Below are 369,137 nucleotides of genomic sequence, written 5' to 3'. Positions count from 1 at the left end.
CGGCTGGCTATCCGGCCACTCAGTGCCGACGGAAAGTTCGGAATTTTCTTTGCCGCACATCAGATCGCAGCGATTGATCTGCGCGACCCCAAAACTGTCAACTATGTCCCCGAACAGGTGTAAGCTATGTCTCCGGGCTGAACAGCAGCGAAGCGATCCAGGGGCTGCAGCAAAGATTCCAAGTTATACTCTCCCGCCCCGCTTGATATGTTGGGTGTGCTGATGAAACGGCCTTACGTGTACATCGTGGCAAGCGGCCGCAACGGAACGCTCTACGTTGGCGTCACGAGCGACCTACCCAAGCGGGCTTACGAGCATCGCGAGGGCCTGGTCCCCGGCTTCACCAAGACCTACGCCTGCAAGCTCCTGGTCTGGTACGAGCCGCACGAAACGATGATCGCCGCCATCGAACGCGAGAAGCAGATCAAGTCCGGCAGCCGCAAGAAGAAGCTATTGCTGGTCGAAGCGCTCAACCCGCAATGGCTCGATCTTTACGAGACGCTGATCTGAGTCGAATCTCAACGTAAACCGATCAAGTGGCCCTGGATTGCTTCGCTGCGCTCGCAATGACGGTTGTGGCGGACACCGCGCCTTCCACGAACGCTGTCAACGCGAGCGCAGCGACGCGATCCACGGGCCTCGGACGGGACTCTAGATGGCTTCGCTACGCGCCGCGAACACAACGACGCAGAGCAGGCAATTGAACATATCGCCTCACAGCCCCAAATACGCCTTCCGCACATCCTTGTTGCCGCTGATCTCCGCTGCCGTGCCCTGCATCAGCACGCGGCCGGTCTGGAGGATGTAGGCGCGGTCGGCGATCTCCAGGCATTCGGCCATGCGTTGCTCGACGATCAGCACGGTCATGCCGGCGTCGCGGATGCGCTTGACGGCCTGGAAGATCTCATCGACCAGCTTCGGCATGATGCCCTGCGACGGCTCGTCGAGCATCAGAAGCCGCGGCCGGGTCATCAGGGCGCGGCCGATCGCCAGCATCTGCTGCTCGCCGCCGGACAAGGTCTCGGCGCGCTGCTCGAGCCGCTCGGACAGCCGCGGAAACAGTGTGAATACGAAGTCGAGCGGCTCCTCGCGGTTGGCCTCGCCGCGATAGAGATAGCTGCCGAGCCGCAGATTGTCGCGCACCGAGAGCCGCGGGAACAGCCGGCGGTTCTCCGGCACATAGGCGATGCCCCTGGCCGTGATCAGGTGCTGCGCCATGCCGTCGATGCGGCTGCCGTCGAAGGTGATGCTGCCCGCACGCGGCCGCTCGGCCCCGGCGATCGACTTCAACAAGGTCGACTTGCCCGCGCCATTGGCGCCGGCGACGCAGACGATCTCGCCCTTCTCGACATTGATCGAGATATTCGAGATCGCAACCAGGCCCTGATAGGCGGTGGTGACGTCACGCACCGACAGCATGGCGGTCTCCGAGATAGGCGGAAATGACTTTGGGATCGCGGACGACGTCCGTGGGCTTGCCTTCGATCAGCACCTTGCCGAGATCGAGCACGATGGCGCGATCGACCAGCGGCATCACGATCTCCATGACATGCTCGACCATCAGCACCGTGATGCCGGTGTCGCGCACGCGGCGCACGAGCTCGACGCCCTTCTGTGACTCGACCGGCGTCAGGCCGGTCAAGACCTCGTCGAGCAGCAGCAGCTTCGGCTCAGTGGCGAGCGCACGCGCCACTTCCAGCCGCCGCTTCTCCGAAGGCACGAGATCGCTGGCGAGCACATCGGCGCGGGCGCCGAGGCCACAGAACTCCAAGACCTCATGCGCCTTCCGCCGCGCCTCGCGCATGTTGGTGGTGCGGACGAGCGCGCCGACGATGACGTTCTCGATCACCGTCATGCTTTCGAAGCTTTTCACCACCTGGAAGGTGCGGCCGATGCCGCGCTGGCAGCGCTCGGCGGCCGGCAGCGCGGTGACGTCCTCGCCGTCGAAGATGATGGCGCCTTCGGTCGGCTTGAACGCACCGGCGATCAGATTGAACAAGGTCGACTTTCCGGCGCCGTTCGGCCCGATCAGGCCAACGATCTCGCCGCGCCCGACCGAGATCGAGACGTCGGAGTTCGCGGTCAGGCCCGAGAAGCGCTGGGTGATGTTGCGGGTTTCCAGCAGCGCGGTCATGATGCCACCGCCTCTCTCGCCGGCTGAACGGCCGGCTTCGGCTTGCGGGAGAACAGGCTGACCAGACCCTGCGGCCGCGCCAGCGAGATCGCAACGATCAGGCCGCCATACACGATCAGGTCGACGCCGCGGCCGGAGCCGCCGATGAAGGAGCGGGTCAACTCGGTCAGCGGGATCAGGATGACCGCGCCCAGCATCGGTCCCCACAGCGTGCCGATGCCGCCGAGCACGGCCGGGAGCGCCATCAAGAGCGAGAACTGGAATCCCATCACGCTTTCAGGATCGATGTAGGACACGAACTGCGCATAGAAGCTGCCGCCGATCGCGACCAGGAAGGCCGAGACGGCCGCCGCGCCCATCTTGGAGTTGAACACGTCGACGCCGAGGCTCTCGGCGGCGACCGGGTTGTCCTTCACCGCGCGCCACCAATAGCCCCACTTCGAATCCTCCAGCCACCAGGTCACGAACCAGGCGACGCAGGCGAGCACGAGTGCAAAGTAGAAGTACGGCAGCTTGGAGCGGGTGAACTGGAAGGTCAGCCACGAGTCACGCCGCACCGGAATGTCGATGCCGAGTGCCGCCCCCGCCCAATCCCAGTTCTGGAACAAGAGCAGCGTGATCTCGGCGATGACGATGGTCGCGATGACGAAGTAATGGCCGCCGAGCCGGAAGCAGGGATAGCCGAGCGCCATGGCGATCAGCGCCGAGATCAGACCGCCGGCGAGCATGCCGAACCACGGCAGCACGCCGAACTTGGTGAACAGAATTGCGGTGGTGTAGGCCCCGAGCCCGAAATACAGCGCGTGCCCGAGCGAGATCTGGCCGCAATAGCCGGACAGGATGTTCCAGCTCTGCGACAGCGCCGCGTACATCAGGGTGAGCACCATGATGTTCTGGACGTAGACGTCCTTGACGAAGAACGGCACGACGGCGGCGATGGCCGCAAGGAAGGCGGCGAGGACGAGGTCGCGCCGACGGCGTTGGATGAATGCCTTGTCCATCAGATCGATCCGAACAGGCCGCGCGGGCGGATGAAGACGACGAGGAGATAGACCCCGTAGATTCCGACAGTCTTCAGCGACGGCGGCAGGATCAGCGTGGTGATGGCCTCGACGAGGCCCACCACGATGCCGCCGGCAAAGGCGCCGAATACGCTGCCGAAGCCGCCGAGCGCCACCGTCACATAGGCGATGGTCGCGAACGACGCGCCGACGTCGGGAAAGACATAGAAGAAGATCGCCATGACCGCACCGGCAAGGCCGACCAGCGCCGCACCAAGGCCCCAGCCGAGTGCGAACACCTTGTTCTTGTCGATGCCGACCAGCGCCACCGCGCCGGCATCCTCACGCGTCGCCTCCAGCGCGCGGCCGAAATCGGTGCGGTGGATGAAGAAGTACAGGCCGGCGAAGGCGGCGATCGCAATGAGGGCACCGACCAGCTGCGGCTGCGGCAGATAGATGCCGGCGATCGAGATCGTCTTGCCGCCCAGCCAGGAGTGCGGAATGCTGCGATAGTCAGGGGTGAAGAAGTACTGCGCGACACCGCGCATCAGCACCGCAAGGCCGAAGGTGGAGAAGATCTGCACCATGCCGGTATTGGCCTTCGCCCTGACCGCAAATCTGACAATCAGAAGATAGACCACCGCGCCGAACACGAAGAGAGCAGCGGCGACGATCGGCGCCGACAGCAGCGGATCGAGCGCGAAATAGGCGAACAGGAAGAAGGTCGCGTACATCGCGATCATCAGGAACTCGCCGTGGGCGAAGTTCACGACGTCCATCAGGCCGAAGATGAGCGCCAGGCCGACGGCGATCAGCCCGTAGAGCAGGCCCATCAAGAGGCCGCTGGCGAGACTTTGGATGATTGTTTCTGCTGTCACTTCACTTGCTCCCCGTCATTGCGAGCGAAGCGAAGCAATCCAGACCTTCTTTGCGGCCCCTGGATTGCTTCGTCGCTGCGCTCCCCGCAATGACGGAGCACGACAGATGCTCCGCCATGGTCTCCCCGCCCCTCGGGCCGAAGACGCTTACTTCATCGGCCAGGTGGCTTGGGCCACCGCGGCCTGGGTCGGGAAGATGGTGACGAACTTGCCGCCGACATATTGCAGCAGCACCGGATCGGCGTCGTTGTTCTGGCCGTTCTCGTCGAACTTCACCCGCTTCCACGGCATGATGGTCTGCTCGCCCGGCATGTCGGTCGCGGCCAGCGCGTCGCGGATCTTCTCGCCGTCGGTGGACTTGGCGCGGTTGATGGCGTCGGCCATCACGATCAGGCCCATGAACTGGCGCGACGAGTAGTCGTTGAAGTCCTTGCCCGACTTGGCCTTGAACATGTCGTTGATCTTGCCGACCATCGGCCGCTTGGCGGCGAGGTCGAGCGAGAACGAGCCGCGCGAGATCACGCCTTCGAGCTTGTCGCCGACCGCGTCATACAGCGCCTTCTCGGAGAAGCCGGCGTCCTGCGCCACGATCGCATTCGGCTTGTAGCCGAGCTCGGCCATGGTCTTGACCAGCAGGATGCCGTCCGTGGTGTAGCTCGACGGCATCAGCACGTCGGCATTGGCGGCCTTGAGCTGCTGCACCTCGGCCGACAGCGACGGCGAGTTGGCGCGGTACTTGATGTCGGCGACGATCTTGTAGCCGCGCTCGTTGGCGAGCTTGAGCTGGGCATTGCTCGAATCGGTGCCGAAGATGGTGTCCTCGTGGAACAGGGCTAGCGTGTCGATCTTGGTGCCCTTCTTCTTCATCGCGTCGAAGAAGTCGAACATCGCCTGCGAGAACATCTCGTCATGCGGGGCGGCGCGGAAATAATACTTCAGGCCGCGGCGATGCAGGCTCGGCGAGGAATTGTCGGCCGACAGATACGGAATCTGGTAACGCTCGCAGATCTGGCTCGCCGTCACCGCGACGGCGCTCTGATAGGAGCCGATGACGGCTGCGACCTTCTCCTGGGTGATCAGGCGCTCGGCCTCCGCGCGGCCCTTCTGCGGGTCGGCCTGGTGGTCGGCAAACACCAGCTTGATCTTGGCGCCGCCGAGGCCCGGCAGACCCTCGGTACGGGCCAGCGGCAGGTCGTAGTCGAACTTGCCGTTGATGATCTCGGCCGCCGTCTCGAACGCCCGCTGCGCGTCGACGCCGATCTGGGCGCTGGCGCCGGAGAACGGATAGATGACGCCGATCTTCACTTCCGACGTCTGGGCGCGGGCGGCGATCGGACCGAGCGCAGCGGCGGCGGTGGCTCCAAGCAGGACGTTTCGGCGCGTGATGGTCATGGCAAGATCCTCTGATGAAAGCGCATCGATGAAGCGGTTGAGGTCGGCGGTAAAGGCTCAATGAGCAGCATGGCTGCCTGATTAGAGGACGGCGAGATCCTTGTTCCTGAGATCGGTGATCAGCATCAGCCCCGGTGCGTGGGTGATGGCGAAGGGCAGCCTGGCCGCGGCGATAACCGCCTGCGGCGTCACCCCGCAGGCCCAGAAGACGGGAATCTCGCCGGCGCCGACCGGCACCGGGTCACCGTAGTCCGGCTTGCTGATATCGGCGATGCCGATCTGGTCGGGATGGCCGAGATGCACCGGCGCGCCGTGCACGGCGGGAAAGCGCGTCGTGATCTGCACCGCGCGGATCGCCTGCGCCGGCTTGAACGGACGCATCGACACCACCATCGGCCCCGCGAACGGCCCCGACGGCGTGCAGGCGATGTTGGTGCGATACATCGGCACGCGGCAGCCCTGCTCGATGTGGCGGATCGGCAGGCCGTCGGCCATCAGCGCCTCCTCGAAGGAAAACGAGCAGCCGAGCACGAAGGCGACGAGGTCGTCGCGCCAATGCGCCATGAGATCGGTCGGCTCCTCGACCATCTCGCCATCGCGCCAGACGCGATAGCGCGGCACGTCGGTGCGGATGTCGAGATCGGCGCCGAGCGCCGGAATGAAAGGATTGCCCGGATCGGACATGCCGATGATCGGGCACGGCTTCGGGTTGAGCTGGCAGAAGCGGTGGAAGGCGCCGGCGTACTGCTCGGGGATAACAGCCAGATTGCCCTGGACGAAGCCGTTGGCGACGCCCGCCGTGCTCCAGCCCCTGCCCGCGCGATAATCCAGGCGGGCCCGATGGCTCGGGAGAAGATCCGTCTCGCCGGCTGATTGCTGCACTGCCGCAGAAACAGTCATTTGTGCCACTTGCCTAATATCTCGACAAACTCACTGAACATCAGCCATGCTATAAAGTCTAATCTTCGTTTTTAATCAGGATCGATAAGACAAATTGATCCGAGCGGGGCGCGATGCTGGATTTCCGTTCCATCGAGACCTTCCTCTGGGTCGTGAAGCTTGGCAGCTTCCGCGGCGCGGCGCAGCGCCTCAATACGACCCAGCCCGCCATCTCCCAGCGCATCGCCCAGCTCGAGCGCGAGCTCGGCGTCAAGCTACTCAACCGTGATCATCGCGTGGCGTCCCCGACCGCGAGCGGCCGGCAGATGCTGGTCTATGCCGAGAAGCTGATCGGCCTGCGCGCGGAGATGCTGGCCGAGGTCGGCGACCGCTCGGCGATGCGCGGCGTGCTCCGGCTCGGCGTCGCCGAGACCATCGTGCACGACTGGCTGCCGCGGCTGATCAAGAGCGTCAACGAGAGCTATCCGAATCTGTCGCTGGAGATCGAGGTCGACGTCACGCCCCATCTGCACGCGCGCCTGCTGGCGCAGGAGATCGAGCTCGCCTTCGCGCTGGGCGCGCCCTCCGAGTCCGGCATCCGCAGCCGCGTGCTGTGCGACTATCCGATCAGCTTCCTCGCCAGCCCTGCCCTCGGCTTCGGCACGGGCGTGGTCACCGCCGAGCAGATGGCGCGGTTTCCGATCATCACCTTTCCGCGCAACACCCAGCCCTATGACAATGTGCGTTCGCTGTTCAACCGCCCGCATCTGCCGCCGATGCGGCTGCACGCCAGCGCCTCGCTGGCGACCGTGATCCACATGGCGGTCGAGGGGCTCGGCGTCGCCGTCATTCCGGCCGCGATCGTCGCCAACGAGATCGAGAGCGGCCGCCTGCAGGAGTTGAAGACGGACCTGAGGATTCCACCGCTGACCTTCACCGCGAGCTGGCTGTCGTCGCCCGAGATGATCGCGATCGAGCGCGTCGCCGAGCTCGCAGTCCGGACGGCGCAGACGGCCAGCCATCCCTCTGCATCGGTTGACGGGCTCGTCGCGGCGCGCGATGGACAGGATGCCGGAGTACAGGGAATTCAAGCATGAGCCGCGCCGTCACCAATCTGCAGATCGATTCCGCCCGCCTCTGGGACAGCATCCACGAGACCGCCAGGTTCGGCGCCACGCCGAAGGGCGGCGTGCGGCGGCTGACCCTGAGCCAGGAGGACAAGCAGGTCCGCGACTGGTTCCGGAAAGCCTGCGAGGATGCCGGGCTCGAAGTGCGCGTCGACACGCTCGGCTCGATGTTTGCACTTCGCAAGGGGCGCGACATGGCGAAGCCGCCGGTCGGGCTCGGCTCGCATCTCGACACCCAGCCCACGGGCGGCAAGTTCGACGGCATTCTGGGCACGCTCGGCGCGCTGGAGGTGATCCGCACCCTCAACGACGCCGGCATCGAGACCGACGCGCCGCTGTGCATCGTCAACTGGACCAATGAGGAAGGCTCGCGCTTCGCGCCGGCCATGATGGCCTCGGCCGCCTATGTCGGCGACTTCACGGTTGAGGACATTTTGTCGCGGACAGATGCCGCAGGCATGACCGTGGGCGCGGCGCTGGACGAGATCGGCTATCGCGGCGCGACGGCCGTCGGCACGCAGAAATTCTCCGGTTTCGTCGAGCTGCACATCGAGCAGGGTCCGATCCTGGAGGCCGAGAACAAGACCATCGGCGTGGTCGACCACGGCCAGGGCGTGTTCTGGTACGACGGCAAGGTCACGGGCTTCGAGAGCCATGCCGGCTCGACGCCGATGCCGCTGCGCCGCGACGCGCTGCTGGCGCTGTCGGAGTTTACGCTGACCCTGGAGCAGATCGCGCTCAAGCTCGGGCCGAACGCGGTCGCGACCATCGGCGAGGCCGTCATCGCCAATCCCTCGCGCAACGTGATCCCCGGCGAGATCGCCTTCACCATCGATTGCCGCAGCGCCAATGCCGATACGCTGGACGCACTCGATGCCAGCCTGCGCGCGGCCGCGGGTGAAATTGCGAAGAAGCGCCGCGTCGAGATCGCGATCGACCAGGTCTGGCGCAAGCCGCCGACGCATTTCGATCCGAAGCTGGTCGATGCCGTCGAGCGCGCCGCCGGCACGCTCGGCTATTCGCACCGGCGCATCACGTCGGGAGCGGGCCACGACGCCTGCAATCTGAACACGATCATGCCGGCCGCCATGGTGTTCGTGCCCTGCAAGGACGGCATCAGCCACAACGAGCTCGAGGACGCGACGCAATCCGACTGCGCCGCCGGCGCGAATGTCCTGCTGCACACCGTCCTGTCGCTGGCGGGCGTGCCGTCGTGATCTACTGCTTCAATCTACTCCAATATCAATGATCAATCACAAGCCTGAATAGCGCGGGCACGCTGGGCTCCCCTCCCCCTTGCGGGGGGGGGGTCGGGGGTGGGGGTCCACAACGGCGGTGTCGCCCGGGGCTACCCCCTCCCCAACCCTCCCCCCCGCAAGGGGGAGGGAGTTCGCCTCTGTTGCCGCACTAGCCAGGCAGGACAACTAGGAGGTATCCGTGCGCGGAGTATTCATCGACGCCAACGACTCGCTGGCCGAGATCTTCGAGCGGCAGCGCAAATCGGGCGATCCCGAGATGCGCGTGCATCTCAACCCCGACATCAAGCCGGAGGACTGGCCGGCGATCCTCGACGGCGCCGAGATCGGCGTGGTCGATCACACCGCCCTGCCCACCGAGGTCGCGAAGCAGTGCAAGGGCCTCAAGCACGTCGTCTTTCTCGGCACCGGCGCGCGCAGCTACATGAACCCCGAGGAGCTTAGCCAGCTCGGCATCACCGTGCATTTGATCAAGGGCTATGGCGACACGGCGGTTGCCGAAGCCGCCATTGCGCTGATGTGGGCCTCGGCGCGCGGCATCGCGCAGATGGACCGCGAGATGCGCGCCGGCAACTGGCTGCGCGACGACGGCATGCAGCTGACCGGCAAGACGCTCGGCCTGATCGGCTTCGGCGGCATCGCCGCCGAGGTCGCGCGCATCGCGTCGGGCAGCGGCATGAAGGTGATCGCCTGGAACCGCTCGCCGAAGAGCCATCCGGGCGTCGACTTCGTCAACCTCGACACGCTGCTGCAGCAGAGCCATGTCGTCTCGCTGCACCTCCTGCTCAACGACGAGACCCGCGGCTTCCTGTCGCGCGAGCGCATCGCGCAGATGCGCAAGGGCGTGATCTTCGTCAACACCGCCCGCGCCGCCATCGTCGACGAGGCCGCGATGATCGATGCCTTGCGCAGCGGCCACATCCGCCACGCCGGCCTCGACGTCTTCACCACCGAGCCGCTGCCCGCCGGTCACGTGCTGACCACGATCCCGAACGTGACGCTGTCCGCGCACTCGGCCTTCCGCACCCCGGAGGCGAGCGAAAACCTGATCCACGCCGCGTGGGAGCACTGCCGGCGGGTGGCGGCAGAGTAAGCGCTCTCTCCTCCGTCATTGCGAGCGCAGCGAAGCGATCCAGAGTCCCGCGGCGCCCCTGATTGCTTCGTCGCTACGCTCCTCGCAATGACGTTGTTGGTCGAGCTGTCGCCTAAACTACCGCTGTCGTCCCGGCCAACGCAGGCAACCTATACCGCGTGATTGATCGAGAGCGGACGGTGGCAATCGCGTAGGGCGGATTAGCGGAGCGTAATCCGCCGTCGTCCAGCAACGATGAGTAAGGCAGGTTACGCTCCGCTAATCCGCCTTACGAACCGTGGCTATGCAACCCGGCGTCCGCCGGAGCGACGACAAACAGCGTTCCTAATCCACCATCTCCGCGACCGCCTTGCCGCACGCCTCGGTATCGGCATTGCCGCCGAGATCGCGCGTGCGCAAGGTGCGCTCGGCGAGCGTGCGCTCGATCGCGCCGACGATCGACTGCGCCGCGGTCTTTTCGCCGAGATGCTCCAGCATCATCGCGCCCGACCAGATCATGCCGATCGGGTTGGCGATCCCCTGCCCCGCGATATCGGGCGCGGAGCCGTGCACCGGCTCGAAAACCGACGGGAAATGGCGCTCCGGGTTGATGTTGCCCGACGGCGCGATGCCGATGGTGCCGGTGCAGGCCGGGCCGAGATCGGACAGGATGTCGCCGAACAGGTTGGAGCCGACGACGACGTCGAACCAGTCCGGGTGCAGCACGAAGTTCGCGGTGAGGATGTCGATGTGGTACTTGTCCCACTTCACGCCCGGATAGTTCTTCGCCATCGCCTCGACGCGCTCGTCCCAATACGGCATCGTGATCGAGATGCCGTTGGACTTGGTCGCCGAGGTCAGATGCTTCTTCGGCCTGGACCGAGCCAGCTCGAAGGCGAACTTCAGGATGCGGTCGACGCCGGTGCGGGTCATCACCGTCTGCTGCGTCACGAACTCGCGGTCGGTGTCCGGAAACATGCGGCCGCCGACCGAGGAATACTCGCCCTCGGTGTTCTCGCGCACCACCCAGAAATCGATATCGCCGGGCTTGCGGCCCGCCAGCGGCGACGGCACGCCGGGCATCAGCCGTACGGGCCTGAGATTCACGTACTGATCGAACTCGCGGCGGAACTTGATCAGCGAGCCCCACAGCGAGACGTGGTCCGCGATCTTGGCCGGCCAGCCGACGGCGCCGAAATAGATCGCGTCATGACCGCCGATCTGCGCCTTCCAATCGTCCGGCATCATCTGGCCGTGCTTCTCGTAGTAGTCGTAGCTCGAGAAGTCGAAATGGTCGAACTGCACGGCGACGCCATGCTTCTTGGCGGCGGCCTCGATCACGCGGATGCCCTCGGGCATGACCTCCTTGCCGATGCCGTCGCCGGGAATGACTGCGATGCGATAGGGCTTCTTGCTCATCGAGCGGATCCTCAGATGGTGCTGCCGGACTGTCCCGGCTGAAATCGTCGACGCCTGAATGGACCAAACGACCGGGAAGCGCAACGCTGCGGTGCAAGATTGACCGCATGGCTGACGCGCCCGACAATCCGGTCTCCCTCCCCTCAGCGAGAGCCTCCATGGACCTTCATCTGCGCGGCAAGCGCGTTCTCATCACCGGCGCGTCCAAGGGAATCGGCGCCGCGGCGGCCGAAGCCTTTGCCGAGGAAGGCTGCCACGTCCGGCTCGCTGCGCGCAGCGGCGATCGCCTTTCCGCCCTGGTCGAGCAGCTCCGATCGAAGCACCAGATCGATGCAGCCGCGCATGTGGTGGACCTGCGGAAATCCGAAGACGTCGCGCGGCTGGCGCAGGAGGCGTCCGACATCGACATTCTCGTCAACAATGCCGGCGATATTCCGGGCGGCGCGATCGACAAGATCGACGAGGCGGCCTGGCGGCATGCCTGGGACCTCAAGGTGTTCGGCTTCATCAACCTGACCCGGCTGGTCTATGCCCAGATGAAGGCGCGCGGCGGCGGCGTGATCATCAACGACATCGGCGCGGCCGGCGAGAAGTTCGACGCCAACTACATCTGCGGCAGCGCCGGCAATGCAGCGTTGATGGCCTTCACCCGCGCGCTCGGCTCCAAGAGCCTCGCCGACAACATCCGCGTCGTCGGCATCAATCCCGGGCCGGTCGGCACCGATCGTCACGTCACCCTGTTGAAGGCGCGGGCCCGCGACCTGTTCGGCGACGACAGCCGCTACACGGAGTTCCAGAAGAGCCTGCCGCTCGGCCGCCCCGCGCATGTCAGCGAGATCGCCGACCTGATGGCGTTCCTGGCCTCGGACCGTGCCGGCTACACCTCCGGCGTGATCTATACCGTCGATGGCGGCATCAGCGCAGGGTGGGGTTGATCGCCGCGACCTTTCCACCTCAGCCGAAACGTGATCTACAGCGAGGCGCCGGGACGCTTGCCATCAGGAGAACTAAGCTTTGGCCGACCAGGGATTGATCCGCGAGAGCGCCTGCGCCGTCGTCGACAAGTTGAAGTCCGGCGAGGTCACGCCGCTGGATTGCCTCGACGCGCTGGAAGCGCGCATCGCAGCCGTCGACGGCAAGGTCAATGCGCTGCCGACGCTGTGCTTCGATCGCGCGCGCGATCACGCCAAGGCGCTGATGCAGAAGCCGGCTGCCGAGCGCGGCGTGCTGGCCGGGCTGCCCGTGCCGATCAAGGATCTCACCGACGTCGCCGGCGTGCTCACCACCCAGGGCTCGCCGATCTTCAAGGACCGGATTCCGGAACGCTCCGATCTCATGGTCGAGCATCTCGAAGCCAATGGCGGCGTGATCTACGCCAAGTCGAACACGCCGGAGTTCGGCGCCGGCGCCAACACCTTCAACGAGGTGTTCGGCGCGACGCGCAATCCCTGGGACACGTCCCGCTCGGCGGCCGGCTCCTCCGGCGGCGCCGCGGTGGCGCTCGCCACCGGCATGGCCTGGTTGGCGCACGGCTCCGACATGGGCGGCTCGCTGCGCAATCCCGCCAGCTTCTGCGGCATCGTCGGCCTGCGCCCGAGCTTCGGCCGCGTCGCGCATACGCCGGCGGTGGCCATCGACCGCAATCTCGCCATCCAGGGCCCGATGGCCCGCAACGTCACAGACCTCGCGCTGCTCTTGGACGCGATGAGCGGCGAGCACGCCGCGGATCCGATCTCGCTGCCCTCGCCTGCGACGTCGTTCCTGGCCGCCGCGCGCTCCGGCAGGAAGCCAGTCCGCGTCGCCTACTCGCCCGATCTCGGCATCACGCCCGTCGATCCCGAAGTCGCTGCCGTCACCCGCAAGGCGGCGCAGCGCTTCGCCGAGCTCGGCGTGATCGTCGAGGAGGCGCATCCCGATTTCAGCGAGGCGCATGAATGCTTCCACGTGCTGCGCGCGCTCGACTTCGCGATGAGCAAGGCGGAGCTGCTGCGCACCAAGCGCGACCTGCTCAAGCCCGAGGTGATCTGGAACATCGAGGAAGGGCTGAAGCTCACGGTCGCGCAGATCGCGCGCGCCGAGGCGCAGCGCGTCGCGATCACCGCGCGCGCGGTGAAGTTCTTCGAGACGTATGATCTGCTGCTGGCGCCGGCGACCATCGTGCCCCCCTTCCCGGTCGAGAACCGCTACGTCGCCGAATGCGCCGGGCAGAAGTTCGACAACTACGTGCAGTGGCTCGGCATCGTCTATGCGATCACGCTGGCCTGCTGCCCAGCCCTGTCGCTGCCCTGCGGCTTCACGGAAACGGGCCTGCCGATCGGCCTGCAAATGATCGCGGCGCCGCGCGCCGACGCCAAGCTGCTCGCCGGCGCCAAGGTGCTGGAAGATGTTCTTGGCGTGGCCAGCTCGACCCCGATCGATCCGCGCGCGCCGAAGGGCTAGTTTGGTCGGCGGCCTCATGGTTCGAGAGGCGCCTTGCGGCGCTCCTCACCATGAGGATCGGGACTTGCTTTCGTGGCGCGATGGCCGACGAACGGGGCTTTTCTTCAAGGCCGCCATCCGCCGAGTTCCATGCTCTGAACATGGGACCCATGTCCGTTATCGGCTGTTGGCAATCCGGGCGGCTGCCGTAGAAGGGCCGCAAATCATGCTTGCCGGAGACCGGATATGACAGACGAGGCGCTGCTGCCTGCCGCGGACACTACCACATTCACCGACGTCGAGCGGCGCATCAAGGCGATCCTGATCGGCTCGGCCGGCAACCTGGTCGAGTGGTACGATTTCTATGCCTATACGGCGTTCGCGCTGTACTTCGCGCCGGCCTTCTTTCCGTCGAAGGACCCGGTGGTCGAGCAGCTCAACGCCGCTGTCGTGTTCGCCGCGACGTTCCTGATGCGCCCGCTCGGCGGCTGGCTGTTCGGCTATCTCGCCGATCACCATGGCCGGCGGCTGTCGCTGACCGTCTCGGTGCTCTGCATGTGCTTCGGCTCGCTGATCATCGCGGTGACACCGACCTATGCCACCATCGGCATCGCCGCGCCGATCATCCTGGCGCTCGCCCGCGTGATCGAAGGCCTCAGCCTCGGCGGCGAATATGGCGCCAGCGCCACCTATCTCTCCGAGGTCGCCGACGCCAAGCATCGCGGCTTCTATTCGAGCTTCCAATATGTCACCCTGATCGGCGGGCAGCTCACCGCGATCATCGTGCTTTTGCTGTTGCAGAAGGTGTTCCTGACCCCGGAAGAATTGCGAGCCTGGGGCTGGCGCATTCCGTTCGCGATCGGTGCCGGCCTCGCAATCTTCGTCGCGGTGATGCGGCGGAACCTGCACGAGACCGAAGCCTTCGTGGAGGCCAAGAAGACCGTAGGCCCTTCCGGCTCGATCACCGCCCTGTTCAAATATCCGCGGGAGCTGCTGCTGGTGGTCGGCCTGACCGCGGGCGGCACCGCCGCGTTCTACACCTTCACCACCTACATGCAGACCTTCGTGAAGCTCTCGGTCGGCCTCACCGAGGACCAGACCACGATGGTGATCTTCGGCTCGCTGCTGTTCGCCTGCGTGCTGCAGCCGCTGTATGGCGCGATCTCCGACCGCATCGGTCGCAAGCCGCTGCTGATCTTCTTCGGCGTCGCCGGCACCTTGTCGACGATCCCGATCCTGACGGTACTGAAGGGCACCAAGGAGCCGTTCACAGCCTTCCTGCTGATCTGCGGCGCCTGGATCTTCACGGCGGGCTACACCTCGATCAATGCGGTGGTGAAGGCCGAGCTGTTTCCGACCAATGTCCGCGCGCTCGGTGTCGGCCTGCCCTATGCGATCACCGTATCGCTGTTCGGCGGCACCGCGCCGGCGATCGCCCTCTACTTCAAGAGCATAGGGCACGAGACGTGGTTCTATTATTATCTCACCGGCGTGATCTTCCTGTCGCTGCTGATCTATGCGAGCATGCGCGATACCAAGCATGCGTCCGCGATGCACCGGCACGAATGAGCCCGCGCAAAAGAGCCCGCACGAATTGACGAGGTGTCGAGATGGCCGACGAGTCCAGCCTGCCGCCCGAGAGCAAGCTGACCCGCAGCAAGGAACGCTGGGCGCGCGAGGGCAAATTCCTGACCGGCCGCATCATCAGGCCGGAGGACCAGCGCCTGCCGCCGGGGCAGCATCTGACCCGCGACTGGCCGGTGCTCGACCTCGGCCTGACACCGTCGGTCACATCAGAGCGCTGGCGACTCGATGTCTATGGCGCCGTCGAGAACCCGCTGTTCTGGGACATGCGCGCCTTCCTCGCCCAGGAGCAGCGCCAGTTCGTCTCCGACATCCACTGCGTCACGACCTGGTCGCGCTACGACAATCAATGGGAAGGGCTCGCCACACGTGACCTGCTCGCCGCCTGCCGGCCGCGTGACAGCGCTGAATTCGTCGTGCTGCATTCCTATGACGGCTACACGACGAACCTGACGCTCGAAGACTTCGCGACCGAGGATGCGTTGCTCGCGCATAGCTGGTCCGGCGCGCCGTTGACTGGAGAGCATGGCGGCCCCGTGCGCGTCGTCGTGCCGCATCTGTATTTCTGGAAGAGCGCGAAATGGCTGAAGGCGATCGAGTTTCTCGAGGCCGACAGACCCGGCTATTGGGAGGTGCGCGGCTATCACAACCGCGGCGATCCCTGGGCCGAGCAGCGCTATTCGGACTGACGGGCTCGCGTATCGACACGCCCGCGGAGCCGTAGGGCGGGCAAAGACGCGGAACGCGTCGTGCCCACCATCGCCCCGCCGATGAGAAAAGATTGGTGGGCACGCTTCGCTTTGCCCACCCTACGGACTGCATGCTATCGGTTCCGACCCGAAGCGCGGTCACCGCGATATCCGAACGTGCCAGAGATGCAGCATGGAGTTCACCTCAGAAACCGGCAAGATCCCCAAAGGCTATGGGTACCTTCTCAAGCCGAGCGTCATCCTCGCCGCACTGACCGCAAGAGATCTCGGCGGCATTCGCATCCACCTCGTTCGCAGCCACGGCAGGCGTCTGTTCGATGCACGATATCGGCCGCCGGACGGCGACATTCCTTACGAGCGTCTCAACATCAAAGTCGGCACCGCACACGAGCGGGACTTGCCCCCACTCCGCCGGCAAGCGAAGGACGAAGCCCTTCCCGCGCTGGTCCGATGGATTTCCGATCTTGTCGCGCAAGACCTGCCGACGGCGATCCGGCACGGCGAGCAGGAGATCGAGCTCCTGCCTCCACGGGAGTGATCATTGCTGCATCGCGTGGGCGATTGATGCTCGACAAGTCGCCCACCCAGACATATTACCTCTTGCCAATTTCTGAAAATCGTGATTTACTCCTCGCCATCCCGCCTCGTTGCAGAGGGGCGTATCGCGATCGTCACGGACGTGGAGCGCGGGATGCGGTGGGCGCGACGGGTCGCAGCATGGTCTTCCGTGCGGACGAACGATCCGGTGCGCACGGTGAAATCGTGTGGTCTCGGCGCCGCGGTGCTGGCGTCAAGTCGTGGTGCGGATGACGCGCATCGCGATGACGGGGGCAAGAAAGCCGTTCCCCGGAGAGAGCACGTATAAGCCGTTCCAACCATTGCGCAGGGAAGGCCGGGATGTCCTCAGCCGTACCTGTGGTTCTGCCGCCTGCATTTTTTCCGCAGGCGGGCCATGGGGGCGGCAGGCTCCCGACCTTCCCTGCGCCCTCTTGTTTCAAGAGGGTGGAAGATCCGCGGAGCTCGGGCCGTGCAGGCCGCGAGGGTATGCCACCATGTCTGCGCGTATGGCCAGATCTGTTGTATGACAACGGGGAACGATGCCGTGTCATCGCCTCGCACGGCGGTGAAGACGCAACGGATGGAGACCACATCATGCCGACCGAACGTTTCCAGTTTGAAGGCGCAGGCGGCGACAAGCTCTCCGCGGCGCTCGATCTGCCTGATGGCGCGCCGCGGGCCTATGCGCTGTTCGCGCATTGCTTCTCCTGCGGCAAGGACACGCATGCGGCGCGGCGCATTGCCATGGCGCTGACGGCCCATGGCATCGCCGTGCTGCGGTTCGACTTCACCGGCCTGGGCTCCAGCGAAGGCGACTTCGCCAACACGACGTTCTCCTCCAACGTCGCCGACCTCGTCCGCGCCGCCAATCATCTGCGCGAGACCCGACAGCCGCCGGCGATCCTGATCGGCCACAGCCTCGGCGGAGCCGCCGTGCTGGCCGCCGCCGGCGACATTCCCGATGCGAAAGCCGTGGTGACGATCGCGGCGCCCTCCGACCCGGGCCACGTCACCGCGCTATTCAAGGACAGCCTCGAGGCGATCCGCCGCGACGGCTCGGCCGAGGTCTCGCTCGCGGGCCGTCCGTTCCGCATCAGCAGCTCGTTCCTCGACGACGTCGTCGAGCAGCGCCTGCTCGACAGGGTCAAGCATCTGCACAAGGCGCTGCTGGTGATGCACTCGCCTGTCGACGACACCGTCGGCATCGACAACGCGACGAAGATCTTCGTCGCCGCCAGGCATCCGAAGAGCTTCATCTCGCTCGATCACGCTGATCATCTCATCAGCAGGAAGGAGGACGCAGCCTACATCGCCGAGGTGATCGCGAGCTGGGCCGGCCGTTACGTCGCGCCGGCGGCCGCCGAGCCGGCGCCCGCGGATGGTCCGCGCGACGTGGTCGTGCGCGAGACCCGGTCGAGCAAGCTGCAGCAGGCCATCGCGCTCGGCCCGCATCATCTCACCGCCGACGAGCCGCTCTCGGTCGGCGGCCAGGACACCGGCCCGGGCCCCTACGACCTCCTGCTCGCGGCGCTCGGCGCCTGCACCTCGATGACGATGCGGCTCTATGCCGACCGCAAATTCCTGCCGCTCGACCGCATCACGGTCACCTTGCGCCACAGCAAGATCCATGCGGAGGACTGCGCGGAGTGCGAGACCAAGGTCGGGCTGATCGATCAGCTCGACCGCGAGATCCACCTGGACGGCGCGCTCGATCAGGAGCAGCGCAGGAAGCTGATGGAGATCGCCGACAAATGCCCGGTGCACCGGACGCTGACGTCGGAGATCCGTATCGTCACGCGCGCGACGGAGTGAGCTCATTCGGCTGAGTCACAACCACCGTCATTCCGGGGCAAGGCCGCGAGGCCTTGAACCCGGAATCCCGAGATTGTCCTGCGTCCATTTCCGGCAATGTCGAGATTCCGGGCTCAATCGCCGACGCACAGCCGCTTCGCGACTTCGCACCGACGATTGCCCCGGAACGACGGTGGTCGTGACACAATGAGACTAACGCGCGGCCTGCGGCTCGCTCTTCAGCGGCCTGACGCGCAACGCTCCGCGCAGGCCGGCCGCCGTGCCGATGAAGATTCCCGCGACGGCGACGAAGGACGGCAGCGCCAGGGTCGACAGCCCTGTCAGGCCCTGCCCGACCGAGCAGCCCAGCGCCATCACGCCGCCGATGCCCATCAGCGCGGCGCCGCCAACCGAGCGCAGCATGTGATGCGGAGAGTGGAAGCCTTCGAGCTTGAAGCGCCGCGTCGCCACCGCGGTGACGAGGCTGCCGGCGAGCACCCCGGCCACGGTGGCGATGCCGAAATTGGCGGTCGAGCCGGTCGACAGCATGATGTATTGCAGGGCATCGGCGATCGGCGCGACGAAGGTCAGGGACGCGACCGGCACGGGGTTGAAATCGTCCGCGCCGAGAGTGCCGGTCGCGAACCAGCCGGCCGCGATCAGCAGGCCGACGACGAGGCCGGCGAGCATCTGGCCGGGCGCGCGCCGGAATGGCGCATGCGCAAGGGCGAAGACGATCAGCGCGCCGCCGAGCCCGAGGGCCGGCAGCAGCCGCGCCGCTGCACCATGCAGGCCACCGACCGACAGCACAGCCGGCAGCGACGTCGCGGTCGCCGTGGTCTGCGAGCCCTGCATCAGCGCGATGCGCAGCGGCGCGATCAGGCCCTTCAACGTCATCTCCGCCGCGATCGCGAGCACGGTCACGACGACGAAGGAGCGCAGATTGCCGCGGCCGAGCAGCACCAGCGCGCGCGAACCGCAACCGTTGGCGAGCACCATGCCGTAGCCGAACAGAACACCGCCCAAGAGCATCAGTGGCACCGAGAACGTCGGCTGCAGATAGATCGACTTGCCGAGATCGACGGCGCCGTTGGCCGCGAGCAGCTGTGTGGCGATGATGGCGATGCCCATCGCCAGGGCGTAAGTTCGCACCAGCCGGCGGTCGCCGTCGGCCCACCAGCCGCGCAGGCTGCTCATCATGCAGAAGCCGCTGAGCAGCCCCACCACGCCATAGACCAGGCCGATCACGAGACCGGCCATCATGGCCAGATTGGCGGCTTCGGGCACGTTCGGGAATCCTTCCGGTTGCAGACAACACGCGCGTTGCGCAGGCAGCGCTTTCGCTTGACGCGCGCAGAATATTTGCCACGATGTCGCACCTAACTAGATGAGAATGCTTGTTCCAACAAGCATCGACGGGAGAGAACGCCGTGATTTCAGAAGCGCATCCTCAGGGGTGGCCGACGCATTGCGCATGCATGGAGGCCGCACGGTGAGCGGCGTGGCGACACTTTCCGCCGACGCTCTCGCCCGCGCCTGCGCCGACGCGATGTGGCAGGATGACCGCGCCAGCCAGGGGCTCGGCATGCACATCGTCGAGATCGGCCCCGGACGCGCCGCGCTGCAGATGACGGTGCAGCCGCACATGGTCAACGGCCACGGCATCGCCCATGGCGGCTTCATCTTCACGCTGGCCGATTCCGCCTTCGCCTTTGCCTGCAACTCGCACAACGACCGCACCGTGGCCGCACAGGGCAGCATCAGCTTCATCCGCCCCGGCAAGCTCGGCGACGTTCTGCTTGCTCGCGCGCACGAGGTATCCCGCAGCGGGCGCTCAGGCATCTATGATGTCCGCGTTACGGCAGGCGACACGGTGATCGCCGAATTCCGCGGCCATTCCCGCAGCATCGGCGGCACGCTGGTCCCGGCCGCCGCGAGCTGATCCGCTTCCCTATCGCCCCGCGCCCCTGCCGGAGGACCTGACCATGACATCGACCAAGCTTCAATCGACCGGCAGCTACGTTCCCGAGATGGACGCAGCCGAGCGAGCCTCGCGCGACGAGATCATGGCGCTGCAGACGAGCCGGCTCGCCTGGTCGCTGAAGCACGCCTACGACAACGTCGCCCATTACCGCCGCGCCTTCGACAAGGCGGGGGTGCATCCCTCCGACTTCCGCGAGCTCGCCGACCTCGCCAAGTTTCCGTTCACGGTGAAGACCGACCTGCGCGACAATTACCCGTTCAACATGTTCGCCGTGCCGCGCGAGCAACTGGTAAGGGTACACGCCTCCTCGGGCACGACCGGCAAGCCGATCGTGGTCGGCTATACCAGGAACGACATCGCGACCTGGTCGGCCGTGATGGCCCGCTCGATCCGCGCCGCCGGCGGCAGGAGCGGCATGATCATCCACAACGCCTACGGCTATGGCCTGTTCACCGGCGGCCTCGGCGTCCATTACGGCGCCGAGCAGCTCGGCTGCACGGTGGTGCCCATCTCCGGCGGCATGACCGAGCGGCAGGTGCAGCTGATCAATGATTTCCGCCCTGACATCATCACCGTGACGCCAAGCTACATGCTGGCAATCCTCGACGAGTTCAAGCGTCAGGGCCTCGATCCGCGGCAGAGCTCGCTCAGGATCGGCATCTTCGGCGCCGAGCCGTGGACCAATGCGATGCGCGCCGAGATCGAGGATGCGTTCGCGATGGACGCCACCGACATCTACGGCCTGTCCGAGGTGATCGGCCCTGGTGTGGCGCAGGAATGCCTGGAGACCAAGGACGGGCTGCACATCTGGGAGGATCATTTCTATCCGGAGATCGTCGATCCCGACACCGGCAAGGTGCTGCCCGACGGCGAGATGGGCGAACTGGTGTTCACCTCGTTGACCAAGGAGGCCTTTCCCGTCATCCGCTATCGCACCCGCGATCTGACGCGGCTGCTGCCGGGCACCGCGCGGCCGGGAATGCGACGGATGGAGAAGGTCACGGGCCGCTCCGACGACATGATCATCCTGCGCGGCGTCAACCTGTTCCCGTCACAGATCGAGGAGATCCTGCTGTCGACCGAGTGGTGCGGCGGCCATTTCATGCTGGAGCTGACGCGCGAGGGCCGCATGGACGAGCTGACCATCTACGCGGAGTCGCGCCCCGAGCATTGGGACGAGAGCGGCCTCGGCGCGCACGCCGAGCGCATCTCCATCCACATCAAGAACACCATTGGCCTCACGGCAAAGGTGAAAGTCGTCCCGCCCGACACGCTGGAGCGCTCGGCCGGCAAGGCGAAACGGATCAAGGACAAGCGGCCGGTGGGGTAATTGTTGGTGTCGCGAGTGTGAGGTTCGGCAAATGGTCGCGGCTCGTCCTTGCGAGCGAAGCGAAGCAATCCAGGGCAGCGCGAAGATTCTGGATTGCTTGGTCGCTTCGCTCCTCGCAATGACGGCGAGCGTAGTTCCTCACATATGATCGTAGTCCACCACCACCCGCTCCGTCACCGGCCTGGCCTGGCACGTCAGCACGAACCCCGCTTTCAGCTCCCAAGGCTCGAGCGAGTAGTTCAGCTCCATCTCGGCCTTGCCCTCGACCAGCTTGGCGCGGCAGGTGGAGCACATGCCGCCCTTGCAGGCGAAGGGCAAGTCGACACCGGCACGCAGCGCGGCGTCGAGGATGGCTTCGCCGTCGGCGACCGGAACCTCGCGGCGCTTGCCGTCGATGATCAGGGCGGCGATGGCCTTCGGCGGCGCCGAGTCCGGAACGACAATCTTGGTCCGCGGCTTGCCGCCGGCGCCGGAGACGAAGCGCTCGACATGGACGCGGTCGTCGGAGATCCCGAGCGCGCGGCAGGCGGCCTCGATATCCTCGCTCATCCCGATGGGACCGCAGATGAAGACGTGATCGACGGTCTCGGCCGGCACCAGCGAGCGCAGCAGCACGCGCACCTTCTCGCCATCGAGCCGGCCGTGCAGGATCGGCAGATCCTGCTCCTCGCCGGAGATGACGTGGAACAGCGAGAAGCGGTCGAGGAAGCGATCCTTAAGCTCCTCGAGCTCTTCGCGGAACAGCATGCCTGCGGTGGTGCGGTTACCGTAGAACAGGAAGAAGCGGCTGTGCGGCTCCCGCGCCAGCACGGCCTTCACGATCGAGAGGATCGGCGTGATTCCGGAGCCGGCCGCGAAGCCGACATGGATGCGGGCCGCCTCAGGCTGCAGCGCGACACCGAAGCGGCCGGTCGGCGTCATCACGTCGATCTCGTCGCCGCGCTTCAGTTCGTCAGTGACGAAGCTGGAGAACGCGCCGCCATCGACGCGCTTCACCGCGATGCGGATCTCGTCATCATCGGGGCCGGAGCAGATCGAATAGGAGCGCCGCACCTCCTCGCCGCCGAGCGTGGTCTTCAACGTGAGATATTGCCCCGGCGCGAACTGATAGTCCGCCGCCAGCTCGTTCGGAATCGCAAAGGTCAGCGACACGGCATCGGGCGCCTCGCGGCGCAGGTCACGGATAGCGAGACGGTGGAAGCGTGGCGTGGTCGACATCGGGTTCATCCTCCCGTCATTGCGAGGAGCGAAGCGACGAAGCAATCCAGGACCGCGCGCGGGACTCTGGATCGCTTCCGCCTACGCCCTTCGGGCTTCGGCGGACAAAGTCGCTGCGCTCGCGATGACGGCTGCTGCATCAGTGGCACTTGAAATAATCGAACGGCTCGCGGCACGATCTGCAGCGCCACAGCGCCTTGCACGAGGTCGAGCCGAACTCGGCGAGTTGCTCGGTATCGACGGATCCGCATTGCGGACACGCGACCTCGGCCACGCCGAACAGAGCGCGGCGCCCGCTCGACGGCTGCGGCGGCGCGATGCCGTACTCCCGCAGCTTGCGCCGCCCCGCCTCGCTCATCCAGTCCGTGGTCCAGGCCGGCGACAGCACTGTGCGAACGTGGGTCTCACGGAAGCCGGCGCGCTCGAGCGCCAGCTCGATCTCCAGCGCGATCATGTTCATCGCCGGACAGCCCGAATAGGTCGGCGTGATCGCGACCTCGACGCGGTCGCCGACGACCTCGACCTCGCGCAGGACGCCGAGATCGTCGATCGTCAGCACCGGAATTTCCGGATCGACCACCGATGCCGCGGCGTCCCAGGCGCGCTGGCGCAGCTCGGCCGGGCTGAAATCCGCAACTACCATGTCGCACCGGGAAAGCTGCGCTGCATGTATTGCAGCTCGCAGAGGAGATGGCCGAGATGCTCGCTGTGCCGGCCGTCGCGGCCGCCCTGCTGCATCCACTCGTTCTCCGGCAGCATCAGGGTCGCCTCGCGCGCGACATGCGACACGCTCGACAGCCATTCCGGCAGCAGCATCGTCGGATCGATCGCGATACCCGCGTCGATCAGACCGCGCTCACTCTCGTCGACGCTGAACATCTCGCCGGTATAGGGCCAGAGGTCATCGATCGCGGCTTGCGCGCGGGCGTGGCTTTCGTCGGTGCCGTCACCGAGCCGGATCACCCATTCGCTGGCGTGGCGCAAATGATAGGCGCATTCCTTCTCCGACTTGGCCGCGATCGCCGCCAGGGTCGCATCGGTCGAGCCCATCATGCCGCGCCAATACAGATCGGCGAACGCCGCGTAGAACAGCTGCCGCACCATCGTGTGCGCGAAGTCGCCATTTGGACGCTCGACCAGCAGCAGGTTGCGATACTGCCTGACATCCCGGAGATAAGCGAGCTTGTCCTCGTCATTGTCGCGACCCTCGACCTTGGCGGCGTAGCCGTAGAGCTCGCGCGCCTGACCGATCAGATCGAGCGCCATGTTGGACAGCGCCATGTCCTCTTCGAGAACAGGCGCATGGCCGCACCATTCGGAGAGGCGATGGCCGAGGATCAGCGCATCATCGGCGCGGCGCAAGGTGTAGAGCACCAGCGGCGTTTCGCAGACGGTGATCGAGGGAGCGGTCATGGTTGTGATCCGATCAGGCCCGCCACGAACTCAGCCATTGCGAGCGCAGCAATCCAGGGATTCATCCGAGCCGGCAGTCTGGATTGCTTCGCTGCGCTCGCAATGACGACGGCTGACGGCCGTCCGCACTCACATATGCCCGACTTCCTCGGGCACATCGTAGAACGTCGGATGCCGATAGATCTTCGACTCCGCCGGCTCGAACATCATGCCCTTGTCGGCAGGATCGGACGCGGTGATCGCGCTCGACGGCACCACCCAGATCGACAGGCCCTCGCCGCGGCGGGTGTAGAGATCGCGCGCCGCCTGCAGTGCCATGGTCGCATCCGGCGCGTGCAGCGAGCCGCAATGCTTGTGCGCAAGCCCGTTGCGGCTGCGGATGAAGACTTCCCACAACGGCGTGTTCGGCGTCGCCATTTCGATCTCCCTGTCCTATTCGGCAGCCTGCGCCATCCGGCGCCGCGCGCGCTTCTCGGCGTAGGCGGTCGCGGCCTCGCGCACCCAGGCGCCCTCGGCATGCGCCTTGCGGCGCGCGGCCATGCGATCGCGGTTGCACGGGCCGTTGCCGGCCAGCACCTGCTTGAACTCGTTCCAGTCGATCGGGCCGTGCACCCAATGGCCCTGCTCGTCCTGCGTCATCTCGGGATCGGGAATGGTGAGCCCGAGATACTGCGCCTGCGGCACGGTGGCATCGATGAACTTCTGGCGCAGCTCGTCGTTCGAGAAGCGCTTGATCTTCCACTTGGTCGAGGTGTCGCTGTGCTGGCTGGCCTGGTCGGGCGGGCCGAACATCATCAGCACCGGCCACCACCAGCGGTTCAGCGCGTCCTGCGCCATCGCCTTCTGCTCGGGCGTGCCGCGGCAGAGCGTGAGCATGATCTCGTAGCCCTGCCGCTGATGGAACGATTCCTCCTTGCAGACGCGGATCATCGCACGCGCATAGGGACCATAGGAACAGCGGCACAACGGAATCTGGTTCATGATCGCGGCGCCGTCGACCAGCCAGCCGATCACACCGATGTCTGCCCAGGTCAGGGTCGGGTAGTTGAAGATCGAGGAGTACTTGGCCTTGCCGGCGAGCATCGCATCGACCAGCTCCTCGCGCGAGGCGCCGAGCGTCTCGGCGGCGGCGTAGAGATACAGCCCGTGGCCGCACTCGTCCTGGACCTTGGCGAGCAACGCTGCCTTGCGGCGCAGGCTCGGCGCGCGCGTGATCCAGTTGCCCTCGGGCAGCATGCCGACGATTTCGGAATGGGCGTGTTGCGAGATCTGCCGGACCAGCGTCTTGCGATAGGCCGCCGGCATCCAATCGTTCGGCTCGATGCGCTCTTCGGCATCGATGCGCGCCTGAAAGCGCGAGGCGCGTCCAGCGTCCTCGGCGAAGCTGCCCTCCTCGGGCGAATTGAGCGCCTGCGTGTACATTGCGGCGGCGTCCTCCCAGGACTTGGTTGACGCCAATATATAACGAGATTTCATCCGTGCAATCGAATTCTGTAATATATCAACGGACCGCATTCTCAACGGCGAAACGCCGCAGCAGCGCCGCTCCGGCCGCCGGCAGAGGCCCCTCCTCATTTGTTGCATGCGCGTCGAGCCAGCGCTCGGAACCCGGCAGCAGCAACCGATAAATCTCGCCGCACAGCGCCCGGGCCTGCCGTCCAGGCCAATTCCCCGGCAGCAGCTCGGCCGGCAGCAGCGGATCGCGCAGCACGATGCGCCGATAGTGGTGGATCAGCAGGATCCGGGCGGTGAAGGCCTGCCCGTCGGACAACACCTCGCCGCGCGCGATGCTGTCCTTGAGCGGCGCAAAGGAGGCGCTGAACTTGCGGTACGCCTCCGCCGTCCGCTCCAGCGCCCAGCTCTCGGCGACCAGCCGTCGCGCCATGTCGGAGCCGGCGGACGCTTGCAGGCGGATGGCCCCCTCCACTGCGTCAGGGACGGCGATGCTCGAGGGGGCCACGAACACACCGGGCAGCGGGCTGCCGAAGCCCGCATCGCGCAGCGCAGTCCTCGCCTGCTCGCGATCCTCGGCGCTGCCGATGAGCAGCAGTTCGAAGCTGCCGTTCCATTCCGCCGGCGGCGAATCGTAGATGTGGCGGGTGGCGCCGGCGAAGGTCTGTTCGCCGCGCCGGGTCAGGCGATAGAAGCTGTTGCGTCCTATTCTGCTGCGCTCGAACCAGCCTTCCGCCGTCAGCCGCGACATCGCCGTGCGCACCACGCTGCCGTCGATGGCGAGCCCTTCGAAGAAGGCGAGCAAGCTGCCGAGCCAGACGCTGCCGCCCCGCGGCACGATGGCGTCGCCGAACACGGTGATGATCAGCGAGCCCGTGCGCGACGGCTCGCTCTTCAGTTGATTGACGATGCGGGACAGAGGCTGCGCCATGTCTCCGCTTTATCCGGTTTCGCCTGGTCACAAAAGAAAAGGCCCGCACGATGCGGGCCTTGCAGGTCGATCGGCTGATGCGCGAGGCGATCAGGCGGTCTTGTTGTAGGCCTTGGCCATGTTCTCCTGCGCGAGCTTGGCACCTTCGGTGACGAGCTTGCCGACATACTCGCTGGTCGACTTGGCGCGGGCGACGAGCGCCTCACCGCGGGCACGGGCCAGCTCACCCTGGATCTGAACGGCTTCGCTGATCGACTTGGCGGACGCCAGCCGGTCGATGCCGTCGAAGAAGGCCTCGGTGTCCTGATACAGCGCCTGCTGAATGTTCCGGCTGATCTTGCCGGCCTCGGTCACGCCGTCGAACACGGCGGTCTCGATCGCCGACGTCACCTTCTCGGAGCCAGCGAGGGCCTCCGCAGCGCGCTCCTTGGCGGTCGACGCGGTCTTCTTGACGAACTCCCGCGCGGACTCCGGCACTTCCATCGTCTGCAGGTTCTTGAACGCGTCGGTCACCGGCGCAAAGGCGTCTTTGACGGTGTCGAACACGGTGTTGGTCTCGGTGGTCATGGCTGTCTCCATCCTCAATGCTTCTGAGCTATGGCTCGCTCCGTCCCTTATGAAACCGGAGTGACTCAGCTATATCATTCTGAATGGTGCAACGCAACATAAATGTTGCAACGCACCATCCCGGGATGGGAGGAAAGAACTGGCAACCGCTGAGCGACCCGCCGCACGTCGGAACGTTCGGGTGAACCTCAGTGCTCGGCAGGGGCGCCGCCGTGCTTTTTGTTGCGGTTCTTCCCCGACCGGGCCGGCTCGGCCGGCTTTGGAGCCGCCTCATCAGCCTTGGGCGCGGCGTCGACGGGCTGAGACGGCTTCATCAACGTGTCGAGCATGGCCCGGATCTCGCGCAACTCTGCCTCGATCGCGACTGTCGGTGACGGATCGGGTGCTTTGGCAGCGTTCAGCGTCCGGTCGAGCAATGCTTTGATCTCGCTCAACTGGGGCGTGACGTCGACGGCGGATTTTGCCGCCGGTTGCGGAGCCTTGGTCGCGGCAAGAAGCTCGTTGAGCAAGTCCTTGATCCCCTTCAAGTCCGGCGTGACGTCGCGCGGCGGCGCCACGACTGGCGCCGGCGCCTTGGACGCGGAGAGAAGCGAATCCAGCACGCTCCTGATCTCGTTCAATTGCGGAGCGAGATCGGCGGGCGTCGTCGCGGGCACCTGCGCGGAAGCCAGCAGCTCCTTCAACAACACCCGTGTCTCCGCCAGCTCGCCCTCGATGGAGGCGAGCCGCTCATTCAAGGCGGTGAGCTGACCACGGCTCGGCACGTTCATGCCGGCGAAATAGTTTTCCATCAGATCAACCATGGGCTTCTGTCCGTTTCCTGAACCAGTTGCGGGACCGTCGGAGGATGGACGGGGCGTCACACCCATCGGGCGCAGCCGCGTGAAGGCGCTGAAGCTCTTCTGCATCTCTCCGACCATCTGCTGCCAGAATGCGATCGGGTCGCCAGCTTTGTTCGCCATCGGCACGCTCCTTCAGACCAATACAAGACTCAAACACAACTTATCATAGCACGCCTTCGCTGCGGTGCGGGAGAACTTGTAGCTTGCTTCTCTCGACCAACAGAACCATGCCATAGAGGGTTCCAAGGCCTTGAACGAGGGATCAAGTGACTGCAACTGCTCATCAGCCGCCGCAGACTGTGCGCGCCAACGGTATCGACATCTGCTACGAGATCTTCGGCGACCCGGCGGCCCCTCCCCTCGTGCTGATCATGGGCCTCGGCGGCCAGATGATCATCTGGTACGACGAGTTCTGCGAACAGCTCGCAAGCCGCGGCTTCCGCGTGATCCGCTTCGACAACCGCGACATCGGCCAATCGAGCAAGCTGCATGGCGGCCGCCGGCTGACCCCGTTCGAGCTGATCAAGCTGCGCTTCTTCAACATTCCCGTCTCCGCGCCCTACAAGCTGCTCGACATGGCCAAGGACACGGTCGGCCTGATGGACGCGCTCGACATCAAGTCGGCGCATCTGGTCGGCGCGTCGATGGGCGGCATGATCGCGCAGGAGATCGCGATCTCCTTTCCGCATCGCGTGCGCTCGCTGACGTCGATCATGTCGACGACCGGCAATCCGCGCATCCCGCCGCCGACGCGCGAGGTCGCGATGCTGCTGATGGCGCCGCCGCCGAAGACCAAGGACGACTACATCAAGCGCTTCCAGAAGACCTGGAAGGCGCTGCGCGTCGGCTCATTTCCCGAGGACGAGGTAAATGACGTGGCACTCGCCGAACGCTGCTTCGCGCGCGGCATCAATCCCGCCGGCGTCGGACGTCAGTTGCGCGCGATCCTGGCCTCCGGCAGCCGCAAGCCGCGGCTGCATCTGGTGACGGCGCCGACACTCGTGATCCACGGCAAGGTCGACCCGCTGGTCCATCCCACCGCCGGCAAGGACACGGCGGAGTCGATTCCGAATGCCAAGCTCCTGATGATCGACGGCATGGGTCACGCTACTCCGCGGCCGATGTGGCCGCAGATCATCGACGCAATCGCCGAGCACGCGCACGGCGCTAATGCGCAGGCGGCTTAGGAGAGCCGACGCGCTGCGTCGGCAGGCTTGACGACATCTGTTGTTGTTTGGCTCGGCCGCAGCCTCTCACTCGGACGTGCAATCTGCCTCGGCCGTTCTTCAACCGAACCGTCGCCGGCGCCATTCGATCAGCTTCGCGCTGACCTCCGCGGGCTGCTCCTGCTGCGTCCAATGGCCGCTGTCGCGGACGAGATGTTTCTCCAGGTCCGGCACCAGCTTCTCCATGCCGTCGGCGGCCGAGGGCGGCAGCACGGCGTCGTTCTCCGCCATGATCATCAGCGACGGCACGCGCACCGTTTGATCGAGCCCTTCGGCGCGCTGCCAGTTGCGCGTCATGTTGCGATACCAATTGATGCCGCCGGTGAAGCCGGTGCGCGTGAAGGTGTCGACGAACACCTGCTTCTCCGCCTCCGACAGGATCGGCTGCCGCGTGTCCTTGGCGGCGTCATAGGCTGCGATCATCTGCGGGAACGCCAGGTTGAGCGATGGCGAGGCTGCGATCCCGCCGTCCGGCGGCTCCGTCGGCGGCGTATCGCTGCGCGGCAGCGGCTTGCGCATGAAGGCATCGAAGGTCTCCCCGACACGGCTGCCGAAGATGCGGTCCGGCTCGCGTGCGGGATCCTGGAACTGCACGATGTACATCATGTCGCCGAACCGCTTGCGCATGATGGCGATGGGATCGGCGGGCGCGCGCGGCAGATGCGGCGTGTTGATGCCGACCACGCCCGCGACTCGGTCGGGGTATCGCAGCGGCATCTGCCAGACGACGAAGCCGCCCCAATCGTGACCGACGAAGATCGCCTTGTCGATCTTCAGATGATCGAGCAGGCCGACGAGGTCGGCGGTGAGATGCTCGAGGTCATAGGCCTCGACCGGCTCCGGCCGGTCGGTCGCGCCATAGCCGCGCTGATCGGGTGCGATGACGCGGATGCCGGCCTCGGCCAGCGCCTTGATCTGATGCCGCCAGGAGAAGGCCAGCTCCGGCCAGCCGTGGCAGAGGATCATCGGCGGCCGGTCGCTGACGGGGCCCGCCTCGTAATAGCCCATGCGGATGCCGTTGGTCGTCGCGAACTGCAGCGCCGGCATCCAAGACGGATCGGTCATGCGTCCTCCCCTGAAGTGTTCAGCCGGTCTTTTTCGACCGGTCTTCGGCTCCGGCATGGAGCCTGCCCCATGCCGTGACGTCACGCCACGTCCCTTCGGAGTTCCGCGCAAGCGTAATCCGTGCGGCCGTCGGCCGCGTCAGGCCGACTTCTTGTCGTTCGAGCGGCTGCCGCCGAGGCCTGTCATGGTCAGCATCAGGTCCTGAAACCGTTCGGCCAAGCGGGGATCGAACGTGAACCAGCTCTGCATGATGGCTTCGGGCGTGAGCTTGTCGATGTTGCTCGTCATCTGGTTCTGCAGCCGGTCCATGACCGCAGCCTGCATCGGACCGACATCGGGAAGTCCGAAAAACTGCCGCGCTTCGAGCGGTGTGCAATCGATCTCGATATTGACTTTCATGTCCGCTCCGCTGTTCGAACCATCCCGACGCGAGCCCCGGGCCGGGCTCCCTTCACCAGGAAGACCATCCCGGACTCGCGGCAGGGGGTGTCCAGTATCACCGCGCCGGCCCCCCTCTAGCAAGCGGCGCGTTGCTGCAGGTGCGCAATTCCCGGGACATGGTCAATCCGGCGAGCCCTCAGCCCCATCCCGGAAGCCGCCGCTCGCGTGCGCCGCACAGCGGCGGCGGGGGGATAACCATATCGTTTAGGCTTAAACAAACTGCACTTGTGTGCCGCCGCTGAACTCTGGCAACATATTCGGATCGATCTGCCGCGGGTCGCACGACGCACCGCCAGGCCAGAGCCAACGGGATCAGTTCATTCCGGCGCGGCATCAGACTTGCAAGCATATCGCCCGGCGTCTTGTTGCTTCTTGAAGTTCGTGCAAGAGGCGCTGCAGACAACACGAACTTCGAAGCAAAACAGGCCGGACACAATCGCGCCTGCCGAAAAACCAAGCGTCAAACGCGGAGAATTTGGACATATGTCGGGACGCAAATCCCTGCTCATCGCGGCAGCGGTCGCATTCGGCCTCGCCGTCATGCCAGCTTCGGCCCAGACCCTGCGCTATGCCAACCAGGGCACCCTGAAATCGCTCGATCCCTACACCTTCAAGGAATCGACCACGATTGCGCACCATGCTCACGTCTACGAGGGGCTGACCGCGCGCGACAAGGATCTGAAGATCATCCCCGCGCTGGCCGAGAGCTGGGAAACGCCCGAGCCGACCCGCTGGCGCTTCCATCTGCGCAAGGGCGTCAAGTTCCACAATGGCGAACCCTTCACGGCCGACGACGTGATCTTCTCCGCCGATCGCGTCCGCGCCACCGGTTCCAACTTCCTCTCCAACGTTCCGCCGGACGCAAAATTCATCAAGGTCGACGACTACACCGTCGACGTGAAGCTCGATGCCCCCAATCCCATCCTGATCTCGCAATGGGATACGTGGTACATCATGAGCAAGAAGTGGTGCGAGGACAACAACTCGGTCGCGCCGACGCCGGTGTCGGCAACCACGCCGAGCTACGCCGCGCTGCATGAGAACGGCACCGGCCCCTTCATCATCGAGAGCCATCAGCCCAGTGTGAAGACCGTGTTCAAGGTCAACCCGAACTGGTGGGGCAAGCCCGAGCACAATCTGAAGGAGATCGTGTTCACCACCATCGCCTCCGACGCCACGCGCGTCGCCGCGCTGCTGTCCGGCGAGGTCGACGTCATCGAGCCGGTCCCGGTGCAGGATATCGGCCGCGTCGATTCCAGCCCGAACGCCCAGGTCCTGAAGGGACCGGAGCTGCGCACGATCTTCCTTGGCATGGACGAGACGCGCGACGAGCTCTTGTACTCCAACGTCAAGGGCAAGAACCCGTTCAAGGATATCCGCGTCCGCGAGGCCTTCTACAAGGCGATCGACGTCGAGCTGATCAAGACCCGCGTCATGCGCGGCCTGTCGACCCCGTCGGCGCTGATGATCGCTCCGCAGCTCTATGCGCTGTCGAAGGACTTCACCCGGCCGAAATATGATCCGGACGCCGCCAAGAAGCTGCTGACCGAGGCCGGCTATCCCGACGGCTTCGAGGTCGGCATGGATTGCCCGAACGACCGCTACGTCAACGACGCCGCGATCTGCCAGGCCGTGGTCGGCATGCTCGCCCGCATCGGGGTCAAGGTGAACCTGAACGCCCAGCCCAAGGCGCAGTACTTCGCCAAGGTGCTGAAGCCCGGCGGCTACAACACCTCGTTCTTCCTGCTCGGTTGGACGCCCTCCTCGATGGACGCGCACAACGTGATGCACGACATCATGGGCTGCCGTGACGATGCCAAGGACCCGACCCGGGGCGAGGCCAATCTCGGCAATTACTGCAACAAGGAGTTCGACGCCCTGACCGACAAGGTCCTGGTCGAGACCGATACCGCCAAGCGCAATCAACTGATCAAGCAGGCCTTCGAGATCGGCATCAAGGATTACGGCTACATCCCGCTGCATCAGCAGGCGGTGGCCTGGGGCGTCTCGAAGAAGGTGAAGATTCCGCTGCGCGCCGACAACGCCGTGCTGCTGTTCCTCGCCACCAAGACCGAGTAGTCCAGACGCAACGACAAGTCCCGGAAAGCAGAACTGCTTTTCGGGACTTTTCATTTCCTGCGGCAGGTGCTACGCGCCGCCGCATCTCGAAGGACCTGAAAGGATCAGATGCTCGCCTTCGCGCTTCGCCGAGCAATTCAGGCCATCGGCGTCATGATCGCCGTCGGAATCATCGCGTTCGCCATGTTCCGCTTCGCCGGAGACCCGGTGAGCCAGATCGTGCCGATCGACGCGTCGGCCGCGGAACGGGCCAGCATCCGCCAGTCGCTCGGGCTCGACGATCCCTTCATCGTGCAGTTCGGTCGCTATCTGTTCGACGCGGCGCAGTTCAAGTTCGGCGTCTCCTATCAGTTCCGGCAGCCGGTCTCCGATCTGCTCAAGGAGCGCATGCCCGCCACCCTGGAGCTCGCGGTCTGCGCGACGATCCTGGCGCTGTTCTGCGGCATCCTGATGGGCGTGTTCTCGGCGCTGCACCGCGACTCCCTGCTCGCCAAGCTGTTCCAGATGCTGTCGCTGATCGGCATCTCCCTGCCGACCTTCCTGATCGGCATCCTCCTGATCTACCTGTTCTCGGTCACGCTGGGCTGGCTGCCGTCGTTCGGCCGCGGCGACACCGTCAGGTTCGGCTGGTGGACATCGGGCCTGTTCACCGTCTCCGGCTGGAAGGCGCTCATCATGCCCTCGATCACGCTCGGCCTGTTCCAGATGACCTTGATCATGCGACTGGTTCGCGCCGAGATGCTCGAGGTGCTGCGCACCGACTACATCCGCTTCGCCCGCGCCCGTGGGCTGACCACGCGCGCGATTCATTTCGGCCATGCGCTGCGCAACACGCTGGTGCCGGTGATCACCGTGGTCGGCCTGCAGTTCGGCTCGGTGATCGCGTTCTCGATCATCACCGAGCAGGTGTTCCAATGGCCGGGCATGGGCCTGTTGTTCGTGCAGGCGGTGCAGAATGTCGACATCCCGATCATGGCGGCCTACCTGATGATGGTGTCGCTGATCTTCGTCACCATCAATCTCGTGGTTGATATCCTCTACACCGTGGTCGATCCGCGCCTGCGCGCGACCATCAGCCGTCCGGCCTGATCATGAGCGACGCCGCCCTTCCCCACCCCACGCCCGTCGAGACGCCGCGCGCCGCCGACGGATGGCTGAAGCGTGCGCTTGCGAGCGACCTGTTCTACTCGTTCCGCCGCTCCAAGCTGACGGTCGCCGCGGCCGTGATCACGCTGCTGTTCTTCCTGCTGGCGATCTTCGCGCCGCTGCTGTCGCCGCAAAACCCGTTCGACCCGGCCCAATTGCAGCTGTTGAACTCGCGGATTTCGCCGCTGTGGACCGCCGACGGACAGAGCCCGTTCTTGCTCGGCACCGACGAGCAGGGCCGCGACGTGCTCTCGGCCATCCTCTATGGCCTGCGCATCTCGCTCCTGGTCGGCATTCTCGGCGTTGCCTTTTCCGGCGCGCTCGGCATCGGCCTCGGCCTGATCGCCGGCTATTTCGGCGGCCGGGTCGACACAGTGATCATGCGCATCGCCGACGTCCAGCTCACCTTTCCGCCGATCCTGATTGCGCTGCTGGTCAACGGCATCGCCAAGTCGGTGTCCGGCAACCGGCTGGACTGGCTCAGCATGCTGGTCGTGCTCGTGCTGGCGATCGGCCTCTCCTTCTGGGTGCAATATGCACGCACGGTGCGCAGCTCGGTCCTCGTCGAGAAGAACAAGGATTACGTCGCCGCAGCACAGCTGATCGGCCTGCCCGCGCCGGTCATCATGCTGCGCCACGTGCTGCCCAACACCACCGGTCCCGTGCTGGTGATCGCCACCATCAACCTTGCGCTGGCGATCATCACCGAGGCGACCTTGTCGTTCCTCGGCTCCGGCATGCCCGAAACGATGCCGTCGCTCGGGACCCTGATCCGGATCGGCAACAACTATCTGTTCGCCGGCGAATGGTGGATCGTTGCCTTCCCCGGCATCGCTTTGGCCGGACTGATCCTCGCCATCAACCTGCTCGGCGACTGGCTGCGCGACGCCCTGAACCCGAAACTGCGATGACCCGCGTGAATGCGTCCTTCCGAGGCTTGAGCTCATGACCGCCCCCGTTCTGTCCGTGCGCAACCTGCAGGTCGAGTTCGCGACCCGGCGCGGCACCCTGCGCGCGATCGACGGCGTCTCCTACGACATCGCCAAGGGCGAGGTGCTCGGCGTCGTCGGCGAATCCGGTGCCGGCAAGTCCGTCACCGGCCTCGCCGTGATCGGCCTGATCGATCCTCCGGGCCGCATCTCCGGCGGCGAGATCCAGCTCTCCGGCCTGCGGATCGACAACCTGCCGCCGGAGGAGATGCGCAAGGTGCGCGGCAAGCGCATCGGCATGATCTTCCAGGATCCGCTGACCTCGCTCAATCCGCTGTATCGCGTCGGCGACCAGATCATCGAGACCATCAGGACCCACACCAACCTCACCGAGCAGCAGGCGCGCAAGCGAGCCATCGACCTGCTCGCCGAGGTCGGCATATCGGCGCCCGAGAAGCGCATCGACGGCTATCCGCACGAATTCTCCGGCGGCATGCGCCAGCGCGTCGTGATCGCGTTGGCGCTGTGCGCCGAGCCGGAACTGATCATCGCAGACGAGCCGACCACCGCGCTGGACGTCTCCGTGCAGGCGCAGATCATCTCGCTGATCAAGCGGCTCGGCCGCGACCACGGCACCGCCGTGATGCTGGTGACCCACGACATGGGCGTGATCGCCGAGACCTGCGACCGCGTCGCCGTGATGTATGCCGGCCGCGTCGCCGAGATCGGCCCGGTGCAGGAGGTGATCAACAACCCGCTGCACCCCTACGCCAAGGGGCTGATGGGCGCGATCCCGACGCTCGCGGGCGAGGAGAAGCGGCTGGTGCAGATCCCAGGCTCGATGCCACGACTGTCCGCGATCCCGCCCGGCTGCTCGTTCAATCCGCGCTGCAGCTTCGCCTTCGACCGCTGCCGCGTCGACCGGCCGGAGCCGCTACGCCAGGGCACGCAGGCCGTCGCCTGTCATCTGTACGATCGCGCGACGGAGACCGCGGCATGACCGATTTCGTCGAGGTCAAGAACCTGCGCCGGGTCTTCGACGTCTCGAAACCCTGGCTCAACCGCGTGATCGAGCGTCAGCCGCAGGAGTTCCTGAAGGCGGTCGACGGCGTCAGCTTCGGCATCAGGAAGGGCGAGACCTTCGCGCTGGTCGGCGAATCCGGTTCTGGCAAGACCACGGTCGCGCGCATGGTGGTCGGGCTGCTGGCGCCGACGTCGGGCGAGGTCATCATCGACGGCGTGTCGATGAGCGAAGCGCGCCAGGCCCAGGTGCGGCGCAAGCTGCGCCGCCGCATCCAGATGGTGTTCCAGGATCCTTACGCGAGCCTCAATCCGCGCTTCCGCGTCGATAGCATCATCGCCGAGCCGATCCGCGCCTTTGACATCATCGAGGGTGAGCGCCAGATCAAGGACCGCGTCGGCGAGTTGCTGACGCTGGTCGGCCTGCATCCCGACGACGGCCAGAAATTCCCGCACGAATTCTCTGGCGGGCAGCGTCAGCGCATCGCCATCGCGCGCGCGCTCGCCTCCGAGGCCGAGTTCATCGTCTGCGACGAGCCGACCTCGGCGCTCGACGTCTCCGTGCAGGCGCAGATCCTCAATCTGATGCGCGATTTGCAGGACAAGTTCGGCCTGACCTATCTGTTCATCAGCCACAATCTCGCAGTCGTCCGCCACATGGCGAGCCGCATCGGCGTGATGTATCTCGGCCGCATCGTCGAGATCGCCGATGGCCGCACGCTGTTCAGCGACCCGCGCATGCCCTACACCAAGATGCTGCTCGGCGCAGTGCCGGACCTGTCGATGTCCGGCCGCCAGCGCATTCCGGTCAAAGGCGAGATCCCGAACCCGATCAATCCGCCCTCGGGCTGCACCTTCAACCCACGCTGTCCCCTTGCATTCGATCTCTGTCGGCAGCAGTCGCCCGAACTCATCGGCGGCGTGGCCTGCCATGCGGTGAACCAGCCGGCGAGCGCGGCCGTTCCTGCATGAGGCAACGAGTCGTGGTGCGGACGGACCGATCATCAGAATGAAAGTCACATGAGCTTCATCAACCCCGATCCCTTCACGACCCGCCCCGAGATCGACGGTACCTTCGGCGTCGTCACCTCCACGCACTGGCTCGCCACCGCGGTGGGCATGGCGATGCTGGAGCGCGGCGGCAACGCCTTCGACGCCGGCGTCGCGGCGGCCTTCACCCTGCAGGTGGTGGAGCCGCATTTGAACGGTCCTGGCGGCGACGTGCCGATCATCCTGCACGACGTCAGGCGCGGGCGCACCGAGGTGATCTGCGGCCAGGGCCCGGCGCCATCAGGCGCCACCATCGCGCACTACAAGAACGAAGGCCTCGACATGGTGCCCGGCACCGGCCTGCTCGCGGCCTGCGTGCCCGGCACGTTCGAGTCCTGGATGCTGCTGCTGCGCGACTACGGCACGATGCGGCTGCGCGACGTGCTGGAGCCGGCGATTTCCTACGCGCGCGACGGCTATCCGCTTGTCGAGCGTATCTCGGCGACGATCCAGACCGTGGAGCAGCTGTTCAAGACGCATTGGCCGACCTCGGCCGCGCTCTATCTGCCCAATGGCGAGGTGCCGAGGCCGGGCACGCTGTTCACCAATCCACAGCTCGCGGAAACCTACGCACGCATCCTCAGTGAAGGCGAAAGCGCGGGTGCTGATCGCGACGCGCAGATCGAGCGCGCGCGCAAGGCCTGGTCGCAGGGCTTCGTCGCCGAGGCCATCGACCGTTTCTGCCGGACGCAGGAAGTGATGGACGTCTCGGGTTCGCGCCACAAGGGCGTGCTGACAGCCGACGACATGGCGCGCTGGCAGCCGACCATCGAGGCACCGCTGACCTATCAGTACGGCCGCTACACCGTGTGCAAGGCCGGCGTCTGGAGCCAAGGCCCGGTGCTGCTCCAGCAGCTCGCGCTGCTCAAGGGCTTTGTGCTCGACGGCCTCGATCCGACCGGCCCCGATTTCATTCATTGGCAGATCGAAGCCGCGAAGCTCGCCTTCGCCGATCGCGAGGCCTTCTACGGCGATCCTGCTTTCGCCGACATCCCGATCGAGACGCTGCTGTCGGATGCCTACAACGACGAGCGCCGCAAGCTGATCACCGAAAAGGCCTCGCTCGAGCTGCGTCCCGGCACGCTCGACGGCTACGGCGCCAAGGTGAAGCTGCGCGAGGCCCAAGGCCGCCGCGAGGCCGTCGGCGCAATGGGCTCGGGCGAGCCGACCGTCGGCCGCTTCGGCGAGGTGCGCGGCGACACCGTGCATTTCGACATCATCGATTCCCGAGGCAACATGATCTCGGCGACGCCCTCCGGCGGCTGGCTGCAATCATCGCCGGTCATCCCCGAGCTCGGCTTCTGCCTGGGGACGCGCGCGCAGATGTTCTGGCTCGAGGAGGATCATCCGGCCGCGCTGGTGCCGGGCAAGCGGCCGCGCACGACGCTATCGCCGACCATGGCGCTGCGCGACGGCGAGCCTTATGTGGCCTGGGGTTCGCCCGGCGGCGACCAGCAGGACCAGTGGAACACGCAGTTCTTCCTGCGCCACGTCCATGCCGGCATGAACCTGCAAGAGTCGATCGACGCGCCGGCGTGGCACTCCGAGCATTTCCCGATCTCGTTCTGGCCGCGCACCGCGCGCCCCGGCGTGCTCGTGGTCGAGGGCCGCGTGCCCAAGGCGACCGTCGAGGAGCTGCGCCGCCGCGGCCATGTGGTCGAAGTCGGCCCCGACTGGTCGGAGGGCCGCCTTACCGCGGCCTCCCGCGTGGGCCGCCGCCGCCGCGCCGCGGCCAATCCACGGGGCATGCAGGGTTACGCCGCCGGACGATAAGAGAGCAACGCGACGATGACCTGGTCGATCATTGCCAAGGACGATCTCACCGGCCGGATCGGCATCGCCGTCGCCACCCGCTTCTTCGCCGTCGGCGCGCGCGTGCCCTTCATCGTCGCCGGCCACGGCGGCATCGCCACACAGGCGCTGGTCAATCCCTATTACGGCATCGACGGCGTCACGCTGCTGCGCGACGGCCGGCATCCGCGCGAGATCGTGCAACTGCTGACATCTGCCGATCCCGGCCGCGAGAGCCGCCAGCTCCACATCCTCGATCACAACGGCCAGATTGCCGCCCACACCGGCCGCGACTGCATCGACTGGTGCGGCCATCTCGAAGGCCGTGGCTTTTCGATTGCCGGCAACATGCTGGCCGGCCCGCAGGTGCTGAACGAAACCGCGAACGCGTTTATCGCCAGCCACGCCCTGCCCTTCGCGGAGCGTCTGATCGCAGCCATGAAGGCCGGCGAGGCCGCCGGCGGTGACAAGCGCGGCAAACAGTCGGCCGCTCTTCTGGTCCACGGCAAGGAGGAATGGTCCGAGCTCGATCTGCGTGTCGATGATCACCCCGATCCGCTGGCAGAGCTCGAACGACTGGAGGGCGTTAGCCGCAAGCATTGGGCCGTGTTCCGGCAGTTCATGCCGACGCGCGACAATCCGGCAGGGATTACGGATCGCGCCACGATTGATGCCGGCATCGCCGCCGCGCTCGCGAACCAGACATGACCGAGCCGGAAGGACGGCGCGTGATCGGGGTTGGTATTGATAGGGCAACAACGCAGGCTGCATTCGCGTGAGGGACATCGGATGATGAGGAACTGGTGCTTGGCCGCGGTCGCGGCCGTTGTCGTGGCTTCTTGGGGGCCGGTCGCGCAGGCGCAGACGACCTTGCGCATCGGCCTTGCCGAGGACCCCGACGTTCTCGATCCGACCATGGCCCGCACCTATGTCGGCCGCATCGTCTTCGCCGCGACCTGCGACAAGCTGTTCGACATCGACGACAAGCTCAACATCGTGCCGCAGCTCGCGCTGTCGCAGCAGACCTCGGCCGACGGCAAGGAGGTCACCATCAAGCTCCGGCCCGGCGTCAAGTTTCATGACGGCGAGCCGTTCGACGCTGAGGCCGCCAAGTTCTCGCTCGACCGCCATCTCACCCTCCCCGGCTCGTTCCGCAAGCCGGAGCTGGCCTCGCTCGATCATGTCGACGTCGTCGATCCCTTGACGATCAAGCTGGTGTTGAAAGCGCCGTTCTCGCCGCTGATCGCCCAGCTCACCGACCGCGCCGGCATGATGGTGTCGCCGAAGGCGGCCAAGGAGGCCGGCGACAAGTTCGGCCTGCATCCGGTCTGCGCCGGTCCCTACAAGTTCGTCGAGCGCGTCCAGCAGGACCGCATCGTGTTCGAGAAGTTCGCCGACTACTGGAACAAGGACAACGTCTTCATCGACAGGATCGTCTACCAGCCGATCGTCGACGCCACGGTGCGGCTGGCGAACCTGAAGTCCGGAGCCCTCGACCTGATCGAGCGCGTGCTCGCCACCGACATCAAGGACGTGCGCGCCGATTCCAAGCTTGCGCTGTCGACCGCGATCGAGCTCGGCTATCAGGGCATCACGCTCAACATCGGCAAGGACAAGGCCAAGGGCCCACTCAGCCAGTCCGCGAAGGTGCGCCAGGCGCTCGATCTCGCGATCGACCGCGAGGCGCTCAACCAGGTGGTCTTCAACGGCGAATTCATGCCGGGCAACCAGTGGGTCAATCCCTCGCATCCCTATTATCAGAAGGCCTTCCCGGTGCGTGCCCGCGATGTCGAGAAGGCAAAGGCGCTGCTGAAAGAGGCCGGCGTGACGACGCCTGTCGCGGTCGACTTCATGGTACCGAAGGGCGCCGAGACCGAGGCGGCCGCCCAGGTCGTACAGTCGATGGCCGCCGAGGCCGGCTTCGACATGAAGATCCGAGTGACGGAGTTTGCGACCTCGTTGAAGCAGGCCGAGGCCGGCGACTATCAGGCGTTCATGTTGTCATGGAGCGGCCGGATCGATCCCGACGGCAACAGCTACGTGTTCCTGCACAGCAACGCGCCGCAGAACTACAGCGTCTGGGCCAACGCCGAGGCCGACAAGGCGCTCAGCGACGCACGGCTGGTGACCGACATGGCCCAGCGCAAGGCGCTTTACGAGAAGCTGACCAAGCTCGAGATCGAGGACGAGCCGATTCTCTACCTCTACCACCGACGCATCCTGATCGCGCACACCAAGAAGCTCGAGGGCTACAAGCAGATGCCGGACGGCCTGGTGCGCGTGATCGGCCTGAAGCTGAAGTGAGCAGTCACTTGGCCCCCCTTCGTTGGGACGCGACCGCGACGCCTCGCGCGCGCTGCGCTCCCTCGCCCCTTGTGGGGGAGGGAACGCTGGGAGCACGACCGGTTTCCGATGACGCGCCGGGTGACTGCCGCGAGGGACGCAGATCATGCTGACGTTCCTCGCCCGCCGCATCGCCCAGATCATCCCGACGCTGATCTTTGTCTCCATCCTCATCTTCTCGCTGCAACAGCTCCTGCCCGGCGATCCCGCGCTGGTGATGGCCGGCGAGGAGCGCGATCCGGCGGTGATCGAGCAGATCCGCAAACAGTATCGGCTCGACCAGCCGCTTCCGGTTCAGTACGGCTACTGGATCAAGGGCGTGCTCTCGGGCGATTTCGGCGAGTCGCTGCGCATCAAGATGCCGGTGCGCGACCTCATCCTGCAGAAGCTGCCCGTAACCCTGCAGCTCGCCTCGATGGCGATCGTGATCGCGTTCCTGATCGGCATTCCCGCCGGCATCGTTTCCGCCGTGAAGCGCGGGACGGCCTGGGACTATGCCGCCAACCTGTTTGCGCTGTGGGGCATCTCGACGCCGAACTTCTGGCTCGGCATCATGCTGATCTTCCTGTTCTCGATCCAGCTCGGCTGGCTCCCCGCCTCCGGTTACGTCTCGCCCGCCGAGGACTGGCGGGCCAGCCTCGCCGCCACCATCATGCCGGCCTTCGTGCTCGGCAACGCCATCGCCGCGATCCTGATGCGCCACACCCGCAGCGCGATGCTGCAGGTGCTGGGCAGCGACTACATCCGCACCGCGCGCGCCAAGGGCATCTCCGAACGCCAGGTCATCCTGCGCCACGCGCTGCGCAATGCCCTGACGCCGGTGATCACGCTGGGCGCGCTCGAGCTCGGGACGCTGTTGTCCGGCGCCGTGCTGACCGAGCAGATCTTCTCGATCCCCGGCTTCGGCAAGCTGATCGTCGATGCCGTGTTCAATCGCGACTACGCCGTCGTGCAGGGCGTCGTGCTGGTCACCGCCACCGTCTACATCATGCTGAACCTGATCGCCGATCTCGCCTATGTCCTCGTCAATCCGCGGCTGAGGAGCTGAGATGGCCGAGACGACGCTGTCAGCTCCGCACGGGGCACGCGCCCTCGCTCCGCTCGAGCGGCCGATGCAGCGCACCTTGCGCCGACTGGTGAAGCGCAAAGGCGCCATGGTCGGGTTCTGCCTGATCACGGCCTTCATCCTGCTCGCCGTGCTCGCGCCGGTGGTGGCGCCCTACGATCCCATCAAGACGAGCTGGGCGCTGGTGCGCAAGGCGCCGTCGGCGGCGCATTGGCTCGGCACCGATGATCTCGGCCGCGACGTGCTGGCCCGCGTGATCTACGGCGCGCGGGCCTCGCTGCTGGCCGGAGCGATCTCGGTCGCCATCGCGCTGGCGATCGGCGTCCCGATCGGCATGATCGCAGGCTACCGCGGCGGCTTCCTCGATGCCCTGATCAGCCGCATCACCGACGCGATGCTGGCCTGCCCATTCCTGATCCTGGCGATCGCGCTGGCGGCGTTCCTGGGGCCGAGCCTCGGCAATGCCATGATCGCGATCGGCATCTCGGCGACGCCGATCTTCGTCCGGCTGACCCGCGGCGAGGTGATGAGCGTCAAGGTCGAGGAATATGTCGAGGCCGCCCGCAGCGTCGGCGATACCGACCTGCAGATCGCGGTCAGGCACATCCTGCCGAACATCATGCCGGCGCTGCTGGTGCAGGCGACGCTGTCGGTCGCCGCCGCCATCATCGCCGAGGCCGCGCTGTCATTCCTAGGCCTGGGCCAGCAGCCGCCGGCCCCGTCCTGGGGCAGCATGCTCAACGCCGCCCAGCGCTTCCTCACCAATGCACCGTGGATGGCGATCTGGCCGGGGCTTGCGATCTTCCTGGTCGTGCTGTCGCTCAACCTGCTGGGCGACGGCCTGCGCGACGCGCTCGATCCGCAGCAGGACGAGTGAGCGAGGCCTCTCCATGCTAGCTCGAATGGCTGAGGATCTCCTGCGATTGTTGACGATCGTCGACATGGGGGCTGGCGTCGTGATCTGGGCGCTGGCGTTTCGCGAGCGGGTCTTGATGGCGAGCCATGCACCGGAATGGCGCGGCTGGTTCACGCTCCGCCGTGTCACTGCCGACGAATATTCCCGCGCCTATCGCACGCACTTCCATCGGTCATTGCACTACGCCTTCGCGTTTTTCATCATCATCGGCATCGCCGCTCTGCTGATCCTGCTCGACCATCTGTTCTTTAAGAGGCCGCTGTGCTGAGCGCCGCGGCGGGCGCCGCCGGCCGTGACGACAGTAAGGGGAGAAAGAGACGGCCCGACAAAAACGGCGACTGCCAGGAGCAGCCGCCGTTGATCTTCAGCCCCCCAAAGAAACTGCCCGCTCACGTCGCCTTCAGCGCGTGGTCGGTCTCGGCGTCGAACTGGGCGATCTGCCGGGCGCGCAGCGACTTGGCGGCGGCCTGGTGGTTGGTGGCGATGACGGTGTAGACGGCCGGCAGCACGAACAGTGTGAACAAGGTGCCGATCGACATGCCGGCGACGACGACGAGGCCGATCGAGAAGCGGCTGGCGGCGCCGGCGCCGGTCGCGGTCAAGAGCGGGATCAGGCCGGTGACCATCGCCGCCGTGGTCATCAGGATCGGCCGCAGGCGGATGCGCGCGGACGTCTCGATGGCGGTGCGGCGGTCCATCCCCTCGTTGAGCTGCAGCTCGTTGGCGAACTCCACCATCAGGATGCCGTGCTTGGTGATCAGGCCGACCAGCGTCAGCAGGCCGACCTGGGTGTAGATGTTCATGGTCGCCAGCCCGAAGAACAGCGGGATCAGCGCGCCGACGATCGCCATGGGCACGCTGATCATGATCACCAGCGGATCGCGCAGGCTCTCGAACTGCGCCGCCAGCACCAGGAAGATGATGACCAGCGCGAAGCCGAAGGTGATGGCGAGCTGATTGCCCTCCTGGACGTATTGACGGGCGTCGGCGAGATAGTCGTGGCTGAAGCCGGACGGCAGGTTCTTGGCCTGCTTCTCCAGGAAGTCGACCGCCTGCCCGACGGTGACGCCCGGCATCGGCACGGCGGAGAAGGTCGCCGAGTTGAGCTGGTTGAAATGCGTCAGCGAGTTCGGGTCGGTCGCGGTCTCGATGTTGACGACGGTCGACAGCGGCACCTGCTGGCCGGCCGAGGTCGCGACATAGTAGCCGGACAGCGATTCCGGCGAGATCCGCTTGTCACGCGGCACCTGCGGAATCACCTGATAGGAGCGGCCCTCGAGGTTGAAGCGGTTGATGTAGTTGCCGCCGAGCAGTACGGCCAGCGTGTTGCCGATCGACTGCATGGTGATGCCGAGATCGCTCGCCTTGCTGCGATTGATCCAGACCTTGACCACCGGCTGATTGAACTCGAGGTCGCTGTCGGAGACGATGAACATGCCGCTCTTGCGGGCGGCGTCCTTCAGCTTGGCCATCTGCTCATAGACCGCCTGGAAGCCGCTGGTCGAGCTGATCACCATCTGCACCGGCAGGCCGCCGGGGCCGCCCGGCAGCGCCGGCAGGTTGAAGGCGAAGGCGTTGATGCCCTCGATCTTGGACAGCTCCGCCTGCACCAGCGGCTTCAGCTTGATCGAGGAGCGCGTGCGCTCGTCCCAGGGCTTGAGCAGCATGCCGGCAAAGCCGCCCTGCGGGCCGAGGATGCCGTTCAGAACGAAGCGAAGATCGGTCTCGGGGAACTTCTGGAACGCCTTGTCGACCTTGTCTGTGTAGAAGTTGATGTAGTCGATGTTGGCGTATTTCGGTGCCTTGGTGATCGAGAACACGATGCCCTGATCCTCCTCCGGCGCCAGCTCCTTCGAGGTGTGCATGTAGAGGAAGCCGACGAGGCCGAGGATCGTCAGCGCGAACAGCGCCGTCACCGGCCGGTAGTCGAGCGAGCGGTCGAGCTGGCGGCCGTACCAGCGCGTCATCGCGCCGAACACGCGGTTGACGAGCCGCGCGAAGCGGCCCTCCTCGGCGCTGCGCAGCAGCACCGAGCACATCATCGGCGACAGGGTCAGCGCGATGACGCCGGAGACGATGACCGAGCCGGCGAGCGTGAACGCGAATTCGCGGAACAGCGAGCCGGTGAGACCGCCGAGGAAGCCGATCGGGGCATACACCGCCGCTAGCGTGATCGTCATCGAGACGACGGGGCCGACGATCTCGCGGGCGCCCTGCAATGCGGCCTGCACGGGTGCTTTGCCCTCCTCCAGATGGCGATGGATGTTCTCCACCACCACGATGGCGTCGTCGACGACGAGGCCGATCGCCAGCACCATCGCCAGCAGGGTCAGCAGGTTGATGCTGAAGCCGAACGCCAGCATCATCGTGCAGACGCCGATCAGCGACAGCGGGATCGTCACCACCGGAATGATGACCGAGCGCAGCGACGCCAGGAACAGGAAGATCACGACGATGACGATCAGCACCGCTTCGCCGAGCGTATGCTCGACCTCGTCGATCGAGGACTGGATGAATTTGGTGGAATCATAGGCCACCTTCATCTTCATCGATGGCGGCAGGTTGCGCTCGAGGTCGGGGAACAGCGCGCGCACGCCCTTGACGATGTTGAGCGGGTTGCCCTGCGGCGTCGCGTCGACGCCGATGAAGATGGCGCGCTCGCCGTTGAAGGCGACGCTGGCGTCGGTGCTCTGCGCGGCGAGCTCGACGGTGGCGATGTCCTCCATGCGGACGAAGCCGCCGTCCTTGGCCTTGACGATCATCCGCTTGAACTGGTTGACGTCGGTGAGGCCGGTGTTGGTCGTGACGTTGGAGACGATGAAATAGCCCTTCGCCTGTCCGGCCGCGGACTGGAAGTTGTTGGCCGCGATCGCTGCCGCGACGTCGGTCGGCGACACGTTGCGGCCGGCCATCTTCTCGGGGTTCAGCCAGATCCGCATCGCAAAGGTCTGGCCGCCGAGAATGTTCGCCGCGGCGACGCCGTCGACCGTCGACAGCACCGGCTGCACCACGCGCGTCAGATAGTCTGATATCGCCGAGCCCGACAGCTCCTCGCTGGAGAAGCCGAGATACATCACCGAGGTCGTCTGTCCCGTCGTCTTGGTGACGATGGGATCGTTGGATTCCTTCGGAATGAGGTAGCGGACCGAGTTCACCTTGGCGAGCACCTCGGTGAGCGCCTGGTTCGGATCGAAATTGAGCTTGATGAACACCTGGATCGTGCTGGTGCCCTGCACCGAGGACGAGGTGATGTAGTCGACGCCCTCGGCGGATGCGACCGCCTGCTCCAAGGGCGTGGTGATGAAGCCCTGCATCAGATCGGCGGAGGCGCCGGGATAGACGGTCGTCACGTTGACGACGGTGTTGGACAGCTTCGGATATTGCCGGATCGGCAGCACGAAGGCGGCGCGCAGGCCGAGCAGCAGAATGAGCAGGCTGACCACGACCGACAGCACCGGGCGCTTGATGAAGATATCGGTGAAACGCATCGCGGCAATCCCGTCAGCAGAAGTCAGATGAGGTCCGGGCGGGCCGCCTCAGGGCGGCCCAGCATTGGATCAGAGGTCGCTCAGTAGCGCGGCGGCTTCGCCGGGACCGGCGGCAGCGGATCGGTGGAGATCGCGACCGCGGCGCCGGACTGGATCTTGAGCTGGCCGACGGCGACGACGCGATCGCCTTCCTTGAGGCCCTTGAGGATCACCGCGCGGCCGTTGATGCGGTCGCCGGTCTGCACATAGATGCGGTCGGCCGTCAGCGCGGTCTTGCCGTCGTCGGTCTTCTTCTCGTTGATCACGAACACCGAGTCGCCATAGAGCGTGTAGTCGACCGCGGTCTCCGGCACCGTCAGCACCGGCGGCTTCTCCGGCAGCACCACGGTGGCGGTGGCGAACATGCCCGGCTTCAGGATGCGCTCCGGATTGGCGATCGTCGCCTGCACGCGGATGTTGCGCGTGTCGGTCGCGATCTGCGGCTCAATCGTGGTGATCTTGCCTTCGAAGGTCCGGCCCGGATAGGCATCGACGCCGATGCGAACGGTCTGGCCGACCTTGAGCTGGCCGCTGTCCTTCTCCGTCACGGTGAAGTTCACCCACAGCTCCGACAGATCGGTCAGCGACACGATCTGCGTGCCGGCGCTGAGATACTGGCCAACCTCGACCTTGCGGACGCCGAGATCGCCGTCGAACGGCGCGCGCACCAGCTTCTGCGCGATCAGCGCCTCGGTCTTGGCGATGCCGGCCTGGGCCTGGTCGTACGCGGCCTGGGCCTGGTCGACGGTCGCCTGCGGCCCGAACTGGCGCGACGCCAGCTGCTTGGCGCGATCAAGCGACAATTGCGCCACAGTCACCTGGGCCTTGTAGTTGGCGAGATCGCCCTGATCCGGCGCGTCATAGAGCTGCACCAGCGGCGCGCCCTGCTTCACCGTGGAGCCCGGCGTGAACATGATGTCGGTGATGCGGCCGCTGACGTCCGAGGTCACGTTGACCTGATGCACGGCGGCGAGATCGCCGACTGCGGTCAACAGGTTCGGCACCGTCTCCGAACTCGCCGTCGCGACGCTGACGTTGAGCGGCGGCGGCTTCATGTTGGCGAAGAACTGCGCGATCATCTTGTCGCGGAACATGTTGAACCATACGAGACCGCCGACCAGCGCCACGAGCAGGCCGCCAACCACGATGAACCACAGCACCGGGCGGGTGCGCTTGCGCGGCTTGCCGTGGACCGGCTTTCCTGAGAGCTTGGGTTCCGTCGCAATGTTCATGTCATGCACTTTCTGCCGTCGCCGGCCGGGCCGGAGGTTGCGACAATTCGTGATCGAGGTAGCACGCAATGGCGGCGTCGGTCAGTCCGATGCCGCGCAGGATGAATTCGCTGAGCTGGCGCTCCAGGCTCGCCGCAGTTCCATACGGCACACAGGGAATGGATGGAAGCCGCGTCAATGCCGCCATCAAGACCGTGTGATGCGCGAACCAGAACAGATCGCGCGGCGCGGCCGCCAATCGCACGGCGTCACCGGAGGCAACGGCGCTGTCCAGAGAGTTAACGAACTTGGCGCCGATCAGATCATCGATCTTCGTATACAGCAGCCTTGCGAACTCGCCATCGTCGAGATGGCTCGACGCCATCAGCCGCAGCCGCTGCTCTTCTTCCTCATTGGGGCCGTCGGCAATGCCGAGGAAATGCCGGACCATCCCGGCCATCAGCATGACCAGCGTCGCGGTCGAAGGTTCCTGGCTGAGCAGCACCTCGAAATCCGGATCGGTCTCGCACTCCTCGGTGAGGATCTCCGCATAGAGCGCCGCCTTGGAGGGGAAATGTTTGAACAGCAGCGCTTCCGAGATCGCCGCCGCGGCGGCCACGCTCTTGGTCGTGGTGCCGGCATAGCCATGACGCGCGAAGCAGCGCTTGGCTGCACCGAGGATCAGCTGCCTCCGGAGATCGCTTGTCATGCGCAAGGTGGACATCGGCCGTGAGTAAATACTCACTTGATCTATGTCAAGAAAGATGCCGCGGCGCAGCAGGGTCGGCGGCCAAGTCCCTGAAATCGCAGGCGGGATTTCACCGGCGCCAAAGGCAATTCTATACCTCTCAAAGCGGCGGATCTGGGGCACCCGCTCCATCGGTGGACGCAGGGCCGCGCGGGAACCACCGCGGCGGGCACATTTTCTTCCGCCGCTCGCCGTGCGACGCTCACCGGGACAAAAACAAGAATCGGCCGGGAGGACTAGACATGACCGACGACGCAGCGCTCGCCAGCCAGTTCGATCTCGAGAGCCTGACGCCGGAGTTCTACGCCGATCCCTACCCGACCTATCGCGCGCTGCGCCGGCACGCCCCGGTCAAGCGCATGCGCAACGGCTCCTATTTCCTCACCCGCTACGACGATCTGGTCACCGCCTACAAGGCAACCAGGACGTTCTCGTCGGACAAGAAGCGCGAGTTCGCGCCCAAATACGGCAACTCGCTGCTGTACGAGCATCACACGACGAGCCTCGTCTTCAACGATCCTCCGGCGCACACCCGGGTGCGCCGCCTGATCATGGGCGCGCTGTCGCCGCGCGCGATCGCCGAGATGGAGCCGGCGCTGATCGCGCTGGTCGACGGACTGCTGGACCGGATCGCCGCCAAGGACCGCTTCGAGCTGATCGAGGATTTCGCCGCGGCAATTCCGATCGAGGTGATCGGCAACCTGCTCGGCGTGCCGCACGAGGAGCGCGGTCCCTTGCGCGACTGGTCGCTCGCCATCCTCGGCGCGCTCGAGCCGGTGCTGTCGGCCGAGCAATTCGCCTGTGGCAACCAGGCGGTCGGCGACATGCTGACCTATCTCAAAGACCTGGTCGCGCGGCGGCGCGCGGCTCCCGGCAATCCCGAGCGCGACGTGCTGACCCGGCTGATCCAGGGCGAGGCCGACGGCGAGCGGCTGAGCGAGACGGAGCTCTTGCACAACTGCATCTTCCTCCTCAATGCAGGCCACGAGACCACCACCAATCTGATCGGCAACGGCCTGGTCCTGCTGGGCCAGCATCGGGCCGAGCGCGAGAGGCTGATCGAGGCCCCCAACCTGATCCGCACCGCGGTCGAAGAGATCCTGCGCTACGAGAGCTCCAACCAGCTCGGCAACCGGATGACGACGGAATCCGTCGAGCTTGGCGGCATCGCGTTGGCGCCCGGAACATCGGTCACGCTGTGCATCGGCGCCGCCAACCGCGATCCCGCCCAGTTCGACGATCCCGAGCGCTTCGACATCACCCGCCTCGCCAACCGCCACCTCGCCTTCGGCACCGGCGCCCATCAATGCGCCGGGATGGCGCTGGCAAGGCTGGAGGGCGCGGTGGCAATTGGGCGGTTCTTGGCGCGGTTTCCGAACTATCAGCTCGAGGGCGAGCCAGTGCGCGGCGGCCGGGTGCGGTTTCGCGGGTTTGCGAGCGTGCCGTGTGTGGTCGGCTGAGGCGAGGATCACGTTGCGCGGCGTGACCGAAGCAATTCAGTCCGCAATCCGCCCTACGCGCGGCTGTCGGAAGGTCCGACCGGCGACACAAAGAGGGCGATCCCCGCCCGCTTCCGCCGACACTCACCCGTCGAAAGAATCTTCTTTCTTTTTTTCAGAATTCGTGTATACGTTCTCCCGTCCCGCCTCACAAGAGGGGCGCTTCGCGGTCGTCACGAACGTCGGGTGCGGGATGCGGTGGGCGTGTCGGTGCTGCGCGCGAGTGAACCTCGCGCGGACGAACGGCAGCGATGCGCACGGTCAAGTCGCGTGGTCCTGACACCCCGACGCTGGTGTCACGCCCGTGCCGGCGCTCACGCGCCGCGCGGGCAACGGTGGCCAGAAAGCCCGGAGCACCGGGGAGAACGCGAAGCAGCCGTCAAACCATCGCGCGGGGAATGCCGGGTGTTCTCGGCTGAACCTGTGGTTCCTGCCGCCTGCATTTTTTCCGCAGGCGGGCCATGGGTGCGGCCAGCGCCCGGCATTCCCCGTGCCCTCTTCTCGAAGAGGGCAGGACGAACGGTAAAGCTCGGACGCGAAATCGCGCCGCGAGATGGTGACCGCATGTTTCACCGCCGTCCGCTCAAGTCTCACCGCGCCAACACAACTCTCACCATCGTCATTGCGAGCGAAGCGAAGCAATCCAGGGCCGCGCACGCGACTCTGGATTGCTTCGTCGCTTCGCTCCTCGCAATGACGGGGAGAGACCGGGACTTAAAATACAGCGTGGTCGCCGCGCTCGGCCGTGGCCGCGCCGCGGATCAGCTTGGCGTAGTAGTCGAACAGCGTCTCGGAGCCCGTCGAGGGTGTCGCGTCGGCGTCGTAGCGGCCGGTGGCGGGATCGAGCACCAGCATGGATTCGGTCGCGTAGTAGCGGCCGATGCGGGCGAGCTCCGCCTTGTCGGCCAGCGACGGCACGATCCGCTTGGCAATATCGAGCCCGCCGATCATGACATCGAGCAGCACCACCGGGACGTGCCGGAAGTGCGGCTTGCGTCCGAGCAGCGCGAACAGATGCTCGCCCTGTTCGATCGGCGTGATGGCGGGGCCTGGGCCGCCGATCGGCAGCACCCGGTTCCAGCGGCGCTCGTCGTCGAGACATCCGGCCAGATAGTCGCCGAGGTCCCCGTCGCTGATCGGCTTGCACGACGTCAACCGGCCGTCGCCGAACACCAAATAGGGCCGGCCCTGCCTCACCCGCGCGACCTGTCCCGACAGCGACTTGAAGAACGCGGTCGGGCGGACGATCGAGTAGGTCAGCCCCTGCTCCATCAGATGCGCTTCGAACGCCAGCTTGGCCCTCTGAAACGCCAGCAGCGGCTTCTGCACGCAGATGGCGGACAGCAGGACGAAGTGACTCACACCGGCACTCCACGCGGCATCCAGCACGTTCACATGCGCTTGGTCGTCGATCGCCTGGGCATCCCTGGGCACGCCGGTCCGCGAGGCCATGCAGGACACCACGGCGTCGAACCGCTCACCGCCAAAGCCGTCACGTGCGAGGCAGGCGGGATCGGTGACATCCCCCGTCCTGACGGTGGCGCCCGCGATCTTTACGGCGTCTTGGCGCGGACGCACGAAGCAGACCACCTCGTGCCCGCGCGCGACGAGCGCGCGTACCGTGGCACGGCCGATCGTTCCCGTCGCGCCAAGCATGAAGACGCGGCGTGGACGGGACACAGTGGCGGGAGCCGGTTCGGAAGGAGAGATCATCGGCGTGGCAAAGACTCCGAATGCCGTTCCGACCTATATCACGGGCGGCTGGCCCATGACGCCGTCGGCTCCGCTTCGACCTCACTCCGCCGCGCGCGGGGTCTTCTCGAGGATCAGCGTGTGGATGCCGCAGGTGCCGCTGTAGAGGCTCATCACCCGTGTGCCCGGCTTGCGGCCGGCGCGCGGCTCGGAGACCTGCAGGCCGGCGGCGAGCAGCCGCGCGCGCGTCGCCTCGATGTCGGCGACGCGCCAGCTCAGGCCCCACAGCTTGTCATGGGCCTTGTCGTTGCCGGCGACCGGCCGCTTCACCACTTCGACGATCAGGTCGCCGCAGCGGAAGAACATCAACTGGCCCCATTCCTGATGGCTGCGGTCGAGCGCCATGTCGAGGCCGAGCCGCGCGCCGTAGAGCGCGGCGGCGCGTTCGGGATCCTCGGTCGAGATCACGATATGGTCGAGGCCGAGCACGGCCGTATCGGCGGTCTTGGCGGACGGCGGGCGCGGCTCGGCGAGCTCGAGGAAGAACATGCGCACGCCACGCGTGAGATCGGTCATGGCGCGGGTGCGCTTCCAATGCAGCGTCTGGCCCGAGATGCGGTCGGTGTTGTCGACCTCGGCAATCGGATCCGGCTTCAGCGCGACCCGCTCGAGCCGCCGATGCATCTTGCCGATATCGCCGGTGGCAAAGCAGATACTGGCGAGCCCCTCGCCCCAGATCTTGATGACGTTGCGGATGCGGTCGGCGGCCACGCCCTGGCCCGCCGGCGCCATCAGCTCCAGGCTCATATTGTCGAGCGTGAACAGGACGCGATCGGCGCCCTCGCCCGAATTCTGCCAGGACGGCTTGCGCGCCAGCAGCGTCTCGAACGCGGCGCTGCCGGCCTGGATGTCCTGCAGCAGGACGACGACGTGGTCGAGGCCGGTGATCACGGAAACAGCCCTCGCGAGTTCTTGGCGGCGCGCACCTTCTCCACGCCGATCGCCATCGCCGCGGTCCGGTGGGAGATGCCGTCGGTCTTGCCGCGCGTCAGCATGCGCTCGAAGGCACGGTCAAGGATCTGGTACTCCCTGCGCATCACCTCCTCTTCCTCCCAGAACAGCTGCTGCAGGTCCTGCACCCATTCGAAATAGCTGACGATGACGCCACCGGAATTGCAGAGAATGTCGGGAATGAGGAAGATCTCGTTGCGGCGCTGGTCGAGCACCAGATCGGCGTCCGGCGTGGTCGGGCCGTTGGCGGCTTCCGCAATGACGCGGCATTTCAGGTTCGCCGCCACCTTGGCGTCGATCACCCGCTCGACCGCGGCCGGCACGAGGATGTCGCAGGCCAGGGTCAGGATCTCCCGCGGATCGAAGGCGAGCTCGGTGGAGAAGCCGGCGATGCTGCCGTGCCTGGCGGCGTGCGCCATCAAGGCCGGGACGTCGAGGCCGCGCGGATCATGGAGGGCGCCGGTGTGATCGCTGACCGCAATCACCTTCATGCCCATCTGGTGGAAGCCGAGCGCGGCATAGGAGCCGACGTTGCCAAAGCCCTGCACGACCGCGGTGGACTTGGTCGGGTCGATGCCCAGCTCATCCATCACCCGCCGCGACACATGGGCGACGCCGCGGCCGGTCGCCTCGCGGCGCCCCAACGTGCCGCCGGAGAAGACCGGCTTGCCGGTCACGATCTCCATCACCGTCTGCCCCTGGTACATGGAATACGTGTCCATGAACCACGCCATCACCTGCTCGTTGGTGCCCATGTCGGGCGCCATCACGTCGGTATGCGGGCCGACGAACGGGATCATCTCCTGCATGTAACGGCGCGACAGCGATTCGAGCTCGCGCTTCGACAGCTTGGAGAGATCGACATTGATGCCGCCCTTGGCGCCGCCATAGGGCAACCCGACCAGCGCGCATTTCCAGCTCATCCAGATCGCGAGCGCGGCGACCTCGCCAATGTCGACCGTCGGAGCGAACCGCGTGCCGCCCTTGGTCGGCCCCATCGTCAGCAGATGCTGGACCCGGTAGCCTTCATAGACCGCGATCGTGCCGTCATCCTTGTGGATCGGACACGAGACGGTGATCGCCCGCTTCGGCAAGAGCAGCCGGTCCCGCTCGTCGGCTGGGATGCCAAGATGGTCGGCGATCACGTTGAACTGATTGGTGGCCATCTCGAAGACCGGACCCGCATAGACAGTCATATTCCACTCCCGAATCTGCGCTTCTGCAGGCCGGCAACCATAGCGCGACCCGAGCGCCGGCGGCAGGGGGCCACCGGTAGCAGACGGCCGATCTCAACCACCAAGGTGACGATTTGACGAAGAATTTCAGCGTTGATCCGCCTTGACCGCTTGCTAATCTGCGGCGCCGGGGCCGCGATCACCCCTTAGTGAGACAGAAATGGCAATGCAGGCCCTCTTCATCGGACAGACCTACATCGACGTGACGTTCATCACCGACCACATGCCGACGGGGGACGAGAAGCACGTGGCGTCCGACTATGCCGTCTCGTTCGGCGGCAATGCGGTGACTGCGGCATTTTGCTGCGCCAAGCTCGGCATCGTGCCCGACCTGATCGCCACCGTCGCCAATGACTGGCTCGGGCGGATGTTCCAGGACATGACCGCGAAATACGGCATCTCCGTCCATCCCCGGAAGGTCAATGCCTCCTCGCTGTCCTTCATCATGCCGAAGGACGGCAAGCGCGCCATCGTGCGCTGCCGCGACGATGCGCATATCCACCCGTTCCCGCTGCTCAATCTCGGCAATTGCAAGGCGCTGCATGTCGACGGCCACCAGCCCGACGCGGCGTTGCATTATGCCAAGCTGTGCCGCGAGGCCGGCATCCTGACCTCGCTGGACGGCGGCGGCCTGCGCACCAACACCCATGAGCTCCTGGAATATATCGACGTCGCGATCGTGGCCGAGCGGCTGTGCGAGCAGATGGACCTCACGCCGGAGAAGATGCTCGACTACCTGAAGAGCCGCGGCTGCCGCATCGGCGGCGTCACCCAGGGCGAAAAGGGCCTGCTCTGGTATGACGAGGTCGGCGCCGTGCATACGCTGCCCGCCTATCCGATCCCGCGCGAGCGCGTGATCGACACCAACGGCGCCGGCGACGTCTTCCACGGCGCCTATGTGTATTCGTATCTCGCCAATCCGGCGAAGGGCTGGAAGGAGCATTTCGAGTTCGCCCGCGCGGCCTCGACGTTCAAGATCCAGAAGCTCGGCAACGAGGCCGGACTGCCGACCCTCGCCGATATCGAGCTGGTCCGGCAGGAATTCGAAGCCCGCGTCTAGCGGTTGTGGGGGGCAGGCGGATGGGGCGGGTCGTCGTCGCCGGCAGCATCAACATGGATGTGGTGGCGGCGGCCGAGCGCCATCCGCGCATCGGCGAGACCGTCGCCGGCCGGTCGGTGATGTACTTTCCCGGCGGCAAGGGAGCGAACCAGGCGGTCGCCGCGGCCAAGCTCGGCGCGCCGACGGCGCTGATCGGCCGGCTCGGCCGCGACGCCTTCGGCGAGCAGCTGCGGGCATTTCTCACGGCTCAGGGCATCGATCTCACCGCCGTGAAGGACAGCGCCAGCGCGTCGACCGGCACCGCGATCATCACGCTGGCCAAGGCCGACAACACGATCGTGGTGATATCAGGCGCCAACGCCGAGGTCAGCGCCGACGATGTGGCGCAGGTGTCTCTCGCCTCGGGAGACGTGGCCGTCAGCCAGTTCGAGATCCCGCAAGCGACGATTGCCGCGTTCTTCCAGCGTGCCAAAGCGGCCGGCGCCACCACGATCCTCAACCCCGCCCCCGCGAGCGCCTTCGACAGCACGCTGTTTGCGCTGGTTGATGTCCTCGTGCTCAACGAAACCGAGCTCGGTTTCCTGGCCGGCATCGAGCTCGGCGACGCGCCGACGCCGCAGCAGGTGAATGAGGCGGTTCGCGCGCTCAAGCCTCGCGACGACCAGACGGTCTGCGTCACGCTCGGCGCGCGTGGCGCGGTCGCGGTTTCTGGTGCCGAGGCCCGGCTGGTCGAAGGCCGCGCGGTGAAGGCTGTCGACACCACCGGCGCCGGCGACTGCTTCGTCGGTGCGCTCGCCGCGCGGCTGTCGCAGGGCGCGGCGATTGCGGATGCGATCGGCTATGCCAACGTCGCCGCGTCGATCTCGGTGCAGCGCATGGGCGCCGGCCCGTCGATGCCGACCGAGGAGGAGGTTCGCGCGTGGCTCTAGGCCAGAGCGCTCTTCAGGTCGAAGCTGGGATCAGCGGCCTTGGCTGCATCCAAGGTGCCGCCCGCAGCCAGCAACTTGCGGCCGAACATATGGTCGCCGGCGCGGTTGACCGACTCGATGCCGACCAGTCGGCCCTCCTTGTAACAGAACGCGGAGAACGCCTTTTGCGCCGGGTCACCGCGCAGAACGACCTGGTCATAGCCGGTGGTGAGCCCCGCGATCTGGAGCTTGTCATTGCCCTGGTCGCTCCAGAACCACGGCTGTCCGTCATAGGGCTTGACGTCGCCCGTCAGCCGCGCCGCGACGCAGCGGGCGTGATCGGTGGCGTTCTGCACCGACTCCAGCCGCAGCGTCCCGCCGAAGCGCTGGCTGACGAACAGGGCGCAGTCGCCGATGGCCGAGATGTGCGGATCGCTGGTGAGCAGATATTCGTCGACGACGATGCCGGAGGCGACCTGCAATCCAGCCTCGGCGGCGAGCTCGACATTCGGCAGCACGCCGACGCCGACCACGACGAGGTCAGCGGGGATGTGCCGACCATCGCTGAGGCTGACGCCGGTGACCTTGTTGCCGTCGGCCTCGATGCTGGTGGCCTGCACGCCGAGATGGATGCGCACGCCGGCTTCCGCATGCTGCTTCTGGAAGTAGTCCGAGATCTCGGCGGTCACTGCCCGCGCCATCACCCGGGCGCCGAGTTCGAGCACGTCGACCGCGAGGCCCTTGATCCGCGCAGTCGCCGCGAATTCAAGACCGATGAAGCCGGCGCCAATGACGACGGCCCGCTTGGCATCGGCGAGCAAGCCTCGCAGCGCTTCGCTGTCGTCGAGAATGCGCAGATAGCGCACCGCCGGGAGATTGGCGTTGGGAATGTCGAGCAGCCGGTTGCGCGCACCGGTCGCGAACACGAGGTGCCCATAGTCGAGCGTCCTACCGGAGGCGAGCAGCACCCGGCGCTGATCGCGCTGAACAGCGACGGCACGATCGTAGACGAGATCGATGGTCTGGTCGGCGTAGAACTTCTGCGGTCGGAACATCAGGGTCTCGGGACCGCCGGTGCCCTTCAGATACGCCTTCGACAGCGGCGGGCGCTGATACGGCAGATGCGACTCGTCGTTGATCAGATGAATCGGATCGGCAAAGCCTGCCTGACGCAGCGAGGTCGCGAGCTGGAATCCCGCATGCCCCGCACCCACGATCACCACCGGTCCCTTCGTCACTGCACCCTGCCCCATTCTGTCATTGTCCACGCCGACGGAACCGGGTTTTGGCAGACTTGTCCGGCATTGTCACCGGTCCCGCCATACGGTTTAAATGCGGCAACAAAAGCCACGCCCCGGGAGGTATGAATGTCGGACGCCGTAGCGGAACCTGCCCGCCTGAGCATCGAAGGTCCGATCGCGACCATCACGCTCGACCGCCCGGCAGCGTTCAACGCCATCAACCTTGCGATTGCGAAGCGCTTGGAGCTGCTTGCGGCCCAGGTCGAGGCCGACGACACCATCCGCGTGCTGATCCTGAAAGGCGAAGGCCGCGCCTTCAGCGCCGGCGGCGACCTGCAGACGATCGGCGCTGCCGCCGAGGCCGACGCCATCACGCCTGTCGTCAGCGAACTGCTGCATCACTACCATGCCTTCATCGCGAGCCTGCGGCGCATGCCCAAGATCGTGCTGGCGAGCGTGCACGGCTCCGCCGCCGGCGCGGGGATGTCGCTCGCCTTCGCCGCCGACCTCTGCATTGCCGCCGAGGACGCGCGCTTCACGCCGGCCTATGCCAAGCTCGGCGTGTCGCCCGACGGCGGCGGTACAGTTGGCGTGGTCGCCACTGTGGGCATCAGGCGGGCGCTGCAGATCTTCCTGGCGGAGGACAGCTTCACGGCCGCGCAGGCCCATGAATGGGGCTTGGTCGCGAAAGTCGTCCCCGCCCCCGAGCTCGCGGCAGCCACCGACGCGCTGGCTGCGCGGCTGGCGCAGAATGTGCCGGCGGGGATCGCGGCGACCAAGGCGCTGATCCATCGCGCGCCAACCAGCTCGGTCGAAGACCAGCTCGCCGCCGAGCGCGATGCCATCATCAACTGCATGCACACGGATGAATTCCGCGCCGCCGTGAAGCGGTTCACCAGCAAGGGAAAGTAGGACTGCGCTCACCCCTTCCCTTTCCGGCGCATGAAATCGAAATCGCAGCCGTCGTCGGCCTGCAGGATCGTTTCATGGAAGAGATGCGCATAGCCGCGCTCCGCCCATTCGGGCGTTGCGGCTTGCTTCAGCGCAGCGCGACGCCGGTCCAACTCGGCGTCGTCGACCAGCAGGTCGATGCTGCGCTTGGGAACATCGAGCCGGATCATGTCGCCGCTCCGCACCAGCGCCAGCGGGCCTCCAACCGCGGACTCCGGGGTGATATGCAGCACGATGGTGCCGAAGGCGGTGCCGCTCATGCGCGCATCGGAGATGCGCACCATGTCCTTCGTGCCGCCGCGCGCGAGCTTCTTCGGGATCGGCAGGTACCCCGCCTCCGGCATGCCGGGTGCGCCTTTCGGCCCGGCGTTGCGCAGCACCAGGACGTCGTCGGCCGAGACGTCGAGATCGGGAGCATCGACCCGCAAGGTCATGTCCTCGATCGACTCGAACACGACGGCGCGCCCGGTGTGCTGCAGCAGCTTGGGGCTTGCCGCCGAATGCTTGATGACCGCGCCGCGCGGCGCCAGATTGCCGCGCAGCACGGCAAGGCCGCCTTCCGGCTTGATCGCGTCGCCGCGCGCGCGGATCACGTCCTGCCCCGGCACGTCCTCGGCAGCGGCCACGATGTCGCGCAACGATTGGCCGGTGATCGAGCGGCAATCGAGATCAATGAGATCGCCGAGCTGCTTCATCAGCTTCGGCACGCCACCGGCGTGATGGAAATGCTCCATGTAGTGATCGCCGGACGGCTTGAGATCGACCAGCACCGGCACCTCGCGACCGATGCTGTCGAATGCATCGAGTTCGATTTTATGCGGCGTCCGGCCGGCGATGGCGGTGAGATGCACGAGCCCGTTGGTCGAGCCGCCGATCGCCTGCAGCACCACCTGCGCATTCCGGAACGCCGCAGGGGTCAGCAGTTCGCTCGGCTTCGGTCCCTTCACCTTGGCCATCTCGGCCGCGACCCGGCCGCTGGCCTCGGCCGAGCGGAAGCGCTCGGCATGCGGCGCCGGGATGGTCGCGCTCATCGGCAAGGACAGTCCGAGCGCCTCGGTGATGCAGGCCATTGTCGAGGCCGTGCCCATCACCATGCAGGTGCCGACCGAAGGAGCGAGCCGGCCGTTGACTGCGTCGATCTCGCTGCCGTCCATCTCACCGGCGCGATACTTCGCCCAGAGACGTCGGCAGTCGGTGCAGGCGCCGAGCACCTCGCCCTTGTGATGCCCGACCACCATCGGCCCGACCGGAATGACCACCGTCGGCAGATCGGCCGACACCGCAGCCATGATCTGCGCGGGCAGGGTCTTGTCGCAGCCGCCGATAACCACCACCGCATCCATCGGCTGCGCGCGGATCATCTCCTCGGTTTCCATCGCCATCAGATTGCGCAGATACATCGAGGTCGGATGCGCAAAACTCTCGGCGATCGAGATGGTCGGAAACACGAACGGCATCGCGCCCGACAGCATGACGCCGCGCTTCACCGCCTCCAGGATCTGCGGCACGTTGCCGTGGCACGGATTGTAGTCGCTGTAGGTGTTGGTGATGCCGACGATCGGGCGATCGAGCGCGTCGTCCGAATAGCCGGCCGCCTTGATGAAGGCCTTGCGCAGGAACAGCGAGAAGCCGGCATCGCCGTAAGCGGTCAGTCCCTTGCGCAATCCATCGGTCATGGTCTTCTCTTCTTTCATTCTCAACGTCATTCCGGGGCGCGCGAAGCGCGAACCCGGAATCCAGACATTGTCTTGCGCTCTCACATCGAGATTCCGGGTTCGCGTCCTGCGGACGCGCCCCGGAATGACGAGGTCGGATCAACCCCAGTCGATGATCCGGCTGGTGTCGCCGTCGAACTCAGTGGTGCAGAACGCGCCGCCCTGGAAATAGTCGCCGATCGGATCGGCGGGCAGCTTGGCCTGCTCGGCCAAGGCGTGCTCGCGGAAATCCTCCGCGCGGCCGGTCGGGCGATAGCCGAGGTCATAGGCACGCTGGTTGTCCCACCAGGCGCGCTCGTTCAGCGATGCGCCATAGAGCACTTCAAAATGGATGTCGGGATGCTCGAGGCCGATGCGGCAAAGTTGCACCAGATCTTCCGGCTTGAGCCAGATCGACAGCCGGCGCTTGTCGAGCGGCTTGTCGCCGAAATTGCCGATGCGCAGGCACGTCACCTTCAGCCCATGCTTGTCGGCATAGAGCGAGCCGAGCGCCTCGCCGAACACCTTGCTGACGCCGTAGCGGCCGTCGGGACGCGGCTGCACGTCATTGTCGATCTTGCGGTGGCGGGGATAGAAGCCGACCGCGTGGTTCGACGAGGCGAACACCACGCGCTTGACGCCCTTGCGGCGGGCCGCCTCGAACAGGTTGTAGCCGCCGATGATGTTGGCCTGCAGGATGTCGTTCCACGGTCCCTCGACCGAATAGCCGCCGAAATGGATGATGCCGTCGACGCCTTCGCACAGCGCCTCGACCTGAGCGAGGTCGGCAAGATTGGCCGCCTTGAAGGTCTCCTGGCTGGAAAGATCGGCAGGCGGTTTCAGGTCGCTGAGCAGAAGGTCCGGATAGATCGGCGGCAGCAGCTTCCGCAAGGAAGTGCCGATTCCACCGCTCGCACCGGTCATCAAGATACGTGGCATTTCATCCCTCGTGTTGGGTCCGCAGGTTTGCGGTTGTGGCGGGCCAATGATAGCAGAGATCGCAACCGCGCAATAACAGGACCGGCCAAATGTCCGACGGAAACGCTCACGCGCAGGGCTGGCGCCCTGCCACCTTCTATCCCGATCCGGCGATCCAGGCGCTGGATCCGCGCTTCGAGAAATACTGGCTCAAGCTCTCGGCCGTGGAGCGGCTGGCGACGGGCCTGCGCTGGGCGGAGGGGCCAGTGTGGTTCGGCGACGGGCGCTATCTGTTGTGCAGCGATATCCCCAACCAGCGCATCCTCAAATGGGAGGAGGAAAGCGGCGCGGTCTCGGTGTTTCGCAAGCCCTCCAATTTCGCCAATGGCAACACCCGGGATCGCCAGGGCCGTCTCGTCACCTGCGAGCACGGTGGCCGCCGCGTCACGCGGACCGAGTATGACGGCTCCATCACCGTGCTGATCGACTCCTTCGACGGCAAGCGGCTGAACTCGCCAAACGACGTCGTCGTCAAATCGGACGACTCGATCTGGTTCACAGATCCGACCTTCGGCCTGCTCGGCAATTACGAGGGCTACAAGGCCGAGTCCGAGATCGACGCCAACGTGTACCGGATCGACGCGGCCACGGGCCGGGCGACCATCGTCGCCGAGGGCGTGCTGGGACCGAACGGGCTGTGCTTCTCGCCCGATGAATCCATCCTCTACATCGTCGAATCCCGCGGCGTACCGAACCGCAAGATCCTCGCCTATGACGTCTCCGCCGATGGCAGCAAGCTCGCCAACAAGCGCGTCCACATCGATGCCGGTCCGGGCACGCCGGACGGCATGCGCTGCGACGTCGACGGCAATCTCTGGTGCGGCTGGGGGATGGGCTCGCCCGAACTCGATGGCGTCATGGTGTTCGCGCCCGACGGCGCCCCGATCGGCCGCATCGCCTTGCCCGAGCGCTGCGCCAATCTCTGCTTCGGCGGCCTGAAGCGCAACCGGCTGTTCATGGCCGCCAGCCAGTCGATCTACGCGCTCTACGTCAACACGCAGGGCGCGCTGGGGGGATAATTGGCCGTCATTGCGAGGAGCGAAACGACGAAGCAATCCAGACTTCCTTCCCGGCCCCTGGATTGCTTCGCTGCGCTCGCAATGACGGAGACCAATCAAGCCGCCTTGTAGCCCGCGATGGCCTTGACCTCGAGATACTCCTCGAGACCGAACCGGCCCCATTCGCGGCCGTTGCCGGACTGCTTGTAGCCACCGAACGGCGCGGTGCGGTCGTTCGGGACACCCTGCAGGTTGACGTTGCCGGCGCGGATCTTGCGGCCGACCTCGCGGGCCTTCTCGATCGTCGGGGCCGTGACATAGCCGGCAAGACCATAGGGCGTGTCGTTGGCGATACGCACCGCCTCGTTCTCGTCCTTGGCGCCGATGATCACGAGCACTGGTCCAAAGATCTCCTCGCGCGAGATCGTCATCTCAGGCTTGACGTCGGCGAAGATGGTCGGCCGCACATAGAAGCCCTTGTTGACGCCCTCCGGCAGGCCCGGGCCGCCGGCGACGAGGGTCGCGCCCTCCTCGATACCCTTATTGATGAGGGCCTGGATCTTGTCCCACTGGCCGCGATTGACGACCGGGCCGATCGTGGTGCCCTCGCCGCGCGGGTCACCCGCCTTGGTCTTGTCGGCGACGCCCTTCGCGATGGCAGCGACTTCCTTCATGCGCGCGGCCGGCACGATCATGCGCGACGGCGCGTTGCAGGACTGGCCGGAGTTGTTGAACATATGCATGACGCCGCCGGTCACTGCCTTCACCAGGTCGGAGCCCTCCAGGATCACGTTCGGCGACTTGCCGCCGAGTTCCTGGCTGACGCGCTTCACGGTCGGCGCCGCGCGCTTGGCGACGTCGATGCCGGCGCGGGTCGATCCGGTGAACGAGATCATGTCGATGTCCGGATGCTCGCTCATCGCAGCGCCGACCTCCGGCCCGAGGCCGTTGATCAGGTTGAACACGCCCTTCGGCACGCCGGCTTCATGCAGGATCTCGGCGAAGATCAGCGCCGAGGTCGGAGTGAATTCCGACGGCTTCAGGATCATGGTGCAGCCCGCGGCCAGCGCCGGCGCGACCTTGCAGGCGATCTGGTTCAGCGGCCAGTTCCAGGGCGTGATCATGCCGACCACGCCGACCGGCTCGCGCACCACCACGGACGCAGGCAGCGTCTCCTCGAACTCATACTTCTTCAGCACGTCGAGCGTTGACATCAGATGGCCGAGGCCGGCGCCGGCCTGCAGCTTCTCCGCCATCGGCAGCGGCGCGCCCATCTCGTCGGAGACGGCGGCGCCGATCTCCTTCATGCGGCCCTTGTAGATCGTGATGATCTTCTCGAGCAGCGCGACGCGCTCCTCGCGCGAGGTCTGTGAGAAGGTCTCGAAGGCGCGCTTGGCGGCGGCGACGGCCTTGTCGACATCGGCCTTGGAGCCCAGCGCAACCTCGTACATCGCCTCCTCGGTCGCCGGATTGATGACCTGGGTGGACTTCTTGACGACCGGATCGACCCAGGCGCCGTCGATGTAGAATTGCAGGCGATTGACCATCGGAAAACCTCTTCACGTGGAAGCATCTGGAGGGGGCGGCAGCACGCGGCCGGCATCCTGGCACGCGCGATCCGCGGGATGAACCCGCCACATGCGGGGACCGGGGTTGCGTCCCGCGGATATAGGAGCAAGGCCGCGACCGGCGCAAGCCGACCGGCCTGCGTTTCGTCGCCGCTCCATTTTGCATCGCAGCAACCGCGTGTCCCCTTCGCCCCCTCCAGATCGCCATCATTCCGGATGGCAGAATTCCCGCCGTCGAAGATTCATTTCCAAGATGTGAACTGCTTCACATCGCCGTTCGATCGCTCTGGCTAATCTCCTCTTCATAGACATCCCGGCATCTCGAAAGGACGCCGGATAAGATTTCAGAACCGATATTTTCGCCAGTTCTTATTGCGCAGCCTTTCAGTACGTAGACATTTGATCCAAGTTGCGACGCCGTCTCCTTCATCCAGGTGAGGGAGACGGCGTCCCCGTTCTTGGCCCGCCCTCACACTGCCATCTTGCGATGCCGGACCGGCGCGCCAGTGAGGCTCTCGGCCGCATCGATGATCGCGTTGGCGTCCATCCCATTGTGGCGATAGAGGTCGTCGATCGTCCCGGTCTGGCCGAATTTCTCAACCCCCAGCGCCTCGACGCGATGGCCGCGCACCGAGCCGAGCCAGCCGAGCGTCGCCGGATGGCCGTCGATCACGGTGACGATGCCGCAATCGCGCGGCAGCGGCGCCAGCAGTTGTTCGATGTGGCTGAGATGTTGCACACCGCGCCGATGCCGCCGCAGGCTGCGCGCCGCCGTCCATCCGGCATGCAGCCGGTCCGCCGAGGTGATCGCGAGCAGGCCGACGTCGCGGCGGGACTCGCCGATCAGGCCGGTGGCCTCGATCGCCTCCGGCGCGACCGCGCCGGTATAGGCGACGATCACCTCGGCATTCGGTCCCGGCTTGCGCAGCCAATAGGCGCCGGCGGCGATGTCGGATTCCAGCTCCGGCGTCATGATCCGCTGCGGCTGATCGATGGTGCGCGTCGACAGCCGCAGATAGAGCGAGCCGCCCTCGCCTGCCTCGCGCTGCATGTGGGCAAAGCCCCATTTCATGATCGCGGCGAGCTCGTCGACGAAGGCCGGCTCGAACGACGACAGCCCGTCCTGCGCCATGCCGATCAACGGTGTCGCGATCGACTGATGCGCGCCGCCCTCCGGCGCCAAGGTCACGCCCGACGGCGTGGCCGCCACCATGAAACGCGCATCCTGATAGCAGGCGTAGTTCAGCGCATCGAGGCCGCGCTCGATGAAGGGATCGTACAAGGTGACCACCGGCAGCAGCCGCGCGCCGTTGATGGCGTGCGACAGGCCAAGCGCCGAGGCCATGATGAACAGGTTCATCTCGGCGATCCCCAGCTCGATATGCTGGCCCTTCGGCGAGGCCGCCCAATTGAAGGTCGACGGGATCTTCTCGCTGCGGAACAAATCCGCCTTCTCCGCGCGGGCGAACAGGCCACGGCGGTTGACCCAGGCGCCAAGATTGGTCGAGACGGTGACGTCGGGCGACGAGGTCACGATGCGCGAGGCCAGCGCGGTGTCGCTGCGGGCGAGATCGTTGAGGATCAGGCCAAAGCCCTGCTGCGTCGACATCTGCGCCGCCGCGGTGAAGGTCAGCCGCTCCGGCACGTCGAACACCGCATCATCGAGCCGGCGGCCATCGCGATTGAACGGCACCGACGCGAGGAACGACTCCAGCGTCGAAGCATCCTGCGTCAGTCCCTCGAACTTGTCCCACTCATGGCCCGGGCGAATGTTCTGCTGCGCGCGCCACTTCTCCATCTGGGCGACGGTCATCAGGCCGGCGTGATTGTCCTTGTGGCCCTGGAACGGCAGGCCGACGCCCTTGATGGTATAGGCGATGAAGCACACCGGGCGGTCGTGGTCGATGGACTCGAAGGCATCAAGCATGCTGGCCATGTCGTGGCCGCCGAGATTGCTCATCAGCGCCAGCAACTCGTCGTCGGTGCGCTTGTCGAGCAGCCGGGTCACGTCGCCCTGATCGCCGATCTCGTCCTGGATGTGCTTGCGGAAGGCAGCCCCACCCTGGAAGCACAGCGCCGCATAAAGCGCGTTCGGGCAGTTATCGATCCAGCGCCGCAGCGCCTCGCCGCCGGGTTCGGCAAACGCCTCTCGCATCAGCCGGCCGTATTTCACGATCACCACGTCCCAACCGAAATTGCGGAACATGGTTTCGAACTTCTCCCACAGGCCCTCGCGCACGACGGCGTCCAGGCTCTGGCGGTTGTAGTCAACGATCCACCAGGTGTTGCGCAGGCCGTGCTTCCAGCCCTCGGCCAGGGCCTCGAAGATATTGCCCTCGTCCATCTCGGCGTCGCCGACCAGCGCGATCATGCGGCCCTCGCGGCGGCCCTTCATCCAGCCATGCGCGTGTACGTAGTCCTGCACCAGCGAGGAGAACAAAGTCTGCGCGACGCCGAGGCCGACCGAGCCGGTCGAGAAGTCGACATCGTCGACATCCTTGGTGCGCGACGGATAGGATTGCGCGCCCTTGAAGCCGCGGAAATTCTCCAGCTTCTCGCGCGTCTGCCGGCCGAACAGATATTGGATGGCATGGAAGACGGGGCTCGCATGCGGCTTCACCGCGACGCGGTCCTCCGGGCGCAGCACCGAGAAGTACAGCGCCGACATGATGGTCGCGAGCGAGGCGGAGGAGGCCTGGTGGCCGCCGACCTTCAGGCCGTCGGTGTTCGGCCGGATGTGGTTGGCGTGATGGATGGTCCAGGACGACAGCCACAGCGCCTTGCGGGTCAGCGCGTTCAGGATGTCGAGACGGTCTGACGATGCGGATGGCGTGGCCATGGCGCGCTGCTCCCCGGGGCCTTGTTGGATTCGCCGATTTTAATCCTGTCGCACCGGCCATAATTCTCAATTTTTCGCGTGCAGTTGCCGATTGTTGAGATATTTTCCCATTCAGAATCCACTTTGAGCGATTTTATCCCAATGCCCGAGCTCGACGCCATCGACCGCAAGATCCTCGGCCATCTCCAGGCCGACGGCCGCATCACCATGCAGGAGCTCGCCGACAAGGTCGGGCTGTCGGTCTCGCCCTGCCACCGCCGCGTCAAGCTCTTGGAGGAGCGCGGCGTCATCACCCGCTATCTCGCGACCGTCGACCAGAAGGCGCTCGGGCTGCACGTGTCCGTCTTCATCTCCATCAAGCTCGCGCGGCAGAAGGAGGAGGACCTCAAGCGCTTCGAAAAGGCGATCTCGGCCTGGCCCGAGGTGCTGGAATGCTATCTGATGACGGGAAATCGCGACTATTTGCTGCGCGTGGTGGCGGCTGATTTGTCGTCGTATGAGGCGTTCCTGAAGAGCAAGCTGACCCGCCTCGACGGCATCGCCTCGATCGAATCGAGCTTTGCGCTGAGCCAGGTGAAGTACTCCATCGCGCTGCCGGTGTGAGGCAGGCCATCGCCACGACCTCAGCTGTCGTCCCTGCGAACGCAGGGACCAATACTCCGCGGCAGACGTTGCGAAGAACGACTGGTCCAACATCGTGCGCAACAACATCTCCCTGGGGTTATGGGTCCCGGATCTGCGCGTGCTGCGCACGCTTGTCCGGGACGACGGCGGAGAGCCAAGCGAGACTTTCGGCCATCTCTGGCGCTCGGCCATGAGAGACCTCGCATGAGCCCCTCTCCCTGCGCCGTCATTCCGGGGCGCCCGCAGGGCGAGCCCGGAATCCATAACCACGATCGTGCGTATGGATTCCGGGCCCGCGCCGCTGCGCGACGCGTCCCGGAATAACGACCTTTGTTGTGTCATCGGATTTGCCACAATCGTGAGTCCAGGACCGACCGGGATGGTCACATGCGTTCTCACTCCCGCGGCGCGTTGCGTCCGGGTGATGCCGATATCATCGCCCTTATGACGTGAAGGGCGCAGGGAAGGCCGGGCGCTGGCCGCGCCCGTGGCCCGCCTGCGGAAAAAATGCAGGCGGCAGGTACCACAGGTCTGGCCGAAGACGCCCGGCCCTCCCTGCGCGATGGTTTTGACGGCTGCTTCGCGTTCTCCCCGGTGCGCCGGCTTTTGGCCACCGTGCGCGACGACGCGCTGTCCGCGCGCCGCCGCGGGGACACCAGCATCGGGGTGCCAGGACCGCGCGACTTGACCGTGCGTGCATCATTGTTCGTCGGCGCGAATGATCACGCTGCAACGACACACGCCCATCGCATTCCGCTGCCGACGTCCATGACGACCGCGATACGTCCCCTCCGACGCAACGGAACGGGCTGGACTGTAATGCTGATTATACGAAATCGGCAAGCGATCTATTTTTTGCCTGACGGCTGGACAGGATTTTAGCGCGCGATCTGATTTGCCCGTCGGGTCGTTATGGCAGCGTCGAAATCATCTGCGCACTGCCCTGATCACGCCCGAACTACGTCACAGCCGAGGCCGTCATTGATCCAGATCAAACGATCTGGAAAAACTGCTCCAGCCCCCGATCAAATCCTTGATGTTCCTCGATTTGATCCAGATCAAACGGCCGCAGGCCGACCGCAGCATGGCCCAGGGACGTCCATATTGGCCGTCAAAAAGCGCCACATCTCGCCGTCAGATTCTGCGTCACAGCATGCGCTGCGACACGAAGTCACAGGGATTGCGGGACTAACAACTCCGCGCCTGTGAACGTGACGTCGGCGCGATCGTGAAGACCAACTCGCGTCCTGGAAAGCAATGCAGAACAACAGCGCTCAACGTTCGCCCCGACACGACTACGCTTCGCAACATCGAGATGCCCGGCCGCTCGCGCACGTGGCGGTGAAGGTGGCTCCCGCCAGGTATCAGCCGGCCGCACAGGCCGGCAGCCGCAGCACCGGACGGGCCGAGCGGCGATTCTGGCTGACGATGCAGACGGTCATGCTGGTCGTCGGCGTGCTGCTGGTGAACCTGCTGCTGTTCTTCCCTCCCCTCGGCATCGCCCTGATGTGGAATCTCCTGATTCCGATCGCGCCCGCGCTGGTGACGATCTCGCCCGGCCTGTGGCGCAACATCTGTCCAATGGCGACATTCCATCTGCTGCCGAACAAGATGGGCATCTCGCAGAACATCCGGATGCCGGAATGGGGCGCGGCGACGCTCGCGGTGATCAGCGTGACGCTTCTTTTCATCGTCGTGCCGATGCGACGAATCGGACTCAATGTCGACGGTCCGCTGACGGCGGTCATGCTGCTGTCGGCCGCGGTCATGGCGTTCGCGATGGGCTCTGTGTTCGAAATGCGCTCGGGCTGGTGCACCTCGCTGTGTCCGATCCACCCCGTCGAGCGGCTCTACGGCACCAACCCCGCCCTGACCTTCAAGAATGCCCGCTGCAACATCTGCGAGGCCTGCAGCAATCCGTGTCCCGACTCCACGCCCGAGCTGACGCCGACGGCGGGCGTGCCCACCAAAGTCCAGCAGTTCCTCGGCAACTTCCTGATCGGCAGCTTCCCCGGCTTCGTCTGGGGCTGGTATCAAGTGCCGGACTATCCGCCGCAGCAGGTCGACCAGGCCGCGATCATCACCGCCTATGTGTGGCCGCTGGGCGCCGCGCTCGTCAGCTACGTCGTCTTCAGGGTCGGCGAGCACATCCTGCGCTACAGGCCCGCCGCCCGCACCCGGATGCATCGCATCTTCGCGGCGGCCGCGATCAGCACCTACTACTGGTATCGCCTGCCCGGCCCGGCATCCTTGCTGCCGGACTGGTTTCCGCTGGTCTCGCATCTCATCACGACGCCGTTCTTCTTCTGGTTCCTGGTGCTGCGTTCGCCGAAGGTGAGCTGGCTGAAGCGGCCGGTGATGGCGTCGAACTACTGGTCGAGCCGGTTCGAGAGCACCGCCAACAAGAATCTCATCCGCGTGTCGCCCGGCAAGGCGTGAATCCCCGCGGTCTCATCCCACCATCGTCACAGCGTATCCGATCGAGGAGTGAACCATGTCGAACTTCAGGACCGTCACCGTCAAGGGCCGCCAGTTCCGCGTCCGCGCGGGTGACGTGCTGCTCGATGGCGCGCTCGCCAACGGCGTCGAGATTCCGTTCGACTGTCGCGCCGGCACCTGCGGCACCTGCATGGTTCACGTCTCCAAGGGCCAGACGGTGTGCGGCGAGACGCATACGCAGGGCATGATCTATGCCTGCCAGGCGCGCGTCGTCTCCGATCTCGACGTCGAGCTGGAGGACGTGCCGGAAATCGACACCAGCAAGGCGCGGCTGGTCGGCCTGCGCGAGGTCGCGCCCGACATCATGGAGCTGATGATCGCTCCGGAGAAGAGCATCAGCTATCTGCCCGGGCAGTACTTCAAGTTCACCTTCAACGGCTATCCGGCACGCGCCTACAGCCCAACGGCGTCGTTCGACGGCCGCATCGGCGGCCGCGTCATCCATCTCAACATCAAGCGCGTGCGCGGCGGCCGCGTCACGACGGCGCTCGGCAGCGGCATCCGTCCCGGCCATCGGCTGCGCATCCAGGGGCCGTATGGGCATGCGTTCCTGCGCCCGGGCGGCACCGGCCGTCTCGTCCTCGCCGGCAGCGGCACCGGCTTCGCGCCGATCTGGGCGATCGCCGCGATGGCGCTGCGCGAGTCCCGCAACCGGCCGATGGTGATCATCGCCGGCGCCAAGAAGCTGCCGCAGCTCTACATGACGCCGATCCTGGCGCAATTGGCGCGGCTGCCGAACGTCACGATCATCCCGACGGTCGAGGAAGGTCCGGTCAATCATCCCTCGATCCGCACCGGACGGATCGAGCCGCACATGCCGACGCTGACGGCCTCCGATGTCGTCTATGCCTGCGGCTCGCCGCGCATGGTGACCGCGCTCGCCGGGATGGTCGAGAAGGCCGGCGCGACGTTCTATGCCGACCCGTTCGATTCCGCGCCACCAGAAGCGCCATCCGGCCTGATCGGCCGCATCAAGACGCTCGTGGCGCGACGTCCGCCCGAGCCTGAGCCGGGCCGTGACGGCGGCAGGGGGCATGACGCGTCGCTCGATCCGTTCGAGCGGGCGCTGTCGCTGGTGCCGAAGGATCCGATCGACGACGATCTGGGCCTGCGCCGGTCGGAGCCACGGCGCAGCACGGCCGCCGAACGCGACCACGCACTCTCGCTGGTGCGCGAGCGCGCGCTGGGCGACGCCTCATCGCTGCAGGAGCGCCCGCGCCGCGCCGCCAGCCAGATGGCCTCGGGGCATGTGTGAGATGACGCAGGAGCCCCCCAGTCTCTCCGTCACTCCGGGGCGCTCGCGAAGCGAGCGAGCCCGGAGTCCATAACCACCAGCCTGCGTGATGGAGCGCGATCGTAACTCAGGCCGTCTGCCTCACGAGCGCTGCGGCGTATGGATTCCGGGCTCGCGCTGTCGCGCGCCCCGGAATGACATCGTGGGTGTGGAGGCTGCGTGCCTCAGATCAGCTTCCGCCGCGCCAGGCTGCGCATCAGCGCACCCACGCCGAACGTCCACGGCTCGCATTCGTCGCTGTTGCGCATGCGGTTGACGAGACGACCGAGTTGAGGCGCCGAGATCGTGACGATGTCGTCGCGCTTGTGGGTGAACCCCTGGCCCGGTGCGTCGCGATCCTTGACGGGCGCGAACATCGTGCCGAGGAACAGCGCGAAGCCGTCGGGATATTGATGCACGGCACCGATGGTCTGGGCGACGAGGTCGGTCGGATCGCGGCTGATCTTGCTGATGGAGGAATGGCCGTCGAGCACGAAGCCGTCGCTGCCGGTCACGTTCAGCGCCACGTCCATCTTGCGGACGTCATCCAGCGTGAAGGTCTTGTCGAACAGGCGCAGCAAGGGGCCGATGGCGCAGGAGGCGTTGTTGTCCTTGGCTTTCGACAGCAGCAGCGCCGAGCGGCCCTCGAAGTCGCGCAGGTTGACGTCATTGCCGAGCATCGCGCCGACGATCCGGCCGCGGCTCGACACCGCCAGCACGACCTCCGGCTCCGGATTGTTCCAGGTCGATTTCGGATGCAGCCCGGCATCCATGCCGGTGCCGACAGATGACAGCGTCGGCGCCTTGGTGAAGACCTCGGCATCGGGGCCGATGCCGACCTCGAGATATTGGCTCCAGGCGTTCTGCTCGATCAGCACCTGCTTGAGGTGCATCGCCTGGTCGGAGCCGGGCTTCAGCTTGGAGAAATCGTCGCCGACCAGGCGCACCACCTCTTTCCGGATCGCCTCGGCCGAGGCCGGATTGCCGCGCGCCCGCTCCTCGATGACGCGCTCCAGCATCGAGATCGCGAAGGTGACGCCGGCCGCCTTCAGGACCTGCAGGTCGACCGGTGCCAGCAGCCATGGCTTGGCCGGATCGCGGCGATCCGGCGGGGTGTTGGCGAGGATGGCGGCGAGGTCGCCGATGCGCTGCCCGCCCATGCCGCGTAGCGCCGTCGCCGGATCATCCTGCTCGCACAGCGCGCTGACGGTGGGGAAAGCCGAGGTAACGTCATAAACACCGTCATCGCGCACCGCGACCACGGCCGGTCCGTCCACGTCGGGGCGCCAGACCCGGCCAACCAGCGTGCCGCTGGTGCCGTCGTCGGGCAGGACGGTCTCGGGCGTCAGGTTGATCATGGCGTCGTGCTCCCTGTTGTTCTTGTTGCTCAGCGCACCCCTAGCATCGGTGCACGCCGGCTCCAAGCCACACGACGTCGCGCGATCACCAACTGTAGCGCACCACGCCCTTGCCGGCGTAGGAGCGGCTGATGGACGAGAATTCGCCTTCGAAGGTGGCGGCCGCCGACCAGCCGTTGCGCCAGGCGATTTCGGCCGAGGCCGTGGTGAGCGCGAGGTCGCGCGACTGCGCGGCGCCGTTGACGACGAAGCTCGTGCCCGGCAGCGCCTGGAAGCCCGCGGTCATGGTGCGATCGGGGTTGAAATTGTGCGCCCAGGCGGCGCGGCCGCGCAGCGACAGCATGCCGTCGGCGAGCGCAAACGACCGGTCGACGCGCGCGCCGAGCTCGGTGCGCGCATCCGTCACGGTCTTGCCGGCATAGCTCAGCGCGAAGGTGCCCGCGCCGGAGAGCACCTGCTCGGCATAGGACGGCAGCACGTAAGCCGTCGCCTGGCCGCCGAGATAGGGCGTGATCCCGCCCCACGGCGTGGCATAGCGGCGGCCGCCCTCGAGGCGGGCCGAATAGGCCGACGCATCGAAGCGGGCGCGGAGCTGGTCGACGCCGGCGACGGTCACGGCGCGGTCGGTGGTCACGTCGTGCCAGCCATAGGCGAGCGCCGCGGAGAGATAGTCCGGACCACTGCGATAGCGGGCGAAGGCGCCGGCCTGGAACAGGTCGGAGCGGCCGCTGCCGCCGCCATTGACGCCGAAGCTGGTGCCGCCGCCCGACAGCGCGAAGCCGGCCAGCCAGTTCGGCGACACGATGTAATCGGCGCCCGCGGCGAAGCCGACCTCGCGGATGGTGGCGTTGTTCGAGCCGAGCGCGGCATTGCCGTCGGCGAACGAACCGCCACCGAACGGCGCCGCCCAGGTGCTCCAGCGCTCATCGAAGCGCTGGGCCAGTGTGGCCTTCACCGGCATGCGCGCGAAGGCATCGCGCGGCGCGGCGCCCTGTCCTGCGTCGGCGAACGCTGCAGCCGGACCAGATGCGTTCGCGCTGCGCCCGGCGACAAAGGGATCGGTCATCAGGCCAAGGAAGATATTCATCGAGTCGAACATCGCCTGCTGCGAGGCGGTGGCGATCTCGCCGGACGCCTGTGTCAGACCGGCTGGGGTCAACGCGCCGAAAGCGAGCGGGATGCCGCCGGTGCGGTTGAAATAGCCGGTCGTGGTGTCCGTGACGTTCTGCTGGTTGGTGTTGGTCCCGGCCGTGCCGAGCGTCAGGTTCAGATAGACGTTGTCGGCGTCGTAGCTCAGGCTCGAAGAGAAGTTGGCCGGCAGGTTGGTGTTGATCAGCGTGTTGAAGGTGCCGCTGATGCCGCCGGCGGCGTTGACGATCGTGTACTGCTTGTTGACATAGCTGCCAGGGGCGAACGCCGCCTGCACGGTCGCGCCGCCGAGCGTCGCGGTGCCCGTCACGTTGACCCGGTCGGCATTGGCCGGCGACACCTCGACCATGTAGCTCGCGGCCGCCGTGAAGGTGAGGCTGCCCTGCACCGTGAGCAGCCCGATCGAATTGCCCGGCGCGAGCGCGCCGCCATTGACCAGCGTGCTGCCGACGATGCCGTTGCCGCCGAACGTGCCGCCGGCATTCACGGTGACGCTGCTGCCGGCGATGGCGCCGTTGACGGCGAGGATGCCGCCATCGACCGTGGTCGTGCCGGTGTAGGTGTTGATGCCGGACAATATCAGCTTGCCGCTGCCGACCTTGGTCAGCGAGCCTGGGCCGATGGTGCCGCACCCGCAAGGATCGGTGTCGCCGATCACGCCGGAGACCTCGGTGGAGAGATTGTTGCCGCCGACCACCAGCGTGTTGAAGGCGCCGATGTAGTAGTTGCCGGAACCCGCCAGCGAGCCGGCGGTGATGCGGCCGTCGCCATTGACACCCACGCTACCGGAGAAATCGACCACGCCGGTGCCATTGGTGACGAACTGGGCGGTGCCGCCGGTCGTATTGTCGAGGAAGCGGGTGCGGCCGCCATCATTGGTGATGATCGTGGCGGAGCCGGCGCTGGCATGATCGAAGAACAGCGTCGATCCGCCGTCATTGGTGGTGACGGTCGCGTTCGCCGCGGTGGAATGGGCGTTGAACTGGACCTGGCCGTTCATGTTGTTGATGATGGTGGCATTGCCGGCCGACGGGGTGTCGCTGCCGAAGCCGATCCCGAACATCACGTACGAATTGCCGCCATTGGTGATGACCGCATTGGCGGCCGTGGCGGCATTGACGAACGCCAGCATGCTGAACGTATCGTTGGTGATCGTCGCGTTGCCGGCGCTGGTGTTGGCGTTGAACAGCGTACGACCCTGATGGTTGGTGATCACGGCGTTCCCCGCCGTGGCGGTATCGGTGCCGCCGGCGACGCCGAACGCGGTCGTGGCGATCGACTGGTTCACGATCGTCATCGCACCGGCGGAGTTCGCGCCGAGGAAGTTGGTGGTGCCGCCGTCATTGGTGAGCGAGGTGATGCCGGAGGTGTCGGCCCTGACGATGTTGAAGATGCCGAAATTCGACACGTCACCGATGATGCGGGCGGTGTGGGTGGCGTCGCCGAGTTGCAGCGTCGCGACGCTGCCGATGAAGGTGCCGCCGGAATAGGAGTTGGTGCCGAGCAGAATCGTGGTGCTGTTGCCGAGCAGCTCGGCGCGCACGCCGGCAACGGTCTCGCCGAGATTGTTGCCGATCGTGATCGTCTGGCCGGAATTGGCGTTGTTGATGAAGCCCCAGCCGGAGCCGGCGACGCCGAAATTCACGTCGGCGCCGCCAATCGAATAGGACTGGGCGTTGCTGAGGAAGATCCAGGAATCCGGATTGATCGGCGCGGTGACCGTGATGGTCGATGCGCCGGTGGCGCCGAACAGCGCCTCCTGGCCGCTCGATGCCGGCGGCGCGCCGGCCGGCGGGCTCTCCCAGTTGGTCGAGAGATTGTAGTCGGAGGTCGCGGTGGACGAGCCGGTGCCGCCCCAGGTGTAGTCGGTCTGGGCCTGCGCCGACGTCGTCAGCCCGAGCCCACAGAGCCCGAGCATGAGTCCCAGCGCGCCCCACACGGCCCGCGCCGTCCGACACACCGCCGTTTCGACCCGCCTCCGCACGCAATCCCCCGATCTTGCTCTGCACCCCGTGATGCAATTTAAGACCTAGCAGGCGCACGGCGCCCGCCGAGATCGACGGCGTTACTGTTTCTTATTTGAAATCAGCACGTTACGCGTTTGATCGCAGGTGTAGCGGACACGCAACGCATCCACCCAAAAAGTCGCTCCCCCGTAATGGCCCGGGGCGTGCGACCGATGGCTCAAGGATTCGGCGAGCTCTCGCCGGCGACCTGGAGCAGTTGCGAGCGGCGGACGCGCTCGCGATGGGCGGTGTAGAGGCCGCTGGAGACGATAAAGGCGGCGCCGACGATGGTCCAGACGTCCGGTACCTCGCCGAACACCAGGAAGCCGAGGATGCTGACCCACAGGAGCTGGGTGTAGGAGAACGGCGCCAGCACCGAGGCGTCGGCATAGCGGAATGCCAGCACCACGATCCACTGCCCCATGGTCGAGGCGACGCCGACCAGCACGCCGAAGCCGATGTCCTGCCAGGACGGCGTGGTCCATACGAACGGCACGATTGCCGTGAGCACGCAGACGCCGGCAATCGAGGAATAGGTCATGATGGTGATGGCGTGCTCGCGGCCGCTCATCATCCGCGTCATGATCAGCGTGCAGGCCCAGGCGAACGCCGAGACGATCGGGAACAGCGCGGCAAGATGGAACGCGCCGGTGCCGGGGCGGAGGATGATCAGCACGCCGCACAGCCCGACCGCGGTTGCGACCCAGCGGCGCAGGCCGACCTTCTCGCTGAGGAAGATGATTGACAGCGCGGTGACGAACAGCGGCGCGACGAAGCCGGTCGCGGAGGCCTCGGCGATCGGCAGATAGCGTAAACCGGTGATGAACATCAGCGACGAGCCGAGCAGCGCAACGCCGCGCAGCAGCTGGAACTTGAGCTGCTCGGTGCGCATCGCGAACAGCGGCGAGCCCGGGATCATCGCCGGCACCATGATCGCTGCGAATACCACGAAGCGGATCCAGGTGATCTCGATCGAGGGCAGCGTCTTCGACAGATACTTCGCGGTGACGTCCGAGGTGCCGAGGAACACGGTCGACAGTAGGATCAGCGCGATGCCGCGGAACGGCCGGTCGGCGCGCGCGGGCGCGCGCTTGCGCGTGGCCTGCGGCTTCTCCTGCACGGATGTCGGCACGTCGTCGAGGCGCGCGGCGGCGGCCGCACTCGGTGGCGGGGTCACGGTCGAACTCGGAAGTTTGGAAACAGGACGATTCGGTGAGTGCCGACAAGACGCCAATCGCGACGCCGCGACAACCCATCGAAGCGGGCAGCACTTATGCGTTGCTACGCGCCGGGGTAGCAAACATCCGTAATTTTCCGTGATGCTGCATTACAGCATGGGCAGGCCACGCGGCTTCGGCCCGCGCGGAAAGGCGCGATCGATCGCGGCGATCTCGGCCGCGGTGAGCTCGATGTCGCCGGCCGCCGCATTCTGCTCGGCATGCTCGGGCCGCGACGCCTTGGGGATCGCGAACAGCGACGACGCCCGCGTCAGGAAGGCCAGCGCGACCTGGCGCGGCGTTGCACCATGCTGCTCCGCGATCCGCTGCAGCACCTCGCCGCCGGCGCCGCGGCGTTCCGGAAAGTCGTCATGGCCGAACGGCGAGTAGGCGACCACGGCAACACCATGCTGGCCGCACCACGGGATGACGGCATGCTCGATGGCGCGCTCCTGCAGATGATAGAGCACCTGGTTGCAGGCGATCTTGCCCTCGCCTGCGACCTCCAGCAGTTCGTCGAGATCGTCGACGTCGAAATTGCTGACGCCCCAGGACGCGATCTTGCCGGCCGCCTTGAGCTCCTCGAACGCCGCCACCGTCTCCGCGAGTGGATAGGAGCCCGGCCAGTGCAGGAGATAGCAGTCGAGCCGGTCGGTCTTCAGCCGCTGCAGCGAGCGCTCGCAGGCGGTGACGGTGCCCTTGCGCGAGGCGTTGCTCGGCAGCACCTTCGACACCAGGAACACCTCGTCGCGTCGGCCGGCGATGGCCTCGGCGATGACGAGCTCGGCATCGCCATACATCTCGGCGGTGTCGATGTGGCTCATGCCGAGATCCAGGCCGCGCCGCAGCGTGGCGATGGCGCGGCGGCGATCGGCGTGGTCGAGATACCAAGTGCCCTGCCCGATGACGGAGACGCCGCCGCCGCCGGTTCCGAATGTCTTGTGCTTCATGCGCGGGAGCATAGTGGATGAGGCGCACGGCGTCGATTGGGTGCCCTCCCTGCTCAAGGCATCTGACACGCTTCCACACCCACGTCATTCCGGGGCGACGCGTCAGCGTCGAACCCGGAATCCCGAGCTTGTCTTGCGCTGTTTCATTTCCACCATGTCGAGATTCCGGGTTCGAGGCCGTTGGCCTCGCCCCGGAACGACAGTGTTCTCGGCTAGCTCGCCGCCGCGATGGGCGGGGCGTCCGTGGCCGTCTGCGCGATCAGCCGCTTCATCTCCGGAATGCACGAGCCGCAATTGGTGCCGGCCTTGAGCTGCGCGCCGATGGCGGCGGGCGTGCGCGCACCTGCCGTGATCGCATCGCAGATGGTGTCGCGGCCGACGCCGAAGCAGGCGCAGACGATCGGGCCGCCGCCGACGCCGTCGGGCGCGCGGCCGGACAGCAGCGTGCGACGCTGGTCGTCGTCGAGGCGGTCGGCGGCGAACATCGTCTTCACGACGTTCCAGTCGCCAGCATCATGGCCGGGGCCGACGAACAAACAGGTTTCGATGCGATCGTCGGCGAACGACGCGGCGCGATAGACGCCGCCGCCGACATCCATGTAGTCCGTGACATCGTCGGTGGCGCGCGCCTTGAACCAGGCCGGCCAGCGCGACAGATCGCCGTTGTCGGCGAACAGATAGCCGAAGCCGCCCTGCACCGTCGCGCGCGCCCACCACAGGTTGGACGGCAGCGTGAGCTCGTTGCGCGACAGGATGAAGCCGCGGAATACGTACTCATAAGAACTGATCGCAGCCGGGGTCGCCTTGGCCTCGGGCTGGCCGGAGAACGGATCGGTGTAGGAGGCGACCAGCGCGCCGACGCGGCCATGCGATGAGTTGGTGGCGCTCCAATGGATCGGCGCGAACAGCATGCCGCGCTGCTGGCGCTCGCTGACGACGACCTTGAGGATGCACTGGCCGTGCTCGGTCGTGACCTTGGCGAAACCGTCATGCATCAGGCCATAGCGCAGCGCGTCATCCGGGTGCACCTCGACGAACGGCTCCGGCAGATGCGCTGATAGCCGCGGGCTCAAGCCGGTGCGCGTCATCGTGTGCCACTGGTCGCGGATGCGACCGGTGTTCAGGCGCAGCGGGCGGGCGGCGGTGGTCTCGCCGCGCAGCGCCGGCACCTCCGGCGCGACGAAGCGCGCTTTGCGATCGTTGGTGAAGAAGGCGCCTTCGGCGAAAAAGCGCGGCTCGGGCGGCCTGCCCGCGCGCGCCGGCCATTGCACCGGCGCCATCGCGTCGTATTCGTCGTCGGTGAGCGTCGCCAGCGCGCCGATGTCGAAGTCGCGCGTGCCGTCGTTCTCGAACGCCGACAACGCCGCGTGCTCGCGGAACACGTCCGCCGCAGAGTTGTAATTGAAGGCGCCCGCGTGGCCGAGCCGTTTGCCGACCTCGCTCAGGATCCACCAGTCCGGCATGGCCTCGCCGGCCGGCGCAAGGAAGGCGCGCTGGCGCGAGATGCGGCGCTCGGAGTTGGTGACCGTGCCCGATTTCTCGCCCCAGGCCTGCGCCGGCAGCAGCACGTGGACGCCAGCATCGACGGTGTCGTTGGAGCGGACGTTCTCGGACACGACGAGCAGCTCGAGCTTCTTGAGCGCGGCGCGGACCAGATCGGCGTCCGGCAGCGACACCGCGGGGTTGGTGCCGATCACCCACAGCGCCTTGATCTCGCCGCGCGCGATCGCCTCGAACATCTGCACCGCCTTGAGACCCTCATGGGTGGCGATGTCCTTGGCCTTCCAGAAGCGGCGGACGCGGTCGATGTCCGGCGGCGTGAAGCCCATGTGGGCCGCGAGCTGGTTGGCGAGCCCGCCGACCTCGCGGCCGCCCATCGCATTGGGTTGGCCGGTCAGCGAGAACGGCCCCATGCCCAGCTTGCCGATGCGCGCGGTCGCAAGATGGCAGTTGAGGATCGCGTTGACCTTGTCGGTGCCCTGCGCCGACTGGTTGACGCCCTGCGAATAGAGGGTGACGACCTTGGGAGTATCGCGGAACAGCTTGAAGAAGGCGGCGACGTCGACCTCGGACAGGCCGGTGGCGAGCGCGGTCGCCGCGGCGCTGCCGGCGAGGCTCCGGGCGCGGGCCAGGGTCTCGTCGAAGCCGCCGGTGTGAGCGTTGATGTAGTCGTGATCGAGCGCACCGCTGTCGGCGAGATGCACCAGCAGGCCGGAGAACAGCGCCGCATCCGCGCCGGGCTTCAATCCCAGGAACAGATCGGCTTCGCTCGACGTGTCGGTGCGACGTGGATCGATGACCACGAACCTGGCGCCGCGCGCCTGCTTGTTGGCCAGCATGCGCTGGTACAGCACCGGGTGGCACCAGGCGGCGTTGCTGCCGACGAAGACCAGCAGATCGGCCTGATCGAGATCCTCATAGGTGCCGGGCACGGTGTCGGCGCCGAAGGCACGGCGGTGGCCGGCGACCGACGAGGCCATGCACAGCCGCGAATTGGTGTCGACATTGGCCGAGCCGAGAAAGCCCTTCATCAGCTTGTTGGCGACGTAGTAGTCCTCGGTCAGCATCTGGCCGGAGAGATAGAACGCCACTGCATCCTCGCCGTCGCGGGCGACGATGTGCTTCAGCCGGGTCGCGACGTGATCGAGCGCATCGCTCCAGGCCACCCGCTGCATTCCGCCCTTGCAGCGGATCATCGGGTACAGCAGCCGGCTCTCCAGCCCGAGCGTCTCGCCGAGCGCCGAGCCCTTGGAGCAGAGCCGGCCGAGATTGGCCGGATGCGAAGGATCCCCGGAGATCGCCGCGCCGCCGCGACCGTCGGGCGTGGCGAGCACGCCGCAACCGACGCCACAATAAGGACAGGCGGTGCGCACCATCGGCAGCTTCGGATCGAGCGTCGTCATCGTCGTGCGTGGCCCCTTCTCACGCTGCCTGCGGCCGCGCCCCCGCGCGGCCGAACATCATCGCTGTCCGGATCGCTGCGACCGGTTCGCGGCTCCGGATCAGGTCGCGATACCACAACGCGTCCTGAGTCTCACCGATCAGCACGGCGCCGGTGAGGCGTCCCTCGGCGATGACGAGCTTCTTGTAGATGCCCCGCCTGGCGTCGTTGAGCACGATCGCCTCGCTGCCCTCGGCGCCCATGAAGTCGCCGGCCGAGAACACCGACACACCCGACACCTTCAGATTGGTCGAGACGACACTGCCGCCATAGGCCGCCTGGCGGCCGGCGAGATGCCGCGCCAGCACCCGCGCCTGCTCATAAGCAGGTTCGACCAGCCCATAACAAGTGCCACGGTGCTCGGCGCATTCGCCGAGCGCGAAAATGCCGGGCGCCGAGGTCTGCATCGCGTCGTCGACGACGATGCCGCGATTGACCGCGAGCCCCGCCTCCTTCGCCAGTGTCACATTCGGCCGGATGCCGGCCGCGAAGACCACGGCGTCGGTGGCAAGGCGCCGCCCATCGGCCAGCTCGACTCCTTCGACGCGACCATCGCCATGGATGGCCGCGGTGCTGGCATTGAGCAGAACCTCGATGCCCTTGCGCGCCACCAGCGACTTGAGCAACGCGGCGGCCGGCGCATCGAGCTGCCGCTCCATCAGCCGGTCCATCAGATGCAACAGCGTCACCCTGGCGCCGGCACGCGCCAGGCCATAGGCCGCTTCCAGCCCGAGCAGCCCGCCGCCGACGACCACCACGCACCCCTTCTTCGCCGCCAGCGCCAGAAGCACGTCCGTGTCCCGGCTGTCGCGGAATGTGTGCACACCCGGCAGATCGGCGCCCGGCACCGGCAGCCGCAGCGGCAGCGAGCCGGTGGCGAGGACCAGGCGCGAGAACGCCACGTTCTCGTCGTTCTCGATCCGCAGTTCGCGACGGCCGACATCGATGGCGGTGACGCGCGCACCGTATTTCAACGTTACCCCGCGCTCGCGCCACCAGGCCGCCGGCTTGAGCTCGATCTCGTGGGACGCGGCCTCGCCGGCCAGCACCGACGACAGCAGCACGCGGTTGTAGGCGAGCCGCGGCTCCTCGCCGATGACGGCGATCGCGTAGCGGCCGAGCGCAGTCTGCGACAATTCCTCGACCAGCTTTGCGGCAGCCATGCCGTTGCCGACGATGACGAGCGGTTCACTCAAAGCGCCTACTCCGCCGCCTGCGCCTTGCCATGGGCTTCCGCGATCATGTAGCCGGACAGCGTGCCGTAGGCCGCGGTCCAGGCATCGGCGACATCGGGCGTCCAGCCGTCGCCAAGTCCCTTCTCGAGGGTCCACAGCAGCGCGGCGCCGACCACCGGATAGTGCTCCGGCTTGGCGCCGTAATCGACGTGGCGCTTGGCGAGCGCGCTTGCCGCCGGCAGGATCGCGGGCAGATTCGTCAATCCATTGACGACGACCGCCAAGGTCGCCATCAGCTTCTTGCGCTGCTCGGTGAGATCGTCGGGAAACATCGCGCGCACCTGCGGCGCGACCTCGAACAGCCGATCGTAGAAGATGGTCGCGGCCTGATCGGAGATCGGCGCGACCCTGGCAAAGCTATTCTGAACCAATGCGATCTGAGACGGCGTCATGGGAAATCCTTATGATGGAAACGAGAACCCGTTAGTTGCCCGACGCGGAGAGCGGTTCGATGCGCTCTCCGCTTTCCAATCGTCACGCCGCCTCGACGTAGCGATGCCGCTCATACAGGAACTCCAGCACGCGCTGGCGACACTTGACGTAGGTGGCGTTGGTCGCCAGCTCGAGCCGCTTGCGCGGCCGCGGCAGGGCGACCTCGAGCACCTCGCCGATATGCGCGCTCGGGCCGTTGGTCATCATCACGATGCGGTCGGACAGCAGCACCGCCTCGTCGACATCGTGCGTGATCATCAGGATGGTATTGCCGAGCTTCTGGTGCAGCGCCATCACCGAGTCCTGCAGATGCGCCCGCGTCAGCGCGTCGAGCGCGCCGAACGGCTCGTCGAGCAGCAGCACTTTCGGCTCCATGGCGAGCGCACGGGCAATGCCGACGCGCTGCTTCATGCCGCCGGAGACCTCGTTGGGCCGCTTGTCCTTGGCATGGGCCATCTGCACCAGGTTCAGATTGTGCATGGTCCAGGCGTCGCGCTCGGCGCGGGTCTTGGTCTTGGCGAACACCTTGTCGACGCCGAGCCGCACGTTCTCGTAGACCGTCAGCCAGGGCAGCAGGCTGTGGTTCTGGAACACCACGGCGCGGTCGGGTCCCGGCGAATTGACTTCGCGCTCCTCCAGCAGCACGCCGCCGGTCGTGGCCGTGGTGAGCCCCGCAACGATGTTGAGCATCGTCGACTTGCCGCAGCCGGAATGGCCGATGATCGAGACGTATTCGCCCTTGTTGATCGAGAGGTTGATGTCCTTCAGCACTTCGGTGGTGGCGGTGCCGCGGGTGAAGGTCTTGTCGACGTGGTCGAGCTTCAGATAGGCCATGATCTCTACCTCTCAATTCGTCGCGGTGCCGCGGGTGACGATCTTGCCGACGACCGCAATCAGGCGGTCGAGCACGAAGCCGATGATGCCGACATAGAACAGCGCCAGGATGATCTCGCTGATATGCGAGGAATTCCACGCGTCCCAGATGAAGAAACCGATGCCGACGCCGCCGATCAGCATCTCGGCCGCGACGATCGCGAGCCACGACAGGCCGATGCCGATGCGCAGGCCGGTGAAGATGTAGGGCGCGGCCGCCGGAATCATGATCTTGGCGAAGAACTCCAGCGGATTGAGCTGCACCACCGCGGCGACGTTGCGATAGTCCTGCGGAATGTTGCGGATGCCGACCGCGGTGTTGATGATGATCGGCCATACCGAGGTGATGAAGATGACGAAGATCGCCGACGGCTGGCCGTCGCGGAACGCCGCCAGCGACAGCGGCAGCCAGGCGAGCGGCGGGATCGTGCGCAGCACCTGGAAGATCGGATCGAGGCCGCGCATGGCCCACACCGACTGGCCGATCAGCGTGCCGACACCGACGCCGACGACGGCAGCAATCGCGTAGCCGAAGGCGACGCGGCGCAGGCTGGCCTCGAGATGCCAGAACAGTCCCTTGTCGATGCCGCCATGATCGAAGAACGGATCGAAGATCAGCTCGCGGGTATCGCTGAACACCCGGGAGGGCGGCGGCAGCGCCGAGCCGGCCCGGCGGCAGACCAGCTCCCAAATCAGCAGGAACAGCGCCAGCACGATCAACGGCGGCACCACGCGCACCGCGGCCTCGCGGGCCATCTTTCCATAGCGTTCGGCTTTCGGCGCCTGCTTGGGCGTCATGGTCACGATGGACGCCGAGGTGGACGCCGCCGCGGTCGGCACGACCTGGGGAGCGCTATCGTTGGTCAACGCTGGCATGGACATCGGAAATCTTTCTCCGTGCAATGAGAGAGGCCGCGCGCCTTGCGCGCGCAGCGGGAGGTCCTGATCAGGCGTCGACGCGCTTGATCGACAGCGACTTCAGGTAGGCGGCGGGATCTTCCGGATCGAACACCTTGCCGTCGAAGAAGGTCTCCTTGCCGCGCGACTTGGAGGTCGGAATCTCGGCGGCTGCGACGTTCATCTCCTTGGCGGCCTCGCGCCAGATGTCCTCGCGGTTGACCTTGGCGATCAGCGACTTGGCGTCGAAGCCAGCCTCATACTTGCCCCACCGGATGTCCTCGGTGATGAACCAGAGATCGTGGCTCTGGAATGGATAGGACGCGAAGTCGCGCCAATACTTCATGATGTGCGGCGAGTTGTCGACGACCTTGCCGGTACCGTAGTCGAACTTGCCGGCCGTGCGTCCGGCGACGTCCTCGACCGGGCAATTCATCCACTGCCGCTTGGCCATGATGGTCGCAAGCTCCTGCTTGTTCTCCATCTTGTCGGCCCACTGCTGCGCTTCCATCACCGCCATCGTCAACGCTTTCGCGGCCTTCGGATATTTGTCGACAAAGGCGGCGCGCATCGCGAAGGATTTTTCGGGATGCTTGTTCCAGATCTCGCCCGTCGTGACGGCGGTGTAGCCGATACCCTGGTTGACGAGCTGCGCATTCCACGGCTCGCCGACGCAGAAGCAGTCCATGGTGCCGACCTTCATGTTGGCCACCATCTGCGGCGGCGGCACCACGATGGTCTCGATGTCCTTGTCGGGATCGATGCCGCCGGCGGCGAGCCAGTAGCGGATCCAGAGATCGTGGGTGCCGCCCGGGAAGGTCATCGCGGCCTTCACGGACTTGCCGGAGGCCTTCTTCTTCTCCAGCGCGGCTTTGAACGGCGCGGTATCGAGGCCGAGCTTGAGGTCCGCATATTCCTTGCCGACCGAGATGCACTGCGCATCGAGATTGAGCCGCGCCAGAATGTACATCGGCGTCGGCTGGTTGTTCTGCGTCACCTTGCCCGAGGAGATCAGGTACGGCATCGGGGTCAGGATGTGCGCGCCGTCGATGCCGTTGCCTTCAGAGCCGAGCACGAGATTGTCGCGCGTGGTGCCCCACGAGGCCTGCTTCTGTACGTCGACGTCGGGCATGCCGTATTTGGCGAAGATGCCCTTGTCCTTGGCCACGAACAGCGGACCGGCATCGCTGAGCGCGATGAAGCCGAGCTTGGCGCTGGCGACTTCCGGCCCCGCCCCCTGGGCGAACGCTCCGCCCGGCAAGTTCAGCTTCGCGGCTGCTAGCAGCGCAGCCGTGCCGGCGCCCGCCTTGAGAAGCTGACGACGGCTGAAGCCGTTGCGGCGAGCAGGATTGGCAGTCTTCGTCATGAGTGCTGTCGTCCTTTGTCTGAAGAGCGCTCGATGGGTGAAAAGGCCGTCCGTTGCGGGTCGCTGCGCCACGCACGAAGGCGCGTGTTCCGAGGTGGCCTCGGAAGGGGCAGCGTCACGATTCGGATGAGGATTGCGCGGACGGCATCGATGGCGTCGCGAATGCTCTTTCAAGCTTCGTGCCAACGCATCAATTTTGAATTTACAAGTAAATTCAATCGTTTAACTGCACACAGCAAATCCATCAGAGGCAGAAGGCCGCATCCAAAATTTGCGATTCGCCCACTTTGTGTGCGCCGCACACAAAGTGGGCATGGCGCGATTGTTCCATGAGCACCAGGGCAGCAAATCAGCCCTTTCAAGCAGCCGCGGCCCGGACGTCCAAACGTAATCGATTGAAATCGATGATCTTTTGATTGGCGTCAAAATTGGCACAGGCATTGCTTCGACGCCTACAAGTCAACGATGACTGCGGTTCGCCGGACTGTCGAGGCCGATGGCGCCTGATCTCCGGGACGGACGCGCGCTCGCGACCGGGGTCACCTCGGCGCGGTCGTCGTGACGCCCTTCCCCGCATTCGACATCCGATCCGCCTGCCCGTGGCGATGTCCCGCGAGAGCCAGAACCTCTCGCAAGGCAGCGCGCAATCTATTCCCGAGAGCAAACAAAGGACGTTTGAATGTCGTACCTCGCGCCTTCAGAATTCGTGACCAAGATGGTGGACGCAGGCGAGTCCAAGATCTTCATGTCGACCCGGGACACCGTCATCCGCGCCTACATGGCTGGCGCGATCCTGGCGCTCGCGGCCTGGTTTGCCGTCACCATCAATGTGAACACAGGCCAGCCGATCATCGGCGCGCTGTTGTTTCCGGTCGGCTTCTGCATGCTCTATTTGCTGGGCTTCGATCTGCTGACCGGCGTGTTCGTGCTGTCGCCGCTGGCGCTCATCGACAAGCGTCCGGGCGTGACCCTCGCGGGCGTGCTGCGCAACTGGGGCCTCGTCTTCATCGGCAATTTCGCCGGAGCACTGACCGTTGCCTTCATGATGGCATTCGTGACCACGTTCGGCTTCACGCAGGAGCCGGACAAGGTCGGCGCTGTCATCGGCAATATCGGTGAAGGCAGGACGCTCGGCTACGCGGCGCATGGCACGGCCGGCATGGCGACGCTGTTCATCCGCGGCATGCTGTGCAACTGGATGGTCTCCACCGGCGTGGTCGGCGCGATGATCTCGACGACGGTCCCGGGCAAGGTGCTGGCGATGTGGATGCCGATCCTGGTGTTCTTCTACATGGTGTTCGAGCATTCGGTGGTGAACATGTTCCTGTTTCCGTCGGGGCTGATGCTCCATGCGAAGTTCTCGATCATGGACTACCTGATCTGGAACGAGATCCCGACCGTGCTCGGCAATCTCGTCGGCGGTCTCTCGTTCACCGGCCTGACGCTCTATGCCACTCACATCAGGACGCAGCCGAAGCGTGATGCCAAGATCGCAGCCCGCGTCGCGGCCTGATTTCCGTCTCCCTTGGAGAGCCCGGCTTCAGTTAAGGTCGGACTCTCCTCAAATCGCTCGATAGCCCAAATGCCATTGCGGATCACCATCGGAGCGCATTCCGACAAAGGGCAGAAGCCGGGCAACCAGGACTTCCACGGCGCACTGATTCCCGATGAGCCGGCGCTCAGCCTGAAGGGCATCGCGATCGCCATCGCGGACGGGATCAGCAGCAGCGAGGTCAGCCACATTGCGAGCGAGTCGGCGGTCAAGAGCTTCCTGACCGACTATTATTGTACGCCGGATGCCTGGTCGGTGAAGACCTCGGCGCGACGCGTGATCGCCGCGGCCAACTCCTGGCTCTACGCCCAGACCAGAGCCAGCCAATACGCCTATGACCGCGACAAGGGTTACGTCTGCACGCTCAGCGCGGTGGTGATCAAGGCGGCCACGGCGCATCTCTTCCATATCGGCGATTGTCGCATCTATCGCCCCGCAGGCCATTCGCTCGAACAGCTCACCGACGATCATCGCGTCATCATCTCGTCGCAGCAGAGCTATCTGGGGCGTGCGCTCGGGGTCAATCCCGAGGTCGAAATCGACTATCAGGCCATTCGGATCGAGCGCGGCGACATCTTCGTGCTCGCGACCGACGGCGTTCACGAACACGTGGGCAAGCGTTTTGTCGCCAACGTGTTGAAAGAGAATTCCCACGACCTCGACCAGGCGGCCCGTATCATCGTCGCTGAGGCGCTGGCGCAGGGCAGCGCGGACAATCTCACGATCCAGATCGTGCGGATCGACGAACTCGGTGCCGGCGATGCCGCCGAGATTCCGGTCCAGGCCGAGCAGCTGCCGCCGGCGCCGGTGCTGGACGCGCGGATGATCTTCGAGGGCTACCGGATCGTGCGCGAGATCCACGCCAGCAGCCGCAGCCACATCTATCTGGCCGTCGACGTCGAGACGGAGCTCGCCGTCGCCCTCAAGGTGCCTTCGATCGACCTGCGCGGCGACCCGGCCTATCTCAAACGGTTCCTGATGGAAGACTGGATTGCGCGGCGGATCGACAACCCGCACGTGCTGAAGGCCTTCCCATCGACGCGTCGCCGCGATCATCTCTACGTCGTCACCGAATTCGTCGAAGGCCAGACCCTGGCGCAATGGATGATCGACCATCCCAAAGCCGATCTCGATGCCGTCAGAGACATCATCGAGCAGATCGCCAGGGGGCTGCAGGCGCTGCATCGCAAGGAAGTGCTGCACCAGGATCTGCGGCCTGCAAACATCATGATCGACCGGACCGGGACGGTGAAGATCATCGATTTCGGATCGGTGCGCGTCAGCGGCGTGGTCGAGGCCGATCCGGCTGCCGACCACGACAGCATCCTCGGCACCCAGCAGTATACGGCGCCGGAATATTTTCTCGGCGAGGGCGGCTCCGAATGGTCCGACCAGTTCTCGCTCGGCGTGATCGCCTACCAGATGCTGACGGGCCGGCTGCCCTACGGCGCGCAGATGGCACGTGCACGAACCCGGGCGCAGTTTCGCAAGGTGCTTTATCACCCGGCCTCCGGCGATGACCAAACCGTCCCGCTCTGGATCGATGGCGCACTCCGGCGCGCCGTCCATCCCGTCGCCGCCAAACGTTACGAGAGCCTCTCGGAATTCGTCTTCGACCTTCGGCACCCCAATCCCGCCTATATCGGCGGCGGCCGGACGCCCCTGATCGAGCGCAATCCGCTGCTGTTCTGGAAGGCGACGACTGCGCTGCTCGCGATCGCAGTGATCATCCTGCTCGCGGCTCGCCACGGCGGCTGGTAGGCGGACCTGCCGGCTGCGGATCAGGCGGGTTCAGGCGCGATCGCGCCAAGCGGCCTCGGCGCCACGCCCGCTCCCGGCTTCATGCGGAAATCGTAGGTCATCAAGTGCCATGGCCCGATGGCCAGCTTGCCGTCCGGCATCACAGCGTCGCTGCGCCGCTCGACCTGGGCGATGAGCTCGTCCTTGACGCCAAAGACGACGTCGCTGTCGAGATATTCGTCGCCGCCGACGAAGACATGGGTGATGAGCGGCTCGTAGCCCTTGGCGTCCACCAGGAAATGCACATGGGCCGGGCGCATCGGATGACGCTTGGTCTCGAGGATCATCCGTCCCACCGGACCGTCGGTCGGGATCGGATAGCTGCAGGGCAGGATGGTGCGGAAGAAAAAGCGGCCATCCGCATCGGTGATGAAGCGCGCCCGCGACGACGGACCATCGCTTTCATAGGACGGCCGCTGCGAATCGTAGAAGCCCTCGTCGTCGGCATGCCAGACATCGACCGCGGCGCCTGCCAGCGGGGCACCCGCCAGATCGGTCACCCGTCCCTGGACGAACATCTTCTCGCCCTTGAGATCCGCCGAGATGTCGGTGCCGTGGGGCGTCACCTTGTGCTCGCCGACGTAGAACGGGCCGAGTACGGTCGTCTCCGTCGCCCCTGCCCGGTCGCGATGATTGATGGCGTCGACCAGCATCGACACGCCGAGCACGTCGGACAGCAGGATGAACTCCTGCCGGCTTGCGGTGCAGGTCTGTCCGGTGCGGGTGAGAAAGTCGATGGCGGCGGCCCATTCGTCGAAAGTGAGCTCCGTCCGGCGCACATAATCGTGCAGCGACTTCACCAATTCCTGCAGCAGGAATTTCGCGCGCGGATCGGGTGTCCGTTCGAGGCTCGCGACGACGGCCTCCGTGAGCTCGCCTTCATTGAATTGTGTCATTGCCAATTCCTCCCGGCGCAAAGGGTACACGACGCATGCCTGGCCTGCCATTGGACGCGGCGCGATTTTCGGCTATCACCCGGAACAAACGGGATGCGCGGCCGATCCTCGCGCAGGCCGCCAGAAACCGATCATAGCGGAGACGCCCGATGCTCGCCCCGACACCCGCCTCGCCCGAAACCGTCGGCATGTCGAAAGCCGCGCTCGATCGCATCGATGCCCATCTGCGGCAGCGCTATGTCGAGGCCGGCCGCTTTCCCGGGACGCAGTTGATGGTCTATCGCCGCGGCAAGATCGTGCATGCGAGCTCGCTCGGCTATGCCGACGTCGAGCGCAAGGTCCCGGTCAGGGACGACACGATCTACCGCATCTATTCGATGACCAAGCCGATCACCTCGGTCGCCTTCATGATGCTGGTCGAGGAAGGCAAGGTCGCGCTCGACGAGCCGGTCGCGAAATACATTCCGGAGTGGAAGAATCTCGGCGTGTTCGTCGCCGGCACCGCGCCGGCCTTTGTCAGCCGGCCGCCGTCGCGGCCGATGCTGATCGTCGACCTGCTGCGCCACACCTCCGGCCTGACCTACGGCTTCCAGCAGCGATCGAACGTCGATGCCGCCTATCGCGACGCCAAGATCGGCGCAGTCGAAAAGGCGGGAACGCTGCAGTCGATGATCGATGATCTCTCGCGTATTCCGCTCGAATTCTCGCCGGGCGAGGCCTGGAACTACTCGGTCTCGACCGACGTGGTCGGCTATCTCGTCGGCAAGATCGCCGACCAGCCGTTCGAGCAAGTCCTGAAGCAGCGCATCTTCGATCCGCTCGGCATGAGCGACACCGATTTCCACGTGCCCGCGGCGAAGGCGCACCGGCTGGCGGCGTGCTACTCGGCCGATGCCGGCGGCGCCTTGTCGTTCCACGCCGCCGATCGCAAGGGCGGCCTGACCTTGCAGGACGACCCGGCGACCAGCTCGTTCCTGAGCCCGCCCGACTTCATCTCCGGCGGCGGCGGCCTGTGCTCGACCACGGCCGACTATCTGACGTTCTGCCGCGCATTGCTCAATGGCGGCGAGCTCGGCGGCGTCAGGCTGCTCGGACCGAAGACGCTGAAGCTGATGACCTCGAACCATCTGCCGGGCGGCGTCGACCTGCCGGCGCTGTCGCGCTCGATGTTCGCGGAAGCAGCCTATAACGGGATCGGCTTCGGTCTCGGCTTCTCGGTGACGATGGATCCGGCCAAGACGTTGATTCCCGGCAGCGCCGGCGAATATGCCTGGGGCGGTGCGGCCTCCACGGCGTTCTGGATCGACCCGGCCGAGGAGCTGATCACGATCTTCATGACCCAGGTCTTGCCGTCGAGCGCCTACCCGATCCGCCGCGAGCTGCGCACGATGGTGTACGCGGCGATCACCGAAAGCAACGTCTAGGAGCGGCGTCGTGGCGGTAAAGCCGCTCAGGGAACCGGCGATCCCCGCGCGTTGCGCTTGGCGTGCACGCGGTGCTCTCTTATGCTGACAGTCATGTGAACGGCTGCAACCGCCGAGCCCTTGCGGAGGCAGCCGCTCCAGCCTGATATGCGCTCGCCGCACAAATTCGCCTCCGCCCGACGCGTCTCCCGCCTGCGTCAGTCCCAACGGCGATCAGCAGCGCCAGCTCAAACGGGGCATCCGTGCCAAAACTCTCCCTGCCGATCCGGCTTGCTCTTCTGGTCGCAGGGACCACACTGCCGCTCATCCTGTTCGCAGGCGGAATCGTCTTGCACAGCTACATGCAGGATCGCAGCGACGCCCGTCAGCGCGTGCTGGAGACGGTGCGCAGCATCCGGCTGACGCTCGATGCCGAAATGCAGCGCATGACTGGCGGCGTTCAGGTCCTGGCGCTGACCGATGCCCTGACCACCGGCGATTTCGAACGCTTCCGGCCGATCGCGACGGGCTTCCTCGAGCAGTACGGCAAGAACGGCACGATCGTGGTCGCCGACCGCAACGGACGCCAGCTGTTCTCGTCGGCGACGACGGATACGGCTCACCTGCCGACGCGCAACAACCGCGAGATCACCCGCCGCGTGTTCGAGACCCGGCAGCCGCAATATTCCGACCTGTTCTACGGCGTCGTGAAGAAGAGCCTGATCGTCACCGTCGAGGTGCCCGTCTTTCGCGACGGCGAGGTCGTCTATGACATCTCGTTCAGCCCGCCGATCGAGATGTTCCAGACCATCCTGGAAAAGCAGCGGCCGAATCCGGACTGGACCTTGTCGCTGCTCGACCGCCAGGCGACCGTCTTCGCACGCGTGCCAAATCCGGCGGAGACGATAGGCAAGCAGGCCTCGCCCTCGGTGTTTGATCGCATGCGCAGCGAGCAGGAGGCGACGCTGTCGAGCGTATCGCTCGAGGGCGTGCCGCTGCTGTCGAGCTTCACCCATTCCACCCTCACCGGATGGACCATCGGCGCCGGCATCGCCGAGGATTCGCTGGTTGCGCCGTTGTGGCGCAACCTCGCCGTCACCAGCCTGCTCGGCGGCATCATGCTGGCGATCGGTCTGGCCTTCGCGGTGCGGATGGCGACGACGATCGCGCGCGCCGAGATGCTGCACGACCTGCTGATCGAGGAGCTCAATCACCGGGTCAAGAACACGCTGGCGATCCTGCAGGCGATCGCGGTGCAGACCTTCCGCAGCGCCAGCCGCCTTGAGCGTGAGAAGTTCGAGGGCCGGCTCGGCGCGCTCGCCGAGGCGCATAATCTGCTCAGCAAGGAGAAATGGCAGGGTTCTGAGCTGCAGGACGTGATCGAGCGCGTGCTCAAGCCCTACCGCCTCAACACGCCCGACCGCATCAGGATCTCCGGCCCGAAGGTGGCGCTGTCGCCGCGGCTCGCCGTCGTGCTGTCGATGATCGTGCATGAGATCGCAACCAACGCCGCCAAATATGGTGCGTTCTCCAACGACACCGGCACGGTCGATCTGTCCTGGGAGCTGGCGAACGCGGCCGACGCGGCGAAGAAGCTGCCGGCACGGCTGCGGCTGGTGTGGCAGGAAACCGGCGGCCCGGTGGTCTCGGCGCCGATCCAGCGCGGCTTCGGCTCCCGCCTGATCGAGCGCAGCGCGCGCGATCAGCTCGGCGGCGAGGCCACGGTCGACTTCCTGCCGCCGGGCGTGGTCTACACCATCACCTGCAAGCTCGACGATTGAGCCGCGTCAGCCGAACCTCTGCAGCGCCGGGAACGTCTCGAGCAGCCAGATGCTGAAGGTCGAGACCGCGCCAGTGAGAAAGCCGATGCCGGTGGCGATCATCAGCACGCCCATCGCGCGCTCGATGTTCACGAGATGGCCACGCATGCGGATGAACAGCGCCGAGAACTGTTCGATCATGAACGCCGCGACCAGGAACGGAATGCCGAGGCCGGCGGAATAGACGGCAAGAAGCCCGGCCCCCTTGGCGACCGTCGTCTCCGCAGCTGCGATCGAGAGGATCGCCGCCAGGATCGGCCCGATGCACGGCGTCCAGCCGAAGGCGAAGGCGAGCCCCATGACATAGGCGCCCCACAGGCCGACCGGCTTGGGGATCGGCAGCCGCCCTTCGCGCATCAGGAACGAGATCCGCGTCAGGCCGAGGAAGTGCAGGCCCATCACGATGATGACGACGCCGGCGAGGATGGACAACTGCTCCGACCAGGCCCGGATCAGGCCGCCGATCAGCGAGGCGCTCGCCCCCAGCATCACGAACACGGTGGAGAAGCCCAGCACGAACAGTGCGGCCGAGATCATCACGGCGCGACGCGACGCGGCCGGAGGCTCGTCGCTCTCGATGTGCTCGATCGTGGCGCCGGTGAGATAGATCAAATACGGAGGAACCAGCGGTAGCACGCAGGGCGAAAGAAAACTGACCAAGCCAGCAATGAACGCGGCCGGAATCGATACGTTCTGGATCATGCGAGTCCCGCGATACGCCCCTCCAGGCGCAAGCCGGGGCACGACGCTTCTTGCCGCCGATGCGGGGAATACGCAACAGACGTGCCGAAGTTACGGCGGTCAACGATGATCACGGCCTGCGGGCTTTCGCCAGGATAGAGCCCGACGCCCCCGGATCGGGGCCTCATTGGCGAAGTCCCCCGCCCCGATAGGGAGTGTCGCCTCGCTTCAACCGGCTCGTCTGCGAGCCGGCGCGCGCCTCACCGTGGGATCACGACATATCACAAATGCGCCAAATGCACCCTTGTGCACACACCGAACTGTGCTATTTCACCACTCGAAGCAACGGTGGCCGGCGCTGACCTAGCTGCAGCTTCGCATCGCGCAGCTTGTCGGGATTGTCGGCTTGAACCATCTCATCGCAAAGCGATTTCAGATCGTCCTCGCTCAGACGGTTCAGCTTCATGCGCAGGTCGAGGATGGCAACCGAGACCAAATGCGCCGATTCGCGATTGCCCGTCGCCGCGAGCATGGCGCGGCACTGCTCGAGGGACGCAAGCACTGCAAGCATTTGTTCGTCTGAATTGGCCACAGGCGTCGTTTCCGTTCTAGTAGCGTGCGACGAGATGGAGCCGAGCAACTCCCGACTCGCGGATGGCTTCCAAATACGTCATGTCGTTGCTCCCCTGCGCTTTGCCGATGCGGCTCAGCCGAGCCATGCACCTACCCCCTGGGACGGCACGACGGCGTCCTGGCATGACGCAGGGTGAAGAGACATCACCGCTCCCCGGCATTCGATGAATTAGCGCCACGATCCGTTCATCACGATAGCATGACAACGGCCCATCTTCGAATACCATTTCATTGCGGTCGAGGCAAAAACCGTCGATCTTAGGTTCGACTCGCGTTAAGCGTGTCCCTGTCCTACATGATGTGTCAGACCGCGCATCTGCTGGCAGTAAGACCATGCTGCAGAGAACTGAAGGTGGCAGACTCATCGACCCTCGATCGCTCAACCAAATCATGGCACGAACGTGCCCTGCCCGTAATTTATCGGAATCACTCTAGCAGGCGGAGAGAGCTTGTATGCGCGTTGCGGCGGAACGGGGCGTTCCTCAGAAGGAACGCCGGGAACTAGCCGAGACCCCTGCGACGCTGGCACCAGGGGAGCACGGCGGCTCGTCTGCTGGGGCAGGATCGAGCATTGAACTGAGCCGAGAGAGTGGCGGCGCCAAGGGCGCAACGGCGAGCAAGCCGGCAAGAACTGCGACGGGCCGGGCCGCCCCGGCCAAGTCGACCGTGAGCAAATCGGCGCAGGCAAGCCTCACCGACTGGGATGCAGCGCGGATATTCCTCGAGGTTGTCAGGGCCGGCAGCTTTCGCTCCGCGGCCGAGCGGCTGACGCTCTCGATCAATGCCGTACGGCGACGCATCGATGATTTCGAGCGGCAGATCGGTGCGACGCTGTTCACGCGCGATGTCCACGGCGCTCGGCTGACCGACGAAGGCGCGCTGGTGGTCTCCGCCGTCGAGCACATGGAGGCCGCGTCATTCGAGTTGCTGCGCGCGGGCGATGGTCTCGCCGGCGCTGCGTCGGGCGAGGTCCGGGTCGCGGTGACCGAGGGGCTCGGCACGTTCTGGCTGGCGCCCCGGCTGGTCGAATTTCAGCAGAGCTTTCCCAACGTCATGGTCGATCTCTATTGCGCGATGCGCTCGGCCGACGTGTCGCGTCACGAGGCCGACGTCGCCATCCACCTCTCCCGGCCGGCGGCGCTCGACGTCAAGCTGGTCCGGCTTGGCCGCATGCACCTGATGTGCTTTGCGAGCGAGAAATATTTGGAGATATTTGGCATCCCAAAGACGATTGACGATCTCGTCAAACACCGCTTGGTTCTGCAGGTGGCGGACGAAGCCGCCGCCAATGCCGCCTTCGCCACCATCTTCCCCGGTTTCGAACAGCGGGACCTGATCGCGATGACCACCAATGTCTCGAGCGCCAATTACTGGGCCGTGGCGCACGGCGCCGGCATCGGGGTCTTCCCAACCTATGCGAGTGCCCTGGGCGGGAAGATCATACCACTGGAGGTTGACCTCAAGTGGTCCTACGACATCTGGCTGTCTTATCATGCCACCACCGGACGCATCCCTAGGGTGCGTCACATGATCGACTGGCTGGTCGAGGCTTTTAACCCTGGCAAATACCCGTGGTTTAAAGACGAATTCATTCATCCACAGCAACTTAAAACAGTATATATGGGTGAACCCCTGACCCATCTATTCGGGGGCTTTCCGATGGAAGGACGGTAAAATCAGTATGAACAAATCAGCGGCAAAGAAAATGAAGCAGCGCAGTGCGGGCAAGCCCGACATCGAGCTCGGCAAGCGGATTCGCCTGCGGCGTGTAGAGCAGAAGATCTCGCAGGCCGAGCTCGGCGAGAAGCTCGGCGTGAGCTTCCAGCAGGTCCAGAAGTACGAGAAGGGCGTCAACCGGGTCGGCGCTGCGCGTCTGCAGCAGATCGCCACCGCGCTCGACGTGCCTGTGACGTTCTTCTACGACGGCGACAGCAAGGCGCGCGAGGTCGAGAGCCTCCTGTTCCTGGACTCAGCCTTCAGCCTGCGGTTGCTGCGCGCCTACAGCAAGATCAAGGACCAGACCGTGCAACGTCAGCTGGTATCCTTGATGGAATCGATCGCAGCGAACGAAGAATAGGCAAGGCTGTCTGATCCGTCAGACAGGTCTGCCCGTGATGGATATGGGCCATCTTCGCTCGAGGGCGCAACTTGGGGGCGCCAGGCGCTCTGCCAGCTCGGGCGAGTTCACTGCCTCGGCTCAAGGCCGAGCGATCGGCGCGGCCGACACACCGGCCCTTCTCGTCCGCACAGCGATCGCTGCGCGGTCTGAGGCTTCGTCGCTTTTATAATCTCGTGCTCTCTGCCGTCATAGGAAGTGGCGGCATGCCGGCGTTTCGGTTCCGTCCGGCCGACGCTGATCATGAACGCTGCGCGTCCTCTCCTGGGCCACCCGTGCACAGGTCGAGAGCTCGGCCCGAACGTCCCTTTGCCTGCCCATCATGTCCTGAACTTGCATTGACGCCGTCACCGGCGCGGTGAACGATGCCGGCCGCCTGCCCTCCTGCGGACGGACCCACATGCCGACTATCTCCGAGCTCCCCACCACCTTCGCCGGGGACAAGATCCTCATGACCAGAGCGGGCGATGGCGTCGGCATCATCACCTTCAACAACCCGGACAAGCGCAATGCGATGTCGCTGGAGATGTGGGAGGGGCTTGGCCAGGCACTGGTCGCGCTGCGCGACGATGACGCGATCCGGGTCGTGGTGCTGACCGGCGCCGGCGGCAAGGCCTTCGTGTCCGGCGCCGACATCAGCCAGTTCGAGCAGAGCCGCCACAATGCCGCGGCCTCGGAGGCCTATGCCGAGCGAAGCGCCGCCCAGCGGGCGCTGCTCGCCGGCTACCCGAAGCCGACGATCGCCTGCATCAGCGGCTTCTGCCTCGGCGGCGGCCTGCAGATCGCGATGCTGACCGACATGCGCTTCGCCGCCGCGGACAGCCAGTTCGGCATCCCCGCCGCCAGGCTCGGCATCGCCTATGGCTATGACGGCCTGCGCAACCTGGTGTCACTGGTCGGCCCGTCGCAGGCGCGGCTGCTGCTCTATACGGGCCTGCGGATCGATGCCGCGGAGGCGCTGCGGATCGGCCTCGTCGACCGGATGATGAGCAACGACGAACTGCTGCCGGCCACGCTGGAGATCGCCCGCACCATTGCCGTCAATGCGCCGCTGGCGGTCAAGGCCGCCAAGATCACCATCGCCGAGGTGCTGAAGGACGAAAGCCGCCGCGACATGGAAGCCATCAAGCGGATCGGCGACATCTGCATGGATTCGGAGGATTTCCGCGAGGGCCGCCGCGCCTTCATGGAGAAGCGCAAGCCAGCCTTCAAGGGACTTTAGAGCGCCTCCAGCACCGCCCTGGTCACGTCGATCGTGCCGGCATTGCCACCGAACTCGAATGGCTTGAGGCCGGATGCGTAGACCTGGTCGACGGCCTGCTCGATCCGCTGGGCCGCCTCGGCTGCCCCCTCGATGCCATGGGTGTCCGCCAGCCAGTCCAGCATCATCGCGGCCGACAGGATCATCGCGGTCGGGTTGGCCTTGCCCTGCCCCATGATGTCGGGCGCGGTGCCGTGGCAGGGCTGGAACACGGCGTGGCGATCGCCGATGTCGGCCGACGGCGCCATGCCCATGCCGCCGACGAGACCGGCGGCGAGATCGGACAGGATATCGCCGAACATGTTCTCGGTGACCAGAACGTCGAAATCCCACGGGCGCTTCACCAGCATGAGCGCGCAAGCATCGATGTAGAGGCGGTCCGTCTTCACGTCCGGATGAAGTTGAGCGACCTCGTCGAAGATCTTACGGAAGTAGGCGAAGGCCTTGAAGACGTTGGCCTTGTCGACGCAGGCTAAAGTCCCCGAGCGGCCGCGCGCGCGGCGCCGGGCGGCGAGCTTGAAGGAGAAGTTGAACAGCCGCTCGGATGTCTTGCGGGTGATGACGAGGGTCTCGCGCGCCTCCTCATGCGTCACGACACCTTTGCCCATCGAAGCGAACAGGCCTTCGGTGGACTCGCGGATCACGACGAAGTCGATGCCGCGCTCGGCGGCGCCGACGATCGGACTCGGCACGCCCGGGATCAGCCGCGCCGGCCGCACGCCGGCATAAAGGTCGAAATGGAAGCGCAGCTCGATCTGCGGCGCGATCTCGGTGTTGTCGGGATAGCGCACCGACGGCAGCCCGCAGGCGCCAAGCAGGATCGCGTCCGCCTCTTCGCACAGCCGGATCGTGGAGTCGGCGATCGAGACGCCGGTCGCGAGATAGTTGTTCGCGCCGGCCTGGGCCTCGGTGAACCGGAACGACAGGCCGGCCTTGGCCTCGACCTTGCGCAGCACTTCGAGTGCCGGCGCCATGACTTCAGGACCGATGCCGTCGCCGGGGAGGACTGCGATGTGGAGTGCGTTGGTGGAGGGCATGCTTTTTTCTTCGTCACACGAGGGATTTAGCGCCGTCATTGCGAGCGAAGCGACTTGTCCGCCTTAGCCCGAAGGGCGACGGCGGAAGCAATCCAGGGCCCAGGTTGAGACTCTGGATTGCTTCGTCGCTTCGCTCCTCGCAATGACGATGGAGAGGGTGTGTCCTACGGCGTCAGCACGGCGCGGCCGACCAGCTGACCCTTCTGCAGCTCACGCAGGGCATCGTTGGCCTTGGCGAGCGGCATCGGCGTCACCGGGATCGGCGCGATGTGCTTGGCGCGGACGAGGTCGAGCAGCTCCTTTGTCTCGCGGAGATTGCCGACATAGCTGCCCTGGATCGTCACCGCCTTGATCGGAATGAGCGGCAGCGCCCACGGCGCGCCGCCGCCGAACAGGCCGACGATGACCAGCTTGCCGCCCTTGGTGAGGCAGTCGAAGCCCAGCTGCGCGGTGGCGGCATTGCCGACCAGGTCGATGACGGCCCGGATCGGCTCGCCTGCGGCCTTGTTCAGTTGCTCCAGCGCATCCGGCGCCTTGCCGTCGACCGCCGCCAGCGCGCCGGCCGCCAGCGCCGCCTCGCGCTTGCGCGCGTCGATATCGACCACGATCGCACCCTTGCCGCCCATTGCCTTCAACAGCGACAGCGCCATCAGCCCGAGGCCGCCGGCGCCGAAGATCACGATCGGCGTGTCGAAATCCTTCTCGACCTTCTTGAGCGCGCTGTAGGTCGTGACACCGGAGCAGGCGTAAGGCGCGGTCGTCACCGGATCGAGCCCCTTGAGATCGATCAGGTGGCGCGGATGCGGCACCGTCATGTGGTCGGCATAGCCGCCGTCGCAATAGACGCCGAGCGAGGCCGGCTTCAGGCACATGTTCTCGTCGCCGGCGAGACAAGTCGCGCACTTGCCGCAGCCGATCCAGGGATAGACCAGCACGACGTCGCCGACCTTCAGCCCGCCCTTCTCCGCCTCGGTGACCTCCGGCCCGAACGCCACGATCTCACCGGCGCTCTCATGGCCCATGGTCCGCGGCAGCGACACGCCGCGATCCTTGAGGGACAGCGGTTTGCGGCCGTGCCCGAGATCATAGCCGCCTTCCCAGATGTGCAGATCGCTGTGGCAGACGCCGGCCGCCTTCACCTTGATCAGCACCTGTTTGCCGAATGGTTGCGGTGTCGGCTCGTCGACCTCGGTCAGCGGCGCATTGAAATCGGTGACCTTGAAGCTCTTCATGGTTTCACTCCCGTAGTCCGGTGCGGGCGCGACCGGTGGCGCATCGACGGGACGAGCGGCGAGGCTGCGCGCGGCAACGTCGCCTTGGACCTCCTCCCCGGCATGAGCGCGTCCGGCTGGTCCGGACTGTTCTTGCGATATCGCGACATTGGCTGGAAACGCGAGGAGCGGCAAGGCTGCGCGCAGCGCCTGCGGTCATGGCAGCCCTGCAGCGTTTTGCCTCAGCGAGCTCAAGGTTTTGCAGCGTCGCCTACGCCAGCCCCCCGCAGGATTTCCACGGTGTGCTCTCCGAGGCTTGCGGCCCGCGGGCCGGCCGCAACCTTCGCTTCCGACATCCGAAACGGCAGGTTGACGACCTTGAAGCTGCCGGCTGCATCCTCCACATCGGCCAGCGCGCCGCGATGCGCGATCTGCGGATCAGCCAGCGCATCGGCCACGCTGCGGTAGGCCGAACTTGGCACGCCGCCCGCATTCAATGCCTCCAGGCATTGGGCGACGGTGAGCCGGCGCGACCAGGCTTCCACGCCATCCATCAGCGCCCCCCAGTTTGCCCGCCGGTCGGAATATTTTGCGAATCTGGGATCATCGACCCAGTCCGGATGGCCGATCGCGGTCATCAGGTTCTGGAACGTCTTCTCGCTGGCGATGGCGATCATCACATAGCCGTCGCGACACTCCGCCGGGCCGAAGGTCGGCCGCGACGGCTGCGCGACGGGAAATTGCGACCATTGGATCTCGTTCAGTGTCAGGCTCAGCATCGATTCCAGCATCGAGCAGTCGATGTGCTGGCCGCGCCCGTTGCGTTCGCGCTGATACAGAGCGGAGGCGATGGCGCCGAACGCGTAGGTCCCGGTGACGACGTCGGCATGGTAGATGCCGCAATAATCGGGTCGGCTGCGCCCCGGCTGGTAGGCGAGATGCGCCATGTCGTAGCCCGAAGCCGCATGGATCACCGGGGCGTAGGCCGGGAGTTCCGCCGATGGGCCAGTCTGGCCGTAGCCCGAGATCGAGCAGTAGATCAGCCGCGGATTCAGCGCGCTCAAGGCCGCATAGTCCAGCCCGAGCCGCTGCATCACTCCAGGGCGGAAGTTCTCAACCAGGATATCGGCCGATGCGACCAGCCGACGCACCGCGGCGACACCGTCGCGCGACTTGAGGTCGAGCACGACGCTCTTCTTGCCGACGTTGAGCTGACCGAAAGCGGTAGAGCAGCCATGACGCATCGGAGGCCGGGTGCGCATGGTTTCACCTTCGACTGACTCGATCTTGATCACCTCCGCTCCCATATCGGCAAGCATGCGGGCACAGTGCGGGCCGGCGATGGTGGTCGAGAAGTCGAGGACGCGCAGTCCCTCGAAACATCCTGTCAAACGGCTCTCATCGTTTCCCACTAGACTCACCCTGGCAGCTCCCTGGTTTGAACTCTTCTCGCTCGGCACCGAGGCCGAAGGTCCGCTTTGCCGTCGCGGATTCACAAAGCGTAAGCCATCGATCGTTGTGCAGGTCGTTTCTAGATCGAACCATTCGATGTCGAAAGCGTTTGGCGTCCCGCCGCGGTGCGGCAGCGCCTTTCTTCATGACTGAATTTGGACCTTTTCTTGCATAGGACGAACATGGGGCTTGATCGAGGACATCTCTTGCGGGTTCTGTTCGTTACGACCGAAATGGACGATTTCGTCCGGGTGGGCGGACTGGCTGCCGTTTCGGCGGCACTTCCCCGGGCGCTGCGCTCACACACCGATGTCAGGATCATGCTGCCCGGCTACCGGGACGTGATCGAGCAACTCACTCACATCGAGATCGTCGGCCACTGCGCGCCCCTGGCAGAGATGCCGGGCTGCGCCCTGGGGCGGTCGTCGACCCGCGACGGCCTGCCGGTCTACGTCCTGCTCTGCGACGAGCTCTACGACCGGCCGGGCAACCCCTATGGCGACGAAAGCGGGCAGGACTGGGCGGACAACGACATCCGCTTCGGCCGTCTCGCCGCCGCCGCCGCCGAGTTGGCGGCGGGCACGCTGGACAAGAACTGGGCAGCCGATCTGGTCCACGCCAATGATTGGCAGGCCGCATTGGTGCCGGCCTATCTGGCGTGGCGCGGGGTCGACGTACCGTCGATCCTGACCATCCACAACCTCGCCTATCAGGGCCTGTTCCCGCGCGAGTCGCTGCGCCGGATCGGCGCCCCCGAATCCTCGTTCCACATCGACGGTCTGGAGTTCTACGACAAACTGTCCTTTCTCAAGGGCGGTCTGATCTATGCGTCGCATCTCACCACGGTCAGCTCGACCTATGCCCAGGAGATCACGACGCCCGAGCTCGGCTGCGGGCTGGAGGGCCTGCTCCGGCAGCGCTCCAATGCCGATGAGCTGACCGGCATTCTCAACGGCATCGACGAGAGCTGGGATCCCCGCTACTGCCAGCAGCTGGCGCAGCCCTTCGCCGCGGGCGACTGGAAGGGCAAGAAGGCCAACGCCGACTACGTCCGCAAGCAGTTCGGCCTCGCCGTGTCGCGCGGTCCGATGTTCGGCATCGTCGCGCGCCTCGTCCATCAGAAAGGCATCGACCTGGTGCTGGAAGCCGCCGATGAGATCGTCGGCGCCGGCGGCCAGATCGTGGTCACCGGCACCGGCGAGCCCGCCATCGAGCGCGCGCTGATGGAGGCCCACCGCCGCCGGCCGGACGCGATCGGGGTCGCCATCGGCTTCAACGATGCACAGGCGCGGCGCATCTTCGCCGGCAGCGACTTCACCCTGATGCCGTCGCGCTTCGAGCCATGCGGCCTGAGCCAGATGTATGCCCAGCGCTTCGGCTCGCTGCCGATCGGCCACCAGACCGGCGGCCTCGCCGAGACCATCACAGATGGCGAGACCGGATTCCTGTTCGAGAAGCCGTCGGCGGAATCCTTCCTCGGCGGGGTTAAGCGCGCGTTTTCGGCGTTCACCAGCACCGAACGGCTGAACGAGATGCGGCTGTCGGCGATGGCACGCTCATTCAGCTGGAACCTGTCGGCCGCCTGCTACAACGCACTGTACCGGAAGATGCTGGCGTCGTAGCCCGCTTGAAAGGCTGGCTTCTTACGCTGCGCGGACCGCTTCCAGGAAGCTGCCGACCTCCCGCTTGAGGCGGTTGGAATCTCCAGCCAGCGACTTGGCCGACGACAGCACCTCGGCGGAGGCCGAGCCGGTCTGCGAGGCGCCGCGCTGCACGTCCGTGATGTTGGACGAGACCTGCTGGGTGCCGTGGGCGGCCTGCTGCACGTTGCGCGAGATTTCCTGCGTTGCCGCGCCCTGCTCTTCGACCGCCGCCGCAATGGCTGCTCCGATCTCGGCAAGCCGCTCGATCGTCGAGCTGATCGCCTGGATCGAATTCACCGATTCCTGCGTCGCGGCCTGCACGCCCGAGATCTGCTGTGAGATCTCCTCGGTCGCCTTCGCCGTCTGTTCCGCGAGCGCCTTCACCTCGGTCGCAACCACCGCGAAACCGCGGCCGGCGTCGCCGGCGCGCGCCGCCTCGATGGTGGCGTTGAGTGCGAGGAGATTGGTCTGTCCGGCAATGCTGTTGATGAGCTCGACGACGTCGCCGATGCGGGCTGCGGCCTGCGACAACTCGGCGACGCGCCCATTGGTCTGGCGCACCTGCTGCACGGCGTCGCCGGCCATGCGGGCCGACGCCTGGACCTGACGGCTGATCTCGGTCACCGACGAGGAGAGCTCCTCGGTGGCGGAGGCGACCGACTGAACGTTGGCGGACGCTTCCTCCGACGCAGCCGCCACCACCGTGCTGAGCTCCTGCGAGCGGCTAGCGGTGTTTGTCAGCATGTCCGCCGACGTCTCGAGGCCCGAGGCCGCCGACGACACGGTGTTGACGATGTCGGCAATCGTCGACTCGAAGTTGCGCGTCAGCGCATCCAGCCGCTGGGCCCGATCGATCTGCGCCTGCGCGTCGCGCTGCGCGGCCTCGTCCGAGGCCTTCTTGGCGATCAGCGCGTCCTTGAAGATCTTCAGGGCGCGCGCCATCGCGCCGATCTCGTCCTTGCGGGACTCGTTCGGAATATCGGCGCTCAGCTCGCCATTGGCGAGGCGCAGGGTCACGCCGGTCAGTCCGACCAGCGGGCCGATGACGCCGCGGACGACGCCGATGACCACGGCGACCGACACGATCGCCACCAGCAGCAGAACGCCGAGCGCGATGAACAGCCGCAGCCGCGCCGCGCCGATCGCCTGATCGATGGCCTGATGCGCGGACTTCAGCGCCGCATCGCGCAGCACGATGACGTTGTTCAGCATCGGCGTGGTCCAGCGGCCCCATTCCTCAGCCGTGACCGGCGACGGCTGTCCGTCGCGCCCCGCCGTGACGATCTGACGGTAGCGCTGTTCGCCAGCACCCATCAGGGTCGTGCGCACGTGCTCCAGCGCGGCGGACACCTCCGGCGTATTGCGAACGCTGCGCGCCGCGAGCTCGATCTGCTGCCACAGCAGGGTCACCTGTCCGCTCTGCTCGGTCACCTCGGCAAGACGCGCCGGGGTCCAGCTGACGTTCTGGATGAAGAAGCGCAGCACGGCGGAGCGCGCGCCGTTGATCGTGCGCATCGATTGCGACAGCTGCGCAAGCTGGGCCGAAGGCAACAGGTTCTCGACCTCGCCGCCGGCCCCCGACAGCTCGATCGCGGTCTCGTCGATGGCGGCATTCAGGGACTCGGCCGCCCGACCGAGGCCATCCGTGGTCGTCGCCTGGATGTTCGCCGGACGTTGCGCGGCCGGAAGCGGTACAGCGTTGCGCGCCGCCGAACGGACGCCACGCAGTGTCGTCGCTGCGGCATCGATGTTGGTGGTCGGCAGGCCCGCAACTTGCGCGGCGGCCTTGGCCCGTGCCAGCGACTCGTCCGTCGTGGCGATGGCCTTGTCGAGCTTGGCGACATCATCCGCCGACGCGGACCCGGCCGCCGCGAGCAGATTCCACTGGCCGCGCTCGAGCGGGATCTGCGCATTGACCTTCAGTGCCAGCTCGAAGGCGTCCAGAACCTGCTCCGCCCGCTCGCGCTTGCGCAAGTCGCCCCACCCGCTCCATGCGAGCGCAAAGGCGAAGGCCATCGCGAAGAAGCCGGTCAGCAGATTGCCGGCAAGAATTTTCCATTTGAGACTGACCGCACCGGTCTCCGGCTTGATCGTCTCATTCTGCAGCACCGAGCGCTCGGACATCGGCCGTTCCCAATCAAATATCGCTGCCCGGCCGGTCACGCTCGCGTCGGCCGATACGCGCTGGCGCAGCGGCCTCCGGCGACGTCCCCGCGCGGTCGGCAAACACGAATCGCGGCGATGCTGCCGCGCCATAATGATTAAGAACGAATGGCGACTAATCCCTTAAACTGAGCTGATCCGAGCGGTATCTGAATGCCGCGATACCGCGCCAATCGGATCGACTCGGCTCATCGGGCCCTCTACTCCGCAGCCGCTGCAAGCGTGACCGAGGGATCGTGCAACACCACGCCGGAGAGCGGATCGTGCTCGCCCGACCAGGGCCTGCGCTGCAGGACCGATCGCGTGTGCTGATAGCCCGCAGTCCAGCGCGCGATGATGCCTCGCTCGGTGAAATCGATATCCTTGGTATGGCTCTCGCGAGCGAGTTGCGGGGCCAGCAGCCGGACGACATGCATCCGCGTCTGGCAACCGTGACTGACAAGATCGCGGATCGCCGGATCATTGCGGGCCGACTCCGGCAAATGAACCGCAAGCTGATTGATGATATGCCGCAGCCGATGCGTCTGCTGCTGGCGCGCGATATGGCTCGAGATCCGGCTCGAATATTGCGCGTCCTTGTGGCGGTTGAACACCTCCGCCATGGTCGTCGGCTCGGCTCCCTCGGGATTCCACAGATGCACGGCGAAGATCAGCGAGTCCTTTCGCGGATTGTCGTCGAACACGACCTCGGTCGGCGTGTTCGACAGGATGCCGCCGTCCCAATACAGTTCGCCATCGATGCGAACTGCCGGAAACGCGGGAGGCAGCGCGCCCGATGCCAGGATGTGGCGGACATCCAGCACCTCGTCGCGACTGTCGAAATAGCTCATCCGGCTCGTCCTGACATGCGCCGCCCCGACCGTGAGGCGTAGACCGCCATTGTTGAGACGATCGAAGTCGACGAGCTCCTGCAGCGTTTCGCGCAGCGGAGCGGTCGAGTAATAGCCGGCCTGCTCGGCACCGAGCGGATAGGACTCCCCGGCATGCGCCAGGGCGTTGGGACGGAAGAAGCCCGGAATCCCATGCGTCACGGTCGTCCAATAGGACAGCCGCTCGTTGAAATCCGGAAAGGCCGTGCGCACTGTCCAGGCTGGCCGCCGGTGCATCCGCTTCCAGAACTCCCGCAGCCGCGTCATGCGCTCCTGCACCGGGCTGCCGGCGATGAGAGCGGCATTGATGGCGCCAATCGATGTCCCGATCACCCAGTCCGGCTCCAGACCAGCCTCGTGCAGCGCCTGATAGACGCCGGCCTGGTATGAACCGAGCGCACCACCGCCCTGCAGGACGAGAACCACCTGCCCAGGCAGCCTGCTGCGATCGATCATCGCGCACATCGTGTCGTCGACGTCGGCCATGTCTCCCTCCTCATGTCTCCCTCCTGATGCATTGTCCTGTTCGCAGTTTTCCCGTCGCTGTTACATCGCCCAACCGTCAATGTGCGGTCCAACCACCATCGACCGGCAGGGCAACACCGGTGATCGATGCGGCGGCATCGCTGGCGAGAAAGACGGCGAGCGCACCGATCTCCTCCACCGTTGCAAAGCGCTTGTTCGGCTGTTGCGCCAGCAGGACATCGCGGATGACCTGATCGCGGGAGATGCCGTGCGCCCTGGCCTGTCCGTCGATCTGCGCCTCGACCAGCGGCGTGTAGACGTAGCCTGGACAGATCGCATTGCAGGTGATGCCGATCTCGGCCGCCTCCAGCGCCGCGACCTTGGTCAAGCCGATGATGCCATGCTTGGCAGCGACATAGGCCGATTTGAACGGCGACGCGACGAGGCCATGCGCCGAGGCGATGTTGATGATGCGACCGAAGCTATTCCGCCGCATCGACGGCAGTGCCAACCGCATCGTGTGGAACGCCGACGAGAGATTGACCGCAACGATGGCGTCCCACTTTTCGACGGGAAACTGCTCGAGCGGCGCGACGTGTTGAATGCCGGCGTTGTTGACCAGGATGTCGATACGGCCAAATTCCTGCAGGGTACCGGCCATCATGCTCGCGATCGCTTCCGGCTGCGTCATGTCGGCCGCAGCATAGCCGGTGCGAACACCGAACTCCGCAGCGATCTGCGACCTGATGCGGCCGATCTCCTCGGGAGCTCCGAAGCCGTTCAGCATGACGTGCGCCCCGGCACCGGCAAGTGCCTGCGCAATCCCCAGACCGATGCCGCTGGACGAGCCGGTGATCACCGCCACCCTGCCGGACAACGGAGGTAATGTGGATCGGGCTTTCAGTGAATCTACAGCCATGGCGTCGCCTTCGTCCGAGCAGTTGAGCCCCGTGCCTGCACAAATTGCCGGGCCGCCATGACCAATGGAAATGCCGTTTGGCTCGCCACACGATAGGTGCTCGCTATCGCAATCGCTGGTGCCAAGCCCCGCTTGGTAGGATATTGCACCCGGGACGTCAGCCCGATCGAACGGAGCACCTCGATGGAAATGCATCAGGTTCGGTATTTTCTTGCCGTTGCCCGGCTGCTGCACTTCACGCGCGCGGCCGAGGAATGCAACGTGACGCAGCCGTCGCTGACGCGTGCGATCAAGCAGCTCGAAGCCGAGCTCGGTGGCGACTTGTTCCGGCGTGAGCGGCCGGCCGCGCAACTCACCGAGCTCGGCCAGCGCATGCATCCACTGCTGAAGCAATGCTACGAGGCTGCCGTTGGCGCGCGAACCCTCGCCTCGTCCTTCAAGAGCGGAGAGCTCGGCACGCTCCGGATCGCGCTCGCCGACTCGGTCGACCTTGCGCTGCTGATCCCGCTGCTCGATCAGCTGCAGCGCCAGTTCAACCAGCTCGAGCTCAGGTTTCTACGCGGCAGCAGCCGCATGATCGCAGAGCATCTGAAGAGCGGCGAAGCGGAGCTCGGCATCGCCTCGGAGATCGACGAGACCTGGGATCGGCTGGATGTCTGGCCTCTCTTCACGGAGGACTTCGCGCTCGCCGTGAGCAGCCGGCACCGGCTGGCCGGGCAGGATCCGATCGCGATCGATGATCTGGGCGGTGACGCGTTGCTGTGCCGCAACTATTGCGAACATGCGGACAGGTTGCGCACGCTGCTCCGCGAACGCGGCGTCGACCTCGGACGAACTCATGATGTCCACTCCGAACGCGACCTGATCGCGCTGATGGAAGCCGGAGTCGGCATCGGTGTGGTGCCGCAAACGACCACGCTGCCGGAGACCCTGCATCGGGCCACCGTCGACGGACTCGACGTGCGGCGCACCGTTCATCTCTACGGCGTTGCTGGCCGTGAACGCACGGCGGTTGCCTCGACCGTGATGCGCATGCTGCGCGGCAGGAACTGGCAGGAATGGCTCGCTCAGCTGTCCTGAGCCGCGGCCTGGCGAAGCGCTTCGACCAGATCGTCGATTTCCATCCGCTTGCGGAAATCGGGATCGACGAAACGCGCCTTTACGAGACCGTCACGCCCGACCACGAAGGCAGCCGGAATGGGCAACACCCAGCCGTCATTGCCGTGGAAGCTCGCCAGGTCCTGGTGCGCCAGTAGTTGCTGGATCTCACGACCAAGCCAGATCGCGAGGTTGAGCGACAAGGCATAGCCGTTGTCGAGGTCCGTCAACACAGGGAAGGTGGCGCCGGCGTCCGATTTGAACTGCTGCGTGAACGCCTGCAGCTCCGGCATGATCGCGACGATCGCGCCGCCCGCGGCGTCGATGCGCTCCTGCGCCTTGATCACCGCGCGAACGTTGAGCCGGCAATAGGGGCACCAATGGCCGCGGAAGAACATCACGGCGACCGGCCCCCGGACGAGGCAGGATTGCAGGCTCACTAGCCGGCCAGCCTCATCGGGCAGGACGAATGGCGGCATCGTCTCACCGGGCCGCGGCGCAGTCTCGCCGCCGCCGTTGTCTCCGAGCCGCGCCACCAGGCGGTCGACGGCGGATGCGTAGGCCGGAAAGATCTCGCGACCCGCAGCGGCATAGGCCTCGAGCTGCTGACGCAGGGTGCCCTGCATCTCCCTGCATTGCAGGAAGGCCTGTCTGAGCCGCTCGGCATCCGCGGGTGAAAGCACTGTCATGAGCAGCTCCGGCAGGTTCAGGACCCCAACCATGATAGTTTCCCGGGCAAGCCGACCACAAGGGCGGCCTGCCCGACCGTCGCGCTCAGGGCCGATAGAAATTGCCGGTGGGATCGAGCATGCCGGACGCCGAATAGAGCTGCCCGTCGCTCATGAAGAAGACGGTGTTGTTCGGCACCTTCCTGGCGTGGCGCATCATGGCCCGATGATTGGCGTCGCCGGCGGCCATCGTCATCATGCTGGTCTTGCCGGCGCTGTAGACATAGGCCATGCCGGGCGCGAGATCGAGACCGCCTTGCGCGATGGCTGCGGTGGCAGAGACCGCGACCACGGCCGCGGCGATCAAGGTCTTGGACAGGCGGGTCATGGATATCTCCTCCTCATGAATGCTGTCGCCCGTCATCGGGCGTCCGCATTACAAGCGCGACCTGCTCTGCTTGAGAAATGCCGTTGTCCAATCGCGAGGATAGCGTCCGCCTATCGATAGCGGCGGTCTATCGGCTCCAGAGAAAGGATGCATTTCCATCATGTCCCCTGCTCCCCGATGGTGCGCCTCGCGATGCCCGCTCGGCGCGGGCCGCTGTTCCATCAGAGGAGACAATGACATGTTGATGCAGATCGCACCTACACGCGCGCGCCGCCTGAGCGCTGCTTTCGTCCTGGCCGTTGCTACGACGGTGATCGCGGCGTCCGGCGCCCGCGCCGGCGAGTGTCCGGCCGACAAGATCAAGGCCGGCGTACGTGAGAAAGCCGACGTCAAGGCGGTCGGCGTTACCGACGTCACGCTTGGCGCGATCGATCTCGCCAAGCAGCCCGCCAATATCAAGGACCGCGAGTTGCGCTTCCGCAAGCTGACCATCGCGCCCGGCGGCATCGTGCCGTGGCACAGCCATGACGATCGCCCGGCGCTGATCTTCGTTCAGCAGGGCGAGATCATCGAATATGCCAGCAACTGCGCCGAGCCGATCCTGCACAAGGCCGGCGATCTGAGAGCCGAGGTGTTCGGCACGTCGCATTGGTGGAAGAACGACGGCAAGGAGACGGTCATCCTCTATGTCGGCGACGTTCGCAAGGATCCGCACGATCACAACATGTAGATCGCGGGCCTCCGCCAGCCGCCTTCGGATCGCCCCCTTCAGGCAGGCGATCCGGATGCGGCCGCGTTGCCTGTGGAGCCGAGGAGATTGCCATGACGGATCTGTCCGCACGGTTGCCGATTGGAGCCGCCGATGTGAATGCACGAAGGGCGGCGCGGCGCGCGGTCCTGGTCGGCCTGCTCGCCTTTTTCAGCCTCGTCGATCTGTTCGCGGCGCAGGCGATGCTGCCGGTCCTCGCGCGCTACTATCAGGTCAGCGCGGCCGAGATGGGGCTTGCCGTCAACGCCTGCACGCTGGGAATGGCGATCGCGAGCCTGGTCATCGGCCTGCTCAGCCCGCTGATCGATCGCCGGATCGGCATCGTCGCCAGCCTTGCCCTGCTCGCCGGCTTCACCGCCTTGCTCGGCAGCGCGCCCGACCTGACGGTGTTCGCAGGCTTGCGCATCCTGCAGGGCCTGTGCATGGCCTCGGCGTTCGCCCTCACCCTTGCCTATCTCGGCGAGCAGTGCACCGCCAGCGAGGCCGGCGGCGCCTTCGCGGCCTATATCACCGGCAACGTCGCCAGCAATCTGGTCGGGCGCCTGCTCTCGGCCGGTCTCACCGGTGCCCTGGGCCTCAAGCCGACCTTCTACGTCTTCGCCGCGCTCAATGTCTGCGGCGCCCTTCTCGCCGCATTCGCGGTCGGAGGCGCGGCCATGCGTGCGCAGGGAACGATGCGGCTGCGCGGCGGGGCCATCGCCGATCACCTGCGCGACCGCCGGCTGCGCGCGGCCTTCGGCGTCGGCTTCTGCGTCCTGTTCGCCTTCATCGGCGCCTTCACCTTCGTGAACTTCGTGCTGGTGCGACCGCCGCTGTCGCTCGGCATGATGGAGGTCGGACTGGTGTATTTCGTCTTCCTGCCCTCGATCGTCACCACGCTGCTCGCCGGCCGGACGGTCGCAAGGATTGGCACACAGGGCGCGATCTGGGGCGCACTCGCAACCGCAGGCCTCGGCCTCGTCCTGATGCTGTCGTCACAGCTCGGGGCGGTGCTCGCCGGCATGGTGCTGGTCGGAGCGGGCACGTTCTTCGCCCAGGCCGTGACCACAGGTTTCGTCGGAAAGACCGCCGCCCACGATCAGGGCGTTGCAAGCGGTCTTTACCTCGCCAGCTATTTCGCCGGCGGCATCATCGGAACGGCCGTGCTCGGCCAGTTGTTCGACCGGTTCGGCTGGACGGCTTGCGTGGCAGGCATCGCCGCCGCGCTCGCGGTCGCGGGATACCTGGCGCGTCGGATGACGCTGCCAGGCGTTCAGGACCGGCTCGGCGCGGCCTCGGGCTGAGCCGGCGGGGCCTGCTCATCGTCGTCGGCGATGGCGCGCCAGGCCGCCCCTTCGAGATCCTCATACTGGCCGCTCTTCAGCGACCAGAGAAAGCCGACCAGGCCGGCAAGGCCGAGCGCCAGAGCGAGCGGGACGAGAATGATCATCACTTCCATGACGCGGCCTCCCCGGCCACCTTGCGGGCACGCAGCGCATTCAGCATGACGATGATCGACGAGCCGGACATCGCGGCTGCCGCGATCAGCGGGGTGACGACGCCGCTGATCGCCAGCGGCACCGCCAGGGCGTTATAGCCGACTGCGAGCCACAGATTCTGCCGCATCAGATGCAGCGCCTTGCGCGCGTAGTCGATCGCGGCCAGCACCGGCGCCAGGGGACGACCGAGGAAGACGAGATCCGCGGTGGCTTGGCTCAGATGCGCGGCCGAGATCGGCGACATCGAGACGTGCGCGGCGGCGAGCGACGGCGCGTCGTTCATGCCGTCGCCGACCATCATGACCTTGACGCCCGCGCGCTTCAGCTCCTCGATGCGCGCGATCTTGTCGGCCGGCGTGACGCCGGCGCGCCACTCGCCGATGCCGAGCGCCTTGGCGGCCGCGGCCACCGCCGCCTCGCGATCGCCCGAGAGGATCTCGACCTTGATGCCGCGCCGCTGCAGGCCGGCGACGATCTTGGCGGCGTCGGGGCGCAAGCCCTGCCGCACCGAGAACAGGTACTTGCTGTCGCCGCGGCTGAAGGCCACCACCGAGGCCTCGGGATCGACGCTGCCGGTCTGCGCAACCAGCGCCTCGGCGCCGCAGAAGGTTGGACGTCCCAGCCTGATCTCGACGCCGTCGACGACGGCGCGGACACCCTGGCCCGGCTCCTCGACCGCGCCCATCAGCGGCGACCGCGCATTGGCGGCCTGGGCCACCGCCGCGGCCACCGGATGATGGCTCGACAGCGCTAGCTGGCCGGCCAGCGCGAACACATCTGCAGGGATGTCGGCGGCGTTGACGACCTCGAGCTCCGGCAGCGTCAAGGTGCCGGTCTTGTCGAAGATGACGTGATCGGCCTCGGCGAGGCGCTCGATCGCATCGCCCGCATTGAGCAGCACGCCGGACTTGAACATCGCGCCCGACGCCACGGTCTGCACGGTGGGAATCGCGAGCCCGAGGGCGCAGGGACAAGTGATGATCAGCACGGCAATGCCGGTGACGATGGCGTCATGCCAGCTCGCGCCCATCAGCACCCAGCCGAGCACGGTGAGCGCCGCTGTTGCGTGCACGACCGGCGCATAGAGCCGCGAGGCGCGGTCGGCGAGGCGCATGTAGCGCGAGCGAGCCTGCAGCGCGTTGTCGAGCAGGCGCGTGATCTCGGCGAGCAAGGTGCCCTCGGCCGCGGCCGACACCCGGACGCGCAGCGTGCCGGAAATGTTGAGCGAACCCGCATAGACCGCCGTGCCCTGCTCGGCCGGCACGTACAGCGTCTCGCCGGTGATCAGGCTCTGGTCGATCTCGGAGCGGCCCTCAACCACGACGCCGTCGACGGCGCAGCGCTCGCCGGGCCGCAGCAGCACGAGATCGCCGGCGCGAACGGCGGCGACCGGTACCTCCGAAATCTCGTCGGGGCCGATGAACTTGGTCGCGGTCTCCGCCTTCAGCGCGGCGAGATTGCCGGCGACCGCGCGAGTCCGCCGCCGCATGTTCTGGTCGAGATAGCGGCCGACCAGCAGGAAGGTCAGCAGCATGATCGCGGCGTCGAAATAGGCGTGCTCGGCGTGGTGGAAGGTCTCGACGACCGACATGCCCAGCGCCAGGATCACGCCGATGCAGATCGGCACGTCCATGTTGACGTTGCCGCTCTTGAGCGCGCGCCATGCCGAACGGAAGAACGGCTGGCCGGCATAGGCCGCGGCCGGCAATGCGATGACGGCCGACAGCCAGTGGAAGAAGTCGCGCTGCTCCGGCAGCATGTCGCTGACATTGCCGGACCACACCGGGATCGACAGCATCATCACGTTCATGGTCGCGAACGCGGCGACGCCGAGACAGCGCAGCAGGAAGCGCGATTCCTCGGCCTCGGTGGCCTCGGCGCTTGCCTTCTCGAACGGATAGGCCTTGTAGCCGAGTTCGGCGAGGCGGTCGATGAACTTGGCCGGATCGAGCGTGCCCTGCTTCCATTCCAGCGCGACGCGGCGGTCGGTCAGGTTGACCCGCGCGAGCGTCACGTCGGGCAGTGCCGAGAGGCCGCGCTCGATCTTGGCCATGCAGCCGGCGCAGCTGACACCCTCGACCGCGAGGTCGATGTGCTTCAGGCCGGCGCCGAGATCCTTGACGTAGTGGGAGAAGTCACGCGTCACATGCATGATCGGAAGTCCCTTCAGTTCAGCAGCACGCGGTTCTTCGACATGAACAGGCGGCGGCCGCTGGAATCACCTTCGAGCACGAGGTCCCACTGGCCCGGCGCGATCGCCTCCGCCGTGCCGCGATAGATGCCGATGCCGACCTCGGCGAGGGCGACGTCCTGATCCGCGCGCTTGTCGGCCGGACGCTCGAGCCGGCCCTGGAAGGTCAGGCCCGAGACGGGATTGCCGCTTGCGTCGCGCGCGTTGACCTGCAGGATGGCGGCGCCGCCGGCGCTACGCTCGATATGCGCCTCGACCTGCCAGCGCCGCGCCTCCTGGGCGCGCGCCGCCGCGATCTCCTTCTCGTAGCCGAGGCTGGCGCTGTAGGCGCTGTCGACCTCGGTGCCCGGCAGGGTCGAGATCGCCATCTTCATCATGTAGACGTTGACGCCGATCACGGTCCCGAAGAAGGCGAGGAGCATCGCGAGCACCATGCCTCCGGTCAGCTGGAAAGAAGGATTGGAACGGCTGGCCATTGACAGGCTCCTTAGCTCTACGGGCTGACGAAATTGTCGGTGGCGGAGGCGACGACGCCGAGACCGATATCCGTCACATGGAACTTCACTGGGATGGACTTCGCGGGATTGTTCTCCTCGGGAGCGGTCACCAGGAGGCGCAGCTCCTCGGTCTGGTCGCGCCCGATCACGATCATAGGCCGGTCCGGCGTCACCGAATCCGCACCGACGACGTGGACGGTCGAATTGGCAGGCCCCTCGATGTCGATGGCGATGACGCGATCGAAGCCGTGCTTGTTGAGGACGCGCACCGTATAGGCATTGCGGATCGAGCCGTCGGACAGCTTGATCGCGATCGGATTGCGATCGTGCAGCACGTTGACCTCGAGCAGCGACCGAGTCGCGAGCTTGTAGACCATGGCGCCGCCGACCACGGCGATGATCGCGGCATAGACGATGGTCCGCGGGCGCACGAGCTTGTAGATCGGCGGCTTGCCTTCCTGTCGACGATGGATGTTGATGTCGTTGTCATAGCCGATCAGCCGCGTCGGGCGGCCGATCTTGGTCATGACGGTATCGCAGGCGTCGATGCAGAGGCCGCACTGGATGCAATCCATCTGGGCGCCGTCGCGGATGTCGATGCCGGTCGGGCATACCGCCACGCATTGCTTGCAATCGATGCAGTCGCCGGCCGGCTGGCCGAGCGCGCGCAATTCGGCGGCCTTCTTGACCGACATGCGGCTCTCGCCGCGGTCATAGCGGTAGGTGACGTTGAGCGCCCATTCGTCGGTCAGCGCCGCCTGGATGCGCGGCCACGGGCACATATAAACGCAGACCTGCTCGCGCATGAAGCCGGCGAGCGTGTAGGTCGTCGCGGTCAGGATCGCGATCCAGACATAGGCGAGCATCGGCCCCTGGAAGGTGATGAGATCCTTCACGAGCGTCGGCGCATCGCTGAAATACAGCACCCAGGCGCCGCCGGTCCACCACGCGATCATCAGCCAGATCGAATGCTTGAGCACGAGCTCCGAAATCCGCTCCAGCTTCATCGGGTCGCCGGAGGCATCCTTCTTCATGCGCTCCCGCCGGTCACCCTCGATCAGGCGCTCGACGGCATAGAACAGGTCGGTCCACACTGTCTGAGGGCACAGATAGCCGCACCAGATACGGCCGCCGATCGCGTTCATCAGGAACAGGCCGATGGCGGCGATGATCAGGAGGCCGGTGAAGTAGTACACCTCCTGCGGCCACAGCTCGATGAAGAAGAAATAGAAGCGGTGGTTCGGGAAGTCGATCAGCACCGCCTGGTCGGGCGCGCCGAGGCCGCGATTCCAGCGCACGAACGGCAGGAAATAATAGACGCCGAGGCAGAAGCCCATCAGGCCCCATTTGATCCGGCGGAAAGTGCCCGAGACGCTCTGGGGATAGACCTTCTTGTGCGCAGCATAGAGCGGACCGTAATCGTCCACGGGCTGCAGGTCCTGAGGCTTCAGGTCGTCCGGTCTTACCGTCTGGTTCATGGCTGGCGGATCATGGCTGGGGGGTCTTCTCGCAGTTGCGGCCGAAGGTATGTCCACCTCCGGCCGCTCAGTTGATCCAGCTCAATCGAAGGGAAAGTTCCGTTGGATTTCCGTTACTTTCCGCCACCCAGCGAGTGGACATAGACCGCCATCGCCTTGATCGTGGTCGGGTCGAGACGGCCCTCCCAGGCCGGCATGACGCCGGCGCGACCATTGGTGATGGTCTCGATCAGGGTCGCCTCGTCGGAGCCGTACAGCCAGATCTTGTCGGTGAGGTTCGGCGCGCCGAGCTCCGGATTGCCCTTGGCGTTGTCGCCATGGCAGGCCGCGCAGTTCTCGGCGAAGACCTTGGCGCCGGCCTTGGCGTCATAACCCGGCCGGGTCGGCAGGCCCGCCAGCTCCCGAACGTAGTTGGCGACCGTGACGATCTCCGCCGGCTTCAGGACACCGTCCTTGCCGAAGGCGAGCATCTGGCCCTCACGCGTCTTCGGGTGACCCGAGCGCACGCCGTACAGCAGGGTCTGCTGGATCTGCTCCAGCGAGCCGCCCCACAGCCAGTCGTCGTCGTTCAGGTTCGGGAAGCCCTTGGCGCCGGCCGCGCCGGTCCCGTGGCAGGCGGCGCAATTGTCGCCGAACACCGTCTTGCCCTTGGCGCGCGCCAGGGCCAGCATCGCCGGATCCTTCTCGATGTCGGCGAGCGAGGCGGTCGCGAGCGCGGCCATCTTGGCGCCGCGGATCTTCTCGAGATTGGCAAGCTCGACCGCCACGTCCGCACGGGACGAGTAGCCGAACAGGCCCTGGGTGTTGCTGGAGATGGTCGGCCAGGCCGGATACACGATCCAGTAGCCGATCGCCCAGACGATGGTGATGTAGAAGGTGATCACCCACCACCGCGGCAGCGGGGTGTTGAGCTCCTTGATGCCGTCCCAGGCGTGGCCGGTGGTGGGGGTGCCGGAGACACTGTCGACTTCGGTATGGTCAGCCATGATGAATTAATCCTCCCGCAACGGCATGCTCGCCGCCTCGTCGAAAGCGGCCTTGTTGCGAGGCCAGAGGGCATAGGTCACGATCGCGATGAAGATCGCGACGAAGATCGGGGTCCACAGCGTCGTCACGAGTGACGACGCGATGTTTTCGACTGCAATGATGGGCTTCATGATGTTCGCCTCTGATCTCAGCGCAGATTGGCTTTTTCGTTGTAGATCTTGAAGTCGACCAAGGTGCCGAGCATTTGCAGGTACGCTACCAGCGCATCCATCTCGGTCGGCGCACCCGCCTTGCCGTCGAAGTTGCGCACCACCGCCTTCGGATAGCGTTTGGTGAGCGCCTCGGCACCGGCACCGTCCGGATCGACCTGCGCCTTGAGGTCGGCGGCGGCGTTGGCGATCTGGTCGTCGGTGTAGGGCACACCCACCGCCCGCAGCGTCTTCAGGTGATCGGCGACGTTGTCGGCGTTCAGCTCGGTCTCCTTCAGGAAGGGATAGCCGGGCATGATCGACTGCGGGACGATGGCGCGCGGGTTGGTCAGGTGGGTGACATGCCAGTCGTCGGAGTACTTGTTGCCGACGCGGGCGAGGTCAGGACCCGTACGCTTGGAGCCCCACTGGAACGGATGGTCGTACATGCTCTCCGCGGCGAGCGAGAAGTGGCCGTAGCGTTCCACTTCGTCGCGCAGCGGACGAACCATCTGCGAATGGCAGAGATAGCAGCCCTCGCGGACGTAGATGTTGCGGCCGGCCAGCTCGAGCGGCGTATAGGGACGCACGCCGTCGACCGCCTCGATCGTGCTCTTCAGGTAGAAGAGCGGAGTGATCTCGACGAGGCCGCCGATCGCGATCACCAGCAGGATGCCGATGACCAGGATGATCGAGTTCTTCTCGAAGACTTGGTGTCGTTGCCAGAAAGACATGGTTGATACCTCACTCCGCCGGCTGAAGGGCGACGGGCGACTGAACTTCTTCCTCACCGACACGGACCGTCATCCAGAGATTGTAGGCCATGATGAGTGAGCCGATCAGGAACAGCGCGCCACCAGCGGCACGGATGATGTAGAAGGGGTGCATCGCCTCGACGGTCTCGATGAACGAGTATTCGAGGAAGCCGAGCGCCGTGTAGGACCGCCACATCAGACCCTGCAGGATGCCCGAGACCCACATCGCGGAGATGTAGAGCACGATGCCCAGCGTGGCCGTCCAGAAGTGCCAGTTCACGAGCTTGAGGCTATAGAGACCCTTGCGGTTCCAGATCCACGGCACCAGGCAGTACAGCGCGCCGAAGGAGACGAAGCCGACCCAGCCGAGCGCACCGGAGTGCACGTGACCGATGGTCCAGTCGGTGTAGTGGCTGAGCGAGTTGACCACCTTGATCGACATCATCGGACCTTCGAAGGTCGACATGCCGTAGAAGGCGACCGAGACGACCAGCATGCGCAGCACGGGGTCCGTCCGCAGCTTGTCCCACGCTCCCGACAGGGTCATCAGGCCGTTGATCATGCCGCCCCAGGAGGGCATCCACAGCATGATCGAGAAGGTCATGCCCAGGGTCTGCGTCCAGTCCGGCAGCGCCGTATAGTGCAGATGGTGCGGGCCGGCCCAGATGTAGAGGAAGATCAGCGCCCAGAAGTGGATGATCGACAGCCGATACGAGTAGATCGGACGCTCAGCCCGCTTCGGGATGAAGTAGTACATGATGGCCAGGAAGCCGGCGGTCAGGAAGAAGCCGACCGCGTTGTGGCCGTACCACCACTGGAACATCGCATCCTGCACGCCACCCCAGGCGATGTAGGACTTGGAGCCGAACAGCGACACCGGAAGCGCCGGATTGTTGCCGAGGTGCAGAACCGCGATCGTGACGATGAAGGCAAGATAGAACCAGTTCGCCACGAAGATGTGCGGCTCCTTGCGCTTGATGATCGTCGTCAGGAAGACCAGCAGGTAGACCACCCAGACGATCGTCAGCCAAAGATCCGAGTACCATTCGGGCTCGGCATACTCCTTGCCCTCGGTGACACCGAGCAGATAGCCCGTGCCCGCGATCAGGATGAAGAAGTTGTAGCCGATCACCACGAACCAGGGCGCGAGATCACCGGCGAGACGCACGCGGCAGGTTCGCTGCACGACGTAGAACGAAGTCGCCAGCAGCACGTTGCCGCCGAAGGCGAAGATCACCGCCGAGGTATGCAGCGGCCGCAGGCGGCCGAAGCTGGTCCATGGCAGGTCGAAGTTCAGCGCGGGCCAAGCCAGTTGCGAGGCGATGATGAGTCCGACCGTGAAGCCGGCGATGCCCCAGAACATCGACATGAACGAGGCGAACTTGATCGGACCGAGATTGTAGTTCGGCCGACCATTGATCTCCTGCGGAGGCAGCTCGCGGCGCTCGAAGTAGCGGTTGAGGATGAAGAAGACGGACGCCGCGCTGGCGGCAGCCGCGAGCGAGGCGTGGAACGCGAAGGCCGTATCCAGTGCCTTCGCCGCAGCGAAGACGCACAGGAAGGCGGTGACGGCAAAAGTGAGCGACAAGCCACTTTCGCCGATGGTCATGGATTTTGTGGATGAGGACGCGCTCATGCGGAATCTCGCTGAAAGAACACGAGCCCAGCAACCACAATCGTTCACACGTGGAATTGATCGAAATCAACTTTGCGACCAGTTCGCCGGTAAACAGGCGGAGTGTTGCACGACGACGCGGCCCGACGCGGCTTCGCTCGCAGACACGGCGACGGCCGGCATGCAGCGATGCATGCCGGCCGTCATTAGACGTTCGTAGCAGGCTTCGGACTCAGCGCGCCGCGCTCAATCCTTGGCGGCAGCCGCCAGCGCTCGCACGATGTCCTCGCGGGCGACGATCCCGACCACGCGGTTGTCGGCATCGGTCACGGGAAGGCTGCGGATGCGATGCTCGACCATCAGCTGCAGCACGCGCGTCAGCTTCGTATCCGGCCTGACGTAGATGAACTCGGACGTCATCACGTCGGCGACCGTCCGGTTCATCAGGTCGCTGTAGCGCGGCAGCATCTGATTCGGCGTGAAGGCAAAGCATTTCAGCACGTCGAACTTGGTGACGATGCCGATCACCTCGTCGTTCTCGACGACGGGGTAGGTGTTGAAATCGTCGCGGTCGAACATCTCGCCGAGCTCGCGGATCGTCGTCTCCCGGGTCACGGTCGTGACGTTCCGCGTCATGTAGTTGCCGGCGGTTTCCTCGAGAAATCTGTACAAGGCGGCAATCCTGTTCTCGAATGGAGCGGGTCGAATTTCAGTGCGACAGCAGAACGCAACGCTCGCTGCGCGTCATCAGATGCTCGGTGACCCCGCCGAGCACGAGCTCGCGGAATCGGGAATGGCCATAGGCGCCCGCCACGACGAGACCGGCCGAAACATCGGTGGCGACGGCGTCGAGCGTAGCCGCAACGTTGCGCCCCTGCCCCGGTTCCGCGACGCGCGCCGATGCGACGATCTTGTGACGGCCGAGCCATGCGACGACGTCCGCAAGACGCGCCGCGCAGGCGTCATATTCCGAGGCGGTCTCCGGGATCTCGGCGACCACGACGCCGCTCGCCTTGGCGAGCAGCGGCAGGGCATCGGTCAAAGCGCGGCGCGCCTCCGGTGTCTCCTTCCAGGCCACCAGTACGGTCCCGAGATCGAGGCTGCTGACGTTGTCCGGCACCATGAGCAGCGGGCGTCCGGCCTGCATGACGAGATCCTTGGGATTGGCCACCGCGAACGCATCGGACACCCCGGGCGGCACGCCGCCGGTGACGAGAATGTCGGCGGCACGGGCCTGCGCCAGCACGTAGCGCGCGGGGAAATCCACGGCGCTGCGCCAGCTCAACGACGCAGCCCGGTCACCCACTGCGGTGCGGAACTGCTGCTCGAGCTCGGCCAGTCGATTCCGCAGCGCGGCCTCACCCTGCTCGATCAGATCCTGCGCCTGCTCGCCGGTCGTGAAATACAGCGGCGGCGCGAATTCCGCGGCCGCCACGCCGATGACACCTGCGTCAAAGCGCGCCGCCAAGTCGGCCGCGACCTGAAGGCGGGCCTCATTCGGCTGACTGAGCGCAAGGCTCACCATGACAGTCGCGAACGTCATCCCGCCTCTCCAAACATTGCTTCCATGCAGCTCTTAGAGGTGAAATCACCTGCCGTGATGAGATAGATCAAGGTGCGGCGGTGAAGCACGGGCGGCAGGACACCGTTGGAACCCGGCCCAGGATCGGAGAAAGCCTTGAATTGTCGAACCAAAGTTTAAGTCGGACCGGGTTGCAGGGGCGCAATCTGGTATAGGATACCGCGGTGGTCGGCCTCCCGGCTGCGGCGATAACGGCGAATCGGACAACGGCGAATCGATCAAAGGCCTCGAATTGCGCGACTTCACCCACCCCTTCCCGGATGCATCCGCCAGGCTCGACGACGCTCCCGAGGACGCTCGGAGGCTGGGCTTCGGCGCGTGGGATCTCGATCTGGCCTCGGGCGAGTTCTACTGGTCGGTGACGACGCGGAAGCTGTTCGGCGTGGCGGCCGATCAGCCGGTGACCTACGGGTCCTTCCTGGCGCTGCTCGCGCCCGAGGATCGCGCGCCGGTCGAGGCGGCGATCGAGGATTCGCGCCATCGGAGCACCGGGTTCGACATGTCGTTCAAGGTGTCCGGCGGCGGCCACTGGATTCGCGTGCTTGCCGGCGTGGTCCCCGACGAGGCCGGCGCGCCGCATCATCTGCGCGGCATCGCCCTCGACATCGACCAGGAGAAGCGGCTGGAGGAGACGCTGCGGCTGCGCGAGCAGCATTTCCGCTCGATCCTGGACACCGTGCCGGACGCGATGATCGTGATCGACGGCAGCGGCACGATCCAGTTCTTCAGCTCCGCGGCGGAGCGGATGTTCGGCCTCACCGAGGCAGAAGCGGTCGGCCTTGACGTCAGCGAATTGATGCCCGAGCCGGACCGCTCGCGCCATGCCGGCTACCTCACCCGCTACCATGCCAGTCGCGAGCGCCGCATCATCGGCATCGGCCGCATCGTGACCGGCCGCCGCCGCGACGGCACGACATTCCCGATGCATCTGTCGATCGGCGAGATGCAGTCCGGCGGCAAGCCCTATTTCACCGGCTTCGCCCATGATCTCACCGAGCATCAGCAGACCCAGGCACGGCTGCGGGAACTGCAGTCGGAACTGGTCCACGTGTCGCGCCTCAGCGCCATGGGCGAGATGGCCTCGGCGCTGGCGCATGAGCTGAACCAGCCGCTCGCCGCGATCAGCAATTACATGAAAGGCTCGCGCCGGCTGCTGGCCGGCAGCAGTGATCCGAACACGCCCAAGATCGAGAGCGCGATGGACCGCGCCGCCGAGCAGGCAATTCGCGCCGGCCAGATCATCCGCCGTCTGCGCGATTTCGTCTCGCGCGGCGAATCGGAGAAGCGGGTCGAGAGCCTGTCGAAGCTGATCGAGGAAGCCGGCGCCCTCGGCCTTTCCGGCGCCCGCGAGCAGAACGTCCAGTTGCGCTTTCAACTCAATCCGGAGGCCGATCTCGTGCTCGCCGACCGGGTCCAGATCCAGCAGGTCCTGGTCAATCTGTTCCGCAATGGACTCGAGGCGATGGCTCATTCCGAACGCCGCGAGCTCAGTGCGACAAATTGCAGACTCAGCGACGACTTGATCGAGGTCTCGGTATCCGACACCGGAACGGGATTCCACGACGACGTCATGCCCAATCTCTTCAAGACCTTCTTCACCACCAAGGACACCGGAATGGGAGTCGGCCTCTCGATCAGCCGGTCCATCATCGAGGCCCATGGCGGGCGCATGTGGGCCGAGAACAACGAAGCGGGCGGCGCGACGTTCCGCTTCACCCTGCCGGCAGCCCCAACCAAGGTTGAGCACGATGGCTGAACGGGCCAAGGTCTATGTGATCGACGACGACGAGGCGATGCGGGATTCGCTCAACTTCCTGCTCGATTCATCAGGCTTTGACGTCACGCTGTTCGAGAACGCGGAGGTCTTTCTCGGCCGACTGCCGATGCTCCCTTTCGGCTGCGTCGTCTCGGACGTGCGGATGCCCGGCATCGACGGCATCGAGCTGCTCAAGCGCATGAAGGCCGCCGGCAGCAGCTTTCCGATCCTGGTGATGACCGGCCATGGCGACGTGCCGCTCGCGGTCGAGGCGATGAAGCTCGGCGCGGTCGATTTTCTGGAGAAGCCGTTCGAGGACGAGCGACTGGTCGCCATGATCGAAACGGCAATCCAGCAGGCCGAGCCGGCCGCGAAGAACGAATCGGTCACGCAGGACATCCTGGCCCGCGTCGCCAGCCTGAGCCCCCGGGAGCGCCAGGTAATGGATGGACTGATGGCCGGTCTCTCCAACAAGCTGATCGCGCGCGAATACGACATCAGTCCGCGCACCATCGAGGTCTACAGGGCCAACGTGATGACCAAGATGGGAGCGAACAGCCTCTCCGAGCTGGTGCGTCTGGCGATGCGCGCAGGCGCGCTGAAGGATTGAGCTAGATCAAGCTACCTTGACAGAATCGAGTGTTATCTTGCGCCTCGGTTCAACATCACATTCTCGCGGCACGTGCGATGTCGGCTCACACAAAACCTACGGTCTACGTAGCCGACGACGATGCTGACGTCCTCGGCTCGCTGCGCTTCCTGCTGGAGGCCGATGGCTTCGACGTGCGCACGTTTCGCAGCGGCACCGCGCTGCTCAAGGCCTCGGACCACGCGCCCGTCGACTGCTTCGTGGTCGACTACAAGATGCCGGAGATCAACGGCGTCGAGCTCGCCGAACGGTTGCGCAAGCAGGGGGCGACCGCGCCGGTGGTGCTGATCACGGGGCACTACGATGACCGGCTTGCGGCGCGCGCGGCGGCCGTCGGGATCCAGGATTTCCTGCTCAAGCCGCTGCTCGACGACAATCTGGTGAAGCGGATCCGCAAGGCGATCGCCAACGACCATTCGGGTACCGCCCAGCGCGTCTCCTGAGCGGGCCGGCTACGTATATCTACGTAAGGAACCCCCCTTAAGATAACGGCCGAAATGTCCTTAACGGGAGCCGCCGTGTACCACATCGCCATCCGCCGCAAGGAGATGGTCATGCTCAATCAGTCGATTACCAATTCGGTCGTCAGCACCAACGCCCCCCACGCCGTCCCCTCTCCTGTCGTCTCTCCTGCCGCCAATCCCTTTGCCGAGATCACCGGCCATGCCGGGCTCATCGCCAGCGAGTTCTCCTACAAGAAGGACGAGGAGATCTATGGCGAGGACGAGCCGGCCGAGTACGTCTACCAGGTGATCTCCGGCGCGGTTCGCAGCTACAAGCTGCTCTCCGACGGCCGCCGCCAGATCGGCGCCTTCCATCTTCCCGGTGACGTTTTCGGCCTCGAATTCGGCTCCATGCATCGCCTCGCCGCCGAGGCCATCATCGATACCACCGTGCGCCTGGTGAAGCGCCGCAGCCTCGAACAGGCAGCAGGCGTCGACGTCGCGGTCGCCCGCAAGCTCTGGACCATGACGGCCGGCGATCTCCGCCATGCCGAGGACCACATGCTGCTGCTGGGACGCAAGACTGCGATGGAGCGCGTCGCGACCTTCCTGCTCGAGATGGACCGCCGCCTCGCCGTCGCCGGCATGATGGCGCTGCCGATGTGCCGCCGCGATATCGGCGACTATCTCGGCCTGACCCTGGAGACCGTGTCGCGCGCGCTGTCGCAGTTGCACAGCCAGGGCGTTCTCGGCTTCTCCGGTGCCCGCCAGATCGTGCTGCGCAACCGTCAGCGCCTGCGCAGCATGGACGCCTGAGCGGCCCTGCCCGTTCACGCCCTGCGCTCGCGCTGCCCGGTCTCCGGCATCAGCAGCGCGATCAAGAGAAGACCCGTCAGCGCCACGCCTGACAGACCCATGAAGGCGGTGGCGCTGCCGTAACGGTCGCTGGCGAAGCCGGCGACGACGGTGGACAGCGATCCGCCGATCCCGGACGCCGTCCCGACGATTCCCTGCGCCAGATTGAAATGCCCGCTGCCGAAGGCGACGTCGGCCACCGTCAGCGGAATCATGACGGCGAACACGGCCGCCGTGACGCCGTCGAAGATCTGCACCGCCACTAGCACGTAGGGATCGTGCACGACCGCGAACAGCGCGCCGCGCATCGCGAGCGCGGCAAACCCCAGCATCAGCAGCGGCCTGCGGCCCCATTGCTGCGCGACCGCGCCGACCGAGGGCGAGGTCAGCGCCACGATCGCCTGCGGCACCACGATGCAGAACGCGATCAGCATCGGCGCCCATTCGCTCGATTTCGTCGTCACCACGCCGGCCATCAGCGGCAGCATCGCCGCATTGGCGAGCTGCAGCAGGAACACGCCGAGCGCGAACACGAGCAGCGCGCGCTGGCGCAGCAGGCCGAGCAGATTCGACAGCCGCGCGACCTCCTTGTCCTCGTGATGGGCCCGGCCGTGCGCCCGCGCGACGTCGATCTCGCGCTCGCGGATGCGCGACAACGCGATCAGCGTCGGAAAGGCGAGAATGAAGGTGACCAGGAACACGGCGCGGCTGGACAGCAGATAGCCGCAGGTGCCCATCACGGCCGCAGCCACGCCATTGCCGAGCGACGCGAACCGCGCATTGCGGCCGAGCCGCTCCGCCATGCCGCGCGGCCCGACCAGGCCGAGGCTGATCGCCGCGATCGCAGGGCCCAGCACGCAGCTCGCCGCCGCATGCAACGTCGCGGCACCCGCGACCACGGGAAAGATCGGCCAAGCGGCATAGGCCAGCGCGCAGCAGCCGATGGTCGCGATGGCAAGACCGGCGACGCGGCGCTCGGATCTGGCCGCATCGATGATCGCGCCGCCCGGCATCTGCCCGATCAGCCCGACGATGCCGCCGATCGACAGCACCAGGCCGATCTGGGCCTGCGTCCATTTCTGCGTCGTCAGATAGACCGCGATGAAGGGACCGAAGCCGGTCTGCACGTCGGCCAGGAAGAAGATGAACCAGTCCAGCCCGCGCAGGCTCTGCCGCGACGGCGCCGGTCTCGCAGTCGACTGGCCATGATCCTGCCCGGCATCCGGACGCGCGCCCGCCTCTGCCGCGCGGTCAGGCTCGGGCTCCCGGTCAGGCGATCTCGACGGCCGTGCAATCGGCATGGCTCTCACATCTCAACTCATGAGGCTGACGGGACAGAACATCCCCACCGTGTTCCGCTGCACGCGCAGGCCGGACCGGCAATCGCACACATCAACTCAATGATCGAAATCCCAGGGTGACAGCTTGCCGGACGCGCCGAGCACGACGACGGCCTTGTCCTCCTTGTATTCGGGCGCGGCCTTCACCTGCTCCTTGGTGAGGTCGAGCGTGACCTGGTCGCTCTTCTCGGCGATGTGCTTGAAGTCGAGCGCGGTCCAGTCGACCACGATCTTGCGGCTGCCGACACCGAGGAAGCCGCCGAAATCGATCACCGCGGCTCGCACCGTGCCGGTGGAATCGACGATGACGTCGACGATGTGGCCCATGTCCTCGCCGGTCGAGCTGCGCACGTCGCGACCGAGCACGCCATGCGCATCGCGCGCGCCGAGGATGGTGACCGAGGGCGGCGGTGCCGGCTCCTTCGCGGGCGCCGCGGCATCCTTGGCAGGCGGTGCCGGCGACGGCTGCTGCGCATGCCCGTCGCCGACATACGGACCGATGAGCAACGGCAGCGTGACGAGACAGCCGCAAGCAGCTCGGTGGAGAGCGGGTTTCAACGCCATCATTGCGCCAGCACCAGCGAGACCTGGATCTGACCGCGCCGCCGCAGCACCTCCATGGAGATGTCCTCGCCATGGCGGCGAATGCGCAGGTCGATCGTCGAGCTGCCGAGCCTGAGATCGCGCAGCACCACCCAGTCCAGGAAGGCGGGCAGCCGCGGATTGCGCAGACGGATATCGCCGCGCGCGGCGTCGAACTCGAGCCCGAGCGCCGCCTCGAGCAAGGTGAACGGCGTCGCGCTAGCCCAGGCCTGCGGCGCGCAGGCCACCGGATAGAGCGTCGGGCCGCGATGCTTTTCGCGCCGGAAGCCGCAGAACAGCTCCGGCAGCCGGCGCAGATCCATGTAGGACGCGGCTTCGAACAGGCCGCCGAACACCTGCTCGACCGCATGCTTGAGGCCATAGCGCGACAGGCCCAGCGCAATCAGCGCATTGTCGTGCGGCCAGATCGATCCGTCGTGATAGGACATCGGATTGTAGCGCGCTTCGCCGCAGGCGACGGTGCGGATGCCCCAGCCCGAGAAGAAATGCGGCCGCAGCAGTTCGGCGGCAAGCTTGCGGGCGCGATCCTCGCGTACCATGCCGCTGAACAGCAGCTGCCCGGCGTTGGACGTCCGGACGCGGCAGGGCTGCTTGTGGCCGTCGAGCGCGAGCGCATAGGTGTTCAGATCCTCGCACCAGAAGGCGTCCTCGAACCGTTCCGCGAGATCAGCGGCCTCGGCCTGGAGCCGGTCCGCCATCTCGGCCTTTCCGAGCCGACGGGCGCAACGCGCCGCCAGCTGCTTGCCGGCAAACACATAGCCCTGCACCTCCGCAAGCGCGATGTAACCTTCCGCGAGACGTCCATCGGCATGGAACACCGCGTCGTAGGAGTCCTTCCAGCCCTGGTTGGCGAGACCCTGCTCGGAGGCGCGCTGATATTCCACGAAGCCATCGCGATCGGGATCGCCGGGGCCGTCGATCCAGCGCAACGCCAGCTCGATCGCCGGCCATAGCTCCCTCAGGGTGTCGATGTCGCCGGTGCGCTCGATATAAAGCCCGGCGAGCAGCACGAACAGCGGCGTGGAATCGACGCTGCCATAATAGCAGCCGAACGGCACCTCACGCAGCGCCGCCATCTCGCCGCCGCGCATCTCGTGCAGGATCTTGCCGGGCTCGGCATCGGACAGCGGATCGGTCGTGCGCGCCTGATGCACGGCGAGCCGGCGCAGGACGCCGCGGGCAATGCGCGGATCGACCCACAGCATCTGCATCGCGGTGATCAGCCCGTCGCGACCGAATGTGGTCGAATACCAGGGAATGCCGGCATAGGGATAACGCCCCTCCGGCGTATCCGTCATCAGGATGTTCAGATCGGCCGCTGCCTGGCACAGCACCTCGTTGAGGATGTCGTTGGAGGTCTCGATGCTGGCGGCGCCAACGGTGCATCGGCGCATCTCTCGGCGATGGGCGAGCAGGCTGCGGAAGAAGGGCCGGGGCCGCTCGCCGGCCTTGGCGTTGCACATCACGGCCACGAACAGCGAGGCCGATTCCTGCGGGGCAAGGTCGAAATGATAGGTTGCGACATTGACGGTGAGATGCGTCGGACGCGGATCGAAGCTCACGTCGGTGGTGCGCAGGACATTGTCCAGGCCGCGGTAGTGCAGGACCACCTCGGACGGGTCCACCAGCCGGCTCGAGCCGATGCCGCGCCGCGGCCGCACGGTGCCTCGCACCTCGAAAAGGTCGGCAAAATCATTGTCGAATGTCAGCTTGAGATCGAAGCTGGCATGGCGATCGCCATGGTTCTGCAGCCCGATGCGCTGATAGGCCGTGCCATGCCAGAGAAAGATCGTGCGCACGATGTGCAGCATATCCTTCGGCAGCACCAGGCGGCCCTGGCTGTAGATGTCGGGATTGGTGAGATCGACGGTCAGCGCGGAGTTGTCGTCGCGCAGGCTCGAGCCGAGCAGCAGGGGCTGAACGTCGTCCAGCGTCAATTCGAGCCGCGCGAGATAGCGCGTATCGGCGTTGAAGAGACCGTCCGGTCCGCCGGCCGAGGCGCCGATGTCGCCATGGCCGTCGAGGACGATGAACGTATCGTCGTGCTTGAGCGAGCGCCGCGGCCGGGACGCCGGCCCCGTCATGGGAATATAGAACGGCTGCTCGGCAGGCTCGTCCGTCTGGGTGATCAACGACAGTGTGCTTGCGACTTCGGCGGACATGTTGGCCTCATGCGATGTTGAAGTGCCCAGACAACCGAGAGTGCACGTTCTCGACGCGACCCGACGCTACGATCAGGCGGCGAACTTGGCGAGCCGGTTCATCTCCTGGGTGACGAGCTCACGATACGGGCCCTCGTCCTGCATCAGCCGGTCAGGCGCGCCGTCCTCGATGATCCTGCCCGATTTCAGCACCACCACGCGGTCAAAATTCCGCAAGGTCGCAAGGCGATGCGCGATCGCAATGACGGTGCGGCCGCGCATCAGACGACTCAACGCCTCACGGATGGCCTCCTCGGACTCGCTGTCGAGCGCGGCGGTGGCCTCGTCGAGCAGAAGGATCGGCGCATCCTTGAGGAAGGCGCGCGCGATCGCGATGCGCTGGCGCTGCCCGCCCGATAGCTTGACGCCGCGATCCCCAACCATCGTCTGCAATCCTTCCGGCAGCGTCTCGACGAAGTCGCAGCGCGCCGCGATCGCCGCCCGCAACACCTCGTCGTCGGTCGCACTCGGACGTCCGTAGCGAATGTTCTCCAGAATGGAGCGATGAAACAGCGAGATGTCCTGCGGAACCACCGAGATCGCCTCGCGTAGGCTCTGCTGGGTGACCTTGGCGATGTCCTGGCCGTCGATCCTGATGTGCCCGGCTTGCGGATCATAGAACCGTTGCAGCAGCGTGAACAGGCTCGACTTGCCGCCGCCAGACTGTCCAACCAGGCCCACGCGCTGGCCCGGCTGCAGGCGCAGCGTGAAATTCTCGAACAGCTTGTGACCACCAGGATAGTGGAAGGTGATGTTGTCGAAGGCGATGGCCGCACCGCTCTTGACCAGCGGCTCGGCCTGCGGGTCATCGCGCAGCTCGTGCGGCTGCAACAGGGTCGCGATCGCCTCGCTCATGCGCGCCACGTGCTGGGTGACATCGACCAGCGCCACCGCCAGATCCCGCGTCGCGTTGAGAATGCAGAGGCCGAGCGTGCAGACCAGCACGACGTCGCCGGTCGTCGCCCCGCCCCGCTGCCACAGCGAGATCGCCCACGCCATGAGCGCGATCGTCAGCACGATCGTCACCGTCGCGTGCAGAATGCGCAGCTTCTCGAGATAGCGGAGACTGCGCCCGCGTGCCTCCAGCTCCCTGTCGACCGTCGCGTCGAACCGGTCGTGCTCGTGGCGCAGGCCGCAGAACGCGCGCACCAGCGGCATGTTCGAGATCACGTCGACCATCTCGCCGTCGACCATGGCCGCCTTGTCCGCGAAATCGTCATGCAGCGGCTTGCCGGCGGCCGCCAGACGGAACACCGCCGCCACCATCATCGCCGCGATCAGCAGCAGCCCGATGGCCATCGGGCCGCTCACGGTTCCGATCAGGCAGATCGCCGCGACGGTGGCGAGGCATGGCGGCAAGACGTTCCAGACGAACATGTTCTCCACGGTGAACACGGCGTTCGACGTCGCCGTGATGCGGCTCGACAGCATGCCCGGCAAACGGTCGCCGAAATAGCTCGGCGAATGCCCGGTGAGATGACGGAAGATGTCGCGCCGGAGATCTCCGGTGACACGGACGAAGGTGAAGCTCGCGATCCAGCTGGCGACGCGCCAAAGAATGTTGTCGGTCGCGATCAGCGCCATCAGCAGCCCGAACGCGGCCCAGACGTTGCCGCCGCCCGCAGGCCCTGCCGAGAGGCTGTCGACGAGGGATTTCACGCCATATTGCGTGCCTACCGAACAGGCAACTGCACCGACGACGGCCATCAGAATCACGAGGTGGGCGGCGGGGCGTTTGCGCAGATAGCGCATCACGAAGGGAAAGGGTCGGTGCGCGTAGCCTGAAAGCTGATCCATGGTGTTCCCGTTGATGAGCGAGGTCGTGGCGACACCTGATGCGGCCAGATGAACGACGAACGGTTTCCCGGGTTCCGTGCGCCTTCGCGGCGCATCCCTGCCCTCCGACGATGACGCGGCAGCAGCGTTGGAAAGCGGGGATGGCATCAATGAGACGGCACGGAACACGTTGTGTCGAAGAAAGAGTGATCGCGTGAGGGGAACTTCGCACATGCGACAACGTTCCCGCTGTGGCAGTGCCGGTGCCATTGGGGATTCATCCATGATCGGTCACGAACAGGAGACGATGAGATGCGCATTGCGCAAATAGCTCCATTGACGGAGGCCGTGCCTCCGAAGCTCTACGGCGGCACTGAGCGGGTCGTCCATTGGTTGACCGAAGAGCTCGTTGCCCTCGGACACGACGTCACCCTGTTCGCCAGCGGAGATTCCCAGACCTCGGCGAAGCTCTCTCCGACATGGCCGAAAGCTCTGCGCCTCGACGGCTCGGTGAGGGATCCGAACGCGCTGCACATGGTGATGCTCGAAAACGTGCGGCAGCAATGCGACGACGAACAGTTCGATATTCTGCACTTCCACCTCGACTACTACCCGTTCTCCCTGTTCCACCGGCAACCCACACCGTTCCTGACCACCTTGCACGGCAGACTCGATCTTCCGGAGCACCAGCCGGTGTTCTCGGTCTTCAAGGATGTTCCCGTCGTTTCGATCTCGGACTCGCAGCGCCGGCCGGTTCCGAATGCGAACTGGGTGCGCACCGTGCTGCATGGACTGCCCGCAACGCTCCTGGTGCCCAGGCCGGTGACGCCGAGCTATCTCGCCGTGCTCGGACGCATCGCCCCGGAAAAGGGTGTCGACCGTGCCATCAAGATCGCGATGCGCTGCGGGATTCCGCTGAAGATCGCGGCCAAGATCGATCGCGCCGACCAAGACTATTATGAGCAGACGATCCGTCCCTTGATTCACGGCAATCCGCTCGTCGAGTTCATCGGCGAGATCAGCGATCACGAGAAGCCAGAGTTCCTGTCCGGCGCGCTCGGCCTGCTGTTGCCGATCGATTGGCCGGAGCCGTTCGGCCTGGTGATGATCGAATCGATGGCCTGCGGCACGCCGGTGATCGCCTACAACCGCGGCTCGGTTCCCGAAGTGATCGACGACGGTGTGACCGGCTTCATCGTCGAGGACGAGCTCAGCGCGGTAGCGGCCGTCAGTCGCCTGCCCGAGCTGAGCCGCGCCCGCGTGCGCGCGCAGTTCGAGCGACGCTTCACCGCGCGCCGGATGGCGCTCGACTATCTCGCGGCCTATCGCCGCCTGATCGACATCGCTGCGCCGCGCATCCGGCTGGTCAGCAGCGCCGAGTAGCATGAGGAGGCCGGGCAAGTTCGGCGAGCCCGGCCTCCGCCTCATCTCAGGTGACGGCAGCCCGCTTCGGCTCGACGATCTCGAACATGCGCGGGAACTCGTCCATCAGCGACATCAGCTCGGCCAGCCGCATCGGATTGCCCGCGAAGCTGATCTTCCCGGCCGCGACCGCTTCCGGAAAGCTCGTGGCCTTGGCAATGACCGCATCGAGCGTCGAACGCGCCAGCGTGAACCCCGCATCGGCGGTCGACGCCTGCACGCCGACCGCATAGGTCAGCGCACAATTCTGCAAGGTGAGCACGAAGCGCTCGCCGGTGTCGGTGAACGTCCAGTTCAGCACGATATGCTTGCCTTCCGCCTTGGGCCCGTTCAGCCTGACCCCGAGCACGTCCCATAGCTGCTCGGTGCGCAGCGCCGCCAGCGTCTCGCGCGGCAGGCCGGGCCGGGCCGGAACCTCCGGCATACCCTGGCGCAGCTCTTGCGCGCCGAACAGATAGGCATTGCGCCAGGTCGCGCTCTCGGCGGCATAGCCGAGCTGCTCCAGCGTGTCGGCCAGCAGCGCGCGCGCCTCGGCATTGTCTGGCTCGGCGAAGACGAGATGACCCACGACCTGCGCGACGAAGCGGTATTCGCCGTTGGCAAAGTCCGCGCGCGCCCGCGCCAGCAGCGCCTCTGTCCCGCCCATATAGGCGACGTATTTCCGGCCGGCCTCGACCGGCGGCAGCGGATCGAGATTGACGGGATTGGCATCATACCAGCCGAGATATTTCTGGTAGATCGCCTTCACGTTGTGGCGGATGTGGCCGTAATAGCCGCGCGCATGCCATGCCCCTTCGAGGCTCCGGGGCAGCCTGATCTGCTCGGCGATCTCACTTGCGGTCAGGCCATGATTCATCAGCCGCACGGTCTGGTCGTGGGCAAATTTGTAGAGATCGCGCTGTTCGCGGATCATGCCGTCGACACGGCTCGCGCCCCATATCGGCCAATGATGCTGGCCGCACATCACCTCCGCCTTGCCGCCCCACAGTTGCAGCGCCTCGCTGAGATATTTCGACCACGCCAGCGCGTCGCGCACGTCGGCGCCGCGAAACGGCAGCAGGTTGTGGAAGTTGTGCGTGCAGTTCTCGGCGAGGTTCAACAGGCGATAGCGCGGCACGAAGAAATGCATCTCCGCCGGCGCCTCGCTGTTCGGCGCCATCTGGAATTCGAAGGTGAGACCGTCGATGACCCGGGTGTCCCCGGTCGCCATGATCAGGTCGGTCGGCCGCAGCAGCGCAACGGCTCCCGCCGCCATGGTCTTGCCGAGCCCACAATCGACATGGCCCTTCGGCCCCTTCGCGAGCAGCGGCCCGAACTGATATTGCGCCCGGCGCAGCATCGCAGGGCCGGCGATGATGTTCTCGGAGACCGCATGCTCGATGAACAGGTTCGGCGCGATCAGCGGCACGCGGCCGCTGGCCATCGCGTCGTCGTCGACCACGCCGCGCGCGCCGCCCCAATGATCGGTGTGGGTATGCGTGAACATCACCGCCGTGACCGGCCTGACGCCGCGGTGCTGGTAGTACAGCTCCAATGCGGCCTGCGCGCCCTCGATCGAGGTCAGCGTGTCGACCACGATCACGCCGGTGTCCCCCTCGATCAGCGTCATGTTGGCGATGTCGAGCCCACGCACCTGGTAGACGCCGGGCACGACCTCGAACAGGCCGTGATGCATGTTGAGCTTCGCCTGCCGCCACAGGCTGGGATTGACGGTCGGCGGCGCCTGCTCCGCGTCAAGGAAGTGGTAAGGCGCGAGGCTCCAGACGGTGCGCCCCTGCGCCGTCGTCACCTTGGCCTGATCGATCGTGCCGAGAAAGCCGCGGGCGGCATCATCGAAATCGGCGGTGTCGCCGAACGGCAGCGCCTCCAGCACGGCCTGCTGCGCTGCGCTCACGGCCGCGCTGGCCTCCTTCGGATCCTTGGTGCCATCTCCGCTGACCGGCGCGCTCATGACTGTTTCCTCCGCAACGACGTTGGCACGATGCTAGTGCGCGGGATCGCGGAGCGCAAATCGCGGGCCGCAGAACAGCCCCTCAGAGCACGTGATCGACGGCCTCGTCGATGGCGGCATAGACCGTCTCGACATCCCCGGCGGTGACGCAGTAAGGCGGCATGACGTAGATGGTGTGGCCAAGCGGACGCAGCAGGACGTCGCTGTCGCGGAAGAAGGCCTGCAGCTTCGGGCCGACCTCGGCGAGGTAGCCCGGCTCGTCGGCATGGAGATCGAGCGCGGTGATGGTACCGCAGCGCCGCAGGTCGGAAAATCGCTCGTCGTAACGCAGGCGGTCGAGGCAGCGCTCCTGCGCGGCCGCGACGGCGGCGACCCGGGCCCGCGTCTGCGGCTGCCGCCACAGCTCGAGATTGGCGCTCGCTGCCGCGCAGGCGATGGGATTGGCGGTGTAGGAACTGGAGTGAAAGAACGTGCAGGCGCGGTCGGTCGAATAGTGCGCCTCGTAGATAGCGGGACTGCACAGCGTGACCGCAAGCGGCATCGCGCCTCCAGTCAGTCCTTTGGCGTAGCAGGCGATATCGGGGGCGATGTCCGCCTGCTCGCAGGCGAACAACGTGCCGGTGCGGCCCCAGCCGGTCATCACCTCGTCGGCGATGAACAGCACGCCGAACGCCTTGCAGATCCGGTGCATCTCGCGCAGCACCTCGGCCGGATACATCAGCATGCCGCCAGCGCCGAGCACCAGGGGCTCGACGATGAAGGCGGCCGGCCGGTCCTTCTCGCAAATTGTAGCGAGCGCATCCAGAGTCGCCTGTTCCCGGCCCTGCACTGGAAACGGGACGACGGCGACGTCGAACAGCAGCGGCTCATAGGCCGCATTGAACACGCCGCGCGCGCCGACCGACATCGCGCCGATGGTGTCGCCGTGATAGGAATGCTGCATCACCGCGATGCGCGAGCGCGGCTCGCCGATGTTCTTGAAGTAGCCGAGCGCCATCTTCAGCGCGACCTCCACGCTGGTGGCGCCGCTGTCAGAGAAGAACACGTGCGTGAGGCTCGGCGGCACCAGCGCGAGCAGCCCGGCGGCCACCTGCTCGGCCGGCTCGTGGCTATGTCCGGCGAAGATGACCTGATCCAGCCGCTCGGCCTGGTCCTGGATCGCGCGCACGATATGCGGATGGCAATGGCCGTGCGTGACCACCCACCACGACGCGATCGCGTCGATGATCCGCCTGCCGTCGGCGGTGAAGAGATAGGCGCCCTCGCCGCGCGCGACCGCCGTCATCTCGGGCTGGAGCGCATGCTGCGTGAAGGGATGCCAGATCGGCGAGGTTGCCTTGCGCATCATGGTTCGAAATCCGTGCGCTGGAATTGGGTGGCGAACACGTGCTGCAGCGATCGCGCCGTCAGCGGCGTGACCCAGGGCAACCGGCCAAGGCGCCTCACCTCGCCGAGCCGGCAGATCGTATCTTCGTTGTCGTCGTGGCCGTCGCCGATGAAGGCGATGCCGAACACGTCGATGCCGCGACTGCGCAGCGCCGCCAGCGACAGCAGCGAGTGATTGATCGTGCCGAGACTGGTGCGCGCGCAGAGCACGACCGGGAGCTGCCATCGCGCGAAGACATCGAGATAGAGCGTTCCGGAATCGAGCGGCACCATGACGCCGCCGGCTCCCTCGATCACGACAGGGCGGCCGACGACCTGCGGAGGACGGAGGCGGAGCGGATCGATGCTGATGCCTGCGAGGCGCGCCGCGCGATCCGGCGAGGCCGGCTCGGCCAGCCGATAGGCTTCGGGCAGCACGCGGTCGTCGGCGAGCTCGGCGAGCCGCTGGACGCAGCAGGAGTCCGTCTCCTCGGCAAGGCCGGCCTGGACCGGCTTCCAATAGCAGGCCCCGAGCAGCGCCGTGAGGCCGGCGGCGAACACCGTCTTGCCGATCCCGGTGTCGGTCCCGGTGACCACGATGCGCAGCGTCATGGCCGCGGCCTTCCGATCTCATCGGCGAGCGCGTCGAGCAGCGCCGCGATGGCCGGCTCGTCGATGTTCAAGGTCAGCGACAGCCTGAGCCGCGCCGTGCCCGGCGGCACCGTCGGCGGGCGGATGCCGCGGACGTCGAAGCCCCGCGCCTGCAGCGCGGCAGCCAGGTTCATCGCGCGCGCATTGTCGCCGACGACGCAGGGAATGATCTGCGACGGCGACCAGCTTTCACCGAAGCGCGCGGCGATCGCGCCATGGGCGAAGGCAACGAGCTGCTCCAGCCTCCGCTGCCGCTCCGGCTCTTCCCGCAGGATCGCAAGCGCCTCCATCACCGCCACCGCCATCAGCGGCGACGGCGCCGTGCTGAAGACGAAGGGTCGGCAGCGATTGATCAGCGTGTCGCGCAGCACGCGGCTTGCGGTGACCAGCGCACCGGCTGCGCCCAATGCCTTGCCGCAGGTGTGAACGGTCACGACGCTCTCGCGTCCCTCGTAGGCTGCGGCCAGACCGCGGCCCTGCGCGCCGTGGACCCCGGTCGCATGGGCCTCGTCGATCAGCAGAAAGGCATCGTGGCGCTCGGCGATCGCGATCAAATCCGCCAGCGGCGCGAGATCGCCATCCATGCTGTAGAGGCTTTCGACGACGATCCAGGGCCGGCCCACCCCGCCGCCCCTGCGCCAGATCAGGATCGCGTCCTCGGCCGACTGGGCGTTGTTGTGGATGAACTGGCACGTCTCGGCACGGCCGGCGCGCGCGCCTTCATGGGTGCTGGCATGAACCAGCGCATCGAGCACCAGCAGGTCGTCGCGCTGCGGCAGCGTGGTGAGCACGGCGAAGTTCGCCATGTAGCCGGAGCCGAAGAACAGCGCGCTCTCGGCACCGAAGAAGCGCGCCGCGTCCGCCTCGAGCCGTTCGTGCTCCTCGCAATTGCCACGCAGCAGGCGCGAGCCGCCGGCGCCGACCGGCGTGCCGGCCTCCATGGCCGCGGCGACCGCGCGCTTCATCCGCGGAGCCTGTGCGAGACCGAGATAGTCGTTGGAGGAGAAATCGAGACCGGCCCGTGGACTGAGGCGCCGCAACCGGTCATCGGCCGCGAGTCTCTGCAGACCGTCGGAATAGATCGCCAATCTGTCGGGCGGCATGGGCATGGCTCCGCTCTCTTTCGGTCAGCCGCGGACGTGGACCGGCACGACAAGGCAGTTCCGTGGGCGCCGTCGCGCCGAGATCGCGCTGAGGGTTGAATCAGGCCGGGGACGAAGCCTCCGCGCCCTCGCCGGCGGCGATCGGCGCGCCCGGGCGCGCCGACAGCGACGATGTCATGCCGAGCCGCGCGAGCAGATCGGCGTCGCGGTCGCGTTGCGGATTGGCCGTGGTCAGCAGCACGTCGCCGATGAAGATGGAATTGGCGCCAGCGAGCAGGCACAGGGTCTGCAGCTCGTCGCTCATATATTGCCGGCCCGCGGACAGCCGCACCACGCTGGCCGGCATCATGATCCTGGACACCGCGATCAATCGCACGAGCGCAATCGGATCGGGCCGCGCGGCCGTAGCGTTGACCGGCACGCCCTTGACCTCGTTCCACATGTTGATCGGCACGCTGTCGGGATGCTCAGCGAGATTGGCCAGCAGCACCAGCATGCCGAGCCGATCATCGACCTCCTCGCCCATGCCGATGATGCCGCCGCAGCACACCTTGATGCCGGCCTGCCGCACATGCGCGAGCGTGTCGATGCGGTCCTGCAGCGTGCGCGTGGTGATGATGCGGTCGTAGAATTCGGGCGAGGTGTCGACATTGTGGTTGTAGAAGTCGAGCCCGGCCTCCCTCAGCCGCTGTGCCTGCGGCGGGGTCAGCATGCCCAGCGTGACGCAGGTCTCCATGCCCAGATCCTTCACTGCGCTGACCATGTCGCAGACCTGATCGAGGTCGCGGTCCTTCGGACTGCGCCAGGCGGCGGCCATGCAGAAGCGCTCGGCCCCGGCGGCCTTCGCGCGCCGCGCGGTGGCGACCACCTCGTCGCGGTCCATCAGCTTGGTCGCCTTGAGCCCGGTGTCGTAATGCGCGCTCTGCGAGCAGTAGCCGCAATCCTCCGGGCAGCCGCCGGTCTTGATGCTGAGCAGGCTCGCCGTCTCGACGCGGGTGGGATCGAACTGCCGGCGATGCGCCGACTGCGCCAGGAACATCAGGTCCGGAAATGACAGGCGATAGAGCGCCTCGGCCTCGTCTCTGGTCCAGTCATGACGGATGGCATTGCCAACCGCCATTCGATCAGGGCCCGCGCCGCTTTGATCCGCCATGCTCGCTCCACGCCAAATTATAGATTATCATAGACATTATCTATGATTTCTCTGTATTCGAGCACCGTATCGGACGAGAGCTTCCGCTGCATCGGTTTTTTCGATAGATAATCTATGACTATGCCGGACGAGAATCTCACCACCGCTCAGCGGATCGCCGAAGCGATCACCGATCGCATCGTCAGCGGTGCGCTGCCGCCCGACGCGCCGTTGCGGCAGGACCACGTCGCGCGCGAGTTCAACTCCAGCCACGTGCCGGTGCGCGAGGCATTTCGGCAGCTCGAGGCGCTCTATCTGGTGGTCGCGGCGCCGCGACGCGGCGTGCGGGTGGCGCCGCTGGATGCGAAGTCGACCAGGGAGATCGTCGAGATGCGCACAGCGCTCGAGGTGATCGCGCTGCGCAATGCCGCGCCGCGATATACGCCGGCGCATCTCGCCGCGATCGAGCTGGCGCTGATCGAGGCCGATAATGCCGAGACCATCCAGGAGTTCGAGACCGCAAACCGCGCCTTTCATCGCGCGCTGGTCGCGCCCTGCGCGATGCCGCGGCTGCTGGCGAGCCTCGACGGACTACGCCTCGCGAATTCGCGCCTCGTGCTGGCGATGGCCCGCAATGCCGGCTGGCGTCCGCGCACCAACCAGGATCACCGGCTGATCCTGCAGGCCCTGCGCGCCCGCCAGATCGGCCACGCCTGCGAGCTCCTGACGCGGCACAACCAGACGATCGAGCGGCTGGCAAGGCCGGGCGTGTAGCCGGCTTCAACCCGTTCCTTGCGACCGGGCGCATACCGCCATGCGCCCGCGACGGCTGGGGCGCTCGCCTGCTCCCGTGTACATGCTGATCCGGACGCGCCCCGCGAACCGAAGGTCTCCAAAGGTCTCCATGTCCAACCGCCACCACGCTTCGAGGCTCGCCGGCGACGGCACCGCCGACGGCCTACCGCCGGGCCAGCGTCCCTGGGCGATCGCGGCGATCTTCACCGCGCTGTCGATGGCCTCGCTCGACGTCGCCATCGCCAACATCGCGCTGCCGTCGATCTCGGCCGATCTCCACGTCTCCCCGGCCGAGGTGGTCTGGGTGGTCAACATCTACCAGATCGCGCTGGTGGCGACCTTGCTGCCGCTCGGCGCGCTCGGCGAGATCGTCGGCCATCAGCGCATCTATCTCGGCGGCCTCCTGCTGTTCACGCTGGCCTCGGTCGGCTGCGCGCTGGCGTGGTCGCTGCCGACCCTGGTCGTTGCCCGCGCGTTGCAGGGCCTCGGCGCCAGCGGCATCATGAGCGTCAACACCGCGCTGGTGCGCTACGTCTATCCTGGAAAAATGCTCGGCCGCGGCCTCGGCCACAATGCGCTCGTGGTCGGCATCTCCTTCACCTTCGGCCCGACCATTGCGTCCGCCATTCTCTCGCTCGGCTCCTGGCCTTGGCTGTTTGCGATCAACCTCCCCTTCGGCCTGATCGCCATCGCGATCGGCATGAAGATGCTGCCGCGCACGCCGCGCGCCGAGCATGGCTTCGACTTTCTCGGCGCCGGGCTCGCTGCGCTCTGCCTCGGCCTGTTCATCACCGGCATCGGCAGCGCCGCGCATGGCGCGACGCCGGCCATGGTGGTGGCAGAGCTTGTCGGCGCGCTCGTGCTCGGCGTCATCCTGACCCGCCGCCAGGCCGATCACCCGGCGCCGATGCTGCCGATCGATCTGTTCCGCCGCGGGGTTTTCGCGCTGTCGGCGGCGACCGCGGTTTGCTCCTTCTCGGTGCAGGGCCTCGGCTTCGTGTCGCTGCCGTTCTATTTCGAGGACATTCTCCAGCGTTCGCAGGTCGAGACCGGGTTCTTCATGACACCCTGGCCGCTCGCGGTCACGATCATGGCCCCGATCGCCGGGCGGCTGTCGGACCGTTTTCCCGCCGGCCTGCTCGGCGGCATCGGCCTGGTGATGCTCGGATCCGGCATGGCGCTGCTCGCCATGCTGCCCGAGAACCCGAGCATCGCCAACATCGTCTGGCGCATGCTGATCTGCGGCATCGGGTTCGGCTTCTTCCAGGCGCCGAACATGAAGGCCATCATGTCAAGCGCCCCGCCCCATCGCAGCGGCGGCGCCAGCGGCATCGTCGCCACGGCCCGGTTGACCGGTCAGACCACCGGCGCGGCGCTGGCCGCCTTGTGCTTCAGCCTTGCGGGGCACGACGGAGCCACCCTTGCCTTGGCCCTCGGCGCAGGTTTCGCCGCGCTGGGCAGCGTGATGAGCTTTCTGCGGCTTGCCGTAGCTCCGCCGCGCGGCCCATGAGCCGAAGCAACTACAACCCCGGCTCATCACAAATCTTCCCGCGCGGCAAACGCATATTCTTGATTTGAAGGATGCAAACGTTCGCGCCACATTGCCGCCCTCTGTTCAACTGGCGAGTTGAACGAAAGGGATCTGCGATGGCAAACCTCACGATCAACGGACAATCCTATACTCTGGACGTCGAGCCCGACACGCCGCTGCTGTGGGCGATCCGCGAGAATGCCGGACTGACCGGCACCAAATATGGCTGCGGCATTGCACAATGCGGCGCCTGCACCGTGCATCTCGACGGCGCGGCCGTGCGCTCCTGTGGCGTCACCGTCTCCGAGGCCCAGGGCAAGCAGATCACCACCATCGAGGGGCTCGCGAGCGACAACGGGCTGCACAAGGTGCAGCAGGCCTGGGTGGAGAACGACGTTCCGCAATGCGGCTACTGCCAGAGCGGCATGATCATGGCCGTCGCGGCACTGCTCAAGGACAATCCGAAGCCGAGCGATCAGGACATCAACGACGCCATCACCAACATCTGCCGCTGTGGAACCTTCGCGCAGGTGCGCGAGGCGATCCACGCCGCGGCCAACGCCTGAGGAGGACGGCATGAACCAGCATGTGACGCCGCGCCTCGACCGCCGGTCCTTCGTCATCGGCACCGCCGCACTCGGCGGCGGCCTCGCCCTCGGCCTCGATATCCCCTTCGGCGGCCCGCAGGTGGTGCGCGCAGCCGATGGCTCACCCGAGGTCAATGCATGGGTCGTCGTCCGGCCCGACGACACCGTGGTGATCCGCATCGCCCGCTCGGAAATGGGCCAGGGCTCGCTGACCGGGCTCGCCCAGCTCGTCGCGGAGGAGCTTGCCTGCGACTGGAGCAAGGTCACGACCGAATATCCGACGCCCGGCCAGAACGTCGCCCGCAAGCGCGTGTGGGGCGATTTCTCCACCGGCGGCAGCCGCGGCATCCGCTCGTCGCAGGACTACGTCCGCAAGGGCGGTGCCGCCGCGCGCATGATGCTGATCCAGGCGGCCGCCGACGAATGGAAGGTTCCGGCGGCCGAATGCACCGCCGCCAACAGCGTCATCACCCACAAGGCGTCGGGCCGCACGACGACCTACGGCAAGGTGGCGGAAGCCGCCGCGAAGCTGACGCCGCCTGCCGACGTCAAGCTGAAGGATCCGAAGGACTGGACCCTGATCGGCAAGGGCGTGAGACGGCTCGACACCGCCGACAAGGTCACCGGCGCGATGATCTACGGCGCCGACATGAAGCTGCCGAACATGCTCAACGCCGCGATCAAGGACTGTCCGGTCACCGGCGGCAAGCTGAAGAGCTATGACGAGGCCAAGATCGCCGGCATGAAGGGCGTCAAGAAGGTGGTCGCGATCGATGGCACCGCCGTGGCCGTGGTCGCCGACACCTGGTGGCACGCGAAGACGGCGCTCGATGCGCTGCCGATCGTGTGGGACGAAGGCGAGAACGCCAAGGTCTCCTCGGCCTCGATCGCCAAATGGCTCGCGGAAGGATTGGAGTCCGGCCCCGCCTTTGTCGGCAACGAGAACGGCGACGCCAAGGCGGCGCTGGCGAGCGCCGTCAGGAAGGTCGAGGCCGTCTACAACTATCCCTATCAGAACCACGCCACGATGGAGCCGATGAACGCCACGGCGCTCTACACGCCCGAGCGATGCGAGGTGTGGTGCGGCACGCAGAACGGCGAGGCGGCGTTCGCCGCGGTTCTGGAAGCCTCAGGGCTGCCCGCCGACAAATGCGAGGTGCACAAGCTGATCCTCGGCGGCGGCTTCGGCCGGCGCGGCCAGACCGACTATGTCCGCCAGGCGGTGAAGATCGCCAAGGAGATGCCGGGCACGCCGATCAAGCTGTTGTGGTCGCGCGAGGAGGACATGACCCATGGCCGCTATCACCCGATCACGCAGTGCAAGCTGACCGGCGGCTTCGACGCCGACAACAATCTGACGGCACTGCACATGCGCATCTCCGGCCAGTCGATCCTGTTCAGCCTGCGGCCCGACGCGCTGGTCAACGGCAAGGACCCCGCGACCTTCCAGGGGCTCGCACCATCGGGCGAAGCCACGATCGGCTACTCCGTGCCGAATTTGCTGATCGAACACGCGATGCGCAACCCGCACATCAATCCGGGCTTCTGGCGCGGCGTCAACGTGAACCAGAACGCGATCTATCTCGAATGCTTCATGGACGAGCTCGCCGATGCGGCCGGCCAGGATCCGCTGGACTTCCGCCGCAAGCTGATGGCCGATCATCCCAAGCATCTCGCGGTGCTCAACGCTGTCGCGGAGAAGATCGGCTGGGGCACGCCGGCGCCGGACGGCGTGTCCCGTGGCCTCGCTCAACTGCACGGCTATGGCAGCTACGTCGCGGGTGCTGCCGAGATCTCGGTGATCGACGGCAGAAAGATCAAGATCCACCGCATCGTCGCCTCGACCGATCCCGGCTACGTCGTCAACCCGGCGCAGGTGGAGCGGCAGATCGCCGGCTCGTTCGTCTACGGCCTCTCGGCGCTGTTCTACGGCGGCTGCACCGTGAAGGACGGACGGATCGTCGAGACCAACTTCGACAGCTACAACTCGATGCGCATCGCCGAGATGCCGAAGGTGGAAGCGATCATGATCCCGAGCGGCGGCTTCTGGGGCGGCGTCGGCGAGCCGACCATCGGCGTCGCCGCACCCGCCGTGCTGAATGCGTATTTTGCCGCCACCGGGAAGCGCATCCGCTCGTTGCCACTGCGCGACCAGAACATCACCTTCGCATGACCCGCGTGGCGGCGGCCGTTGGGACCAATGGCCGCCGCCGTGCTATTGCAATGATGATGACGATGTCCCGGCAGCGCACGCGCAGAGAGGTCGGCGGCCTGATCGCGGCGTCAGTTGCCATGATCGCCGCCCCTGCCGTGCTGCGCGCACAAGCGATGGCGCGCGTCGTCGTGATCGGCGGCGGCTTCGGCGGCGCCAGTTGCGCCCGCGCGCTGCGCCAAGCCGATGGCAAGCTCGACGTCACCCTGGTCGAGGCCAACACGACCTTCACGGCGTGTCCGCTCAGCAACGAGGTCATCGCTAGCCTGCGCGATATCAGTGCCCAGCAGTTCGGCTATGACAAGATCGCAGCCGAAGGCGTGAGCATTGTGCTGCGGGCGGCCACGGCGGTCGATGCGCCCGCCCACAAGGTCACGTTCGCCGACGGCAGCGCGCTGGCCTATGACCGCCTCGTGCTGGCGCCCGGCATCGACCTCGATTTCACGGCCCTGCAAGGCTACGACGAGGCCGCCTCCGCGGTCATGCCGCACGCCTACAAGGCCGGCGAGCAGACGCTGCTGCTGCGGACGCAGATCGAGGCGATGCCGGATGGCGGCACCGTCGCGATCGCCGTCCCGGCCAATCCGTCGCGCTGTCCGCCCGCGCCTTACGAACGCGCCAGCCTGATCGCGCATTATCTCAAGGCGCACAAGCCGAAGTCGAAGGTGCTGATCCTCGATGCCAAGGACAGCTTCTCGCAGCAGAAGCTGTTCGAGCAGGCGTGGCAGCAGCTCTACCCCGGCATGATCGAGCGCATTCCGCTGTCGCAGGGCGGCCGCGTCACCGGCGTCGAGATCGCCACGCGTACCGTCGTCACCGAGTTCGGCAATTACAATCCCGATGTGACCAACATCATCCCGCCGCAGAAGGCCGGCCGCATTGCCGCCCTCGCCGGCGCGGCCGACCGCACCGGCTGGTGCCCGATCGATGCCGCGACCTTCGCCTCGAAGCTCGTCCCCGACGTCCATGTCATCGGCGACGCCTGTCTCGGCGGCGGCATCCCGAAATCGGCCGGCGCCGCCCAGGCGCAGGGCAAGGCGTGCGCGGCCGTGATCGTGCGCGATCTGACGGGACGGCGGTCGGAGCCGCCGACGCTGACCGGCATCTGTTACAGCATCGTCGCGCCGGACGACGCGTTCTCGCTCGCCGGCATCTACCAGCCCAAGGGAGACATCTTCGCCGAGATCGAGGGCGGACGGGCCAGCCCGGTCGACGCATCGCGCGAGACGCGCGCGCGTGAGGCCGCCGCGGCGACGGCCTGGTTCAAGGCGCTGACCCACGATGCCTTCGGCTAGCCTTGTCATCGCCGCGCTCGTGGCCGCCCTGCCCGCCGCTGTCGCGGCGCAGACACTCGCGCCCGCTACGATCACCGGCGACGGCATCGCCTCGTCCCTCACCGGACGGCCCGGCGACGCCACCCGCGGCCGCGCACTCGTCGTCGCGCGCAGCTCGACCTGCATCCTCTGTCACTCCGGCCCGTTTCCGGAAGCGCACTTCCAGGGCGATCTCGCACCCAGCCTTGCCGGGGCCGGCAGCCGTTCGACGATCCCGCAGCTCCGCTTGCGGCTGGTCGATGCCTCCAGGCTCAATCCGGAAACGATCATGCCGTCCTATTATCGCATTGACGGGCTGACGCGCGTCGGTTCCGCCTGGCGCGGCAAGCCGATCCTGTCGGCAGAGCAGATCGAAGACATCGTCGCCTATCTCGCGACCTTGCGCGAGTGAGCCCATATGACCGGCATGTTCGAACCGTCCCACATGTCCCGCCGCCACCTGCTGCAACTGGCGGGAACGCTGACCGCCGCGGGCGCACTGCCGCTGATCACGGTCCGGCCTGCGCAGGCGACCCCGGCGATGCTGGCGTCCGCGATCCGCAACCTCGTCGGCGAGGCAAAGGTGAACGCCGGCAAGATCCGACTCGACATCCCGCCGCTGGTCGAGAACGGCAACACCGTGCCGATGACCGTCAGCGTCGATCACCCGATGACGCCTGACGATTTCGTCAAGAGCATCCACGTCTTCAACGAGAAGAACCCGCAGCCCAACGTCGCCAGCTTTCACCTGACAGCCAGCGCCGGCCGCGCCCAGGTCACGACGCGCATCCGGCTCGCCGACACCCAGAAGGTCGTGGCGATCGCAAAGCTCTCCGACGGCTCGTTCTGGTCGGCGAGCGTCGACGTCATCGTGACCTTGGCCGCCTGCACCGAGGAGATGCCGTGATGCCTGCCGCCCTCGTCAACGTTCCCGCCAAGGCCAAGCGCGGCGCCGTCATCGAGATCAAGACACTGATGAGCCACGTCATGGAGCCGGGCTATCGCCATACGGCCGCAGGCGAAGCCATCCCGCGCGACATCATCACCAGCTTCACCTGCCGCTTCAACGGCACCGAGATCTTTCGCGCCGACCTCTATCCGGCCATCGCCGCCAATCCGTTCCTGTCGTTCTTCACCACGGCTACCGAGAGCGGCCGCTTCGAGTTCGAATGGATCGGCGACAACGGGTTCGTCGCCACCACCGCCGCCGCGATCACGATCGAATGATGCGGTCTGCGTTTCTCACTGTCGTCACGGCAATCGTCGTGACCTTGCCCGTGCTTGCCGGCGAGATCGCAGAGTCCGAGCGCCGCTCCGGCTATGACTTCATGTCGTCGGACACCAGGGCGATGCAGGACGACGACACCGCCAATCCGGCGATGCTGTCGGTGCTCGACGGTGAGGCGCTGTGGACGACGAAGGCAGGCACGGCCAACAAGGCGTGCGGCGATTGTCATGGCCCGGTCGATGTCAGCATGAAGGGCGTCGCCGCGCGCTATCCCGCCTTCAATGCCACCAGCGGTGCGCCGGTCGATCTCGGCCAGCGCGTCAATCTCTGCCGCAAACAGCATCAGGAGGCAGCGCCGTTCGCAGCAGAGAGCCGCGAGCTGCTGGCACTGACGGCGCTGATCGCGAAGCAATCGCGCGGGATGCCGATCACCGCTGGCGACGATCCGCGGCTCAAGCCCTTCATCGCGCGCGGTCGCGAGCTGTTTTTTCAGCGGCAGGGCCAGCTCAATCTCGCCTGCACCAATTGTCACGATGACAATTGGAGCAAGCATCTCGCCGGCTCCGCGATCACGCAGGGACAGCCGACGGGCTATCCGATCTACCGGCTGGAATGGCAAGGCATGGGCTCGCTGCAGCGCCGCCTGCGCGGCTGCATGACCGGGGTGCGCGCCCAGGCCTACGATTTCGACGCCCCCGACATGATCGCGCTGGAGCTGTATCTGATGTCCCGGGCGCAAGGGATGCCGGTGGAGGCGCCGGCGGTGCGGCCGTGAGCGGGCAAGGTCTCGCGAGCTATCAGGCAAGTCGTTCGAGCTTGCAGAACGCCGCTTACGAACGAGCCGTGCCATGGGTTACGCGTCGTGGCCGGCCATGACGGCATGGAGACCCCCGGCGACCCAATATGCTCAAGATCCTGCCTTCCGTCCCTTTCTCACCCCTGCCGCCGTCGGATCGATCGCGGCGAGAGGTCCGTCCGAGGCCTGCTTCATCAGGGGATCGGCGGCGATGAAGTCGATGAAGGTACGGACCTTGGCGGAGAGATATTTTCGGCTGGGATAGACCGCCATCAGCGGCGCTTTGATCGTCAGCATCTCCGGCAGCACCGTCTCGAGCCGGCCGCTGGCGAGGTCGTCGGCCATCAGCCAGCGCGGCAGCACCGCCATGCCCATGCCGGCGACAGCGGCGTGATGCAGGAGCGTCTCGTTGCCGCTGATCAGCACCTCGTTGAAGTTGACCGTCACCTCGCCCTCTCCGGTCGGCAGGATCATGGCCCGCAGCGGGTACAACGCGTATTTCAGCATTGCATGGCCATTGAGATCGGCCACCGCCTTCGGCCGCCCGGCGGCGGCGAGATAGCTCGGCGCGGCGACGAGCTGCATCAGCACCGGCGACAGCGGCCGCGCGATCAGCCCATCGCCGGGCGTGGCCGAGACGCGCAGCGCCAGATCAACCCCCTCGTCGACGAGATTGACCAGGCGTCCGCTGAGATCGAGATCGATCACCACGTCCGGATAGCGCGCGCGGTACGCTGCGAGCGTGCCGGCAAACAGCGGATTGGCGAACCATACCGGCGCGCTGACCTTTAGGGTGCCGCGCGGGATCACGGTCGCCTTGCTGACGACGGCCTCGACCTCGTCGAGAGACTCCAGCATCGGCCGCACCTGGTCGAAATAGACTTGGCCGGCCTCGGTCAGGCCGACACGCCGGCTGGTGCGGTTGAGCAGCCGGGTCGAGAGCCGCTGCTCCAGCTGCATGACATGCTTGGAGGCCATCGCCGGCGAAAGCCCCAGGCGATCGGCGGCGGCCGCGAAGCTCTTGAGCTCCGCGACCTGGCAGAACACCCGAATACTGACCAACGTATCCACTTATCATCAACCAATAGAAAATGATGACTTAACGAAAAGCATAATGATCAAACCAGAAGAAATTATCAATGTCGGGCACGTTTTCATTTGGAGCTCCGACCATGTCCAGCACCGCATCGACCACCGATCTCAGCCCACTCCAGCCCCCGCTGGCGCTGCGCATCGGCCTGTGGGTCGCCCAGACCCTGCTCTTCGCCCTGTTCTGCTTCGCCGGCGTCACCAAGGTCTTCACCCCGATCAAGGAACTCGCCCAGATGATGCCGTGGACCGGCGAATATTCGGTGGCCTTCGTCCGCACCATCGGCCTGATCGATCTGGCTGGCGGGCTCGGCATCCTGTTGCCGTCGCTGACCCGCATCATGCCGCGCCTGACCGTGCTGGCCGCAATCGGCTGTGCCACGCTGCAGGTGTTCGCGTTCGCCTTCCACATCTCCCGCGGCGAAGCGGCGGTCACGCCCCTGAACATCCTGCTGCTGGCGCTGTCGCTGTTCGTGCTGTGGGGCCGCAACGGCAAGGCGCCGATCGCGCCGCGCGGCTGATCCGAGCATCGCCGGCGCTGGCCATCCAGCGCCGGCGCATCGCGTGCTTTGAAGGAAGCCATGATGAGCGAACCGATCCCTGACGTGTCGCGCCGCGGCTTTCTCGCTGGCGCGACAGCCCTCGGCGCCCCAGCCCCCGCCGTCCCGGCCGTCGCCCAGCATCGCGCCGGCATTGTCGTGCTGATCGACCGCAACGACCCCCATGTGATGGGTCACGCCATCAGCTATTCCGGCAATCTGACGCGGCATTTCGGCAGTCTCGGACAGACCCCCGCGATCGAGGTCGTCGCCAACGGCACCGGCATCGACGTATTTCGCGCCGACAAATCACCGCTCAAGGAGCCGCTCGCGGCGCTGCGGCAGATGTATCCGCATATCGGCTTCAGCATGTGCGCCTCGTCGAAGTCGATCGCGGAGAGCAAGGAGAACCTCACGATCCAGCTGATCGACGGCGCCAGGCTGGTGCCGTTCGGCATCGGCCGCGTCGTCGAGCTGCAGCGCAAAGGCTGGGCCTACGTCCATGGCTGAGGTTTTGAGCGCGCCCGCACGGCGCGATCTGCTGCTGGCGGCGGCCAGCCTGCTGCTGCTGACAAGCAGGCCTGCTTGCGCCGGCGCACAGGACCCGAGCCCGCCGGTGTTCCGCAGCGGCCGCACCCAGTTCATCGTCGAGCGGCCGCGCCGGGCGCTGCCGCCGTTGAAGCTGCAGGACATGGGCGGCAAGGACGTGACGCTCGCGCCCAAGCCCGGCCATGTCACGCTGGTCAATCTCTGGGCGAGCTGGTGCGCGGCGTGCAAGGTCGACCTGCCGACTTTGGCCGGGCTGGAGCGGATGCGGATTCCGGCGCTCGACGTCTGGACCATCTGCACCGACCGGCGCGACATCAAAAGCATCCGCCGCTATGCCGAGGCGATCGCGATGCCCCGCGCCTCCTACGCCGATCCGCATGCGCAAGCGACCAATCCGGCCAATGCCGATGCCTCGATCTTCGCGACGCCGGCGATGCCGATCACCTATCTGATCGGCACGACGGGATTGATCGAAGGCTATGTCACCGGGGCGGCCGAATGGCTGTCCGAGCCGGGCCAGGCGCTGCTGCGCTATTATCTCGATCAGCCGGGCGCGTGAAAATCATCACCGGCGGCCATGCCGCCGGTTGTCGTTCTCGTTGAAAAGATACCTATTCTGCCGGCGCCGCATGCATGTCGGCATGCGCCAGGTAGCTCTCGGACATGCCGAGCCGCCCCAGTGCAAACAATCCGCCTGCGACCACGAAATAGGCCAGCGCCACCGCCGGCGTGACGCCGAAGCCGCCACCGATGCCGACGGCCTCGCCATGCATGAAGCCGAAATAGGTCATGACGGCACCGGCAAGCGCGAAGGCCGCCGCCTTGGTGAAGTCGCGCTCGATCACGAACACGCCGATCGCGCCGAGCACGAGGCCGGCGAGGATCGAGCCCCCGCCCATCACTTCGAGCCCGTGATACAGCACGCCTTGCTGCGGCAGCGCCGCGATCGCAGCGGTCTTGACCGCATCGACCTTGTCGGCTGCGAGGCCGCCGACGCTCTGCGCCGCGGCCACCGTCGAGGCCAGCATGGTGTCGATCTGCAGCTTGGCCCAGGCGGCGAGATGCGGCGTGAAGGCGAGCACGATCGCCGGCGCGTGCTTGACCGGCGTGGTCTGGAACGCCTGCGCGCCGATCAGCATGCCGATGTACAGCAGGATCGGCGAGATCGCGACCACCGGCACCAGCGCCAGCAGCACCGAGATGATGCCGAGCCAGGACAGCACGATCACCATTAGCCCGGTCGCCGCGGAGTAGCCGATGCGGCCGCCCATCGCCTTCCAGCCGGGATGGCCGATATAGACGGCGTTGATGAAGGGGTTGCCCATCATGCAGCCGATCAGGCTGACGACGCCGTCGGCTGTCAGCACCCGCGTGGTCGGATATTCGTCGCCCGCGGCTTCCGCGCTCTCGACATTGTCCATCGCCTCGACGAGGTCGTAGATGCCGAACGGGATCGCGGTTACCAGGATCACGCCGAGATATTCGAAGCCGGAGAACACCGTGCCGAACGCCGGCAGCGGCACCGAGAAGCCGAAGCTCGCAAAGGCGTCCCCGACGCCCTTGACGCTGAGCCCGCCGAGACCGAGGCCCAACAGGTTCGAGCCCCAGGCGATGATCATGCCGACCGCGATCGCCACGAGGCCGGCCGGCAGCCCCTTCGGATATTTCACCCCGCCGAACCAGCTCACCAGAATGATCGCGAAGCACACCAGGCCGATCTGCGGCGTCATGTACATCTCGAGCGCCGGCCGCATCGAGATGAAGGTGACCGAGACGCCGGCCAGCGTGCCGAGCAGCGCCGCGCGCGGCGTGATCTTGCGGATATAGGGCGCGACGAAGCCGCCGATCATCAGGATGAAGCTCTGGAAGAACACCCAGACGAGGCCGGCCGACCAGCCCTTCAGCGGATCGCCGGTCTTGAGCGTGATCGGCAGCATGATCACGAAGGTCACGATGAACATGTGCGGGACACTGACGCCCGAGGGCAGCGCGCAGACGTCGCTGCGTCCGGTCTTCTGCGCCAGGCGATAGGCAAGGAAGGCGTAGTACAGGGTCGACAGGCACATCATGAGGCCGAGCGCCGGCAGGATGCGGCCGAACACCAGGCTGTCCGGCATCTTCAGCACGAAGCGCAACAGTCCGGTGAGGACGAGCATGTTGACGAGGATGTTGGTGCCGAAACCGAAGAACGCGTTCCAGTCTCCGGGTGTCCAGAGCACCGGCTTGAAATCCGCTCTTACCGAGCTTGCCGTCCCGCTTCCGCTCATCGCCTTGCTCCCCTGTTGCTTGCAGCGACTACATGACCGAACTCATTCGTCTCGACTCGTCTCTCGGTTCATCTCTCAGTTCATGGCCTTCAGAACCGCGGCGGAGTCAGCGACCCAGCCGAAGATGCCGCCCTGGGCCTTGATCATCTTCAGGCCCATCTCGTGGAATTCCGGGAAGTAGGACGCGCAGCCGTCGGAGATGACGACGCAGCGATAGCCCCGGTCATTGGCCTCGCGCACGGTGGTGTTGACGCAGACCTCGGTGGTGACGCCGCACACCAGCAGGTTTTCGACGCCGTGATGCTTCAGCACGTCACCGAGTTCGGTGGCGTAGAAGGCGCCCTTCCCCGGCTTGTCGATCACGACCTCGCCGTCGACAGGATAGAGCGCGGGAATGATGTCGTGGCCGGCCTCGCCGCGGATGAGGATGCGCCCCATCGGACCGGGATCGCCGATGCGAAGCGACGGCGCGCCGCGCTCGACCTTGGCCGGCGGCGCGTCGGAGAGATCAGGCGCGTGCCCCTCGCGCGTATGGATCACCAGCATGCCGCTCTTGCGCGCCGCCGCCAGCACGTTGGCGATCGGCGCGACGGCGCGTGCAAGCTGCGAGACGTCGTTGCCCAGCGTCTCGCCGAACCCGCCCGGCTCCATGAAGTCGCGCTGCATGTCGATGATGACCAGCGCGGTCTTGAAGAGATCGAGCGTGATCGGCTCCGGCTCGGCCGTGATCGTAGCGGTTGCCGATGCAGATGAGTTCGCCATACCAGCCGCTTGCCTCTCCACGAGAATGCCTCGCAACAGACGAAGCAAGCGCTATGCCATTGTGTACAATCCAGCGGAGCGCGACGGCCCTGGCGAAGGACGAACTAATTCAAGGGGTTGAGAAGCGCGCGGGCAATGCCCGGTCGCTGAGCAGGTTTGTTTGCAGCGATCGCAGCTCATTTCATGAGCGGCCATTGCATGCAACGATCACCCTGCTGCATCCCCGTGCGCCAAGGGAAGCCAGTGAATTGAGGAGAGTCTCAACTGCGCGAGCTTGCCCACCGATCGCGCCAAACCGCACGGTGTCGTCCCGGGCTTGACCCCATGGGCGTTCGCCGGGACGACGGCGGTGGTTGTGGCGTGAGCTCAGCGTCCCACGACGATCACGACGCCTGCCGCGCCGCCGGCTTGCGCTCGACCGGGTGGATGTCGATGCCGCGCAGCCGTCCCAGCCGCAGCACGTCCATCGCGACGGTACGGCCGATGCGGTCGCGGTCGAGCACGCGGATCAGGTCGTCGACGCCGTTGATGTCGACACCGTCGAGCTTGATCACGACGTCGCCAGGAAACAGGCCGGCGCGGGCCGCGGGCCCGTCCGGCTCGATCTGCATCAACAGCGCGCCCATCTTGTTCTCGACGCCGGCCAGCAACGCATGTCGCCGCGGCACCGGCGCGGTCTGCCCGGACACGCCGATATAGGCGCGGCGGACGTAGCCGTGGCGGATGATCTCCGACAGCACGAACTGCGCGGTGTTGCTGGCGACGGCAAAGCAGATGCCCTGCGCGCCCTGGATGATGGCGGTGTTGATGCCGATCACCTCGGCGGCCGACGACACCAGCGCCCCGCCGGAATTGCCCGGGTTGAGCGCCGCATCGGTCTGGATGACGTCCTCGATCATGCGGCCCGAGACCGAGCGGATCGAGCGGCCGAGCGCCGAGACCACGCCAGCCGTCACCGTGGATTCGAAGCCGAGCGGATTGCCGATCGCGACCACGAGCTGGCCGCGGCGCAGGCTCTTGGAGTTGCCGAGCGCGGCGTAGCGCAGGTCGCGCGCGTGATTGGCGCGCAGCAAGGCGAGATCGGTGTCGGGATCGACGCCGAGCACCTGAGCGTCGGCGACGACGCCCTCGACGTCGCGCAGCCGGATGCTCTTGGAGGAGCCGACGACATGGCTGTTGGTCAGCACGAGACCGTCGGGCGAGATCACGATGCCCGAGCCGAGCCCGCCGCGCTCGGCGCGGGAGCCGGCGGTCGACCCAGCCCTGGGGCCGGTTTCGACGCGCACGACCGCAGGGCCGACCCGCTCGGTGACGTCGATGACGGCATTGGAATAGGCGTCCAGCAGCGCGCGGTCGTCGGCCGGCGCAGCATCAGACGCGCGCGCCGGCGACAGCGCATCGCCGGCGAGATCGGAGGTAAAGTCCAACATGGCAAGATTTCCTTCGCCCGGTCAGATGGGTAGCAGGCGCCCCCCGCGCAAGGTGGCGATCCGGCGGCGCCGTTCCGCGCCGTCCTTGGCGAGACTCACGCGCGCTGTGATAGGACTACGGCCGGGTATTTGATGAATCTGATTGCGGGAGGAAGCATGCGGCTGCGAGACCGGCTGTTGTCGTTGTGTGGGGCCATGGTGCTGGGAGCCGACATGACCGGCGCATCGCTGGCGGCGAGCGCCACGGTGCGCAGCGGCGACACGATCCAGCTCGGCGACACGGTGTTCCGGCTCGACGGCATCGATGCGCCGGAGGTCGACCAGCTCTGCATCGACGATCACGCCGATTCCTGGAGCTGCGGCGTCGAGGCCCGCGAGCAGCTTGGCAAGCTGATCGGCAGCCGCTCGGTGCGCTGCGACGATCTCGGCCCCGACAAGCCGCTCAAGACGCGCAGGATCGGCCTCTGCACCATCGACGGCGACAAGGTCAGCCTGAACCAACAGGTCGCGCGCGCGGGCTACGCCATGAGCGCGGATCCGGCGATCAAGTATCGCGCCAAGGACGATGTCGCCGCGGCCAAGGAGGCGGTGCGCGGGCTGTGGAAGGGATGTTTCGTCGCCCCAGCCGAGTTCCGCGCCGACAAAAAGGACGGCGCCCTGCTCGGCGCGGCCTGCCGCGCCGACCGCGACCGCGAGATCCGTGCGGTGCTCTTCCCGGACGCGCCGAGCGCGCCGCCGGGCTGCAGCATCAAGGGGAAGTTCGCGGTGCGCGCCCGCGTCACCGGCAACATCGGCATCTACCATCTGCAGGGCTGCCCGAGCTATCCGGCGACCACCGAGCCCGACCGCTGGTTCTGCTCGGAGGACGATGCACGCGCCGCCGGCTTCCGCCGTGCATTCAACTGCCGCGCGCCGAAGAAGTGAGATCGGACGGTCGACGAGCCGGCACGACGAAGCAATCGAGAGCTGTCGCGCGGCCCCTGGATTGCCGCAACGATGCTCAGTGCTGCATCTGCAGCAGCTGATCCATCGGCATCATGTTGTGGTTGAGGTTCGCCATGATCCACAGCGAGCCGCCGACGACGAGAAACACGATCAGCAGCCCGAAGGCCAGCGCCAGCACGTTGTTGGTGTTGTCGGGCCCGGTGGTGATGTGCAGGAAGAACACCAGGTGCACCCCCATCTGGGCGATCGCCAGGACGATGATCGCGACCGGGATCGACGGCTGCCAGACGAGGTCGGTGCCGGCGATGAAGAACGATGTCGCCGTCAGCAGGATCGCGAGACCGAGGCCCGCGACATAGAACAGGACGCGGGAACGCAGGCTGCCATGCTGCTGCTCGCCGGGCGCGAGATCGAATTCCGCGGGGGCTTGATCGGTCATGTCGCACTCCCGAGCAGATAGACCACGGAGAACACCGCGACCCAGATGATGTCGAGCGCGTGCCAGAACAGCGCGAAGCACAGGATGCGACGCTCGATGTCGGCGCGGAAGCCCTTGGCGACCACCTGCGCCATCATGGTCAGCAGCCACAGGATGCCAGCCGCGACGTGCAGGCCATGGCAGCCGACAAGAGTGAAGAACGCCGACAGGAAGGCGCTGCGGCTCGGCCCGTCGCCGCGGCCGACGAGGTCGACGAACTCTCGGACCTCGAGCAGCAGGAAGCCGGCGCCGAGCAGGCCGGTGACGGCCATCGCGACCTGGAACCAGAGCTGGTTGTGGCGCTCGGCGGCAATGCTCGCCATGCCGCAGGTGAAGCTCGACAGCAACAGCAAAGCGGTCTCGACCGCGACGTTGCGGACGTCGAACAGTTCGGCGCCGCCCGGACCGCCGGCGGTCGCACCCGACAGCACAGCGAAGCTCGCGAAGAAGCACGAGAACATCACGATGTCGGAGAGCAGGAATATCCAGAAGCCGAATCCGGTCACGATCCGTTTCGGCGCCGGCCCAGGATGCTCGGCGGCACGCAGTTGATGCGGATCGGCATAGGCAGGCGCCTGAGCGACGGTGGTCACCGACATCGGCCCACTCCCTTTGCGACGACTTCAGTGGGCATGCGCCGTTCCGCCTTCCGGCCGCGACTGGTTCTCGCTGAGCTGCGGTCCCGGCGCCGGAGGGATCTTCTGGCTGGCGATGTTGCCGAACAACTCGGGATCCGCGAGCCGGTAGGTCTTCGGGCGGGTCTCGACGGACTGCGCCGCGAGCTCCTTGTAGCCCGCCTCGTCGAGCACCTGGCCGCTCCTGGCAGCATTCGTCACCCAGTTGGCGAAGTCGGGCTGCGAGACGACGTTGGTGTCGAACATCATGTCGGGAAAACCGTCGCCGCTGAAATGCGAGGCCAAGCCCTTGTAGGTCCCGACATGATCTCCGCGCAGGTTCAGCCGCGTGACCATGCCGTTCATGGTGTAGATCATGCCGCCGAGCTGCGGGATGAAGAAGGCCGTCATGACGCTGCCGGATGTCAGCTCGAAGCGCAGTGGCGCGCCGATCGGGACGGTCAGGCTGTTGACGGTGGCGATGCGCTGGTCGGGATAGATGAACAGCCACTTCCAGTCGAGCGACACCGCCTGGATGCGGATCGGAAGCCCAGTGCCGTCGACGGGCTTGCCCGGGTCGAGCTGGTGCGAGCCGATCCAGGCGACGCCGCCGAGCAGGATGACGGTGAGCGCGGGGATCGACCACACCACGAGCTCGACCGCGCCCGAATAGGCGAACTCCGGCCGGTAGCGCGCCCTGGTGTTGGAGCTGCGGAACCAGAACGCGAAAGCGAGCACCGCGATCGATGTCGGCACGATGATCGCCAGCATGATGATGACGGAATCGATCAGGATCGTCTGCTCGGCGGCGGCGATCGGCCCTTGCGGATCGAAGATGTTCATACGCTCATCCGGCATTCATCCGCGCTCCCAACCCACACCGGGTCGAGAGGTTCCTGCGCCGCAAAGATCCGCTCAGCGGCTCACGCGCCAGATCGTGCTGTTGCCGTCTTCGGAGATGAGCAGGCTGCCGTCGCGCGCCACGGTGACGCCGACCGGCCGGCCCCAGACTTCGCGATCGTTGACGACGAATCCGGTGACGAAATCCTCGTATTCGCCGGTGGGCACGCCGTCCTTGAGCCTGACCCGGATCACCTTGTAGCCGGTGCGCTTGGACCGGTTCCACGAGCCGTGCTCGGCAGCGAAGGCATCGCCGCGATACTCCGGCGGAAACAGATTGCCGTCGTAGAATGTCAGACCGAGCGAGGCCGAATGCGGCTGCAGCAGCACGTCGGGCACGGTGATCCTGCCCTTCAGGTCGGGGCGCTCGCCGGCATGGCGCGGGTCGGGGTTGTCGCCGATGTAGTACCAGGGCCAGCCATAGAAGCCGCCCTCCTTCACCCGCGTGACATAATCCGGCACCAGATCGTCGCCGAGCCCGTCGCGTTCGTTGGTCGAGCACCACGGCGTTCCGGTCGCGGGCTGGATGGCGAGGCCGACGCAGTTGCGGATGCCGGTGGCGAACAGGCTGCGGTTCTTGCCGTCGGGATCGAACGCCAGCACGCCGGCACGGTCGGCCTCCCCGCCCCAGGCCGCGCCGAGCGGGTGCGCCTTGATCCAGGCACTGACTCCGCCGGCTGGCTCTCCCAGCGCTTCGCCGACATTGCCGGTGGAGCCGACCGACACCAGCATGCGCTTGTCGTCCCTGGTGAAGACGATATCGCGCGTCGAATGGCCGTAGCCGGCCGGCAGATCGGGCACGACGACCTGCAGCGGCCCCTGCGCCTTCATGTCGCCGGCACGATAGGGAAAGCGCATGACGCGCTCGGTGCTCGCGACATAGATCCATTGCGGATCGCTGCTCGGGTAGAAGGCGATGCCGAAGGGATGGCCGAGACGGTCGGCGAAGATCTCGCTCGACGCGACCTTGCTGCCGTCCTCGCTCGGACGCAGCACGCGGACGCGCCCTGCCCGGGTCTCGGCAACGAAGATGTCGCCATTCGGCGCGGTGCGGAGGATGCGCGGCCCGCTCAGCCCCTCGGCAAACAGCGCGATCTTGAAACCGTCGATGACCTTCGGCACGGCGGAGGCCGGTCGGTGCATCACGCGGGAGACGTTGGCTGCGGACGCCGTCGCCCCCGGTTTGGGCAGGTCTTCGGGACGGATCAGCCTGATTGTGCCAGGTGCATCACCCTGCCAACTGCCGAACGCGTCCTTGCCTTTCAGCACAACAGGTTCGGCTGCGGCGGCGGTCGCCGCCAGCGCGCTCAAGGTCGCCACGACAGCCGTGCTGATCAGTCTCGTCATGCGGTCCTCGCGCGTCTCGAACGGCCGGCAGTCTACCCCGGTCGAGGACCGGCGATCACGTGTCGCGGCGACGGGACGCGATCACGACAGCGCCCCGAGCACGCCGCGCGTCGCCTGGTCGATCTCCTCGACATAGCGGCGGCGCGCGAAGGACTCGGTCAGGAAGCCGATCACCTTGCGGCTGTTCTCCGATTCCAGCACCGCCAGCTCTTCGGCGCCGGAATCGTCGAAGATCTTCATCGCCGTCTTGACGTTCATTTCGGGCAACAGCGCGACGTCGAAATATTTGGCGAGCTCGACCACCTGGATCTCGTCGGCGATGGAGTCCAATTCGCCCGAGAACAGATCGGGCAAGGAGACCAGCCCGCAATAATCGTCGCTGTTGTTCACCACCACCACGGCCTGGCGCGTGCCCAGCGCGAACTCGCGCCGGCAGGCCGCGATGCTGGTCGTGGTCGGCACCTTGGCGACGTCGGAGCGCATCAGCCGCTCGACCGTGAGGTTGCGCAGCCAGCCGACGTCATTGGCGCTGCGGATGGTCTCGCCGCGCAGATGCAGGCGCCAGGTCGAGAACGAGTGGCCGAACAGGACGCGGACGCACACCGACGTCACGATGCAAGCGCCCAGCACGACGGCCGTGACGTCGACGCTGCGGGTCATCTCCAGCACCAGGAACGACATCGTCAGCGGCCCGCCGACGATGGCGACACCGAGCGTCGCCATGCCCGTGAGCATCGCCACCAGCGGGTCGATCGCGAGCCCGAGGCCGGCCAGCGCGAGCAGTCCCGCAAACAGCTTGCCGAGCAGGCTGCCGACGAACAGCGAGGCGAAGAACAGACCGCCGCGGAAGCCCGAGGCCAGCGAGATCAGGCAGGCGGCGAGCTTGAGCACGATGATGGTGGCGATCATGCCGACCGCCATCTCGCGATGCAGGTCGAGCAGCATTGCGCCGTGGCCTGCCGCCAGCACCTGCGGCGTCACGATCGCCATGGCGCCGACACAGACCCCGCCGATCACCGGGCGCAGCCACACCGGAATGCGGACGAACAGCCGCTCGACCGCCGGCGAGGCACGCATCACCACGATGCCGATGCCGGCGACGAGGAGCGCCAGCACGAACAGCGCGATGTATTGCTCGAAGCCGACCGCGCCGACCTTGGCGACCTCCAGCGAATACGGCGCGCCGGCGAGATATTGCGAGGTCAGCGCACCCGCCAGCGAGGCCGCCAGGATCGGCGCCGCGCTGCCGACGGAGTAGACGCCGACGATCAGCTCATAGGCATAGAACGCCCCCGTGATCGGCGCGCCGAAAGCGGCCGCAATGGCGGCGGCCGCACCGCAGCCGAGGATGAGGCGCATATCGTTGCGGCGGAGCGTGAGATACTGCCCAAGCAGCGAGGCGACGCCGGCACCGATCTGGGTGTAGCCGGCCTCGAGCCCGACCGACGCGCCGGAGCCGTTGGAGACCAGGGTCTGGCCGCTCACCACGATGCTGTCGCGCATCGACAGCCGTCCGCCGCGCAGCGCATTGGCCTCGACAGGGTCGACCGCGGCCGCAATCTTCCAGCGCCGCCGCAGCCATTCCATGATGCCGAGCGCAAGGCCGCCGCAGGCGGGCGCGATCAGGGCGACGGCCGGGTTGACCGAGGTATGAGCGCTGAGCCGGACATCGATCGGAATGCCGTAGACGACCACATGCGCGACCTGCGCGATCAGGCTCATCACCGTCACGATCGCACCCGTCGCAACGCCGATCACCAGCGCCAGCGGTATCAGGTAGAACTCGTTGCTGCGCAGCAGGGCCCGCAGCCGCGTGACCACCCGGTTCGAAGCCTTGCGATCGATGATATGCGACAGCGTCGACAGCACGGAGAGCCATTTCTTCTACGATGAGGCCTCGCCGTGGCAATAACCTGTCGCAACTAGCGGAACAAGCGCGAATTCCTGTCCGATCGAAACGTGGTTGACTGGTCCGGAAAGTGGAACCGCCGCGGCTCGCGCGATCCTGCGCCTCAACTGCGCGGCACCGCCGAGGTCACAAGCGGCCCAGGTGCAAAACAACGGCGCCCGCCACGGGAGACTCCGCAACGGGCGCGCGCAACTCAAATCGAGGAGATGTCCCGTTCAGATCCGCTCGATGATGATCGCGGGTGCCATGCCACCGGCCGCGCACATCGTGACCAGGCCGCGCTTGAGATCGCGCCGCTCGAGCTCGTCGAGCAGCGTCCCGATCAGGATGGAACCGGTGGCGCCGATCGGATGTCCCAGCGCGATCGAGCCGCCGTTCACATTGACCTTGGCGCGGTCGAGCTCGAGGTCGCGGATATACTTCTCGGCGACGACGGCGAACGCCTCGTTGATCTCGAACAGGTCGATGTCATCAAGCTTGAGCCCGGCCTTGGCCAGCACCTTGCGCGTCGCCGGCACCGGGGCGTTCAGCATCAGGGTCGGGTCGTCGCCCATATTGGCCATCGCCACGACGCGTGCACGCGGCTTCAGGCCATGGGCCTTGGCATAGGACGGCGACGCCAGCAGGATCGCCGCCGCACCGTCGACCACGCCCGAGGAGTTGCCGGCGTGATGCACGAATTCGATCTCGAGGCCGGGATAGCGCTGCAGGATCAGGTTGCGATACGTCGTACCCTTCTCGTCCAGCGCGTAGTCGGCGATCGCCGGAAACGCCGGCTTCAGCGCGGCCAGCGCCTCGGCCGTGGTCTGCGGCCGGGGGTATTCCTCGTGGTCGAGCGCGACGCTGCCGTCCTCGCGATGCACAGGCACCAGACTCTTCTTGAAATGGCCGGCAGCGATCGCAGCCGCCGCGCGCTTCTGGCTCTCCAGCCCGAGCGCGTCGACGTTGGCGCGGGTGATGCCTTCCATGGTGGCGATGGCATCGGCGCAGACGCCCTGATGCGACTGCGGATGCAGCGCGCGCAGATGCAGATTGCCGGCATCCATCATCAGCGGCCCCTCGCCGCGCCGGCCTTCCATCGACATCATCTCGCAGCCGCCGGCGACGACGAGGTCCTCCTGCCCAGCCATGATCGAGGCCGCGGCGATGTTGACGCTGGTGATGCCGGAGCCGCAGAAGCGATCGAGCGTGACGCCGGAGGCACGGATGTCGTAGCCGGCATCGAGCGCCGACATGCGGCCGAGGTCTCCGCTCTGCGGCCCGCGCTGCGACGAGCAGCCCCAGATGATGTCATCGACATCGCCGGTATTGATGCCGGTGCGGTCGGCCAGCGCACGCAGCACGGTGGCGCCGAGATGCTGCGGGTGCAGCCCGGCGAGCGCGCCCTTGCCGGCCTTGCCAATACCGCGCGGCGTTCTGCAGGCATCGATGATGAGCGCGTCGACCATGGTGTTTCCTTTGCCCGATGTTGTTGTGCGCTGACCGCGCGCGGCGTCTCGGCGGCCGCACGCCTCTCTTTGCTGTCGCATAGCACTGCGCATGCGGTCTTCACAACGGCGCTTGAAGCTGCCGGCGCATGACCAGAACGCACGCCATGGCTTTGACACAACTCACCTTTCCGTCGCACGAACAATTGCGCGGATCGGCGCGCTCGGGCTGCCTTCTCGCAGACTGGTTGAAGAGCAGCCCATCTCGCCCAGGCGCGCTGCAACGCAGCTCGAACGGAGGGTCTCGGCAACGTTGGCAGTTGGACTGCAGAGCATTGTCCAACCAAGCGAACTGACCGTTCACCCAATGCTTCTTGTCATGCTGCAGAGGCTGCAAGATCCTCGATCAGGAACGACTGGGATCACAGCGATCCGCCGGCTCGGGAGCCGGAACCCCCATGATCACGACGCCACGTTGAGAGGTCGCCCGACCTCTCCTTCGTGGCGTGACGATAGCAAACACGAACGATGCCGGAGCCTGGCGGGCAGCGCCTGCCTGTGACCGCGGCCATCCCGAGGAGGACGCTCTGATGTTGAGACGAGACCTGCTGGCCACCATGGCCGGACTGGGAGCGGCGAGCGTGCTCGGAGGCCCTGCCCTCTCCGCCGACGAGGCCAAGATCCCCAGCATCGCCGGCCCGGATCCGGCACCGAAGACCCCGAGCTTCAGGGCGCCACCGGGCAGCGTCGATACCCACACCCACATCTTCGGGCCGGCCGCGACCTATCCATTCTCGCCCACTCGCCCCTACACGCCGCCCGACGCATCGCTGGAGATGTTCCAGGCGCTGCACGCCAAGATCGGCGTCGAGCGCGCCGTCATCGTCAACGCCACCGTCCACGGCACCGACAATCGGGTCGTGACCGATGCGATCGCGCAGAGCAACGGCAACTACAAGGGCGTCGCCAACATCAACGCGGCGATGTCCGATGCCGACCTCGCGGCGCTCGGCAAGGCCGGCATCTGCGCCTGCCGGTTCGCCTTCCTCCGCCGCCTCGGCGGCGTCGGCGACATGAACGTCTTCCGCACCCTGGTGGACCGCGTCGCGGCGATCGGCTGGCACGTTGACGTTTATCTCGAGGCCGGGACGATCCAGGAATTCGTGCCGATCCTGAAGGCGCTGCCGGTCACCTATGTGATCGACCACATGGGCACGATCAGCGCCGCCAAGGGGATCGACGATGCCGGGTTCAAGGCGCTGCTCGACCTGCAGGCGAGCGACGACAAGTGCTGGATCAAGATCACCGGTCCCGAGCGCGCTTCGGCCTCCGGCCCCCCGTTCCACGACGCGGTCCCGTTCGCCCGCAAGCTGATCGACAACGCGCCGGATCGCGTCATCTGGGGCACCGACTGGCCGCATCCGAACGTCAAGATCATGCCCAATGACGGCGATCTGGTCGATCTGATCCCACTCTACGCCCCGGATCCGGCCATGCAGCGAAAGCTGCTTGTCAGCAATCCCGAACGGCTGTTCAAGTTCGAGCCCAAGAGCTGAGTCACCGCCAGCTGCGAATTCGCCCCTTCAGCAACAGGACCGATCATGACCACCACGACCCTCACCGCCGACAGCAAGGCAGGCGCCCGCCGCGGCTGGTGGAAGGAGCTTTGGGTCCAGGTCATGATCGCGATGGCAGCGGGCATCCTGCTCGGTGCCATCAAGCCGGATCTGGGCGCCCAGATGCAGCCGCTCGGCGACGCCTTCATCAAGGCGATCCGGATGCTGATCGCGCCGATCATCTTCTGCACGGTGGTCAACGGCATTGCCCACATGGCCGACATGGCCAAGGTCGGCCGCGTCGCGATCAAGGCGCTGATCTATTTCGAGGCCGTCACGACGCTGGCGCTGATCATCGGCTTGACCGCGGTGAACCTGTTTCAGCCCGGCGTCGGCATGAACGTCGACCCGGCGACGATCAACTCCGCGACGATCGAGCCCTATGTCAAGCAGACCGCTGCGGTCGGCTTCGTGCCGTTCCTGCTCAACATCATCCCGCAGACCTTCGTTGGCGCCTTTGCCGAGGGCAATATCCTGCAGGTGCTGTTCATCTCGGTCATGTGCGGCTTTGCGCTGATCTGGCTCGGCGACCGCGCCAAGCCGGTGACGGACGTGATCGATGTCGCCGGCCGGATGATCTTCGGTGTCGTTCGGATCGTGATGTGGGCAGCGCCGCTGGGCGCATTCGGGGCCATCGCCTTCACCGTCGGCAAGTTCGGTCTGGGCTCGCTGGCCAAGCTCGGCCTGCTGCTCGGCAGCTTCTATCTCACCTGCCTGATCTTCATCGCCGCCGTGCTCGGCCCGATTGCCGCCTTCACCGGCTTCAGCCTGTGGAAGCTGATCCGCTACATCAGGGACGAGGTGCTGGTCTGCATCGCCACCACGTCATCGGAGACCGTGCTGCCGCGCATGCTGGCCAAGCTCGAAGCCGCTGGCTGCGAACGCAGCATCGTCGGTCTCGTCATCCCCACCGGCTATTCGTTCAATCTCGACGGCACCTGCCTCTACCTCGCGACCGCCGCGGTGTTTCTGGCGCAGGCGACCAACACGCATCTCGACATCAGCCACCAGATCGGGCTGCTGCTGATCCTGCTGGTGACGTCGAAGGGCGCGGCCGGCATCGCGGGCGCCGCCTTCGTCGTGCTGGCCGCCACGCTCGCCGCGACCGGTACGATTCCGGTCGCCAGCGTCGCGCTGGTGCTCGGCATCCATCGCCTGATGTCGCAGGGGCTGACGCCGACCAACCTGATAGGCAATGCAGTCGCCACCATCGTCATCGCGAAGTGGGAGAACGGCTTGGACGCGACATGCCTGCGCGAGGTGCTCGATGGCCGCAAGACGGCATCTGATACAAATTGACATCATCCCAGCAGTCCTGAAACGACCTCTGCCGCATTGATGCCGATCAAACGGCGCATGACCTAAAATTAATAGTTATCTCCTTCGTCTCGCTGCTGCGCTCAGCTAATGAAGCGCGGCGGACGACAGGTTGATATCCCGGCGTCGTCCAGCGAGAACGATCAGAAACGTTCACGGAGCAGACGCCTGCGGACAACGGTCCCGCATGATACCGCGTGCGAGACGATCAATCGGAGACGATCATGAACAAGCAGCTTCTGCTCAAACTTCACCGTTGGATCAGCCTCGTCTTTGCGCTGCCATTGCTTGTCATCATCGTGACCGGGCTGATCCTCTCCTTCGAGCCGATGGCGCAGGTCGCCGCCGTCAAGCCGCAAAGCGTCGATCCGGCGCGCGTGGTCGCGCTGATCAAGCAATACGATCCCGACGGCAAGGCACGCGGTCTGTCGATCGACGCCTCCACGCAGCATCTGACCTTGCAGGGGGCGCCGGGCGCCGAGGTCGACATGACAACCGGTGCCGCCGTCGAAAAGCCGGCGATGCCCAGCGTCTTCTCGTGGGCGCGCAGGACCCACGAGCATCTGATCGGAATCCCCGGCCTCACCCTGATCTCGACCATCGCCATGATCAGCATCATGATCATCGGCATTCTGATGGGACTGCCGCGGCTGCGCAACACGCTGTCCGGCTGGCACAAGGGCACGGCCTGGTTCACGCTGCCGCTGATTTTGCTCAGCCCGCTCACTGGACTCTGCCTCGAGCTCGGCCTGACCTTCGCAGGCGGCACTCCTCCTGCCGCAGCCAAGCGCGTCTCGCTGCCTGACGCCGTCAGCATCGTCGCCAAGGACCACGACCTGTCGTCGGTGAACTCGATCGGCAATCGCGGCGGACGGATGATGGCGCGCATCATCGAGGGCGATGAGCTCAGGGCCTATGCCGTCACGTCCGACGGGCTCTCCGCGTTGCCGCGCAACTGGCCGCGCCTGCTGCATGAAGGCAACTGGTCTCTGATCGGCAGCGCGGCCAACGTTCTGATCTCGGTCGCGCTGTTCGCGCTGCTGGTCACTGGCCTGCTGATCTGGACGCAACGCCGGCTGCGGCGCCCGAGCCGCGTGCGCGACGTGCCGGCGAAGCCGGTGGTCGCATCCTCGATGCCATCCTGACCAGCGCTACGTTGCAGACGCCGGCTCGCACCGCGGGCCGGCTTCCAGCGCGATCTGCACGCGCTGCTTCGCTCGGGCCTGCCCTGGACAATGTGGGCGCGACGGCGCTTCTTCGATCATTGTGAGAAACGACGTAGCTGCCCGCCACCGCGGGAAGGGCAGCGGCGCGTTCTCGGCGTTCGTCTCGGAGCTGTCATGCCCGCGTCCCGATGCAGACGAGCGCCGGCGCCGCGCAGCGGTGCGCGAGACGTGAAGCTGTGAGCAAGCTCGCTTTGTCATCAACGTGACTTGACTAGGCCGGAACCGCCACGCATCGTCGGCGACAGAAAACGAAACGGTTTAGTTTTATGTCCGATGATGTCAAAATGTTTCATGCCTGTTTGGGGCTGGTCCCGAGATGCAGCGCGCTGCCCTTGCGGCTCGGCCTCCTCGGCTGCAGCATGCTGCTCGCGTCCTGCGCCGTCGGTCCGGACTTCATGTCTCCCGACGCGCCGGCCGCAACCGGTTATGTGGCCGAACGTCGGCTCGCCGCGACCGCCGGCGCCTCGACACCGGGCGGCAATGTGCAGAGCTTCGCGCCCGGAGGCGATCTGCCCGGCACTTGGTGGGCGCTGTTTCATTCCCGGCAGATCAACGCCTTCGTCGAGGAGGCGATTCGCAACCACCCGGACATCGAAGCCGCACAATTGGCGCTGCGTGCTGCGCGCGAGAACGCGCTATCGCAGCAGGGCGCGCTGTTTCCGCAGCTGAGCGCGAGCGGCTCGGCCGAGCGTACGCAGGCCTCCAGCACGCAGCAGGGACAATGGCCTGGTCAGACCTCGCTGTACACGCTCTATGGCACGTCGGTGAGCGTCAGCTACGCGCTCGACCTATGGGGCGGCACGCGTCGCCAGGTGGAGGCGCTGCAGGCGCAGGCCGACTACCAGGCCTTCAAGATGGAAGCGACGTATCTGTCGCTGACCGCCAATGTCGTCACCGCCGCGATCAGCGACGCCTCGTTGCGCGATCAGATTGCCGCGACGGAGGAGATCATCAAGGCGGAGACCGACCAGCTTGGCCGGATCCAACACCAGTTTGACGTCGGCGCCATCTCCAAATCCGACGTGCTGGCGCAGGAAGCAACGCTGGCGCAGGCCAAGGCGACCTTGGCGCCGCTGCAGAAGCAACTCGCACAGCAGCGCAATCAACTGATGGCCTATCTCGGCCGGCTGCCGAGCCAGGATCGCGGCGAGCATGTGACCCTCGCGGAGCTGCGGCTGCCGCGCAAACTGCCGATGTCACTGCCCTCCTCGCTCGTCCGGCAGCGTCCCGACATCCGGCAGGCCGAGGCCACGCTGCACCAGGCCACAGCGACGGTCGGCGTCGGCGTCGCCAATCTGCTGCCGCAGGTGACGCTGTCGGGCAGCTACGGCGCAAGCGGACCGGGCCGGCTGTTCTCGCCGACGACCATCGTGTGGGATGCGGCCTCGAGCGTCAGCCAGAAGCTGCTCGACGGCGGCACGCTGTATCACACCAAGGAGGCGGACGTCGCCACCTTCGAGCAGGATCTGTCGCTCTACAAGAGCACCGTCATCACGGCGTTCCAGAATGTCGCGGATTCGCTGCGCGCCATCCAGTACGACGCCGAGGCGCTGAAGGCCCAGGCCGCCGCCGAGAAGGCCACCGCCGACAGTCTCGCCATGGCGGTCGAGCAGTTCAGGAGCGGCGCGGTGCCCTACGCCAACGTCATCAACGCGCAGCAATCCTATCTCAACGCACGCGTCTCCCGCATCAAGTCGCAGGCCACGCGCTTCAGCGACACCACGGCGCTGTTCCAGGCGCTCGGCGGCGGCTGGTGGAATCGCCAGGACGAGACCCCGGCGGCGCTGCCCCGCGCCAATCCCGGCTACTTCGCCGGTCCCAATCGTACGACCCAGGAAGCAATGTAATGAAGAAACGCATGACGATCATGCTGGCCGCCATGGCGGTGCTGTTCGGCGGCCTCTACGGCTTTCAGACATTCAAGGGCATCATGATCGCCAAGGCGATCGGCGCCATGGCCAACCCGCCGCAGACGATCTCGACGGTCGTTGCGGCGACCGCACCATGGCGCTCCAACCTCACCGCGGTCGGCTCGCTGCGCGCCGTCAACGGCGCCGATCTGGCGCTGCAGGCCGCAGGCATCGTGCAGGGCATCCAGTTCAATTCGGGCGACACCGTCGAAGCCGGCCAACAATTGCTGCAGCTGGTCGCGACCGATGACGTCGCCAAGCTGCAGTCGCTGCAGGCGACTGCCGAGAACTATGCCATCGTCGTCAAGCGTGACGAGGAGCAGATCAAGTTCAACGCGGTCAGCCAGGCCACGCTCGACAGCGATCGCGCCAACCTGAAGAACGCGCAGGCCCTGGTGACGCAGCAGAAGGCGATCGTCGAGCAGAAGACCCTGAAGGCGCCGTTCGCCGGCCGGCTCGGCATCCGCGCCGTCGATCTCGGGCAGTATCTCGGCGCCGGCACCACCATTGTCACCCTGCAGAGCCTCGATCCGATCTTCGTCGATTTCTATCTGCCGCAGCAGTCGCTCGCCGACATTCGGATCGGCCAGGACGTCGGAATCGCCGTCGACGCCTATCCCGGCGAACGCTTCACCGGTCAGATCTCCGCGATCAACGCCAAGGTCGATTCGACGAGCCGCAACGTCCAGATTCGCGCCACCCTGCACAACGATGCGACGCGGTTGCTGCCGGGCATGTTCGCCAAGGTCGAGATCGCGACCGGCAAGCCCGAACAGCTCGTCACGCTGCCGCTGACAGCGATCGTCAGCAATCCCTATGGCGATCTCGTCTACGTGGTCGACGATCTCAAGGACAGCGAGGGCAAGGCGCGGCAGACGTTCGTGAAGAGCAAGCCGGCCAAGGGCGACCGGATCGCGATCACCGACGGCATCAAGCCGGGCGAGACGGTGGTGATCGCGGGACAGATCAAGCTGCGCAACGGCAGCCCGGTGAGAATCGACAATTCGCACGTGCCGGTCGCGGAAGCCGCGCCGGATGTCGTCGACCAATAATCCGGCCAGCCCGCACCATCAGAGTCATCACTATGCGTTTCACAGACATCTTCATCCGCCGGCCGGTGCTGGCGCTCGTGGTCAGCGCCCTTATTCTCGTGCTCGGCCTGCGTTCGATGACGACGCTCGCCATCCTGCAATATCCGCGCACGCAGAACGCCATCGTCACGGTGAGCACGGCCTATGCCGGCGCCGATAGCGACATCATCGCCGGCTTCATCACCACGCCGCTGGAGAATGCGATCGCCCAGGCCAACGGCATCGACTACATGACGTCGACCAGCGTCACCGGCAGCAGCACCATCACCGTGAACCTGCGGCTCAACTACGATTCCGGCAAGGCGATGACCGAGATCAACGCCAAGGTGAACTCGGTGCTGAACCAGCTGCCGACAGGCACGCAGCAGCCGACCCTGACCTTGAAGGTCGGGCAGACCATCGACTCGATGTATATCGGCTTCGCCAGCGACGTGCTGGCGCCGAACCAGATCACCGACTACCTCACCCGCGTGGTACAGCCGAAGCTGCAGGCGGTCTCCGGGGTGCAGACCGCCGAACTGCTCGGCGCCAAGAAATTCGCGCTGCGCGCCTGGCTCGACCCCGACAAGCTTGCGGCCTATGGCCTGACGGCAACCGACGTGTCGACGGCACTGTCGGGCAACGACTACATCTCCGGGCTCGGTACCACCAAGGGCCGCCTCGTGCAGGTCGATCTCGCCGCCGCGACCAACCTGCATTCGCTGGAGCAATACCGCAATCTCGTCGTCAAGCAGGTCAATGGCGCCATCATCCGCCTGCGCGATGTCGCCAATGTCACGCTCGGCAATGACGACTACGACAGCGCGACGCGCTTCAACGGCAAGACCGCGGTCTACATCGGCATCCAGGTGGCGCCAACGGCGAACCTGCTCGACGTCATCAACGGCGTGAAGGCCGTTTATCCGGAGCTGCAGCGACAGCTGCCGAACGGCATCACCAGCGAGATCCTGTACGACTCCACCGATTTCGTGAACTCGTCCATCGACGAGGTGATCCATACGCTGGTGGAGGCGATCGGGATCGTAATTGTCGTCGTCTTCATGTTCCTGGGATCGTGGCGCTCGGTGCTGATCCCGGTGATCGCCATTCCGCTGTCGCTGATCGGCACCTTCGGCCTGATGCTGCTGATGGGCTTCTCCATCAACCTGCTGACCTTGCTGGCGCTGGTGCTCGCGATCGGCCTGGTCGTCGACGACGCCATCATCGTCGTCGAGAGCGTGCACCGCCTGATCGACGAGGGTGTGCCGCCGGTCGAGGCTGCCATCCAGTCGGCGCGCGCGCTGGCGAGCCCGATCATCGCGATGACCGTGGTGCTGATCGCGGTCTACGTGCCCGTCGGCTTCCAGGGCGGCCTCACCGGCGCCCTGTTCACCGAATTCGCCTTCACGCTCGCCGGCGCCGTCACCGTCTCGGCGGTGATCGCGCTGACGCTTTCGCCGATGAACTGCGCCTGGCTGCTGCGCCGGACCGAGCGCGACGCCACCACGGTCGAGGCGCGGCTGGTGCGTGCGATCGACCACGTGCTCGAACGGCTCGCACAGGGCTATCGCCGCGGGCTCGAAAGCGTGTTCGCGACCAAGCCGGTGGTCGTGGTGTTCGCGCTGCTGCTGCTGGCGATGATCCCCTGGCTCTATGTCAGCTCCACCAGCGAGCTCGCGCCGGACGAGGACCAGGGCATCGTGCTGTCGCTGACGAATTCGGCGCCCTCGGCCACGCTCGAGCAGCGCCAGTTCTACGGCCAGCAGCTGTACGGCCTGATTGCCCAGCGGCCGGAGACGCGCACCGTGTTCCAGATCGACACCTCGACGCAGGTGATCGGCGGCTGGGTGCTCAAGCCCTGGGATCAGCGCAAGGCGACGACCAAGACCCTGCAGCCGGAATTCCAGCAGCTCCTGAACGGCATCGCCGGCGCCCGCTCGGTGGCGTTCCAGCCCTCGCCGCTGCCGGGCAGCAACGGCCTGCCGGTCCAGTTCGTGATCGGCACCACCGGCGCGTTCGGCGAGCTCAACGACGTGTCGCGCGATTTCATGGCCAAGGCGCTGGCGAGCGGCCGATTCATCTTCCTCGACAGCGATCTGAAGATCGACAAGCCGCAGACCACAGTGGTGTTCGATCGCGACAAGGCCGCCGATCTCGGCCTCAAGATGAGCGATCTCGGCGGCGCGCTCGCGACCATGCTGGGCGGCAATTATCTCGACTATTTCAGCCTGGAGGGCCGCTCCTACAAGGTGATCCCCCAGGTCCGGCAGAACGACCGCCTCACCGACAATCAGTTGCTCGACTATTCGATCCGCGCCGGCGGCAATGCCATGGTGCCGCTGTCGACCGTGGCCCGGCTCGAGCACAAGACAATCCCTGAGTCGCTCAATCACTTCCAGCAGATCAACGCGGCGACCATCTCCGGCGTGGCGATGCCGGGTATCGCGATGGGCGACGCGCTCGCCACCTTGAAGGAGATCGCGAAGTCGCTGCCATCGGGTTACTCGATCGACTATGGCGGCGCGTCGCGACAGCTCGAGCAGGAATCCGGCGGCTTCGTCACCACCTTCGTGTTCGCGCTGATCATCATCTTCCTGGCGCTCGCCGCCTTGTTCAACAGCTTCGTCGATCCGATCATCATCCTCGTGTCGGTGCCGATGTCGCTGGCGGGCGCGCTGATCTTCATCAGCCTCGGCATCGGCGGCGCCAGCATCAACATCTACACCCAGGTCGGCTTGGTCACCCTGATGGGCCTCGTCAGCAAGCACGGCATCCTGATGGTCGAGGTCGCGAACGAGCTGCGCGAACAGGGCAAGGACCGCACCGAGGCGATCATCGAAGCGGCGACCGTCCGGCTGCGGCCGATCCTGATGACCACGGCGGCGATGGTGCTCGGCGTGATCCCGCTGATCACCGCGAGCGGCGCCGGCGCGGTGTCCCGCTTCAACATGGGGCTCGTGATCGCGACCGGACTCGCGATCGGCACCCTGTTCACGCTGTTCGTGGTCCCCGTCGCCTATGCGCTGATTGCGCATCGCGGCACGGCGCACGAGGTCGCGGGTCGCGTGACCGAGGCAATCCCATAAATCGCGTGAAATCAACGCGTTATTTGCAGATTCGGAAACGTGCATCGGTCACGGTTGACAAACGAAACATATAAACGATATATCGTTCGTCCGAAACGGAGATCATATCGTATGAGACATCATCATTGGACATTTGGCCCCTCCCGCAGAGACGACGACAACCAGGAGCGCGGCTGGGGACATCGCGGACGTCATGGACGGCGTGGCTTCGACGAAGCCTGCGAGGAGATGCGCATGGGCGGGCGCGGCGGCGGGTTCGGCCCGCGGGCGGCCGGCCTGTTCGAGCGTGGCCGCCGCGGCGGTCGCGAGGAGTTCGGGCGTGGCGGCGGCGGCCGCTTCTTCGGTCCCGGCGATCTGCGCAGCCTGCTGCTGTGGCTGATCGGTGAGAAGCCGCGCCATGGCTATGAGCTGATCAAGGCGGTCGAACAGTTGGTCGGCGGGGCGTACTCGCCGAGCCCGGGCTCGGTCTATCCGATCCTCAATCTGCTCGAGGACATGGGCCAGATCGAAGCGGCATCGGCCGAGGGCGGCAAGAAGCTGTTCGCGATCACCGACGCCGGCCGTCAGGCGCTGAAAGAGGATGAAGCCGCCATCGATGGCCTGCTGAGCCGGCTGCGCATCATGGCCCGCACCATGGGCGGCATGCGCCCGCCGGAGCCGGTGCTGCAGAGCGTGCAGACGCTAAAGATGGCGCTCAAGATGCACCGGCAGGGCTGGAGCGACGCGGAAGCGAAGCGTGTCAGCGACATCCTCACCCGCGCCATCGCCGATATCCAGGGCGACGAGGGCACCGCGAGCTGACATCAACATCAGCCAGGAGCGGAGCCGTGGCAACCGGAATTGATATCCGTGCTCGCGCCGCCCAGACGCTGCGCTCCCTCTCAACCGTTCTTCACGGCGAGAGGGTCGGGTAAGGGCAGCCGCACGGAAGTCGGTCCGAAGCGGGCCACTGACAGCCGCATCCCTCGATAGCATCCGCGGTACGGGTCCGGCGTTCGCCGGGACCCATACCGCGTGATCGTCGTTGGCAGACGACTCTCAGTCGTCGCCTTCCGATAAAGACTCTCGCAGGGGCCCTACACCGGCTCCAGCACCATCAGCCCGGTCGCCGTATTCGAGATCGGGATGTGATAGTTGGCGTGCTCCTTGCGGACCTTCTCCGGCAGGGTGCCGCGCGCGACCATCCAGTTCAGCAATTCGACGCCCTGGGTGCCCGACAGCTCGACCAGCTCGGTGGTCGAATACTTCGTCGCCCAGGCGGGATCGTCGACCATGCTGGCCATGAACTTCTCGTCGAAATCCTTGTTGATGAAGCCGGCACGCTCGCCGTCGAGCTGATGCGACAGGCCGCCGGTCCCCATCACGACGACGCGCTCGTCCTTCGGCCAGGATTGAACCGCCCGCGCCAGCGCCTGGCCGAGCTTGTAGCAGCGCGCGGCCGACGGCAGCGGCGCCTGCACCGTGTTGACGACCACGGGCACCACCCGCACCGGCCATTTCTGATCTGGCCAGCACAGCGCCATCGGCAGTGTGAAGGCGTGATCGACCACCATCTCCTGGCAGGTGGTGAGGTCGAAATCCTCCTTCACCAGATGCTCGATCAAATGCCAGGACAATTCGCTGTCACCCTTGAACGGCGCGGTCTGCGGAATGCCCCAGCCCTCGTCGGCATTGCTGTAGCTGTCGGCCGCGCCGACCGCGAAGGTCGGCATCTTGTCGAGGAAGAAGTTGAGGCCATGGTCGTTATAGACGAGCACGACCACATCCGGTTTGACCTTGGCGAGCCACTCGCGGACATGCGGGAAGCCGTCGAAGAACGGTTTCCAATACGGATCCTGCTGCAGGCCCTTGGCGATCGCGCCGCCAATGGCCGGAACGTGCGAGGTGGTGATGCAACCGACGATCTTTGCCATGACGATTACCCCCTCGCCGCCAGAAGCTTGGCCTTGAACTGCTCTTTCGTCAGCCCGGTCTGCTGCGCGCCGATGTCCTGCATGTCGAGCCCGAAGATGCCGGCGAACTTGGCGAGGTAGTAGGCGTTGCCGCCGGCCTCGATCAGCTCCAGCACGTTGCGGCTCCTGATCGCCGCGCGCTGCTGTGCATTGAGGCCGTATTTGGCGCAATAGCCGTCCTCGTCGGCGACGAACGCCTTGCGGTTGGCGGCATCGTTGAACGAGTAGCACATCTTGTTGAGGGCGTAGCCTTTGCGGGCCTGCTCGCCGTCGAAGATGGTGGTGCCGGGCACGGGCTGCCGGGCTGACGTGGTGGACATCTGAGCCTCCCCTGGGCGTGTTTCGGACGGCCGCGCTTGATCTGGATCAAACGCGGCGCCGTTCGTGCCCGCCAGTATCGCCGACAGACACCGTCAATAAAGGCCGCGCGACCGATCCGATCCATGAGCCAATTCGATCATTTGGACCTCGACGGCCACCTGCTGCAGCTCCTGCTCGCCGTCATCGAGGAAGGCTCGGTCACCCGCGCGGCACAGCGGCTCGGAGTCACGCAGTCGGCCGTCAGCCATCTGCTCGACAAGCTGCGCACGATCACCGGAGATCCGCTGTTCGTGAAGTCCGGCCGCGGCATCGTGCCGACCGCGCATGCGCAGCTCCTGGCGCTGCGCGCCCGCGCGCTGCTCGACGATCTCCGGAGCTTCTCGCACACCGCTGCGTTCGAGCCGGCGAAAATCTCCGCGCAGGTGACGATCGCGGCCAATGATCTGCAGCGCGACCTGCTGCTGCCGTCGCTGCTGCGCTATGCCCGCGCGCAGGCGCCGGGCCTCAGCCTGCGCGTGATCCCTTCCGGCGCACCGACGCCGGAAATGCTGCGCGAGGAGCACTGTCAGCTCATCATCACGCCGCGACCGCCCGAGGGCAGCGACATCCTGCAGAAGCGGCTGTTCGAGGACAGCTATCGCGTGTTCTACGATGCGAGCCAGCGCGAGCCGCCGCAGAGCCTGGAGGACTATCTCGCCAGCGACCATGTCACGGTACTGTACGAGCCGCGGCGCCGGCTCGACATCGACGAGGTCCTGGCCGAGCGCGGCCTCGTCAGGCGGTTCGCGGCGCAGGTGCCGGGCTTCGGCGGCATCGGCCCGTTCCTGCGCGGCAGCCGCATGATCGCGACCCTGCCGAGCCTGCTGCGCGCCTACATGCTGCGCGGCCTGGCGGTGGCGCCGGTGCCCGTCCCCTGCCCGGCGATGCCGATGTACATGGTCTGGCACTTGCGCCACCACGAAGATCCGATGCACCGCTGGCTGCGCCAGCAGCTCGAGATCGTGGTCGCGCCGAGCTTGGCCGCGGCCGCCGAGCACATGCCGGTGATGGCCTGACTCATCCCGAGGGGTGAGCGGCCCTCACGCCGGCGCGTGGCACACCGCCTCGATGTTGTTGCCGTCGGCGTCGCGCACGAACGCGCCGTAATAGTTCTCGTGATAATGCGGCCGCAGTCCAGGCGCGCCGTTGTCCATTCCGCCTGCGGCGATCGCCGCTTGATAGAACGCATCGACCGTGGCGCGATCCTTGGCGTGGAACGCGACATGCGTCGAGGTCGCGGCCGTCCCGCCGGTGCCGATCCAGAAATCCGGACGGCCGTCGCCGAAGCCGGCGTGATCACCGTGGCCGCCGGTCTGCGCGTCGGTGATCTCCATCATCAGGACATAGCCGAGCGGCGCCAGGGCGGCCGCATAGAACGCCTTGGCGCGGGCGAAGTCGGAGACAGGGAAGCCGACGTGGTCGAGCATGGTGATCCTCTCCATGGTGACCGGCGAATGCTAGCGCCGTGGGCGCACGGGCGCAACGTGTTGAACACGGCCCGATCACATCGCGAGGATGCGCCGCGCTGTTTGTTGCCCACTCGCCAGCGCCGCCTCGACCGTTCCCATGTCGCGTCCGCGATACAGCGCTTCGCCGGAGATCAGCACCCGTCCGCCGTCGCAGCGCGAAAGCGTATCCTGCGCCTCGTGGGATGTCAGCGTCGCATAGGAATAGGCCCCGCGCGCGAACGGATCCTTCGCCCAATCCGTGACATGCGACGCGACGAGCTGCTGCTTCAGCAAGCCCGCCGGCTGTGCGAAGATGTCCGCGAGCGCCGAAAGCCCGTTTTCGATCAGCGCGGCCTCGTCGCACGCGGCGAAGGCGCCGGCCGGCGGCCCGGCGAGCCAGCCGGTCAACACCGCGTCATCGTTCGGATGCTGCGTCCACCACACCGGCACGTCGGCATCGGACAGCACGAACAGCATGTCGGAAAGGTCCTCGGTCCGGGCCTCTCGCCACCAGCGACGCTCGAAGCGAAGCAGCAGCTTGATAACGTTGCCGAAGCCGATGGTTTCGGCTGCGGCCAATTGCGGGCGCATGGCCGGCGGCAGCGCGATGGTTCGCAGCAGCGGCAGCGGCACGGTCAGGATGACGAGATCACCGCGCTGCGCACGGCCGTCAGCCAAGCGCACGACGACACCATCATCGGAGCTCTCCACCGCGCGGACCACCGCCTCGAGCAGCATCTTCACGCCATGCGCCCGGCACTCCGCCAGGAGATGATCGAGCAGCGCCGCGTAGCCGCCGACGATGCGCGCCTGAGCGCCGCGCTCACCGCCCATCCATTCGTCGCGCAGCGCGAACACGCTGGCACGACCGGGATCGGCCGCGTCATAGCCCTGCACCATCCCCAAGACCGACTTGCGCAGGGCGGCAAACTCCGCGCCGGCGAAATGCCGATCGAGCAGCGCCGTCACGGTCATATCCTCGTCGAGCTGCCGCGCCACGCGGTGCAACTGGCGCATCTGCCGATCAGCGGGATCCTCGCGCGAGAACGCGCCATCCGTCACGTACCAGCGCGCGCCATCGACCGGCGTCGAGGTGAGCCCCGCCTCGGCCATCAGCGCGTGGGTGACGGGCGCCTCGCCATGGATGAATTCCGCACCGGCATCCGCGCGATATCCGAACCTGCTCGCGGGCAGCGGATGGATGCGCCCGCCGCAGCGATCGCGCGCCTCCAGCAGCGTCACCTGCTGGCCTGCGCGGGCCAGTTCGCGCGCCGCCATCAGGCCCGCGGCACCGGCCCCGACGATGATGATGTGCATTCGCCGCTCAGCCATGACTTGCCTGGGCCGGCAAGGCCGAGCCGTTGGTGATCTTGTAGCGCAGCCACAGCGCGCCGCCCTCCAGCGCCGTGCTGCTTTCGAGCGTCATTGCCGTGATCGGGCCACGCTCGCCGGACTCGGCTTCCGTCGAATCGAACACGCTGGGCGCCCCCTTGGCGCCATCCACCGCCGGACACAGAACGAGGTTGAACTCGTCGACCAGGCCCGCGCGAAGGAACGCGCCGTTGGCACCGCCACCGCCTTCGAGCAGCAGGCGTTTCACGCCGAGCTCCTGCGCGAGGATCTCGAGCACGCGCGAAAGATCGAGCTTCGCCTGGCCGGCGAAGATGTACGACACGCCCTCGCCGCGCAGTCCCGAAAGATGCGCATCCGACACGGCCTCGGTCAGCACGACGACGATCGGATCGCCGCCGATGTCGGAGCGACCCCAGCAGATCTTGCCATGGGGATCGAGCACGATGCCGTAGGCCTTGGCATCGCGGCGCGCGATCCAATGGGTGCGCGGGAATCGCTCCGTCGTCTCGGCCGGATAGGCCGAGCCCTTGGCGAATTCCTGGCCGGTGACGCGGCCGATCAGCCAGGCGTCGCCGCCGAGCTTGTCATGCACCTGCTCGAACAGATCGCCCGATCCCTTCGGACGCCAGCGGCTCGGCAGGGTCCGGCCGTCGACGCTCGACGCCATCAGGCAGATGACTTCCGGTTTCATGCATCCTCCTTGTCGCCGCTGAACGGGGGTCACCGAATATCGCTCCGGCGGCGTTGTCAACGAAGCGGCGTGCGTTTCGTTCGATTGCGCCGGTGCCGCTCGCCTGCGCCGTCGCTGTTACCGCACCAATTCCTGCGCTAGTTTCGGCTGCAAACGGAGCCGATCATGGACGCTGCGCCGCGCAGACGAGACGCCATCGGTTTGCGCGGGGCAGCCCTGCTGGCCGCAGCGCTTGCCGGCCTCGCGCTCTGCGTCGCCGGGATCTGGCGCCTCGAAGCCGAGCGCGCGGGCATCACGATCACCCCGCTGCAGGCAGGCACCACCCCCATCACCGTCTATCGGCGCGACGACGCGGCTGCGGCGCCCGTGGTCGTCATTGCCCACGGCTTTGCGGGCTCACGCCAGTTCATGGAGGCCTATGCGCTGACATTGGCGCGCGCGGGCTATGTCGCGGTCTCGTTCGACTTCGAGGGGCATGGCCGCAATCCGACGCCGATGTCGGGCGACGTCACGCGCGTCGACGGCACGACGAAGAAGCTGATGCGCGAGATCGGCCGCGTCACCGACGCCGCGCTGTCCCTGCCGGGGAACGACGGCCGGGTCGCCCTGCTCGGACACTCGATGGCTTCCGACATCATCGTCCGCCAGGCGCTGGCCGATCCGCGTATCAGGGCGACGGTGGCGATCTCGATGTTTTCCGAGGCCGTCACGGCGAGCGCGCCGCGCAATCTGCTGATCATCACAGGCGAATGGGAGGCGGCCCTGCGCCGGGATGCGCTGCGCAACCTCCGGCTCGCCGATCCCGCCGCGCGCGAGGGCGACACCGTGGGCGATCCCGCCGCAAACGGCGGACGCCACGCCGTGGTCGCGCCCGGAGTCGAACACGTCAGCGTGCTGTATTCGACGACCGCACTGCGCGAGGCGCGCGACTGGCTCGATCGGGCGTTCGGCCGCGCCAGCAGCGGCCCGGTCGCTTCGACTGGCGGTGCGATCGCGCTGCTGCTCGCCGGCATCGTGCTGCTGGCGTGGCCCTTGGCCGAGCTGCTGCCGAAGGGTGATGCGCCGCCGCCGACAATTCCGCTGCGCAGTCTTGCGATCGCCACGCTGGTGCCGGCGGTGACGACACCGATCGTCCTGAGGTTCGTCGAGACTCGCTTCCTGCCCGTTCTGATCGCCGACTACCTCGCCGTACATCTCTTCGTGTACGGCACGCTGTCGCTCATACTGCTACGCGCGCAGGGCGTTCACTTCGGCCGCGTGGCCTGGCTCGCGGCGCTGGCGCTGGCCGCCTACGGCATCTGCGGCTTCGGTGGCGCGCTCGACCGCTACGTCGCCTCGTTCATGCCGATCGCGGCGCGCCTGCCGATCATCGCAGCGATCGCAATGGGCGCGGTGCCCTACATGCTGGCGGATTGCATCGCCAACAGGGGCGGCCACGCCGCGCTGTGGCGCACCGTGTGGATCCGCACCGCCTTCCTGGCCTCGTTGGGCGGGGCAGTCGCGCTCGACCTCAAGCGACTGTTCTTCCTGCTCATCATCATCCCCGTGATCGTGCTGTTCTTCATCGTGTTCGGACTGATCGGCGGCTGTGTCGGTCGCAGGACCTGCTCGCCGATGGCCGAAGGCCTCGGTCTCGGCCTGATCCTGGCGTGGTCGCTCGGGGTGTCGTTTCCGATGTTCCTGCCGGGCTAGCGTCCGTTTCCGACATGTGCGAACGAACGTGCTGTCCGACGATCCGAAACGCGGACATGAAGCACGCGCTCGTGCCGTGCCGTCGCCCTCGCAGACCCGACATGCCTCACCTACGATCCGATGGAGTCAGCATGGCAAAACACCGCATCTACACGACGAGCTTCGCGAGCGTGTACCGATTGTACGTCGCGAAGGCCGAGAAGAAGGGACGCACCAAGGCAGAGGTCGATCAGGTGATCTGCTGGCTGACGGGCTATGGCCAAAGCGAGCTTGAGATCCGGTTGGAGCGTCAGACGGACTTCGAGACCTTCTTCGCACAGGCGCCAGCGATGAATCCGGCGCGGACCCTGATCAAGGGCATGATCTGCGGCGTCCGCGTGGAGGATGTCGAGGAACCGACGATGCGGGAGATCCGCTACCTGGACAAGCTGGTCGATGAGCTGGCGCGGGGAAAGGCAATGGACAAGATCCTGCGCAAGGCCTGATCGTGTCTCGCGACCCGGTCTCCCTCAATCCTGCTCCTGCCCTGGCGCCGGTCGTAGCATGAAATGGCCGAAGGCGGTGGCGATCGGCTTCGTCGCATCGTCCTGCCAGGCGCGGGCCTCGAAGGCGACGACGCGGCGCCCCTGCTTGACGATCGACGCCGATGCGACGGTGTCGAGCGCGCGCCCCGACCTCAGATAGTTGATGGTGAGGCCGACCGGCTTCGGCGGCGCCGTGGCGCCGAGCTCGCGCATCACGGTGACGATCGCTGCGGTCTCGAGAAACGCACCGGTCATGCCGCCATGGATCGCAGGCAGCACGGGATTGCCGATGATCCGGCGCGAGAAGGGCATCACCAGCGTGTCGTTCTCGGCGAAGCGGATGCCGAGGCAGCGCGCGAACGGACTGGTGGGAAACGGCCCCGCCGGATCGTCCGGGGCGTCGAGCGGCGGTGGCGCGCCGTCGAAGGCCGCCCGGTCGGTCAGCATGTTGGTGCGGTTGGCGCCAATCATGAAGCAGGCGGTCGCGGTGGCGACCGGTGCGGTCTCCTCCTCCTGATAGGCGGTGGCGCGCACGAACGCGATCGAGCGCGTGACGCGGAAGCAGACCGCATGGGCCTTGATGTCGAGACCGGGGGTCGCCGGCTTCTGATAGTCGATGCGCAGATCGAGCGTGGCGATCGCCCGGCTGCCGTCGAGCGCAAGCTGCACCGCCATGCCGCAGCTCTCGTCGAGCATCGCGGTGACGACGCCGCCATGGATCACCCCGGTTTCGCTGTCACCGACGAACACGGGACGATAAGGCAGGGTCGACCAGGCTTCGCCGGGCGCGAAGCGATCCATCCTGAGCCCGCTGATATGGCCATAGACCGAGCGGCGCTGCCCGATGGCCTCGGCGAGCACGTCGAATGCCGGCGGTGCGGCGGTGGGCGGAATGTCGGACATGCGCGATTTAGATCACGATCCCGAGGACGCACGAAGCCTTTTCCGACGGATCCGATTTGCATGCCAGCGATCCGGGCCGGATCATCGCCGTCCCTGCATCGGCACTCCTGAGCGCCGCCGGTCATGCTCACAACTCGAGGCTGCGAGAGCTCATTCCGCAAAACTACGTGGATGAAATGTTCCGCGGGAGCGGCGCGCTTAGAACATTGGCAACCTTAATATGATCATAATTGTCTCCATCAAATCCCGGAGACCCGTCGATGCGCAGATCCACCAAGACGCCGGACGCCCCGCCGAGCAGCGGCACGGCCTCTCTACGAATTGTCCTGAGCCTGGCGCTCGTCGCCAGCGCCGGTGCGATGTGGTGGAGCAGCGGCGGCGCCAACAGCTTCTCCTTCGGCACCGGAGCGCCTTCGCTCGAGAGCCGCGTCGCCACGCTGACCTCGGAGCTGGCGCAGCTCAAGGCCGAGACCGCCCAGCTGCGCGACCGCCAAAGCGACACCTCCGGCGAGCTTCTGCAATTGCGCGCCAGCCTCACCACCGCCGAAACGGGCCTAGCCGTCTTGCGCACCGCCGCCGACGAGACCGAGGCGCGCCGCCGCGATACGGCCGACAAGATCGAATCCGATCTCGCGCTGCTGAAGCGCCAGACGATCCGCCTCCGCGGCGCCCAGGAAGATGCGGCGACCGAGCTGAGCGGGCTGCGCACTGCGGCCGCGAACAGCGACATGACCATCGAGCAGCTCCGGACCTCCACCGGCGAGATGCGTCAGCAGTTGACGCGCATCGAGACCGCTCGCGAGGCGACCAGCTCGATCTCCCGCAGGCCTCACCGTGTCAGGCGCGTGGCGCGCGCGACCGAGGCGCAGCACGAGCCGCAGCCCTTCTTGATGCAGTGGCCCGGCGTCATCCCCGCAGGTCGCAACTGATTTGAAGCGCCATCCGGCCTGACCCGCGAACCGCGGTCAGGCATCAGGCCGGCTGGTCACCACCAGCCCGGCTGCACCGGCCGGTAGTAGGTCGGAGGCGGACCGCGACGGCGCGGCGCCGCGACGGGCTGGCCATCCCAGCTGCGCTGGAAGAAGCTGCCGAAGCCATCGTCATATTCGTCCCCGCTGGCGACGACGTCGACATTGGTCGTCGGCCGGCGCGTGATGAAGCCGCCCTGCGGCTGGTTGCTCAGCACCGCGACGAACTCGGTCCGGTAATTGGTCTCGCTCGACAGCGGCTCGTCCGAGACGATGATCGAGGAGCGCGGCACGGCCGTCGGCGCGATCCGGTCGAGCACGTCCTTCGGAATGGTGATGCGGTCGAGCGCGTCCTTGGCGGTGTCGCCGTCGTCGATGGTCACCGCCGTCCAGCGCAGCTCCGCGCCGTTCTGCGCCACCGCGGTGAACACATGCGTTCCGATCGGCCGGTCGGGATCGCGGATGGTCACCGGCGCCTCGATCGAGGTGTCGAACACCTCGCCGCCGCCATCGGGGGCCGGCTTGTGCGTGTTGCGCCTGACATAGAGCATCTGCGTCGAACGGCTGATATAGACCGAGACCGGCTCGGTCGCGAGCCTGGCGTCCGTCGCAGCCTTGCTCGCATCGGACTTCCTGGCCGCCGCCGCCTTGGCAGCATCCTTGGTCGAGGTCGCCGCAGCGAGCTTCGCAGTCGCGTCCGACTTGGCGGCCTCGAGCTGCGCTGCCGCGTCGGTCGCCTTGGCGGCGGCCTTCTGCTCCGCATCCTCGGCCAGCGTCCTGGCCTGATCGGTCTTGGCGGCGGCCAACTTCCTGTCGGCGAATTTGAGCTCGGCCTCGGCGCGCGCCTTGGCCTGCTCCAGCTTGCGCAAGGACGCCTTCAGAGCCTTGGCCTCGCGCTCGGCCGCGGCAGCCGCCGCCTTGGCCTCGTCGGCGCTCCTGGCGGCGTCCTCGGCCTCGCGGCCGAGCGTCGCGGCCCGCGAGGGCACCGCGGCGAGCGCCTGCGCATTCGGCACGAACAAGGCGGGATGGGAGAACTCGACGGGCGCCGGGTCACCCGGCGCGATGATCACCCGCATGCCGATCCAGGTCCGGTCGAACAGCTTCTCGGCAAAGCCATAGGGCATGCGGACGCAGCCATGCGAGGCGGCATAGCCGGGCAGCGGCCCGCCATGCAGCGCCACCCCGTTCCAGGTGATGCGCTGCATGTTCGGCATCCAGGCATCGTCGTAAAGAGTCGAGTGGTGGTCCTTGTCCTTCTCGATGATGGCGAACACGCCGGCCGGCGTCTCGCGGCCCGAGACGCCGGTCGACACCGGTGCGCGCCAGATCCAGCCATCGGCGTCGTAGAACGTCACCTTCTGGGTCTTGATCGACACGATCGCCATGATCGGATCGCCATGCGCACGCGGCGCCGTCGCCTCGATCACCGGCGCCGGACGTGCCTGTCGCGCGCGGGCCTCGGAACCTTGCAGAGCCAGCACGGTGGCGGCCGCGACAGTCATCAGGACCGCTCCCCGACGCCGCATCGCTGCAAGGTTCTGAGCCGCCGTGGATCGTGTCACCATGCCCTATCCCAATTCGTTATTGCTGTTCCGCCGGCGCGATCGGCGCAGGACGATCTATACGCTCGATCATGTCTTGGGGTGAAGTGAGGCGAAGGCGCGTCCTCATGTCATCGGGCCCCCCTCGCCGCAATTGGGGCAGGATCGGGCAACGAATCGGACTCAAGGCGCGCCCTTCCGTCGCAAGCTCCCCCGAAGGCCCGCATTCCACCACCCTACCAGTTGCTCATCGCTTAACGCCGAACAGGGCGATCTGGTCCGTGGCTGGACTGGAGAACGGCGGGGCGCAGGCGCCGCGCGAGATCAATCTTAGAGCTGCTTCTCGAAGAACAGGTCCGGATAGGGATCGTCGTTGAAGCGGTCGATCTCCGTCCAGCCGGCGCGGCGATAGAGCTGGACGGCCTCGGCGAGCGCGCTGTTGGTGTCGAGGCGAAGAATGCTGATCGAGAGCGTGCGGGCAGCCTCTTCGGCCGCGTCCATCAGGCGGCGGCCGAGGCCGAGGCCGCGCGCGGCGGGCGCGACCCAGAGCCGCTTGATCTCGGCGACATCGCCGCCGCTGCCCTTCAGCCCGACACAGCCGAGCGGCAGGCCGTCGGACAACGCCACGAAGAAAGCCCCGCGCGGCGCCATCATGTCCAAGGCATCGGGATCGCGCGACAGCGACACATCGAAGCCGCGTTCGAAGCGCCGCGACAGCTCGGCGTAGTACTCGCCGAGGCAGTAGCGCGACTGCTCGCCGCGCGGATCAACCTCGTCGATGGCGATGCGGCTGCGTCCCAGCGCGGCCGCGACCAGGTCCATCGCCGCCAAGAGCGCTTCGGGCTGCCCGTGACGCGCCAGCATCGATTCGGCCTGAGCGTTGGAGAGCGTCTCATAGGCCTCGAATTCGCGCCGCCCGGCGGCTGTGAGCCTGGCGATGCGGCGGCGCGCGTCGTCGGGATGCGGCCTGGTCATCACCAGCCCCTCCTCCTCCAGGCTGCGCAGCAGCCGGCTCATCAGCCCGGAATCGAGTGCGAGATAGTCGCGCAGCTCGGCCACGTCGCTGCGGCCATGGCCGATTGCATTGAGCACGCGGGCCGCCCCGAGCGGCCGACCGCGCCCGAGGAACGAGGTGTCGAGCGCGCCGACCTCCGAGGTGACGGCGCGGTTGAAGCGGCGGACGCGGGAGATGGGGTCGAGCATAATATCTGACTTAAGTCAGATATTTCCGTCTGTCAATTGTGCCCGTAGTCGAGTGCAGGCGGCCGCTCCAGCCTCTGTCGTCATTGCCTGCGCAAGCAGGGCATCCAGTACGCCGCAGCGTTTCGATTGATCACAACCGTCATGTCCGGTCCGCGGGTACCAAAAGCATCCCCAAGCAAAAAAGGGCGGCCCAGCCGCCGGCCGAAGCCGGTTGCCGGACCGCCAGGTTTTCCCCGGGAGGAACTCAGTTCAAAAGCTTGGCGACGTTGTCCTTGGTGACGAGGTCGAGGCCGGTGTAGATCACCTCCGGCACCTTCTCGCCCTTCTTGATCGCGAGCAGCGTGTCCATCGCCTTCTCGCCCATCTCGAACGGACGCTGGCCGGTCAGCGCGTTGGAATAGCCGTCGCGCAGCAGCTCGAGCTGCATCTTCAGCGTATCGGCAACGACCAGCGTCAGCTTGCCAGCGTCGATGTCCTTGCGGTTCTTGTTGACGAAGGCCTTGTAGCCCTCGGGCGCGAACATCGGCCAGCCGCCGATCGGCACGATGGCGCCGAGATCCGGCGTCGCGGTGCGCAGATCGGCCATCTGCTGCACGGCGAGCGCGGGATCGTCGTTGCAGAAGGTCGGCGAGCCCGCCACTTCCGTCCACTTCGAGCCCTTCAGCGCCTCGCGCACGCCGTCGACGCGCTCGGCAAGGTTCTTGGCGCCGGGACCGCCGGAGACGACGGCGTACTTGCCGCCCTCAGGCCGGAGCTCGCGGAGCTGCTTGCCGAGCGCGAGGCCGAAGTCCTTGTTGTTGGTACCGATATAGGCAATGCGCTTCGAGCCCGGCGCATCGGCGTCGAAGGTGATGACGGGAATGCCGGCCGCCGTCGCCGCCTCGATCGATTTCGTCATCGATGGAACGTCGGCGACCGAGATGGCGAGGCCGTCGACCTTCTGGGTGATGAAGTCCTGGATGATCTGCGCCTGCGTGGCCGGCTCGTGCTCGACCGGGCCCTTGTAGATGCACTCGACATTGCCGAGCTCCTTGGCGCGCTTCAGACAGCCGTCGCGCGCGACGTCGAAGAACGGATTGTTCATCGCCTTCGGCACGATGGCGAAGCGGTATTTGGTCTCGGCCTGCGCCGGGGCCATCAAAATCGCGAGCGATGCGACCGCATAGAGCAGCTTCTTCATGGGTTTCCCTCCTCCATGTCTATCCCTGATCATTGTCTGTTCCGGGTGAGGATAGACGCGATTGTCACCCCGGCCAGTATTCGTCACAGCAGGCGCGCGCGGATACGATCCACAAGCACGGCGGCGATGATGATCACGCCGACCAGGGTCTGCTGCCAGTAGGAGTTGACCTGCGCCAGCACCAGCCCGTTACGGATCACCTCAAGCAGGACGCAGCCGACGATGGCGCCGAGCGGACCACCGAGACCACCGGCGAGGTTGGCGCCGCCGATCACGGCCGCGGCGATCACGTTGAGCTCGTAGGACGTCGCCATGTTCGCGGGCGCCGATCCGAGCCAGCCCGAGATGATGATGCCCTGCAGGCCGGCGGCAAGCGCGCCGATCACATAGACCTCGATCTTCACCCGGGGCACGGAGACGCCGGTGAGCTCCGCGGCCTTCTCGTTGCCGCCGATCGCGAACACGTGGCGGCCGAACGCGGTGTGGTGCAGCACCAGCGCCATCACCAGCGCCAGCACGATGAGATAGATGAAGGGCGCCGGCACGCCGTACACATCGCCCTGCGTCAGCGCATAGAAATAATCGGCGTCGGGGCCGCCGGGGAAGCTGCCCTTGCCGTTCGAGATCACGTAGCTGAGACCGCGCACGATCGACAGCATGCCGAGCGTGGTCACGAACGGCGACAGCCCGAGCAAGGCGATGCAGACGCCGTTGATCAGGCCGACGACCAGCGAAACCGCCAGGCCTGCCAGCACCGAGACGATCAGGATCAGGCCGGGCACGTTCGCGACCACGGTCTTGCCGTCCGCGGCGAGATGCACGAACAGCGACGACAGCGGCATCCCCGGCGTCGATAGCGTCGTCATCACCATCGAGGTGATCATCGCCGCGAAACACATCATCGAGCCGACCGACAGGTCGATGCCGCCGGTGATGATGACGAAGGTGATGCCGAGCGTCGCGATGGCGATGAAGGAGAAGTTCTTGGCGACGTTCTGCAGATTGCCTTCGGTCAGAAAATAGGGACTGGCGAAGCTCATCACGATGATGAGGGCGATGAGCGCCAGCGTAACGTAGGCCGTCTGCGAGGCGAATACGCCGCGGTGCCACCATCTGATGACGCCGACATTGGTGAAGGTGACGTCGGTGCCGGCGGAGCTGGTCTCGGATGGAACGGACATCACGCCGCCTCCTTGGCGCCAGTGATCAGCGCGGTCACTTCCTCGGGGCTGGTCTCGCCGACCGGCTTGTCGGCCTTCTTCTCGCCGCGGCGCATCACCACGACGCGATCGCACACCGCGAAGATGTCAGGCATGCGGTGCGAGATCAGGATGACGGCGATACCCTGTTCCTTCAGGCGATGGATCAGGCTCAGCACCTGCTCGACCTGGCGCACCGAGATCGCCGCGGTCGGCTCGTCCATCATCACCAGTCTGGCGTTGGACAGCCGCGTCCGCGCGATCGCCACCGCCTGGCGCTGGCCGCCCGACATGTCCTTGACGAGATCGTGCGGCCGCGTCTCGGAGCGCAGCTCGCGAAACAGCTCCAGCGCGCGCGCCTCCATGCCCTTGTGGTCGAGCAGCACCAGCGGGCCGAAATTGCGCTTCAGCTCGCGGCCGAGAAACACGTTGGCCGCTGCCGTGAGGTTGTTGGCGAGCGCGAGGTCCTGGTACACGACCTCGATGCCGACGCTGCGCGAATCCATCGGGCGATGGAAATGCACCTCGCGGCCGCCGAAATGGATCGTGCCCTGGCTCGGCGGAAAATTGCCGGCGATGATCCGCACCAGCGTGGACTTGCCGGCGCCGTTATCGCCCATCAGGCCGACGACCTCGCCGGAGCCGATCGAAAGATCCACGCCCTGCAGCGCGCGGATCGCGCCGAACTGCTTGCCGATGCCCTTCAGCTCAAGGACCGGCTGCGCGGCGGTGCTCATCACGGCGCGCTCAGCGTCATTCGTCATCGTGCGCAGGCTGCTGTCGTCAGACATAGCGGTTCACCACGCTTTCGAGATATTCCTGCCGGCCGGACCGCGGCTGCGGATCGAGGCCGGTGTTGACGGCGCGGTCGGCGAGCTCGGCGAGCGAGCGGCGGCCGGCGAGGATCGCCTGCCCCTCGTCGCCGTCCCAGCCGGCGTAGCGCCGCGCCAGCGGCGCGGTCAGCGCACTGTCGGTCAGCATCTCGTCGGCGGCGATCAGCGCCCGCGCGCAGGCATCCATCGAGCCGACATGGGCGTGCAGCAGGTCATCCGGATCGATCGACTGCCGGCGGATCTTGGCGTCGAAATTCAGCCCGCCCGTGGTGAAGCCGCCGCCCTTGAGCATGTCGTGGAACACCAGCGCCAGCTCCGGCACGTTCATCGCGAACTGGTCGGTGTCCCAGCCGAGCAGATCGTCGCCGCGGTTGATGTCGAGGGAGCCGAACACGCCGAGCGCCTGCGCCAGCGCGATCTCGTGCTGGAACGAATGACCGGCGAGGATGGCGTGGTTCTGCTCGATGTTGAGCTTGACGTCGTTCAAAAGGTCATAGCGCTGCAGGAAGCCGTAGCAGGTGGCGACGTCGAAATCATACTGGTGCTTGGTCGGCTCCTTCGGCTTCGGCTCGATCAGCAGCGGGCCCTTGAAGCCGATCTTGTGCTTGTGCTCGACGACCAGCGCGACGAAGCGGCCGAGCTGGTCGAGCTCGCGCTTCATGTCGGTGTTGAGCAGGGTCTCGTAGCCCTCGCGGCCGCCCCACAGCACGTAGTTGGCGCCGCCGAGACGATGCGTCACCTCGAGTGCGGCACGCACCTGTCCCGCCGCGTAGGTGAACACGTCCGGATCCGGATTGGTCGCGGCGCCCGCCATGTAGCGGCGATGCGAGAACAGATTGGCGGTGCCCCACAGCAGCCGCACCTTGGCAGACGCCATCTTCTGCTCGAACAGATCGCCGATCGCATTGAGATTGGCAACCGACTCCTTCAGCGTCGCGCCTTCCGGCGCCGCATCGACGTCGTGGAAGGTGAAGAACGGCACGTCGAGCAGCCGGAACAACTCGAACGCCACGTCGGCCTTGGCCCGCGCCATCGCCATCGCGTCGTCGCCATGCTGCCACGGCCGCAGGAAGGTCTCGCCGCCGAACGGATCGCTGCCCGGCCAGCAGAACGAATGCCAGTAGCAGACCGCGAAGCGCAGATGATCCTCCATCCGCTTGCCCCGGATGACGCGATCCTTGTCGTACCAACGGAACGACAGCGGGCTGCGTGACTCGGGCCCGCCATAGCTGACGGTCGCGCCGGTCTGGAAGAAGGGGGCCTGGACGTTCACGACGTTACTCCTTGAGAGCAGGATAGAGCTTGCGCCATTGCGCGTAGGCGGCGTCATATGCCGCACGCTGCGGGGCGCGGGGTTCGAAACTCTGCAGCCGCTGCGGCTTGCGGCAGACATCGGCCGGTGCTGCGCCGGTCGCGGCAAGACGGCCGAGCCGCGCGGCGCCGATGGCGGCGCCGACCTCGCCCTCCTCGACCCGGTGCACGGTGACGCCAAGCACGTCGGCCATGATCTGCGCCCACAACAAAGAGCGCGAGCCGCCGCCGACGAGATCGAGCTCTGTGATCGGCTGCGCGCTGCGCGCGAGCGCGGCGAACATGTCGCGTGAGGCAAACGCCACGCCCTCCAGCACCGCCTGCACGAGATCACCGCGGCCGGCTGCGCTGCGCAGGCCGACCAAGGCGCCGGCGGCATGGGCATCGTTGTGCGGCGTGCGCTCGCCGTCGAGATAAGGCAGGAACTGCACCGGGCTCGGTCGTTCGACGCTGATACCGAGCGGCGCCAGCAGCGCGGCTTCCGGCGCCTCGAGAAGGCGCGCCAGCCACGCCAGCGAGGCCGCGGCCGACAGCATCACGCCCATCTGATGCCAGAGACCGCCGAGCGCATGGCAGAACGCATGCACGGCCGCTTCCGGCGCTGGCGCGAAGCGGTCGGTCACCCGGAACAGCACGCCTGATGTGCCGAGCGACAGGAAGGCATCGCCGGGCGTGATGGCGCCGAGCCCGATTGCGCTCGCCGCGTTGTCGCCCGCGCCGCCCGCGATCACGACGTCAGCCCCCATGCCCCAGCGCCGCGTCAGCTCGGGCGACAACACGGCGCTGCGCTCGTTGCCCTCGACGAGGCGCGGCATGTGATCGAGACCGAGCCCGGTCGCCGCCAGCAGTTTCTCCGACCAGCGCCGCGCGCCGACATCGAGCCACAGGGTGCCCGCCGCATCCGACATGTCCTCGACCATCTCGCCGGACAGCCGATAGCGCACATAGGCCTTCGGCAGCAGCACCTTCGCGACCTCGGCAAATATCTTCGGCTCGTGCTTCGCCACCCAGACGAGCTTCGGCGCGGTGAAGCCGGGCATCGCGAGGTTGCCGGCGATGGCGTGCAGTTCGGGACAGCGGCGTTCGAGCTCGGCGCATTCGGCCTGCGAGCGGCCGTCATTCCAAAGGATCGCTGGCCGCAGCGGCCGACCGGTGCGGTTCAGCAAGGTCGCGCCGTGCATCTGGCCGGACAGGCCGATGCCGCTGACGGCAGCGGTCTCGCGCGGACGCTCCCGCGCGAGATCATCGACCGCGCCGATGACGGCCTCGACCCAGTGATCCGGATTCTGCTCGGACCACAGCGGCTGCGGATGCGACAGCGCCAGCGGCCGCGCGGCGCTCGCGATCAGCGCGCCCGTCTCGTCCTCCAGCACGGCCTTCACGCCGGATGTGCCGACATCCAGTCCGAGAAACACGTCTCCACTCCTCCCACCGACCGCAAGGCGCTTCGGCGATCTGCCGTCGCCTCGAAACCAGCACCTCGGTCTCTTCTCATTCCGTGCTCAGGCCGACCGCGTCATCGCGGCCATCCGCTCACGGCAGATTGTCCCGCATCACGATGTCGATGCGGATCGTCTCCTGTTCGCTCAGGATCGGCTCGCCGCGCGCCAGCGCCAGGAGCACGCGCACCGCGGAGCGCGCCTCGTGTCCCGGGTTCTGCGAAATCGCCGCGTCCATCACGCCGTTCAACAGCAGCTTGCGCGTCAGTGCCGTCACGTCGTGGCCGACGAACACGATGTCGTCGGCGCGCCCCGACTCGGTCAGCGCCTTGGCGACGCCGGCCGTGCCAGCGCCGACATTGTAGAGCCCGACGATGTCGCGATGCTCGGTCAGCAGCTTGCGCATGAGGTGCTCTGAGCGATCGTCCACGTCATGCCCCTCAGCGACCGGCAAAACCTCAAGTTGCCGAAACTCCGCCGCCAGGACCTGGCCGAAGCCGAAGATGCGCTCGGCATGATCGCGCAGGCTTTGCGAGCCGGCCATGATCGCGACCCGCCCCGCCCTGCCACCGGCGAAGCGTCCGACCAGCGCGCCCGCGGTGCGGCCGGCGGCGATGTTGTCGATGCCGACATAATGATGCCGTCGCGACGACGGCACGTCCGACACCAGCGTCACCACCTTGGCGCCGGACTCGACGAGATCGTTGATCGCCGCGCGCACGCTCGGATGATCGAGCGCCACCACCGCGACGCCGTCGACCTGACCGACGAGCTGCTCGAGCTTCGCGGCCAGCACGGCCGCATCGAACACGTCCGTCGTGACCACATCGACCGTGAGCCGGCGCGCGGCCATCCAGCTCGTCAGATCGCCGAGATGCGCCTGAATCTGCTGCATGAAGGGATTGGCGCCGGACGGCATCACGAAGGCAAAGCGCCGCGCGCGGGCACGGGCGAGTTCGGAGGCCGCCGCATGCGGCTGGAACGCGCTGCGCTCCATCGCGTCCTTGACGCGTCGCACCGTATCCGGGCGCACGCCCGGCCGGTTGTGCAGCACGCGATCCACAGTGGCGAGGCTCACGCCCGCCTGCCGCGCAATATCCCGCAATGTCAGCGGCGCGTTCATGCTCCTCCCCTTTGGGTTGAGGACCATAGCGCGGTTTTTGAGGTACGCAACTCATTTTTGAGGGCGGGCGGGGAAGCCGACAGACTGAGGCAGCCGGCGCCAATCCCGACAGCGCGTCCCGGATCGTTTGCCCCCTCCATCTCGAGCTGAGCGAAGTTGCACCAGCCGAAGCAGCCGCAGGCGGATGGGCACAAAGCCAATCGCCAGCCTGCCTCAAACCGCTCCCTGGGTATGGGTCCCGGCGTTCGCCGGGACGACAGCGAGGCTACTGATGCGTGGTGCCATCAGGCAGCGCAGGCGAACTGCGTCGCGTTGACCTCGCTCAGAACGGCAGCCCGACATAGTTCTCCGCCAGCGACCGCTGCGCGGCCTCGGACGAGAACAGATAGGCGAGCTCGGTGTCCTGCAGTCTGTCGTCGTAGGACAGCCGGTCGGGGAAACGATGCAAGAGCGTCGTCATCCACCAGGAGAAGCGCTGCGCCTTCCAGATCCGCGCCAGCGCCCGCTGCGAGTAGCCGTCGATGCCGCGATCGTCGCCTTTCTTGTAGTGGTCGAGCAGCGCGTGATAGAGATAATAGATGTCGGACGCAGCCGAGTTCAGCCCGCGCGCGCCGGTCGGCGGCACGATATGGGCGGCGTCGCCGGCCAGGAACAGCCTGCCGTAGCGCATCGGCTCCGCGACGAAGCTGCGCAGCGGCGCGATGCTCTTCTCGATCGACGGTCCGGTGATCAGACGGCCAGCGATCTCCGCCGGCAGCCGGCGCTTCAGCTCCTCCCAGAACGCGTCGTCGCTCCAGTCCTCGACCTTGTCGGTGAGCGGCACCTGGACATAGTACCGGCTCAGCACCTGCGAGCGCAGCGAGCACAGCGCAAAGCCGCGCTCGTGCTTGGCATAGATCAGCTCCGGCGACACCGGCTTGGTGCGCGACAGCACGCCGAGCCAGCCGAACGGGTACACCCGCTCGTATTCCGTCAGCTTGTCGTGCGGGATCGACTTGCGGCTGACGCCATGAAAGCCGTCGGCGCCGATGATGTAGTCGCAGTCGATGCGGACGACCTCCTCGTCCTGACGGTAGGTGACGTAGGGCTTGTCGGAGGCAATGTCGTGCGGCGTCACGTCGGTCGCGTTGTGCACGACCTTGCCGCCGAGCTTGTCGCGGGCCTCGTAGAGATCGCGCGTCAGCTCGGTCTGGCCGTAGACCATCACCGAGTTGCCGCCGGAATATTTGTGCAGGTCGACACGGTCGAGCTTGCCGTCATGGGCGATGTAGAAACCGTGATGGATCTCGCCCTCGCGGTCCATGCGCTCGCCGCACTGCGCCTCGCGCATCAGCTCGGCAAAGCCGTGCTCGAGCACGCCGGCACGGATGCGCGACAGCACGTAGTCGCGGCTGGATTTCTCCAGGATGATCGTATCGATGCCCTGCAGATGCAGGAGCTGCGACAGCATCAGGCCCGACGGGCCTCCGCCGATGATGCAGACTTGGACTTTCATGGGCGTGTTCTCCCGGATTCGCAGACGCAGGCTTGTTTGGGTATGCTTTTCAGTCGCGGATTTTAGCAAGGAATGCGCAGGGATCACTTGGATGGACGCGGCATTCTCTTGCACTTTTCCGACACCATGCCGCGATGCACAACGAACGCCGCAATGGTATGGGGCGGCGCCGATCAGCCTGCCGGCGGCGCGTCGTCTCCGACGCCCATCGCACGGCGATAGTCGCGCGGGCTCGCCCCGGTGTGCCGCTTGAAGAAGCGGCAGAAATAGGCCGGGTCCTTGAAACCGAGCTCGAACGCCAGCTTCGACACCGGCGCCGCAATATAGGTGAGCCGCCGGCACGCCTCGCGCGCGAGACGCGCATGCACGATGTCGAGCGCCGACTGGCCGGTCTCGGCCCGCGTCAACCGATTGAGCCGCTCCGGCGTCATGCCGAGTTCGTCGGCGTAGCGCGCCACCGACCAGTGATCGCGGTGATGCGCCTCGACCAGCACGATGAAGCGGGTGAACAGCGCCGCATGCCCGCTGCCGCGCCGCGCGCCTTGCGACTGCCGCGCGCTCTGCTGCGCCAGCCGCCACACGATCGAGCGTCCGAGCCAATGCGGCACCGGCGAGGCCGCGGAATCTGCCGCGGCGAACTCGTCGGCGAGGTCGACGAACAGCGCGGCGATGCGCCGCGTCGCGACCGCCTGCGCGTCGAGATGCAGGATTTGCGGCGCTGCAAACAAGTCGCGCAACGCCTCGCCGGTCGCCGGGACGTCGCCCTCCACCACCGCCCGCGGATTGAACGTCAGCACATAGCCGTCGGTGTCGCGCGAGAAGCGGAAGGCATGGACGACGCCGGGGGGAATGATCACGGCGACCGGGCCGGTACAGCGCTCGCGGCTTTCGTCCAAGGCGATCTCGGCCGGACCGGCAGCGACCCAGAGGATCTGGTGGAGGCCATGATGGGTGTGCGCCTCGATCTCCCAGCGATACAGCTTGCTGCGCACCTGGATCGGCTCGACATGCAGCATGTCCGGCTGCGCGGCCGACGCTTCGCCGTACAGCGCGAACGCGGGGATCGACGGCTTGGTGCGAAAGCGGGGCATGAGCGAGAGCTAACCCTGAATGTCGGAAAAGTACAAGTCTTGGCCGGCTTTCGTGTCTCACGCCGCGGCCAAGGCTCGGCTAGATCAGTGAAAAGAACAACAACGACCACACTCAATGGAGAGGAGGCCCAACATGTTCGCGTTCGACCCGTATTCGCCTGCGGTCGATGCCGACCCGTTCCCGTTCTACAAGACGCTGCGCGACGAGCACCCCTGCTTCTGGAGTCCGCAGGCCCAGGTGTGGATCCTGTCGCGCTATGCCGATGTGGCGGCGGCTGGAACGAACTGGCAGACCTATTCGTCGGCCAAGGGCAACCTGATGACCGAGCTGCCGAACCGTGCCGGCGCGACGCTCGGCACCACCGACCCGCCACGCCACGACCGGCTGCGCGGCCTCGTCCAGCACGCCTTCATGAAGCGCAATCTGGAGAGCCTGTCAGGCCCGATCCGCGACATCGCGCGCGACTGCGCCGAGGCGCTGCGCGGCCAGGACCGGTTCGACTTCATCGAGGCATTCTCGTCGAAATTCACCGTGCGCGTGTTGTTCGCCGCGCTCGGCCTGCCGCTCGGCGACGAGCAGACGGTGCGCGACAAGGCGGTGCTGATGGTGCAGAGCGATCCGGTGAGCCGCGCCAAGGGACCGCAGCACATCGCAGCCTACAACTGGATGCAGGACTATGCGGCCGGCATCATCGCGGAGCGCCGCGCGCGGCCGCAGAACGACCTGATCTCGCACTTCAGCATGGCCGAGATCGACGGCGACAAGCTCGACGAGCGCGAGGTGCTGCTGACGACGACCACGCTGATCATGGCCGGCATCGAGTCGCTCGGCGGTTTCATGACGATGCTGGCGTATAATCTCGCCGATCACGCGGAGGCGCGCCGGGCGGTCGTCGCCAATCCCGACCTGATGGCGGACGCCGTGGAAGAGTCACTGCGCTACAACACCTCGGCGCAGCGCTTCCGCCGCTGCCTGCAGAAGGACGTCACCCTGCACGGCCAGACCATGCGCGAGGGCGATTTCGTCTGCCTCGCCTACGGCTCCGCCAACCGCGACGAGCGGCAGTTTCCCAATCCGGATGTTTATGACATCAGGCGCAAGCCACGCGGCCATCTCGGCTTCGGCGGCGGCGTGCACGCCTGTCTGGGATCGGCGATCGCGCGCATGGCGATCAAGATCGCGTTCGACGAGCTGCACAAGGTCGTGCCGGACTATCGCCGCACCCAGGAGCAACTGCCCTGGATGCCGTCTTCGACCTTCCGCAGCCCGATGTATCTCGAGCTGACGGTGCATTAGTCATCGCGAGGACTAATGGCAGGCTCGAGCTCGCGCCTCGCTGACGGTACGCCCCCTCGCCCCGCTTACGCCGGACGAGGGGCACCAACGGGTCTACAAGAGCTCAAACCAGCGCGCCGAGATCCGCTGCGCTGAAGCCCTTCAGGCCCGCCTTGTCGCCGGCCTTGATCTTGGCAACCCATTCGGCATCGCTGATCAGCGCGCGGCCGACCGCAATGAGGTCGAACTCCTCCTTGGCCATGCGCTCCAGCAGCGCATCGAGATCGGCCGTCGTCGACGGCTTGCCGGCGAAGGCCGAGAAGAATTCATCGGACAAGCCGACCGAGCCGACGCTGATGGTCGCAGCGCCCGTGATCTTCTTGGCCCAGCCGGCGAAGTTCAGGCCCTTCTCGCCGTCGACGTCCGGGAATTCCGGCTCCCAGAAGCGGCGCTGCGAGCAGTGCAGGATGTCGACGCCGGCCGCGACCAGCGGCTGCAGCCAGTCGGCCATCAGCGCCGGCGTCTCGGCGAGGCGCGCCGCATAGTCCTGCTGCTTCCACTGGCTGACGCGCAGGATGATCGGGAAATCGGGACCCACCGCCTTGCGGATCGCGGCGACGATCTCGCCGGCAAAGCGGGAGCGCTCCTTGATGGTGGCGCCGCCATAGCGGTCCTCGCGCTGGTTGGTGCCGGACCAGAAGAACTCGTCGACCAGATAGCCGTGCGCACCATGGATCTCGACGGCGTCGAAGCCCGTGCGCTTGGCGTCGGCCGCGGCTTGCGCGAATGCGGCAACGGTGTCGGCGATGTCGTTCTCGGTCATCGCGTTGCCGCGCGGCTTGCCGGGCGCAACCAGCCCGGATGGGCTCTCGACCGGCGCATCGGGCTCCCAGCGGCTCATGCCCTTGGTCGAGCCGGTGTGCCAGATCTGTGGCGCGATGCGGCCGCCGGCGGTGTGCACGGCGCTCGCCACGTTCTGCCAGCCCGCCAGCGCGGCATCGCCGTGGAAGAAGGGAATATTGGGCTCGTTGCGCGAGGCCGGGCGGTTGACGACCGTGCCCTCGGTGAGGATCAGCCCCACGCCACCTTCGGCGCGGCGGCGGTAATAGGCAGCGTTGGCCTCGCCGGGAACGCCGTTCGGCGCGGCGTTGCGGGTCATCGGCGCCATGACGATGCGGTTCTTCAGCTCCAGCGACTTCAGGCGAAACGGACGAAACAGCACGCTGGTATCGAGGTCGGACATTCAGGGGGCTCCATTGCGTTCGGAACCGCTCCAGTATACTTCGTAAACCTGAAGTCAATCAGGCACCCGAAGTCGCTCAGGTATATCGGAGGAAACTGCTGTCGTGACCGCCGCATCAACATCACAGAGCGCCCCGCTCCGCTGCAAGCCGCAGCACTTCTCGTCGGAATGCCCGAGCCGGGTGCTGATCGACCAGATCGCCGACAAATGGTCGATGATGGTGCTGGCCGTGCTGGACTCCGGTCCACTGCGCTTCAACGCGATCAAGAAGCAGCTCGAGGGCGTCACCCAGAAGGCGCTGACGCAATGCCTGCGCCGGCTCGAGCGCAACGGCCTCGTCGCCCGCGAGGTGATCGCGGACTCGCCGGTCGCGGTTCAGTACGAGATCACGCCGCTCGGCCGTACCCTGCAGCCCCCGTTCCGCGCGCTCTATGCCTGGACCATCGCCAAGATGCCGGAGGTCGAGCAGGCGCGGCAGGCCTTCGACGAGCGCCGGAGTCGCTAATCCCAGGCGGCCAAAGGCCGCTACTGGAAGGCCACCTCCGCGAAGCTGCGCAGCTTGCGCGAATGCAGCCGCTCCGACTCCTGATGCTTCAAGAGCTCCAGCGCCTTCAGCCCGATCTGGAGATGCTGGCCGACACGCTGGCGATAGAAGTCGCTCGCCATGCCGGCGAGCTTGATCTCGCCATGCAACGGCTTGTCGGAGACGCAGAGCAAGGTGCCGTAGGGCACGCGGAAACGATAGCCGTTGGCGGCGATTGTGGCCGACTCCATGTCGAGCGCGATGGCGCGCGACTGCGAGAGGCGATGGATCACGGCCGGGCCGGAGATCTCCCAATTGCGGTTGTCGACGCTGGCCACGGTGCCCGTGCGCATCACCCGCTTCAGCTCGAACCCGGAATAGCCGGTGACCGTCTCCACGGCCTCCTCGAGCGCGACCTGCACCTCGGCGAGCGCCGGGATCGGCACCCAGGGTGGCAGCTCCTGGTCGAGCACATGGTCCTCGCGGACATAGCCGTGTGCCAGCACGTAATCGCCGAGCCGCTGCGTGTTGCGCAGCCCCGCGCAGTGGCCGACCATCAGCCAGGCATGCGGCCGCAGCACCGCGATGTGGTCGGTGACGTTACGCGCGTTCGACGGACCGGTACCGATGTTGATCAGCGTGATGCCCTGGTGCCCCGGCTCGACGAGATGAAGCGCCGGCATCTGCGGCGTGCGCGCCGGCGCGGAGCCGGTGGTGCCGCCGCCGAGACGGGCATTGCGGGTGATGACGTTGCCCGGCTCGACGAAGGCCTCGGCTGCGCCCTGCCCGGCCGCCAGTTGCTGGCGGCCCCAATCCGCGAAGGCGTCGACATAGAACTGGTAGTTCGTGAAGATCACGAAGTTCTGGAAATGGTCGGGATCGGTCCCGGTGTAGTGATAGAGCCGGCGCAGCGAGTAGTCGACGCGCGCGGCGCGAAACAGCGACAGCGGCTCGGGCATGCCGGGCTTCAGTCCGAGCGTGCCGTCGGCGATCGCATCGTCCATGGTCGCAAGATCCGGAGCGTCGAACACGTCGCGCAGCGAGCGCGTCACCAGCGGGCTCTCGTGGTGCGGAAGCGCCGTCTCGATGTTGATGTCGCGGCGATAGGCGAAATGCACCGGGATCGGCTCGGCCGACTCGCCGATCTCGACCGGCACGCCATGATTCTCGATCAACAGGCGGATCTGCTCGGTCAGGTACGAGCGGAACAGGTCCGGCCGCGTGACGCTGGTCTCGTGCACGCCGGGCCCCGCGACGAAGCCATAGGCGAGACGCGAGTCGAGCCGGGCGTGACTTGCGGTGGTCAGCCGCACGAAGGGATAGGTCGCGCGGATCCGTGTCGCCGGCACGACGCCGTTGGCATAGGCCTCGAAATGGCCGCGCAGGAAAGCGGTATTGCGCTCGTAGATCTCTTCGAGCCGGGCCACCGCGGCGGCCGCGTCGGTGAAGGTTTCTGTTGCCACGGGTGGCGGAGATTGGACAGTCAATGGCGATCCTTTGTATCCGGCGGACGGTCGTCGAGGCAGACTTGCGCAATCATAGAAATCACCCCTGGCTTTGCCCAGGGGGGCGGGTCACGCGACGACGCCCATGAACTGGACGTTGAGCCATGATGCGCTGCATTGCGACAAGGATTTGTGGCCGAATGTTTCAATTGCCTGTGCGCGTCATTGCTCATAAGACGGTTTCACATTGGCCGGAACAGGTCGATATCTGAAAAGGGAGGTCATCGCGCAGCATGTCGCAAGCGAATGGATTCGGATTGGCTGGCGTCATCGGCATGCCCGTCGCTCACTCCCGCTCGCCCACGATCCACAATTTCTGGCTCAATGCGCACGGCCTGCGCGGCGCCTACGTCCCGCTCGCGGTTCAGCCGGAGCGGCTGAAGGATGCGCTGGCTGGGCTGGTGGCGCTCGGATTCCGCGGCTGCAACGTGACCATGCCGCACAAGCAGACGGCGATGCCGCTGCTGCACCGGGTCAACGACACCGCACGACGCATCGGCGCCGTGAACACGATCGTGGTCGAAGCGGATGGCACGCTGAGCGGCTTCAACAATGACGGCAACGGCTTTGTCCAGAGCCTGCGCGATGCCAGGCCGAACTGGCGCGCCGACGAAGGCCCTGTTCTCTTGCTTGGGGCCGGCGGTGCAGCGCGCGCGGTCGTTGTGGCGCTGCTGGAGAATGGTGCCCGCGACATCCGCATCTGCAACCGCACCACCGAGAAGGCGCAGGCCATCGCAGCCGAATTCGGGACGGCCATCATCAGCACGGTGGCGTGGGATGATCGTTCGGCGGCAGTCGCCGATGTCGCGCTGCTCATCAACAGCACCGATCGCGGCATGATCGGAAAGCCCGCACTGGAGATCGATCTGGGACGACTGTCCGCGAAGACGCTCGTCGCGGACCTGATCTACACACCGCTCGAAACGCCCTTCCTGGTGGACGCGCGCGGGCGCGGCTGCACGACGGTGAACGGGCTCGGCCTGCTGCTCAACCAGGCCCGCCTCGCCTTCGAGGCCTGGTTCGGGGTTCTGCCCGACGTCACGCCCGAACTGATCAAGGCGATTCAGGCGACGTTCTGAACGTCGGTCAGAGAGGGCTCGACCATGGCACTTCCGGTAGGCCCCAGGATCGATTGCCACATCCACACCATCGATCCCGCGCGCTTCTCCTACGCGCCGGATACGCCCTATCGTCCGACCGGCCAGGAAATCGCGCCCGCCGCGCATCTCATTCGCGTGCTCGACGTCTTCGACGTCCGGCACGCGCTGATCGTCGCGACCAATTCCGGCTATGGCTCCGACAGCCGCATCCTGCTCGACACACTCAGGCTCGGAAATGGCAGGTTCAAGGGCGTCGCGGTCGTCGAGAAGGACGTCGACATCGGGGAACTGGAGCGGTTGAAGGCCGCAGGCGTCATCGGCGTCGCCTTCAACGTGCCGTTTCATGGCACCAACTATTACCGTGACGCCGCGCCGCTGCTGGACAAGCTGACCGACCTCGATCTGTTTCTGCAGGTCCAGGTCGAGCAGGATCAGTTGCTCGACCTGCTGCCCCTCATCGAGCGGTCGACGGTCCGCCTCGTGTTCGATCACTGCGGCCGGCCTGCCGTGGAGCATGGGCTGCAACGCCCATCCTTCCAGGCCTTGCTCGCGCTCGGCCGCGACCGCGACGCGCATGTGAAGCTGTCCGGCTACTACAAATTCGCGCGCCAGCCCTATCCGTACGCCGACACGTGGCCATTCATCGCCGCGCTGGTCGAGGCCTTCACGCTCGATCGCTGCGTGTGGGGCTCCGATTGGCCGTTCCTGCGCGCGCCCGAACGCCTCGACTACGGGCCGCTGCTGGCCGGCATTACCGAGATCTTTCCGGACCCGGACGATCAGCACCGGCTGCTATGGCGAACGCCGTCGCGACTACTGGGTTTTGCAGAGGCACCCGCAAGTTCATCATCATAAGCAAAAAACAATCGGGAGGACGTCATGAGGCATCTGGGAAGATTGAGCGGCTTGGCGGCCGCCATGTCATTGTGGACGGGTTTGGCCTGGGCAGAGAACACCGTCTACATTCCCGATGTCGTCGAGCTGTCCGGCCCCGGAGCCGTGTCGGGCACGAACTGGCGCGATGGCGTCGCCCTGGCGGTCGACGAGATCAACAATGCCGGAGGCATTCTCGGCCGCAAGATTGCGACCGAGCACCTCGACACCCAGAGCAATCCCGGCGTCTCCCGGGCCCAGGTGCAGAAGGTGCTCGATCGCGAGCCCTATGTGGTGCTGGGGCCGATCTATTCGGGCTCGGTCAAGGTCAACATGGCGCTGACGCAGCAGGCCGAGGTGCCGCAGATCGTCGGTGCCGAGGCCGCCGATATCACGACGCAAGGCAATCCCTGGATCTTCCGCACCGCCTTCGGCCAGCAGTTCAGCATGCCGAAGATCGCCAACTATCTGCATGACCAGCTGAACGTGAAGTCCGTCGCGGTGGTCTGGGTGAACAACGATTTCGGCAAAGGCGGCCGCGACAGCTTCGTCAAGGAGATGAAGGCCCGCGGCATCGACGTCGTGTCCGACCTGTCGACCGAGCAGGGCCAGGTCGATTTCGGCTCCGACGTCATCAAGCTGAAGAACGTCAAGGCCGACGCGATCTTCGTCTACACCAACGAGGAAGAAAGCGCGCGTTTCCTGATCGAGGCCAAACGTCAGGGATTGTCGGTGCCGCTGTTCGGAGAGACGACGCTGCTCAGCCAGAAGGTCGTGGAGCTCGCAGGCCCCGCCGCCAACGGCGTGCGCGGCCATGTCGGCCTGAGCGCGGATGCGCCGGTCCCAGCCATCCAGGCCTTTGCGAAGAAGTTCAACGAGCGCTACCGCTATTGGCCCGACCATAACGGCATCAAGGGCTATACCGCGGTCTATCTCGTCAAATACGTGACCGAGATGATCGGCAAGTTCGACGGCCACGCTTTCGGCGCCACCATGAAGGGATTGACGCTGACGCCGGACAAGGCGCCGGGCATGCTGATGGAGGCAAGCTGGGACCAGAACGGCGACATCGACCGTGAGAGCTTCCTGGCCGAGATCGTCGACGGCAAGCAGAAGATCGTCGCGACGCTGCCGAAGCTGAAGCCGTCCAAGGCGCCGTAGATCTGCGCCATCGTAGAAACCTCCTCACGCGCAACGCGCGCGAGGAGGGAAGAAGTATCAGCCCTTGGCGAGCTGCACGTCGAGATCGTGCAGCACCTGGTAGCAGGGCAGCACCTGGGCAACGGAGGCGTTGGGCTCGCGGCCCTCGCGGATCGCGGCGAAGAACTCGCGGTCCTGCAGCTCGATGCCGTTCATGGAGACGTCGACCTTGGAGACGTCGATCTTCTCTTCCTTGCCGTTCACCAGATCGTCGTAGCGGGCGATATAGGTGCCGGTGTCGCCGATGTAGCGGAAGAAGGTGCCGAGCGGGCCGTCATTGTTGAACGACAGCGACAGCGTGCAGATCGCGCCATTGGCGGCCTTGAGCTGGATCGACATGTCCATGGCGATGCCCAGGGTCGGGTGGATCGGACCCTGGATCGCATTGGCCTTCACGATCGGCGAGCCCGCCTGATAGGCGAACAGGTCGACGGTGTGGGCGGCGTGGTGCCACAGCAGATGGTCGGTCCAGCTGCGCGGCTGGCCCAGCGCGTTCATGTTGGTGCGGCGGAAGAAGTAGGTCTGCACGTCCATCTGCTGGATGTGGAATTCGCCGGCCTTGATCTTCTTGTGCACGAACTGGTGGCTGGGATTGAAGCGGCGGGTGTGGCCGCACATAGCGACCAGCTTGGTCTCCTTCTGCAGCTCCACCACCTGCTGCGCGTCCTTCAGCGAGTCGGCGAGCGGAATCTCGACCTGGACATGCTTGCCGGCCTTGAGGCAGTCGATCGCCTGCGCCGCATGCATCTGGGTCGGCGTGCAGAGGATGACGGCATCGACCTCCGGCAGCTTGAGGCTGTTGGCGAGCTCGGTCGAGACGTGCTTGATGCCGTATTTGTCGGCGACTTCCTTGGTCTGGTCGAAGCGGCGGCCGACCAGCGACACCACCTCGACCCCGTCGATGTTCTTGATGCCGTCGAGATGCTTGATGCCGAAGGCGCCGGCGCCGGCGAGCGCGACCTTGATGGTCTTGGCCATATCAGTTGTTCTCCAGGATCAGATGGCCGACGGCCGTGTTGCTCGCCGGCACATGATAGAAGCGGTGACGCACGGTCGGCGCGTTGCCCTTCTTGGTCTCGTTGACGTCGCTCATGGCGCCGCGCGCGATCAGCCACATCACGAGCTCGATGCCCTCGCTGCCGGCCTCGCGGACGTACTCGATATGCGGCACCTTGGACAGGCCTTCCGGATCGTTGATCAGCTTGTCCAGGAACATGTTGTCCCATTCGCGATTGATCAGGCCGGCGCGCGGCCCCTGCAGCTGGTGGCTCATGCCGCCGGTGCCCCAGATCTGCACGTTGAGCGGCTCGTCATAGCTCTCGATCGCCTTGCGGATCGCCTTGCCGAGCATGAAGCAGCGGCGGCCGGACGGCACCGGATATTGCACGACGTTGACGGCGAACGGGATCACCGGGCACGGCCAGGCATCGACCTGGCCGAAGATCAGGCTGAGCGGCACGGTGAGGCCGTGATCGACGTCCATCTTGTTGACGATGGTGAGGTCGAAATCGTCCTGGATCACCGACTGCGCGATGTGCGCGGCGAGCTTCGGATGCCCGATCACCTTGGGGACCGGGCGCGGGCCCCAGCCCTCGTCGGCCGGCTGATATTCAGCCGCGGTGCCGATCGCGAACGTGGGAATCATGTCCAGGCTGAAGGCGGTCGCATGGTCGTTGAAGACCAGGAATACGACGTCCGGCTTCTGCTCCTTCTCCCACTGCTTGGCGAAGTCGTAGCCGGCGAAGACCGGCTTCCAATAATCCTCGCCGGTCTTGCCGAGGTCGAGGGCTGCGCCGATCGCCGGGACGTGCGAGGTGAAGACGCTTGCGGAGATATGGGCCATTTACTTCTTCTCCCCGGTGTAGCGGTTGCCCTCGACCGAGCGGCCGCCCTTGATCATCATCTCGCGGTACTGGTCCTCGGTCATGCCGGTCATGCTGCCCGCCATCTGCTGAAAGCTCTTGCCGTCGGTCGCGCCGATCTTGGCGAGGAAGTAGATGTTGCCGCCGAGCGCAATGCAGCGGTTGAGGTCGCGGTCGAGCACGGCCTGCTTCTGCTCCTCGCTCATCGGCCATTCGTCGAGATAGGCGCGCTCATTGGCCTTGAAGCGGGCGCGGTTCTCCGCCTTCATCAGGGACATGCAGAACTGGTTGAGGTGATAGCCCATCCGCGACATGTCCGCGTCGAAGATGGTCGTGCCGGGAACGTCGGTATAGGGTTTGTCGAGCGACATCGCTTCCCTCCTTCAGGATTCTTCGGGCCAGTACAGCCGCATCGGATTGTCGACCAGGAGCTTGTGCTGCAGCTCCGCGGTGACGGCGATATGCGGAATGAAGTCGACCAGCAGGCCGTCGTCCGGCATGTGGTCCTTCAGGTTCGGATGCGGCCAGTCGGTGCCCCACAGCACGCGATCCGGGAAGGTCTCGACGATGCGTCGGGCGAACGGCACCACGTCGCGATAGGCGCTCTGCTCGCCGTTCAGCGCCGGCGGTCCTTTGACCGAGAGACGCTCCGGGCAGCTCACCTTGGACCAGACGTTGCCGTGCTCGCGCATGAACTTCACGAACAGCTCGAACTCCGGACCATCGACCGGCTTGGTCACATCAGGACGGCCCATGTGGTCGACGACGACCGTGGTCGGCAGCGAGGTGAAGAAGTCCCATAGCTCCGGCAGGTCGACGGCTTCGAAATAGATCACGACATGCCAGCCGAGCTTGCTGATGCGGTTGGCGATCTCGATCAGCTCGTCCTTGGGCGTGAAGTCAACCAGGCGCTTGACGAAATTGAAGCGGACGCCGCGCACGCCGGCGTCGTGCATCGCCTTCAGTTCCTCGTCGGTGACGCTGCGCTTGACGGTGGCGACGCCGCGAGCCCTGCCGTTGGAATGCACCAGCGCATTGACCATGGCGCGGTTGTCGGCGCCGTGGCAGGTTGCCTGCACCACGACGTTGCGCGCGAAGCCGAGATGGTCGCGCAGCGCATAGAGCTGCTGCTTGGAGGCGTCGCAGGGGGTGTACTTGCGCTCGGGCGCATAGGGGAATTCGGCGCCGGGGCCGAACACGTGACAATGCGCGTCGACACTGCCGGCCGGCACCTTGAAGCGCGGCTTCGACGGGCCGTCATACCAGTCGAGCCATCCCGGGGTCTTCTGGAACTCCATGAGGTTCCCTACTCCTTGGACTTGATCTTGTTGAGAATGCGATCGGCCTCGGTGCGCCAGTCCGGGCTGCGCGCGAATTCCTTGGTGCCGCGGGTGCCGAACAGGCCGCCATCGGCGAGATCGGCGACCCAGGCCTGGCGCTCGGCGGTGCCTTCCGCCGACCACGGCGTCAGCCCGATGTCGCGCACGGTCTCGGCAACCTCCCTCACCTCCTCGGCGCGGCGGCGGCCATGCTCGATCACGCGCTGAAAGAAATAGGCGCCCTGCTTCTCCCAGTCGATGCCGGGGAACGTCTCCTGCAGCGAAGCCAGCACCGCGTCCTCGACGCCATAGGCGCGCGCGGTGGTGAAGCTCTCGATCACCATCGCCTCGAGGCCCTTGATCATGATGCTGCGGCACATCTTGGTCGCCGAGGCGACGCCGAGCTTGTCGCTGGCGGGCTTGGCGGCGAAGCCAAGATCGTTGAGCAGCGGCGCCAACTCGCGCGCGCCGGCGCCGCCGAGCAGCAGCGGCACCTTGATGCGATACGGCGGCACCGAGGTCATGACCGCGCCCTCGACATAGCGGCCGCCGGCGCCGTCGATCAGCGCGGCGGCGCGCTGCTTGGCGCCGGGCGAGGCCGAGTTGAAGTCGAGGAACCACGCGCCAGGCTTGATGGCTGCAGCGCAGGCCTCGGCGACGGCCACGTCCTGGCTGGCGGTCACCGCGGAGACGATGAAGTCGGCCTCCGCCGCCAGCTCCGCATGCGATGCGGCCAGCGTCACGCCGATGCTGTCGGCGTGGTCACGCATCGCGTCGCCGCGCGAGTCGGCCAGCTTGACGTCATAGGCCGAGACGCGCACGCCGTCCTTGCGCAGATCCTCGGCGAGGATCTTGCCGACCTCGCCGTAGCCGATCAGCCCGACATGCCATCGGTTCGAAGGATTTGGGTTGGACGCCGCGGTCATGCTCAATCGATGTATTTGAGCCCGGCCTTCGCCAGCGGCTCGCGCATCTTGTACATGTCGAGGCCGAGCACGCCGGACGCGAGCTTCTCGCGCTTGTCGGCCTCGTTGGCCTCGCGCGCAGCAGCGGCGTCGGCTGCCTGGTGGGCGACCGCGGCCGGCACCACGACGATGCCGTCGACATCGGCGACGATCACGTCACCCGGATTGACGGCAGCTCCGGCGCAGACGATCGGGATGTTGACCGAGCCGAGCGTGGCCTTGACGGTGCCGCGAGCCGAGATGGCGCGCGAGAACACCGGGAACTGCATCTCAGTCAGATCAGCAACGTCGCGCACGCCGCCGTCGATCACGAGGCCCTGGGCGCCGCGGGCGCGGAAGCTGGTCGCCAGCAAATCGCCGAAGAAGCCGTCGGTGTTCTCCACCGTGCAGGCGGCGACGACGACGTCGCCGGGCTGGATCTGCTCGGCCGCAACATGCAGCATCCAGTTGTCGCCGGGCTGCAGCAGCACGGTGACGGCCGTGCCGCACATTTTCGCCGTCGGATAGATCGGGCGCATGTAGCACTGCATCAGGCCGACGCGGCCCATCGCCTCGTGGATGGTGGCGACGCCGAACTTGGACAGCTTCTCCACCGCCGCCTTGTCGGCGCGGGTGATCTTCGTCTTGACGATGCCGAGATTGTTCATGGGGGTGCTCATATCGCCTGCCCTTTAGATTACTTGCCCTTGGCCTTCAACGCGGCGTCGAGCCGCGGGAACACGCGCCGTGCATTGCCTTCATAGATCTGGTGGCGCTGCTCGGGGGTCAGCTTGGCGGCCTCGATATAGCGCTTGGTGTCGTCGTAGTAGAAGCCGGTCTCCGGGTCGATGCCACGGACGGCGCCGATCATTTCCGACGCGAACAGGATGTTGTCGATCGGGATCACGCCGGTGAGCAGGTCGATGCCCGGCTGGTGATAGACACAGGTATCGAAGAAGATGTTGTTGAGCAGGTGATCCTTCAACAGCGGCTTCTTCAGCTCCTGGGCGAGGCCGCGGAACCGGCCCCAGTGATACGGCACCGCGCCGCCGCCATGCGGGATTAGGAACTTCAACGTCGGGAAGTCCTTGAACAGGTCCGACGTCAGGCACTGCATGAACGCCGTGGTGTCGGCGTTGAGGTAGTGCGCGCCCGTGGTGTGGAAGCAGGCGTTGCAGCTGGTGGAGACGTGGATCATCGCGGGGATGTCGAGCTCGACCATCTTCTCGTAGATCGGATACCAGTGCCGGTCCGACAGCGGCGGCGAGGTCCAGTGGCCGCCCGAGGGATCCGGGTTGAGGTTGATGCCGACGAAGCCGTACTCCTTGATGCACTTCTCCAGTTCGGGAATGCAGGTCTTGGGGTCGACGCCCGGCGACTGCGGCAGCATCGCGACGCCGATGAAATTGTCCGGGAACAGCTTGCTGACGCGGTAGCACAGCTCGTTGCAGATCGCGGCCCAGGTCGAGGACACCTGGAAGTCGCCGATGTGGTGCGCCATGAAGCTCGCGCGCGGCGAGAACACGGTGAGGTCGCTGCCGCGCTCCTTCATCTTCTTGAGCTGGTTGCTCTCGATGCTCTCGCGCAGTTCGTCGTCGCTGATCGAAAGCTCCGACGCCTTGGGCATGACGGAGGGATCCCTGATGCCCGCGATCTGCCGGTTGCGCCACTCTTCCAGCGCCTTCGGGGCCGTCGTGTAATGGCCGTGCACGTCGATGATCACGTCAGTCTCTCCCTCAAAGCTTCTGTGTCTTGCGGTGGCGCGCGCCGCTCAATGCGCCACCACGGCGGAGCCGACATCCTCGCCGCTGCCGCGGCCTCCCGGTCCCACGACCTGCTTTACCACAAGGGCGAGCGCCGCGATCAAGCCGGGAACCGCGATCACGGTGAAAATCTCGCTGAAGGTCAGGTGGCGCGCGGTCAGCTCGGCGACCAGGAATGAGCCGGCGATGCCACCGAAGCGGCCGATGCCCATCATCCAGGCCACGCCGGTGGCCCGGCCCTGGGTCGGATAGAAGGAGGCGGCCAGCGCCGGCAGCGACGACTGCGCCGTGTTCATGACGACGCCGGCGGCGAACACGATCACCACCAGGAAGCCCATGTTCCCGACCGCCTGCCCGATCAGGAAGATCGTCACCGCGGTCAGGGCGTAGCCGACCGCGACGATGCGGTTGGCGTTGAAGCGGTCCATCAGCAGGCCAAAGAACACCGCGCCGACGCCGCCGAGCGGGAACAGCGCCGAGATCAGGGTCGCGGTCTGCGGGTTGAGCCCGACATCCTTGAACAGGATCGGCATCCAGTTGATCAGCGAGTAGAAGATCACGAGCCCCATGAAATAGGTGACCCACAGCATCACCGAGCCGACGCGCAGCACCGGCGACAGCACCATGCCGATGCCGGTGGCGTTGACGCGCCGGGTGGTCTCGGCGTGCTCCGGCTCCAGCATCACGAACTGGGCGACATCGGAGGCTGCAGCCGATATCCGGCGCATCACCTTGCGGACGCGCTCGACGCTCGCGCCGCGCGACAGCAGGTAGTGCACCGACTCCGGCAGGATCGCGATCAGCAGCACGGTCAACACCAGCGGCGTGACGCCGCCGAGCACCAGCACGCTGCGCCAGCCCCATTGCGGGATCATCCACGCCGCGAGGAAGCCGCCGCAGGCCGCCCCAAGCGGAAAGCCGCAGAACATCAGGTTGGTCATGGTCGCGCGCAGCCGGCCCGGACAGTACTCGCTGAGCAGGGTCACGGCATTCGGCATGGCGGCACCGAGGCCGATGCCGGTGACGCAGCGGAGCACGGTGAGCTCGGTCAGGTTGGTCGCGAACGCCGAGGCCAGACAGGCGATGCCGAAGATCAGCACGGAGCCGACCAGCACCAGCTTGCGGCCGAGACGATCGGCGATCGGCCCCGCGAACAGCGCCCCGCCGGCAAGACCGAACAGCGCCGCGCTCAGCACCGGTCCAAGCGCCGATTTCTCGATGCCCCACTCCTTCAGGAGCGACGGCGCGATGAAGCCGATCGCCGCGGTGTCGAAGCCGTCGAGCAGCACGATGACGAAGCCGAGCGCGAAGATCAGCCACTGGAAGCCGGAGAACTTGTGGTCGTCGAGAAAGGCCTGGACGTCGACGCGGGCGGTCGTTGGCATCGCTTCTGCTTCCTTGGGTGCTGTTCTGGCGCGTTGGCCGAGGTCCGCAGGGCGCGCGATCCCTGACGGGATCGGCCCTGCTGCTTCGGCGGCTTGACCGGGTATGTGACCGAGCGCGCCGGCCCGCGCCAGCGCCCGGGGGCTTCTATCAGCTATTCTGAAACGGCATAAGATATCAGATGAGCCATGCTGATTTTAGAATGGGTCTGAACAACTCCGCTGTTGGCTTTCGCACGGCTCAGACACCGCGGGCTCCACCCTCCCCTGGAGGGGGAGGGTCGGCTCACGGGGAGCGAAGCGAGCCGTGAGGCGGGGTGGGGTGATCTCTCCAGATGCACCGGTGCCCATGGCTTCACCCCACCCCGCTCGCCCGCTTCGCGTGCGAGCGACCCTCCCCCTCCAGGGGAGGGTGGGCACCGGTAGAGCGGATACAGAGTGCTTCAGTTACCGCGGCAGCTTCCGGATCAGCGCGGTCGCCAGCTTGATGGTCTGCTGCGCCAGCGGCGTCGGGCGCTTGTGCGCCGAGGTGACGAAGCACAGCACGCTGGTCGGGGCGGGCTCGGTCAGTGGGCGGATGGCGAGCTCGCTGGCGCGGCCCGAGGCGGCGACGCCACTCGGGGTCAGCACGGCGTGGCCGTAGCCGGCGCAGACGAGATCGATGATCGAGGGCACGCTCGACACCTCCCAGGCGATGTCGAGCTTGATCCCGGCGAGCGCCGCCTGCGTCTCCAGCAGGCGCCGCATCGCGTGCACCCGCTCCGGCATGATCAGGCTGTAGCGCGACAGCTCGGCCATCGGCAGCGGCGCGGTGACGCGGCGCTTGCCCTTGGGCGCATGGCTCACCAGCGCCAGCGGCTCCTGCAGCACCGGCGTGATCTCGATGCCGGCCTGGGCCTCGGGATTGTAGACCATGCCGACGTCGATGCGTCCGGTGGTGACCCACTCCACCACATGCGTCGACAGCCCCTCGACGACGGCCAGTCGCGCCGCCGGATACTCCTTGCGGAAGCGATCGATCAGCGGCAGCGTCAATTGCCGCGCGATGCTCGGTGGCAGGCCGATGGTGACGCGGCCGACCGGCGCATCGCGGCTGGCGCCGAGATCTTCGCGCGCATGCGCCACCAGCTGCAGCACGCCGACGCTGTGGTCGAGCAGCCGCTTGCCGGCCTCAGTCAGCGCCACGCCCCGCCCGTTGCGCGCGAACAGCTGCTGCTTCAACTCCGATTCCAGCGCCCGCACCTGCCGCGACAGCGCCGGCTGCGCCACGTCGAGCACGGACGCGGCCTTGCTGAACGAGCCGAGCTCGGCGACCTGCACGAAATATTCGAGCTGCTTGAGATTCATGGGTGAACGCCTCGACCATCAAGCGTCAGTCTGCCGCGCTGCCCGCCCCACCCCCGACTGTCGTCCCTGCGAACGCAGGGACCCATAACCACCGGCCCTGATTGTTGAGCACGAAAGGCAACTCGGAGTCTTTTCCGACAATCGGCCGTCCGCGGTATGGGTCCCTGCGTTCGCAGGGACGACAGCGGAGGACGCGGCGGCAGCACACCCGATTGTTGACAGCTTCTCCCCATCAGCCGCCTCATCTCAATTCAGCACGTTCACCGCAAAATTCAGCGCCGACGCGAACGCGACCCAACAGGCATAGGGCACGAACAGCAGCGCCGCGATCCGGTCCTCGCGCCATTGCATCACGATGAAGGTCACGATCAGCACGAACATGCTGGCGATGATCGCGAACGCGACCCACATCAGATGCGCGGTGAAGAACACCGGCGACCAGGCGAAGTTCAGCACCAGCTGTCCCCACCACACCTGCATCACCGCACCGCTTTCGACCCGCTCATAGGTGCGCCAGCCAGCGACCGCGATCATGACGTAGAGCACGGTCCAGGCGATCGGAAACAGCCAGCCCGGCGGGGTGAACCAAGGCTTGTTGAGCGAGCCGTACCAGGCGCCGGGCATGTTGGAGGCGCCGATGATCCAGCCGCCTCCGACCACGAGAACCAGCAGGACGAGGAGATGCAGGATGGATCGGTTCATATTCCGCTCGGCGTGATTTGCAGGAGGAGGTTCTCGGTCCGGTCCGCTGGCGACCGGCAGCCATGCGGCCGAGGCACCCACGCGCGCACTGGACAGGGCTGCCCGGGACGCGTAGCCAGGACATAACACAATGCGAGGAAAAGTCAGGGTTTTCGCCTGACCACCAACGTCCAGGGACCGGAACGCCGATCACATCTGCGCCGGGTCCTGATACCAGGAAACGGAGTTTCGTCAGTGGCTGATTCCCCGGCCCCCTCTTCAGCCATCGCCTCGATCGCGGCCGTCGAAGCCGGCCTCGCCGCCCAGGGCTATATCGCCAGCCGCCAGATCGCCACCGCCGTGTACCTGTCGCAGGCGATCGACAAGCCGATCCTGGTCGAGGGCCCAGCCGGCGTCGGCAAGACCGAACTTGCCAAGGCGATCGCCGCCTGGCGCGGCCTCAAGATGATCCGGCTGCAATGTTATGAGGGGCTTGACGAGGCCAAGGCGCTGTACGAGTGGAAATACGCCAAGCAGCTGCTCTACACCCAGATCCTGAAGGACAAGCTCGGCGAGGTGCTCGGCGGCGCTCAGACCTTGCATGCGGCGCTCGGCCAGCTGCACGATTTCGGCGACGTGTTCTTTTCCAAGGAGTTCGTCGAGCCGCGGCCGCTGCTGCAGGCGCTGCTCGAGCCCAACGGCTGCGTGCTGCTGATCGACGAGATCGACAAGTCCGACGCCGAGTTCGAGTCGCTGCTGCTGGAGATCCTTTCGGACTTCCAGGTCACGATCCCCGAGCTCGGCAGCATCGCCGCCGCCAAGCCGCCGACCGTGATCCTGACCTCCAACTCCGAGCGCAACCTCGGCGACGCCCTGAAGCGGCGCTGCCTGCATCTGCACATCGGCTTCCCCGAGCAGCGGCTGGAAGAGCGCATCGTCGAGAGCCGCGTGCCCGGCATCTCGCAGAATCTGCGCCGGCAGCTCGTGGCCTTCATCCACGACGTCAGAACGCTCGACCTGAAGAAGCAGCCGTCGGTCAGCGAGACCATCGACTGGGCGCGCGTGCTGGTGCTGCTGCAGGCGGCCGAGCTCGGCCATGACGTGGTGAAGGATACGCTCAACGTGCTCTTGAAATACGAGTCCGACATCGAGGTGGCGCTGCCGCAGGTGACGACCTTCGTCGCCAAGGCGCAGCGCCAGAACATCTTCGGGTGAGGCTCTCATGCAGGAGAACCTGCATCGGTTCTTTCGGGCGGCGCGCGGCGCCGGCGTGCACGTGTCGCCGGCCGAGAGCATCGACGCGATGCGCGCTGTGGCGAGCGTCGGTCTCGCCGATCGCACGGTGCTGCGCGACAGCCTGCTGCTGACGCTCGCCAAGAGCGAGGACGAGAAGAAGGCCCTCGGCGCCTGCTTCGACCTGTTCTTCGCCCATGTCGATCCGGCGCAGGCCGAGGCGAATGACGAGACGCAGCAGGACGCGGCGTCGAATGAGGCCCAGTCGGCCCCGCCATCCGGAGAGCCGATCGGCGGTGAGGCGGACGCGGAGCTCGGCGCTCTTGCCCAGATGCTGCTGGCGCAGAACACGGCTGACATCTCGGCCGCGATCGCCAACGCGTCCAGCGCCGTCGGGCTGTCGGAGATCCGCTACTTCACCCAGCGCGGCCTGTTCTCCAGCCGCATGCTGGAGACGATGGGGATCCAGCGGCTGCGCGACGATCTCGATAGGCTCACCGAGACCAATCCGGCGTTGGCGGAGCGGCTGCAGGCCGGGCTCGACGGCCTGCGCGACACCGTGCGCGATGCGGTCGCGCAGTCGCTCGCGCTGTACGGCCGCGAGGAGACCGAGAACCTTCGCCACGAGATCCTGCGCAACGCGCAGCTGTCGCGGATCGAGCCGCGCCAGGTCGCGGAGATGCGGGCGCTGATCCGGCAGATCGCGCGCCGCCTGCGCGAGCGCTATGCGAAGCCGCGCAAGCGCCAGCGCCGCGGCCATCTCGACGTCCGCCGCACGCTCCGCCGCAACGCGGCCTGGGGCAGCGTGCCCTTCCTCACCGCGTGGAAGCGCCGGCACCGCGACCGCCCGAAGATCGTCGCGCTGTGCGACGTCTCGGGCTCCGTCGCCCGCGTCTCGGATTTCTTCCTGCTGCTGATCCACAGCCTGCACGACGTCGTCAGCGATGTTCGCTCGTTCGCGTTCTCCGGCCACCTGATCGAGGTCAGCGAGATCCTTGAGCAGAAGCCGGCCGAGGAGGCCATGGCCGAGATCATGCACAAGGTCGGCTTCGGCTCGTCCGACTACGGCTCCTCGCTGGTGGATTTCGAGAAGCAGTTCATGTCGTCGGTGACGCCACAGACCACCGTGATCATTCTGGGTGATGCCCGCAGCAACAAGCTCGACCCACGCGCCGACATCCTCAAAGCCATCTCCGAACGCGCCAAGCGCGTGGTCTGGCTCAATCCAGAGGGCCGCATGACCTGGGGCTGGGGCGATTCAGAGATGCCGCGCTACCAGACCTTCTGCAACGTCGTCCGCCCCTGCGCGACAGCTCAGCAATTGGAACGCGCTGTGAGCGACATCGTCTCGGCGTATCAGTAGCACTCCGCTCTCCCCACGCGTCATTGCGAGCGCAGCGAGGTGTCCGCCGAAGCCCTCTCGGGCGAAGGCGGAAGCAATCCAGGGCCGAGTGCGCGACTCTGGATTGCTTCGTCGCTGCGCTCCTCGCAATGACGCCATAAGTTCGTAGGGTGGACAAAGCCGTCGTGCGGAGTAAGCCGCACGATCGCGTGCCCACCGGCGGACCGTCCGCGAACAACGGCGGGCACGGCGCGATCAGACAGTGCCAAAAAACAATCGCGATCACGGCGCGCCTTTGCCCACCCTACGCACCGGGAGCGGAGCTACCGTCCCCCCGCGGCCCGCTTCAGCAACGCCGCGCGCTGCTGATCTGTAAAAGTCACACCCGACTTCTTCTCGACCACCCGCACGGCCCATGACCGCATCGGATCGTCATCCACCCGCGCCGGCTCGCGCAGGATGGCGACGCCGATCTCCAGCATCTTGGCGTCGGCCTGATGCTCGATGCCGCCGCCCCCGGCCGTCGCCAATGCCAGCGCGCCGGCCGCGGCGCCGATGCCGGCGGCCAGCGCCGTCGTCACGAAGAGTTTCCAGTCCAAGTCCGCCCCCTGCTCTCACCCGCCACTGCGCCGTCACGCTCGAACAGGTTGATGTCTGCGACATGGCGATCCCAAGTCGTTCATTCGGCGGCAGGATCATCAGACGACCACAATTGTTCCACTAACGAAGCGACATGCCTGCGAACCGTGATGTCCTGTGTGACTGCCCGTCGCGTTACCATGTCGCAGCGCGCTGGCCTTGTGCCGTCGGGCAAATCACCACGATGCTTGCGCCCAACCTGCCCAGGCGAAGAGGGGCGTACGCGTCGTCACGATACGTGGGGCAGGCCGCGGTGGACGCCGTTGCATCATGCGCTTGTTGCGCGGACGAGTGATGTCGTGGCGTACGGTGAAGTCGTGATGTCCTGATACCCCGACGCTGGTATCACGTTCGCGACGATGCTCAGTGCATCGCGCGGATCATGGTGGCCAACAAGCCCGGCGCACCAGGGAGACCACGTATAAGCCGTCAAACATCGCGCAGGGAAGGCCGGCATGTTCGGCCCACCTGTGGTTCCTGCCCCGTGCATTTTCTGTCGCAGGGGGCCGCGGGTGTGGTGGACACCCGGCCTTCCCTGCGCCCTCGATTTTCGCCGGGGGTGATCGACCAGCAAAGCTCGGGCCGACCAGCCGCGAGAACGCGATGTCACGTTCCAAGTTCGACCGATCAAAGACCAGCCCCTGCCGGCAGCACGCGCCCTCAGCGCGGCACCACCGCAGTCGCCTCGATCTCCACCCGCGCGGCCTTCTCGACCAGCCTGACGACCTGCACCAGGGCCATCGCGGGATAATGACTGCCAAAGATCTCGCGATAGATCTTCCCAAGCTCCCTCAAATTGCCGAGATACTCATCCATGTCGACGACGTACCAGGTCAGCCGCACCAGGTGCTCCGGACGCGCATTGCCTTCAGCCAGGATCGCGGCGATGTTTTCCAGCGCCTGCCGGACCTGCGTCACAAAGCCATCGGCGAGCGTCTCGCTCGCGTCCCAACCGATCACGCCGCCGGTGACGACGATGCGCCCCTCGGCACTGATGCCGTTGGCGTAGCCCTTTGGCATCGGCCAGCCGCTCGGCTGCAGAACGCGCATGCCCTCGGCCTCATCCTGCTTCACCACGGCCAGCGTGGGCGCCTTGGTCGTGCTCACGAACGTCTCTCCTTGTCTCTCCTACGAGGCCGCGCCGGGCGACGGCGTAGCGGCAGCCTGCGCGATCTGCCGCAGGGCGAACCGCTTCAGCTTGCCGGTCTCGGTCTTGGGCAGTTGCGTCACGAACTCGATCGCGCGCGGATATTTGTACGGCGCGATCTCGCGTTTGACATGCTCCTGCAGCTCGGCCACCAGCGCCGGCGTGCCTTCCACCCCCGGCGCCAGCACGACATACGCCTTCACGACCATTCCGCGCGCGTCGTCGGGAGCACCGACGACGCCGCATTCGGCGACCGCCGCATGCGTCAACAGCGCCGCCTCGACGTCGGTGCCGGCGATGTTGTAGCCGGACGAGACGATCATGTCGTCAGAGCGCGACTGATACCAGAAGTAGCCGTCCTCATCCATCACATAGGTGTCGCCGGTGACATTCCAGCCGTTCTGGACGTATTTGCGCTGACGCTCGTCGGCGAGATAGCGGCAGCCGGTGGGACCCCGCACCGCGAGCCGCCCCATCGTGCCCGGCGGCACGTCGTGGCCCTCGTCGTCGACGATCTTGGCCTCGTAGCCCGGCACCGGCTTGCCGGTGGCGCCGGGACGGATCTCGTCCTCGACGGCACTGATGAAGATATGCAGCATCTCGGTCGAGCCGATGCCGTCCATCAGCTTCAGCCCGGTCGCCTTCAGCCAGGCGTCGAAGGTCGGCTTCGGCAGGGTCTCACCGGCGGAGACGCATTTGCGCAGCGAGGAGATGTCGCGCCCCTCGAGCTTGCTCAGCATCGCCCGATAGGCGGTCGGCGCCGTGAAGCAGATGGTGGCCTTGTAGCGCTCGATGGCCGCGAGCAGATCGTCCGGCGAGGTCTTTTCCAGCACGACGTAGGATGCCCCGATGTGCATCGGAAACAGCACGCCGCCGAAACCGAAGGTGAAGGCGAGCGGTGCGGTGCCGATGAAGCGGTCGCTCTGGCTGGCGCGCAGCACGTTGCGGGCGTAGCCGTCGCACACCGCGAGCATGTCGCGGTGGAAATGCATGGTGCCCTTGGGATCGCCGGTCGTACCGGAGGTGAATGCGATCAGGCAGAGATCGTCGGAGGCGGTATCGACCGCGGTGAACTCCGGGCTGGCATCGGCGATCAGCGCCTCCAGCGCGTTGGGCTGGCCGTTGCCCCAATAGACCACCTGCTTCAGCGCCGGCGCGATCGGGCGGGTCTTTTCCATCTCGTCGGCCAGCTTGCCGTCGCACAAGGCCAGCGCGATCTGCGCCTTCTGGATCGGATAGGACAGCTCCTTGGCGCGCAGCAGCGGCATGGTGGCGACCACGATGCCGCCGGCCTTGATGACGGCCAGATAGGTGGCAACCATCATCGGATTGTTCGCGGAGCGGAGCAGCACGCGGCCGCCGGGCACGAGACCGAGCTTGCCGACCAGGACGTTGGCGATCCTGTTCACCAGTGCCTGCAGCTCGCGATACGTGTAGCTGATGTCAGCGCTGATGATGCATGGCGCATCGCCCCGCCCCTCCTTGACCCAGCGATCGACGAAATGCGTCACGCAGTTCAGCCGCGGCGGATACTGGAATTCGGGCCGGCTGAAGACGAAGTCTGGCCACAGCTCACGCGGCGGCAGATTGTCCTGGGCGAAGGTGTCGACGTGGGCGCTATGCGCATGCGCGCTGGTGCTCTCCGGCTGCTGAACCTTGGCGGCAGTGGCCATCACACGCTCCTGTCTGAAGGGAAGGACGCCCGGCACGTTTCAGTCCTAAACATTTTAGACTTAAAACATCTAGGCGCAAGAGCCGAAGATTGTGCACTGCCCGCAAATTGTTTGAGCGCCTGCCGCGCGTGGCAGCGTGGCCTGCGACGTCCTGTCAGGCCCGCTTCAATCCTGCCGGCGCTGCACGGCCTTCTGCGCCGATCCCTTGGTCTTGGCGAGCAGCCGCATCAACTCGCGCACGTCCTTCTCCGTGAGATCGCCGAAGATTTCCGCGATCCAGGTCTCGTGCTCGGCCGCCATCTTGCGGAATTCGGCGCGGCCGAGCTTGGTCAGCCGGATCACCTGGACGCGGCGGTCGGTGTCGGAGGTGCGGCGATCCAGATGGCCGGATTCGACGAGGCGCTCGACCAGTCCGGTGACGTTGCCGTTCGAGACCATCATGCGCTTGGAGACGTCGGACAGGGTCATGCCATCAGGCGCCTTGTCGAGCTGCGCCATCAGGTCGAAACGCGGCAGGGTCACGTCGAAACGCTCGCGCAGCCGGCTGCGGATCTCGCCTTCGATCAGGGTCGTACAGGTGAGCAGGCGCAGCCACAGCCGCAGCTCCTCGGCATGGTCCTCGGGCAGCTCGACGGCCTTGGTCTCGGAATCAAGCGTCATGACGGAATCACTTGGGCACGTTCAGCCTCGTCTGGCGAGGCTCGTGAGTTTGACCTTCAGGACCTCCTGGGAGCAAGGAAAAATGTACCGTCATTTTGCGCAGGACGATGAGGCGGCAATTCCTTTAACCTTCAAGCAATTGGCGCGGCGCTTGCATGCGTGCCGAAACTGCCCCTTCCGCAAGCAGCTCGCTTGCAGCTGAGGGCGTCATCAGACTAGGCTTGTGACCAAGCTGCGGTCTGGCCCATCGTTTGGTCAGGTGCAAAAAACATAAACCTGAATTTCCGCATCCCGGGGGAGTTGTCATGAAAATGAGTTCGAAGCTGGCCGGTCTCGGCGTCGGTCTTGGCATTGCCGCGAGCCTGCTCGCCCAGCCGGCGCTGGCCGACGACAAGATCAAGATCGGCGTCATCGTCACCCTCTCCGGCCCCGCCGCCGCGCTCGGCGGCCAGGTCCGCGACGGCTTCAACCTTGCCATCAAGGACCTCGGCGGCAAGATGGGCGGCAAGGACGTCGAGGTGGTCGTCGCCGACGACGAGCTGAAGCCGGATGCCGCGATCACCAAGGTCAAGGGCCTGCTCGAGCGTGACAAGGTCGACTTCGTCGTCGGTCCGATCTTCTCCAACATGCTGCAGGCCATCCACCGGCCGGTCACCGAGAACAAGACCTTCCTGATCAGCCCGAATGCCGGTCCGTCCAGCTACGCCGGCAAGGAATGCAGCCCCTACTTCTACGTGACCTCGTACCAGAACGACCAGGTGCATGCCGTTCTCGGCAAGGTCGCGCAGGACCGCGGCTACAAGAAGATGTATCTGCTGGTTCCGAACTATCAAGCCGGGCGCGATTCCGTCGCCGGCTTCAAGCTCGACTACAAGGGCGAGATCGTCGAAGAGTCCTACGTTCCGCTCAACACGCTCGACTTCCAGCCTGAACTGTCCAAGATCTCCTCGCAGAAGCCGGACGCCGTGTTCACCTTCATGCCGGGTGGCATGGGCGTGAACCTCGTCAAGCAGTTCAAGCAGGCCGGCCTTGCCGACACCATTCCGGTGCTCTCGGCCTTCACGGTCGACGAATCCACGCTCCCTGCGCAGCAGGATGCCGCGGTCGGAATGTTCGGCGGCGCCAACTGGGCGCCCAATTTCGACAATCCGCAGAGCAAGAAGTTCGTCGCCGGCTACGAGGCCGCCTACAACAGCGTGCCCGGCACCTACGCGATGCAGGCCTATGACGCTGCGCTGCTGATCGACAGCGCCGTGAAGGCGGTCGGCGGCAACCTCAGCAACAAGGATGCAGTGGCCGCGGCGCTGAAGAAGGCCGATTTTGCCTCGCTGCGCGGTAACTTCAAGTTCAACACCAACGGCTATCCGATCCAGGACTTCTATCTGACCAAGGTCGCCAAGCGGCCGGACGGCAAGTTCCAGACCGAGATCGTGCAGAAGGTGTTTGAAAACTACGCCGACCGCTACGCCAAGGATTGCGCGGCCAAGTAACAGCAGGGAGCGAAAACGACATGAACCATCCGGAAATCGCCGGCATCACCCGGGCCAATGAGGGCATCCAGGGCATCTCCTGGAAAATTCTCGGCCAGGTCTATGTGCCGAAGAACCGCACCGAGCACAGCTTCTCCTGGCACGCGACGTTCCCGGTAGGCACCTTCGTGCCGCCGCACATCCACCCCGACCAGGACGAGTATCTCTACATCCTCGAAGGACGGCTCGACTTCTTCCTGGACGGCGCCGAGGAATACGCCACCGCCGGCGACACGGTGCGGCTGCCGATGGGCAAGCCGCACGGCATCTTCAACAAGTCGCAGCAGACGGCAAAGACGCTGTTCTGGGTGTCGCCGACGCGGCGGCTCTACGAGCTGTTCTGGGCGATCCACAACATGCGCGAGCAGAACCCGGACGACGTGGTGAAGCTCGCCGCCGAGCACAACATCCACTTTCTGCCCCCGCCTCCGGGGGCGTGAGTCTGATCTGGCGCTTGTTTCGAACTGTTGCGCAGAACGTAGCGCGCTCCCTCTCCCCGTCCTCACGGGGAGAGGGATGGGGCGAGGGGCAGCCGTTCGGGCAGTCTCAGATCGTTGCTACGACGCCTGCCGCGTTACCATCCGCGCGGCAAAGCCGGCCCGGCTCGCATAACCGCGCACGATACCCTCTCGGGCCTCGTAGTTGAGGATGGTGTTGATGTCCGTGAAGCCTTGCGGCGCGAGCTGCTCGACGGCATCGATGACGCCCTCGGGGCCGCCGCGGCGGTTCGACGCGACGATCTCGGCGGTCATCGGCAGCCGCTTCTGCTCATAGGCCATCAGCGCCTGGCGCGGATGCTCGGAGCGGGCCAAGGCATCGGCGAGCGCGCGGGCATCGAGAATGGCCTGCGAGGCGCCATTGGAGCCGACCGGGTACATCGGATGCGCGGCATCGCCCAACAAGGTGACGCGGCCGCTCGACCAGTACGGCAGCGGATCGCGGTCGCAGCAGGGATATTCCCAGAACTCCGGCGTCGCCCGCACCATCGCGGCGAAGTCGACCTGGGGAATGGAGAAGCCGTTGACATGCGGCATCAGCTCGTCCGTCTTGCCGAGCCGCGACCAGTCCTCACGCCGCGGCGGCGCGGTGTTGGCATCGCCGATGCGCACCAGCACGGCCCAGTTGGTGAGGCGGGTCGCGGGGCTCGAGCCCTCGGCGATCGGATAGATCACCGCCTTGGCGTTCAGGCCGCCGGCGATGATCATCGACCGCCCGGTCAGGAACGCCGGCCAGTCGGTGGCGCCGCGCCACAGCATCAGGCCGTTCCAGCACGGCGCGCCCTCATTGGGGAACAGCGTCTGCCGGACCTTGGAATGAATGCCGTCGGCGCCGATCAGGACGTCCCCGCGGACGGTGTGAACATGAGCGCCGGTGCGGTCGAAGAAATAGGCGGTCACACCGCCCTCGTCCTGGGTGAACGAGCCGAGCCGGCAGCCGGTGTGGACCTTCTCAGGCCCGAGCCGCTGCATCACCGCCTGATGGATCACGCTCTGCAGACGGCCGCGGTGAATCGAGAATTGCGGCACGTCGTGGCCGGCGTCGAGCCCGCGGGTCTCGTGCCAGACCTCCTGGCCGCGCCGAGTCAAGTAGAACAGCTCATAGGTCCGGATGGCGACTTCGTCGAGCCGGTCGAGCAGCCCGAGCTGGGCGAGCTCCCGGATCGCGTGCGGCAGGGTGTTGATGCCGACACCGAGCTCGCGGATTGCATCCGCCTGCTCGAACAGCTCACAGTCGATGCCGCGCGCCCGCAGCATCAGGGCCGTGGTCAATCCGCCGATACCGCCGCCAACGATGATCGCCTTCATCGCCTCTACTCCACTCGTACTTCTCGTACCGGGCAGCAGCGTGGCACGGAGCCTTACTCCGCCGCAAGCGGCTTCGCAGCCTCTGCCGTCAGCTCGGCCCGCGTTTTCGGCTTAGCCTTAATCTTCAGCTCCTCGAAATCCTGCCGGTCGCGGACGCTGTTGCGGAAGATTTGCTCCTTGCCCGGCAGATATTGCGGCGGACAGAACATGTCGGCGCCGTACCAGGCCGCGGCCTTCATCGTGAAGGCGGGGTCGACCAGATGCGGACGGCCGAGCGCGACGAGATCGGCGCGGCCGGCGGCCAGGATGGTGTTGACCTGGTCGGCCGAGGTGATGTTACCGACGCACATGGTCGCGACATCAGCCTCATTGCGGACCTGATCGGAGAACGGCGTCTGGAACATGCGGCCGTAGATCGGCTTGGCCTCGCAAACGGTCTGGCCGGTCGAGACATCGACGAGATCGACGCCGGCCTCGCCGAACGCGCGGGCGATCAGCACCGCGTCGTCACCAGTGACGCCGCCGTCGGCCCAGTCGGTGGCGGAGATGCGCACCGACATCGGCTTGTGCGCCGGCCACGCCGCGCGCATGGCGGCGAAGACCTCCAACGGAAAGCGTAACCGGTTCTCCAGCGACCCGCCGTATTCGTCCGTCCGCTTGTTGGTCAGCGGCGAGATGAAGCTGGCGAGCAAATAGCCGTGGGCGCAGTGCAGTTCGAGCATGTCGAATCCGCAAGCGTGGCCGCGTTCGGCGGCCGCAACGAAGTCGGCCTTGATCGCATCCATTGCCGCGCGGTCGAGTTCGCGCGGCACCCGGCTGTCCGGGAAGTACGGCAGCGGCGACGCCGACACGATGTCCCAGCCGCCCTGCTCCAGCGGACGGTCCATGCCGTCCCACATCAACTTGGTCGCGCCCTTGCGGCCGGCGTGGCCGAGCTGCAGCGCGAACTTCGCCCGCGAGTTCGCATGAACGAAACCGACGATGCGCTTCCACGCCGCTTGCTGCGCATCGTTCCAAAGGCCGGCGCAGCCAGGCGTGATACGCGCATCGCGGCTGACGCAGGTCATCTCGGTGAACAGCAGGCCAGCGCCGCCGATCGCCCGCGAGCCATAATGCACGAGGTGGAAATCGCCGGGCACGCCCTCCTCGGCCGAGTACATGCACATCGGCGACAGCACGGCGCGGTTGGCGAGCGTCATCTCGCGCAGCTTGAGCGGCTGGAACATCGGCGCGACCGGCTTGTCGACATCGACGTCAAACCCCTTGGATCGCACCTGGCGCGCGAAGGCCTTGTCGACCTCGGCCACGAAGTCCGGCGCGCGCAGAGTGAGATTGTCGTAGGTGATCGCTTTCGAGCGCGTCATCACGCCGAACGCGAACTGAACCGGATCGAAATCCCAGAAGCGGTCGACGTGCTCGAACCAGACCAGCGACACGTCGGCGGCGTGCTGGGTCTTCTCGACCTCCTCGCGCCGGCCATGCTCGTAAAGATCGAGCGCCGCCGGAATGTTGGGCGCGCGCTGCATGGCGTCAGCCAGCGCGATCGCGTCCTCCATCGCAAGCTTGGTGCCCGAGCCGATCGAGAAATGCGCAGTCGACTTGGCGTCGCCGAGCAGCACCATGTTGTCCTTGACCCAGCGCTTGTTGCGGATCATCGGGAAATTGCGCCACATCGAGCGGTTGATCAGCAGCGGATGGTCGCCGAGGAACCAGCCGAAGATCTCCTTCATGCGGTCGGCGGATTGCCGCTCATCGAGCCCGGTCAGGCCGGCCCGCTCGAAGGTCTCTGGATCGGTCTCGAAGATCCAGGTCGAGTGCCCCGCCTCGTATTGGTAGGCGTGCGCGATGAACGGACCCCACTCGGTCTCCTGGAAGATGAAGGTGAAGGCATCGAGCGGCTTGGTCGAGCCCATCCACGCGAACTTGTTGGCGCGCAGATCCACCTCCGGCTGGAAGTGATCGACGTACTTCTGACGGAAACGACTGTTGATGCCGTCAGACAGGATCAGGAGATCCGCATCAGCGAATTGCGACTCGTCCTCGAGGTCGACCTCGAACTGCAGGGTCACACCCAGCTCGCGCGCTCGCTCCTGCAGGATTCGCAGCAGCGTGCGGCGCGAGCAGCCGCAGAAACCATTGCCGCCGACCCGGTGGACCGTGCCGCGGAAATGCACGGCAATATCATCCCAGTAGGCGAACTCCTGGGTGATCCGCTGGTAGCTCGGCAGATCGTGCTTCTCGAAATTGTCGAGCGTGGCGTCGGAGAACACCACGCCGAAGCCGAACGTATCGTCGGCGCGGTTGCGCTCGTAGACCGCGATGTCGGCGCTGGGCCGCTGCTTCTTGAGCAATATCGCCGCATAGAGACCGGCAGGTCCGCCGCCGATGATCGCGATCTTCATGAGCGCCTCCACTGGAGAGCCGAGCCAATGAAAATTATTTTAGACCTAAAATATCTCCTGGCAAGTCCCTTCGGTTCCCGCAGCAGCTCAATTCCCCTGGAAGACCGGTTTGGACTTGGCGGCGAAGGCTTCGAAAGCGCGATTGAAATCCTCTGTTGTCATGCACAAGGCCTGGGCAACTGCCTCCGCCTCGATCGCCTCCTCCACCGACATCGCCCATTCCATGGCCAGCATGCGCTTGGTCATGGTGTTGGCGAAGGTTGGACCGTTCGCGATCTCGGTCGCCAGCGTCACCGCCTGGGTCAGCACTTCGGCCGGCGCAACGATACGGCTGAAGAAGCCCCAGCGCTCGCCTTCGTCCGCGCTCATGAAGCGGCCGGTGTAGAGCAGCTCGGAGGCGCGCGACTGGCCGATGATGCGCGGCAGGATCGCACAGGCGCCCATGTCGCAGCCGGCAAGGCCGACCTTGTTGAACAGGAAGGCGACCTTGGCACCGGTCGTGGCGAGCCGGATATCCGAGGCCATCGCGACGATCGCGCCCGCGCCGGCGCAGATGCCCTCCACGGCAGCCACGACCGGCTGAGGACAGGCGCGCATCGCCTTGACCAGATCGCCGGTCATGCGGGTGAACGCGGTCAGGCCCTTAGTGTCCATCTTCACCAGCGGACCGATGATCTCGAAAACGTCGCCGCCGGACGAGAAATTGCCGCCTGCACCGGCCACGACGATCGCCTTGACGTCATCGTCGAACGCGCAGGCCCGGAAGAAGTCGGTCAGCTCGCGATAACTCTCGAAGGTCAGCGGGTTCTTGCGCTCGGGCCGGTTCAACGTCACGGTCGCGACGCGATCCTTGACCGCAAGCAGGAAATGGCTGGGCTTGTAGTCCGCCAGCGGCACGGTGACGGGATTGGCCGGTCTCGACATGTAAGCTCCCTCTGTTCAACTGTCTTCGTTAGGCCAGGGCGCTGCGGCTCACACTTCGCCGCCGGCAACCGCGATCGCCTGCCCTGTGATCGCACCGGCACCGCTGCCGCACAGCCACAGCACGGTGTCGGCAACCTCCTGCGGCGTGATGAGACGCCCCTGCGGATTGTGCTTGGCAAGTTCGGCGATCGCTTGCTCCCGGCTGCGGCCGGTCTTTTTCATGATGTTGTCGACGCTTTCCGCGACAAGATCGGTATCGGTAAAGCCGGGACACACGGCATTGACCGTGACGCGCGTCGCGGCCAGCTCCAGCGCCAGCGATCGCGTGAGGCCGACGACCGCATGCTTGGCCGCGGTGTACGCGCTGACATAGGGATAGCCCTTGAGACCCGCGGTCGACGCCACGGCGACAATCCTGCCATAGGGCCTGCCCTTCATCGCCGGCAGCACCGCCTGCACGGCGTGGACGACGCCCATGAAGTTGATGTCCATCATGCGGTGGAACAGCGCGGTGTCGGATTTCAGGAACGGCGCCGATTCTGCGCTTCCCGCATTGGCAATCAGGATGTCGATCGGCCGACGCGCGGCGGCGCTTGCGGCTGCGGCATTGAGCGCCGCCGGATCGGCAACATCGGCGATTGCGGCGTGATCCGCGCATCCGGCCGCGACCGCCTCATCGAGCGTTGCGCCGTTGCGACCGACGATCGTCACGGTTGCGCCCGCAAGCTTCAAGGCGCGCGCGATTTCGCGGCCGATGCCGCGCCCGCCCCCCGTCACCATCGCATGCGCGGCTTGCGGAAGTCCGGACATGCGTGCGCCTCCTCTGATTTCGTTGGCAGGTCTCGACGGGGAAGTTATTTTAAACTTCAAATTTTTGCAACAACACGCCGGAAGCGGCTTGACACCTCGGTTACCGCGACTAGCGTTCAAGGGCCCGGAGCGAGCAACGTAGCGGCCTCGGGCATATCTCGGAGGTCTGCGTGCCTGCGTCGCAAATCTTTACCACGAAGGACGGCCGCTTCGGCTACGAGGCATCGGGGACGCCCGAGCAACAGAGCGTTGTGTTCCTGCACGGCATCGGTGGTGCCGCGCGCGCATGGCGTGGTCAGCTCGATTATTTCGGCGAGCGCTGCCATGCGGTGGCCTGGGACATGCCGGGCTATGGCCGATCCGCACGGCTCGACATGGTCAGCATCACCACGCTCGCCGCTGCGCTTCAAGATTTCCTGATCCAGATCGGCGCCAAGCAGCCGATCCTCGTTGGTCATTCCATCGGCGGAATGATCGTACAGGAATGGCTGACGACGCATCCGCAGGCCGCGGCAGCCGTGGTGTTGGCTCAGACCAGCCCGGCCTTCGGCAAGGCCGACGGCGACTGGCAGAAATCGTTCATCGAGGCGCGCCTCGGCCCGCTCGATCGGGGCGCGACGATGGCGTCGCTGGCGCCGGACCTGGTCAAGGAGTTGGTCGGCGACGATCCCGATCCGCGCGGCCTTGAAATTGCAACCTCCTGCATGGCCGGCGTACCCGAGACAAGCTATCGCGCCAGCATGCTGGCCCTGCTCGGTTTCGACCGGCGACAAGCCTTGAAGGACATCAAGGTGCCGGCGCTGGTGCTCTCGGGCTCGAAGGATCGCAACGCGCCGGCGCCGATGATGGAGAAGATGGCGAGCTTCATTCCTTCGTCCGACTACGTCGAACTTCAGGGCGCCGGTCATCTCGTCAATCTCGAACGGCCCGGCGATTTCAACGCCGCACTCGATACGTTCCTGACGGCACGTGCAACACCAGCGACAGCGGAGAGATGATGACGATCCCGGTCCAGAAGACGGCGACAGCCTCCGGCGAAGCCCTCGATGCTCCGATGTTCGATCCGGCGGCATATCGGCTCACGGCCGAGCAGGCCGACATCATCGCACGGGCCCGGGAACTCGGGCAGAGCGTGCTGGCGGGCCGCGCCGCGACCTGGGATCGCGAGGCGAGCTTTCCGACTGAGAACTACAAGGACCTGCATCGCGCGGGCCTGCTCGGCATCTCCGTTCCCAAGGCTCTCGGCGGCCTCGGTGCGGGCTACCAGACCTATGCACTCACCGCCGCCGAGATCGGCCGCTATTGCGGCGCCACCGCGCTGACCTGGAACATGCACGTCTGCTCGACCCTGTGGTCCGGACCGCTCGCCGACGATCTCGACATGGACGAGGACGTCCGCGCCGAGCACGAGCGGCGGCGCGCGATCCACTACAAGCGCATCGTCGACGACGGCGCGATCTATTCGCAGCCGTTCTCGGAGGGCGGCGCGGCGGCAGCGGGCGGCGTCGCGTTCGGCACCGAGGCCAAGCCGGTCAAGGGCGGCTGGCTGATCAACGGCAAGAAGATCTTCGCCTCGCTTGCCGGACACGCAGATTATTATGGAGTGCTATGCACCGAAGTCAGCGAGGGTGAGAAGGCGTCCCGCCGCAACACGCTCTATCTCGCTGTGCCGGCGAAAACGGAGGGCGTCTCTGTCGTCGGTGACTGGGATCCGCTGGGCATGCGCGGCACGGTGTCACGCACACTGCTGTTCAAGGATGTCTTCGTTGCGGAGGACGCCGCCTTGATGCCGCGCGGCGTCTACTTCCAGGCAGCGATGCGCTGGCCGCACATGTTCATGACGCTGTCGCCGACCTATATGGGGCTGGCGCAGGCCGCGTATGACTTCACCGTCAAATATCTGCGCGGCGAGGTGCCGGGCATGCCGCCGGTCAAGCGGCGGATGTACCCGACCAAGCAGATCGCGGTCGCGCAGATGCAGATCAAGCTGGAACAAGTCAAAGGCATCTGGTTCCAGGCCGTCACCGAGGCACGCGCCAATCCGACGAAGGAGCAGGTGCTGCGCGCCTATGCGGCGCAGTACTCGGTGATGGAGGGGGCCAATGATCTGGCGGCGCTCGCCATTCGCACCTGCGGCGGACAATCGATGCTGAAGACGCTGCCGCTGGAGCGCATCTATCGCGATAGCCGTTGCGGCTCCCTGATGTTGCCCTGGACCGCGGAATTGTGCCTCGACCGCATCGGCCGCGAGGCACTGTACGAGCCCGGCGAGACGGACGACTGAGCGTGGACCTCTGCAGCCTGATCGAGCGCAATGTGGCGTTCACGCCGGACAAGCCGGCGATCCATTTCGAAGGCGTAACGCAGAGTTATGCCGATTTCAGCGAGCGCATCGCGCTGATGGCCCGCGCGCTCAAGTCGGAGTTCAGCGTCGGACGTGGCGACCGCGTCGCGATTCTGAGCCTCAACCGGCCGGACTATCTGGTCCTGCTCTATGCCTGTGCGCGGCTCGGCGCGATCCTGGTGCCGTTGAACTGGCGGCTTGCAGTGCCCGAGCAGGTCTTCATTCTCTCGGATGCTGCCGCCAAGGTGCTGGTGCTGGAGCAGGCGTTCGCGCCGGTGCTGCCGGCGCTGGCCGAGAGCCACCCGGAGACAGCGCCGGTCGGCATCGACTTTGCCCCGGCCGACGGACTGACGCTCGATGAACTGCTGGCGCGCGGTCATGGCGACGACCGCAACCCGCACATCGATCTCTCCTGCCCGCTGCTGATCGTATACACCTCGGGCACCACGGGCCGGCCGAAGGGCGCGGTGCTGCGGCAGGAGGCGCTGCTGTGGAACGGGGTGATGAGCCAGCACATGCATGGCCTGACCTCCGATGATCACGTACTGACGGTGCTGCCGCTGTTCCATGTCGGCGGCCTCAACATCCAGACCACGCCGGCCCTGCATCACGGCGCCACCGTCACGCTGCACGCCCGCTTCACGCCGGATTCGACGCTGGCAGCGATCGTCAACGACCGGCCGACATTGACCGTGCTGGTGCCGGCAACCATCCAGGCCGTCACCGAGCATCCGGATTGGAACGCGACGGACCTGTCCTCGCTGAGAGCTGTTGCGACCGGATCGAGCATCGTGCCGCCAGCGCTGATCGAGCGTATCACGGCGCGCGGCGTGCCGGTGCTGCAGGTCTATGGCTCGACCGAGACCTGTCCGATCGCGGTCTACACACGGCTCGGCGGCGACCTCTCGCGCGCAGGCTCGACCGGCCTGCCCGGGCTGTGCTGCGAGGCCAAGATCATCGACAAAGACGGCGACGAGCTTCCGGCGGGCAAAGCGGGCGAGATCGCCGTGCGCGGGCCCAATTTGTTCTTCGAATATTGGGGCAACGCCAAAGCCACGCAACAGGCGATCCATGACGGCTGGTACCGCACCGGCGACATCGCCCAGCGCGATGCCGAGGGGTACTTCTTCGTGCTCGAGCGCAAGAACAACATGATCATCTCCGGCGGCGAGAACGTCTATCCGGCCGAGATCGAGCGCGTGCTCCGCGAGCATCCCGACGTCGTCGATTGCGGCGTGGTCGGCCGGCCCGATCCGCGCTGGGACGAGGTGCCCGTCGCCTTCGTGGTCAAGCGCCAGGGCTGTGCGCTCGATGCGGAGACCTTGCGGGCGCATCTGCAGTCGCAGCTCGCGCGCTTCAAGGTGCCGCGCGACATCGTTTTCGTCGACGACCTGCCGCGCACCGCGCTCGGCAAGGTGCAGCACCATCTGCTGCGCCAGATCGATGGCCACAAATAAGCGAGACGGAGACGCGCTCTTGAAAATTGCAGTGCTCGGCGGCGGCAACGGCTCCTTTGCGGCGGCAGGCGATTTCGCGCTGGGAGGTCACGAGGTCCGGCTGTGGCGCCGCGATGCGGACGCTGTCGCGCAGCATCGCGCGGCGGGCTCGACGATCGTCGTCAAGGACGTCAATGGCCGGCATGAGGCGCGGCTCGCGCTGGTCACGACCGACATCGGCGAGGCTATCAGCGGTGCCGAGCTGATCCTCTGCCCGGCACCGGCCTTCGCGCAAGCCGACATCGCCCGCCTGCTGGCGCCGCATCTCGCCGATGGGCAGGTCGTGTTCCTGCCCCCGGCGACCTTCGGCACCATGATCTTCGCGGCGGCGGCGCGCGAGGCCCGCAATGAAGCCAGCGTCAGCTACGCCGAGACCGGCACCCTGCCCTGGCTGACGCGCAAGCACGCCCCGTTCGAGGTCGCGATCACCATCCGCGCCAAGCGGCTCCCGGTCGGCGTGTTTCCTCTCAAGACGGCGGAGCACGCGCTCGCGGTGATCGGCCGCGCCTTCCCCGGCGTGATCGAGCCATGCGGCGATGCGCTGTCGGGTGCGCTGATGAATGCCGGCTGCATCATCCATCCGCCGCTGATCGTGATGAATGCAGGTCCCATCGAGCATTTCGAGCGCTGGGACATTCACAAGGAAGGCACGCAGCCCTCTATCCGCCGCGTCACCGACGCGCTCGATGCGGAGCGGATCGCGGTGCGCGAGGCGCTCGGCTACGGCGCGCCGCATTTTCCGCTGGCGCATCACTACGCCAAGGAGGGCGAGATCTGGATGTATGGCCGCGGCTCGCACGATCGGCTCACCGATTCCGGCGATTGGCGCGAGCAGCTCGTGCTGACGCAGCACCGCTACATGCGCGAGGATCTCAGGCTCGGCCTGTCGTTCCTGATCTCGGCCGCCGAGCTGACCGGCACGCCGACGCCGCTCGCCCGCGCCTTCCTGGCCATCGGCGGTGCGATCTGCGGTGAGGATTTCATGGCAACGGGACGCACGCTGGCGAGCCTCGGCCTGGCTGGTCTCGACCGGACCGCACTGCAGGCGTTGCTGCGCGAGGGATTTGCGGCATGAGTGCGCGCGGTCATATTGCCTGCCTCGGCGCCGGCCGCATGGGCCGCGGCATCGCCGTCGCCTTCGCCTATGCCGGCCATCCCGTGACGATGATCGACATCAAGCCGCGCACGGCGGAAGAGTTCGCCAGCCTGCAGCGCGACGCGCTCGGCGAGGTCGGCGCGACATTCGCGACCTTGGCGCGGCTCGGGATGCTGCAGGCCGCTGACGCCGACAAGCTGATGGACAAGATCGCCGTCGCGCCGGCCGGCTCGAGCGGCGATGTCCTCGCACAGACCACGCTGGTGTTCGAAGGCGTGCCGGAAATCGTCGACCTCAAGCGCGAAGTGCTGGCTGCGGCGTCGCGCGCGGTCGCGCCCGACGTCATCATCGCCTCGACGACATCGACGATTCTGGTCGACGATCTCTCCGGTGCGGTGGAGCGGCCTGAGCGCTTCCTGAATGCGCACTGGCTCAATCCAGCCTATCTGATTCCGCTGGTCGAGATCTCGCCGGGCAAGGCGACCGATCCCGAGGTCACGGCGCGGTTGAAGGCGCTACTGGAAGACATCGGCAAGGTGCCGGTGGTCTGCGCGGCGACGCCGGGCTTCATCGTGCCGCGCATCCAGGCACTCGCGATGAACGAGGCGGCGCGGATGGTCGGCGAAGGCGTCGCCAGCGCCGAGGAGATCGACAAGGCGATCCGCTACGGCTTCGGCTTCCGCTACGCGGTACTCGGCCTGCTCGAATTCATCGACTGGGGCGGCGGTGACATTCTCTACTACGCCAGCCGCTACCTCGAAGGCGCACTGGGCAGCGACCGCTACCGCGCACCCGAGGTGATCGAGCGCAACATGGCCGAGGGCCGCATCGGCCTGCGCACCGGCGCCGGCTTCCTCGATTATTCCGGCATGGACGTTGCGGCCTATCGCGAGCAGCGGCTCGGCGCGCTGGTCGAGATGCTGCGGCATTTCAAGCTCGCCCGGCCGCCGGTGGTGGATTGAGGCGGAGCACGCGGCAGCAACGGAGCCGTGAGGTGGGCAAAGGCGCGCCACGCCGTCGCCGGATCGTGACGATCTCTCGCGCGCCGCGCCCACCAGTCGCGCCGATTGCGTGGATCTACGGTGGGCACGCAACCGCCCTGCGGGTGGCCGCTTTGCCCACCCTACGGCTGCGGTGATCTTCGCCTCTCGCGAATGTTGACCGCAACGACATCAACGAACTCCGACGTCGTCCCGGCGAACGCCGACGGCGGTGGGTGGGGTGGGTTCACGGCTCAAACAGCGGGCCAAATAAACAGCTACGACATAACTGGTCGTTCTCGCGGCGCATCTCGCCCGAGTCATGCATCGAATGGGTCCCTCGCGAATCATGCAGAGGGCGCAGGGAATGCCGGGTGAAGGCCTCACCCATGGCCCGCCTGCGAAAAAAATGCAGGCGGCAGGTACCACAGGCAAAGCCGAACACGCCGGCATTCCCTGCGCGATGGGTCTAACGCTTATACGCAGTCTCCCTGGTGCGCCGGGCTTGTTGGCCACCATCACCGCGCGGCACTCAGGCCGACGCGACTTGATACCAGCATCGGGGTATCAGGACGCTGCGACTTCACGTCCGCGAGCGATCGTTCGTCCGCGCCCTCGTAAGAAGACGCTGCGATCTCTCGCGGCCATCGCATCCCCACCTCGCGTGTCGTGACGATCGCGCGCAACGCCCCTCCGCAGTGAGGCGGGATGCAGAGAGAGAACCATGATTTCCGAAAAATAGCAAGAAGATTATTTTTAACAGAATAGCGGGATAATTCTGTCTCGGCGCTTGTCATTTGGGCCGGCCCGCCCCGTGAGGACGGTGCGCTCCCCTCCCCCTTGCGGGGAGGGGTTGGGGGTGGGGGTCCACGAGTTGTGCTTGGAGTGACGAGCACAAGAGCCCTGCATCGATCAACCGATGGCGTGTTGCGGCCCCACGCGTCTCACAGTGGAGGTTTGGGTACGAGCAGTTGTGCCCACAACGAAGTTCAGCGTATGGGGACCCCCACCCCCGCCCCCTCCCCGCAAGGGGGAGGGGAGCGCACTACCGCCGCGGCGGCAGCTCGCCAGTGGAATGCGCAGGACTCTACCCGAACACATCCTGCAGCACGCCCTCCTTGATCACGGCCACACCGTCCAGCTCGATCGTGGTGCCCATCATCGGCAGGTCGAAATGACCCGCCGTGTAGCGGCCGGCAAATTCGTTGGCGCCGGTGGAGAACAGGAAGTTGCCGGGGACGGCGCGCAGCTCGGTGCCGTTGGTGTCGCGCTGGTCGTACATGGCCAGCGCCTCGTAGCGCGCGCCGGGGTTCATGCCCCAGCCGACATGCGACACGGCGTATGCCTCGCGGTCGCCCCAGGACGCGAGATAAGATCGCATCATCGCTGCGTCGGCGCCCTCGCCTGCCAGATCGGTCACGTAGTCGTCGCGCAGGGTCATCGTGACAGGCGAACTCAGATAACGCTTGAAGGTGAGGTTGATGTCTCCGGGCGCCATCACGATGGTGCCGTTGACCGATTTGCTCTTGGGGAAGCTGACGACGATGCCACCCGGCCAGTGCGCCAGGGTGCCCGGACGATCGGTCCAGCCCCAGACGCCGACGGTGGAGGCGCCCTCCATGATCACGTCGAGGTCGGTGCCGGCCTTCGACGTCACGCGCATCCGCTTGGTTCCGCGCAGCATCTTGGCGGCGGCGCGCACCCGCTTTTCGAGCGCCGAGTCCGGCACCATGCGCTCGAGCGCCTCGGGATGCTCGTTGGAGATCACCAGGATGCGCGCGCCGGCCTTCAGGATCTCGGGCGTCTCCACCGCATGCATCAGCCCTTCGATGGTGCAGTCGACGACGAAGCCGGCCTGCTGAAGCGCCGTGACGACGGGTCCGAGCTTGCCGATCGCCTCCGACGCACCGGTGGAGCGCACCGGTACCGGATGGCGGTTGCGCGGCGTCGGCACCACCACGTGGAACGGACGCGCACCCATGCGCAGCAGCGCCAGTTCGGCGATGTGCACGTTGAGCGCGCGCGACTGCGTCTCCGACAGGATCGCAGCGGTGTCGCCCGCCTTCACGGCGCAGCGCTCGAAGATCTCACAGAATGCGTCGATCCATTTCGCCTCGATGCGATCCGCCAGCATGGTCGTTCTCCCGATTGTCGTTGTGTTGTTATCAGACCGAGGGGAAGCCGCGCAGCAGATAAGCGCGCAGGCCTTGCAGCAGGGCGTTGAGAATGAGGCCCAGCAGCGAGATCGTAATCAGCGGCACGAACATGTCGACGGCCTGGAAGGTGCGCGCGGCGGTCACCAGCACGTGACCGAGCCCGTCGGTCGAGGTGATCATCTCGGCCAGGAACACGACGATGCAGGAGATCACGAGGCCGATGCGGCAACCGGTCAGGATCGAGGGCATCGCGGCCGGCAGCACCACCTTCCACAGGACGTCGCGCGGCGGCGTCCCGGCGGCGAGCGCCGACCAGATCAGCTTCTGCTCGACCGTGGCGGCGCCGTAATAGCTCGACAGCAGGATCGGAAACAGCGCATCCGCCGCCACCAGCATGATCTTGGATTCGTGGCCGAAGCCGAGCAGCAGCAGGAAGGCCGGATAGAGCGCGACCTTCGGCAGCGGCGCCAGCACGCGCACGATCGGCTTGACGGCGGCGTTGACAGGCGGGCTCACCGCGGCGGCAATTCCCAGGGAAACACCGAGCACCACGGCGATCGCAAAGCCCGCGAACAGCCGGAACAGCGTCGCCACGATGTCCTGTTGGAAGGTGACGCTGGTGAGTTGCTGGCCCATGCGCAGGAACACCTGTCCCGGCGGCGGCAGCAGGGTCGGCGGCGCGTAGCCGAACGACACCAGCCCCTGCCACAGCAGCAGGACCAGCACGATCGGCGCGGCGCCCAGCAGGATGTCGTTGGAGGTGCGCGTCATGAGAAGCTCAGCGGCATGTCGAACTGCGGCTCGGACCAGCGCACCAGCCAGCGCCTGACGACCTCGAACGCCGCATCGAGGCAGATGCCCATGGCGCCGATGATGATGATCATCGCGAACACCGTGTCGTACTGGCCCATGTCGAGCGCGTTGAACAGGATGTTGCCGGCGCCGGACTGCCGCGCGATCATCTCGCTGGTGACCATCGTGATCAGCGCCAGCACCAGGCCGGTACGGCAGCCGGTCAGGATCTCCGGCAAGGCTGCGGGCAGGACGATGCGCAGCAGGCGCTCGCCGGCCGAGAGTCCCATCGCCGCGCCCGACCACAGCATCTTCTCCTCGACCGCCTTGGCGCCCTCGAAGCTGTGGTAGATCACCGGAAGGCTGACGCCGAGGAAGATCACCAGCGTCTTGGAGATGTCGCCGACGCCGAGCCACAGCATGATGATCGGCATCAGCGCCGCCTTCGGCACCGGGTAGATCAGCATCAGCAGCGGATTGAAGAAGGCGGCGGTCGACCGGCTGCGCCCCATCAGCAACCCGAGCGGAATCGAGAACGCAAGCGCGAGCGCGAAGCCGATCGCCATCCGCCGCAGCGAGGCCATGATGTTGATCAGGGATTCCTTGTCGGTGAGGATCGGCGGGATCGCGCGCAGCGATTCCAGCGCGGTCGGGAAGCTGTCGTTCTTGAGCCCGAGCGAGGCGAGCTGCCAAGCCAGCAGCAGGCCGCAGCAGGCCAGAATCGGCGCGAGCGGCTTCGACAGACCATTCATGACGGCAGCTCGTTGTCACCGGAATCGTCGAACATGCGCTCGATGTCGACGATGTATTTCTGATAGCGCGGGTCCAGCAGCAGTTCCTCGCGGCGGCGCGGCCGGGGCAGATCGATGTCGATCACCTCGCGGATTCGGCCGGGCGAGCGCGACATCATGACGACCTTGTCGGACAGGAACACGGCTTCCTCGACCGAGTGGGTCACGAACAGGACCGTCTTACGGTCGCGCTCCCAGATGTCGAGCAGGTCGTTCTGCAGCCGCGTGCGCGTATGCGCGTCGAGCGCGCCGAACGGCTCGTCCATCAGCAGCACCTCCGGCCCGTAGGCCAGCGTGCGGGCCAGCGCGACGCGCTGCTTCATGCCGCCGGAGAGCTCCTTGGGATAGAATTTCTCGAAGCCGGTAAGTCCGACCATGGCGAGCAAAGTCCGCGCGAGCGCCTCGGCCTTCGCCGGCTTCTTGCCCTGCTGCAGCGGACCATACATGACGTTGCCGAGCACGCTCTTCCAGGGAAACAGCGCGAACTCCTGGAACACCGGGCCGCGATCGGTGCCGGGACCGGTGATCGGCTTGCCCTTCATTTTCGCGGTGCCGCTGGTCGGGCTGACGAAGCCACCGACGATGTAGAGCAAGGTCGACTTGCCGCAGCCGGAGGGACCGAGGATCGAGACGAAGGCGCCCTCGCCGACCGTCAGCGAAATGTCCGACAGCGCGGTGTGGTCGCGGCGCGACGAGGTCTTGAACACCTGCGACACGTGATCGATCTCGATGATCGGCGTGGCCGCGCGACGGCCGAGCGGAGTGCCCGCGAGCTGGCCGGGTCGGATCGGGGTCACGTCCATGTCGGCTTCTCTTTCCGATGCAGCACGCTCAAACGCTCCGTGAAATCAGGCAAGACAGACTGCCGCAGATTAGCAAGAAACCTGCCAATCGTCGCCACGCGCGGATCATTCCCGGTCCTGATCGAACCAGGGCCATTCGGCCGGCCCTTCGTGAGTCACGGCGCCGAGCGGTGCCTGCCCAACGAGTTTCGCGTATTTCGCCAGTGCCCCTGCCCTGTGCCGCGGCGGCCGCTGCGACCACGCGCTGCGACGCACCGCGAGCTCGGACTCATCGAGCAGCACGTCGAGCGTGCGCGCCTTCGCATCGATGCGGATCGGATCGCCGTCTTGCACCAGCGCCAGCGGACCGCCGACGAAGGCTTCCGGCGAGACATAGCCGATGCACATGCCGCGGGTGGCGCCGGAGAAGCGGCCGTCGGTGATCAGCGCGACCTTCTCGCCCATGCCCTGGCCATAGATCAGCGCCGTGACGCCGAGCATCTCGCGCATCCCAGGACCGCCGACCGGACCCTCGTTGCGGATGATCAGCACCTCGCCGGCCTGATAGTTGCGTGCGCGCACCGCGGCGACGCAGGCCTCCTCGTCCTCGAACACCCGCGCGCGGCCCTCGAACACCAGGTTCTTGAGGCCGGCAACCTTGATGACGGCGCCGTCGGGCGCGAGGTTGCCCTTGAGGACAGCGACGCCGCCATCCGCCATGATCGGCCTGGCCGGGCTGAACACGATCTCGCCGTCCGGCGCATTGGCCGCGCCATATTCCTCGGCCAGCGTGCGGCCGGAGACCGTGATGCAGGAGCCGTCGATGTGGCCGCTCTCGATCAGCGCGCGGATCACAACGGCGGCGCCGCCGATGTCGTAGACGTCCTTCGCCGTGTACTTGCCGCCCGGCCTGAGATTGCCGATCAGCGGCGTGCGCGCGAAGACCTCGCCGACATCGTCGAGCGTGAAACGGATGCCGGCCTCATTGGCGATCGCCGGCAGATGCAGCGCGGCGTTGGTGGAGCCGCCGGTGGCCGCGACAATGGCCGCCCCGTTCTCCAGCGCCTTGCGGGTGACGATGTCGCGCGGTAGCGGCCCGCCGCGCGCGAGCATCTGCATGATCAGGCGTCCGGCCTGACGCGCGACGTGCGCTCGCTCGGCATAGACGCCGGGAATCATCGAGACGTTGGGCATCGACAGCCCCATCGCCTCCGACAGCATGCCCATGGTGTTGGCGGTGAACTGCCCGGCGCAGGCGCCGATCGTCGGGAGGCAGGTCCGCTCGATGCCTTCGAGCGTCCGTGCATCGATCTCGCCGGTCATGTAGCTGCCGACGGCCTCGTAAGAATCGAGCACCGTGAGCGTCCGGCCCTGGTAGTTGCCGGGCAGCGCGCTGCCGCCATAGATGAAGATCGACGGCACGTTGCAGCGGACCATGCCCATCATGACGCCAGGCAAGGTCTTGTCGCAGCCGCCGAAGCCGATCAGCGCGTCATAGGCGAGGCCATGGACGACGGCTTCGATGGAGTCGGCAATCAGCTCGCGCGAGAACAGAGAGAACTTCATTCCCTCGTGGTTCATGCTGATGCCGTCGGAGACCGAGACGGTGGCGAACTCGCGCGGGGTGCCGCCGGCCTCCGAGATGCCCGTCTTGGCCGCATCGACCTGGAAGTCGTGCGTCATGTTGCAGGGCGTCTGCTCGCCCTTCTGGCTGACGACGCCGATCATCGGCTTGGCGATGTCGGCATCATCCAGCCCCATCGCGCGCATGAAGGCGCGGTGCGGGGCGCGATCGAGCCCCTCCACCGTCACGCGCGATCGCAGCTTCCTCATCGACAAGGCTCCGCGCCGGCCGCCTACTGGATCGGCGCGACGATCGTCGGATGCTTGAACTGGGCGACGTCGAGCTTCGGCAGCATGCCGGTCTCGGCGTAGATGTCGAGCATCTTCTGGATCGCCGGGAAGTTCGGCGCGGCGACCGGGTCGCGGCCGAAATCATTGTCCTTCAGCAGATAGGTGTCGATGACGGCAACCGGCGCCTTCATGACCTCCGACACCACCTTCAAGGTCTCGTCGCGGTTGGCGAGCGCCTTCTTCATGCCCGTCGTGATGTCGCGGACATAGGCCTTCACCAGCTCCGGGTTCTTGTCGACGAAGTCGGCGCGGCAGGCCTCGAGGATGTGCACGATGTTCGGCATCGCCTCGGACAGCGAGAACAGCTTGCGGGTGCCGCCCTTGGCCTCGGCGCGCGCTGCAAAGGGTTGATTCATGTTGACGGCGTCGACGCGGCCCTGGCGCAGCGCATCCTCCGACACCGCGAAGCCGACCTCGACCAGCTTGATGTCCTTGGCGGGATCGAGCCCGGCCTGCTTCAGCAGCATGTTGAACGGCCCCTGCGTGCCGCCACCGATCACGGAAATGCCGACCGTCTTGCCCTTCAGGTCGGCGATGGTCTTGATCGGGGAATCGTCCTTGACCGCCCAGTAGACCGAGAAGCCGCCCGGCTTCTCATAGACGTGCTGGGCGACGATGTAGGCCTTGAGGCCGCCGCCGACCACGCCGTTCGCCAGCGACAGCGGCGCCTGCGTGGCACAGTCGAGCGCGCCGGCGGCGAGCGCCTGCGTCATCGGTGCCGTTCCCTGGAACTGGGTCCACTCGATGTTGTAGGTCTTGCCGAGATCCGGAAATTCGGTGGGCCGCTTCATCATCCAGTACTTGGATTCTTCCGCCGGGATGGTCCAGCCGACGCGGATCGTCTGCTGTGCGAATGTCGGCCCCGCGCCCGTCACCAAAGCCATCGCCGCGAGTGCCGCCAGCATCGATCGTTTCCGCATCACGCCCCTCCGCCATTCAAAAAGCACCCTCGCGGAGAATGTTTCATGTCTCAAATATCTGTGCAAGCGCGGAAAACGCCCGCCTTTGCCTGCCCCATGGGCAAGCCCGCCTTGCAGCGCGACAAGGGCGGATCATCGTGAAGTGCCGCGTTCCGTGTGCCGCGGCGCTGTCGACAACGCAAGGTCGCACGCCCCAAGGTGGCGAGAGTGGCCATTCGGCCGACTGGCGTTGCCGCGTCGCACGCGCTAGGGAGAAGCCCCGAATTGACCTTTTGAGGAGTTCTTCGATGTCGATCCAGCGTTTCGAAATTGGCCCGCGCATGAGCCAGGTCGTCGTTCACGGCAATACCGTCTATCTCGCCGGCGTCGTCGCGCAGAAGACGGCCGGTGAAAGCGTCACCAAGCAGACCGAGGAGATTCTCTCGATCATCGACGGCCACCTCGCCAAGGCCGGCACCGACAAGTCGAAGCTGTTGTCGGCGACGATCTACCTCACCGACATCAAGACATTCGGCGAAATGAACGCCGTGTGGGATGGCTGGGTCTCGGCCGGCAACACCCCGGCTCGCGCCACCGTTGAGGCCGGGCTTGCCGCGCCGCAATACACCGTCGAGATCATGGTGATCGCGGCAAAATAGGCGCTGGGTCGCCGCGCACTAGTCGGTGTCGCGGCGACCAGTGTTGCGATTGAGCGGATCACGCCGCTCACGCCTGAGCCCTTCCGGAAGCACCGGCTCGGTGCCGGGCAACGGCTCGGCCCGCACGTCGGCGCCCCACTGCTCCTGCTGGCGGGGCGTCGTTTTGTCCTTGACCTGTTGCGGCTGCGGCAGACCGTCCTTGCTGACGGGGTCGTAGGCGCCGGAGCGCAGGTCGCGGGTGTCTCTGCCTGTCATGATCCTTCAACAAGCCTTCTCCAGCATTCGTTCCTGATCGCCGGCATGGAACAGATGCCTTCCTGCCGCCACAGGACGACCGGGTCCGCGAGGAGCATAAGTCGCGCGTCGCAACATCAGATGAGCGCAGTGGTGGTCGGCGTCGACGCGATGATGATGCGGACGAGCGCTGGCGATGCAGCCACGGTCAGGACTGCGGCCGCAGCGGCGCGCCCTCGCGGATGCCATCGACCTTCACGGCGAGCCGCTTGATCTTGTCGTAAAGCGTCTGCTTCGGAATGCTCAGCAGCGCCGCGGTCGCCGGCACGTCGCCGAGCTTGCGGCGCAACGCATCCTCGATGATCGAGCGCTCGATGTTCTCCAACTGCCGTGGCAGCGACAGCTCCGAGGCTGCGGCGCCCGAGCGGTCGAGGACCTTGCGGTCGAGCACACCGAGCACGAAGCGGTCGGCGACGTTGCGCAACTCGCGCACGTTGCCCGGCCATGAGTAGCCGAGCAGCAGCGACATGGTCTGCTCGTTCACGATCGGCGCGTCGCGCTCGAACCGCTTGGCGGCCTCGAGGGTGAAGTGCTCGAACAGGATCGGGATATCCTCGCGGCGTTCGCGCAACGGAGGCAGCTCGATGAAGGCGACGCCGAGACGATAATACAGATCGGCGCGGAACAGCTTCTGCTCGCTGAGCTCGAGCAGATTGGCCTTGCTGGCCGCCACCACGCGGCAGTCCACCGCCACGGGCTTGTTGGAGCCGACGCGCTCGACCGAGCGGTCCTGCAACGCCCGCAGCAGCTTCACCTGCACGCTGAGCGGCATGCTCTCGATTTCGTCTAGGAACAGCGTGCCGCCATGGGCATATTCGATCTTGCCGATCCGCTGCTTGGTCGCGCCGGTGAAGGCGCCGGCCTCGTGGCCGAACAATTCGCTCTCAACCAGTGATTCCGGCAGGCCGCCGCAATTCACCGCGACATAGTTGCCGCCGCGCCGGGCGCTGTGAGCGTGCAGGCAACGGGCGACGACGTCCTTGCCGGTGCCGGTCTCGCCATAGATCGTCACGTCGACATTGGTCGAGGCCAGATTGGCAACGAGGCGGCGCACCTCCTGGATCTGCGGCGAGCGCCCGAGCAGGCTCGCCTCGATGCCCTGGCGGTCGGCGAGCGCCGAGCGCAAGGTGCGGACTTCGAGCGTCAGGCGACGCTTGTCGAGGGCGCGGCGCACGACGGAGACGAGCTGCTCCGACGAGCACGGCTTCTCGATGAAGTCATAGGCGCCGTTGCGCATCGCTTCCACGGCCATCGAGATGTCGCCATGACCGGTGACCAGGATGACCGGCAGGTCCGGATCGAGCCGCTGTAGCTCGGACAGCCACTCGGTGCCGCTCTTGCCGCGCAGCCGCACGTCGGAGACCACCACGAACGGCATGTCGGCGCGAACGATTCCGCCTGCGGCTTCGGCGGAGGCGAACGGCGTCACCGACAGGCCGGCGAGCTGCAGCGCCTGGACGGCGCCGATGCGGACATCCTCGTCGTCCTCGACATAGATCACGCCGACCGGTTGCTCAGGAGTCATGTGGGAACCTCTTCAATCGGCAAGCGGCAGCAGCACGATGAACTCGGCGCCGGACGGCTCAAGATTGCGCGCCCGCAGCTCGCCGCCGAACGACCGCGCGATGTGATTGGCGATGACGAGCCCAAGTCCGAGACCCTTGCCGGCCGGCTTGGTCGTGACGAAGGGCTCGAACAGGCGCGGCAGGACATCGGCGGCGATCGCCGGGCCGCTGTTGGCGATGGCGATGCGGCACTGCCCCTCCTCACGCACGGCGCGGATGTGGATGGACTTCCGCGCGGCGCCCTCGACGGCATCGAGCGCGTTGGCGATGATGTTGCAGAGCAGTTGCTCGAGCCGGATCTGATCGGCCCTGACACGAAGCTCGGGCGCGAGATCGATGGTCACGTCGACATGGCCGTCCTTCACCCGCGCGCCGAGGATCTTGAACGTCTCGGACAGGGCCTGCTCGACCGCGACGGCATCGAGCGGCGCGTTCGATTTGTAGGCGAACACGCGCAACTGGCCGGTCAGGCGCGCGAGACGGCGGACCATCTCGCCGATGCGGATGAGATTGCCGCGGGCCTCGCCGATCATGCCGCGATCGACGAATTGCACGGCATTGTCGGAAGCGGTCTGCAGCGCCGCCAAGGGCTGGTTGATCTCGTGCACCATGCCGGCCGACATCTGGCCGAGCACGGCAAGCTTGCCGGCATGGACGAGCTCGTCCTGCGCGGCGCGCAATTCGGCGGTGCGCTCCTGCACCCGCATTTCCAGCCGATCATTGGCGGCCTGCAGCGCGGCCTGGCTCGCCAGCCGCTGCCGGATCTCGCGGCGTCGCTGCGCCAGCAGGCCGAGCGCCAGCAGCGCCACGATGCTGGCGAGACCCGAGAGCGTGCCGATGATCAAGGCCGTCCGCCGGATCGGCGTCTCGTCGTCGAGCAGCAGCAGCTGCCATTGCCGCCCGTTGAGCGGACGCTCGTCGACGCTGTAGACCGCGCCGCGCTCGGTCGCGACCTGGCCGCCGCGATCGGTCCTCTCCATGAAGGTCCAGCCGAGCGGCGCGAGGCTGGAGCTGCCATAGGGCTTCGACGTCGCGATTTCCTCGAGCGCATCCACCGAGAGCGGCGTCAACGGGCGGAATCGCCATTCCTCGCGCGAGGCGAGAATGGTGACGCCGCGGGCGTCGACCAGAAGCATGTCGGCACCGCGGTTGCGCCATTCGCGCTCGAAGGCATCGAGATTGACCTTGACGACGGCGACGCCGATCGTCCGTCCCTGTTGCTTGACGGCATAGGACAGGTAATAGCCGGCGCGCGCGCTGGTGATGCCGATGCCGAAGAACGCGCCGCGGCCGGTCGCCAGCGCCTGGCGCATATAGGGCCGGTAGGACAGGTTGCTGCCGACCGGCGTCCCCGGCTGATCGAAGTCGGCGGCGGCGATCGCATCACCGGCGACGGTGAGGACATAGAGGTTGTCGGCGCCGGCCAGCAGATTGATCGACTTGAGATACAGGCTGACGCTCTGCTGCAGCGCGCGATCGTCCGGCGTGCCGAGCAGCCGGAAGACATCGGGCGAGGTCTCCAGCAGCGAGGGCAGATATTCGAAGCGCGAGAGGTAGCCGTCGAGCTGCGCGGCCTCGACCGCCAGCCGCTGCTGGGCCGTGGTGTGCCGCTGATCGAGCCCGCGGGAAAAGGCAATGGCATAGCCGAGCCATGCCGCGACGCCGACCAGCGCAGCCGCCATCACTCCGCGAACGACCAAGCCCGCGCGCCTGCGGACCACCGCGGTGACGTCGGGATGTCGCTCGAGGCCGATCCGGAATGGAAGGTCCGTCATTCCCTTTTCCAGGCCCATCACTTCCAGGCCCATGCACCGGGCCGCGCCCGTATCCGTAATTGTGCTGCAAGTCTAAGGTCTTGCCGGGCAATAGGCGACAACAAAATCGGCCGTGCCGGCGCCCTCGGCGCGCCCGTCAGTGCAGCTTGACGTGCGGCTCGGTGCGGCGGGTGATCAGGCGCGCCAGCGTGTCCAGCGTCACCTTGGCGAGCCCGTGCAGCGCGTATTCGTGCATCTTGTAGAGCGACAGATACATCATGCGCGCGAACAGGCCTTCGAACACCAGATTGCCCCCGACCAGCGCGCCCATCATCGAGCCGACCGTGCTGAACTCGCCGAGCGACACCAGGGAGCCGAAATCGTGATAGCGGTAGTCCGCCAGCGGCTCGCCCCTGACGAAGCGCGGAATCTGCTTGTAGAGGTGCGAGGCCTGCTGATGCGCGGCCTGCGCCCGCGGCGGGACGTTGCCGCGCTCGCCCCAGGAGCAGGCCGAGCAGTCGCCAATGGCGAAGACGCGCTCGTCACGCGTGGTCTGCAGGGTCTGCCTGACCACGAGCTGGTTGATGCGGTTGGTTTCCAGCCCCGCGATGTCCTTCAGGAAGTCGGGCGCCTTGACGCCCGCGGCCCAGACGATCAGCTCGGCCGGGATGACGCGGCCGTCGGCGAGGCTCACCTTGTCAGGCCCGACCTCGGCGACCTTGGCGCCGACGAGCACCTCGACGCCGAGCTTTGCGAGCAGCTTCTCGGTCTCGCGCGAGACCCGCTCAGGCAACGCCGGCAGCACCCGGCCCGCGGCTTCGATCAGCGTGATCCTGATGTCCTTCTCGGCGTCGACCTGGTCGAGACCATAGGCCACCACCTCGCGCGTCGTGCGATGCAGCTCCGCGGCCAATTCGACGCCGGTCGCGCCGGCGCCGATGATCGCGACCTTGAGCTGGTGCGGCGCGATCGGCGAGGACTGCGAATGGACACGGATGCAGGCATTGACCATGCGCTCGTGGAAGCGCCGGGCGTCGTGCTGCGATTCCAGCTTGATCGCGTGGTCGACCACGCCGGGCGTGCCGAAATCATTGTTCTGGCTGCCGATGGCGATGACGAGCACGTCATAGGGGATGGTCCGCCGCGGCGTGACCTCGCGCCCCTCCGCGTCGAGATAGGGCGCCACCAGCACCTCGCGCTTGTCGCGGTCGAGGCCGATCATGTCGCCGATGCGGTAGTGGAAGCCGTGCCAATAGGCCTGGGCGAGATAGTCGACCTCATGGGCCGAGAGGTCCATGCTGCCCGCGGCGATCTCGTGCAGCTTCGGCTTCCAGACATGGGTGCGGTTGCGCTCGACCAGGGTGACGTCGAGCTTGCCCCTGCGGCCGTATCTGTCTCCGAGCCGGGTCGCGAGCTCCAAGCCGCCGGCGCCGCCGCCGACGATCACGATGCGAGGGACACCAGGCTGCGCAACGGCCATCATCGAACCTCTCCAAGGGTGACCGCGGCGCGACGGCATGACTCCGATGTCACGCCGGTGACGTCGTCCCTTCGGCACCACCGCCCCAGCCAGCGCGACCATGTTCACGATACGCCTTATCGTCGCGATGGCGTCGGAACGTGCTCGGCCTTGCGGCAACAGGCGGGATGCCTCCACGGTGAGCCCCTGCCCGCCGCCACCTTAGCAGATTATCCGAGATGTTGGCGGCATCGCGATTGGGCATGGCCGCCGGCCGGCGCCACCGACGCTGGAATGCGACGGCAGCGCCCCCACGACCGCAGGCCTATCCCGTCGTGACCGCGACTTCGACGTCGGCCGGGTCGATATCGCGATCGAGCGCGATGCGCAGCTTGTCGCGATCGAGCTCGCCTTCCCACCACGCCACGATCACGCAGGCGACGCCGTTGCCGCACAGATTGGTCAGTGCGCGGCACTCGCTCATGAACTTGTCGATGCCGAGCACGATCGCCATGCCGGGAACGAGCTCCGGCCGCACGGCCGCCAGCGTCCCGGCCAGGGTGATGAAGCCGGCGCCGGTGATGCCCGAGGCGCCCTTCGAGGTCAGCATCGCGACCAGCAGGATCGTGATCTGCTCGCCGAAGGACAGGTGAACGTTCATCGCCTGCGCAATGAACAGCGTCGCCAGCGTCATGTAGATGTTGGTGCCGTCGAGATTGAACGAGTAGCCGGTCGGAACCACCAGGCCGACGACCGGCTTGGAGCAGCCGAGGCGTTCAAGCTTCTCCATCATCTGCGGCAGCGCGCTCTCGGACGACGAGGTGCCGAGCACGATCAGCAGCTCGTCCTTGATGTATTTGAGGAACTTGAAGATCGAGAACCCGGCAATGCGGGCGATGATGCCGAGCACGACCACAACGAAAGTGAGCGCGGTGAGATAGAAGGTCGCGATCAGGCCGGCGAGGTTGCCGAGCGCCTGCGGCCCGTAGCGGCCGATGGTGAAGGCCATGGCGCCGAAGGCGCCGATCGGAGCGGCCTTCACCACGAGGGCGATGACGCCGAAGATCGCGTGCGCGGCGTCGTCGATGAACGCGCGCATCGTATGGCCGCGCTCACCGAGCGTCATCAGCGAAATGCCGAACAAAATCGAGAACAGCAGCACCTGCAGGATCTCGCCCTGCGCGAACGCTCCCACCACCGTGTCCGGGATGATGTGGAGCACGAAGTCGACCGACTTCATCTCGCTCGCCTGCTTGGCGTAGTTGGCGACGGCGGCGGCGTTGCTGCTCTGGCCCTGGAAGCCTGCCCCGGGCTGAATGAAATTGCCGACGATGAGCCCGAGCGCGAGCGCGAAGGTCGAGACGATCTCGAAATAGATCAGCGCCTTGACGGCGACGCGGCCGACCTTCTTCACCTCGGAGACATGCGCGATGCCCGACACGACGGTGCAGAAGATGACCGGCGCGATCACCATCTTGATCAGCTTGACGAAGCCGTCGCCCAGCGCCTTGATCCATTCGTTCCTGCCGAGCTCGGGCCAGAGCCAGCCGACGATGACACCGAGCACGATCGCGAACAGGACCTGCACATAGAGGACCCGGTAGAACGGTTTCTGCGGCGCCGCGGCCGCTGTGGTGGTTGCAGACATCGAATTTTCTCTCCCTGATCTCACTCGGTCTATCTCTCTGGTCTGCCTATGACCCGCTTCCGCGCCGGCTCCATTGCGTGCCGGGGCAACGTCGTGCGTCTGGACGCGGGCCGCGCCGGGGGCGGACCCGAGAAGCTCGCACAGGCGGGATCGCCTGTCGCCGGGTCTCAGGTCAGGAATGAGCTGTGGGCTGGCATCCGGACGTCCCCTCGCATCTGTTGTTCTGGAGCTGGCGCTCGTTTGGCGGCTCAGTAAGCAGCAATCGTGCCAGCGGAGCGGTGCCGCATGAGGCGCCTGCATGTCCTTCAGTTTGCTACGATTTGTGAACCATCACGCGGCGCGCGACCAAGCCACAGCCCGCGACTTGTCTGGACTTCCGGAAATTTGCCGTCGCAGGCGCCCGAAACATCGGACGCGCCGGCGACATGGTTCCCACCGGCAATATCCATCCCTGCCTGTCGCGCTCGACCTGGCTGGGGCGGGAGGGATCGAACCTCCGAATGGCGGAATCAAAAGTTGCGCGGTCCGCCATACAAATCAACGCGCATTCTGAAACACAGAGAGAAACCGACCTTGGGTTTTCCAATAGGTTACATCGCTATTCGGAACGCGAGCCGGCCCACGGACTGCCAAATCGGCTCGAACCACTTCCCGGGTTGCGGGCGCGTCAGGGCAAGCGTCAAGAACAGGGCGAATGACCAATGAGCCATCATTGGCTATTCTCGCGCCTTGATCGCAAACGCGAGGCGCCCGCGGCGCCCGTCGCATCCGAGTGTTGAACTCGGCTATTGGCTTCGCCAGAAGTTGCCGCGGCTGCAGAGTAGATGATGGCCAATTCCATGGGCGGCTAGCGAGCCCAGGGCGGCTTTGGAATCTGAGCGATCGGAGTTAACTATCAGCGGCACCGGGCTGGTCGCCGTCGATGAATTGCACGCCTCCCGCCTCCAGGGCGCGCCTGACGGCCGCCAAATTGTTGATTGACGGGATCCGGCCGCCTTTTTCGAGATCGCGAATGGTACTGTCACTCAAATTGGACCGAGCAGCCAATTCAGCCTGAGACCAGTCGAGCAGACCACGAGCTGCCCGAGATCGATCGGGAGTCATCAAACAGCCATTTCATGGGACGCATCGATCGCCGGCTCGGAGAATTCCTCCATGCGGCGGTTGGCCAACTGCGAGCAAGGACGTCGTTGCCGGGATGGAGACCTGCTCGGGCCAGCCGAACGCCGGATGCGGTCAACCTACTTTGCTCATGACGTTGACCAGATCGGCATCGGCAGGCGCGTCGGCAGGAACCAGGGTCGGAGAGGTCGCACGTTGTGGCCGCACGGACTGAGCCGCGGCGACAACGCTCGAGCGGCCGACGATGATGTGGGCGGTGATGACAGCCGGAACGCCGAGCCCGAACGCAATGTGGACCGTGCTGATCCAGGGCCGAAGCGCTTCGGATCCGACGTAGTAGAGCCCGAACGCCGTCGCGATGAGCAGACCATACATCGCGAGGCTGACGATACCGGTCGCTCGATTCTTCCCGGCACGCCACGCGCGCTGGACGTGCATGGGACCGAGCGCCCCAAGCAGCATCAGCGTCACCATTGCAGTTCCGCCATGCATGCTCAGCAGGTATGCGGCGGCCTGCTGCCACATCTCGCTGTCCAGCTCCGTGCGGGTCTTCATCTGGTCGGCATAGATCCACAGCGCGCCGCTGGCGAACAAGAGCCCGAGAATTCCGTAGAGGGCGAACCGAAACAAGCCTTTAAGCCGCATGCTGGTGAACTCCTTGCCAGTCCGGTGTCGTATGAATGTCGCCGTTCGCCGCAATCAACATGGCGCTCGCCTGGAAGCGCGCCAATGACGCCGCGGACTGCTCGCCGGCGACCATGACGACCTTGGTCAGCGCGTCGGCAACCATGCAGGTTGGCGCGCTCACCGTGGCGCCGTGGGCCGCCCCTGTGGGCAGCCGGGTCGAAGGCGTGACGACCGCTGTATCCATTGTTTCCGTCGATCGAAACGGGTCGAAGCGGCGCGCCGACGACGCGAGCGCCCCATTGCTTACTTCGACCTGGCACAAAAGCCTGTCCGGGAAACGCGGGTCGCGAATGTGGACGATGCGGGCATCGGGCCCGAAGGCGGCGAGGTCCCCACCTGCATTGACCATTGCGGAGCGCACGCCGCGGCTCTGCAACGCCGCGATCGCGCGGTCCACGGCGAACCCCTTGGCGATGCCGCCGAGATCGATCTTGACGGCGGAATCGCGGAAACGGACGCGGTCGTCGGCGAGCAACTCGATCGCAGTCGACTGCGGGACATCCGCTTGCGCCGTCGAGCCCACAGACGGCCTTGCCGCGCCGGCGACGGCAACGTCGAAGGCGCCGTCGGAGTGATGGGTCACATCGAGCGCCATCTTCAGCACGGCGTAGGTCCAGGAATGCACCTTCACGACGCAGCTCGATGCCGCGCGGTTCAGCCGCGACACGTCGCTGTCGGGATCGTGGAAACTCATCAGCCGATGCACGTCGGTCACCGCGGAAAACGCCGCTTCAACGGCATTCTCCGCATCGCAGCGGCGTGCATCCGTGACGTCGATCTCGACGAATGTCCCGAGCAGAGCCCGTGCTCGTCGAAGGCTAGCGGAAGTGGCTGGCATGATACGACAGCACCTTCTTAACGCCCTCGGTCAAATGGGTCGAGGACAGCGTAGCGCCCGAGATGTTGCGAATGTCGGAGTTGATGCGAAGCTCGTTCTGACTGCTCTTGCCGACGAACTGACCGAGCCAGCTGGCATCGTGCACCTCGCCGCCATAGGATTCGCGATAGTTCAGAATGTCGACGCGACGCACCCGCCCGTCGGGTCCGACGGCAACCGTGTAGTCGATCAGGAGGTGCTTGCCAACGACGTGATCGTAATAGAAGTAGCCGCCATTGCTCGCCTTCCATACCCTGCCCGGCTGGACTTCGGAAAAGCTGGCTCCCGGAAAAGCGGCCTTCTGCGCCTCTTCGACGCTCATGTACTGAATGGCATGGGCCGGTGCGGCGATCGACATGACGGCCACGGCGGGCGCCGTCCATTTCAACCAATCGCTCATCTCGTCCACCTCAACTTTGTTTCCATGGTACGCCCTCCCTCGCCGAACGCATTTTCGTCTTCTCAGGGCATCGATCGCTGTCAACCTCTCCTGCGAAGCCGTCTAAACCGCAGCAGCGACGCTCCGAACCATCCAGTTCAGTGCGACGATGAACCCGAGCGATCGATCACACTTTGCCTCGGCAACAGCCCTACCCGTTCGCGGGTCTGCCTCCGTCCTTGCGACGTTCGCAACCACGCGCGCTGCAAATGGCTCCGAATGTCAGTCGAGAGAGTAGTGTTTCGATTGCGGCGAATTGCCGCGTCGATGTTGGCGATTTGCCGGAGCGGCTGGGGAATAACAATGTTGCTGCAGATCGCCACATCGCGGGGACCGCGCTCGCGCAGCTTGCGGCACGCGAGCCTGACATTTCAAAGTCATGCAAAGACGTTTGCAGCCGTTTAGATCGATTCAAAATGCGTAATCCCATCTTCGAACAGGAGCTGGAAAGCGCGTCGCGTTTGGCAGGCGATCGTCCTTCGCGGCGGTAAGGCGGCCGCGCAAGAGCATCGCTGCGCACAAACGAAGGTCGGCGCCGCAGATGTGGCGCCGACCCTGTGAACGGCATGGCAGAAGACCGCTGCCGCAACTACCACGGCATCTGGTTCATTGCCTCCCATGGATTGCCGCCATAGGGCGAGGGCACGACCTTGATCTTCGCCATCATGCCCCCGTCCTCATGTTCGAGAATATGGCAGTGATAGACGAACTCGCCGACCTGTGAGAACGGGATATCAACCACCACGGGCTTCGACGTGCACTGCCCGTTCCGCCACTGCTCGATGCTGCAGACCCCGCTCTGGGATTCCATTACTTCCGGGACGTTCGGAGTCGCGACGCCGAGCGGGACGTTGTCCTGCAGCATACCCCCGCCGATGCTCCTGTTCAGCGATACCGACAGCGGCGTGTTCTCTCCCGCCTTGCTGTTGACGGTCCGGAAGCGCGTCTGGTGAATGTGGAAGTTGTGATTTTCCGTCGACAGCTGCACCAGCTCCCAGGTCTCGTGGACGGGGCGCTGTCCCGGCGCGAGCGGCAGACAGACGATGTTCTGCGACGGGTCGAACTGGCTCACCGGGAGCTGGGTGCCGGGCACCGGGTTGCCGTTCTGATCGACCTCCTCATAGCCGAGACCGAAGGTGCCGTCGTCGGTCAGGTCGGCGATGCCGAAGAAGATCCGGCGGCGATGCCCCGCCGGCAGCGGACGGCAGCCGGCACGCAGCGGCGCGGCGTTCGCGTACGGCACCTTGGCATCGAGGATGCCCGACGGCTGCATGGTCGCCAAGGCGTCTCCCCTGATGTCCATGGCGTAGGCGATGTGATTGCGCCAACCGCGCTGGTGGAAGTGCACCTTGGCGAGATCGACCGCCGGCCACTGATCGCCGCTACCCATCGTCAATCCGGCCATCTTGAAGGTCGCGGAGGCGGACCGCCCAAGGCTGGCGATGGCACCTGTCGCGGGATCGCGATAGGTGACGAACACCTCGGTGCGCGAGCTCGGCATCATGACCATCTGGGTGACGCAGACCGGCTTCGAATGAAAGCCCGACGTTGGCGACGGCGGACAGGGAACGACCCTGAAGCGGGCGCCGCCGAGACGAACCATGGTGTCCATCGTCGTATCCTGCGGCAGGTTCACGCTCACGCCGTCGACCGAGATCAGCTGCATGACCATCGGCTTCTGCGTCTCGTCATCGGTCAGCTGAAGATTGTAGGACAGGCTGCCGGACGCATTGGTGAGCCGCCAGACCTCGCCATCGGGATCGGTGACCTTGATCTTCGGGAACGTCTGGCCGTTGACCGTGAAGAACCATTTGCCGCCGGAGAAGTTGGAGCCGCCATCGGCCGACAGATCGACGCCCGGGCACGCCCCCTCACGCACTTCGGAGCTGTCTGCCGGAAACTGGGCGCAGAAGCCCGGATCCTGCTGGTTGATCACCTCGCCGGGCTGGACGTCCACCGGACCGCTGTCGAACTGCACCGGGCCGCCGGGCGCGACCTGAAGATCCTTCAGGATCAGATGGCGCACGCTCGCGTCCGGAAACGGCGAATGCCTGGCATCGCCATGCGCATAGTCCGAGACCTCGCCGACCGAGATGATGCCCGCCAGGCCTTGCGAGACCTGGTTGAGCGAAATGCCATGAATGTGCGGGTGAAACCAGAACTGGCCCGACGGGTGGTTGCGCGGAATCTCGATGCGGTAATCCGCGGAGTCCATCTTGTTGGAGCCGTGCTGATGGGTGGTCTGCGGCACCGGCATGCCGTTGGCCGAGTTGAAGATCTGAACGAAGACGTAGTCCCCGAACGTCTGGTCGGTCAGCGTCGGCGCGCGCGGCTCGACGATCAGCCCATGGGTATGCAGGTTGGTCGGATTGCGAAACAAATTGGCCTGGCCGGGATCGGAGTTGTGATTCACCTTGGCCGGGTCGAGCTGCGGCAGCTGGTTCACCAGCCTGATCTTCAGCGTATCCCCCTTCTGCAGCGCCAGTCGCACGCCACCATAATCCGCCACCGCGGCGCCGGCAGGACATTTGTCGCCTGAGGCCGGCCGCCGACAGATCTCGTAGACCCAGCCGGTCGGGTTCATCGGCGAGCCCCCAGGGGGCTCATAGGTGATCGTCGAGATCGGCTTGGGGCGCGCGATCATCAGCAGATCGAGCACGCCATGCCAACTCCTGAACACCGTCGGCTCGGCCAGATCGTGGGCCTGCGCCGCAGGACCCGCAACGGTCAAACCGGCCAACATCGCGGCCGCCGACGTCAGTAATCGCAGAGTTGGCTTGCGCACACGCCCAACTAACATGCCTGATCCCCATCTGGCTCGAGATACACCGGTAGGAACGATCGCCGTCCCCGGGATGCGGAATTCGAATGAGCAGTCCGAACTCATCAGCCGATCTGCCGCATCGTCCCCTCGGCCTTCGTCGCCATGTCGGGTGGCTCCTTTGTGACGTTTTCTTTCGCTTTGTGAGAATTGCCGACCGGCGTTTAAGAATCGATCTAACTACACGTCCAGACGCCTGCGTTGTGCGCGTGGCGGACAGCAGCGACACAAAAACGACAACCAGCTCTCGTAGCTCGCCATGAAGCTCATGAGATCGTGTCGGACGCGAACGCTGCTGGACATGTTTGTGAGTGCCCCGCTCCGAGGAGACCGAACGATGCTGCTTGCTGTTGTTCTCGCATGGGCCTGCAACGTAACCGGCATGGCCTGTGGAGCACCGACCACCGAGATCATCCAGAAGGCCTATGAGCAGGAGGCGCCGTCATCCGGCGTCCGCCACGACAAGGGCCTCAAGATCGTCGAGGCGACCTGCGACAAGGGCGACGTGGGCGGGCGTTTCCTGTGCCAGGTCTCTTTCGTATCGGAGGACGACCCCGACAAGCGCCTGTATTTCGACATCGTCTCCGCGGCTCTCACGGACAAGGGATGGGTGCTGACGAGCGGATTGTGCAAGCGCTGAGCGCCATCGACCGAGAGCCGCATCGCTTTTGTCGGTGCGGCCTGCCGGCGCCTATCGTCACGCTTCGATCCAGATCGGATCCATCCTTACAATTGACGGCGTCCCGAGCGTTGGCGTTGATGCATCCGGAGCAGCCTCGACTCGGGCGACAGAAAGGGCGGCCCTGCTTGAGCCAGCGGAGGCGCCGTGGGGGTTGACGGCATCTGGGCAAAGCTTTCGCTAGCTGAATTCGTCGGCTGGGCCGGCGCCTGCGCCGGCAGCAGCGTGAGAACGGTGACGTCCTCGCCCCGTTGCAGCGTGACCGATCTCGCCTCGACGAGACGCAGCGTCCACCCCTGATAGTCCGCGCCGGTTCTGATCCGCAACGGCGTCTTGCTGCTCGTATCGACGAACACCGCAAGGCCGCGGTCCCCGTTCACGACGGTGCCGACGAGCGCGAGTTGCGGCCGTTCCGGTGCGGGCGGCTCCTGCACCACCGGAGCCTCCACGACGGCCGGCAGCGGAGCCTCCGTCGGCGGAGGGCGGCGAGACGGCGAAAATAGCGGGCGCTCGCGCGTCGCCGACAATTGCTCGAGCGGAATGCCCCATAATGGGTTGCCGGTTCGCGATGGCGTTCGCTGCGCGATGGACGAGGCTTGCGCCGGTCCGCTCGGCTGTTCGGCGGAGACCGCTCCCGAGACGTCCAGACCGGTCGAATGGGCGATGCCGAACGCCGACGCCACCGCCAGAACGCTGCAACAGCTGATCATGCAAAGCTTGGCGCGACTGCTCATTGCGGGCCCTGCCATTGTCCGGAGACCGTCATCAGCACGCGTAGTTTTCCGCCGGATGCCGCCGCGGGCGCGTTCCCCTCGACGACCAGTTCGTCGACGAACAGACAGGGCATGCCGGCCTCCAGATCGTAGAGGATCGGCTGCAGATCGGACTGACCGGCCTCGAAGCTCGCGCTCCCGCTGATATGACCGTCCTTGGCGCGGGGGCCCTGCACATCGAGCTGCGACGACGACACGCTGCCGCCGTGACGCGTCACCACGTCGCCGAGGCGCTGCAGCAGCGCTGCTCCTGCCACGGTCACCGTCGGTCCTTCGAGAAAGGCCGATCCCGTCATGCCGGCATCGCCGTTGCCGTCCTGACGCGCGGCCGCCATGCTGTGGGCGTCGAACAGGTGGAGTGTATCGGCGAGCGAGATCACTTCGCTGCGCTGATCGATCATGCTCTTGATCGACAGCACCGTGACCGAGATCAGCACGATCAGCAGTCCCGCATAGGCGGCGGCGGCGATCGAGGGCGATGCGGAATTGTCCGTGACGAGCTTTGCGACGCTCATGTGCCAAGTCCAAAATGGGGCTTGATGCCCGCTTCGATATGGAACCGTTGTCCGGGATCGTCAGCCGAACGCGTGGTCGGCGCGAAGAAGGTCGCGCGCGTGAAGTGCGCCGACTGCTCGATCAATTTGACCAGTGCCGGCGCATCCTGGGTCATTCCGACGATTTGCAGTCTGTCTTTCTCGATCCGCAGCTCGGTCACATACGTGTTGTCGGGCAGTATCCGGGACAGCGCCTCCATCAGCACGACCGCCGCGGGGCTTTCCTGCTTGCGTCGCATCAGGCCTCGCAGCGCGGCGTTGTCGGTGCCCTGCAGATCGAGGCGCAGCGCTGCGCGCCGCTCGGATATCCTCCGCGTGAGCTGGCCTTGCTGCTCGTCCAGCCTCTCGCCCAGCAGGCTCCCCGCCGCGAAAGACAGCGCCGCTGAGATTGCGGCGACGATCAACAGAGCGGCCAGGACCCGACTGACACGGCCGACGTCGAGCGATCCCCCCAGGCGCTGCTCGGTCAACCTCGTTGCATTGGTTGCGGTGAGCCGGTCGTCGACCGGCATCGGCGCCGTCTCAGGCGCAGCAAACAGGATGATCGATCCAGCCCGCCAGGACTCGGCGAGGCGAATGAGAGATTCCAGCTTCGGCCTTGGCGCGGCGATCACGGTTGTTTGGATGCGCTCACTCGATATCTCGACCGGCGCAGTCCTGCCGAACACGGCCTCATGCGCCGACCACGGCGTCAACCGGTCGAGCTGCGAGCGGACCATGGCATCGAGAAACTCGACGGCGCGCTTGGGCAGATCCAGCGGCCGCCAGAGAAAACGGTCCGGCCTCAGCACGACTTCGATCCGGCTGCCGTGAACGGCCGCCTTCCAGCTCTCCGGAGGCGCGGGCAGGCTCGCGTCGCCGTCCGGCAGGAGAATGCGACAATCGGGCGGGACGGATCGCCCGGGTCGCGCGAGCATCCGCATGATGAAGACGTTCCGTTCAATCTCGATCAGCCGGACAGACGGCTTGATGGTGAGCCGGCCTATCGCGGCCACCACGGCTTCGGCGACGGAGCCGATCCAGGCCGCCAGTTCGCGGCGCACGCGCGTCGACATCGTCATCTCGGCGCCTTTCCTGTTGGCCGAAGCATCCCCGGAGTGTTGACATCATCGCGCCACGCCAGGACGCGGTAAGGATCCTCACCATCGCCCAGCAGGATGACCGCTTCCGTTGCGGCCCTGCGACCGCCGTCAAAGCCGATCGTGACCCACACGCGGACGGCATCGGCGACCTCCAAGGTCGCTCCGGCGCGCGCCGGCCCCAGCGCCGCGTTGAGCGACCTGACGTCGCGGCGCAGGCCGGCCCGCTGATCGAGGAAGCTCTTCAACTGCTCCTGGGTCATCCCGGGAAGCGCGGCCACCACCTCGGGGGCGGCCTCCAGCGCGTCGATCTCGCGCCGGCCGCTGAAGACGGTGACGAAGGACATGGCTCTGTCGACCAGCGGCGGCGGCAGGTTGAGCACCAGCCGAAGCTCCTCGACGTTTGCGAACGGCGCGGAACGAGGCATGTAGTCCGCGCCGGCCGTGCGGTAGAGATCGCGCTCCGCGTCCGCAACGTTGTCAGCCGGCGGCGTTCGCCAGCCGACGATCCGCTCGGCATACTCGCCGGCCTTGTCCGCGCGCGCGCCGAGAACCTCGAACAGGTTGGCCAGCATCTGCCTGGATGCCTGGTTGAGATCGATTCGGGCGGCTTCCGACCGGAACGTGACCGAAACCTGCGCATGATCGAGCCGGAATGAAAAGGCGCCGGCGGCGGGGCGCTGCGGCTTCGGCGACGCGGACAATCTGTAGGCCGCAAGCTCGAGGCCTGCCGAGGCCAGCGCCGCCGATCGCAGGCGAGCATCATCGAGCGACAGGCGTTGAGAGGTGCTGACGAGATAGACGGACAAGGCTCCTGCCAGTCCAGCCAGCGAGACCAGGAGCCACAGCACCGCAATGAGTACGAAGCCGCCTTCCCGATCATCGGGATCCGGATCTCGCGGGTGCTTCTGTCGCCACATCATCATTGCTTCGATGCTGTGGAGGCGCGCCCGACCGTTGCATCGGCCGAGAGAGCGTGTCTGTCGCAGGTGGGGTCCGCGGGCCGGCAGACGCTGTCGGGCGGCGCCGAAACACGAATGACGGCGATCCGTGACAGCGACGGTGCGCTTGCGCGGCTTCCGTCGTGCACCGTCACCCGCACGGCCGCAGGCAGCCTTTCTGCATTCTGCCACGATGGACTCCAGATCCGGTCTGTCCCCGCATAGGCAAACGACACCCGGTACGGCGCCTTCAGCAGCACCACCGGATCACCGAAATCCCGGGCGGACGGACTGCCGGGCGCGAATGCCGCGCGGGTGCGGGTCAACGCCGCGCCATCGCCGCCGCCTTCGGTGATGCGGACCACGTCCAGTCCCCGGCCCCGATGCGGTCCGAGCGCCGTTCGGACGAGCGTGATCGACGTCTCCGATCCGTCGAACAGAACCGACTTGGCCTGCCCATCCGGCTTGATGAATTCGGAGGCCGCGATATCGGCGCCGATGCGATCGAGCGCCATGCTGATGGATTCGCTGCGTTGGATGCGATACAGGCCGCGATCCCAGTTCGGCAGCCATTGCGATGTGATCGCGAGCAGCGCAGAGATCAGCAGCCCCATCAAGACCATGGCGACGAGGACTTCCACGAGGGTGAAGCCAGCTTGAGTATCGTTGGTCCGCGTCGCCATCACTCGGCCCGCCTTCGAACCAGCCGGACGGTTTCCAGCTCCATGGTCGCGCCCGATGGCGATCGCACCTGGAGCACGATCTTCTTTGGGACCCACGCCGACGCGCTGTCCGGTGCGCCGCCATCGATGGCGAATGGCTCCGCTTGCGCGCGCCAGAGATGAGCCGTCGACTCCCCTGACTGGGTCGGCGATGCCGGCGGCAGGCGGGACGGAAAGGCCAGCCACAGTGCGTTATAGGCCGCCTGTACCAGAGCGACGTGCTGCTCCAGCTTCCTGCTGCCGCGCGCCGAGGACCCCATGAGCGCGCCGATCGCGACGAGCGACACCGCCATGATCGCGAGCGCGACCAATGTCTCGATCAGGGTAAATCCTGCCGTCGGCCTATCGGCTCGACAGACCAGTGCTCGGGACAATCTCGATCCCTCCTGTCAGCCAGTTGACGCGAATTTGGTAGCCCGCATCGAGATGGGTGAGCGTGATGACGCCGCCGCACGACATGCCCGATCCGAAGAAGCTGATGGTCTGGATTGCGGGCCGATCGTCGCAACGACGCGGCAGCACCGTCTCGACCCGCACGTCCGTCGGCAAGCGAACGACCTGCCCATTCGCGCCCGAGCTGAGCGAGCGCGCCTGCGCGTCGATGCGAGTCACGACCTCCAAGCCTCGCCTGATCGCGGCGTTGCGATCGGCCTTCAGCAGCGCAGCAGCCTCGATCGCATAGGCCTCGAGTTGCGGCCGCGAGGTCTGCCGCGAGACGGCGGGGACCGCGACGGACGCCAGCAGCGCGACGATCGCAAGCACACAGACCATCTCGATCAGAGTGAAGCCGGCCTCGCAGCCGTCACGGCCGACCATCGTTATTTGGCACCCATCGTGATCGACGAAGAGATGTCGGCGGCAAGATCCACGCCGCCCTCCTGCCCGTCCGATCCGTACGACACGATTTCATAGGGCACATGCTGTCCGGGCGACCGGTAGACGTAGGCGTGATTCCAGGGATCGCTCGGGACATTTCCTCCCTTGAGATACGGACCCGCCCAGCCTGCGATGGTCGAGGCAGGCCGGACCAGCGCGGTCAGACCTTCCGACGAGGTCGGATAGCGCCCGGTGTCGAGATAGAACAGATCGAGCGCGCTCGAAAAACTCTGAATTTGAATCCGGGCCGTCTTGACCCGGGATTCGTTCAGGGATGACAGCACACGCGGTCCGATCAGACCCATGATCATTCCGATGATGGCGATGACGACCAGCATCTCGACGAGCGTGAAGCCGCTCTGAGGGTCGTCGCGCGCAATGTTGGTCCGCCGCGCGGTACAGCTGATCCCTGACTGTTTCATGCGATGATCCATCTTGTTCTACCCGACGAGTTGCGTCACCGACAGCAGCGCGGTCATCACCGAGACGATGAGACCGCCCACGACGGTGCTGATGAGAATGATCGCGGCCGGACCGACGATGCCCACGATGCGATCGAGGCCGCGCTGCAGCTTCGCCTCGTAGAACTCGGCGATGCGGCCGGCGAGGACCGAAAGCTGCCCGGTCTCCTCGCCGATCCGGATCATCCGCGTGGCCATGGCCGGCAGAATGTTCGTCGCTGCCAGCGCTTCCGACAGCTTGCCGCCGTGACGAACGCGGTCGGCCGCGGCGTTCCACGCCGCGGTGCTGCCGGTGGCCGCCATGATGTCGACCAGGATGCGCAGCGTCGCCGTCAAGGTCAGCCCGCTGCCGAGCAGGATCGCGAGATTGCGGCAGAATACGCTCGTGCGATACGACCTGAACACGGTTGCGAGACCCGGAAGCCGGCAGACCCGCGCGATCACGGCAGCGCGCACGCTTGCGCGGCCAAGGAGGAGGAGAGCCGCAGCAATCAGCGCGCTCGCCGACAGCGCGATCGCCGCGCCATTGCCGCGCACGAAATCGGAGATGTCGAGAAACGTGTTGATGGCGGCGTCGGACCTGGCGCCGAAATCGCGCAGCACCGCCGAGAACTGCGGCAGCACGACGATGAAGAAGAACAGCATCACCAGAAGCGCGGCGATCAGGACGAACAGCGGGTACTGCATCGCGTCGCTGAGCTTGCGACGCATGGCTTCCGCGCGCGCCCGCTCGGCGCCGAGCACATCGAGCACGTGATCAAGAGTGCCCGAGACCTCCCCGACCCGCACCAGCGCGACATACATCGCGGGAAACTGCAAGGCATGATGCGTCAGCGCTTCGGCGAAACTTTCTCCAGCCAGGACGCTGGATCGCAACCGGCTGACGATCGGACGCAGCCGACCGATATCGGCATCGCCAGCGAGAAGCTCGAGCGAGTCCTCGAGGCGGGCTCCGGCCTTCAGCAACAGCGCCAGATCGCGCGTGAAGGTCGTGACATCGCCAGGCGTCGGACCGCCGAACAGCGCCAACGCGTCGCGGGCGAGGACGCTCGCGGCCCTTTCCTCGACCGTCTCGATCGGCAGCAGCCGCAGATACTCGATCCGGTCGATCACCTCCTTGGCGGTGGCAGCCGAGATCGTGCCGTGCACGACGTCGCCGTTCTCGGTCAGTGCACGATAGCGGAATCTGCTCACCGGCTCACCTTAACGTTGTGACGCGCAGGATTTCCGCGACCGACGTGGCGCCGGCCCGGCACTTCGCGACACCATCGTCGAGCATCGTGGTCATGCCGTTCAGAATGGCGCTGCGGTCGATCACGGCCGCATCGGCCGTGCCCTGGATCAGTGACCGGATCTCCGGATTCAGCTCCAGAACCTCGAAGATGCCGAGCCGGCCGCGATAGCCGGTGCCGCCGCAGCGCTCGCAACCCGCCGGCTCGTAGACCGTCTCGCCGACGTCGAAGCCCACCGCGGCGTAGCGCGGGTCCGCGCAGAGATCGTCGGCGCTCAGCATCCGCTTCGACCTGCAGCGCTCGCACAGCCGGCGCACCAGCCGCTGGGCGATCACCGCGCGGAGCGTCGAGCGCAACAGAAAATCTTCCACGCCGAGATCGAGCAACCGCGGTACCGCCGCCGCAGCGTTTTCGGTATGCAGCGTGGTCAGCACGAGATGGCCGGTCAGCGCGGCATGGACCGCGACGTGGGCGGTCTCGCCGTCACGGACCTCTCCGACCATGATCACATCGGGATCTTGCCGCACGAAGGAGCGCAAGGCCGAGGCGAAGGTCAGCCCGATCGACGACTTGACCTGCGATTGGTTGATGCCCGGTATCTCATACTCGACCGGGTCCTCGATGGTGAGGATCTTGCGCGTGGGCTCGTTGAGGATCGACAGCGCGGTCGCGAGCGTTGTGGTCTTGCCGCTGCCGGTCGGCCCGCAGATCACGATCATGCCGTGCGGCAGCGCCAGCAGGCGGCGCAGCGATCGATCGTCGTGGGGAGAAAAGCCGAGCTTCTCGATCGCGAGCAGACCCCGATCCTTGGGAAGCAGCCGGATCACCGCCGACTCGCCATATTGCGTCGGCATCACGGCGACGCGCACGTCCAACTCGATGCGGCCGATGCGAAGCCGCGCAGCGCCATCCTGAGGCAGGCGCCGTTCCGCGATGTTCAACCCGGCGACGATCTTGATGCGCGAGATGACGGCTTGGGGCAGCACGCCGGACGGCTCAGGGAGCGGCTTCAGCAGGCCGTCGACACGCATCCGGACCGATAGCCCGCTCCGCATCGCCTCGACATGGATGTCGCTGGCGCGCAGCTCCACCGCCCGCTCGAACAGATCGTTGACCGCGCGTACCACCGGCGCTCCGGTGGCGAGGTCGCGCAAGCCCTCGATGTCGTCGTCGCGCAGCTGCGGCTCAGCCGTTTCGTTGCGCGCCGGTACTTCGTCCTCGCCGGCGAGCCGGTTCAGCGCGGTGGCAACATCCTCGGCGGAGGCGACCACCAGTTCGACTGCCGTGCCGAACACCAGCTCCGCGGCGCGTGCCGCTGCGGTGTCGCGGGGATCCGCCACCGCAAGACATGGTCCGTGCCCGGCGGATTGGAACGGGAAGACCATCGTCTCCCGCAGGAAGCGCCGTGAAAAATGTTCTGTGAGCGGTTTGGACGCCAGCAAATCGGACAGCGCGATCCGAGTCAATCCGAGTTGCCGCGCGATGTCGTCGGCGGACTCGGGACCTGCGGGATTGGTCGCCGTCGATGACCCCATCCCCGCGCGGTCCTGCGCCGCAGCGTCGACCCGTCCAGCGGCGAGCCGAACCGGCCCCCGGCCATCCCGCAGATCGTCGGCCAATCGTAGAGGAGGAGTCGAGCTCATGGCGCGTCCCGTGACGGATCGTTGTCGATCACCTCATTGCCGAGGTCCGGACTTTCGAACAGTTCGTTCTCGATACCAAAGATGACCCTTCTGCGGTCAGCTGATTAGAACAACTACAAACCCGAAATCGATGCGGTCGCGCGAACTCCGCCGGGCTGCATCGGCCGCCATTCGAGCGCGAGCCGTTGGCCGTCGGCGATCTGATCGGGCGACATCTTGAACGCGATGGCGTCCCGGATTCGCAAATAAGGTTCGCGCAGACGATTGGGCGCTGCGGCCGCTGCAAGATTGAGCCATTTGTAGGCCAGCACGAGGTCCTGGCAGACGCCATGCCCCTTGTCGTAGCTCAGACCCAAGAGGTGCTGCGCCGTCGGGTCGCCGCGCTCGGCGGCTCCGATATAGAGCTCGACCGCCGCCTCGTAGGACTGCGGGACGCCGAACCCGTTTTCATACATGTAGCCGAGCGCGGTCATAGCGGGCGGATGTCCACTCTGCGCCATCGGCGCCAACGCTGCGGCCGCCCTGACATACTCGCCGCGCGCCAGCGCGGCCCATGCGTCGCCGCGCGGCCGCGCGTCGGCCGCGACGATGCCGAAGGCGAGCGCCAGAACAGCGAAGGCCGTCGTCGCATGCCGCATCATCGATTGACCCGCGGTGTCTGAAGCGCACTCGTCGAGACAGGCCTGATCGTGCCGCGCAGCTTGGAGCGCAGCTCCTCGGCGACGTAATGGGCGTCGGTCCCGTCGCGGATGATCTGGGGGCGAATGAAGATGATCAGCTCGGTCCGCCCGCGGCTGCGGTCGTTGTTGCTGAAGAGGTCGCCGAGGCCCGGGATCTGGTCGATCCCCGGCACGCCGCTGCGGGTGCCCTGATGGGTTTCGCTGATGAGACCGGCCAGCAGCACGGTCTGGCCGCTGGCAACTGCCACCGAGCTCTTCACCTTGCGCTGGGCGACCGTCGGCGTGAGGCTGTTGACGGTCTGCGGCGAGACGTTGCTGATCTCCTGCTCGATCTCCAGCCGGACGTTGCCGTTCTCGTTGACCCGCGGTGCGACGCGCAGGATGATTCCGGTGTTGCGGTAGTCGATCGTGTTGACGACCGTGTTGTTGGTCGTCAGCACCGTGGCGCTGCCGGTCGAGACCGGCACCTGGTCGCCGACCTGCAATGTCGCCGCCTGGTTGTCGATCACCACCAGCGATGGGTTGGACAGCACCTTGACGTCGGTGACCGTATGCAGCGCGCTGAGGATCGCGCTCGGCTGGGATTCCGACCCGACCAGGAAATTGAACCCGGGAAAAGCGCGGCTGAGAAAGGCGTTGGTGATCGTTCCCGCGGCCGAGGCGACCGTTGCCGGCGCCGATGTCGAGGTGGTGTTGAGCACTGAGCCCTGGTCCGGCCTCAGGCCGAGGTTCTTGCTGGTGAGATAGGCCTGCACGCCGTAGTTCAGCGAATCGTTGAGCGTGACTTCGGCGATCGTCGCGTCGATCGCGACCTGCAGCTGCGGACGATCGCACTGACGCAGGGTAGCTTCGATCAGCCGGTAGTTTTCCCTGTCGGCATAGATGAGAAGCGTGTTGTTGACGACGTCGGGGGTGATCCGCACGCCCTCCATGAGCGGCTTGCCGCCCGAACCCGATGCGCGCGATTCCGATCCCGCATCGAGTCCCGCCTGGGTCGGCGGCGGCGCCCCGCCGAAGCCGCGGTTGGCGACCAGGCCGGCGTTGCCCTGCTGCTGGCTCGCGAAGCCGCCCGACTGAGCCGTCGCGCCGGCGGCCGAGAGCCGTTCGCTGCTCGAGCTCGACGATGCTCCGGACCCGGGAGCGAGGTCAGTCGACGATCCCTCGGCCGCGCTGCCCGCGTTTCCGGTGAACATGTCGTTCAGCACCCGCGCCATCTGGCGCGCCTCGCCATACTTGACACGGTAGACATGGACGCTGTTGCGCAGCGTGTTGCCGGCATCGAGCCGCTTGATCCAGGTCTCCGCCGTATGCAGCAGCGCCGGCTTGCGGCTGATGACCATGACGGCGTTCATCCGGCTGACAGTCTGGAACTTGACCATGTTCTGGCCGAGCCCGCTGTCGCCGGTGTCCATGATCTTCTCGAGCTCGGCGACGATCGGCTCGGGATTGCCATTGACGATGGGAAAGATCCCGACCGACTGTCCGCGCATCCAGTCCGCATCGAAGCTCAGCGCGGCATCGATCGCGGTGCGTCGCTCGGCGCCCGTCCCCTGGATCAGCAGCACGTTGCGGCCGGGATCGGCGCGCACCGTGCCGGGCTTGAGCGCAAAGCTGTCGAGCAGCTTCAGCAGTGTCGGGGCGGAGACATATTGCAGCGGCAGCACGGAGATGCCGTAACCGGGCTCTGCCGAGCCTCCGGCGGGATCGACGTTGCCGGCACCCACTGCGTCGCCGAGTGGAATCAGCCGGTATCCGGAGTTGTCGCGAACCAGCGCCGTCCCCGAAAGCCGGAGCGCGTTCTCGAGCACGTAGGCAACGTCCGATTTCGGGACCGGGCGCACCGAGGACAGGCTGACCGTTCCCTGGATCCTTGGATCGATGGTGTAGCCGACGCCGAGAACGTCGCCGAGCACCACCTTGGCCACCGTCGCGATCGGCGTATTCTCGAAGTTCAGCTCGAACCCGTTGCCAACCGGCTGCGAATGCGCGGCCACCTGCTGGATCGGGAGCGAGCCCGCGGCCGGCGCTTCCGCTCGCGCGTCCCTGGCATCTCGTGCATCGTCATTGCCGCCATAGATCTCGGCCCGGGCACGCCGCGCCGCCGGCGACTGCTCCGGCATGGCCTGCCTGGGATAGCGCGGCGAAAGGTCGATCCGGCCGACCTTGTCAAGCACGTCATCGCCGCGGCTATCGCTGCCGAGCGTCGCCGGGTTGCAGCCCGCCAACGCGATCGACATCGTGAGCAACGTTGCGAGCGTGCGGCATCGCAGCCAAGCTGCGCTCAAATCAGCAATCTCAACCACTCGCCCGCCCACCCGATCTGCCGAGTCCGTTCTACGTTTCGAGGCACACCCGGGCGGAGAGCGGTCGCGCTCCGCCCGGGTGCTCCAACCTGTGTCTTGCGAGGAGACGCCGCTGCCGTCAGGCCGCGGCCCCTGCTCGCGTCGGTCGGCTACCAGAGCCAGCCGACGCCCGCGAGAACCCGGTCGGACATCGCCCCCGCCGCGCTGTGATCGATCACCTTGGTGTAGTTCAGCTTGTAAACCAGGCTGGGATTCGGAAACACGGCAAGGCCGACGTCGTGGAACGTCATGTCACCGCTGCCCGTGATGTTGTTCAGGCCGTTGGTGAGATCGGAGCCGAGCATGCCCGACGTCTGGAAGTTCTGTCGGGTATAGCGATAGAACGGCACGATGTCGTAGTCGTTGGGCGCCCTGAAGTGGTAGGCGATCTCGCCGGAGTAGCCCCACATGTTCTTGCCGACGTTGTTGTCGTCGACGAGATCATTGTTGGCGCGGAGGTTCTCCGGATTGGAGAAGTTTACGTGGGCATATTCAGCCCGCAGCTCCAGCCCGGTGTTCGGAACGCGATAGCGGGCCTCGGTATTGAAGATCGTCATCGCGTTCTTGCCGAGGGGCACCTCGCTGCCGTCCGGCAGCGTCGCATAGGCGCCCCGCGGCGTGACGTTCGGCGAATAATAGATCGCCGAGCTTCCGGCAAAGCCGGGAAGGAACGACGGCGTGTAGCTCAGCCGCAGCGTATAGGCGAGCTGGTTGCTCAGCTGCCGGAAATCGCCGATCGGCGCTCGCGAGAGCGCGAGCGCTTCCGAGCCGTTGATGCCGCCTTCATAGCCGCCCGGATTGATATGACCATTGTCGCCGCGATGATCGAATCCGTCGCCGAAATCCTCCGCGCTCTGGCTGACCTGGAACTGATAGTTCAAGCCGTCGATGATCTTGCCGTGAAACCCTGCCGATGGCGCGTACCATGTCGTCGGGATCAGGCCGTTGGCAAGCTCCGGCCGCTGCACGCTGTAGAACAGCGTCGGCTCGTGATACAGGTTGGTGAAGGAGATCGGGATGAGATCGATACCCGGCGAACGCAGGGTGAAGTGGTCGTTGAACTTGACGTCGAAGAAGGCCTGCTCGACCTCGACCGCACCATGCAGCTTGTCGTCGTTATCGAATGCGGTGCCGCCATGCTCCCATTCCAGCTCCGCGTTGAAAGTGATGGAGTCATTGACCTGATAGGTCGGCAGCAAGACAAGGCGGGCCATGTCGAAGCCGTTCTGCCACTGACCGTTCGCTGCGGGATTTTGCACCGAGCCGAGCTTGATCTCGCCGTACATGCCGATCTTCATGCCGGGGACCGGCGACGGCGCGGCGCCGAACAGGTCTCTGCTGGGCTGCGGCGCAGGTGCTTTTAGATCTGCTGCCGGCAGAAATCGCGGCTTGGAATCCGAATCGGCGAACGCTGCCGCCAGCCGTGATGCCGGGGATGGCGATGGTCCGGCATCAGCCCCCTTCGACCCACTGTCCCTGACGTCCTTCGAGTCGGCGAGCGCCATGGCGTTGCCGACCGGCTGGCTGGACGCAGTCTGCGCGTTGTCGGAGGCTTTCGCACCTCCGGCACGCGCGTCCTTGGCGCCGATCAGAGGCATCGGGTCGGCCGGGCGGCGAGATGCGAGTGATGCGGACTGTCCGACGCTGGTCGTCTTCTTTGCCTTGGCGTCCTTGAGCTCGACTTGAAGACTGTTGATGCGCTGCTCCATGGACTCGAGCTTCGCCATCAGCGCTTTGACGGCTGCCCCGTCCGTGGACCGCGCCGAGCCGGCGTCGGCCGCCTGGGCTGCTGCGGCGCTCAACGCCAATGTCGATACGGCGGCAAGCAGAGATGGCAGGAGTCGGTCGCGGCCGCGAAGCGGGCCACCGCCTTTGCCAATACTCAAAGCGCCGTCGTGTGAAGACGCGGAGCAATCTGCGCGCCTTCCGCTGCAGCTAATCAAGACCATCAGTCAAACCTCCCCATGATGATGCGCGGACGTGCATCCCCTTCGCCCGCGCCGCCGTGAGCACAGAATTCGTGCGCGACTGCGAGCCATTCGCGCTAGAAGCCCGCGATGTCGATACTTGGGCTCGTCGGAGATGCTCGCGTGTCAGCACTTGGGCGGCGCTCGTTGCGCGGCGGAGGCACGGCTTGCCGACCAATCGCTTGGACGCCAGCCGAGATCTGGCTAAGTGTTTTCAGTCATTGATAATTGCTGCTGGGTTCATGTCCGGCGTGCGGAGCGTCGAGCGGCGCAGCGTAGAGCTGCATTCATGCCTTTGCATCGCGAAGTAATAAGCGACGTCACACTTCGCCAACGACGGCCCTACTCCGAAAGAAATTGCGTTCGTGCGATGGCGCAGCTCGGACGAAGCAATGGAATCCAACGAAAAGCCGCAAGCGGACGCGACTGAGATTGCGGCAAGACGCCGCACGCTTCTCTCGTGGAGATGTCGCATCTACGCACGCGAATACCAGTCCCTTCCGATCAAGGCAGTCAAACCGGTAAGGCGCTCGGCTTCTTTAAAGAGATTCTAAACCGGTTACGCGAACCGACAGCGGTGGTTCTCGAAATGATAACAAATCAGTTGGCGCAGTTTTCAGGGTCGACGACACGCCCGGACTCGCTCCCATCATTACGCCGCATTGCGTGACGCTATTATTCGCCAGTTAGTGTGGTCTATCTGACGTTGGCTTCAGTATTCCCTCGAATGCCATCGACGAAGACGTCGCCTGACCACATCAGGATCGTGAATAGTCAGATACGTCCATCTTCTTCGACGCGCGTGACGGAATTTTCTGCAAAGCGGGACGGACGTCAGGACGGGAGTTGAGGGTGAACCGATTGCTTCGCTTGGTCGCCGCTATCATCGGAGAGGCACTATGAACGCTGTCCATCGGTTGGAGCCGGCGGCCGGACCGTTGCAGAATGTTCTTGGGTATCTCACCGAGATGATCCTGCGCAATGCACGTGCGGTCGCGCGCCTGTCTGACCATCGGCTTGCGGGCGGACAATGCTTCGTGTTCCATCAGCATGAGCTGGAGAAGCTGCCCGGCATTACCTACAACACGTTCGACGCTGATGGGCCCGTGTGGCTCTCCATCGAACGCCTGGTCGCCACCGATCCTCCCGCCGTCGAGTACGACCTGGCGATGTGGATTGACGTGTCCGCTGATCCGGACCGTCGCCCGCTGGTTCGGCAACGCGTGACGATCACGGTGCACGCGGCGGAAAAAGACCGGTTGATCGCGGCCGGTGACGCACGCGGCGAGCACTGCTCGCCGGCGAACGGCCCGGGGGTGGCCGCCGGGCTCTGGAACGTGCGATTGCATCTTGAGCAACGCCCGGACATCGTCGAGCGTCTGGACCGCTATCTCGCCGGCTCGTGGACAAATTGGGCCGCGGCCGAGCGGCTACGCCGCAAGACCATCGCGGTTCATCAGCGATTGCGCGAGATGGCTCGCGTGGCGGGAGCCGGAGGCAACGATGGCAGCTGCGAAATCGTGTGGGGCATTGGCGTGTCACGCTGGCGGCAACAAGGCCGCGAGTTGGATCTTCCGCTGCTCGAACGCCTGGTCGAGATCGAGGTCCTCGATGGCTCCGACACCGAAATCAGAATCCGGCCCCGCATGGTCGGCGCGACGGTCAATCTCAAGGCGTTCGAACCGCTGACATCAGCGGCCGGATTGGCGGGGCAAACGGCCGAGCAGTTGCTCGAGACGATCGAGCGCGGCAACGAGCTTTCGCCATTCCAGCCCGCCAGCTTCGAGCCGGTTCTCAGCGCCATCGGCTCACAGCTCGACCCGCATGGGATCTACTGTCCCACCATGCCCGACTCCGCATTGCTGCTTCCCGAGGAGGACGAGCAACTGGTCGTCTCCGATCGCTGGGTGATCTTTGCGCGGCCGCGCTCGGACGCACTGCTGTTGCGCGACATCGAGCGGCTGAAGCGAGCGATCGAATACGCGCCCGGCGACGCTTGCTGCCTGGCCGCACTGTCTCGCCTTCTGCTTGGCGCGCCGGACCACGAAGCCCATGACGGCGCGCGCCGTCGTCTATCCGGCGTGATCGGTGAACCGATCGACGTCGGGCCGGATACGCAGATCGCGGCGGATCACGGCGACCTGTTCTTTCCGCTGCCGACGAACTCCGACCAGATGGAGGTCGTGCGACAGCTCCGGCGATCGGACGGACTTGTCGTGCAAGGCGCGCGCGGGTCCGAGCGCACGTCCACCCTCGTCAACCTGGTTTGCCATCACCTCGCAATGGGCCTGCGCGTTCTCGTCGTCTCGCGCAACGAGGCTGCACTCGGACTGTTGTCCGAGAAGCTGCCGCGCGCTGTCCGTGATCTGACCGTCGATCTAACCGGCTCCGACAAGGACGTCTTGAAGCATGCGGAGACAGTCGTCAGCCGGCTGCTGTCGATCCTCAAGACCACGAACCCGCGCGCGCAGGCGGAACAGGTCAATCGGCTGGAGCGCGACATCATCGCGACCAGCGTCGAGATATCGCGTCTCGATGACGCGTTCGCAGACATCGCCAGCCGCAGCATGCTGCGGTCATCCGGTGTCCCCGACCTGCCGTTCGACGCGTTGACCACGCTGATCGCCGACCGCGACGCCTATGCCTGGTTCACCGATCAGCCGTCACGATTCGTGAGTGAGAGCGACCTTCTGGTTGCGGCAGTCGAGCAGGCCCGTGAGGCGCGTGTTCGGCTGGGTACCGATCTCGCATATGTCGACGACGCGCTCCCGGAAATCGCGGCCCTGCCGGACGCCGTGACCGTGAGACGTTTGCACGAGGACCTGCAGCCGGCGCGGATCGACGGCGAAAGCCATGACAGCCGGCTTGCCTGCCAGATCATCGCGGAGCTCGGGCCGGACGGAGCGGACTTGCTCGCCGGCGACCTCGACGCGCTCGCGGCGGCCCACCGGATCATTGCCGACGAGCCCTGGCTCGCAGCGCTGTCGCCGGTCGGCCGCAAGGCCGATGCAATGTCGGTTGACGGTGGCATCCTCGTCGATTTTGCCCGCGATGCGTCGTCCCTGCTGTCGCAACGTGCCGGCTTCCTGGTTCGGCCGGTGGAAACGCCGGCGGACGCCTTCGCCAGCCAGGAACTGCTCACGATTGTCGAACGGCTGTCGGCCGGAGCAAGGCCGTTCGCGACATTCTCCCTGTCCGGCCGTGCGTTGAAGCAGACCGTGGAGGCGATCAGGGTGGCTGGCTTCGCGCCGAAAGGCGCGGCCGACTGGGGCCATGTTCGCGACTATCTGACCTGGCGTCGGCACCTGCATTCGCTCGACGCCAGATGGCGATCGCTAGCGGCCGAAATCGGTGCGCCTGCGCCCGAGCCGGACTCCTCTCACACGTTCCACGGTCACGAGCGCGTCGTCAAAAGCGTCGAGGCCGCGATCGTGCTGGCGGCGCTGGCGAAGCGCAATGTTCTCTCCGCCGCACCGAAGCTGTCGATGCCGGACGACGCGATCGCCGGATTGCTCGGTGACGGCCGACGACTTTCTGCGCTCGCAGCCGCAGTGAGGAGCATGGCTCTCCGCATCGGCAAGCAGCGGCTGGAGCTCACCCGGCTGAACGAGCTGTTTGGCGGCAGCGGCAAGATCGCAACGCAGGCTCATGCCGACGTGCTCTCGCAGATCGGCCGCGACGGTGTCGACCCGCGCGACATCGAGACACGCTGGAGCACCCTTCGCACCCGGCTGCAGTCGCTGCACGACCGGCGCCAAGATTTCGAACTGCTCGACGAGGTCTGCCGAGCGATCACCGAGGCCGGAGCGGACGCCTTCGCCCGGCGGATCAGGACCGAGCCGGCACATCCGCAGACCGGGGATCCGGTGCTCGTTGCAGATTGGATGATGGCCTGGAATTGGGCGGTGCTGATGCGGCAGACCGAAGGCATCGGTCAGCATCAGCGTTTGCAGGGCCTGTCCGACCAGCGCGCGGCGCTGGAGACGCGACTGCGCGAGCTGTTCGGTCAGGTCGTCGTGGCACGGATGCATCTCGGCCTGGCACAGAACACCGGCAGCGCCATGAGGCAGGCGCTCACCGTGTTCATGACTACGCTGAGAAAGATGGCAGCGACCTGTTCCGGCCCCACCGCATGCCGGTTGCGTCAGGCTGCACGCGAGGCACTCGAGAGCTGCTACGAAGGCATCCCATGCCAGCTCGTGCCGGCATGGCGCGTGGCCGAGCAGCTACCGGCCCGGCTCGGCGCATTTGATCTCGTCGTCATCGACGATGCCTCGCAATCCGATCTGCGCGAACTCACTGCGATGCTCCGGGCCCGCAAGGTCGTCGTCATCGATGACGATCGGCAGACCGGCGAGCGCGTCGCGCAAGGTGAGCACGACATCGAAACCATCGCACGCAGCATCCTGCGCAGCGGTCCGGCTGCCATGCGCCGGTTCCTGCTGCCGGGCGCAGCGCTCTGCGATTTCGTCAAGATGCTGTTTCCCGACCGGATGATCAGACTTCGGGAGCACGCTCGCCGGGTCGATCCGGTCGCGCTTGCAGCCGTCGGCTCACCGCAGCCATCGGCACCGCCGGCGACCAGCCCGCATCCGGCTCCCGCGCGGCTCGCTGGCGCTGCGGAGGATCACCCGGCATCCGCGCGATCCGTAACGCGCCGCGCCTATTCGCTGGAAGACGAGATCGCCACGGTGGCCGAAAGCCTGTCGCTGGCGCGGCTCTCGGAGCAACGCGCTGAGCCGGCCATCTCGATCGAGAGCCCGGTGCCGGATTGGCTGGGCAACCGCGCCGGCACCGGCATCGGGGCGCGTCCAACGCGGCGCCGCGAGCATGAGGTCGCGACCGATGAAACGCGTGCCGCCTCGTCGTCTGATACGCCCGCCTCTGCGCCGCCGGCGTCCGTCGCGCCCGCAGCGCCGGTCGACATCGCGGAGAATGAGCCGCCCGTGGCCGATCGTTCTGCGCAGGCTGCAAAGTCGCCGGCGGACGATGCCGCCGTCGCACGAGTGGCCGTGCTCGCCCACGAGGTGGAAACGTCCGAGACGATGACACCCGGTCAAGCCGCGTCGGAGCCCGCCGCTGTTCGTATCGATCATCGCGCGCTGTCGCCGGGTCGGCGTCCGCGGCCTGATCATGGAGCGAGGCGTCCACACCGCTCGCTCCGCCGGCACATGATGGCCGCTGCCGCCGGCTTGGCGGTCGCGGTGGTTGGCGCATCGATCTACTGGCAGCCGGCGGCGAGCCGGATCACGACGTCCTTGCAAACCGTTTTGAACCGACTCCCGGTGTCCTGGAATGCCGCCTCGCCGGCCGCCGCCGAGCCGCGCAAGGTCATCGCGGATCGGATAACGCCTGACGCCAGGGGCGGTGCTGGCGGCGATGCGATCACCACGGGGAGCGCGACCGAGACGATGGTGTCACATGCCGTGCTGTACCAGGAGGATCCGCAGGATCCGCACGGCAAGCGCTATCTCGGGAAAGTCACCTGGCATGTCGAGCCTGCGGCAGGAGCGGTGCCAGCCTCGATCAAAGGCGATGTCGAGATCGACAAGAGGATGACGGCGACGTTGTCGCTGCGTCCCAACAAGGAAGCCGAAATGCCGGCGAGCCACATCATGGAGATCAAGTTCAACTGGCCGGACGACCCGTCTCACGCCGGGGTGGAGACCTTGAAGGGCGTCAGCATGAAGCCCAAGGAAGCGGGTCGCGGGACCCCGTTGACCACCATGACCGCCAAGGTGACGCCGGAGTTCTTCATGATCGCGCTGTCGGCGGGGGATGTCGACATGAAGCGGAACGTGTTGCTGCTCAAGGGCAAGGACTGGATCGACATCCCGATCGTCTACAATGGCGGCAGCCGGGCGGTGCTGGCGATCGAGAAGGGAGCGGACGGTGAGCGCGCGTTCAAGGATGCGTTTGCCGCCTGGGGCCAATGACCTGGCGGCAAGGCCGACGCACGGAAGGTGTCCGATGATCGGCATCGAAGTCGTCGCGCCAGCGCATGCGCCGGCCACCGATCGGGACGAGCGACCGCTGACCGCCGTGACCTATCCGGTGCCTTGCGAGCAGTGCGGCCGGATCGTGCGGGTGGCGATGAACGCGCTGCGCCCACCCGGCTTCCACCGCCTCGACGAGCAGGTCGCGTGCCCCGACATCCGGGAGCGCCGAAGCAAGGGTGACGGCGGACTGTTGTTGATGATGTGCGGCCCCTTGAAGCAATCGCTCGCCGCACGATGCGATACGGCCGAGGTCGAGGCCACCGCTCCCGGTGGCGGACAGCCGGGACGGGTCGTCTGCAGCATTCCCGGCGTCTCGATCGCTCAATACGCCCCGAACGAGGCGCGCGGCCGTGCGGAGATCTGGCAGGCGCACGGCTACGACAAGCTGGCCACGAGGCTGCGTGCGGCCGCGGCGAGGGCGGAGCGCAGGCCGCTGGTCTGGACCCGCGCTGCGGCGGCCGGCCTCGGCGCATTGTTGCTCGCTGCCGCCGCTAGCTGCTTCATGCTGGCGCGGGAGCCGGCCGCTCCCCCGCCAACACAGCCGCAAGCCGCCGAGGCCTCCGTGGCCGCGTGGAGCCGCGCAAGCGTCGAGAGTTCGGGGCGCGTCGTCACGGCAGAGGCCATGTCAGCCGCGACCGCCCCGGCGCCGATGCCGGACGCGCCCTCGGACCCTGCAACGCTCTCGCGTTCCACGGAAACCGCGCCGCTCGAGACGCCCGCCCTGCTCGCGTCGGCAAGCGCTGCGACCGCTCCCGAGACTGCGCCGGCAGCAGAGTCGACTGCGACCCCAGGGCCGGCGGAGGCAGCGGCGATTCGCCTGCCTGACATGGTGATGATTCCAGGAGGGGCATTCGCGATGGGCGGCGTCGAGAGCTCCGAGCTTCCGGTCCACCGCGTCACGATCAAGCCGTTCGCGCTCGGCAAGTACCCCGTCACGATTGGCGAGTGGAAGGCGTGCGTGGCTGACGGGGCATGCGCCGACGTGATGAGCGGCCCGGACGACAACCCCGTGACGAATGTCGGCTACGACGACGTCAGGGGCTATCTGGCTTGGCTCTCGCGGGCCGTCGGCAAGCCGTTCCGGCTCCCGACCGAGGCCGAATGGGAATATGCAGCGCGCGGCGGCGCAACGACGGCGTTCTGGTGGGGCGACCGGATGCGCTCCGGCATGGCCAATTGCAACGGATGCAACGAGCCCGGCGCGCCCGCGCAGCTCATGAAGGTCGGAAGCTTTGCGGCCAATCCGTTTGGCCTGTTCGACATGGGCGGGAGCGTCGACCAATGGGTGGCCGACAGCTGGCACAAGAGCTATCAGGGCGCGCCGTCCGATGGCTCGGCATGGATCGACGAGCAGAGCTTCGTCCATGTCATTCGCTCGGGTTCATGGAAGAAGGATGCGAGCTATGCCCGCAGCGGGAGCCGCGACCGCTATGATGGGCGCGTCAGGTATCCGACCCATGGCTTTCGCCTCGCTCTTTCGCTCTGATGCGGCCGCGGTATGCTGAGCCAGGCCAGCGTGCCGTCGACGCCGATGCCGGGCCTGCGCCCGCAAATGTCTCGCGCCACAGCGAACACCAGCGTCGCAGATCCGTAGGACGCCTGGTCTGCCGAGCCTCTTTATTCAAATTCTTATCGGGAATCGTAGGACGAGACCGATCGAAACCTCAAATTTGCCGCGCTACGCCCCATTCATGGACCGGCTACACCGTTCGATATTTGCGATCGATGATCGTCGTTGTTTATGAGTTGGGGATATGTGGAGTGAGAAATCTACGCGTCGCGCGCCGCTACTGGATCTGACGCCCTGGCGACGACGTCGTCTCGCCGCAGTCGCGACGCTCGGGTCCACCGTGTTGGCCTGCACGCTGGTGCTGTTGCCGACTCTCGCATGGGCGCAGGCGAAAACGGCGCCGAAGGACGCCTACCTGTATTTCATCACGCCAACCGACGGCGACACCGTGAAGACCGCGTTCTGGTGCCGGTTCGGACTTCGCAACATGGGCGTGACCCATGCCGGTGACGCCTTTGCCAACACCGGCCATCATCACCTCCTGATCGACGCCGATGAGCCGATCAGCCCGGGCGAGCCGATTCCGCAGGACAGAAAGCACCTGCACTACGGCGCGGGCGAGACCGAGGCCCTGATCGAGCTGCCCCCCGGCAAGCATAACCTGCAGCTCGTCCTGGGCGACGGCATGCACTTCAACTTCGATCCACCGCTGGTATCGAAGAAGATCACGATCACCGTGAGCAGTGCTTCGCAGAGGCACGGGCAGAGCGCCACTCACGCCCACCGGCGGACGCGGCATCTTCACGCGCACACCGCGCGTCTGGCGGCGCAACCGTCGGCCGCCGAAGCGCCGCCGTCCGATCCGGCAAAATCGGCGGGAGCCGTCGATTTCATCAAGAGCTTCCTGTCGGGTGCGAAATGAGCCTCCGCCGCTCCCCGATGGAGCCGGCCGGCACATCAGTTCATCGCGACGTGCCGGAGCCTCCAACCGCAGCACTGCATTTGTCCGGCTCGGCTCTATTGATACGACCTCCAGACGCGAGGCTTGCTTCGCCTCGGCGAGCGCCAAGAGCGATCATCAGCATCGGTCCAAGCTCGGAGGCGAGGCGCTGGGAGACCACGCCATTGATCGTCCGGAACAGGTACGACAGGAAATAACCAGCCGCGAATGGAATGAACACCAGAGCCGTAACGGTCCAGCCTGGGATTGCGGCACCACCGACCTTGGCGTCAACGCCCATCCTGCCGAACATGTAGTCCGGCTCAAACTCCCAGAAATCAATAGTTCAGCTTGGAAACTGGCGCTCCCTAAGGAAGCAGGGAAAACCAACAAAATCAAAGAATCAGCACTCCTTTTGGGACGCCATGGCCGCGGCGCCCATGGCCTCGCCCGACAGATGCTGGTCCGGCGAGTTGGGCTCATTCCCCGTCATGCGATCGCGCGCACCGCATTCGCGATCATCTCCGCCACCGATCCATCGTGGGCGAAGCCGAGGGCCAGCTCGGCGGTGGCATCCAACTCGGGATAGCGGCCGAAGACGTCCTCTATGCCTTGATCGGGATCGAACGTCACGCGCGCGGCGCGCTCCGCGCCGAGCAGCTGCGCCAGGCCGTCCACCACCTCGGCGATCGAGAGACGAAGCGCCGGAAGCTGCAGGGTTCCGCAGACATCGAGCTTCCCGGCGAGGAGGAGATTGTCGACGGCGGCCTTCGCGGACAACCACCAGGCCGTCGCGCCCGGCGACACCGGACAGACATAGCTCTCGCCCGCGGACAGCGCATGCAGCAGCTCGCTCATGAACGCCGATCCGAAGCCGCTCACGGGCCTGGGCCGCGCCACGATGCCGGGCAGCCGCAGTGCGATACCCGACAGATCTCCGCGTCGCGTGTGATCGGCGAGCGCGATCTCCACCATCCGCTTGTGCGCGCCATAGGTGATCGCCGGCCGCGCCTCCGTGCGTGCGCCGACCCGCGCCTCCGCAAGCGCGCCGTAGACGGCGATGCTGCTGGCATAGACCACGCGCGGCCGATGTCGGCTCTCCGCCAGCAGCTGGAAGAGATCCAGCGACGCATCGAGATTGACGCGGCGGCCGAGCGCGGGCGCGGCCTCGGCGCGGCCGCCGGGAATGCTGGCGAGATGGAACACGAGGTGGAACGGCGCGGCGCCGAGTTGCTCGAGCACGGCAGGATCGTCGAGGCCGCCTCTGATCCAGGACAGACGCGCACCGGACAATCCCGCTGGCGCCTCGGCGAGATCGAGTGCGGTGATTTCAGCACCGTCCATGTCGATCAGCAACCGATGCAGCAGCGCACGGCCGATGAAGCCCGCGGCCCCCGTGACTAGAATACGCATGGTTCAATCCGGCCGATCGGCGCCCGCCGCACGAACCACGCGCTGCGCGACACGCCCGAACGGACCCGGCCGGCCATCGGCGAAGCAGGCCTGCATGGTCACCTCCTCACCGAAGCGCAGGAACGAGGTCCGCGCCGCGCCGTGTTCGATCATCTCGATCGCCCGGACCTCGGCAAGGCAGCTCGATCCGGCGGCGCGATCGGCGTTCGAGACCGTGCCCGAGCCGATGATCGTGCCGGCCGTCAACCGCCGCGTCCGCGCCGCATGGGCGATCAGCTGCGGGAACGAGAACGCCATCTCGCGGCCCGAGGCTGCGCCGATCCGCTCGCCATTGCGCCGGACATGCAGGGCCATGTCGAGCCGGCCATCGCGCCAGGCATCGCCGACCTCGTCCGGCGTCACCGCAAACGGCGCGAAGCTGGTCGAGGGCTTCGCCTGCAGGAAGCCGAAGCCGGTGCGAACCTCGCGCGCGCCGACCGCGCGCAGGCTCCAGTCGTTGATCTGCACCAGCAGCCGGATTCGTTGCGCAGCCTCTTCGGCAGAAGCAGCCATCGGCACGTCGTCGACGATGACGCCGAACTCGCCCTCGAAGTCGATGCCATCAGCTTCTGTCACGAAGGGAACATCGTCCTGCGGCCCGAGGAAGTCGTCGCTGGCGCCCTGGTACATCACCGGGACGGTGTCGAAGTCGGGGATCGGCGGCTTGTTGAAGGCGACATCCATCAGCCGTCCGTGATTCAGGAAGGCCGAGCCATCCAGCCATTGCGGCGCGCGCGGCAGCGGTGCGAGGCATCGCGCGGGATCGAACGCCGTTACATCGGCAGCCGATCCATCCTCGAGACTTTCAGCGAGCTGGCGCAACGCCGGCTCGACCTGCTGCCAATTCCGCAGCGCCGTCAGCAGATCCGGTGCGATGGCGCTGGCATTGCACGCGCGCGCCTGATCCCCGGAGACGATGACCAGGCCGCCGTCGGGGCTGCCGTTCCGATAGGTCGCGAGTCTCATCAGCTGGCCTTGGTCGGGTTGGCTTCGGGACCGAACTTGCCGTCGACCAGGATGAACAGCATCCGGCACGGCTTGTCGCTGCGGTTGGCCCAGGCGTGGTTGGTGCCGCGCTGGATCACCACGTCGCCGACCTTGAGGTCAGCGGTGCCCTTGTCGAGCACCAGCGTGATCTCACCGGAGATGACGATGCCATAGTCGATCGTCTCGGTGCGGTGCATCAGCGGATGTGGCGATTCCGTCGTCACGGTCGAGGCGTGGGGGTCGCCGATCTGGCTGAACGCGGCATTCATGCGCGCCGCGCCGTTGCGGAGAAAGTCCTCGGTATCCGGCGGAATGTCGACGAAGCGGATGCGGCTGCCATGCGTTGGCGGCGGCAGCCGCAGCGGCCCGATCGTCGGATCGGGACCGTTGTCGATCAGCGCCGGCGTTGCCTGCGTGCTCCAGACCTCGTGGAAGAAGGTGCCGGGGATCGCCGCCAGCTCGGTGACGGTTGGCAAGGCGCCGTCGGACGAGATCACGGCGGCGCCCTGCGCGTCATGGCCGGTGACGACGCGGCGGATCTGCGGAAGGGTCATGCTGGAGGCCTCCTGGTCAGGCGATTTCGAGAGAGGCGGCGGACGCTGCGCCGCGCGCAGCGAACACGCGCGAGAACATCACGACGGCGACGGATGAGATGATGACGGCGCCGAGCCCGAGCGCAGGATAGCCGAACAGCTGCACCAAGGTGCCGCCGAGAATGGGGCCGATCGCAGCGCCGATCATCAGCATCGCCGGCGTGCCGGCCAACGCCCGCGCGGTCGGGTCGAGACGCGACAGCAGCCCGAACGCAAAGGTGTGGGTGAAGATCATTACCGCGGCAAAGATCGCGGTCGGGACCGCATAGGCGACGAAGCCGGAGCCGAAGGTGATCGTCACGGCGATCAGCGCCTGGCAGACCGGGCCCGCCAGCAGCACGTGTCTCGCCGGTAGCCGCCGCTCCATTATGGCGGCGAGCGGCGCCGGCAGCAGGTTGACGAAGCCGAGCGCGATCAGCACGCCCGTCACCGCGTCAGCTTCGAAGCCGCGGTCAGCGCCGATGCGCTCGATGAAGCTGAACAGCATCGCCTGGGTCAGCGCCATGCAGCTGATGCCGGCAATGCCGAACCAGACGGCGCGCGGCAGATGGCTGACCTCCGCGATCAGATCCTCGTCACTGCGCACCACGCCCTTCGGAAATGATAGCGCCGCCGCCAGCGCCGCGACCGCCATCACGCCGGCAAACACGACGAACAAGGCCTGGCCGCCGAAGCTCGCCACGAGATTGGGCGTCATGCCGAGAAACAGAATGGCAAACACACCGAGCGCCATTCCGACGATGGCGAACAGGCGGTGCGGGTTGGCGCTGCGTGCGATGGTGCCGTGAGTGAAGCTCAGCCCGCAGGCCGCTGTTGCGCCGCCCAGCGCGTGCAGCATCGCGAGCAGCGCAAACTCCGACGTTCGGCTCGCGGCCAGGAACACCAGCGCGGCCACGGCGTATCCCGCAGCCGCCGCCAGGCGGGCGTTCATCCGGTTGAAGCGAGGCGCGAAGAACAGGCTGCTGAGCACGGCGCCCAGCAGGAACAGCGTGGCCAGCAGTCCCGCCTGCTGCGGGCTGAACCTGTAGCGCTCGATCAGCGCGCCCACCCAGACCGGCAGCGCGACGAGATCGACCATCCCGGCGCAATGCGCGACCATCAGCGCGATGCGCCCGCGCCACGTCTCCGTCGTCACCGTCATTGCTTCCTCCCCGTTGATGATGTTGTTCGTTGATGTTGTTGGCTCAGATCGGCTGCGTCAGCCCGACGATCGACTCGCGCATGATCCTGGCGTGCTCCGCCTTGTCGCCGTTCTCCATTTCGATGCGGCAGAGCTGCGCCGAGTTCTCGATCACCATGCGGCAGCGCTCCCAGCGGCGCGCATGGAAGCGGTCGAACGCCTCCTGCAGGGTCGTCGCGCGAGCCAGCTCCTCGGCCAGCACGATGCCGCTCTCGATGCCGATGCCCGCGCCGGAGGCGAGGTGAGGCGTGGTCGCGGCCACGGTGTCGCCGATCAGGATGACGCGGCCGCGATTCCACGGCGCCGGCACCAGCAGGTTGGCGAGCGGCCGATAGTCGATGGCGGCGTCGGGAGCGAACAGATGCGCCCGCAGTGCCACCAGCACGGGATCGCTGAACGGCGCCAGCAGGTCCGCGACCAGTTGCGGCCAGGACGCGCGCTCGGCCTGGAGCTTTTCCGGCCGCGCCTCCGTCACGAACATATACATGTGGCTCGGCGACACCGGGTTGACGCCCGCCTTGACCGCACCACCCAGCCACATCCGCGGACGCACGATGTCGGCCGGCCGCGGCAGCACGGCGCGCCAGACCACCTGGCCGATGTATTGCGGCGGCTTGACCTCGGGAAACAGCAGCGCCCGCGTCTTCGAATGCACGCCATCGGCAGCCACCACGAGATCATAACGGCCCGTCGTGCCATCGGTGAAGGCGACCTCGACATCGCCGTCGTGCTGCGTGATCCGCGTGTAGGTGCAGCCGACACGCACGTGAACGCCAGCGGCGCGCGTCGCATCGGCGAGGATGCGCCCGAGTTCGGGCCGCATGATTCCGCCGCCGCCGGGCACATCCGATCCTACGGCCTTCGGTGTCGGGATCTCGCCGATCCGATGCCCCGATGGCGCGAACAGGTCGACACCGTCAGCCGTGTAGCCGCGCCGCGCGAATTCCGCGAACACGCCGATCGTCTCGAGCGCGCGCAAGGTCGGTCCGCTGACCGTGATGCCGGCGCCCTCCGGCCGCCAGTTCGGATCGACCTCGACGAGATCGATGTTGATGCCCGCCTTGCGCATCTGGATCGACGCGGCCATACCGGAAAAGCCGCCTCCGATCGTCAGCACCCTGCTCACCACTGCCATGGTGCTTCCCCCTCTGCAGTCCGCCCTTGCGGGCATGTTATGACTTTACGAACAACTCGCCGTCGATGACGACGAGCTCGAGACGGCTCAACCGCTCGCCGCGGCACGGCCCCTGCACGCACAGCCCGGTGTCGGGCATGAACTCGGCGCCGTGCGCGTGACAGACGATACGCGTGCCGTCGGCGTTGAGATACGCATCCCTGCGCCAGGCCATCGGCGCACCGCCGATATGCGGACAGGCGTTGCGCCAGCCATGCAGCTGTCCGTGCCGGCGCACGACGAACAGGCTGTCCTGCCCCTCATCATCGGGATCGAAGCCGCGCGACTGCGCCTCGCCGATCTCATCGGCGCGGCACAGCCGGATCCATCGCGCCTCGGCCTCACGCGTAGTCGCCATTCTCGGGGATTCCGGGGCCGGGGTACCATTTCTTGCGCATCTTCATCAGGAAGGTCTGCGAATTGTCGGCGGATGCCGTCGCCTCGCGCGGCTGCCAGCTCGCATCGTGCTGGTCCATGTCGGCATCCATCTCGATGTGGCAGCCGAACGGGCTATTGAAGTACCAGAACCAGTTCGAGCCCAGGATGTGACGGCCGGGGCCCCAGAACGCCTGATAGCCCTTCTCGACGAAGCGATAGCCGTTGGTGATCATTTCCGAAGGACCACCGAAATGGAACGTGAAGTGCTCCACGCCGTGCATGTGCGGCGGCGCGCCGATCAGGAAATGGGTGTGATGGTCGAGCGAGCCGCCCGGCTGCAGGAACGGCCCGGTGCCGGTGAAGCGATCGGTGCAGCGGAAGCCGAGCCGGTTGACGTAGAACGCCTCGGCCTTCACCACGTCGGGCACGAAATAGACCACATGCGACAGCGAGCGCGGACGGATCACGCTGCCCGGCGGCGGCACGCCGAGGCTGTTGATCGGCCGGAACACCACGCCGCCCGGCGCATTCGAGATCTCGCTGGCCAGCAGGAACGGCCGCCGTGCCGTCAGTTGAAAGCCAATCACGAAGTCGGAATCGTCGGTCGACTCGATCGAGCCATCGGGCAGCCGCCGGACCTCGCGGTCGCGCCGCAGCTCGGCGGTGATCGCCCCCAGCGTCGCCTCGTCGGCGACGCCCATCACCGTCTTGCGCAGACGGCAGCCCGGCACGGGCGCCGGCGGCAGAGCCGGATCATCCTGCCGTGCGATCACCACGGCGGTGCCGTCGATCGCCTCGAAGCGGCCGCCGCGATCGGAGACGTCGACGGGCGTCAGCCCGTAATCGACCAGGAAGCGCGCCGCGCCTCTCACGTCGTCGACACCGAATATCAGGCTCTCCAGACCGACAATTTTCATAACTTTCCTCTCCACCTGCTGCTTCAGGCGATGTGTCCGTTCAATGTCTCTGCGACCCAGTCCGCGATGTAGTGGCCGGCATTGATGCTGTTGTCGAAGCTCGCATGCTGGGCGCCGCCTTCACGCGCGGTGAAGACCTTCAGCTCGCGCTTGGGCGAATTCACCAGTTGCTCATAGGTCCGCTCGGCCCAATGCAGCGGAATCTGCGAGTCCTTTTCGCCATGCGTCACCAGGAACGGCACCTTGATGCGGTCGAGAATGCCGTCGAGGTGAACCTGCTCGGCAATCCGCATGAAGTCGTCCTGATCTCTCGCACCCCACACCCAGCGCACATGCGCCCAGTAATGCGGGACCGGGAAATCACCTTCCTTCTGCAGGCGCCTCTTCTGCACGTCGCGCCAATCGTGATTGGCACCCCAGGCGACGCCGCAGGCAAAGCGCGGCTCGAAAGCCACCGCGCGCGGACAGTAGTAGCCACCGAGCGAGACGCCCTCGAGACCGATCCGCTTCGGGTCGACGTCGCTGCGGGTCTCCAGCCAGTCGACGACCCGGGACGCCCAATGCTCGCTGTCATGGCGCGCGGTGAGACCCTGCAGCCGGAGCGCCTCGCCCGATCCGGGCTGGTCGATCACGAGCGACGACACGCCCCGTCGGGCGAGCCAGGCGGGCAAGCCGACGCGGTATTTCATCTCCTTGGTCGAATCCAGGCCGTTGACCTGCACCAGCAGCGGCGCCGGCCCGTCGCGCCCTTCCGCGCGGACCATGAGACCGGCAATGTGGGAGCCTTCATAGGGAATCTCGACGCGCTCGCAGTTCTCCCGCGCCAGTGCAATGCCCTTGGCGAAGACGTCGAGACATCTGCGGTACAGCGCCAGCCGCCCCGGCGCCTCGTGCGCCTGCAGACGCTCGCAGGTGATCAAATAGCTCGCTGCGCGGCCATATTTCTCGCCGGCCGACAGCAGCCGCCCTTTCGCCTCGTCCTCGGACGCGAGCGCACAGAGCTTGTCTGCCATCCGCGCCCAGGTCTCGCGGAAGGCCTGGGTACCGTTGGCATCGGGCTGCCGGGCCGCCTCCTGCAGCGGCGCGCACATCTCTTCGATCTCGCCGATCCGCGCGCCCATCTCGATCGCGAGATCGACCGAGAGATTCCAGACATAGTTGGTCGGAAAATACTTGAACATGAATGCACTCGCGACGCGCGGCCCGGCCACGCGTCTTCCTCGACGTTCTTCCCGAGGTCTGGCATAGCCCCGTTTGACCATTTCGAAAAATTGATTAACAAGATTGATCGCATTGATCTCTTGAATACCTCGAGCGAGGCCGCCGATGCGCTTCAACAACAAGTTCGACCTCAATCTCCTGGTCGCGCTCGACCATCTGCTGCACCTGCGCAGCGTCAGCGGCGCCGCCGCGCGCATGAACATGACGCAGTCCGCGATGAGCAATGCCTTGCTGCGTCTGCGAACCTATTTCGATGACGAACTGCTGGTGAAGATCGGCCGCAAGATGGAGCTGACGCCGCGAGCGGAGACGCTGAAGGACTCGATCAGGGACCTTCTGGTGCGGGTCGACTGGGCCATCGCCTCGTCTGCCGAGTTCGATCCCGCGCAGTCCGACCGCTGCTTCAAGATCCTGGCGTCGGACTACACGCTGGTGACGCTGATCCCGCGGCTGCTGGCGCGCAGCGAGGCCCTTGCGCCCGGTATCCGCTTCGACTTCCTGCAGCAGGTGCAGCGGCCGGAGCGCGCGCTCGAGCGCGGCGACGTCGACCTGCTGATCATCCCGGAGGAATTCAGCTCCAAGCTGCACCCGTCCGAGGTGATCTTCGAGGACGACTTCTGCGTCATCGCGTGGAGCAAGGGAAAGTATGGCAAGGGCAAGCTGTCACGGCAGGATTTCGCCAAGTCGTCCCACGTCGTGATGCGGCCGGCGATCGCGGCGCAATCGCTCGAAACCTATTATCTGGAGCAGCGCAACACGAGCCGCAGCGAGGACGTTTCGGTCTACGCGTTCACCGCCATTCCGCATCTCGTTGCCGGGACGAACCGCCTTGCCACCGTGCACCGGCGGCTCGCCATCGCCGCCCAGCGCAGCCTTCCCATCCGCATCATCGAGCTGCCGATCGCGCTGCCGGCGCTGCGGCAGCGCGTGCAATGGCATCGCTACCGCTCCAACGATGCCGGCCTGCTGTGGCTGCGCACTCTGATCCGCGAGGTCGTCGCCGAGCTGCCCTGACCACCGTCGACCGGCACTGGCGATGGCGAACGGCCGGCGCGAGACGCCGGCCGCCTTCGTTGATGAGCGATCAATCCAGCTTGCGCGAGTCAGCGCTTGATCGGTCCGGCTCCGGGCGGCGGCGCGGGCACCCAGATCGGGAATGCCAGATTGGCCCAGACCGTATCGCCGCGGCTGCCGTTCTCGACGTAGAATGTATGCTGGTAGTTCACGTTGATCTGGAAGGGACCCGCATTATAGGTCAGCGACGGGCCTGCATTGATCGAGCGCAACCGGTTGCCGTCCTGCACCCCGGCGAAATTGAATGCCTTGACGCCGTTGATCTTGTCGTCCTGATACTGATGCGTATAGCCACCGACGACGCCGAGCTTCCAGGCGCCGATATTATAGCCCGCGTTGAAGTCGACCACCAGCGCATCACCGCTGCGGTACTGCTGGGTCAGCTGCGTGAAGGCGTTGACCGAATCGGTATTGGTGCCGTTGAGCAGCAGACGTGGCGAGACGGCGAATTCGAAGCCCTTCGGATCGGCATAGCGATAGGCGAGGACGGGCGAGATGGTGGTGTAGTTCGTGCCGACGTTGAGGGGCTGCCGCGCCGAATAGGTGCCGGTGTTGGGCATGATGTCCAGGCCGACCGTGAAGGTCTGCACGGGCGACAGCGCCCAGCTCAGAATGATCGGCGAGAAGGTCAGATTGGCAAGGCCGTTGGCCTGGAACGATCCGCCGGGATTGGTGCTTTCGAGATGGACGAAGGGCACCACGAGCTGCGAATAGACATGGGCGCCGAAAAAGTCGCCGGGATAACTGGCGAGAAACCGCATCGTCTCCGACACGGCGGAGAGCTTGAAGTCGATCGGCAGCTTTTTGCCCTGCCCGTCATACAGGCCGTTGGCGCTGGTGTAGCTGGTCTGGCTGATCGCAAACAGGCCCGGGATCGGCGGAAACGACGCAATGAACACGCCGGGCGAGCCCGCCGGATAGTTGGTGGCCGCGTTCTCGGCGGCCCACGCACCCTGGATCATCCCGGCCAACATCAACGCTGCGGAAGCGGACCGCTGCAGTCCTCTTGTCATGAATCCCCCCTTGGTGGCGCGTTTTCTACGAAACGAGCTTGCCCCCGACCGACCTCACGGCGACGCGCCCGCGCCCGACCGATCGCGTCATTGATGAGCGATCCCAGATCATTCGTAAAATTGATCGTTTTGATCCGAGCTATTCACAGTCTCGATGTGCCGGCCTCACGGGCGTCGATTGATGTCGCGCTCCTTGGTTCGAGCAGAGTGAGCAACCACGGGCACGTCACCGACGACATAATCGATCTCACCCAACCGTGTTGAAGATTGCCCGTACGAGGCCTGCAGTTCAGGCCTTGGATCAAACACAACCATCGATTGTTGGCGGCAGGCGCATAGGGCTCGAACCTAGGACCCGCTGGTCAAGAGGCATATGACTTGCCAGTAACTTCCATGGTCATTCCACCAATGACGATTTCATGACGTCGGGCCACGCTGCTGGATGAGAGGCCGCATGGCGGATTCAAAATCAGTTTGATGATGCAACGATATCAAAGCCATTTTGGCAAATCGTCGAGACGAACTGCCGCAATATCAATCGGTTGTTTGCCTTCTCAATGAACGCGTCGTATCCCGACGCGCGGCGCGATCGGTTCAGCAGGCCGGCTGTTCGCGTTGACGGCGAAAAAACGCTGCGCTTGCAGACCGCTTTTCAAGTGCTGGCTGGGTCAGTCTTCTCATCGTCAATCAATACGTGTATTCGCTGACACTCTCGTCTCCTACCCAGGACGTCGGGGCCGCCGGCTTCCGGCCGTTCATTGTCGTTCGGTCGCGTCTGACGGCAGCGAGAGCCCCAGCAGAGGAGCCGGTGAATGGGTTTCGCCACAGCCTCCTACATGTCTGCGGCCGATTACCAGGGCCGTACGGCAGACATTCGACGCACCGCCCTAACCAGATTGCCATTCAATCTGCAAAAAACCATTCCACGGAAACCAGAACGGTTGCATTCCTATACCGTCACTGCTAATCATCCGCAGAGGTTGTAGGGCATGTCGAGGAAACGACTCTCCAATTTTTTTGTGCACGACCGCGCGGGCCAGACGAGGAATTTCTGAACGGAACGTCGGGAGGAGGTGCGCTGGTTGAATGTGTGGCGACTCGCGAACCTCTAAGGTGACTGTCCGGACGAGAGATATCCGTCAGCTATCGGCAGTATCCTGACTACTTTGCGTTCGAGACAGAAGGCAATGTTTGAGATCCCTCAGGCCTATGGCGAAGCTATCGCTGATGCTACTAGCATCGACAGCCTACTCGAGCTGCTTCTAGCCTCCACTGAGCGCTTCGGAGTGACCGGCGTCTTTATCGCTGACCTGCCGAGCCGAATGGAAATCCTCGAGCCTCATATCCAGCTACGTGGCTGGAATGATGCCTGGATCAGATATTATAATGAGAGAAATTATGTCCATATAGACCCGATTGCCCAACTGCTTCGGGAAAGAGCGACGCCGTACGTCTGGAGCGAGGAGTGTGCGGTTCAGCCGCTCACCGCAAAACAACGAAAGCTCATGGACGAAGCAAGGGACGCAGGACTGATTGACGGCTTCACGGTCCCGATCCACGGTCCGCAAATGCGCACAACATGCGTATCGTTTGCGACGGGCGCCAAGCCGCTGCAGCGAAGCGATCGGCACAATCTTCATTTCATGGCGTTACTCAGTCATCAGCGTGTCGACCAAATGATACACGCGAAAAGACCTGCAACGGCGAAAGAGGAGCGAGCGTGCGTGCTCGCGCCGCGCGAACTGGAATGCCTACATTGGGCGATGCACGGCCTGAAATCCAAGGAAATCGCCTTTGAGGCTCGTCTTTCCAAGCGAACCGTCGATCAATATCTTCGCAACGCGATGTCGAAGCTTCGCGCCGGCAGCCGAACAGAGGCCGTCCGCATCGCGATATTGAATGGTTCGCTAAAGCCGGTATGAAGTAAATACTGTACTAGAACGGCATCGCCAATACTTCTGCAAAATGATCGGTTGGTCTCCCTACCCGAGGAGACCATGATGATATTTGCGTTCTACGAGGATTCAAAACTGGCGACGCCCAGCCTTATGGATGAAATCTACGATCTTAGATATAGGATCTTCGTGGAAGCGCTTGCGTGGTCAAGCCTTGTCAAGCCGGACCGGCGCGATCGGGACCAGTTTGATGGTGATCATGCGCTGCATGTAGTTGATATCCACGACGGACGGGTGATGGCGTACTCGCGGCTTCTTCCGACGACCAGGCCGCATCTCCTGTCGCACGTGTATCCGGAGCTGGTGCGGGGGCGATCATATCCGAAGGCGCCGGACATCTTCGAATGGACCCGTCTTTGCGCCAGGTCCGAGATCGCAGACGGTGACGTTCTAGCCTCGCGTCGACTGATGGTCGCCATAGCAGAGATATGTCAGTACCTCGGCATCACGGGTCTTATCGCGCAATCCAAACCGGGTTGGGTACGGCGGCTGAACCGGCTTGGATGGAATGCGCAACCACTCGCCGATCCCGTGGTCTTTGATGGGCGACCGACCCTTGCGTTGGAGGCGAGAGTCTCTGACCGTACGGTATCTACATCGCGCAAATGCTTGGGAATCGACACTGACATCTTAGACCAACCATCCCTCCGAGACCTCGCCGCTTCCAAAGCAAAACGTCACATCTGCGCAGGAGCGCTGCGCAGGACCGGGGTACTTCACGCACAGCGAGAGATTGTACCCGAGCCGTTGGATCTATGCTCCTTGCAGGTGGACGGCGCCAACCGCACCTACAGCGCGGCGATCCCGGTGACCTAACCAGCTCTGTCATTCCGGGCCCAAGTTGCCTTCTGGCTGTTGGATACAGCGAGCCGCCTGCAAGCACCTGCAGGCGGTAAGCCCCCGTCCAGGGACGAGAGCTCGGCAGTTCGAGTGCCGATCAGCAGCTTGCGGTCCGCCGCGCCAAGAGCGTGCCGAGCGAGGACCGTGCCGAGCCAGCGTTCGCGCTGAGAGCTGTGCGATCGACGATCGTCACCGCGGAATGGCTGGGAGCATTTGCCGATACGTCGCTCTCGGGCGACAGGAAGCGCGGGCTGACTGCGATTGTCGCACCGGACGGCAAGCCGGGCGCGATCGTCTCGGACAAAGTACCGAGCTCACCCGCAGCGTCATGATGAACCGGATGCAGAGATCCGCGACGAGTTCTTGAACGAAACGCTGTTCTTCGACCTTGCGGTCCGGCTCGCTGACAACAACAACCTGCAACCGCATTCATCCAGCACAGCAATTCGCCCAGCCACTATTGCGGAACGCACATCAAGAGCCGCATTGCTAACCGGCGCCCCACCTCGCGGGATACGACCTCTCACACCGACTTTCGACAGAAGTATACCCCCGTGAGAACCAATCCAACCGCAGCAAAAATGCTCGTCGAAAGCTGCTCTCCCAGAAAGATCACGGCTATCAAGAGTGATACGATCGGCTGCCCGAACTGCAGAGGCGCAATCGCCGAGACGCCTCCCTTGTCCAAAGCCCAGAACCATGCGGCGAATCCGATCAAGGTGCAAAAGACCGCAAGAAAGAACAGGGCCCCTCCTCCGACGACCGTCACCCCGGAGAACGCCTCCAGGACAGAGGGCAACAGCGGCGTCACAAGAGCAGCACCGAAGATGATCGACCATGCCGTCGCTCCGAACAGGCCAATTCGCGCAGATGCGCGAGCGCCTGCCACATATCCAATGCTGACCGTAATGGTGCCGATGAGAACGATGATGTCGCCCACCATTGTTCCACTGCCGAAGACATCGCCGTTCGAACGAGCGCCGATCAGAAACGTCTCACCACACAATGCCATCGCGCTTCCGATCAGCCAAAGAGTGCGGGGAAATGTCCGGGACAGCACATGCTGGATGATGGATGTAAACACCGGAGCGCAAGCCAAGATGAGAGCCGCGTGCGAAGTCGACGTTCGCGAGAAGCCCAGACCCTGCAGAAAGAACGAGCCACCGAACCCGATCACACCGTTGATCGCGACGGCGATCCAACCTCCCCTATCGGTCGGAAGCGGCGGCCGAAGCAGGAGAACCATTGGTAGGAGGAACATCGCGGCCAGGAGAAGTCTGGACGGCCCGATCAACGATGAGGGCATGTCATGGGCGACCAGTACCGTCGCGGCCGGAGTCGTTCCCCAAAACATGACTGCGATCAGCCCCGAAACATAGGGACCGGATCGACTGGATCCTGACTCAACCGGCGGCAACGGCGCGCCCGAGGAATCGGCTTCCGTATCACCCGATTTGACCAAAGATGCTTCCTCGACCGCCATGTGACTGCCCTGTCAGCCCTACGGAATAAATCTCATGAGAGTCGCGCCTTCACGCTGCAAGGCCAACTCATCGCCAGCCAGCGTGATCGACTCGCCTTCGTTCCAAAGCGGCGTCAGGTTTCCGTAAAAGCGCGAGAAGATATGCCCAGATTGGCCGGTCGCGGTCATGAAGCGGGACCGATCCGGATCGCCGAGATCATATAGGGCTCTAAATGTCGGAACGTGTTTCCGCTCGAACGGGCGATCATGGTGCGGCTGCAGAGCACCTCCGCTGTTGAGCGTATACAGGTCCCCGCCACTTCCGACGCCAAGCTCGCTCAATGACCTGAAGATCGGTATCCGCGAGTAGAAGACGTGCGAAAGCGTCGAGATGTGCTCGTCTCCCCACCGCCATTTCGTCAGGTCAGATCCCCGGCGCCTCGAGAGCAGCGCCATAGCTTCTTCGAGAGCCCGCGTCAGACATGCACGACATTCCAGATCCGTCTCTTCGCCCGAAGCGCACCATTTGGGATGCTCCAGGATAAGCTTCCTGAGGAGCGAAGCCGCACATGGCCCGACATACTCAAGCTTCACCTTCGCCTTGTCATCGATCAGCATTCGTCGGAGCGCCTGCATCCACCCGTTGAAAATGAGCGGTTCTGCCCAGTCCTTGTGCATCGTGCCGTCCCACTTCGAGAGCAGCGCGAGGGCTTGCCGTCCCAGTGGACTGGACGGGGTTGCTCGAAGCAAAATCGGCAGAAGATCCTGAGCGGCGAGAGATAGAATGTCGGCCTGCATTTCGGCAGATGTTTCCAGCGAGTGCAATCTGATGTTGTCGAAAAACTGCTGGACTCTTTGCGTCCGATACGGCTCTTCCCAATCGCATCCCATAAAGACATCGTGCCCACACCAGGCCGGTCGACCATTCGCATTATGGATATAGCCACAGGCCGGATTGAACGAGTGCGGCATCTGCTCGAACGGAACGTAGCCTGACCAGTCTGCATCACCTGTTGATCCCGCCGCGGGATGCAGGCCATATTCCGACTTGCGCACTGGGACCCGCCCGAGACTCATGACTCCGATATTGCCGGCGACGTCGGCGTAGAACATATTCTGCGCAGGCGTTTCGTACAGCCGCAGACTATCCTTGAATTCCTCCCAATTCCGCGCCCGATTGAGCTTCAGAAACGCCTCGGCAGTGCGGTCACAATCTCCGAGCCCGCTGAAGGATAGCGCGATGACGCCATCGCTGCCCGCCAGCGCGGCAAGACGCGGGACAGCATCGGATAGCACCGGGCCATGCCGCGACTTGCGGATGGTGAATTTGACGTCGGGCCGACCTCGGACTCGGATCGTCTCTTCATGTCTGTCAAATGCGTGAGAGCCAGCCTGCGCAAGATATTTGGTCGGATCCGCCGGATCCAGAGTTTCCACGAACAGATCCTGAACGTCGGACATCGCCGCCGTGGTTCCCCAGGCGATGCTCTCGTTCTGTCCAAGCAGGATCATCGGTACGCCCGGTACTCCGGCTCCCTTCACCCATCCTTCGGGGGTGACGATCCGGCATAAAAACCAGAGCACCGGCGACGACACGTCAAGATGCGGATCGTTCGCGAGGAGCGGATGGCCGCTCGTGGTACGCTCGCCGGCGACGACCCAAGCATTTGAAGCGCCATTGGCCAATCCGAGCAACGCTCCCATCTTGTCTGAAAAGTCGGATTGTCCGCGCGAGCCACCAGACCCACCCGATACCAATGGTCCGGTCTTGCCCCGCATGGGATCGGGATAGAACGGGCCGGCATCGACCGTTCCGATTCTGCTGGTCAACTCGGCTCGATTCAGCTCGGCGAGATAGTTCCGGCTCATTTGCCAAGCCATGAGCTTGCCCCACGCGACTGAATCAATGGGAGACCATGGCTCCGGCCGGATTCTCAACCAGACCATCTCAAACGGCAGTTTGCTTCGGTGGGTCGACAAGAATGCATTGACGCCGTCCGCATAGGCCGAAAGCGTGGATTGAGTTTCCGGCGCAAGCGCGGCAAAGCTGGTCTTGGCCAGTTGGTAGAGACCTAGAACACGAATGATTTTGTCTGTGTCGACGAAATCCGCCCCGAAGATTTCGGAAAGTCGCCCCTGTCCAGCACGTCGGTGAATTTCCATCTGAAACAGTCGCTCGCTTGCGTGCAGGTAACCCAGGCACCGTGCGGCATCCTGAAAATTCTCCGAGAAGATATGGGGAACGCCATGCTTGTCGTGATAGATCCTGACCTCGTGCTTCAACCCGGCAAGCCTGCGTTCACCTGATCGCCTTGGCATCGCGCGCACGAAGATCGTCGCAACCAGCGCCAGTCCGAAAAGAAAACACGGCCCCACAACGCATAGCGTCCCTGTCACCACCGCGGCTGTGAAAGCAGGCATCGAAAATGAGTTGTTCAGCACGAACATCAGTTCGAGACGGCCGCCAAGCGCCACGTCGCCTCCACGTTCTTCTCTGACGGGGCGATATCGAGGCGAAGGCTCGGATCTCCCATCAGCAGGATCGGCTCATCGCCCAGGCACTCCTCGCGGACCAATCGGACTGATTGTCCGATCGCATAGCCAACCTTGAGAAATTCTGAAATGGCCGCTACGGCAGCTCGGCATATCCTGGCGGGCACGATGAGAAAATGATACGGGCCAATCGCGACGACGGTCATTTCTGGTCCACCGGCGAGGCTCCACAAACCTGGGCCGAGCCCACGACCGCACGCGCCTGTCGGCGCCTCGTACGACACAAGACCCGCCGGATGGACCGCGATCGCCACTCGTGTTGGTCCAATGAAGTTCAGATACGAGCCGAGCAACGTCGACGAGAGAGCCGGCAGGTCCGCGGCGGTCAGGAGCCCGATAGCGCATCGGCGTTGCGCTGCCGATAAAACCGCCGTCGACAGCGCCCGATCAGCCGGTCCGATAATGGCAGTCACGCTCGATACGGACGGTGGGCAGAGAGAGGGCAGTTCCCCCCAATCGTTCAACTCGACCAGACGCTTGCAGGTCAGGACAGCGTATAATCGCGCCAAGACCAACGCCTCCGAGTCGACAAGAACCGCCACCAGGGTCTTGGACGAAAACCGAGCATTCAGATGCGCGAACCGACTGCTCGCGGTGATGGTCGTGCGATCCGGGCAGGCAGGGCGAGTGGGAGATGCTGTTGAAGTTGCCGAAAAGAATTCATCGTCATCTGACCGCACCTCGACTGTCCTCAGATGACGCGTAAACGCCTCATCGTGCGGCAGGTCGATCACCCGGTCGGGACGAGCCAGATACGGCAGATGCCCAGGGATCAGATCCTTTTCGAGAAGGGTCTCGAAAGTCGCCCCGAATGCCGACGCGGTGTCACACCGATGAAACACGGTGTCGAACACCCATGTCAGATCGCTCTCGGTCCACGGTTCAAAATGAGCCGCCGCGCGTTCTGAAAGACTCTCCTCCGCCGCTGCATTGACACCAATGTCGTAGCGCATCGGTGTCCAGTCGCAGACAAATCCTGGCTTCTTGAACTTTCCTCCGATGGGAACGCACCCCATCGCCTGATACATCATCAGATTTGCGTCGGACGAATCCGCCCTGATTGACCTGATCCCATTTCGCTTCATGAGCAGAATAATGGCTCCGAACAACAGCCGCAGATGCGCTTTCCGGCGGTATTGCGCCGCGAGGCATAGGTAGCTGACATAGTACTCCTGCCAATCTCGGATGTAGGCAAGACGAACAGCACCTATCAAACGGTTGCCCGCAAGCAAAACGACATTCTTCGAATACCAATCGAAAATGACGTCGTGATAGGATCGCTCCTGAATCCCAAGCTCATCGCAGAACACCTCGCCCCGCAGAGACCTAAGCGCGGCAAAATCGTCGGGGCGTCCGAAGCGCAGCTTGATATCATTCGTGACGTCGGCCTCGTCCGTCATGACGGAACCCCTGTCGGAAACACCTTGTCGATGTCGACGGAGCCATATTTCTTGTCCGCTACCGCGTCACCGCTGCAGCTTCCGCGCCGCATATCAACCCATGGAAGTGTCGGACGTTCGCCCCCGCTTCGCTCTACGTAGCCGTAGTGCTTGTAAGACGTGTAGACGCGAAGAAAGTAGATCCAGAATGACGGGACGTTACAAATGAATTTGAACAGACCTATGCGCCGGATCTGCTCGAGTGGCGGTCTCTGGACCTTGAGCAGCATCTTCCCATAGAGATGGCAGAACTCCTTGATATCGAGCCTTGTGGGGAGCACGGCGTGCTGAAAATCGTAGTACGTCGGGTTCTTGTAAATGAGCGCGTCTTCGTTCTTGGCGTAGTCTGTCGTCCCCGGCATCGGCGTCGCGACAGTGATGTTCGGGATATCGACTTTTCGGCTGCGGATGTAGCTCGTCAAGTTTTCGAACTGTTCTCTTTTGTAGTCGACACCGACGATAAACAGGCCTTCGATCAAGACTTCATGCTTCTTGAGAATCTCGATGGCCCTGTCGTTGTGCGCCACGGAGCTGCCCTTTTCCATGGCACCGAGCTCGGAATCGGAATAGCTCTCCAGACCCATCCGAAGGCGCTTGAGCCCACCCCGCGACCACAGCGCGACCAAGCTCGGGTCTCTGACAATCGCGTCCGCCCGACTGTAGAACAAGTACTCCTTCTTGACGCCCGCCCGAAGGATCGCTTCACCAATGGCGTGCGCCCGGCGCCCGTCCCCGAAGAAGTGGTCGTCTGTAAATATGACATACGGCTCCTCGATCGTCTTGAGGTACTCGACGATGTATTCCGGGCTCCACGTTAGATACTTTCCGAGGTTCGGCCGCCACAAGTTGCAGAACGAGCATCTTGCGGGACATCCCATGGACGTCCTCAGGGCAGCAACCGGCTTCCACCAGAGGTGATAGTATCTGCCCTTATACTTGCCGAGGATGCTTCGGTCCGGGAGGGGGAGGCTGTCGAGATCGAAGGACTTCGGAACGACCGCCTTGCCGTTCGAGAAGAATTTGCCGTTGTCCTGCCAGGCAACGCCTGCCAGATCAGCTACGTTACGCTCGCTTTCCCGGCAGCGCAGGATCAGATCCCGGAAAGAGAGATAAGCCTCTCCCATCATGACGTAGTCAATGTTGGGGTCCGCAAAGTCGGACGGACTTAGGCTAGCATGATGCCCCCCTACCGCAACGATGATCGAAGGGTCGATCTGCTTGACCAGCGCCGCCTGCATCCGCACGAGGTCGACATGCATCGTCCAAGACGTGAATCCGACGAAGTTTGGACGCAGGCGCCTTATCGTCTCGAGCAGGGCCAACGGGCGGCGATCAAGGCGCTGATCCAGCAGAGAAATGTCCACCTCATCCTTGTCCAGCATGGACGCCAGCACTTCGTACTGGATGGGTTCAACAATATAGATCCGGTCGTCTGCCAGATGAATTGGATGATAGTGCTGCGTTACGAACAGGATCTTGTACTTGGAATGCGTCATGTATCCGCCCTCGCCATGCCTGATGCCGCATCATCACGACGCGCGGTGCGTCCGCCTTTACTCCGCCGGAACCGACCGCTGATTCGTCATGTCTTTCGGATTGACCGCGTCGTCCGTCATGCCAACGATCGGAGATCGCGCGGCCCGTTCATCGTACGGAAGCTCGAGAGACGCCCAGACATCAGAGAGAGCGGCGACCAGCAGGTCGATGTGCGCGTCTCGATGGGCCGGTGTCGGAGTCAGACGAAGCCGCTCCGTGCCCTTGCTCACAGTCGGATAATTTATGGGCTGAACATATATCCTGTGTCGTTCCAACAGCATCTGGCTCGCGGCGGTACATTTCTGCGCGTCGCCTACCACGACCGGGATGATATGCGATTCATTGGCCATGACCGGCAGGCGCGCGGCCTGAAGCGCACGCCGGACCCTGCGCGTCACCGCTTGCTGTTGGTCGCGTTCGGCCTTGGACCGGCGCAGATGCCGTACCGCCGCCGTTGCGCTCGCGGCGACGTGTGGCGGTATCGTCGACGTGAAGATGAACGACGGCGCATAGCTTCGGATTGAATCGACGATCGATGCATTTGCGGCGACATAGCCGCCAAGCGATCCGAACCCTTTGGCGAGCGTACCTTGAATGATGTCGATCCGATCTGCGAGGCCGTCTCGATCGCAAATGCCCCCACCTTGAGGTCCATACAGCCCCACGGCATGAACTTCGTCGATGTAGGTCATGGCACCGTACCGTTCAGCGAGAGCAGCGATCCCGCCGATGGGCGCAATACTGCCGCTCATCGAATAGAGACTTTCAAATACGATGAGTTTTGCGCGATTGCGGGGCTCCGCGGCAAGCAGCTGCTCAAGATGCCTCACGTCGTTATGACGCCAGATCTTCTTCTCGCATCTCGAGCGGCTGATACCCTCAATGATCGAGTTATGGTTGTCCGCGTCTGAAAATATCACGCAGTCCGGCAACAGAGTCCCGATGGTGGAGATTGCTGCGAAGTTCGATACCCAGCCTGACGTGAAGACGAGCGCCGCCTCCTTTCCATGCAGACTGGCCAGCTCCTGCTCCAACTCTACGATTTTTTGGTGCGTGCCGGAGATGTTCCTTGTTCCTCCCGCGCCCGTGCCAAAGCTCCGGGACGCTTCCGTGGACGCTTCGATCACATCCGGATGCAGGCCCATGCAGAGATAGTCATTGGAGCACCAGACGGTGACGGGCTGTGGTGCTCGTGTCTCGCCCGGCGGTCGCCAGAGCGCAGTCGGCGCAGTCTCGGGATTGCGCACCAGAGTGGCAAATGTCCGATATCGCCTTTCCTCACGAAGAGCGTCGATCGCCCGGACAAATATGCCTTCATAATTCATCATCGCTGATTCCACTCTATTGAGCGAACACATCGTCGGTGAAGTCGAGGTGGCTTGAGATAGAGCTCCGAGCGGCGGTGGATGACACGGTGATTAGCAGGCAAGCAGCGCCGCGGCGAACGGCACCGACGATGAACGCCGAACAGGCGGCGTGACGTAGGGAGGATGTCCGTCGAAGACGCACTCCTTAACTTTGTGACACGATACTGAACGTCAGGGAGCCGCGTCGAACATTCGCAATATCGCGCCGCATCCTGCTTGGCTCTCGCTCACCGACGCCATCCTTTGTGATTTGTCGCCTTCAACGCGAAGCAGAGCGAGCCCAATGCCCTGTCGTCCATAGCTACCGACGACCACCGCGGGCGGCCATATCCGAAAAATACGGTATCGATACTTCCATGGCCCACAGGCACCGTACAGAACGACGGAGGCAGTCGCGACGCGCGCGATGCATAGCCGCACGTCCTCGGGCAGGGGGATCCGCCCTGGCTCTTTCAGCAGCGAACTTGAGGTTGCAATGAATCTGTCAGCAAACTGCACGCCCACAGACACCGAGCTGCGCCTAGCCAGTCACATTGGCGGCCTGTCGCAAGCCGCCATCGATCAGCTGTCACAAACGTTCAGGAGCAATCACGTCGCTGTCATCGATCAGCTTCTTCCGAAGGATATGGTCGAAGCGCTCACCAGCGAAGCCAATATCCTGCTCGACCGGGAGTCGAAGCGGCGAAAGCTGACCATCAAGGAAAGCGGCAACACACCAAGAGCCTACAGCAGCGTCGGGCGTGACGCTATTTGTCAACATGACGGGATTATTCCGGCCATCTTCAATAGCGACGCGGTTCTCTCCTTCCTCCGGAAGCTCGCCGGTGAGAACATTGAACGGGTTCCTTACCGACCCGAGGAGTATATCATCAACAGCCAGTGCGAGCCTGGCGACACCCATGGATGGCATTGGGACGATTATGCCTATGCCCTCATTTTTGTCATTGAGGCTCCAGATCCGCTCATCGGGGGACGCGTCGAGTACCTCTCGAACGTCGAATGGCAGAAAGGCTCGACTGAGCCATACCTCCGGCGGGTCCTGCAAGACAACGTCGTTCGGTCTCTCTACGTCAACAGCGGACATTGCTATTTTATGAAGGCGAATACGACACTGCATCGTGTGGCGCCCCTGACGGGATCTACCAAGAGAACCGTTGTGGTCCTGACGTTTGCGTCGCCGGAAGACATGGTGTCGGATTCCATAACGCACAACTCGATGGAAGACATCTATCCAGACGATACCAGGTCTGATGACGCAACAGTCGAGACGGCTAACGTCGAATGACGGTCGGCGTCGAAGTTGCCGGGCTTGGAACCGCTGCGTGCCTGGCGATCAGTAGCCTCATTGCCGCTGACGTCAGTCGCACCACAGGTGTTTTCGAGTTCACGAAGACGCGAATGATCTTCGCGTCTTTTTTCATGCTACCGGTGCTGTTCATCGCCGATGTTCCGCTTCGCGTGAGTGTCGCGGACGCGCTGACGCTCGCGGCATCGAGCCTCATTGGAATTGTGGTCGGCGACCTGTCTCTCATTGCCGCCATCAGCAAAATAGGGCCGAAGAAGACCAGCATCATATTCTCGTCCAACGTCGTTATCGGCGCCGTGCTGGAGGCTGCCATCTATCACAAGAGGACCACGATAGAGGCGGGAGTTGGTATTCTTCTTGTACTGACTGGGGCGTTGATTGTCATTGCCTTCAGAGGAGGCGCCGGCGCTCCCCTGAATGGACATCTCAACGCCGAACGTCAGAACACGGGCGTCGCATTGGCGGTTCTTGCAGCCGGATGCCAGGCGATCGGCACGCTGATCTCGACTCCCGTCGTAACGGCGGGAACGTCGCCCATCATGGCGACGACAATACGGTTCTGCGCAGCGTCCCTATTGTTTGTCATCATGGGCCGGGCCCGCAGCGACGACATCAGGACAGACGCCAGCTCAGCTACCGTTTACGCCAAGATCGTTGTGAGTGCGCTCGTTGGAATGTGCGGCGGCCTGACGCTTCTTATGCTGGCGATCACGAGCGGAAAAATCGCAATATCGATGACATACGCGTCCTCGACGCCGCTGGTGCTCCTGCTTCTGCTCTGGCTTACGCGGGGTGAGAGACCGAATGCAAGTTCGCTCCTGGGCGCAATCACGGCCGTGGCGGGCACCGCTTTACTCATCTTCGAAGGGGCACACCAGCGATGAACGCCTTGCTCGACTATTCGGCTGTTGAGATCGTGTCCCTGCTTAGACGCGGTGACGTGACTCCGCATGATTGCCTTGATGCCGTGGAACAGCGCGTCGGCGAGGTCAACTCGACCGTCAACGCCCTGCCGACGCTCTGCTTCGATAGGGCGCATGATCGTGCATCAAAATTGATGCAGAAGCCTCGCGACGAGCGCGGCCAACTGTCTGGCCTGCCGCTGGTCATCAAGGACCTTCAGAAAGTGTCCGGGGTTCGATCGACGGCCGGATCTCTCATATATAGCGATCATGTTCCAGCCTTCACTGATGCGGTCGTCCAGCACATCGAGGATGAAGGGGGACTTGTATTTGGAAAATCCAACGTCCCTGAACTCGGCGTTGGATTCAATTCTCTGAATCCGGTCTTTGACCCGTGTTTGAACCCGTGGAACGTCAAATATTCGCCGGGGGGATCATCTTCCGGTTCGGCTGCTGCTCTAGCGTTGAATATGACGTGGCTTGCTCATGGCTCTGACATGGGGGGATCCTTGCGCATTCCCGCGAGCTTTTGTGGCGTTGTTGGGATGAGGCCGTCGCCAGGGCGGGTCGCGATGGCTAACCGCGCATCCGTTGATCAGACGCTAGCCGTCCAAGGCCCCATGGCGCGAAACGTCGTCGATCTTGCAATGTTCCTTGACGCCATGTCGGGCGAGACCCACAGGGATCTGCTTTCCAAACCACGTCCATTGCGGTCGTTTGCCAGCGCGGCTGAAGTCCAGAAGTTGCCGAAGCGAGTCGCCTTCTCTGCTGATCTGAACATCGGCCCTGTGGACCCCGAAGTCGCTTGCATCGTGCAAAATGCCGCGGCGCGACTTCAGGCCAATGGCGTCGTCGTGGATCAGGGGTCTCCGAATCTAGATGGTGTCCAGCGATGTTTTCGAGTGATGCGTGCTTACGTATTGGCGTGCAGCCTTGGTAGCGTCCTGAGGAAGCAGGGTACGCTGGTGAGATCAACCGATATCAGGGAGAACGTGACCGAGGGGCTGCAGCTGACGATCGACCAGATGCTTGAAGCCGAACAGGCGCGGGTTCGCATCGTGCAGCATGTGGCTGATTTCTTCGAAACATATGATCTCTTGATATGTCCGTCGACAATCGTGCCAGCTCATCCGATCGATCAGCCGACCGTAGTTGAATGTGCAGGCCATGTATTCGATGGCTATTTCGACTGGACAGCGTTGACCTACGTTGCGGCCGTGGCCGGTCTTCCTGCGTTGTCGCTGCCTTGCGGTATGACGCGGTCGGGTCTTCCAGTAGGACTGCAGGTGATCGGGCCGACAAATGGCGACCACGACGTCATTTCCTGTGCGGCCGCCCTGGAGGACATGCTGTCGTTTCACCAACTCGCTCCTGTTCGTGGAAGGTCGGAGGCAATGGCCTTGTCCGAGAACATCCAGAAGCTGGCGTAGCGGGTCGCAGCGACGAGGACGCCCGCTTCGAGACGAAGGAGATGATATGTCATTGCGTGACGCACTGCAGCCAGGCACTCTCGATCAAGCGATACGCATCCGCAGGGCGCTGCATTCGATTCCGGAGTTAGGGTACAAGGAGCTCAAGACGTCGGCGATGGTTGTGGAGTGTCTGCAAGCGCTCGGTGCCGACGAGATACAGACCGGGATCGGCGGAACCGGCGTGGTCGGCATCATTCGCGGCATCAAAGGGACTGGCACCAGAAAGTATGTGGGGTTGAGGGCAGAGTTGGACGGCCTGGAATTGACGGAGCAGACGGGTCTTGCTTGGCAGTCGCAGAACAGCGGCTGCATGCATGCGTGTGGTCACGACGGCCACATGGCCATTCTGCTCGCCACCGCACGAGAGCTTTCAGCGAACCGTGAGTTTTCCGGAACCGTATGTTGCATCTTCCAGCCCGCTGAGGAGGGGGGAGCGGGTGCAAAAGCGATGATCGAAGATGGATTGCTTGAGAGATTCCCGCTCAGCTCGATCTATGCAATTCATAATGCGCCATGGCTTCCAATCGGAAAGATCGCCATCAATAGCGGGGCGGTGATGGCCGCGGCGGACCGAATCGAAATCTCCGTCCTTGGAGCGGGTGGCCATGGCGGAATTCCCCACCAGACGAGGGATCCGATCGTTGCCACCGCAAACATCATTTCGATGCTGCAAAACGTCGTATCGCGCTATGTGGATCCCGCGGAGGCTGCCGTCATATCTATCGGAGGCATTCACGGCGGAAGCCCTCTCAAGGGCAGCATGATTCCCGATCGGGTCGACTGTGTCGGCACGGTTCGTACATATTGTACGGACGTTCAATCGACTATTGAGAAGAAGATCCGAGATATCGTGGACCACGTCTGCGATGCCCATGATTTGACGGGATTGGTGACCTACAAGAAGCTCTATCCAGCCACGATCAATCATGCGGACCGCGCTGCTCTCGTGACCGGCGTTGCAGACAGCTTGCTTGATCAAGACGACATCCTGAGCAACGTTCGTCCGAGCATGGCCGGAGAGGACTTTTCCTTCTTTCTACAAAAGGTCCCGGGAGCATATTGCTTGATTGGTCAGGGGGCGGACGGTGCTGCCAGCCTGCACAGCCCCTCATATGATTTCGACGATCGCAATATCGAGCGTGCCGCGCTGCTGTTGAAGCGCATAGCCCTTAGGGAACTGGCGTCCACTTGATGCTCCTCAAATAGGCCGCCTGCGGCCGCTGCGCAGAAGAGCGAATACCGCGCAACGACCAAGACAATGACAGAGTCCAACATCGGCACCAAAGTGCAGGCAGATGCCTGTGGGACATTCAGCAGGTTGCTAGAGGTCGCGCTGCATGAATATGCTCAGCGGGTCAATGCCGTAACCGCCAAACGGCGGAATTTCGAAGAAGCCGTTCTTTCGATACAATGCTATCGCGGAATGCTGCAGGTACCCGGTTTCCAAACGAATACAAGATAGCCCTGCCCCTCGCGAGGCCTGCACGATCGTATCCAGCAGATCTTGCGCGACCCCCAGCCCCCTATAGGCAGGATCTACATACATGCGTTTCAACTCACCATAGTCAGGTGACAAGACGAGGGCCGTGCAGCCAATCACCCTGTCGTTGATCTGAGCGACGAAGAAAAGAGTATCGTCCTTCGCCAACTCATTCACATCGATCAAGTGGTTGCTTTCTTGCGGGTAAAGCAACGCATAATATTCGTCTGCGTCTCTGAGCATACGGACGACATCTGCGTGAAAGGGATTTCCCTTCGCGATCTCGACGCCTCCACCCTGCTTGTTCATCTCCAGCAACTCCATTGCACGCACATCGATGTATGACGATGATATCTTTCATGTCGTAGCAAGGATAGCGAACTACGCCGAAAAAGATAGAACGGGCACGAAGAATCTAGGATCTGTTACCAAGATCTCGCCAAGCCAAGGCAGGCGACTCTCTCGTCATCGCTCAAGCCCCGGCTCATCACCCGTGAGGCCATAGCCGCTTGCATCTGCGCTTCCCTCAACGTCTTCGATCAGATGGTGCAGGCAGGAAGTATGCCGAAGCCCGCACTCATTGGCGCTCGCCGAAGAGCATGGAACGTCCGAGAGCTTGATTGTGCCAATGATCGGCTGCCTTCGGATGACAGTGATTCTGACAGCGACGAGACGTGGAGTGATGCCGATGCCAAAATCGAAAGGGCATCCCCGATCCAAAGGCTTCTGTAGCGCGCGTCGGCTCGGTTGATTGGCTTTTCCGCGAATATGCGCAGACAAAGGCATGTCTTGAAAAGGTCTCGAAGCGCTCGCGACCCGGCTACGAGCACAGCATGCAAGCCATCTGCGACGTGCGCAACAAAGGAGGCGAGCGCATCGGGTGCTTGCCGATCAAGAGTATCACCCCGCGTGCCGCTGATAAGCTCTACGAAATGTTCATCAGGATGACGCGGGCGAGAGCACACTCTTTCGGCGCGGCGAGAAATTCGTTGGCCTGTGCCGCAAGGCATGGCGCGTGGTTCGTCGACTGTACCCGGCCGAATTCGCCAGGGATATCCCGAATCCTTGGCCCGGAGTAACGCCGGCTACGCCAAGCGCACGGCTCCGCGCATCCTTGCGGCAGCACGCAAACGACGAGCGCACGTTTTGGCGAACACAACGCAAACAGAGTTTCGGAATGCGGCGCCTGGCGAGGTTCAGAACAACAAAATCGTAAAGATATAAGATACCGACTGGGCTCCGGAAATCTGGCTGGGGCGGGAGGGATCGAACCTCCGAATGGCGGAATCAAAATCCGCTGCCTTACCGCTTGGCTACGCCCCATCAGGCCCGGCGGATCGGCATGGCGCGCGGGCGCCATGCGATTCCGGATCGGCGCCCGTGGTCTACAGAGCGCGCCGGCCCATTTCAACCGCTGCGCCGCAGGAAATTTGCGCGGGCTCCGGGTGATCCGCCGCGCTCGCCGATTCGTCAATCTGAACAAGCCTTTACCCTGTCCCGCCGGGGCCGCCGCGGCCGCCCGCCGCAGCGCCACGCGAAAAAGTTGAGACCCGGCCGGTTTCATGGGATGACGGCGGCCAAACCGGCCAATTTCGACCCCTGAGGACACGCCATGACCTATCGCGCCCCGCTCAACGACATGCTGCTCGCCCTCAACCATGGCGCCGGGCTGAAGGCGGCGGTCGAGGCCGGCCATTACGGCGATTTCGACCCCGACATCACCGCCGCCGTGCTCGAGGAAGCCGGCAAGTTCGCCACCGACGTGCTCGCCCCGCTCAACCAGATCGGCGACAGGAACGGCGTCAAGCTCGCCGACAAGAAGGTCACCACCGCGCCGGGCTGGCCGGATGCCTACAAGCGCTGGACCGAGGCCGGCTGGAACGCGGTGTCCGGCCCCGAGGCGCATGGCGGCCAGGGCCTGCCGCTCGCCATCAACGCCGCCTGCACCGAGATCTGGAGCGCGGCCAACGTCGCCTTCGGCCTGTGCCCGCTGCTGACCTTGTCGGCCATCGAGGCGCTCGATGCCCATGGCAGCAAGGAGCTGAAGGACATCTATCTCGGCAAGCTGATCTCCGGCGAATGGACCGGCACGATGCAACTGACCGAGCCGCAGGCCGGCTCCGACGTCGGCGCCTTGCGTACCCGCGCCGAGCGGGCCGCGGACGGCAGCTACCGCATCACCGGAGCCAAGATCTTCATCACCTATGGCGACCACGACATGACCGACAACATCGTGCATTTCGTGCTCGCGCGGCTGCCGGACGCGCCGGCCGGCACCAAGGGCATCTCGCTGTTCCTGATCCCGAAATTCCTCGTCGATGCCGACGGCTCGCTCGGCGCCCGCAACGACATCTACGCCACCGGCGTCGAGCACAAGCTCGGCATGCACGCCTCGCCGACCTGCACCATGACGATGGGCGACAATGGCGGCGCCATCGGCTATCTCATCGGCGAAGAAAACGCCGGCATGCGCTGCATGTTCACGATGATGAACCAGGCGCGGCTCGGAGTCGGCCTCGAAGGCGTCGGCGTCGCCGATCGCGCCTATCAGCAGGCGCTCGCCTACGCGCAGGACCGCCGCCAAGGCCGCGCCGTCGGCAGCAAAGGCACCGGCTCGGACGCGATCATCGCCCATCCCGACGTCAAGCGCATGCTGATGCAGATGCGCGTCCTGACCGCCGCGTCGCGCTCGATCTGCTACGCGACCGCCGTGGCGCTCGACGTCGCCGTGCGCGCCAAGGATCCCGCCGTGCGCGCCGAGGCGGCCGCGCGCGGCGCGCTGCTGACGCCGATCGCCAAGGCGTTCTCCACCGACATCGGCAACGAGGTCGCCTATCTCGGCGTGCAGATCCATGGCGGCATGGGCTTCATCGAGGAGACCGGCGCCGCGCAGCACTATCGCGACGCGCGCATCACCGCGATCTACGAGGGCACCAACGGCATCCAGGCGATCGACCTCGTCACCCGCAAACTGGGTGCGAACGGCGGCGCCTCGGTGTTCAAGCTGCTCGACGAGCTCACCGACATCGTCCGCCGCGTCGAGGCCTCCAACGATCCGGCGTTCGGCACGACAGGCGCCAAGCTGCGCGACGCGCTCGGCGCGCTCGACCGCTCCAGCCGCTGGCTGTTGGAGAAGCTGGCGACAGCCCCGAACGACGCGCTTGCCGGCGCCACGCCGTACTTGCGCCTGTTCGGTTCGGCGCTCGGCGGCTGCATGCTGGCCAACGAGGCGCTCGCCGCGCGCAGCGAGAGCGAGACCGTCGGCGCCCGTCACGTGGCGCTGGCACGGTTCTTCGCCGAGACGTTTGCCGTGCAGGCGCCGTCCCTGGAAAAGACCGTCACCGACGGCGCCGATGCGGTGCTCGGCGCCGAGGCCGTGCTGGTGGCGTGAGTTCGACTCGGTCGTGACAGCGCAGCTTTGACGTCCTTACATCATGGCTGATCACCGGGCTCCCACCCTCCCCTGGAGGGAGAGGGTCGCCTCACGAGGAGCGCAGCGAAACGTGAGGCGGGGTGGGGTGATGTCTCCACACGCACCCGTGCCGGTGGAGACATCACCCCACCCCGCTCGCCCGCTTCGCGCGCGATCGACCCTCCCCCTCCAGGGGAGGGTGAGCACCGGCCATGTAGCATCGTGTGATCCACAATCTCAAACAGCATGTCACGATCAGCTCGGAGCGTAGCTCGGCATGAGCATCCGCGCTCTCGCGACGCGCTCCGCGCCCGAGCTATGAGCTAAATTCCCGCCCTCACCGAGTGGAGGGCGCGAGGAAGGCCGGACCTCGGCTGAGGCCCGTGGCCCGCCTGCAGAAAAAAGGCAGGCGGCAGTCACCACAGGTACAGCCGGACAGACCCGGCCTTCCCCGCGCGATGGTTTTAACGGTCTATAGCGCGCTCTTCCTGGTGCACCGGGCTTTCTGGCCACCATGTCGCGCAATGCGCTCTCGCGCATTACGCTTGATACTAGCGTCGGAGTATCAGAACCACACGCCTTCACCGTCCGCGAGCAGCCGTTCGTCCGTGCCAACAGCACTGCGCCCGCCCGCGTCCACCGCATCCCGCTGCCAACGTCCGTGACGACCGCGAAGCGTCCCCTACCGTGCAACGGGATGGGCGTACCATAATGCTGATTTGGGGAAACGACAAAGCGATTTATGTTTTTCAGCAAACCTTGACACGATCATTTCGGGTCAACGTGATTTGCCCGACAGGCGCGCGCCCGCCGAGGCTCCCAATTCAGACCTCGGAGCCGGAAAGGCTCGATGCACCCTGCGGCTCTCCCGCTCATGCTTGACTTTCTCCGCGCGGTACAGACAGTTCCGGCCACCGCTCCCGTCGCGATCGTGATCACGGAATTCGCGCCGCTTCGCGAAGGGATTGGTGAGCCTCTGCATAGTTCATCGTTTTTGATCATGCCCATTCGGAGAACCATATGAAATCGCTCGTTGCCCCACTATTTGCCGTCGCCCTCCTGCTGTCATCTGCGCCGGCGTCGGCGGTCGTCCTCGATCTGTCGACCATGAGCTGCAAGCAGTTCGTCGAAAGCGGCGACGACACCATCAAGATGGTGCTGATCTGGCTGGACGGCTGGTACAAGGGCGATCAGGACGAAGCGCTGTTCGACACCGAGGAGTTCATCGCGAACGCCAAGAAGTTCGGCGCGTACTGCGCCGAGCATCCGACGGTCAGCATCGTGACGGCGGCCGAGAAGATCCTCGGCAAGTAACCGGCGACGCGCACCATCCGTGTCGCGTAGGGCGGGTTGGTGTTAGTGTGACCCGCCTTTCCACCGCGCCGCCAAGGGCGGATGACGCTCCGCTCATCCGCCCTCCTCCGTTGTCTCAAATGCCGAGCCATTCCAGTCCGCCCGGCAGCTCATCCGCGGCAAAATCGACTTGCAGCACGCGGCGATGGCCGGGCTGCACGGATAGTTCCGAGGCGTGCAGGATCGGTGTTGCATACAGCCAGATGTCGCCCGGCTCGGCGTGGCACGCGACGGTGCCGCACCGCGCGACGACGATCGGCACATCGGCTTCCGGGATGCGGCCGAGGCAGTGTGAGCCTGGCGCAATCAGGAGCGGGGCGTTGCCGTCGGGCACGGCGTCGAGGTGGACACGCAAGGTGACCATCCGCGCTAGCACCTCGTAAGGCGGCGCGACGTGCTGCAGGCCGCCCTTGGTGGTCCAGGGACCGAAACCCGAGAGCTCGATGCGCTCGCGCACTACGATGGTCCGGTCCTGATGCCACGGGACCGCCCAATTCATCTGCGGCGTCTTGTCGAAATAGACGGCGCGCACCGGGCGCGCGGCATCGCCGAGAACGGCGGCGGCGGCGCGGCCGACCGGACCGTCATTGGCGAGCAACGGCGTCAGCGCGGCAACACCGTGCAGCCGGGTGCCGGCCTGCGCCGGTGCGTGGCGGGACAGCGCGGCGGCGAGAGCGTGCAAAGCGGACGCATCGAGTGCCGTCGTGACGTGCAGCGCGCCGGCGTCGGTGAACTGCGATTTCTGCTGGGAAGAGAGCGCGAAGGTCATGCGCGCAGGAGACTAGAGTGCGCCGCGGGAGCTTGGCAATCGCTCTTCTTTCCCGCCGCCGAGTTCGCAATCCATGCCCACGATGGACATGAGATGCGAGCGCGATGGGGCCACCGGCGTCAAGCTTCGGTCTTGGTCCGGCATCAGGACGGCGGCGTCCGGACATAATCAGACGCAACTGGCGCCGCCAGTTTCGGGCGGCAGTTGCGTTGAAGAAGCGGGCCGAACGCCCACCGCGCGGCCCGGCTTCCTTCTTCACGCGAGAGTCCCATGTCGATCAGCTCTGTCACAACGCCCGTCGCGGCCACCGCGTCCCAGGCAAGCACCGCCACGCAATCCACCTCGTCCACGTCTCAGACGTCGTCGTCCTCGGCCACCAGCTCCGCCAGCGCCACGTCTGAAAGTTCTTCCGGCAGCGGCGGCTCATCGTCGGGTAAGACCGTGGTCAGCGAGGTCTCGATCACCCTCGACGGGATCACCACGACGACGATCACCTATTCCGACGGCTCGACCGAGGTGACCAAGACTGCCGCTGCCTCGAACGGAAGCGGCAACAACGCGCAGACCTACAATGCGCAGGGCGCGACCAATGGCGCAGCCAGCAGCACGGCTGCGTCGAGCCAAGGCGTGACGGCCTGAGGCTCGTTCGGAATCCCCGCGCCGTCCTACGAGCTGTGGGTCGCGCCGAGCGATGGCGTGGCGCCGATCGCGAGCGTCGCATCCGAACGCGCCGGTTCCGAATGAGGAACTGGACGAGCATTACAACAGCAAAACGCGCTGCGACGCACGCGTCGCGGTGACGCCGTGAAGCAACAGTCCGCGCGCGATGTCATGCGCGGCCCATTGTTAATTTGCCCCGGCGCGCCGAGTCACGCCTGCTGGCAGGCGGCTACGACAATGGGGAGACGACGATGTTGCGAAGCGTGATCGGCGCGGGAGTGCTGGTGCTGGCGATGGGGTCCGAGTTGCAGGCGGCCAACGAAGCAGGTCCGGAGACGCGGATGTCGTGCTCCGAGGTTCGCTACTACGTCGAGAAATATACCGCCGAGGTGGCCGAGATGTATGCGCGCAGCCGGGGCGCCACCGACGCCCAGATCAGCCGGGCCCGGCGCTGCCTATCGCCGGTTCACTTCCGCCGGGCGGAGCGGTCGCACAGCTATACGGAGTGAGACGGCAGCCCATGTTGGCTTGCTCGTTGTTGTCATCGCTCCCTCCACCGTCATTCCGGGGCGCCCGCAGGGCGAGCCCGGAATCCATACTCACGATGGTGGTGAGGTGCGAGCGGCATGTGGCGCGTGCTCGCCTCAAACTGAGGCCTGTGGTTATGGATTCCGGGCTCATTCACGCTGCTTCAAACGGCTGCGCCGTTTGCGCGCGAATGCCCCGGAATGACGACTGGGAGAGAGTTGAGACTCTTAGGGCAGGTTAGCCGCAGGCGTAACCCGCCGTCTTGATTTGGAAGGCGGCGGATTTGGAAGGCGGCGGATGACGCTGCGCTCATCCGCCTACGACTACGCCCTCCTCACGCCTGCTCGATCGCGGCCGGCATCTTCGCCACCGACATCAGCGAGCGGGCGACCTGGTTGAGGAGCTGGTCGGCGTTCTCCTCCTCGGCCAGCGACTTCGACAGCAGCGCGACGACGGCGCTGTGGCGGAGCTGCTGGGCGAGGTTGCGCGCGGTGGTGTAGCCGGAGATCTCGTAATGCTCGACCCGCTGCGCGGCGCCGATCAGTGCGAGGTCGGCGGCGGCATCCTCCTTGTCCTCGCTCTGGGTCATGATCTCCTGGCCTTCCTCGATGAGGCCCATCATGCCCTTGCAGGGTTTTGCGCGCGGCGTCTTCCCAAGGAGCTCGAAGCACTCGTTGATGCGCTCGATCTGCGCTTCCGTCTCGGCCAGATGCTGCTCGAACAATTCGCTCAACTGGTCGAAGCGCGCGGCCTCCGCCATCTTCGGAAGCGCCTTTGTGAGCTGCTTCTCAGCATGCAGGATGTCGCGCAGCTCGTCCATGAGGAGATCGCTGAGGCCGGATTCGTCGGCCGGCGGCGAGCTTTCGGTGACAATCGCAGAGGCTGCTCCGGGCTCGCCGGCCTGGATCGCCGGCGATTCCGTGAACACCCAGTCGCCGCCCTCGTTCCAAGGGCCCCGGGTGTCGATCTCGCCGTGGTCCCCGGCGCCGGTGGAATCGTTGAAGAACTGATCGACCAGGCCCGGCGTCGGCGCGAGGCGGCCGATGCTGAAGGCGGGCTTGCCCATGCTCTCCAGCGCCAGCGCGAACGCCTTCATGTGGGTGATCTCGCGCGTCATCAGGAATTGCAGCGCGTCCTTGGTCCCGGCATCGTCGGTGAAATTGATCAGCCGCTCATAGACGATCTTGGCGCGCGCCTCGGCGGCGATGTTGCTGCGCAGGTCGACGTCGAGCTCGCCGGTGATCTTGAGATAATCGGCGGTCCACGGATTTCCCTGCGAGTTGAACAGGTTGACGCCACCGCCGCCGGCGATCGCAATGAGCGGATCGGCCTCGGCGGCCTCGCGGTCGAACTTGGCGGGCTTCAGGTGCATGCGGGCGAGCGTGCCGACCACCTCGAGATGGCTCAGCTCCTCGGTGCCGATATCCATCAACAGATCCTTGCGGTCGGGATCCTCGCAATTCAGGCCCTGGATCGAGTACTGCATGGCCGCGGCGAGTTCGCCGTTGGCGCCGCCGAACTGCTCGAGCAGCATGTTGCCGAAGCGCGGATCCGGCTCGTCGACACGGACGGTAAACATCAGCTTCTTGACGTGGTGATACATGGGAGGCCTCGGACGTTTGCGGGGGGACGCATTGTCCGAACGGCGCGGGTACATGGTTGTTCCTTACCTCCGTGCCGGAACCTGCCCGTCAGTGGGAGCTAGATTGGCGCCATATGCACGCTGAGCCACACTGAGCAATCCGCGCGAACCCACTACGGCCCCCCGCTGCGATCCATGCGGCCGGCTTAAAATGCGGTGACTTTGCGACGACATCCTGTTGGCAGTTGGGCCGCGGCCCTTGCTAAGCTTTTCCCTGCTCGCCTAAGCTGTGGTGCTGGAGAGTGAGATGTTGATGCGGACACCAGCCAGGGAGAAACCCGGTCTCGGCGAGCGACTTCGCCGCGTCATCGGACGACTTCGCTCGCACGCATCCTCGCTCGCGTCCTCGTCGCTCACGATGACGGCCGCACCGCGACCCTACTCCTATCACTTCGCCGAGGAGCCCGACGACAGCAACATGGACGTCGCGCTCGCGGCGCTGATCGACCAGATCGAGCGGCCGGCGATGACGTCGCCGCCGAAGTTCCCATCTCTGGCGCGCGTCACTGCGTCTCGCCAGGCGCCGCACATCCCGGTCTATGAGCGGCCCCCCTATTTCGGCGTCACGCCGCGTGACATCGCGCCGCGCCCCGTCGAGGTCGAGCCCCGGCGGCTGCCCACCGAAGACCCCGTCGAGCGGATCACACCGGAGGAGGAGCTGTCGGAGCTGCGCAAGGAATTCATGAGCGTAATCTCGGCCCGGCTCGGCTCGCCCGAGGATCATCTGGCAACGATCAGGACGCTGCTCAGGTCGGTGAAGTAATGTGGGGCCGCAACAATATCGGCAAGACGGTCGAGGAACTGACCGACCATCTGCGGCTGGTCGATCACGTACGCGCGCTGCAAGACGGCCAGAAGGAGATCGCCGAGGCGATCCGCGCCGTGAACAGCCGCCTGACCTCGATCGAGGCCGAGTTCAGGGTGCTGAAAGCGGAGACGCAGCGCGACGCGCTGCGCGAGGTGCAGCACGCCGTGCAAGGCGTTCAGACCTCGATGCATGACGAGTTGACGCGGATGGCGACGCGGCTGGCGGTGCTCGAGCAGGCCTTGCGGCGCGAAGCCGTGCGGCAGCAGGCGCAACCTGCCACACCGCGCGCACCCGGCACGCTGCCGCGCCTGGACGGGGCGCGGTGAGGCGCGGGATGCCGCGCGCGACCGCAAGCCGGGTCAGCGCAGTTTCGCCGTGCGGCCCGCAACGTCGACGATGACGCTGCCGCGCTTGGCATTGTCCTCCGGAACATAGGCTTCGCCGGGCGCGAGCTTGCGCATGTCCTGCGCATCCTTCGGCTTCGGAAAGCCCTTGCCGCACGCGGTGCCGATCGTCTCGCGGTCGGCATAGGTCACGTCGGCGACCACGGTGCCCGGGCGCGGACCGGGCGCCAGCTTCGACAGGTCGAAATATTTGATCGGCTCCGCGCAGGTCACGACATTGGCCATGTCAGCCTCCGTCGTATCCTCGGCCTTCAGCAGAAAGTCGTTGGACATCGTGATGGGCTCGCGGCCGCCCCCGCTGAAGCCGATCCGGGCCACGGCGCTTTCGAGAACGCCCTGCCCCATGTGGCCGACCAGGCAGACCAGCGTATCCACTCCGTCGCTCTTGCCGGCCATCACACATTGGTCCACCCGCATACCGGGCTGGAAGCCACGAAACACGAAGGTCGCGCCGGTCTGCTCGAACAGCACCGAACCGCCGAAATCGTTCGCGCGCGACTCGCATTCGCTTTCATAGGTGACGACCAGCAGCGGATTGCCGGATACGAGGAAGCGACCGAGATGGCGTTGCGGCTTCAGCGTGACATCGCAGCCACGCTCGTCGGCCTCGGGATAGGATTTCGCACGCTTGCACTTGGCGCCCGCGATCGCGCCCGGCGCGCACAACAGCGACAACAGCGCGCGATCATTGGGGGCCGCGCCCGCACGCTCCGTGAACACGGCGCACAGCAGCAACGCCATCAGCACCGAAAAGAACTTCGTCATGTAATCAACCCTGGGGTTCAAGCTGTGACGATCACAGCCTGGCTCCCGACCTTATCCTGCTCCGATGCGACCGCAAACCGGTCATCAACCATGAATGCATGACGCCTTGCCCGCGCGACGGGATGCAACCTTCCCGTGTTTTCGTCGCATGCTCAGCCCTTGGCGCGCTCAGCAGATGATGTAGGCTGAGGCGAGAACAACGACTCGAAACGACCGGCAGCATCGCAGCCGCAGGCGCACACGCAAGAGGGGCCCATGACCGACCATCTGATCGTCACCGACGAGGGCGAGACGCGGACGATCAAGCTCAGGCGCCCGGAGAAGAAGAACGCGATCACCCAGGCCATGTATCTCGGCATGAGCGATGCCATCGACACCGCACAGAACAACCCGCTGGTGCGATGCATCATCATCACCGGCGGCTCCGGCGTGTTCACGGCCGGCAACGATCTCGAGGATTTCCTGCACGCAGGCCATGCCGCCAGCGAGGCCGCGCGCACCTCGGCGGCGACCAAGTTCCTGTATTCGCTGGCGCATAACGTCAAGCCGATCATCGCCGCCGTCGACGGCGTCGCGATCGGCATCGGCACGACGATGCTGTTCCATTGCGACTACGTGCTGGCCTCGACCACGGCGACGTTCTCGACGCCCTTCATCCATCTCGGCCTGGTGCCGGAGGGCGCCTCGAGCCTGCTGATGCCGCAGACGATGGGCTATCAGCGTGCGTTCGCGATGCTGGTCATGGGGCGCACCATGACCGCGGCCGACGCGCAGATCGCGGGCTTTGTCAACACGGTGGTAGCGCCGGGCCATACCGAGGTCGAGGCGCACAAGGTGGCGCGCGACATCTGCCGGCTGCCGGCCGAGGCGGTGGCGATCGGCCGCAGGCTGATCCGCACCGCGCCTGACGAGCTCACGCGCCGGATCGACCAGGAGGCCTATCTGTTCGCCGAGCGCATGACCTCCGAGGAGGCGGTCGGCGCGTTCAAGGCGTTCCTGTCGCGCAAGAAGAAAAAGTGACGCCGGGGTCGTCGGAGGCGCATGCCGAGTTTTGATGTCATCGTGATCGGCTGCGGCGCGGTCGGCAGCGCCGCGCTGCTGCATCTCGCCAAATCCGGCAAGCGCGTGCTGGGCATCGACCGCTTCCAGCCGCCGCATCCATTCGGCTCGACCCATGGCGAGACCCGCATCACCCGCGCGGCGATCGGCGAAGGCGTCGACTACACGCCGCTGGCGCAGCGCTCGCATGTGCTGTGGCGCGAACTGGAGCGCGAGACCGGGGCGCATCTGTTCGAGCAATGCGGCTGCCTGTTCATTCCGGCCCGCGATGGCGGCGAGGTCCACGGCGTCTCGAGCGCGCAGTTCTTCGCCAATATCGAGACCGCGGCCCGGCTGCATGGCGTCGATGGCGAGATCCTGTCGTCGGAGCGACTGCGCGCGGACTTTCCGGGCTTCGCCACTTTGCCCGGCGATCGCGCCTTCCTCGACCGCGAGGGCGGCTATCTCCTGGTCGAGGACTGCGTGCGCGCCGAGCTTGCGGTCGCCGTGCAGCTTGGCGCGAAGTTGCTGTTCGGCCGCCAAGTCAAATGGTTTCGCCGCGCCATGGGTTCGCTCGTGGTGATGACTGACGACGGTACAGCCGCATCGGCCACGACGCTGATTGTCACGACAGGGCCATGGATCACCGAGTTGATCACGCCGCTGCAGCGGCGCGTGAACGTCACGCGGCAGGTGCTGTACTGGTTCGAAATCCTTGCCAATCCCGAGCGCTTCGGCCCGAACGCGCCGGTCTTCATCTGGGACGTCAGCGGGCGCGAGCGCGCCGCATCCGACATCTACGGCTTTCCCTGGCTCGGATCGCCGGACAACGGCGTCAAGATCGCCAACGAAGTGCTCAGCGGCGAGACCGATCCCGACAACGTGTCCCGCGAGGTGACGGCGGCCGAGATCGAAGCGGCCTATGAAACCTATGTCCGGCCGTTCGTGCCGGATCTCGGCCCGCGCTGCCTGCGCAGCGCGGTCTGCCTCTACACCAATGCGCCCGGCGGCCGCTTCATCATCGATCGCGATCCCGGCGATGAGAACGTCATCTACGCCTCGCCCTGCTCCGGCCACGGCTTCAAGCATTCGCCCGCAGTCGGCGAGGCGCTCGCGGCAATGGCCCGGGGCGAGACGCCGCGCGTCGACCTCTCCGGCTTCACGCTGGACCGGCTGGCCGTCGCCGATCCAGCATAGCGGACGGCGCAACTACTTGCCGGACTGCAGCGCCGCCGTCTGCTTGGCCAGCCCGTCGTTGAACTGCGTCTCGAGCTTGTCGAGATAGGCGTTGAACTCACCCGGCTTGACGAACGGGTTGGGCGCGCCGTCGGCGATCTTCGCCCGCTTGCCGGCCATGTCATACATCTCCGGATGCGGCGCCAGCAGGATGTCGGGATGCGCCGTCTTGGCCCAGGCGAAGGTCTTCTTGTAGTCGTCGACGATGCCCGGATAGGTGGGACGGCCGACCAGCCGGTTCAGCGCCACGGTGGCGCTGCAGAAGAAGATCAGGCTGCGGGTGGCGTCGCCGTCCTTCACCTCGGTCGTCCAGCTGGTGCAGCCCGGCGAATGGCCGGGCGTCTCGTGCGCCGTCAACGTCACGCCGCCGAGCGTGACGGTGTCGCCCTCGCGCACGGCGCGGTCGACCTTGACCGGCGGGAAGCCGAGATAGCGCTCCTCCTCGCGGCCCGGATAGAAGCCGCCTTCCAGCAGCGGCACGTCCTTGGCGCCCGCCACCATCTGCGCCCCGGTTTCCTGCTTGATCTGCGCCAGCCCCCCGGTGTGGTCGATATGGGCGTGGGTGTTGAGGATGTATTTGATGTCGGCGACCTTGAAGCCGAGCTTGCCGATGCTGGCCTCGATCTGCGCGGTCGATTCCGGCATCACGGTATCGATCAGGATGTGCCCTTGCGGCGTGGTGATCAGGTAGGAGGCGAGCCCGTTGGTGCCGACGTAATAGACGTTGTCGATCACCTTGAACGGCTCGGTCGGCTTATTCCACGCCGCGACCATCTGCTTCATCAGGTCCGGCAGCGATTGCGCTGCAGCGGAGCCGGCGGCCAGCGACAATGTCGCCGCGAGCAGCATCATTCTTTTCATTCCGGCCTCCCGATGTATTGGTGTTATGAAATCGTTTTATGTCATTGCGACCGCGGCGGGGCAATCGCGCTTCGTCCCGCGGCCCCTGCATCACACGTGACCCTGCCATGAGCCGTCTCTCCCGCTTCGCCCTTGCCTGCCTGCTGACCGGCGCCGCCGTTGCAAGCATCGTCGGCCCGCCAGCATCGGCCGAGGACGAGCCGATAGCGTTGCGCATCCTCGCCATCAACGACTTCCACGGCAATCTGGAGCCGCCCTCTTCCGGCATCCGCGTCGCCGATCCCGCCGATCCAACCAAGACCACCGTTGTTCCAGCCGGCGGCGCCGAGCACATGGCGAGCCTCGTCAAGCTGCTCGCCGACGGCCAGCCCAACACGATCTTCGTCGCAGCCGGCGACCTGATCGGTGCGAGCCCGTTCCTGTCGGCGATGTTCCACGACGAGCCGACCATCGAATCGATGTCGCAGATGGGGCTCGCGCTGTCGGCGGTCGGCAATCACGAGTTCGATGAGGGCAAGGCCGAGCTGCTGCGGATGCAGAACGGCGGCTGTCATCCGACCGACGGCTGCCGCGGGCCGCAGCCGTTCACCGGTGCCAAATTCCACTATCTCGCGGCGTCGACGTTCCTCGCCGGCACCGACAAGACAGTGTTTCCGCCCTATGAGATCCGCACCTTCGAGGACGTTCCGGTCGCCTTCATCGGGCTGACGCTGAAAGGGACCCCGGGCATCATCTCGCCGGCGAGCGCGGCCGGCCTCGACTTCCGCAACGAGGCCGAGAGCGTCAACGCGCTGATCCCGGAATTGAAGGCCAAGGGCGTGCAGGCGATCGTCGTGCTGATCCACGAGGGCGGCTGGCCGTCCGGTGGCATGAACGAATGTCCCGGGCTGTCGGGGCCGATCGTCGACATCGTCAAGGAGCTCGACAGCGCGGTCGACATCGTCATCTCCGGCCACACCCATCAGGCCTATGTCTGCACCATCGACAAGCGGCTCGTCACCTCGGGCGACAAGTTCGGCACGCTGGTGACGGCGATCGACGTCAAGCTCGACCGCACCACGCGCGACGTGATCAGCGCCACCGCGACGAACATCGTCGTCGACACCAGCCTGCCGAAGGATCCGGCGCAGACCGCGCTGATCGACGCCTATGAGAAGCTCGCGGCGCCCTACGCCAATCGCCCCGCCGGCGTGCTCACCGCGACGCTGTCGCGGCTGCCGAACGCCTCCGGCGAGAGCGTGCTCGGCGACGTCATCGCCGATGCCCAGCTCGCAGCGACAGCCGCGGCGGACAAGGGAAGCGCGGTCGTCGCGATGACCAATCCCGGCGGTATCCGGACAGATCTCGTTCGTCGAGACGACGGCGCGGTGACCTATGCCGACGTGTTCGCGAGCCAGCCGTTTCGCAACCAGCTGATGACGGTCACCCTGACCGGTGCCGAGATCAAGGCCGCGCTGGAGCAGCAATGGCTCGACCCGGCGCGGCCGCGCATCCTGCAGGTCTCCAGCGGTTTCTCCTATGCCTTCGATGCGAAACAGTCCGCGGGCGCGCGGATCGATGCCGCCAGCATGATGCTCGAGGGCAAGGCCATCGATCCCGCCGCATCCTACCGGGTCACCATCAACAACTACCTCGCGCTCGGCGGCGACGGCTTCACCGCGTTCAAGAGCGGCCGCGATCCGATCACGGGACCCTATGACGACGAGGCGCTGTTCGCCTATCTCAAGGCCAACAGCCCGCTGGCCCCGCCGCCGCGCGGTCGTATCGTCAACAAGGCTTCGTGACGCCTGCCGCGCCGGGCGGAAAGCCGGTCATATCGCCCGCGGGGCTCTTTCCGAGGCTGCGTTCAGCGCATAGATTGGGCCCTCCCGCAACGCGCGAGTGGCAGAGCCCTGATGTCGACGCTGTATCTCTCTCATGAAGCCTGCCTCGATCACGCCACGCCGTCCGGCCACCCCGAGCGCGCCGACCGCCTGCGCGCCGTCGAGGAGGCCCTGACCGAGGAGCGCTTCGCCCTGCTCGATCGCGACGAGGCCCCGGAGGCCGACATCGAGCTGGCCCTGCTCTGCCACAACGAGCACTACGTCACCGAGCTGCGCCACATGGCCCCGACCTCGGGCATCATCTATCTCGACGGCGATACCTCGATGTCGCCGGGCACCTGGGAGGCCGTGATGCGCGGCGTCGGCGGCGCCGTCGCGGCGACGGAGTCGGTGATGTCCGGCCGCCACCGCAACGCCTTCGTGGCGGTGCGCCCGCCCGGACATCATGCCGAGATCGCCAAGCCGATGGGCTTCTGCTTCTTCGACAATGTCGCGATCGCCGCCCGCTACGCCCAGCGCACCTTCGGCATCGAGCGTGCCGCCATCGTCGACTTCGACGTCCACCATGGCAACGGCACCCAGGACATCTTCTGGGCCGACAAGAGCGTGATGTACTGCTCGACCCATCAGATGCCGCTGTTCCCGGGCACGGGTGCCCGCGGCGAGCGCGGCGAGCACGACACCATCGTCAACGCACCGCTGGCCTCCGAGGACGGCAGCCTCGAGTTCCGCTCCGCCTTCGAGAACCTGATCCTGCCGCAGCTCACCAAGTTCAGCCCCGAGCTCGTGATCATCTCGGCCGGCTTCGACGCCCACTATCGCGACCCGCTGGCGTCGCTCAACCTGCGGGCGGAGGATTTCGGCTGGGTCACCCGCAAGCTGATGGAGCTCGCCGACAAGACCGCCGGCGGCCGCGTCGTCTCTGTCCTGGAGGGCGGCTATGACCTTCAGGGACTTAAGGAATCCGTCGCGGCCCACGTTGCGGCGCTGACCGGGGCGTAATCCCCAGGTTCCAGCCGATCCACCCCGGCAGGGCCTGACAGGGCCGCGAGCGGGGTGTAAAAGCACGGCCCCGGAGTTGAGTGAGCTGCAGGGAACCCGCATGGCGGACAACACCGTAACCGACGTCAAGAAGCTGTCGTTCGAGCGCGCGATCGAGGAGCTGGAATCGATCGTGAAGCGCCTCGAGGACGGCAAGGTGCCGCTCGAGGAGTCGGTGGCGATCTATGAGCGCGGCGAGGCGCTGAAGCGGCGCTGCGAGGAGCTGCTGCGCCAGGCGGAGGCCCGGGTCGAGAAGATCACGACCGACGCCAGCGGCCATGCGGTGGGAACCGTGCCGCTCGACGTGCAATAGCGGCTTGCGGCCGACCGGCCGTCTCCGAGCGACAGTCCGGATTTATTTCGCTGGTTGTGGCCCGACGCGACACGCGGGCAAAGCGCCTCCCATTCGTGCAATTCAGCCGCGCATCGGTGCAACTGCATCGTCAATGGGCTTGGCCGCCAAGTGTCCCCCGGCGAAGTCTCTGCCACCGCGTTCACCGCTCGAGAGTCAGCGCGACGTCCTTCGTTTACCATGCGACACGATTGGATCCGGGCAGTTCGCCGTGGCGCCCCCCGATCCTACGATCGTGCCGTTCCGCGTCTGCGATCGTCCGGCCCGATCATGACAATGTGCTTGGCTCGCAGGTCTTCCGCGTCCGCTTCGTGACGATCCACGAAAGGCCGCACGCCTGCGACTTCTTCATGATCGTCTGCGGACCGATCCCCTGACGCGGACGCATGGCTCACCGTACCGCGGCGCGCGCAATCGCCGCATCGGCCGATTCTGCGGCGCGGGAAAAAGCCTGGACCGAGTTCGCGTCCCCGGTCTATTCCGGAGCGACGGCTGCCGTCGATTTGAGCAGAGCAATGGAACCTCCGGCATGCCGCCGCGGTTGAGACGTGGCGCAAAGGTACCGTTTGCGGGCTTGCCAACTCCCGCCGGGTTGGCTTTAAGACGCACTTTGGTGTAAAGCTTCTCGCAACTGCGGGTTTTTGGAAGTGTCCATCCTCTCCGGAGAGAGGAATCTAAGCGCTTGCAAGAGCTAGCAAAACTGACTTGGCTGAACGACTTGGCGATCTTGGGCGACTAACGAGGACGGCAAGGCCACCAAGAGTGACTTACATCACATAGATCGATCCCAAACCCGGCTAGTCTTCGGACTGCGGCTTCGATCCGCGCGGATGTGACCTTCAAGACCTCAGGTTTCGCCGCCCGTTACGATGAACCTCTCAGATGTCGGCCCTTGAACCCGACCTGCAAAATTGGAATGTCACCGTGACCACATTTAGTAAGACGCCGCTTCTCGACACCATCAAGACCCCGGAAGATCTGCGCCGGCTGAAGGTCGAGCAGGTCCGGCAGGTCGCCGACGAATTGCGCCAGGAGACCATCGACGCGGTCTCGGTGACCGGCGGCCATTTCGGCGCTGGTCTCGGCGTGGTCGAGCTGACCACGGCCATCCATTACGTGTTCGACACCCCGCGTGACCGCCTGATCTGGGACGTCGGCCACCAGGCCTACCCGCACAAGATCCTGACCGGACGCCGCGACCGCATCCGCACCTTGCGCACCGGCGGCGGCCTCTCCGGGTTCACCAAGCGCGCCGAGAGCGACTACGATCCGTTTGGCGCTGCGCACTCGTCGACCTCGATTTCCGCCGGTCTCGGCATGGCCGTTGCGCGCGACCTGTCGGGAGGCAAGAACAACGTGATCGCCGTGATCGGCGACGGTGCGATGTCCGCCGGCATGGCCTATGAGGCCATGAACAATGCCGGCGCGATGAACTCCCGCCTGATCGTGATCCTCAACGACAACGACATGTCGATCGCGCCGCCGGTCGGCGCCATGTCGGCCTATCTGTCGCGCCTGTACTCGGGCAAGACCTACCGGACGCTGCGAGATGCCGCCAAGCAGCTCGGCCAGCATCTGCCCAAGGTGATCGCCAACCGCGCCAGCCGCGTCGAGGAATATTCCCGCGGCTTCATGATGGACGGCGGCACGCTGTTCGAGGAGCTCGGCTTCTACTACGTCGGCCCGATCGACGGCCACAACCTCGACCATCTGCTCCCCGTCCTGAAGAACGTCCGCGACATGGAGACCGGCCCGATCCTGGTCCACGTCGTGACCCAGAAGGGCAAGGGCTACTCGCCCGCGGAAGCGGCGGCCGACAAATATCATGCGGTGGCCAAGTTCGACATCGCCACCGGCACCCAGGCCAAGGCCAAGCCGAACGCGCCGGCCTATCAGAACGTGTTCGGCCAGAGCCTGGTCAAGGAAGCCGAGAAGGACGACAAGATCGTCGGCATCACTGCCGCGATGCCCTCGGGCACCGGCATCGACATCTTCGCCAAGGCGTTCCCGAAGCGCACCTTCGACGTCGGCATCGCCGAGCAGCACGCCGTGACCTTCGCCGCCGGCCTCGCAGCAGAAGGCTTCAAGCCGTTCTGCGCGATCTACTCGACCTTCCTGCAGCGCGGCTACGACCAGATCGTCCACGACGTCTGCATCCAGAGCCTGCCGGTGCGCTTCGCCATCGACCGCGCCGGCCTGGTCGGCGCCGACGGCGCGACCCATGCCGGCTCCTTCGACAACGCCTATCTCGGCTGCCTGCCGAACATGGTGATCATGGCGGCCTCCGACGAGGCCGAGCTGGTGCACATGGTGGCGACCCAGGTCGCGATCAACGACCGGCCGAGCTCGGTGCGCTATCCGCGCGGCGAAGGCCGCGGCGTGGAAATGCCCGAGGTTGGCGTTCCGCTGCCGATCGGCAAGGGCCGCATGATCCGCCAGGGCAAGCAAGTCGCCCTGCTCTCCTTCGGCACCCGGCTTGCCGAGTGCGAGAAGGCCGCCGACGAGCTCGCCGCCCATGGCCTGTCCGCCTCGATCGCCGATGCGCGCTTCATGAAGCCGCTCGACGAGGAGCTGGTGATGAAGCTCGCCCGCGAGCACGACATCCTGATCACGATCGAGGAAGGCTCGATCGGCGGCTTCGGCTCGCACGTGATGCAGTATCTGTCCGACCAGGGCATGCTGGACGGCGGCCTGAAGATGCGTTCGATGGTGCTGCCCGACGAGTTCCAGGACCACGACACGCCGGCAGCGATGTACGCCCGCGCCGGGCTCGACGCCAAAGGCATCGTCCGCAAGGTGTTCGAGGCGCTCGGCAAGGATTACACGACCGAGTCGGTCAAGCTCGCCTGAGGCGAGCTTGCGTCCCGCAGTGGTGAGCCATGAAGATCTATCTGGCAGGTCCCGACGTGTTCCTGCCGGATGCCATTGAAATCGGCCGGCGGAAGGTCGCGATCTGCGACCGCCACGGCCTGATCGGCCTCTACCCCCTCGACAACAGCATCGACCTCGCCTCCTCCGACGCCTCGCGCCAGATCTTCCATGGCAACGAGGCGATGATGGACGACGCCGATGCCATCATCGCCAATCTCACACCGTTCCGCGGGCCCGGCGCCGATGCCGGCACGGTCTATGAGTTCGGCTACATGGCCGGCTCCGGCAAGCTGTGTCTCGGCTACTGCAACGACCCGGCCGTCTACGCCGATCGTGCCCGACGCTTCACGGCGGTGACGGAGCAGGACGGCCGCCTGGTCGATGGCGAAGGCCTGACTGTCGAGGATTTCGGCCTGCCCGACAATCTCATGATGATCCACGCGCTCGAGCTACGCGGCGCCCCGCTCGTCGCTCCACGCGAACGCCCTGCGGACGTCTGGCATCATCTGGCAGCGTTCGAGACCTGCGTGAGATTGGCGGCGGAGCGGCTGGCGACGAGGACGGTTTGATCCCGGGCCCCTCCGAAGCCGCGAATACGCGCGAACAGCTTGCAACACCCGTCATTGCGAGCGAAGCGAAGCAATCCAGGGCTACAAAGGAGGTCTGGATTGCTTCGTCGCGTCGCTCCTCGCAATGACGGAGTTCAAAATTCATTGCGTCGCCCTCATCTCACCTATCTCGCGATCCGGCCCATGACCCCTGCCCGCAAACGTGCTGACATCCTCCTCGTCGAACGCGGCCTGTTCGAGAGCCGCGCGCGGGCGCAGGCGGCAATCGAGGCGGGGCTCGTGTTCGCCAACGACAAGCAGGTGGGCAAAGCCTCGGAGAACATTCCCGCCGACGCCGTCCTGCAGGCCGAGCCGGCGCATCCCTGGGTGTCGCGTGGCGGCGTCAAGCTGGCGGCGGCGCTGGAGCATTATGGCATCGAGGTCGAAGACCATGTCTGCCTCGATGTCGGTGCCTCCACCGGCGGCTTCACCGAGGTCCTGCTGGCGAATGGCGCGGCGCTCGTGTTCGCAGTCGATGTCGGCCGCGACCAATTGCACCCATCATTGCGCAATCACCCGAAGATCATCTCGATGGAGCAGACCGACATCCGCAGCTACGACGGCAAGCGCCTGCCGCAGCGCCCCGACGTCGTCGTGATCGACTGCAGCTTCATCTCGCTCAAGGCGGTGCTGCCGGTCGCATTGTCGCTCGCGGCCTCGCCGATGAGCCTGCTGGCGCTGATCAAGCCGCAATTCGAGGCGCAGGGAAAGCACGGCAAGGGCGGCATCATCAAGGATGCAAGCGTGCATGCCGCCGTCTGCGACGACATTGCGGCCTTCGCCGCCTCGCTCGGCTGCAGCGACATCGAGATCTTCCCGTCATCGATCAAGGGCGGCGACGGCAACGCCGAGTTCTTCCTGGGAGCGCGCCGCCATGGTTGAGCGTCTCGTCATCGACCATGTCGGCCATCGCGGCGATGGCGTGTCGCTGTCATCGGGCGAGGCGCTGTACGTGCCCTACACGCTGGCCGGCGAGACCGTCGAGGCGGCCGTCGTGCCCGGGCATCCCGATCGCCGCAAGCTGCTCGCGGTGGAGGCGGCGAGCTCGGAGCGGATCGCGCCATTCTGTGCGCATTTCGGCGTGTGCGGCGGCTGCGCCATCCAGCACTGGATGCCCGGGCCCTATCAGCAGTGGAAGCGCAACATCGTCGTCGAGACGCTACGGGCCGCCAAGGTCGACTGCGAAGTGGCCGATCTGATCGATGCCCACGGCGCCGGCCGGCGCCGCGCCACCTTCCACGCCCGGATGGGCACGCACGACGTCCTCAGGGTCGGATTCTCGGCCGCCAACAGCCACGACATCGTGCCGATCGACCGCTGCCCGATCCTCGACCCCGCTCTGGACAGTGCGCTGGAAGCCGCATGGGCGCTGGCGGAGGCGCTGAAGCCGACCGGCAAGCCGCTCGACATCCAGGCGACCGCGACCAGCAACGGCCTCGACATCGACATCCGCGGCTCCGGCCCGCTGCCGCCGCCGCGCGTCGCGGCCCTGTCCCGCCTCGCCGAACAGCACCGGCTGGCGCGGCTGACGCGCCATGGCGAGCTGGTGCTGATGCGCAATGCGCCCGTGGTTACGATGGGGACGGCACAGGTGACGCTGCCGCCCGGCTCGTTCCTGCAGGCCACCGTGCAAGGCGAGGAGACGCTGGCGCAATTGGTGATGGAGCGGATCGGCAAGGCCAAGCACGTCGCCGACCTGTTCTGCGGCGTCGGCCCGTTCGCGCTGCGGCTCGCCACGCGGGCGCGCGTCACCGCCATGGACAATGATGCCGGCGCGATCGCGGCGCTGCAAAAGGCGTCTGGCACACCCGGCCTCAAGCCGATCAAGGCCGAGGCGCGCGACCTGTTCCGCCGCCCGCTGATGTCGCCGGAATTGCGCGACATCGACGCCGTCGTGTTCGATCCGCCGCGCCAGGGCGCTCAGGCGCAGGCCAGGCAACTCGCGGCCAGCAAGGTGCCGGTGATCGTCGCGGTGTCCTGCAACGTCACGACGTTCGCGCGGGATATGCGCATGCTGATCGACGGCGGCTACAAGCTCGAGACCGTGGTGCCGGTCGACCAGTTCCGCCACACCCCGCATGTCGAGCTGGTGGCGAGGCTGGTGCGGTGAGCACCGTCAACGGATTTACGAGCGAGATCGGCTTTTTCGGGGAGCGCCAAGCGTTGCCCCTGCAATGACGCACGGAGCTCGCGCATCACGCTCGGTGCGTCCCCTCGCCCCGCTTGCGGGGAGAGGTCGACTGAGAACGCCGCTGACTATGAGCACGAACTCGTAGGCGATCGACCAGCGATGTCGCCTATCCGATGCGCTACCTCACCACGCTGACCTTCACCGGCGCGACGCCGGAGTTGACCATGCCGAGCGCCTGCGCGGCTGAGTAGGACACGTCGACCACCCGCCCCTGCACGAACGGTCCGCGATCGTTGACGCGCACCACCACGGAGCGGCCGGTCTTGACGTTGGTGACCTGCAGGCGGGTGCCGAACGGCAGGCTGCGATGCGCGGCCGTCAGCTCGGAGGGATTGAAGCGCTCGCCGCTCGCGGTCTTCTGGCCTTCCGAATAGTAGCTGGCGAGACCGGACGCTCCGGAGTGCGCCGGCGGCGGGCTGAGCTCGGCCCGCCGGACGCGCACCACTGACTCCGGCGCCTTCTCCGCACGCTGCACCTGCGGCCGAAATTCGGCTCCGGCTTGCTTCGTCGGCGCCGCCCAGCGCGCCTGGCGGACCGCCGATGATTGCGCGCAGGCTGCGAGCGAAGCCGCCGCCGCACACACCAGCGCTGCCCTGAGAAGTTGGCAAGCGAGCCCTGCACGCGGACCTTGGATGACTGACGAGCGCCTGACGCGCTGCGCGGGACGTGCTGTCCGGTCGATGATACGCATGTTCTGTGCGCCTCCGCCTCAACCCGCTCATGGTCGCGGCCCAATCGCGGCGGCACGGTGGCAAAGGGAAATTTGCGAGAGATGCAACCCCTGGTTTTTGGGAGATTGTGGCTTAATGGCAACAGATCAGCCTGAACAGCGGCCCTGTGGAGTTTTTCCACGCAAGAACTTCATACTGTCATCCTGGGAGAACACGTGAATGCCTGACCCGCTGCTGACCCGCATCGTCGGCGAACTTGCCGATGTCCCGGGACTGCGCGCCATCGCGCTCGGTGGATCACGTGCGCGCGGCACCGCGCATTCGGGCTCGGACTACGACGTCGGGCTCTACATCGCATCCAGGCACGACCTCGACACCGACGTGCTGCGCGAAGCAGTGCGGCGGCTCGTCGACGACCCGCAAACGCTCGAACTGACGGCGGTCGGCGGCTGGGGACAGTGGATCGTCGGCGGCGGCTGGCTCAGAATCGACGGGCACAAGGTCGACCTGCTCTATCGCGAGATCGATGCGGTCGGCGGCGTGATCGACGACTGCCGGAAAGGGCGGATCGAGATGCACTACCAGCCAGGCCATCCGCATGGCTTCGTCTCGGCGATCTGGATGGGCGAGGTCGCGCTCTGCCGCCCGCTGCACGATCCCGCGCAACTGCTGGCGGGGCTGAAGTCGCGCTGCACGCCCTATCCGCGCCGCCTGCGCGACGCGATTATTACGCGCTTCCAGCGGGAGATCGCATTCAGCATCGATAATGCCGAGTTGGCTGTCGGGCGTGGCGACCATACCCACGTCGCGGGCTGCGCCTATCGCGCCCTCGCCTGCCTTGCGCAGGTGCTGTTTGCGGTCAACGGGCGCTACCTGATCAACGAGAAGGGTGCGCTCAAGGAGGCCGTGACGTTTGGACTGGCACTCGCCGATCTGACGGCGCGCGTGGAGCTCATCTGGCAATCGATCGGCAATGGCGAATTCGGTGCGGCGCTCCGCAGCCTGCGGGAGGTCGAGGCCGAATTGAAACAGGCGTTGGTCCATGCTGCGACGGCCGGCTGAGATCGGCGCCTTACCAATCAAGTCTCCCCGCGCGCGCGCCTGCTCGGCAGCCCGGGCCTGCGGGTCACCGCCCCCAGCGGTCCTGCCAGATCTTCTCGCCGATCGTGCAGGACACGCGCGGCTCCTTGTCGGCATCGTCGGCGACCGGCACGATCCGCGGCGGAGGTGAGCGTCCGGCAACCTCCATCAGCAGCTTGGTGCGGATGGCTTCCTTGAACTCGTCGCGGCTCTTGATGGTGACGACGAACGAGCCGTGACCGCCGGTGACGCAATCCTTGTAGTAGAGATCGAGGTTCTCGATATCCATCGTCGAGTAGGACGGCTCCTTGACCATGATCGGCAGGCCGTTGATGGTGATGCCCTTGTTGACGGCCTCGTCGCGCGCAATCGTCACCGGGGAGGGGCCGTTGTTGTTGGGCCCGTCGCCGGAGATGTCGATGACGCGGCGCAGCCCGCGATAGGGATTCTCATCGAACAGCGGCATGGCGAAGTAGATCGCGCCCGAGATCGAGGTGCGCGACGCGCGGCGGATCGGCGTCTTCATGATCTCGGCGGCGACGGCGTCGGCACTTTCCGGTCCGTCGATCAGGCGCCATGGAATGATGATCTTCTGGTCGCTCGAGGCCGCCCATTCGAAATAGGTCACGGCGATGCGGCCATGCACGCCGCTCTTCAGCGCCTGCAGGAACTCGCGCGAGCTGAGCGCCTGGGCGTAGCCTTCGCGCTGGATCGCCAGCTCGTCCAGATCCATCGAGTAGGACACGTCGACGGCGAGGATCAGTTCGACGTCGACGGACGCTTCCTTCTCGCTCAGCTGCTGCGCCGGCTGGGCCCTCGGCGCGGCCACGACGCTGGCGACGTCGCCGCCGGCCAAGGCGCCCGCCAGACTCGCCACCCCGATCGAGATCCACCAGCGCATGAGCTGCCCTCCAATCGCGTCCGATGATGGTGACATGCAATCCGCAGAGCGCAAAGCGGGAACGCACACATCCATTCACATTCCGGTTAGTCCCCTGGGGTTTGCCCGGATGTCAGGCAGCCGCGTGCGCCCATCGCGCAAGGCATGCAGCCCGTGGTTTCCCGGAGCGGCCGAAGCCTGTATCGTGGCGTGACTGCCGCATCCGGAACACAGGCGCGCCCTTAGAATGAACGATGCCGTCACCAAGCCCAAGACGAAGGTACGCACCAAGACCGAGCGTCCGCGGCTCTACAAGGTGATCCTCGTCAACGACGACTTCACGCCGCGCGATTTCGTGGTGATGATCCTGAAGGCGGAATTCAGCATGACCGAGGACCAGGCCTACAAGGTCATGATCACGGCGCATAAGCTCGGCGTCTGCGTGGTGGCCGTGTTCACCAAGGACGTCGCCGAGACCAAGGCGACGCGCGCGACCGATGCCGGCCGCGCCAAGGGCTATCCGCTGCTGTTCACCACCGAGCCGGAGACCTAGAGCATGATCTTTCGGAAAACCGGTTTCCACCTTTCCGGATCGTGCTTCAGGCCGGAGAACTAATCCTCTTCGCGAAGCCCGAACACGCGCTGCTCCGTCGCAAGGCCCGCGATCGGGAACGCGCCGAGATCGGTCCATGGTTCGGCACAGGCTCCGGCGAAAGTCTCCGAGGCGACCACGGTGCGCCTCAGCCGCGCGGCGATCTTCTCCAGCCGGGCCGCAAGATTGACGGCCGGACCGATGCAGGTGAAATCGAGCCGGTTGCCGCCGCCGATATTGCCATAGAGCAGCCGTCCGACATGCAGCGCGACGCCGAAGCGGAAGCGTTCCCCGGTGCCGCCGGCCGCGTATTCGAGCGCATCGACGCGGGCCCGCGAGGCGCGCGCCGCCGCAAGGACGCGGGCGCAGACCTCGGTCGGATCGCCGCCCTGCTCGCGAAACGGAAACACCGCGAGCAGGCCGTCGCCCATGAACTTCAGCACCTCGCCGCCGTGCTCGCGGATCGGATCGACCTGGCAGTCGAAATAGTGGTTGAGGATCGCCACCACGTCCTCAGCCGGCAGGCGATCGGACAAGGGCGTGAAGCCGCGCAGATCCGACAGCCAGATCGCCGCATCCAGCGTATCGGTATGGCCGCGGCGGATCTGGCCGCCCAGGATGCGCTCGCCGGCGCGATTGCCGACATAGGTGTCGAGCAGCATCGAGGCCGTACGTCGAAGCGTGACGATCTCGGTGTAGCGCGCCAAAGCCGGCATCAGCGAGCGGATCGCATTCAGATGCGCGTCGGTGAAGCCTGTTGGAGATTTGGTGGTCCAACTCGACGCGTGGACCGCACGGTCGATGAAGGTCAAAGGTAGAGTGAAGTAGTCGGTCACGCCTTCGGCCCGCAGATCCATCAGGATCGGAAAGAGCTCGGCTTCCCGATCGCGAGGATCGGCCCTGAACTCGGTCCCCTGCTCGAACACGCGCGCAAGCGGGCTGTCCCTGTAGGCCGGCGTGCTCTCGAAGCCGAAATCAACCGAGCCCATCTCGACCTCCGCCCCCTGGCGCCAGATGAAGCTGCGGCCGGCGATATCAGGATGAAGGGTGCGGACGAACACGCCCACGCGCCACAGCGGCACGCCGAGCCCGACCAGACGATCGCAGCATTCGGACATCATCTGGCTCGGCGTCGCCGCGGAACGCGCGCCGTCGACCAGCCAGTCCTTGATGTCCCGCAGCTTGGAAGTGTCCATGGGACGACACTAGGCGAGCAGCGTGGCAACAGCAAACAGCCGCGGCGGCAGCGTGCGGCTACCCCACCTGGCCGCGATGGCGCAGCAGATGATCGGCCAGCACACAGGCCATCATCGCCTCGCCGACGGGAACCGCGCGGATGCCGACGCAGGGGTCGTGACGGCCCTTGGTCAGGATCTCGGTCTCCTGGCCTGAGCGGTCGACGGTCTGGCGCGGGGTGAGGATCGACGAGGTCGGCTTGACCGCGAAGCGCAGCACGATCGGCTGTCCCGTGGCGATGCCGCCGAGAATGCCGCCGGCATTGTTGGAGAGGAAGCGCGTGCCGTCATTGGCCGAGCGCATCTCATCGGCATTCTCCTCGCCGGTCAGCTCGGCCGCACCAAAGCCGGCGCCGATCTCGACGCCCTTCACGGCGTTGATGCTCATCATCGCCGCGGCGAGATCGGCATCGAGCTTGCCGTAGAGCGGCGCGCCAAGTCCCGCCGGCACGCCCTCGGCGACGATCTCGAGCACGGCGCCGATCGACGAGCCGGACTTCCTGATGCCGTCGAGATAGTCCTCGAAGAACGCCGCCTTGTCCTTGTCGGGGCAGAAGAAGGGATTGCGCGCGACCTCGTCCCAGTCCCAGTTGCCGCGATCGATCTTGTGCGGACCCATCTGCACCAGCGCACCGCGCACCTTCACGTCGGGCAGGACCTTGCGCGCGATCGCGCCGGCGGCGACGCGCGTCGCGGTCTCGCGCGCCGAGGAACGACCGCCGCCGCGATAGTCGCGCAGGCCGTATTTGGCCTCGTAGGTGAAGTCGGCGTGACCGGGACGAAACTTGTCCTTGATCTCGGAATAGTCCTTGGAGCGCTGGTCGGTGTTCTCGATCAGGAGCGCGATCGGCGTGCCCGTGGTGACCTGCACGCCCGTGTCGGGATCAGCCATCACGCCTGACAGGATCTTCACCTGGTCCGGCTCCTGGCGCTGGGTGGTGAAGCGCGACTGGCCGGGACGGCGGCGGTCGAGATCACGCTGGATCTCGTCGGCGGCGAGCGGGATCCGCGGCGGACAGCCGTCGACCACGCAGCCGATGGCCACGCCATGGCTCTCGCCGAAGGTGGTGACGCGGAACATGTGGCCGAAGGTGTTGAAGGACATGAGCTGATCACCCAACCGGAAAAACCATCATTCCGGGATGGTCCGAAGGACCAGACCCGGACTCTCGAGATTCCGGGTTCGCCTCCGCGAGGCGCACCGGAACGACGGAGACAAACTAACTGTACTTCTCGAACCCGTTCTCACCGAACACATAGACCGCGCCCTGCTGGATCGGCAGGTCGACGGCGCCGTGCGGCGTCTCGAAGCCCAGCGCGACCATCAGCGCCCGCGCCGTGCCGCCATGGGCGACCGCCACGATATCGCCAGACAGCCCATCGTACCAGTCGCGCACGCGGCGCTCGACGTCGGCATAGGTCTCGCCGCCCTCGGGCGCCAGCGACCATTTGTCGGTCAGCCGCCTGGCATAGAAGGCGGGATCGGCCGCCTGCATTTCCGGCAGCGTCGCCCCTTCCCATTTGCCGTAGCCGATCTCGCGCAGCCGGGCATCGAGCGCATAGCCCTCGGCTGGCAGGCTCAGGGTCTCACGCACCAGCTCCATGGTCGCGCGGGCGCGGCTGAGGGGGCTGGCGACGTAAGGCAGGCGCGCCGCATCATGGCCGTTGCGCGCAGCGAGCTCGGCCAGGATGTTGCCGGCCTGCACCGCCTGCACCCGCCCGAGCGCGTTCAGCGGAATGTCCTGCGTGCCTTGCAGCCGGCCGAGCGCATTCCATTCCGTCTCGCCGTGGCGGATGTAGTAGATCGTGGGCCGTGGCATTGCGCGCTGACGTTATTCCTTGAACGCTATTCTTTGGCGCCGACGGAATTGCTGAGCGAGATGTCGGGCGCCTCGGGCCGCTTCATGCCGACGACATGATAGCCGGAATCGACGTGATGCACCTCGCCGGTGACGCCGCGCGACAGGTCGGACAAGAGATACAGCGCGCTGTCGCCGACCTCGTCGATGGTCACGGTCCGGCGCAGCGGCGCGTTGTATTCGTTCCACTTCAGGATGTAGCGGAAGTCGCCGATGCCCGAGGCGGCCAGCGTCTTGATAGGTCCTGCCGAGATCGCATTGACGCGGATGTTCTTCTCGCCGAGATCGGCGGCGAGATAGCGCACGCTGGCTTCCAGCGCGGCCTTGGCGACGCCCATCACGTTGTAGTGCGGCATCCACTTCTCGGCGCCGTAATAGGTCAAGGTGATGATCGAGCCGCCGTCGGTCATCAGCTTCTCGGCGCGCTGCGCGATCGCCGTCAGCGAGTAGCAGCTGATCAGCATGCTCTTGGAGAAATTGTCCTGCGTGGTTTCGATGTAGCGGCCGTCGAGCTGGTCCTTGTCGGAGAAGGCGATGGCGTGGACCACGAAATCGATCTGGCCCCACTTCTCCTTGAGCACGTCGAACACCGCGTCGATGGTCGTGGGATCGGTGACATCGCAATGGCCGAGCACGAGCCCGCCGAGCTCGGCCGCCAGCGGCTCGACCCGCTTCTTCAGCGCGTCGCCCTGGTAGGTCAACGCGATCTCCGCGCCGGCCGCGCGCGCGGCCTTGGCGATGCCCCAGGCGATCGAGCGGTTGTTGGCCACGCCAAGGACGACCCCGCGCTTGCCCTGCATCAAACCTGAAATCTGCGCCATGCGGCTTCCCATCGAACTGATTATTAAGGACTGGACGTACACCACCGGTCTGGCCCGGTACAGCCCCATTCCGCCCGCTCTGTGGCAAACTCCCCCGCAGGGCTTGCGGTCCGGAATACGCTGATCATCGCGGGGTTATGATCTTTGCAAGACGCCGGCTGCGGCCTGCGCCCTTGTCATCGCAGCGAACAGCCGCAGGGCATTCCATGAACGCGTTCCGCCAGAGCGTCGAGACCATGATTCCGGCACTGCGCCGTTATGCCCGGGCGCTGGCGCGTGACATGGACGCGGCCGACGAACTGGTCCAGGACACGCTGGTGCGGGCGCTGCGCTCGGAACGGCTGTTCCTGGGCGGCGACATCAGGAGCTGGCTGTACACGATCCTGACCAATCTGAACAAGAACCGCCGGCGCTCCTTGGCGCGGCGGCCGCACTTCATGCCGCTCCAGGACGACAATGCCGACGCCAGCGGCACCGAGGCCGAGGGCCGGGACATCGAGCGCGCGCTGGCGACCCTGGTGGAGGAGCAGCGCGCGGCGCTTCTCCTCGTCGTGCTCGAAGGCCTGAGCTACCGCGAGGTCGCCGACATCCAGGGTGTCCCAATCGGCACCGTGATGTCCCGCCTCGCCCGCGCCCGCGCCCATGTCCGTGCCGTGCTCGAGGGCGAGCGGCCGGCGCTGCGGAGGGTGAAATGACCACTGCACAAAAGCCGCCCTGCCATGTTCGGCTGCCCAAGCCTGCAGCGACCGCGCATCGCCGCAGCCGCCCGATTGCAACGAGATCCCGATGATGACCGAGCCGACCATTCCCGTCACCGAAGACGAGCTGCACGCCTATGTCGACAACGAGCTGCCGGCCGAGCGCCGCAGCGACGTCGAGCGCTGGCTGGCCGCGCATCCGGCGGACGCCGAGCGGGTGCAATCCTGGCGCAGCATGGCTGAGGCGCTCCATGCCCGCTACGATTCGATCGTCAACGAGCCGGTGCCGCCGCGGCTCGACCTCGACGGTCTGGAGCGCCGGCCGCGGCGCTGGGTCGTCGCGGCCATGGCGGCAAGCATGGCGGCCTTCGCGGTCGGCGGCGCGGTCGGCTGGGTCGCGCGTGGCGCCGCCTCCTCGCCGTCGCCGCTCCAGGCCCTTGCCGGCGAGGCGCTCGATGCGCACCGACTCTACGTCGTGGAGGTGCGCCATCCGGTCGAGGTTCCTGGCGACGAGAAGGCCCATCTGCAGCAATGGCTGACGCGACGCTGCGGTCGCACCGTGCAGGCGCCGGAGCTGGAAACCACCGGGCTGAAGCTCGTCGGCGGCCGGCTGCTGCCGGGGCCGACCGGCCCGGCGTCCTTCCTGATGTACGAGAGCACCTCCGGCGAGCGCTTTACGGTGTATGCGACCAAGGTCGGGATCGAGGCGGCCGAGATGCGCTATACGGCGCAGGGCAACACCGCTGCACTCTCGTGGGCGGAGCGCGGCGTCAGCTACGTCGTCAGCGGCAGCAGTGACCGGACGCGTCTCACCCAGGTCGCGCGCCTTGTTTATGACCAGACCGAACGGGCGGGCGGCTAGCGGCGGACCATTGCCCGATTTCGCGAGGTGCCGGCCTCGGCGCGATTACGGCCGTGATCAGAAGCGTTTGCAGGATGGCCGCGAACGCTGCCCGAGAGGATACTGATCCCCGCATGGCTCAGGCGGGAGACACGCCAGGGTCGGCGCCGCAATTCGGTCACCGGAAATCTGGAATCAGGTCACCGGCACGTCTCAATATAGCGCCAAATGTTCACGAAAAAATGAGGAGTGTTCGATCCGCCGATCGACACGGAAGCGGCCTCGATCGGGGTTTTGTACCGCGCTGGTCCCCCTTTCGAGGCCGCACTTTTTTCTCAGCTTTCCAGCTCGTCCTTCAGCCTTCAGCCGAGTGGTCCGCAACGCGCAACCTCAGGAGAGGTTGCTGCGCGGATTGTAGGGATGACGGTCGCGCCACTTGGTCATCAGGGCCTCGAGCTCGGCGTCGTTGCCGTCGGGCAGCACGATCCGGGTGGTGACGAACAGATCGCCGGCCGAGCCGTCGCTCTTGGGCAGGCCCTTACCCTTGAGCCGGAAGGTCCGGCCGCTGGAGGTGTTCTTCGGGATCGACAGCTCGACCGCGCTGCCGAGCGTCGGCGCCCTCACCTTGGCGCCCAGGACCGCCTCGTAAAGCGTGATCGGCAGATCGAGCCTGAGGTCGCTGCCCTCGACCTTGAAGAACGGATGCGGCGCGATCTGGATCGTGATCAGGAGATCACCCGGCCGGTGTCCGGGCGCGCTCTCGCCCTGCCCCTTCAGCCTAATCTGCTGGCCGGCGGTGACGCCGGCGGGGACCTTGACGTTGAGCTCCTTGCCCGACGGCAGCCGCACCCGCTTCTCGCCGCCCTTGACGGACTCCTCGAGCGAGACCGACATCGCAACCTTCAGATCGAGGTCGAGGCCGACACCGCCGGTATCGAACTCGAACGAGCCGCCGCCGCCGCGTGCACCGCGCGCGCCGGCGCCGCCGAACATGCTGTTCAGAATGTCCTCGAATCCGCCACCGCCGAAGCCGCCGCCCGGCCCGCCGCCGCTGCGGAAGGTATAGCTCTCGAAGCCGCCACCCGGCCCGCCGCGGCCGGCGCCGCCACCCGGAAAGCCCTGGAAGCGCGGCTTGCCGTCAGCGTCGATCTCCCCGCGATCGAACTGCTTGCGCTTCTCCTCGTCGCCCAGGATCTCGTTGGCCGAATTGATCTCGGCAAACCGCGCCGATGCCTTCGGGTCATCCTTGTTGCTGTCGGGATGATGCTTCTTGGCGAGCTTGCGATAGGCGCTCTTGATGGCCGCAGCGCTGGCGCTTCGCGGCACCCCCAAGACCTCATAGGGGTCGCGCATCCGTCACGTCTCCTTACAGAAAGTCAGATACTAACCTATGGGCTCCCCGCCCGCTTCGCATTTCATCTGGGGAGTCCGTTGTATTTTTGCAACGGGTTCCAGACGACCCCCGCTAGCTTTGCTGCCAGGGTTTGAGCGTCTGGATGTCCCAGCGCCCACGCTCGATACGGCACGCCGAGCCCTGCAGCCAGCGTTCCGTCTTGCCGTTGACGTAGCTCGCCAGGAAATCGCGGCACGTGCGGCCGTTGTCGGCCGTGTAGGACTTGGCGATCGGCGTCACCGAGCCGCGGGCGCCGGTCTGGGGATTCTGCCACGGCTGGCTGGAATCCTTGCTCCCCTTGGTCAGCACGTCCGACGCGGCGTTGCGGGCAAAAGCGAGATCGGCTTCGGTCGGCTCGCGCTCGGGCGGCGAGCTGACCGCGCCGGTGATCTCCGCATCGTCCATCTTGGCAAAGGCCGTTTCAGGGCGCGACAGGCTGCAGCCGCCGCCGGACAGGCCGATTAGAATGAGTGTCAAAGCCGTGCCGGCATGACCGATCGCGGATAGGCCAAGCCGGACCGATGCCCTATATAGGGCCGGACCAGAATGGACTTGCACGCGCCTGCCCGCGGGTGAACGCAAAACTCGGACTCCCCATACACATGACCGACCCCACGAGCATCAAACACCAGACAACCTTAACATCCGGTACATCGGCCGATTTTACCCAGGCCGGCGAGCCGTTTGCGCTGTTTGCGGCGTGGTTTGCCGAAGCCGGCAAGAGCGAGCCCAACGATCCGAATGCGATGGCGCTGGCAACGGTCGACGACAGCGGGCTGCCTGACGTGCGCATGGTGCTGATGAAGGGCTATGACGAGGACGGCTTCGTCTTCTACAGCCACAAGGCCAGCCAGAAGGGCCGCGAGCTCGCCGCCAATCCGAAGGCCGCGCTGCTGTTTCACTGGAAATCGCTGCGCCGCCAGGTCCGCATCCGCGGCCTCGTGGCGCCGGTGACCGACGAAGAGGCCGACGCCTATTTCGCGACCCGGCCGAAGCAGGCGCAGCTCGGCGCCTGGGCCAGCAAGCAGTCGCAGCCGTTGGAGAGCCGCTTCGCGTTCGAGCAGGCGATCGCCAAGGTCGCCGCGCAATACATCATCGGCGAGGTGCCGCGCCCGCCAGGATGGAGCGGCTGGCGCATCACTCCCGTCAGCATGGAGTTCTGGCACGACCGGCCATTCCGCCTGCACGACCGCATCGAATTCCGGCGCGAGGCTTCGGGCCGGCCGTGGACCAAGGTGCGGATGTATCCGTAGAGGATCGCCGCGCGGGCTTGCGCCCGGCCTCCAGGCGTCCGATACGCCAACGAATCGCCATCGCGCGCGTGAATCAGGCGCCGAACGCACAACCATTGTGGTAAGTTGATCCCGTCCGGGATCGTGAAAGACGCAGTTCATGCCGACCTCTTCCAATCAGCCACGGCGCACGATGCTGCTGACCGGTGCCAGCCGCGGCATCGGTCATGCCACCGTGATCCGCTTCTCATCAGCCGGCTGGCGCGTCCTCACCTGCTCGCGGCACCCCTTTCCCGAAGAATGCCCGTGGGGCGCCGGCCCCGAGGACCACGTCCAGGTCGACCTGTCCGATCCCCAGGACACCGTGCGCGCGATCGCCGAGATCAAACAGCGGATCGACGGCGGCGAGCTGCACGCGCTGGTCAACAACGCCGCGATCTCGCCGAAGGGCGCGGGCGGTGCCCGGCTCGGCACCGTCGACACCGACCTCGACACCTGGAATCACGTCTTCCGCGTCAACTTCTTCGCGCCGATCATGATGGCGCGCGGCCTGATCAAGGAGCTGAAGGCGGCCAAGGGCTCCGTCGTCAACGTCACTTCGATCGCCGGCTCACGCGTGCATCCCTTCGCCGGCGCGGCCTACGCGACCTCCAAGGCGGCGCTGGCCGCCCTGACCCGCGAGATGGCGTCGGATTTCGGCCGGGTCGGCGTCCGCGTCAACTCGATCGCGCCGGGCGAGATCGACACCTCGATCCTGTCGCCGGGCACCGAGAAGATCGTGCAGGAGCAGATCCCGATGCAGCGCCTCGGCACGCCCGACGAGGTCGCCAAGATCATCTACGTGCTGTGCTCGGAGACCAGCTCCTACGTGAACGGCGCCGAGATCCACATCAACGGCGGCCAGCACGTCTGAGCCATTCGGCGCAGAGACGGTTGCCCGTGTTCGATTTGGTTCATGGCGGCTTGCCACGTTCGGCAAGTTCCCGATGACCGCGCGAAGGCGTGATTAACGCCATCTCCGAAGATCGATACGGACCTACCGACCACCACAAACAAGACAGCGCTCCCGGAGGGAACGCTGTTCATGGGATGGGATCGGCGTACTGAATTTCCAGTCGCTGGCTGCGCGGGCGGCATTGCCTGAATACCGTCCGGTCGAGAACGGTCGTTCAGCCTTCGCACACCAAACCGCGCAGAATCTGCGCGGCGCGCCAGCGCAGGCGGTCGGACTCGACGTTGAGGGCGCTGGAGCAATCATCGTCGCGCTCGTCCTCCTCGAGATCGGCGCCGCAGTAGCGGCAGGTGCGCGGCGACAGCGCATGGGCCACGACGATTTCGGCGCGGCTGCGCTGATAGCTGGCAAGATCGATCACGTTGTTCGATGCCATTATGCGTTTCTCAACCATTGCCGCCGCCTCTTGGATAAGGCGCGATGAACGCGCCCTCGAGCTCTGCCTTGCATGCCACGCGCCGAGGCGCTCGTTGTTTGTCATGCTGGTGCAGATTTATCGCAGAGAAGTTTCGATCAAACGTTCAGCGTTCCCATCAAATTTTACCTGAGGAATTGGGGCGGCTTTGCAGCGGCATTGCAGCCGGCCTAACAAGTATTTCCCATTATGTGTTGCATCTCACCGCTTGTGTCACCTGAGGTGCATAGCGACGGACTCTGTCCCGCTGCTAACAACGGGGCGCGAATGAGGCATCACTTGGAATGACGGCACAATGCCGCAGGCCTCGCCCAGATCTGTCGACAGAGCCTGGATTTTCAGGCCCGCGGCACTACAGCCACTTCTTCAATTTGAAGATGTAGTACGGCACGATCGCGCAGATCAGCATCAGCACCAGCGCCATCGGATAGCCGTGCACCCATTCGAGCTCCGGCATCATCTTGAAGTTCATGCCGTAGATCGATGCGATCAAGGTCGGCGGCATCAGCACCACCGCCATCACCGAGAACAGCTTGATGATGTTGTTCTGCTCGAGGTTGACGACACCGAGCATCGCATCCAGCACGAAGGTGATCTTGCCCGCGAGATAGGACGCGTGGTCGGTCAGCGAGGCGACGTCGCGCTGCATGGTCTTGAGCTGCTCGCGCATATCCTTCGACCACTTCACGCCTTCGACGACCGCAGAGAGAAACGTGACGAGACGACCGATCGACACCAGGCTCTCACGCACCTTCGAGGTCAGGTCGCCCTTGCGCCCGATCGCGATCAGGATCTGCGAATACTGCTTGGCGTGCCCGTGACGCTCATTGTTCGGCTCGAAGATCTCGTGGCTGACCTGGTCGATATCGGCCCCGACCTTCTCGAGAATGTCGGCGCAGCGGTCGATTACCGCATCGAGCAACTCCATCAGCACCATCTCGCCGGTGATCCCGGGCGCACAGTTGCGAGCGAGCTTTGCCTCCACCACGGCGAACGGTCGCGGCTGGTCGTAGCGGACCGTCACCAGACGGTGGCCCGCCAGGATGAAGGTGACGGCGGTGGTCCTGGGCATATCGGAGTCCGAGTGGCACATCAGCGTAGCCGTCATGTAGCGGGCGCCGTTCTCGATATAGAGGCGGCTGGAGATCTCGATCTCCTGCATGTCCTCGCGCGTCGGCACCGCAATCCCGGCCAGCTTTTCGACGGCCCGATCCTCGGCACTGCTCGGGTTCACCAGGTCGACCCAGACCGCATTGTCCGGCAGAGCCGCGGGATCGGTGATCGCCATCTTCTTCAGCGCGGTTTCGGACGGGACGAACACCGAGAACATGGACAAACTCCGAATCGCGAAACCTGAATTTCGGGGACTTAGCGGTGGGATGCTGCCGCCTTGTGACGCAGCTTGCGAGTCCGGTCCATCGGCTTTTCGCGCCAATGCTCCGCGGCCTCTCGCGCGGCGCCGAGGGGGAGCTGACCGTGCCATTCGAAGCACAGCTGTGGACGACTGCCCGCAACTTTGCGGCAAAAAAGCAACAATCGCGGCGCTGCAGCGTGACCTGTGCGTGTATCGGCTGGAATTGAGAACGATTTTGACGATAATGGGACATGTGGAATCGCGCTGCAGTGGCGCGGCCGTGTCATTGCAACGTCAGCTGTCGATTGGAATTGGTGACATGTCGCTGAAGGTGAAACTCGGACTCCTGGCCGCCGGCCTGATGCTGTCGGGCTGCATGCAGGCCACGACGTACGAGGCGACCAACACCCAGGCCTTCAAGCCGAAGGACAAGGAACTTCTCGCGAAGATCCGCTACACCAACACGCCGGTGGCCGAGCCCTATCGGCGCGCGATCGTCGACTATCACCGCAAGGAAGCTCCTGGCTCGATCGTCGTCGATTCCGACAGCCACTACCTCTATTACGTGCTGGATGGCGGCAAGGCGATCCGCTACGGCATCACCGTCGGCGAAGAGGCCATGGCTTGGTCGGGCATCGCCAAGGTCGGCGCCATGACCGAGTGGCCGGCTTGGCATCCGACCAAGGGCGAGATCGAGCGGCTGGGCGTTCCGACCTTCGTCGCCCCGGGCCCCGACAATCCGATGGGCTCGCGCGCGATGTACCTCTATGCCAACGGCAAGGACACGCTGTTCCGCATCCACGGCACCAACCAGCCGGAATATATCGGCGCCTCGATCTCCTCGGGCTGCATCCGCCTGACGAACGAGGACGCGATCGACCTCTATAACCGGGTGAAGGTCGGCACCATCGTCGTGGTACTCGATCCGAAGAAGGGTGATTCGCCCTACAAGCCGCAGATGGCGCTGCAGGGCGGCGGCACCTACGCTGCGATGCAGTGAGCCTCGGCTGAAGCCGGCACGATATCAAAAAGCCGAGAAACGCGTTTAGCATCTTTTCGAGAGCGTCGGGCAACCGGCGCTCTTTTGTTTTGGGCTGATGCTGCCTCGGACACTGGCATGAGCGAGATCATCTTCGCGCGGCACCTGCCCGACTCCGGCGTGTCCGCAGGCTCGTGCCTTTACTTGGTCCTGGCGTCGGTTCCATCGGCCTTGCCGAGAAACCGGCTGGACACGAACAGAATGTCGAGATCGCTGGTCGGGGTGTAGTCGATTGCGACGCCGCTGAAGCCGTAAGGGACCCGCTGCAGCGTCAGTCCCTGAACCGGGCAGGTCGAGACCAAGTCCGCTCCGCCCTTATCGATCTGCAGTTCGAAACGGCCAATTGGGCCATGCCAATTGGCGCCGGTTTTCAGCACATATTGGACATTGTCATACAGAATGTCAGAGCCGCCTGAGCCATTCTTGTTAGCCGCGCTTTCTCGATCGAGCAGGCGCTGCTCGGCAGCAACAAAGCCGCGATCGAAGCACCAGGGCCCACCGAGTTCGCTCGAAGTTTTGACTCGAGACACCCGGGAATCGGTCGGCGTGTACCATGAGCCATAGACAGGCCGATAGCGGTGCCTGATCGTGATCTGCTTGCCGGCCGGGAATGTCTGCTGCCAGTGAAAGCTGACACGCGTTTTCCAGATCGGAAGAATATCCTTGTCTTCGAACTCGGCCAGATGCTGGCTCCGCAATGCAGCCCCGTGGCGGACCTCGTCGAGGCTCGGATTGACCGGATCGACGCCTAGACGCCTGAGCTCCGCAGTGACATCGCGGCCGCGGTCATCAAAGGCTCTCACATCCACATCCGGCGCGATCTCCCGCCCATCACTCCAGACCTCGAAACCGACGAAATTGGCCTTGCCTTCGAAGGCGAGATTTACGGGATGCACGTTCAAGGTCTGCTGGTCGAGGTCCGGCAGTGGAAAGGCGACCAGGGTGGTAACGTCGTCTGACTCTGTGTTCTGAAACACGTAGGTGACCTCGACCAGCCGGGGCGCAATGCGCAGCACCTCCGACACCATCCGCACTTGCTGATTCTTGACCAGGGTCAGCCCGCCCGCTGCCATTGCCGCGGAGGAATCGTTGGCCCTTAGCGGACAGGTCCCGATGAGCAGCAGGACCACGCCTCCGAGGAACCGACAGCCAGACTTCCTTTGACAAGACAACTTCATCACGTCGGCGCCCCCCTCTACTTTGATACCAAAGCGCCTAGCTGGTCATTGCGATCGGCGCAACGCCACTCATGACTTGTTCTTGTGCTTCCTCTTGCCACCACTCTTGGCTGGCACAGGTTGAGCCGCGGGCGGAGACGCTGCCGGCTCCGTCTCTTCAGCTTCCGCTGCAGCGCCGTCATCAGCAGCTGACTCGGACGGGGCAGCCGCCTTCTCCGCACTGACACCGGGTGTGGCAGCCGGCCCCGCTTTGGCCGCGGCCTTGCCGCCCTTGACGTCCCCGTCCTCAGCCGCCTCGCGCGGCGGCGCATCGTCGGGACGCATCGCCGGCATCAGGGGCGCGACCTTCGGCAGCGGATCCAACACGTCCCATTGGCAGATCCGGTAATTGTTCCGCCGCTCCATCAGGTCGAGATGGATGTGATCCTCGTGGTACCAGTCGGAGTCGGGGCCGAGCACCGTGGAGAAATGGGTGCACACCGCGTGCAGCACCGCCTCGCGCAAATCGCGCGGCTGGGTGCGGTCGGTGAGATCGACCAGGCGGCCGTCGGCCAGCCTGAAGCCGTGGACGTCCAGCGCATTGGCACGGCCGTGCTCCGATAACTGCGCGCCGCTGACATTGTTGCGGCCGCGACACTGATATGAATCGAAATTGTCGAGCGCGGTGACCGCGCTGCCGAGCCGCTCGGCCAGCGGCGCCACGTCGTTGCGCACCCAGTTGACGACCGCGGTCGCCATCGGACAACGCATGGTCGCCGCGGGCGTCAGCGCCACCCTGCGCTTGTCAGGCAGCACCACCGCCTCCAGCCGCACCAGGTCCTCGCCGCCGCAGCCGCCAGGCCCCTTGATCGGCGGAATCGATGGCGCGATCGCGACCTCTTCGGTCAGGGCCAGCCGGCAGGCCGAAGGCGGCGGCGGGGCTTGGGCATCCGCCTTCGGACCGCCGCTGGCCGCGTCGCGCGGAGCGGCATCCTCACCCTTGGCCGCCTGCCGCGCCGGCGCGTCGGCTGGCCGCGGCTGCGGAAGCGGCACCTTGGCAACGTCGTCGGCCGGCTTCGCTGCGGGCTCAGAGGCCGCGGGCGGGCTGCGGTGCGCCGATTTCGCGGCCGCCGCCGGCACCGCCATGAGCCAGCTCAATGCGATCGCCACGGCCACAGCGCTAACCATCACGCCCGGCGCGACGTCGTGGCCATCACAAGCCCATTTGCGTCGGGTGCGGCGCGCGCTAAAATTGACCAAAGAGACCAAAAGACCCTCGCTGCAAGCGAATACCGGAGGAACGACCTGATGCTTGGTTTGATGCAAGACTGGCCCCTGCTTTGTCACCGGATCATCGAGCATGCGGCGACAATCCACGGCTCCCAGGAGGTCGTGACCCGCTCGGTCGAAGGCCCCATCGTTCGCACCACCTATCGGCAAATCCACGACCGCGCTCTCAAGGTCTCGCAGAAGCTGACGCGCGACGGCATCAAGCTGGGCGACCGCGTCGCCACCATCGCCTGGAATACCGGCCGTCATCTCGAGGTCTGGTACGGCATCATGGGAATCGGCGCGATCTGTCACACGGTCAATCCGCGCCTGTTTCCCGAGCAGATCGGCTGGATCATCAACCATGCCCAGGACCGCATCGTCATCACCGATCTGACGTTCGTGCCGATCCTCGAGAAGCTCGCCGACAAGCTGCCGAGCGTCGAGCGCTACATCGTGCTGACCGACGCCGCGCACATGCCGCAGACGACGCTCAAGAATGCCGTCGCCTACGAATCGTGGATCGGCGAGGCCGACGGCGATTTCGCCTGGGGGACCTTCGACGAGAACACCGCAGCCGCGATGTGCTACACGTCCGGGACCACCGGTGATCCGAAAGGTGTGTTGTATTCGCATCGGTCCAACGTGCTGCATGCGTTGATGGCCAATAGCCGGGATTCACTCGGTACGTCCGCAGCAGACACAATGCTTCCGGTGGTTCCGCTGTTCCATGCCAACAGCTGGGGCATTGCCTTCTCCGCTCCCTCGATGGGCACCAAGCTGGTGATGCCCGGCCCCAAGCTCGACGGCGCGTCCGTCTACGAGCTGCTCGACACCGAGAAGGTGACCTACACCGCCGGCGTGCCGACGGTGTGGCTGATGCTGCTGCAGCACATGCAGGCGCATAACCTCAAACTGCCGCATCTGAAGATGGTCGTGTGCGGCGGCTCGGCGATGCCGCGCTCGATGATCCAGGCCTTCCTCGACATGGGCATCGGCGTGCGCCATGCCTGGGGCATGACCGAGATGAGCCCGATCGGCACGCTCGCCACCCTGAAGCCGCCGTTCCTCGCCGCCGACGGCGACGCCAAGCTCGATGTGCTGCAGACCCAGGGCTTCCCGCCGTTCGGGGTCGAGATGAAGATCACCGACGATGCCGGCACCGAGTTGCCGTGGGACGGCAAGACCTTCGGCCGGCTCAAGGTGTCCGGTCCCGCGGTGTCGAAGGCCTACTACAAGGTCGACAGCAACATCCTCGACGATGAAGGCTTCTTCGACACCGGCGACGTCGCCACCGTCGATGAACATGGCTACATGCGCATCACCGACCGCTCCAAGGACGTCATCAAGTCCGGCGGCGAATGGATCTCCTCGATCGACCTCGAGAATCTCGCCGTCGGCCATCCCGCCGTCGCCGAGGCTGCCGTCATCGGCGTCTATCATCCGAAATGGGACGAGCGCCCGCTGCTGATCGTGCAGTTGAAGCCCGGCCAGACCGCGACGCGCGAGGACATCCTGAAATACATGGAAGGCAAGATCGCCAAATGGTGGATGCCCGATGACGTCGCCTTCGTCGACGGCATCCCGCACACGGCAACGGGCAAGATCCTGAAGACTGCGCTGCGCGACCAGTTCAAGAGCTATCGCTTCCCCAACGCCGCTGCCTAGCAACCACTCCCGCTCCGCGCGAGACTCACGGCCCCTGCGCCCCGCGGGGGCCGTTTGCGTTCCGCGCAAAAAGTTCCATCGCCCTCGCCTCGACCAAAGGCGAATAGGAAGCCCATGGGAGCGTTCCTAAGGTCCGGCACCATAAAAAACGAGGGAACGCCACCATGCTAAGATCAACCCGCCTGCTGCCCTGGCTGCTGGGAGCATCACTGGCCGCCACGGCCGCTCACGCCGCTGGCAACAAGGTCGTGATCGGCGACATCGACGACATGTCCGGGCTCTATGCCGACGTGATCGGGCCGGGCGGGGTCGAGGCTGCAAAGATGGCGATCGAGGATTTCGGCGGCAGCGTGCTCGGCAACAAGATCGAGTTCATGGAGAGCGATCATCAGAACAAGCCGGACGTCGGCGCCCAGAAGTTGCGCGAGTGGGCCGATCGCGACGGGGTCACCATGATCCTCGGCGGCTCCAACACGGGGGTCAGCCTCGCGATGGCCAACGCCGCCAAGGAGAAGAAAATACCGTTCATCGCGATCGGTGCCGCCGGCGCCTCGCTGACCGGCAAGGACTGCACGCCCTACACCGTCCACTACGCCTACGATACGACCTCGCTCGCCAACGGCACCGCCAAGACCATGGTCAGCCAGGGCGGCAAGAGCTGGTTCTTCCTGACCGCCGACTACGCCTTCGGCACCCAGTTGCAGGAAGCCGCGTCCAAGGTGGTCGAGGCCAATGGCGGCAAGGTGGTCGGAGCGGTCCGCGTGCCGCTCTCCACGTCGGACTTCTCCAGCTATCTGCTGCAGGCGCAGGGCTCGGGCGCGCAGGTTCTGGGCCTCGCCAATGCCGGCAACGACTTCACGAACTCGATCAAGGCCGCGGATGAATTCGGCATCGCCAAGACGATGAAGCCGGCGGCGCTGCTCGCCTTCATCAGCGACATCCACAGTCTCGGCCTGAAGACCGCGCAGGGTCTCTATCTCACCACCGGCTGGTATTGGGACCTCAACGACAAGACCCGCGCCTTCGCGAAGCGCTACTACGAAAAGACCAAGCGCGAGCCGACCATGAACCAGGCCGCCTACTACTCGGCGACGATCACCTATCTCAATGCCGTGAAGGCGGCCGGCACCACCGAGTCCGACAAGGTCATGGACCAGCTGCGCAATATGAAGATCGACGACATGTTCACGTCGAACGGCAAGATCCGCGCCGACGGCCTGATGGAGCATGAGATGTACATCATGCAGGTCAAGAAGCCGGAGGAGTCGAAGTACCCCTGGGACTACTACAAGCTGATCCAGACGATGTCCGGCGAGGAGGCGTTCGGCAAGCTTTCGGAGTCCGCCTGCCCGCTGGTGCATTCGCACTGAGCATCCGGCGCAAGCCTGACCAAGGCAGCCACGGCCCCTCCCCTTCGGCGGGGCCGTGGCGTTGCGTGCCGCCGTGGCGTTGACGTGGCGCAAGGCGGGCATGCCGGGCCGCATCTAGAAGGTGGGCATGAGTTCAAGAGCGCGCCTCCCAGCGTCCACGACATGGCGCGACATACCGTCGACGGTGCTGACGCTCGGGCTGGTATCGCTCCTGATGGATATCTCCTCGGAGCTGATCCATGCGCTGCTGCCGGTCTTCCTCGCGACCGTGGTCGGCGCCTCCACGGTGACCATCGGCCTGATCGAAGGCGTGTCCGAGGCGACCGCCGCAATCACCAAGGTGTTCTCCGGCGCACTGTCCGACCGCATTGGCAAGCGCAAGCTGCTGGTCGCAATCGGCTATGGGCTGGCGGCATTGACCAAGCCGGTGTTTCCGCTCGCCAGCACATCATGGCAGATCCTCGCGGCGCGCTTCGTCGACCGCATCGGCAAGGGCATCCGCGAGGCGCCGCGCGACGCGCTGATCGCCGACGTCACGCCGGAAGGCATCCGCGGCGCGAGCTACGGCCTGCGCCAGGCGCTCGACACGATCGGAGCCTTTGCCGGTCCCCTCCTCGCCGTGGCGCTGATGGCGCTCTACGCCGACGACTTCCGGGCGGTGTTCTGGTGGTCGGCGCTGCCGGCCACGCTTGCCGTGCTGCTGATCCTGTTCGGCCTGCGCGAGCCGGCGCAGACCGCGCCTGCGGCGCGCCGAGACTGGCCGGTCCATGCGCGCGAGCTGCGCCAGCTGCCATCGGCCTATTGGATCGTGGTCGCCACCGGCGCGGTGTTCGCCTTGGCCCGCTTCAGCGAGGCGTTCCTGGTGCTGAAGGCGCAGGCCGACGGCCTCGCTCTCGCCCTGATCCCGTTGGTCTACGTGCTGATGAACCTGATCTATGCCGGCGTCGCCATGCCCGCCGGCATCCTCTCCGACCGCATCGGCCGCAACAACGTGCTGACCTGCGGCCTCGTGGTGCTGACAGCCGCCGACCTGACGCTGGCCTTCGTGCCCGGCCTGATCGGCACCGCGATCGGCGTCGCGCTGTGGGGCCTCTACCTCGGGCTGTCGCAGGGGCTGCTGTCGGCAATGGTCGCCGATACCGCCCCGCCGGATCTGCGCGGCACCGCGTTCGGCCTGTTCAACCTTGTGACCGGCGCTGCGCTGCTGGTCGCGAGCCTGCTGGCGGGATCGCTGTGGCACGCCTATGGGTCGCAGGCGACGTTCACGACCGGCGCAGCCTTCTCAATCGCAACCGTTCTGTTGATGCTGACGGCGTTGCGCAGCCGCACAGACCGAGCCGCCTGACGCGGTCTCCGCATCAACCGCCCTCTCCGGGCCAAACGCCTCTTGAATTTGCGCGATCCGCGTGGTCTCACACGGGGTGATCCGGCCGCCCGGCAACGCAGGCAGCGGCCCAACCCCGGCAGTTCCTGACACGATGGCACGCAGGTTTCACGCCCCCTATCTGTCGGAGCCGATCTCCAGCCTCGCGACCTGGACCCGCAATCTGGCGGTGTTCTCGGTCGTCGCCGTGCTGGTCTCGATCCTGATCCTGCGCTTCGATTTTCTGGAGATGAAGCCGGCGCTGGCGACGTTCTTCGGCGCGCTGGGGCTCGCCGTGCTGTCGATCCTGCTCGGGCTTGCCGCCTTCGTCGCGATCTGGCGCAACGGCAGCCGCGGCATGAGCCGGATCCTGCTCGCCTTCATGATCGATGCCGTGGTGCTGGCCTATCCGGCCTACCTCGCGCTCCAGTACCGCAAGCTGCCGAAGATCTATGACATCACCACCGACCCGATCGATCCGCCGCGCTTCGAGGCTTTGGCGCCGCTCCGCAACGGCGACGGCACCAACACGGCCGTCTATGCCGGGCTGTATTCAGCCGAGCAGCAGCAGAAATTCTATCCGGACATCGAGCCGGTGCAGATCGAACTGCCGCCCGATCGCGCCTACGCGATCGCCCTGAAGCTGGTCAACCGGCGCAAATGGTTCGTGGTCGACGAACGCGCGCCGCAGCCGCCGCGCCGCGTCGGCCGCATCGAGGCGGTCGCGCGCACGCCGATCATGGGCTTCCGCGAGGACATCTCGATCCGCATCCAGCCCGACGGCGAGGATTCCCGCGTCGACGTCCGCTCCGCCTCGCGCTATTTCGAGTCGGATATCGGCAGCAATGCCGCGCGCGTGACCAAGCTGATCGAGGACCTGTCCAACGCCGGCGAGGCCGAGGCGCAGAAGCCGGTGAAGAAGGTCACGCCGCCGCCGGTGGCGGCGAAGGGCAATGCGAAGACGGTGAAGAAGTGAGCGGGGCGAATGGCGAATAGGGAGTAGCGAATAGGGAACGAAGTCTTCCCGGCTCGCACTCTTCCCCTACTCGCTATTCGCTACACCAGCCGATACGTCCCGCCGATCACCGGATCACCTTCCGTCGCGACCACGCCGCGGGCGACGAGGTCTTCCAGATGGGCCAGCACGGAATAGCCGGCCGCGGTGGTGAGCCGTGGATCGATGCCGATATAGATCGCGCGCACCATGGTCGGGATGTCGGCCTCGCCCTTGGCGAGGCGATGCAGGATCGAGGCCTCGCGGGCCTGGCGGTGGCGCATCAGGAAGCGCGTGTAGCGCGGTCCCTCCGGAATTTCCGGACCGTGGCCTGAGAAATACAGCTCCTCGGGTCGCGCGGCGAGCCGCTCCAGCGAAGCCATGTAGTCGACCATCGAACCGTCGGGCGGCGCCACGATCGACGTCGCCCAGCCCATGACGTGATCGCCGACGAAGGTGGTGCTGCGCTCGGTCCAGGCGAAGGCGAGATGGTTGGCCGTATGGCCCGGCGTCGCCACGGCCTCGACCCGCCAGCCCCGCCCTTCGATCACATCGCCGTCGACAACCGTGACGTCGGGTGCGAAATCGCGGTCGACGCCGGATTCCGGACTGTGCTTCTCACTCTCGTAGCGCGGCCGCGAGGCGCGATGCGGGCCCTCGGCATAGACGGTGGCGCCGGTCGCGGCCTTCAGCCGTCCGGTGTTCGGCGAGTGATCGCGATGCGTGTGCGTCACCAGGATGTGCGTGACGGTCTCGCCTCTGATGGCATCGAGCAGCGCCTGCGCATGGGCCTCGTTGTCCGGACCCGGATCGATGATCGCGACGTTGCCGGTCCCCACGATGTAGCTGACCGTGCCGGTGAAGGTGAACGGACTCGGATTGTTGCAGAGGACGCGGCGAATACCCGGGCGGACCTGCTCGACGACGCCCGCCCGAAGCGGGAAGTTGCGGTTGAACGGGACGTCGTCATTCTCGGCCATGGCGTGCCTTCCCTGTGCATGGGGCAGATCGCCTGCCTCACTCGCTGCCGTCATCCCCCGCGAAAGCGGGGGATCCAGTACTCCGAGACGGCGATGAGCCTCGATGGGCCGGTGATTGCTGGATCGTCCGCTTTCGCGGACGATGACAGCGAGGGCGCAACGGCGACCGCGTATACCGCCCGATGCAGCGAATGGGCGTCGCGCACAGCAGTTAGAAGAACGCCTGAATGCCGGTGATCGCGCGGCCGAGGATCAGCGCGTGGACGTCGTGCGTTCCCTCGTAGGTATTGACCGTCTCGAGGTTGGCGGCGTGGCGCATCACCTGGTACTCGATCGAAATGCCGTTGCCGCCGTGCATGTCGCGCGCGACGCGGGCGATGTCGAGCGCCTTGCCGCAATTGTTGCGCTTGACGATCGAGATCATCTCCGGGGCCATCTTGCCCTCGTCCATCAGGCGGCCGACGCGAAGCGAGGCCTGCAGGCCGAGCGCGATCTCGGTCTCCATGTCGGCGAGCTTCTTCTGGACCAGCTGCGTGGCAGCCAGCGGCTTGCCGAACTGCTTGCGGTCGAGCGTGTACTGGCGGGCGCGATGCATGCAATCCTCGGCGGCGCCGAGCACGCCCCAGGAGATGCCGTAGCGGGCGCGGTTGAGGCAGCCGAACGGCCCCTTCAGACCGGACACGTTGGGCAGCAGCGCGCTCTCCGGCACCACCACGCCATCCATCACCACCTCGCCGGTGATCGAGGCGCGCAAGGAGAGCTTGCCGCCGATCTTCGGCGCCGACAGGCCCTTCATGCCCTTCTCGAGAATGAAGCCACGGATCTGGTTGTCATGCGCGGCCGACTTGGCCCACACCACGAACACGTCGGCGATCGGCGCGTTCGAGATCCACATCTTGCTGCCGGTCAGGCGATAGCCGTCGGCCACCTTCTCGGCGCGGGTCTTCATGCCGGCCGGATCGGAACCGGCATCCGGCTCGGTCAGGCCGAAGCAGCCGACCCACTCGCCGCTGGCGAGCTTCGGCAGATATTTCTTGCGCTGGCTCTCGTCGCCATAGGCATAGATCGGATACATCACCAGCGAGGACTGCACCGAGTTCATCGAGCGGTAGCCGGAATCGACGCGCTCGATCTCGCGTGCCACGAGGCCATAGGCGACGTAGCTCGCATTGGCGCAGCCATATTCCTCCGGCAAGGTGATGCCGATCAGGCCGAGCTCGCCCATCTCGTTGAAGATCTCGCGGTCGGTCTTCTCCTCGAGATAGGCCTTGGTCACGCGCGGCAGCAGCTTGTCCTGGGCGTAGGCGCGCGCGGTGTCACGCACCATGCGCTCGTCCTCGGTCAGCTGATCGTCCAGCAGGAAGGGATCGTCCCACTGGAAGCTCGACTGGGCCGGCTTGTCCTTTGCCTGAGGGCGCGCGCTCATGAATGGTCCTTTCGCGTCTCGCTGCGCACGGGTCGCAGCAGTTGAGAGGTTAAATCCTGGAAGTTCAGCCTTCAAGCCGCTCGTTGGCGACGATCTCGATACCGAAACCCGACAGGCCCTTGTAGTCATGGACCGACGACGTCAGGTTCCGGATCGAGGTCACGCCGAGATCACGCAGGATCTGCGCACCGACGCCGACCTCGCGCCACTGCCGATGGCGATCGGCCTCCGCGGTATGCGGCTCTTCGACCGGCTCGACGGGAACGCCGGCCGCGCCGTCGCGCAGATAGATCAGCACGCCGCGGCCGGCCCGCTTGAAGTGCTGCAGCACCGCCTGGATACGCTGCGGACCTGCGATCAGATCCTTCACGATGTTGGGCTTGTGCAGCCGCGTCAGCACGTTCTTGCCGTCGCCGATGCCGTTATAGACGAACGCGGCGTGGGTGATCGGATCGAACGGCGAGCGGTAGGCGAAGCCCTGCAGCGGCCCGATCGGGCTGTCGGTCGTGAAGGTCGACACCCGTTCGATCAGCTTCTCGCGCGCCTGCCGGTACGAGATCAGATCGGCGATGGTGACATGCTTGAGATTGTGGGCCGCAGCGAAACGAACGACCTGCTCGCCTTTCATGACCGTGCCGTCGTCGTTCATCAACTCGGAGATGACGCCGACCGGCGGGAGCCCCGCGAGCTTGCAGAGATCGACCGCCGCCTCGGTGTGGCCGGAGCGCAGCAGCACGCCGCCGTCACGCGCTATCAATGGAAAGATATGGCCGGGACGCGCGAAATCAGCGGCACCGGCATTCGGGTTGGCGAGCGCACGACAGCAGGAGGCGCGCTCTTCGGCCGAGATTCCGGTGCCACCGTCCGGCTTGTAGTCGATCGAAACGGTGAAGGCCGTGGTGTGGTTGGAATCATTGTGCGCGACCATCGGGTCGAGCCGCAGCCGCCGCGCGTCGTCGGCGGTGATCGGCGCACAGACGATGCCGGAGGTATGGCGAATGATGAACGCCATCTTGTCGGGCGTGCAGAGCGAGGCGGCGACGATGAGATCGCCCTCGCCCTCGCGGTCGTCGTCATCGGTCACGACGACCATCTCGCCCTTGGCGAAGGCGTACAGAACTTCCTGGATCGAGTCGGCCATTGCAAGTCTCGCTGCTTTTCCGGGCTGCTTTAGCCGGGATCGCAGGCGCGCGCCAGAGCGGCGGAACCGCCGCTCGAAGGTCGCCTTCCCCGGGAAAAGGACCTGCCCTGCCAGGACAAGCGCCCTGGTATCTGTTTAAAGTCGCCTCAAATCGAGAACAAGGGAGCCGCGCCTCATGGCCGCATTCGATTTTGCACCCCTCCTCAGCCCCGGCCTGCCCGCACCCGCCGCGCGCTGGACGGGACTCGCAAAATACAGCTTCGTCGGCGGCAACAACGACGCCGATGCCGTGCCCGTGAAGGGCTTGCGCGCGGCCGCCGACGCCGTGCTCGCCCGCGAGGGACGCGCGCTCGCCACCTACGGCCTCGCGCACGGGCCTCAAGGCTACCGGCCGCTGCGGGACTTTCTTGCCGCCAAGCTGACGCGGGACGCGGGCATGTCGGCGCGCGCCGACGACATCATGATCCTGTCCGGCTCGCTGCAGGGCCTCGACCTCGTCAATCAGGCGCTGCTCACGCGCGGCGACACCGTGCTGGTCGAGCAGGACAATTACCAGGGCACGCTGACGCGGCTGGCACGACTGGGCGTCAAGGTCATCGGCATCCCGCTCGACCAGGACGGCATGCGAACGGACGCGCTGGCGACGATGCTGGCCGATCTCAAGGATCGCGGCATCCGGCCGAAATACATCTATACCATTCCGACGGTGCAGAACCCGACCGGCACCATCATGCCGGAAAGCCGGCGGGCCGAGCTGCTGTGGCTGTCGCGCGCTTATGGCGTACCGGTGTTCGAGGACGACTGCTACGCCGACCTGATCTGGGACGGCAAACGGCCCCGCGCGATCCACGGCATGTCCGACCATGGCGGTGTGATCCACCTCGGATCGTTCTCGAAGTCGGTCGCGCCGGCGTTGCGGGTCGGCTTCCTGGTCGCCCCCTGGGAGATCATGTCGGTGCTGCTGTCCCTCAAGACCGATGCCGGCTCGGGTGCGCTGGAGCAGATGGTGCTCGCGGAATATTGCAGGCCGCATTTCGCGACCCACGTGCCGCAGTTGGTGCGGGGACTGCGCGCCAAGCTGGACACCCTGATCGAGGCGCTCAACGCCGAGTTCGGCACCGCCGCCGAGTTCGCGCCGCCCAAGGGCGGGATCTTCCTCTGGGTCAAGCTACCGGACCAGGTTGACGCGATGAAGCTGTCACAGGCAGCGCTCAAACGCGGCGTCTCGATCAATCCGGGACCGGAATGGTCCACCGACGCCGCGCATGCGCGGAGCCGCCTGCGGCTGTGCTTCGCCAGCCCCTCGCATCAGGAGATCCGCGAGGGCATCGCAGTCCTCGCCGACGTCTGCCGGGAGGAGTTCGGGGTCCCACTGCGCTCATCCAATGTGGAGCGGACGCGCGCGATCGAGTGATCGCGCGCTGCTCACCGCACCGAAAAGGGCGACTGGTAGGGCCGCCCGAACGGCACGCCGTTGATCACCGTCTGCACCGGTTTGAGCTGCAGCTTGCCCTCGCGCTTGTTGCCGCGGGTATCGACGAAGCTGACGGGCCCCTCGACCAGGTCCATGATTGCGACGTCGGCCGGCGCACCGACCTGCAAGCTGCCGATCTTCGGCGCACGGTTGATGATCTTGGCCGGCGCAGAGGTGGCCATGCTCACCACCTGCTCCAACGAAAATCCCATAGCGATGAATTTCGCCATCACGTTGGGCAGGAACGGCATGCCCGGACTGTTGCCGGAGAAGACATGGATGTCGGACGAGATGGTGTCCGGGCCGCAGCCGCCGGGGATCGCGACCTCGGCCACGGTGAAATCGAAGCTGCCGCCGCCATGGCCGACATCGAACAGCACGCCGCGCTGCTTGGCGGCGAGCGCCGCGGGCAGCAGCTTGCCATCCTGGACGATGTTGGTGAAGGCGCCGCCCATATTCGGCGCGCCGGAATAGGCATGGGTCAGGATGTCGCCGGGGCGCAGCAGGTCCAGGATCTGCGACATCAACTCGCCGGTCTCGACCCCACCGATATGCACCATCATCCGCGCCGGCCAGCCGCACAGCTCGCAGGCCTTGATGCCGCGCTTCAGCGGCTCGAGCCCATGCTTGAAGATCACGTTCTCCGACATCCGCACCTTGACCCCGAGCAGGAAGTCCGGGTTCTCCGCCAGCGCCATGGCGCAGGCGTCTACCTGCGCATTGTCGATGTTGTAGAGCTCGGCCACCGGAAACGCCGACAGGCCGTTGTTGGCGATGTGGACGAAGGCGTAGATGCGTGCCCGCGACTGGGCGACGATGAAGCGGCGCAACGCAGCAAGATTGTTGACGCCGGCGTCGCCGGCCGAGACGACCGTCGTCGTGCCCTGGAATTGCACCAGTTCGTCGGGCGGGATCCCAATCGCCGAGCCATAGGGATAGACATGACTGTGGAGGTCGATGAGGCCCGGCGTCACCAACCGGCCGTTGGCGTCGATCGACCGCAGCGCCCGCTCGGCCGGTATCTCGGGCTCGACCGCTTCGACGACGCCCCAGCGGATCCCGATGTCGCGCTTGCCTCGGAGCGACTGGCTGGGATCGATCACGTCGCCGCCCTTGATCACCAGATCGAACTTGTCGGCCGGCCCCACCGCGGCGCCGGCAGGACCCGATAGCGCGGCCATGGCGGCCGCTCCGGACGACAGCAGGAATTTGCGGCGCGACAGCGCAGACATGGTCAGCCTCCCCACGCTTGTTTGTAGTTGCGGGGAGCATGCGCCTTGTCCCCCTCGCCAGCAAGGCCGGCCCGAAAAGAATGAGACTTTGTGCCAACGATCTCGGCGCAGGTCTGTCGTTGCGCCATTGACGCAGTGCATTAAGATGTCACGGCAGTCATCCCCGCGAGACCGCATGATTTCGATCTCCCGCCCTCTCATCGCAATCGTCCTCTGCGCATCATCAGCGTCTGCCGCTCGGGCCGGCGACACCGTCGAGGTTGCTCGGACCTGGGGCCTAATCGGAACCTGGGCCGCCGACTGCAGCGCACCCGCGGTCAAGGGCCGCGGCGCCATCATCTCCTACGAAGTCACTGACGATGGTCACCTGATCTATCGTCGTGACCACGATCCGTCCGACGTCAACCAGGTGGCGAGCGCACGCGTCGAGGCGGACCAGACGCTGGTGCTCTCGATCGTGCTGCCCAAAGCGCGCCAGACGCGAGAGAATGGGATCACCCGGACCGCCGACGGCAACATCCGCTCCGCGTTCAATCGCGGCGAGGACGACAGCTACACCATTCGTGACGGCCGCTTCGTCGCCAACGGCAAGCCGACGCCAGCGCTCAGGAAGTGCGACTGACGCGGCAGGCTCGAGGGGACGGCACGGTTCGCCCGCGAGCGTGAAGACCAAATCTGAACGTGTATTCAGCAACTTCGTGGAAGTTCCTGCGGAACGTTCTTTCACACTTCAAGTTGATCCCGCACTTTCATTCTGGAGGACAACATGAAGAAAATCGCTCTCGCGCTCGCTTCCCTTGCGGTCGTCGCGCTCGCGGCACCGTCGATCGCCAACGCCGAGACGGTGGTCATCAAGCGTGGCGGCCATCACTACCACCACGGCTGGGATCGGTCCCACGCCGAATACCGCATGCATCGTGAGTACCGGCCTCACCGCTATGTCCGGCCGTTCCACCGCCATCACGATCGCACCGTGATCATCCGGCGCGACTGATCTGCAACTTCGACACAGCAATGGCCCCGAGAGGGGCCATTTTCTGTGGCGTTCGTTCTGACGTCCGTTCTCGCAGGGCTCCGCGTGGTGGTCAGCGGTCCCATTCCGGCGCAAAGGCCGGATTGACGAAGCGCTTGTCCTTCGGGAGGGACGCGATGGTGGCACGATCCTCATCATCGAGTTGAAGCTTCATCGCATCCCAGTTCGCACGCTGACTTTCCGGACGCGCGGCCTTGGGGATCGCCGCCACCCCATCCTGGTCCAACAGCCATTTCAGTGCGACCTGGGCGGCGCTCGCGCCATGCCTCCTGCCGATGGCCCCCAGCGTCTCGTCGGCGGCGGCGCGTCCCTGCGCCAGCGGGCAATACGCCACCAGGGGAATCGACCGGCTCGCCATGTAGGCCATCAGCTTCGACTGGTCGAGCATCACATGATACTCGACCTGATTGCAGGCAACAGGTGCCTCGACGTCCTCCACCGCCTGTTTCAGCAGCGCGACGGTGAAGTTGGCGACGCCGATCGCGCGCGTACGCCCCTCCTCCTTCAGCTTCAACAGCGTCTCCAGCGCGGCCGGCAGGTTCATCCCCTTGGCCGGCCAGTGGATGAGATAGAGATCGACGAACTCCAGTCTGAGCTTCCTCAGACTCGTGTCGAATGCGCGACGGATCGCGTCCGGCGCGAGGTTCTCCGGCCAGACCTTGGTGGTGACGTGCAATTCGGCGCGCGGCAGATTTGTTGCCGCAAGTGCAGCACCGATCGCATCCTCGTTGGCATACATCTCGGCGGTGTCGATGTGGCGGTAGCCGAGCGCAAGCGCGCTCTCGACGGCCTCGCGGCAGACAGTGCCCTGCATGCGAAAGGTGCCGAGCCCGAGCTTGGGCAGACGGATACCCTGGGTGTCGATGGCGTTCATGAAATCTCCTGGAATCGCGCGAGCCATTCGCCAGCAAACGCCGGCGGCAGCCTCGAAACATCAAGACCTTGGCGGGAAGCGTTCAACTTGCCTTTGCTCCGCTTGCGAGTTCAAGCGAGCCGGCATCCGCCTCAATCAAGATGTCGGGAGCGAGGTTCCTGAACGCAACAGGCGCGCGGGGTAGCCCCGCCGATCAGCGCCAGTTACAGATGCCGCCGCTGCCAGGCCGGCACGGCCAGGTCTGAATGCGCGTATCCATCGCCTGCGCGTCGAGCGGATTGCCGCGCCGATGGACGAGCTTGGTGCGGGCGGCGCCGCGGGGCCGCTCGGCCGTCCTGGTGCCATGAGCGCGCCGGCTGGCGATGGCGCGCGGGATGGCGAAGCGCTCGTCCGGGTCGATCGCGGAACGGACGGCGACCGCAGGTCGATCTGATTTGGCTTCGATAGGCACAGGTTCGAAATGCGCCTCGGGGCCGAGCGGCTCCGGCGACAACACGGCCTTCGACAGATCAAGCTTGAGGAAGTCACCCGGCTGATAGGCCCCCGCCACAGCATCGCTCGCCGTGAGCAACACGGCGCATGTAATCGTGCCGATAACAGCTCTCAACACCATCCCATCCTCCCGTTCCCCGCGTAACGCCACTTACGCGCCCCCGCCGCGAGATCTCTGCACGCCGGCTGATGGCGAACTCGCAGCGCTGCCCGGCTGCAAGAGCCAGCTAAGAGCGCCTGACATCACGCCGCACGTCATGTTCGATGATCGACCGTTATCAGTTCGGAGAAAGCGCCCACCAACCGCCGGTCGTTCGACGTATCATAGCCAAAGTTCCGCGCTCGTCTCTGATGTAGGTCACGGCGCCGTCATTTCCAGGCCCAAAACTGCGAGTCACAGTTACCGCTGTGCACGCAAATGGGCGCTGCGAGCATTAGTCATACCAATCCGTCGACCCGGATGCGGCATCGCAGCGTCTCTGCAGAGTCCGGGGCGATGTGCATGACGCCGGGCTTGGCGGCAAACTCGCCGTCGAAATCGAGCGGACTGGCGAAACCGCGCCACGGCTCGATGCACAGGAACGGCACGCCGCCGGGCTTCGACCAGATTCCAAGCTGACGAAAATGATCCCAAGTTAACTCAAGCGCCGGTCCTGTGGTTCCGACGAGGCGAACCGAACGGCTGGCCGGCTGATCGAGGATCACGGCATCGTCGTCGAACAGACGTTCGCTCAACGGGAGAACGCGCCCCTCGATCGGTGAGGGCTCCGGCCGCTCGCGCAGCAAACCTCCTGTCAGACGGCGGATCGGCGCCGGCTCCGGCTCTGCAAAGATCAGCCGATAGCTCTCCTTCGGCTGGCCGGGGAGCAGCGGCCAGTTGAAGGCGGGATGGCATCCGAACGAGGCTGGCAGAACCTCCGCGCCGGGGTTGGCAATCTCGACCGCCACGTCCAGCGCATCAGCGGTGATCCGGTAGCTCACCGTGAGACGGAAGGCGAACGGATAGTGCGCCTGCGTCGTCTCGTCGTCGGTCAGCTGCAACACGCACGACTCGGCCCCGCGCTCCAGCCAGGTGAATCGCAGGTCGCGGGCGAAGCCGTGCTGGGTCATCGGATAGGTCCGGCCGCGGTGGTGGAGCTGGTCATTCTTGAGTCGGCTGACGATCGGAAACAACCATGGCGCATGGCGCGGCCAGACGGCTCCGGCCTGCCAGAGCAACTCCAGGCCCCCGGCCGTCTTCAACGAGCACAGCTCGGCGCCATCAGCCTTGACCGAGGCGGTGATGCCGCCCGCTCCGATCATGTGGAGGTCGTCGCTCATCTGCCGTCACCCACGTCGCAAAAAGATCGCACGAGGTGATGCCGGATTGCGGCGGCAACGTCCAGGGGTGCGGTTCGTCACCTGCGCGTAGACCACCGCCACAAGCACAGGGGACGGGAATGTCGAACACGCGACCGAAGCCGAGGATGTCGCCGCGCTCATAGGGCCCGCGCTGTGTCTGAAGGGTAGGCAGCCCGCGCCAAATCTTCGTGCAGGCCGCAGCTTGCCGGACCTGATCATTCGTGTACGAATGACCGAAACCGGCTTGATGCTGCGCCGCGTGCAGGCGCAAACTGCCGCAAATGCCTTGCCAGGAAAGAAGGATATCCCGATGGCCCATGACGCGCCGCAAGCAACCGGTCCCAGCAAGCTGGTCATCCGCAACATCGGCCTGATGCTGTCCGGCGCACTGGAACGGCCCATCCTGGACGCCGACACGATCGTCGCCGAGAACGGCAAGATCACGGGCATCGGCCGCTTCAAGGACGTCGACACCGAAGGCGCGACGACCATCGTCGATGCCCATGGCACGACGGTGGCGCCAGGCCTGATCGACAGCCATGTTCATCCGGTCGCCGGCGACTGGACGCCGCGGCAGAACCAGACCAACTGGATCGACTCCTATCTGCATGGTGGCGTCACCACGATGATCTCCGCCGGCGAGGTGCACATGCCCGGTCGCCCGCGCGACGTGGTCGGCCTGAAGGCGATGGCGATCTTCGCGCAGCGCGCATTCTGGACGCTCCGCCCCGGCGGTGTGAAGGTGCATGCCGGCGCGCCGGTGATCGAATGCGAGATGGTCGAGGACGATTTCAAGGAGCTCGCGGCGGCCGGCGTCAAGCTGCTCGGCGAGGTCGGCCTCGGCGGCGTCAAGGACGGCCCGACCGCGCGCAAGATGGTCGGCTGGGCGCGCAAATACGGCATCCAGAGCACCATTCACACCGGCGGTCCGTCGATTCCCGGCTCCGGCCTGATCGACAAGGACGTCGTGCTGGAGGCCGGCACCGACGTCATCGGACACATCAATGGCGGCCACACCGCCCTGCCCGACGACCAGATCCGCTGCATCTGCGAGGGCTGCAAGGCTGGGCTCGAGCTGGTGCACAACGGCAATGAGCGCTCGGCGCTGTTCACCTTGCGCACCGCGCGCGAGATGAACGAACTCAACCGCGTGATCCTCGGCACCGACGCGCCGGCCGGCTCCGGCGTGCAGCCGCTCGGCATCCTGCGCATGGTGTCGCTACTGTCCTCGCTCGGCGACGTCCCCGCCGAGATCGCGTTCTGCTTCGCTACCGGCAACACAGCGCGGATGCGCGAGCTCGACTGCGGCCTGATTGAGGTCGGCCGCTCCGCCGACTTCGTCATCATGGACAAGGCGCAGCACTCGCCGGCCACGACCTTGCTCGACAGCGTCCAGCTCGGCGATCTCCCGGGTATCGGCATGACCATCATCGACGGCATCGTCCGCACCCAGCGCAGCCGCAACACGCCGCCGGCCACGAAGATCCCGGAGATCGTGGCGAAGTAATATCGTCGTAGAGCGGCATACACAGTCATTCCGGGGCGCCCAAAGGGCGAACCCGGAATCCCGAGATTGGCCAGCGCTGTTCTTTCCCTCAGCTCGGGATTCCGGGTTCGTCGCTTCGCGACGCCCCGGAATGACGTGGAGGAAGGGCTACCGCAGCCGGTTCAACAACCCCAGCAGCGTCTCGCGTTCCTTCGCATCGAGCGGCGCCAGTGTTTCCTTGGAGATGGCGAGCGCGAGCGGTGCGGTCTTCTCCGCGAGCTGCTGGCCGGCGCGGGTCAGGCTGACGAGCAGCCTGCGACCATCCTGCGGGTCCGGGCTGGTTTCGGTGAGACCGCGCGCGGTCAGCCGGTCGATCACACCTTTGATCGTCGCGACGTCCATCGCCGTGAACCGTCCGAGCTGGTTTTGCGAGCACGGCCCGGTCTCGACCAGCTTCGACAGTGCCGCCCATTGCGTTGGCGTCAGGTTGCTGCCGATGTCGCGCGCGAAGATCATCGTGTGGCGCTGCCAGACTTGACGCAGGATGAAGCCGATCTGATCGTCGAGCACGTAATTTGATTTCGCCGCTTTGGCCGTGGCCTTCGCAGCGGCCTTTGGCTGCGGCTTCGGCGCGGTCTTCGTTGCGGTCCTTGCCGATCGCTTCAGCGTGGCGCTCTTGGCCATATCTTCCCTCGCCTCAGATCGACAGATGCGCGTCGCGGATGTCGGGCCGCGCGTCGAGCTCGGCCATGGTGCCGGAGAAGCAGATGCGGCCGCGCTCGATGATATAGGCGCGGTCCGAGATCAGCTTGGCGAAATGCAGGTTCTGCTCGGAGACGACCAGCGAGACGCCTTCCTTCTTCATGGTCAGGATCGCATCGACCATCTGCTCGACGATCTTCGGCGACAAACCCTCCGATGGCTCGTCGAGCAGCACCAGCGACGGATTGCCCATCAGGGTACGGGCGATGGTGAGCATCTGCTGCTCGCCGCCGCTCATGCGGCCACCCGGGCGGTTCTTCATCTCGCCGAGATTGGGAAACAACTGATAGAGTTTCTCGCGCGTCCATTGCGGCGCATTGGGCCGCGGCTTCTGCCGACCGACCTCGAGGTTTTCCTCCACCGTCAGCTCGGTGAAGATGCGGCGCTCTTCCGGAACATAGCCGAGGCCGGCGCGGACGATCTCATGGGTCGGCGCGGACGAGATGTCCTTGCCCTCGAACATGATCTGGCCCTCGCGCAGCTCGACCAGGCCGACGATCGAGCGGAACGTCGTCGATTTGCCAGCGCCGTTGCGCCCGAGCAGTGCCACCACCTCGCCCTCGCCGACCTCGAGGCCGATGTCGAACAGGATATGCGCCGGACCATAGTGGCTGTTGAGACTGGCGACGGACAGCTTCATGCCGGAGCTCCCTCGCGATGATCGGCATCATACAGCAGGCCTTCGCCGAGATAGATCGCCTGCACCTCCCGGTTGGCGCGCACCTCGGCTGGCGATCCCTCGGCAATGAGGCTGCCGCGATTGAGGACGAGAATGCGGTCCGCATGCTCGAATACCACGTCCATGTCGTGCTCCGTAAAGAGGACGCCGATCGACTGCTCACGCGCGATTCCAGCCGTCAGCCGCATCAGCTCGACGCGCTCGCGCGGCGCCATTCCGGCGGTCGGCTCGTCCATGAGCAGCAGCTTCGGCTGGTTGGCGAGCGCGATCGCGAGCTCCAGCCGCTTGAGGTCGCCATACGCGAGCTCGCCGCAGGGACGCTCGGCATAGCCGGCCATGCCGACGAGATCGAGCAGGCGATCGGCTTCGTCGCGCTCGATGCCAACCATCGGGCTCCAGAAATCGAACAGGCGGCGATGATGCGAGACCAGCGCGACCTGGATGTTCTCACGCACGGTCATGGTCGGATAGGTCGCGGTAATCTGGAAGGTGCGGCCGACCCCGAGCCGCCAGACCTCGCGCGGCTTGCGCCCGGTGGTCTCCTGCCCCACCACCGTGATGCGGCCGCTGTCCGGCACGTTCTGGCCGTTGAGCATGTCGAAGCAGGTGCTTTTCCCCGCGCCGTTCGGGCCGATCAGCGCCAGGATCTCGCCGGCCCGCAGCGTGAACGACACGTTGCGGACGGCGTGAATGCCGCCATAGGATTTAGACAGGCCTTCGACCGAGAGCATCGACACGCCGAGACTCATTATGCGCCCTCCATCTTGGCCGACAGCGAAGCCCCCTTGGGGGACACTGCGCGGCGCCGATGCATGACGGTTTCGACCACGCCCACGATGCCTTTCGGGAACACCACCACGATCAGCACGATGAAGATGCCGAGCACGAGCTTCGACCAGTCGGTCTGGCTGACCAGCCAGATGTTGAGCGCCTTGTAGACGATGGCGCCGAAGATCGCGCCGGGCACCGTCTCGACGCCGCCGAGCAACACCATGACCAGCGCATCGACCGAGAGCGAGATGCCCATGTTGTCAGGGAAGACGCTGCCCTTGAGATAGGCGAACAGCGCGCCGCCGATGCCGGCCGTCGTGCCGGCGATGATGAAAGCGGTCCACTGGATACGCTTGCCGTTGATGCCGATCGACTCGCTGCGCAGCGGCGAGTCGCGCATGCCGCGCAGCGCGTAGCCAAAGGGTGAGAAAGTAATCAGCCGGAGCACGCTGACCACGAGCGCCGACACGCCCAGTGCGAGCCAATAGAAGTGCGACGGCGAGGCCGCCCACTTTTCCGGCCAGAGACCGAGAATGCCATTGTCGCCGCCGGTCACGGCCACCCATTGGAACGCGATCGACCAAACGATCTGGGCGAACGCCAGCGTCAGCATCGCGAAGTAGACGCCGGAGAGCTGGACCGCGAAAGCACCAAACACGGCTGCGCCGAGCGCGCCGAGCAGCGGGCCCAGCAAAAGGCAGACGATCATCGGCAGTCCCGCCATCTTGGCGAGGAAGGCGACGCCATAGGCGCCGAGGCCGAAATAGGCGGCGTGACCAAACGAGGCGAGCCCGCCGACCGCCATCAGGAAATGCAGCGACGCCGCGAAGATCACGAAGATCGCGATCTCGGCGCCCACGGTCAGCGCGTAGTTGCCGGCGATGAAGGGCAGCATCGCCGCCAGCGCCAGAGCGACGAGGGACGCCAGCCGCTCGACCGAGCTCAGCGGACGCCACGGAATAACGGTGAGGCCCGGCGTGCGGCGCGCGGGCGCTTCCTTCTTACCGAACAGGCCCCAGGGCCGGACGACCAGCACGACCGCCATCACCAGGAACACCAGGATCAGCGAGATCGTGGGGAAGATCAAAATGCCGAAAGCGTTGAGCTCCGACACCAGCACGGCGGCAATGAAGGCGCCGAGGATGCTGCCGAGGCCGCCGATCACGACGACCACGAACACCTCGACGATGATGCGCAGATCCATCGCGTGATGGACCGCGTCGCGCGGGATCTGCAGGGCGCCGCCGAGCGCCGCCAGGAAGACGCCGACGGCAAACACCGAGGTGAACAGCCACTTCTGGTTGACCCCGAGCGCCGCGACCATGTCGCGGTCCTGCGTCGCCGCGCGCACCAGGATGCCCCAGCGCGTGCGCTGGAACAGCAGCCACAATGCGCCGAGCACGACGGGGCCGAGCACGATCAGGAACAGGTCGTAGCTCGGGATGTTCTGGCCGAAGAAATCGACCGCACCTTTCAATCCCGGCGCGCGGCGGCCGACCAGGTCGTCCGGTCCCCAGATCAGCACGACGAGATCCTCGACCATCAAGGTCAGGCCGAAGGTCGCGAGCAGCTGGAACAATTCCGGCGCGTGATAGATCCGGCGCAGCAGCACGATCTCGACGAGCACGCCGACGGCCGCGACCGCGAGCGCTGCCACGACGATGCCGCCCCAGAAGCCGAGCGGACCGGACAGCCTCTCAGTGAGCGAAAAGGCCACATAGGCGCCGAGCATGTAGAACGCGCCATGGGCGAAATTCACGATGCGGGTGACGCCGAAGATGATCGACAGTCCCGACGCCACCAGGAACAGCGAGGCTGCACTGGCAAGGCCGGTCAGGAACTGGACGAAATAGAAGGCCATGGGCGGTCCGCGTGAGGAGATCGTCGAATCGATGAGCCGCGTTTGCGCTCGGCGCTCCCTCAGAGAGCTGGCGAGCAAGCGTGGGGTGAGGGATCTCGGCCCGAACCTGCAGATCAGGCGTCGTATTCCCTCACCCCGCCCGCTCTCCCCCTGCGGGAGAGGGAGAAGCAGGATCGTGTGGATCAGTCCTTCGGCCGGAGCTTGCCGACCTCCGCGTCACCAGGCAGGTAGTCCGAGCCCTTGCGATAGACGGCGTCGACCATGATGCCCTTGCCGTCCTTCAGCGCAGTCTTGCCGACGTAAGCGCCGAGCGTCGACTGGTGATCGATCTTGCGGAACGTGATTTCACCGAAGGGCGACGGCACCGACAGTCCCTCGGCCGCGGCGATCAGCTTGTCGGTATCGGTCGAGCCGGCCTTGGCGAGGATGGCGGCTGCCGACTTGATGGTCTGGTAGCCGACGATCGAACCAAGCCGCGGATAGTCGTTATATTTGGCCTGATACGCCTTCAGGAACGCGTCGTGCTCGGGCGTCTTGATCGAATACCAGGGATAGCCGGTGACGATCCAGCCCTCGGGCGTCTCCTCCTTGAGCGGATCGAGATATTCCGGCTCGCCGGTCAGGAAGCTGACGACCTTGCGGTCCTTGAACAGGCCGCGGGTGTTGCCTTCGCGGACCAGCTTCACGAGATCGGCGCCGAAGGTGACGTTGAGGATCGCCTCCGGATTGGCGGCGGCGACGGCCTGCACCACCGGACCGGCGTCGATCTTGCCCTGCGGCGGCCACTGCTCGTCCACCCACTGGATGTCGGGCCGTTTCTCAGACAAGAGCTTCTTGAACACGGCGACGGCCGACTGGCCATATTCATAGTTCGGCGCAATGGTGGCCCAGCGCTTGGCGGGAAGCTTGGCGGCCTCCTCGACCAGCATCGCCGCCTGCATGTAGTTCGACGGACGCAGGCGGAAGGTGTATTTGTTGCCCTTCGCCCAGGTGATGGCGTCGGTCAGCGGCTCGGCCGCCAGGAAGAACACCTTCTTCTGGTTGGCGAAGTCGCTGACGGCGAGGCCGATGTTCGACAGGAACGTACCGGCGAGCATCGCGACGTTCTCGCTCGACACCAGCTCGTTGGCCGCGGTCTGCGCGTCAGCCGGCTTGCCGCTGTCGTCCTTGGAGACGACGACGAGCTTCTTGCCGTTGATGCCGCCGGCCGCATTGACCTCCTCGACCGCGAGCTGCCAGCCCTTGCGATAGGGCTCGGTGAAGGCCGGCAGCAGCGAATAGCTGTTGATCTCGCCGATCTTGATGACGTCCTCGGCGCGCGCCGCGCCCGTCAATCCCGCGACGGCAAGGCCCAGGCCTGCCGCAAGCATCGTTCTCCGTCGCATCCCTTCAGCCTCCATGTTGAGTCGAATTACCGTAGACCGTCCTCGCCCTTGATCTCGGCGACCGTGAGCCCGCCGACGCGCGGCAGCGGACGGCCGCTGTCGGTGACCGCGAGCGCGACCATGATCTCATTGGCGCGCGGCGCGTCGTTGATCTGCACCTCCATGCCATCGAAATGACTGCGCACGAAGGCCGCATCTTTATGGCCGAGCGGAATGTCGAGCGTGCAGCCGACGCCGCCGCGCTTCTTCGACGACGGGATCAGCGCCGCGCCCTTGCCGAGTACCTTGCGCACCGGCGCGCCCATTTTCGGATGCAGGATCGCGGCCGCATGCTCCAGCTCGCCGTCGCTGCCGACGGCGGCCGCCTTGCCGTAGCTGTGCGCGGCCGGCCCTTCGATGCCGAGCGCGGCCACGGCGCGCTTGGCCAGCATCTCGCCCAGCTCCTCGCCGATCGCAATCAGAGGCGACAGGTCCTCGACATAGCGGCCGGCAAACGGATTCTCGATCACCGCCACTGCCGCAGCCCGCCGCGTCGGCGGCGAGACGGACCGGCCCATCTCCTGATGGACTTCCTCGACCACGGTCACGATCTTTCTGATGACGGCGCTCATCGATGATCCTTCGTGTTCCTGCACATCATGCATCAAACCTCACGCCGCCGCCGCTCGCAACTGCGGCCGACGAACGATCTCGATCGCGCGCGGACCGACAACGCGAATGTTGCCGCGGAGCTGCAGAACGGCGCCTTCGATCAGACCGGCCGACAGCAGCGACTGCCCACGATGCTCGCCCGCGGCCAGCGCTTCGGCAACCTCGACATCACGGAGCTCTCCGACCTCGCATGTGACGAGGCGATCACCGAGATCGGTCTCCGGTTGCAACTCGCAGGCAGGTCGGCGAAGCACGGCCGGATGACCCGGAAGATCGACCGCGTTGCCGATCACCGTCGCCGCCGCATCCGCCTGCGCCGCGCTGCGCGCGAGTACCGTCACCGCGTCGGCAATGCCCAGCGAGAAACTGCGGCCGTGGCGGCCCGACGTGGCGACGCCGCCGATCGCATCGGCAGCACGAAGCGTCATCCTGCGCATCACACCGGCGCCGTCGGGACGGTCCATCAGCCCGACGCTGAAGGTGGCGGCATCCCGCAGATGGAGTGCGATGTCACCGCCATTGTTGACATAGGCCCGCGTCAGCTTCGCCACGCCGCACATGGCGCCGAGGATCTCCTCGGCCACGCTCCCGGCAACCGCGGCCATCGGCGTGATGAACATTTCGCGGGCGAACGGCGACACTGCCGCATGCATCCGCCGCGCGACGACACCTTTCAATGGGCATCGATCGTGATCGGCGCCCCTGCGCAGATCGGACAGTTCGGCACACAGCTCGTCCAAGAGACCCGTGAAACGCTCGGCCGCCGCACGATAGGCCGCGCGGATATCACCATCGACCGCGTCGACGCCGATGATCAGATCGATCGGGCCGTCCTGCAGATGCAGCCGCCGGTCGGGCAACAAGGCGATCTGTGGCTGCCGGGTCATGCACCCGGCCTCGGCCACGGCAGTTGGCGAATGTCCTTGCTGACATCCTTGAGCGAAGCGAGCGGCTGGACGTAATCCATGTGCCCGCCGAGCGCCGCATAATCCGATAGCCTCAGCGTGAACTCGATCGGCGCGACGATCGCCGGCGTCGGCACATAGCCGAAGGCGCCGGCCGGCATCTGGGTCACGTCGACCATATAGGTGATGCCGCCGCCCGGCCAGACATAGACCGGCGCACCGCCGCTCGTCACCCGCGTCAGCGTATCCTTGACCGAACGCGTCAGCCGCACCGGATTGTCGGTGACGCCGGCGCGCAGCGAGCCGCCGGCACCGGCCATGAACAGCACGGTGCACAGCGCCGGCTCGCAGTTCTCCTGGATGCGCTCGACCGAGAACTGCAGCTCCGGCGGCATCTCGCGCTGCACCGGCCTGAGCGTCTCGTCGAGCACGTAGTATCCGGCATGCTCGCCCGTCGTGGACACCATCAGCAGCGTCGTTCCCGGCTTCGCCGTCTTGGGATCGAATGGCCCGAGGATCGACAGCGGATCGGAGATGTCGGTGCCGCCCCAGCCGGTTCCGGGCTGCGCCACCTGGAAGTAGCGGCCCGGCGTCGAGCGTCGTCCCTTCATCTTGATGCCTGTCGCGGGAATGTCGAGCAGCTTGCCGGCCTGGTGCTCTGACAGCACGCCGGTGATGTGATCATCGACCACGACGACCTCGTCGACCTTGCCCTGCCATTGCTTGGCGAACATCCCGATCGTGGCCGAGCCGCAGCCGACGCGCATGCGCTCTTCCTTGACGCCGTTGACGATCGGGGGCTGCCCCGCCTGCACGATCACGCTGGAGCCGCCGTCAACCACCAGTTCCACGGCCTTGCGGTTGCTGAGGTCCATCAGCGCGTCACAGGTGACACGCCCCTCCTTCTTGGAGCCGCCCGTGAGATGATGCACGCCGCCGAGCGACAGCATCTGCGAGCCGTATTCGCTGGTCGTGACGTGACCGACCGCTTCGCCGTCGACGCGCACCGTCGCCGCTTCCGGGCCGAGATAGCGGTCGGTGTCGATCTTCACCTTGACGCCGCAATAGCTGAAGATGCCCTCGGTCACGACCGTGACCATGTCGACGCCATCGACGACCGATGACACGATGAACGGCGCCGGCTTGTAGTCGGGATAAGTGGTGCCGGCGCCGATCGCGGTGACGAACAGCTCCGGCTGATGCACGATCTTGCCGTCCCAGTCGCCGCTCGCCTGGAACGGCACCAGCTTGCCGCCATGCGACACCGTGCGCTCCAGCAGGATATGCGGATCGACGCGCACCAGCACACCGTCCTGATTGGCATAGCGGTCGCAGGCGCCTGCCGCGCCCGGCTTGATGTAGCACATCACCGGGCAGGCATCGCAGCGGATCTTGTCCCCTGCACCGTCGCTCGCCGTCTCAGTCACCATGCAGAGAAGCCCATCTTGAAGCGGAGTTGGCGGCAGCCATCCACGCGCCGCGGCAATTCGTTCGTATACGAATGATGTCGCGCCCCTCCGCCGACTGTCAAGCGCCACCGCGAACGAAAAGCACGATTGCCGGATAAACGATCAGTTTGCCCTGCACAATGACGACAAATCGTGCATACGCTGCAACGCAATACGTGCCACTTGCATGTTAGTACACAAACGATACGCTCGGAGCGATCACCATCGCATCCTCGTTAACGATAGCATAGCGGACGACAGAAGGGCATGACGCCAGCAACGATTCGGCTGACCGTGAACGGACGGACACATGACGTCGCCGCCGCGCCGGACACGCCCCTGCTCCATGTGCTGCGCAACGACCTCGCTCTGAACGGTCCGAAGTACGGCTGCGGCCTGGGGGAATGCGGCGCCTGCACCGTACTGATCGACGGCCGCGCCGCCCGCTCCTGCGTCATTCCGGTGGAAGGCTGCATCGGCCGCGACGTCACCACGCTGGAAGGACTGGGCTCGCGCGAGGCGCCCGATCCGGTGCAGCAGGCCTTCATCGCCGAGCAGGCCGCGCAATGCGGCTACTGCCTCAACGGCATGATCATGACGACCAAGGCGCTGCTGGCGATCAAGCCCGATCCGTCACCCGACGAGATCAAGCAAGCGCTGCGCTACAATCTCTGCCGCTGCGGCGCGCATGTCGAAATCCTCCGCGCGGCGATGCGCGCGGCCGGCCACACGCTCGAGGCGCTGGACTGATGAACGATCGCCTCACCAAGGACGCCGACATGCCTCGCGGCCGGCTGGTCGTCGAACGTCCCATCGCCGGCAACGATGGCCAGTTCGAAACCTTCATCCGGATCACGGCGGCAGGCGAGGTCTCCGCCTTCAACGGCCATGTCGATCTCGGCACCGGCATCCGCACCGCGCTGGGACAGATCGTCGCAGAAGAGCTCGACGTCTCCTTCGCTCGGGTCGTGGTCGTGCTCGGGGACACCGCGGTCGTGCCGAACCAGGGCGCGACCATCGCCAGCGAGACAATCCAGATCACCGCCGTGCCCCTGCGCAAGGCGGCGGCGCAGGCGCGCGCCTTCCTCTTGGCGCGGGCGGCGACGCAGCTCGACCTCGACGTTCAGGACTTGATGGTCGAGGATGGACTGGTCCGCGGGCCCAACAACCGCGTCCTCAGCTATGGCGAGCTGATCGGCGATGAGACGATCCGCCTCGAGCTCGCCGACGATATCCTCGTCAAGTCGGTGAACGACTATCAGGTCGTCGGCCGCTCGGTGCCGCGCGTCGACCTGCCGGCGAAGGCGACCGGTGAGCTCACTTACGTGCATGACGTTCGCGTCCCCGGCATGCTGCACGGCCGCGTCGTGCGTCCGCCCTATGCCGGCGTCGATGCCGGCCCCTTCATCGGAACCAGCCTTCTTGGCGTCGACAGGGAGTCAGTGCGCGATGTCCCTGGCCTAGTCGACGTCGTCGTCATCGGCGACTTCATCGGCGTCGTCGCCGAGCGCGAGGAGAATGCGATCCGTGCCGCCGAGCGCCTCGAGGTGAATTGGAAGCCGGTGCCGACCCTGCGCGACCTCGATGATGTCGAGAACGCGCTGCGCGCCAATCCGTCCGCTCCGCGACGGCTGCTCGACAAGGGCGATGTCGATGCCGCCATCGCCGGCGCCGCCAAGCCGATGCGGAGGACCTATCTCTGGCCCTACCAGATGCACGGCTCGATCGGACCGTCCTGCGCGGTGGCCGACTATCGCGACGGGCAGATCCGCATTTATTCCGGCACGCAGAATCCTCATCTCCTGCGCGGCGATCTCGCCAAGCTGATCGACCGTCCCGAGCACCAGATCGAGCTGATCCGCCTCGAGGCCGCCGGCTGCTACGGCCGCAACTGCGCCGACGACGTCACGGCCGATGCGCTGCTGCTGTCGCGTGCGGTCGGCCGCCCGGTGCGGGTGCAATTGTCGCGCGAGCAAGAGCATCTGTGGGAGCCCAAGGGCACCGCGCAGCTGATGGACGTCAATGGCGGCCTCAATGCCGACGGCTCGGTCGCGGCCTATGAGTTCGCCACGCGCTATCCCTCGAACGGCGCACCGACGCTGGCGCTGCTGCTGACCGGGCGCATCGGGCCGGAGCCTGCGGTGTTCGAGATGGGCGACCGCACCGCGATCCCGCCTTACGACTATGAGCACATGCGCGTCACGGCGCATGACATGCCGCCGATCGTGCGTGCGTCCTGGATCCGCGGTGTCTCGGCGCTGCCCAACACCTTCGCGCACGAGTCCTACATCGACGAGCTCGCCGCCGAGGCCGGCGTCGACCCGATCGAATACCGGCTGCGCTATCTGAAGGACGAGCGCGCACGTGATCTCGTGAACGCCGTGGCCGAGCGCGCCGGCTGGACGCCGCGCCCCGTGCGGGAGGAGAAGACGCCCGAGAACGGCGTCGTCCATGGCCGCGGCTTCGCCTACGCGCTCTACGTCCACAGCAAGTTTCCCGGCTACGGCGCGGCATGGTCGGCGTGGATCGCCGATGTCGCCGTGAATACGACCACCGGCGATGTCAGCGTCACGCGGGTCATTGCAGGCCAGGACTCCGGCCTGATGATCAATCCCGACGGGGTACGCCACCAGATCGAAGGCAACGTCATCCAATCCACCAGCCGTGCGCTGATGGAGGAGATTCCCTTCACGCGCGGCAAGGTCGCGGCACGGGAATGGGGCGCCTATCCGATCATCACCTTCCCCGACGTGCCTGAGATCGACGTGCTGATGCTGCCGCGGCCGGATCAGCCGCCGCTCGGCGTCGGCGAGTCCGCGTCCGTGCCCAGCGCCGCCGCGATCGCCAATGCGATCTACGACGCCACCGGCGTCCGCTTCCGCGAGCCGCCATTCACGCCGGAGCGCATCCTGAAAGGCCTGCGCGGCGAACGGGCGGAGACGCCGGCGCCGCAGTCGCTGCCCGCCCCCGAAAGACCGGCGACCACGTGGCCCAAGCCCTTTGCCAAGCGGGGCGGCGTGATCGCCACCGCCGTCGCGGCCTGCGCCGCGGCGATCGGCGTCGCCACCGCCGTGTTGCCCTGGCGCGCCATCGCGCCGATCACGCGCCCCGATCCCTCGGTCTATTCCGCAGCGACGATCGCGCGCGGCGAGGCGCTCGCGGCGCTCGGCAATTGCGCTGTCTGCCATACCGCGGATGGCGGCCTGATCAATGCCGGCGGCCGCGCACTGGAGACGCCGTTCGGCACGCTGTTCAGCACCAACATCACGCCCGACGTCGAGACCGGCATCGGCGCCTGGTCCTATCCCGCCTTCGAGCGCGCGATGCGCGAGGGCGTGCATCGCGACGGCCGGCAGCTCTATCCGGCGTTTCCCTACACGCATTTCGCGCGAACCGATGATGCCGACCTGCAGGCGCTCTACGCCTACCTGATGGCACAGGCGCCAGTGAGACAGCAGGCGCCTGACAACGCGCTGCGCTTCCCATTCAACCTGCGGCCGCTGGTCGCCGGATGGAACGCTCTGTTTCACGACACGCAGCCGTTCCGGCCCGATCCGACACAATCGGAGCAGTGGAATCGCGGCTTCTATCTCGTCGAAAGCCTCGGCCATTGCAGCGCCTGTCACTCGCCGCGCAACGCGCTCGGCGCCGAGCAGCGCAACGCACATCTGGCTGGCGGCTTCGCCGATGGCTGGGAAGCCCCTGCGCTGACCGCGCTCTCGACTGCCCCGATCCCGTGGACCGAGGACGAGCTCTACACTTATCTGCGCTCGGGGCAATCGCGCTTCCATGGTGTCGCGGCCGGTCCGATGGCGCCGATCGTGAAGGATCTCGCGACGCTGCCCGACGCGGACGTTCGGGCCATGGCGATCTATCTCGCCTCGTTCCAGACGCCCTCGCCCGAGGCAGCGAAGCTGGAGGCGATGGCCGCGGAGTTGGAAGCGCGCACCAAGGCGACCTCGACGGCGTCTCCGGCGGCACGGCTCTATCTCGGCGCCTGCGCGGTCTGTCACGAGGTGGGCGGCCTGCCGCTGTTCGGCAGTCGGCCCTCGCTGGCGCTGAACAGCAACCTGCACAGCGCCACACCCGACAATCTGATCCAGGTGATCCTGCACGGGATCATGAAGCCGGTCTCGTCCGATCTCGGCTACATGCCGGCGTTCAAGGACCATCTCAGTGACGTCCAGATCGCCGAACTCGTCGCCTATCTTCGTCAGCAGTTTGCTCCGGACAAGCCGGCCTGGACGGGCGTAGACGCCGCCGTCGGTCGCATCAGGTCCACCGTGGCGCAGTGAGGCTGAGCATGCTCCGTCTGC

Annotated in this window: 322 protein-coding genes, 1 tRNA gene and 1 pseudogene; 132 read left to right on the top strand and 192 right to left on the bottom strand. The window is 65.7% G+C overall.

Annotation, left to right across the window (positions count from 1 at the left end):
* A pseudogene (locus QW863_RS16410) lies at positions 1–123 on the top strand (IS481 family transposase); the annotation flags it as partial.
* A 99-nt stretch (positions 124–222) separates the two neighbouring features.
* The gene (locus QW863_RS16405) at positions 223–510 is read left to right on the top strand and encodes a GIY-YIG nuclease family protein (protein WP_315715793.1); all 288 of its coding nucleotides are present in this window, start codon (positions 223–225) and stop codon (positions 508–510) included.
* Positions 511–714: 204 nt separating this feature from the next.
* On the opposite strand, the gene QW863_RS16400 is transcribed toward QW863_RS16405, so the two are convergent.
* The 6 genes from QW863_RS16400 to QW863_RS16375 all read right to left on the bottom strand — a co-directional run bounded on the left by QW863_RS16400 (position 715) and on the right by QW863_RS16375 (position 6,305).
* Positions 715–1,419 (bottom strand): ABC transporter ATP-binding protein, encoded by a 705-nt coding sequence (locus QW863_RS16400; protein WP_315715792.1) that lies wholly within the window; start codon positions 1,417–1,419, stop codon positions 715–717.
* Positions 1,403–2,134: an ABC transporter ATP-binding protein gene (locus tag QW863_RS16395; protein WP_315715791.1), complete on the bottom strand. Its 732-nt coding sequence runs from the start codon at positions 2,132–2,134 to the stop codon at positions 1,403–1,405. Before QW863_RS16395 ends, QW863_RS16400 begins: the two co-directional genes overlap by 17 nt.
* Positions 2,131–3,135 (bottom strand): branched-chain amino acid ABC transporter permease, encoded by a 1,005-nt coding sequence (locus tag QW863_RS16390; RefSeq protein ID WP_315715790.1) that lies wholly within the window; start codon positions 3,133–3,135, stop codon positions 2,131–2,133. Before QW863_RS16390 ends, QW863_RS16395 begins: the two co-directional genes overlap by 4 nt.
* A complete protein-coding gene (locus tag QW863_RS16385; protein WP_315715789.1) occupies positions 3,135–4,013 on the bottom strand; it encodes a branched-chain amino acid ABC transporter permease in 879 nt (292 codons plus the stop codon). The genes QW863_RS16390 and QW863_RS16385 overlap by 1 nt, the downstream gene beginning before the upstream one ends.
* A gap of 147 nt (positions 4,014–4,160) precedes the next feature.
* Positions 4,161–5,405: an ABC transporter substrate-binding protein gene (locus tag QW863_RS16380; RefSeq protein WP_315715787.1), complete on the bottom strand. Its 1,245-nt coding sequence runs from the start codon at positions 5,403–5,405 to the stop codon at positions 4,161–4,163.
* Positions 5,406–5,486: 81 nt separating this feature from the next.
* Positions 5,487–6,305 (bottom strand): putative hydro-lyase, encoded by an 819-nt coding sequence (locus QW863_RS16375; RefSeq protein ID WP_315715786.1) that lies wholly within the window; start codon positions 6,303–6,305, stop codon positions 5,487–5,489.
* Between the two features lie 113 nt (positions 6,306–6,418).
* Between QW863_RS16375 and QW863_RS16370 the strand changes: the two genes are divergently transcribed.
* The 3 genes from QW863_RS16370 (at position 6,419) to QW863_RS16360 (ending at position 9,760) form a co-directional block, all read left to right on the top strand.
* Positions 6,419–7,381 carry a LysR family transcriptional regulator gene (locus QW863_RS16370; RefSeq protein WP_315715785.1) on the top strand — a complete coding sequence of 321 codons (963 nt, stop codon included), beginning with the start codon at positions 6,419–6,421 and terminating at the stop codon, positions 7,379–7,381.
* Positions 7,378–8,628, top strand: a complete 1,251-nt coding sequence (locus tag QW863_RS16365; RefSeq protein WP_315715784.1) for a Zn-dependent hydrolase — start codon at positions 7,378–7,380, stop codon at positions 8,626–8,628. Before QW863_RS16370 ends, QW863_RS16365 begins: the two co-directional genes overlap by 4 nt.
* 220 nt (positions 8,629–8,848) lie before the next feature.
* Positions 8,849–9,760 (top strand): NAD(P)-dependent oxidoreductase, encoded by a 912-nt coding sequence (locus tag QW863_RS16360; protein ID WP_315715783.1) that lies wholly within the window; start codon positions 8,849–8,851, stop codon positions 9,758–9,760.
* Between the two features lie 324 nt (positions 9,761–10,084).
* On the opposite strand, the gene QW863_RS16355 is transcribed toward QW863_RS16360, so the two are convergent.
* Positions 10,085–11,158, bottom strand: coding sequence for a tartrate dehydrogenase (locus tag QW863_RS16355; RefSeq protein ID WP_315715782.1), 1,074 nt, complete (start codon positions 11,156–11,158; stop codon positions 10,085–10,087).
* Between the two features lie 158 nt (positions 11,159–11,316).
* On the opposite strand from QW863_RS16355, the gene QW863_RS16350 reads away from it, so the two are divergent.
* The 6 genes from QW863_RS16350 to QW863_RS16325 all read left to right on the top strand — a co-directional run bounded on the left by QW863_RS16350 (position 11,317) and on the right by QW863_RS16325 (position 18,240).
* Positions 11,317–12,093: an SDR family oxidoreductase gene (locus QW863_RS16350; protein WP_315715781.1), complete on the top strand. Its 777-nt coding sequence runs from the start codon at positions 11,317–11,319 to the stop codon at positions 12,091–12,093.
* Between the two features lie 79 nt (positions 12,094–12,172).
* Complete coding sequence (locus tag QW863_RS16345) at positions 12,173–13,597, top strand: amidase (protein WP_315715780.1); 1,425 nt, start codon at positions 12,173–12,175, stop codon at positions 13,595–13,597.
* A 225-nt stretch (positions 13,598–13,822) separates the two neighbouring features.
* Positions 13,823–15,145 (top strand): MFS transporter, encoded by a 1,323-nt coding sequence (locus tag QW863_RS16340; RefSeq protein WP_315715779.1) that lies wholly within the window; start codon positions 13,823–13,825, stop codon positions 15,143–15,145.
* A gap of 41 nt (positions 15,146–15,186) precedes the next feature.
* Positions 15,187–15,849, top strand: coding sequence for a sulfite oxidase-like oxidoreductase (locus QW863_RS16335; RefSeq protein ID WP_315715778.1), 663 nt, complete (start codon positions 15,187–15,189; stop codon positions 15,847–15,849).
* A 193-nt stretch (positions 15,850–16,042) separates the two neighbouring features.
* Complete coding sequence (locus QW863_RS16330; RefSeq protein WP_315715777.1) at positions 16,043–16,408, top strand: hypothetical protein; 366 nt, start codon at positions 16,043–16,045, stop codon at positions 16,406–16,408.
* 614 nt (positions 16,409–17,022) lie between these two features.
* Positions 17,023–18,240: a bifunctional alpha/beta hydrolase/OsmC family protein gene (locus tag QW863_RS16325; protein ID WP_315715776.1), complete on the top strand. Its 1,218-nt coding sequence runs from the start codon at positions 17,023–17,025 to the stop codon at positions 18,238–18,240.
* Positions 18,241–18,432: 192 nt separating this feature from the next.
* Here the strand turns inward: QW863_RS16325 and QW863_RS16320 are convergent, their stop codons facing one another.
* Positions 18,433–19,479: a YeeE/YedE family protein gene (locus QW863_RS16320; protein WP_315715828.1), complete on the bottom strand. Its 1,047-nt coding sequence runs from the start codon at positions 19,477–19,479 to the stop codon at positions 18,433–18,435.
* A 232-nt stretch (positions 19,480–19,711) separates the two neighbouring features.
* On the opposite strand from QW863_RS16320, the gene paaI reads away from it, so the two are divergent.
* The gene (gene paaI / locus QW863_RS16315; RefSeq protein WP_315715775.1) at positions 19,712–20,161 is read left to right on the top strand and encodes a hydroxyphenylacetyl-CoA thioesterase PaaI; all 450 of its coding nucleotides are present in this window, start codon (positions 19,712–19,714) and stop codon (positions 20,159–20,161) included.
* A gap of 43 nt (positions 20,162–20,204) precedes the next feature.
* On the top strand, positions 20,205–21,533 hold the full coding sequence (gene paaK, locus QW863_RS16310; RefSeq protein ID WP_315715773.1) for a phenylacetate--CoA ligase PaaK: 1,329 nt from the start codon (positions 20,205–20,207) through the stop codon (positions 21,531–21,533).
* 138 nt (positions 21,534–21,671) lie between these two features.
* Here paaK and paaE read toward each other — a convergent pair whose 3' ends face one another.
* The 8 genes from paaE to QW863_RS16270 all read right to left on the bottom strand — a co-directional run bounded on the left by paaE (position 21,672) and on the right by QW863_RS16270 (position 28,076).
* Positions 21,672–22,751, bottom strand: a complete 1,080-nt coding sequence (gene paaE, locus QW863_RS16305; RefSeq protein WP_315715772.1) for a 1,2-phenylacetyl-CoA epoxidase subunit PaaE — start codon at positions 22,749–22,751, stop codon at positions 21,672–21,674.
* Positions 22,752–22,890: 139 nt separating this feature from the next.
* Positions 22,891–23,394, bottom strand: a complete 504-nt coding sequence (paaD, locus tag QW863_RS16300) for a 1,2-phenylacetyl-CoA epoxidase subunit PaaD (protein WP_315715771.1) — start codon at positions 23,392–23,394, stop codon at positions 22,891–22,893.
* Complete coding sequence (paaC, locus tag QW863_RS16295; RefSeq protein ID WP_315715770.1) at positions 23,388–24,164, bottom strand: 1,2-phenylacetyl-CoA epoxidase subunit PaaC; 777 nt, start codon at positions 24,162–24,164, stop codon at positions 23,388–23,390. Before paaC ends, paaD begins: the two co-directional genes overlap by 7 nt.
* A 129-nt stretch (positions 24,165–24,293) precedes the next feature.
* Positions 24,294–24,581 (bottom strand): 1,2-phenylacetyl-CoA epoxidase subunit PaaB, encoded by a 288-nt coding sequence (gene paaB, locus QW863_RS16290; RefSeq protein ID WP_315715769.1) that lies wholly within the window; start codon positions 24,579–24,581, stop codon positions 24,294–24,296.
* 15 nt (positions 24,582–24,596) lie between these two features.
* Positions 24,597–25,586 carry a 1,2-phenylacetyl-CoA epoxidase subunit PaaA gene (gene paaA, locus QW863_RS16285; RefSeq protein WP_315715768.1) on the bottom strand — a complete coding sequence of 330 codons (990 nt, stop codon included), beginning with the start codon at positions 25,584–25,586 and terminating at the stop codon, positions 24,597–24,599.
* Between the two features lie 79 nt (positions 25,587–25,665).
* A complete protein-coding gene (gene paaX / locus QW863_RS16280; RefSeq protein WP_315715767.1) occupies positions 25,666–26,547 on the bottom strand; it encodes a phenylacetic acid degradation operon negative regulatory protein PaaX in 882 nt (293 codons plus the stop codon).
* A gap of 90 nt (positions 26,548–26,637) precedes the next feature.
* Positions 26,638–27,114: a phasin gene (locus QW863_RS16275; protein WP_315715766.1), complete on the bottom strand. Its 477-nt coding sequence runs from the start codon at positions 27,112–27,114 to the stop codon at positions 26,638–26,640.
* 188 nt (positions 27,115–27,302) lie between these two features.
* The gene (locus tag QW863_RS16270) at positions 27,303–28,076 is read right to left on the bottom strand and encodes a hypothetical protein (RefSeq protein ID WP_315715827.1); all 774 of its coding nucleotides are present in this window, start codon (positions 28,074–28,076) and stop codon (positions 27,303–27,305) included.
* Positions 28,077–28,222: 146 nt separating this feature from the next.
* On the opposite strand from QW863_RS16270, the gene QW863_RS16265 reads away from it, so the two are divergent.
* The gene (locus tag QW863_RS16265; RefSeq protein WP_315715765.1) at positions 28,223–29,143 is read left to right on the top strand and encodes an alpha/beta hydrolase; all 921 of its coding nucleotides are present in this window, start codon (positions 28,223–28,225) and stop codon (positions 29,141–29,143) included.
* A gap of 99 nt (positions 29,144–29,242) precedes the next feature.
* Here QW863_RS16265 and QW863_RS16260 read toward each other — a convergent pair whose 3' ends face one another.
* Both QW863_RS16260 and QW863_RS16255 read right to left on the bottom strand, forming a co-directional pair.
* Positions 29,243–30,247, bottom strand: coding sequence for an alpha/beta hydrolase (locus QW863_RS16260; protein ID WP_315715764.1), 1,005 nt, complete (start codon positions 30,245–30,247; stop codon positions 29,243–29,245).
* A 138-nt stretch (positions 30,248–30,385) separates the two neighbouring features.
* Positions 30,386–30,646, bottom strand: a complete 261-nt coding sequence (locus QW863_RS16255; protein ID WP_315715763.1) for a DUF6489 family protein — start codon at positions 30,644–30,646, stop codon at positions 30,386–30,388.
* 525 nt (positions 30,647–31,171) lie between these two features.
* On the opposite strand from QW863_RS16255, the gene QW863_RS16250 reads away from it, so the two are divergent.
* From QW863_RS16250 to QW863_RS16200, 11 genes are all read left to right on the top strand, one after another.
* On the top strand, positions 31,172–32,767 hold the full coding sequence (locus QW863_RS16250) for an ABC transporter substrate-binding protein (RefSeq protein ID WP_315715762.1): 1,596 nt from the start codon (positions 31,172–31,174) through the stop codon (positions 32,765–32,767).
* Positions 32,768–32,875: 108 nt separating this feature from the next.
* The gene (locus QW863_RS16245) at positions 32,876–33,856 is read left to right on the top strand and encodes an ABC transporter permease (RefSeq protein ID WP_315715761.1); all 981 of its coding nucleotides are present in this window, start codon (positions 32,876–32,878) and stop codon (positions 33,854–33,856) included.
* Between the two features lie 2 nt (positions 33,857–33,858).
* Entirely contained in the window at positions 33,859–34,824 is a 966-nt protein-coding gene (locus QW863_RS16240) for an ABC transporter permease (RefSeq protein ID WP_315715760.1), read from the top strand.
* Between the two features lie 34 nt (positions 34,825–34,858).
* Positions 34,859–35,842 carry an ABC transporter ATP-binding protein gene (locus tag QW863_RS16235; RefSeq protein ID WP_315715759.1) on the top strand — a complete coding sequence of 328 codons (984 nt, stop codon included), beginning with the start codon at positions 34,859–34,861 and terminating at the stop codon, positions 35,840–35,842.
* On the top strand, positions 35,839–36,834 hold the full coding sequence (locus tag QW863_RS16230) for an oligopeptide/dipeptide ABC transporter ATP-binding protein (protein WP_315715758.1): 996 nt from the start codon (positions 35,839–35,841) through the stop codon (positions 36,832–36,834). Before QW863_RS16235 ends, QW863_RS16230 begins: the two co-directional genes overlap by 4 nt.
* Before the next feature lie 48 nt (positions 36,835–36,882).
* Positions 36,883–38,685, top strand: coding sequence for a gamma-glutamyltransferase family protein (locus tag QW863_RS16225; RefSeq protein ID WP_315715757.1), 1,803 nt, complete (start codon positions 36,883–36,885; stop codon positions 38,683–38,685).
* Between the two features lie 15 nt (positions 38,686–38,700).
* Positions 38,701–39,411 (top strand): DUF1028 domain-containing protein, encoded by a 711-nt coding sequence (locus tag QW863_RS16220; RefSeq protein ID WP_315715756.1) that lies wholly within the window; start codon positions 38,701–38,703, stop codon positions 39,409–39,411.
* A gap of 84 nt (positions 39,412–39,495) precedes the next feature.
* Positions 39,496–41,007, top strand: a complete 1,512-nt coding sequence (locus tag QW863_RS16215) for an ABC transporter substrate-binding protein (RefSeq protein WP_315715826.1) — start codon at positions 39,496–39,498, stop codon at positions 41,005–41,007.
* A 145-nt stretch (positions 41,008–41,152) separates the two neighbouring features.
* The gene (locus QW863_RS16210; RefSeq protein ID WP_315715755.1) at positions 41,153–42,094 is read left to right on the top strand and encodes an ABC transporter permease; all 942 of its coding nucleotides are present in this window, start codon (positions 41,153–41,155) and stop codon (positions 42,092–42,094) included.
* Positions 42,095–42,158: 64 nt separating this feature from the next.
* On the top strand, positions 42,159–42,989 hold the full coding sequence (locus tag QW863_RS16205) for an ABC transporter permease (protein ID WP_315715824.1): 831 nt from the start codon (positions 42,159–42,161) through the stop codon (positions 42,987–42,989).
* Positions 42,990–43,014: 25 nt separating this feature from the next.
* A complete protein-coding gene (locus QW863_RS16200; RefSeq protein ID WP_315715754.1) occupies positions 43,015–43,296 on the top strand; it encodes a hypothetical protein in 282 nt (93 codons plus the stop codon).
* A gap of 121 nt (positions 43,297–43,417) precedes the next feature.
* Here the strand turns inward: QW863_RS16200 and QW863_RS16195 are convergent, their stop codons facing one another.
* The 3 genes from QW863_RS16195 to QW863_RS16185 form a co-directional block, all read right to left on the bottom strand.
* Positions 43,418–46,516: a MexW/MexI family multidrug efflux RND transporter permease subunit gene (locus tag QW863_RS16195; protein ID WP_315715753.1), complete on the bottom strand. Its 3,099-nt coding sequence runs from the start codon at positions 46,514–46,516 to the stop codon at positions 43,418–43,420.
* A gap of 80 nt (positions 46,517–46,596) precedes the next feature.
* Complete coding sequence (locus tag QW863_RS16190; RefSeq protein WP_315715752.1) at positions 46,597–47,787, bottom strand: efflux RND transporter periplasmic adaptor subunit; 1,191 nt, start codon at positions 47,785–47,787, stop codon at positions 46,597–46,599.
* 1 nt (position 47,788) lies between these two features.
* Positions 47,789–48,475 carry a helix-turn-helix domain-containing protein gene (locus tag QW863_RS16185; protein WP_315715751.1) on the bottom strand — a complete coding sequence of 229 codons (687 nt, stop codon included), beginning with the start codon at positions 48,473–48,475 and terminating at the stop codon, positions 47,789–47,791.
* A 281-nt stretch (positions 48,476–48,756) separates the two neighbouring features.
* Between QW863_RS16185 and QW863_RS16180 the strand changes: the two genes are divergently transcribed.
* Positions 48,757–49,974: a cytochrome P450 gene (locus tag QW863_RS16180; protein ID WP_315715750.1), complete on the top strand. Its 1,218-nt coding sequence runs from the start codon at positions 48,757–48,759 to the stop codon at positions 49,972–49,974.
* Positions 49,975–50,727: 753 nt separating this feature from the next.
* Here QW863_RS16180 and QW863_RS16175 read toward each other — a convergent pair.
* The 3 genes from QW863_RS16175 to QW863_RS16165 form a co-directional block, all read right to left on the bottom strand.
* On the bottom strand, positions 50,728–51,669 hold the full coding sequence (locus QW863_RS16175; RefSeq protein ID WP_315715823.1) for an NAD(P)H-binding protein: 942 nt from the start codon (positions 51,667–51,669) through the stop codon (positions 50,728–50,730).
* A gap of 138 nt (positions 51,670–51,807) precedes the next feature.
* The gene (locus QW863_RS16170; RefSeq protein WP_315715749.1) at positions 51,808–52,656 is read right to left on the bottom strand and encodes a VOC family protein; all 849 of its coding nucleotides are present in this window, start codon (positions 52,654–52,656) and stop codon (positions 51,808–51,810) included.
* Entirely contained in the window at positions 52,653–53,912 is a 1,260-nt protein-coding gene (locus tag QW863_RS16165; protein ID WP_315715748.1) for a Glu/Leu/Phe/Val dehydrogenase, read from the bottom strand. Before QW863_RS16165 ends, QW863_RS16170 begins: the two co-directional genes overlap by 4 nt.
* 205 nt (positions 53,913–54,117) lie before the next feature.
* On the opposite strand from QW863_RS16165, the gene QW863_RS16160 reads away from it, so the two are divergent.
* Together QW863_RS16160 and rbsK are read left to right on the top strand one after the other, a co-directional pair.
* Entirely contained in the window at positions 54,118–55,011 is an 894-nt protein-coding gene (locus tag QW863_RS16160; protein ID WP_315715822.1) for a sugar kinase, read from the top strand.
* Positions 55,012–55,031: 20 nt separating this feature from the next.
* Entirely contained in the window at positions 55,032–55,940 is a 909-nt protein-coding gene (rbsK, locus tag QW863_RS16155; protein ID WP_315715747.1) for a ribokinase, read from the top strand.
* Here rbsK and QW863_RS16150 read toward each other — a convergent pair.
* On the bottom strand, positions 55,937–57,172 hold the full coding sequence (locus QW863_RS16150; protein WP_315715746.1) for an NAD(P)/FAD-dependent oxidoreductase: 1,236 nt from the start codon (positions 57,170–57,172) through the stop codon (positions 55,937–55,939). The two genes, rbsK and QW863_RS16150, sit on opposite strands and share 4 nt — an antisense overlap.
* Before the next feature lie 114 nt (positions 57,173–57,286).
* Here QW863_RS16150 and QW863_RS16145 point away from each other — a divergent pair, with 114 nt between their 5' ends.
* On the top strand, positions 57,287–58,072 hold the full coding sequence (locus QW863_RS16145; RefSeq protein WP_315715745.1) for an enoyl-CoA hydratase/isomerase family protein: 786 nt from the start codon (positions 57,287–57,289) through the stop codon (positions 58,070–58,072).
* A gap of 8 nt (positions 58,073–58,080) precedes the next feature.
* Here the strand turns inward: QW863_RS16145 and QW863_RS16140 are convergent, their stop codons facing one another.
* Positions 58,081–59,787: an IlvD/Edd family dehydratase gene (locus QW863_RS16140; RefSeq protein WP_315715744.1), complete on the bottom strand. Its 1,707-nt coding sequence runs from the start codon at positions 59,785–59,787 to the stop codon at positions 58,081–58,083.
* Between the two features lie 138 nt (positions 59,788–59,925).
* Complete coding sequence (locus QW863_RS16135) at positions 59,926–60,744, bottom strand: NAD(P)-dependent oxidoreductase (RefSeq protein ID WP_315715743.1); 819 nt, start codon at positions 60,742–60,744, stop codon at positions 59,926–59,928.
* Between the two features lie 89 nt (positions 60,745–60,833).
* On the opposite strand from QW863_RS16135, the gene QW863_RS16130 reads away from it, so the two are divergent.
* Positions 60,834–61,802: an SMP-30/gluconolactonase/LRE family protein gene (locus tag QW863_RS16130; RefSeq protein WP_315715742.1), complete on the top strand. Its 969-nt coding sequence runs from the start codon at positions 60,834–60,836 to the stop codon at positions 61,800–61,802.
* 95 nt (positions 61,803–61,897) lie between these two features.
* Here the strand turns inward: QW863_RS16130 and QW863_RS16125 are convergent, their stop codons facing one another.
* Positions 61,898–63,328, bottom strand: coding sequence for an aldehyde dehydrogenase family protein (locus QW863_RS16125; RefSeq protein ID WP_315715741.1), 1,431 nt, complete (start codon positions 63,326–63,328; stop codon positions 61,898–61,900).
* 490 nt (positions 63,329–63,818) lie between these two features.
* Entirely contained in the window at positions 63,819–66,188 is a 2,370-nt protein-coding gene (locus QW863_RS16120; RefSeq protein ID WP_315715740.1) for a transketolase, read from the bottom strand.
* Between the two features lie 141 nt (positions 66,189–66,329).
* Here QW863_RS16120 and QW863_RS16115 point away from each other — a divergent pair, with 141 nt between their 5' ends.
* The 4 genes from QW863_RS16115 (at position 66,330) to QW863_RS16100 (ending at position 70,566) form a co-directional block, all read left to right on the top strand.
* Positions 66,330–66,791 (top strand): Lrp/AsnC family transcriptional regulator, encoded by a 462-nt coding sequence (locus QW863_RS16115; RefSeq protein WP_315715739.1) that lies wholly within the window; start codon positions 66,330–66,332, stop codon positions 66,789–66,791.
* Positions 66,792–67,319: 528 nt separating this feature from the next.
* Positions 67,320–67,694 carry a hypothetical protein gene (locus QW863_RS16110; protein ID WP_315715738.1) on the top strand — a complete coding sequence of 125 codons (375 nt, stop codon included), beginning with the start codon at positions 67,320–67,322 and terminating at the stop codon, positions 67,692–67,694.
* Positions 67,695–68,147: 453 nt separating this feature from the next.
* Positions 68,148–69,251: a ferredoxin gene (locus QW863_RS16105; RefSeq protein WP_315715737.1), complete on the top strand. Its 1,104-nt coding sequence runs from the start codon at positions 68,148–68,150 to the stop codon at positions 69,249–69,251.
* 55 nt (positions 69,252–69,306) lie between these two features.
* Positions 69,307–70,566 carry a 2Fe-2S iron-sulfur cluster-binding protein gene (locus tag QW863_RS16100; RefSeq protein WP_315715736.1) on the top strand — a complete coding sequence of 420 codons (1,260 nt, stop codon included), beginning with the start codon at positions 69,307–69,309 and terminating at the stop codon, positions 70,564–70,566.
* 203 nt (positions 70,567–70,769) lie between these two features.
* Here the strand turns inward: QW863_RS16100 and QW863_RS16095 are convergent, their stop codons facing one another.
* The 10 genes from QW863_RS16095 to QW863_RS16050 form a co-directional block, all read right to left on the bottom strand.
* Entirely contained in the window at positions 70,770–71,942 is a 1,173-nt protein-coding gene (locus QW863_RS16095; protein ID WP_315715735.1) for a fumarylacetoacetate hydrolase family protein, read from the bottom strand.
* Between the two features lie 85 nt (positions 71,943–72,027).
* The gene (locus QW863_RS16090; protein ID WP_315715734.1) at positions 72,028–75,009 is read right to left on the bottom strand and encodes an autotransporter domain-containing protein; all 2,982 of its coding nucleotides are present in this window, start codon (positions 75,007–75,009) and stop codon (positions 72,028–72,030) included.
* Positions 75,010–75,275: 266 nt separating this feature from the next.
* Positions 75,276–76,229 (bottom strand): DMT family transporter, encoded by a 954-nt coding sequence (locus QW863_RS16085; RefSeq protein ID WP_315715821.1) that lies wholly within the window; start codon positions 76,227–76,229, stop codon positions 75,276–75,278.
* A gap of 195 nt (positions 76,230–76,424) precedes the next feature.
* Positions 76,425–77,264, bottom strand: coding sequence for an aldo/keto reductase (locus QW863_RS16080; RefSeq protein WP_315715733.1), 840 nt, complete (start codon positions 77,262–77,264; stop codon positions 76,425–76,427).
* A 212-nt stretch (positions 77,265–77,476) separates the two neighbouring features.
* Positions 77,477–80,167: a molybdopterin-dependent oxidoreductase gene (locus QW863_RS16075; protein ID WP_315715732.1), complete on the bottom strand. Its 2,691-nt coding sequence runs from the start codon at positions 80,165–80,167 to the stop codon at positions 77,477–77,479.
* Between the two features lie 19 nt (positions 80,168–80,186).
* Entirely contained in the window at positions 80,187–81,401 is a 1,215-nt protein-coding gene (locus tag QW863_RS16070) for an NAD(P)/FAD-dependent oxidoreductase (RefSeq protein ID WP_409977925.1), read from the bottom strand.
* A gap of 5 nt (positions 81,402–81,406) precedes the next feature.
* Positions 81,407–81,832, bottom strand: coding sequence for a globin family protein (locus QW863_RS16065; RefSeq protein ID WP_315715731.1), 426 nt, complete (start codon positions 81,830–81,832; stop codon positions 81,407–81,409).
* A gap of 82 nt (positions 81,833–81,914) precedes the next feature.
* Positions 81,915–82,709, bottom strand: a complete 795-nt coding sequence (locus QW863_RS16060; RefSeq protein WP_315715819.1) for an ABC transporter ATP-binding protein — start codon at positions 82,707–82,709, stop codon at positions 81,915–81,917.
* A gap of 9 nt (positions 82,710–82,718) precedes the next feature.
* Positions 82,719–83,627, bottom strand: a complete 909-nt coding sequence (gene ntrB / locus QW863_RS16055; RefSeq protein WP_315715730.1) for a nitrate ABC transporter permease — start codon at positions 83,625–83,627, stop codon at positions 82,719–82,721.
* 64 nt (positions 83,628–83,691) lie between these two features.
* The gene (locus QW863_RS16050) at positions 83,692–85,008 is read right to left on the bottom strand and encodes a CmpA/NrtA family ABC transporter substrate-binding protein (RefSeq protein WP_315715729.1); all 1,317 of its coding nucleotides are present in this window, start codon (positions 85,006–85,008) and stop codon (positions 83,692–83,694) included.
* A 679-nt stretch (positions 85,009–85,687) separates the two neighbouring features.
* On the opposite strand from QW863_RS16050, the gene QW863_RS16045 reads away from it, so the two are divergent.
* Together QW863_RS16045 and QW863_RS16040 are read left to right on the top strand one after the other, a co-directional pair.
* Positions 85,688–86,521 carry a formate/nitrite transporter family protein gene (locus QW863_RS16045; protein ID WP_315767986.1) on the top strand — a complete coding sequence of 278 codons (834 nt, stop codon included), beginning with the start codon at positions 85,688–85,690 and terminating at the stop codon, positions 86,519–86,521.
* 69 nt (positions 86,522–86,590) lie between these two features.
* Positions 86,591–88,321, top strand: a complete 1,731-nt coding sequence (locus QW863_RS16040; RefSeq protein WP_315715727.1) for a bifunctional protein-serine/threonine kinase/phosphatase — start codon at positions 86,591–86,593, stop codon at positions 88,319–88,321.
* A 20-nt stretch (positions 88,322–88,341) separates the two neighbouring features.
* On the opposite strand, the gene QW863_RS16035 is transcribed toward QW863_RS16040, so the two are convergent.
* Complete coding sequence (locus QW863_RS16035; protein WP_315715726.1) at positions 88,342–89,256, bottom strand: dioxygenase; 915 nt, start codon at positions 89,254–89,256, stop codon at positions 88,342–88,344.
* Between the two features lie 149 nt (positions 89,257–89,405).
* Here QW863_RS16035 and QW863_RS16030 point away from each other — a divergent pair, with 149 nt between their 5' ends.
* Entirely contained in the window at positions 89,406–90,680 is a 1,275-nt protein-coding gene (locus tag QW863_RS16030; protein WP_315715725.1) for a serine hydrolase domain-containing protein, read from the top strand.
* A gap of 242 nt (positions 90,681–90,922) precedes the next feature.
* A complete protein-coding gene (locus tag QW863_RS16025) occupies positions 90,923–92,440 on the top strand; it encodes a sensor histidine kinase (protein ID WP_315715724.1) in 1,518 nt (505 codons plus the stop codon).
* A gap of 6 nt (positions 92,441–92,446) precedes the next feature.
* Here QW863_RS16025 and QW863_RS16020 read toward each other — a convergent pair whose 3' ends face one another.
* Together QW863_RS16020 and QW863_RS16015 are read right to left on the bottom strand one after the other, a co-directional pair.
* On the bottom strand, positions 92,447–93,181 hold the full coding sequence (locus QW863_RS16020; RefSeq protein WP_315715723.1) for a cytochrome c biogenesis CcdA family protein: 735 nt from the start codon (positions 93,179–93,181) through the stop codon (positions 92,447–92,449).
* Positions 93,182–93,485: 304 nt separating this feature from the next.
* Positions 93,486–93,731 (bottom strand): hypothetical protein, encoded by a 246-nt coding sequence (locus tag QW863_RS16015; protein WP_315715818.1) that lies wholly within the window; start codon positions 93,729–93,731, stop codon positions 93,486–93,488.
* Positions 93,732–94,246: 515 nt separating this feature from the next.
* On the opposite strand from QW863_RS16015, the gene QW863_RS16010 reads away from it, so the two are divergent.
* The 3 genes from QW863_RS16010 to QW863_RS16000 all read left to right on the top strand — a co-directional run bounded on the left by QW863_RS16010 (position 94,247) and on the right by QW863_RS16000 (position 97,131).
* Positions 94,247–95,467, top strand: coding sequence for a LysR family transcriptional regulator (locus QW863_RS16010; protein ID WP_315715722.1), 1,221 nt, complete (start codon positions 94,247–94,249; stop codon positions 95,465–95,467).
* A gap of 7 nt (positions 95,468–95,474) precedes the next feature.
* Complete coding sequence (locus QW863_RS16005; protein ID WP_015668220.1) at positions 95,475–95,870, top strand: helix-turn-helix domain-containing protein; 396 nt, start codon at positions 95,475–95,477, stop codon at positions 95,868–95,870.
* Positions 95,871–96,309: 439 nt separating this feature from the next.
* The gene (locus QW863_RS16000) at positions 96,310–97,131 is read left to right on the top strand and encodes an enoyl-CoA hydratase (protein WP_315715720.1); all 822 of its coding nucleotides are present in this window, start codon (positions 96,310–96,312) and stop codon (positions 97,129–97,131) included.
* Here QW863_RS16000 and QW863_RS15995 read toward each other — a convergent pair.
* The 3 genes from QW863_RS15995 to QW863_RS15985 form a co-directional block, all read right to left on the bottom strand.
* Entirely contained in the window at positions 97,128–98,207 is a 1,080-nt protein-coding gene (locus QW863_RS15995) for an isocitrate/isopropylmalate dehydrogenase family protein (RefSeq protein WP_315715719.1), read from the bottom strand. The genes QW863_RS16000 and QW863_RS15995 overlap by 4 nt on opposite strands.
* Before the next feature lie 164 nt (positions 98,208–98,371).
* On the bottom strand, positions 98,372–99,439 hold the full coding sequence (locus tag QW863_RS15990; protein WP_315715718.1) for an alcohol dehydrogenase: 1,068 nt from the start codon (positions 99,437–99,439) through the stop codon (positions 98,372–98,374).
* Positions 99,440–99,669: 230 nt separating this feature from the next.
* Entirely contained in the window at positions 99,670–100,737 is a 1,068-nt protein-coding gene (locus tag QW863_RS15985) for a CaiB/BaiF CoA transferase family protein (protein WP_409977934.1), read from the bottom strand.
* A 339-nt stretch (positions 100,738–101,076) separates the two neighbouring features.
* On the opposite strand from QW863_RS15985, the gene glgA reads away from it, so the two are divergent.
* Positions 101,077–102,492 (top strand): glycogen synthase GlgA, encoded by a 1,416-nt coding sequence (glgA, locus tag QW863_RS15980; protein ID WP_315715717.1) that lies wholly within the window; start codon positions 101,077–101,079, stop codon positions 102,490–102,492.
* A 21-nt stretch (positions 102,493–102,513) separates the two neighbouring features.
* Here glgA and QW863_RS15975 read toward each other — a convergent pair whose 3' ends face one another.
* The 3 genes from QW863_RS15975 to QW863_RS15965 form a co-directional block, all read right to left on the bottom strand.
* A complete protein-coding gene (locus tag QW863_RS15975) occupies positions 102,514–104,637 on the bottom strand; it encodes a HAMP domain-containing methyl-accepting chemotaxis protein (RefSeq protein ID WP_315715716.1) in 2,124 nt (707 codons plus the stop codon).
* Positions 104,638–104,876: 239 nt separating this feature from the next.
* Complete coding sequence (locus tag QW863_RS15970) at positions 104,877–106,031, bottom strand: patatin-like phospholipase family protein (RefSeq protein ID WP_315715715.1); 1,155 nt, start codon at positions 106,029–106,031, stop codon at positions 104,877–104,879.
* Positions 106,032–106,107: 76 nt separating this feature from the next.
* Positions 106,108–106,929, bottom strand: a complete 822-nt coding sequence (locus QW863_RS15965; RefSeq protein ID WP_315715714.1) for a 3-hydroxybutyrate dehydrogenase — start codon at positions 106,927–106,929, stop codon at positions 106,108–106,110.
* Between the two features lie 183 nt (positions 106,930–107,112).
* On the opposite strand from QW863_RS15965, the gene QW863_RS15960 reads away from it, so the two are divergent.
* Positions 107,113–108,009, top strand: a complete 897-nt coding sequence (locus tag QW863_RS15960; protein WP_315715713.1) for a LysR family transcriptional regulator — start codon at positions 107,113–107,115, stop codon at positions 108,007–108,009.
* Here QW863_RS15960 and QW863_RS15955 read toward each other — a convergent pair.
* Both QW863_RS15955 and QW863_RS15950 read right to left on the bottom strand, forming a co-directional pair.
* Positions 107,997–108,716 (bottom strand): peroxiredoxin-like family protein, encoded by a 720-nt coding sequence (locus QW863_RS15955; protein WP_315715712.1) that lies wholly within the window; start codon positions 108,714–108,716, stop codon positions 107,997–107,999. The two genes, QW863_RS15960 and QW863_RS15955, sit on opposite strands and share 13 nt — an antisense overlap.
* A gap of 85 nt (positions 108,717–108,801) precedes the next feature.
* Entirely contained in the window at positions 108,802–109,083 is a 282-nt protein-coding gene (locus QW863_RS15950; protein WP_315715711.1) for a hypothetical protein, read from the bottom strand.
* A 244-nt stretch (positions 109,084–109,327) separates the two neighbouring features.
* On the opposite strand from QW863_RS15950, the gene QW863_RS15945 reads away from it, so the two are divergent.
* A complete protein-coding gene (locus tag QW863_RS15945) occupies positions 109,328–109,813 on the top strand; it encodes a cupin domain-containing protein (protein ID WP_409977935.1) in 486 nt (161 codons plus the stop codon).
* 92 nt (positions 109,814–109,905) lie between these two features.
* Positions 109,906–111,135 (top strand): MFS transporter, encoded by a 1,230-nt coding sequence (locus tag QW863_RS15940; protein ID WP_315715709.1) that lies wholly within the window; start codon positions 109,906–109,908, stop codon positions 111,133–111,135.
* On the opposite strand, the gene ccoS is transcribed toward QW863_RS15940, so the two are convergent.
* The 10 genes from ccoS to QW863_RS15890 form a co-directional block, all read right to left on the bottom strand.
* Complete coding sequence (gene ccoS, locus QW863_RS15935) at positions 111,105–111,290, bottom strand: cbb3-type cytochrome oxidase assembly protein CcoS (protein WP_315715707.1); 186 nt, start codon at positions 111,288–111,290, stop codon at positions 111,105–111,107. The two genes, QW863_RS15940 and ccoS, sit on opposite strands and share 31 nt — an antisense overlap.
* The gene (locus QW863_RS15930; protein ID WP_315715706.1) at positions 111,281–113,482 is read right to left on the bottom strand and encodes a cation-translocating P-type ATPase; all 2,202 of its coding nucleotides are present in this window, start codon (positions 113,480–113,482) and stop codon (positions 111,281–111,283) included. Before QW863_RS15930 ends, ccoS begins: the two co-directional genes overlap by 10 nt.
* A gap of 14 nt (positions 113,483–113,496) precedes the next feature.
* Positions 113,497–113,997: a FixH family protein gene (locus QW863_RS15925; protein WP_315715705.1), complete on the bottom strand. Its 501-nt coding sequence runs from the start codon at positions 113,995–113,997 to the stop codon at positions 113,497–113,499.
* Positions 113,998–114,014: 17 nt separating this feature from the next.
* Positions 114,015–115,496, bottom strand: coding sequence for a cytochrome c oxidase accessory protein CcoG (ccoG, locus tag QW863_RS15920; RefSeq protein WP_315715704.1), 1,482 nt, complete (start codon positions 115,494–115,496; stop codon positions 114,015–114,017).
* Between the two features lie 113 nt (positions 115,497–115,609).
* Positions 115,610–116,482: a cytochrome-c oxidase, cbb3-type subunit III gene (ccoP, locus tag QW863_RS15915; protein WP_315715703.1), complete on the bottom strand. Its 873-nt coding sequence runs from the start codon at positions 116,480–116,482 to the stop codon at positions 115,610–115,612.
* Positions 116,483–116,488: 6 nt separating this feature from the next.
* Entirely contained in the window at positions 116,489–116,653 is a 165-nt protein-coding gene (locus tag QW863_RS15910; RefSeq protein ID WP_315715702.1) for a cbb3-type cytochrome c oxidase subunit 3, read from the bottom strand.
* Positions 116,654–116,670: 17 nt separating this feature from the next.
* Positions 116,671–117,405 carry a cytochrome-c oxidase, cbb3-type subunit II gene (gene ccoO / locus QW863_RS15905; RefSeq protein ID WP_172236801.1) on the bottom strand — a complete coding sequence of 245 codons (735 nt, stop codon included), beginning with the start codon at positions 117,403–117,405 and terminating at the stop codon, positions 116,671–116,673.
* A gap of 10 nt (positions 117,406–117,415) precedes the next feature.
* On the bottom strand, positions 117,416–119,062 hold the full coding sequence (gene ccoN / locus QW863_RS15900; RefSeq protein ID WP_315715701.1) for a cytochrome-c oxidase, cbb3-type subunit I: 1,647 nt from the start codon (positions 119,060–119,062) through the stop codon (positions 117,416–117,418).
* 225 nt (positions 119,063–119,287) lie between these two features.
* The gene (locus QW863_RS15895; protein WP_315715700.1) at positions 119,288–119,713 is read right to left on the bottom strand and encodes an HPP family protein; all 426 of its coding nucleotides are present in this window, start codon (positions 119,711–119,713) and stop codon (positions 119,288–119,290) included.
* Positions 119,714–119,750: 37 nt separating this feature from the next.
* Positions 119,751–120,584 carry a universal stress protein gene (locus QW863_RS15890; protein WP_315715699.1) on the bottom strand — a complete coding sequence of 278 codons (834 nt, stop codon included), beginning with the start codon at positions 120,582–120,584 and terminating at the stop codon, positions 119,751–119,753.
* A gap of 271 nt (positions 120,585–120,855) precedes the next feature.
* On the opposite strand from QW863_RS15890, the gene fixL reads away from it, so the two are divergent.
* The 4 genes from fixL to QW863_RS15870 all read left to right on the top strand — a co-directional run bounded on the left by fixL (position 120,856) and on the right by QW863_RS15870 (position 124,287).
* Complete coding sequence (gene fixL / locus QW863_RS15885) at positions 120,856–122,379, top strand: sensor protein FixL (RefSeq protein ID WP_409977926.1); 1,524 nt, start codon at positions 120,856–120,858, stop codon at positions 122,377–122,379.
* Positions 122,372–122,989: a response regulator FixJ gene (gene fixJ / locus QW863_RS15880; RefSeq protein ID WP_315715698.1), complete on the top strand. Its 618-nt coding sequence runs from the start codon at positions 122,372–122,374 to the stop codon at positions 122,987–122,989. Before fixL ends, fixJ begins: the two co-directional genes overlap by 8 nt.
* 77 nt (positions 122,990–123,066) lie before the next feature.
* Positions 123,067–123,471, top strand: coding sequence for a response regulator (locus tag QW863_RS15875; RefSeq protein ID WP_315715697.1), 405 nt, complete (start codon positions 123,067–123,069; stop codon positions 123,469–123,471).
* A gap of 111 nt (positions 123,472–123,582) precedes the next feature.
* Positions 123,583–124,287, top strand: a complete 705-nt coding sequence (locus QW863_RS15870) for a helix-turn-helix domain-containing protein (RefSeq protein ID WP_315715816.1) — start codon at positions 123,583–123,585, stop codon at positions 124,285–124,287.
* Between the two features lie 14 nt (positions 124,288–124,301).
* Here the strand turns inward: QW863_RS15870 and QW863_RS15865 are convergent, their stop codons facing one another.
* The 4 genes from QW863_RS15865 to QW863_RS15850 form a co-directional block, all read right to left on the bottom strand.
* A complete protein-coding gene (locus QW863_RS15865) occupies positions 124,302–125,627 on the bottom strand; it encodes an MFS transporter (protein WP_315715696.1) in 1,326 nt (441 codons plus the stop codon).
* Positions 125,628–125,723: 96 nt separating this feature from the next.
* Positions 125,724–126,233, bottom strand: coding sequence for a PRC-barrel domain-containing protein (locus tag QW863_RS15860; RefSeq protein WP_315715695.1), 510 nt, complete (start codon positions 126,231–126,233; stop codon positions 125,724–125,726).
* Entirely contained in the window at positions 126,230–128,431 is a 2,202-nt protein-coding gene (locus QW863_RS15855; RefSeq protein ID WP_315715694.1) for an amylo-alpha-1,6-glucosidase, read from the bottom strand. Before QW863_RS15855 ends, QW863_RS15860 begins: the two co-directional genes overlap by 4 nt.
* 72 nt (positions 128,432–128,503) lie before the next feature.
* On the bottom strand, positions 128,504–130,267 hold the full coding sequence (locus QW863_RS15850) for an ABC transporter ATP-binding protein (protein ID WP_315715692.1): 1,764 nt from the start codon (positions 130,265–130,267) through the stop codon (positions 128,504–128,506).
* Between the two features lie 291 nt (positions 130,268–130,558).
* Between QW863_RS15850 and QW863_RS15845 the strand changes: the two genes are divergently transcribed.
* Complete coding sequence (locus QW863_RS15845) at positions 130,559–131,629, top strand: glycosyltransferase family 4 protein (protein WP_315715691.1); 1,071 nt, start codon at positions 130,559–130,561, stop codon at positions 131,627–131,629.
* Positions 131,630–131,675: 46 nt separating this feature from the next.
* Here the strand turns inward: QW863_RS15845 and QW863_RS15840 are convergent, their stop codons facing one another.
* From QW863_RS15840 to bioB, 5 genes are all read right to left on the bottom strand, one after another.
* Positions 131,676–133,619 (bottom strand): alkyl/aryl-sulfatase, encoded by a 1,944-nt coding sequence (locus QW863_RS15840; protein WP_315715690.1) that lies wholly within the window; start codon positions 133,617–133,619, stop codon positions 131,676–131,678.
* A gap of 82 nt (positions 133,620–133,701) precedes the next feature.
* A complete protein-coding gene (locus QW863_RS15835) occupies positions 133,702–134,967 on the bottom strand; it encodes an adenosylmethionine--8-amino-7-oxononanoate transaminase (protein ID WP_315715688.1) in 1,266 nt (421 codons plus the stop codon).
* On the bottom strand, positions 134,964–135,596 hold the full coding sequence (gene bioD / locus QW863_RS15830; RefSeq protein ID WP_315715687.1) for a dethiobiotin synthase: 633 nt from the start codon (positions 135,594–135,596) through the stop codon (positions 134,964–134,966). The genes QW863_RS15835 and bioD overlap by 4 nt, the downstream gene beginning before the upstream one ends.
* Complete coding sequence (locus QW863_RS15825; RefSeq protein WP_315715815.1) at positions 135,593–136,738, bottom strand: 8-amino-7-oxononanoate synthase; 1,146 nt, start codon at positions 136,736–136,738, stop codon at positions 135,593–135,595. Before QW863_RS15825 ends, bioD begins: the two co-directional genes overlap by 4 nt.
* Before the next feature lie 100 nt (positions 136,739–136,838).
* Positions 136,839–137,891 (bottom strand): biotin synthase BioB, encoded by a 1,053-nt coding sequence (bioB, locus tag QW863_RS15820; protein WP_409977927.1) that lies wholly within the window; start codon positions 137,889–137,891, stop codon positions 136,839–136,841.
* A 120-nt stretch (positions 137,892–138,011) separates the two neighbouring features.
* On the opposite strand from bioB, the gene QW863_RS15815 reads away from it, so the two are divergent.
* The 9 genes from QW863_RS15815 (at position 138,012) to soxA (ending at position 146,311) form a co-directional block, all read left to right on the top strand.
* Positions 138,012–138,644, top strand: a complete 633-nt coding sequence (locus QW863_RS15815; RefSeq protein WP_315715813.1) for a GntR family transcriptional regulator — start codon at positions 138,012–138,014, stop codon at positions 138,642–138,644.
* Positions 138,645–138,774: 130 nt separating this feature from the next.
* Entirely contained in the window at positions 138,775–140,175 is a 1,401-nt protein-coding gene (locus tag QW863_RS15810) for an MFS transporter (RefSeq protein WP_315715686.1), read from the top strand.
* A gap of 137 nt (positions 140,176–140,312) precedes the next feature.
* Positions 140,313–140,762, top strand: coding sequence for a (2Fe-2S)-binding protein (locus QW863_RS15805; RefSeq protein WP_315715685.1), 450 nt, complete (start codon positions 140,313–140,315; stop codon positions 140,760–140,762).
* 10 nt (positions 140,763–140,772) lie between these two features.
* Entirely contained in the window at positions 140,773–142,956 is a 2,184-nt protein-coding gene (locus QW863_RS15800) for a xanthine dehydrogenase family protein molybdopterin-binding subunit (protein WP_315715684.1), read from the top strand.
* Positions 142,957–143,012: 56 nt separating this feature from the next.
* Positions 143,013–144,290, top strand: a complete 1,278-nt coding sequence (locus QW863_RS15795; protein WP_315715812.1) for an NAD(P)/FAD-dependent oxidoreductase — start codon at positions 143,013–143,015, stop codon at positions 144,288–144,290.
* A complete protein-coding gene (gene soxX / locus QW863_RS15790; RefSeq protein WP_315715683.1) occupies positions 144,277–144,720 on the top strand; it encodes a sulfur oxidation c-type cytochrome SoxX in 444 nt (147 codons plus the stop codon). The genes QW863_RS15795 and soxX overlap by 14 nt, the downstream gene beginning before the upstream one ends.
* 6 nt (positions 144,721–144,726) lie before the next feature.
* Positions 144,727–145,215, top strand: coding sequence for a SoxY-related AACIE arm protein (locus QW863_RS15785; RefSeq protein WP_315715682.1), 489 nt, complete (start codon positions 144,727–144,729; stop codon positions 145,213–145,215).
* Positions 145,215–145,535, top strand: coding sequence for a thiosulfate oxidation carrier complex protein SoxZ (soxZ, locus tag QW863_RS15780; RefSeq protein WP_315715681.1), 321 nt, complete (start codon positions 145,215–145,217; stop codon positions 145,533–145,535). Before QW863_RS15785 ends, soxZ begins: the two co-directional genes overlap by 1 nt.
* Positions 145,535–146,311: a sulfur oxidation c-type cytochrome SoxA gene (gene soxA, locus QW863_RS15775; RefSeq protein WP_409977928.1), complete on the top strand. Its 777-nt coding sequence runs from the start codon at positions 145,535–145,537 to the stop codon at positions 146,309–146,311. Before soxZ ends, soxA begins: the two co-directional genes overlap by 1 nt.
* Before the next feature lie 132 nt (positions 146,312–146,443).
* Here soxA and QW863_RS15770 read toward each other — a convergent pair whose 3' ends face one another.
* Entirely contained in the window at positions 146,444–147,403 is a 960-nt protein-coding gene (locus QW863_RS15770) for a LysR family transcriptional regulator (RefSeq protein WP_315715679.1), read from the bottom strand.
* A 101-nt stretch (positions 147,404–147,504) separates the two neighbouring features.
* Between QW863_RS15770 and QW863_RS15765 the strand changes: the two genes are divergently transcribed.
* The 3 genes from QW863_RS15765 (at position 147,505) to QW863_RS15755 (ending at position 149,068) form a co-directional block, all read left to right on the top strand.
* Positions 147,505–147,942, top strand: coding sequence for a DoxX family protein (locus tag QW863_RS15765; protein WP_315715678.1), 438 nt, complete (start codon positions 147,505–147,507; stop codon positions 147,940–147,942).
* 63 nt (positions 147,943–148,005) lie between these two features.
* Entirely contained in the window at positions 148,006–148,470 is a 465-nt protein-coding gene (locus tag QW863_RS15760) for a hypothetical protein (protein WP_315715677.1), read from the top strand.
* Positions 148,471–148,576: 106 nt separating this feature from the next.
* The gene (locus tag QW863_RS15755; protein ID WP_315715811.1) at positions 148,577–149,068 is read left to right on the top strand and encodes a TlpA disulfide reductase family protein; all 492 of its coding nucleotides are present in this window, start codon (positions 148,577–148,579) and stop codon (positions 149,066–149,068) included.
* Positions 149,069–149,120: 52 nt separating this feature from the next.
* Here QW863_RS15755 and QW863_RS15750 read toward each other — a convergent pair whose 3' ends face one another.
* The 3 genes from QW863_RS15750 to QW863_RS15740 all read right to left on the bottom strand — a co-directional run bounded on the left by QW863_RS15750 (position 149,121) and on the right by QW863_RS15740 (position 152,968).
* Complete coding sequence (locus QW863_RS15750; RefSeq protein WP_315715676.1) at positions 149,121–150,776, bottom strand: regulator; 1,656 nt, start codon at positions 150,774–150,776, stop codon at positions 149,121–149,123.
* 75 nt (positions 150,777–150,851) lie between these two features.
* The gene (locus tag QW863_RS15745; RefSeq protein WP_315715675.1) at positions 150,852–151,538 is read right to left on the bottom strand and encodes an isochorismatase family cysteine hydrolase; all 687 of its coding nucleotides are present in this window, start codon (positions 151,536–151,538) and stop codon (positions 150,852–150,854) included.
* Between the two features lie 383 nt (positions 151,539–151,921).
* On the bottom strand, positions 151,922–152,968 hold the full coding sequence (locus tag QW863_RS15740; RefSeq protein WP_315715674.1) for a S1C family serine protease: 1,047 nt from the start codon (positions 152,966–152,968) through the stop codon (positions 151,922–151,924).
* A gap of 156 nt (positions 152,969–153,124) precedes the next feature.
* On the opposite strand from QW863_RS15740, the gene QW863_RS15735 reads away from it, so the two are divergent.
* Complete coding sequence (locus tag QW863_RS15735; RefSeq protein WP_409977929.1) at positions 153,125–153,892, top strand: thermonuclease family protein; 768 nt, start codon at positions 153,125–153,127, stop codon at positions 153,890–153,892.
* A gap of 76 nt (positions 153,893–153,968) precedes the next feature.
* Here QW863_RS15735 and cyoD read toward each other — a convergent pair whose 3' ends face one another.
* The 6 genes from cyoD to QW863_RS15705 all read right to left on the bottom strand — a co-directional run bounded on the left by cyoD (position 153,969) and on the right by QW863_RS15705 (position 160,609).
* Complete coding sequence (gene cyoD, locus QW863_RS15730) at positions 153,969–154,352, bottom strand: cytochrome o ubiquinol oxidase subunit IV (RefSeq protein ID WP_315715673.1); 384 nt, start codon at positions 154,350–154,352, stop codon at positions 153,969–153,971.
* Positions 154,349–154,990: a cytochrome o ubiquinol oxidase subunit III gene (cyoC, locus tag QW863_RS15725; RefSeq protein ID WP_315715672.1), complete on the bottom strand. Its 642-nt coding sequence runs from the start codon at positions 154,988–154,990 to the stop codon at positions 154,349–154,351. Before cyoC ends, cyoD begins: the two co-directional genes overlap by 4 nt.
* A 24-nt stretch (positions 154,991–155,014) precedes the next feature.
* Positions 155,015–155,848: a COX aromatic rich motif-containing protein gene (locus QW863_RS15720; RefSeq protein WP_315715809.1), complete on the bottom strand. Its 834-nt coding sequence runs from the start codon at positions 155,846–155,848 to the stop codon at positions 155,015–155,017.
* A gap of 72 nt (positions 155,849–155,920) precedes the next feature.
* A complete protein-coding gene (locus tag QW863_RS15715; protein WP_315715671.1) occupies positions 155,921–157,252 on the bottom strand; it encodes a sorbosone dehydrogenase family protein in 1,332 nt (443 codons plus the stop codon).
* An 81-nt stretch (positions 157,253–157,333) separates the two neighbouring features.
* Positions 157,334–159,121 carry a chloride channel protein gene (locus QW863_RS15710; RefSeq protein WP_315715670.1) on the bottom strand — a complete coding sequence of 596 codons (1,788 nt, stop codon included), beginning with the start codon at positions 159,119–159,121 and terminating at the stop codon, positions 157,334–157,336.
* A gap of 255 nt (positions 159,122–159,376) precedes the next feature.
* Positions 159,377–160,609, bottom strand: coding sequence for an acetyl-CoA C-acetyltransferase (locus QW863_RS15705; RefSeq protein WP_315715669.1), 1,233 nt, complete (start codon positions 160,607–160,609; stop codon positions 159,377–159,379).
* Between the two features lie 569 nt (positions 160,610–161,178).
* On the opposite strand from QW863_RS15705, the gene QW863_RS15700 reads away from it, so the two are divergent.
* From QW863_RS15700 to QW863_RS15670, 7 genes are all read left to right on the top strand, one after another.
* A complete protein-coding gene (locus QW863_RS15700) occupies positions 161,179–162,144 on the top strand; it encodes an amidohydrolase family protein (protein WP_315715668.1) in 966 nt (321 codons plus the stop codon).
* A gap of 45 nt (positions 162,145–162,189) precedes the next feature.
* Positions 162,190–163,503: a C4-dicarboxylate transporter DctA gene (gene dctA / locus QW863_RS15695; protein WP_315715667.1), complete on the top strand. Its 1,314-nt coding sequence runs from the start codon at positions 162,190–162,192 to the stop codon at positions 163,501–163,503.
* Between the two features lie 242 nt (positions 163,504–163,745).
* Positions 163,746–164,666, top strand: a complete 921-nt coding sequence (locus QW863_RS15690; protein ID WP_315715666.1) for a PepSY-associated TM helix domain-containing protein — start codon at positions 163,746–163,748, stop codon at positions 164,664–164,666.
* A gap of 365 nt (positions 164,667–165,031) precedes the next feature.
* On the top strand, positions 165,032–166,594 hold the full coding sequence (locus tag QW863_RS15685) for an efflux transporter outer membrane subunit (protein WP_315715665.1): 1,563 nt from the start codon (positions 165,032–165,034) through the stop codon (positions 166,592–166,594).
* Complete coding sequence (locus QW863_RS15680; RefSeq protein WP_315715664.1) at positions 166,594–167,709, top strand: efflux RND transporter periplasmic adaptor subunit; 1,116 nt, start codon at positions 166,594–166,596, stop codon at positions 167,707–167,709. The genes QW863_RS15685 and QW863_RS15680 overlap by 1 nt, the downstream gene beginning before the upstream one ends.
* Before the next feature lie 32 nt (positions 167,710–167,741).
* Positions 167,742–170,813 (top strand): efflux RND transporter permease subunit, encoded by a 3,072-nt coding sequence (locus QW863_RS15675; protein ID WP_315715663.1) that lies wholly within the window; start codon positions 167,742–167,744, stop codon positions 170,811–170,813.
* Between the two features lie 111 nt (positions 170,814–170,924).
* The gene (locus QW863_RS15670) at positions 170,925–171,614 is read left to right on the top strand and encodes a PadR family transcriptional regulator (protein ID WP_315715662.1); all 690 of its coding nucleotides are present in this window, start codon (positions 170,925–170,927) and stop codon (positions 171,612–171,614) included.
* Positions 171,615–171,889: 275 nt separating this feature from the next.
* Here QW863_RS15670 and QW863_RS15665 read toward each other — a convergent pair whose 3' ends face one another.
* Both QW863_RS15665 and QW863_RS15660 read right to left on the bottom strand, forming a co-directional pair.
* Complete coding sequence (locus QW863_RS15665; RefSeq protein WP_315715661.1) at positions 171,890–172,726, bottom strand: class III extradiol dioxygenase family protein; 837 nt, start codon at positions 172,724–172,726, stop codon at positions 171,890–171,892.
* Positions 172,727–172,731: 5 nt separating this feature from the next.
* The gene (locus QW863_RS15660; protein WP_315715660.1) at positions 172,732–173,085 is read right to left on the bottom strand and encodes a protocatechuate 4,5-dioxygenase subunit alpha; all 354 of its coding nucleotides are present in this window, start codon (positions 173,083–173,085) and stop codon (positions 172,732–172,734) included.
* A gap of 123 nt (positions 173,086–173,208) precedes the next feature.
* On the opposite strand from QW863_RS15660, the gene QW863_RS15655 reads away from it, so the two are divergent.
* Positions 173,209–174,141: a LysR family transcriptional regulator gene (locus QW863_RS15655; RefSeq protein ID WP_315715659.1), complete on the top strand. Its 933-nt coding sequence runs from the start codon at positions 173,209–173,211 to the stop codon at positions 174,139–174,141.
* A 24-nt stretch (positions 174,142–174,165) separates the two neighbouring features.
* Here QW863_RS15655 and QW863_RS15650 read toward each other — a convergent pair whose 3' ends face one another.
* From QW863_RS15650 to QW863_RS15640, 3 genes are all read right to left on the bottom strand, one after another.
* Positions 174,166–174,552, bottom strand: a complete 387-nt coding sequence (locus QW863_RS15650; RefSeq protein WP_315715658.1) for a VOC family protein — start codon at positions 174,550–174,552, stop codon at positions 174,166–174,168.
* 75 nt (positions 174,553–174,627) lie between these two features.
* A complete protein-coding gene (locus QW863_RS15645; RefSeq protein ID WP_315715657.1) occupies positions 174,628–175,905 on the bottom strand; it encodes an NAD(P)/FAD-dependent oxidoreductase in 1,278 nt (425 codons plus the stop codon).
* Complete coding sequence (locus QW863_RS15640; RefSeq protein ID WP_315715656.1) at positions 175,898–176,617, bottom strand: RibD family protein; 720 nt, start codon at positions 176,615–176,617, stop codon at positions 175,898–175,900. Before QW863_RS15640 ends, QW863_RS15645 begins: the two co-directional genes overlap by 8 nt.
* A gap of 165 nt (positions 176,618–176,782) precedes the next feature.
* Between QW863_RS15640 and QW863_RS15635 the strand changes: the two genes are divergently transcribed.
* Both QW863_RS15635 and QW863_RS15630 read left to right on the top strand, forming a co-directional pair.
* A complete protein-coding gene (locus QW863_RS15635; RefSeq protein WP_315715655.1) occupies positions 176,783–178,309 on the top strand; it encodes an alpha/beta fold hydrolase in 1,527 nt (508 codons plus the stop codon).
* Between the two features lie 131 nt (positions 178,310–178,440).
* Positions 178,441–178,794, top strand: a complete 354-nt coding sequence (locus QW863_RS15630) for a DUF2200 domain-containing protein (protein ID WP_315715654.1) — start codon at positions 178,441–178,443, stop codon at positions 178,792–178,794.
* Between the two features lie 24 nt (positions 178,795–178,818).
* On the opposite strand, the gene QW863_RS15625 is transcribed toward QW863_RS15630, so the two are convergent.
* Positions 178,819–179,736 (bottom strand): PaaI family thioesterase, encoded by a 918-nt coding sequence (locus tag QW863_RS15625; protein ID WP_315715653.1) that lies wholly within the window; start codon positions 179,734–179,736, stop codon positions 178,819–178,821.
* 260 nt (positions 179,737–179,996) lie between these two features.
* On the opposite strand from QW863_RS15625, the gene QW863_RS15620 reads away from it, so the two are divergent.
* Positions 179,997–180,665 carry a hypothetical protein gene (locus QW863_RS15620; protein WP_315715652.1) on the top strand — a complete coding sequence of 223 codons (669 nt, stop codon included), beginning with the start codon at positions 179,997–179,999 and terminating at the stop codon, positions 180,663–180,665.
* Between the two features lie 56 nt (positions 180,666–180,721).
* Here QW863_RS15620 and QW863_RS15615 read toward each other — a convergent pair whose 3' ends face one another.
* From QW863_RS15615 to QW863_RS15570, 10 genes are all read right to left on the bottom strand, one after another.
* Complete coding sequence (locus QW863_RS15615) at positions 180,722–182,269, bottom strand: L,D-transpeptidase (RefSeq protein WP_315715651.1); 1,548 nt, start codon at positions 182,267–182,269, stop codon at positions 180,722–180,724.
* A 306-nt stretch (positions 182,270–182,575) separates the two neighbouring features.
* On the bottom strand, positions 182,576–183,448 hold the full coding sequence (locus QW863_RS15610) for a helix-turn-helix domain-containing GNAT family N-acetyltransferase (protein WP_315715649.1): 873 nt from the start codon (positions 183,446–183,448) through the stop codon (positions 182,576–182,578).
* A gap of 244 nt (positions 183,449–183,692) precedes the next feature.
* A complete protein-coding gene (locus QW863_RS15605; protein ID WP_315715648.1) occupies positions 183,693–184,628 on the bottom strand; it encodes a sugar-binding protein in 936 nt (311 codons plus the stop codon).
* A gap of 83 nt (positions 184,629–184,711) precedes the next feature.
* Entirely contained in the window at positions 184,712–185,809 is a 1,098-nt protein-coding gene (locus tag QW863_RS15600) for an ABC transporter permease (protein ID WP_315751980.1), read from the bottom strand.
* Complete coding sequence (locus QW863_RS15595; RefSeq protein WP_315768001.1) at positions 185,809–186,564, bottom strand: ATP-binding cassette domain-containing protein; 756 nt, start codon at positions 186,562–186,564, stop codon at positions 185,809–185,811. The genes QW863_RS15600 and QW863_RS15595 overlap by 1 nt, the downstream gene beginning before the upstream one ends.
* Positions 186,565–186,610: 46 nt before the next feature.
* Positions 186,611–187,933, bottom strand: coding sequence for a xylose isomerase (gene xylA, locus QW863_RS15590; protein ID WP_315767971.1), 1,323 nt, complete (start codon positions 187,931–187,933; stop codon positions 186,611–186,613).
* Between the two features lie 4 nt (positions 187,934–187,937).
* Positions 187,938–189,386: a xylulokinase gene (gene xylB, locus QW863_RS15585; protein ID WP_315767967.1), complete on the bottom strand. Its 1,449-nt coding sequence runs from the start codon at positions 189,384–189,386 to the stop codon at positions 187,938–187,940.
* A gap of 118 nt (positions 189,387–189,504) precedes the next feature.
* On the bottom strand, positions 189,505–190,533 hold the full coding sequence (locus tag QW863_RS15580) for a LacI family DNA-binding transcriptional regulator (protein WP_315767965.1): 1,029 nt from the start codon (positions 190,531–190,533) through the stop codon (positions 189,505–189,507).
* Positions 190,534–190,855: 322 nt separating this feature from the next.
* Entirely contained in the window at positions 190,856–192,028 is a 1,173-nt protein-coding gene (pobA, locus tag QW863_RS15575) for a 4-hydroxybenzoate 3-monooxygenase (RefSeq protein ID WP_315767963.1), read from the bottom strand.
* A 173-nt stretch (positions 192,029–192,201) separates the two neighbouring features.
* On the bottom strand, positions 192,202–193,119 hold the full coding sequence (locus QW863_RS15570; RefSeq protein WP_315767961.1) for a helix-turn-helix domain-containing protein: 918 nt from the start codon (positions 193,117–193,119) through the stop codon (positions 192,202–192,204).
* 133 nt (positions 193,120–193,252) lie between these two features.
* On the opposite strand from QW863_RS15570, the gene QW863_RS15565 reads away from it, so the two are divergent.
* Entirely contained in the window at positions 193,253–194,416 is a 1,164-nt protein-coding gene (locus QW863_RS15565; protein WP_315767959.1) for a cytochrome P450, read from the top strand.
* Between the two features lie 103 nt (positions 194,417–194,519).
* On the opposite strand, the gene QW863_RS15560 is transcribed toward QW863_RS15565, so the two are convergent.
* A complete protein-coding gene (locus QW863_RS15560; protein ID WP_315767957.1) occupies positions 194,520–195,638 on the bottom strand; it encodes an NADH:flavin oxidoreductase in 1,119 nt (372 codons plus the stop codon).
* A 181-nt stretch (positions 195,639–195,819) separates the two neighbouring features.
* On the opposite strand from QW863_RS15560, the gene QW863_RS15555 reads away from it, so the two are divergent.
* Positions 195,820–196,143, top strand: coding sequence for a winged helix-turn-helix transcriptional regulator (locus QW863_RS15555; protein WP_409977936.1), 324 nt, complete (start codon positions 195,820–195,822; stop codon positions 196,141–196,143).
* Positions 196,144–196,163: 20 nt separating this feature from the next.
* Here QW863_RS15555 and QW863_RS15550 read toward each other — a convergent pair whose 3' ends face one another.
* Entirely contained in the window at positions 196,164–197,648 is a 1,485-nt protein-coding gene (locus tag QW863_RS15550) for an AMP nucleosidase (RefSeq protein ID WP_315715638.1), read from the bottom strand.
* 251 nt (positions 197,649–197,899) lie between these two features.
* On the opposite strand from QW863_RS15550, the gene QW863_RS15545 reads away from it, so the two are divergent.
* From QW863_RS15545 to QW863_RS15535, 3 genes are read left to right on the top strand one after another with little or no spacing between them, the layout of a single operon-like run.
* Entirely contained in the window at positions 197,900–198,745 is an 846-nt protein-coding gene (locus QW863_RS15545) for a shikimate dehydrogenase (RefSeq protein WP_315767954.1), read from the top strand.
* Positions 198,746–198,769: 24 nt separating this feature from the next.
* Complete coding sequence (locus tag QW863_RS15540; RefSeq protein ID WP_315767952.1) at positions 198,770–199,621, top strand: amidohydrolase family protein; 852 nt, start codon at positions 198,770–198,772, stop codon at positions 199,619–199,621.
* 24 nt (positions 199,622–199,645) lie between these two features.
* Positions 199,646–200,800: an ABC transporter substrate-binding protein gene (locus QW863_RS15535; protein ID WP_315767950.1), complete on the top strand. Its 1,155-nt coding sequence runs from the start codon at positions 199,646–199,648 to the stop codon at positions 200,798–200,800.
* A gap of 57 nt (positions 200,801–200,857) precedes the next feature.
* Here QW863_RS15535 and QW863_RS15530 read toward each other — a convergent pair whose 3' ends face one another.
* The 10 genes from QW863_RS15530 to QW863_RS15485 form a co-directional block, all read right to left on the bottom strand.
* Positions 200,858–201,817, bottom strand: coding sequence for a Gfo/Idh/MocA family oxidoreductase (locus tag QW863_RS15530; RefSeq protein WP_315715634.1), 960 nt, complete (start codon positions 201,815–201,817; stop codon positions 200,858–200,860).
* 1 nt (position 201,818) lies between these two features.
* Positions 201,819–202,682, bottom strand: a complete 864-nt coding sequence (locus QW863_RS15525) for a class III extradiol dioxygenase subunit beta (protein ID WP_315715633.1) — start codon at positions 202,680–202,682, stop codon at positions 201,819–201,821.
* The gene (gene ligA / locus QW863_RS15520) at positions 202,683–203,072 is read right to left on the bottom strand and encodes a protocatechuate 4,5-dioxygenase subunit alpha (protein WP_257168873.1); all 390 of its coding nucleotides are present in this window, start codon (positions 203,070–203,072) and stop codon (positions 202,683–202,685) included.
* Between the two features lie 12 nt (positions 203,073–203,084).
* Complete coding sequence (locus QW863_RS15515; protein ID WP_315715631.1) at positions 203,085–203,999, bottom strand: amidohydrolase family protein; 915 nt, start codon at positions 203,997–203,999, stop codon at positions 203,085–203,087.
* A gap of 8 nt (positions 204,000–204,007) precedes the next feature.
* Positions 204,008–204,946 (bottom strand): NAD(P)-dependent oxidoreductase, encoded by a 939-nt coding sequence (locus QW863_RS15510; RefSeq protein ID WP_315715630.1) that lies wholly within the window; start codon positions 204,944–204,946, stop codon positions 204,008–204,010.
* A gap of 2 nt (positions 204,947–204,948) precedes the next feature.
* Complete coding sequence (ligK, locus tag QW863_RS15505) at positions 204,949–205,644, bottom strand: 4-carboxy-4-hydroxy-2-oxoadipate aldolase/oxaloacetate decarboxylase (protein WP_011925385.1); 696 nt, start codon at positions 205,642–205,644, stop codon at positions 204,949–204,951.
* Positions 205,645–205,661: 17 nt separating this feature from the next.
* Entirely contained in the window at positions 205,662–206,687 is a 1,026-nt protein-coding gene (locus tag QW863_RS15500) for an amidohydrolase family protein (RefSeq protein WP_315767947.1), read from the bottom strand.
* 48 nt (positions 206,688–206,735) lie between these two features.
* Entirely contained in the window at positions 206,736–208,112 is a 1,377-nt protein-coding gene (locus tag QW863_RS15495) for an MFS transporter (RefSeq protein WP_315715626.1), read from the bottom strand.
* A 444-nt stretch (positions 208,113–208,556) separates the two neighbouring features.
* Entirely contained in the window at positions 208,557–209,456 is a 900-nt protein-coding gene (locus QW863_RS15490; RefSeq protein WP_315715625.1) for a LysR substrate-binding domain-containing protein, read from the bottom strand.
* A gap of 246 nt (positions 209,457–209,702) precedes the next feature.
* Positions 209,703–210,116 carry a TspO/MBR family protein gene (locus tag QW863_RS15485; protein WP_315715807.1) on the bottom strand — a complete coding sequence of 138 codons (414 nt, stop codon included), beginning with the start codon at positions 210,114–210,116 and terminating at the stop codon, positions 209,703–209,705.
* A 276-nt stretch (positions 210,117–210,392) separates the two neighbouring features.
* Here QW863_RS15485 and QW863_RS15480 point away from each other — a divergent pair, with 276 nt between their 5' ends.
* Positions 210,393–211,352 (top strand): MoxR family ATPase, encoded by a 960-nt coding sequence (locus QW863_RS15480; RefSeq protein ID WP_315715624.1) that lies wholly within the window; start codon positions 210,393–210,395, stop codon positions 211,350–211,352.
* A 7-nt stretch (positions 211,353–211,359) separates the two neighbouring features.
* Positions 211,360–212,733 carry a vWA domain-containing protein gene (locus QW863_RS15475; RefSeq protein WP_315715623.1) on the top strand — a complete coding sequence of 458 codons (1,374 nt, stop codon included), beginning with the start codon at positions 211,360–211,362 and terminating at the stop codon, positions 212,731–212,733.
* Between the two features lie 302 nt (positions 212,734–213,035).
* On the opposite strand, the gene QW863_RS15470 is transcribed toward QW863_RS15475, so the two are convergent.
* The 4 genes from QW863_RS15470 to QW863_RS15455 form a co-directional block, all read right to left on the bottom strand.
* The gene (locus QW863_RS15470; RefSeq protein WP_315715622.1) at positions 213,036–213,311 is read right to left on the bottom strand and encodes a hypothetical protein; all 276 of its coding nucleotides are present in this window, start codon (positions 213,309–213,311) and stop codon (positions 213,036–213,038) included.
* Between the two features lie 700 nt (positions 213,312–214,011).
* Positions 214,012–214,458, bottom strand: coding sequence for a RidA family protein (locus QW863_RS15465; RefSeq protein ID WP_315715621.1), 447 nt, complete (start codon positions 214,456–214,458; stop codon positions 214,012–214,014).
* A 21-nt stretch (positions 214,459–214,479) separates the two neighbouring features.
* Entirely contained in the window at positions 214,480–216,171 is a 1,692-nt protein-coding gene (locus QW863_RS15460) for a benzoate-CoA ligase family protein (protein WP_315715620.1), read from the bottom strand.
* Between the two features lie 165 nt (positions 216,172–216,336).
* Positions 216,337–216,831, bottom strand: coding sequence for a MarR family transcriptional regulator (locus QW863_RS15455; RefSeq protein WP_315715619.1), 495 nt, complete (start codon positions 216,829–216,831; stop codon positions 216,337–216,339).
* A 305-nt stretch (positions 216,832–217,136) separates the two neighbouring features.
* Here QW863_RS15455 and QW863_RS15450 point away from each other — a divergent pair, with 305 nt between their 5' ends.
* Positions 217,137–218,321 (top strand): ABC transporter substrate-binding protein, encoded by a 1,185-nt coding sequence (locus QW863_RS15450; RefSeq protein WP_315715618.1) that lies wholly within the window; start codon positions 217,137–217,139, stop codon positions 218,319–218,321.
* 20 nt (positions 218,322–218,341) lie between these two features.
* Positions 218,342–218,800, top strand: a complete 459-nt coding sequence (locus QW863_RS15445) for a cupin domain-containing protein (RefSeq protein WP_315715617.1) — start codon at positions 218,342–218,344, stop codon at positions 218,798–218,800.
* Between the two features lie 117 nt (positions 218,801–218,917).
* Here the strand turns inward: QW863_RS15445 and QW863_RS15440 are convergent, their stop codons facing one another.
* From QW863_RS15440 to QW863_RS15425, 4 genes are all read right to left on the bottom strand, one after another.
* Positions 218,918–220,165, bottom strand: coding sequence for a flavin-dependent oxidoreductase (locus QW863_RS15440; protein WP_315715616.1), 1,248 nt, complete (start codon positions 220,163–220,165; stop codon positions 218,918–218,920).
* Between the two features lie 53 nt (positions 220,166–220,218).
* Positions 220,219–222,567: a bifunctional salicylyl-CoA 5-hydroxylase/oxidoreductase gene (locus QW863_RS15435; protein ID WP_315715615.1), complete on the bottom strand. Its 2,349-nt coding sequence runs from the start codon at positions 222,565–222,567 to the stop codon at positions 220,219–220,221.
* An 87-nt stretch (positions 222,568–222,654) separates the two neighbouring features.
* Positions 222,655–223,491 carry an enoyl-CoA hydratase family protein gene (locus QW863_RS15430; protein WP_315715614.1) on the bottom strand — a complete coding sequence of 279 codons (837 nt, stop codon included), beginning with the start codon at positions 223,489–223,491 and terminating at the stop codon, positions 222,655–222,657.
* A 48-nt stretch (positions 223,492–223,539) separates the two neighbouring features.
* Positions 223,540–224,301 carry an SDR family oxidoreductase gene (locus QW863_RS15425; RefSeq protein ID WP_315715613.1) on the bottom strand — a complete coding sequence of 254 codons (762 nt, stop codon included), beginning with the start codon at positions 224,299–224,301 and terminating at the stop codon, positions 223,540–223,542.
* A gap of 170 nt (positions 224,302–224,471) precedes the next feature.
* Between QW863_RS15425 and QW863_RS15420 the strand changes: the two genes are divergently transcribed.
* Genes QW863_RS15420 through QW863_RS15400 form a run of 5 tightly spaced genes read left to right on the top strand, consistent with a single transcriptional unit; the run spans position 224,472 to position 230,199 of the window.
* Entirely contained in the window at positions 224,472–225,299 is an 828-nt protein-coding gene (locus QW863_RS15420; RefSeq protein WP_315715612.1) for an alpha/beta hydrolase, read from the top strand.
* Positions 225,299–226,585 carry an acyl-CoA dehydrogenase family protein gene (locus QW863_RS15415; RefSeq protein WP_315715611.1) on the top strand — a complete coding sequence of 429 codons (1,287 nt, stop codon included), beginning with the start codon at positions 225,299–225,301 and terminating at the stop codon, positions 226,583–226,585. Before QW863_RS15420 ends, QW863_RS15415 begins: the two co-directional genes overlap by 1 nt.
* Before the next feature lie 2 nt (positions 226,586–226,587).
* Positions 226,588–228,102 carry a class I adenylate-forming enzyme family protein gene (locus QW863_RS15410; RefSeq protein WP_315715610.1) on the top strand — a complete coding sequence of 505 codons (1,515 nt, stop codon included), beginning with the start codon at positions 226,588–226,590 and terminating at the stop codon, positions 228,100–228,102.
* Positions 228,103–228,121: 19 nt separating this feature from the next.
* The gene (locus QW863_RS15405) at positions 228,122–229,216 is read left to right on the top strand and encodes an NAD/NADP-dependent octopine/nopaline dehydrogenase family protein (RefSeq protein WP_315715609.1); all 1,095 of its coding nucleotides are present in this window, start codon (positions 228,122–228,124) and stop codon (positions 229,214–229,216) included.
* Entirely contained in the window at positions 229,213–230,199 is a 987-nt protein-coding gene (locus QW863_RS15400; protein WP_315715608.1) for a 3-hydroxybutyryl-CoA dehydrogenase, read from the top strand. Before QW863_RS15405 ends, QW863_RS15400 begins: the two co-directional genes overlap by 4 nt.
* A 1,105-nt stretch (positions 230,200–231,304) precedes the next feature.
* Here QW863_RS15400 and QW863_RS15395 read toward each other — a convergent pair.
* The 6 genes from QW863_RS15395 to QW863_RS15370 form a co-directional block, all read right to left on the bottom strand.
* Positions 231,305–232,351 carry a peptidase M29 gene (locus QW863_RS15395; RefSeq protein ID WP_315715607.1) on the bottom strand — a complete coding sequence of 349 codons (1,047 nt, stop codon included), beginning with the start codon at positions 232,349–232,351 and terminating at the stop codon, positions 231,305–231,307.
* 31 nt (positions 232,352–232,382) lie between these two features.
* On the bottom strand, positions 232,383–233,144 hold the full coding sequence (locus QW863_RS15390; RefSeq protein WP_315715606.1) for an ABC transporter permease: 762 nt from the start codon (positions 233,142–233,144) through the stop codon (positions 232,383–232,385).
* The gene (locus tag QW863_RS15385) at positions 233,141–233,917 is read right to left on the bottom strand and encodes an ABC transporter permease (RefSeq protein ID WP_315715605.1); all 777 of its coding nucleotides are present in this window, start codon (positions 233,915–233,917) and stop codon (positions 233,141–233,143) included. The genes QW863_RS15390 and QW863_RS15385 overlap by 4 nt, the downstream gene beginning before the upstream one ends.
* Positions 233,914–234,759, bottom strand: a complete 846-nt coding sequence (locus tag QW863_RS15380) for an ABC transporter ATP-binding protein (protein ID WP_315715604.1) — start codon at positions 234,757–234,759, stop codon at positions 233,914–233,916. Before QW863_RS15380 ends, QW863_RS15385 begins: the two co-directional genes overlap by 4 nt.
* Positions 234,760–234,864: 105 nt before the next feature.
* Entirely contained in the window at positions 234,865–236,571 is a 1,707-nt protein-coding gene (ilvD, locus tag QW863_RS15375) for a dihydroxy-acid dehydratase (protein WP_315715603.1), read from the bottom strand.
* Between the two features lie 23 nt (positions 236,572–236,594).
* On the bottom strand, positions 236,595–237,572 hold the full coding sequence (locus QW863_RS15370) for an ABC transporter substrate-binding protein (RefSeq protein WP_315715602.1): 978 nt from the start codon (positions 237,570–237,572) through the stop codon (positions 236,595–236,597).
* Between the two features lie 287 nt (positions 237,573–237,859).
* Here QW863_RS15370 and QW863_RS15365 point away from each other — a divergent pair, with 287 nt between their 5' ends.
* A complete protein-coding gene (locus tag QW863_RS15365) occupies positions 237,860–238,210 on the top strand; it encodes a RidA family protein (protein WP_315715601.1) in 351 nt (116 codons plus the stop codon).
* 18 nt (positions 238,211–238,228) lie between these two features.
* Here QW863_RS15365 and QW863_RS15360 read toward each other — a convergent pair whose 3' ends face one another.
* The 10 genes from QW863_RS15360 to QW863_RS15315 form a co-directional block, all read right to left on the bottom strand.
* On the bottom strand, positions 238,229–238,465 hold the full coding sequence (locus QW863_RS15360; protein ID WP_315715600.1) for a hypothetical protein: 237 nt from the start codon (positions 238,463–238,465) through the stop codon (positions 238,229–238,231).
* Positions 238,466–238,652: 187 nt separating this feature from the next.
* A complete protein-coding gene (locus QW863_RS15355) occupies positions 238,653–240,029 on the bottom strand; it encodes a sigma-54 dependent transcriptional regulator (RefSeq protein WP_315715599.1) in 1,377 nt (458 codons plus the stop codon).
* A 12-nt stretch (positions 240,030–240,041) separates the two neighbouring features.
* Positions 240,042–241,844: an ATP-binding protein gene (locus QW863_RS15350; protein WP_315715598.1), complete on the bottom strand. Its 1,803-nt coding sequence runs from the start codon at positions 241,842–241,844 to the stop codon at positions 240,042–240,044.
* Between the two features lie 136 nt (positions 241,845–241,980).
* Positions 241,981–243,303: an NAD(P)/FAD-dependent oxidoreductase gene (locus QW863_RS15345; RefSeq protein ID WP_315715806.1), complete on the bottom strand. Its 1,323-nt coding sequence runs from the start codon at positions 243,301–243,303 to the stop codon at positions 241,981–241,983.
* A gap of 304 nt (positions 243,304–243,607) precedes the next feature.
* Positions 243,608–244,930, bottom strand: coding sequence for a dicarboxylate/amino acid:cation symporter (locus tag QW863_RS15340; protein ID WP_315715597.1), 1,323 nt, complete (start codon positions 244,928–244,930; stop codon positions 243,608–243,610).
* 888 nt (positions 244,931–245,818) lie between these two features.
* On the bottom strand, positions 245,819–246,034 hold the full coding sequence (locus tag QW863_RS15335; protein WP_315715805.1) for a helix-turn-helix transcriptional regulator: 216 nt from the start codon (positions 246,032–246,034) through the stop codon (positions 245,819–245,821).
* A 132-nt stretch (positions 246,035–246,166) separates the two neighbouring features.
* On the bottom strand, positions 246,167–246,697 hold the full coding sequence (locus QW863_RS15330) for a hypothetical protein (protein WP_315715596.1): 531 nt from the start codon (positions 246,695–246,697) through the stop codon (positions 246,167–246,169).
* A complete protein-coding gene (locus QW863_RS15325; protein WP_315715595.1) occupies positions 246,687–247,577 on the bottom strand; it encodes an FAD:protein FMN transferase in 891 nt (296 codons plus the stop codon). Before QW863_RS15325 ends, QW863_RS15330 begins: the two co-directional genes overlap by 11 nt.
* Complete coding sequence (locus QW863_RS15320; RefSeq protein ID WP_315715594.1) at positions 247,558–248,016, bottom strand: FMN-binding protein; 459 nt, start codon at positions 248,014–248,016, stop codon at positions 247,558–247,560. Before QW863_RS15320 ends, QW863_RS15325 begins: the two co-directional genes overlap by 20 nt.
* 628 nt (positions 248,017–248,644) lie before the next feature.
* Complete coding sequence (locus QW863_RS15315; protein ID WP_315715804.1) at positions 248,645–250,639, bottom strand: multicopper oxidase domain-containing protein; 1,995 nt, start codon at positions 250,637–250,639, stop codon at positions 248,645–248,647.
* Between the two features lie 574 nt (positions 250,640–251,213).
* Between QW863_RS15315 and QW863_RS15310 the strand changes: the two genes are divergently transcribed.
* Entirely contained in the window at positions 251,214–251,516 is a 303-nt protein-coding gene (locus QW863_RS15310) for a hypothetical protein (RefSeq protein WP_315715593.1), read from the top strand.
* A gap of 86 nt (positions 251,517–251,602) precedes the next feature.
* Here QW863_RS15310 and QW863_RS15305 read toward each other — a convergent pair whose 3' ends face one another.
* The 13 genes from QW863_RS15305 to QW863_RS15245 form a co-directional block, all read right to left on the bottom strand.
* Positions 251,603–252,238 (bottom strand): hypothetical protein, encoded by a 636-nt coding sequence (locus QW863_RS15305; RefSeq protein WP_315715592.1) that lies wholly within the window; start codon positions 252,236–252,238, stop codon positions 251,603–251,605.
* 47 nt (positions 252,239–252,285) lie between these two features.
* Positions 252,286–252,843, bottom strand: a complete 558-nt coding sequence (gspM, locus tag QW863_RS15300) for a type II secretion system protein GspM (protein WP_315715591.1) — start codon at positions 252,841–252,843, stop codon at positions 252,286–252,288.
* On the bottom strand, positions 252,840–253,937 hold the full coding sequence (locus tag QW863_RS15295) for a PilN domain-containing protein (RefSeq protein WP_315715590.1): 1,098 nt from the start codon (positions 253,935–253,937) through the stop codon (positions 252,840–252,842). The genes gspM and QW863_RS15295 overlap by 4 nt, the downstream gene beginning before the upstream one ends.
* 2 nt (positions 253,938–253,939) lie before the next feature.
* Positions 253,940–254,887, bottom strand: coding sequence for a type II secretion system protein GspK (locus QW863_RS15290; protein ID WP_315715589.1), 948 nt, complete (start codon positions 254,885–254,887; stop codon positions 253,940–253,942).
* Positions 254,884–255,585 (bottom strand): prepilin-type N-terminal cleavage/methylation domain-containing protein, encoded by a 702-nt coding sequence (locus QW863_RS15285; RefSeq protein WP_315715588.1) that lies wholly within the window; start codon positions 255,583–255,585, stop codon positions 254,884–254,886. The genes QW863_RS15290 and QW863_RS15285 overlap by 4 nt, the downstream gene beginning before the upstream one ends.
* Positions 255,585–255,998: a type II secretion system protein J gene (locus QW863_RS15280; RefSeq protein WP_409977930.1), complete on the bottom strand. Its 414-nt coding sequence runs from the start codon at positions 255,996–255,998 to the stop codon at positions 255,585–255,587. Before QW863_RS15280 ends, QW863_RS15285 begins: the two co-directional genes overlap by 1 nt.
* The gene (locus QW863_RS15275; RefSeq protein WP_315715587.1) at positions 255,967–256,440 is read right to left on the bottom strand and encodes a prepilin-type N-terminal cleavage/methylation domain-containing protein; all 474 of its coding nucleotides are present in this window, start codon (positions 256,438–256,440) and stop codon (positions 255,967–255,969) included. The genes QW863_RS15280 and QW863_RS15275 overlap by 32 nt, the downstream gene beginning before the upstream one ends.
* Positions 256,441–256,442: 2 nt before the next feature.
* Positions 256,443–256,922 (bottom strand): type II secretion system major pseudopilin GspG, encoded by a 480-nt coding sequence (gene gspG, locus QW863_RS15270; protein ID WP_315715586.1) that lies wholly within the window; start codon positions 256,920–256,922, stop codon positions 256,443–256,445.
* A gap of 18 nt (positions 256,923–256,940) precedes the next feature.
* Positions 256,941–258,155: a type II secretion system F family protein gene (locus tag QW863_RS15265; RefSeq protein ID WP_315715585.1), complete on the bottom strand. Its 1,215-nt coding sequence runs from the start codon at positions 258,153–258,155 to the stop codon at positions 256,941–256,943.
* A 4-nt stretch (positions 258,156–258,159) separates the two neighbouring features.
* Positions 258,160–259,836: a GspE/PulE family protein gene (locus QW863_RS15260; protein WP_315813930.1), complete on the bottom strand. Its 1,677-nt coding sequence runs from the start codon at positions 259,834–259,836 to the stop codon at positions 258,160–258,162.
* 113 nt (positions 259,837–259,949) lie between these two features.
* On the bottom strand, positions 259,950–260,477 hold the full coding sequence (locus tag QW863_RS15255) for a tetratricopeptide repeat protein (RefSeq protein ID WP_315715583.1): 528 nt from the start codon (positions 260,475–260,477) through the stop codon (positions 259,950–259,952).
* Positions 260,474–262,831, bottom strand: a complete 2,358-nt coding sequence (gene gspD, locus QW863_RS15250) for a type II secretion system secretin GspD (RefSeq protein ID WP_315715582.1) — start codon at positions 262,829–262,831, stop codon at positions 260,474–260,476. The genes QW863_RS15255 and gspD overlap by 4 nt, the downstream gene beginning before the upstream one ends.
* Before the next feature lie 137 nt (positions 262,832–262,968).
* Complete coding sequence (locus QW863_RS15245; RefSeq protein ID WP_315715581.1) at positions 262,969–264,807, bottom strand: porin; 1,839 nt, start codon at positions 264,805–264,807, stop codon at positions 262,969–262,971.
* Between the two features lie 917 nt (positions 264,808–265,724).
* Between QW863_RS15245 and QW863_RS15240 the strand changes: the two genes are divergently transcribed.
* The 3 genes from QW863_RS15240 (at position 265,725) to QW863_RS15230 (ending at position 273,256) form a co-directional block, all read left to right on the top strand.
* Positions 265,725–270,761 carry a helicase gene (locus tag QW863_RS15240; protein WP_315715580.1) on the top strand — a complete coding sequence of 1,679 codons (5,037 nt, stop codon included), beginning with the start codon at positions 265,725–265,727 and terminating at the stop codon, positions 270,759–270,761.
* A gap of 34 nt (positions 270,762–270,795) precedes the next feature.
* Entirely contained in the window at positions 270,796–272,310 is a 1,515-nt protein-coding gene (locus QW863_RS15235) for a formylglycine-generating enzyme family protein (protein WP_315715579.1), read from the top strand.
* 382 nt (positions 272,311–272,692) lie between these two features.
* Positions 272,693–273,256 (top strand): DUF4399 domain-containing protein, encoded by a 564-nt coding sequence (locus tag QW863_RS15230; RefSeq protein WP_315715802.1) that lies wholly within the window; start codon positions 272,693–272,695, stop codon positions 273,254–273,256.
* Positions 273,257–273,296: 40 nt separating this feature from the next.
* Here QW863_RS15230 and QW863_RS36005 read toward each other — a convergent pair whose 3' ends face one another.
* From QW863_RS36005 to QW863_RS15185, 9 genes are all read right to left on the bottom strand, one after another.
* Positions 273,297–273,587: a hypothetical protein gene (locus QW863_RS36005; RefSeq protein ID WP_409977931.1), complete on the bottom strand. Its 291-nt coding sequence runs from the start codon at positions 273,585–273,587 to the stop codon at positions 273,297–273,299.
* Between the two features lie 176 nt (positions 273,588–273,763).
* Complete coding sequence (locus QW863_RS15220) at positions 273,764–274,687, bottom strand: NAD-dependent epimerase/dehydratase family protein (protein WP_315767935.1); 924 nt, start codon at positions 274,685–274,687, stop codon at positions 273,764–273,766.
* 3 nt (positions 274,688–274,690) lie between these two features.
* Positions 274,691–275,692: a fumarylacetoacetate hydrolase family protein gene (locus QW863_RS15215; protein ID WP_315715577.1), complete on the bottom strand. Its 1,002-nt coding sequence runs from the start codon at positions 275,690–275,692 to the stop codon at positions 274,691–274,693.
* Positions 275,692–276,267 (bottom strand): cupin domain-containing protein, encoded by a 576-nt coding sequence (locus QW863_RS15210; RefSeq protein ID WP_315715576.1) that lies wholly within the window; start codon positions 276,265–276,267, stop codon positions 275,692–275,694. The genes QW863_RS15215 and QW863_RS15210 overlap by 1 nt, the downstream gene beginning before the upstream one ends.
* A 16-nt stretch (positions 276,268–276,283) precedes the next feature.
* A complete protein-coding gene (locus QW863_RS15205) occupies positions 276,284–277,441 on the bottom strand; it encodes an MFS transporter (protein ID WP_315715801.1) in 1,158 nt (385 codons plus the stop codon).
* 49 nt (positions 277,442–277,490) lie between these two features.
* On the bottom strand, positions 277,491–278,621 hold the full coding sequence (locus tag QW863_RS15200; RefSeq protein WP_315715575.1) for an FAD-dependent oxidoreductase: 1,131 nt from the start codon (positions 278,619–278,621) through the stop codon (positions 277,491–277,493).
* Positions 278,622–278,658: 37 nt separating this feature from the next.
* Complete coding sequence (locus tag QW863_RS15195; RefSeq protein WP_315715574.1) at positions 278,659–279,018, bottom strand: Rieske (2Fe-2S) protein; 360 nt, start codon at positions 279,016–279,018, stop codon at positions 278,659–278,661.
* Complete coding sequence (locus QW863_RS15190; RefSeq protein ID WP_315715573.1) at positions 279,002–279,955, bottom strand: VOC family protein; 954 nt, start codon at positions 279,953–279,955, stop codon at positions 279,002–279,004. Before QW863_RS15190 ends, QW863_RS15195 begins: the two co-directional genes overlap by 17 nt.
* A gap of 23 nt (positions 279,956–279,978) precedes the next feature.
* On the bottom strand, positions 279,979–281,136 hold the full coding sequence (locus tag QW863_RS15185) for an alpha/beta hydrolase family protein (RefSeq protein WP_315715572.1): 1,158 nt from the start codon (positions 281,134–281,136) through the stop codon (positions 279,979–279,981).
* 145 nt (positions 281,137–281,281) lie between these two features.
* Here QW863_RS15185 and QW863_RS15180 point away from each other — a divergent pair, with 145 nt between their 5' ends.
* Positions 281,282–282,190 carry a LysR family transcriptional regulator gene (locus tag QW863_RS15180; protein ID WP_315715571.1) on the top strand — a complete coding sequence of 303 codons (909 nt, stop codon included), beginning with the start codon at positions 281,282–281,284 and terminating at the stop codon, positions 282,188–282,190.
* Positions 282,191–282,279: 89 nt separating this feature from the next.
* Here QW863_RS15180 and QW863_RS15175 read toward each other — a convergent pair whose 3' ends face one another.
* Positions 282,280–283,263 (bottom strand): transporter, encoded by a 984-nt coding sequence (locus tag QW863_RS15175; protein ID WP_315715570.1) that lies wholly within the window; start codon positions 283,261–283,263, stop codon positions 282,280–282,282.
* 1,187 nt (positions 283,264–284,450) lie between these two features.
* Here QW863_RS15175 and QW863_RS15170 point away from each other — a divergent pair.
* Positions 284,451–285,185, top strand: coding sequence for a LuxR family transcriptional regulator (locus QW863_RS15170; RefSeq protein ID WP_315715569.1), 735 nt, complete (start codon positions 284,451–284,453; stop codon positions 285,183–285,185).
* Positions 285,186–285,263: 78 nt separating this feature from the next.
* Entirely contained in the window at positions 285,264–286,034 is a 771-nt protein-coding gene (locus QW863_RS15165) for an acyl-homoserine-lactone synthase (RefSeq protein ID WP_315729380.1), read from the top strand.
* 547 nt (positions 286,035–286,581) lie between these two features.
* On the opposite strand, the gene QW863_RS15160 is transcribed toward QW863_RS15165, so the two are convergent.
* The 5 genes from QW863_RS15160 to hemA are packed head-to-tail and all read right to left on the bottom strand — an operon-like array spanning position 286,582 to position 294,373.
* Entirely contained in the window at positions 286,582–287,541 is a 960-nt protein-coding gene (locus QW863_RS15160; protein WP_315715567.1) for a DMT family transporter, read from the bottom strand.
* Between the two features lie 18 nt (positions 287,542–287,559).
* The gene (locus QW863_RS15155; protein WP_315715566.1) at positions 287,560–289,995 is read right to left on the bottom strand and encodes a penicillin acylase family protein; all 2,436 of its coding nucleotides are present in this window, start codon (positions 289,993–289,995) and stop codon (positions 287,560–287,562) included.
* Positions 289,968–291,473: a hypothetical protein gene (locus tag QW863_RS15150; protein ID WP_315715565.1), complete on the bottom strand. Its 1,506-nt coding sequence runs from the start codon at positions 291,471–291,473 to the stop codon at positions 289,968–289,970. Before QW863_RS15150 ends, QW863_RS15155 begins: the two co-directional genes overlap by 28 nt.
* Positions 291,470–293,008 (bottom strand): B12-binding domain-containing radical SAM protein, encoded by a 1,539-nt coding sequence (locus QW863_RS15145; protein ID WP_315767931.1) that lies wholly within the window; start codon positions 293,006–293,008, stop codon positions 291,470–291,472. Before QW863_RS15145 ends, QW863_RS15150 begins: the two co-directional genes overlap by 4 nt.
* Before the next feature lie 57 nt (positions 293,009–293,065).
* Positions 293,066–294,373, bottom strand: a complete 1,308-nt coding sequence (hemA, locus tag QW863_RS15140; RefSeq protein WP_315715800.1) for a 5-aminolevulinate synthase — start codon at positions 294,371–294,373, stop codon at positions 293,066–293,068.
* A 517-nt stretch (positions 294,374–294,890) separates the two neighbouring features.
* On the opposite strand from hemA, the gene QW863_RS15135 reads away from it, so the two are divergent.
* From QW863_RS15135 to QW863_RS15120, 4 genes are read left to right on the top strand one after another with little or no spacing between them, the layout of a single operon-like run.
* Positions 294,891–295,700, top strand: coding sequence for a hypothetical protein (locus QW863_RS15135; RefSeq protein WP_315715563.1), 810 nt, complete (start codon positions 294,891–294,893; stop codon positions 295,698–295,700).
* The gene (locus QW863_RS15130; protein ID WP_315715562.1) at positions 295,697–296,605 is read left to right on the top strand and encodes a DMT family transporter; all 909 of its coding nucleotides are present in this window, start codon (positions 295,697–295,699) and stop codon (positions 296,603–296,605) included. The genes QW863_RS15135 and QW863_RS15130 overlap by 4 nt, the downstream gene beginning before the upstream one ends.
* A complete protein-coding gene (locus QW863_RS15125) occupies positions 296,602–298,053 on the top strand; it encodes an amidase (RefSeq protein ID WP_315715561.1) in 1,452 nt (483 codons plus the stop codon). Before QW863_RS15130 ends, QW863_RS15125 begins: the two co-directional genes overlap by 4 nt.
* A 46-nt stretch (positions 298,054–298,099) precedes the next feature.
* A complete protein-coding gene (locus tag QW863_RS15120; protein ID WP_315715560.1) occupies positions 298,100–299,287 on the top strand; it encodes an amidohydrolase in 1,188 nt (395 codons plus the stop codon).
* 129 nt (positions 299,288–299,416) lie between these two features.
* Here the strand turns inward: QW863_RS15120 and QW863_RS15115 are convergent, their stop codons facing one another.
* Together QW863_RS15115 and QW863_RS15110 are read right to left on the bottom strand one after the other, a co-directional pair.
* Positions 299,417–299,884, bottom strand: a complete 468-nt coding sequence (locus tag QW863_RS15115; protein ID WP_315715559.1) for a GNAT family N-acetyltransferase — start codon at positions 299,882–299,884, stop codon at positions 299,417–299,419.
* 939 nt (positions 299,885–300,823) lie between these two features.
* Positions 300,824–300,898 (bottom strand) — tRNA-Gln (locus QW863_RS15110).
* 289 nt (positions 300,899–301,187) lie between these two features.
* Between QW863_RS15110 and QW863_RS15105 the strand changes: the two genes are divergently transcribed.
* Together QW863_RS15105 and QW863_RS15100 are read left to right on the top strand one after the other, a co-directional pair.
* On the top strand, positions 301,188–302,966 hold the full coding sequence (locus tag QW863_RS15105) for an acyl-CoA dehydrogenase (RefSeq protein ID WP_315715558.1): 1,779 nt from the start codon (positions 301,188–301,190) through the stop codon (positions 302,964–302,966).
* A 1,041-nt stretch (positions 302,967–304,007) separates the two neighbouring features.
* Complete coding sequence (locus QW863_RS15100; RefSeq protein WP_315715557.1) at positions 304,008–304,301, top strand: HdeA/HdeB family chaperone; 294 nt, start codon at positions 304,008–304,010, stop codon at positions 304,299–304,301.
* Between the two features lie 115 nt (positions 304,302–304,416).
* On the opposite strand, the gene QW863_RS15095 is transcribed toward QW863_RS15100, so the two are convergent.
* Positions 304,417–305,109, bottom strand: coding sequence for a phytanoyl-CoA dioxygenase family protein (locus QW863_RS15095; protein ID WP_315715556.1), 693 nt, complete (start codon positions 305,107–305,109; stop codon positions 304,417–304,419).
* A 270-nt stretch (positions 305,110–305,379) separates the two neighbouring features.
* On the opposite strand from QW863_RS15095, the gene QW863_RS15090 reads away from it, so the two are divergent.
* Both QW863_RS15090 and QW863_RS15085 read left to right on the top strand, forming a co-directional pair.
* Positions 305,380–305,748, top strand: a complete 369-nt coding sequence (locus QW863_RS15090) for a hypothetical protein (RefSeq protein WP_315715555.1) — start codon at positions 305,380–305,382, stop codon at positions 305,746–305,748.
* 272 nt (positions 305,749–306,020) lie between these two features.
* Positions 306,021–306,278, top strand: coding sequence for a hypothetical protein (locus QW863_RS15085; RefSeq protein WP_315715554.1), 258 nt, complete (start codon positions 306,021–306,023; stop codon positions 306,276–306,278).
* Positions 306,279–306,631: 353 nt separating this feature from the next.
* Here QW863_RS15085 and QW863_RS15080 read toward each other — a convergent pair whose 3' ends face one another.
* Complete coding sequence (locus QW863_RS15080) at positions 306,632–307,900, bottom strand: DUF892 family protein (protein WP_315715553.1); 1,269 nt, start codon at positions 307,898–307,900, stop codon at positions 306,632–306,634.
* Positions 307,901–308,186: 286 nt separating this feature from the next.
* On the opposite strand from QW863_RS15080, the gene QW863_RS15075 reads away from it, so the two are divergent.
* Both QW863_RS15075 and QW863_RS15070 read left to right on the top strand, forming a co-directional pair.
* Positions 308,187–308,702, top strand: coding sequence for a hypothetical protein (locus QW863_RS15075; protein ID WP_315715552.1), 516 nt, complete (start codon positions 308,187–308,189; stop codon positions 308,700–308,702).
* Entirely contained in the window at positions 308,702–309,073 is a 372-nt protein-coding gene (locus tag QW863_RS15070; RefSeq protein ID WP_315715551.1) for a hypothetical protein, read from the top strand. Before QW863_RS15075 ends, QW863_RS15070 begins: the two co-directional genes overlap by 1 nt.
* A 33-nt stretch (positions 309,074–309,106) precedes the next feature.
* On the opposite strand, the gene QW863_RS15065 is transcribed toward QW863_RS15070, so the two are convergent.
* Entirely contained in the window at positions 309,107–309,916 is an 810-nt protein-coding gene (locus tag QW863_RS15065; protein WP_315715550.1) for a hypothetical protein, read from the bottom strand.
* 255 nt (positions 309,917–310,171) lie between these two features.
* Here QW863_RS15065 and QW863_RS15060 point away from each other — a divergent pair, with 255 nt between their 5' ends.
* Positions 310,172–310,936, top strand: coding sequence for an enoyl-CoA hydratase-related protein (locus QW863_RS15060; protein ID WP_315715549.1), 765 nt, complete (start codon positions 310,172–310,174; stop codon positions 310,934–310,936).
* 21 nt (positions 310,937–310,957) lie between these two features.
* The gene (gene solA / locus QW863_RS15055; protein ID WP_315715548.1) at positions 310,958–312,151 is read left to right on the top strand and encodes an N-methyl-L-tryptophan oxidase; all 1,194 of its coding nucleotides are present in this window, start codon (positions 310,958–310,960) and stop codon (positions 312,149–312,151) included.
* 12 nt (positions 312,152–312,163) lie between these two features.
* Here the strand turns inward: solA and bla are convergent, their stop codons facing one another.
* Positions 312,164–313,051 (bottom strand): subclass B3 metallo-beta-lactamase, encoded by an 888-nt coding sequence (gene bla / locus QW863_RS15050; protein WP_315715547.1) that lies wholly within the window; start codon positions 313,049–313,051, stop codon positions 312,164–312,166.
* A gap of 107 nt (positions 313,052–313,158) precedes the next feature.
* On the opposite strand from bla, the gene QW863_RS15045 reads away from it, so the two are divergent.
* The 7 genes from QW863_RS15045 (at position 313,159) to QW863_RS15015 (ending at position 321,856) form a co-directional block, all read left to right on the top strand.
* The gene (locus QW863_RS15045; protein ID WP_315715546.1) at positions 313,159–314,835 is read left to right on the top strand and encodes a bifunctional metallophosphatase/5'-nucleotidase; all 1,677 of its coding nucleotides are present in this window, start codon (positions 313,159–313,161) and stop codon (positions 314,833–314,835) included.
* 111 nt (positions 314,836–314,946) lie between these two features.
* A complete protein-coding gene (locus QW863_RS15040; protein ID WP_315715545.1) occupies positions 314,947–315,876 on the top strand; it encodes a histone deacetylase family protein in 930 nt (309 codons plus the stop codon).
* Positions 315,877–315,976: 100 nt separating this feature from the next.
* Positions 315,977–316,228: an exodeoxyribonuclease VII small subunit gene (locus tag QW863_RS15035; RefSeq protein ID WP_315715544.1), complete on the top strand. Its 252-nt coding sequence runs from the start codon at positions 315,977–315,979 to the stop codon at positions 316,226–316,228.
* A 963-nt stretch (positions 316,229–317,191) separates the two neighbouring features.
* The gene (dxs, locus tag QW863_RS15030) at positions 317,192–319,117 is read left to right on the top strand and encodes a 1-deoxy-D-xylulose-5-phosphate synthase (RefSeq protein WP_315715543.1); all 1,926 of its coding nucleotides are present in this window, start codon (positions 317,192–317,194) and stop codon (positions 319,115–319,117) included.
* A 29-nt stretch (positions 319,118–319,146) separates the two neighbouring features.
* Positions 319,147–319,707: a nucleoside 2-deoxyribosyltransferase gene (locus QW863_RS15025; protein ID WP_315715542.1), complete on the top strand. Its 561-nt coding sequence runs from the start codon at positions 319,147–319,149 to the stop codon at positions 319,705–319,707.
* 183 nt (positions 319,708–319,890) lie between these two features.
* The gene (locus tag QW863_RS15020) at positions 319,891–320,628 is read left to right on the top strand and encodes a TlyA family RNA methyltransferase (RefSeq protein ID WP_315715541.1); all 738 of its coding nucleotides are present in this window, start codon (positions 319,891–319,893) and stop codon (positions 320,626–320,628) included.
* Positions 320,621–321,856, top strand: coding sequence for a class I SAM-dependent RNA methyltransferase (locus QW863_RS15015; RefSeq protein WP_315715540.1), 1,236 nt, complete (start codon positions 320,621–320,623; stop codon positions 321,854–321,856). Before QW863_RS15020 ends, QW863_RS15015 begins: the two co-directional genes overlap by 8 nt.
* A 199-nt stretch (positions 321,857–322,055) precedes the next feature.
* Here QW863_RS15015 and QW863_RS15010 read toward each other — a convergent pair whose 3' ends face one another.
* The gene (locus tag QW863_RS15010; RefSeq protein ID WP_315715539.1) at positions 322,056–322,628 is read right to left on the bottom strand and encodes a septal ring lytic transglycosylase RlpA family protein; all 573 of its coding nucleotides are present in this window, start codon (positions 322,626–322,628) and stop codon (positions 322,056–322,058) included.
* Between the two features lie 199 nt (positions 322,629–322,827).
* Here QW863_RS15010 and QW863_RS15005 point away from each other — a divergent pair, with 199 nt between their 5' ends.
* Complete coding sequence (locus tag QW863_RS15005; RefSeq protein WP_315715538.1) at positions 322,828–323,670, top strand: nucleotidyltransferase domain-containing protein; 843 nt, start codon at positions 322,828–322,830, stop codon at positions 323,668–323,670.
* A 64-nt stretch (positions 323,671–323,734) separates the two neighbouring features.
* On the opposite strand, the gene QW863_RS15000 is transcribed toward QW863_RS15005, so the two are convergent.
* Entirely contained in the window at positions 323,735–324,589 is an 855-nt protein-coding gene (locus tag QW863_RS15000) for a DUF1194 domain-containing protein (RefSeq protein WP_315715537.1), read from the bottom strand.
* A 226-nt stretch (positions 324,590–324,815) separates the two neighbouring features.
* On the opposite strand from QW863_RS15000, the gene clpS reads away from it, so the two are divergent.
* Positions 324,816–325,121, top strand: coding sequence for an ATP-dependent Clp protease adapter ClpS (clpS, locus tag QW863_RS14995; RefSeq protein ID WP_315715536.1), 306 nt, complete (start codon positions 324,816–324,818; stop codon positions 325,119–325,121).
* Positions 325,122–325,180: 59 nt separating this feature from the next.
* Here the strand turns inward: clpS and QW863_RS14990 are convergent, their stop codons facing one another.
* The 4 genes from QW863_RS14990 to fabI all read right to left on the bottom strand — a co-directional run bounded on the left by QW863_RS14990 (position 325,181) and on the right by fabI (position 329,075).
* A complete protein-coding gene (locus QW863_RS14990) occupies positions 325,181–326,356 on the bottom strand; it encodes an adenylate/guanylate cyclase domain-containing protein (RefSeq protein ID WP_315715535.1) in 1,176 nt (391 codons plus the stop codon).
* Between the two features lie 58 nt (positions 326,357–326,414).
* A complete protein-coding gene (gene aroC, locus QW863_RS14985) occupies positions 326,415–327,500 on the bottom strand; it encodes a chorismate synthase (protein ID WP_315715534.1) in 1,086 nt (361 codons plus the stop codon).
* Positions 327,501–327,615: 115 nt separating this feature from the next.
* A complete protein-coding gene (locus QW863_RS14980; protein ID WP_315715533.1) occupies positions 327,616–328,215 on the bottom strand; it encodes a histidine phosphatase family protein in 600 nt (199 codons plus the stop codon).
* Between the two features lie 26 nt (positions 328,216–328,241).
* Entirely contained in the window at positions 328,242–329,075 is an 834-nt protein-coding gene (gene fabI, locus QW863_RS14975; protein WP_315715532.1) for an enoyl-ACP reductase FabI, read from the bottom strand.
* 206 nt (positions 329,076–329,281) lie between these two features.
* Between fabI and QW863_RS14970 the strand changes: the two genes are divergently transcribed.
* Both QW863_RS14970 and QW863_RS14965 read left to right on the top strand, forming a co-directional pair.
* The gene (locus QW863_RS14970; protein ID WP_315715531.1) at positions 329,282–329,770 is read left to right on the top strand and encodes a sigma-70 family RNA polymerase sigma factor; all 489 of its coding nucleotides are present in this window, start codon (positions 329,282–329,284) and stop codon (positions 329,768–329,770) included.
* Between the two features lie 91 nt (positions 329,771–329,861).
* Positions 329,862–330,635 (top strand): anti-sigma factor, encoded by a 774-nt coding sequence (locus QW863_RS14965; RefSeq protein WP_315715530.1) that lies wholly within the window; start codon positions 329,862–329,864, stop codon positions 330,633–330,635.
* A gap of 369 nt (positions 330,636–331,004) precedes the next feature.
* Here QW863_RS14965 and QW863_RS14960 read toward each other — a convergent pair whose 3' ends face one another.
* Complete coding sequence (locus QW863_RS14960) at positions 331,005–331,967, bottom strand: DnaJ C-terminal domain-containing protein (RefSeq protein ID WP_315715529.1); 963 nt, start codon at positions 331,965–331,967, stop codon at positions 331,005–331,007.
* Positions 331,968–332,079: 112 nt separating this feature from the next.
* On the bottom strand, positions 332,080–332,484 hold the full coding sequence (locus QW863_RS14955) for an RT0821/Lpp0805 family surface protein (RefSeq protein ID WP_315715528.1): 405 nt from the start codon (positions 332,482–332,484) through the stop codon (positions 332,080–332,082).
* 125 nt (positions 332,485–332,609) lie between these two features.
* On the opposite strand from QW863_RS14955, the gene pdxH reads away from it, so the two are divergent.
* Both pdxH and QW863_RS14945 read left to right on the top strand, forming a co-directional pair.
* Positions 332,610–333,260 (top strand): pyridoxamine 5'-phosphate oxidase, encoded by a 651-nt coding sequence (gene pdxH / locus QW863_RS14950; protein ID WP_315715527.1) that lies wholly within the window; start codon positions 332,610–332,612, stop codon positions 333,258–333,260.
* 139 nt (positions 333,261–333,399) lie between these two features.
* Complete coding sequence (locus QW863_RS14945; protein WP_315715526.1) at positions 333,400–334,152, top strand: SDR family oxidoreductase; 753 nt, start codon at positions 333,400–333,402, stop codon at positions 334,150–334,152.
* A gap of 256 nt (positions 334,153–334,408) precedes the next feature.
* Here QW863_RS14945 and QW863_RS14940 read toward each other — a convergent pair whose 3' ends face one another.
* Positions 334,409–334,612, bottom strand: a complete 204-nt coding sequence (locus QW863_RS14940) for a hypothetical protein (protein ID WP_409977932.1) — start codon at positions 334,610–334,612, stop codon at positions 334,409–334,411.
* A 406-nt stretch (positions 334,613–335,018) separates the two neighbouring features.
* Positions 335,019–335,996, bottom strand: coding sequence for a magnesium transporter CorA family protein (locus QW863_RS14935; protein ID WP_315715525.1), 978 nt, complete (start codon positions 335,994–335,996; stop codon positions 335,019–335,021).
* Positions 335,997–336,339: 343 nt separating this feature from the next.
* On the opposite strand from QW863_RS14935, the gene QW863_RS14930 reads away from it, so the two are divergent.
* Entirely contained in the window at positions 336,340–337,020 is a 681-nt protein-coding gene (locus QW863_RS14930; protein WP_011925214.1) for a L,D-transpeptidase, read from the top strand.
* A 179-nt stretch (positions 337,021–337,199) separates the two neighbouring features.
* Here QW863_RS14930 and QW863_RS14925 read toward each other — a convergent pair whose 3' ends face one another.
* Together QW863_RS14925 and QW863_RS14920 are read right to left on the bottom strand one after the other, a co-directional pair.
* A complete protein-coding gene (locus tag QW863_RS14925; protein ID WP_315715524.1) occupies positions 337,200–338,189 on the bottom strand; it encodes a DUF4424 family protein in 990 nt (329 codons plus the stop codon).
* A 117-nt stretch (positions 338,190–338,306) separates the two neighbouring features.
* A complete protein-coding gene (locus tag QW863_RS14920; protein ID WP_315715523.1) occupies positions 338,307–339,404 on the bottom strand; it encodes an extensin family protein in 1,098 nt (365 codons plus the stop codon).
* 120 nt (positions 339,405–339,524) lie between these two features.
* Between QW863_RS14920 and QW863_RS14915 the strand changes: the two genes are divergently transcribed.
* The 4 genes from QW863_RS14915 (at position 339,525) to QW863_RS14900 (ending at position 344,862) form a co-directional block, all read left to right on the top strand.
* The gene (locus QW863_RS14915) at positions 339,525–341,153 is read left to right on the top strand and encodes a fatty-acid--CoA ligase (protein ID WP_315715522.1); all 1,629 of its coding nucleotides are present in this window, start codon (positions 339,525–339,527) and stop codon (positions 341,151–341,153) included.
* A gap of 164 nt (positions 341,154–341,317) precedes the next feature.
* Positions 341,318–342,523, top strand: coding sequence for an ABC transporter substrate-binding protein (locus QW863_RS14910; protein WP_315715521.1), 1,206 nt, complete (start codon positions 341,318–341,320; stop codon positions 342,521–342,523).
* A 127-nt stretch (positions 342,524–342,650) separates the two neighbouring features.
* The gene (locus tag QW863_RS14905) at positions 342,651–343,868 is read left to right on the top strand and encodes an MFS transporter (RefSeq protein ID WP_315715520.1); all 1,218 of its coding nucleotides are present in this window, start codon (positions 342,651–342,653) and stop codon (positions 343,866–343,868) included.
* Between the two features lie 133 nt (positions 343,869–344,001).
* A complete protein-coding gene (locus QW863_RS14900) occupies positions 344,002–344,862 on the top strand; it encodes a DUF1499 domain-containing protein (protein WP_315715519.1) in 861 nt (286 codons plus the stop codon).
* An 80-nt stretch (positions 344,863–344,942) separates the two neighbouring features.
* Here the strand turns inward: QW863_RS14900 and QW863_RS14895 are convergent, their stop codons facing one another.
* The 3 genes from QW863_RS14895 to ribB all read right to left on the bottom strand — a co-directional run bounded on the left by QW863_RS14895 (position 344,943) and on the right by ribB (position 348,427).
* On the bottom strand, positions 344,943–345,860 hold the full coding sequence (locus QW863_RS14895; protein WP_315715518.1) for an MBL fold metallo-hydrolase: 918 nt from the start codon (positions 345,858–345,860) through the stop codon (positions 344,943–344,945).
* 211 nt (positions 345,861–346,071) lie between these two features.
* On the bottom strand, positions 346,072–347,286 hold the full coding sequence (locus tag QW863_RS14890; RefSeq protein ID WP_315715517.1) for an acyl-CoA dehydrogenase: 1,215 nt from the start codon (positions 347,284–347,286) through the stop codon (positions 346,072–346,074).
* A 64-nt stretch (positions 347,287–347,350) separates the two neighbouring features.
* Positions 347,351–348,427, bottom strand: coding sequence for a 3,4-dihydroxy-2-butanone-4-phosphate synthase (gene ribB / locus QW863_RS14885; RefSeq protein WP_315715516.1), 1,077 nt, complete (start codon positions 348,425–348,427; stop codon positions 347,351–347,353).
* 175 nt (positions 348,428–348,602) lie between these two features.
* Here ribB and QW863_RS14880 point away from each other — a divergent pair, with 175 nt between their 5' ends.
* Positions 348,603–349,841 (top strand): PLP-dependent aminotransferase family protein, encoded by a 1,239-nt coding sequence (locus tag QW863_RS14880; RefSeq protein WP_315715515.1) that lies wholly within the window; start codon positions 348,603–348,605, stop codon positions 349,839–349,841.
* A gap of 11 nt (positions 349,842–349,852) precedes the next feature.
* Here the strand turns inward: QW863_RS14880 and QW863_RS14875 are convergent, their stop codons facing one another.
* Positions 349,853–351,133, bottom strand: coding sequence for an amidohydrolase/deacetylase family metallohydrolase (locus tag QW863_RS14875; protein WP_315715514.1), 1,281 nt, complete (start codon positions 351,131–351,133; stop codon positions 349,853–349,855).
* Between the two features lie 175 nt (positions 351,134–351,308).
* Between QW863_RS14875 and QW863_RS14870 the strand changes: the two genes are divergently transcribed.
* Positions 351,309–351,755 carry a hypothetical protein gene (locus QW863_RS14870; protein ID WP_315715513.1) on the top strand — a complete coding sequence of 149 codons (447 nt, stop codon included), beginning with the start codon at positions 351,309–351,311 and terminating at the stop codon, positions 351,753–351,755.
* A 144-nt stretch (positions 351,756–351,899) separates the two neighbouring features.
* Positions 351,900–352,127 carry a hypothetical protein gene (locus tag QW863_RS14865; protein WP_315715512.1) on the top strand — a complete coding sequence of 76 codons (228 nt, stop codon included), beginning with the start codon at positions 351,900–351,902 and terminating at the stop codon, positions 352,125–352,127.
* A gap of 91 nt (positions 352,128–352,218) precedes the next feature.
* Here QW863_RS14865 and QW863_RS14860 read toward each other — a convergent pair whose 3' ends face one another.
* From QW863_RS14860 to QW863_RS14850, 3 genes are all read right to left on the bottom strand, one after another.
* Entirely contained in the window at positions 352,219–353,040 is an 822-nt protein-coding gene (locus QW863_RS14860) for an aldo/keto reductase (RefSeq protein WP_315715511.1), read from the bottom strand.
* Between the two features lie 193 nt (positions 353,041–353,233).
* The gene (locus QW863_RS14855; RefSeq protein ID WP_315715798.1) at positions 353,234–353,653 is read right to left on the bottom strand and encodes a hypothetical protein; all 420 of its coding nucleotides are present in this window, start codon (positions 353,651–353,653) and stop codon (positions 353,234–353,236) included.
* A 317-nt stretch (positions 353,654–353,970) separates the two neighbouring features.
* Positions 353,971–354,852 carry an aldose 1-epimerase family protein gene (locus QW863_RS14850; protein WP_315715510.1) on the bottom strand — a complete coding sequence of 294 codons (882 nt, stop codon included), beginning with the start codon at positions 354,850–354,852 and terminating at the stop codon, positions 353,971–353,973.
* 331 nt (positions 354,853–355,183) lie between these two features.
* Between QW863_RS14850 and QW863_RS14845 the strand changes: the two genes are divergently transcribed.
* Positions 355,184–356,380: an amidohydrolase family protein gene (locus tag QW863_RS14845; protein WP_315715509.1), complete on the top strand. Its 1,197-nt coding sequence runs from the start codon at positions 355,184–355,186 to the stop codon at positions 356,378–356,380.
* Positions 356,381–356,527: 147 nt separating this feature from the next.
* Here the strand turns inward: QW863_RS14845 and QW863_RS14840 are convergent, their stop codons facing one another.
* The 8 genes from QW863_RS14840 to QW863_RS14805 form a co-directional block, all read right to left on the bottom strand.
* Positions 356,528–357,043 (bottom strand): MarR family winged helix-turn-helix transcriptional regulator, encoded by a 516-nt coding sequence (locus tag QW863_RS14840; protein ID WP_315715508.1) that lies wholly within the window; start codon positions 357,041–357,043, stop codon positions 356,528–356,530.
* 13 nt (positions 357,044–357,056) lie between these two features.
* Positions 357,057–357,761, bottom strand: a complete 705-nt coding sequence (locus QW863_RS14835; protein ID WP_315715507.1) for an ABC transporter ATP-binding protein — start codon at positions 357,759–357,761, stop codon at positions 357,057–357,059.
* A complete protein-coding gene (locus QW863_RS14830) occupies positions 357,758–358,549 on the bottom strand; it encodes an ABC transporter ATP-binding protein (protein ID WP_315715506.1) in 792 nt (263 codons plus the stop codon). The genes QW863_RS14835 and QW863_RS14830 overlap by 4 nt, the downstream gene beginning before the upstream one ends.
* The gene (locus QW863_RS14825) at positions 358,549–360,432 is read right to left on the bottom strand and encodes an ABC transporter permease (RefSeq protein ID WP_315715505.1); all 1,884 of its coding nucleotides are present in this window, start codon (positions 360,430–360,432) and stop codon (positions 358,549–358,551) included. Before QW863_RS14825 ends, QW863_RS14830 begins: the two co-directional genes overlap by 1 nt.
* Positions 360,433–360,614: 182 nt before the next feature.
* Positions 360,615–361,817 carry an ABC transporter substrate-binding protein gene (locus QW863_RS14820; RefSeq protein ID WP_315715504.1) on the bottom strand — a complete coding sequence of 401 codons (1,203 nt, stop codon included), beginning with the start codon at positions 361,815–361,817 and terminating at the stop codon, positions 360,615–360,617.
* A 26-nt stretch (positions 361,818–361,843) separates the two neighbouring features.
* Entirely contained in the window at positions 361,844–362,428 is a 585-nt protein-coding gene (locus QW863_RS14815) for an amino acid synthesis family protein (RefSeq protein WP_315715503.1), read from the bottom strand.
* A 39-nt stretch (positions 362,429–362,467) separates the two neighbouring features.
* On the bottom strand, positions 362,468–363,355 hold the full coding sequence (locus tag QW863_RS14810; RefSeq protein WP_315715502.1) for a UPF0280 family protein: 888 nt from the start codon (positions 363,353–363,355) through the stop codon (positions 362,468–362,470).
* A complete protein-coding gene (locus QW863_RS14805) occupies positions 363,352–364,803 on the bottom strand; it encodes a 6-hydroxynicotinate reductase (RefSeq protein ID WP_315715501.1) in 1,452 nt (483 codons plus the stop codon). Before QW863_RS14805 ends, QW863_RS14810 begins: the two co-directional genes overlap by 4 nt.
* Before the next feature lie 285 nt (positions 364,804–365,088).
* On the opposite strand from QW863_RS14805, the gene QW863_RS14800 reads away from it, so the two are divergent.
* A complete protein-coding gene (locus QW863_RS14800; RefSeq protein WP_315715500.1) occupies positions 365,089–365,571 on the top strand; it encodes a (2Fe-2S)-binding protein in 483 nt (160 codons plus the stop codon).
* Positions 365,571–369,116, top strand: a complete 3,546-nt coding sequence (locus tag QW863_RS14795) for a molybdopterin cofactor-binding domain-containing protein (protein WP_315715499.1) — start codon at positions 365,571–365,573, stop codon at positions 369,114–369,116. The genes QW863_RS14800 and QW863_RS14795 overlap by 1 nt, the downstream gene beginning before the upstream one ends.
* Positions 369,117–369,137: the final 21 nt, after the last annotated feature.

The organism is Bradyrhizobium sp. SZCCHNR1017, assembly GCF_032381375.1.
Classification (GTDB): Bacteria; Pseudomonadota; Alphaproteobacteria; order Rhizobiales; family Xanthobacteraceae; genus Bradyrhizobium.
This window is presented reverse-complemented; position numbering and strand designations above follow the sequence as displayed.

Bases quoted from the DNA above. Each gene is read 5' to 3' on its own strand.
- QW863_RS16275 (WP_315715766.1), bottom strand. From the start codon at position 27,114: ATGACCACCGAGACCAACACCGTGTTCGACACCGTCAAAGACGCCTTT.
- QW863_RS15190 (WP_315715573.1), bottom strand. From the start codon at position 279,955: ATGAAAATTGTCGGTCTGGAGAGCCTGATATTCGGTGTCGACGACGTG.
- fixJ (WP_315715698.1), top strand. From the start codon at position 122,372: ATGGCTGAACGGGCCAAGGTCTATGTGATCGACGACGACGAGGCGATG.
- QW863_RS15460 (WP_315715620.1), bottom strand. From the start codon at position 216,171: ATGGCCACTGCCGCCAAGGTTCAGCAGCCGGAGAGCACCAGCGCGCAT.
- QW863_RS16235 (WP_315715759.1), top strand. From the start codon at position 34,859: ATGACCGCCCCCGTTCTGTCCGTGCGCAACCTGCAGGTCGAGTTCGCG.
- bioB (WP_409977927.1), bottom strand. From the start codon at position 137,891: ATGGCGGATCAAAGCGGCGCGGGCCCTGATCGAATGGCGGTTGGCAAT.
- QW863_RS16080 (WP_315715733.1), bottom strand. From the start codon at position 77,264: ATGAAGCACAAGACATTCGGAACCGGCGGCGGCGGCGTCTCCGTCATC.
- QW863_RS14840 (WP_315715508.1), bottom strand. From the start codon at position 357,043: ATGGCCAAGAGCGCCACGCTGAAGCGATCGGCAAGGACCGCAACGAAG.
- QW863_RS15150 (WP_315715565.1), bottom strand. From the start codon at position 291,473: ATGACGGACGAGGCCGACGTCACGAATGATATCAAGCTGCGCTTCGGA.
- QW863_RS15210 (WP_315715576.1), bottom strand. From the start codon at position 276,267: ATGACCCTTCCGCAGATCCGCCGCGTCGTCACCGGCCATGACGCGCAG.
- QW863_RS15855 (WP_315715694.1), bottom strand. From the start codon at position 128,431: ATGTCCGCCGAAGTCGCAAGCACACTGTCGTTGATCACCCAGACGGAC.
- QW863_RS15545 (WP_315767954.1), top strand. From the start codon at position 197,900: ATGTCGCAAGCGAATGGATTCGGATTGGCTGGCGTCATCGGCATGCCC.
- QW863_RS15380 (WP_315715604.1), bottom strand. From the start codon at position 234,759: ATGGACGTGACCCCGATCCGACCCGGCCAGCTCGCGGGCACTCCGCTC.
- QW863_RS15950 (WP_315715711.1), bottom strand. From the start codon at position 109,083: ATGACCCGCCTGTCCAAGACCTTGATCGCCGCGGCCGTGGTCGCGGTC.
- QW863_RS15955 (WP_315715712.1), bottom strand. From the start codon at position 108,716: ATGACAGTGCTTTCACCCGCGGATGCCGAGCGGCTCAGACAGGCCTTC.
- QW863_RS16140 (WP_315715744.1), bottom strand. From the start codon at position 59,787: ATGACCGATGGATTGCGCAAGGGACTGACCGCTTACGGCGATGCCGGC.
- QW863_RS15540 (WP_315767952.1), top strand. From the start codon at position 198,770: ATGGCACTTCCGGTAGGCCCCAGGATCGATTGCCACATCCACACCATC.
- QW863_RS15310 (WP_315715593.1), top strand. From the start codon at position 251,214: ATGCTGCTTGCTGTTGTTCTCGCATGGGCCTGCAACGTAACCGGCATG.
- QW863_RS15510 (WP_315715630.1), bottom strand. From the start codon at position 204,946: ATGACCGCGGCGTCCAACCCAAATCCTTCGAACCGATGGCATGTCGGG.
- ligK (WP_011925385.1), bottom strand. From the start codon at position 205,644: ATGAGCACCCCCATGAACAATCTCGGCATCGTCAAGACGAAGATCACC.
- QW863_RS16340 (WP_315715779.1), top strand. From the start codon at position 13,823: ATGACAGACGAGGCGCTGCTGCCTGCCGCGGACACTACCACATTCACC.
- QW863_RS16405 (WP_315715793.1), top strand. From the start codon at position 223: ATGAAACGGCCTTACGTGTACATCGTGGCAAGCGGCCGCAACGGAACG.
- QW863_RS15100 (WP_315715557.1), top strand. From the start codon at position 304,008: ATGAAATCGCTCGTTGCCCCACTATTTGCCGTCGCCCTCCTGCTGTCA.
- QW863_RS14890 (WP_315715517.1), bottom strand. From the start codon at position 347,286: ATGAGCGCGCGCCCTCAGGCAAAGGACAAGCCGGCCCAGTCGAGCTTC.
- QW863_RS15330 (WP_315715596.1), bottom strand. From the start codon at position 246,697: ATGCGGCTTAAAGGCTTGTTTCGGTTCGCCCTCTACGGAATTCTCGGG.
- QW863_RS15045 (WP_315715546.1), top strand. From the start codon at position 313,159: ATGAGCCGTCTCTCCCGCTTCGCCCTTGCCTGCCTGCTGACCGGCGCC.
- QW863_RS15240 (WP_315715580.1), top strand. From the start codon at position 265,725: ATGAACGCTGTCCATCGGTTGGAGCCGGCGGCCGGACCGTTGCAGAAT.
- QW863_RS15715 (WP_315715671.1), bottom strand. From the start codon at position 157,252: ATGACGAGACTGATCAGCACGGCTGTCGTGGCGACCTTGAGCGCGCTG.
- QW863_RS15845 (WP_315715691.1), top strand. From the start codon at position 130,559: ATGCGCATTGCGCAAATAGCTCCATTGACGGAGGCCGTGCCTCCGAAG.
- QW863_RS15815 (WP_315715813.1), top strand. From the start codon at position 138,012: ATGCCGGACGAGAATCTCACCACCGCTCAGCGGATCGCCGAAGCGATC.
- QW863_RS16375 (WP_315715786.1), bottom strand. From the start codon at position 6,305: ATGACTGTTTCTGCGGCAGTGCAGCAATCAGCCGGCGAGACGGATCTT.
- QW863_RS15560 (WP_315767957.1), bottom strand. From the start codon at position 195,638: ATGTCCGACCTCGATACCAGCGTGCTGTTTCGTCCGTTTCGCCTGAAG.
- QW863_RS15075 (WP_315715552.1), top strand. From the start codon at position 308,187: ATGTTGATGCGGACACCAGCCAGGGAGAAACCCGGTCTCGGCGAGCGA.
- QW863_RS16150 (WP_315715746.1), bottom strand. From the start codon at position 57,172: ATGGGGCAGGGTGCAGTGACGAAGGGACCGGTGGTGATCGTGGGTGCG.
- QW863_RS36005 (WP_409977931.1), bottom strand. From the start codon at position 273,587: ATGTTCGGCAGGATGGGCGTTGACGCCAAGGTCGGTGGTGCCGCAATC.
- QW863_RS14850 (WP_315715510.1), bottom strand. From the start codon at position 354,852: ATGAGCGACGACCTCCACATGATCGGAGCGGGCGGCATCACCGCCTCG.
- QW863_RS15965 (WP_315715714.1), bottom strand. From the start codon at position 106,929: ATGGCTGTAGATTCACTGAAAGCCCGATCCACATTACCTCCGTTGTCC.
- QW863_RS15685 (WP_315715665.1), top strand. From the start codon at position 165,032: ATGTTTCATGCCTGTTTGGGGCTGGTCCCGAGATGCAGCGCGCTGCCC.
- ilvD (WP_315715603.1), bottom strand. From the start codon at position 236,571: ATGAGGAAGCTGCGATCGCGCGTGACGGTGGAGGGGCTCGATCGCGCC.
- QW863_RS15850 (WP_315715692.1), bottom strand. From the start codon at position 130,267: ATGGATCAGCTTTCAGGCTACGCGCACCGACCCTTTCCCTTCGTGATG.
- QW863_RS15440 (WP_315715616.1), bottom strand. From the start codon at position 220,165: ATGAAGGCGATCATCGTTGGCGGCGGTATCGGCGGATTGACCACGGCC.
- QW863_RS15475 (WP_315715623.1), top strand. From the start codon at position 211,360: ATGCAGGAGAACCTGCATCGGTTCTTTCGGGCGGCGCGCGGCGCCGGC.
- QW863_RS15835 (WP_315715688.1), bottom strand. From the start codon at position 134,967: ATGATGCGCAAGGCAACCTCGCCGATCTGGCATCCCTTCACGCAGCAT.
- soxX (WP_315715683.1), top strand. From the start codon at position 144,277: ATGCCTTCGGCTAGCCTTGTCATCGCCGCGCTCGTGGCCGCCCTGCCC.
- QW863_RS16175 (WP_315715823.1), bottom strand. From the start codon at position 51,669: ATGCTTGGCGCGACGGGAACGATCGGCCGTGCCACGGTACGCGCGCTC.
- hemA (WP_315715800.1), bottom strand. From the start codon at position 294,373: ATGAATTATGAAGGCATATTTGTCCGGGCGATCGACGCTCTTCGTGAG.
- QW863_RS15570 (WP_315767961.1), bottom strand. From the start codon at position 193,119: ATGCCCCGCTTTCGCACCAAGCCGTCGATCCCCGCGTTCGCGCTGTAC.
- QW863_RS14915 (WP_315715522.1), top strand. From the start codon at position 339,525: ATGCTTGGTTTGATGCAAGACTGGCCCCTGCTTTGTCACCGGATCATC.
- QW863_RS15400 (WP_315715608.1), top strand. From the start codon at position 229,213: ATGAGTGCGCGCGGTCATATTGCCTGCCTCGGCGCCGGCCGCATGGGC.
- QW863_RS15390 (WP_315715606.1), bottom strand. From the start codon at position 233,144: ATGACGCGCACCTCCAACGACATCCTGCTGGGCGCCGCGCCGATCGTG.
- QW863_RS16160 (WP_315715822.1), top strand. From the start codon at position 54,118: ATGCAGGCCCTCTTCATCGGACAGACCTACATCGACGTGACGTTCATC.
- paaX (WP_315715767.1), bottom strand. From the start codon at position 26,547: ATGGCGCAGCCTCTGTCCCGCATCGTCAATCAACTGAAGAGCGAGCCG.
- QW863_RS15810 (WP_315715686.1), top strand. From the start codon at position 138,775: ATGTCCAACCGCCACCACGCTTCGAGGCTCGCCGGCGACGGCACCGCC.
- QW863_RS16350 (WP_315715781.1), top strand. From the start codon at position 11,317: ATGGACCTTCATCTGCGCGGCAAGCGCGTTCTCATCACCGGCGCGTCC.
- QW863_RS14835 (WP_315715507.1), bottom strand. From the start codon at position 357,761: ATGAAGCTGTCCGTCGCCAGTCTCAACAGCCACTATGGTCCGGCGCAT.
- QW863_RS15085 (WP_315715554.1), top strand. From the start codon at position 306,021: ATGTTGCGAAGCGTGATCGGCGCGGGAGTGCTGGTGCTGGCGATGGGG.
- QW863_RS15670 (WP_315715662.1), top strand. From the start codon at position 170,925: ATGAGACATCATCATTGGACATTTGGCCCCTCCCGCAGAGACGACGAC.
- QW863_RS15040 (WP_315715545.1), top strand. From the start codon at position 314,947: ATGTCGACGCTGTATCTCTCTCATGAAGCCTGCCTCGATCACGCCACG.
- QW863_RS16190 (WP_315715752.1), bottom strand. From the start codon at position 47,787: ATGAACATTGCGACGGAACCCAAGCTCTCAGGAAAGCCGGTCCACGGC.
- QW863_RS15995 (WP_315715719.1), bottom strand. From the start codon at position 98,207: ATGCCCTCCACCAACGCACTCCACATCGCAGTCCTCCCCGGCGACGGC.
- QW863_RS15535 (WP_315767950.1), top strand. From the start codon at position 199,646: ATGAGGCATCTGGGAAGATTGAGCGGCTTGGCGGCCGCCATGTCATTG.
- QW863_RS14945 (WP_315715526.1), top strand. From the start codon at position 333,400: ATGCCGACCTCTTCCAATCAGCCACGGCGCACGATGCTGCTGACCGGT.
- QW863_RS16250 (WP_315715762.1), top strand. From the start codon at position 31,172: ATGTCGGGACGCAAATCCCTGCTCATCGCGGCAGCGGTCGCATTCGGC.
- QW863_RS15655 (WP_315715659.1), top strand. From the start codon at position 173,209: ATGAGCCAATTCGATCATTTGGACCTCGACGGCCACCTGCTGCAGCTC.
- QW863_RS15185 (WP_315715572.1), bottom strand. From the start codon at position 281,136: ATGTTCAAGTATTTTCCGACCAACTATGTCTGGAATCTCTCGGTCGAT.
- QW863_RS16380 (WP_315715787.1), bottom strand. From the start codon at position 5,405: ATGACCATCACGCGCCGAAACGTCCTGCTTGGAGCCACCGCCGCCGCT.
- QW863_RS14845 (WP_315715509.1), top strand. From the start codon at position 355,184: ATGGCCCATGACGCGCCGCAAGCAACCGGTCCCAGCAAGCTGGTCATC.
- QW863_RS15610 (WP_315715649.1), bottom strand. From the start codon at position 183,448: ATGCTCGACCCCATCTCCCGCGTCCGCCGCTTCAACCGCGCCGTCACC.
- QW863_RS15970 (WP_315715715.1), bottom strand. From the start codon at position 106,031: ATGGCCGACGTCGACGACACGATGTGCGCGATGATCGATCGCAGCAGG.
- ntrB (WP_315715730.1), bottom strand. From the start codon at position 83,627: ATGTCCATGCCAGCGTTGACCAACGATAGCGCTCCCCAGGTCGTGCCG.
- QW863_RS15620 (WP_315715652.1), top strand. From the start codon at position 179,997: ATGCGCAGATCCACCAAGACGCCGGACGCCCCGCCGAGCAGCGGCACG.
- bla (WP_315715547.1), bottom strand. From the start codon at position 313,051: ATGAAAAGAATGATGCTGCTCGCGGCGACATTGTCGCTGGCCGCCGGC.
- QW863_RS15255 (WP_315715583.1), bottom strand. From the start codon at position 260,477: ATGATGCGGCATGCGACGACGGCCTTCGCTGTTCTGGCGCTCGCCTTC.
- QW863_RS14810 (WP_315715502.1), bottom strand. From the start codon at position 363,355: ATGACCCGGCAGCCACAGATCGCCTTGTTGCCCGACCGGCGGCTGCAT.
- QW863_RS15625 (WP_315715653.1), bottom strand. From the start codon at position 179,736: ATGTCCGACATTCCGCCCACCGCCGCACCGCCGGCATTCGACGTGCTC.
- QW863_RS15865 (WP_315715696.1), bottom strand. From the start codon at position 125,627: ATGCCGATTGCACGGCCGTCGAGATCGCCTGACCGGGAGCCCGAGCCT.
- QW863_RS16040 (WP_315715727.1), top strand. From the start codon at position 86,591: ATGCCATTGCGGATCACCATCGGAGCGCATTCCGACAAAGGGCAGAAG.
- QW863_RS15340 (WP_315715597.1), bottom strand. From the start codon at position 244,930: ATGTCTGCAACCACCACAGCGGCCGCGGCGCCGCAGAAACCGTTCTAC.
- QW863_RS16240 (WP_315715760.1), top strand. From the start codon at position 33,859: ATGAGCGACGCCGCCCTTCCCCACCCCACGCCCGTCGAGACGCCGCGC.
- QW863_RS15930 (WP_315715706.1), bottom strand. From the start codon at position 113,482: ATGCATGTGACGCGTGACTTCTCCCACTACGTCAAGGATCTCGGCGCC.
- QW863_RS15160 (WP_315715567.1), bottom strand. From the start codon at position 287,541: ATGGCGGTCGAGGAAGCATCTTTGGTCAAATCGGGTGATACGGAAGCC.
- QW863_RS15080 (WP_315715553.1), bottom strand. From the start codon at position 307,900: ATGTATCACCACGTCAAGAAGCTGATGTTTACCGTCCGTGTCGACGAG.
- QW863_RS15870 (WP_315715816.1), top strand. From the start codon at position 123,583: ATGCTCAATCAGTCGATTACCAATTCGGTCGTCAGCACCAACGCCCCC.
- QW863_RS16225 (WP_315715757.1), top strand. From the start codon at position 36,883: ATGAGCTTCATCAACCCCGATCCCTTCACGACCCGCCCCGAGATCGAC.
- QW863_RS14960 (WP_315715529.1), bottom strand. From the start codon at position 331,967: ATGCGCGACCCCTATGAGGTCTTGGGGGTGCCGCGAAGCGCCAGCGCT.
- QW863_RS15175 (WP_315715570.1), bottom strand. From the start codon at position 283,263: ATGACAAGAGGACTGCAGCGGTCCGCTTCCGCAGCGTTGATGTTGGCC.
- QW863_RS15800 (WP_315715684.1), top strand. From the start codon at position 140,773: ATGAACCAGCATGTGACGCCGCGCCTCGACCGCCGGTCCTTCGTCATC.
- bioD (WP_315715687.1), bottom strand. From the start codon at position 135,596: ATGACGCTGCGCATCGTGGTCACCGGGACCGACACCGGGATCGGCAAG.
- QW863_RS16245 (WP_315715761.1), top strand. From the start codon at position 32,876: ATGCTCGCCTTCGCGCTTCGCCGAGCAATTCAGGCCATCGGCGTCATG.
- QW863_RS15705 (WP_315715669.1), bottom strand. From the start codon at position 160,609: ATGGTCGACGCGCTCATCATCGATGCCTGCAGAACGCCGCGCGGTATT.
- QW863_RS16335 (WP_315715778.1), top strand. From the start codon at position 15,187: ATGGCCGACGAGTCCAGCCTGCCGCCCGAGAGCAAGCTGACCCGCAGC.
- QW863_RS14805 (WP_315715501.1), bottom strand. From the start codon at position 364,803: ATGGTGACTGAGACGGCGAGCGACGGTGCAGGGGACAAGATCCGCTGC.
- QW863_RS15195 (WP_315715574.1), bottom strand. From the start codon at position 279,018: ATGGCGACTACGCGTGAGGCCGAGGCGCGATGGATCCGGCTGTGCCGC.
- QW863_RS14920 (WP_315715523.1), bottom strand. From the start codon at position 339,404: ATGGTTAGCGCTGTGGCCGTGGCGATCGCATTGAGCTGGCTCATGGCG.
- QW863_RS15315 (WP_315715804.1), bottom strand. From the start codon at position 250,639: ATGAACCCGACCGGCTGGGTCTACGAGATCTGTCGGCGGCCGGCCTCA.
- QW863_RS15455 (WP_315715619.1), bottom strand. From the start codon at position 216,831: ATGACGCTTGATTCCGAGACCAAGGCCGTCGAGCTGCCCGAGGACCAT.
- QW863_RS15745 (WP_315715675.1), bottom strand. From the start codon at position 151,538: ATGGCGAACTCATCTGCATCGGCAACCGCTACGATCACGGCCGAGCCG.
- QW863_RS15975 (WP_315715716.1), bottom strand. From the start codon at position 104,637: ATGTCCGAGCGCTCGGTGCTGCAGAATGAGACGATCAAGCCGGAGACC.
- QW863_RS15650 (WP_315715658.1), bottom strand. From the start codon at position 174,552: ATGCTCGACCACGTCGGCTTCCCTGTCTCCGACTTCGCCCGCGCCAAG.
- QW863_RS15910 (WP_315715702.1), bottom strand. From the start codon at position 116,653: ATGAAGCCCATCATTGCAGTCGAAAACATCGCGTCGTCACTCGTGACG.
- QW863_RS16110 (WP_315715738.1), top strand. From the start codon at position 67,320: ATGCAGGCGGCAGGTACCACAGGTCTGGCCGAAGACGCCCGGCCCTCC.
- QW863_RS15235 (WP_315715579.1), top strand. From the start codon at position 270,796: ATGATCGGCATCGAAGTCGTCGCGCCAGCGCATGCGCCGGCCACCGAT.
- QW863_RS15525 (WP_315715633.1), bottom strand. From the start codon at position 202,682: ATGGCCCATATCTCCGCAAGCGTCTTCACCTCGCACGTCCCGGCGATC.
- QW863_RS16135 (WP_315715743.1), bottom strand. From the start codon at position 60,744: ATGCCACGTATCTTGATGACCGGTGCGAGCGGTGGAATCGGCACTTCC.
- QW863_RS15130 (WP_315715562.1), top strand. From the start codon at position 295,697: ATGACGGTCGGCGTCGAAGTTGCCGGGCTTGGAACCGCTGCGTGCCTG.
- QW863_RS14905 (WP_315715520.1), top strand. From the start codon at position 342,651: ATGAGTTCAAGAGCGCGCCTCCCAGCGTCCACGACATGGCGCGACATA.
- aroC (WP_315715534.1), bottom strand. From the start codon at position 327,500: ATGTCCTTCAACACCTTCGGCCACATGTTCCGCGTCACCACCTTCGGC.
- QW863_RS15070 (WP_315715551.1), top strand. From the start codon at position 308,702: ATGTGGGGCCGCAACAATATCGGCAAGACGGTCGAGGAACTGACCGAC.
- QW863_RS16365 (WP_315715784.1), top strand. From the start codon at position 7,378: ATGAGCCGCGCCGTCACCAATCTGCAGATCGATTCCGCCCGCCTCTGG.
- QW863_RS15805 (WP_315715685.1), top strand. From the start codon at position 140,313: ATGGCAAACCTCACGATCAACGGACAATCCTATACTCTGGACGTCGAG.
- paaD (WP_315715771.1), bottom strand. From the start codon at position 23,394: ATGGTAGTTGCGGATTTCAGCCCGGCCGAGCTGCGCCAGCGCGCCTGG.
- QW863_RS15105 (WP_315715558.1), top strand. From the start codon at position 301,188: ATGACCTATCGCGCCCCGCTCAACGACATGCTGCTCGCCCTCAACCAT.
- paaE (WP_315715772.1), bottom strand. From the start codon at position 22,751: ATGTCGACCACGCCACGCTTCCACCGTCTCGCTATCCGTGACCTGCGC.
- QW863_RS15290 (WP_315715589.1), bottom strand. From the start codon at position 254,887: ATGATGATGTGGCGACAGAAGCACCCGCGAGATCCGGATCCCGATGAT.
- QW863_RS15320 (WP_315715594.1), bottom strand. From the start codon at position 248,016: ATGAGCGATTGGTTGAAATGGACGGCGCCCGCCGTGGCCGTCATGTCG.
- QW863_RS15680 (WP_315715664.1), top strand. From the start codon at position 166,594: ATGAAGAAACGCATGACGATCATGCTGGCCGCCATGGCGGTGCTGTTC.
- QW863_RS16000 (WP_315715720.1), top strand. From the start codon at position 96,310: ATGCCGACTATCTCCGAGCTCCCCACCACCTTCGCCGGGGACAAGATC.
- QW863_RS15490 (WP_315715625.1), bottom strand. From the start codon at position 209,456: ATGAATCTCAAGCAGCTCGAATATTTCGTGCAGGTCGCCGAGCTCGGC.
- QW863_RS15690 (WP_315715666.1), top strand. From the start codon at position 163,746: ATGAACAAGCAGCTTCTGCTCAAACTTCACCGTTGGATCAGCCTCGTC.
- clpS (WP_315715536.1), top strand. From the start codon at position 324,816: ATGAACGATGCCGTCACCAAGCCCAAGACGAAGGTACGCACCAAGACC.
- QW863_RS16205 (WP_315715824.1), top strand. From the start codon at position 42,159: ATGCAGCGCACCTTGCGCCGACTGGTGAAGCGCAAAGGCGCCATGGTC.
- QW863_RS15990 (WP_315715718.1), bottom strand. From the start codon at position 99,439: ATGAAGAGCTTCAAGGTCACCGATTTCAATGCGCCGCTGACCGAGGTC.
- QW863_RS15245 (WP_315715581.1), bottom strand. From the start codon at position 264,807: ATGGTCTTGATTAGCTGCAGCGGAAGGCGCGCAGATTGCTCCGCGTCT.
- QW863_RS16115 (WP_315715739.1), top strand. From the start codon at position 66,330: ATGCCCGAGCTCGACGCCATCGACCGCAAGATCCTCGGCCATCTCCAG.
- QW863_RS15200 (WP_315715575.1), bottom strand. From the start codon at position 278,621: ATGGCAGTGGTGAGCAGGGTGCTGACGATCGGAGGCGGCTTTTCCGGT.
- QW863_RS15750 (WP_315715676.1), bottom strand. From the start codon at position 150,776: ATGAGCGGAAGCGGGACGGCAAGCTCGGTAAGAGCGGATTTCAAGCCG.
- QW863_RS15450 (WP_315715618.1), top strand. From the start codon at position 217,137: ATGAAAATGAGTTCGAAGCTGGCCGGTCTCGGCGTCGGTCTTGGCATT.
- QW863_RS15530 (WP_315715634.1), bottom strand. From the start codon at position 201,817: ATGGCCAAGACCATCAAGGTCGCGCTCGCCGGCGCCGGCGCCTTCGGC.
- QW863_RS15395 (WP_315715607.1), bottom strand. From the start codon at position 232,351: ATGCTGGCGGATCGCATCGAGGCGAAATGGATCGACGCATTCTGTGAG.
- QW863_RS16130 (WP_315715742.1), top strand. From the start codon at position 60,834: ATGTCCGACGGAAACGCTCACGCGCAGGGCTGGCGCCCTGCCACCTTC.
- QW863_RS16125 (WP_315715741.1), bottom strand. From the start codon at position 63,328: ATGGTCAATCGCCTGCAATTCTACATCGACGGCGCCTGGGTCGATCCG.
- QW863_RS16270 (WP_315715827.1), bottom strand. From the start codon at position 28,076: ATGGCGAACAAAGCTGGCGACCCGATCGCATTCTGGCAGCAGATGGTC.
- QW863_RS16010 (WP_315715722.1), top strand. From the start codon at position 94,247: ATGCGCGTTGCGGCGGAACGGGGCGTTCCTCAGAAGGAACGCCGGGAA.
- QW863_RS15355 (WP_315715599.1), bottom strand. From the start codon at position 240,029: ATGACTCCTGAGCAACCGGTCGGCGTGATCTATGTCGAGGACGACGAG.
- QW863_RS15600 (WP_315751980.1), bottom strand. From the start codon at position 185,809: ATGTCCGTTCCATCCGAGACCAGCTCCGCCGGCACCGACGTCACCTTC.
- QW863_RS15435 (WP_315715615.1), bottom strand. From the start codon at position 222,567: ATGAAGATCGCGATCATCGGCGGCGGACCTGCCGGTCTCTATGCGGCG.
- QW863_RS16095 (WP_315715735.1), bottom strand. From the start codon at position 71,942: ATGATCAACCTGACGCCCGAGACCGTCCTGCCCGACGACGGCACCAGC.
- ccoP (WP_315715703.1), bottom strand. From the start codon at position 116,482: ATGGCTGACCATACCGAAGTCGACAGTGTCTCCGGCACCCCCACCACC.
- QW863_RS15060 (WP_315715549.1), top strand. From the start codon at position 310,172: ATGACCGACCATCTGATCGTCACCGACGAGGGCGAGACGCGGACGATC.
- QW863_RS14820 (WP_315715504.1), bottom strand. From the start codon at position 361,817: ATGCGACGGAGAACGATGCTTGCGGCAGGCCTGGGCCTTGCCGTCGCG.
- QW863_RS15985 (WP_409977934.1), bottom strand. From the start codon at position 100,737: ATGCTTGCCGATATGGGAGCGGAGGTGATCAAGATCGAGTCAGTCGAA.
- pdxH (WP_315715527.1), top strand. From the start codon at position 332,610: ATGACCGACCCCACGAGCATCAAACACCAGACAACCTTAACATCCGGT.
- ccoN (WP_315715701.1), bottom strand. From the start codon at position 119,062: ATGAGCGCGTCCTCATCCACAAAATCCATGACCATCGGCGAAAGTGGC.
- QW863_RS16230 (WP_315715758.1), top strand. From the start codon at position 35,839: ATGACCGATTTCGTCGAGGTCAAGAACCTGCGCCGGGTCTTCGACGTC.
- QW863_RS15635 (WP_315715655.1), top strand. From the start codon at position 176,783: ATGGACGCTGCGCCGCGCAGACGAGACGCCATCGGTTTGCGCGGGGCA.
- QW863_RS15145 (WP_315767931.1), bottom strand. From the start codon at position 293,008: ATGACGCATTCCAAGTACAAGATCCTGTTCGTAACGCAGCACTATCAT.
- QW863_RS15630 (WP_315715654.1), top strand. From the start codon at position 178,441: ATGGCAAAACACCGCATCTACACGACGAGCTTCGCGAGCGTGTACCGA.
- QW863_RS15020 (WP_315715541.1), top strand. From the start codon at position 319,891: ATGACCCCTGCCCGCAAACGTGCTGACATCCTCCTCGTCGAACGCGGC.
- QW863_RS15365 (WP_315715601.1), top strand. From the start codon at position 237,860: ATGTCGATCCAGCGTTTCGAAATTGGCCCGCGCATGAGCCAGGTCGTC.
- QW863_RS15360 (WP_315715600.1), bottom strand. From the start codon at position 238,465: ATGACAGGCAGAGACACCCGCGACCTGCGCTCCGGCGCCTACGACCCC.
- QW863_RS16035 (WP_315715726.1), bottom strand. From the start codon at position 89,256: ATGACACAATTCAATGAAGGCGAGCTCACGGAGGCCGTCGTCGCGAGC.
- QW863_RS15005 (WP_315715538.1), top strand. From the start codon at position 322,828: ATGCCTGACCCGCTGCTGACCCGCATCGTCGGCGAACTTGCCGATGTC.
- QW863_RS16195 (WP_315715753.1), bottom strand. From the start codon at position 46,516: ATGCGTTTCACCGATATCTTCATCAAGCGCCCGGTGCTGTCGGTCGTG.
- soxZ (WP_315715681.1), top strand. From the start codon at position 145,215: ATGCCTGCCGCCCTCGTCAACGTTCCCGCCAAGGCCAAGCGCGGCGCC.
- QW863_RS16215 (WP_315715826.1), top strand. From the start codon at position 39,496: ATGAGGAACTGGTGCTTGGCCGCGGTCGCGGCCGTTGTCGTGGCTTCT.
- QW863_RS15640 (WP_315715656.1), bottom strand. From the start codon at position 176,617: ATGAAACCGGAAGTCATCTGCCTGATGGCGTCGAGCGTCGACGGCCGG.
- cyoC (WP_315715672.1), bottom strand. From the start codon at position 154,990: ATGTCGGTGACCACCGTCGCTCAGGCGCCTGCCTATGCCGATCCGCAT.
- QW863_RS15425 (WP_315715613.1), bottom strand. From the start codon at position 224,301: ATGTCCGGACTTCCGCAAGCCGCGCATGCGATGGTGACGGGGGGCGGG.
- QW863_RS16015 (WP_315715818.1), bottom strand. From the start codon at position 93,731: ATGCTTGCAGTGCTTGCGTCCCTCGAGCAGTGCCGCGCCATGCTCGCG.
- QW863_RS16065 (WP_315715731.1), bottom strand. From the start codon at position 81,832: ATGACGCCGTCTCAGATCGCATTGGTTCAGAATAGCTTTGCCAGGGTC.
- QW863_RS15095 (WP_315715556.1), bottom strand. From the start codon at position 305,109: ATGACCTTCGCGCTCTCTTCCCAGCAGAAATCGCAGTTCACCGACGCC.
- QW863_RS14860 (WP_315715511.1), bottom strand. From the start codon at position 353,040: ATGAACGCCATCGACACCCAGGGTATCCGTCTGCCCAAGCTCGGGCTC.
- QW863_RS15890 (WP_315715699.1), bottom strand. From the start codon at position 120,584: ATGACGTTCGCGACTGTCATGGTGAGCCTTGCGCTCAGTCAGCCGAAT.
- QW863_RS15335 (WP_315715805.1), bottom strand. From the start codon at position 246,034: ATGACTCCCGATCGATCTCGGGCAGCTCGTGGTCTGCTCGACTGGTCT.
- fabI (WP_315715532.1), bottom strand. From the start codon at position 329,075: ATGGCGCAGATTTCAGGTTTGATGCAGGGCAAGCGCGGGGTCGTCCTT.
- ligA (WP_257168873.1), bottom strand. From the start codon at position 203,072: ATGTCGCTCGACAAACCCTATACCGACGTTCCCGGCACGACCATCTTC.
- QW863_RS14815 (WP_315715503.1), bottom strand. From the start codon at position 362,428: ATGAGCGCCGTCATCAGAAAGATCGTGACCGTGGTCGAGGAAGTCCAT.
- QW863_RS16185 (WP_315715751.1), bottom strand. From the start codon at position 48,475: ATGACAAGCGATCTCCGGAGGCAGCTGATCCTCGGTGCAGCCAAGCGC.
- QW863_RS15665 (WP_315715661.1), bottom strand. From the start codon at position 172,726: ATGGCAAAGATCGTCGGTTGCATCACCACCTCGCACGTTCCGGCCATT.
- QW863_RS15660 (WP_315715660.1), bottom strand. From the start codon at position 173,085: ATGTCCACCACGTCAGCCCGGCAGCCCGTGCCCGGCACCACCATCTTC.
- QW863_RS15370 (WP_315715602.1), bottom strand. From the start codon at position 237,572: ATGCGGAAACGATCGATGCTGGCGGCACTCGCGGCGATGGCTTTGGTG.
- QW863_RS15170 (WP_315715569.1), top strand. From the start codon at position 284,451: ATGTTTGAGATCCCTCAGGCCTATGGCGAAGCTATCGCTGATGCTACT.
- QW863_RS15015 (WP_315715540.1), top strand. From the start codon at position 320,621: ATGGTTGAGCGTCTCGTCATCGACCATGTCGGCCATCGCGGCGATGGC.
- QW863_RS15285 (WP_315715588.1), bottom strand. From the start codon at position 255,585: ATGGCGACGCGGACCAACGATACTCAAGCTGGCTTCACCCTCGTGGAA.
- paaC (WP_315715770.1), bottom strand. From the start codon at position 24,164: ATGACCGCTCCCTCGATCACCGTCTGCGAAACGCCGCTGGTGCTCTAC.
- QW863_RS15765 (WP_315715678.1), top strand. From the start codon at position 147,505: ATGTCCAGCACCGCATCGACCACCGATCTCAGCCCACTCCAGCCCCCG.
- QW863_RS15795 (WP_315715812.1), top strand. From the start codon at position 143,013: ATGACGATGTCCCGGCAGCGCACGCGCAGAGAGGTCGGCGGCCTGATC.
- cyoD (WP_315715673.1), bottom strand. From the start codon at position 154,352: ATGACCGATCAAGCCCCCGCGGAATTCGATCTCGCGCCCGGCGAGCAG.
- QW863_RS15700 (WP_315715668.1), top strand. From the start codon at position 161,179: ATGTTGAGACGAGACCTGCTGGCCACCATGGCCGGACTGGGAGCGGCG.
- QW863_RS15875 (WP_315715697.1), top strand. From the start codon at position 123,067: ATGTCGGCTCACACAAAACCTACGGTCTACGTAGCCGACGACGATGCT.
- QW863_RS14795 (WP_315715499.1), top strand. From the start codon at position 365,571: ATGAACGATCGCCTCACCAAGGACGCCGACATGCCTCGCGGCCGGCTG.
- QW863_RS14870 (WP_315715513.1), top strand. From the start codon at position 351,309: ATGATTTCGATCTCCCGCCCTCTCATCGCAATCGTCCTCTGCGCATCA.
- QW863_RS14875 (WP_315715514.1), bottom strand. From the start codon at position 351,133: ATGTCTGCGCTGTCGCGCCGCAAATTCCTGCTGTCGTCCGGAGCGGCC.
- QW863_RS16325 (WP_315715776.1), top strand. From the start codon at position 17,023: ATGCCGACCGAACGTTTCCAGTTTGAAGGCGCAGGCGGCGACAAGCTC.
- QW863_RS15180 (WP_315715571.1), top strand. From the start codon at position 281,282: ATGCGCTTCAACAACAAGTTCGACCTCAATCTCCTGGTCGCGCTCGAC.
- QW863_RS14900 (WP_315715519.1), top strand. From the start codon at position 344,002: ATGGCACGCAGGTTTCACGCCCCCTATCTGTCGGAGCCGATCTCCAGC.
- QW863_RS15945 (WP_409977935.1), top strand. From the start codon at position 109,328: ATGCAGATCGCACCTACACGCGCGCGCCGCCTGAGCGCTGCTTTCGTC.
- gspM (WP_315715591.1), bottom strand. From the start codon at position 252,843: ATGAGCGTCGCAAAGCTCGTCACGGACAATTCCGCATCGCCCTCGATC.
- QW863_RS16145 (WP_315715745.1), top strand. From the start codon at position 57,287: ATGTCGGACGCCGTAGCGGAACCTGCCCGCCTGAGCATCGAAGGTCCG.
- QW863_RS16220 (WP_315715756.1), top strand. From the start codon at position 38,701: ATGACCTGGTCGATCATTGCCAAGGACGATCTCACCGGCCGGATCGGC.
- QW863_RS14825 (WP_315715505.1), bottom strand. From the start codon at position 360,432: ATGGCCTTCTATTTCGTCCAGTTCCTGACCGGCCTTGCCAGTGCAGCC.
- QW863_RS16075 (WP_315715732.1), bottom strand. From the start codon at position 80,167: ATGACGACGCTCGATCCGAAGCTGCCGATGGTGCGCACCGCCTGTCCT.
- QW863_RS16395 (WP_315715791.1), bottom strand. From the start codon at position 2,134: ATGACCGCGCTGCTGGAAACCCGCAACATCACCCAGCGCTTCTCGGGC.
- QW863_RS15345 (WP_315715806.1), bottom strand. From the start codon at position 243,303: ATGGCCGTTGCGCAGCCTGGTGTCCCTCGCATCGTGATCGTCGGCGGC.
- paaK (WP_315715773.1), top strand. From the start codon at position 20,205: ATGACATCGACCAAGCTTCAATCGACCGGCAGCTACGTTCCCGAGATG.
- ccoS (WP_315715707.1), bottom strand. From the start codon at position 111,290: ATGGAAGTGATGATCATTCTCGTCCCGCTCGCTCTGGCGCTCGGCCTT.
- QW863_RS14800 (WP_315715500.1), top strand. From the start codon at position 365,089: ATGACGCCAGCAACGATTCGGCTGACCGTGAACGGACGGACACATGAC.
- QW863_RS15515 (WP_315715631.1), bottom strand. From the start codon at position 203,999: ATGGAGTTCCAGAAGACCCCGGGATGGCTCGACTGGTATGACGGCCCG.
- QW863_RS15825 (WP_315715815.1), bottom strand. From the start codon at position 136,738: ATGCCGCCCGACAGATTGGCGATCTATTCCGACGGTCTGCAGAGACTC.
- QW863_RS15445 (WP_315715617.1), top strand. From the start codon at position 218,342: ATGAACCATCCGGAAATCGCCGGCATCACCCGGGCCAATGAGGGCATC.
- QW863_RS16255 (WP_315715763.1), bottom strand. From the start codon at position 30,646: ATGAAAGTCAATATCGAGATCGATTGCACACCGCTCGAAGCGCGGCAG.
- QW863_RS14910 (WP_315715521.1), top strand. From the start codon at position 341,318: ATGCTAAGATCAACCCGCCTGCTGCCCTGGCTGCTGGGAGCATCACTG.
- QW863_RS16330 (WP_315715777.1), top strand. From the start codon at position 16,043: ATGGAGTTCACCTCAGAAACCGGCAAGATCCCCAAAGGCTATGGGTAC.
- QW863_RS15940 (WP_315715709.1), top strand. From the start codon at position 109,906: ATGACGGATCTGTCCGCACGGTTGCCGATTGGAGCCGCCGATGTGAAT.
- QW863_RS14880 (WP_315715515.1), top strand. From the start codon at position 348,603: ATGGCCGCATTCGATTTTGCACCCCTCCTCAGCCCCGGCCTGCCCGCA.
- QW863_RS15135 (WP_315715563.1), top strand. From the start codon at position 294,891: ATGAATCTGTCAGCAAACTGCACGCCCACAGACACCGAGCTGCGCCTA.
- QW863_RS15415 (WP_315715611.1), top strand. From the start codon at position 225,299: ATGACGATCCCGGTCCAGAAGACGGCGACAGCCTCCGGCGAAGCCCTC.
- QW863_RS15035 (WP_315715544.1), top strand. From the start codon at position 315,977: ATGGCGGACAACACCGTAACCGACGTCAAGAAGCTGTCGTTCGAGCGC.
- QW863_RS15025 (WP_315715542.1), top strand. From the start codon at position 319,147: ATGAAGATCTATCTGGCAGGTCCCGACGTGTTCCTGCCGGATGCCATT.
- QW863_RS15000 (WP_315715537.1), bottom strand. From the start codon at position 324,589: ATGCGCTGGTGGATCTCGATCGGGGTGGCGAGTCTGGCGGGCGCCTTG.
- QW863_RS15960 (WP_315715713.1), top strand. From the start codon at position 107,113: ATGGAAATGCATCAGGTTCGGTATTTTCTTGCCGTTGCCCGGCTGCTG.
- QW863_RS15495 (WP_315715626.1), bottom strand. From the start codon at position 208,112: ATGCCAACGACCGCCCGCGTCGACGTCCAGGCCTTTCTCGACGACCAC.
- QW863_RS14930 (WP_011925214.1), top strand. From the start codon at position 336,340: ATGTCGCTGAAGGTGAAACTCGGACTCCTGGCCGCCGGCCTGATGCTG.
- QW863_RS15740 (WP_315715674.1), bottom strand. From the start codon at position 152,968: ATGTTGGACTTTACCTCCGATCTCGCCGGCGATGCGCTGTCGCCGGCG.
- soxA (WP_409977928.1), top strand. From the start codon at position 145,535: ATGCGGTCTGCGTTTCTCACTGTCGTCACGGCAATCGTCGTGACCTTG.
- QW863_RS16210 (WP_315715755.1), top strand. From the start codon at position 41,153: ATGCTGACGTTCCTCGCCCGCCGCATCGCCCAGATCATCCCGACGCTG.
- pobA (WP_315767963.1), bottom strand. From the start codon at position 192,028: ATGAAAGTCCAAGTCTGCATCATCGGCGGAGGCCCGTCGGGCCTGATG.
- QW863_RS15430 (WP_315715614.1), bottom strand. From the start codon at position 223,491: ATGTCGAGACCGGCCAATCCCGTCACCGTGCCGCTGGCGGACTACAAG.
- QW863_RS14935 (WP_315715525.1), bottom strand. From the start codon at position 335,996: ATGTTCTCGGTGTTCGTCCCGTCCGAAACCGCGCTGAAGAAGATGGCG.
- QW863_RS15605 (WP_315715648.1), bottom strand. From the start codon at position 184,628: ATGAAGAAGCTGCTCTATGCGGTCGCATCGCTCGCGATTTTGATGGCC.
- dctA (WP_315715667.1), top strand. From the start codon at position 162,190: ATGACCACCACGACCCTCACCGCCGACAGCAAGGCAGGCGCCCGCCGC.
- QW863_RS15125 (WP_315715561.1), top strand. From the start codon at position 296,602: ATGAACGCCTTGCTCGACTATTCGGCTGTTGAGATCGTGTCCCTGCTT.
- ccoG (WP_315715704.1), bottom strand. From the start codon at position 115,496: ATGAACCAGACGGTAAGACCGGACGACCTGAAGCCTCAGGACCTGCAG.
- QW863_RS16030 (WP_315715725.1), top strand. From the start codon at position 89,406: ATGCTCGCCCCGACACCCGCCTCGCCCGAAACCGTCGGCATGTCGAAA.
- QW863_RS16005 (WP_015668220.1), top strand. From the start codon at position 95,475: ATGAACAAATCAGCGGCAAAGAAAATGAAGCAGCGCAGTGCGGGCAAG.
- QW863_RS14965 (WP_315715530.1), top strand. From the start codon at position 329,862: ATGATGACCGAGCCGACCATTCCCGTCACCGAAGACGAGCTGCACGCC.
- QW863_RS15565 (WP_315767959.1), top strand. From the start codon at position 193,253: ATGTTCGCGTTCGACCCGTATTCGCCTGCGGTCGATGCCGACCCGTTC.
- QW863_RS14830 (WP_315715506.1), bottom strand. From the start codon at position 358,549: ATGAGTCTCGGCGTGTCGATGCTCTCGGTCGAAGGCCTGTCTAAATCC.
- QW863_RS15785 (WP_315715682.1), top strand. From the start codon at position 144,727: ATGACCGGCATGTTCGAACCGTCCCACATGTCCCGCCGCCACCTGCTG.
- QW863_RS16200 (WP_315715754.1), top strand. From the start codon at position 43,015: ATGGCTGAGGATCTCCTGCGATTGTTGACGATCGTCGACATGGGGGCT.
- solA (WP_315715548.1), top strand. From the start codon at position 310,958: ATGCCGAGTTTTGATGTCATCGTGATCGGCTGCGGCGCGGTCGGCAGC.
- QW863_RS15010 (WP_315715539.1), bottom strand. From the start codon at position 322,628: ATGCGTATCATCGACCGGACAGCACGTCCCGCGCAGCGCGTCAGGCGC.
- QW863_RS15295 (WP_315715590.1), bottom strand. From the start codon at position 253,937: ATGTCGACGCGCGTGCGCCGCGAACTGGCGGCCTGGATCGGCTCCGTC.
- QW863_RS15090 (WP_315715555.1), top strand. From the start codon at position 305,380: ATGTCGATCAGCTCTGTCACAACGCCCGTCGCGGCCACCGCGTCCCAG.
- paaA (WP_315715768.1), bottom strand. From the start codon at position 25,586: ATGTACACGCAGGCGCTCAATTCGCCCGAGGAGGGCAGCTTCGCCGAG.
- QW863_RS15735 (WP_409977929.1), top strand. From the start codon at position 153,125: ATGCGGCTGCGAGACCGGCTGTTGTCGTTGTGTGGGGCCATGGTGCTG.
- QW863_RS15580 (WP_315767965.1), bottom strand. From the start codon at position 190,533: ATGAACGCGCCGCTGACATTGCGGGATATTGCGCGGCAGGCGGGCGTG.
- QW863_RS15595 (WP_315768001.1), bottom strand. From the start codon at position 186,564: ATGAGCACCGCCGCGCAGCCGGTCCTTGAGCTGAAGGGCATCGGCAAG.
- QW863_RS14855 (WP_315715798.1), bottom strand. From the start codon at position 353,653: ATGGTGTTGAGAGCTGTTATCGGCACGATTACATGCGCCGTGTTGCTC.
- QW863_RS14970 (WP_315715531.1), top strand. From the start codon at position 329,282: ATGAACGCGTTCCGCCAGAGCGTCGAGACCATGATTCCGGCACTGCGC.
- QW863_RS15120 (WP_315715560.1), top strand. From the start codon at position 298,100: ATGTCATTGCGTGACGCACTGCAGCCAGGCACTCTCGATCAAGCGATA.
- QW863_RS16050 (WP_315715729.1), bottom strand. From the start codon at position 85,008: ATGACGAAGACTGCCAATCCTGCTCGCCGCAACGGCTTCAGCCGTCGT.
- QW863_RS16390 (WP_315715790.1), bottom strand. From the start codon at position 3,135: ATGGACAAGGCATTCATCCAACGCCGTCGGCGCGACCTCGTCCTCGCC.
- QW863_RS16260 (WP_315715764.1), bottom strand. From the start codon at position 30,247: ATGACCGATCCGTCTTGGATGCCGGCGCTGCAGTTCGCGACGACCAAC.
- ccoO (WP_172236801.1), bottom strand. From the start codon at position 117,405: ATGTCTTTCTGGCAACGACACCAAGTCTTCGAGAAGAACTCGATCATC.
- QW863_RS15720 (WP_315715809.1), bottom strand. From the start codon at position 155,848: ATGAACATCTTCGATCCGCAAGGGCCGATCGCCGCCGCCGAGCAGACG.
- QW863_RS15115 (WP_315715559.1), bottom strand. From the start codon at position 299,884: ATGAACAAGCAGGGTGGAGGCGTCGAGATCGCGAAGGGAAATCCCTTT.
- QW863_RS16020 (WP_315715723.1), bottom strand. From the start codon at position 93,181: ATGATCCAGAACGTATCGATTCCGGCCGCGTTCATTGCTGGCTTGGTC.
- QW863_RS16165 (WP_315715748.1), bottom strand. From the start codon at position 53,912: ATGACTGTCTATGCGGGTCCGGTCTTCGAGATGGCCACCAATCAGTTC.
- QW863_RS14895 (WP_315715518.1), bottom strand. From the start codon at position 345,860: ATGGCCGAGAATGACGACGTCCCGTTCAACCGCAACTTCCCGCTTCGG.
- paaB (WP_315715769.1), bottom strand. From the start codon at position 24,581: ATGGCGACGCCGAACACGCCGTTGTGGGAAGTCTTCATCCGCAGCCGC.
- QW863_RS15385 (WP_315715605.1), bottom strand. From the start codon at position 233,917: ATGAATGGTCTGTCGAAGCCGCTCGCGCCGATTCTGGCCTGCTGCGGC.
- QW863_RS15325 (WP_315715595.1), bottom strand. From the start codon at position 247,577: ATGCCAGCCACTTCCGCTAGCCTTCGACGAGCACGGGCTCTGCTCGGG.
- rbsK (WP_315715747.1), top strand. From the start codon at position 55,032: ATGGGGCGGGTCGTCGTCGCCGGCAGCATCAACATGGATGTGGTGGCG.
- QW863_RS16370 (WP_315715785.1), top strand. From the start codon at position 6,419: ATGCTGGATTTCCGTTCCATCGAGACCTTCCTCTGGGTCGTGAAGCTT.
- QW863_RS15840 (WP_315715690.1), bottom strand. From the start codon at position 133,619: ATGAGCGCGCCGGTCAGCGGAGATGGCACCAAGGATCCGAAGGAGGCC.
- QW863_RS15260 (WP_315813930.1), bottom strand. From the start codon at position 259,836: ATGAGCTCGACTCCTCCTCTACGATTGGCCGACGATCTGCGGGATGGC.
- QW863_RS15350 (WP_315715598.1), bottom strand. From the start codon at position 241,844: ATGACGGACCTTCCATTCCGGATCGGCCTCGAGCGACATCCCGACGTC.
- QW863_RS15925 (WP_315715705.1), bottom strand. From the start codon at position 113,997: ATGGCCAGCCGTTCCAATCCTTCTTTCCAGCTGACCGGAGGCATGGTG.
- QW863_RS15615 (WP_315715651.1), bottom strand. From the start codon at position 182,269: ATGGTGACACGATCCACGGCGGCTCAGAACCTTGCAGCGATGCGGCGT.
- QW863_RS15860 (WP_315715695.1), bottom strand. From the start codon at position 126,233: ATGATGGCGTTGAAACCCGCTCTCCACCGAGCTGCTTGCGGCTGTCTC.
- QW863_RS15275 (WP_315715587.1), bottom strand. From the start codon at position 256,440: ATGGTCGGCCGTGACGGCTGCGAGGCCGGCTTCACTCTGATCGAGATG.
- QW863_RS14865 (WP_315715512.1), top strand. From the start codon at position 351,900: ATGAAGAAAATCGCTCTCGCGCTCGCTTCCCTTGCGGTCGTCGCGCTC.
- QW863_RS16045 (WP_315767986.1), top strand. From the start codon at position 85,688: ATGTCGTACCTCGCGCCTTCAGAATTCGTGACCAAGATGGTGGACGCA.
- QW863_RS15760 (WP_315715677.1), top strand. From the start codon at position 148,006: ATGAGCGAACCGATCCCTGACGTGTCGCGCCGCGGCTTTCTCGCTGGC.
- QW863_RS16320 (WP_315715828.1), bottom strand. From the start codon at position 19,479: ATGGCCGGTCTCGTGATCGGCCTGGTCTATGGCGTGGTGGGGCTGCTC.
- ribB (WP_315715516.1), bottom strand. From the start codon at position 348,427: ATGGCCGACTCGATCCAGGAAGTTCTGTACGCCTTCGCCAAGGGCGAG.
- gspG (WP_315715586.1), bottom strand. From the start codon at position 256,922: ATGAAACAGTCAGGGATCAGCTGTACCGCGCGGCGGACCAACATTGCG.
- QW863_RS14990 (WP_315715535.1), bottom strand. From the start codon at position 326,356: ATGGACACTTCCAAGCTGCGGGACATCAAGGACTGGCTGGTCGACGGC.
- QW863_RS15675 (WP_315715663.1), top strand. From the start codon at position 167,742: ATGCGTTTCACAGACATCTTCATCCGCCGGCCGGTGCTGGCGCTCGTG.
- QW863_RS16400 (WP_315715792.1), bottom strand. From the start codon at position 1,419: ATGCTGTCGGTGCGTGACGTCACCACCGCCTATCAGGGCCTGGTTGCG.
- QW863_RS16100 (WP_315715736.1), top strand. From the start codon at position 69,307: ATGTCGAACTTCAGGACCGTCACCGTCAAGGGCCGCCAGTTCCGCGTC.
- QW863_RS16180 (WP_315715750.1), top strand. From the start codon at position 48,757: ATGACCGACGACGCAGCGCTCGCCAGCCAGTTCGATCTCGAGAGCCTG.
- QW863_RS15065 (WP_315715550.1), bottom strand. From the start codon at position 309,916: ATGACGAAGTTCTTTTCGGTGCTGATGGCGTTGCTGCTGTGCGCCGTG.
- QW863_RS16355 (WP_315715782.1), bottom strand. From the start codon at position 11,158: ATGAGCAAGAAGCCCTATCGCATCGCAGTCATTCCCGGCGACGGCATC.
- QW863_RS15220 (WP_315767935.1), bottom strand. From the start codon at position 274,687: ATGCGTATTCTAGTCACGGGGGCCGCGGGCTTCATCGGCCGTGCGCTG.
- QW863_RS15165 (WP_315729380.1), top strand. From the start codon at position 285,264: ATGATATTTGCGTTCTACGAGGATTCAAAACTGGCGACGCCCAGCCTT.
- QW863_RS15645 (WP_315715657.1), bottom strand. From the start codon at position 175,905: ATGGCTGAGCGGCGAATGCACATCATCATCGTCGGGGCCGGTGCCGCG.
- QW863_RS16120 (WP_315715740.1), bottom strand. From the start codon at position 66,188: ATGGCCACGCCATCCGCATCGTCAGACCGTCTCGACATCCTGAACGCG.
- QW863_RS16090 (WP_315715734.1), bottom strand. From the start codon at position 75,009: ATGCTCGGGCTCTGTGGGCTCGGGCTGACGACGTCGGCGCAGGCCCAG.
- QW863_RS14980 (WP_315715533.1), bottom strand. From the start codon at position 328,215: ATGCCACGGCCCACGATCTACTACATCCGCCACGGCGAGACGGAATGG.
- QW863_RS15215 (WP_315715577.1), bottom strand. From the start codon at position 275,692: ATGAGACTCGCGACCTATCGGAACGGCAGCCCCGACGGCGGCCTGGTC.